At 64.8% G+C, this 363,723-nt stretch carries 296 protein-coding genes, 1 tRNA gene and 1 pseudogene (1 of these 298 only partly in view); 176 read left to right on the top strand and 122 right to left on the bottom strand.

From position 1 onward, the window contains the following. Positions 1-403: 403 nt before the first annotated feature. A complete protein-coding gene (rpsT, locus tag BRADO_RS33150) occupies positions 404-673 on the bottom strand; it encodes a 30S ribosomal protein S20 (RefSeq protein ID WP_009031705.1) in 270 nt (89 codons plus the stop codon). 360 nt (positions 674-1,033) lie between these two features. On the opposite strand from rpsT, the gene BRADO_RS33145 reads away from it, so the two are divergent. From BRADO_RS33145 to BRADO_RS33135, 3 genes are all read left to right on the top strand, one after another. Beyond that, positions 1,034-1,351, top strand: a complete 318-nt coding sequence (locus BRADO_RS33145) for a hypothetical protein (protein WP_012030583.1) — start codon at positions 1,034-1,036, stop codon at positions 1,349-1,351. 123 nt (positions 1,352-1,474) lie between these two features. After that, positions 1,475-2,131: a peptide-methionine (S)-S-oxide reductase MsrA gene (msrA, locus tag BRADO_RS33140; protein ID WP_012030582.1), complete on the top strand. Its 657-nt coding sequence runs from the start codon at positions 1,475-1,477 to the stop codon at positions 2,129-2,131. 183 nt (positions 2,132-2,314) lie between these two features. Continuing rightward, complete coding sequence (locus BRADO_RS33135; protein ID WP_012030581.1) at positions 2,315-3,025, top strand: polysaccharide biosynthesis/export family protein; 711 nt, start codon at positions 2,315-2,317, stop codon at positions 3,023-3,025. 154 nt (positions 3,026-3,179) lie between these two features. On the opposite strand, the gene BRADO_RS33130 is transcribed toward BRADO_RS33135, so the two are convergent. Both BRADO_RS33130 and BRADO_RS33125 read right to left on the bottom strand, forming a co-directional pair. Further along, complete coding sequence (locus BRADO_RS33130; RefSeq protein WP_012030580.1) at positions 3,180-3,851, bottom strand: dienelactone hydrolase family protein; 672 nt, start codon at positions 3,849-3,851, stop codon at positions 3,180-3,182. A gap of 34 nt (positions 3,852-3,885) precedes the next feature. Beyond that, the gene (locus BRADO_RS33125; RefSeq protein ID WP_012030579.1) at positions 3,886-4,209 is read right to left on the bottom strand and encodes a hypothetical protein; all 324 of its coding nucleotides are present in this window, start codon (positions 4,207-4,209) and stop codon (positions 3,886-3,888) included. Positions 4,210-4,515: 306 nt separating this feature from the next. Between BRADO_RS33125 and BRADO_RS33120 the strand changes: the two genes are divergently transcribed. From BRADO_RS33120 to BRADO_RS33105, 4 genes and pseudogenes are all read left to right on the top strand, one after another. Further along, positions 4,516-5,004 (top strand): (2Fe-2S)-binding protein, encoded by a 489-nt coding sequence (locus BRADO_RS33120; RefSeq protein WP_006610320.1) that lies wholly within the window; start codon positions 4,516-4,518, stop codon positions 5,002-5,004. Then, on the top strand, positions 5,001-7,283 hold the full coding sequence (locus BRADO_RS33115) for a molybdopterin cofactor-binding domain-containing protein (protein WP_012030578.1): 2,283 nt from the start codon (positions 5,001-5,003) through the stop codon (positions 7,281-7,283). The genes BRADO_RS33120 and BRADO_RS33115 overlap by 4 nt, the downstream gene beginning before the upstream one ends. A gap of 217 nt (positions 7,284-7,500) precedes the next feature. Beyond that, a complete protein-coding gene (locus tag BRADO_RS33110) occupies positions 7,501-8,610 on the top strand; it encodes an HD-GYP domain-containing protein (RefSeq protein WP_012030577.1) in 1,110 nt (369 codons plus the stop codon). Positions 8,611-8,711: 101 nt separating this feature from the next. Continuing rightward, a pseudogene (locus tag BRADO_RS33105) lies at positions 8,712-10,010 on the top strand (cytochrome P450). 12 nt (positions 10,011-10,022) lie between these two features. On the opposite strand, the gene BRADO_RS33100 reads toward BRADO_RS33105, so the two are convergent. Then, complete coding sequence (locus BRADO_RS33100; protein ID WP_012030574.1) at positions 10,023-11,597, bottom strand: AMP-binding protein; 1,575 nt, start codon at positions 11,595-11,597, stop codon at positions 10,023-10,025. 156 nt (positions 11,598-11,753) lie between these two features. Here BRADO_RS33100 and BRADO_RS33095 point away from each other — a divergent pair, with 156 nt between their 5' ends. After that, complete coding sequence (locus tag BRADO_RS33095; protein ID WP_012030573.1) at positions 11,754-12,578, top strand: RnfABCDGE type electron transport complex subunit D; 825 nt, start codon at positions 11,754-11,756, stop codon at positions 12,576-12,578. After that, positions 12,575-13,906, top strand: a complete 1,332-nt coding sequence (locus BRADO_RS33090) for a DUF2330 domain-containing protein (protein ID WP_012030572.1) — start codon at positions 12,575-12,577, stop codon at positions 13,904-13,906. Before BRADO_RS33095 ends, BRADO_RS33090 begins: the two co-directional genes overlap by 4 nt. A 14-nt stretch (positions 13,907-13,920) precedes the next feature. Here BRADO_RS33090 and BRADO_RS33085 read toward each other — a convergent pair whose 3' ends face one another. Beyond that, positions 13,921-14,331: a VOC family protein gene (locus tag BRADO_RS33085; protein WP_012030571.1), complete on the bottom strand. Its 411-nt coding sequence runs from the start codon at positions 14,329-14,331 to the stop codon at positions 13,921-13,923. Positions 14,332-14,443: 112 nt separating this feature from the next. On the opposite strand from BRADO_RS33085, the gene BRADO_RS33080 reads away from it, so the two are divergent. The 9 genes from BRADO_RS33080 to BRADO_RS33040 all read left to right on the top strand — a co-directional run bounded on the left by BRADO_RS33080 (position 14,444) and on the right by BRADO_RS33040 (position 24,896). Next, the gene (locus tag BRADO_RS33080; RefSeq protein WP_012030570.1) at positions 14,444-15,418 is read left to right on the top strand and encodes a tripartite tricarboxylate transporter substrate binding protein; all 975 of its coding nucleotides are present in this window, start codon (positions 14,444-14,446) and stop codon (positions 15,416-15,418) included. A gap of 144 nt (positions 15,419-15,562) precedes the next feature. Then, positions 15,563-15,862, top strand: a complete 300-nt coding sequence (locus BRADO_RS33075) for a DUF3551 domain-containing protein (RefSeq protein ID WP_012030569.1) — start codon at positions 15,563-15,565, stop codon at positions 15,860-15,862. Positions 15,863-15,989: 127 nt separating this feature from the next. Next, entirely contained in the window at positions 15,990-16,607 is a 618-nt protein-coding gene (locus tag BRADO_RS33070) for a hypothetical protein (RefSeq protein WP_012030568.1), read from the top strand. Further along, complete coding sequence (locus tag BRADO_RS33065) at positions 16,594-16,974, top strand: transcriptional regulator (protein WP_012030567.1); 381 nt, start codon at positions 16,594-16,596, stop codon at positions 16,972-16,974. Before BRADO_RS33070 ends, BRADO_RS33065 begins: the two co-directional genes overlap by 14 nt. 36 nt (positions 16,975-17,010) lie before the next feature. Further along, positions 17,011-17,751 (top strand): di-trans,poly-cis-decaprenylcistransferase, encoded by a 741-nt coding sequence (locus BRADO_RS33060; protein ID WP_012030566.1) that lies wholly within the window; start codon positions 17,011-17,013, stop codon positions 17,749-17,751. Positions 17,752-17,841: 90 nt separating this feature from the next. Then, positions 17,842-19,797 carry a tetratricopeptide repeat protein gene (locus BRADO_RS33055; protein ID WP_041757959.1) on the top strand — a complete coding sequence of 652 codons (1,956 nt, stop codon included), beginning with the start codon at positions 17,842-17,844 and terminating at the stop codon, positions 19,795-19,797. Positions 19,798-19,923: 126 nt separating this feature from the next. Then, positions 19,924-21,021 (top strand): HlyD family secretion protein, encoded by a 1,098-nt coding sequence (locus tag BRADO_RS33050; RefSeq protein ID WP_041757248.1) that lies wholly within the window; start codon positions 19,924-19,926, stop codon positions 21,019-21,021. Further along, complete coding sequence (gene rbbA / locus BRADO_RS33045) at positions 21,018-23,762, top strand: ribosome-associated ATPase/putative transporter RbbA (protein WP_012030563.1); 2,745 nt, start codon at positions 21,018-21,020, stop codon at positions 23,760-23,762. The genes BRADO_RS33050 and rbbA overlap by 4 nt, the downstream gene beginning before the upstream one ends. Positions 23,763-23,765: 3 nt before the next feature. Continuing rightward, the gene (locus tag BRADO_RS33040) at positions 23,766-24,896 is read left to right on the top strand and encodes an ABC transporter permease (RefSeq protein ID WP_012030562.1); all 1,131 of its coding nucleotides are present in this window, start codon (positions 23,766-23,768) and stop codon (positions 24,894-24,896) included. 68 nt (positions 24,897-24,964) lie between these two features. Here BRADO_RS33040 and BRADO_RS33035 read toward each other — a convergent pair whose 3' ends face one another. Beyond that, positions 24,965-25,786 (bottom strand): outer membrane protein, encoded by an 822-nt coding sequence (locus tag BRADO_RS33035; RefSeq protein ID WP_041757247.1) that lies wholly within the window; start codon positions 25,784-25,786, stop codon positions 24,965-24,967. A gap of 365 nt (positions 25,787-26,151) precedes the next feature. Between BRADO_RS33035 and BRADO_RS33030 the strand changes: the two genes are divergently transcribed. Further along, positions 26,152-26,409, top strand: coding sequence for a hypothetical protein (locus tag BRADO_RS33030; protein ID WP_041757246.1), 258 nt, complete (start codon positions 26,152-26,154; stop codon positions 26,407-26,409). A gap of 127 nt (positions 26,410-26,536) precedes the next feature. Here BRADO_RS33030 and BRADO_RS33025 read toward each other — a convergent pair whose 3' ends face one another. Further along, on the bottom strand, positions 26,537-27,097 hold the full coding sequence (locus BRADO_RS33025; protein WP_012030559.1) for a hypothetical protein: 561 nt from the start codon (positions 27,095-27,097) through the stop codon (positions 26,537-26,539). A 118-nt stretch (positions 27,098-27,215) separates the two neighbouring features. Continuing rightward, positions 27,216-28,805 carry an ATP-binding protein gene (locus BRADO_RS33020; protein ID WP_041757245.1) on the bottom strand — a complete coding sequence of 530 codons (1,590 nt, stop codon included), beginning with the start codon at positions 28,803-28,805 and terminating at the stop codon, positions 27,216-27,218. 273 nt (positions 28,806-29,078) lie between these two features. Between BRADO_RS33020 and BRADO_RS33015 the strand changes: the two genes are divergently transcribed. The 5 genes from BRADO_RS33015 to BRADO_RS32995 all read left to right on the top strand — a co-directional run bounded on the left by BRADO_RS33015 (position 29,079) and on the right by BRADO_RS32995 (position 34,318). Further along, positions 29,079-29,540, top strand: coding sequence for a nuclear transport factor 2 family protein (locus tag BRADO_RS33015; RefSeq protein WP_012030557.1), 462 nt, complete (start codon positions 29,079-29,081; stop codon positions 29,538-29,540). A 12-nt stretch (positions 29,541-29,552) separates the two neighbouring features. Then, a complete protein-coding gene (locus tag BRADO_RS33010; protein WP_012030556.1) occupies positions 29,553-30,116 on the top strand; it encodes a TetR/AcrR family transcriptional regulator in 564 nt (187 codons plus the stop codon). A gap of 113 nt (positions 30,117-30,229) precedes the next feature. Continuing rightward, entirely contained in the window at positions 30,230-31,243 is a 1,014-nt protein-coding gene (locus BRADO_RS33005) for a formamidase (RefSeq protein ID WP_012030555.1), read from the top strand. 251 nt (positions 31,244-31,494) lie between these two features. Further along, positions 31,495-32,691: an acyl-CoA dehydrogenase family protein gene (locus BRADO_RS33000; protein ID WP_012030554.1), complete on the top strand. Its 1,197-nt coding sequence runs from the start codon at positions 31,495-31,497 to the stop codon at positions 32,689-32,691. A gap of 505 nt (positions 32,692-33,196) precedes the next feature. Continuing rightward, positions 33,197-34,318, top strand: a complete 1,122-nt coding sequence (locus tag BRADO_RS32995; RefSeq protein ID WP_244422941.1) for a helix-turn-helix transcriptional regulator — start codon at positions 33,197-33,199, stop codon at positions 34,316-34,318. Between the two features lie 14 nt (positions 34,319-34,332). On the opposite strand, the gene BRADO_RS32990 is transcribed toward BRADO_RS32995, so the two are convergent. After that, positions 34,333-34,929 carry a LysE family translocator gene (locus BRADO_RS32990; RefSeq protein ID WP_041757243.1) on the bottom strand — a complete coding sequence of 199 codons (597 nt, stop codon included), beginning with the start codon at positions 34,927-34,929 and terminating at the stop codon, positions 34,333-34,335. A gap of 307 nt (positions 34,930-35,236) precedes the next feature. Here BRADO_RS32990 and BRADO_RS34640 point away from each other — a divergent pair, with 307 nt between their 5' ends. Genes BRADO_RS34640 through BRADO_RS32980 form a run of 3 tightly spaced genes read left to right on the top strand, consistent with a single transcriptional unit; the run spans position 35,237 to position 36,339 of the window. Continuing rightward, positions 35,237-35,446 (top strand): DUF2892 domain-containing protein, encoded by a 210-nt coding sequence (locus tag BRADO_RS34640; RefSeq protein ID WP_083795016.1) that lies wholly within the window; start codon positions 35,237-35,239, stop codon positions 35,444-35,446. Next, entirely contained in the window at positions 35,443-35,964 is a 522-nt protein-coding gene (locus BRADO_RS32985) for an RNA polymerase sigma factor (protein ID WP_012030551.1), read from the top strand. Before BRADO_RS34640 ends, BRADO_RS32985 begins: the two co-directional genes overlap by 4 nt. Positions 35,965-35,967: 3 nt before the next feature. After that, positions 35,968-36,339 carry a carboxymuconolactone decarboxylase family protein gene (locus BRADO_RS32980; RefSeq protein ID WP_012030550.1) on the top strand — a complete coding sequence of 124 codons (372 nt, stop codon included), beginning with the start codon at positions 35,968-35,970 and terminating at the stop codon, positions 36,337-36,339. A 43-nt stretch (positions 36,340-36,382) separates the two neighbouring features. Here the strand turns inward: BRADO_RS32980 and BRADO_RS32975 are convergent, their stop codons facing one another. Then, the gene (locus BRADO_RS32975) at positions 36,383-36,991 is read right to left on the bottom strand and encodes a hypothetical protein (protein WP_012030549.1); all 609 of its coding nucleotides are present in this window, start codon (positions 36,989-36,991) and stop codon (positions 36,383-36,385) included. Between the two features lie 203 nt (positions 36,992-37,194). Here BRADO_RS32975 and BRADO_RS32970 point away from each other — a divergent pair, with 203 nt between their 5' ends. Then, entirely contained in the window at positions 37,195-37,527 is a 333-nt protein-coding gene (locus tag BRADO_RS32970; protein WP_012030548.1) for an MmcQ/YjbR family DNA-binding protein, read from the top strand. A gap of 38 nt (positions 37,528-37,565) precedes the next feature. Here the strand turns inward: BRADO_RS32970 and BRADO_RS32965 are convergent, their stop codons facing one another. Together BRADO_RS32965 and BRADO_RS32960 are read right to left on the bottom strand one after the other, a co-directional pair. Next, on the bottom strand, positions 37,566-38,606 hold the full coding sequence (locus tag BRADO_RS32965) for a hypothetical protein (RefSeq protein WP_012030547.1): 1,041 nt from the start codon (positions 38,604-38,606) through the stop codon (positions 37,566-37,568). A 495-nt stretch (positions 38,607-39,101) separates the two neighbouring features. Next, positions 39,102-39,437: a hypothetical protein gene (locus BRADO_RS32960; RefSeq protein ID WP_041757242.1), complete on the bottom strand. Its 336-nt coding sequence runs from the start codon at positions 39,435-39,437 to the stop codon at positions 39,102-39,104. A 158-nt stretch (positions 39,438-39,595) separates the two neighbouring features. On the opposite strand from BRADO_RS32960, the gene BRADO_RS32955 reads away from it, so the two are divergent. The 3 genes from BRADO_RS32955 (at position 39,596) to BRADO_RS32945 (ending at position 43,991) form a co-directional block, all read left to right on the top strand. Continuing rightward, positions 39,596-40,093 carry a YchJ family protein gene (locus tag BRADO_RS32955; protein ID WP_012030545.1) on the top strand — a complete coding sequence of 166 codons (498 nt, stop codon included), beginning with the start codon at positions 39,596-39,598 and terminating at the stop codon, positions 40,091-40,093. A gap of 338 nt (positions 40,094-40,431) precedes the next feature. Further along, positions 40,432-41,940: a bifunctional class I SAM-dependent methyltransferase/glycosyltransferase family 2 protein gene (locus tag BRADO_RS32950; protein ID WP_012030544.1), complete on the top strand. Its 1,509-nt coding sequence runs from the start codon at positions 40,432-40,434 to the stop codon at positions 41,938-41,940. Positions 41,941-42,395: 455 nt separating this feature from the next. After that, positions 42,396-43,991: a hypothetical protein gene (locus tag BRADO_RS32945; protein WP_173363522.1), complete on the top strand. Its 1,596-nt coding sequence runs from the start codon at positions 42,396-42,398 to the stop codon at positions 43,989-43,991. Here BRADO_RS32945 and BRADO_RS32940 read toward each other — a convergent pair. The 4 genes from BRADO_RS32940 to BRADO_RS32925 are packed head-to-tail and all read right to left on the bottom strand — an operon-like array spanning position 43,931 to position 46,495. Beyond that, a complete protein-coding gene (locus BRADO_RS32940) occupies positions 43,931-44,461 on the bottom strand; it encodes a DoxX family protein (RefSeq protein WP_041757956.1) in 531 nt (176 codons plus the stop codon). The two genes, BRADO_RS32945 and BRADO_RS32940, sit on opposite strands and share 61 nt — an antisense overlap. Then, positions 44,461-45,243, bottom strand: a complete 783-nt coding sequence (locus BRADO_RS32935) for a DNA-binding domain-containing protein (RefSeq protein ID WP_012030541.1) — start codon at positions 45,241-45,243, stop codon at positions 44,461-44,463. Before BRADO_RS32935 ends, BRADO_RS32940 begins: the two co-directional genes overlap by 1 nt. Continuing rightward, on the bottom strand, positions 45,230-46,150 hold the full coding sequence (locus tag BRADO_RS32930) for a DUF692 domain-containing protein (RefSeq protein ID WP_012030540.1): 921 nt from the start codon (positions 46,148-46,150) through the stop codon (positions 45,230-45,232). Before BRADO_RS32930 ends, BRADO_RS32935 begins: the two co-directional genes overlap by 14 nt. 39 nt (positions 46,151-46,189) lie before the next feature. Beyond that, positions 46,190-46,495 (bottom strand): DUF2282 domain-containing protein, encoded by a 306-nt coding sequence (locus BRADO_RS32925; protein WP_012030539.1) that lies wholly within the window; start codon positions 46,493-46,495, stop codon positions 46,190-46,192. Positions 46,496-46,654: 159 nt separating this feature from the next. On the opposite strand from BRADO_RS32925, the gene BRADO_RS32920 reads away from it, so the two are divergent. After that, on the top strand, positions 46,655-48,904 hold the full coding sequence (locus BRADO_RS32920; protein WP_244422940.1) for an adenylate/guanylate cyclase domain-containing protein: 2,250 nt from the start codon (positions 46,655-46,657) through the stop codon (positions 48,902-48,904). 12 nt (positions 48,905-48,916) lie between these two features. Here the strand turns inward: BRADO_RS32920 and BRADO_RS32915 are convergent, their stop codons facing one another. Then, positions 48,917-49,654, bottom strand: coding sequence for a GntR family transcriptional regulator (locus BRADO_RS32915; RefSeq protein WP_012030537.1), 738 nt, complete (start codon positions 49,652-49,654; stop codon positions 48,917-48,919). Positions 49,655-49,851: 197 nt separating this feature from the next. Here BRADO_RS32915 and BRADO_RS32910 point away from each other — a divergent pair, with 197 nt between their 5' ends. The 5 genes from BRADO_RS32910 to BRADO_RS32890 are packed head-to-tail and all read left to right on the top strand — an operon-like array spanning position 49,852 to position 54,532. Further along, complete coding sequence (locus BRADO_RS32910; RefSeq protein WP_012030536.1) at positions 49,852-50,886, top strand: extracellular solute-binding protein; 1,035 nt, start codon at positions 49,852-49,854, stop codon at positions 50,884-50,886. After that, entirely contained in the window at positions 50,883-51,962 is a 1,080-nt protein-coding gene (locus BRADO_RS32905; RefSeq protein ID WP_012030535.1) for an ABC transporter ATP-binding protein, read from the top strand. Before BRADO_RS32910 ends, BRADO_RS32905 begins: the two co-directional genes overlap by 4 nt. Then, positions 51,959-52,825: an ABC transporter permease gene (locus tag BRADO_RS32900; RefSeq protein WP_012030534.1), complete on the top strand. Its 867-nt coding sequence runs from the start codon at positions 51,959-51,961 to the stop codon at positions 52,823-52,825. Before BRADO_RS32905 ends, BRADO_RS32900 begins: the two co-directional genes overlap by 4 nt. Next, positions 52,822-53,622: an ABC transporter permease gene (locus BRADO_RS32895; RefSeq protein ID WP_244422939.1), complete on the top strand. Its 801-nt coding sequence runs from the start codon at positions 52,822-52,824 to the stop codon at positions 53,620-53,622. Before BRADO_RS32900 ends, BRADO_RS32895 begins: the two co-directional genes overlap by 4 nt. Before the next feature lie 4 nt (positions 53,623-53,626). Continuing rightward, positions 53,627-54,532 (top strand): polysaccharide deacetylase family protein, encoded by a 906-nt coding sequence (locus BRADO_RS32890; protein WP_012030532.1) that lies wholly within the window; start codon positions 53,627-53,629, stop codon positions 54,530-54,532. A gap of 3 nt (positions 54,533-54,535) precedes the next feature. Here BRADO_RS32890 and BRADO_RS35555 read toward each other — a convergent pair whose 3' ends face one another. Beyond that, positions 54,536-54,688 carry a hypothetical protein gene (locus BRADO_RS35555; protein WP_012030531.1) on the bottom strand — a complete coding sequence of 51 codons (153 nt, stop codon included), beginning with the start codon at positions 54,686-54,688 and terminating at the stop codon, positions 54,536-54,538. A gap of 45 nt (positions 54,689-54,733) precedes the next feature. Between BRADO_RS35555 and BRADO_RS32885 the strand changes: the two genes are divergently transcribed. Next, positions 54,734-55,615, top strand: a complete 882-nt coding sequence (locus BRADO_RS32885) for an NAD-dependent protein deacetylase (RefSeq protein WP_012030530.1) — start codon at positions 54,734-54,736, stop codon at positions 55,613-55,615. Positions 55,616-55,768: 153 nt separating this feature from the next. Here the strand turns inward: BRADO_RS32885 and BRADO_RS35550 are convergent, their stop codons facing one another. The 4 genes from BRADO_RS35550 to BRADO_RS32870 all read right to left on the bottom strand — a co-directional run bounded on the left by BRADO_RS35550 (position 55,769) and on the right by BRADO_RS32870 (position 58,175). Further along, entirely contained in the window at positions 55,769-55,942 is a 174-nt protein-coding gene (locus BRADO_RS35550) for a hypothetical protein (RefSeq protein WP_008966095.1), read from the bottom strand. 73 nt (positions 55,943-56,015) lie between these two features. Continuing rightward, positions 56,016-57,320, bottom strand: coding sequence for a sorbosone dehydrogenase family protein (locus tag BRADO_RS32880; RefSeq protein WP_012030529.1), 1,305 nt, complete (start codon positions 57,318-57,320; stop codon positions 56,016-56,018). Positions 57,321-57,471: 151 nt separating this feature from the next. After that, the gene (locus BRADO_RS32875; protein ID WP_012030528.1) at positions 57,472-57,897 is read right to left on the bottom strand and encodes a type II toxin-antitoxin system VapC family toxin; all 426 of its coding nucleotides are present in this window, start codon (positions 57,895-57,897) and stop codon (positions 57,472-57,474) included. Further along, on the bottom strand, positions 57,894-58,175 hold the full coding sequence (locus tag BRADO_RS32870) for a type II toxin-antitoxin system Phd/YefM family antitoxin (RefSeq protein WP_012030527.1): 282 nt from the start codon (positions 58,173-58,175) through the stop codon (positions 57,894-57,896). The genes BRADO_RS32875 and BRADO_RS32870 overlap by 4 nt, the downstream gene beginning before the upstream one ends. Before the next feature lie 236 nt (positions 58,176-58,411). On the opposite strand from BRADO_RS32870, the gene BRADO_RS32865 reads away from it, so the two are divergent. The 10 genes from BRADO_RS32865 (at position 58,412) to BRADO_RS32820 (ending at position 72,162) form a co-directional block, all read left to right on the top strand. Next, on the top strand, positions 58,412-58,873 hold the full coding sequence (locus BRADO_RS32865; protein ID WP_012030526.1) for a DUF5655 domain-containing protein: 462 nt from the start codon (positions 58,412-58,414) through the stop codon (positions 58,871-58,873). A 1,069-nt stretch (positions 58,874-59,942) separates the two neighbouring features. Next, a complete protein-coding gene (locus BRADO_RS32860; RefSeq protein ID WP_012030525.1) occupies positions 59,943-61,268 on the top strand; it encodes a DUF3422 domain-containing protein in 1,326 nt (441 codons plus the stop codon). A 138-nt stretch (positions 61,269-61,406) separates the two neighbouring features. Further along, the gene (locus tag BRADO_RS32855; RefSeq protein ID WP_012030524.1) at positions 61,407-62,099 is read left to right on the top strand and encodes a DUF2848 domain-containing protein; all 693 of its coding nucleotides are present in this window, start codon (positions 61,407-61,409) and stop codon (positions 62,097-62,099) included. Between the two features lie 379 nt (positions 62,100-62,478). After that, a complete protein-coding gene (locus BRADO_RS32850) occupies positions 62,479-63,633 on the top strand; it encodes a glycosyltransferase (RefSeq protein ID WP_012030523.1) in 1,155 nt (384 codons plus the stop codon). A 27-nt stretch (positions 63,634-63,660) separates the two neighbouring features. Further along, entirely contained in the window at positions 63,661-65,925 is a 2,265-nt protein-coding gene (locus BRADO_RS32845) for an exopolysaccharide transport family protein (protein WP_173363521.1), read from the top strand. Continuing rightward, on the top strand, positions 65,922-67,079 hold the full coding sequence (locus tag BRADO_RS32840; RefSeq protein ID WP_012030521.1) for a glycosyltransferase family 4 protein: 1,158 nt from the start codon (positions 65,922-65,924) through the stop codon (positions 67,077-67,079). The genes BRADO_RS32845 and BRADO_RS32840 overlap by 4 nt, the downstream gene beginning before the upstream one ends. Then, on the top strand, positions 67,076-68,455 hold the full coding sequence (locus BRADO_RS32835; protein WP_012030520.1) for an O-antigen ligase family protein: 1,380 nt from the start codon (positions 67,076-67,078) through the stop codon (positions 68,453-68,455). Before BRADO_RS32840 ends, BRADO_RS32835 begins: the two co-directional genes overlap by 4 nt. Next, positions 68,452-69,972: a lipid II flippase MurJ gene (locus tag BRADO_RS32830; RefSeq protein WP_012030519.1), complete on the top strand. Its 1,521-nt coding sequence runs from the start codon at positions 68,452-68,454 to the stop codon at positions 69,970-69,972. Before BRADO_RS32835 ends, BRADO_RS32830 begins: the two co-directional genes overlap by 4 nt. After that, the gene (locus BRADO_RS32825; RefSeq protein WP_012030518.1) at positions 69,969-70,991 is read left to right on the top strand and encodes a polysaccharide deacetylase family protein; all 1,023 of its coding nucleotides are present in this window, start codon (positions 69,969-69,971) and stop codon (positions 70,989-70,991) included. Before BRADO_RS32830 ends, BRADO_RS32825 begins: the two co-directional genes overlap by 4 nt. Further along, positions 70,984-72,162: a glycosyltransferase family 4 protein gene (locus BRADO_RS32820; protein ID WP_012030517.1), complete on the top strand. Its 1,179-nt coding sequence runs from the start codon at positions 70,984-70,986 to the stop codon at positions 72,160-72,162. Before BRADO_RS32825 ends, BRADO_RS32820 begins: the two co-directional genes overlap by 8 nt. A 97-nt stretch (positions 72,163-72,259) precedes the next feature. Here BRADO_RS32820 and BRADO_RS32815 read toward each other — a convergent pair whose 3' ends face one another. Continuing rightward, positions 72,260-73,444 carry a glycosyltransferase family 4 protein gene (locus BRADO_RS32815; RefSeq protein WP_012030516.1) on the bottom strand — a complete coding sequence of 395 codons (1,185 nt, stop codon included), beginning with the start codon at positions 73,442-73,444 and terminating at the stop codon, positions 72,260-72,262. Between the two features lie 105 nt (positions 73,445-73,549). Here BRADO_RS32815 and BRADO_RS32810 point away from each other — a divergent pair, with 105 nt between their 5' ends. The 4 genes from BRADO_RS32810 (at position 73,550) to BRADO_RS32795 (ending at position 76,867) form a co-directional block, all read left to right on the top strand. Then, positions 73,550-74,797, top strand: coding sequence for a hypothetical protein (locus BRADO_RS32810; protein ID WP_012030515.1), 1,248 nt, complete (start codon positions 73,550-73,552; stop codon positions 74,795-74,797). A gap of 180 nt (positions 74,798-74,977) precedes the next feature. After that, the gene (locus tag BRADO_RS32805; RefSeq protein ID WP_012030514.1) at positions 74,978-75,892 is read left to right on the top strand and encodes a hypothetical protein; all 915 of its coding nucleotides are present in this window, start codon (positions 74,978-74,980) and stop codon (positions 75,890-75,892) included. Positions 75,893-75,917: 25 nt separating this feature from the next. Beyond that, on the top strand, positions 75,918-76,364 hold the full coding sequence (locus tag BRADO_RS32800; protein WP_012030513.1) for a hypothetical protein: 447 nt from the start codon (positions 75,918-75,920) through the stop codon (positions 76,362-76,364). A gap of 293 nt (positions 76,365-76,657) precedes the next feature. Further along, positions 76,658-76,867, top strand: coding sequence for a hypothetical protein (locus BRADO_RS32795; RefSeq protein ID WP_041757241.1), 210 nt, complete (start codon positions 76,658-76,660; stop codon positions 76,865-76,867). 227 nt (positions 76,868-77,094) lie between these two features. Here BRADO_RS32795 and BRADO_RS35275 read toward each other — a convergent pair whose 3' ends face one another. Beyond that, a complete protein-coding gene (locus BRADO_RS35275) occupies positions 77,095-77,289 on the bottom strand; it encodes a hypothetical protein (RefSeq protein ID WP_012030511.1) in 195 nt (64 codons plus the stop codon). Positions 77,290-77,764: 475 nt separating this feature from the next. Here BRADO_RS35275 and BRADO_RS32785 point away from each other — a divergent pair, with 475 nt between their 5' ends. Continuing rightward, complete coding sequence (locus tag BRADO_RS32785) at positions 77,765-78,124, top strand: helix-turn-helix domain-containing protein (protein WP_012030510.1); 360 nt, start codon at positions 77,765-77,767, stop codon at positions 78,122-78,124. Between the two features lie 292 nt (positions 78,125-78,416). Continuing rightward, positions 78,417-79,865, top strand: coding sequence for an undecaprenyl-phosphate glucose phosphotransferase (locus BRADO_RS32780; RefSeq protein ID WP_012030509.1), 1,449 nt, complete (start codon positions 78,417-78,419; stop codon positions 79,863-79,865). Here the strand turns inward: BRADO_RS32780 and BRADO_RS32775 are convergent. The 3 genes from BRADO_RS32775 to BRADO_RS32765 are packed head-to-tail and all read right to left on the bottom strand — an operon-like array spanning position 79,862 to position 82,474. Further along, positions 79,862-80,476: a hypothetical protein gene (locus BRADO_RS32775; protein WP_012030508.1), complete on the bottom strand. Its 615-nt coding sequence runs from the start codon at positions 80,474-80,476 to the stop codon at positions 79,862-79,864. The genes BRADO_RS32780 and BRADO_RS32775 overlap by 4 nt on opposite strands. Continuing rightward, positions 80,473-81,219 (bottom strand): metallophosphoesterase family protein, encoded by a 747-nt coding sequence (locus BRADO_RS32770; RefSeq protein WP_012030507.1) that lies wholly within the window; start codon positions 81,217-81,219, stop codon positions 80,473-80,475. The genes BRADO_RS32775 and BRADO_RS32770 overlap by 4 nt, the downstream gene beginning before the upstream one ends. Before the next feature lie 4 nt (positions 81,220-81,223). Continuing rightward, on the bottom strand, positions 81,224-82,474 hold the full coding sequence (locus BRADO_RS32765; protein ID WP_157872655.1) for a hypothetical protein: 1,251 nt from the start codon (positions 82,472-82,474) through the stop codon (positions 81,224-81,226). A gap of 929 nt (positions 82,475-83,403) precedes the next feature. On the opposite strand from BRADO_RS32765, the gene BRADO_RS32760 reads away from it, so the two are divergent. The 11 genes from BRADO_RS32760 to BRADO_RS32710 all read left to right on the top strand — a co-directional run bounded on the left by BRADO_RS32760 (position 83,404) and on the right by BRADO_RS32710 (position 96,039). After that, positions 83,404-84,588 (top strand): polysaccharide biosynthesis/export family protein, encoded by a 1,185-nt coding sequence (locus BRADO_RS32760; protein ID WP_050781074.1) that lies wholly within the window; start codon positions 83,404-83,406, stop codon positions 84,586-84,588. A gap of 27 nt (positions 84,589-84,615) precedes the next feature. After that, the gene (locus tag BRADO_RS32755) at positions 84,616-86,070 is read left to right on the top strand and encodes an O-antigen ligase (RefSeq protein ID WP_012030503.1); all 1,455 of its coding nucleotides are present in this window, start codon (positions 84,616-84,618) and stop codon (positions 86,068-86,070) included. Positions 86,071-86,166: 96 nt separating this feature from the next. Then, complete coding sequence (locus BRADO_RS32750; protein WP_244422938.1) at positions 86,167-86,829, top strand: hypothetical protein; 663 nt, start codon at positions 86,167-86,169, stop codon at positions 86,827-86,829. 136 nt (positions 86,830-86,965) lie between these two features. Further along, positions 86,966-89,242, top strand: coding sequence for a polysaccharide biosynthesis tyrosine autokinase (locus BRADO_RS32745; protein ID WP_012030501.1), 2,277 nt, complete (start codon positions 86,966-86,968; stop codon positions 89,240-89,242). 49 nt (positions 89,243-89,291) lie between these two features. Next, positions 89,292-90,011, top strand: a complete 720-nt coding sequence (locus BRADO_RS32740) for a hypothetical protein (protein WP_157872654.1) — start codon at positions 89,292-89,294, stop codon at positions 90,009-90,011. Between the two features lie 109 nt (positions 90,012-90,120). After that, positions 90,121-90,870: a bifunctional 2-polyprenyl-6-hydroxyphenol methylase/3-demethylubiquinol 3-O-methyltransferase UbiG gene (locus BRADO_RS32735; protein ID WP_012030499.1), complete on the top strand. Its 750-nt coding sequence runs from the start codon at positions 90,121-90,123 to the stop codon at positions 90,868-90,870. Positions 90,871-90,873: 3 nt separating this feature from the next. Beyond that, on the top strand, positions 90,874-91,986 hold the full coding sequence (locus BRADO_RS32730) for a glycosyltransferase family 4 protein (RefSeq protein WP_012030498.1): 1,113 nt from the start codon (positions 90,874-90,876) through the stop codon (positions 91,984-91,986). After that, positions 91,986-93,281 carry an O-antigen ligase gene (locus BRADO_RS32725; protein WP_012030497.1) on the top strand — a complete coding sequence of 432 codons (1,296 nt, stop codon included), beginning with the start codon at positions 91,986-91,988 and terminating at the stop codon, positions 93,279-93,281. The genes BRADO_RS32730 and BRADO_RS32725 overlap by 1 nt, the downstream gene beginning before the upstream one ends. Beyond that, entirely contained in the window at positions 93,278-94,624 is a 1,347-nt protein-coding gene (locus tag BRADO_RS32720) for a lipopolysaccharide biosynthesis protein (protein ID WP_012030496.1), read from the top strand. The genes BRADO_RS32725 and BRADO_RS32720 overlap by 4 nt, the downstream gene beginning before the upstream one ends. Next, positions 94,621-95,271 (top strand): methyltransferase domain-containing protein, encoded by a 651-nt coding sequence (locus BRADO_RS32715; RefSeq protein ID WP_244422937.1) that lies wholly within the window; start codon positions 94,621-94,623, stop codon positions 95,269-95,271. The genes BRADO_RS32720 and BRADO_RS32715 overlap by 4 nt, the downstream gene beginning before the upstream one ends. Before the next feature lie 96 nt (positions 95,272-95,367). After that, positions 95,368-96,039, top strand: coding sequence for a class I SAM-dependent methyltransferase (locus tag BRADO_RS32710; protein ID WP_063822886.1), 672 nt, complete (start codon positions 95,368-95,370; stop codon positions 96,037-96,039). 18 nt (positions 96,040-96,057) lie between these two features. Here the strand turns inward: BRADO_RS32710 and BRADO_RS33415 are convergent, their stop codons facing one another. The 3 genes from BRADO_RS33415 to BRADO_RS32695 all read right to left on the bottom strand — a co-directional run bounded on the left by BRADO_RS33415 (position 96,058) and on the right by BRADO_RS32695 (position 99,476). Continuing rightward, on the bottom strand, positions 96,058-96,780 hold the full coding sequence (locus tag BRADO_RS33415) for a bifunctional 2-polyprenyl-6-hydroxyphenol methylase/3-demethylubiquinol 3-O-methyltransferase UbiG (protein WP_157872653.1): 723 nt from the start codon (positions 96,778-96,780) through the stop codon (positions 96,058-96,060). A gap of 2 nt (positions 96,781-96,782) precedes the next feature. Beyond that, positions 96,783-98,093 carry a nucleotide sugar dehydrogenase gene (locus BRADO_RS32700; RefSeq protein WP_012030492.1) on the bottom strand — a complete coding sequence of 437 codons (1,311 nt, stop codon included), beginning with the start codon at positions 98,091-98,093 and terminating at the stop codon, positions 96,783-96,785. A gap of 144 nt (positions 98,094-98,237) precedes the next feature. After that, positions 98,238-99,476, bottom strand: a complete 1,239-nt coding sequence (locus tag BRADO_RS32695; protein WP_371259348.1) for a glycosyltransferase family 4 protein — start codon at positions 99,474-99,476, stop codon at positions 98,238-98,240. A 307-nt stretch (positions 99,477-99,783) separates the two neighbouring features. On the opposite strand from BRADO_RS32695, the gene BRADO_RS32690 reads away from it, so the two are divergent. The 14 genes from BRADO_RS32690 (at position 99,784) to BRADO_RS32630 (ending at position 122,533) form a co-directional block, all read left to right on the top strand. Next, on the top strand, positions 99,784-100,917 hold the full coding sequence (locus tag BRADO_RS32690) for a glycosyl hydrolase (RefSeq protein WP_012030490.1): 1,134 nt from the start codon (positions 99,784-99,786) through the stop codon (positions 100,915-100,917). Between the two features lie 77 nt (positions 100,918-100,994). Next, positions 100,995-103,187: a bi-domain-containing oxidoreductase gene (locus BRADO_RS32685; protein ID WP_012030489.1), complete on the top strand. Its 2,193-nt coding sequence runs from the start codon at positions 100,995-100,997 to the stop codon at positions 103,185-103,187. Next, on the top strand, positions 103,184-105,160 hold the full coding sequence (locus BRADO_RS32680) for an alginate lyase family protein (RefSeq protein ID WP_012030488.1): 1,977 nt from the start codon (positions 103,184-103,186) through the stop codon (positions 105,158-105,160). The genes BRADO_RS32685 and BRADO_RS32680 overlap by 4 nt, the downstream gene beginning before the upstream one ends. Then, positions 105,157-106,317: a glycosyltransferase family 4 protein gene (locus BRADO_RS32675; protein WP_012030487.1), complete on the top strand. Its 1,161-nt coding sequence runs from the start codon at positions 105,157-105,159 to the stop codon at positions 106,315-106,317. The genes BRADO_RS32680 and BRADO_RS32675 overlap by 4 nt, the downstream gene beginning before the upstream one ends. 552 nt (positions 106,318-106,869) lie before the next feature. After that, positions 106,870-108,489 (top strand): calcium-binding protein, encoded by a 1,620-nt coding sequence (locus tag BRADO_RS32670; RefSeq protein WP_157872652.1) that lies wholly within the window; start codon positions 106,870-106,872, stop codon positions 108,487-108,489. A gap of 325 nt (positions 108,490-108,814) precedes the next feature. After that, positions 108,815-110,314, top strand: coding sequence for a calcium-binding protein (locus tag BRADO_RS32665; protein ID WP_157872651.1), 1,500 nt, complete (start codon positions 108,815-108,817; stop codon positions 110,312-110,314). Positions 110,315-110,908: 594 nt separating this feature from the next. Next, positions 110,909-111,463, top strand: a complete 555-nt coding sequence (locus BRADO_RS32660; protein ID WP_012030483.1) for a methyltransferase domain-containing protein — start codon at positions 110,909-110,911, stop codon at positions 111,461-111,463. Between the two features lie 183 nt (positions 111,464-111,646). Further along, the gene (locus BRADO_RS32655) at positions 111,647-113,875 is read left to right on the top strand and encodes a peptidase domain-containing ABC transporter (protein ID WP_041757945.1); all 2,229 of its coding nucleotides are present in this window, start codon (positions 111,647-111,649) and stop codon (positions 113,873-113,875) included. Further along, positions 113,850-115,226 (top strand): HlyD family type I secretion periplasmic adaptor subunit, encoded by a 1,377-nt coding sequence (locus BRADO_RS32650; RefSeq protein ID WP_012030481.1) that lies wholly within the window; start codon positions 113,850-113,852, stop codon positions 115,224-115,226. The genes BRADO_RS32655 and BRADO_RS32650 overlap by 26 nt, the downstream gene beginning before the upstream one ends. A 17-nt stretch (positions 115,227-115,243) precedes the next feature. Next, positions 115,244-117,196, top strand: a complete 1,953-nt coding sequence (locus BRADO_RS32645; protein ID WP_012030480.1) for a tetratricopeptide repeat protein — start codon at positions 115,244-115,246, stop codon at positions 117,194-117,196. Between the two features lie 148 nt (positions 117,197-117,344). Next, complete coding sequence (locus tag BRADO_RS35270) at positions 117,345-117,758, top strand: hypothetical protein (RefSeq protein WP_157872650.1); 414 nt, start codon at positions 117,345-117,347, stop codon at positions 117,756-117,758. Between the two features lie 41 nt (positions 117,759-117,799). After that, on the top strand, positions 117,800-120,235 hold the full coding sequence (locus tag BRADO_RS34620; RefSeq protein ID WP_012030479.1) for a glycosyltransferase: 2,436 nt from the start codon (positions 117,800-117,802) through the stop codon (positions 120,233-120,235). Between the two features lie 2 nt (positions 120,236-120,237). After that, complete coding sequence (locus BRADO_RS35265) at positions 120,238-121,281, top strand: hypothetical protein (RefSeq protein ID WP_012030478.1); 1,044 nt, start codon at positions 120,238-120,240, stop codon at positions 121,279-121,281. Between the two features lie 55 nt (positions 121,282-121,336). Next, a complete protein-coding gene (locus BRADO_RS32630; protein ID WP_012030477.1) occupies positions 121,337-122,533 on the top strand; it encodes a hypothetical protein in 1,197 nt (398 codons plus the stop codon). A 532-nt stretch (positions 122,534-123,065) separates the two neighbouring features. Here BRADO_RS32630 and rfbB read toward each other — a convergent pair. Continuing rightward, positions 123,066-124,139, bottom strand: coding sequence for a dTDP-glucose 4,6-dehydratase (gene rfbB, locus BRADO_RS32625; RefSeq protein ID WP_012030476.1), 1,074 nt, complete (start codon positions 124,137-124,139; stop codon positions 123,066-123,068). A gap of 15 nt (positions 124,140-124,154) precedes the next feature. Then, positions 124,155-125,030: a glucose-1-phosphate thymidylyltransferase RfbA gene (gene rfbA / locus BRADO_RS32620; protein WP_012030475.1), complete on the bottom strand. Its 876-nt coding sequence runs from the start codon at positions 125,028-125,030 to the stop codon at positions 124,155-124,157. Positions 125,031-125,141: 111 nt separating this feature from the next. Here rfbA and rfbC point away from each other — a divergent pair, with 111 nt between their 5' ends. From rfbC to BRADO_RS32605, 3 genes are all read left to right on the top strand, one after another. Further along, complete coding sequence (rfbC, locus tag BRADO_RS32615; protein WP_012030474.1) at positions 125,142-125,696, top strand: dTDP-4-dehydrorhamnose 3,5-epimerase; 555 nt, start codon at positions 125,142-125,144, stop codon at positions 125,694-125,696. Then, positions 125,696-126,604: a dTDP-4-dehydrorhamnose reductase gene (rfbD, locus tag BRADO_RS32610; RefSeq protein WP_012030473.1), complete on the top strand. Its 909-nt coding sequence runs from the start codon at positions 125,696-125,698 to the stop codon at positions 126,602-126,604. Before rfbC ends, rfbD begins: the two co-directional genes overlap by 1 nt. 125 nt (positions 126,605-126,729) lie before the next feature. Continuing rightward, positions 126,730-129,078, top strand: a complete 2,349-nt coding sequence (locus tag BRADO_RS32605; protein ID WP_012030472.1) for a glycosyltransferase family 2 protein — start codon at positions 126,730-126,732, stop codon at positions 129,076-129,078. Here the strand turns inward: BRADO_RS32605 and BRADO_RS33410 are convergent. Together BRADO_RS33410 and BRADO_RS32590 are read right to left on the bottom strand one after the other, a co-directional pair. Next, entirely contained in the window at positions 129,035-131,599 is a 2,565-nt protein-coding gene (locus BRADO_RS33410) for a glycosyltransferase family 2 protein (RefSeq protein WP_157872649.1), read from the bottom strand. The genes BRADO_RS32605 and BRADO_RS33410 overlap by 44 nt on opposite strands. Before the next feature lie 15 nt (positions 131,600-131,614). After that, on the bottom strand, positions 131,615-132,499 hold the full coding sequence (locus tag BRADO_RS32590; RefSeq protein WP_012030470.1) for a hypothetical protein: 885 nt from the start codon (positions 132,497-132,499) through the stop codon (positions 131,615-131,617). A gap of 190 nt (positions 132,500-132,689) precedes the next feature. Here BRADO_RS32590 and BRADO_RS32585 point away from each other — a divergent pair, with 190 nt between their 5' ends. From BRADO_RS32585 to ipdC, 6 genes are all read left to right on the top strand, one after another. Then, positions 132,690-133,895: a glycosyltransferase family 4 protein gene (locus BRADO_RS32585; protein WP_041757234.1), complete on the top strand. Its 1,206-nt coding sequence runs from the start codon at positions 132,690-132,692 to the stop codon at positions 133,893-133,895. 11 nt (positions 133,896-133,906) lie between these two features. Beyond that, the gene (locus BRADO_RS32580) at positions 133,907-134,578 is read left to right on the top strand and encodes a ParA family protein (RefSeq protein WP_157872648.1); all 672 of its coding nucleotides are present in this window, start codon (positions 133,907-133,909) and stop codon (positions 134,576-134,578) included. A 318-nt stretch (positions 134,579-134,896) separates the two neighbouring features. Beyond that, positions 134,897-135,520, top strand: coding sequence for a transglutaminase-like cysteine peptidase (locus tag BRADO_RS32575; RefSeq protein ID WP_012030467.1), 624 nt, complete (start codon positions 134,897-134,899; stop codon positions 135,518-135,520). 613 nt (positions 135,521-136,133) lie between these two features. Next, complete coding sequence (locus BRADO_RS32570; RefSeq protein WP_157872647.1) at positions 136,134-137,252, top strand: hypothetical protein; 1,119 nt, start codon at positions 136,134-136,136, stop codon at positions 137,250-137,252. Between the two features lie 191 nt (positions 137,253-137,443). Then, positions 137,444-137,644 carry a hypothetical protein gene (locus BRADO_RS32565; protein ID WP_041757233.1) on the top strand — a complete coding sequence of 67 codons (201 nt, stop codon included), beginning with the start codon at positions 137,444-137,446 and terminating at the stop codon, positions 137,642-137,644. A gap of 126 nt (positions 137,645-137,770) precedes the next feature. After that, positions 137,771-139,408 (top strand): indolepyruvate/phenylpyruvate decarboxylase, encoded by a 1,638-nt coding sequence (gene ipdC / locus BRADO_RS32560; protein ID WP_012030463.1) that lies wholly within the window; start codon positions 137,771-137,773, stop codon positions 139,406-139,408. Between the two features lie 58 nt (positions 139,409-139,466). Here ipdC and BRADO_RS32555 read toward each other — a convergent pair whose 3' ends face one another. Continuing rightward, the gene (locus tag BRADO_RS32555) at positions 139,467-139,886 is read right to left on the bottom strand and encodes a hypothetical protein (RefSeq protein ID WP_041757937.1); all 420 of its coding nucleotides are present in this window, start codon (positions 139,884-139,886) and stop codon (positions 139,467-139,469) included. A 267-nt stretch (positions 139,887-140,153) separates the two neighbouring features. Beyond that, on the bottom strand, positions 140,154-141,302 hold the full coding sequence (locus BRADO_RS32550) for a hypothetical protein (protein WP_012030460.1): 1,149 nt from the start codon (positions 141,300-141,302) through the stop codon (positions 140,154-140,156). Positions 141,303-141,610: 308 nt separating this feature from the next. Between BRADO_RS32550 and BRADO_RS32545 the strand changes: the two genes are divergently transcribed. Then, on the top strand, positions 141,611-142,210 hold the full coding sequence (locus BRADO_RS32545) for a response regulator transcription factor (protein ID WP_012030459.1): 600 nt from the start codon (positions 141,611-141,613) through the stop codon (positions 142,208-142,210). A gap of 128 nt (positions 142,211-142,338) precedes the next feature. Here BRADO_RS32545 and BRADO_RS34610 read toward each other — a convergent pair whose 3' ends face one another. The 5 genes from BRADO_RS34610 to BRADO_RS32525 form a co-directional block, all read right to left on the bottom strand. Further along, complete coding sequence (locus tag BRADO_RS34610) at positions 142,339-142,584, bottom strand: hypothetical protein (RefSeq protein WP_012030458.1); 246 nt, start codon at positions 142,582-142,584, stop codon at positions 142,339-142,341. A gap of 238 nt (positions 142,585-142,822) precedes the next feature. Beyond that, complete coding sequence (locus BRADO_RS32540; RefSeq protein WP_012030457.1) at positions 142,823-145,375, bottom strand: hybrid sensor histidine kinase/response regulator; 2,553 nt, start codon at positions 145,373-145,375, stop codon at positions 142,823-142,825. Between the two features lie 6 nt (positions 145,376-145,381). Then, positions 145,382-145,795 carry a response regulator gene (locus BRADO_RS32535; RefSeq protein WP_012030456.1) on the bottom strand — a complete coding sequence of 138 codons (414 nt, stop codon included), beginning with the start codon at positions 145,793-145,795 and terminating at the stop codon, positions 145,382-145,384. Positions 145,796-146,016: 221 nt separating this feature from the next. Next, positions 146,017-146,406, bottom strand: coding sequence for a response regulator (locus BRADO_RS32530; RefSeq protein WP_006614400.1), 390 nt, complete (start codon positions 146,404-146,406; stop codon positions 146,017-146,019). Between the two features lie 236 nt (positions 146,407-146,642). Then, positions 146,643-147,365, bottom strand: a complete 723-nt coding sequence (locus BRADO_RS32525; RefSeq protein ID WP_012030455.1) for a Crp/Fnr family transcriptional regulator — start codon at positions 147,363-147,365, stop codon at positions 146,643-146,645. Positions 147,366-148,063: 698 nt separating this feature from the next. Between BRADO_RS32525 and BRADO_RS32520 the strand changes: the two genes are divergently transcribed. The 10 genes from BRADO_RS32520 to BRADO_RS32475 all read left to right on the top strand — a co-directional run bounded on the left by BRADO_RS32520 (position 148,064) and on the right by BRADO_RS32475 (position 158,238). Then, positions 148,064-148,798, top strand: a complete 735-nt coding sequence (locus BRADO_RS32520) for a histidine kinase dimerization/phospho-acceptor domain-containing protein (protein ID WP_041757232.1) — start codon at positions 148,064-148,066, stop codon at positions 148,796-148,798. Between the two features lie 281 nt (positions 148,799-149,079). Next, the gene (locus tag BRADO_RS32515) at positions 149,080-150,627 is read left to right on the top strand and encodes a flagellin (RefSeq protein WP_041757935.1); all 1,548 of its coding nucleotides are present in this window, start codon (positions 149,080-149,082) and stop codon (positions 150,625-150,627) included. A 210-nt stretch (positions 150,628-150,837) separates the two neighbouring features. After that, positions 150,838-151,233, top strand: a complete 396-nt coding sequence (gene flbT, locus BRADO_RS32510; RefSeq protein ID WP_041757231.1) for a flagellar biosynthesis repressor FlbT — start codon at positions 150,838-150,840, stop codon at positions 151,231-151,233. A 249-nt stretch (positions 151,234-151,482) separates the two neighbouring features. Then, positions 151,483-154,281: a hybrid sensor histidine kinase/response regulator gene (locus BRADO_RS32505; RefSeq protein ID WP_012030451.1), complete on the top strand. Its 2,799-nt coding sequence runs from the start codon at positions 151,483-151,485 to the stop codon at positions 154,279-154,281. Positions 154,282-154,296: 15 nt separating this feature from the next. Then, the gene (locus BRADO_RS32500) at positions 154,297-154,770 is read left to right on the top strand and encodes a chemotaxis protein CheW (protein WP_012030450.1); all 474 of its coding nucleotides are present in this window, start codon (positions 154,297-154,299) and stop codon (positions 154,768-154,770) included. A 30-nt stretch (positions 154,771-154,800) separates the two neighbouring features. Then, positions 154,801-155,190, top strand: coding sequence for a PleD family two-component system response regulator (locus tag BRADO_RS32495; protein WP_012030449.1), 390 nt, complete (start codon positions 154,801-154,803; stop codon positions 155,188-155,190). Between the two features lie 29 nt (positions 155,191-155,219). Continuing rightward, positions 155,220-156,089, top strand: a complete 870-nt coding sequence (locus tag BRADO_RS32490) for a protein-glutamate O-methyltransferase CheR (protein WP_012030448.1) — start codon at positions 155,220-155,222, stop codon at positions 156,087-156,089. 34 nt (positions 156,090-156,123) lie between these two features. Continuing rightward, the gene (locus tag BRADO_RS32485; RefSeq protein ID WP_012030447.1) at positions 156,124-156,447 is read left to right on the top strand and encodes a hypothetical protein; all 324 of its coding nucleotides are present in this window, start codon (positions 156,124-156,126) and stop codon (positions 156,445-156,447) included. Positions 156,448-156,643: 196 nt separating this feature from the next. Beyond that, positions 156,644-157,153 (top strand): response regulator, encoded by a 510-nt coding sequence (locus BRADO_RS32480; protein WP_012030446.1) that lies wholly within the window; start codon positions 156,644-156,646, stop codon positions 157,151-157,153. Between the two features lie 449 nt (positions 157,154-157,602). Next, positions 157,603-158,238 (top strand): response regulator transcription factor, encoded by a 636-nt coding sequence (locus tag BRADO_RS32475; protein ID WP_006612093.1) that lies wholly within the window; start codon positions 157,603-157,605, stop codon positions 158,236-158,238. A gap of 146 nt (positions 158,239-158,384) precedes the next feature. Here the strand turns inward: BRADO_RS32475 and BRADO_RS32470 are convergent, their stop codons facing one another. Further along, positions 158,385-161,993, bottom strand: a complete 3,609-nt coding sequence (locus tag BRADO_RS32470; RefSeq protein ID WP_012030445.1) for a PAS domain S-box protein — start codon at positions 161,991-161,993, stop codon at positions 158,385-158,387. Continuing rightward, positions 161,974-162,408, bottom strand: coding sequence for a response regulator (locus BRADO_RS32465; RefSeq protein WP_041757933.1), 435 nt, complete (start codon positions 162,406-162,408; stop codon positions 161,974-161,976). The genes BRADO_RS32470 and BRADO_RS32465 overlap by 20 nt, the downstream gene beginning before the upstream one ends. A gap of 513 nt (positions 162,409-162,921) precedes the next feature. On the opposite strand from BRADO_RS32465, the gene BRADO_RS32460 reads away from it, so the two are divergent. Both BRADO_RS32460 and BRADO_RS32455 read left to right on the top strand, forming a co-directional pair. Then, entirely contained in the window at positions 162,922-164,886 is a 1,965-nt protein-coding gene (locus tag BRADO_RS32460) for a methyl-accepting chemotaxis protein (RefSeq protein WP_157872646.1), read from the top strand. A gap of 73 nt (positions 164,887-164,959) precedes the next feature. Beyond that, positions 164,960-167,131: a methyl-accepting chemotaxis protein gene (locus BRADO_RS32455; protein ID WP_371259347.1), complete on the top strand. Its 2,172-nt coding sequence runs from the start codon at positions 164,960-164,962 to the stop codon at positions 167,129-167,131. A gap of 19 nt (positions 167,132-167,150) precedes the next feature. Here BRADO_RS32455 and BRADO_RS32450 read toward each other — a convergent pair whose 3' ends face one another. Then, positions 167,151-167,885 (bottom strand): GntR family transcriptional regulator, encoded by a 735-nt coding sequence (locus tag BRADO_RS32450; protein ID WP_012030441.1) that lies wholly within the window; start codon positions 167,883-167,885, stop codon positions 167,151-167,153. A 153-nt stretch (positions 167,886-168,038) separates the two neighbouring features. Between BRADO_RS32450 and BRADO_RS32445 the strand changes: the two genes are divergently transcribed. The 5 genes from BRADO_RS32445 to BRADO_RS32425 all read left to right on the top strand — a co-directional run bounded on the left by BRADO_RS32445 (position 168,039) and on the right by BRADO_RS32425 (position 173,257). After that, positions 168,039-169,043 carry an ABC transporter substrate-binding protein gene (locus BRADO_RS32445; protein ID WP_085972833.1) on the top strand — a complete coding sequence of 335 codons (1,005 nt, stop codon included), beginning with the start codon at positions 168,039-168,041 and terminating at the stop codon, positions 169,041-169,043. Then, positions 169,043-169,807, top strand: coding sequence for an ABC transporter ATP-binding protein (locus BRADO_RS32440; protein WP_012030439.1), 765 nt, complete (start codon positions 169,043-169,045; stop codon positions 169,805-169,807). The genes BRADO_RS32445 and BRADO_RS32440 overlap by 1 nt, the downstream gene beginning before the upstream one ends. Positions 169,808-169,819: 12 nt before the next feature. Further along, complete coding sequence (locus tag BRADO_RS32435) at positions 169,820-170,683, top strand: ABC transporter permease (RefSeq protein WP_012030438.1); 864 nt, start codon at positions 169,820-169,822, stop codon at positions 170,681-170,683. After that, positions 170,680-172,416, top strand: a complete 1,737-nt coding sequence (araD, locus tag BRADO_RS32430; protein ID WP_012030437.1) for an L-arabinonate dehydratase — start codon at positions 170,680-170,682, stop codon at positions 172,414-172,416. The genes BRADO_RS32435 and araD overlap by 4 nt, the downstream gene beginning before the upstream one ends. A 121-nt stretch (positions 172,417-172,537) precedes the next feature. Continuing rightward, positions 172,538-173,257, top strand: coding sequence for a ribonuclease activity regulator RraA (locus tag BRADO_RS32425; protein ID WP_012030436.1), 720 nt, complete (start codon positions 172,538-172,540; stop codon positions 173,255-173,257). A gap of 195 nt (positions 173,258-173,452) precedes the next feature. On the opposite strand, the gene BRADO_RS32420 is transcribed toward BRADO_RS32425, so the two are convergent. From BRADO_RS32420 to BRADO_RS32405, 4 genes are all read right to left on the bottom strand, one after another. Further along, a complete protein-coding gene (locus BRADO_RS32420; RefSeq protein ID WP_012030435.1) occupies positions 173,453-175,552 on the bottom strand; it encodes a S9 family peptidase in 2,100 nt (699 codons plus the stop codon). Between the two features lie 8 nt (positions 175,553-175,560). After that, entirely contained in the window at positions 175,561-176,748 is a 1,188-nt protein-coding gene (locus BRADO_RS32415) for an alanine--glyoxylate aminotransferase family protein (protein ID WP_012030434.1), read from the bottom strand. A 154-nt stretch (positions 176,749-176,902) separates the two neighbouring features. After that, positions 176,903-177,628, bottom strand: coding sequence for a thermonuclease family protein (locus BRADO_RS32410; protein WP_012030433.1), 726 nt, complete (start codon positions 177,626-177,628; stop codon positions 176,903-176,905). Positions 177,629-177,844: 216 nt separating this feature from the next. After that, positions 177,845-179,569: a hypothetical protein gene (locus BRADO_RS32405; RefSeq protein WP_012030432.1), complete on the bottom strand. Its 1,725-nt coding sequence runs from the start codon at positions 179,567-179,569 to the stop codon at positions 177,845-177,847. A gap of 428 nt (positions 179,570-179,997) precedes the next feature. Here BRADO_RS32405 and BRADO_RS32400 point away from each other — a divergent pair, with 428 nt between their 5' ends. Beyond that, on the top strand, positions 179,998-180,858 hold the full coding sequence (locus BRADO_RS32400; RefSeq protein ID WP_041757228.1) for a caspase family protein: 861 nt from the start codon (positions 179,998-180,000) through the stop codon (positions 180,856-180,858). Positions 180,859-181,119: 261 nt separating this feature from the next. Here BRADO_RS32400 and BRADO_RS32395 read toward each other — a convergent pair whose 3' ends face one another. After that, positions 181,120-182,013: an efflux RND transporter periplasmic adaptor subunit gene (locus BRADO_RS32395; RefSeq protein WP_050781072.1), complete on the bottom strand. Its 894-nt coding sequence runs from the start codon at positions 182,011-182,013 to the stop codon at positions 181,120-181,122. Positions 182,014-182,211: 198 nt separating this feature from the next. Between BRADO_RS32395 and BRADO_RS32390 the strand changes: the two genes are divergently transcribed. After that, positions 182,212-183,186 (top strand): L,D-transpeptidase, encoded by a 975-nt coding sequence (locus BRADO_RS32390; protein ID WP_012030429.1) that lies wholly within the window; start codon positions 182,212-182,214, stop codon positions 183,184-183,186. A 457-nt stretch (positions 183,187-183,643) separates the two neighbouring features. Here BRADO_RS32390 and BRADO_RS32385 read toward each other — a convergent pair whose 3' ends face one another. Then, on the bottom strand, positions 183,644-184,453 hold the full coding sequence (locus BRADO_RS32385) for an N-acyl homoserine lactonase family protein (RefSeq protein ID WP_041757929.1): 810 nt from the start codon (positions 184,451-184,453) through the stop codon (positions 183,644-183,646). Positions 184,454-184,802: 349 nt separating this feature from the next. Between BRADO_RS32385 and BRADO_RS32380 the strand changes: the two genes are divergently transcribed. From BRADO_RS32380 to BRADO_RS32365, 4 genes are all read left to right on the top strand, one after another. Further along, complete coding sequence (locus BRADO_RS32380; protein WP_041757927.1) at positions 184,803-186,332, top strand: caspase family protein; 1,530 nt, start codon at positions 184,803-184,805, stop codon at positions 186,330-186,332. A 142-nt stretch (positions 186,333-186,474) separates the two neighbouring features. Further along, complete coding sequence (locus BRADO_RS32375; protein WP_041757227.1) at positions 186,475-187,155, top strand: OmpA family protein; 681 nt, start codon at positions 186,475-186,477, stop codon at positions 187,153-187,155. 156 nt (positions 187,156-187,311) lie between these two features. Beyond that, the gene (locus BRADO_RS32370; RefSeq protein WP_012030425.1) at positions 187,312-188,238 is read left to right on the top strand and encodes an efflux RND transporter periplasmic adaptor subunit; all 927 of its coding nucleotides are present in this window, start codon (positions 187,312-187,314) and stop codon (positions 188,236-188,238) included. Further along, a complete protein-coding gene (locus BRADO_RS32365) occupies positions 188,238-191,384 on the top strand; it encodes an efflux RND transporter permease subunit (protein WP_012030424.1) in 3,147 nt (1,048 codons plus the stop codon). Before BRADO_RS32370 ends, BRADO_RS32365 begins: the two co-directional genes overlap by 1 nt. Before the next feature lie 122 nt (positions 191,385-191,506). Here BRADO_RS32365 and BRADO_RS32360 read toward each other — a convergent pair whose 3' ends face one another. Further along, the gene (locus BRADO_RS32360; RefSeq protein ID WP_012030423.1) at positions 191,507-193,129 is read right to left on the bottom strand and encodes a glycosyltransferase family 39 protein; all 1,623 of its coding nucleotides are present in this window, start codon (positions 193,127-193,129) and stop codon (positions 191,507-191,509) included. Between the two features lie 243 nt (positions 193,130-193,372). Then, positions 193,373-194,047: a Crp/Fnr family transcriptional regulator gene (locus tag BRADO_RS32355; protein ID WP_041757226.1), complete on the bottom strand. Its 675-nt coding sequence runs from the start codon at positions 194,045-194,047 to the stop codon at positions 193,373-193,375. Positions 194,048-194,259: 212 nt separating this feature from the next. Here BRADO_RS32355 and BRADO_RS32350 point away from each other — a divergent pair, with 212 nt between their 5' ends. Both BRADO_RS32350 and BRADO_RS32345 read left to right on the top strand, forming a co-directional pair. After that, complete coding sequence (locus BRADO_RS32350) at positions 194,260-196,359, top strand: AsmA family protein (protein WP_012030421.1); 2,100 nt, start codon at positions 194,260-194,262, stop codon at positions 196,357-196,359. Between the two features lie 256 nt (positions 196,360-196,615). Continuing rightward, positions 196,616-199,060, top strand: coding sequence for an adenylate/guanylate cyclase domain-containing protein (locus BRADO_RS32345; RefSeq protein WP_012030420.1), 2,445 nt, complete (start codon positions 196,616-196,618; stop codon positions 199,058-199,060). Between the two features lie 932 nt (positions 199,061-199,992). Here BRADO_RS32345 and BRADO_RS32340 read toward each other — a convergent pair. Continuing rightward, entirely contained in the window at positions 199,993-200,550 is a 558-nt protein-coding gene (locus BRADO_RS32340) for a MarR family winged helix-turn-helix transcriptional regulator (protein WP_012030419.1), read from the bottom strand. 163 nt (positions 200,551-200,713) lie between these two features. Here BRADO_RS32340 and BRADO_RS32335 point away from each other — a divergent pair, with 163 nt between their 5' ends. From BRADO_RS32335 to fahA, 5 genes are all read left to right on the top strand, one after another. Continuing rightward, a complete protein-coding gene (locus tag BRADO_RS32335; RefSeq protein WP_012030418.1) occupies positions 200,714-202,345 on the top strand; it encodes an FAD-dependent oxidoreductase in 1,632 nt (543 codons plus the stop codon). 11 nt (positions 202,346-202,356) lie between these two features. Then, positions 202,357-202,584: a DUF2783 domain-containing protein gene (locus tag BRADO_RS32330; RefSeq protein WP_041757225.1), complete on the top strand. Its 228-nt coding sequence runs from the start codon at positions 202,357-202,359 to the stop codon at positions 202,582-202,584. Positions 202,585-202,608: 24 nt separating this feature from the next. Beyond that, positions 202,609-203,565 (top strand): MBL fold metallo-hydrolase, encoded by a 957-nt coding sequence (locus BRADO_RS32325; RefSeq protein ID WP_012030416.1) that lies wholly within the window; start codon positions 202,609-202,611, stop codon positions 203,563-203,565. Beyond that, positions 203,565-204,911: a homogentisate 1,2-dioxygenase gene (hmgA, locus tag BRADO_RS32320; RefSeq protein WP_041757925.1), complete on the top strand. Its 1,347-nt coding sequence runs from the start codon at positions 203,565-203,567 to the stop codon at positions 204,909-204,911. The genes BRADO_RS32325 and hmgA overlap by 1 nt, the downstream gene beginning before the upstream one ends. Before the next feature lie 122 nt (positions 204,912-205,033). Continuing rightward, positions 205,034-206,302, top strand: a complete 1,269-nt coding sequence (gene fahA / locus BRADO_RS32315; RefSeq protein ID WP_012030414.1) for a fumarylacetoacetase — start codon at positions 205,034-205,036, stop codon at positions 206,300-206,302. An 87-nt stretch (positions 206,303-206,389) separates the two neighbouring features. On the opposite strand, the gene BRADO_RS32310 is transcribed toward fahA, so the two are convergent. Then, positions 206,390-206,701 (bottom strand): DUF1272 domain-containing protein, encoded by a 312-nt coding sequence (locus BRADO_RS32310; RefSeq protein WP_012030413.1) that lies wholly within the window; start codon positions 206,699-206,701, stop codon positions 206,390-206,392. 89 nt (positions 206,702-206,790) lie between these two features. After that, the gene (locus BRADO_RS32305) at positions 206,791-207,270 is read right to left on the bottom strand and encodes an Lrp/AsnC family transcriptional regulator (RefSeq protein ID WP_012030412.1); all 480 of its coding nucleotides are present in this window, start codon (positions 207,268-207,270) and stop codon (positions 206,791-206,793) included. Between the two features lie 118 nt (positions 207,271-207,388). Here BRADO_RS32305 and hppD point away from each other — a divergent pair, with 118 nt between their 5' ends. Continuing rightward, positions 207,389-208,507, top strand: coding sequence for a 4-hydroxyphenylpyruvate dioxygenase (gene hppD / locus BRADO_RS32300; protein ID WP_012030411.1), 1,119 nt, complete (start codon positions 207,389-207,391; stop codon positions 208,505-208,507). A 331-nt stretch (positions 208,508-208,838) separates the two neighbouring features. Here hppD and BRADO_RS32295 read toward each other — a convergent pair whose 3' ends face one another. The 4 genes from BRADO_RS32295 to BRADO_RS32280 form a co-directional block, all read right to left on the bottom strand. Continuing rightward, positions 208,839-209,951, bottom strand: coding sequence for a CaiB/BaiF CoA-transferase family protein (locus tag BRADO_RS32295; protein ID WP_012030410.1), 1,113 nt, complete (start codon positions 209,949-209,951; stop codon positions 208,839-208,841). Between the two features lie 208 nt (positions 209,952-210,159). Beyond that, positions 210,160-210,960, bottom strand: a complete 801-nt coding sequence (locus tag BRADO_RS32290) for a xanthine dehydrogenase family protein subunit M (RefSeq protein WP_012030409.1) — start codon at positions 210,958-210,960, stop codon at positions 210,160-210,162. Between the two features lie 19 nt (positions 210,961-210,979). Then, positions 210,980-213,325 carry a xanthine dehydrogenase family protein molybdopterin-binding subunit gene (locus tag BRADO_RS32285; RefSeq protein ID WP_012030408.1) on the bottom strand — a complete coding sequence of 782 codons (2,346 nt, stop codon included), beginning with the start codon at positions 213,323-213,325 and terminating at the stop codon, positions 210,980-210,982. Positions 213,326-213,443: 118 nt separating this feature from the next. Further along, positions 213,444-213,929, bottom strand: a complete 486-nt coding sequence (locus BRADO_RS32280) for a (2Fe-2S)-binding protein (protein WP_012030407.1) — start codon at positions 213,927-213,929, stop codon at positions 213,444-213,446. 368 nt (positions 213,930-214,297) lie between these two features. Between BRADO_RS32280 and BRADO_RS32275 the strand changes: the two genes are divergently transcribed. The 4 genes from BRADO_RS32275 to BRADO_RS32260 all read left to right on the top strand — a co-directional run bounded on the left by BRADO_RS32275 (position 214,298) and on the right by BRADO_RS32260 (position 220,747). Further along, positions 214,298-216,337 carry a methyl-accepting chemotaxis protein gene (locus tag BRADO_RS32275; RefSeq protein ID WP_050781071.1) on the top strand — a complete coding sequence of 680 codons (2,040 nt, stop codon included), beginning with the start codon at positions 214,298-214,300 and terminating at the stop codon, positions 216,335-216,337. 391 nt (positions 216,338-216,728) lie between these two features. Continuing rightward, the gene (locus tag BRADO_RS32270; protein ID WP_012030404.1) at positions 216,729-218,243 is read left to right on the top strand and encodes an MFS transporter; all 1,515 of its coding nucleotides are present in this window, start codon (positions 216,729-216,731) and stop codon (positions 218,241-218,243) included. A 6-nt stretch (positions 218,244-218,249) separates the two neighbouring features. Further along, a complete protein-coding gene (gene otsB, locus BRADO_RS32265; RefSeq protein WP_050781070.1) occupies positions 218,250-219,071 on the top strand; it encodes a trehalose-phosphatase in 822 nt (273 codons plus the stop codon). 212 nt (positions 219,072-219,283) lie between these two features. After that, the gene (locus BRADO_RS32260) at positions 219,284-220,747 is read left to right on the top strand and encodes a trehalose-6-phosphate synthase (protein WP_041757224.1); all 1,464 of its coding nucleotides are present in this window, start codon (positions 219,284-219,286) and stop codon (positions 220,745-220,747) included. Positions 220,748-220,793: 46 nt separating this feature from the next. On the opposite strand, the gene BRADO_RS32255 is transcribed toward BRADO_RS32260, so the two are convergent. Next, positions 220,794-221,138, bottom strand: coding sequence for a hypothetical protein (locus BRADO_RS32255; RefSeq protein ID WP_041757223.1), 345 nt, complete (start codon positions 221,136-221,138; stop codon positions 220,794-220,796). A 247-nt stretch (positions 221,139-221,385) separates the two neighbouring features. Between BRADO_RS32255 and BRADO_RS32250 the strand changes: the two genes are divergently transcribed. Next, positions 221,386-221,475 (top strand) — tRNA-Ser (locus tag BRADO_RS32250). 528 nt (positions 221,476-222,003) lie between these two features. Here the strand turns inward: BRADO_RS32250 and BRADO_RS34605 are convergent. The 7 genes from BRADO_RS34605 to BRADO_RS32240 form a co-directional block, all read right to left on the bottom strand. Next, entirely contained in the window at positions 222,004-222,399 is a 396-nt protein-coding gene (locus tag BRADO_RS34605; protein WP_083795010.1) for a hypothetical protein, read from the bottom strand. A gap of 62 nt (positions 222,400-222,461) precedes the next feature. After that, positions 222,462-222,692, bottom strand: a complete 231-nt coding sequence (locus BRADO_RS35945) for an HGGxSTG domain-containing protein (protein WP_305803833.1) — start codon at positions 222,690-222,692, stop codon at positions 222,462-222,464. Next, on the bottom strand, positions 222,616-223,236 hold the full coding sequence (locus BRADO_RS32245) for a hypothetical protein (RefSeq protein ID WP_050781069.1): 621 nt from the start codon (positions 223,234-223,236) through the stop codon (positions 222,616-222,618). Before BRADO_RS32245 ends, BRADO_RS35945 begins: the two co-directional genes overlap by 77 nt. Positions 223,237-223,389: 153 nt before the next feature. Next, a complete protein-coding gene (locus BRADO_RS35260) occupies positions 223,390-223,851 on the bottom strand; it encodes a hypothetical protein (protein ID WP_012030399.1) in 462 nt (153 codons plus the stop codon). Beyond that, positions 223,848-224,096 (bottom strand): hypothetical protein, encoded by a 249-nt coding sequence (locus BRADO_RS36060; RefSeq protein WP_371259376.1) that lies wholly within the window; start codon positions 224,094-224,096, stop codon positions 223,848-223,850. Before BRADO_RS36060 ends, BRADO_RS35260 begins: the two co-directional genes overlap by 4 nt. Positions 224,097-224,165: 69 nt before the next feature. Further along, entirely contained in the window at positions 224,166-224,390 is a 225-nt protein-coding gene (locus BRADO_RS34590; protein ID WP_157872645.1) for a DNA-binding protein, read from the bottom strand. A gap of 133 nt (positions 224,391-224,523) precedes the next feature. Further along, positions 224,524-225,846, bottom strand: a complete 1,323-nt coding sequence (locus tag BRADO_RS32240; RefSeq protein WP_041757222.1) for a hypothetical protein — start codon at positions 225,844-225,846, stop codon at positions 224,524-224,526. A 161-nt stretch (positions 225,847-226,007) separates the two neighbouring features. Here BRADO_RS32240 and BRADO_RS36055 point away from each other — a divergent pair, with 161 nt between their 5' ends. Beyond that, positions 226,008-226,358: a DUF4339 domain-containing protein gene (locus BRADO_RS36055; RefSeq protein ID WP_012030395.1), complete on the top strand. Its 351-nt coding sequence runs from the start codon at positions 226,008-226,010 to the stop codon at positions 226,356-226,358. Here the strand turns inward: BRADO_RS36055 and BRADO_RS32235 are convergent. After that, positions 226,355-227,545 carry a site-specific integrase gene (locus BRADO_RS32235; RefSeq protein WP_012030394.1) on the bottom strand — a complete coding sequence of 397 codons (1,191 nt, stop codon included), beginning with the start codon at positions 227,543-227,545 and terminating at the stop codon, positions 226,355-226,357. The genes BRADO_RS36055 and BRADO_RS32235 overlap by 4 nt on opposite strands. A gap of 246 nt (positions 227,546-227,791) precedes the next feature. Further along, entirely contained in the window at positions 227,792-228,064 is a 273-nt protein-coding gene (locus BRADO_RS32230; RefSeq protein WP_012030393.1) for a DUF2924 domain-containing protein, read from the bottom strand. Positions 228,065-228,344: 280 nt separating this feature from the next. Here BRADO_RS32230 and BRADO_RS32225 point away from each other — a divergent pair, with 280 nt between their 5' ends. Both BRADO_RS32225 and BRADO_RS32220 read left to right on the top strand, forming a co-directional pair. Then, entirely contained in the window at positions 228,345-228,806 is a 462-nt protein-coding gene (locus tag BRADO_RS32225) for a hypothetical protein (RefSeq protein ID WP_157872644.1), read from the top strand. A gap of 30 nt (positions 228,807-228,836) precedes the next feature. Further along, the gene (locus BRADO_RS32220; protein WP_041757221.1) at positions 228,837-230,285 is read left to right on the top strand and encodes a hypothetical protein; all 1,449 of its coding nucleotides are present in this window, start codon (positions 228,837-228,839) and stop codon (positions 230,283-230,285) included. Between the two features lie 32 nt (positions 230,286-230,317). On the opposite strand, the gene BRADO_RS35250 is transcribed toward BRADO_RS32220, so the two are convergent. Then, positions 230,318-230,527, bottom strand: a complete 210-nt coding sequence (locus tag BRADO_RS35250) for a hypothetical protein (RefSeq protein ID WP_157872643.1) — start codon at positions 230,525-230,527, stop codon at positions 230,318-230,320. Between the two features lie 47 nt (positions 230,528-230,574). Between BRADO_RS35250 and BRADO_RS33405 the strand changes: the two genes are divergently transcribed. Further along, positions 230,575-231,567 carry a hypothetical protein gene (locus BRADO_RS33405; protein WP_050781067.1) on the top strand — a complete coding sequence of 331 codons (993 nt, stop codon included), beginning with the start codon at positions 230,575-230,577 and terminating at the stop codon, positions 231,565-231,567. Positions 231,568-231,573: 6 nt separating this feature from the next. Then, a complete protein-coding gene (locus BRADO_RS32210; RefSeq protein ID WP_012030388.1) occupies positions 231,574-232,458 on the top strand; it encodes a hypothetical protein in 885 nt (294 codons plus the stop codon). Positions 232,459-232,583: 125 nt separating this feature from the next. Here BRADO_RS32210 and BRADO_RS35245 read toward each other — a convergent pair whose 3' ends face one another. Together BRADO_RS35245 and BRADO_RS32205 are read right to left on the bottom strand one after the other, a co-directional pair. Then, positions 232,584-232,988, bottom strand: coding sequence for a hypothetical protein (locus BRADO_RS35245; RefSeq protein WP_012030387.1), 405 nt, complete (start codon positions 232,986-232,988; stop codon positions 232,584-232,586). A gap of 221 nt (positions 232,989-233,209) precedes the next feature. After that, positions 233,210-234,817: an IS66 family transposase gene (locus tag BRADO_RS32205; RefSeq protein ID WP_041755978.1), complete on the bottom strand. Its 1,608-nt coding sequence runs from the start codon at positions 234,815-234,817 to the stop codon at positions 233,210-233,212. A gap of 91 nt (positions 234,818-234,908) precedes the next feature. Between BRADO_RS32205 and BRADO_RS32200 the strand changes: the two genes are divergently transcribed. The 8 genes from BRADO_RS32200 to BRADO_RS32165 all read left to right on the top strand — a co-directional run bounded on the left by BRADO_RS32200 (position 234,909) and on the right by BRADO_RS32165 (position 257,972). Then, a complete protein-coding gene (locus BRADO_RS32200; RefSeq protein ID WP_012030384.1) occupies positions 234,909-235,298 on the top strand; it encodes a hypothetical protein in 390 nt (129 codons plus the stop codon). A gap of 79 nt (positions 235,299-235,377) precedes the next feature. Beyond that, on the top strand, positions 235,378-235,659 hold the full coding sequence (locus BRADO_RS32195) for a hypothetical protein (RefSeq protein WP_012030383.1): 282 nt from the start codon (positions 235,378-235,380) through the stop codon (positions 235,657-235,659). Positions 235,660-235,818: 159 nt separating this feature from the next. Further along, positions 235,819-236,520 carry a hypothetical protein gene (locus BRADO_RS32190; RefSeq protein WP_157872642.1) on the top strand — a complete coding sequence of 234 codons (702 nt, stop codon included), beginning with the start codon at positions 235,819-235,821 and terminating at the stop codon, positions 236,518-236,520. A gap of 268 nt (positions 236,521-236,788) precedes the next feature. Then, positions 236,789-237,301, top strand: a complete 513-nt coding sequence (locus BRADO_RS32185; RefSeq protein ID WP_012030381.1) for a toxin-activating lysine-acyltransferase — start codon at positions 236,789-236,791, stop codon at positions 237,299-237,301. A 222-nt stretch (positions 237,302-237,523) separates the two neighbouring features. Then, positions 237,524-239,674, top strand: coding sequence for a type I secretion system permease/ATPase (locus tag BRADO_RS32180; protein WP_012030380.1), 2,151 nt, complete (start codon positions 237,524-237,526; stop codon positions 239,672-239,674). An 8-nt stretch (positions 239,675-239,682) separates the two neighbouring features. After that, a complete protein-coding gene (locus BRADO_RS32175; RefSeq protein WP_050781065.1) occupies positions 239,683-241,167 on the top strand; it encodes an HlyD family type I secretion periplasmic adaptor subunit in 1,485 nt (494 codons plus the stop codon). A 240-nt stretch (positions 241,168-241,407) separates the two neighbouring features. Beyond that, positions 241,408-242,118, top strand: coding sequence for a DUF1629 domain-containing protein (locus BRADO_RS32170; RefSeq protein WP_244422934.1), 711 nt, complete (start codon positions 241,408-241,410; stop codon positions 242,116-242,118). Positions 242,119-242,174: 56 nt separating this feature from the next. After that, on the top strand, positions 242,175-257,972 hold the full coding sequence (locus tag BRADO_RS32165; protein ID WP_012030377.1) for an S-layer family protein: 15,798 nt from the start codon (positions 242,175-242,177) through the stop codon (positions 257,970-257,972). Between the two features lie 317 nt (positions 257,973-258,289). On the opposite strand, the gene BRADO_RS32160 is transcribed toward BRADO_RS32165, so the two are convergent. Then, complete coding sequence (locus BRADO_RS32160) at positions 258,290-259,978, bottom strand: FAD-dependent monooxygenase (protein ID WP_012030376.1); 1,689 nt, start codon at positions 259,976-259,978, stop codon at positions 258,290-258,292. A 234-nt stretch (positions 259,979-260,212) separates the two neighbouring features. Here BRADO_RS32160 and BRADO_RS32155 point away from each other — a divergent pair, with 234 nt between their 5' ends. Continuing rightward, positions 260,213-261,151, top strand: coding sequence for a LysR family transcriptional regulator (locus tag BRADO_RS32155; RefSeq protein ID WP_012030375.1), 939 nt, complete (start codon positions 260,213-260,215; stop codon positions 261,149-261,151). 340 nt (positions 261,152-261,491) lie between these two features. Next, the gene (locus BRADO_RS32150; protein WP_041757911.1) at positions 261,492-262,265 is read left to right on the top strand and encodes an EAL domain-containing protein; all 774 of its coding nucleotides are present in this window, start codon (positions 261,492-261,494) and stop codon (positions 262,263-262,265) included. Positions 262,266-262,279: 14 nt separating this feature from the next. Here BRADO_RS32150 and BRADO_RS32145 read toward each other — a convergent pair whose 3' ends face one another. Beyond that, positions 262,280-263,338, bottom strand: a complete 1,059-nt coding sequence (locus BRADO_RS32145; protein WP_012030373.1) for an SDR family NAD(P)-dependent oxidoreductase — start codon at positions 263,336-263,338, stop codon at positions 262,280-262,282. Positions 263,339-263,547: 209 nt separating this feature from the next. Between BRADO_RS32145 and BRADO_RS32140 the strand changes: the two genes are divergently transcribed. After that, complete coding sequence (locus BRADO_RS32140; protein WP_012030372.1) at positions 263,548-264,759, top strand: MFS transporter; 1,212 nt, start codon at positions 263,548-263,550, stop codon at positions 264,757-264,759. Positions 264,760-265,548: 789 nt separating this feature from the next. Further along, positions 265,549-267,246, top strand: coding sequence for a methyl-accepting chemotaxis protein (locus BRADO_RS32135; protein WP_012030371.1), 1,698 nt, complete (start codon positions 265,549-265,551; stop codon positions 267,244-267,246). Between the two features lie 24 nt (positions 267,247-267,270). On the opposite strand, the gene BRADO_RS32130 is transcribed toward BRADO_RS32135, so the two are convergent. Beyond that, on the bottom strand, positions 267,271-267,732 hold the full coding sequence (locus BRADO_RS32130; RefSeq protein ID WP_012030370.1) for an NUDIX domain-containing protein: 462 nt from the start codon (positions 267,730-267,732) through the stop codon (positions 267,271-267,273). Positions 267,733-267,736: 4 nt separating this feature from the next. After that, entirely contained in the window at positions 267,737-268,978 is a 1,242-nt protein-coding gene (locus BRADO_RS32125) for a DUF763 domain-containing protein (RefSeq protein ID WP_012030369.1), read from the bottom strand. Positions 268,979-269,086: 108 nt separating this feature from the next. Here BRADO_RS32125 and putA point away from each other — a divergent pair, with 108 nt between their 5' ends. Continuing rightward, a complete protein-coding gene (putA, locus tag BRADO_RS32120) occupies positions 269,087-272,182 on the top strand; it encodes a bifunctional proline dehydrogenase/L-glutamate gamma-semialdehyde dehydrogenase PutA (RefSeq protein ID WP_012030368.1) in 3,096 nt (1,031 codons plus the stop codon). A 12-nt stretch (positions 272,183-272,194) separates the two neighbouring features. On the opposite strand, the gene BRADO_RS32115 is transcribed toward putA, so the two are convergent. From BRADO_RS32115 to BRADO_RS32105, 3 genes are all read right to left on the bottom strand, one after another. Then, positions 272,195-273,172: a homoserine O-succinyltransferase gene (locus BRADO_RS32115; RefSeq protein ID WP_012030367.1), complete on the bottom strand. Its 978-nt coding sequence runs from the start codon at positions 273,170-273,172 to the stop codon at positions 272,195-272,197. A 12-nt stretch (positions 273,173-273,184) separates the two neighbouring features. Next, positions 273,185-274,483 carry an O-acetylhomoserine aminocarboxypropyltransferase/cysteine synthase family protein gene (locus BRADO_RS32110; RefSeq protein ID WP_012030366.1) on the bottom strand — a complete coding sequence of 433 codons (1,299 nt, stop codon included), beginning with the start codon at positions 274,481-274,483 and terminating at the stop codon, positions 273,185-273,187. 149 nt (positions 274,484-274,632) lie between these two features. Continuing rightward, entirely contained in the window at positions 274,633-275,592 is a 960-nt protein-coding gene (locus BRADO_RS32105; RefSeq protein ID WP_012030365.1) for an alpha/beta hydrolase, read from the bottom strand. Between the two features lie 140 nt (positions 275,593-275,732). Here BRADO_RS32105 and BRADO_RS32100 point away from each other — a divergent pair, with 140 nt between their 5' ends. After that, positions 275,733-276,620, top strand: a complete 888-nt coding sequence (locus tag BRADO_RS32100; protein WP_041757216.1) for a branched-chain amino acid aminotransferase — start codon at positions 275,733-275,735, stop codon at positions 276,618-276,620. A gap of 1 nt (position 276,621) precedes the next feature. Here the strand turns inward: BRADO_RS32100 and BRADO_RS32095 are convergent, their stop codons facing one another. The 3 genes from BRADO_RS32095 to BRADO_RS32085 are packed head-to-tail and all read right to left on the bottom strand — an operon-like array spanning position 276,622 to position 279,757. After that, on the bottom strand, positions 276,622-277,503 hold the full coding sequence (locus BRADO_RS32095; RefSeq protein WP_012030363.1) for a hypothetical protein: 882 nt from the start codon (positions 277,501-277,503) through the stop codon (positions 276,622-276,624). Positions 277,504-277,530: 27 nt separating this feature from the next. After that, complete coding sequence (locus BRADO_RS32090) at positions 277,531-278,493, bottom strand: amino acid--[acyl-carrier-protein] ligase (protein ID WP_012030362.1); 963 nt, start codon at positions 278,491-278,493, stop codon at positions 277,531-277,533. Positions 278,494-278,533: 40 nt separating this feature from the next. Beyond that, positions 278,534-279,757: an acyl-CoA dehydrogenase family protein gene (locus BRADO_RS32085; RefSeq protein WP_041757215.1), complete on the bottom strand. Its 1,224-nt coding sequence runs from the start codon at positions 279,755-279,757 to the stop codon at positions 278,534-278,536. A 335-nt stretch (positions 279,758-280,092) separates the two neighbouring features. On the opposite strand from BRADO_RS32085, the gene BRADO_RS32080 reads away from it, so the two are divergent. The 3 genes from BRADO_RS32080 (at position 280,093) to mtnA (ending at position 282,452) form a co-directional block, all read left to right on the top strand. After that, positions 280,093-280,365, top strand: coding sequence for a phosphopantetheine-binding protein (locus BRADO_RS32080; RefSeq protein ID WP_012030360.1), 273 nt, complete (start codon positions 280,093-280,095; stop codon positions 280,363-280,365). 91 nt (positions 280,366-280,456) lie between these two features. Next, entirely contained in the window at positions 280,457-281,332 is an 876-nt protein-coding gene (locus BRADO_RS32075) for an S-methyl-5'-thioadenosine phosphorylase (RefSeq protein ID WP_012030359.1), read from the top strand. A gap of 13 nt (positions 281,333-281,345) precedes the next feature. Continuing rightward, a complete protein-coding gene (mtnA, locus tag BRADO_RS32070; protein ID WP_012030358.1) occupies positions 281,346-282,452 on the top strand; it encodes an S-methyl-5-thioribose-1-phosphate isomerase in 1,107 nt (368 codons plus the stop codon). A 49-nt stretch (positions 282,453-282,501) separates the two neighbouring features. On the opposite strand, the gene BRADO_RS32065 is transcribed toward mtnA, so the two are convergent. Next, positions 282,502-283,140, bottom strand: a complete 639-nt coding sequence (locus tag BRADO_RS32065) for an HAD-IA family hydrolase (RefSeq protein ID WP_012030357.1) — start codon at positions 283,138-283,140, stop codon at positions 282,502-282,504. Between the two features lie 88 nt (positions 283,141-283,228). Between BRADO_RS32065 and BRADO_RS32060 the strand changes: the two genes are divergently transcribed. Together BRADO_RS32060 and BRADO_RS32055 are read left to right on the top strand one after the other, a co-directional pair. Beyond that, a complete protein-coding gene (locus tag BRADO_RS32060) occupies positions 283,229-283,996 on the top strand; it encodes a trypsin-like serine protease (protein WP_041757214.1) in 768 nt (255 codons plus the stop codon). Positions 283,997-284,104: 108 nt separating this feature from the next. After that, positions 284,105-285,607: an NAD(P)/FAD-dependent oxidoreductase gene (locus BRADO_RS32055; RefSeq protein WP_012030355.1), complete on the top strand. Its 1,503-nt coding sequence runs from the start codon at positions 284,105-284,107 to the stop codon at positions 285,605-285,607. 198 nt (positions 285,608-285,805) lie between these two features. On the opposite strand, the gene BRADO_RS32050 is transcribed toward BRADO_RS32055, so the two are convergent. Together BRADO_RS32050 and BRADO_RS32045 are read right to left on the bottom strand one after the other, a co-directional pair. Continuing rightward, entirely contained in the window at positions 285,806-286,723 is a 918-nt protein-coding gene (locus BRADO_RS32050; protein WP_012030354.1) for a DNA-binding response regulator, read from the bottom strand. Further along, positions 286,713-290,087: an ATP-binding protein gene (locus BRADO_RS32045; protein WP_012030353.1), complete on the bottom strand. Its 3,375-nt coding sequence runs from the start codon at positions 290,085-290,087 to the stop codon at positions 286,713-286,715. The genes BRADO_RS32050 and BRADO_RS32045 overlap by 11 nt, the downstream gene beginning before the upstream one ends. Positions 290,088-290,272: 185 nt before the next feature. Here BRADO_RS32045 and urtA point away from each other — a divergent pair, with 185 nt between their 5' ends. The 7 genes from urtA (at position 290,273) to BRADO_RS32010 (ending at position 297,010) form a co-directional block, all read left to right on the top strand. Beyond that, positions 290,273-291,535, top strand: coding sequence for an urea ABC transporter substrate-binding protein (gene urtA / locus BRADO_RS32040; protein ID WP_041757909.1), 1,263 nt, complete (start codon positions 290,273-290,275; stop codon positions 291,533-291,535). A gap of 199 nt (positions 291,536-291,734) precedes the next feature. After that, entirely contained in the window at positions 291,735-292,661 is a 927-nt protein-coding gene (gene urtB, locus BRADO_RS32035; protein ID WP_012030351.1) for an urea ABC transporter permease subunit UrtB, read from the top strand. Between the two features lie 34 nt (positions 292,662-292,695). Continuing rightward, complete coding sequence (gene urtC / locus BRADO_RS32030) at positions 292,696-293,832, top strand: urea ABC transporter permease subunit UrtC (RefSeq protein ID WP_012030350.1); 1,137 nt, start codon at positions 292,696-292,698, stop codon at positions 293,830-293,832. A gap of 10 nt (positions 293,833-293,842) precedes the next feature. Further along, entirely contained in the window at positions 293,843-294,598 is a 756-nt protein-coding gene (urtD, locus tag BRADO_RS32025; RefSeq protein ID WP_012030349.1) for an urea ABC transporter ATP-binding protein UrtD, read from the top strand. A gap of 15 nt (positions 294,599-294,613) precedes the next feature. Further along, on the top strand, positions 294,614-295,303 hold the full coding sequence (urtE, locus tag BRADO_RS32020; RefSeq protein ID WP_012030348.1) for an urea ABC transporter ATP-binding subunit UrtE: 690 nt from the start codon (positions 294,614-294,616) through the stop codon (positions 295,301-295,303). A gap of 36 nt (positions 295,304-295,339) precedes the next feature. Then, entirely contained in the window at positions 295,340-296,569 is a 1,230-nt protein-coding gene (fmdA, locus tag BRADO_RS32015) for a formamidase (protein WP_009031409.1), read from the top strand. 99 nt (positions 296,570-296,668) lie between these two features. Next, a complete protein-coding gene (locus BRADO_RS32010) occupies positions 296,669-297,010 on the top strand; it encodes a zinc ribbon domain-containing protein (RefSeq protein WP_012030346.1) in 342 nt (113 codons plus the stop codon). 26 nt (positions 297,011-297,036) lie between these two features. Here the strand turns inward: BRADO_RS32010 and BRADO_RS32005 are convergent, their stop codons facing one another. The 4 genes from BRADO_RS32005 to BRADO_RS31990 form a co-directional block, all read right to left on the bottom strand. Beyond that, positions 297,037-297,861, bottom strand: a complete 825-nt coding sequence (locus BRADO_RS32005; protein ID WP_012030345.1) for an MlaD family protein — start codon at positions 297,859-297,861, stop codon at positions 297,037-297,039. 57 nt (positions 297,862-297,918) lie between these two features. After that, on the bottom strand, positions 297,919-298,635 hold the full coding sequence (locus BRADO_RS32000; protein WP_012030344.1) for a DUF1614 domain-containing protein: 717 nt from the start codon (positions 298,633-298,635) through the stop codon (positions 297,919-297,921). Between the two features lie 120 nt (positions 298,636-298,755). Next, the gene (locus tag BRADO_RS31995; RefSeq protein ID WP_012030343.1) at positions 298,756-299,319 is read right to left on the bottom strand and encodes a class GN sortase; all 564 of its coding nucleotides are present in this window, start codon (positions 299,317-299,319) and stop codon (positions 298,756-298,758) included. A 101-nt stretch (positions 299,320-299,420) separates the two neighbouring features. Then, positions 299,421-301,688, bottom strand: a complete 2,268-nt coding sequence (locus BRADO_RS31990; RefSeq protein WP_012030342.1) for a marine proteobacterial sortase target protein — start codon at positions 301,686-301,688, stop codon at positions 299,421-299,423. Positions 301,689-301,885: 197 nt separating this feature from the next. Here BRADO_RS31990 and BRADO_RS31985 point away from each other — a divergent pair, with 197 nt between their 5' ends. Next, positions 301,886-302,659, top strand: coding sequence for a helix-turn-helix transcriptional regulator (locus BRADO_RS31985; RefSeq protein ID WP_012030341.1), 774 nt, complete (start codon positions 301,886-301,888; stop codon positions 302,657-302,659). Positions 302,660-304,041: 1,382 nt separating this feature from the next. On the opposite strand, the gene BRADO_RS31980 is transcribed toward BRADO_RS31985, so the two are convergent. Further along, positions 304,042-305,274 (bottom strand): ABC transporter substrate-binding protein, encoded by a 1,233-nt coding sequence (locus tag BRADO_RS31980; RefSeq protein WP_012030340.1) that lies wholly within the window; start codon positions 305,272-305,274, stop codon positions 304,042-304,044. A 74-nt stretch (positions 305,275-305,348) separates the two neighbouring features. Then, positions 305,349-306,899: a long-chain fatty acid--CoA ligase gene (locus tag BRADO_RS31975; RefSeq protein ID WP_012030339.1), complete on the bottom strand. Its 1,551-nt coding sequence runs from the start codon at positions 306,897-306,899 to the stop codon at positions 305,349-305,351. Positions 306,900-307,184: 285 nt separating this feature from the next. Here BRADO_RS31975 and BRADO_RS31970 point away from each other — a divergent pair, with 285 nt between their 5' ends. From BRADO_RS31970 to BRADO_RS31940, 7 genes are all read left to right on the top strand, one after another. Further along, the gene (locus BRADO_RS31970) at positions 307,185-308,324 is read left to right on the top strand and encodes an acyl-CoA dehydrogenase family protein (protein WP_012030338.1); all 1,140 of its coding nucleotides are present in this window, start codon (positions 307,185-307,187) and stop codon (positions 308,322-308,324) included. Between the two features lie 220 nt (positions 308,325-308,544). Next, positions 308,545-309,714 carry an acyl-CoA dehydrogenase family protein gene (locus tag BRADO_RS31965; RefSeq protein WP_012030337.1) on the top strand — a complete coding sequence of 390 codons (1,170 nt, stop codon included), beginning with the start codon at positions 308,545-308,547 and terminating at the stop codon, positions 309,712-309,714. Beyond that, the gene (locus BRADO_RS31960) at positions 309,714-310,370 is read left to right on the top strand and encodes a glutathione S-transferase family protein (protein ID WP_012030336.1); all 657 of its coding nucleotides are present in this window, start codon (positions 309,714-309,716) and stop codon (positions 310,368-310,370) included. Before BRADO_RS31965 ends, BRADO_RS31960 begins: the two co-directional genes overlap by 1 nt. Positions 310,371-310,620: 250 nt before the next feature. Then, the gene (locus tag BRADO_RS31955) at positions 310,621-311,427 is read left to right on the top strand and encodes a helix-turn-helix domain-containing protein (RefSeq protein ID WP_041757907.1); all 807 of its coding nucleotides are present in this window, start codon (positions 310,621-310,623) and stop codon (positions 311,425-311,427) included. Positions 311,428-311,504: 77 nt separating this feature from the next. Beyond that, complete coding sequence (locus tag BRADO_RS31950; RefSeq protein ID WP_012030334.1) at positions 311,505-312,371, top strand: 3-keto-5-aminohexanoate cleavage protein; 867 nt, start codon at positions 311,505-311,507, stop codon at positions 312,369-312,371. 131 nt (positions 312,372-312,502) lie between these two features. Next, a complete protein-coding gene (locus BRADO_RS31945) occupies positions 312,503-314,119 on the top strand; it encodes an acyl-CoA carboxylase subunit beta (RefSeq protein ID WP_012030333.1) in 1,617 nt (538 codons plus the stop codon). A gap of 26 nt (positions 314,120-314,145) precedes the next feature. After that, the gene (locus BRADO_RS31940) at positions 314,146-316,101 is read left to right on the top strand and encodes an acetyl-CoA carboxylase biotin carboxylase subunit (RefSeq protein WP_012030332.1); all 1,956 of its coding nucleotides are present in this window, start codon (positions 314,146-314,148) and stop codon (positions 316,099-316,101) included. Positions 316,102-316,152: 51 nt separating this feature from the next. Here BRADO_RS31940 and BRADO_RS31935 read toward each other — a convergent pair whose 3' ends face one another. The 5 genes from BRADO_RS31935 to BRADO_RS31915 all read right to left on the bottom strand — a co-directional run bounded on the left by BRADO_RS31935 (position 316,153) and on the right by BRADO_RS31915 (position 320,914). Further along, entirely contained in the window at positions 316,153-316,515 is a 363-nt protein-coding gene (locus tag BRADO_RS31935; protein ID WP_083795004.1) for a response regulator, read from the bottom strand. Continuing rightward, a complete protein-coding gene (locus BRADO_RS31930) occupies positions 316,502-317,884 on the bottom strand; it encodes a sensor histidine kinase (protein ID WP_012030330.1) in 1,383 nt (460 codons plus the stop codon). The genes BRADO_RS31935 and BRADO_RS31930 overlap by 14 nt, the downstream gene beginning before the upstream one ends. A 315-nt stretch (positions 317,885-318,199) precedes the next feature. Continuing rightward, positions 318,200-318,505, bottom strand: a complete 306-nt coding sequence (locus tag BRADO_RS31925) for a cytochrome c (protein WP_012030329.1) — start codon at positions 318,503-318,505, stop codon at positions 318,200-318,202. Between the two features lie 12 nt (positions 318,506-318,517). Then, entirely contained in the window at positions 318,518-319,267 is a 750-nt protein-coding gene (locus tag BRADO_RS31920) for a CBS domain-containing protein (protein ID WP_012030328.1), read from the bottom strand. Positions 319,268-319,363: 96 nt separating this feature from the next. After that, the gene (locus BRADO_RS31915; RefSeq protein WP_012030327.1) at positions 319,364-320,914 is read right to left on the bottom strand and encodes an AMP-binding protein; all 1,551 of its coding nucleotides are present in this window, start codon (positions 320,912-320,914) and stop codon (positions 319,364-319,366) included. Positions 320,915-321,227: 313 nt separating this feature from the next. On the opposite strand from BRADO_RS31915, the gene BRADO_RS31910 reads away from it, so the two are divergent. Then, positions 321,228-322,415, top strand: coding sequence for an ABC transporter substrate-binding protein (locus BRADO_RS31910; protein ID WP_012030326.1), 1,188 nt, complete (start codon positions 321,228-321,230; stop codon positions 322,413-322,415). 168 nt (positions 322,416-322,583) lie between these two features. Here the strand turns inward: BRADO_RS31910 and BRADO_RS31905 are convergent, their stop codons facing one another. From BRADO_RS31905 to BRADO_RS31890, 4 genes are read right to left on the bottom strand one after another with little or no spacing between them, the layout of a single operon-like run. Continuing rightward, positions 322,584-322,976 carry an MAPEG family protein gene (locus BRADO_RS31905; RefSeq protein WP_012030325.1) on the bottom strand — a complete coding sequence of 131 codons (393 nt, stop codon included), beginning with the start codon at positions 322,974-322,976 and terminating at the stop codon, positions 322,584-322,586. A 26-nt stretch (positions 322,977-323,002) separates the two neighbouring features. Beyond that, on the bottom strand, positions 323,003-324,085 hold the full coding sequence (locus BRADO_RS31900; RefSeq protein ID WP_012030324.1) for a lipocalin-like domain-containing protein: 1,083 nt from the start codon (positions 324,083-324,085) through the stop codon (positions 323,003-323,005). After that, entirely contained in the window at positions 324,075-326,537 is a 2,463-nt protein-coding gene (locus BRADO_RS31895; RefSeq protein ID WP_012030323.1) for an ABC transporter permease, read from the bottom strand. Before BRADO_RS31895 ends, BRADO_RS31900 begins: the two co-directional genes overlap by 11 nt. Next, positions 326,534-327,193 (bottom strand): ABC transporter ATP-binding protein, encoded by a 660-nt coding sequence (locus tag BRADO_RS31890; RefSeq protein ID WP_041757213.1) that lies wholly within the window; start codon positions 327,191-327,193, stop codon positions 326,534-326,536. The genes BRADO_RS31895 and BRADO_RS31890 overlap by 4 nt, the downstream gene beginning before the upstream one ends. A 259-nt stretch (positions 327,194-327,452) precedes the next feature. Here BRADO_RS31890 and BRADO_RS31885 point away from each other — a divergent pair, with 259 nt between their 5' ends. Next, on the top strand, positions 327,453-328,763 hold the full coding sequence (locus BRADO_RS31885; RefSeq protein ID WP_041757905.1) for an MFS transporter: 1,311 nt from the start codon (positions 327,453-327,455) through the stop codon (positions 328,761-328,763). A gap of 202 nt (positions 328,764-328,965) precedes the next feature. On the opposite strand, the gene BRADO_RS31880 is transcribed toward BRADO_RS31885, so the two are convergent. Beyond that, positions 328,966-330,684 carry an amidohydrolase family protein gene (locus BRADO_RS31880; protein WP_012030320.1) on the bottom strand — a complete coding sequence of 573 codons (1,719 nt, stop codon included), beginning with the start codon at positions 330,682-330,684 and terminating at the stop codon, positions 328,966-328,968. A gap of 419 nt (positions 330,685-331,103) precedes the next feature. Continuing rightward, entirely contained in the window at positions 331,104-332,327 is a 1,224-nt protein-coding gene (locus BRADO_RS31875) for an MFS transporter (protein ID WP_012030319.1), read from the bottom strand. Between the two features lie 452 nt (positions 332,328-332,779). Between BRADO_RS31875 and BRADO_RS31870 the strand changes: the two genes are divergently transcribed. From BRADO_RS31870 to BRADO_RS31860, 3 genes are read left to right on the top strand one after another with little or no spacing between them, the layout of a single operon-like run. Then, entirely contained in the window at positions 332,780-333,523 is a 744-nt protein-coding gene (locus tag BRADO_RS31870; RefSeq protein WP_012030318.1) for an ABC transporter permease, read from the top strand. Then, a complete protein-coding gene (locus tag BRADO_RS31865; RefSeq protein ID WP_012030317.1) occupies positions 333,520-334,344 on the top strand; it encodes an ABC transporter ATP-binding protein in 825 nt (274 codons plus the stop codon). Before BRADO_RS31870 ends, BRADO_RS31865 begins: the two co-directional genes overlap by 4 nt. A gap of 24 nt (positions 334,345-334,368) precedes the next feature. Continuing rightward, entirely contained in the window at positions 334,369-335,364 is a 996-nt protein-coding gene (locus BRADO_RS31860) for an ABC transporter substrate-binding protein (protein WP_012030316.1), read from the top strand. A gap of 521 nt (positions 335,365-335,885) precedes the next feature. Here the strand turns inward: BRADO_RS31860 and BRADO_RS31855 are convergent. Beyond that, positions 335,886-337,094, bottom strand: a complete 1,209-nt coding sequence (locus BRADO_RS31855; RefSeq protein ID WP_012030315.1) for a TAXI family TRAP transporter solute-binding subunit — start codon at positions 337,092-337,094, stop codon at positions 335,886-335,888. Positions 337,095-337,488: 394 nt separating this feature from the next. Between BRADO_RS31855 and BRADO_RS31850 the strand changes: the two genes are divergently transcribed. Then, complete coding sequence (locus BRADO_RS31850) at positions 337,489-338,502, top strand: ABC transporter substrate-binding protein (protein WP_012030314.1); 1,014 nt, start codon at positions 337,489-337,491, stop codon at positions 338,500-338,502. 477 nt (positions 338,503-338,979) lie between these two features. Continuing rightward, complete coding sequence (locus BRADO_RS31845; RefSeq protein ID WP_050781064.1) at positions 338,980-340,161, top strand: hypothetical protein; 1,182 nt, start codon at positions 338,980-338,982, stop codon at positions 340,159-340,161. Positions 340,162-340,188: 27 nt separating this feature from the next. Here BRADO_RS31845 and BRADO_RS31840 read toward each other — a convergent pair whose 3' ends face one another. The 8 genes from BRADO_RS31840 to soxX form a co-directional block, all read right to left on the bottom strand. Next, positions 340,189-341,790: a GMC family oxidoreductase gene (locus BRADO_RS31840; protein WP_012030312.1), complete on the bottom strand. Its 1,602-nt coding sequence runs from the start codon at positions 341,788-341,790 to the stop codon at positions 340,189-340,191. 125 nt (positions 341,791-341,915) lie between these two features. Beyond that, a complete protein-coding gene (locus BRADO_RS31835) occupies positions 341,916-342,956 on the bottom strand; it encodes an MBL fold metallo-hydrolase (protein WP_012030311.1) in 1,041 nt (346 codons plus the stop codon). A 101-nt stretch (positions 342,957-343,057) separates the two neighbouring features. Beyond that, positions 343,058-344,806 (bottom strand): thiosulfohydrolase SoxB, encoded by a 1,749-nt coding sequence (gene soxB / locus BRADO_RS31830; protein ID WP_012030310.1) that lies wholly within the window; start codon positions 344,804-344,806, stop codon positions 343,058-343,060. Between the two features lie 10 nt (positions 344,807-344,816). Then, positions 344,817-345,119, bottom strand: a complete 303-nt coding sequence (locus BRADO_RS31825; RefSeq protein ID WP_041757211.1) for a hypothetical protein — start codon at positions 345,117-345,119, stop codon at positions 344,817-344,819. 47 nt (positions 345,120-345,166) lie between these two features. Continuing rightward, on the bottom strand, positions 345,167-346,012 hold the full coding sequence (gene soxA / locus BRADO_RS31820; RefSeq protein WP_012030308.1) for a sulfur oxidation c-type cytochrome SoxA: 846 nt from the start codon (positions 346,010-346,012) through the stop codon (positions 345,167-345,169). Further along, positions 346,009-346,320, bottom strand: coding sequence for a thiosulfate oxidation carrier complex protein SoxZ (gene soxZ / locus BRADO_RS31815; RefSeq protein ID WP_012030307.1), 312 nt, complete (start codon positions 346,318-346,320; stop codon positions 346,009-346,011). The genes soxA and soxZ overlap by 4 nt, the downstream gene beginning before the upstream one ends. A 13-nt stretch (positions 346,321-346,333) precedes the next feature. Further along, the gene (gene soxY, locus BRADO_RS31810) at positions 346,334-346,828 is read right to left on the bottom strand and encodes a thiosulfate oxidation carrier protein SoxY (RefSeq protein WP_041757897.1); all 495 of its coding nucleotides are present in this window, start codon (positions 346,826-346,828) and stop codon (positions 346,334-346,336) included. 19 nt (positions 346,829-346,847) lie between these two features. Beyond that, positions 346,848-347,141, bottom strand: coding sequence for a sulfur oxidation c-type cytochrome SoxX (gene soxX / locus BRADO_RS31805; RefSeq protein WP_012030305.1), 294 nt, complete (start codon positions 347,139-347,141; stop codon positions 346,848-346,850). Positions 347,142-347,341: 200 nt separating this feature from the next. On the opposite strand from soxX, the gene BRADO_RS31800 reads away from it, so the two are divergent. Then, complete coding sequence (locus tag BRADO_RS31800) at positions 347,342-348,019, top strand: DUF938 domain-containing protein (RefSeq protein ID WP_012030304.1); 678 nt, start codon at positions 347,342-347,344, stop codon at positions 348,017-348,019. 201 nt (positions 348,020-348,220) lie between these two features. Here the strand turns inward: BRADO_RS31800 and BRADO_RS31795 are convergent, their stop codons facing one another. Beyond that, positions 348,221-350,287: a prolyl oligopeptidase family protein gene (locus BRADO_RS31795; RefSeq protein WP_012030303.1), complete on the bottom strand. Its 2,067-nt coding sequence runs from the start codon at positions 350,285-350,287 to the stop codon at positions 348,221-348,223. 193 nt (positions 350,288-350,480) lie between these two features. On the opposite strand from BRADO_RS31795, the gene BRADO_RS31790 reads away from it, so the two are divergent. Further along, positions 350,481-351,695 (top strand): MFS transporter, encoded by a 1,215-nt coding sequence (locus BRADO_RS31790; RefSeq protein WP_012030302.1) that lies wholly within the window; start codon positions 350,481-350,483, stop codon positions 351,693-351,695. Positions 351,696-351,990: 295 nt separating this feature from the next. Here BRADO_RS31790 and BRADO_RS31785 read toward each other — a convergent pair whose 3' ends face one another. Next, positions 351,991-352,536: a carboxymuconolactone decarboxylase family protein gene (locus BRADO_RS31785; protein ID WP_012030301.1), complete on the bottom strand. Its 546-nt coding sequence runs from the start codon at positions 352,534-352,536 to the stop codon at positions 351,991-351,993. A gap of 160 nt (positions 352,537-352,696) precedes the next feature. Here BRADO_RS31785 and BRADO_RS31780 point away from each other — a divergent pair, with 160 nt between their 5' ends. Both BRADO_RS31780 and BRADO_RS31775 read left to right on the top strand, forming a co-directional pair. After that, complete coding sequence (locus tag BRADO_RS31780; protein WP_012030300.1) at positions 352,697-353,896, top strand: acyl-CoA dehydrogenase family protein; 1,200 nt, start codon at positions 352,697-352,699, stop codon at positions 353,894-353,896. Positions 353,897-354,042: 146 nt separating this feature from the next. Further along, a complete protein-coding gene (locus BRADO_RS31775) occupies positions 354,043-355,182 on the top strand; it encodes an acyl-CoA dehydrogenase family protein (RefSeq protein WP_012030299.1) in 1,140 nt (379 codons plus the stop codon). Between the two features lie 462 nt (positions 355,183-355,644). Here the strand turns inward: BRADO_RS31775 and BRADO_RS31770 are convergent, their stop codons facing one another. Then, on the bottom strand, positions 355,645-356,100 hold the full coding sequence (locus BRADO_RS31770; RefSeq protein ID WP_012030298.1) for a fasciclin domain-containing protein: 456 nt from the start codon (positions 356,098-356,100) through the stop codon (positions 355,645-355,647). 467 nt (positions 356,101-356,567) lie between these two features. Here BRADO_RS31770 and BRADO_RS35240 point away from each other — a divergent pair, with 467 nt between their 5' ends. Continuing rightward, complete coding sequence (locus BRADO_RS35240) at positions 356,568-356,705, top strand: hypothetical protein (protein WP_157872641.1); 138 nt, start codon at positions 356,568-356,570, stop codon at positions 356,703-356,705. Between the two features lie 301 nt (positions 356,706-357,006). Here BRADO_RS35240 and BRADO_RS31765 read toward each other — a convergent pair whose 3' ends face one another. The 8 genes from BRADO_RS31765 to BRADO_RS31735 form a co-directional block, all read right to left on the bottom strand. Continuing rightward, positions 357,007-358,044, bottom strand: coding sequence for an amino acid ABC transporter substrate-binding protein (locus tag BRADO_RS31765; RefSeq protein WP_012030297.1), 1,038 nt, complete (start codon positions 358,042-358,044; stop codon positions 357,007-357,009). A 66-nt stretch (positions 358,045-358,110) separates the two neighbouring features. Beyond that, complete coding sequence (locus BRADO_RS31760) at positions 358,111-358,704, bottom strand: L,D-transpeptidase (RefSeq protein WP_012030296.1); 594 nt, start codon at positions 358,702-358,704, stop codon at positions 358,111-358,113. Positions 358,705-358,813: 109 nt separating this feature from the next. Then, positions 358,814-358,939: a DUF2474 family protein gene (locus BRADO_RS34580; protein WP_008961535.1), complete on the bottom strand. Its 126-nt coding sequence runs from the start codon at positions 358,937-358,939 to the stop codon at positions 358,814-358,816. Beyond that, on the bottom strand, positions 358,939-359,949 hold the full coding sequence (gene cydB, locus BRADO_RS31755) for a cytochrome d ubiquinol oxidase subunit II (protein WP_012030295.1): 1,011 nt from the start codon (positions 359,947-359,949) through the stop codon (positions 358,939-358,941). The genes BRADO_RS34580 and cydB overlap by 1 nt, the downstream gene beginning before the upstream one ends. After that, entirely contained in the window at positions 359,946-361,349 is a 1,404-nt protein-coding gene (locus tag BRADO_RS31750) for a cytochrome ubiquinol oxidase subunit I (RefSeq protein ID WP_041757209.1), read from the bottom strand. Before BRADO_RS31750 ends, cydB begins: the two co-directional genes overlap by 4 nt. 365 nt (positions 361,350-361,714) lie before the next feature. Then, positions 361,715-362,326 (bottom strand): sigma-70 family RNA polymerase sigma factor, encoded by a 612-nt coding sequence (locus BRADO_RS31745; protein WP_012030293.1) that lies wholly within the window; start codon positions 362,324-362,326, stop codon positions 361,715-361,717. Positions 362,327-362,577: 251 nt separating this feature from the next. Continuing rightward, complete coding sequence (locus BRADO_RS31740) at positions 362,578-363,333, bottom strand: response regulator (RefSeq protein WP_012030292.1); 756 nt, start codon at positions 363,331-363,333, stop codon at positions 362,578-362,580. Beyond that, a protein-coding gene (locus BRADO_RS31735) for a DUF3369 domain-containing protein (protein WP_012030291.1) crosses the window boundary here: on the bottom strand, positions 363,330-363,723 show its end. 1,352 nt of this gene lie beyond the right edge of the window; only the last 394 of its 1,746 coding nucleotides appear in the window; its start codon lies off the right edge, out of view — the gene reads right to left on this strand; its stop codon occupies positions 363,330-363,332. Before BRADO_RS31735 ends, BRADO_RS31740 begins: the two co-directional genes overlap by 4 nt.

Raw genomic sequence — 363,723 nt, 5'->3', positions numbered from 1 at the left:
CGATTGCTCGACGCGGGTAACTCCCGTCGCATCGCGTGCGCGAAATGAACGAGGCATCGTGTGCTCTTGACAGCGATGCGCAAACGCGAGCGCGCAGATTCGCTGCTGTTTCCGGTGAGACAAAATTATCACCGCGTAAAATTACGGAACGCCACGTCGGAGTACGGAGCGTGTCAGGCCGGGACGACAGCGCAAGTGTTCCATTGCGCGCGAAGATCGCAACGATGTCGCGATGTCGCCAGCAAATAGAAGTTTTGATCACGGCAGCGAAGCGCAAGTGTGACGCGCCAACGTGACGACGCCACACAAGGAGACGCCACAGAAAGAGATGACGGCGGAAAAGAAAAGCCCGGCGCGAGCCGGGCTGTTTGCATCTTGATAGTTCGTCGGTCGATCGATCGCGTCACTTCGCGGCGAGCTTGGCGATCTGATGGACGAGGCGCGAGACTTTGCGGCTCGCGTTGTTCTTGTGAATGATGTTGCGCTGCGCGGCGCGCATCAGCTGCGGCTCGGCGTTGGCCATCGCCTTCAGCGCGGCCTCGCGGTCGCCCTTCTTGATCGCGTCCTCGACGGAGCGGACGGCACCGCGCATCTGGGTGCGGCGCGACTTGTTGATGATGGTGCGGCGGGCAATCTTGCGCGTCGCCTTTTTCGCGGAGGTCGTGTTGGCCATGCTCTCAAATATCCTTCGACGGCGAGCAGTCGCCGCAATCTGCGGGTACGCGCGCGGCCCGCTTGACGCGGCCCCATCGACGCGGTGGGTTGTTCGGACGCCTCTCTGAGAATGCCATGACCGGAGCGGGTGGGCTCGGCGGATCGGCGCTGCTCAAAGAACAGCGGCGGCGGGATCGCGCCCACCGCCTTCGGCGACCTTATAGGGGCAGGGGCCGCGAGCGTCAACGGTCTCGGAAGCTGCTGACGACCTGGAAGCCGGCCAGGGCCGGTTCTAAGCCCCTGACGAGGTTGAATTTCCAAGGAGCCCCCGCTATGGGCTTGCTGCCCGTCCGGGCAAGCGAAAGAGGGCAGGTGAGGCATGATCCGCGGTTTTTTCCGCCTGGTGGGACTGTTGCTGCTGGCCGGAAGCTTCATCTTCCTGGTGTATGACGGGGCGCGCTGGGTGGCCGACCAGACCCTGCAGTTCACCCGGTTCGGCCAGCTCTGGAACGACGTCCACCAATCCAGCCAGGCCGCTTTCAAGGCCTGGGTCGAGGCCAAGGCGCCGTTCCTGTGGGACTGGATCGCCCGGGCGTTCCTGGATCAGCCGGTTTTCGCCGTGCTGGGCGTGATCGGGATCCTGCTGATGCTGCTGTTCCGCCCGCGGCGGCCGCTGATCGGCTATGGTCGCGACTGACGTCCCAACCGCGCGACGTAACATCGCTGCGGTGGCGGGCGTAGAGACCTATATAATCCCACAGTGAAGGCCCTCGCGCCGCCGGACTGTTCCGGCGGGCGATGCCATGCCCGGAGACAGCCCATGTTCTTCATGCGCAAGCCCGCTGCCTTGCCGAGCGCCGCCGAGGCGCTGCCCGGCCGTGCCCAGCCGATCCCGACCGCCACCAAGCATTTCGTCAACGGCCGCGCTTTGCTGCCGCCCTATCCCGCCGGCCTCGAGCAGGCGGTGTTCGGGCTCGGCTGCTTCTGGGGCGCGGAGCGCAAGTTCTGGCAGCTTGGCAACGGCATTCACGTCACGGCGGTCGGTTACGCTGGCGGCCATACGCCGAACCCGACCTATGAGGAGGTGTGCTCGGGCCTGACCGCGCATACCGAGGTCGTCCTCGTCGTGTTCGATCCCAAGATCATTTCCTATGAGCGGCTCCTGAAGACGTTCTGGGAGAGCCACGACCCGACCCAAGGCATGCGCCAGGGCAACGACGTCGGCACGCAGTATCGCTCGGCGGTCTATACCTTCAGCGAGGCTCAGCGCGAGACGGCCGAGGCCTCCAAGCAGGCCTATGAAAAGGCGCTGCGTGCCAAGGGTCTCGGCGCGATCACCACGGAGATCGCGCCCGCCGGGCCGTTCTACTTCGCCGAGGACTATCACCAGCAGTATCTGGCCAAGAATCCGGCCGGCTATTGCGGTCTCGGCGGCACCGGCGTCGCCTGCCCGATCGGCGTCGGCGTGAGCGCGTAGTTCCGCCGCATCAGAGGGATCGGCTTGAACATCCGAACCCTCTCCCACGTTTGTGGGAGAGGGTTTTTCTTCGGCAGGCACGCAAGCGTCCGTGCTTGCGCGCGGTCCCGACTACACGCGCCAACGGTTTGTTAACCTTAACCGCGCATGACTAGGGGACATCCTCACTCAGGGATTGTTCGAGTGCGCGCGTATTTCGTTCCGGTCATTGCCATCCTCTTCACGGTCCTGCTGTCGGGCTGCGTCACGACGTCCCCCGTCGCCGTTGGCCAGCCGCAGAGCGACCTCGATGCCATGGCCTACGGGACTCCTTCGACCGCCCCGGTTGCCGCCACCGGGCAGGGCGGAGCGATTCCCGCACTGCGCAACTCGTTCGCCGCCGCCCCGCGTGGTGCCGCGGGCATGCCCGTCGGCTATGCGCCTGCGCGCTCCGAGCAGGCGTACCATCTCGATGCCGGCGACAAGCTTCGCGTCGTCGTCTACGGCCAGGAGGGCCTGACCAACACCTATGCGATCGATGCGTCCGGCTCGATCACCATGCCGCTGATCGGCAGCGTTCCGGCACGAGGCCGCACCACCGCGGGTCTCGCCGCAGAGATCATGGCGAAGCTGCGCAACGGCTACATCCGCGAGCCTTCGGTCGCGGTCGAGATCGAGGCCTATCGCCCGTTCTTCATTCTCGGCGAGGTGCAGGCGCCCGGCCAATATCCCTACGTGCCCAACATGACCGTCGAGAGCGCCATCGCCATCGCCGGCGGCTTCTCGCCGCGGGCGCGGCGCGACATCGTCACGTTGACGCATACCGATGCCGGCGGCGCAGCGCGCTACGAGGTTCCGCTCGGCACGTCGCTGAGGCCCGGCGATACGATCCAGGTCGGCGAGCGCTGGTTCTGATTTCGCAGACGTCGTTGACGCCCGACACTGTTGCAGATCTTAGAGAGTCGCGGCGCTCCACCGTCATTGCGAGCGAGCCGAAGCAATCCAGGGTCGCGCGTGACGCCCTGGATCGCTTCGTCGCTGCGCTCCTCGCAATGACGAAGGAGAATGATCAGCGCAGATGCTGCGCGAAGAACGCCAGGCTGCGCGTCCAGGCCAGATCCGAGCTCGGCTTGTCGTAGCTCGCGCGCTCGTCGCAGCCGAAGCCGTGCTGGGCGCCGGGATAGACGAAGATCTCGACGTCGGGGCGCTTGGCCTTGATGGTCTCGACATCGGTCAGCGGAATGCCGGCGTCCTTCTCGCCGAAATGCAGCTGCGTCGGGACGGCTGGCTTGTCATCCGCGAAGCGCACGACGGCGCCGCCATAATAGCCGACGGCCGCCTTCAATCCGGTGAGCTTGGTCGCGGCCGCATAGGCGATGCTGCCGCCGAGGCAGAAGCCGATGATTCCCACGGGGCCTGCATCCTTCACCGCAGCGATCGCGGCCTGGGTGTCGCGCAGGAACGCCTGCCAGTCCGGGTTGGCGACGAATTTCCGCGCCACGGCGATTTCATCCGGCGAATAGCCCGAGGTGAAGTTGGGCTCGACGCGATCGAAGATCGCGGGCGCGATCGCGACGTATCCTTCGGCCGCGAGGCGGTCGCAGACGTTGCGGATATGATGGTTGACGCCGAAAATCTCCTGGATCACGACCAGCGCGCCCTTGGAGGCCGAGGACGGGTCGGCGCGATAGGCGCCGAGCTGAAAGCCGTCCGATGCGGTGAGCTTGATATCCTGTCCCACGTTGACTCCTTTTAAGACGTCGCGATGGCGCGTTTCAGCGCCACATCCAATTGGTGCCGTAGTCCTCTTTCCAGCCGGTCAGCCGACCCCCACGGAACTTGAGGAACAGGCGGTGATGATGCGGGACCAGTCCGCTGCCGCCGAGATTGCGCAAGGCGAGAAAGGTCTCGTTGCCGGGCGTGCCGTTCAGGTAGATCAGCGGCTGCGCCAGCACGCGCGATGTCTCCCCGACATCCATGCCGAAGGCAAGTGGCGACAGGTTGGATAACGTCGCTGTGAAAGGGGCGCGCGCCGCGACGAGCGGCGCAGCCTCGCGCGCTCCGACGTCGCCTGCAATCAGCGGGCCAGGGAGCAGCATGGACGCAATCGCCGCGGCGAGAGCCCTTCGATATGCTGGTATCCTCATCAGCTGATGTCTCCCTGGCCGCGCCGTCGATGCTTGTCTTTCTTTTACCTCGTGAGGACCTGCCATCCCAGAAATTCTGCGTCGCACAACGCAAAATGCCGATTCATTTCGCAAGTGGGTGTTCCAAATTTCGTTGCGTCACGGCGCCAACGCGATCATTCTTTCGCGCAGGCTGGCATCGAACCGGTGGGTGCCGGCGTCCTCACAAACCGAACTTCGCCGTAAGCGAAGTCGTATGCCGGGCGGGGAAGAAACCACATGCCTAATCTCACCATCAATGGGCGGACCATGTCCGTCGATGCGGCGAACGACACGCCGCTGCTATGGGTCATCCGCGAGCAGTTGCAGATGACCGGCACCAAGTTCGGCTGCGGCGCGGGGCTGTGCGGCGCCTGCACCGTGCACGTCAACGGCGAGGCGGTGCGCTCGTGCCAGACCATGGTCGGCGACGTCAAGGACAAGAAGATCACCACCATCGAGGGCCTGTCGCAGAAGGGCGACCATCCCTTGCAGAAGGCGTGGATCGCCGAGCAGGTGCCGCAATGCGGCTACTGCCAGTCGGGGCAGATCATGCAGGCGGCCTCGCTGCTCGCCAAGACCACGAGCCCGACCAAGGAGGAGATCACAGCGCATATGGACGGCAATCTCTGCCGCTGCATGACCTATTCGCGGATCCAGAAGGCGATCCAGCGCGCCGCATCCGAGATGCGCACCGCGTCGAACACCAGCGACCGGAGGGCGACATGAACCAGCACGTGAAAGCAGCGCCCACCATGGCCACAGATCTCAGCCGCCGCTCCTTCCTGGTCGGCACCGCCGCCACCGGCCTCGTGCTCGGCTATGCCGGCCTCGCCGATTCCGCGCTCGCCGCGACCACGCCCTCGGCCTTCGAGCCGACCGTGTGGTACTCGATCGCACCCGATGGTCTGGTCACCGTGACCTGCGGCAAGGCCGACATGGGCCAGCACATTGCCTCCACCATGGCGCAGATCATCTGCGAGGAGCTCGGGGCGGCCTGGAAGGACATGCGCGTCCAGCTCGCCTCCAACGATCCGAAGTTCAACGATCCCGTGCTCGGCGCCCAGATCACCGGCGGCAGCTGGAGCACGATGATGAACTTCGACGCCATGAGCCGCGCCGGCGCTGCCGGACGCATCGCGCTCACCGAAGCCGCTGCGACCGCGATGGGCGTGCCGGCCAAGGAGCTCGTGGTGCGCGACGGCGTCGTGATGCATCCGAAGACCAAGAAGCAGATGAGCTATGCCGAGATCGTCAAGAGCGGCAAGATCACCAAGAGCTTCACGCCCGACGAGCTCAAGGCGATCACGCTGAAGACGCCCGATCAATACACCATGATCGGCGTCTCGGTGCCGCAGCTCGACATCCCGTCGAAGACCAACGGCACCGCGAAGTACGGCATCGATACGATGCTGCCGGGCATGGTCTACGGCAAGGTGGTCACGCCACCGGTCCGTTTCGGCGCGACAGTGAAGTCGGTGGATGACTCGGAGGCCAAGAAGGTCCCGGGCTTCATCAAGGCGGTCACGCTCGATGACAAGACCGGCTCCACGTCAGGGTGGGTGGTCGCAGTTGCCAACACCTATGCCAATGCCAGGAAGGCGGCGGATGCGCTGAAGATCACCTACGACAACGGCCCGTACGCCAATGTCAGCACCGCGAGCATCCTCGCCGAGGCCAAGAAGCTGCAGGCCCAGGATGACTCCGGACAGTTCTTCGTCAAGGACGGCGATGCCACGGCCGCGCTGTCCGGTGCGGCCAAGGTGCTGGAGGCGGAGTACACCACCAGCATCAACATCCACGCGCCGCTGGAGCCGATGAACGCGACCGCCGAGTTCAAGGGCGACATCCTGCACATCTACTCCGGCAACCAGTTCGCGACCCGCTCCGGTGCAATCGCGGCCGGAGCGGCCGGGATCGATCCGAAATATGTCGTGATGCACCAAGCCTGGCTCGGCGGCGGCTTCGGCCGCAGGCTCGATGCCGACATGATGGTGCCGGCGGTGCAGGCGGCCAAGGCCGTCGGCAAGCCGGTCAAGGTGATCTACTCCCGCGAGAACGATATGACGATGGACTACTCGCGGCCGCTCACCTACCAGAAGGTCAAGGCGGGGCTCGACAGCGACGGCAAGCTGATCGCGCTCAGCCACGACGTCGTCTCGGCCTGGCCGACGGCGCGCTGGGGCATCCCGGACTTCCTGACGCCCTCGGTCGACAAGAAGGGCCCGCTCGACTCGTTCACGGTCAACGGCGCCGACTTCTTCTACACCGTGCCCAACCATCATGTGCGCGCGATCAAGAACGAGCTCGCGCATAATGCGACGCCGTCGGGGCAGCTCCGCTCGGTAGCGCCGGGTTGGACGTTCTGGGCGGTCGAGAGCATGATCGACGAGATCGCGGCCGCGTCGGGTCAGGACCCGGCCCAGTTCCGCATCGCGCTGCTCGACGGCAAGGGCAAGAACGATGGCGGCGCGCAGCGGCTGCGCAACACGCTGCTCGCGGCGATGGGCCTGTCAGGCTATGGCGCCAAGAAGCTGCCGAAGGGCGAGGGCATGGGCGTCGCCTGCGTGTCGTCGCAGGAGCGCGCGACCGCGAGCTGGACGGCGTGCGTCGCCCATGTCGCGGTCGCCGACAACGGCGCGGTCACGGTGAAGAAGCTCACCGTGGCGACCGATGTCGGCACGCAGGTGCATCCCGACAACATCCGCGCCCAGGTCGAGGGTGCGGCGCTGTGGGGCCTGTCGCTGGCGATGTACGAGAAGGCGACGTTGAAGGACGGCGGCATCGAGCAGACCAACTTCGACAGCTACACGCCGCTGCGCATGAGCCAGGTGCCGGAGGTCGCGATCGCCGTGATCGCCAATGGCGAGAAGGCGACCGGCGTCGGCGAGCCCGCGGTGACCGTGGTCGCGCCTGCGCTCGGCAACGCCATCTACAACGCCTGCGGCGCCCGGCTGCGGTCGCTGCCGATCACCGCGGAAGCGGTGAAGGCGGCGATGAAGGCCTGACGCCACACGCCAGCAACAACAACCTCGGAACCGCCGGAGATGCCCTCTCCGGCGGTTTTCGTTTGGTCAGGGCACACCGCCGGCGGCGCGCAATTCGAGCGATCCTCTTAACTCTTCGCTCACCCAAACGCAGACAGCTTGAACGATCGGATTAAGCCGCGTCGAACCCGTATCCAAGTAGCTTGCAAAGGCAGCAAACCGAGAGGGGCGAGCACGTATGAGCGCGACAGCCAAGCAGACCGTGACCCAGACCGCGACCAGGCGTCATCTCCTGCTCGCGTCCGATCGCGGCGACCAGAGCAGCGAGCTGGCGCGCATCCTGCGCTCCGTCGGCGACGTCGACCTGATGCCGACCACCGACATTCCTGAAAATCCCGGCAACCGCTTCTCCGGCGTCATCGTCGACATCAACCTGCGCTCGCCCGAGAGCGTGCAGCGGGTGCGCAAGAAGCTGTCCTCGCGCGCCTATAGCGACGTGCCGCGCCTGTTCGTTCTGGCCGAGGCGCTGCATCATGCCACGATGCAGGCCTGGGCGCTGGGCGCGACCGACACCATCGCGCGTCCGTTCAGCGCCGCCGACGTACTGCAGCGGGTCCGCTCGGCGCTGCCGGCCGATGACGGCTATGACGAGAGCGATCGCGGCAAGCTGCTCAACCGCGGGATCGAGGCCGCTCAGGCCGTGATGGCCAAGATCTTCGAGAAGCTGCCGGAGGGGATCCCGCTGACGATGGAGGACATCGTCGCGGCCGAGAACAAGATCCTCAAGGCGATCAAGCATTCGTCCTTGCGCGAGTGGATGACCGTGGTCGGCTGCCACCACAACGACACCTATCGGCACTGCCTGTTCGTGACCGGGCTTGCGGTCGGCTTCTCGATCCATCTCGGCATGCGTGAGGACGATCAGCGCCGGCTGGTCCGCGCGGCGCTGTTGCACGACGTCGGCAAGGCCTTCATCCCCGTCGCGATCCTCGACAAGCAGGGCAAGCTGACCGCCGAGGAGATCGCGCTGCTGCGCCAGCATCCGCGCCGCGGCTACGAGGCGCTGTCCCGGCAGGGCGGCTTCCCGCCGGAAATGCTCGACGTGATCCTGCATCACCACGAATTCCTCGACGGCTCCGGCTATCCGGACGCGCTGCACAGTGAGCAGATCAGCGATATCGTGCGCCTGACCACGATCGTCGACATCTACGCCGCGCTGATCGAGCACCGCGCCTACCGTCCGGCGTTCACCCATGCGCGCGCCTTCCAGATCATGGAGAACATGGGCCCGAAGCTCGACCAGCAGCTGCTGCAGGCGTTCCGCCCGGTCGCGATGGGCGCGCATTGAGACTCTCGGGCTGAGACGGCGGCTAGCTGCTGGACGCAAGTGCCCGGGTGCAGCTGCGCACTATCCTACCTGCCGTCGAGGAAGCAAGCGGGGCGATCGGCATGAGCGCGGCATTGGCTGACGAGGTCATTCCGGCCGACATCGCGGTCACCCTGGTCGATCCCGCGTGCTACGCCGACCACCGCATCCATGACGCCTATCGCTGGCTGCGCGCCAACAATCCGCTCGGCCGCGCCGAGCTCGAGACGTTCGACCCGTTCTGGGTGGTGACGCGGCACGCCGACATTCTCGCCATCAGCCGGCAGAACGAGCTGTTCCACAACGCCGATCGCGCCACGACCTTGACCAACAAGGCGGTGCTGGAGCGCGTCCACAAGATCACCGGCCAGCCCAATCTCGTGCGCTCGCTGGTGCAGATGGACGCGCCGGACCATCCCAAATATCGCGCGCTGACGCAGGGCTGGTTCATGCCGGCCAACATCGCCAAGTTCGAGCCGCGCATCCGCGAGATCGCGCGCGCGACCGTCGATCGCATGGCCGCGAAGGCGGCGGCCCATGGCGGCGCCTGCGATTTCGTCGCCGACGTCGCGCTCGGCTATCCCCTGCATGTGATCATGGAGATCCTCGGCGTGCCCGAGGAGGACGAGCCGCGCATGCTCAAGCTGACGCAGGAGCTGTTCGGCCCGCAGGATCCGGACACGGCGCGGGTGCGCGAGGGGCTGTCGGCCGAGGTCTTCGCGGCGATGCTGCAGGCCGTGGTCGCCGACTTCGCCGCCTATTTCGAGCGCATCACCGCGGACCGCAGAGCCCGTCCGCGTGACGACCTCGCCACCGTCATCGCCAATGCCCGGATCAATGGCGAGGAGATGCCGCTACACGATCGCACCAGCTACTACATGATCGTCGCCACCGCCGGCCACGACACGACGTCGTCATCGACGGCCGGGCGCGATCTGGGCGCTGGCGCAGGATCCCGCGCAGTTCGCGCGCGTGAAGGCAGATGCCGAACTGATTCCGGGACTGGTCGACGAGGCGATCCGCTGGATGACGCCGGTCAAGCATTTCATGCGCAGCGCGACCGCCGACACCGAGCTCGGCGGCCGGCGGATCGCGAAGGGCGACTGGCTGATGCTGTGCTACGCCTCGGGAAATCGCGACGAGGCGGTGTTTGAGGATCCCGACGCGTTCCGCAGCGACCGCAAGCCGAACCGTCACGTCGCGTTCGGCTACGGCGCGCATCTGTGCCTCGGTCAGCATCTCGCAAAGCTGGAGATGCGCATCCTGTTCGAGGAGCTGCTGCCGCGCCTGACCTCGCTGTCGCTCGACGGCCGGTCAAGATGACGCAGGCCACCTTCGTGAACGGACCGAAGACGCTGCCGGTCCGCGTGACGATGCAGTGAGCCGCGCGATCGTCAGTCGAGCAGCTTGCGCAATTCGGCCTTGGCGACCTTCTCGAGCGTCGAGCGCGGCATCACGTCGACCAGCCTCACCTCGCGCGGCACCTTGAAGTCGGCGAGACCGTCGCGGCAGGCGGCCAGCACTTTCTCCGCCAGCTCCTCGCGCGCGACGCCGGCCTGCGGGATCACGAACGCCACCGGCACCTCGTCGAGCATCGGGTGCTTCTTGGCGACGACCGCGGTCTCGCGCACACCGGGCACGGTGATGATCACCTGCTCGATCTCGGACGCTGCGACGTTCTCGCCGCCGACCTTCAGCATGTCCTTGGTGCGATCGCCGAACTTGATGAAGCCGTTGTCAAGCCGCGTGACACGGTCGCCGGTGAGGAAGAAGCCGTCGGCATCGAAGCTCGTCCGGGTCGCTTCCTCGTTGTAGAGATACTCTGAAAACAGCGACAGGCCGGGCACGCCCTTGATGGCGAGATTGCCGGTGTCGCCGACCGCCGTCGGCCGTCCGTCATCATCGGTGATGCGGATGGTGTATTCCGGCGCGGCGCGGCCGATCGACATCGGCGTGTTCGGCTGGTCGACCTCGCCGACGATGCCGTGGGTGATGGTCTCGGTCATGCCCCACCAGCCGATGATCTTGATGCCGAACTTCGCGAACGCCGTCGGCTCCGACACCGCTGTGCCCCACAGCCGGAATCTGTGGTCCTTCGGCACCTCCTGGTCGAGCAGTGCCTTCATGCAGAACGGGATCGTCGACGTCCAGGTGCAGCCATGCTCCACCGCGACGCTCCAGAACCGGCTCGCCGAGAAGCGTGGCTGGATCACGCAGCTGGCGCCGACCCAGAGGGTCGCCAGCATCGAATAGGCCAGCGCATTGGTGTGGAACAGCGGCAGATAGGTCTGGTGCACGTCGCCCTGGTGCAGGTCCTCGTGCACGGCGTTGACCTTGGCGCCCCACAGCGCATTGGCGTGCGTCCACAGCACAGCCTTCGGCCGCGACGTCGTCCCCGACGTGTACTGCACGCTGCACGGCGCCAGCGGATCGGTGGCCCGCCGCGGCCGGTCGGCGCTGTCGGCAAACAGCGTCTCGAACCGGTCGCCCACGCCGACCGCCGTTGCGTCCGGCTGCCCCGGATCATGCGAGATCACGGCAAGCCAGCGGAGGCCGCGGCAATGCGCCGAGATCATCTCGGCATAGGCCGGCTGGGTGATCGCGGCGACCGCGCGGCAGTGATCGGCGAAGTAGCTCATCTCGGCGGCAGCCGAGCGGGTGTTGGTGGTGACCGCGAGTGCGCCGAGCTCGACGCAGGCGAACCACGCCAGCATCGCCTCGATGCAATTGTCGAGATGGATCAGCACCGCGTCGCCCGGCTTGATGCCGCGCTTGACGAGGCCCGCGGCCAGCGCGCCGACGCGGTCGTGAAACTCGCCATAGCTCCATCGCCGCGCCGGCGCGTCGAACGGCGCCCAGATCAGGAACGGATGGTCACGCCTGACCTCGCTGCGCAGCTTCAGCAGCCACGGCACGTCCATGCCGTCGAACGGCGTCACCGTACCGGGCGCGATCGTCAGTCCGTTCATGTTCGCTCCCATTGTTCTTGTCCGCAGCCCGTCCCGGCCGCTTCGTTTGTCGTTCATCCACCTTTTGCCACTCACCGTCGCCGCGAGCAAATCGGATTGAACCGGTTGCCGATTGGCGGCGACGAATGGCGCGGCAAGACACGCCCGGAGGTTCGCATGCAGGCCCTGGCCCGACCATGGCGGCTGCCCGATGCCCGCTATTTCCAGATCGCGGCATTGGCCACGCTGCTGGCGATCAATTTCGCCATGATCGATTTTGGCGCACGCCCGGCAGCGAGCGTGATCGCCGTCACGACGGCCCTGGTTACGCAGGTGATCGGCTGCCGTCTCAGCGGAACGCCGCTCGATCTCAGGTCGCCGCTCATCACCGGCCTGTCGCTCAGCCTGCTGCTGCGGGCGGACGCGCTCTGGCTGCATGCGGCGGCCGCCGCCATCGCGATCGCCTCGAAATTCGTGCTGCGCATCGACGGCAAGCACCTCTTCAATCCCGCCGGCTTTGCGATCGTGGTGCTGCTGTTCACATCGCATGGCGTATGGATCTCGCCCGGTCAATGGGGCACGGAGGTCTGGTTCGCGAGCCTGGCTGGCTTCTTCGCGATCCTGGTGCTGAGCGCATCGCGCCGGGTGGATATCGCGATCTATTTTTTCGCCAGCCATGCCGCGCTCTTGCTGTTGCGCGCGCTGTGGCTCGGCGATCCCCTGGCGATTCCGCTGCACCAATTGCAGAGCGGTTCGCTGCTGATCTTCACCTTCTTCATGATCTCCGATCCGCGCACCACGCCGGACTCGCACGCCGGCCGGTTGCTGTTCGCGATGACCATCGCGGTGACCGCGCACTATTTGACGTTCGTCATGCAGATGCGTCCGGCGCTCTACGTCGCGCTGATCGCGCTGTCGCCACTGACCCTGGTGCTCGACCGGCTGATCCCGGCCGCCCGCTTTTCCTGGCGTTCGCCCGTTTCCGAAGGAGTATCGCGATGACCCCACGCTTCAGCACGATGGCCCGCACCGGCGTTGCCGCCGCAGCGATCCTGTCCCAGGCGGCGATCGTGCCGGCCCAGGCGTTCTGCGGCTTCTATGTCGCACAGGCCGATTCCAAGCTGTTCAACCAGTCATCCAAGGTCGTGCTGTCGCGCGATGGCCAGCAGACCTCGATCACGATGGCCAGCGACTTCGAGGGCGACGTGAAGGAATTCGCTGTGGTCGTTCCCGTGCCGACCTTCATCGAGCGCAAGCAGATCGGCGTCGTCGAGCCGAAGACGATCGAGCATCTCGACAAATACACTGCGCCGCGGCTGGTCGAATACCACGACGACGATCCCTGCGCGCCGGTTATCGTTGCAGCGCGGGCAATGCCGGCGGCGCCGATGATGGCGGGGGCTCCGCGCCTGGGATTCAAGTCGGATTATGGCGTCACCATCGAGGCAAGCTACGATGTCGCCGAATACGACGTGTTGATCCTGTCGGCGCAGGAAAGCGACGGCCTGACGCGCTGGCTGACCGACAACAACTACCGTATTCCCGAGGGGGCCGAGGCCGTGCTCGGCAGCTACATCAAGCAGGGCATGCGGTTCTTCGTGGCCAAGGTCAATGTCGAGCGGATGAAGGGGCTCGACACCGGCCAGCTCCGGCCGCTGCAGGTCCGCTACCAGAGCGCCAAGTTCATGGTCCCGTTGCGGCTCGGCACCGTCAATGCCAGGGGTCCGCAGGATCTCATCATCTACGCGCTGACGCGGAGCGGCCGCATCGAGGCAGCCAACTATCGGACGGTGAAGATCCCGTCGAATATCGATGTGCCGCTGTACGTCAAGAACGAGTTCGGCCCGTTCTACAAGGCGCTGTTCGAACGCGCCGTCGCGCGCGAGAACATGCAGGCGGTGTTCGTCGAATATGCCTGGGACATGGCGTGGTGCGACCCCTGCGCCGCCGATCCGATGAGCAACAAGGAGCTGGTCGAGCTCGGCGCGCGCTGGATCGGCAGCGACGAGGCCACGGCCTTCAGCGCCGGCCGTCGCGCCGGCGGCGGCTCCGAGGCCTATGTGACCCGGCTGCACGTCCGCTACGATGCGAAATCGTTTCCCGAGGACATCGCCTTCACCGAGACCAAGGACCGCGGCAATTTCCAGGGCCGCTACGTGCAGCGCCATCCCTGGCGCGGCGAGGCGAAATGCGACGCGGCGAAGTCCTACCAGGAGAACCTGTCCGCACGCTTCGCCAAGGAGGCGACCGATCTGGCTGCCTTGACCGGCTGGTCGCGCAGCGAGATCGTCGCCCGGATGGAGCAAAGCGGCGAAGCCGTCACGAAGTAGCGCACAGCCCGCGCTCACTCCCGGTAGGACGAGATCTCGATCAGGCTGCCGTCGGGATCGCGGCAATACACCGAGCGCAGGGTGCCGCGGGCGCCCTGCTTGTCGACCGGGCCTTCCTCGATGGCGATGCCGAGCGCTTGCAGGTGGGCCACCACTTCATCCGGAGTGCTGCTGGTCAGGAAGCACAGATCGTCGCTGCCCGCGCCGACATGGTCCGCGGTGAACCAGTCGACCTTGTCCGCGTCCTTCGGTCGCACGTTGATCTTCTGGGTCCCGAACAAGAGCGACGTGCGCCTGGCGCGTCCTGGCCCGAGGTCGGTGACCTGCAAATCCATGCCCAAAACCTTCTGGTACCAGGCTGTCGTTCGGTCGACGTCGGCGACGTTGATGACCAGGTGATCGAGTGCATGGACCTTCACCGGCATGAGCTTCTCCTCCTGATCAAGACATCGACCTCGCGACGATCGCGCGGTTGGGCTACAATCGACACCAGCGCTTCGTTCACGGGCGCTCAACGATACATAACCGAGGAAACGCATGATTTCACGCCGTGCCGCGCTTGGCTTGATCGCCACCGCCGTTCCGTCCGTCGCCGCCCTTCGCAGGGCCTCCGCCGCCGACTATCCGAGCCGCCCGGTCCGCTTTGTCGTCGGCTATCCGCCGGGCGGCGCGACCGACATCCTGGCACGGCTGATCGGACAGCGGCTTTCGGAGACGTTCGGCCAGCAGTTCGTGGTCGAGAACAAGCCCGGCGCCGGCAATAATATCGGCACCGAGACGGTCGTGAACGCCCAGCCCGACGGCTACACGGTGTTGCTGGTCAATCCCGCCAACTACATCAACACGAGCCTCTACACGAACCTGAAGTTCAATTTCGTTCGCGACGTCGCGCCGGTGGCCTCGTTCAATCGCGTGCCCAACGTGATGACGGTCAACAGCGATATCAAGGCGAAGACCGTCGCCGAGTTCATCGCCTACCTCAAGGAGAATCCCGGCAAGGTCAACATGGCGTCGTCCGGCAATGGCACCTCAGTGCATCTCTCGGGTGAGATGTTCATGGCGATGACCGGCACCAAGATGCAGCATGTGCCGTATCGCGGCGCTGCGCCCGCGATCACCGACATGCTCGGCGGCCAGGTCCAGGTGATCTTCGACAACATGCCGTCGATCATTCAGCACATTCGCTCCGGCTCCCTGCGCGCCCTTGGCGTCACGACCCAGGAACGTTCCGCGCAATTGCCGGATGTCCAGGCGATCGCCGAGACCGTGCCCGGCTACGAGGCGAGCGCCTTGTTCGGCATGGGAGCGCCCAAGAACACGCCAAAGGAGATCGTCGAGAAACTCAACAAACAGGTCAACGCTGTTCTGGCCGAGCCCGAGATCACGAAGCGGCTGATCGATCTCGGCGGAGAGCCGTTGATCCAGTCGCCGGAGCAGTTCGGCGCGCAAATCGCGGCCGAGACGGACAAGTGGAAGAAGGTCGTCGAGTTCGCCGGCCTGAAGCTGGATTGAGGCGCAGCACCCGCACGTCCCCACCGCGATGACTTGCCGCATCCGCGACACCTCATCGCCTTGCTTGGTGATCCAGTCCGCGGGTTTGTCGTTTTTTGACCATGCCAGTGTGATGCATTCTTCCAGCCAGCAGAGGAACAGATCATGCGCAAGGTGATGATGATGGCGGCCGGCCTCGTCGGCGTTGCACTCGTCAGCGGTGGTGACGCCACGCCGGCCGCCGCCGGAGGCTACGATTATCCCTGGTGCGTGCAGGGCAGGGGTGTCGGTTATCCCGGCGACTGCTCCTACCAGACCTTGGAGCAATGCAAGGCGAGCGCCTCGGGGCGCGGCGTCGCATGCGGCATCAACCCGCGCGTGGCGTTCGATCCGGCCCGGCGGGGCCCGACCGTCTATGTCGACATGCCGCCGCCTCAGCGCGTGCACCGCTACAATTACTACTGAGCCGTCCTGACCGTCCGGATGCCCGACAAGGGTATCCGGGTCGCCCGCGAGGAGCCGTCTTGCAACGACTTTGTGATCGTGTATACTTTGTATCGCAAAGTTAATTCGGGCGGGACCTACGTCAGACATGCGCGACCTCGACAAGGCGCTGGCAGACATCATCGCCATCCGCAGCCAACTCGCCGCTGGAACCGCGTTTCGCGGCTACGGACCCGCAACGATGGCCGGAACGGCCGCCGTCGCCTTGATCACCGCGCTTGTCCAGCAGTTCGTCCTGCTGGATCCGACCGCCGAACCACTGGTGTTCCTGCTCGGCTGGGCGGCCGCGGCCTGTGTCTCGCTGATCATCATCTGGGTCGAAATGCGCGCCCGGTCGCAGCGGCATCATTCTGGCCTTGCCGATGCGATGATCCATCAGGCCGTGGAGCAGTTTCTGCCCGCGGGCATCGCCGGCGTGCTGCTCGCCGTGCTGTTGTGGAAGTTCGCGCCGGAGGCGCTGTGGACGCTGCCCGGGCTGTGGCAGATCCTGATGTCGCTCGGGGTCTTCGCCTCGGTGCGCTCGCTGCCGCGCTCGGTCGCGCTGGCCGGCGCGTTCTACTTCATCGCCGGCTTCGCCGTGCTGCTGCTCGGCAGTCTCACGCATCAGCTGTCGCCCTGGACGATGGGGCTGCCCTTTGCGGTCGGCCAGGCGCTGATGGCCGGCATTCTGTATTTCGCGACCGGAGATTCCGATGTCGAAGACTGACGGCAGTGCGCCGTTCTCCTATGACGGGCTCGACCGCGTCATTCACGAGAAGGCCCGGCTCGGCCTGCTCACCTCGTTGATGGCACATCCGAAGGGGTTGGCCTTCGCCGACCTCAAGCAGCTCTGTGGCCTGACCGACGGCAACCTGTCGCGCCATCTCCAGGTGCTGCAGGAAGCCGGCTTGGTGGAGGTCACCAAGGGCTACGAGGGCAACCGGCCGCATACGAGTTGTCGCCTGACCAAGGCCGGACGTCATCGCTTCCTCGATTATCTCGCCGTGCTCGAGCGGCTGGTCCGCGACGCGGCCGCGGCGGCCGGCAAGGACCCCACCCCATCCTCGGCCAGTCTCATCCACGGCCGCGCCTGACCGTTTCATCGCGTTTTTTTGACCTGGAGCTTTGCAATGCAAAGTAGTCTGCAACCGAAATCGCCTGCTGTGGTCGACGGCCTTCATGTCGGCATCATCATGGACGGCAACGGCCGCTGGGCGACGCGCAAGGGCATGTCGCGGCTGCGCGGCCACGAGGCGGGCGTCGAGGCGATCCGCCGCATCGTCGAGGCCGCGCCGGATCAGGGCATCGGCACGCTGACGCTCTACGCGTTCTCCAGCGACAATTGGCGTCGGCCGCGTGCCGAGGTCGCCGCCCTGATGGCGCTGCTCCGGGTCTATCTCGCCAGCGAGGTGGAATCGCTGGTGCGCAACGGCGTTCGCCTCAACGTGATCGGCCGCCGCGATCGGCTGCCGGGCGGCATCGCCGATGCGATCGCTCGCGCCGAGCAGGCGACGCGCGACGGCCGCACCTTGCATCTGCGCATCGCCGTCGACTACTCGGCGCGCGACGCGATCCTCAATGCCGCGGCGAAGGCAGGCAGCATCGAGGGCCTGACCCGTCAGACATTCTCCGATCTCGTGACCGGAGAGGCAGGCTTGCGCGACGTCGACCTGATCATCCGCACGTCCGGCGAGCAGCGGCTGTCCGACTTCCTGTTGTGGGAAGGCGCTTATGCCGAGCTGCACTTCACGGATCGGATGTGGCCCGATTTCGACGCGGCCGACCTTGCCGAAGCGCTGGCCTCGTTTCATGGCCGGGAGCGCCGCTTCGGTGGCCTTGAGGCCGTGCCGCTCGCGCCGGCAACGTCCTGACAGTCGATCTCCCACTGACCGTGACCGCGCAATCTTTCCGCGCATCCGGGAATCATCTACCGCTCGTGTCACGAGCGCAGAGATCTCATGATGAAGCACAAGCCGCACCGGTCCGCCGGCAAATCTCCGGTCAAGTCCGGGTCGGCGGGCCGCGCCGATACGGCGGAAGCGCTGTGTGACGCGGCGCTGCGGCTGTTGCGGGCCGGCCAGCTAACGAAGGCGGAGGAGACCTGCCGCCGCGCGCTGACGCTGGACGCCGCCTCGATCGATGCTCTGCAGGCGATGGGACGCGTCTGTGTCGCGCTCAAGCGGTTCGACGATGCCATCGAATGGTTTGCCCGTGCCATCCGGCAGGACGTTTCGGTCCCCGACTCCTTCATCGGCCTCGCCCAGGCGCTGCGGCTTGCCGGCCGGCTCGACGAAGCGATCAAGGCCTATGATCGCGCGCTGCAGCTGCGGCCGGACGCCGTCGAGAGCTGGGACGCGCTGAGCGAACTGCTGCAGCTGACCGGCCGTCATGCCGAGGCGGCGCTGGCGTGTGACCGGCTGCTGCAGCTGGCGCCCGACCGCGCCCCGACATGGTTTCGTCTCGGCGAGTCGCTGGAGGCCGAGGGACGTCGCGACGAGGCGGCGCTGGCGTTCGAACAGGTGCTCAAGCTGCAGCCGGATCATGTCGACGCCGCCAACAAGGCCGGCGCGGTCCATTTCGATGCCGGGCGGTATGTCGAGGCGATCGCGCAGTTCGATCAGTCGCTGCGGCAGCAGCCGGACCAGGCCGGCGTGCTGTGCCTGAAGGGCATCTCGCTGCGGCGGCTGCGCCGCTACGACGAGGCGCAGCCTTTCGGCCAGCGCGCGCATGCTTTGGCGCCGCACGACCCCGACATCGCCAACAGCTATGGCTGCATCCTGCAGAATCTCGGCCGCCATGACGAAGCGATCACGGTGTTCGAGAAGGCGATCGCCATCCGGCCGCAGACCGCGGATTTCCACAATCACCGCGGCACCTCGCTGGCCGAATTGCATCGATTCGACGAGGCATTCGCGAGCTTCGACCGCGCCATCGCGTTGCGGCCGGATTTCGCCGATGCGCATTGGAATGCCGCCTTGTTCCGCCTGCTGGCGGGTGATTTCGCGCGCGGCTGGGCGGCGCGTGAATGGGGGCGTCAATGCCGCGCCGTCGGTTTCGTGGAGCGCAGCTTCGACGTGCCGATGTGGCTCGGGGATGATCCGCTGGAGGGCCGGACCATCCTGCTCCACAGCGATGAGGGTCTTGGCGATACCATTCAGTTCGCGCGCTACGCGACGATGGTCGCCGCGCGGGGCGCGCGCGTTGTGCTCGAGGTCGATGCGGTGCTGCAGCCGTTGCTGTCGGGCGTGGACGGCGTGGCGCAATGCCTTGCGCGCGGCGTCGACGCGGTGCCTGCGATCGACATCCATTGTCCATTGTCCAGCCTGCCGCTCGCCTTCGCGACCCGCCTCGACACGATTCCAGCTGCGCCTGCCTATCTGCCGCGCCCGCCCGACGCGCGCCGCGCCCTGTGGCAGCAGCGACTCGGGCCGCGCGACCGTCTGCGCGTCGGCCTCGTGTGGTCCGGCAACCCCGCGCATCTGAACGACCACAACCGGTCGATGCCGCTGGCGATGCTCGCGCCGCTGCTCGATCTCGATGCGCAGTTCGTCAGCTTGCAGAAGGGCATACGGCCCGCCGACCAGACGGTGCTCGCCGCGCGTGGCGACATCCTCGACCTCACAGCCGATATCCGCGACTTCGTCGACACCGCCGCACTGATCGACGATCTCGATCTCGTCATCACCGTCGACACCAGCGTCGCGCATCTCGCCGGCGCCATGGGCAGGCCGACCTGGATCATGCTGCCATACACACCCGACTATCGCTGGCTGCTCGATCGTGACGATAGCCCCTGGTATCCGAGCCTGCGGCTGTTCCGCCAGGATGCGCGCCGTGATTATGGCGATGTCGTTGCGCGCGTGCGCGCGGCCCTGAAACCGCGCGTGGCGGTGTTCGCAACGACTGTCACACGCTAACCGGAATGTGATCGCGTTCGTGCGACGAGCGGCGTCGCTGCGCCGGACCGTTTGAGCTGAGTCAACGGAATTTTGCTGCGCTGTGGCAAACCGGACGCGTGTCGAGGATGGCCGAGGCGTTCGGAGATGAGTCAAAAGGATACGCAGCTCGTGGCGGATGCGCCGCCGCTGGCGAACACCAACGCTGTCGCCCCTGTTCCCACGGAAGCCGCGACACATGTGCCCGTGCCGCATGTGCCGGCGAAAAAACGGCTGCGCTGGCCTTTGTTGCTCTTGTTGCTCGCCGTCGGTGCCGCCGGAGGCGGCGGTTATGTCTGGTGGCAGCGCCTGCATCCGCCGCTGCCGCCCGGCATCAGCGTCAGCAACGGCCGCGTCGAGGCCGATGAAATCGACATTGCGACCAAATATGCCGGCCGCGTCGCCGAGCTCAGCGCCGACATCGGCGACCTCGTCGAATCCGGACAGATCGTCGCGCGGATGGACAGCAAGGAGCTGCAGCAGTCGCTCGCCAAGGCGCAGGCGCAGGCCGAGCAGGCGCAGCACGTGGTCGATCAGGCGCGGGCCAGTCTCGCGCAATTGCAGACGCAGAAAACTCTGGCCGAGCAGGAGATGGAGCGGACGCGCAGCCTGTTGCAGAACGGCTGGACCACCAAGGAGACCGCCGACCAGCGCCAGCAGGCGCTCGATGCCGCCATCGCCGGCCTCGCCGGATCGCAGGCGCGCATCTCCGAGGCCGAGCGCGCGCTCGAGGCCGTTCGTCACGACGTCGCGCTCTATACGGTGCAGATCGCCGACAATTCGCTGATCGCGCCGAAGGCGGGCCGCATCCAGTATCGCCTCGCCAATGTCGGCGAGGTGCTGGGCGCGGGCGGCAAGGTCTTCACCATGCTCGACACTGGTTACGTCTACATGGACGTGTTCCTGCCGACGGAGGAGGTCGGGAAGATCAAGATCGGGAGCGACGCCCGTATCTTGCTCGATGCCTATGCCGATCATCCCATTCCGGCAAAGGTGTCGTTCGTCGCGAGCCAGGCGCAGTTCACGCCGAAAACCGTCGAGACGCGCAGCGAGCGGGACAAGCTGATGTTCCGTGTCCGCGTGCGCGTCGATCCGGCCAGGCTTGCGGCCCATGCCGACGCGGTGAGGAGTGGGTTGCCGGGTGTCGCGTATGTCCGATGGGGTTCCGATGTCGCCTGGCCGGCCCGCCTGCAAGCCGCGCCATGAGCATCGCCGCGCCTCCGGTCGCGGTCGTGAGGCATCTGTCCCATCGCTACCGCGACGTCACCGCGCTCGACGACGTCTCGATCGAGATTCCGAGTGGCTGCGTCATCGGCCTGATCGGGCCCGACGGCGTCGGCAAGTCGTCGCTGTTGTCGATCCTGGCCGGCGCACGCGCGATCCAGGCCGGCGAGGCCGTCGTGCTCGGCGCCGACATGGCCGACCGGCGCGCGCGCCAGCAGGTCTGCCCGCGCATTGCCTATATGCCCCAGGGGCTCGGCCGCAACCTCTATCCCGATCTCAGCGTCTATGAGAACATCGCCTTCTTCGCGCGTCTGTTCGGGCAGGCGAGGGCGGAGCGGGACTGGCGCATCGCCGAACTGATGGGCGCCACGGCGCTCGCCGACTTCGCCGGCCGTCCCGCGAAAAAGCTCTCCGGCGGCATGAAGCAGAAGCTCGGCCTGTGCTGCTCGCTGATCCATGATCCGGACTTCCTGATCCTCGACGAGCCGACCACCGGCGTCGATCCGCTGTCGCGGCGCCAGTTCTGGGACCTCATCGACCGGCTGCGTGCGCGCAGTGTCAGCCGCATGAGCGTGATCGTCGCCACCGCTTATATGGAGGAGGCGAGCCGCTTCGACTGGCTGATCGCGATGAACGACGGCCGCATCCTTGCGACCGGCACGCCGGCCGAGCTCAAGGCGCAGACCGGCGCCGCGACGATCGAGGATGCGTTCGTCGCGCTGCTGCCGCTGGATGCATCGCGCGATCATGCCGACACCGACATGCCGGTGAAGACCGCGCTCGACGGCAGCCACGAGACCGTCATCGTCGCGCGCAACCTCACCTGCCGCTTCGGCGACTTCACCGCTGTCGACGACGTCAGCTTCCAGATCCGCAAGGGCGAGATCTTCGGCTTCGTCGGCTCCAACGGCTGCGGCAAAACCACCACGATGAAGATGCTGACCGGGCTGTTGCCGCCGACCAGCGGCGAGGCGCTGATCTTCGGCCGCTCGATGGAGGCCGGCAATCACGAATCCCGCAGCCGCGTCGGCTACATGTCGCAGGCGTTCTCGCTGTATGGCGAGCTCACGGTGCGGCAGAATCTCGTGCTGCATGCCCGGCTGTTTCATCTGCCGCTGGCCGCGGCCGAGCAACGGATCGCCGAGCTGATCGAGCGCTGCGACCTGGCCGATCATCTCGACGGGCTCGCGGCCGAGCTGCCGCTCGGCATCCGGCAGCGGCTGTCGCTCGCTGTGGCAATCGTGCACAAGCCCGATCTGCTGATCCTGGACGAGCCGACCTCGGGCGTCGACCCCGTGGCGCGCAATCAGTTCTGGCGCCTGTTGATCGAGCTGTCGCGCCGTGACGGCATGACGATCTTCGTCTCGACCCATTTCATGAACGAGGCGGCGCGCTGCGACCGGCTGTCGCTGATGCATGAGGGGCGTGTGCTGGCGACAGACACGCCGGACGGGCTGATCCGCGCCAAGCAGGCGCAGACGCTCGAGCAGGCCTTCATCGCGTTCCTGGAGCAGGATGCCGGTGTCGCCGATCCGCCGGCCACGCTGACGCAGGCGCAGCCCGCTCCTCATCGTCAGCAGCGGCCGATGGTCCAGCGCGCCTTCAGCCCGCGGCGGCTGCTCGCCTACACGATCCGCGAGGGGCTCGAGCTGCTCCGCGACCCGATCCGGCTGATGTTCGCGCTGTTCGGGACCGCGTTCCTGATGATCGTGATCGGTTTCGGCATTTCGACCGACGTCAACAACCTGACCTTCGCCGCGCTCGACCGCGATCAGTCGCCGGAGAGCCGGGCCTACCTCGCGGAGCTGCGCGGCTCGCGCTATTTCGTCGAGAAGCCGCCGCTTGCCGACTACGCCGAGCTGGAGCGGCGGATGAAGAGCGGGGACATCAAGGCCTCGATCGAGATCCCGCCGAATTTCGGCATCGACATCAAGCGCGGCCGGCCGGCCTTCGTGTCGGCCTGGATCGACGGTGCGATGCCGTTCCGCGCCGAAACGATTCGCGGCTATCTCGAAGGCACGCATCAGCTCTATCTGTCCGACCCGGCCGTCAAGACCGCGCGGCCGCAGGCCGCCTCGCCGGTCGGTGTCGAGATCCGCTTCAAGTACAATCAGGCGTTCGACAGCATCTATGCGATGGCGCCGAGCACTATCGCGCTACTGCTGGCGCTGTTTCCGGCGATCCTGATGGCGCTCGCGGTGGTGCGCGAGAAGGAGCTCGGCTCGATCACCAATCTCTACGTCACGCCGGTGACGCGGCTGGAGTTCCTGGTCGGCAAGCAGCTGCCCTATATCGCGGTGGCGTTGGTCAATTTCGCGCTGATGGTCGTCATGGCGCTGACGCTGTTCCGTGTGCCCATGAAGGGCGACGGCCTGCCGCTGGTCACCGGCACGATCGTCTATGTCGTCACCACGACCGGCTTCGGCATGCTGATCTCGACCTTCTGCCGCACCCAGATCGCGGCGCTGTTCGGCACCGCAATCCTCACTGTGCTGCCGGCCACGCAATTCTCGGGCATGCTGGTGCCGGTGTCGTCGCTGTCCGGCGTCGCCCGCATGATCGGGATGGGCTTTCCGATGACCTACTATCGCCCGATCACCGTCGGCACCTTCACCAAGGGGCTCGGCTTCGCCGATCTCGGCGCCGATATCCTGATGCTGCTCGTCTTCATCCCGGTGCTGACCGGGCTCAGCCTGCTGATGCTGCCGAAGCAGGAGCGCTGAGCCATGCTGCGCTCGCTCGCCAATATCTTCTGGCTCGGCACCAAGGAGCTGCGCAGCCTGTTCGGCGATGTCGTGCTGATCGGGCTCGTGATCTATTCGTTCACCGTGGCGGTGATCAGCCAGGCGCAGAGCAACTCGCAGGAGCTGCACCGCGCCTCGATCGCCGTGGTCGACGAGGACAATTCCGAGCTGTCGCGCCGCATCGCGGCGGCGTTCCTGCCGCCTTATTTCCAAAATCCCGTCTTCGTTACCCAGCGCGAGGTCGAGCCGCGGATGAACAGCGGCCGCTTCACCTTCGTGCTCGACATTCCGCCGAATTTCCAGCGCGACATGCTGGCCCGGCGCAAGCCGTCGGTGCAGGTCAATGTCGACGCCACGGCGATGATCCAGGCCGGCATCGGCTCGGGCTATGCGCTGCAGATCATCTCGACCGAGGTCGGCTGGTTCGTCGCCCGCTCGGATGCATCGGTGGAGTCGCCCGTCAATCTGGTGACGCGGATCGCCTTCAATCCCAACGTGACGACCGCATGGTTCGAGGGCGTGATGGGCATCATCAACAGCGTCACCATGCTGGCCATCATTCTGGCAGGTGCCGCGCTGGTGCGCGAGCGCGAGCATGGCACCATGGATCATCTGCTGGTCATGCCGCTGTCGCCGTTCGAGATCGCGATATCGAAAATCTGGGCCAATGCGCTGGTCATCGCGGTCGCCGTTGGAGTGGCGCTCTACGTCGTCGTGAGGTGGTACCTGCAGGTGCCGATCATGGGCTCGATCCCGCTGTTCCTGGCCGGCACCGCGCTCTATCTGTTCTTCGCGACCGCAGTCGGACTGTTCCTCGGCACCATCGCGCGCTCGATGCCGCAGCTCGGATTGCTCTACATTCTGGTCGCCGTGCCGATCAACATGCTCTCGGGCGGGATGACGCCGGTGGAGAGCCAGCCGGTGTGGCTGTCCACGATCATGAAGGCGTCGCCCTCGACGCATTTCGTGTCGTTCGCGCAGTCGATCCTGTATCGCGGCGCCGGCATCGATGTGGTGTGGCCGCAATTCGTCGCGGTCGGGGCGATCGGTGCGCTGGTGCTTGCGCTGACCTTGCGGCGATTCAGGGCGGCGATCGCGTCGGCGGGCGCATAGGCGATGCCCGCCAGTCCCGGATCGAAGAGCCTCGGCTGACCCGAGGCCCTTCGGAGAGAAGGCGGCGATCAGTAGCGGGCGGCGACCGGGCTGCCGAGCTTGTAGTTCACGCCGATCCGGACCGTGTGGAAGGTGAAGTCCTGGGACAGACGCTCGACATAGTTGAAGCCGGGAGGCGCGAAGGTGCTGCCCGGAACATAGCCGGAAGTGTAGTTGATGCTGCCGAGGTCGGTGTAGAGATACTCGGCCTTGACGGTCCAGTTCGGCGCGAAGGCATGCTCGACGCCGGCGCCGATGGTCCAGCCGGCACGGGTCTGATCGGCCGAGCCCGTCTTGTTGTAGCCGTTGCCGGAGGTCAGGTCCCAGCTGCCCTTCACATTGCCGACGGCCAGACCGCCGGTGACGTAGAGCAGGGTCGTGTCGATGGCGTAGCCGGCGCGGCCACGCAGCGTCATGAACCAATCGTTTCGGATGCTCTCGTTGAACGTCCGGGTCGTCGGCACGTTCACGCCGGTGTATACGACACGCTTGTTCACGCCCGATCCGTTGATGTCGGCCTCGATGCCGAACACGCTGGGACCGGCCTGCCAATTGTAGCCTGCCTGCAGGCCGCCGACGACGCCGGACGGATTGAGGCGGTTGTTGCTGATCGCCACGAACTGATTCTGGAAGGGGACGGGTTCGGTCGCCCAGCTGCTGGTCTGATCGAGCGTGGTGCCAAGGTTCGAGCGGCCCCAGCCATAACCGATGTTGCCGCCGAAATAGCCGCCGGTCCAGTTGTAGATCGCGGCCGGAGGCGGCGCCTTCGTGTAGCGGGCGGACAGATCGGCAGCGAAGGTGCTGAGCGAACTCGCGATGAGCAGCGAGACAGCCGAGGCAAGCGTTTTCATGACCACAATCCTCATACAAATTCAGCAACGTTCGGACATGTTCTTCTCACACTTCGGGCTGCCCGGCTGTAGTCGAACTACAACACTCGCATCCCTATGCGTCTGTGACGATGTCACTAAGTATCTGTGATAACGTCACTTTCAGAGCCCGTCCGCTTAACCTTAAGGACCTGTAAGCGTGCCGGGAGGGGTCAGGGCCGGTCCGCTGATATCCTCCCGCTGACAAGACCCGGACAATTCGATGCATTCGCTTAGGCAAGGATTTGCCAACCATGAGAACGCGCCATCCCGGCCGCTAACGATTTCGCAAAGCGGCGGCGTGCACCTTCGGCACGTCCCGAGGGGACGGAGAGGGGAGAGCAATCATGACGACGACTGGGGAAGCGGTTCTCGAAAATGTGCGGCGCTATCGCACCATCGCCTCCTTGTACCGCCAGACGGCCGCATTCCGTCCGCATCAGCGCGACTCGCTGCTCGCGCAGGCCGCGGAATGGGAAAGCCGGGCCGTCGCCGAGCTCGAGGACTACTTTGTTTCCCGCCAGGCGCCTTCGCAGCCGCCGGCCAATCTGAACTATCACACGCCCGCTTACACGCCCTCGCCCTGGCAGATGGCCGCGGCCTAGTTCGACAAGCGGCATCAGTCCCGTGGCGCGGTCCTCGCCCGAGCTGGTGCTGCACGGGACCCTCCGCGATGCGCCCGCAAACGCTGTCGCATTGTCAGGCTTGTCCGGGATGACTGCGAAAAGGGTGCTACTCCGTCGCCATCCGCGCGGCGGCGAGCAGGCCGATCAGGGCGGTCAGCGCGGCGACGCTCATCGCGTTGATGGAGACCAGCGAGGCGTAGCTGGCGTCGGCGACGCGCATCACCGGCGCGCCGAGCCGGAAATCGACCAACAGATACGATACGAAGGGGAGCGCGAGGAGCGGTAGGGAGGGGATGCGCTCGTCCGGGCGGAACAGCAGGGCACCAAGCAGCGCGCACGGGATGAGGAACAATTCGACGCCGCTCTGCGCGCCGAACAGCTTGACGCAGAACACCGTGTTCGCGGTGCCGGCCAGCACCATCAGAGCGCGGCCGGCGAACGGATTGCGACGGGCGAGCACCGGCACCGCGGCGAACAATGGCGTCGTGATCAGGGTCAGCCAGGCCGGCCATGCCGCCGTGCCGGCGATGGCGTGAAGATACAGCGGGTAGAACGGCTGGTTGGAGACGATGACCAGCGCGACCTTCGCGGCGATGTCGGACTGCGGATCGTCGGCGGATGCATAGGCCTGCACGGCGGCCAGCCAGCGTCCGAACACTTTACCCATTCACTCCAACCTCGAATCCGCAGTCGACAGGCGCGCAGCATTCAATGAATGCAGCGCTTGATGTGAGCGCACAACGCGCGCCGATGAGAGCCGGATCATGTGTCGCCCGCAAGGCCAATCACGTGTTCAGCGCGGTCCGGATCATGCGGGCGAGATCCGCACTCTGATACGGCTTGGTGAGCAGCAGCACGCCGGCGTCGAGGCGGCCGTGATGCACGATCGCGTTCTCGGTATAGCCGGACGTGTACAGCACTTTCAGGTTCGGCCGCCGCTTCAGCGCCTCGATCGCGAGCTGACGCCCGTTCATTCCGCCGGGCATGATGATGTCGGTGAACAAGAGATCGATGCGCGCCGGGCTGTCGATCAGCGACAGCGCCTCGTCGGCCTTGCTCGCGGCCAAGGTCGTGTAGCCAAGCCGCTTGATCTGCGCAATGACATATTCGCGCACCAGCGAATCGTCCTCGACGATCAGGATCGTTTCGTCACCGCGCTCCATGCTGGCCAGACTGGCCTCCAGCAGCAGCACGTCAGCATCTGCCGTAGCTTGCGGCAGATACAGCTTCACCGACGTGCCGTGACCGGGCTCGCTGTAGATCTTGATGTGGCCGTTGGACTGCTTGACGAAGCCGTACACCATGCTGAGTCCGAGGCCGACGCCCTTGCCGACGTCCTTGGTGGTGAAGAACGGCTCGAACACCTTGTCCAGCAGATTGGATGGAATGCCTTCGCCGGTGTCGCTGACCGCGATCATCACGTAGTTGCCGGGTATGACCTCCGGATTCATTCGCGCATAGGCGTCGTCGAGCAGGACGTTCTTGGTCTCGAGCGTGAGCTTGCCGCCGTTCGGCATCGCGTCGCGGGCGTTCAGCGCGAGGTTGAGGATCGCCGTCGACAGCTGGCTCGGGTCGATCATCGCCGGCGCGGAATCGTGCGCCAGCATCGATTCGATCTCGATCTGCTCGCCGAGGGTCCGGCGCAGCAGCCGCGCGGTGTCGACCACCATGCCGTTGATGTCGACGCTGCGCGGCTGCAGCGGCTGGCGCCGCGCGAAGGCCAGCAGGTGCTTGGTGAGGTCGGCGCCGCGCGCCGCCGCCGAGTTGATCAGGCTGGTGATCTGCACCAGTTGCGGACGGTCCTTCACTGCCTCGGCGAGGATCTCAATCGTGCCGGTGATCACGGTCAGGATGTTGTTGAAGTCGTGGGCGACGCCGCCGGTGAGCTGGCCGATCGCCTCCATCTTCTGCGCCTGACGCACCTGCGCCTCGGTGGCCTCGATCTCCTGGAAGCGCTTGACCATGGCCTCGGCGGTGCGCCGCTGCCGCGTCTCCTCCTCGAGCTGCGCATAGGCGAGCTTCAAATCGGCGCGCGAAGGCATCGTCAGAACCCTCGGCAACAAGAGCATCAGCGCCGCGGCGATGCCGACAGACATGAAAGCCAGGAAGCCCTTCGTCGCCGCCTCCAGCACATAGGCCGGCACCCAGAGCGTGAGCACCTCGATCAGGCGCGTCAGTCCGCAGACGGACACCCACAGCGCGAACGCCCAGAAGATGTAGCTGAACTGGAAGTCGCGGCGGCGAAACACGATGTAGCCGAGCACGAAAGCGATCGTGAAGAACGCGACGGAAATAAGGACGTCGGAGACTGCGTTCACCCAAATCAATTCAGGCGTCCACAGCAGGCACTCGCCGTGCGGCGTGAGCATCGACATCTCCAGCGTCCCCAAACGTGCAGCCGACGGACCGTGTCGTCCCCGCGGCCCGGGCCAGTTCCCTTAGCAGATCATTCAAATTTCCGTTGAGCACACAAGGGTGCTGACTGCCGCGTGGCGAAGATCGGTAGGGGCGCACCGGGCGTTCGGTCTGCGATCATGACTCGGTCGGGAGCCCAGCCGGTGGCGGTGCCGCCCCGCGCCAGCTGGCGCTCATTGACATCATGTACCGATTGGTACAATATATCGATATAGGTACACAGGAGAGGTCGAATGACTGCGCTTGCCCCGCCCTTCACACTGGAGACGGCGACACAAAAGGTGCGGATGGCCGAGGATGGCTGGAACAGTCGCGACCCCGAGCGGGTGTCGATGGTCTACACGCCCGACAGCCGCTGGCGGAACAGAGCCGAGTTCATCACCGGCCGGGCCGAGATTGTCGCGTTTCTGACCCGCAAGTGGCGCAAGGAGCTCGACTACCGGCTGATCAAGGACATCTGGGCCTTCACCGACAATCGCATCGCCGTGCGATTTGCCTATGAGTGGCACGACGACGGCGGCCACTGGTTCCGCTCCTACGGCAACGAGAATTGGGAATTCGACGCGCAGGGCCTGATGCAGCGCCGCTTCGCCAGCATCAACGATCTGCCGATCAAGGAGACCGAGCGCAAATTCCACTGGCCGCTCGGCCGCCGACCGGATGATCATCCGGGCCTGACCGAATTGGGACTGTAAGCCAGGAGCGTCATGCGCACGCTATATGAGCGGGCCGACGTCATTCCGCTGATCGCCGAGGTGTTCCGTGAGCACGGCTTCGAGGGCACCTCGCTCAGCCGCATCACGGAGACGACCGGACTCGGCAAAGGCAGCCTGTATCACTTCTTTCCCGGCGGGAAGGACGACATGGCGCGGGCGGTGCTCGATCACGTCGACGGCTGGTTCGAGCGCGAGATCTATGCGCCGTTGCGCGACGACGCGCCCGGCCTGGCGATCGCGCGGATGTGGCGAGGCGTCGACGGCTACTTCCGCTCCGGCCGCCGGGTGTGCCTGGTCGGCGCCTTCGCGCTCGACGAGACCCGCGACCGCTTCGCCGCCGTGATCGCCAGCTATTTCACCCGCTGGATCGAGGCGCTGCGCGATGCCCTGGTGAGGGGCGGCTGGCCGGTAGCCCAGGCGGCCGACAGCGCCGAGGAGGTGGTGCTCGGCATCCAGGGCGCGCTGGTGCTGGCGCGCGCGACCAACGACGCCGCGGTGTTCGGCCGCGCGCTGGCGCGGCTTCAGCGACGCCTGCAGCAGCCACCCTCACTCTGACGGAAACTGCCTGCGCAATCGGCAGCGCGCGCTGAAATATCGGCGCGCGGCGTCCGCCAAATCGTGGTTGTCTTGGTCAAAATTCAGGTGGCAGCCACACAGGGAGGTCCGGCATGAATGGGCTCGGCGGTCTCAACAAATCCGAACACGGCGTGGTCATCGGCCTCGTGCAACTCCAATTGCCGGTCGTCGTGACCAAGGAGGATCTCGCGAAGCAGACCGAGAAGATCGTCTGGATGGTCGGCAAGGCCCGGCGCAATCTCGGCACCATGGACCTCGTCGTCTTCCCGGAATATTCGCTGCACGGGCTGTCGATGGACACCAATCCGGAGATCATGTGCCGGCTGGATGGGCCGGAGGTCGCGGCGTTCAAGCAGGCCTGCATCGACAACAAGATCTGGGGTTGCTTCTCCATCATGGAGTACAACCCCGACGGCAATCCCTACAATTCCGGCCTGATCATCGACAGCAATGGCGAGATCAAGCTGTACTATCGCAAGCTTCATCCGTGGATCCCGGTCGAGCCGTGGGAGCCCGGCGATCTCGGCATTCCCGTCATCGAGGGGCCGCGCGGCGCCAAGATCGCGCTGATCATCTGCCATGACGGCATGTTCCCGGAAATGGCGCGGGAATGCGCCTACAAGGGCGCGGAGATCATGATCCGCACGGCGGGCTACACCGCCCCGATCCGCGACAGCTGGCGCTTCACCAACCAGGCGAATGCATTCCAGAATCTCATGGTGACCGCCAACGTCTGTATGTGCGGCTCCGACGGCTCGTTCGATTCGATGGGCGAGGGCATGATCGTCAATTTCGACGGCAGCATTCTCGCGCACGGCACGACCGGCCGGGCCGACGAGATTATCACCGCGGAGGTGCGTCCCGATCTCGTGCGCGAGGCGCGCATCGGCTGGGGCGTCGAGAACAACATCTATCAGCTCTGGCACCGCGGCTATGTCGCGGTGAAGGGCGGCGCGATGGATTGCCCGTACACCTTCATGCACGACATGGTCGCCGGCACCTACCGGCTGCCCTGGGAGGACCAGGTCAAGATCACCGACGGCACCTCCTGCGGCTTCCCCGCGCCGACGCGCGTGTTCGGAAAGATGGCCAAGGCGGCGGAGTGAAGGGACGGCGGGCCCTCCCTGAGCCTGTCGCATGCGGCGATCAGAGGTTTGCGCCCGTCACTCTCCACATCGTCATGACCGGAACAAGCCCGGGCATGACGGAGTAATTCATCGGCAGGATCGTTCGCCGGAACGTCTCCGCCCTCCGTATGCGACGGTCTTTGCACCTGCCCGGAGCCCGACGAAAGCTTGACAGGGCGATCTGCCGCCAATTATTTTATGTTTAAAATAATTTGCGGACGGGTCCTGTCATGAGTGCATCGGCGAAGGTGATTCCCCGCGACTGGCTGGACTGGCCGTTTTTCGAACCGCGGCACCGCGACCTGTGCAAGCGGCTTGATCGTTTCGTCGGCTCGGGCGTGCTCGACGACGTCGATCACGGCGATGTCGACGCGGCGTGTCGCGGACTCGTGCGCGCGCTCGGCGCCGCGGGATTGCTCGACAGCGCTGTCGTGGCGCCGGATGCGGATGCTGGCGCGATCGATTCCCGTGCGATCTGCCTGTCGCGCGAAACGCTGGCTTACGCGGACGGCCTCGCCGATTTCGCCTTCGCCATGCAGGGGCTCGGCTCCGGCGCGATCGCGCTCGGCGGCTCCGAGGAGCTGCGCGCAGGCGTGCTGCCGAAGGTGCGATCGGGCGAATGGCTGGCGGCCTTCGCGCTGTCGGAGAAGGAGGCCGGCTCCGACGTCGCCGCGATGGCCTGCAGCGCCCGGCGCGACGGCGACGACTACGTGCTCGACGGCGAGAAGACCTGGATCTCCAATGGCGGTATCGCCGACGTCTATACGCTGTTCGCCCGCACCGGCGAGGCACCGGGCGCGCGCGGCATCTCCGCCTTCGTCGTGTATCCCGATGATTCCGGCTTCTCGGTCGCCGAGCGCATCGAGGTGATCGCGCCGCATCCGCTGGCGACCTTGCGCCTCGAGAACTGCCGCATTCCGGTGAGCCGGCGGCTCGGCGCGCCCGGTGGCGGCTTCAAGCTCGCCATGCAGACGCTCGACATCTTCCGCGCCTCTGTCGCCGCCGCCGCGCTCGGCTTCGGCCGCCGCGCCCTCGACGAGGCGCAGGCGCATGCGCAGAGCCGCCAAATGTTCGGCGGCGCCTTGGCCGACCTGCAGATGACGCAGGCCGCCTTTGGCGAGATGGCCACCGACACCGACGCCGCGGCGCTCCTGACCTACCGGGCCGCCTGGCGCCGCGACGTCCAGAAGCTGCCGACCACGCGTGAGGCCGCCATGGCCAAGCTCACTGCCACCGAGACCGCGCAACGCGTCATCGACCGTGCGCTGCAGATGTTCGGCGGCCGCGGCGTCCGCAAGGGTGAGATCGTGGAAGGCCTTTACCGCGAGATCCGCGCGCTGCGCATCTACGAGGGCGCGACCGAAGTGCAGAAGCTGATCGTCGCGCGCGAATTCCTGAAGTCGCGTGCCGGCGTGGTACGCGACTGATCATTGCGCCACGCGGCACCCGTCGAGCTTCCGCGGCCGGCGGCATCCCCACCGGCGCGTTCATGCGCAGATCAGTCCAGCGGCGGTTCGCGAGCCGCAGTTTGCGCGCGCTTCTCGGATCAGCGCGCGCCACAGCACCAGCCCCACGGCCGACGCCGGCCGTGATGAACCCGCTCCCGACCAGCATCGCGAAGACGAATAGAAGGTGCTTCGGCGAAGCATCTTTGTTGTTCCCGGTCCATCAGAGACGCCCGACCGCGACGGACTTCGTCTTGTCGCGTTCGGGTGATCAGGTCGCGTGCTGTTGGCGTCGTGAGCTCTCCGATCGGATGGATGTCTGTAAGAAAAAGTGCAGATTTAGGTGATCGCACCCGTCCGGCGGTCGCTTTTCCGCGACCAATGAGGGTCATATCCGACCGTATCGGACGGGAGCCGCAGCGCGCAGCTGGCCGCTCGAGTGAATTGGAATTGGAATTGGAATAATATGCAGGTTGCGGAAAGCTCTGTGATCGCTTGCGTCGGCAACGTCTATCAGGCCGCGTACGATCCGATCCTCTGGCCAGAGGCTGTCGAATCGCTACGGATGTTGTTCGACGGATCGAGGGCCTGCCTGGTGCGCATCGGGCCCGAGCGGCGGCCGGACGATCTGATCGCCCCTAACAACGATCCCGCCTTCCAGGGCCGCTACATTGCCGAGTTCGCCGACGAGCCCAACATCATCGAGCAGGCGGTTGCGAGGGCGGAGGTCGGCTCGGCCTACAGCGATCTGCGCTTCATCGGCAGGGAGACGCTGCGATCGAGCCGCCTGTGGAACGAGTGGATGGCGCCGCAGGACATGTATGGCGGCTTGACCTGCAAGCTCGCCTCGGCCGGTCAATCGACGTGGTTCTTCGACGTGCAGCGTGGCCGCTGCCAAACATCGTTCGATGCGGCTGATCTCGACCTGATGCGAACGCTGGCGCCGCATCTCTCCCGCGCCATCGAGATTTCGCGACAGACGCGAATTGCGCAGCTGGTCTCCACGAGCCTGTCGCATCTGCCGTTCGCCGTGATGGCCGTCGATGCGGGGTTGCGTATTCTGGCCAGCAATGCGGCGGCGGAGCAAATCCTGTCGGATCGTGACAGCGGCCTGTCGCAGCGCCGGGGCGTGCTCGCGACATCGGACGTCCAGAGCACGATCAAGCTGCAGCGGCTCGTCGTCGCATCCTGTGCGGCAGAGTCCGGAAGCCTTCCAGGCCTCGGCGGCGATCTGCTCGTCGTACCGCCGGCGCAGACGAATGATTCTGCAGGACTCGCGATCTCAGTTGGTCCGTCGCTGGGAGCCGGTGTGCCGACCCACGCTCTCGAGCCCTGTGCGGTCGTGATCGCGCGCCGGTTGTCGCAGCAGCTGCCTGCCGGTTTCGACGACGCCATCGCGCAGGTCTTCGAGCTGACGCCGCAGGAGGCGCGCGTTGGCGCGGCGATCGCGGCCGGGCAATCGCTCAAACAGGCTGCCGACCTGATCGGGATTCGGGTGAGCACCGCGCGCACCCATCTCGGGCGGATCTTCAGCAAGACGGGCACCCGCCAGCAGAGCCAGCTCGTCGCCTTGCTGAGAAGCGTGCAAGTCGCGCTGCCTCGCAAATAGGCGACATCGCCGCGTCAGGTCATCAGGCGTCCGCATGCTCTGGCGAGAGCCAGCGCGCCGAGCGCCAGGAGCACCAGGCTGGCGAGCTTGCTGCTCAGGGCGAGCACATTCGAATCGAATCGGTGGCGGACGATCGCGATCGTCGCGCTGAGGAGGGTCCACCAGAGCGCGGAGCCGAGGAACACGCCGGCGGCCAGCAGCAGCCCTGCTGAATGAACCATGAGCGTATGCAGCGCCGCGCAGAACAGAATGATTGTGAGCGGGTTGGTGACGCCAAGCCCGATCGCGCTCGCATAGGCCCTGATCAATTGGACCCGGTCGGCATCGTCACCGGCCGGCAGCGGCGCCGATCGGCGCGTCCGGATCGCGAACCACAACAGGGTGAAACCGGATAGCAGGCCGAGGACGAGCGAATTCGTCTCAGCCCATGGCTGGACGATCGTGCCGATTCCAACGATGGCAAGCACGCTGTAGGTCAGATGAACCGTTGCCGCGCCCAGTCCCGTCGCCAACCCCGCTGCCGCGCCGGAGGTCAACGTGCGCTGGATGCAGAGAATTCCCATCGGTCCGATAGGCGCAGCCACCGTCAGCCCAACGCCGACGCCGGCCATGAGCGTTGCAGCAGATTGAGACAAGAACATTCGCAGAGTTACCCGTTTGTGCCAGCTCGCGCGCTTTCTGCTTAGCGACGCTGACGACTCGCGGCGTCATCCATTTGAGTGAGACGGCGCGCGTCGTGGCGTGGTCTTCCGGCAAGGTAACGGCTCGATCGAGAGGCCGGAGGTGAGGCACACGCGAGGCCGGGTTGATAGAACGATTCTAACCGCGAAAACTGTCCCTGGGCGAATCCTTTGCCGCCGTCGCCATCTCCTCAGCAGTCAGGACGACCCGTCCTGGATCGGCATTGGAGGAATAGCCATGGCATGGCTGCGCAAAAATATCGGAAGATCGCATCAGATAGTTCGGATCGTGCTCGGGCTCGGCACTGCGGTCGTTGCTCTCACGGTCTTGAACGGGCCTGGTGCGTGGCTGTTGGCGGCCGGCGGGCTTGGCTTCGCCGTGACAGGCGCGGTCGGCTATTGTCCGGCGTGTGCCGTCGCCGGGATCGGCACTGGAGGCCGGCCATGAGCGCCATGTCGATCATCGACGAAACATTCGAGGCGGCGCGGCTCGGCGACCGTGACGCTGTCGTGAGGCTGCTCGAGCGGGTGCAGCCGGATATCCGCCGCTATGCCCGCGCCTCGTGCCGGACGTCGGCGGATTCGGAGGATGCGGCCCAGCAGGCGCTATGGCTGCTGTCGCGCCATGTCGGCAGCATCCGCGCCGTCGCCGCGCTGTCCTCCTGGCTGTTTCGTGTGGTCCAACGCGAATGCCTCCGGCTGGCGCGGCGGATCGGGCTCATCAGCGGTTTCGACGAGGCGGAATTCGAGGCGCGGCTCGCTGAACGTCCGGAGGCCGAACTGCGGCTCGATCTCGCCGCTGCCTTCGAGGCGTTGCCGCCGCGCTATCGCGAGGTCGCGCTGATGCGCGATCTCAGGGAGATGACGATCGACGACATCGCCGCCGAACTCGGCCTGACGCGGCAGGCGGTCAAGGCGCGGCTGCATCGCGCCCGCCTGCTGCTGCGCGATTACCTGAAAGGTTGACCCATGTCCGGCTACCAGACCCCCGAAGACATTCAGACGGTGCCGCAACTGGTCGCGCTGGCGCCGACCGAGGCCAAGGCGTTCCTGGCGTTCAACCACGCCTGCGCGCGCGGCGACGGCGTCGTTCCGCCCAAGTATCGCGAGCTGATCTCGCTCGCGGTCGCGCTGACCACGCAGTGCGCCTATTGTCTCGACGTCCACACCGCCGCGGCCGCCAAGGCCGGCGCGACGCGCGAGGAGCTGGCGGAGGTGGCGATGATCGCCGCCGCCGTGCGCGCCGGCGGCACGCTCGCCCATGCGCTGCTGGCGCTGCGGCTGTTCGAGCGGCACGCCACATCCTGCCAAAGCGGCGACAACAAGGAGCCGAGCGCGTGAGGCGAGGCCCTTCAAGAAGTGACGCGCCGCAGCCAGCGAATGCTCAACTCTTGGCGCTGAAGCCTTTCAAGGCATTCCAGGCGGCCTGGTTGGCCTGGTCGAACGCCTTGCGGGAATCGCTCAGGGCGGCGCTGAACACGGACCAGGACTGGCTGCCGGTCTGCTTCAGCGTTTCGAGATGGGCTCCGGCCTGGGCGGCGTCGGATGAGAGCTGCCTGAGAACCGTGTCGAGATCGGCCGTGCCGGCGGCCGTCACCTGCGTGGCCGCCTCGCGAAAGCGGTCCGCGGCCTCGCTCCAGGCCTTCGCCTGCGCGGCGGCGATGTCCTTGAACGTCGCCTGCTGCTGCGCGGCCTGCTTGCCGGCGGTCTCGAAATAGGCCTTCGTCTGGGCTTCGAATCCGGCCCAATGCTGGTCGAGCTCGGCCTTCGCCCCGGCCAGTGCGGCTTCACCGGCGGCCGCCTGGGTCTTGAGCAGCGCTTCGAGATCGTCGCGGCGCTTCGTCAGGTCGGCGAGGATCTCCTGCGTCTTGGCCTTGGAGGCGGCCTCGGCTTCCGCTGCTTTCACGCCAAGCGAGTCCAGCACGGCATCCATCTCGTGCAGGCGTTCCCTGGCCCAGTTCAGGTAGACGCTGATGCTGCTCTGCTCTGACATCGTTGATCTCCTTGATGATCGTGCCGTGAGCTTAGGGAAATGAAACGACATCGTTTTGACTTGCCTCAAGCCTGGCGAGGCCGGGGGGATCACGTTCGCGTGCGCGCCCGCGCGCGACGCTGACGCAGGCGGAGCGCATGGAAATGCGCCTCAGGGGAATGCTAATCAGGGACGAATTGCTTCGCAGCGGAGACACCGCCGACATGACCGGTCACGAGTTTCGCACGCTGGCGCTGTCGTTCGCCGGGACGATAGCGGCGCCCCACTTCGATCGCACCGCGTTCAAGGTCAGGCGCACCTACGCGACATTGGCGGCGGATGAACGATCCGCCAACCTGCTGCTGACGCCGGAAGAGCAGGAGTTCTACAGCGGCCTCAACCCCGCGGGCATCCGCCGCGTCGCCAACAAATGGGGCGATCAGGGCTGGACCACCGTCACGCTCGCGGAGGTCGATGCCGCGCTGATGTGCGACGTGCTCGCCAAGGCGTGGCAGCTCGCAAGCCCGTCGAAGCCGCCGCGTGCGCGTCGAAAATGAGCCGAGTGTGGAGCCGGCTGAGCCGGGCCTCCAATGTGTCACACCCGGCGCCCGACCATCAGCAGGATGCCGCCGATCTGCGGCAGCAGCGCCAGCAGCACCAGGCGGAGCATGATGAAGTCGTCGGCGGACGGCTTCACGGTGCCGCGCGACACCCAGGCGACCAGCTTGATCGCAGCCTCGGTCTGCGGATCGGCGGTCTGGCTCACCGCAGCCATCGCCGCATCCAGCGCCTGCCGCCGCTCCGCCACCGCCGCCTCGCGCTCCCTGCAGAATTTTCCGACGCCGCCCTTGCACTCGCGGTCACGCGCGGTCATCGCATCGGACAGCGCGGTCTGCGCCGCCTGCACGGCGGGCGTGACGCGCGAGGCGCGGGCGAGCGTGACATCGCTGATGTTGGTCGAGGCGAAGCCGATGCCGGCAGTGACCGCGAACACGAAGGTCATCAGCCACACCGTCCAGCCGGTCAGCGCCGAGCCGCGATGCCGCGCCTGCCACAGCCGCGCCGCGCAGGTCGGCATCACCAGCGCGACGAGGTCGGCGGTGACGCCGACGGCGAGGAACATGTAACCAGCGGTGCTGTTCGAGCCGAGCGAATGTGCGAACCAGCCGTTCATCGCCATGCCGACCGCTGCGAGTGCGAGCGCCGCGAGCTGCAGCAGGATCGATGAGGCGGAAATGCGCGGCCGCGTGGATTTCACCTCTGCGGCCGGCGCTGCTGGCGTGGCCGGAGCAGGGAGTTCGATCTCGATCGGGGCGGGCGCCTCGCGCGGCAGCGTCACCGCCGAGCTCGCGGGCGCAGAGATCGCGGCGGCGGCCGCGCTGGCCGCGGCCTCGGTGCGCTGCTGCTCGGCGGCGGCCGCCTTCGCCGGCTCATTCACGAGCTCGAGGAAGTCCGGCATGATCAAGGTTTCGGACGCCAGCATCTCGTCATCGAGCGCGGCCGCCTTGATCCGCTCCGATTTGTCAGCCTTCGGCCGCGACCTTGGCTTGACGACCTTGGGACGCTTCGGGCGCGGCTTGGCTGTCTTCGGCTCTCGCCAGGGAATGATCGACGCAACGACAGACTCATCAGCCATCGGGCTGCTCCAGCGGTTGGCGACGGGCGCGACTCTGCGTTTGCACGCAGCGCTGATCGCGCCGGCATCGGGGTCACTCAAGGATCGGGAGCTGAGCTGCGGCCCGTATCGAAGGCGGGCCTTAGTGTTTTGCGGCCGTGGCTGGCGTCGCGCGAAGAAATCGTTGGCGTCTCACGCGCCCTCGCCGCCGATGATGCGGAGGGCTGCGGTCACAAGCGCCACGTAATGAGGCGGCGCCCGGAAGGTTCTGGTCCGCGCGGGGCCGGGCCGGTCAGCAATTGCCCAACACCCTTGTTCTTAACCAATGGTTAACACGGATTCGCCGGTTTCGAAACCGCGCGGCGCGTGTGGGTGGACGATGCGTAGTGAAGAGTGGTGACTGCGGCTTTGGAGTCACAACTGCCGCGTGAGCAGCAAGCGGCGCGATGAACCGGCGGGCACGTGGTTGTGCGATAGTCGAACGTGCCGGTCTGAGCGCCATCGTGCGCGCCGCGCCTAGCGCGGCACCATCATCGATGCGCCGCTGTTCGGCGACCGGCCCTGCGTGCCGGTGATCAGCAGCAGCACGATATCCGGCACGTCGAAGCTGACGGATATCACGGTCACCAACGTCTCGCTCCTGGTGGCGTCGCGGCGTCGGCCCGCCCGCGCTTCCGCGATCTGCGACAGCCGGCCACCGCCGGCGAGCAGCCAAAGCCGCCCATCGGCAACATGGCGCGTCGGATAGGCTCGGGATGAATCGGCGCAAAGCGCATTGGTTGCAGCGGTCGCGCAGGCGACCAGCAGCGCGAGAGCGATGACGACGATCCGTCCGGCGATAGTGATCGGCATGTCAGACCAATGCCTGTTCAAGCGGAGGCCCGCCTGGATAGGATCGATTTGCGGCCGCGGAACGCCGGCTGACAGCGCCCTGCGGATCGGCCGGTGCCATGCAGGTTCTTATTGCCGCATCGTTTTTCATCCTGCCTCTTCGGTGCTAGCGTCACGTCATGCCATGCCCTTGCGGATCACCGCGTCCCTTCGATCGCTGCTGCGGTCCCTACCTGATTGGCGATGCCTTGCCGCCGACGGCCGAGGCGCTGATGCGGTCGCGCTATACGGCCTATACGCGCGGCGACATCGGCTACATCGCCGCGACGCTCGCCGCCGATCAGCACGGCGCCTTCGACGCCCACGCGGCGAAGGACTGGGCGACACGCGTGACCTGGCTCGGTCTGCGCATCGTGTCGACGACGCGCGGGACGGAGAGCGATGTCGACGGCGTGGTCAGTTTCGTTGCGACCTATCGGGAGGCCGGCAAGACCATCGAGCATCACGAGGTCTCGCAGTTCCGCCGCGCCGACGACGGCGCCTGGCGCTTCGTCGCGGGCGACACGCGCGCGATCGCCACCGAGCCGAAGCGCGCCGCCGGTGCGGCCAAGGTCGGCCGCAACGATCCGTGTCCCTGCGGCAGCGGCAAGAAATACAAATTCTGCTGCGGACGGTGAGCGGATCTACGTACGCATCGTCACGATACTTAGAGGCGGGGAGCGGTGGCCGTGGGTCTGTCAGGGGCTGGTGCGCTGGACGATAGATGGCTCGCGGCCCTTCGAGCCGTGGCGCCTCGAAGCCCGGCGTTCCCTGCGCCTCGCATGTTGAAAGCGCGACCGAATTGCAAGTCGCGGGGCGGTCGGCGCCGCGTGAACGATGGCGGCTGCCTGTTGCGATGGGTTGCACAAGGCTGCTCGCGCCGCGTGCCTGACACGGAGAACGTCTCCGACCCGCCTTGACTCTGCCCCACCCGGCTGGCCTTAGAAGGCGGGTCTCCCAATGAGGATGGTATCAGGTGGCGGAATTGGACGGTCAGGTCCTGCAGGACGCGCATGAGCAGCCGCCGGCTGCGGAAATCGACACGCCGGCGCCGAAGGCTCTGTCGTCGCGCAAGGCCGCGATCCTCGCTCATGCCAACCGCTTTGCCGCCGACCGCGCCGGCTGGCGCGAGAAAGCTGCGTTCTTCCATGGCGAGGACGAGTGCTATCTGCGCTTTCTGATCCCGCCCGGAAGCCGTGTGCTGGAGATCGGCTGCGGGCTTGGCGACACGCTGGCGTCGCTGCAGCCCTCCTACGGTGTCGGCATCGATTTCAGCGAGGCGCAGATCTCGCAGGCGCGGACCCGCCATCCGAACCTCACCTTCGTCACCGGCGATGCCGAGGACCCCGCGACGCTTGCCGCGGTGTCCGGTCCGTTCGACGCGATCCTGGTGCTGGATACGATCGGCTCGCTCGACGACTGCCAGCAGTTCATCGCACAACTGCATCCCTTGTGCACGCGCGAGACGCGGCTCGTGATCGGCTACTTCTCGCACCTCTGGTATCCGCTGCTCAAGGCCGCCGAGGCGATGGGCTGGCGCATGCCGCAACCGGAGCAGAACGTGTTGTCGCCGGCCGACCTGCGCAACCTCGCCGTCCTCGCGGATTTCGATCCCGTGAAGTCCGAGCAGCGCGTGCTGTCGCCGCTGCGGCTCGCCGGCATCGGCCGCTTCGTCAATCGTTTCCTCAGCGTGCTTCCGAGCCTGCGCGCGCTGTCGCTGCGGCACTATCTGGTGGCGCGGTCGATGCGCTGCGTCAGCGATGACGTCCGCTCGGCCACCGTCGTCATCCCCGCCCGCAACGAGCGCGGCAACATCGAGCCGGCAGTGCAGCGCATCGCGGAGTTCTGCAAGGATATCGAGATCATCTTCATCGAGGGCCACAGCAGGGACGGCACCTATGAGGAGATGGAGCGTGTGCGCGCGGCCTATCCGAACCACGACATCAAGCTGATGCGTCAGCCGGGGAAGGGCAAGGCGGATGCGGTGTTCACGGCGTTCGATGCCGCGCGCGGCGACGTGCTGATGATCCTCGATGCGGACCTCACCATGCCGCCGGAGCAGTTGCCAAAATTCTTCGAGGCGCTGCGCTCCGGCAAGGGCGAGTTCATCAACGGCTCGCGTCTGGTCTATCCGATGGACGAGGGCGCGATGCGGTTCCTCAATCTGATCGCCAACAAGACGTTCTCCTATCTGTTCTCGTGGCTGCTCAACCAGCGCTACACGGACACGCTCTGCGGCACCAAGGTCCTGCGCCGCAGCGACTATCTCAGGCTGAAGGCCGGCAAGGCGTATTTCGGCGACTTCGATCCGTTCGGCGATTTCGACCTGATCTTCGGCGCCTCCAAGCTGAACCTGAAAACCATCGACCTGCCGATCCGCTACGCCGCGCGCAGCTACGGCGAAACCCAGATCTCCCGCTTCCGCCACGGCTGGATGCTGCTGAAGATGGTCGTGTTCGCGTTCTTCAAGATCAAGGCGATCTGAGCATGGCGGGCGACGCTGCCGCGATCGTTGCCTCTCACCGCGTGCGGGGAGAGGCCCGATGGCGTCGCAGATGCGATTTGGGTGAGGGGAACGCTCCACACGCTGTGCCCCTGAAGCCTATTCCTTTCCTCGGACGCAGCAGCGCGACCTCGCCGGACGGCACGCGGCTCTGGCGCCTCGCAACACTGTCAGTGAGTGACTCCGTCATGCCCGGGCTTGACCCGGGCATCCACGTCCTTCCCCGGAAGCCGAACGACGTGGATGGCCGGGACGAGCCCGGCCATGACGGCCTCGAGACAGATAAGTGCAATACGTTGGCCTTCTACCCAACGACTGCACAACGAGATCGTTCTGGATCTCGCGAAGATCGCCCCTACAGCGTTTTTGGCCCAGGGGTTTGACGCGCCGTGGTCCGCGTTGACGCGTCAGAACAAGTTGGCTCACCGAGTTTGACCGTGGCGTCGCGCGACCCGCTCGATCGTCTCACTCCGTTCGGCTGGCGCGGCGGCATCCTGGTCGCGCTGCTGCTGATGCTCGTCTCGTTCCTCGCCGCCGGCTATTTCACCGTGTATTGGCGCAACGCCGACATGGACTTCATGGTGATCTACAACGCGCTCGCCATGAACGACGGCGGCGCGCAGGTCTTCTTCGATCACCCTGCCTATCTCACCATTCTCTGCGTCAAGGCCTGGTTTGCGCAACTGCACCGCGCCGGCCTGCTCGACGCCTGGACCCTGTCGGCGATCCCGCAAGGCGCCGACCGCGCTGCGTTCGATGCGGCGATGACGTCGGCCGTGCACGCCGGACGTGTCGCCGCGCTGCTCACGGCGACCCTGATCATCTTGGCCTTTGCTTGGGCGGCCCGCCGCCTCGTCTCCGACTGGCGCATCGCCATGCTCGGCGTCGCCGCCTTCACCTTCTCCGGCGGCGTGCAGATGCATCTGCGGATCCTGCGCAGCGAGATGATCGCGGCCTCGTTCTGCATTCTGGCGCTGATGATCCTGATCGCGGCGGCGCGCCGCGCCAGCCTTGGGCGGCCGCTCATGGTCGCGGTCGCAGCCATGCTCTGCATGCTGGGACTGGAGAACAAGGTGCACGCGATCCTGCTGATCGCCGCGATTCCGGTGCTGGTCGTGCCATTCGGCACCGCGACCAGCGCGAGCGTGGCGTTCTGGCGGACGTCACGGGCCTGGATCGCGGTCCTGTTCGCGGCGGCAGTCGCGTTCATCATACTCATCGCAGCGCGGCCACTGCTCGCGGTCGGGTTCAATCCGGTCAACGCGGCCTCCGCCGGCCTGAAGCCATTGCTGCTCGGCCGGTTCGGCGTCTACCAGTTTGCGCTGCTGGCCGTGATCGCCACGAGCATGATCGTCTTTGCACAGCTGTGGCGGATCAGCGCGGCTGAAACGCTCGCGGCGCTGATCGCCTGGGTTGCCGGCGCGGGCCTCGGCCTGCTCGCGCTCGATCTGAGCTACGACCTCAACGACGTCATCGTCGTGCTCAACCCGCTGGAGAAGATGATCACCTATGTCGATGCGCCCGAGGCCGCTGGCAGTATCAGTGGCGCCATCGGCCTGTTTCTGTCAGGTCTGCTGGGCGTCATCCGGCGCTACACGTTCATGCTGCAGCCGTCGGCACGGCCCACCGTCTTCCTGACGTGGCTGATCATTCCCGGCATCGTCCTCGCATGGCGCCGCGGCGAACGGCAGGTCGCGCTAAAGGCGACATTGCTGATGCTTGCCGCCATCGGCATCGACACGCTTGGCGTCCGCCGCGGCCTCAAGGTGGAGTATTTCGTCTTCACCGACCCGCTGATCATCCTCGCCGGCATGGTCCTGCTGGATCGCCTGATCGATGTGAGCCTGTCGCGCGTCGCCTATCCGATCGGCGCCACCTTGCTGGTGCTGCACGTCGCTATCGGACAGGCCGAGCCGGTCAAGATGGCGTTCAAGCGCAAGGGGCCTGAGGACGTCTGCGAGTGGAACGGCTACTACCTGCCGCGGCTGGCGCTGCCCTGGTGCGCGCCGCCGAACAATGCGCCGAGGACGTGATCGAGCGACAGCTTGCCACCGCCATGCGCGATCAAGGTCAGCGCCATCGCCGCCCAGGTCAGATGGATCGGCCAGCCATCGGGTACGGTGAGCTCGACGATGCAGGTCATGAACAGCAGGCCAAGCGCCGCGAAGCGGGTGCCGAGGCCGAGAATGAGGAGGACAGGGAAGGCGACCTCGCCGCAGCCCGACATGAACGCCATCACCTTCGGCAGCGGGAATGGATACGGCCCGCCCGGCAGATGCAGCATGAATTCGTCGGTGAACAGCGTCACCGCCGTATCGCTCAGCTTGAGGAAGCTCTCCCATTTCAGGATGCCCGAGCGCCAGAACGGCACCGCGAGCGCCACGCGCGTGACGAGCTGGACGAAGGAGAGCGGCGTTGCGGCCCGCAGCAGCCGCACGGCCTTGTCGGCCAGGGCAGGCAGCGACAGCGCCGGGCCAGGAGCCATGGATTGATCGGTGGTCATCATGCGTCCTCGAAACGGATCTCGGTGAAGGCGCCGGCCTCCATCAGGCCGGCGATGTTGGCGGCGAGGTCGAACTCCGGCGCCGCCTCGAACGCGGCCTCGGCGGCGGCGCCGAGCGGCTCGCCGGCGATCAGCTGGCTCGCGAACACGGTGCCGCCCAGCGGCAGCCGGCGCACGGTGACGTCGAGTTCGGGACGCGTGATCAGCGCGTCTTCGGCGATCGATCCATCGATCCGCGGCACCGGCGCATCGCTGCGATTGGCGGAAAAGATCGTCACCGCGGCGAAAGCCGAGCGGATGATCTGGGTGGCGGGATGAGCGGTGAAGCGCAGCTCCGCCAGCTGCTCCGGCGGGACCGCAGCCAGCGCCGCCGGATCGAGTGGGCCTGCGTCGGCGGCATGATAGGCGTCGAGCCAGGCCCGTTCGATCCGCGCGACATCGGCCAGGAAGGGCATCGCCTGGGCGTGCTCATAGGCGGCAATGAAGGCCGGGAAGTCGCGGCCGTAGTTGAGCAGCAGCGGCGATGCCGGCGGGGTTTCGCGGACATGCGCCCGCGCCATCGCGCGAAAGAAATCCGCGCCGGTGATGCGCTGCACCGCCGGATAGATCGCGATTAGCGCCTCGATCAGGCTGACGGTGACGTTGTTGCGATAGACATTGAAGCGCCGTCCCGCGGCCGTGCCTCGCGGCCCCGTCACCGCCGCGGGCATCTCGCGATCGGGATTCAGCAGCGCCGCGGCGAACTGCGTAGCGTAGTCCGAGGCTGGTTCAGGCTGCAGCATGGCGGACCTCCCGCGTGCGATCGCCTGCGTGGCGATCGAGGATCGCCTGCGCCGCCGCGGCTTCCGCCTTCAGCACCGGCCACTCGGGAATGTTGCCGTCCCATTCGACCAGCGTCGGCACTGGACCAAGACCGGCGATCACATCCGAATAGAGCGACCAGACATCGTCTGCGACAGGACCGTCATGGCTGTCGATCAGCAGCGGCTCGCCGTCGTCGTCGGCCTGGACCGCGTGGCCGGCGAGGTGGATTTCACCGACCGCGGCCAGCGGCACATTGGCCAGATAGTGTTGTGGCGAGAAGCCATGATTGACGGCGGAAACGAACACGTTGTTGACGTCGAGCAGCAGCCCGCAGCCGGTGCGGCTGACGATGGCACGGAGGAAATCCGTCTCGCTCATCGTCGACTCCCGGAAGGCGACGTAGGTCGATGGATTCTCCAGCAGGATCGGCCGGCGGATCGCGTTCTGCACCTCGTCGACATGGTCGCACACCCGCTCCAGCGTCGCCGCGGTGTAGGGCAGCGGCAGCAGGTCGTTGAAATAGTTCGTGTCGTGCGTCGACCAGGCCAGATGCTCGGAGACGAGGCTCGGCTCATAGCGCGCAATGAGATTCCGGAAACGCGCGAGATGATCGCGATCGAGCGGTTGCGGGCCGCCGATCGACATGCAGACGCCGTGGATCGACAGCGGGTGATCCCGTCGGATCGCCGCCAGCTGATGATGCGGCGGTCCGCCGGCGCCCATGTAGTTCTCGGCATGTACCTCGAAGAAGCCGCGCTGCGGCGCCTCGCCGAGGATGGCCTGGAGGTGCGACGGCTTGAAGCTGGTGCCGGCAATACCGCCGAGGGGCGGCGGAAAGCGAAGCGGCAGGTCCGGGCACGGAGCAGGGGGAGTCTCGGTGCGCATGCTGCGTCTCCGCTTTCCGCCTGGGGTGATGGAGGTCGATCAGATCGGCTTCAGCGAGCCCTTCTTGCCGCCGGGCACGTCGATGCTGGTGCAGGTGCCGCCGGCGACGAACTTCCAGGCATTGCCCTGGAAATCGACGGTCGAGGTGCCCTGGCAGGTGGTGCCGGGGCCGGCGGCGCAGTCGTTCTGGCCCTTCAGTGAGATGCCGAAGCACTTCTCCTTCTTGGCGGCGACGGCGGCATCGACCTCGGCCTTGGTCAGCGGGCCGGCCACGGCGAGGCTGGCGAGCGCGGTGGTAACGGCGCCGGCCAGCGCCAGCGAGGTGACGGTTTTCTTCGCGGACATGACATTCCCTCTCGGTTTCTGCATCGCTTCGTCGGCGACGCGCATCTCTCCTTCGCCCGCGGATGCGATTCGTTACGGCCCGTGCCGTTTACGACCTCGCGAAGGTATCCGAGTGCTCGGGAGCTGGCTCATTAGGCCGCGGTGGTTCGGCGGATGCCAATGCTTAGCGGGCATCGCGGAGTTAGCGATCCGGCATTGGCCGGGGAGACGGCCGCGGGCAATGCTGATAGCTCGTTGTTGCCGCGAGCGAACCGCGCGACGGATCGGCCGATCATATGCCCGGCGCGGCCGTCCGGTGGGAGGGACAGACCTGCAGTGACGGCGACCCCAGGCTCATCGCCCACCCCCGCGCAGCGCTCCGAGCAGCTGACGGTCAGCATCCGCTTCGCGGTGTCCGCGCTCGTCCTGGCCGCGATCCTGCTCACGGCCTTTGGCTCCAGCCTGCTGTGGTGGCGGACGTCGGAGGCGATCAGCCGGCAGCTCGCCAGCACCATCAACAGCCAGATTGCCGGAGCGGTGCGCAAGGAGGTGACGGCGATCGTCGGCGAGGCGCAAGCCGCGCACACCGCGATCCGCACCCTGTTTCTGCAGAACGTGCTCGACACCCGCGAGGCCGACAAGCGCGAGTTCGTGTTCCTGTCGCAGCTGCAGTCGCAGGCGACGATCTCGTGGGCGGCGTTCGGCTGGCCGGACGGCTCGTTCTTCGCCGCGCACAAGCTCGGCGATCAGCGCCTCGAAATGATGGAGATCTCGCTGACCGATCATCCGGGCCAGCGCCGTGTCGACGCGTATGACGTCGTGCCCGGCGACATCGAATTTACCTCGCGCCGGTTCGAGCCGACCAGCTTCAAGGTCGCCGATCAGCCCTGGTTCAAGCAGGGTCTCGCCGCCGACGAGCCGCGCTGGTTCAGCGTCGATCAGCATCCGGTGGGACGACGTCCCGCGATCGCGCTGGCAGGGCCGATCGATGTCTACCAGGAGCGGCAGGGCGTGCTCGCCATCATCGTCGAGCATGCGCGGATCGCACGCTTTCTCGCCCAGCTGCAGGTCGGCCAGACCGGCAGCGCCTTCATCCTGGAACGTGATGGCGCGGTGGTGGCCGCGCCCGATGCCGATGCGGACGAGGAACATGCCGGACGAGACCGTCAGCCGCTGCTGCCGGTCGCACAGCAGGCGATGCGCTCCGCGGTCGAGGGTGACGAGGCCTGGCGAGGCCGGGTGCAATCGGGTGACGGCGCGTTCGAGGTCGCGCGTACGCCGCTGCCGTTCCCGGGCTGGTCGCTCGTCACGGTGATTCCGGAAGCCGAATTTCTCGGCCCGGTCGATGCCGCGCTGCGACGGGTGATCATCGGCCTCGGTATCGGCGCGGTGCTCGCCGCGCTCGCCTCCGCCGCGCTGGCGCGCGCGGTGATCGCGGCGCCGCTCGGCCGCGTCGTCGCCGAGCTGCGCCATGTCGAGGCGTTCGCGCTCGCGCAAGTCCGCCGCCATCCCTCGCGGCTGCGCGAGATCGCGAGCCTGTCCGGGGCCATCGCCGAGATGGCCGGCGGGCTGTCGTCGTTCGGCAAGTTCATTCCGGCTGATCTCGTCCGGCAATTGCTGCGCCAAGGCGTCGACGCCAGGCCCGGCGGTCACCTCCAGGAGCTCAGCGTGATGTTCATCGACATCGCCGGCTTTACCGGCCTGTCGGAGCGGATGGGCGATCGCGTCGTGCCGCTGCTGTCACGCTATCTCGATCTGATCTCGACCGTCATCGTCGATCATGGCGGCACGATCGACAAGTTCATCGGCGATGCGGTGATGGCGTTCTGGGGCGCGCCCGCGGCGCAGCCGGATCATGCCGTGCTGTGCTGCCGCGCCGCGCTGGCCTGCCGGGCGGCGGTCGAGGGCAGCGACCTCCGCGACGAGGATGGGCAGCCGCTGCGCATCCGCATCGGTATCAATTCCGGCCGCATGCTGGTCGGCAATATCGGCTCCGAGCTGCGGCTCAACTACACCGTGATCGGCGATGCCGTGAACGTGGCGAGCCGGCTGGAAGGCGCCAACAAGACCTATGGCACGACGATCCTGATCGGTGAGGCCACGGCGCGGCTTTCCGGCGATGCGTTCGTGGCTCGCGAGATCGACCGCATCGCCGTCTACGGCCGCGAGGAAGGCCTGGCGGTGCACGAGCTCGTCGGGCTGGCCGAGGACGTTGGCGCGCAGCAGCGGAGCTGGATCGCGCATTATGCCCGCGGGCTTCGCGACTATCGCGCGCGCGATTTCGAGGCTGCCATCGTCGCCTTCGAAGCCGTGGTGGCGCTCAAGCCCGGCGATCGCGCCGCCGAGGTCATGATCGCGCGCTGCCGGACATGGGCCGAGACGCAGCCGGATCAGCATTGGCGCGCCGTCACCGCGCTGACGAGCAAATAGAGCGTGCGGCGATCAGGCCGATTTGAGCTTGCCGCGCAGCGGCCGCCGTCCGGCGAATACGGCGGCGAGATCCTGGGTCGGCGCGGCCTCGTCCTCGTCGAGCCGCAGCCGGCCTTCGACATGTAGGAAGTGCTCGCGCGACACCGCGATGGCGCGCAGCAGGTCGCGGTCGCGCAGCGCCGCGACGATGGCGCCGTGCTCGTCGACCGCGCAGATCGACTGCGCCGCCGGCTCGTACACCGAGACCATCACCGAGGAACGGCTGAGCAGGTCGGCGAGCATGCGCGACAATTCGGGATTGCCGAGGGCATCGACGAGATGGACATGGAACGCGCCGGACAGCCGGACCGAAGCGGCGCGATCGCCGCGCTGCGCGGCGATGCGCTCCTCGGCGAGGTGCGCGTCGAGCCGGGCGAGCAGCACCTCGTCGATCCGCAAGCTTAGCTGGCTGAGCACGCCAGCCTCGAGCACGCGATGCGCCTCGTAGACACGGCGGACATCCTCCAGCGTCGGCCGCGGCACCCGCGCGCCGCGGTTCGGAATCATCTCCAGCCGCCGCTCGGCACCGAGCCGGTGCAGCACTTTCCGGATGCGCTCGCGCGACACGCCGAAGATCGACGCCAGCGGCGTCTCCGCGAGCTTGGTGCCGGCCTTCAGCTTGCCCTCCAGCAGGGCGCGCAGAATGGCCTGATACACCGCCTCGTCCTCGGCGGGATTGGCCTTCCCGATTCGCTGCGCTCGCATCGCCATGCCGGCCTCACTAGGCCCAAAGCCGCGGCAGGTCATCTCCAAAAAATGTGCACATTATGCACGCGAGGAGGCACAGCGCGCACCGGCCGATTGGCTAAATGATTGAGATCAATGAGCAATAAAAAATGTGCACATTTGGCACGAGGCTTGCTGATCCCTCCGCGCAAATCGCGCGACAGCTCACACGGGATCATCTCATGCAGCCCTTCTCCCGCCGCAGCCTCCTGAAGACCGGAGCGGCCTTCGCCGCCACTGTTGCCGCGCCCGCCCTGGTGCGCGCCGCCCCGAAAGAGATCGTGATCGGCGGCCCCGCCGGCGCCGCGAAGTACTTCAACGCCGATCTGTTCCCGGTGCTGGAGAAGAAGCTCGATTGCAAGGTGCTCTACGAGGGCACCAACTCGCTGACCAATCTGCAGAAGATGCAGGCCGACAAGGCGAGCCCGAAGATCTCGGTCGTGATCATGGACGATCCGGTGATGCTGCCCGCGGCCGCCGAAGGGCTGATCACCAAGATGTCGGCGTCCTCGATTCCCAATCTCGGCAAACTGGTCGACGGCAGCGTGCACCAGGACGGCATGTGGGCCAACTACCAGAAACCGTGGGTCGGCATCGCCTATTCGACCAAGCGCATGAAGACGGCGCCGACGAGCTGGGCCGAGCTGTGGGACGCGAAATACGAGTCAAAGATCGTCATCCCCTCGCTGTCCAACACCGAAGGCTTCTGGAACTTGCTGGCCGCCGCGCATCTCGAGACCGGCAAGCCGTTCAAGGAGGCGCAATACGAGATCGACGCCGCCTTCAAGAAGATGAAGAGCCTGAAGGCCAATCTGCTGAACGTCTATACCAACGCGCCGCAGGCCATCAATCTGCTGGAGCAGGGCGAGGCGTGGATGATCGGCGGCCAGTTCTCGGCCTACACGCTGATCCGGAAAGCCGACGGCTCGCCGGTGGATCTCGCGATTCCGAAGGATGGCGGCTTCTCGATGCCGTCGGGCATCGCCAAGGTGAACGGCGCGCCGGCCGGTGATCTCGCCGACGCCGTGATCGACTTCTATCTCAGCCCGGAGGCGCAGAGCATCCTGGCCAAGACCGCCTTCATCGCGCCGACCAACCAGGCGACGCCGCTGCCGGACGGCTATCCGGATCCTGCAACCCTGTTCGCGCCCGACTGGGCCTTCATCGCCAAGAACCGCGCCGGCTGGGTCGATCGCTGGAGCAAGGAAATGACATGAGCGAGGCCGCGCCGCATCTCGTCCTCAGCGGAGTCAGCAAGCGCTATGGTGCGGCGACCGTGATCGAGCATGTCGACCTCACCATCCGCCGCGGCGAGCTGGTCACGCTGCTCGGCCCGTCCGGCTGCGGCAAGACCACGCTCCTGCGCGCGATCGCGGGGCTGGCGCCGCCGGATGCCGGCACGATCCGGCTGGCCGGACGCGACCTCACCCGCGAGCCACCACACCGGCGCAATGTCGGCGTCGTGTTCCAGAGCTACGCGCTGTTTCCGCATCTCACCGTCGCCGGCAACGTCGCGTTCGGCCTGAAGGTGCGCGGCGCGCCCAAGGCCGAGATCGACCGCGCGGTCGAGCGGGCGCTTTCGCTGGTCAAGCTCGGCCATCTCGGCAGCCGCCGCATCTCGGCGCTGTCGGGCGGCCAGCAGCAGCGCGTCGCGCTGGCGCGCGCCATCGCGGTCGAACCCGACGTGCTGCTGTTCGACGAGGCGCTGTCGGCGCTCGACCGCAAGCTGCGCGAGGAGATGCAGGTCGAGCTACGCCGCCTGCTGCAGGACGTGAAGGCGACCGCGATCTTCGTCACCCACGACCAGGACGAGGCGCTGACCATGTCGGACCGCGTCGCCGTGATGAACAAGGGCCGCATCGAGCAGCTGGCGGAGCCGCGGGAGCTCTATGCGCGCCCCGCAAGCCTGTTCGCGCTGAATTTCGTCGGCCTGTCGACGCGCATTGCTGGCCAGGTGGTCGACGGGCGCGACGGCACGGTGGATGTCGTGACTCCCGTCGGACGGCTGTCGGCGCGCGGCGCGTTTCAGCCTGGCGCGTCGGTGATCGTGGCGACGCGGCCGGAGCAGTTGCGCCTCGGCGCTCGGGACGGCGCCAACACTGCGGCTGGCCGCGTCCGCTCGGTCGTGTTCCAGGGCTCCCGGACGCTCGTCGATGTCGATGCCGGCGCTGGCGCGAGCCTCCTCGCCGAGCTGTCGGGGCGCGAGGCCGAGCTGCCGCGCGTCCATGACGAGGTCCGCTTCGCGTGGCCCGTCGCCGAGACATTCGCGTTTGCCGCCGAGGCCGCGCCATGACCGACGCGGTGCTGTCAGCTCCGATCCTCAAGCCCGCACCGGACCGCGAGCGGCTCGCGGCCTTTGGCTTCGTCGCGCCATCGCTGCTGATCATTGCGCTGGTGTTCGTGCTGCCGCTGGCGCTGCTGCTCGGCGTGAGCGTGCTCGATCCCAAGGGCGGCCTCACGGCGGCGCATTACGTCAGGCTGCTCGGCACGCCCTATTATCTCGGCGTCATCTGGAACTCGCTGCGGCTCGGCCTGCTGGTCACCGCGATCGCTTTCCTGATCTCCTATCCCGCCGCCTTCGCGCTGGCCCGCGCCCGCGGCCCGCTGCGCTCGATCCTGCTCGCGACGCTATTCCTGCCGCTCGCGGCCTCCGTCATCGTCAAGGCGTTCGCCTGGACCATCCTGCTGCGCAGCGACGGCCTGATCAACACGGTGCTGATCGCACTGGGGATCATCGAGGATCCGATCCGCATGATCTTCACCCAGACGGCGCTGATCGTCGGCGCGGTCAACATCTTCCTGCCGTTCATGGTGCTGCCGATCTACGCCGTCGTGGCGCAGCTCGACAGCCGCTATGCGGAAGCCGCGGCGACGCTCGGCGCCTCGCCGATCGTCGTGTTCTTGCGCGTCATCCTGCCGCTGACACTGCCCGGCATCATCGCCGGCGTCGCGCTGGTGTTCTCGCTGTCGGTCTCCGCCTACGTCGTGCCGACGCTCTTGATCGGCGAGAAATACCCGACGCTCGCCACCACCATCGCAAAGGCCTATCTGCTGGCGCGCGAGCCCGGCTTCGGCGCCGCCGCCGGCGTCGTGCTGCTGGCGATTGCGGTGATCGTCGTGGCGCTCAGCACGATGCTGTCGCGGGAGCCGAAATGATGACGCGCACGGCCATTATCATCTGCTGGATGCTCGCGATCGGCCTCGCGCTGTTCCTGATCCTGCCGCTCGCCGTCATCGCCGCGGCGTCGTTCTCGCCGACGCCGGTGTTCGATCTGCCGCTGTCGGGCGCGTCGCTGCGCTGGTACGGCCGCGTCGGCCGGCTCGACGGCTTCTGGCCGTCGCTGTCGCTGTCGCTGCAAATCGCGGTGCTGTCGACCGCGTTGTCGCTGGTCGCCGGCACGCTGGCCGCCATCGCCATCGCCCGCGGCAGGCTGCCCGGCGCAACGGCGCTCGGCACGCTGCTGGTGTCGCCGCTGATGATGCCCGGCCTCGTGCTCGGCATCGCGCTGCTGCAATATTTCCGCATGATCGGCTTCACCGCGACCTGGAGCGCGCTGCTGGTGGCTCATCTCGTGGTGACGCTTCCGTATGTCGCGCGCACCATGATCGCCGGCCTGTCGCGCTTCGACTTCACCCTGATCGAGGCCGCGCGCACACTCGGCTGCACCTATGCCGGCAGCGTGCTCCGGGTGATGGTGCCGGCGCTGGCGCCGTCGTTCCTGATCTCGGGCTTGTTCAGCCTGCTCGCCTCGTTCGACAACTATCCGGTCTCGATCTTCCTGACCGATGTCCGCTCCAAGACGCTGCCGATCCGCATGCTGCAATATATCGAGGAGGCGCCCGATCCCACCCTCGCCGCGCTCTCCACCCTCATTCTCGGCGGCACGCTGGTGCTACTGTTGATCAGCGATCGCCTGGTCGGCCTGCATCGCATGGCCGGAACCGCGGATTGACACCATGAGCTCACAGCCCGTCATCCGTCGCGATCTCGTTGGCTACGCCAGCAAGCCGCCGCATCCGCATTGGCCCGGTGAGGCGCGTGTCGCGGTGTCGCTGGTGGTGAATTTCGAGGAGGGCTCGGAATTCTCGGTGTCGGACGGCGATGCGACCAACGAGGCGATCTACGAGGTCGTGCACCGGCTCGACGGCCCCGATCCCTGCATCGACAGCCATTTCGAATATGGCACGCGCGCCGCGTGGTGGCGCATCATGGACCTGTTCGACGCCCATGGTGTGAAGGTCACGGTCAGCGCCTGCGGCCGCGCCGTCGAGCGCTCGGCGGATCTGGCGCGCGATGCGATCGCGCGCGGCCACGAGGTGTCGGCGCATGGCTGGCGCTGGCAGAGCCATGCGGGGATGGACGAGAGCGAGGAGCGACGGGCCATCGCGCGCACGGTCGAGACGATCCAACGCATCACCGGGCAACGGCCGCTGGGGTGGCATACGCGGTCGGCGAGCTCGGCCAACACGCGCCGGCTGCTGGTCGAGGATGGCGGCTTCCTCTACGACAGCGACGCCTACAATGACGATCTGCCGTATTACGTCGCCGTCGGCTGCCGGCCGCATCTCGTGCTGCCCTATGCTTTCGACAGCAACGACATGCAGTTCTTCAACGGCTCGCGCTTTCGCGGCGCCGATTTCGCCGACTACGTCGTCGATGCCTTCGACTGGCTCATGCGCGAGGGCGCAACCGCACCGAAGATGCTCTCGATCGGACTTCATTTGCGCATGATCGGCCGCCCCGGCCGGATCGGTGCGCTCGACCGCATCCTCGCGCACATCACCGGCAGCGGGGCCGCCTGGATCGCGCCGCGCGCCGAGATCGCCAGGCACTGGCTGACGACGGTGCCGCCGGCGCGCTGAGGCTCAGTCGTCCTCGGCGAGATCGTCCGGCGTGAGCGGCAGCTCGATGTCGCCGCCCTCGCCGGTGGCGAGGTCGCGCTCGTCCTCGGCCGACAGCTCGTCGTCCGGCTCGTCCAGCGGCCAAAGGCCGCGGTCGTGTCCGTTGCGTGGCGTCATGGCAGGTCCTCCCGGCGGGACAAGCGCTGCGGCCCTCATTGGTTCATGCCGGCGCGTCGGTGCTGCGACGGTCTGGCGCAGCCCGGTTCCGGCGACTACATGTGCGAGGTCATGGTCGATCCCACAGCGCTGAAATCCTTCCTCGACAGCCACAGCCGCATCGTCGTCCTCACCGGCGCCGGCTGCAGCACCAATTCCGGCATTCCCGATTATCGCGACACCGACGGCCAGTGGAAGCGCACGCCGCCAGTGACCTATCAGGCCTTCATGGGCGGCGAAGATACGCGCCGGCGCTATTGGGCGCGCAGCATGGTCGGCTGGCGCCGCTTCGGCCGCGCCCAGCCGAACGGCGCGCATCACGCGCTGGCAAGGCTGGAGGCGCAGGGCAAAAGCTCTCTGCTGGTGACACAGAACGTCGACCGGCTGCATCAGGCCGCCGGCGCCAGCAATGTCATCGACCTGCACGGCCGGCTCGATCGCGTGCGCTGCATGGGCTGCGGCGCGACCTTGTCGCGCGCCGAATTCCAGGACGAACTGGCGCACGCCAATCCGCACTGGCTGGCGCATGATGCCGCTGACGCGCCTGATGGCGATGCCGATCTGGACGGCGTCGATTTCGCCGCCTTTGTTGTGCCCGCGTGCCGCGCCTGCGGCGGCATCCTCAAACCGGATGTCGTGTTCTTCGGCGAGACCGTGCCGCGCGACATCGTCGCCACCGCGCGCGATCACGTCGATCGCGCCGACGCCATGCTCGTCGTGGGCACCTCGCTGATGGTCTATTCCGGCTTCCGCTTCGTCCGCGCCGCCGCCGACCGCAACATCCCGATCGCCGCCGTCAATCTCGGCCGCACCCGCGCGGATGATCTGCTCTCGCTGAAGGTCGAAGCGCCGTGCGACGAGGCGCTGGCGTTCTTGTTGGAGGGGTAGACCTACACTCCCTCAGCTGTCATGGCCGGGCTTGACCCGGCCATCCATCCCTCTTCGCAAGGCGATGGATGCCCGGGCCTTCGCCGCGCCGAAGCGCTTCGGCCGCGCAGGCGGGTCAAGCCCGGGCATGACGAGTGGTGACGTTCAAGGACCTCACCGCGACTGCGGCTCCTCGCGCTGCTCGATGCGGTCCTTGTTGTTGACCTGCTCGCCTTCGGGCTTGCCCGCATCGATGGTCTTCCCGGACTGATTGCCGGGATTGTAATGATACTGCCCTTCCTGCTTCTCGCCGGGCTGCTTCTGGTTCGGATTGACGTTGTCGGCCATGTGACTCTCCTGGGACTGTTCCATTGTCCCCGCGACAACGGCCCGAGGCGAGCCCGGTTCCGTCACGCCCGGGTCAAGCGCCCGTCACCCGCCAGATGCAGTTGCCGACGTCGTCGGCGACCAGCAGCGAGCCGTCCGGCCCCAGCGTCACGCCGACCGGGCGGCCATAAGAAAAGCTCTCATCGGGCGCGAGGAAGCCGGACAGGATGTCGCGCGCCGGTCCCGACGGCTTGCCGTTCTCGAACGGGATGAACACGACCTTGTAGCCGGACAGCTTGCTGCGATTCCACGAGCCGTGCTGGCCGATCACCATGCCATCGGGGAAGCCGGGGAGGGTGCCCGCCGGCAGCCAGCACAGGCCGAGCGAGGCGGTGTGGCCGCCGAGCGCATAGTCCGGCGTCAGCGCGGTCGCGACCAGTTTGGAATCCTGCGGCACGCGGTCGTCGACCGTCTTGCCCCAGTAGCAATAGGGCCAGCCATAGAAGCCGCCATCGCGCACGGATGTGAGATAGTCCGGCGGCGTCTCGTCGCCGAGCCCGTCGCGCTCGTTGACCACGGTCCACAGCACCTTCGTGGTCGGCTCGAACGCCAGCCCCACCGCGTTGCGCAGTCCGGCCGCGAAGATGCGGCTCGCCCCGCTCGCGATGTCCAGCTCATAGATGCAGGCGCGGCCTTCCTCGACCGCAAAACCCTGCTCGGCGATGTTGCTCAGCGAGCCGACGCCCGCATAGAGCTTGGTGCCATCGGGGCTGACCAGCAGGCTGCGCGTCCAGTGCCCGCCCGGTTTGAACGTCGTCAGCCGCTTGCCGGCAGCGCTGATGCGCTCGGCGCCCGGGCTATAAGGGAAAGCAACAATGCCGTCGGTATTGCCGACATAGAAGGTATCGCCGACCAGCGCCATGCCGAACGGCTGGCTGAGATTCTCCATGAACGCGTTGCGCCGCTCGGCGGTGCCGTCGCCGTCGGCATCGACCAGCCGCGTGATGCGGTTGGCGCTGACACCGAGCGCGGCGGCGCGGCGCATCGTCGCCTGCATCGCGTAGCCGAACATGTTGCGCACCGGGCTCGGCACCTGCGTCGCCTCCGCGATCAGCACCGACCTGTCCGGCATGACATAGATCCAGCGCGGATGGTCGAGCCCGGTCGCGAACGCATTCACCTTCAGCCCCGGCGCCGCCACCGGCTTTTCGCCGTCGCGCCAGCCGCGCGCCGTCGGCATCTTCAAGGTCGGCAGCATCCCCTGCGGCTTCGCCACCGGGATCTGCGGCGCCGCGCCCCACGCCGGCTGCGGCGTGTCCCCCTGCAATTTGCGCCACTGCAGCGCCGCATTGCCAACCAGCGCGACACCGCGCGCGACGATCGAGGAAAGCGTGGTCATGGGAGTCCTGTTTCGGGCTGGATCGACGGATGTGGTGAGCGGCCATCGGGCGATGGCGGAACGGCAAGGTCGTTATGATCTACCACGCCCAACGTGACAACTGCGTGCGCGGCGGAGCGGGGCTGCGGAACGTGTCGAGGGATGAGCCTTGCTATCCATCCGTCCATGGATTGAACAGGCGCGTGCCGGTCGCAGCGAAGTCCTTCACATTGCGCGTGACGAGGGTCAACTCATTCACGAGCGCGGTCGCGGCAAAGAATCCGTCCATCACCGAGAGGGCGATGCCGGTTCGATGGCTCGCTGCCATGAGGTCTCCCCACCGCGTCGCGACGGCGAGATCGATCGGAAGAACACGGTCCGCGAACCGCGCGGGAAGGTCGTGATTGAGCCACGAAGCCAGAGCTGCGCGGCGGCGGCCTTGAGCCATCAGTTCGATGCCACGCGCAAGCTCTGCGATCGATGCCACGCTGATGAAGACCCGATCTTCATCGACCGTATCGAGCCAGCCGATCACGCGCGGGTTTGGCGCGGGGCGCCGCACCTCGGACAACACATTGGTGTCGAGCAGGAAGTTCACAGGTCGGTGTCGCGTGGCTTGTCGCTGCTGCGCGTCAGGTCGATGTCGGCGCCGCGCAGCGGCGAAGCCAGCAGGAATTCCGCAAGGGTTCCCTTGCGGGCAGTCTTTCGCGCCCACTCCTCGGCGGAGACGACCACGGCCGCCGGCTTGCCGTTCCGGGTGATCACTTGCGGGCCTGTCTGTGCCCGGTCCACAAGCTCGGACAGACGCGCCTTGGCGCCGGCCAGCGTCCAGGGGACGTCCGCGGGGGCGGCAGGTTGTTTCGGTTTGGGCGTCATCATGTCACGTCCTATGACCAATATGACTATCTTGACCATAATCTCGGCGTCGCGGCCGTGCAAGCGTCGAAACATGTTCGCCCAGGCGCCGTGCGCGACGATGTTGGCTACCGTGTCCGCCAAAACCCAATTCGTCCTCAGAGTCTCGCCACAACGGTTGCCATCGCCTCGCCAAATACAGGCGGGCCTCGAACGAGAACGTCATCAATCAGGGCCTGTTCTATCTCGACTAGCTGATGGATTACCGCAAGGATTTCCAATGGCTGGTCATGGAGAAGCTCGGCAAGGAGCAAGCCCGGACGGTCGACTGGTCGGCGCCGCGCCTGATCTGCATCGCCGGCGACTTCAACCGCTACGACGATCACGCCGTGAAGCAGTTTCAGCGCAACATCGAGCTGATCCGCTACCGCCGCTTCGGTCCCGACCTGCTGATGCTCAATCTGCTGGTTGCCACCTCCGTCAAGGCGACGGCAAGGTCCGTGTCCGGCTCCCAGGCCACGGAGCAAGGTCTGGCCGGCTCCGGTCGATACAAGACGATCAGCTCGGTCATGGAAGAGCTCGATGCTGCCATGATCGACCGTTTCGAGGCGCTGCGGGCCTATATGCTGGCGCTCGGCGACGACGTGCAGGAAACCAAGCTGCAGCTCTACATCGCGTTCAAGCGGATCAAGAACTTCGCTTGCGTGGAATTCTCCTGAAGCCCGGCTTTCGTGCGGCGGGGTGCGCGCTCGCCGTTTCCACCGCTGTCATGCCCCGCGAAGGCGGGGCATCCAGTACGCCGCGGCAGTCGAAATCGAACCGAGACGTCCCGGCGTACTGGATCGTCCGCCTTCGCGGACGATGACAGCGTGGGGCGGAATCGGCTCTCGGCCTTCTGGCCAAATTCTTCTTGCTAAAATTCCGAAATCATGCTCTACTCCCCGCATCCCGTCCTCATCCAGAGGGGCGTGCGCGTCGTCACGATACGTTGAGGCGGGGAGCGGTGGCCGCGGGCCTGTCAGGTGCTCAAGCGCTGGACGATTGGCGAGCCTGCGGACGTTCAAGCCGTGTGGTCCTGGCGCCCCGATGCTGGCGCCAAGCCGGCGTGACATGACGTGTCGCGCGGGTGACGGGGGCAAACAAGCCCGGTCCCCGGGGAGAGCGCGGAGCAGACGTTCAAACCATCGCGCAGGGAGGGCCGGGTCGTCCGGCTGGACCTGTGGTTCCTTCCCCGTGCATTTTTTCCCGCACGGGGGCCACGGGCCTCAGTCGAGGCCCGGCCTTCCCTGCGCCCTCGGCATCGCCGGAGGCTTTTGTTGAACATGATCTTGGGTGCGGACGCGCCGCGGGAGGTTTTGGTATGTCTGCGTGAGGATGAGGTGGATCCACCATCGTCGTCCCGGCGAACGCTCAGGCGAACGCTGGGACCCATACCGCGTGATCTGCCGAGGGATGTCACTGCCGGTTGCCTGCCGCATGCCGGCCGGTGGCTGTGGGTCCCGGCGTTCGCCGGGACGACGGTTGTTGTCGCGAGGTTGCGGTGACATCACCGGATGCACACACGGCCGCAGCCGTGGCGTCGTCATCGAATTGCGCTACACTGGCTTCAACACGTGCGGCGTGCGCGAGTCGCGCCGGCGGGACCAGTGGGGAGGCGGTTGGCGGCATCATGGGGGTGAACGTTTCAGGCGTGACGGCATTGCAGGCGCCGCGCGTCGCGGCTCGGAGTTCATCGACAACGGATGGCGTTCGATCGGCGCGGCACCACGGCAGCCGCGGAGTCCGCCGATGACCGCGCTGGACATGTCCGTCTTCACCCCGCATCCGCTGCGCGACAGCGTGCTCAACGAGGTGCATGCGCGGCCGTTCACGCCGCTGACGCAGCCGGTGTCCGTCATCCGCTTCGCGGTCATGGCCAAAGGCGACAGCGCCGCGGCGGACCGCGACAGCCTCGCGGCGTTCTGCGCCAGACATGGCGCGGCACCGCCGGAGCCGGGCATCAAGCATCACCAGGTCGTGGTGGGCTCCGCGCGGCTGCGCTGGGAGCAGCATTCAGAGTTCGCCACCTTCACCTGGATCTGGAGCCCGCCGGCCAGTGTGCCGAAGCTCGCCTTCGGTGCGATCGCGCCGGAGCTGCAGGCGTTGATCGCGTCGTTGAAGCTCTCCGGCGAGCTCCTGGTCGCGGTCAAGCTCGGGGTCGAGAGCGTGACCGATCCGGTCAAGCGTGCCGAAGCGCTGTTCGACAAGAGCAGCCTCGCGCTGGTCGCGGTCAAGGGCTCGATCGGCGCGCTCGCGTCCGACTTCCGCCTCGACGAGGACGGCTTCACCCGCATCCTGGTGTGCATCGAGGGACCGACGCCCGAACGTCTCGGCGCGCTTGTACAGCGCGTGCTGGAGCTCGAGACGTATCGCACGCTGGCGCTGCTCGGCCTGCCGGCCGCGCTGGAGCTGGCGCCGCAGGTCGATCGCATCGAGCGGCGGCTCGGCGAGGTGCTCGAGGAGATGCAGGGCGCCGAGACGCTGAAGATCAACAACCACCTGCTGGACGAGCTGACCGAGCTCGCGGCGTCGCTGGAACGCGATGCCACCGGCTCGCTGTTCCGCTTCGGCGCCAGCCGCGCCTATTGGGAGCTGGTGCAGGCGCGGCTCACGGTGATCGAGGGCGAGCCGATCACGCCCTATTCGAGCTGGTCCTCGTTCCTCTCTCGCCGCATCGCGCCGGCGATGCGCACGCTCACCACGCTGGAGCGGCGGCAGGACAACCTGTCGCGCAAGCTGGCCCGCGCCGCCGATCTCCTGCGCACCCGTGTCGACGTCGAGCTGGAGGAGCAGAACCGCGATCTCTTGCGCTCGATGAACGAGCGCACCAAGCTGCAGCTGCGGCTGCAGAGCACCGTCGAAGGGCTCTCGGTGGCCGCGATCGGCTACTACGTCGTCAGCCTGTTCGGCTATCTCGCCAAGGGCGCGCACGATGCCGGCCTGCCGGTCGAGCCGACCTTCGCCACCGCCGCCTTCGTGCCGGTGGCGATCGCGCTGATCTGGTTCACCACGCACCAGATCCGCAAGCGGCATCTGAGGGAGGATCATGAGGCGGAGAAGGCGGGCAAGGAGTGAGGGCCGTGGGCATCTCAACCCTCATGGTGAGGAGCGACGCGTGCGGCGCGTCTCGAAACATGAGGCCCCGATGAGCTGCTTGTCGGTCCGCCGGGATCAGGCTAAGCGGCGTGCTGATCTCACAGAGGCAATGACACGATGAGCGGCACGACGATCGACTTCCTGGTTCACACCGATGGCACTGCGGCGCGGCAGCCGGTCACGCTGAGCCGCCTCGTCATCGCCGGCTGGACCGGGCGCGATCCGGTCGCCCGCGACAAGCACATCGCCGAACTGGAAGAGCTCGGCATCCCGCGCCCGGCGACCACGCCGATCTATTACGAGGTCGCGGCGAGCCGGCTGACGGTATCGGACGTCATCGAGGTCTCCGGCCGCGACTCCTCCGGCGAGGTCGAGTTCGTGCTGGTGAAATCCGGCGGCAGGCTGCTCGTCGGCGTCGGCTCCGATCACACCGACCGCAAGGTCGAGACCTACAACATCACGGTCTCGAAGCAGATGTGCGACAAGCCGGTCGCGCCCGAGCTGTGGCGGGTCGACGACCTCGCCGCGCATTGGGACCGGCTGATGCTGCGCGCCTACGCGACGATCGATGGCGAGCGTGTGCTGTACCAGGAGGGCGCGCTGAGCGGCATGCTGGCGCCGGGCGATCTGGTTGCGCGCCGGTATGGCGAGGCCGGGCTGCCGGAGGGAACCGCGATGTTCGGCGGGACCTTCGCGGCCAAGGGCGGCATCCGACCCGCCGATCGATTCGAGTTCGAGCTGGTCGATCCCGTGCTGAACCGCACGATCCGCCACGGCTACGCGATCACGCGGCTCGTCGTCGCCGGCTGATCGCGCGCGCGATCACGTTCGCGTGCGGCCGCGCAGGGTTAACAAACAGGTGTGGCGCAGCGTCGCGGCCGTCGTCCCCTGCATGGCGCCATGCGCGCGGCCGTTGCGCCCGGCAAGAGCATGTTAAGCAAGACGGCCTATGGTGCCCGAGTGTGCCGAAGCGGACCATGGCCTCGTATCGCGTTCTGGTCCGGCACACGCATGTCACGACTTGAGACGTGATGCGGCTTATCGATCCTTAACTGATCCTTACCTGATAGCAGCGGATTCGACAGGTCGGAGGAGAAGGGCGATTAACTAGAAGTTTAGGATTGGTTTTGTGCGCATGAACGCCTCCCTTAAGGGTTTGTTCAAATACCCCGGGATTTGGGAGAGTGCGATGCGCGTCGCGATCGTCCACGATTGGCTCTACGTTATTGGCGGCGCCGAGAAGGTCCTGCAGGAGATCTTGCGCTGCTATCCCGGCGCCGATGTCTTCACGCTGTTCGACCTGCTGCGTCCCGAGGACCGCGCCAGGCTCGGGTTCGAGACATCGCACACCAGCTTCCTGCAGAAGATGCCGGGCTTGGGGAAGTATCACCGCTCCTATCTGCCGCTGATGCCGCTCGCGATCGAGCAGCTCGACCTGTCGCGCTACGACCTCGTGATCTCCTCGAGCTGCGCGGTGGCCAAGGGTGTGTTGACGGGACCGGAGCAGCTGCACATCGCCTATGTGCATTCGCCGATGCGCTATGCCTGGGATTTGCAGCACCAATATCTGCAGGAGAGCGGCTACGCCACCGGCGTCAAGGGCCTGATCGCCCGCGCGCTGCTGCATAAGATGCGGATCTGGGACGCGCGCACCGCGCATGGCCCCGATGCCATCTTCACCAACTCGCAATTCGTCGCCCGCCGCATCAAGAAGATCTATGGCCGCGACGCCAAGGTGATCTATCCGCCGGTGACCATTGCGCAGCGCGACGCGATCCTCCCCGTGGGCAGTCACTTCCTCGCCGCGAGCCGGCTGGTTCCCTACAAGCGCATCGAGCCGATCGTGCGGGCCTTCAATGCGATGCCGGACCTCGAGCTGGTCGTGGCCGGCGACGGCCCGGAAGCCGCGCGCCTGAAGTCGATTGCGGGACCGAACGTGACGTTCGCGGGCTTCGTGCCGGACAGACAGTTGCGCGATCTCATGACCACGGCGCGCGCATTCGTGTTCGCGGCGGAGGAGGATTTCGGCATCATCCCGGTCGAGGCGCAGTCCGAGGGCGCGCCGGTGCTGGCGCTTGGTCGCGGCGGCGTGCGGGAGTCGATCCTCACGACGGGGCCGCGGCCCACAGGCATGTTCTTCGAGTCCGCCGAGCCCGACGCGATCGCCGGCTGCGTGCGCGCCTTCGTGGCCAGGGAGAAGGCGTTCTCGCGTCTCGATTGCCGCCAGCGCGCCGGCTTCTTCTCGGCGGAGCGTTTCCGCAGCCAGTTCGTCGCGGCGGTCAACGAAGAGCTCGACAATTTCCGCGATGGCCATCACGGCCGCGCGACGCGGCTGATTGCGTAGTGTTGCGATGGGGTGCGAGTGCAGATCATGAGGCAGGCGGCGCTCAACGAGGCCCTCTCCGGCTTTGATGCCGTTGCACGGATCTGGCGTCGTCGCGGCGTGTTCGCGCTCGTCGCCGGTGCCGTGCTTGCGCTCGCCGCGGTCGCGCTCGTCGTGCTGCCGGTGCGTTATCTCGCGACGGCCTCCGTGATCATCGCCGAGCAGGAGCCGGGTGCCAATACGTCGGCGGCGTGGGCGCAGAAGATCGGCGATCCCGCCGACATGGAAAGCCAGCTGCTGGTGATCCGTTCGCCGCGCCTGCTGCGGCAGATCATGTCGACCCCCGGCGTCGTCGACGCCGTCGTCGGCGAATGCGAGCGTGGCCGCATGTGGGGCTCGGCGGATGCCTGCCAGCGCCTCAGCACCGATCCGAGCGCGTTCATCGATCACGTCGACAGCCGCTTCAGCGTTGCCTCTGCCGGCCGGTCGCGGGTGATCAACATCTCCTATCAGTCGGGCAGCCCCGAGGCGGCGAAATTGCTCGCCAATGCGCTGACGCAGACTTTCCTCGAGGATCAGCGCACCGAGGGCGCCAACAGCCGGGAGGTGGCGAGTTCCTGGCTGTGGCAGGAGCTCAAGCAGCTCGATCAGCAGCTGCGCGAGGCCGACGACAAGATCCAGAAATTTCGCCGCACCAAGGGCCTGATGCGCGGCGCCAACGCGCCGATCTCCTCGGAGCGGCTGACCAGCATCGGGCAGCAGCTGTCGCAGGCGGAGGCGGCGCGTGCGGACGCCGCGGCGCGCCTCCAGGAGATCAAGTCGGAGCAGCAGCGCGGGCCGACTGATGCGCCCTCCGTGCTGCAAAGCCGGACCATCGCCGACCTCAAGCAGCAGCTGACCACCGTCAGCGCGCAACTGGCCAGCGCTGCAGGCGTTCTCGGGCCCAAGCATCCCTCGATCCTGGCGCTGACGCGCGAGCAGGCAACGATCCAGCAGCGCCTCGTAGAGGAGATGCAGACCATCGCGGCGAGCGCGCAGAAGACCTTCGACGCCAACAACGCGCTGGTGAACTCGCTCAAGAAGCAGATGGACACGGCGAAGGCCGAGGCCGGCTCGGCCACTCTGGACGAAGCGTCCATCGAGAGCATGGTGCGCGACACCGAGATCAAGCGCCAGCAATATGCCGAGCTCTACAAGAAGGCGAGCGAGCTCGAGACAGAGCGACGCGTCCTGCGCGGCAGCACGCGGCTCGTCAGTCTGGCCGAATTGCCGAGCAAGCCGTTCTTCCCGAAGAAGGCACCGTTCCTCGCGGCCGGCCTGACGCTTGCGATCATCTTCGGTGTCGCGGCTGCGCTGCTCGCCGATCAGCTCGCGCGCCTGGGTCCGAAGCTCAAGCGCGCGCCGGCTGCTGCGGAGCCGGTCAACGACGTCGTGCTCGCCCCGGTGGCCGATGCGCCGGCGAGCGTCCCTGATCTTGCGGAGCCGGTGGTCGCGCCGACGGTATCGAGCGCGCCATCATCGTCTCCCGAGCGGAGGTCGCATCTTCCCAGCGTGGCCGATGTCTCAATCCTCACCTGCCTGCCGCGGCTGAAGACGCTGCGGCAGATGTCCGCGCTCGGAGCGATCCTGCAGGGCTATCAGCCGCTCGCGGTTCCGCAGGTCCTGCGCCTTGCTTCGGAGGATGGCGAATTCCAGCAGACGCTGCACGACCTCGTCCACGAACTCGGCCTTGATCAGGCCACAGCGCCGCAGCGCATCGCGGTTACCTCGCCGGAAGCCGGCGATGGCAAGACGGTGACGGTCTGCGCGCTTGCCGAGCATCTTGCCGCCGCGGGATCTCGCGTGCTGCTGGTGGAGTGCGATCTCGCCAATCCCGCTTTCGCGCCAGTGATGATGCTGCCGCCGGGGCGTGGCTGGCTGCGCGCGCTGGAGCTGGGCAGGCCGCTACGTGCGGAAGTCCTGACGACTGAGCATCCGCATCTGGATGTGCTGCCGCTCGGCGCCGCATCCGGAGCCGTCGGGGATATTCTCGAAGCCATCACGCTTGAGACGCTGCTATCCGGAGTCGAGGGCTACGACGTCATCCTGATCGACACCCCGCTGCCGGCCCGCGCCGATTTCCTGGCGGGCATCGACTGGGCGATCGTCTGCGTGCGCAGCGACCGGTCGCTGATCGAGCCCGCCGTGACCACGGTGAACCGGAGCAGGGCGCTGGGCGCCGGCGATGTCGGCATCGTCGTCACGATGACCGAGTCCGAGAAGCGCGTGGCGTCCCACCCGGTCGCGGCTGCAGCCTATGCCGAGGCCGGATGATGTCGCGCGAACGCGTCCTGTTTGTCGATCACACCGGACAGATCGGCGGCGCCGAGCTGATCCTGCTCGACGTCGTGCAGGGGCGCAACGAGTCTTCGGCGTTCCTGTTCGAGCGCGGACCGCTTGCCCAGGCGCTCGCCGAGCGCGGCCTGTCCGTGATCACGTCGCGCTGGGGTCTCGGCCTGTCGACGTTCCGGCGCGACAGCTCGTGGATGAAGGCCTTGCCGCTGGCCGGCGGCTTGGCCGCGATCACCGCCGAACTGGCGCGCGTCGCGCGCGGCCATGACGTCGTCTATGCCAATTCGCAGAAGGCCTTCGTGCTGTCTGCGATCGCCAATGTCGTCGCGCGCAAGCCGCTGATCTGGCATCTGCATGACATCATCAGCCCGGTGCATTTCGGCGCGATGCAGCGCCGGACGCAGGTGTTCCTGGCCAATCGCGTCGCCGCGAAGGTCATTGTCCCGTCGGAAGCGGCAGCTGCCGCGTTCATCGCGGCGGGTGGACGGCGCGCGCTCGTGGAGATCGTGCCCAACGGTCTGTCCGTCGAACCCGTGCCGGTGTCGCGGCAGGAACTGAGGCAGCGGCTCGGCCTGCCGTCGGGACCGTTGGTCGGCGTGTTCAGCCGGCTCGCCCAATGGAAGGGCCAGCATGTCCTGGTCGAAGCGCTGGCCCAACTGCCAGGCGTGCATGGCGTCATCGTCGGCGATGCGCTGTTCGGCGAACAGGACTATGCGGCGCAGCTGAAGCGGCAGGTCGCCGAGCTCGGTCTCGCCGACCGCATTCATTTCCTTGGTCACCGCCGCGACGTGCCGCTGCTGATGCAGGCTGTCGACGTGATGGTCCATCCATCGATCGATCCGGAGCCGTTCGGCCGCACGCTGGTCGAGGCGATGCTGGCGGGTGTGCCGGTCATCGCCACCGATGCGGGAGCTGCGCCGGACATTCTGGAACATGGACGGGCCGGACTGCTCGTGCCTCCGGGCGATGCGCGGGCGCTGGCGGAAGCCTTGGACGCGGTGCTGTCGGAGCCGGCGATCCTCGAGCCGCAGCTCGTCTACGCATCGCGCCGCGCGCGGACACATTACAGCCTGTCGCGCATGCTCGATTCGATCGGATTGTTGATCCGCAATGTTCGTGCGGGAGCGGCGGTGTGAGCACGATCCTCACATCCGCGCCGGCCGCGCGCGACTGGCGCGTTCCCGGCTGGGCTGCGGCGATCGCCGTCCTCATGGCCACGGCGCTCGCGGCCGGCGTCCTCGGCGGCGCATCGCGGGCGCTGTTCGTGTTCGGCTGCGGCGGTGCTGGCTGGTACGCGTGGCGGCAGGGACCTGCCGTGCATCTGCAGGCTGCGCTCATCCTGTTCAGCTTCGCGCCCTTCGTGCGGCGCATCGTCGACCTCTCGGCCGGCTATGATCAGCTCGGCCTGATGCTGATCGGTCCGCTGTTCGCGATCCTCGCGCCGGTGCTGTCGCTGCCGCGGCTGCTGGTAGAGCGAGAGGTGCCGGCGCGCTGGGTCTGGCCGCTCGGCATCGTTGCGGTCTGCGTCGTCTATGCAGGTCTGCTCTCACTGGCACAGGCGGACTGGAACAATGCGGCCTCCGGTCCGCTGAAATGGCTGGCGCCGCTGCTATATGCCGCGGTGCTGATGCTGAGCGCCGACCGGCGCGAGCTGATCGATGCGGCCACGTCGGCCTTTGTGATCATCCTTCCGATCACCGGCCTCTACGCGCTCTATCAATATATCGATCCGCCGGATTGGGATCGCTACTGGATGGAGTTCGCGCCGATCATCTCGATCGGCCAGCCCGTGCCCTACGGTGTGCGCTCCTTCAGCACGATGAATGCACCCGCGGCCTACGCGACCTTCACCGCGGCAGGCCTGCTGCTCATCGCCTTCGGCCGACGGGCCAAGCCGGCGTTGCTGCTGGTGCTGCCCGCCGGGCTCGGCTTCCTGCTCTCGATGTATCGTACCGCCTGGATCTCGCTCGCGGTAGGCCTGTTGTTCTGTCTGTTGTTCGCAAAGACGCGCCGCCGCGCCGGCCTGATCCTCGTCAGCATCGCCGCGGCCGTCGTCTTGGCGGCGACGCTCACGCCCTTCGGCGATGTCGTTGCGGATCGGCTGTCCTCGCTCGGCGAGGGCACACAGGATGGCAGCGCGCAGGAACGGCTGCAGGAATTCGTGACGTTGTGGAATCTTCCGGACAGCTCGCTGTTCGGCACCGGCTTTACCATCACCGACGTCGGCGCTGCCGGCGCCATGCCGATCGACGGCATGATCATCGCCTGCTGGCTGACGATGGGCATCGTCGTCGGCGGCTTCTGCCTGACGGCGCTGCTCTGGGCCATCGGCAACGCGCTCGCCTCCGCCTGGTCCGACCGGTCCCCGGACGCCGTCATCGTCGGCGCGCTTGCGCTCGGGGCGCTGATCCAGTTGCCGCTCGCCAACATCACGTCCGGCGAGAACGGCTTCCTGTTCTGGACGTTCGCGGTGCTGCTCGTGCCGCCCGGTGTCATGGAGGATCCGGCGTGAACGCCTCCGGCCCTTCGCTTCGGCGCTTCAGCGCGCTCCTGATCAGCGGTGCGCTCGCCAGCAAGCTGCTCGGCTTCGGCCGGGAGGTGCTGATGGCCCATGTGCTCGGTGCCTCGCTGATCGCCGACGGCTTTCGCGCCGCCATGGCGGCCGTGCTGATTCCGCTCGCCTTTCTGCAGAACGAGAGCGTGCCTGCGATCATGATCCCGATGCATCGCGAGGCGCTGCAGCGGCCCGATGCCGCGCGCAGCCTGGGTGCGCTTGCGATTGTGATCGGCGCGGTCTCGACGCTTGTGATGGCGGTGATCCTGCTGCTCGGCGAACTCTGGGTGAACGCGGTGGTCGGCGGCTTTTCGGACGAAGGCCGCGAGCTGACCTTGCACTTCGTTCGCATGATGTCGCTCGCCATGCCGGCGTCGGCTGTGCTGAACGTGCTTGCAGCGGGCGAGATCGCGCTCGGCCGCACGCGGTTGACGAATATTCGCGCCAGCCTGCTGAACGTGGCCGTCATCGCCGGCATCGGCCTGCTCGTGCTCAGCGGCGACCCCTACATGCTCGCCTGCGCGTTCACGGTGGCCTTCAACGGCTTGGCGGCATGGGGGCTGATCTCACTGTGGCGCGAGGGCGAGCTGAGCTTCTCCGGCCTGACCACCAGCATCATCGTCGACAAGGGCATCGAGTTCTTCCGCCGGCTGCGCGTGTTGCTCGCCCTGCCGCTCGCGGAGCAGGGCAATGTCTGGATCGAACGCCTGACCGCATCGCGGCTGACCACCGGTGCCGTCGCTTCGCTGGACTACGCCCGCTCATTGACGGAAAGCGCGCTGCTCCTGATCAGTCAGCCGCTCGGCATGGCCGTGCTGTCGCAGCACGCGCCGCGCGATCCGCGCGCCCAGACCGAGGCGCTGCTGCGGCCATTGCTGGCGCTGACCTTGCCCGCGTCGGCGTTCCTGCTGGTGTTCTCGACCGACATCGTGCGCCTGATCTATTTCCGAGGTGCGTTCGGCGACGAGGCGTTGCTGCTGACGTCGCATGCGCTAAAAGGCATCGCCTGCGGCATCTGGGCCGCGACGCTCGGCTGGATCCTGATCCGTCTGCTCAACGGCGCGGGCCGGAATGGTGTCGCCGCCCTGATCATCGTCGCGGCCTATCTCGCCAATATGAGCTTCAATCTGCTCATCCCGCTGTTCGAGCCTTCGCCTGCTGCGGGCATGCAGCTGCTCGGCATCGGCGAGGCGATCCGAAGCCTGGTGCTGCTGCTCGGCGTGGTGTTCGTGCTCGGCGACGCGCGCAGGCTGCTGCTGGTGATCGGTCTGGCGCTGCTGCCGACCGCGTTGATGGCGGTGCTCGGCCTGATGATCCAGAACGCCGTGCCGGGCCTGCTGCCGCGCCTGTTCGCCGGCGGCATCGCCTATCTTGTCTGCCTCGCCTTCGCGATCGGCATTCTGCTGCCGAACGCGGTGGGCGCGGCGTTCCGGCATGTACGTCGCACGTTCAAGATGAAGGGAGAGCTGAGTTGACCATTCTGGCCCTCGCCGCAGCCAAGGCCATGATGGCCTCCAGCTCTTTCGTCCTGCCGCTTGCTAAGGCCGTCGATCGTGTGCTCGGTCCGCGCGGCTGCTGCCTGACCTTTCATCGCACGGCGCCGTCCGCGCAGTGGGAGCGTCTGCCCAATCGCGACTTCTATGTCGATGCGGATTTTCTTGATCGATTCCTCGGCTACGTCGTGCAGCAGGGCTGGGATGTCGTCACGATGGAGGATGCGTTGCGCCGTTCCGCGGCCGAGGAGCCGGCGGGCCGCTATGTGAATTTCTCGATCGACGATTGCTATCGCGACACGTTCGAGCTGCTGGTGCCGGTGTTCCGCCGGCACAACGTGCCGGTGACGCTGTTCGTGACCACGGGCATTCCCGACGGCACCTTGCCGCTCTGGGCCGCCGGCCTTGAAGATGCGCTGGCGAACAAGGACAGTCTCTGGATCGACGGTGAGCGCATCATGCTCTCGAGCGACGAGCAGCGCCGCGCCGTCTTCGCCGACATCGCGGCGTGCTGGGACGGACCGCAGGCCGCGGGCTGCTACGCCGCCTTCTGCGCGGCCAATGCGATCGACATCGACGCCATGCATTGGAAGCACGCGATCTCCTGGGAGATGCTCGAGACGCTCGTGCCGGATCCGCTGGTGGAGATCGGTGCGCACACGGTGTCGCATGCCCGGATCTCCGCGCTCTCGCCCGAGGACGCGCTGAAGGAACTGGCCGATGCGCGGCTGCGCCTGAACGCGCGGCTCGGCATCGACGTCAAGCATTTCGCTTTTCCTTATGGCCGCGCCGCGGATTGCGGACCGCGCGATTTCGCGCTGGCGCGCGAGGCAGGATTTTCCAGCGCTGCGACGACCCGCAAGGGCCTGGTGCACGCCGGTCAGGATGCGTTCTCGATTCCGCGCAACACCATGAACGGCGCGCATCGCAGCCTCGGCGCGATGGAGCTGCACCTCACCGGCCTCAGCGGCACGGCAGCGCGGGTGATGGGCCGTGTGTAGCCGGCGCCTGAGAATCGTCTCGATCGCGCATCCCGCCACCAGCAGCGAGGCTGGCCGGCTGCGCTACCGCCATCTCGCATCTCGTCCCGACATCGATCTGCATCTGGTCATGCCCGAGGTCTGGAAGGAGTTCGGCCGCACGATCACGGCGCCACAGCTCGACGAGGGGTTTCCGGTGCATCGGCTGCCGATCAGGCTGCCCGAGGCCGGGCCGATGAAGTGGTATCTGCATTTCTATCCGGCGCTCCGCCGGCTGCTGCGCGAGCTCGATCCCGACGTGATCCATCTCTGGGAGGAGCCATGGAGCATCGTGGCGCTGCAGGCGCAGCTGTTGCGCGGCCGCGCGGCGCTGGTTCTGGAGGTTGATCAGAACATTCTGAAGCGGCTTCCGCCGCCGTTCGAGGCGATCCGTAAATATGTCCTCGGCCGCACGGATCACATCCTGTCGCGCAGCCCCGATGCGACCGACGTCGTCAGGGCAAGCGGCTACACCGGACCAGTGACGCCGATCGGCTACGGCGTCGATCTCGCCACCTTCAGGCCGGCGGACGCGCCGTCGCTGCAGCGGGCCGATGTTCCGTTGCGGCTCGGCTATGTCGGACGTCTGGTGGTCGAGAAGGGGCTCGACGATGCGCTGGAGGCGCTCGCGCGCAGCCATTCGGCGGCGACGCTGAGCATCATGGGCGAGGGACCGCATGAGGCGCATCTGCGCCAGCGCGTCGACGACCTCGGCCTGCGCGGTCGCGTCGAGTTCCAGGGCTGGGCTGCGCCTGCCGCAGTGGCGTCCTTCCTGCGCGGCCTCGATGCGTTGCTGCTGCTGACGCGCACGACCGGCGCGGTGCGGGAGCAATTCGGCCGCGTCATCATCGAAGCCCAGGCCTGTGGCATCCCGGTGATCGGGTCGACTTGCGGCGCCATTCCCAGCGTGATCGGCGACGGCGGCTGGGTGGTGCCGGAGCAGGATCCGGGACGCCTGTGCCGGATCATCGATGAACTCGCCGCAGATCGCGCTCAGCTGGCGGCGCGATCGCAGGCCGCGCGGACGAATGTCATCGAGCGCTTCACCTACGATGCGGTGGCAATCGCGATCGAAGACGCCTGCCGGGCGGCCGACACGGCGCGCTCGGCCTATGGATCCTTCGTGTCACGGCCGGTCAAAGCGCTTCAGTGACATCGGAGCCTGGATGAGCGCAGCGATATCCGGGGACTCGTGCATTTGAAGCCGGAAGTCCGTGCGCTCATCCGGGCTGCAGTTTGGCCGCTGTATACTATGCTTTCGCTGACAGCGCCATGGCGGACCGGCTCGGCGCGCGCTTGGCCGCATCGATCCGTCGCAGCAGCTCGATGTATTTCAGCCCGACCTGGTCCCAGCCATAGGCCTCAGCGGTTGCCCGCGCGCCCTCGCTAAGCCGCTGCATCAGCGCGGGATCGGCAAAGGCGGCGCCGACCTTCGTCGCGATGTCGTCGGCGTCCATCGCGATACGGAAGCCGTTGATGCCGTCGTAGAGATAATCCTCGATGCCCCCGACCGGCGTTGCGAACACCGGCAGCGCGCAGGCCATCGCTTCCATGCAGACCAGCGAGAATGTTTCGTAGCTCGTCGGCAGCACGAAGGCGTCGGCGGCAGAATAGAGCGCCGGCATGTCGGAGCGGGCACCTGCGAAAACCAGCCGGCCGCGCGACCTTTGGGCAAGCTTCCGGTAGGGGGCCGGATTGTCCGAGCCTGCCACCAGCAGCCAGACATCGTCGCCGAGCTTTTCCAACGCGCCGACCGCGTGCGCCAATCCCTTGCGGCTGAATTCGTGGCCGGCGAACAGCAGCACGCGTGCCTCCGCCGGAATGCCGAGTTCGCTTCGGATGGCTTGGCCGGCCCGTTCGTCGCGCTTGAACCGGTTGAGATCGATGCCGTTGGAGATGACGTGGATGCGCGCGGGCGGCACGTGGTAGAAGCGCTGCAGCTCCGCCGTCACGCGCTCGGAGACGGCGACGAAGGCGCGATAGCGTAGGCCGCCGATCATGACCCGGTCTCGCAAGGCGACCCAGAGATGCATCGGATTGAGCAGCCAGCGCCAGCTGCCGGCCGCGCGCTTCTCGGCCAGGCTCTGCGCGTTGACCGCATGCACGATCAGCACGTCACCCTTGAGGCTGTCACCATGGCTGATGACGACGGCGTCGGGATGGCGCGCCAACGCCCGCGTCGCCGCCAGGGTGAACAGCGGCACCACGATGGCGCGGCCGATGTGACGGAACAGTCCGCGGGTCGGAATCCGCGCCAGCCATGGCGCAACGCGCTCGACCTTGATGGACTGGTCGAGATTCTCGGCGACCGCGCTCGCCAGCACGACGTTCGATAAACCATTCCGGCCGAAAACGCGCGCCAGCTCGATGGCGACGGTTTCCACGCCGCCGGCGTTGCTTATCTCCTGAACGACCTGGACGATCTCAAAAGCCATTACGGAAATCTACGGGATCAGATCTTGCGACTTCGTTCCAACCTGCTGTTCATTAGCATCGCGTTCTTAACGTTTGGCTTGGCACGGCCGGGGCTCGCCGATGATATGATCGGTCCCGCGATCCGCGATCGCATCGGCGGCGGTAATCTCGTGACGCATCTCGCCGGCAGGAGCGCGCAGCTCTATCAGGCGCTGCACGGCGTCGGGGCCGGGATGGGCCGGATGGATTCCTACGGCTGGCGTACGCTCGCGCGGGTGCCGACGCCGCACGACTTCGATGCCGCCATGCTCGAGGCGCACCAGAACGGTATCACGCCGGTGATTCTGCTCGAATATGAGGGCAGCTATCAGACGCTCGATCCGCCGCAGCCGATCGGCTCCTATCAGGACTGGTTCGCAGCCGGGAAGGCGATGGCGCAGCGTTTTCGGCCCGGCGGCGATTGGGGCCAGGAGAACGGCATTCCAGACTGGGGCGCAACGATCTTCACCGCGATCAACGAGCCCGACGTGCAGGCGACGATCCCGCACCGGGACTATCACGACGCCTTGGCGGGACTGGCCGACGGCGTCCACAGCGTGGATTCCGAGCTGCGCGTGGTTCCCGGCGGCTTCGCAACCTGCAACTCGCATGGTGACGCCACGCTGCGCGGTTACGGCCCCGCGATTGCCGATCTGCTCGCGGACGGCCGGCTCGACGGCATCGACCTGCACACCTACTACAACGATCGCTGGTATCCGATGTCCAGGGGGCGCGCGTTTTCGGTGCAGACGTGCTTCGATCGCATCAAGCAGGCGATGGGTCTCACCCGTGAGGTGAAGTTCTACAGCACCGAGTTCAACGTCGCGCGGGCCGGCGCTTGGGAGAGCGAGGAGACCACCGCCAAATTGTTTCTGAGCGCGATCTGGGATCAGCTCGCCGTCGTCGGGACGGATGGCCGGACGCCAGTGTCCGTCATCGCGTTTCCCTGGAACCTCGGCGACACGCCCGATGTCGACGGGCTCGCTTATGCGATGGCCAGCGGCAAGGATCCATGGGTGCCGGAGGCGCGCAGCGCGGTTCTGAAGACCGTGCTGCAACTCGCCGGCCACATGAAGATCGTGTCGATCGATCGGCGGCTGGCACTGTATACGCTGAGCGGCGCGGATGCCGATCTGATCGTCTGGCAGAACATTGCCGGCTGGACCGACCGCCCGGGCCGTGCCGTCGAGATCGAGCTGCCGGCCTGGGCGCGCAGCGTCGAGGTGTGGGGCTGGAACGGTCTGCAGCGTCGCATCGACGCCGCGCCGGGACGTCTCTTCGTCGACGGGCTCAGCGGCAACGAGACTTACATGTTTCGCTTACCCAGACCGTGATCTGCCGTCACGAAGCCGACGCCGAAGGCCGACGGCGACGGCCTTTCAGCAATTCCATTAACTGAGTGGAAAGGTCCACACGACGCGGTTCACTGCTACTCGATCTTTTTACGCTAATTGCAGCCATGACGGGTCCATCCCGCGCAAGGCGCGCGGGACGTCGCTGGGGTTGAGGCTGGAATGCAGCCGATCAGGAAGGCTGAGAGTGGAGACGACGATAGGGCAGCGACGCAGCCCGCTGCGGGCGTGCGCGTTCGCGAGATCAAGACGGCGGACCTGCCGGCGGTCGCGGCGCTGCTGACGCGCGGCTTTGCCTTCCGCAGCGAAGCGTATTGGCTGCGCGGGCTGGAGCGTCACGCCGCGCGGCCGAGGCCGGCAGGCTACCCGGCTTACGGCTATTGCCTCGATCATCAGGGCATGCCGGTCGGCGTCGTCCTGCTGCTGTTCTCGAACGTCCAGGCCGATGACGGCGTATCCATCGTCAGGGCCAATGTCTCGAGCTGGTATGTCGAGCCGCCGTTCCGCGCCTTCGGCTCGATGCTGGTGCGCGCCGCGACGCGCGACAAGACCGTCACTTATTTCAACATCACCCCCGCGCCGCACACCTGGCCGCAGGTCGAGGCACAGGGCTTCTCGGTCTATTGCAAGGGCCAGATCTACGCGGCGCTCGCACTGGCGAAGCCGCGCGCCGGCGTGACCGTCGAGGCTTTTTCGGAGCGTGAGCGTGTCGGCCTGTCGCCCTACGAGTCCGATCTCCTACGGGCACATGCTGGCTGGGGCTGTCTCAGTCTGGTAGCGCGTGATGCCGACCGGGCGCATCCGTTCGTGTTCCAAAAGCACCACGTGAAGAATATTCTGCCAGTCCATCGGTTGCTCTACTGTCGCGATCTAGCCGATATCGAGCTCAATGCTGGGAATCTCGGACGTTTCCTGGCGCGAAAGGGTGGCGCGCTGGTCCGGCTCGACGCCAATGGGCCGATGAAGATAATCACTGGCTGGTACTCGGAAAGACGCGGACGCAAATATGCAAAAGGTCCCCATGCACCACGCCTCGGCGACCTCGCCTTCAGCGAGGCCGCACTGTTCGACGGGTAAAGGAACGCATCGTCATCTCGACGCGGTGACAGCGATCGTCACGGGAATGTCGGCGGCCCAGATGGCGCGGGACCGCGTCGCGCAGTCGATTGACGTCATTCGATCATGTTTGCTGATCCTGATCGGACTTGCGCTTCCGGCGCTCATGCCGGCTGCGTACGCGGAGACTCCCGATCAGACCGAAGCTGCGGAGACGGTTCCGCTCGACAGCGCAATCTCCCGTGAGGCCTGGAAGGAAAGAATACGACAGGCGCGTCAGCGCGCCGAGCGCGCCCGGCGCGACGCTGCAGCGCGGCCGCGTGAGACAGATCTGCCAGCGCCATCTCCCGACGATCTTGCGACGGAACGCATCCTGCGCGACGAGACACTTCAAGTTGGCGATGTGATCGTCACCAACAAGGGAGCTTTTGTGCTCCGCGGACGCGAGGCGGCCGGACAGTTGATCTTGGAGGCGCTGCCGTCGCCGCGGTAGCGAAACGGGGCGCAATGATGGAAGTCTCGTTGGCGGGTGAAGCGCGCGGCGCCGGTCGCCGCAACCGGGCAGGCCAGTTTCGCGATCCTGTTATAAGGTTTGGATATTGTCACTGGCTCCGGACGTGGCCGAGTTGCGTCCACGGGCGGGGAACGAGTGCGGGGATTTATGAGTTGGCCGCGGCGACGTTCGTCAGTCTCTGTCGAGCGATTCTAACCTTAAGACAGAAGTTTCGTTGAACTACGCGCCGGGGTGCGCATACCATACGATAAAGAAATGGAAACATTTCCCCGATGGTGAACTCGAACAAGCCGCGCCTAATTCCGCTGTTGCGCTCGGTCCGGCGGATCAACGAGTTGTCCGACGCGAACCGACTGCTGCGCGAGAAGGTGGTTTCGCTCCTTGTGGAGATCGAGGTGCTGCGAGAGCAGGCGGATGATCTCGATCCGAGCGCCGAGAATTACCACACTTGCCGAGGTCGGCGCTGGCGGCGGAGCCATTAAGGGGAGCCATCAGTGGGAGCCACCAGTGGGAGCCACCAGTGGGAGCCATTGGAGGCTGCCAAATTCTCAGAATTCTCGATGGCGGTGACAGGGCTATTAATCAGTGAACCGACCCGATGTCATCGCAGTTCGCGATGGATCGGTTCAAGCGCCGTTTCGATCGTAATCAGTCTCTTGAGCGCGACGCCGCATCTGGCGCGGCGCAGCCGGACCCCTGTCTGCCACCACTAATGAAGATCTTCTCTTCGCAGCGATTTGTGCGTTGCGTCGTGGGTCAGGGCTTCCTTCAGGATTGCAGTTTCCAGTGCCAAGTCGGCGACGGTCTGCCTCAGTTCCAGATTTTCGAGAACAAGCCTTTTGAGCTTCTCGCTCGGTACGCCTGTCGGGATCGCCTGTTTTAACGCCTTGGATTGTTTTGCCATTATTGAGCTCGTTGAGCTAGACCCCGAAATATCAAAACCTATGGAGTGTAGATCGGTACCTTTGGTAGTCCGTGCCTATATGATTTGCAACTTAGCACATATTCTGGCGCGTTGCTCAACCGAGCTTGCATGCCCGGTCACGCTACTACACGGAGCTGGGGAAAATTGTGAACCAGTTCACAATTGCGCGTCTCTCTTGATCGTCTCGATCGCCGCAGACTCGGCGAGTCCAGGGCGGAAACAAGGCTTCCATACCGTCGTTCGGAGCCGTTTCCGCCCTCCTTTCCCCCCTCAACAGCCCGCGTTCGGCCCCAATAGGGGCAAAAAGGGTGCGATAATTATGGTGGGGAATGGAAACGTCTCTTAACGGAGGGGGTTTTGATAATATATAATGTTACCAGATGTCCTCCCTGCCGAATTCCGGTCCCGGCGTCGCTGGGTGGAAGTTTCGAAGCCTTGGACTGAACGAACCCAGATGAAGCGGCATTCGGCAGAAGAAATCGCAGCTAAGCTGCGCCAGGCGGGAGACCTGATCGCGAGCGGTCAATCGCAGGCAAAAGCCTGCAAGGCGCTCGGGGTCAGCGTGATGACCTATCATCGGTGGCGCAAATCGCAATCTTCCGTCATCGGGACTGGGCTTCTTCGGGGATCTGATGAACCAGCCATCCGCGGGGTCTTCGAACAGAAGGCGGACGCTGATGAAAAGCGAATCGACGAGTTGCTGGTCGAGAACGAGCGCTTGAGACGCATCGTGACCGATCTGCTCCTCGAGAAGATGAAAATCGAGGAGCGGCTTGGCTTGAGCGGTCGGGACAAGACTGTCGGCCGGGGTTGAGCCTGGGCAAGCCCGTCAGTCGCTTGGTTCCCTCGTCAGCGGCCATCGGTCGGGTCCAGATGGCAGCAGCCTTCTGGACGATGTTCGGTCGAGATTTGTCAGCTATTGAGCGCTGCGGGACCCCCGTTAGCGACCTCATCCGACCGCGAAGTGGTGCCATATGACGCCGACTGATCGTCAAACGCGGTGTGTGCAGGTCGAGTTTGACCCATTGGCGCCGCTCGGAGCAGCTTGCCTCGTCGCTAACGGACTGATAACCATCCGCTGAAACGTTAATAGGTGTTAACTCTCCGTGACCGAGCTATCGGAATCAAGGGCGGAGCGGCGAACAGCGATATATTTCGGCGCAGCGTCGGCAAACGTAGGGCTGCTCGAGCTCCTTGCAATCGTTTACGAAATGCTGGTGGTGTTCGGCGCAAGCCTGATCGCCGGCTATGCCTATCATATTACCTATTACGGCGTATTCCAGAAGCTCGAGAGCTTCGTGGGGATCGGCATCTTCGCGGCCGTTCTTCACATGTTCATTGCTAAATCCCAGGGATTGTATGATGCGCCGGTGTTGGCGGGCCTGGACCGGCGTTGGAGCCGGCTGATCTGCGGCTGGCTTCTGGTCGTCCTGTTCCTGACGCTCATCCTGTTTCTGCTGAAGGCCGGCGCGGAGGTGTCGCGCGGCTCGATGATCGTGTTCGGTTTCGTCGGCTGCACCGCCTTGGTGGTGGGACGAGCCGTTTTCGAGCGACCTCTCCGCAAGGCGATTGATCGCGGTGTGCTCGCGACCCGAAGGGCGATCGTTGTCGGATCGCCGGACGAACTGTCTCGTCTGCGCCCGGTGGATCTGTTGAAGAACTATGGCCTCTCGGAGGTTCATCGAATCTTCTTGTCGGCGAAGCCTGACAGCGACGCTGCAAGTGAAGACGGTGCCGTATCTCAGGCCGTCATTCAGAGGGCTCGGGAACTGAGGGTCGACGAAATCGTGCTTGCGCTGCGATGGAGTGATGAGGCGCGCATCTATCGGATTTGCGAACTGTTCCGCGCCTCTCCGCTGCCGATTCATCTCCTTCCGGATCAGACCGCAGAGCAGTTCCTGTCGCTGCCGATCCTGGCGACGGGACCGCTTCCAACGGTCGAAATGCAGCGTGCGCCGTTATCCAGACTTGAACGGACCTGCAAGCGAGCATTCGACATCCTGGCCGCATCGGCTCTGTTGATTGTCTTCTTCCCGGTGATGGTGGCGGCCGCGTTGTCGGTCAAGCTCGACTCGGCCGGACCGATCATTTTTCGGCAGCGGAGAAACGGGTTCGACGGAAGAACATTCCGGATCTTCAAATTCCGTACGATGCTCGTCCAGGAGGATGGGCCGAAGGTCGAGCAGGCGCAGCCGAATGACCCGCGTGTCACACGGGTTGGGCGCATCCTGCGGCGGCGAAGCATCGACGAATTGCCGCAGCTGCTCAACGTTCTCCGCGGCGAGATGTCGCTTGTCGGGCCAAGGCCGCATGCCATTGCTCATGATAGCGAGTTTTCGAAGCTCATTGCGAGCTACGCCTACCGGCAACATGTCAAACCGGGCATCACCGGTTTGGCGCAGGTTCGCGGTCTGCGGGGGCCCACTCCGGCCGTAGAGGACATGCAGAAAAGGGTCGAGCACGATCTGGCCTACATTTCGAGCTGGAGCTTCACGCTCGATCTACACATCCTGCTGCGGACGGTCCGCGTTTTCTTTCTGAGCAATGCTGATTAGTTGCCGCGTATCAGAGTCTGAATGTCGGTTCCGGCTGCCTTTGTCGTCTGGGCAATGATCCGGCGATTGGCCTCCCCTGCCGCGAGATATGCGCGACCAATCGCCGGCCTGAGGTCCGGCAGTCGCGACAGGATCAGCGCGGTCTGGCTGGCGAGCATGTCGCGAAGTTCCGGATCGTTCGTCGAGTCGATCCGGGCCATCAGGAGGAGCCGATCTGCCATCAAGCTCCTGAGGTGCGCGCCGGTGTAATAGGACATTTTGAGCGCTCGGGACGACCTCTGATTGATCCAGGAAAATCGTTCAGTCGCTGTCGCGAGGCCGAGCCATGCCTCCGAGTCCATCGGTGATGTTTCGACAGCCCGTTCGTAAAGCGGGGCGGCGTCGTCCGTAGCGGTGTTTCCGGGCGAGAGGGCGGAGGCGCCGGCGAGCTTCCAAAGGTTCGTGCGCACCGCGCCGATCTCCGCGGCGAGCCGCGGACGGCCGCTCAGCGCATCGGCGCAACTCCACCAGAGTGACAGCAGAAGCGTCAGCCCACCGATGGCGAGAGGGATGCCGCGTCGGCTTCGGGGCGAGTCCGTCGGTGCGACGGAAACTGGAATCGTTTCGCTCATAGGAACCGGATTTGCCGTCCCTGAAGCCGCGCGCAGGTCAGCCGGCCAGTGGCATAGGCACCCGTGTCGAGGTTGATACGATTGTGGAGCACCTCAGGGGCCCGAGCCGGCGTGTGCCCATGCACGATCACCTGGCCGAAATCATCGTCGCAGAGCAGGAATTCCTCACGAATCCACAGGAGGTCTTGATCCTGCTGCTGCGCGAGCGGAACTCCCGGCCTTATACCGGCATGCGCAAAGAAATAATTACCGAATGAGAACGAGGTCGGAAGCGTCTGCAGAAACTGGAGATGCGACGACGGCATCGCGCGGAGTAATTGATCCGCAAGCTGGAAGCTTTCGTCGAGATCAGGATTGGCGGACGGTTTGAGGCCGTATGACTGCAGTGTCTGCAGCGCACCGAATTGGCGCCATGACTTGAGCAGACTCGGGTCCGCGAAGAAGTTCAGCAAGATCTGTTCATGGTTGCCGCGCAGACAGACGACATGCGGAGCCCGCGCTCTTTCGGCTAATGCGTCGATGACGCCGAACGAATCGGCCCCGCGATCGACATAGTCGCCCACAAAAACCTCGACCCACCTCCGAGGATGCGTGATTTCTACGTCGGCATCGATCTTAGACAACGTCTCTGAGAGAAGATCGAGACGCCCGTGCACATCGCCTACTGCATAGATGCACACGATGTTGTCGTCGGATTGTTCAGTCTCCGGCCTGCGCATCAATGACCTGAGAGTCTTCCACATGATCTTAGAAGTCCTGCGATCTCGTGCGGCTCACTCGCTGCGAGATCGCGCAGCCGAGCACCGTTCCCAACACGAATACATCGGATGTCGAAAACATAGTCGGCATTCGAAACGATCCGACCATGAGCGCGACAAGGCCGCCGCCCGCCGCCGCGCAATAGAACCAATCCCTGCCGCGATCGAGCGCTCCCAAAAAGAAGATGCCGACGAGCACCATGAGTCCCGCTGCGAAGACCAGTGCCGCGAACTTGCCAAATTCAACGACGAAGCCCGCGGCGGCTGTGCTGAGCGCAACTCTGGATTCCGTCGAGGATTCTGAATAGGTCGGCAGCAGTGCCGCAAGCGTGCCGGCACCAGTTCCCAGGGCGGGAGCATCCGCGAGCACGGCCAGGGACCTCTGCAGGTTGCCGTCCTGCTGGTCGGCAAAACCGATGACCAAAGGCAACTCCGGGTTCGGTCGCAGCGCGACCATTGTGAAGGCGGCCAGGCCGATCAGGCTGGCCGCCGTCGCTGCCGCAGCAAACGCCGGAGCTCTGAAGCGTTTGAAGGCCCATACGAGAGAGACAATGAAGAGTCCGGCCAGGGCCGCCACAAGGGCACGGTCTCGCGCAATGAATCCGAGAAGGAGCAGGCTGCTGGCGACCGCCGCTGCAGGCAATGCCAGCGCTCTTATGGTCGATTTGCGGGTGCCGAGCACCTCGAGTGCATCCGCAACCCCGACCTGAATGATCAGAAGTGGCACCAGCGGGCTCATCGCTGGCTCGTTCCCAGCCCTCGCCAAAGCAATCTCCAAGCTCGTGGTCACGCCATGGGCGATCCCCGACGCCAACGTCGCGCCGGCAAGCCAGGAGGCGCGTCGTGAATCGACTGCGATCGCTGCCGCAACGATGGCGACGCACAGGCCGGCCAAGCAGATCAGGATCGTTCTGACTGTCAAGCCGGCGTCGATCGTCACCGAACCGTTCAGCGGGTGCTGCAAGGCATCCGCCGCCTGAAGCCAGACAGGGTGTGCCAGGACTCCAAGGGGAAGGGTCTGAAACGCCATCCAGATCGGCAGCAGGCTCGCGGCGGCCAGGAACGCCATTCCGATCTGAGACACGAAGGCGAGTTCACGCGGCCGGATCGCAAGCGCAATCCAAATCAGCGCTGCTGCGCTCGTTACAGCGGATATTCCGACGGCCAACGCTTCGGAAACAAGGCCGAGGCCGGGAGAGACGCAGATCAGGCCGCAGAAGAAGAAGGTCGCTTTCCACACGATATGTCTCGGAACCTCATCCAAGGCCCAAGCGGACCGGCTTTCCTGTTGCATCCCACCTGCGTCGCCCCACGACCTGCCGGGCGATCATTCGACCCGTGCGGCAATGACGGTCGATCGGCGTCGCGATCGGCTTCCGGCCTCGCCGGAAAGTGCCCTCCATGGCCTCAAGAGAGCGTCCGGAAATTGCGCGCTTCGGCCGAAAGCGTCACGACCAAAACCGTTCGGTCGGCTGCACGTCGGCTGAGTCTTGGGGGCGATCCGGGAGGACGAGCGGAGTGCGCGTCCGTTCGTCTCTGCCGGCGCCGACTCTCCGCGGCAAGTGTTAACGTCCACCCAACTTCAGCGTCGGCGCAGCCCGACAGAGGTCGACGGAGTCGCGACCGATCGGATGGTTTGGTTCAGCGGTAGCTCAGCGGCGTGTAGCTGTAGGCGCTCCAATACCCCTGCCCGCCATACGGACCGTAGGCGCCATAGAGCGGATAGCAGGAGAATCGGTCCGGGCAGCTGCCCCCACAGGTCGTTCTCCATTGGCAGACTTCCCCCTGGCAGCGCCAGACGCGCCGGCAATGCGGGCCAAGCGGTTCGACCGTCTTTGTTAGTGGGGCTGTGACCGGATAGGCAGGCAGGTCGGCCGCCGACGACCCCTGCGGGAGCGCGACGACCGCAACTGCCATGCCTGCCGCAGCGCCGCAGAACCGGGAGATGATATGATTCTTCAAACTGTTAATGCTCGTCGATCTTAGCATATCGGATAGCCTCCAACCCAGGGGAGCTGTCATCAGCGCATGAAAACTGTGTCTTTACCCCGACCACTGTAGCCAAATTGCCTCACTTCGCTAACATTCATTCGCGCCTTTAACACGCGCCTAAGCGGGCGCTTGTGAGGGCAACAGCCGCCATGCTACCGAGAGTTCGGGGCTGGTGGTATGTCCATTATTAGATCGATACGCATTTTTCTTGTTTTTGCAGCGACCTCCGCTCTCGCGGGTTGCTTCTACACGCCCACGAACGGTCCGCAGAGCGCGGACGTCAGGGCGGGGCAAAAAGATCCCGAAAGTCTTCCTTACGCCGTCGTGAAGATCACGCCTGAGACCGAGGCTGTTCTGGCCTCTTTCGCTCCGCGGCTTGGCGGAGGAATCCAGGGACCCGCTCCGCGAGAAATTCGCTTTGGTGTCGGCGACGTCGTGAGCGTGACGATCTTCGAGGCGGCCGCTGGTGGTCTGTTCATTCCTGCGGAAGCGGGCGTGCGGCCGGGCAACTACATCACGCTGCCCAACCAGAACGTCGATACGGACGGCAATATTTCGGTCCCCTATGCCGGCGCGGTTCGCGCGAAGGGGCGGACGCCGGCCGAGGTGCAAAAGTCTATTGTCGACGCGTTGAAGAACCGTGCGATCGAGCCCCAGGCCGTGGTTGCCTTGATCGAGCAGCGGACGTCGCTGATCAGCGTGCTTGGCGAGGTCAATAGTCCCGCCCGTTTCCCTGCGAATGCCGCGGGTGAGCACATTCTTGATGCGATCACCCGAGCCGGCGGTCCCAAGGGGCAGGGATTCGATACCTGGGTGATGCTGGAGCGTGAAGGCAAGCGGACGACGGTGCCGTTCGGGCAGCTCGTCTACGAGCCGCAGAGCAACATCTTCGTGCACCCCGGCGACACGATCTATGTGTACCGCGAGCCGCAGACCTTCGTCGCATTCGGCGCCTCAGGCGCGCAGGGGCAGTTCAACTTCGAGGCTTGGCGCATCTCACTGGCCGAGGCCGTTGCCAAGGCCGGCGGCCTGAACGACTCGCTCGCCGATCCGGCGTCGGTCTTCGTCTATCGTGGCGAGCTTCCGGAGGTCGCTGCGAAGCTCGGTGTTGACGTGAGCAAGTTTACCGGCCCGATCATCCCGATTGTCTACAACATCAATTTCCGCGATCCTGCCGGCTACTTCCTGGCGACCCGCTTCCAGCTCAGGAACAAGGACGTGCTGTACGCGTCGAACGCAACGTCGGTCGAGGATGCGAAGGTCATGCAGCAGATCAGGCTCGTGACGGCGACGGTCAACGATCCGATCGTGGCGGCGTATAACGCGACCCTCTTGCGCAACACCATCAAGCTCGCGCCCTAGCCGCGTCGAGGCTGGCGTCGGTGGCAAATGGATACCGCGATCATTCATCATCGGCGCGCTGCGCCGATGGCGCAGCTGACCAATAGCGGCGCATTCTGGCTCTATTGCGCTGTTATTGTTCTGGCGCCTCTCCCTCTTGGATCAGTCAGTCCCATTGCTCTGACGGTGGCGACGATCGCGCTCGGCGTCGCGGTTGCTGGCTTGCTGCTCGCCGATCTGCGCAGCGCTCAGGTTGGCCTTCTCGCTGCGCTGGTGGCCTTTGCTGCTTTGACCTTGTGGACGCTCGGTGAACAACTCGCCTGGGTCCAATGGCCGCATTCCGCCCCGGACCCCCTGATGCAGGATGCTGCCAAGCTTCTTGGGCGCGACACTCCGCCGGGCGGATCGGTTGTCACCGGGCAGCCGTTCTATGCCATGGGACTGGGAGCCGTCGGGTTTCTTGCCTTGTCGGGCGGAATTCTGGTGGGTGGTGATCATCGATTGGCGCGACAGGTTGTCAGCGTGGCAGCAGCGTCTGGCCTGGTTTACGCGATCACGGCTCTGGCGAGCTTTGCAATCGAGCCCTCGCACGTCCTATTGGTCTACGAGAAGCAGGCGCATCTGACCTCGCTCACATCACCGTTCATCAATCGGAATACGGCCGGCATCTACTACGGTTGCTCCGCACTCATCTGGCAGGTGTTGTTCTGCGAAGTCATTGACCGGCACTGGCCTGAGGATCGTTTCCGCTTTGCCTCTCTTCTGCGGCGGTTGCACAAGAAGGCTGGCAGCCGACCGACGGTGCTTCTGGCGTGCTGGCTGACGACGCTGTCCGCTATGTTCCTGACGGGGTCGCGCGGCGCGGTGCTGGTGTCGCTGGTCGCTGCTGTCGCGGCCTTCGTCCTGTTCTTCCATCGGCGACTGCCGCGGTACTACGGTGTCGCAATTGCAGGATCGGCGGGACTAGCGATTGCGCTTGCGCTGCTCTCTTTGCTCGGCGGCGGCGTCAGCAGCCGGTTCAGCGCGCAGGGCCTGTCGGATGAAGGACGGCTGTCGACCTATCGCGCGACTTGGAAAATGGCGCTCGACCATGCCTGGCTGGGTTCGGGTTTTGGCACGTTCGAATGGCTTTATCCGGCCTATCGTACCGACGACATTTCGCTGATGGGGACTTGGAACCGGGCGCACAATTCGTTGCTCGAATTGGCTTCCAACGGCGGAATGTTAATGCTGGGGGCCGCTATCATTGTTCTGATCGGAGGTGGCACAATCCTGACACTTGGCGTGTTCCGCCGCCGTCGCGATGTGATTTTCCCGGTGGTCGGCCTGTGCACCCTGGGAGCCGCGGTCCTTCATTCCACGATCGATTTTTCATTGCAGATTCCAGGCTTTACCATTTTTGCTACGGCGCTGGTCGGTGTTGGCCTGGCGCAGTCCTTTCGGTCCGGCGCGGCGTCCGCGCCATCGCCTGACGGCCCAACGCGGCATCGCCACAGGGCTTAACCCTGATTGTCGGGACGGCGTCGAGGTTCGGTGAATTCGTTGGCGGACCAACAGCTTTGTGCTAAAAAACTGTTAGCGTGTGAGAAGGAGACGGCCGTGTTGAAATTCCATCGTTCTGTTGGGTTCGTTGGTGTGGGAATGCGGCTCGCTGTGGCCTCGCTGGTGCTGGCTGGGCCTGGTGCCGTCGCAATGGCCCAGCCTGTAGTCCAGTCGGCGGCCGATCAGGCCACGAACTTCAAAGCCAACCCCGAGCAGGTTCTGACCCAGAATCCAAATGGCGGGGCGGAGTTGATTGCGAAGACCAGGGATCTGGCGGTGAACGATCCCGCGACGCTTGATGTTCTGATCGGGCTGTTGGCGAAGGCCAACAAGGATCAGAAGGCAGCTATCGCGGCTGGCCTTGGGCAGGCGGCCCGGATCGTGGTTCGCAGCAACCGCGACTATTCCGAGCGAATCGCGAAAGCCATTGCCGAAACGAAGGATCTCGACGCGATCGTCGCCTACGCCGCCGCGACCGGGGACACCGGGACGGCCGCGACAGGCGCTGGCGGCGCAGGCAGCGCGGGCGCGTCGGGCGGACAGACCACAGGTCTCGGGACCGGCACCGGAGGCGGCGGCGGCCTCGAAGCGATCAACGGCAACAGCGTCAATACCGGTCAGTTCAGCTTCACCGCGGGCACAAGCGGGGGAGGCAGTTCGACCGGCTCCACGACGTCGACCACCTCGACGACCTCGATCATCACGACGGTTTCTCCGTAATCGATCTGGGGGGCCGCCGCTCACACGGTGGCCAACTCTGCGCGCGGCGATTTTCGGGCCCCCCAGGACCTGCGCGCTCATTTATTTTTGATGATTTGGCGCCATATCAAGGGCATCGGACCGGCTCTCGCAGGACATGCTTCAGCGCAATCAAGTTTCGCCGCCTGTCGATCTCAGAAGCACGGCGGTCGACACACCTTCGCTTGCCGAGACGTTCGACGGGCTCGTTGCCTATCTGCGCCGCCAGTACATCGTCATTGCTGGCGCAGCGGCCATCGGCCTGCTGGCCGGCTTGGCCTATGTTCTGACAGCCGCCCCGAGCTATACCGCGCTCGCCACCTTGATCATCGACACCAGGAAGTTTCAGGTCTTCCAGCAGCAATCGGTGATGAACGATATCCCGGTCGATTCGACTGCCGTCGAAAGCCAGGTGGAGATCCTCAAATCGGAAAACGTCGCGCTTTCGGTCATTCGTGATTTGAAGCTGACCGAAGATCCAGAATTTATCGGCTCCAATGCCGGAGCCGTCGGCGCGCTCGTCGACTTCGTGGGCGGCATGTTCGGGAGCAATTCGCCGCATTACGAGTTCGAGATGACCCGGCGCGCGGTCCGGGTCTTCCAGCGCCAGCTCGATGTCCGGCGGCGCGGCATGACCTATGTGATCGAGATCAGCTTCCGTTCGCTCGACCCGGAAAAGGCGGCCAAGATCGCCAATGCGGTGGCCGACGCTTATATCGTCGATCAGCTGGATTCGAAGTATCAGGCCACGCGCCGCGCCAGCGTCTGGCTGCAGGACCGCATCCAGGAGCTGAGATCGCAGGCGTCGGACGCCGAGCGGATCGTTCTTGAATACAAGAAGTCCAACAACATCGTGACGGCCGCGAACGGCAAGCTCATGAACGAGCAGCAGCTGGGCGAGCTCAACACCCAGCTCGTCACCGTGAAGGCCCAGGTGGCCGACGCAAAGGCCAAGCTCGATCGGATCGAGGCCGTCGTGAAGGGTGGAGCGCCGGACGCCACGGTTGCCGATACGCTGAACAACCAGGTCGTCACCAAACTGCGCTCGCAATATCTCGAGTTGGCCAATCGCGAGGCCGACTGGTCTGCTCGCTACGGCTACAATCACCTTGCCGCGGTCAATCTGCGCAATCAGATGCGAGAAATTCAGACCTCCATCATGGAGGAGCTGAAGCGACTCGCCGAGAGTTACAAGAGCGACTACGCCATCGCGCTCCAGCGACAGAACGAGATCGAACGGGCCGTCAGCGATTCCGTGTCACAGTCGCAATCGACCAATCAGGCGCAGGTGAAGCTGCGCGAATTGGAGAGCTCCGCGCAGACCTACCGTTCGCTCTACGACAATTTCCTGCAACGCTACATGGAAACCGTGCAGCAGCAGTCGTTCCCGATCACTGAGGCGCGGGTCATCACGCGCGCGTCGCGGCCGCTCGGCAAGAGCCATCCGCAGACGTTCGTTGTCCTGGCCTTTTCATTGATGGGTGGCCTGATGGTCGGCCTCGGCGCCGGCTTGTTCCGGGACCTCTACGACCGCGTGTTCCGCACCAGCGAGAGCGTCGAGGCCCTGCTCGATGTCGATTGCGTCGCCGTCGTGCCGCGGATCCCACCCGCTCAGCTCAGCGCGACAGCCGCGAGGCCAGATCCGGTGCCGCGGGGACCGCGCATGATCGCGCGCGGTGATGATCCTGTCATGTGGGCCGCGATCGACTCGCCCTTCTCCCGGTTCTCGGAGGCGATTCGCTCGATCAAGGTCAGCGCCGACCTCGGTGTCTCCAAGCCGTCCAAGATTCTTGGACTGACCTCGGCCTTGCCCAACGAGGGCAAATCCACTCTGGCTTTCGTATTTGCCCAGCTCGTCGCGCAGAGCGGGGTACGCGTGCTGCTGATCGATTGCGACCTGCGCAATCCGTCTCTCACCCGGAAGGTGTCCGCGAACGCCGAACGGGGAATCCTCGACGTCCTTTCGAAGCAAGCTTCGCTGCAGGAGACAGTCTGGCGGGATCCCGCCACCGGCCTCGTGTTTCTGCCCGGCGTGATCAAGTCGCGCATCGCCCATTCGCACGATGTCCTGGCATCCGATCAGATGAAGGAGCTGATCGATTCCGTCAGGGGCGACTACGACTACATCATCGTCGACTTTCCGCCTCTCACTCCGGTGGTCGATGTCAGGACGACGGCGCATTTCGTCGATTCCTTCATTTTCATCGTCGAGTGGGGCAAGACCCACGTCCAGATCGTCGAGCGGGCCTTGCGCAGCGCGCGCGCCGTGAGCGAAAACCTGCTCGGCGTCGTGCTCAACAAGGCCGATATCGCGGCGATGAGCCGCTACAGCGGGTACGGCGGTAAGGGATACTATTACAACTCCCACTACACGCGCTATGGCTATACGGAGTGAGCGCAAAGCCCCGGTTTTCCGGCCAGGCTCTTTCCTGGTGCGGACGCTCGTGGCCCTCATCGCGTTCGGCTCAGTCGTCTGGGGGGCCGTCTGCCTGCCAATTTTTCGGGATCAGGCGCGGCTCGAGGCCGCCAGAGATCTCATCCTGCGCAACGTCCGGGTCAGCGATGCCGATCTGGACGCCTTGAAGCCGCTGTTGCAGCGCGCAAGTGATCGCATGGACTGTATCCCGGCGATCGATCGTAGTGTTGCAATCGTTCGTCTTCGCCTCGCCGAGAATGCGTTGTCGGTGCCGAATGACGCGCTCGATCGCAGGCTTTTCGAGCTTGATCAATCGATCCGGAAATCTCTGTTCTGCGCTCCGACTGATCCTTACCTGTGGCTGGTGCTGTTCTGGCTACGGAACAACCGGGAGGGATTGCGCGACGACCACTACGATCTCCTGCGGATGTCCTATCGACTGGGACCGAATGAAGGCTGGATCGCCGTCAAGCGCAATGCGATGGCGCTGGCGATGTTCGAAGGCCTGCCGCCGGATCTTGCCGACGCTGCCATTGCCGAATTTGCGAGGCTCGTGAAGTCCGAGCTCTACTCGGAAGCAATCGAACTGCTGAAAGGACCTGGCTGGCGAGTGCGGGATCGCCTGGTCGCGGGCCTCGCAAGTGTTCCCGAGAGGAATGTCGGTATTCTTTTGAAGGCCATGTCGGATATCGGCTACGACCTCGACGGTCGGGCGCCGGTCGAGCGGCGTAACCGGGGCCGGATTTGAGAGAGACTGACGGCGCAGGATGGCGCCGCCGGCGGTCGACATTAAGGAACAATGAACAATGCGGCGCTCAAAGGCTTGGCCGAAGAGCTGCTGATGATATGGGTTTGCGATGACAACCGCTTTCAGTGTCGGCCATCACAACGCCTATTATGAAGGCGCCTATTCGGACGATGAACGTGAATGGCGCCGCGTCTGTGCCGTCGATAAGGCGAATCATATCGCCGATCTGATCGGGGCGTCGGCGTCTGCCGTCGGCACCGTGCTGGACGTGGGATGCGGAACGGGCGCAGTGCTTGCCCGGCTCTCGGCTCTGGGCCTCGGACGGCGATTTACCGGCATCGATGTGATCGATCCCCGCGTTCACCTCGAAACCGAGGGAGCCGCTTCGGCCGCATTCGCCTGGGGCACCTATGATGGCGTGGCGCTTCCCTTCGCGGATGGCTCGTTCGACCTGGTCTATGCCAGCCACGTGCTGGAGCATGTGCCCGAGCCGCGCTCGCTGCTTCGCGAGCTTGCCCGCGTCGCGCGCAAGTTTGTCGTCGTCGAAGTGCCCTGTGAGTTGCATGCGCGGACCAGCCATCGGGCGCTGCAGAGCACGCTCGATATCGGCCATATCAACTTCTATACGCCCGATACCTTTCGCCTGCTGATCGAGACCTGCGATTTGAAGGTCGCAAGGTTCGGCACCTACGACCATAGCATCGCGGTCCATGAGTTTCATTCGTCCAAGTTGAAGGGGATCGCCAAGAGTGCCCTGCGCAAGCTTCTGCTCGCGCTCGGCCCGGCTGTCGCAACCCGGCTCGCCACTTATCATTGTGCGGCGTTGTGTGAAATTGGTCGCGGGCCGCAGAGCGGATGATCGATGTCTCGGCGCCTCGTGGTCTTCAACAACATGATCACTCCGTACACGAACAGACTCTATAACGCGCTGGTCGCGAAAGGGCTGGATCTCGCGGTGCTGTCGTGCACGGAGCAGGAGGCGGACCGCTCCTGGGCCGGCTCGTTCGAGCCGCGCTATCCGCATCAAACCGTGACGGGGGTCTCGATACCCCTCAGCAGGTCGCGCTACACCCATGTCAACGTCGGCGTCTGTCGGGCTCTCAGCGGCCTCGCTCCCGCCGTGCTGATGGTCAACGGCTTCTATCCATCCATGCTCGCCGGTGCCGTCTGGGCGCAGCTGCGGGCACGGCCTCTCGCACTGACGATCGACGGGTGGCGCGAGACGATGCCGGACACGGCCTATCATCGTCTGGTGCGTCCCTGGCTGCTCCGACGCTGCCGTACTATCGTTTGCTGTGGAGAAAAGGGGCGGGACTATTTTTTGAGCCAGTCGATCGCTCCGGACCGGATCGCGACGGTTCCGCTCGTCCCGGCATGGGAGGCTCCGGCGGAGGTCTCGCCACTGTCAAGCAGGCCCTACGGTTTGCTGTGGTGCGCCAGGATCAACGATGACGCCAAGAACGCTGCTTTCTTCGAAAACGTCGCCATTGGCCTCTCCCGCTCAATCCGCCGCCTCAAGGTTCGCGTCGTCGGCTCCGGTCCGCTGGAGGGGCGCATGTTGTCGCGGCTTGCCGCTGCGGGAATCGAGGTCCGCCACGATCCGTATGTGCCCTGGCATGCAATGGCCGAGGTCTACCTGCAGGCGCGGCTGCTGCTGCTGCCCTCGGTGCTCGAACCGTGGGGGCTCGTCTGCAACGAAGCGATGCAGTGCGGCGTCCCCTGCATCGTCTCGCCCCATGTCGGCGCAGCCGGTGATCTTGTTCGCGACGGAGACAGCGGTGTCGTCCGCGATCTCGACGAGCAGCTTTGGATCGAGGCGGCCAGCCTTCTGCTCGAAACCCCCGCGCTCTGGGACAAGCTGTCGAGGCGGGCGCGCCAAGCCATGCAACAGCGGTCGCTCGAGACAGCCGCGACGGCGTTCATGAAGGTTGCTGAAGGGCTTGTCGGTTCGGCCGTCAATGAGAGGGGCAGCTGATGCTCGCCAGATGGCTCGCTCGTGTCGATCTGTTTCTCTACGCCTATCTGGTAATGGTGCTCGGCTGCATCTATTTCCTGTTCAACTACGTCGAGGGCATATCCTTCACCGAGCGCGCCGGTGAATCGGTGTTGTTTCGTGCCTGCTGGCTGGTTCTGTACTTGCTGCTGCTGCTCCAGATCCTGCGCAATGCGCACGGCTTTGCAGCGGTGCTCTCGCGCTCCCGCTTGTTTCTGATCTTCCTTCTCTTTGCGTTTGTGTCGCAGCTTCACAGCGAAAGCGCCGATGCGGGCTACGTGAAGTTCGGGATGTATCTCGCGACCATCCTGTTCGGCGCCTTCCTCGCCGTGTCCTGCTCAGCCGACGAGCTGGTCGAAGCGCTGTTTCGGATCGGCGCGGTCACGCTTCTCGTCCACGTATTGTTGCTTCCCGTGATCGGGTCCGACGTTTCCTATGACGCCCTTCACCGGGCGACGATCTTGGGCACCGAAGCCTATGCAGGCATCTTCGGTCACAAGAATCTTGCAGGAGCCTTTTTTGGCTTGATGGTGATCATATCGCTGGTCCGCAGTCTGGCCGGACGGCGGTCGCAACGCGGATCGTCGGGCGCGGTCGCCGCCTGCCACGTTATGGCCCTCGCCGCGACGGGCGCGGCCGGACCGCTGATCAGTCTTGTCGCAACGCTCTTGGTGACTCTCGGACTTGCGCTCATCGTCATCGGCCGACGCGAGCTGGCGGCGATCTATTGGCTTGTGCTCGGCTTTGTCGGATTGGCGGTCATCGCTGTTCCGACCGAATGGCTCTATGGCCTCGTTGGCCGTACGGCTAATCTGACGGGCCGCTCCTTTCTCTGGTCGGTGTGGCCGCACTTCTTCTGGCAGCATCCATGGCTCGGTTATGGTTTCTCCGGCTTCTTCAACGGCCTGGAGAATGCGCCGTCGGCCGAGCTGACACGCATGGCGCCATGGAACACGGAATTCGGCTCGTTCGAGAATTCCTATCTGGACGCCCTGCTGCAATTCGGGCTGCTCGGCGGAGGCCTCTATCTGATGCTGGTGGCGACCGCCGTCCGGAACGTGGTTATGTTTGCATTCAGGGCGTCCGGAATGTTCTGGCTCGCGCCGTTTGCCGTGCTGATCTTCGTCATCATCGCCTCGCTCAACGACAGCAGCCAGCTGTTGCACAACTACTTTGGCTGCGTGTTGGTGTTCTGGTGCTATTTTGGTCCGGAAGCACAACTCGGACGATCGACGGTCAGCGTGAGTCGGCTCAGTTTGCGAGATTTGAAGGCATGAGAGGCGATGTCGTACGCCGCGGGAAGGAAGGAGTCCCAGAGGTCCTTCAAGGGCCCGGTCTCCGCCTGGATGCCTCGCCGCCGTTTTGGTCTCGTCTGAGAGCGCGGCTGATCCGGGCGGGAGCGGGCAATTTGAGCCTCGGTCTGCTCGACCAGGCGCTGCTCAGCGGCTCCGCGTTCGCCCTTACCCTCGCGCTGGCCAATTTCCTCGAGGTGCACGCCTTCGGCCGGTTCAGTGTTGCCTGGTCGTTCTCGATCCTGATCGAGTCGGTGTTTCTCCGCGGCCTGTTCGACGACGGCCTGCCAGCCGCTGCCCAGCGCATTCCCAGGCGCCTGTGGCCGCAGCTGCGCTTCGGCCTCTATTCGTCGGCCCTTGTGGTGTCCGGCTCGATCGGATTGGCGATCATGCTGGCAGGTATGATCGGACCGGGAGTTCCGGCCGAATGGAGTCGCCTCGCGGTCGCGACCGGTCTCGCCGTGCCGGCCATCCGGATGCAAAGCGTCTACCGCCGCATCGCCTATCTCGATGGGCGGACCACGAGAGCAGCTTTGTCGTCGCTGGTCTATTGCCTTGCGCTGCTGATCTCGACGGCGGTCATGATCTGGACAGGCGAAGAAGGGCCGGCCGCGGCGATGTCGTGCATCGCCGTGTCGGCGACGACCGCCGGCGCACTCGCGCTGCTGCATCGATCCGATCTCGCGCGCTCCCGGCGGCAGGTGCTGGTCTCGTCATTGACCAGGCTGCTGCGAGGTGGTCGATGGTTCATCGCGACATCACTGACCTATTGGGTCGGAAGCATCGGACTGATCCCGTTCTGCAGTCTTCTGCTCGGGCTGGAGGCCGGTGCAACGCTTCGTATCCTGCTGCTGATCTTCGCCCCGCTCAGCCAATTCAATCAGACCATTGTTTCAGTCCGTCTCCCGGAAATAGCAGAGAAGCTCCGTGCGGGACCACGGCTGGCGATCCGGGCGGTCGCACGCGATTTCGTGGCTCTGCTCGGACTGACCTCGGTCGCTTACGGCGCAGTGGTGGCTATGGGCGGCGAATGGGTCATGTCGATCATGGTTGGGAGCAAGTCCTATCAGCTAGGATTTGCGAACCTGGCTTTGATGGCGCTGGCAATGACGCTTGACTCGGTTTGGCTTGGGTTGGCACTGCCGCTATTCGCCGTGGGGCAGCCGCAAAGGTTTCTTGCCAGTCGGTTGGCCGGACTGCTCTCGTTGTGCTGCGCGCTGCCTGTCGCGATCTGGCTTTGGGGATTGCCCGGAGCCATCGTCGGTATGGTCGTATCGAGCGCCGTCTCGGTCGTTGTGTCCATGCGCACGAACTGGATGCCGTCGTGAAGACGGATCTCCCTCTGACTACGAAGAGGTCGCCGGTAATGTCTCCAAAGCTAAAGCTGCATATCGGCGCCTTCAATTGCGGTGTCGAAGGCTGGATCAATACGGACATCACGCCGCATCTCTGGATCGCGCGCATCCCATTCGCCGCCGCTCTCCTGCACCAGGTGGGCCTGATCAGCCACAGCCGATACACTGAGCATCGCAGCGGAAAGTTCGCGATGCTGCGCTACGTTGATCTCACCAAGCCGCTGCCATTTGCCGATGCCAGCATGTCCGCCATCTTCAGTGCGCACGTCTTTGAACATCTCTTTCCTGATGAGATCGAGCGTCTGGTCCTGGAGGCGCACCGCGTGCTCGCTCCCGGAGGAGTATGCCGCGTCGTCGTCCCCGACGTCGAACGCATCGTGGCGCTCTATGATGCGACGCAGCCTCAGGCCTTTTTGCAGGGAATGTTCGAGGTCACGCGGCGCCGGGATGCGGCATTCGCCCATCATTGGGGTTTCACGCGCGCGTCGCTCGCGACTCTCTTCAGCAGCGCCGGCTTCTCGCATACCGAAGCGTGTGGCTATCGGCAGGGGCGATGTCCCGACCTCGAACTGCTGGACAACCGGCCGGATGAGTCGATCTTTTTCGAAGCGGTCAAATGACCGCTCCAACTCAAGTTTATAAAGTCAGTTTCGCACAGACAGACTTCCGCCGTCTCAAGCGAGGCGGCGAACTGGACGATAGCCGGAGGTCCGATCGTGCTAGATAGATTGCAAGCTCGGTTTTCGGCCGCGGCACGCCGTCGCCGCGGAGACTTTCTTGTTCGAACGGTCGCCGTGCCCACGAATGCGAGCATTCTCGACCTCGGCGGTGGAACGGGCCGCCACATTCGCGAAATCCTGCCCGGTCATACCAATATCACCGTCTGTGACATCTCCGTTGCAGATCTTCAGGTCGCTCGGGAGCGATACGGTTTCAAGACGGTTGTGTTACAGGAAACCGAGCGACTGCCGTTTTCGGACCAGCAATTCGATTTCTGCTTCTGCTCGTCCGTCATCGAGCACGTCACTGGCCCGAAGCAGCAGGTGGTGAAGATTTTCGACGATCGCCAGTTTCACGACATGGCACGCGCGCATCAATCGCGCTTCTCCGGCGAAATAGCCAGAGTTGCGAAATCGTTCTATGTCCAGACGCCCTATCGATACTTTCCGATCGAGAGCCACACTTGGCTGCCTGGGCTGATCGTGCTGCTGCCACGCCGAATACAGATCGCGGTGATCGACATCTTCAATCGATTCTGGTTCAAGAGGACGGCGCCCGACTGGTGCTTGTTCGATGCCGACGAGCTGCAGCAGATGTTTCCCGACGCCCGGATCTATCGTGAGCGATATCTGGGACTGACCAAGTCTCTCATGGCCATCAGAACGTAGTCGTGCTGATGATGTCAGTCACGCCATGCGGCGGGCGAGAATATTCATCAATGTGCCAAATCGCGGGGTGTGATCGAGGAAGGCCGGCAGCGGAGTGCCGCTGAAATTGAGGGCCAGTACCGAGAATCCAATGTCTTGCATCAGATGGGTTGCGGTTGTCGCGGAGGCGTCGAACTTTGAGACCGAAAGGTAGCGGAACATCGGGCGGGTCCAGGCTCGCGAAGAGACCGCGAAGGCGAGCTTGAACGCCTGGCGCAGCAGTGACGCGCGATTGGGGATCGACAACAGCACGAGACCATCGACCCGGAGCACGCGATGGATTTCGCGCAGGGCTGCGGGGACGTCCGGAACATATTCCAGGACGCTCGCGCATAGAACGCCATCGAATGCGCCATCGGAGAACGGCAATGCCTCGATCGTCGCAATCTGGTCGAAGCGCAGCGCGCCTGTCTGCTCAGACCCGGTCGGCAGATGTCGTGCTCTGCGTATCATCTCCGCAGATGCGTCGACGCCAGTGACCTCGCAGCCACGCCCCGCGAGCAGACGCGACAATGTTCCGGTGCCGCAGCCGGCGTCGAGCCAGCGCTGGCCGGATAGATCCTGCTGCTCCAGCAGACCAAACATAGCGGCAGTCCGGGCCCTGAACGTCCGGCTCCGGTGCAGCGTCTCCCAGTTGGCGGCAATATTGTCGTGGAAATCGATCGCCGGCCGACGACGCATCTCGTCGTTCGGGCCCCGCATGTTCACCAGTGGAAGCCTTTCACGGTCGCCTGGACATCCGCCGGCAGCCGGGCCTCCGTCAGTTCGAGGACGGTCTGGTCGGCGCGTGTGCTGCGCAGGGCATCGATGAAGCGCGGATCATTGGTGGTCAGCACGATGATGTCGGCCCAGTCGATCGTCTCAGCGACATCATCGACGAGAATATCGGCGATCTGCCGGTTGCGCATGAGGAAGTCCCTGTTGGCACCGATCAGTTGGGACAGGCGCACATTGGGATCGTAGACGCGGACCTCGCGGTCTCGGCTCAGCAGCCCGTTGACCAAAAGAACGAACGGGCTTTCGCGAACATCGTCGGTGCCGGCCTTGAAGCTGATGCCGAGAAACGCCACCTTTCGGCCCGGCTGAGCCAGAATCCAATCGACACCACGCGACATCACCATGTCGTTGCTCGGCAGGACGTTCTCGATGACCGGGACGCTCAGTCCATGACGACCAGCGAGGTGCTTGAGCGCCTTGATATCCTTGGGGAGACACGAGCCGCCGAAGGCGAAGCCTGGTCGAAGATAGGCGGCTGATATATTCAGGCGGGTATCCTGCAGGAAAATGTCGATGACCTCGCGGCTATCGATATCCAACGTCTTGGCGATCACGCCGACCTCGTTGGCAAATGCGACCTTGAGCGCATGCCAGGTATTATCGATGTACTTCGCGAGTTCGGCAGTTTCGATCGAGGCCGCGATCTTGGCGCCGGGGAGCTGCTCATAGAGCGAGAGAATGCGTGCGGCCGTCTCGCTGCGGTCAGCGCCGACAACCGTCTTGGACGGGGAGTTGAAGTCCGCGATTGCGCATCCCTCCCGGAGGAACTCCGGATTGAAGCTGATCTCAAAATCGGTCCCGGCCTTCTTTCCCGAGGCCTCCTCGATCAGAGGAACGACAATCCTTTGGGACGTCCCTGGCAGGACCGTCGATCGGATGACCACGAGATGGGACGTGGGCTTCTCTCTGAGGCCGTGGCCGATTTCGGCTGCGACTTGACGAATGGCGGTCAGGTCGAGGTCTCCCGAAGCCGCGGAAGGGGTTCCGACGCAGATCATCGAGATGTCGGTGGCAGCGATTGCCGCCGTTGCATCGGTCGAAGCGGTCAGGCGGCCGGCAGCCACGGCTGCCGCGACCTTTTCGGAGATTCCGGGTTCGATGACCGGGGACTGGCCTGCCTGGATCAGTTCAACCTTGGCACCTGCCTTGTCGACGCCGATGATGTGGTGTCCGAGCTCGGCCAGACAGGCCGCACAGACGGTTCCAACATAGCCCAGGCCGAAGATACTGATATTCATCGTTATGGTTTCGTAGCCTTCGGACGAACCGTCCGGCGGCAAGGGAAAAAGTCTTGGGATCGCTGATAGCACAGGCCCAACGAATCGGTGGAAATCATTCCGAGTCGGTAAACGGCCGAATGCGCTTCGGCTGGGCGACGTCGTTCAGATCGAACGTGGGCTCGAGGGGCGGACAGCGCGCGCCGGTTCGACAGACACCGGAGAGCGCCCGGCCGTCTTCGAAAACAGGGCGTCGTAAGCGGCAAGCAGCTTCGGCTCTTCGTGATCCCAGGACAGCGCCATCTCCAGCCGCTCTCGTCCATACTGGCCCATTGCTTCGCGACGCTCTGGGGCCTCGATCAGCTCGATGATCTTGTTCGAGAAGTCGATCGGGTCGTTCTTCGCGGCATAGAGCGAGGCGTCGAGCGCCGAACGGCGTCCTTCGCGGACATCGTATTGCACGATCGGTTTGCCGAGAGCCATGTACTCCATGATCTTGTTCATGGTCGAGATGTCGTTCATCGGCGTCACCCGATCCGGATTGACGCAGACGTCGGCCGTCGAAAGCATGGTAAACAACGCCTCGTCACCGATCGAGCCGGTGAAAGTGACGAAATCGGACAGCTTCATCGCCGCGCTCAGCTTGACGATGGCGTTCCATGCCGGGCCTGTACCCGCAATGTTGAACTGGATGTCCGTTCGTCCCAATCGATGAACGATGTGATCGATCGACTGCAGCAGCAGGTCCAAACCCTCGGATTCGCCGATCACGCCGATATAGCCGACGCTGAAGCGGCGCCCGTTCCGCCATGTCGGATCGACCGGACGTGGCCGGACGCGTTGCAGGTTCGGACCGGATCGCACGATGAAGACGCGGTCCGTCGACATGCCGCCGCGGCTGATCGCGATGTCACGATAGGATTCGTTGGTCGCGATGGAGATGTCAGCGGTTTTGAAAGTGAGGAATTCAACGAAACGCAGCAGCTTCCAAAAAATGTCCCTGCGACCGAACTTGGCTTCGTAGAGCTCCGGATTGACGTCGTGATGGTCAAAGATGAACAGCTTGCGGCCGAGCAGCTTGAACACGATTCCAAGCAGGAAAATGAGATCGGGTGGGTTGCAGGCGTGGATCGCATCGAAACCGTGCTTCCAGGCGACCTTGATGGCGAGCAGAAGTTCCCAGAATAGCGCCGTCGGATATTCGATGAAGTAGGCGGCGATCCCGCGCGCTTCCACGGGAAGCGGATGGCGGTAGATATGAATGTCTTCAAGGAGCTCGTAGGACGAGTCGTGTCCCCGGCCCTTCGGACAGATGACAGCGACCTCGTAACCGGCCTTCCTGAGAGACGTCGCCTCGCACCAGACGCGCCGATCGAACGGGACCGGAAGATTCTCGACGATCATCAGAACGCGCCGCGAGGGCTTTGGATGATGCATTTGGCGTCTGGGCAAGAGGAACCGGCTTGAGTGATATTAACGTCCGAGGGTTAACAAGAAGGCCGAACTTTGTCCAACGCTCAACGTGATCTATGTTAAGAGCGCGCCGGGGCCGGTGTTAAGGTATTAGAGGACGGGACTGTTGGTGTCCGCTGAGACGAATCCCGCGCGACGCCGCGGCGGCCACAGGCTGCGGACGGCGATTTTGCTTCTTTTGGTGGGGTGTGGCGCGATCGCTGCCTACAGGGTTTTCAACCCGTGGGGCGACGAGGCGATGGCGGCTTCCGCGGAGCGGGCGCGGACCCCCATTCCGTCAAGCTATTTCGGCATGACCGTCAACGCGATCGGGCTGCCGAGGCCGTGGCCCACGCTCGATTTCAACGCCGTTCGGCTGTGGGGCGCGATCTATTGGGCGCAGGTCAATCCAGCCCCTGGCTCCTATAACTGGACGCGCTTCGACCGCATTGTTCAAGAGGCCGAGCAGCGCCGCCTCGATGTCGTGTTCAATCTCGCTTATACGCCGCGCTGGGCAGCGGCCTCCCGTGACGCCTTGCCCGCCTTCAGCCCTGGAGCGAGTTCGCCGCCCGCCGATCTCGGCGTGTGGGAGGATTGGGTTCGCTCGGCGGTGACGAGAGCCGCTGGGCGGATCCGCTATTGGGAAATCTGGAACGAGCCGGAGGATCCGAAATACTATTCCGGCGACGTCGAGACGATGGTCAGGCTCCAGCAGCGGGCCTATGAGATCATCAAGTCGATCGATCCGACACTGATCGTCCTGACGCCGTCATCGAATGGAACCGCTGAGGGTTACCGCTGGCAAGCTGCTTTCCTGGAGAAGGGCGGCGGCCGCTATGCCGATGTCTTTGCGTTCCATGGCTATGTGAGCGATCCGGAAGCGGTGCTGCCCGTGATACAGCGGTTCAAGGGCATGCTGGCCGCACAAGGCTTGCAGGGGAAGCCGATATGGGACACGGAGGCTGGCTGGCCGCTGAAGGACGCCAATCAGGCAGCCTATCTGGCCCGCTCCTATCTGCTGAAATGGGCGATGGGCGTGGATCGGTCCTACTGGTACGAGGTCGACGGCGGCGGCTCCGATTTCGGACGGCTGTGGGAGCCATCCTCGGGGCTGCTGGCCTCGGGCGTGGCGTTCCAGACGGTCCGGCACTGGCTCGAGGGGGCGCGAGTGCAGGGTTTGTCGCGCCTTGGCCGCTCGCTGTGGCGGCTGGACCTCGTTCTCTCCGACGGCCACAAGGCCCAGGTCGTGTGGAGTGCAGCGGGCAACGCGGCCTATCAGGTCAGCGGGCGCTATTGGCTTCGCCATGACCTTGACGGCGGCACACATGCGATCGTCGACGGTCGGTTGGAGGTCGGACCCCGGCCGGTCATGCTCACCGAGGAGCAAAACTAACCATCGGGTTTGTCTCTGCTTTTATGAAGCGAGCGGCCGCGCTAGAACGCACCCGTTGATCGGACACAGAACAGACCGTGAAGCAGATCGCGCAAAACTATAAGACTGGTGAGCTCAAGGTGATCGAAGTGCCCGCGCCGCGCTGCCGCCCGGGCGGCGTTCTGGTGCAAACGGCATTCTCGGCCGTCTCCACCGGCACCGAGCTGATGAAGTTTTCCGAAGGCCGCCTGTCGCTGATCGGCAAGGCGCGCGCGCGACCGGATCAGGTCGCCAAGGTGGTCCGATCCGTGCAGCAGCAGGGCCTGCTCGCGACCTACAACAAGGTCATGAACAAGCTCGATTCGTTCACCCCGCTCGGCTACTCGAGCTCAGGCATCGTGGTCGAGATCGGCGAAGGCGTCAGCGGCTTCCATGTCGGCCAGCGCGTCTGTTGTGCCGGCAATCAATACGCCACTCACGCCGAATACAACTGGGTGCCGACCAACCTCTGCGTTCCGCTTCCCGACGGTGCCCCGCTCGACCAGGCCGCCTTTACCACCATAGCCGCGATCGCTCTGCAGGCGATGCGCCAATCGGAAACGCGCCTGGGCGAGACCGTGTGCGTCATCGGTCTCGGCCTGATCGGCCAGATCCTCGTGCGATTGCTGCGCAGCGCCGGGGTGCGTACGGTGGGCCTGGATCGCCTCGAAACGCGCTGCCGCAGCGCCGAGGCCGCCGGAGCGGTCCTTTGCGCGGTCGCCTCGGATGACAGCTCGGAGCAATTCGCGAGCAGGGTCACGCAACTGACTGCAGGGAATGGCGTCGATTGCGTGTTCATCACCGCGGGCAGCAACGATCCCGATCTTGCTAAGCGCGCGGCGGGCTTGTTGCGGGATCGCGGCCGGATCGTCGACATCGGCAAATGCACGCTGAACCTGCCGTGGAACGATTTCTACGACAAGGAACTGGATGTCCGCTTTTCCCGCTCGTACGGGCCCGGCCGCTACGATCCGCTCTATGAGGAAGGGGGCATTGATTATCCCATCGGCCAGGTGCGCTGGACCGAGCGACGCAACATGGAGGCGATTGTCGGTTTGCTCGCGGATGGACGTCTCGACTTTTCGTCCCTGGTAACCGATGTCGTGGCGTTCGATGCCGCTGTTTCTGCGTTCGAGCGTCTGAACAAGGGAAGTGCTGATAGCCTTGGCGTGCTGTTTTCCTACGCGCCGGATGCCGCGCGCTCGGACCGCATTGCGTATCGGCCGCGAGCCGTCGCGAGCAAGGATCGGGTCCGGCTGGGCGTGATCGGGGCAGGCGCCTATGCTTCCAGCATGCTGCTGCCCCAACTCGTGAGCAATGATCAGGTCGAGCTGGTCGAGGTTGTCACCAACACCGGCCTCAGCGGCGCGACCGCCGCCCGCAAGTTCGGCTTTGCGCGCGCATCGACGAACGCATCGACCGTGCTCGAGGCCGACGACATCGATGCCGTTCTGATCGCGACGCGTCATGCCTCGCATGCCGATCTCGCGGCTCGGGCGCTACGCGCCGGCAAGGCCGTGTTTGTCGAAAAGCCACTGGCGCTCGACCGGACGTCGCTTGCCCGGGTGATCGAAACCGTTCATCAGACCGGTAACGACCGTTTGATGGTCGGCTTCAATCGCCGCTTCTCGCCGCTGCTCTCCTCGGCGCGTGATTCGTTTTCTAGTTCGGGTCCGCAAATCCTGCACTACCGTGTGGTCGCCGGACCACTGGAGAAGACATCCTGGTATTCCCAGGCCGAAACCGAGGGAAGCCGCTTTGCCGGTGAAGGCGGTCACTTCATCGATGCGCTCAGCTGGTGGGTCGGATCCGAGCCCGTCCGGGTCACGGCTTCGGCGGCCGGCAGCGATATCGACAACCTGGTGGCGACCCTCACCTTCGACGATGGCTCGGTCGCGACATTGAGCTACCTGACCGGAGGTGACTCACGGGTGCCAAAGGAGCTGCTCGAAGCCTCTGGGTCCGCGGGCTTTGTGAAGTTTGACAACTTCTCCCGCGTCGAGAGCTGGAGCAAAGGGAGCCGCTCTTCGAAGAAGGCTCCGTTGGATAAGGGGCAGGGGCCCATGCTGTCGGCCTTCGTCGACTGTGTCCGCTCAGGAAAGCCGATGCCGATTCCGTTTCAATCCTTGCTCGCGACCACCCGCGCCACTCTGGCGGTCCAGGAGAGCGCCGCCACGGGGCTTCTCGTCGATCTCAGATCGGCGACCCCGCCGGAAATTGAGAACGAACTCTCGGCGTCGGCGATCCCATGAATCCGGGCTGGTACCTCCGCCGGCTCATCCGCATGGAGCTGTCCGAGCTCAGCGGCCGCGTTCAGGATCAGCTCTGGCGCCTTTTTTGGCGCCTGCAAGCCCCGGATATCGCTCGCCTGGCGCGTCGAGACGCCCGGCCGAACGGCGTTCGACTCAAGGCCTTGCCTTCTGCGTCCATGGTGCCCGCGGCGGCCGCCGCGCGCCTGCTGCAGCGTGCGGATCGTGTCCTTGATGGTGAATGGGAGATCTTCGGCACTCGTCATCCGGCGCTCGGTGACGATCCGGACTGGTTCATCGATGCCCGCAGCGGAAGACGGGCGCCGTCGTCCGACTACGCGTTCGCGATTGCGTATCGCGATGCGGGGAGACATGGCGATATCAAGTTCATCTGGGAGCCGGCGCGCCTCCACCATCTGACCGTGCTGTCGGCAGCCTTCGCCCTGTCGGGCGACGAGCGTTACGCCATGCGGGTTGCCGGACATTTGCGCAGTTGGTGGCACCAGAATCTATTCCTGCATGGGCCGCATTGGATCAGCGGCATCGAAATCGGGCTGCGCCTGATTGCTTTCGTGTGGATTCGGCAACTGCTCTCCGCCTGGCCAGGAGCCGGCGATCTGTTTGAAGGCAATGCCGAGTTCATTGACCAGCTCTATGCGCATCAACTCTGGCTGTCGCGTTTTCCCAGCCGGGGATCGTCGGCCAATAATCATCTGATCGCAGAGGCCGCCGGCCAATTTGTCGCGAGCTGTGCGTTTCCGCTCTTCCGGCAGAGCGGCCGCTGGCGTGTGGCGGCCGCCGAGACGCTGGCCCGGGAGGCGGTGATACAGACATTCCCCTGCGGCGCCAATCGAGAGCTGGCGTCCGATTATCATGGCTTCGTTCTCGAACTGCTTTTGATCGCCGCCATTCAGGGGGAAGCTGCGGGCCATCCGGTTGCACCGGAAGTTTGGCGTGCAATCGAGCTAATGACCGACGCCGTGGCGAGCATGATCGACCCGGCCGGGCACGCGCCACGCCAGGGGGACAGCGACGAAGGGATCGGACTTCTCGTCGATGATCCCGCCGGGAATCGCTGGCTTGGCCTGATCGAGACTGGTGCACGCCTGTTCGGGCGGCCTTCTTGGTGGCCTGCTGAAGCGGCAGATGATGTCCGGAGCGTCCTGCTGACTCATGATCTGTGGTGCCGTCCGCGTCAGGCCGATGATGCCGGTCGTGCTCGGCGGCTGTTTCCGGACGCTGGTCAGGCCTATCTGGTCAGCAGCCGCAGCGGATTCTGGGCTCGTTGCGACCACGGTCCGCTTGGGTTCGGCCGGATCGCAGCGCATGGCCATGCCGATGCGCTCTCGATTGAATGCCGGATCGGCGGTGTCGATGTCCTCGCCGATCCTGGCACCTATTGCTACCACTCCGAGCCGCGCTGGCGCGACTACTTCCGATCGACGCTGGGGCACAACACGTTGCAGGCCTTTGGACACGACCAATCGAGGTCCGGTGGTCCGTTCTTGTGGACGCAGCATGCGCGCAGTCGGCTGGTCGCGATGGAGGGGCTGGACGACGAGTCCTTCGATGCACTTTGGACGGCGGAACATTTCGGCTATCGGCCGCTGGTTCATCGACGCAGCGTACGTCTGATGCGCAAGGGGTCAAAGCTCGAGGTGACCGACACTCTCCTGGAGAGCGGCGAGTTGCCGATCCCCGTGGCGCTCTGCTGGCACCTGGGTCCCGCTGTCGGTTGCGAGCTCGGTGCGGATCGAGCGACGCTCACCTGGTCCGGAGGACGAGGCGAGCTTGCGTTGCCGTCGCAGCTTGCCTGGCGGAGCCATCACGGCGACGAAGCGTTGCCGGCCGGCTGGTACTCGCCGGCCTTCGGCCACAAGGTTCCTTCGACCACGCTGATAGGCTCTGGTGTGCTGCGAGCCGGCACGAGCCTCGTCACCGAATTGAGCTGGTCGGCAGATTTCCGCGTCGCATGAAGATCCTCGTCGCGCACAACCAGTATCAGGGCCGCGGCGGAGAGGATGTCGTCTTCGACGCGGAAACGGCGCTACTGCGTGAGGCCGGCCACCAGGTCGAGACGCTGACTGTCAGTAATCATGCGATCAACTCGCTGGCATCGCGCGTCGCGGCAACGCTTTCCGTGGTCGATAGCCGGTTCGGCCGGCAGGCGATCGGGGAGGCGATCGAACGCCATCGACCTGACGTGGTTCATGTCCACAATTTCTTCCCTCGACTGTCACCCGCGATTTTCGATGTTTGTCGTCAATTCGGTGTGCCCGCCGTCGCGACGCTGCATAACTACCGGACGATCTGCTCCGGCGGCATGCTGTTGCGGAACGGCCGCGTATGTCATGAATGTCTCGATGCGGGCGATCAGATCAGAGGCATCATTCACCGCTGCTATCGGGCATCATACGTAGGATCGGCCGCGTCGGCCTGGATGATCACGAGTCACAAGCGACGCGGCACCTGGACGCGGCCGGGCATCAGGTTCATTGCGTTGACTGAGTTCGCGCGTGATCTCTTTGCAAGGTCGGGCTTTGATGCCGATACCATCGACGTGAAGCCGAACTTTCTGCCCGATCCTGGGGAGCCAGACGGGGCGGCACGCCGCGAGGGTCTCTTGTTCGTCGGCCGGCTCAGCCCGGAGAAGGGCGTCGATGATCTGATCTGCGCGGCCGCAACCGCCGGCGTGCCCCTGCGGATCGCAGGAGGAGGACCGGAGCACGAACGGCTTCGCCGAGAGGCTGGTCCGAACGTCACATTCCTCGGCGAGATCTCTCGGACGGAGGTCTTGCGAGAAATGTCCACCACGCGAGCGCTGGTGGTGCCATCGCGCTGGTACGAGGGATTTCCGATGGTCGTCGTGGAAGCTTTTGCGCGCGGCACCCCGGTCCTCGCATCGCGCCTCGGGGCGCTGGCCGAAATCATCAGGGACAGAGAAACCGGTGCTCTCAACCCGCCGGGCAACATAGCGGCGCTTGCGTCGAACATCGCAGAGTTCGCGGGCGATCATGCGCTCGCCGACCGTTGCGGTCGCTCCGCGCGGCAAACCTATCTGAGCCGGTACACGCCGCACGCCAATCTGCGTCTGCTCGAGGCGATCTATCGGCGTGCCCAGCACTCATCGTAGGTACGGCTTAGCCTGCAGTTGGCGGAGACAATACTCCAGCTGTCGGCGACCTTCGTCGAATGTTAGATTTAACATTTCCAGAGCGCAGAGATTTCTCGTCTGTCGGCAGAAGTTGCCGTGAATGCGGCTGTTTTTCGGCGAATTACGTCTTTTGGTTGCAGGGAATGTGGCTATCGCCTGGCGATTGGAAGTGAGCGCCGCCTAATCGGCGGGCTTGCTCATTTCGGCGGCGCCAATGACCGAAAATCAATCTCACATTTCTCGCTAACCCCCAAAAGCGCCTGCATTTTTTGCATCGCGGCTAACATTGGCGACGTTGCCCGTGGGCGCGAGTTCCGTCGCCCGAAGCGAATTTGCTAAATCAAAACCCGCACATATCAATATTAACAGAACATTGCCCGTTGACTCGTGGGGGGCGGGGATTTAACAATGCGGCTAACAAGTTGTTAACGTGGCATGGTGTGTGTGCTATGCAGCAATCGCGTTGACGAATCAGTTGCTTAAGCGTGGGCGGTCTTTTGACACTAGTTTTTGGAGCAGGGGCGGATCTCGATGGCCACTTATAATCTCGACCAGACGGACCTTAAGGCGGCAATTTCTGCCAATTTCGACCCCACCGTTCAGCAACAGATCATTGACTATCTGATCGGAAAGACGGCCTACACCAATCCCGACAATGGCGATGCGATCCCCGTTCAGGTCGGGACTGGCGTAGGGACGCCAGACCCGAACGCGAACGTTCTTATTGAGGTCAATGCCAACAACACCGTCACGACGGATCCGGCACTCAAGGCAATCATCGTCGACACGCCGAGCGACGCGACGCTCGTGGTCAATGGCAGTGACCCGGTCCTGGTCGCAACGGGTGGTGGCGCCGATCAGATCTACATCAACGACACCGCGAACGTGACAGTTCTGACCGGCGCGGGCAATGACACGATCTATGCCGGTGCTGGTTCGGACTCGATCGAGAGTGGCTCCGGCAACGACGTGCTCGTCGATCAGGTGTCGGGTACGAGCACGCTGAGCGCCGGCGCGGGCAACGACTATCTCTTCGGCTTCGGCGCCGATACTCTGTTCGGCGGATCGGGCAATGACACCCTCTATGGCGGCACCAGCTCGGAGCTGCACGGCGGTGACGACAACGATGTGCTGATCTCCGGCAGCAACTCCCACACCGCGAACCTGCTCTATGGTGACGGCGGCAACGACCAGCTGTTCGGCGGAGCGGGCAGCGACAGCCTTTATGGCGGCGCTGGCGCAGACACGCTGACGGCCGGTATTGGTAATCAGCTGCTCGACGGTGGTGATGACAACGACATCATCCTCGGCAACGTGGCCGGCTACGACTCGCTCTATGGCGGCAACGGCAACGATATCATCTACTCGAACTCTGCAGCCACCCACGCCAGCCTGCTCTCGGGTGATGCCGGAAACGATTCGCTCTACGCCGGTGACGGCTCCGATCTGCTGTTCGGCGGCACGGGCAATGACCTTCTGGTCGGTGGCGCTCGGACGGCTGAGCTGCATGGCGGCGCTGACAACGACGCGCTGTACTCGTATAGCGACGCTTCACATGGCACGCAGCTGTTCGGTGATGCGGGCAACGATTCCCTGTACGCCGGCAGCGGCGCCGATACACTTTATGGCGGCGCTGGCAACGATCTGCTCGTGGGTGGCGCCAGCACGGTCGTGCTCAACGGCGGCGACGACAACGACACGGTCTACTCGTTCAGCGACTCGTCGCATGCGACAAGCCTCTATGGTGGCGCGGGCAACGACACGCTGTATGGCGGATCCGGAAGCGATACGCTCTACGGCGGATCGGGCAACGACGTTCTGGTGGCCGGCTCGGGTACGCAGACGCTCATCGGTGGCAGCGACGGAAGCTCGTTCATCGGCTCGAGCACTGGCACCGCGTCGATGGTTGGCGGCGCTGGTCAGGACTATTTCTATCTCAACAACGCTACCAGCAACGATACGATCGATGGCGGCGGCGGCAATCTCGACTCTGTCACGTTCCTCGATCATTCTCAGGCCGACCTGAGCGGCATCACGGCAAGCGCTACCACGCCTGGTGCCCTCGACGTGACCTTCAGCAACGGCCAGGTCGTTCAGGTCAGCAACATCGAGTACCTGATCTTCAACGATGGCAACTACACCAAGCTCTGATCGGCCGTCTTGATCTAGCAGTCGACATTGCCTTCATAACGCCGCCCGGCTCCGCCGAGGCGGCGTTATCGTTTGGTCATAAATAATCGTGCATCTCCTTCCGACGACAGAACGTATCGCGCCGCCTTGGCTCGCCCGCTTTAAAGGCATCGCTCACCCCCAGCGCTCGGCGTCAATCGACGGATTTCCAGTCATCCGGTCTCATGCAAGTACGAATAAACCTTAAATTGCATGATAATTTCCGGACGCGACTGAGTTGTTTTTTCCGGCAGTGGTAGATCATTGCTCCCATTGCCGACTAATCAATTTGAAAGCGAACGTTGTGATGACGCCAATCATTTTGACGCAGTCAAGTCTGTTGGCGGCGCTCGCTCCGATCGATCCCGCTCTGCGCCAGCAGGTGATCGCCTATCTGATCGGGCGAACATCTTACACATCTCCCGACAATGGCCTGCCCATTCCCGCACAGTTGGGCGTCGCCATCTCCGTGCCGGACCCGTCCGCGAATGTTCTGATCGAGACCAATGCTGTTAATACCGTCAACGTGGATCCAAGCCTGAAGGTGATCGTTGCCAACGTCGCGTCCAACGTCGTCCTATCTGTCAACGGATTGTCGCCGGTGCTCGTCGCCACCGGCAATGGCGACAATCAGGTGTTTGTCAACGACTCCGCGGCGGTGACCGTACTGACCGGGTCCGGCAATGACACGATCTACGCGGGTGCCGGCGCCGATACGCTGTCGAGCGGAGCCGGCAACGACGTTCTGGTCGATCAGGTCTCAGGGGCGAGCCTTCTCGACGGTGGCTCCGGTTACGACCTGCTCTTCGGGTCGGGCGCCGACAAGCTGGCGGGCGGCGATGGCGACGATACGCTCTACGGCGGAACGGCATCCGATCTGTTGGGTGGGAATGGCAACGACATCCTGATCTCAGGCAGCGACGCTGTCCATGCGAACGTGCTCGATGGTGGTGCTGACAGTGACCAGCTCTACGCCGGCGCTGGTCAGGATTCGCTTTATGGAGGGGCCGGCAGCGACATCTTGGTATTCGGCAGCGCCGCGCAATATGCCGACGGCGATGACGACAATGACCTCGTCGTCGGCGGAGCCGGCAACGATGCCCTGCACGGCGGCAACGGCAATGACGCGATCTACTCGAACTCCGTAGCCAGTCAAGGCGCGAAGCTCTACGGCGACTCGGGCAACGATTCTCTCTACGCAGGAGCAGGAGCCGATTCGCTCTGCGGCGGCGCCGATGCCGATCTCCTCATCGGCGGCGCGGCAACGGCTGTGCTCGACGGCGGTGGCGGTGACGACGTCGTTTACTCGAACAGCAATTCAAGCCAAGGCACCGTCGTCTATGGTGGCGGCGGCAATGACCAGCTCTATGCCGGATACGGCAACGACACGCTCTACGGCGGCAGCGGTCACGATCTTCTCAAGGCGGGCTATGGCAACGGCGTGACCGTGATGATCGGCGGAGACGATGGGAGTTCCTTCACCGACGATACCGGCGGCAATACCTCATCAATGGTCGGCGGCGCTGGCCAGGACTTTTTCTATCTGAAGAATCTTTTCACCCCGGACACGATCGATGGCGGCGGTGGTGACTTGGACTCCGTCACATTCTCTCTCTGCGACCTGTCGAGCGTCATGTCGATTACGCCCGGCGCCACGGCGGGGTCCTATGACGTCAACTTCGGCTATCACGTCTATCCGCGTTATCCAGAGGGGCCGCCGTCCTACGACGTTGTCACGCAGGTCGCACATGTGAGCAATATCGAGTACCTTATTTTCCGGGCTGGCAACTTTATCCATCTGACCTGACCTGGTCGGAAAGACCGTCTTTACCTCGCCTGACAAGGGCGACCTCATTGCAGTTCGGATGTCAGGAGGCGTTGCGACGCCCGACTCGACCGCCAACGTCGTGGTCGACTTGAGCGCGATCGGCACCGCTTTCGCCCATGACGCGTTGAAGGAGGTCGTCGCTGACGTCTCGTCCAAGGTCGTGTCAACGGTGAGTGACATGCCTTGCGCCGGTTGTCGTCGCAACCTGCAACGAGAACGACCGGCTCTTCATCTACGACAGCGCGCCGGTGACGGTGCTGACCGGCCGTCGAGTACCTCGTTTCAGCGATGGGGCCTGGATCCATTTCTGACCTCTCAGTGGATCCGGGGCGCCATCGTCTTTGCGATCGCCGTGTCGGGACAGGTATGCCGGGGCAGTTGTTCACCCTGTTCCTGGCCTCGGCCGTTCGCGGGGTGGCCTTCCGGACCGCGCCCTGCTAGGCTTGCACTCCGACATATTTTGACAAATGAATCAAAGCTTCAGCCCGGGTTTGGAGCGCTCCGAAATTGGCTAAACGACGCTTGTTGAATGCTGGAGCGGGGTCCACGACCGCAAGGCGTATTTTACCGCTCGTGGCAACGCCGGATTGGGAAGAGATTCGTCTGGACATCGATCCCAACGTGAATCCCGATCTCGTGGGCTCGGTGACCGATCTCGTCCGCCTGTTTCCGCCGGCATCCTTCGATGCGATCTGGTGCTCGCATGTCATGGAGCATCTTTATGCGCATGAGGTCCATCCGACGTTTCTGCAGTTTCGCGAGGTGCTGAAACCAGGCGGCTTTGCCCTCGTGATGTCCCCGGACCTCGAGGCCGTTGCGGAGCACGTTCTGGCCCACGGGTTGGCAAGCATCGCCTACATGTCGCCCTCGGGGCCGATCCGTCCGCTGGACATGATCTACGGCCACTCGAAGGCGATCGAGGAAGGGCGTCATTACATGGCGCACAAGACCGGGTTCACCTCGGATCGACTCGGCAACCTGCTGCTCGGAGCCGGCTTTCCGGCCGTGTCGGTGCGCAGTGAGAATTTCGAGATCTGTGCCCTCGCTCTGATGTCCGGCGCTGATAGCGCGGCCATCCAGCGGGAACTCGACGCCTGTGGCTTCGATTTCCGCGAGAAAGTCGGCTGAGCTCTGCAAATGTTAATTGACCAACATATCTCGTCTCGGATTTACGTTATATCACTCTTCCAGATTGGCTTTCGATGTGCGTTGCGGCATAATCCCGGCTGCGGCATCTGGTAGCGAATTATCATTGTGCCGGGTCGCGCGGCAGCGCCGTGGCGACGACAGATGATCAAGGCAGGTGTGACCATGGAGCTCGTTCCCAGCGCCCAGACGGCCGAGGCCGTCGAGCCCACGGGCCTCGCCTCACTCGTGATCGTGGCGCGCCAGCATGGCCTGCATTTCACGGTTTCGCAGCTGATCCACGACAATGTGCTCAGCGGCAGCGAGGTCTCGACCGCCGAGATCGTCAAATGCGCCAACAATTCAGGCATGCGCGCCAAGGCCGTCCGGCTCGACTGGGATGGGCTGAGCCATCTCAAGCGCGCGCTGCCGGCGATCGTCCGGCTCAAGGACGGCAGCAGCATGGTGCTGTTGCGCCTCGAGGGTGACGAGAACAATCCGCGCGCCGTGCTGCGCGATCCCAATGTCGGCGAGGATGCTCTGCTCGTCATCGACCGGCTGCGGATGGAGCAGGTCTGGACCGGCGAGGTCGTGCTGGCCAAGCGCGACTACGAGATTTCCGACGAGACCCAGCCGTTCAGCCTCGGGCTGATCACGGCTCTGATCTTCCGCGAGCGGCGCATCGTCCGCGACGTCGCGGTCGCGGCGCTGGTGCTCGGCATGATGGGTCTCGCGCCGATCATGTTCTACCGGCTGCTGTCGGAGAAGGTGCTCTACTACAAGGCGTTCAACACCTTCACGGTGCTGTGCGTGGCGATGCTGGTGCTGATCGCGTTCGAATCGGCCTTCGCGTTCCTGCGCCAGCTTCTGGTGCATCAGTTGACGGCGCGGCTCGACGTCAAGCTGTCGACCTACATGTTCGAGAAGGTGCTGAACCTCCCGATCGATTTCTTCGAGCGCAACCAGGTCGGCATGGTCGCGCGCGACATGCGCGAGATCTTCCGCATCCGCACCTTCCTGATGGGGCAGCTGTTCGGGACCATCCTGGACTCGACGACGCTGATCTTCTTCCTGCCGGTGATGTTCTTCTTCAGCCCGATCATGACGTTCGCGGTTCTGGCGTTCGTCGCGCTGATCGCGGTGTGGCTGGTGGCGATGCTGCCGGTCTATCGCAAGCGCTCGCACGCGGTGCTCGCCGCGGAGGGCGCCATGGGCGCGTTCATGGTGCAGACCCTGAACGGCATCCGCACCGTCAAGTCGCTGGCGCTCGACGCGCGGCAGAAGCACATGTGGGACGTGTTCGTCGCGCGTCTCGCCAAGGCGCGGATGGCGGAGGGCATGACCGGGACGATCATCCAAGCTGTCGTGCGGCCATTGGAGCGGCTCGCGGTCAGTTTACCCTATGCGCTGGGCGTATACCTCGCTCTCACTACCGACGATCCGGTCTATGTCGGCGCGCTGTTCGCCTTCCTGCTGCTGGCGCAGCGCGTCGCCGCGCCGCTAATGCAGATGGCGCAACTGGTCAACCAGTATGACGAGGCGCGCTCGGCGGTCGGCATCGTCGGCAAGCTGGTCAACCAGCCGGCCGAGGAGGGCCGCTCCGGCCACGGCGTCCGGGTGCCGCTGAAGGGCCTCGTCGAGTTCTCCGGCGTGACCTTCAAGTACAAGGGCGCGGTGTCGCCGGCGCTGAACAACCTGTCGTTCGAGATCCCGCTCGGAGCCAAGCTCGGCGTGATGGGCAAGAGCGGCTCGGGCAAGACCACGATCACCCGGCTGCTGCAGCGGCTGCATTCGGATTACGGCGGGCTGATCAAGATCGACGGCATCGACGTGCGCGAATACGACGTCGATCATCTCCGCCGCAATGTCGGCGTGGTGCTGCAGGAGAACTTCCTGTTCTCCGGCACGATCCGCGAGAACATCTCCGCTGCCAAGCCGGACGCGACCTTCGACGAGATCGTGCGCGCGGCGCGGCTCGCCGGCGCCGAGGAGTTCATCGACAAGCTGCCGCGCGGCTACGAGACCTACATCTATGAGGGCTCGCCGAACCTGTCGGGCGGCCAGCGCCAGCGCCTCGCGATCGCCCGCGCGCTCCTGGTCAACCCGCCGATCCTGATCCTCGACGAGGCGACCTCGGCGCTCGACGCCGACAGCGAGGCGATCGTCAACGCCAACATCGCCCGCATCGGCCATGGCCGCACCATGATCATCATCTCGCACCGGCTGTCCTCGCTGGTCGATTGCGACGCCATTCTGGTCCTGAACCGCGGCGTGATCGACGACATCGGCCGCCACGAGGAGCTCTTGGAGCGCAACGACATCTATTCCAGCCTGTGGCACCAGCAGAACAGCCACGCCATCGCGGCGCCGAAGCGCAGCCGCCCGGGCTATGGAGGGCCGACCCTTGTCTCTTAGTGCCGCCTCTCGCAGTCCCGCCGCCGTCGCCACGGTCCGCCAGTTCCAGTCCGAGACCGACGCGATCCGCGAGGCGCCCGAGCCGGTCGGCGCCCGCGCCACGCTCTATGTGCTGGTCGCGATGATCCTCAGCCTCATCGCGGTGATGTGCCTGATGCGGCTCGACCGCGTGGTGCAGAGCGTCGGCGGCAAGATCGTGCCGCTCGACGCCATCAACGTGCTGCAGGCGCTCGACGCCTCGATCATCAAGACCATCGACGTCCGCGAGGGCCAGCAGGTCGCCTCGGGCCAGTTGCTGGCCACCCTCGACCCGACCTTCACCCAGGCCGACGTCGCGCAGTACAAGGCGCAGGTCGCGAGCCTGTCGGCGCAGGTGGCGCGCGACAAGGCCGAGCTCGCCGGCACGCCGCTCGTGTTCCCGCCCAGCGACGACGCCGAATTCGCCAGCTACGCCAAGCTGCAGCTGGCGCTCTACCGGCAGCGCCGCGCGCAATATGACGCGCAGATCGCGAGCTTCGATTCCAAGATCAGCCAGACCGAGGCGACCATCGCCAAGCTGCAGAAGGATGACGAGCGCTATGGGCAGCGCGACGACGTGCTGCAGAAGATCGAGACCATGCGCTCGACCCTCGCCGAGAGCGGCAGCGGCTCCAAGCTGAACCTCTACATCTCGCAGGACACGCGGCTCGAGCTGCTGCGCCAGATCGACTCGACGCACAACAGCCTGATCGAGGCCAAACACCAGGTGGAATCGCTGCGCGCCGACCGCAAGGCGTTCATCGAGCAGTGGAACGCGCAGCTCAGCCAGGACCTGGTGACGACCCAGAACTCGCTCGACGCGGCCAATGCGGCCTATGACAAGGCGATCCGCCACCAGGACCTGGTGCGGCTCAGCGCGCCAGAGCCGTCGGTGGTGCTGACGCTCGCCAAATTGTCGGTCGGCTCGGTGCTCAAGCCCGGCGATCCCTTCATCACCCTGATGCCGCTGCGCGCCCGGCTTGAGGCAGAGATCCGCATCGCCTCGCGCGACATCGGCTTCGTCCGCCCCGGCGATCCCTGCACCCTCAAGGTCGACGCCTTCAACCACGTAGAGCACGGCACGGCACAGGGAACAATCCGCTGGGTCAGCGAGGGTGCGTTCACGCTCGACGACGACGGCAAACCGGTCGACGCCTATTACAAGGCACGTTGTTCCGTCGACGCCACAAATTTTCACGATGTCCCCGCTGGCTTCCGGTTGATCCCGGGGATGACTCTGACTGGGGACATCAACATCGGTACACGCTCGGCGGCCATGTATGTGCTCGGCAGCATGCTACACGGTTTAGGACAGGCGATGCGCGAGCCGTGAGCAGGCAGGCGGACTGAATGGGTGCAATCCAACGGGTGCTGTCGCGGGTAAGCGCGGCGCTGCCGCTCGGCGCCACGGTCGACGCCGGCGCCGAGCGTCACGAGGCCGGCGAATACCTCGATGCGATCCGGATCTGGCGGCGGGCCGCCACCTCCGGTTCCGCGGAATCGGCGTTCCGCATCGGCCAGATGTACGCGAAGGGCGAAGGCGTCGTCCGCTCCTTCCCCGACGCCGCCGCTTGGTATCGCCGCGCCGCGGAGGCCGGGCACACCGAGGCGAAATATCAGCTCGGCTGGATGCTGCTCGATGGCGTCGCCGCGCCGGTCGGTCCCAACACCCCCGAGGCGTGGCAGCGGGAGGCCGCAGACAATGGCGAGACGCCCGCGGTTGCGCGTCTGCTGTTCCCCGCCGGGCTTGCGGTCGAGAGAGACCCCGCGCAGGCGGTCCGCTGGATATCCGCAGCCGCAACCGCCGGCCATGCCGATGCACAGGCGCGCATGGGCGAGCTCTGCCGCCACGGCCGCGGCTGCCCCCGCGATCTCGACGCTGCCCGCGACTGGTATGGCAAGGCCGCGGCGCAGGGCCACGCCGGCGGCGCGTTCGGCCTCGGTGATATCTATTTCCAGGGCCTCGGCGTCTCAGCCGACCCTGCGGCCGCGATCGGCTGGTACCGCCAGGCCGCCGAAGCCGGCCACGCCCGCGCCCAGGTGGCGCTGGCCTCCTGCTATCAGAACGGCACCGGGGTCGCGCAGGACCGCGCTGAGGCCGTCAGGCTCTATGCCGAGGCGGCGCGCCACGACGACGTGCTGGCGCTGCATTGCCTCGGCCTCGCCTTTCTCTCCGGCGACGGCGTCGCCCAGTCGATCGACCGCGCCGAGACCGCGCTGCGCAAGGGGGCGCGCAAGGGCCATCTGCCGGCGATCCAGGCGCTGGCGGAGTTCTATGCCCGCGGCCTCGGCGGCGAGCCCGATCTGCGCGAGGCCGCGCAATGGTATCAGGCTGCGGCCGAGAAGGGCGACGTACAGGCGCAATTCTTCACCGGGCGCTTCTATGCCACCGGCAGCGGCGTCGCGCCGAGCGTGCGCGAGGCGGCCAAATGGTTCCTGCGCGCGGCCGAGGGCGGCCACGCCACCGCGGCCTTCAACATCGCCGTGTTCTATCGCGACGGCACCGGAATCGCCCGCGACGTGCCTGCCGCCATCTCCTGGTTCGAGAAGGCCTCCGCCGCCGGCATCAGCGCCGCCGACATCCAGCTCGGCCGCATCTACGCCGCCGGCGCCGGCATCGAGCGCGATCCCGCCCGCGCGGCGCACTGGCTGGCCAAGGCCGCCGAGGGCGGCGACGCCGAGGCGCGCACGGCGCTCGCGCTGGTCCTGCTGCAATCCGACCGCACCGACGAGGCCCGCGCCCGCGCCGCCGCGCTGCTGACGGATGCCGCCGGGTCCGGGCATGCGCCGGCCGGCCTGCAACTCGGCCATCTCAAGGCCGGCCGCTTCGGCGGCGCGCCGGATTGGCCGGCCGCGGCCGCGTGCTATGCGCCGGCCGCCGAAGCCGGCCTGGTCGAGGCGATGGTCGCGCTCGCCGGACTTCACCTTGACACGGCTTCGGCCCTCACCGATGCGAAGGCCGCCTTCGCCTGGTTCGAGAAGGCCGCTCGGGCCGGCCACGCGCCCTCGGCGTTCCAGCTCGGCGTGATGTACTGCACCGGGAACGGCGTCGACATGGATCTCGCCCAGGGCGTCGCCTGGTACGAGGCCGCCGCCCGCGAGGGCCATCCCTTCGCGCAATACAATCTCGCTGTCATGCTGTCCAAAGGCCAGGGCTGCGAGCGTGATCAGGTGAAGGCCGTCGAGTGGCTCCGTGCTGCTGCCGAGAAGGGCATGGCTGCTGCGCAGCGAGCGCTGGGTGCAAACGTCGATGTGCCTGCAACTGGACTTTCGTTTTCCGAAGGAGGAAGCGAGAAGACTTAAGTTCGAGCCGAGACGAACTGAGCGGTTAAAGCACGGAATATTGCCTGTTCTTACGAACGCATTGGTCCAGAGCTTTGAACGCAACTCGCCAGTGTACTGAAATAGCATTAAGATCTGCAATTTCGGATCGTTGATCTCAGAGAGTGAAATGGCGCCCAAAACCGAAGTAACGAAGGCCTATCTTCCACCCTACCAAAAAGTTCGGGAATCTGCCCTAGGCGGCCAAATGGGCTCTATTGCTCAGTTCGATGAAGGCAAGCTTCGAGATCTAATAAAATTGGTACTTCGGGGAACAGCGTTCGACGAAGACTGGTACGTCACTCAGTACCCAGACGTTCGTGATGCTGTCGCACGCGGTATATTCCGCTCAGGCAAGCATCACTTTATCGAAAGTGGTTATTTTGAAGGTAGGCGCCCCTGCCAAGTAGTTGTCGACGAGGAGTGGTATAGCAAGGCCTATCCTGATGTTGGGGAGGGGGTTGAGTACGGGGAAATTAGTTCCTGTCAGCACCACTTCGATCAATACGGAGAAAAAGAAGGCCGTTCTCCATTTGAAGACTAGTAACTTCGCATCCTTCCCTCTCCTAAGGTCAACCTGCCTCCATGACTGAAGAACGTTCATATCAAGACTACGCGCTCATATCAGAGAGCGGGCTTTTTGATCGTGGGTTCTACCTGAGGTCAAACCCTGATGTGGCCGAAGCGGCTGTTGACCCTTTGCAGCACTTTTGCGAGCATGGTTGGCGAGAGTTTCGTGACCCCGCGCCTTTTTTCTCGTTGCGATATTATAGCGCGTCTGCTTCCCGCCGCGAGACTATCGAAGGCAATCCATTCGTTCACTACATTAGGAAGGGCTTGCACGAAGGCGCGCGGACCCGGCCAGAACTCATGGGGCCTGTCGAGCCGATACCGACAATTCGGCGTGCAATGTGGGAGTCGGTAACAGGAAAGATCGACCCGGCTGAAGTGGACATCATTATCCCAGTTTATCGCGGGTTGCGTGATACTGCGGCTTGCATTTATTCCGTTTTGACGACTGAGGTCGCAACGAGATTTCGTTTGGTTGTCGTTAACGACAAAACGCCAGAGCCGCCCCTGCAGCGATTACTAAATAAACTAGCTGGGCGAAAGCTGTTCCATTACATCGAAAACGAGCAGAACCTAGGATTTACACAGTCCGTAAACAAGGGAATGCAAGCCGGCAAAAACTCGCATAAGCTGCTTCTAAACTCCGACACCATTGTATATGCGGGCTGGTTAGATCGGATTGTGGCCCATGCTTCGAGTGGCAAGATTGGGACCATCACTCCACTCTCGAACAACGCCACCATCTTCAGTTATCCAGAAACAAACGCAAATAACAACTACTCGATAGAAGTTCCTCTTGCGGCGTTGGACGCCATAATTTCAGTCGTGGGTCGCGGAGCGCCAGTCGATGTGCCGACTGGCGTCGGATATTGTATGTTCATTCATCGCGACTGCTATCATGAAGTGGGGGAATTGGATGTTGCCACGTTCAACCGCGGCTATGGTGAAGAGAATGATTACTGTGTGAGAGCTAAAGCGGCGGGATGGCGAAATGTCGCCGCGACCGATGTGTTCGTCCGCCACACAGGTGAGGTTTCGTTCGCATTAGATGCTTCGACACAGCAAAAGTCCGGCTATCTAGCGCTACTTAAGAAGCATCCGTGTTACGAGGGCGATGTTCGGAAATTTGTGTCTCGGGATCTCCTGTCGTCTGTTCGTCGGAAGATCGATGTCGCTCGTCTTCTCCTAACTGTAGTCAAAAGGAGGCTGGCGGTGTTTGTTTCGCACAACAACGGAGGTGGAATCGAGACCCACCTAAGGCAGCTCGCGGAGCAACTAGAGGGCGTGGGCTATGGCGTGTTTATTGTCTCGCCCAGCAAGACCGATCCATGTGCTGTATCGGTCAACTCATTCACCAGCCCTCTTCATGTCCCCAACTTAGGAAACTTATCCGTCCAAGAATTTATCGGTCTCGTACTTCCGAGGTTGTTGAGCGCGGGGCTTGAGCTCTTCCACGTACATAGCCTTGTTGGATTTGATCTGGAGCATGCGAAATCGCTCCTAGATGGAGTAAAGTCAGCCGGTGTTCGAATTGTTAGCACGGTCCATGATTACTCGGCGATATGTCCGCGGAATCAGTTGGTCGATGACGGGGAGGACTATTGTGGTCTCCCCGGCCCTCTAACCTGCCAAGAGTGTCTAAAATCCTATAGCTATCCGGGTCGCCGGACAGGCGCCGCCGTTGCGAAATATCGGTACGACTATCATCAAGTTCTATCGTTAGCGGATGTTACCTTCGTGCCATCCGAGGATACGAGGGCGCGGCTACAGCCGTTCTTGCCGGACGTTCGATTGCAAGTTCGAAGTCATCTCGAGCCATCACGGCTGCTGCCCCGTACTCCTCCGACGCGATCGGAGCTGAGTTGGGACGGAACGATCAACGTGGCAGTCATCGGAGCAATTGGGCCGCATAAAGGATCTTCGGTGATTTTCAGTTGTGCAGCTGATGCTGCGCAGCGGTCATTGCCGATCCGGTTTCACGTAATTGGCTATACAAATATCGACGAGCGTCTTCGGAGTGTGGGAGTTTCCATCACGGGTCCCTATTTCTCTGATGACGACTTGCGCCGTAGGCTGATTGAGGTGAGCCCCCGTTTTGGGTTCTTCCCGTCGATCTGGCCAGAGACGTACCTTTACACGCTGTCAGATGCTTTCGAAATTGGGCTGTTTCCAATCGCGTTTGATATCGGCGCGCAGGCGGAGCGGATAGCAGACGCGCAGTATGGTGCGTTGATCCCGGTAGAAGAGCGGTTTAACGCTCAGTTTATAAATGATACTTTCCTGCGCCTGAACGATGAGTTGGGGCCCGATGAATGGATACCGCAAACGGGTGCTTTTGCCTCGGCCGATGACGTGTGCCTCTACTACAGATATAAAGACGATGTTCCGGCGGAGCGTGAAAAGTCGCGCTCGGACGTGATGAGGCCTACGCCTCTGTCAATCGCTGGGTAGAGATGCGCAACTGTGTTGTGGTGGGGCTTTCAGTTATTGTTTTGGGACAGGCATACGCTTTCAGCCCTGACAATGAGAGTGTTGTTGCTGCTTTCGACAGCCCAAATGTCAAATTTAATGATGGAGCGGTAGCGAATCGCGGCCCGAGCTACTTTGCTCGTCTTCCGCTACCTGGAAGCCCTCCTTCTAAGTGGAGTCTTATGCAGTGGAATAAGTCTGAGCTTCTTGATCCTGGGGGGGCGTTAGTGAATTCGGAGGGGTACCGAGACGAGCTTTTAGGGCTGCCATTACTTACCTTTCTGGCAACAAATCGTGAGTCTCGCCTCAGCATATTCTCGGATCAGCAGAATGGCTTGGTCTTTGAGCTCGAAAGTGCCGGAGGTGGACTCACCAGTACGGGTGGTGCTAACTTATTCCTATCGAATTACAGTATCTCGCAACTTCCCCTCAGTCGTAGGCTCACCTACGAAGTCTCTCTTAAGCTTACGAAAGCGAAAGTTGATGCGGTTGCGTTTGCAGAAGCCGGAGCGGTCAAAGCTCAAGTATTGACCGGCTTTACGTTGTTTTATCTCGACCCAAGCAGTCGGCAAAAGACGTCCGTGTTTGTCCAGCTGCTTCATTCTAGCTCTGCGCAAGAGCGTGCCGAGTATCGCGGTTGCTTTCCCGAGCGCGGTGGTCGCAACATTGTGTTTAACCCGATCTTGAAATCTGATCAGGCCTTAAGATTCATTGTTGCGACGGGTGCGCCGCAGCATTGGAGTTACGATATTAATCAGCTTGTTTGTGACTTGGCTCAGCGGATGTTCTCATGTCGCGATGATGGTGGTCGTATGTCGGATTCAGTTGGTTTTCCGCAAGAGGCTCGCGATCTTTCGAATTGGCATTTGACGTCGATGTACGTTGGGCTTGAAACTCAGGAGCGGGATCTTCGGCCGGGGGCGGTTGTCCGGAGCCGTCAGGGTTCTGTGGATGTCGCGGTGCAGATTTCGAAGTTGGCGTTGAAGTACGGACGAGAGTCCGCGTCTTGCTTGGCGCCTAAAAACTGAATGTTAAGTTTGATTGGGCCTCCTCTTGCGGGGCTTTCATTCCGGGATTCTCTAAATGGCAGCTGAGCTACTAGGTTACGTTGATGTTGCTGGCTCGCTGGTCGTCGGCTGGGCTATGCGGGATACAGATCGGCATCAAATTGTTGAAGTGACAGTCGAGGTGAACGGAGAACTTGCCGTTACGGTGTCTGCAGACCAGCCTCGGGCGGATCTTCAGCGCGTCTTTGGGTCAGGGGGGCATGGTTTTGAAGTCGATATTTCTTCCAGCCTTCGACCGGGCGCAAACCGGATTCGCGTAAAATTTGCCGAGACAGGAGCTGTTATACAGCGTGGTGAATACGAGGTGGTGTTTGATGGTGAGTCGCCGCTTGTTTTGCGAGGGCTCGATGGATGGATGTTTCTAAGGAACGATTCCAATAACGTCTTGGCGAAGATGTCTGGCGAGAATAATTTTTCGTCGGAAGATCTGGTCTGCTTTTGGAACCAGCATCTGATGCGGACGGCGTACGTGGAGTCGTTGGGTGGCGAATATAACGTATTAGTCACCCCAGAAAAACATGTCGTTTATGAAGAGATGGGAGGAGGGAAATTTTCTGTGGCCGCTGATCGGGGGTTGGTCCGGCTGACCAATTTCTTGTCGACTTCCGGGGTTCGCAACTACAAATATCTAATTGAGGAGCTGTTGGCTGCCAAGCAAGAGCTTCTTGTCTACTACAAAACAGATACGCACCTCTCTTGGGAGGGGCGCCGAGTGCTGATCGAATTTCTTGCGAAGTTTGTTGGAGTGAGAATAGACTTGGATCGGTGGACGGTAATCAATGAGGAGATGAGTGGAAATCTCGGCTCCAAAATGCGGCCGCCTGTTATTGAGAAGATGACTACAAGAGCTCCGATTACCGAGGGCATCCGCAGCTTCCACGAGACGGTTGCGGGCGCGCTGAGTGGTGAGGGGCGGATCACGGGAAACGTGTCAATTTCCCGTAATACTATGGCGGCAAATAGGGGAAGTAAGCTATATCTGTTTGGCACTTCCGGTGCTTACACGTCGATTTCTGCGATGCACACGCTGTTCGAGTATATTGTGTTTGTATGGTCTAATGCTATTGATTTGGATCTACTTAGGTCGTTTAAACCGGATCATGTTATCTGGATCGCAACTGAGCGGATCATTGCTCCAAGTGCTGATGATTTCAATTTTCGCTCGTTACAAAGAGATCGGGTGACTGTTGTGTTGGAGGGATTAGTTTCCTAGGCTATTGACCCCCAGTCAAATTCACTGCCCGTCGCGTTACCATGTCGCACCCTCCAGCGCTTGCGCCGTCGGGCAAATCAGAAGCACCTTTGTCGGTGTCCCGGGCTCCTCGGAGGGGCGTGCGCGTCGTCACGGACGTTGGGCTTGGGATGCGGTGGACGTGCCATGGCCGGCTGACGAGCGGTCGCTGGTACGGATGGTCAAGTCGTGTGGTCCTGGCATCCCGACGCTGATGCCAAGCGCAGTGCGATGACGCACTGGCGTGACGGGGGCAAACAAGCCGGTCCCCGGGGAGAGCACGAAGTACGCCATAAACCATCGTGCAGGGAAGGCCGGTGTGAATCCGGCGTTGCCTGTGGTTCCTTCCCCGTGCATTTTTCTCGCACGGGGGCCATGGGTGCGTTGGGCACCCGGTCTTCCCTGCGCCCTCGTTTGCGAGGGTCCGGATTTCAGCACAGCTCGGGCGCTCATCGCGCCGCGAGGCCGCGGCGGCTCGTCCCGGAGGTCGAGGCCGGCGCTGACCATCGGAGGGTCAATGCGCTGCCTTGCGGCCGAGCCGCTCGGTCTGATAGCCGCGCTGCAGGATCGCCTGCCACCACGGTTTCTCCTGGACATACCAGCGGACGGTCTTGGCGATGCCGGTCTCGAAAGTCTCCTCGGCGCGCCAGCCGAGCTCGCGCTCCAGCTTGGAGGCGTCGATGGCGTAGCGGCGGTCGTGGCCGGGGCGGTCGGTGACGAAGCTGATCAGCTGGCGGCGGCCGCCTTGCGGCCCCGGCGCGACCGCGTCGAGCAGGTCGCAGATGGTCTCGACCACGTGCAGATTGGTGCGCTCGTTGCGGCCGCCGACATTGTAGGTCTCGCCGACCTGGCCGCGCTCCAGCACCAGGGTCAACGCCCTCGCGTGGTCCTCGACGAACAGCCAGTCGCGGATGTTCTGGCCGTCGCCATAGACCGGCAGCGTCTCGAAGCCGAGGCCCTTGATGATCATGTGCGGGATCAGCTTCTCGGGGAAGTGATACGGCCCGTAATTGTTCGAGCAGTTGGTGATCATGGTCGGCAGCTCGTAGGTCTCGCGCCAGGCCCGCACCAGATGGTCGGACGAGGCCTTGCTCGCCGAATAGGGCGAGTTGGGCGCGTAGGCCGTGGTCTCGGTGAACAGGCCGGTGTCGCCGAGCGTGCCGAACACCTCGTCGGTCGAGATGTGCAGGAAGCGGAAGCCGGCGCGCTTCTCCGGAGACAGGCTGCGGAAGTGGCGCAGCGCCTCCTGCAGCAGCGTGAAGGTGCCGACGATGTTGGTCTGGATGAACTCGCCGGGGCCGTCGATCGAGCGGTCGACATGGCTCTCGGCGGCGAGGTTCATCACCGCGTCGGGCTGGTACTTGTCGAACAGCTTGCGCAAGGCGGCCGCGTCGCAGATATCGGCCTGCTCGAAGGCGTAATGCGGATTGCCGGCCGCGCCGGGCAGCGAATCGAGATTGGCGGCGTAGGTCAGCTTGTCGATGTTGACCACGCGGGCATGGGTGTCGCGCAAGAGGTGCCGCACCACGGCCGAGCCGATGAAGCCGGCGCCGCCGGTGACGAAGATGGTCGAGCCCTTGAAACGCATCGATGCCTCCAGGCGTCAGCGGTGGAAGGAGCGGGAGACGGACTGCAGATATTCGCCGTAGCTGCTCTTGGCGGTTCGGGCTGCGACCTTGTCGAACTGCTCCAGCGAGATGTAGCCCTGGCGCAGCGCGATCTCCTCGGGGCAGGCGATGCGCAGGCCCTGGCGCTGCTCGAGGATCTGCACGAAATGGCTGGCCTCGACGAGGGAGGCATGCGTGCCGGTGTCGAGCCAGGCGAAGCCGCGGCCGAGCACCTCGACATAGAGGTCACCGCGCTTCAGATAGGCGTTGTTGACGTCGGTGATCTCGATCTCGCCACGCGCCGACGGCTTGACGTCCGCGGCGATGCTGACGACGTCGTTGTCGTAGAAATAGAGGCCGGTGACCGCGACGTTGGACTTCGGCTGCTTCGGCTTCTCCTCGATCGAGAGCGCACGTCCCGTGCCGTCGAGCTCGACCACGCCATAGGCCTGCGGCTCGTTGACGACATAGCCGAACACGGTCGCGCCTTTCTTGCGGAACGAGGCGCTCGACAGCATGCTCGGCAGGCCGTGGCCGTAGAAGATGTTGTCGCCGAGGATCAGCGCGACGGAATCATTGCCGATGAACTCGCGGCCGACGATGAACGCGTCCGCGAGTCCGCGCGGTGTCTCCTGGGTCGCATATTGAAATCGCAGCCCGATCTCACTGCCGTCGCCGAGCAGCCGCTGGAACAGCGGCTTGTCCTGCGGCGTCGAAATGATGAGAATGTCGCGAATACCGGCCAGCATCAGCGTCGACAGCGGATAATAGATCATCGGCTTGTCGAACACCGGCAGCAATTGCTTGGAAACAACCGTCGTCACCGGATACAGGCGCGAGCCCGTGCCTCCGGCGAGGATAATGCCCTTCATGGGACCTCACTCAGCGAATAATTGTTATGTTAACAGATAGCGTGCGTTGCACAAGTTGGATAAAGGGATACAGTAAATTGTAGAAGCGCAATCCATTTAGCAGACCATTCGATGAACGTCATCAAAACCGACTTGCCTGAAGTTATCATTCTCGAGCCGAAGCTGTTCGGTGACCACCGAGGTTTCTTCCTGGAGACGTTCCAGGCCGCCCGCTACCGCGAGCTCGGTATCAACGGGCCGTTCGTGCAGGACAACATGTCCCGCTCGTCCTATGGCGTGCTGCGCGGGCTGCATCTGCAGAACCCGAACACGCAAGGCAAGCTGGTCAGCGCGATGCGCGGCCGGGTGCTGGACGTGGCGGTCGATGTGCGCGTCGGCAGCCCGAATTTCGGCAAGCATGTCGCCGTGGAACTGTCGGAGGAGAACCGCCGCCAGCTCTGGGTTCCCCGCGGCTTCGCCCACGGCTTCGTCGTGCTCTCGGAGAGCGCGGATTTCTTCTACAAATGCGACGACTATTACAGTCCCAAGGACGAGATGTCGGTGCGCTGGAACGATCCGGCGATCGGCATCGACTGGGGCGTGCCAGAGCCGAAGCTGTCGCCCAAGGACGCCGAGGCGCCGCTGCTGGCGGAGGCCCGGAATCTTCCCGTGTACGGGCAGATCTGATGCGCATTCTGATCACGGGCACCAGCGGACAGGTCGGCGGCGCGCTGCGCAGGCTGCTGCCGGCCGGTGGAACCGATGAGCTGATCTGCCCGCCGCGCGCGGCGTTCGATCTGACGCAGCCCGCCAGCCTCGCGGGCGCGCTGGACCGGCTCGCGCCCGACCTCATTCTCAATCCGGCGGCCTATACCGCCGTCGATCGCGCCGAGGACGAGGCCGAGCTCGCGATGACCGTCAACGGCCAGGCGCCGGGCGTGATCGCGCAATGGGCGGCGCCGCGGCGCGTGCCGCTGCTGCATGTCTCGACCGACTACGTGTTCGACGGCGCGGGCGAGCACCCCTGGCGCGAGAGCGACGCCGTCGGTCCGCTCTCGGCCTATGGCCGCAGCAAGCTCGCCGGCGAGGACGCGGTGCGCAGCGCCGGCGGCCCGCATCTGATCGTGCGCACGGCCTGGGTGTTCGCGTCCGCAGGCGCGAATTTCATGCGCACGATCGTCCGCCTGGCGCGGGAGCGCGAGGCCCTGCGTGTCGTCGCCGACCAGAAGGGGACGCCGACCTCGGCGCGGACCATCGCGGAGGTGATCGCCGCGATCCTCGCGCAAGGTGCCGGCGACCTGCCGGGCGCATTCGCACGGGCCGAGGGCCTCGTGCATCTGACCAATTCCGGCGCCACCAGCTGGCACGGCTTCGCCAGCGCCATCGTCGACGGTCTGCGACAGCGTAACGTGCCGGTGAAGGCTCGGGCGGTCGAGGCGATCACCACGGCGGATTTTCCGACCAAGGCGCGGCGGCCGGCCAATTCTCAGCTCGATCTGTCGCGCCTCCGTGGCGCCTACGGCCTCGTGCCGCCGTCCTGGCAGCAGGCCCTGTCCCGCGAGCTCGACGAGCTCGTCGCGGCCGAGCAGCGCTAGGACCTGTTCGCCACAGTCGCCCGCGCGCTGACGGGCCGTTCGCCCAAGCCTGTTGTCTTTTCCCAGGGGATCGGCAAAGACCACGGCTGCCACCCGTCGACGCGAGCGGGTGGCATGGGGACGACATGTCGGGAATGGAAGCCGAGCCATTGCGCAGCGCCTACGAGGTTGGAGATCAGCTGCAGACGGCCTTGTTCCGCCGCGGACGCACGTTCTCCGGCTTCGCCTGCGACCCCTCCGATCCAACCCGCAAATTCGTCATCGAACTCGTCGTCGACGGTTACGTGGTCGCCGTTGGCGTTGCTGATGGCATGGTCGCCCGGCTGCGCGAGGACGGACTCGGAGACGGCCGCTTCGGCTTCACTTTCAGCGTCGCCGACGAGGCCTTGGCGAATGCGACCTGCGTCGAAGCGCGCCTCGCCAATCTGGGTGTTGCCGTTGGCGCGCCGATCTATTGCGACAGCCTGCTGACGGACGAAGCGGAATACGTTCTGGGCGAACTCGAATGGGTGGGTGGTCTTCGCTTTGTCGGCTGGCTTGATCCGGAGCTGGAAGACGACGTTGAGATCGTGGTTGCCGAGCAGCTGGTGATGCTCGTCAAGCCGTCCGGCTGGACGCATGTCGCCCAAGGGGACGGTTTCGAAGCCGCAAAAAGATTAGATTTTCATCTACCGGAGCACTACGCCGACGGACGCGTCCGACAGCTGTCAGCCCGCCTTTCCGATGGCCGCAGCCTCCTTGCACAGGCCTTGCCGTTTGTTGCTTTCGAGCGCGGCCTGGAGCAGACCCTGCAAGTCCTTGGGCGATGGGAGAGTGAGCGTCTTCGCGGCCGCCTGTTCGACCAGCTGGTGCCCGCATCGCTTCCGTTTCATCTCTATGAGAGTTGGAAAGAACGTTTCCCGCCGCCTGGTCCGGTCAGCGGGTCCTTCGAAGCTGCCGTCATCCTGATTGGCGAGTCGGGAGTCGACGAGACCGTCGAGAGCCTCGAAGCACAACGGAACTGTACCTGGAGTGCGATAAGCCTGCCGACAGCTCGCAGCTTCGCCCGGTTTGATGCCAAGCCGGCCTGGGAGTTCATCGGTGGGGATGCGGCCGGCTGCGAATTCGTCGTGTTCTGCCTCAGCGGCACTTTCGTCACGCCGGACGCCCTGCGGCGTCTTGGCGAGGTATTCGAGGTCGACCGACGCTGTGACGGTGTCTACAGCGATATCGAGATCCAGTCCGACGGCAAACTCTGGCCTTTGATGTTGCCGGCATTCGATCGGGAGCGCGCCCTCGAGCAGGCCTACGGCGCGTATTTCTTTGCCGTCCGACGAGCGTGTGCTCTGGAGACGCTTCGTTCGGCCATGTCGCTTTACGAGCTGTTTCACGCCTGCGTCGGCAATGAGCTTGCAACCCGCCGTGTCCGTCATCTGCCCGGCGCTCTTGCGATATTGCCGGTCATCGATACGGCGTCCGCAGTCAAGGAGTTGGCGGAGGCCAGCCGGAGCTTCCTGGCCAGGAGCGGAATCCGGGCTGCGGTGTCTCCGCGTGAAAACGGCTCGGTGCCGTCAGTCAGGATCCAGCGCGAGGTGGCCGCGAACGACAGCACCACGATTGTGATCCCGACCCGCAATCGCGGCAAGCTTCTGCAGCGTTGCCTTGACACGATCGAGCCCGCCGTCCGCAAACTGCAGGCGAAGGTTCTGGTCGTCGACAATGAGTCAACCGAGCCCGAAACCATGGAATATTTGGCTCGGATCGCGGCGCTCGGTGTTGGTGTTCTCCCGGTACCGGGGCATTTCAACTTCGCCCGTATCAACAATATTGCCATCCGCCAGGTGGATACGGAGAACGTCTGTCTTCTGAACAACGATATCGAGGCTTTGGACGACGATTGGCTCAGCGAAATGCTATCTCGGCTCAGCGAGCCCAATGTGGGTGCAGTCGGCGCGAAGCTGCTGTGGCCTAACGGGGTTGTTCAGCATGGCGGCGTCGTGCTCGGTACGAACTTCGCGGCGACCCACGCGTTCAATGATCGGATGGACGGCGATCTTGGCTACGGTGGTCTGCTACAAGTGGCCCACGAATGTTCGGCCGTTACGGCTGCCTGCCTCTTGATCCGCAAGCGCGACTACGACGCCGTGCAGGGCATGGACGAGGTTCGTTTCCCCGTGAATTTCAACGACGTCGATCTCTGCCTTAAGCTGCGGCAGCTCGGCAAACGTATCGTGATAACACCCGATGCACGATTGACCCATCTCGAGTCAGTCAGCCGCGGCCGCGACACGTCTCCGGATCGCAAGGCCCGCTTCGAGCGAGAGCTCCTGAACTTGCGTATCAAGTGGGGGGATGCCTTGATGGACGATCCCTATTATCATCCGCTTCTCGGGCTCGATCATCCACCGTTCTCGGCGCTCGCCTGGCCACCGCGTTCCTGGGCGTCGCGCGTCAACAGGCGGCCTCATCCTGAAGCGGCTCCGCCGGGATTTTGAGCTCGGCAGATGCCGGCTGCAGCCAGCGGATGATTTGTGCAACGGCCTTCGAAGCCGGCAGGCCGGGCGCGATGACAAGGTTGTGTTCGCTGGCGTCCGCCGCTAGCCAGTCGGTTGCCGCAATCGGCAGTCCGGTGGCTTCCAATGCAGCGATCAGTGGATGTCCGAACATCGGGTCTCCGGTGTCCAGCAAGACGCGAGTGATACCGTATGCGTCGATAAGACCGTCGAGCTCATCGGGCAATATCTCGCCGCCCGTCACGACGACGTTATCTTCATTCATGAGACTGAGATCATCCAGCGTTCTGCCGAGAACTATCAGCCTCGCGCCGGGGAGATTGAAGCGGAGCTGATCCGCCAGCGCGCGCATGAAACGGATCTCCTGGGCTGTCGTCCGCAAGGCAGGGACGCAGAGGGTCACACCTTGCGTCGACCGTGATCGGTCTCGTCGCGTGCCCTCGAGCGTCCGCATGTGGGGTTTTGTATCGATCCGCAGGGCCTCGCCCGCAAATCGCGCTCCACGCGAGTCGAGCGTCAGAACGTGTCGCGCGCCTGCCACCAAGCCGATCCAGCTTGACCGCAAGCCTGAGCGCTGGGACGTGCCGTCGCCGAGCGACGTATCCGCAACGACTATGCGGTAGGGGATCTGGTGTGTGATGAAGGAGAGCAGCCGAGGCGGAATGCGTCTCGTTCCGACGATTTCGATCTCTCCAGTCGAATGCTCATCGAGAAACTGCTCGAAGGCCGCAATGTCGACATCTGTCGCCAGCGCGAAGCGAAGCGATTGTGGGATGCCTCCTTGGATGTCTATTGGAGAAGCCCAGATTTGATGCCCATCGCCATCAATCCGAACGGTCAGACTTCCGACCGCTCGGTCGCCCGACAATCTCGATCTTTCAGTCGCGGTGGCGAACACAGGTCCGGAGCCAGAGAGCACGACATGCCAACGGCCGCCACTTTGACCGGCGATGACCTCCCGCTCCAATGCGGCGCGACACTTGCGCAGGGGATCCGCTTGCAAAAATGCGGCGCATTCGATCGAATAGCGTGGATAGCGTTGCTCGAGGATGCGCAGATTGCGCATGACGAGCGCGCGCTTCTCGTCGAGAAACGATCGCGATCCCTCGTGGCCGACGAAAACCGAGGGCACGCAAACGTTTCTGAAGCCCGCCTCTTTGGCGCGCAAGCAAAGATCGACATCCTCGAGATAGCCGCGTTGAAAATCGTCCGAGAGCCGCCCCACAACGTCCAGGCATGCGCGCGTGAGGTAGAGGCAGAAGCCAATGCCATTGGGGATGTCGACGAGGACCCCGGTATTTGCTGCAGCCGCACGCTGGTCGAGATCCTCGACTTCTTCGAGCGATGGAAGGGCATTGGGAGTGTTAGGGCGCGGGAAGCTGGTGAACTCGCCATTGTTCGAGAGCGGTGTTGCCGTTCCGATGCCAGGAGCGGAGCGGACGACGGCGCGCAGCCTGTTGAACGCCTGCTGGGGAACCAGCGTATCCGCATTGAGCAACACGATGTCTCCGCTTGGGCTTGCATCAAGAGCCCGGTTGACGGCGCCCACGAAACCAAGATTGCGCTCGTTTGTCAGCACGATCACGTTGGGCCCGGTCTGTAGTTGCTGCAGCAGATGTTTGATCGCTGGCTCGGGCGATGCATCGTCCACGATCAGCAGGCGACAATCGGGTGTCGCATTGATCGCGGCGATCACGCTGCCCAGACAGGCCGCCGTCGCATGCAGGTCGCGATAAACCGGAACAATGACGGTGAGCTGGTCAGGCTCGTCGGCGGCACGGTCTGGCTTTTGCCGGCCTTCGAGGCGCAGCGCTTTGGGAGGGCTCTCGCCAAGGTGAAGCTCTTGGATCAGCTGTCTGTCGACCGTGATCGCGACATGCCGCAGATCCTCTTCGCGGGATCGCTCAAATCGAAAATCCGCAACTTGGTGCTCTGCTGTTGCAAGCCGATGCTGGGGTGTGCCGGCCAGAGAGAACGTACGGGTTTGCTCGACCGATGTCAGCGTGACGTGCAGCGTGCTCGTCACCGGCCATGTGGCCCATCCCACAATCTCCCGATCGAGCAACTCCATGCGCGCGAATGCACGTTGTCCGGCGGCGCGAAGGTGGCGCAGGGCCAGCCGCACTGTGTCCGGATCATGATCCAGTCTCGCGACGATCCGGGCGGCCTCAAGCTGCTCGCGGCCAGCCGCCCAGGCCATCGTTCGTCGTGCGGCCGCAATGTTTTCTGGCTCGAGCTCCCAGGCCTTGATGGCCGCATCCGCGGCCGCGTCGTCGAGGCCCAGGTGATGGAGGGCTTCGGCTCGTAGCAGATGCGCGCGCGCCGTCGCGGGCGGAGAAATCCGGCAACGCCTGTCTGCGAATGCAAACGCGCGCCGGTACTCGCGGCGCTCCAATGCGGCGACCGTGGCGCGTTCGAGATCCAGATGATGATGGATCCTTGAGCTGAACCAGGGACCCGTATGCTCCGCCGCGGATCCGGTGGTCTCGGACTCGTTGCCCAAGAACCTGCCCAAGACTTAAGCGCCGGGTTTGGCCGCGCTCTGTCGGCTGCGGAACACCCTCACACGTCCGCCTGACCGTGGGGTTCCTGCATCCATGGCGCCTCGCGCCGGAGGGCTCGGGAGAATGTTGGACGGAGCTTCCTCGATGCTGATCTTCAGCCCGACGAGAGGTTCGCGGCCGGACGGTCCGGAAAGATTGATGCGTTTACCGGTCACGCGCATCGCTGGAGCGCCCAGAAAAATCGCCTCGACCGCGAAGTTGTAGCGGTTGGCACCTGGGCCCGAAGTCTCCAGCGAGATCCCCGTGAGCGGAAGCGCCCGGCCCCGCGTGCCGGCGAAGGTCCCTAGCGGGACCAACTGGTTGTCCCCCCGCTGCGGTCGAGCAAAGCGGACGGCATATTGAATATCGAGATCATGCGGCTTATTCGGCCACAACAGGCAGATGCCCTCGATCCTGGCGGGGGCTGTTGGCCCTGCGACCCAGGCATTGGAAACCTCGGTCACGTCTCCGACGCCGGCGACATGGGCCATGATTTGCAGTTCGGGAAGGGCGCTCGTTGAGCCGGCGGCGCGGGCAGCCGGGGATCTCTCCCACTTCTGCCCCTGCGTCAAAGGCTCGATTTTGACGTTGGCCGCGGTCGAACCTCCCGGCTGCTGCGCAATGACTTCGACCGTCAACCGGGAAGGCCGCAGCACCGAAACCACCAATGCACTGTCAGGGGCGTAGAGCGTTCCATCCACGGAATCCGGAGCCGTGATGACCGTGCAACTTTCGGTGGATGATCGATCCGGCGCCACGCGCACGAGGGGGGGAGAGGCCTTGTCCTCAGCTCCATTGTAGCGGACGAGGAAGAGTCCTCGGGCCAGGTCGATGGATTTCTGCTGAGTTGTGTCGCTCATTCGCCGCCCCGCAATCCTGCGCCGTTCGACTGGAAAGGTCTATCTGTACAATGTGTACCAAAAAAATGTGCTACAGAAGAGACTTAACGTTAATCCGTGAACATATATCAACGCCGCTTGGCGCGAAAGGCTCTCCGGGAAATTCTTGCGCTATCTGAACTTCAGCGGCGCCGGAGTTTCCCATTTCCCGATGAACATTCTTTTTGTCCATAACAATTTTCCGGCCCAATACCGGCATCTCGCTCGGGCGCTTTCGGAAAACCAGGACCACACCGTGGTGGCCGTCGGTTCGACCACCGCCAAGGCGACGCCTGGCGTGCGACTGCTGAAATATTCGAGCCCGATATCGGATCCGACGCTGGTGCATCCGTTCGCGCGGCGTTTCGATCTCGAATGTCGTCGCGCCGAGGAGGTCCTCTATATTCTTTCCTCTCTCGCCGGTCAGGGATTCGTGCCGGACCTGATCTTTGCCCATCCCGGATGGGGCGAGACACTGCCGCTGCGAACGATGTTCCCGAAGGCGCGCATCGTGCTGTATTGCGAATTCTTCTACGCGGCCGAAGGCCGCGACGTTGGTTTCGATCCGGAGTTTCCCTCGACAGGATTGGACGGTCATGTCGCCCTCCACCTGAAGAACGCCAGTTCGCTCCTGGCGTTGGCCGAATGCGATGCGGGCGTATCGCCAACGCCGTGGCAGAAATCGACCTTTCCGAGTGAGTTCCAGAGCAAGATCCAAGTGGTTCACGAAGGTGTCGACGTGGACGAGGCGAAGCCGGATCCTGACGCCACACTGCTGCTGCCGAACGGTCTCTGGCTATCGCCGAATGATGAGGTCATTACCTACGTGTCGCGCAATCTCGAGCCGCTGCGGGGATTCCACATCTTCATGCGCTCGCTCCCCCGAATCCTGCAGGCGCGACCGAATGCGCAGGTTCTGATCGTGGGCGGCAGCGGAACTTCATATGGTGCGCAGCCGCCAAAAGGCACGACATGGAAGTCGAAGTTCCTCGACGAGGTTCGCCCGGAGATCGATCTGCGCCGCGTCCATTTCCTCGGTCAGATCCCACGTGATCAGTACCTGCAGGTTCTGCAGGTTTCGTCGGTGCATGTTTACCTGACGTATCCCTTCGTGCTGTCCTGGTCATGCCTCGAGGCGATGAGCGCGGGCTGTGTCGTTGTCGCATCAGATACGCCGCCGCTTCGCGATGTGATCTCGCCTGAGACTGGCATCCTGGTCCCGTTCTTTGATATTGATGCGTTGTCCGAGAAGGTCATCTCGGTCCTGTCACGTCCCAGATCGTTCCAGAACATGCGCGCCAAGGCTCGGCTCTTCGTCGAAGAGAACTATGATGCTCTGCGGGTGTGCCTGCCTGAAATGCTGAAGCTCGTTCACTGAGAGCATCCCGCTTGAGCTCGACGCCTGTTGTGATCGCTGTCGCCCAGCGCAAGGGCGGGGTCGGCAAAACGACCTTGGCTGTCCTGCTGGCGGCCGAGATCGATCGACGAACGCGATCCGTCGGACTGATCGATGCGGACTCGCAAGCCTCGGCGTGTCACTGGGCAGAGCTCGGGCATTTGTCTTTTCCGGTGTATCAACTCGATCCGGAAACACGCCCCGTGGGGGAGTGGGTCAAGCTGGTCAGACAGATCGACCATCCGATCCTCGTGATCGACGCTGCTCCGAACGACCGCGTCCTCGGGGCGGTGCTCGCGCTGTCGCACATGGTACTGGTGCCGTGTACCCCGTCCGGCCTGGACATCGAGGCGACGGCAAGAACACTCGGAATCGTGCGGCGTGTACGTGTCAGCCGGCGCGCCACGCTGCGAGTTCTGCTCGTCCCAAATCGAGTCGACCGGAGAACCTTGGAAGGCCAGCAGCTCGTCGCCGAGCTGCAGGAGTTTGGTGAAGAGATTGCCCCCATGGTCGGCAGCCGTTCTGCCTTCATTCGTGCCTTCTCGCTTGGCCAGGCGATGCCCGACGTGGCTGCCGGATCGCCCGCGGACCATGAAATCAGGGTGCTTGCCGACATCGTCATGCGCAAATGCGGAATAGCCCTCAAGTCCAAGCGCGGCCGCTGACCGGGATCGCAGTCCGTCTGTCGGTTTACGCTTGATTGACCAAAGCCGAAAGAAATCGGCTGCGGTTTCACCGCGTCATGCCGGCTCCGCGCCTGAAAATTCGTCGTCCAATCAGCGCCAAGCGCACAATTCGGCCGTTCCTGCCTATTTTCGCTGCCGGCGAAGGCGAACGCGTCGCGCTGCCGTGTCTGCCGCGCCTAAATGGTTAACGAGCCGCTCGTCGCCGGCGGGCGAATTGAGACAAATACGCCTTCTGCTTTCCGTCAAAGCTCAAAACATTTCCCGTACGTCTGCCAGGGTACGACGGGGAGTTGATGGATGTACAAGTTCAGTAAAGCGCTGGCGGCCTTGGTTGCGATCGTTGCCTTTGGCCTCAATCAGAGCCCGGCTCACGCTGGCCTGATCGGATCACCGCTGGCGTTGCGTGGGATCGTGGAGAAGATTCGTTTCAGCGAGCCGACGCTCGCGCCGATGGCCTACACGATGTTCTGCATGCGCTATTCGGATGAGTGCGCCAACCGGCCGCGAATGATCTTCCGCGGGGGAGCCACGCGCCTGACCAAGGACCGTTTGGCGCAGCTGGTCGAGGTGAACGCGCAGGTCAATCGCCAGATCGTTCCGCAGCGGAATGAGCGCGGGCTTGCCGGCGAGGAATGGCTCATCGGTCCGGCGCGTGGCGATTGCAATGACTACGCCGTGACCAAGCGCCACGAACTGCTGGTGCGCGGCTGGCCGATGCGCAACCTGCTGCTGAGCGAAGTCGTGACCTCTTGGGGTGAACACCACCTGGTCCTGGTCGTCCGCGTGAAGGAGGGCGACCTGGTACTCGACAATCTGAACGCCCAAATCCGCAGCTGGTCGAAGTCAAATTACCGCTGGGTTCGATCGCAGACGCCGGCCAATCCGAACCACTGGGCGGCTGTTGCTCAGATCGGTGCCTGACGGCGCAATTTGCTTCGTCTTCTGCTGGACGACCTCGCATTTTCTCAATCAAACGTTGGAACCTCCGGGGCGAACTGGCATTTCTAGGCCTCGTCTGGTCACGGAGGTTCTCATGACGTCTGCAAGGCTGGCGGTCGTAGCGGCGATTGTGGCACTGACTTTTCAGCCAGCTCTGGCGCAAAACGGGCGGACCTCAAACGGACAGTCCGGAGCGCGCTATACGATCGATGGTCCCGGTGGTGGCGTCCCCACCGCAAAGCCCCCCGCAACCCAGCCGGTGCCAGCGGCTACGTCGCTTTATCCTTATGCGGGCCGCGGGCGAGGAGCGGCGCCTCTGACCGGCCAGACCACCAACGTTCCGAATACGACGTCACGTTGACGATCCGCCGCTCCATGCTCGAATGTTGAACGCGCCGGACGCGCTGACACAAGCTGCAGCGGGGACCCGCGCCCGCCTCGCATCGGCAGCAGCGCATCGTTGTGTTGATTGCCAAAATCTGCATAAAATCCGACCGTCGGATCACGCAAATCTCGTTTCAGCGAAGTCAATTGTTTGATGTCGTCAGGGCCCTTGGAGCGGTCGGTCAAGGATCTCACATCCGCGCATCCGGAGGTGGAATTCGCGCTGGTCCTGGCGCGAACCATCGATGCGGTCAGTGCCGATCCCGAACAGCTGCGCAGCGCAGTGTACGAGCTTGCGCGCCACAAGCTCCAGGAGCTTGCGACCGAGGATCCGTCGGAAAAGCAGCGGCTGATGAAGGCGCTCGAGGTCGCCATCGAAGGTGTCGAGGCCCATACCCAAAACAATGGCCCAGCAAAGCTTCCGCCGCCGTCGAACGTGCGGGCTGTTCAAATCGTACATGACGGAGTGCTGGGCGGACCGGAACGCTCGGGACCGCTTCGCGGCGATCCCATTGCGCACACGATATGGCCAGACCCGAACGGAGCGACCGCGCCGCCGCGTCGACGGCGTGCGTGGTCCTCATCGGTGCCGCTGCGCTTCCTGGTCATGCTGGGCATCCTTGGCGCGGCTGTCACGCTCATAGCGCTGCAGAGGCGAGACGCGTTCTCGTCGCTGCGGACGAACGTTGCCGGACTGCTGTCCGGGCGGCAGGCAGCTCCCGTCGAAGCGGTCAAGCCGCCGGCGGCCACCCTCGCCGTCCCAGCCACTCCCGAGCCCCAGATGGAGCCAAAACGACCGCTGCCGACCGCTTACGGCGTCTACGCCGAGGTCGCGGATAAGCTCTTCGAACTCGAAATTCTTCAAGGCCGCGCGCCGGATCCTCGTGTCGCGATCTCTGCCGCGATCACGAAGCCGAGCACCACGGTGCTTCCAGATGGGCATGTTAAGTTTATCGTTTTTCGGCGGGAGAGCGGTGCGGCGGCTTCTGACCCGATCGAGGTCCGGATCATTGCGCGCGTCAATCAGGTGACGACTTTCGACGCGTCCGGCAAGCCGCTTCTGGCTGCGGCTTCGTCGGAGGAGAAGACCTGGGTGATGCGCAATGTGTCGATTCCGTTTCGAGCGGCGCCCCTGAAGGAGGATCCGCAGATGATCGAGGTGCAGCCTCGAGAACCCGATGCTCCCTTGCCTCCTGGCCGCTACGCGCTTGTACTCAAGACCCAAGCCTTCGATTTCACGGTTGAGGGAACGGTCACGGACCGGCGGCAATGCATGCAGCGTCTGTCAGCTGCGAATGGCACTTTCTATTCGGAATGTGAAAAGCCCTAGCTCGACGCGTGCTGCTGGCCGATCTGCGCTGATGGCATCTGAGTGTGGTCTGGAGGCCAAAGGCCGATCGACAGAGGCAACCCTGACAATACGCGTTTTGCTCAAGGATCTCTCATTCGTCGTGAGTGACGGCGAGCACAGTCCCGCGGCCAGCGATCCATCATTCTCCCCCGCAACGGAGGAGGTGATCCATGTTGTTGTGTCTCGGTCTGGTGCTTGCCGCGGTGGTGCTGTTCTTTCTGTTTCTGCCGATCACGGATCGCAGGACGGTGTTCATGAAGCTCGGCATCATGATGGCGGCCGTCATTCTGTTCGCCGTGGCTGCTGTGATCCCGCGAGCGGCCGAGCCGGCGTCGGTGTCGGCGCAGGTCGTCCGGGTCTCTCACAACTAATCGTAACGGGACTTGGTCGTGTAGCGGCATGCCGGCAAGGCTTCGGATCACGCGGCTTCGTGATTGGCAGTGGCGGCGTCCTCGTGTAGCACCGGATGGAAAGCCACGCTGTATCGGAGGCTCCTGATGCCCGCTCTTGCTCATGCGCTGCTCGTCGCCCTGAAGGATCATGGCGCGCGCGAGATCTTCGGCATCCCCGGCGATTTCGTTCTGCCGCTGTTCAGGGTCATCGAGGAGAGCAACATCCTGCCGAGCGTCACGCTCAGCCATGAGCCGGCGGTCGGCTTCGCGGCGGATGCGGCCGCGCGCTATCATGGCGGGCTCGGTGTCGCCGTCGTGACCTATGGCGCGGGTGCCTTCAATGTCGTCAACGCGGTCGCCGGCGCCTATGCCGAGCGCTCGCCGGTTGTCGTGATCGCCGGTGCGCCCGGCGCGCGCGAGCGCCTTTCCGGCTTCCTGCTGCATCATCAGGCCCGCACCGTCGACACCCAGCTTGCGGTCTTCAAGGAGATCACCTGCGACCAGGCCGTGCTGTCGGATCCCGCGACGGCACCTGCCCAGATCGCCCGCGTGCTGCGCAGCGCCAGGGAGATGTCGCTGCCGGTCTATCTGGAATTCCCGCGCGACATGGTCGATGCCGAGGTCGAGGCGGTGGTGCCGCTGCCGCCGCGAACGGCGAACCGGGAGGCGCTCGACGAATGCGTCGACGAGATCCTCGCGCGCATTGCACAAGCGCAGCGTCCCGTGATCGTCGTGGATGTTGAGATCCGTCGCTACGGCGTCGAGGACCAGATCGCCGCACTTGCCCGCAAGCTTGGCCTGCCGCTGGTCACGACCTTCATGGGGCGTGGTCTGCTAGACAACGCGGACGATGTCGTCGCCGGAACCTACCTCGGCGCTGCCGGCAATCCCGCGATCACGCAACTGGTCGAGGAGGCGGACCTCGTGCTGATGCTGGGCGTCATCCTGTCCGACACCAATTTCGCGCTATCGAACCGCGCGCCGGATCCGCGCCGCATGATCCTGGCATCCAGCCGCGAGGTGCAGATCGGACACCATGCCTATCGCGACATGCCGCTCCGCGACCTGATCGATGCGCTTGCGCAGCGTGCCGCGCCGCGGGCCGCTCAGCCCGGAACGCCGCGGCAGCGCTCTTCCTATCCGCGCCGACTGAGCTCCGATGATCAGCCGATCGCGCCTTCGGATATCGCGACCGCGATCAACGACATGTTCGACCGCCACGGCCGGATGCCGATGACCTCCGATATCGGCGACTGCCTGTTCACGGCGATGGAGATCGACAACACCGCGCTGGCGGCGCCCGGCTATTACGCCGGGATGGGATTCGGTGTGCCGGCCGGGATCGGCGTGGCCGCGACTGGCCTGCGGCCGTTGATCCTGGTCGGCGACGGCGCCTTCCAGATGACCGGCTGGGAGCTCGGCAATTGCCGCCGCTACGGGCTCGATCCGATCGTCGTGCTGTTCAACAATTGCAGCTGGGAGATGCTGCGCGTGTTCCAGCCGGAATCGCGCTTCAACGATCTCGACGACTGGCATTATGCCGACGTCGCCAACGCGATCGGCGGCGCCGGCGAGCGCGTCGCCACTCGCGCCGCGCTCGTCGCGGCATTGGAGCGCGCGGTGCAGCGGCGTGGACAATTTTCGCTGGTCGAAGTGATGCTGCCGCGGGGCAAGACATCTGACACGCTGGCGCGCTTTGTCGCCGGATTCAAATCGGCGCGCGAACGGATGGCCAAGGCGTGAACCAAATGACTGATCGGGAGACTGTCAGACGCCGATCGGCGCCTGTCGGTCCATTGGTCTATGGGCCAGCCTTTTCGTGGTTGGCGAGGCCGATCGCCTTATAGTCATAGGTGGGATAGAACTCCGTGCGGTAGACACCCCAAGCCGTGGTCTCGAAAATGCGATTGATCTCGCGCAGGCGCGAGGCCGGCAGGCGCAGCGTCACGACCTGGCCGACACCCATCATCACGTACCAGCTCACCACCTCGATCCCCGGCGGCGGGAAAGCCTTGTAGAAGCCCTGGCGTTCGAGTTGCGCATTCAGCTCGCTGAGCGGCCGGGACTGATCGTGCTTGAGGAAGACGGTCAGCAGCACGGCGTTATCAGGCGTCGGGGCGGCCGTGGTCGCCTCAGGCGCGGTCTGCGCCTTGCTCCCCGAACTCGTCAGCGCGGCGCATCCCACGGCCAGCGCCACCAGAATCATCCTGCCCGCCTTCATGTCAGCCTCCGTCACCGCGCCGCTCGACAACCTCATTCGCATTATCGACGGTATCATATGCAGTCAATTCACTCTGCTGCGAAGGCGACCACACCCGGCCGGGTTGCTGCGAGAGTGCCCTGCCATTCGCTTTCGAGAGGCGGCTGCTCGGACGCGCGATGGTCGCCAGACGGTCGTCGTGGCATCAGCAATAGCGCCCATCATGGTTGCGATCGAGAGTCGGCTGACGCTCTTGCGAGCAACGAAACCGCGCCTGCCGCCGGCTGACTAGCCGGTCGCCGAGCGCAGCGCCGTCTTGATGGCGTCCCGACCCTTCCACGCGAAGTAGGTCAGGCGGTCGCCGAGCGAGCGGTGACTGCGCAGGCGGTTGGAGCCGAGCACGTGGCCGACCTCGTCAGGGAAGCGCTTGATCTCGGCCTGCACCATATTGTCGGTGTTGCTCATGATCGCGTTCAGGCGCTGGCCCCACTCCGACTCTTCGATCCGGTCGATGCGAACCTGGATCGCATATTCGATGTCGTAGATGCTGGTCAGGATTTCCTTGGCCGTCACCACACGGTTGTTCTTCAGGGCGACTCGCAGCGCGAGGCGCTTGTCCTCCAGCTGGTCGAGCACCATCGGAACAGTCATGGCGTAGGGCGCGGTGATGACGTCGGAGACATTCTTGGAGCGTGCCGCCTTGGTCGCCAGCCGCATCACCTGCCACGGCTCCTTCAGCCGCTTGGCGACCAGCGTCAGCGCGAAGGGCACGGCTTCCGGCTCCTTCTTGCGCAGGCCATCGAGCAGCAGCACCATCTTCTTGACCTGCGGATCGTCGAACTCCGCAATGCGGTCCGGCAGCGAGTCGGCGAACTTCGCGAGCTCCTCGCGGGCGCGCAGCGCCTTCATCAGCTTGACCACATCATCGAACACCGACGGAGACGCGGTGTAGGCCTTGAGCTTGCTTCGGACCTGCTCGATGCCGTCGGCGCGCGCCAACGTGCCTTCGAGCGACTTCGTCACCTTGGTCTGGAAGGCGCTCGCCACCTGGCGGATCTCGCGCTGCTTGTCGGCCGCAATCAGATCCTTCATCTGCGCGTTATAGTCGCGCGCCATCGTCGGCAGCAGATCGCGCGAGATCCATTCCCAGATCGGCGTCAGCGAGCCGCGCGCGATGCGCCCCTCATTGGCATGTTCCGGCGAGCCGTCGATGAGCAACTGCTCGACGGGCATGAAGAAGTAGCGTGACGGATTGATCGTACGATTGCCGCTGGCGCCGCTATTGCGAATCTCGGCGCGAAGCCGCGCCTGCAGGTCGGCCGAGCCGGGCATGTCGATTCCGCTGAGCTCAAGCCGCTCGAGTTCGCTGAGCAAACAGCTCCGCGTCAACGGCGACAACCGCTGCAGGAATTCCCAGATCCGGTCGACGGGTCCCATTGTCGTGTCTGGCTACCAGCTCAAGATTTCAGCTGCTCGTCTCTCGGACGAGAACGGGCCGCATCGAACCACGAAACAGTTGGTGCGGGATTAATTTCGGTAAACAATCGTCGCAATGCACGACGAAGTTCTTTGCTCGCGCTTGGATCGAGGGCGGGAATTGACTTGCCAAGCCACGCGTTAATCCTCTCAATTTGCAACCCTGGCGAGAAAATAGCGACAGCCGCGCGAGTTGGCAGCGATATCCCGTACTGTTACGGGGCCTGATATTAACCATGTTAAAGCCGCGGCTGCGCCATGATCGCGCAATGGCACAGCTCAGCAACAGCTATTCTGACGATTGCGCCGGCCCGCCGGCCGACCCGAAGGTTAACGACCGCAGCCTCACGCTTGGCCGCGAAGGCACGCTGGCGGCGGAGCGTTCTGACCATCAGGACGCGTTGAGCTTGGCGCACCAGCTCAACGGCTCGCTGACGGCGCTGATGCTCTACATGCGCGAGATCAAGCAGCGCAGCGACGAGATCGCGCGGAGCCCCGGCGAGCGTCGGCACGTCCAGATGGTGGTCGACAACGCGCTGCTGCAGACCGAACGCGTCTGTGCCCTCGTCGGCAGGATGGCCGGCGCACAGGCGCGACTGGGTCCTGTCTCTTCCGCGGTCACGGCCCGCGAGCAGGAGGCTGCTCCGGTTCACGCATTGGTACGCTCTGGCGGCTCCAGCAAATCGCTGACTCCTCGGGAACGCGAGGTTCTCAAGCTGATCAGTGAAGGCCATTCGAACAAGGAAGGCGCCCTGCGGATGGGTATCAGCCCGCGCACTTTCGAGAGCCATCGTGCCGAGGCGATGCGTAAGCTCGGAGCGCGCAACACGGCCGAACTGGTCCGCGCAGCGCTTTTGAGTCAGATGTGAGCGAACTCCGGCGCACCCATCGCTGTGGGCGCGCTCCGGCCTGAGCTGAGAGAAGAATCGCGTCGCTGTGCGAGGCGTCCGATCCGATTGATAGAAGCGGACGGGTTCAGACGCCTGCCGACGGAGTGTCAGAAATAGTCCTCTGCGAAAGGACGTACCCGAGAGGCCGGCCGCAGCGGCGCCTGGGCCTTGGGAGGGGTGGGGACGATGGTAATCGTCCAACGCGGTGGAACGCTTGCTTCCTTTTCCATGACCGAGCGGACATGGCCGGTGATGGTTGCTCCGCCGGATTTCACGGTCGCAGTCCGGCCGTTGAACTGCGCAATTCGGAAACGCCTGACTTCCTTCTGGTCGGCGGTTTCAAATGTAAACATGGGACACATCTCCTATGTGACCCCAAGTCTCGCAGCTCATGATTAGTTGATTGTGAAAATCGGGAGCCGTAGAAGTACGGCGTCAACCCATTGGTAGGGATTATGAAATTCGCCTCGCGCGAATCTCGTTCGTGAACGTCTCGTTGGTGTTTCGATGGGCTCGGCTGGCGGTGAAGTGCTGCGTCACTCGGCCTGCTCACGCAAGACGCCGACGTGGCGCAGCTTCACTGTCGCAACCTCAGTATTGCAGCTCTTGAGCCCGGGCGGCCGTATAGGCGGCGTCGATATTGTCGAGCAACTCGTTGTATTCCGCCGAGGACAGCCGCGGGGCGCTCCTCTCGAGCGCGAGCGCATAGGTCGCCAGCCGTCGATAGCCGAAGGTGCCGGCCGCGCTCTTGAGCGAATGGGCCTCGCGGCCGATCTTGACGCGCTCGCCGTCGAGCGACAGTTTGCGGAACAGCTTCAGCCGCGCGTCGGTTTCGCTGAAGAACACCTCGCGGATCTCCTGCGCAGCCGCGTCGCCGATCTCGCCAACCAGCTCCGCATAAGCCTCGCGGTCCAGGGCCGGCTCGGGGGCGACCTCCGATTCCGCGGAGATATCGACGGCTCTGACGTCCTGCTCGGTCGGCGCCAGCGGCGCGACATCCGATGCCACCATCTCCATGACCGGCGCGGGCGCGGGCAGCACACGCAGAATAGCTTCCACCAGCGCCTTCTTGCGCGCGGGCTTGACCACGAAATCGTTCATCCCCGCTTCACGGCAGGCGCGGATGTCCTCCATGAAGGCGTTCGCGGTGAAGGCGATGATCGGCACGTTGGAGCGGCGCTCGCCGCGCGCGCGAATGGTTCGCGTCGCCTGGAAGCCGTCCATCTCCGGCATGCGCACATCCATCAGGATGAGATCATAGTTGAACCGGCTGGCGGCGGTGACGGCCTCGGCGCCGTCGCAGGCGGTGTCGGTCTGGATGTCGAAATCCTTCAGCATCTTTGTCGCGACCAGCCGGTTGGTCGGATTGTCGTCGACGACAAGCACGCGCAGCGGACGGCCGAACGCGGCGATCCGGCTCTGCAACATCGCGTAGATGCTGTCGTCGTTCTGCTCGGGTACCGCGACGGCCTCGGCGATCGGCAAGGTCAGGCGGAACGAGAACGTGGACCCCTTGCCCAGCGTCGAGGTGACGTTGATCTCGCCTCCCATCTGCTCGGTCAGCCGCTTGCAGATCGCAAGTCCCAGCCCCGAGCCGCCGAAGCGCCGGCTGATCGAATTGTCGGCCTGCACGAAGTTCGCAAACAGCGAGCCGATCTTGTCTGCGGCGATGCCGATGCCGGTATCGGTCACCGTCCATTCGACGGTGGCCTTCGCCTGGTCCTTCTCGATGCAGCGCGTGGTGATCACCACTTCGCCGGCGGAGGTGAACTTGACCGCATTGGAGACGAGATTGAGCAGGATCTGGCGGATGCGGCCGGCGTCGCCGACGAGCGCCGGCGGCACGGCCGGGTCGCTGACGTTTCTCAGCTTCAGATCCTTGGCGGACGCGCGCGGCCCGATGATGCTCAGCGTATTGTGAACCAGCGCTTCGGCGGAGAACGCGATGTCCTCGAGTGAGAGCTGGCCGGATTCGAGCTTGGAGAAATCGAGAATATCGTTGAGAATCTCGAGCAGATTGTCGCCGGCATTATGGATCGCGACCACCGAGCGGCGCTGCTCGGGATCGAGATTGGTCTCGAGCAAGGTCGTGGCGAGGCCGAGCACCGCGTTCATCGGCGTCCGGATCTCGTGGCTCATCATCGCGACGAAGGTCGACTTCGCCGCGTTTGCAGCCTCGGCCGCCTCGATCAGGTGCTCATGGCGCTGCCACCAGCGCGAGATCAGCACCGCGGCGGCCACCACGGCCAGGGCGCTCACCATCGAGACGATCACCAGCAGCGTCGCCATCCCGCGCCATGCCGTCAGGACATGCTGCTCCGGCACCGACACCACGATCATGGCGGGGTAGTTGGGAAGCATCTTCGCGGCCCGCAGACGCATCTCGCCGCTGCGCGCCGACGGCTCGCGCAGCACCCCGCCGGCGGACAGAGCACGCTGTCCGAAGCCGGAGGTCGGCTTGCCGATCTCGCTGGTTGGCGGGAAATGCGCGAGCAGCGTGCCGTCCTCGCGGATCAGCGACACCGCGGCCTCGAGGCCGAGCGAGGTCGAGCCGAAGAAGTTCTCCAGATAGGGCACGGACATCGCGCCGAGCATCAGGCCCATGAACTCGCCCTTGGCATCGTTCAGCCTGCGGGCGAAGTAGATGTTCCAGGTGCCGTCGCCGCGATTCTGCACCGGCGTGCTGAGGACCGTCTGCATGGCGGGATCGGCCTTGAGCGCCTTGAAATAGTCGCGGTCCGAGACATTCACGTCCGGGATCGGCCAGAAACGGGAGAAGTTGAGGAGCTTGCCCCGGGCGTCGATCAGCGTCACCGCATCGATCTGCGGCAGCCCGGCGATCTTCTCCTTGAGCAGCAAATGTGTCTGATAGTCCGAGGCGATCTTGCGGTAACCATCGCCATCGATGGCACCGCCGCGCGCCAGATAGTCACGCACGGTCGTGAGAACGAGGTCGACGGATTTCACCGAGCGGTCGGCGTTCTCGGCCAGCGTGAGGCTGTGGCGGCTGAGATCTTCCTCGGCATGCTGAAGCGCGTTCTCGCGCAGGTTGGTGAGGAAGAACAGGTTGCTGCCGGCAATGACGCAGATCAGGATGAGCGCGATCGCAGCAGGCGCTTTCAGAAAACGCTTCTTGTTGTTCATCGTTTGCTACCAGCCCGTTGCTTTCACCAGCCTCTGGCTGTCGGCACCGTTTGCGATTTGCTTCAGAGTCTGGCGCAGCAGCGTCAGATTGATCGGCTTGGAGAAGGGCGGATACACGTGCAGCTCGAGGAAATTCCCGATGCGGACCGACGCGTCCAGCGCATCGTCCTCGGACGCACTGATGATCAGCACGGGCCCGCGGAACTTCAGCTTGGAGAGGCAGTCGAGGACCTCGGTGCCGGAGCGCTCCCCGAGCGACAGGTCCAGCGTAACGCAGTCGAAGTGCCTGTCTTGCAAAATGGCGCAAGCTGCATCGACCGAACTGACACCCGTCGTCATGAAGCCGGCCTGGGTGGCGATCTTACGCAGGATGGAGAGATGCACGTCGGCATCTTCGATTACGAGGAGCTCGTTGCGCATGAAGTCCCTGTCCCGTTACCGGCCCGGCGCGGTCGTCGGTGAGCAGCCTTCTGTCTAATGGCCGGCTCTGACCCCCTCGTAAATTTTGGTTTCCGTACAACTACGGATGGAGAGCCCCCGATACGCTGACCGGTCGTCCAGCAGAGGCCGGGCAGGCTCCTGCCGACAAGAAAACGGCCGGACGCGCGTCCGGCCGCCGCGCAAGGAATGTCTGGAGAAAGCTATTCGGCGGGGCCGAAGACCGCTTCCATCTTGGTCTTGAGGGTTGCCGCGTTGAACGGCTTCACGATGTAGTTGCTCACGCCGGCCTTCTTGGCGGCGATGACGTTCTCGGTCTTCGATTCCGCCGTGATCATGATGAACGGCGTCTTCGACAGCTCCGGACTTGCCCGGACCTCGCGCAGCAGGTCGTAGCCGGTCATCGGCTCCATGTTCCAGTCGGAGATCACCAGACCATATTTCTTCGCCTGCATCTTGGCGAGCGCGGCCGATCCATCGCTGGCGTCGTCGACGTTCTCGAATCCGAGCTGCTTCAGCAGGTTGCGGATGATCCGAATCATAGTGGCATAGTCATCGACCACCAGGATCGGCATCGACAGATCAAAGGCCATGTCATTACTCCGCGCGTTTCGTCAAAAGCCGAACACGGGCGAGATATATCAGCACGAAGATTATTCGACGCTTCTTGGAACTCGCGCTCGTCAGCACGTCGACAATTATCAGCGCCCGTTGAACAGCGCGTTAATTCCGCCCTGGGCAACGACACGGATCATGCCGTGGCCCGTAGTTATACGGGCCTCTCGCCGCAGGCAGCTGATGCAATCTCTCGTCGGGGTTGCAGCCCTGCTCAGGGCAGGCTGCGCGGGCGGACGAGCTTTTCGTAGTGTCCCCGGACGGCGCCGTAGCATTCGCAAGCCGTCTTCTTCAGGCCTTCCAGGTCCATGATCTCGATATGGCCCCGGCTGTAATGGATGAAGTCGGCCTGCTGCAGCGTGCTCGCGACCAGTGACACGCTGTTTCGCCGTGCGCCGATCATCTGCGCCAGGGATTCCTGCGTGATATAGAGCTTGTTGCCGCCAGAGAGGTCATGCGTCTGCAGAAGGCAGCGCGCGAGCCGGGATTCGACCGTGTGGGCGGCGTTGCAACCTGCCGTCTGCTGGCTTTGCACGTAAACGGCGAGTGCGTGCCGCAGCATTTGCGAACGGAAGGTGGAACTCTGCTCGGCGGCCGCCCGGACCCGATCGATATCGACGATGGAAGCCGAGCCCGGCACGAGAACGGCAGCGCTGTTCAATACGATCGGGTCGCCGCCGGCGAGCAGAGACATGCTGCCGAAGAAGCTGTCCCGTCCGATCATCGCGACCTGCACGCGTTCGCCGCGCGCGAGATTGACGACGAGCGAGATGACGCCGCGGTGAGGGAAGTAGATGCGAGGCAGCTTCTCCCCGGCCTCGGCAAGCACGGAGTCTTGCACGAGATCGACCGTCCGCAGGTAGGGGCGGACCAGCTCGAAGTCATCATCGGAAAGCGACGACAGGAAGCCGTTCGGAGAACGCAAGCTGGGGTCCAAAGCCATCTCCTGCATTGCAGTAACGCAGCCTCTCGGATCTCAATGCACTCACGGTTCCATAGAACTGCGTCACACCTGCTGACAAGAAAAATAACAGGGAAGATTCCCAGTCACATTCATTGGTTCCTGTTGTGCTCGTTGTTGTGCAGACACGCAGTTGTGCACCGGTCGTGCGGACGCCGAACCTCAGCACGACGTCCTCAGGTTCTTGCACGCAGACTGTATACAAGTGCGTTCTTAGAGAGGTGAAAAGCTCCAGGGTGCAACGACATCGAAGGCACGCTGCGATCTTCCCGCTGGTCCGCTGGCGTCAGAGCTCAATGTCGTCGTAATGGCGGCTATCATTGACAGCCGACATCTTGAAGCCAAAATCGCTAATAACCGCGCTGATTCGTTGACGGATACTTTGCCGCCGGGATGCAACTCTTGTTGCGAAGAGGTGGCATCAATCCGCCTCCGACAGCCATAACGGTGCGCTGTGATCGTCAAGCAAGGTGATCAGACTTCAAGCGTGGTAATCGGGCTAATGTCGCATCCAGCTGCAGCGTACGCGATGCTCAGCAAAGACGCTGAACACAATGAAGTCAGTGATCGATGACGCAAGCGATCACGACGGCGTTGCGCACCTCAAGAACATTCGTCGACAGGCGTGACCCGGCACCACCGGCGTGTCTCTTCCAACAGGTATCTCAGGACTCATGGCGCTTCCTCATCATCACGATGCCGACCCGTCGTCACTCAAAGCGGTTGCAGAGCCGTCGACGCAAGACGTGAATCCGGGCTTGGCGATCGTTGGACAAGTCGCCGGTGGCCTGCTGCACGACTTCAACAACATCCTCACCGTCATCACCGGCACCATCGACATTCTCGCCGAAGCCGTCGAAGACCGTCCCGAGCTCGCGGCTGTCGCTCGCCTGATCGACGAAGCGGCGACCCGCGGCGCACGACTGACGTCACAACTGTTGTCATTCGCGCGCGGGCGGCCGCCGCGTCCTTGCGCCGTAGGGCTGGCCGAACTGTTGACCGATGTCGGCCGGCTGCTCCGGCCGACTCTCGGAACGGACGTCGAGATCACGACGACGGTGGACTCGAACGTGCCCGCCGTGTTCGTCGATCCCGGTCAACTGATGGCTGCGCTGCTCTGCCTTGGAATCGCTGCGCGCAACGGCATGAAAAGCGGGGGCAGGATCGACATCGCGGCAATGAGACAGGGCTCGCCGGCCGAAGATGTTTCCGATCGCGATGTGATGATCGTGCTCCGGGCGTCGGCGCATGACGAAGAGGTGTTGCGGACGGGTTCTGTTTTTCAGGACATCCGAATGGTGGAGGATTTCGTCAGGCGTTCGAACGGACGCCTCGCGCTGCCGGAGTCGCGGGACCAGGCGGCGACCGTCGAGATCGTTCTTCCCTGCGCGGCGCACGATCCCGCCTGATCGGCTTGCCTTCCGCCTCATAGTTAGCGCGTTGCTAATGATGGAACCGGCGCCCTCTTGCGCGGCCGCGCTCGCCGTGCTGTTTCCGCGCGATTTTGGCGGATTCTCTTGCAATTAACGGAATTGATTAGCGGCCAATTAGGATTAACGGCGCTCGCCGAACCCGCCCGCCGGCATTCCCGGCCTAGTTTAACGAACGGGTAGGATACCGAGGACCAGTCTGCCCCATCGCCGACAGAACGGTTCGGCGAACACTCATGTTCATCCAGAAGGGAATGACAATGTCAGGTATCGTACTCTCTGCGTCGGTTCGCCAGAACCTGCTCTCGCTCCAGTCGACGGCTCAGCTCCTCGCCACCACGCAGAACAACCTCTCCACGGGCAAGAAGGTCAACTCGGCGCTCGACAATCCGACCAACTTCTTCACCGCCCAGGGCCTCGACAACCGCGCTTCCGACATCTCCAATCTGCTCGATGGCATCGGCAACGGCGTGCAGGTGCTGCAGGCCGCCAACACCGGTATCACCTCGCTGCAGAAGCTCGTCGACAGCGCCAAGTCGATCGCCAACCAGGTTCTGCAGAGCGCGGTGGGCTACTCCACCAAGTCGAGCGTGACCTCGGCGGCTCTGAGCGGCGCAACGGCCACCGATCTGCTGGGTTCCAGCTCGACGGCGGTGACCGGCTCTGTCGTGCAGAACGACGCGACGACCTCGTCGGCGATCACCGGTTCGACCAAGCTGTCGGGCACCTCGGGCTCGTCGTCGAACGACCTGGCCACCGGCATCACCTCCGGTGAGACGCTGGTCGTCAACGGCACGACCTTCACCTTCGTGACCGGCACGTCCTCCTCGGGCACCAACATCGGCATCGGCGACACCGTCAGCAACCTGCTGTCGACGATCCAGACGGCGACCGGCGTGACCGGCTCGGTCTCCGCGGGCGCGATCACCCTGACGCCTCCGGCGGCAGGATTGACGCTCTCGGGCAGCAGCGGCACCTTGGCCAAGCTCGGATTGAGCGCGGTGGGTGACGGCCTGTCGGGACAGACGCTGACAGTCGGCGCCACAGCAGGTGGCACGGCGACCAGCATCACGTTCGGACTAGGGACAGGGCAGGTCAAGTCGCTGAACGACCTCAACGCGAAGCTCGCAGCCAACAATCTGCAGGCGACGGTCGACTCGTCCACCGGCAAGATCACCATCACCACCACGAACGACGCGGCTTCGGCCACGATCGGCACGATCGGTGGTACGGCGGCGGCCTCCAGCCAGTCCTTCAACGGCCTGACTGCGGCGGCTCCGGTGGCGGACTCGACCGCGCAGACGCAGCGGGCGAACCTGGTCTCGCAGTACAACAACGTGCTCGCGCAGATCAACACGACCGCAGCCGACTCGTCGTTCAACGGCATCAACCTGCTGAACGGCGACACGCTGAAGCTGACCTTCAACGAGACCGGCAAGTCGACGCTGTCGATCACTGGTGTCACGTTCAACTCGGCGGGCCTCGGCCTCTCGACGCTGACCTCGGGCACCGACTTCCTCGACAACAACTCGGCGAACAAGGTCATCAAGGTACTCAACACCGCGAGCTCGACGCTGCGGGACGAGGCCTCGACGCTGGGTTCGAACCTCTCGGTCGTGCAGGTCCGTCAGGACTTCAACAAGAATCTGATCAACGTGCTGCAGACCGGCTCGTCGAACCTGACGCTCGCCGACACCAACGAGGAAGCGGCCAACAGCCAGGCGCTGTCGACCCGCCAGTCGATCGCTGTGTCCGCGCTGTCGCTCGCCAACCAGTCGCAGGCCAGCGTGCTGCAGCTGCTGCGCTAAGGCTCCGGCGACATCAACACCATCGAAGGCGGCGGGGCTGGTCCCCGCCGTTTTCGGCTAGAAGATCCGGGATCACGCCGGTCTCGTTCGAAGTCGAGGCCTCTCGCGAGCAGGCGTGGGATGCGAGCGCGAAGACGGCCTCATCTCGACTGACGCCGTCCACCGGCGGTGCGGCTCCCGAAAGGAGACTGCCGAGAGGAGACCAGGGCCATGCCCCTGCGGGTCGAGCTGAAGCCGTTCGAGCGGATCGTGATCGGCGACACCGTCATCGTCAATTCCAACACGCGTGCCCGCTTCATCGTCGAAGGCGATGTTCCGATCCTGCGCGAGCGCGATACGGTCACTGCCGAAACCGCGGATACGCCGGCGAAACGCCTCTATCTCTGCGTCCAGACCATGTATCTGAAGAACGACGCGATCCGCTATCGCGCGTCCTATCTGGCCTGCATGAATGAGCTACGCGAGGCGACGCCCGCCGTCGCAAGCCTGGCCGAGGCCGTGGACCGCCATGTCGCGGCCGGGGCGCTCTACAAGGCCTTGAAGGAGATCCGGGCGCTGATCCAGTGCGAAAGCCCGGCCATCGCCCCCGCCGAGGTGGGGCCCTGACCTGCGCGCGGCCTGCCGCCGATCTGCTTGGATCGCGGATCCAGACCGCGGTTCCGTATTAGCACGGACATTAAAATTAACGGGACGGATAAAAGCCAGGCCTAACGATCGCAGCAAGGAAAGTCCGTCGAGCCGAGCGACGGGCGGATTCGATCCGCGCGTCTTGGTGAAGCCACCGGACCGACCATCGCTCTGACAGGATCAGCGGTCGCCTGCGATCGCAACGCCACCTCTTGGAAGGCCAGTTTCATGGATGATCTGTTGCGTGAGTTCCTGACGGAGACCAGCGAGAGCCTGGATACCGTCGACAATCAGTTGGTGCGGTTCGAGCAGGAGCCGAACAACGCCAAGATCCTGGATAACATCTTCCGGCTGGTGCACACGATCAAGGGGACCTGCGGCTTCCTGGGCCTGCCGCGGCTCGAGGCGCTGGCGCACGCCGCCGAGACCCTGATGGGCAAATTCCGCGACGGCATGCCGGTGACCGGCGAGGCCGTCACGCTGATCCTCACCACCATCGACCGCATCAAGGACCTGCTGGCGCAGCTCGAAGCCAATGAGTCCGAGCCCGAGGGCGAGGACCGCGACCTGATCAGCGAGCTCGAGGCAATGGTCGAGCGCGGCATGGCGGCGATGTCCGCGTCGGCTGAGCCGATCGCGACAGCCGGCGAGGCCGCGCCGCCGCTGGTGCCCGCAGCGCCCGCCGCGCCGCCGCCGGCGCCTGCGGTGACCCAGGGCAAGCTGATCGATCAGACCCTGGAGCGTCCGCTGCGTCCGGGCGAGGTGTCGCTCGACGAGCTCGAGCGCGCCTTCCGCGAGACCGCGATCGAGACCCCGCCCGCGCATGAGAAGGCGCCGGAGCCGAAGCCCGAACCGAAGGCCGCCGAGCCGAAGGCGGCTGCGCCAAAGGCTGAGGCCAAGGCCGAGCCGAAGAAGGCGGCGCGGCCGAAGGCCAATGCCGATGGCGAGGTGCACGAGAACGACAAGGTCGCCAACCAGTCGATCCGCGTCAATGTCGATACGCTCGAGCATCTGATGACGATGGTCTCGGAGCTCGTGCTGACGCGCAACCAGCTCCTGGAGATCGCCCGCCGCAACGAGGACACCGAGTTCAAGGTGCCGCTGCAGCGCCTCTCCAACGTCACCGCCGAGCTGCAGGAGGGCGTCATGAAGACGCGCATGCAGCCGATCGGCAATGCCTGGCAGAAGCTGCCGCGCATCGTCCGCGACCTCGCGACCGAACTCGGCAAGCAGATCGAGCTCGAGATGCACGGCGCCGACACCGAGCTCGACCGCCAGGTGCTCGACCTGATCAAGGACCCGCTCACCCACATGGTGCGCAACTCCGCCGATCACGGCCTCGAGACGATGGCCGAGCGCGCCGCGAGCGGCAAGGCCGAGCAGGGCACCATCCGCCTCTCCGCCTATCATGAAGGCGGCCACATCATCATCTGCATCGCCGACAACGGCCGCGGTCTCAACACCGAGCGCATCAAGGCCAAGGCCCTGGCGAACGGTCTCGTCACCGAGGCCGAGCTCGAGAAGATGACGGAAGCGCAGATCCACAAGTTCATCTTCGAGCCGGGCTTCTCGACGGCGGCCGCCGTCACCTCGGTGTCCGGCCGCGGCGTCGGCATGGACGTGGTGCGCACCAATATCGACCAGATCGGCGGCACCATCGACATCAAGTCGGTCGCCGGCGAGGGCACCTCGGTCACCATCAAGATCCCGCTGACGCTCGCCATCGTCTCGGCGCTGATCGTCGAGGCCGGCGGCGACCGCTTCGCGATCCCGCAGCTGTCGGTCGTCGAGCTGGTGCGTGCGCGCGCCAACTCCGAGCACCGCATCGAGCGCATCAAGGACACGGCCGTCTTGCGCCTGCGCAACAAGCTCTTGCCGCTGATGCACCTGAAGAAGCTGCTCAAGATCGATGACGGCTCGTCGACCGATCCGGAGAACGGCTTCATCGTGGTGACGCAGGTCGGCAACCAGACCTTCGGCATCGTGGTCGACTGCGTGTTCCACACCGAGGAAATCGTGGTCAAGCCGATGTCGACCAAGCTGCGTCACATCGACATGTTCTCGGGCAACACCATCCTGGGCGACGGCGCTGTGATCATGATCATCGATCCGAACGGCATCGCCAAGGCGCTCGGCGCCGCCGGCACCGCCTCGCAGGCGGTGGCCGACGAGCATGCCTCGCATCACATCATCGGCGGCGAGCAGCTCACCTCGCTCCTGGTGTTCCGCGCCGGCACGGCGCAGCCCAAGGCGGTGCCGCTGGCGCTGGTCACGCGTCTCGAGGAGATCGCGGCCGACAAGATCGAGATCAGTAACGGCCGCTACATGGTGCAGTACCGCGATCAGCTGATGCCGCTGGTGCAGATGGAAGGCGTGTCGGTGCAGACCACGGGATCGCAGCCGATCCTGGTGTTCGCCGACGAGACCCGCGCGATGGGCCTCGTGGTCGACGAGATCATCGACATCGTCGAGGAGCGGCTCAACATCCAGGTGTCCGGCGCCAAGGACGGCATCCTCGGCTCGGCCGTGATCAAGGGCCAGGCCACCGAGGTGATCGACGTCGGCCACTTCCTGCCGATGGCCTTCGCCGACTGGTTCATCCGCAAGGAGATGGCCACCGAAGCGCAGACGCAGTCGGTGCTGCTGGTCGACGACTCGCCGTTCTTCCGCAACATGCTGGCGCCGGTGCTGAAGTCGGCCGGCTACAAGGTGCGCACCGCGGCCTCCGCGATCGAGGGCCTCGCGACGCTGCGCTCCGGGCACACCTTCGACATCGTCGTCACCGACATCGAGATGCCGGAGATGAACGGCTTCGAGTTCGCCGAGACCATCCGCGCCGACCAGAACCTGCATCACCTGCCGGTCATCGCAGTGTCGTCGCTGGTGTCGCCGGCGGCGATCGAGCGCGGCCGTCAGGCCGGTCTCTATGACTACATCGCCAAGTTCGACCGTCCCGGTCTGATCGCGGCGATGAAGGAGCAGATCGAGGAACGGGCGCGTGCCGAAGCCAATCGGCGGGCAGCGTAATACGGAGACGATACGATGAGCAGCAAGATCGAAACCACTGACGGCGCGGCCTCCGAATTCGTCACCGCGATGATCGGTGGCCAGCTGTTCGGCCTGCCGATCTCGCGGGTGCAGGACGTGTTCATGCCGGAGCGGGTGACGCGCGTGCCGCTGTCGTCGGCCGAGATCGCCGGCGTCCTGAATCTGCGCGGCCGCATCGTCACCGTCGTCGACATGCGCGCGCGGCTCGGCCTTGCCAAGGCCGAGGATGGCAAGCCGCCGATGGCGGTCGGCGTCGATCTGCGCGGCGAGTCCTACGGCCTGCTGATCGACCAGATCGGCGAGGTGTTGCGGCTGCCCGAAGCGGGCCGGGAGGACAACCCCGTCAACCTCGATCCGCGCATGGCGAAGTTTGCGGGCGGCGTGCACCGCCTCGATGGCCAGCTGATGGTCATCCTCGATGTCGATCGCGTGCTCGAACTTCTGCCGAAGGCGGCGATCGCCGCTTAGCCCGTCAACCGTCTCATAGGAGAGACAACGATGAAAACATGTCTGGTCGTGGATGACTCCAGCGTCGTACGCAAGATCGCGCGACGTATTCTGGAGGAACTCGGTTTCTCCGTCGTCGAGGCGGAAGACGGTGAGCAGGCCTTGGAACTTTGCACCAAGAGCCTTCCCGATGCCATCCTGCTCGACTGGAACATGCCGGTGATGGACGGCTACGACTTCCTCGGGCGGCTGCGACGGCTGCCGGGTGGCGACGGCCCGAAGGTGGTGTTCTGCACCACGGAGAATGACATCGACCACATCTCGCGTGCGCTGAACGCGGGCGCCAATGAGTACATCATGAAGCCGTTCGACAAGGAAATTGTCGCCGCGAAATTCCAGGAAGTCGGTCTCATCCAGGCACTGTCAGCCGAATCCGCCTGATCCCTTCCTCTGCCCAGAAGAGGCCGACCGTGAACCAGCCAGATTATGAATTCCTGCGCAAGCTGCTTCGAGACAAGTCAGGTCTCGATCTGTCTGCCGACAAGCAATATCTGATCGAGAGCCGCCTGCTTCCGCTCGCGCGCAAGGCGGGCCTCGCGAGCATCAGCGATCTCGTCCAGAAGCTGAAGGACGGCTCGAGCGCCCTGGTCAGCCAGGTCGTCGAGGCGATGACCACCAACGAGACGTTCTTCTTCCGCGACAAGGTCCCGTTCGATCACTTTCGCGACGTGATCATGCCGGAGCTCCTCAAGGCGCGCGCCAACCGCAAGTCGATCCGCATCTGGTGCGCAGCCTGCTCCACCGGACAGGAGCCGTATTCGCTGGCGATGTCGCTCAAGGAAATGGGCGCAGCGCTCGCCGGATGGCGTGTCGAGATCATTGCCACCGATTTGTCGCAGGAAGTGCTCGAGAAATCGAAGGCGGGCCTCTACAGCCAGTTCGAAGTCCAGCGCGGGCTGCCCATCCAGCTTCTGGTCAAACATTTCAAGCAGGCCGGCGAGCTCTGGCAGATCAACTCTGACGTTCGCGGCATGGTCCAGCATCGTCAGCTCAACCTGCTGCACGATTTCTCGCAACTCGGCACTTTCGACGTCGTCTTCTGCCGCAACGTGCTGATCTATTTCGACCAGGAAACCAAGATCAACATCTTCGGCCGGCTCGCCAAGCAGATGGAGCCGGACGGCTTCCTGGTCCTGGGCGCGGCGGAAACCGTCGTTGGCCTCACCGACGTGTTCAAGCCGCTCACGGACCGTCGCGGCCTGTATCGTCCAAGCGGCGTGGCGTCCACGCTCAAGGCGCCACTTCCCGGCGCGCCACGGGTTGCGGCAGCCGGCAATTAGGTGAGCCGCCTTAGCGCGGGAGCAGGACGCAAAGATGTCTGACGAGAACAAAGGTACGGAGCGCGTCACCTTCAGTCGGGGCTACGATGTCTGCATCATGGGCATCGACGGCACCTGGCGGCGGGATTGTCAGCTCAATGCCATCTCCGACAACGACGCGGTTCTGACCGTTGAGGGATCGATCCAGGGATTGAACCTCAAGGAGTTCTTCCTGCTTCTGTCCTCGACGGGACTGGCCTACAGGCGGTGCGAACTGGTTCGCGTCAACGGTGCTGAGATGGACATCCAGTTCATCAAGGGAAAGAACAAGAAGAAGCGCGGGAGTGCCTCCGCCGGTCAGGAATCCACGGTCGGCTAGGTCGCGGCTTGCAGCCGGGCGGCTTGGCGGCCGCCCGCGCGGAGCGGGTCGCCGCGGCGTGAGGTTGGCGCGGGAAACACCTAAAATCCTGCGCAAATCTTAAACGAGGCGGCCGTTTTTCGCAGAAGCGCTTTACGTCGCTTCAGGACGAGATGTGTATGACAATGAAGTCAATCAACATTTCCAGGGACGACCAATGTCGGTCATGAGTTCGGAACTTGCGGCCACCCGCCCAGAAGCAGTCGAGGAGGGCGAACGGCGTGCGCTGCAGCTTCTCGTCGTCGACGACGACGCCGCGCAGAGAACGCTGATCTCGCTGGCGGCCAAGCAGGCCGGCCACGCCGTGACCGTGGTGTCCAATTGCAACGACGCGATCCGCGAGGTGCGTAACAAGCGCTTCGATTGCGTGACGCTCGATCTCATGCTCGAGGACGGAGACGGCACGGAGGTTCTCCGCGCCATTGCCGACAGCCGTTTCGCCGGGTCCGTGATCGTGATCAGCGGCATGGATGCGGCGAGGCGAATCGCGGCGAGGCTGTATGCCCGCTCGCTGGGTATCGACCTTCAGAGCTTGCCCAAGCCTGTCGATCTGGCTGCACTCCGCATCTTCCTCGCCAATCTCGGCAAAACCGCGCTGGGGCTGCCCGTGGTTCACACCTGGGGCGGCGTCGCAGCCGATGGTGTTGCAGCCAAGCATCGGTCTTGAGATCTGCGGCTGAAACTCAGACCGATCAGTTCATGCGGTATGCAGGCTTTCGCTTCTCTCCGTGCTGACCAAAACACGGGCAACGCAGATCACCCTCGTGCCGCCTTGTGTCGACTGCCGTGCAGAGGTCGGCGGTAACGCCCGATTGTCCCTGCCGGTCCACACCGACATCTGGCCGACGGCCGGGGGGAGCTCGCGCCGCCATCGCTTGACGTCGATCATGACGGCATCTTCGGCGGTGTGTTTTGCAGGGCAGCATGCGACGGACAACGACTGCCTTGAGATCATGTTCAGATCGTGTTCTCGTGAGGAGGCGAACCGGTCCCGAGCGACTACTTGTGGGTTGAGGGCTTAAGCCGTACAAATACGGGTGCCCAAACTACCTGGCGAGTATGGTATCATAAGACGCGCTTTCATTGTTTCTTCTCTCTTTGCAAGAGCAATCGCCCATGGCCGAACAAACAACTTCCCGCGGTGAGATTTTTGTCGTCGATGACGACCCAGCCGTGCGCGACACCCTCTCGATGGTCTTGTCGGCGGGTGGGTATGAGGTGATCTGCTTTGCGGATGGCGCGGCGCTCCTTGCAGTGGCCCGAAGCCGAACACCTTCCTGCATCCTGCTCGACGTGCACATCCCGGGAAAGTCGGGGCTCGACATCCTCAGGGAACTTCATGGCGAGGACTATCCGGCGCCGATCTTCATGATCTCGGGCCAAGGCGACATCCCGATGGCCGTCAACGCCATCAAGAACGGCGCGCTCGACTTCATCGAGAAGCCGTTTCGCGGCAGTGAAATCGTGGCTCGCTTGAACGAAGCGATCGGCGCGTTCGCGCGCCGTCAGAAGGAGAACGCGTCGCCGAAGATCGGCTCGCTGCATTTTCCCGGTCGCGAGCCACTGACCAGGCGCGAGCGCGAGGTGCTGGAACAATTCACGGCGGGGGCCTCGAACAAGGAGGCCGGACGCACCCTCGGCATCAGTCCACGGACGATCGAGGACCATCGCGCCAACATCATGAAGAAGCTCGGCGCACGCAATGCAGCAGATCTGATTCGTATCGTGATGACGGCGTCGCGCGCCAATTGAAAGGCTGCCGGGTCGCGCACGCGCAGCCTGGCGCGTACTGACGTGCCGGCGTGACGCCGGGTCCAAGCGTCGGTGCTCGAGTGTCGGTGTTTAGGCGTCGGAGTTCACAGATCGTAGTTCATAGATCGGAGTTCATAGATCGGAGTTCATAGATCGTCGGTGGCGAGCGCCTTGCGGACCATTTTGGCGAGTTCGGATTTGCGATAGGGCTTTGGCAGCAGGAGCAGTCCTTCGTCGAGCCTCCCGTGATGGACGATCGCATTCTCGGTGTAGCCCGACGTGAACAGCACGCGTTGGCCTGGGCGGATCCGCTGGACCTCTGAGGCGAGCTGGCGTCCGTTCATCGTGCCAGGCATGATGATGTCGGTGAACAGCAGCTCGAACGGCTCGCCGGCGTTGGTGATCGCGAGCGCTTCTGCGGCATTGGCGGCTTCCAGCGTTGCATATCCCAAGGCATGGAGCTGGGCCAGCACGTAGCCGCGCACCAGCCGGTCGTCCTCCACCACCAGGATCGTTTCATGGCCGCCTTCGATGGTCGGAGCGGTTCCCGATGTCGTGGTCACAGCGCCCTCGCTGCCCGGCGGCAGGTACATGCGGATCGTCGTGCCGTGTCCTTCCTCGCTGTAGATCCTGATGTGGCCCGCCGACTGCTTGACGAAGCCGTACACCATCGACAGGCCGAGCCCGGTGCCCTTGCCCGGCCCCTTCGAGGTGAAGAACGGGTTGAAGACCTTGTCGATGATGCCCGCCGGAATGCCGCTGCCGCTGTCGCTGACGGCGATCATTGCATAACGGCCGGGTCGGACATCGTCGTAGAGGCTCGCGTAGTTCTCGTCGAGGTCGGCCCAGCCGGTCTCCAGGATCAGCTTGCCGCCATTCGGCATCGCATCACGGGCGTTGAGCGCGAGATTGATGACCGCGGTGGTGAGCTGATTGGGGTCGACATGCGCGACACAGGTTTCGTCCTGGAATACGGACTCGATCTCGACCTGCTCTCCGAGCGTGGGCCGCAGCAGCTTGGCGGTGTCGATGATCAGCGTGTTGACGTCGATCTCGCGCGGCTGCAGCGGTTGCCGGCGCGCAAAGGCGAGCAGATGCTGCGTCAGATCGGCGCCGCGCGCGGCCGCCTCGTCGATCATCCGCGTGATCGCGGCGAGCTGCGGCTCCTTGGCGACGGCAGCCGCGAGAATCTCGATCGTGCCGGTGATCACGGTCAGGATGTTGTTGAAGTCGTGCGCGATGCCGCCGGTGAGCTGGCCGATCGCTTCCATCTTCTCCGACTGCCGGATCCGCTCCTCCGTCGCGATCTTGTCCGTCAGGTCACGGAAGAAGCCGTTGAGCACGAAGCCGTTGCGCGTCTTCAACGCGGTGACGCTGAGCTCGGCCTTGAACTCGCGGCCGTCGCGCCGCCTCACCATGACCTCGCGCCGCCGTCCGACGCCGAGCGGGGAGGCGTGCCCGGTCATCACGATGCGGCCGAGCGCCGCGCGCAATTCCTCGCCTCCGCCCTCGACCGTGATCACGCTGAACACGTCCTTGCCGAGGATCTCGGCACGGGACCAGCCGAAGATCCGCTCGGCCTGCGAGTTCCAGTTGAGGATGGCGCCCTTGTCGTCGATCTGGACAAAGGCGTCGAGCGCGGTCTCGACGATGTTGCGCGCGAGCTGCTCGCTCTCGCGCAGCGTTTCCTGCGCCAGACGGCTCTCGGTCATGTCGCGGCCGATGAAGAAGTGCCGCTGCACCGGCTCCGACCAGTTCGACGTCCAGGATAAGGTCACGACGCGACCATCCTTGTGGATGTAGCGTCCATCGGAGGTGCGGGAGCGCAGTCCGTTGCGCGAAGCACGCAGCTCCTCGCGCGCCTTTGGCAGGTCGTCGGGATGGATGAAGTCGGCGCCGCTGCGCCCGATCATTTCGGCCGGGCTGTAGCCCAGGATCGTCTCCACGCTCGGCGAGACCTGCACCAGAATGCCATGGCGGTCGGTGATCAGGATCAGGTCCTGTGACGTCTCGAAGATGCGCCGTCGCTCTTCCGTCTGCTGCCGCAGCGCCTGCTCAGTCCTGCGGCTCTCGGTGATGTCGCGGGCGATCTTCGATGCGCCGATGATCTGTCCCGTGGGTGACTTGATCGGTGAGACGCTGAGCGAGGCGAGAATGTGCTGGCCGTCCTTGCGGACGCGGACCGTCTCGAAGGCCTGGATCCGTTCGCCGCGCGCGACGCGCTGCAGGATGTCCTGGGCTTCGGTCGTCCGGTCGGGCGGAACGAGAAAGTCCGCCTGACGTCCCACGACCTCCTCGGCGGAGTAGCCCAGCATGGTCTGCGCGGCCGGATTCCACCCGGTGATGGTTCCGTCGAGGGCGAGCGTGACGATCGCGTCGTTGGATGATTCGACCGCGGCGCTGTAGAGCCGTTCGCGTGCGGCGAAATGATCGCGCGCCGCTTCGGTCAGATAGTGCTCCTGGACCTCGCGCTCCAGCTCGGCGGTCTTGCTGCGGACCTCGTCCATCACGCGCGCGAAAGCGCGCGCCAGCACGCCGGTTTCGCCGACGGCCTCGAGCGGGATCTTGACCGGCTCGCCGCGGCCCATCCCCTCGACCGCCTGCGTGAGCTGGTTGATCGGGCGCGTCAGCGATCTCGCGACCACGAATGCCAGGGCGGCCGCGCACAGCATCGCAATGAGGCCGACCTCGATCGCCGTTTTGCGGATGGCGAGGGCCGGCGCCATGAAGGCCGTGTTGGGAATCGTCTCGATCACCGCCACCCATTCCTGGCCGGCGAGCAGCGCCGGCGCGAATGCGACGCCGCCCGGCCGGTCGGATTCGTCGTGGAGGATGCGCGCAAAACCCTCCGTGCTGCCGGTGGCGCTGGCGAGCGAGGGGAAATCATCCTGCCAGCGGGATGGTCGGCCACGTTTCGAGGCGAACTCGCGCTCGGTTTCGGGATGGAAGAGATAGTCGCCGCGCGCGTTGACGACGTAGAGCTGCGCACCGGGCCGGGCGGCGGTGCGCAGATTGGCGAACACCGGGCGCATGTCGAGATCGATGATCAGGATGGCAAACGGCTTGCCGTCCGGTGCGAACACCGGAGTTCCGATGCACAGCATCGGCACCCCCGTCTTCGGATCGGTGGTGTTGCCGTCGAGGATGATCGGCGAGATCCGGATCCCGCCAGGTGCAAGTCCCAGCGTCTCCTTGATGTAGTTGCGCTCGCCGCGCGCGATCAGCTCGCTCTCCGGGACGATGCGGACGCTGTTTCCCGGGCCAAGCCGGTCGACGCGGATCAGCTCGCGATGGTCGTTCTCGATCCCGACCAGCCGGATCATCGCGTAGGTCGGCTTCGCCTGCAGCTCTGCGAAATAGCGCATGGCGACCCGCTCACGCCAGGACTGCGCCGACAGGCCCTCGCGCGGATCCGGCACGCCGGACTTCAAGGTCCGCATCAGCGTCGCCAGGTTTGGCGAGGCGCGGTAGCCGTTGATGTCGTTGCGGGCGCCGGCCACATAGTTTTCGATCTCGGTCGCCATCAGGCGCGAATGCGATTCGATGCGGTCCAGCGCCCTGGGCAGCAGCGCCCGCTCGAGGCTGCGGTAACCGAGCCAGCCGACGGCGAACACCGCGATCGCGACCAGCAGGATCATCGCGATTGCCAGCCGTGTCGTCAGCGACATGCGATGGCCAAGGCTGCCATCGCTGGCGCCTTCGAGGCCGCTCAGCGACGCATGATTGGCTCGGCTGTCAGGAGTTCGGAACAGCATCGTGGCCTGGCCGTGGTCGCTCAGCCGGATTGCCTGCCGACGCCAGGCAATCGGAAACCATCGTCACGAGGTCAGCCGGTTTGAACGGCTTGGGCAAGGCGGAAACCGCTCCCAGCTTGGTCGCCATGGTAAGATAATCGGGCTCGGAAATCGAGCTTGCGGTCTGCGGTCGCCCCGATGTCATCAGGATCGGAACGCCCGGCGCGCGCTGCAGGATCATGCGCATGGCTTCCAGCCCGTCCATGCCCGGCATGAAGATGTCGAGGATGACGAGATCGAAGCTTTCGCGCTCGAAACGCGCAAGCGCCTTCTGCCCGTCGCCGGCCGTCGCCACGGCATGTCCAGCGCGTTCGAGCACGCGCTGAATGGTCAGCTGCATGACAGGGTCGTCGTCCACGACCAGTATGTTCGCCACGCTCCGCGCCTCCCGAATGGTTGGCAGCAAGACCAACAGTCAGTTGTAGAGGTTTTGCCCAATTCGCGGCGCGCTGCAAGCGCCAGACGACTCAAGTCACATGTGCGGTCATCGGCCGGCCCGCGAATGCCGCCTTACCGGCTCAAAAAGCGGAGTTCTCGCGCAGGCTCCTCGCGGCATCTGGGAACCTTTGCCTTGAGCGAGGTCTCTGCCTTTGTTTAAGGCACTCGCGCCGTAGTTGTACGGCCGGAACACTTCACATTCGTTTAATTCAGTCAATGGAAAAGTTACCAAGGTTCCCGCTCTGCTTGTGTCGGGGAGCTGCGCTCAAGCGCACAACCTTTGAGCATATTCTTGAAGATTTGCGATGTTGGGGTGGATGGATCTGTGGTCAGCAATTTCAAAATCGGTGTTCGCCTCTGGCTTGGCTTCGGCCTGCTCGTGGTCATCGGGCTCGCAACGGCAGCTTTCGGATATTTGCAGCTCGATACCATTTCCAAGAAGGTTGTTCGCATGGCGGATCAGTCGCAGAACGCCATCGGCGTGGTGAAGATCTCGGCGGATCTCCACGCCGCGTCGCGCGCGATGCTGCGCTACCAGAGTGATCGGGACGAGGCGTCCTATGCGGAGGTGGAGACCCGGCTGACGAACGCGGCCGCCACGCTCGACGTGACGATTCGCCGGACAGTGTCGCAGGAGCGGCTGGCGGCGTACCGCCTGCTACAGCCGGAGATCGCGTCCTTGAACGAGAAGCGTGCCGCATTCGGCGGCGTGCTGCAGGCCTATTTTGCCGGTCGAGATGCTTTGTTCGCGGATGGTGATCGCCTCGCGGCCGATCTGCGCAAGCTGGTCGAGGCCGCGCAGGGAACGGGTCATGCTCCGGCAATGGCGGCGCTGGAGCTGACCATCAACTCTGCCCGGATCTCGGTCTGGCGCCATCTTGCCACGCATGACGTCAAGCCACGCGAAGCCTTCACGGCTGAGCTCGGACGTATCAAGGGCGAGTTCGCCGAGCTTGAGCGGCGCGATCTCGGCGAACTCGCCGCGGCGCTTGCGACCGTCAAGGCCGATCTCGCCGCTTATGCCGGCAGCTTCGAGAAGGCATCCAGCAACCTGCTTCGCGGCAACGAGATCTACGCAACCGAGGTCGCACCGCTGACGCGATCGGCAATCGAGCGGATCGAAAAGGTGGAGAGCGGCATCCGCTCGAACTACGTCACGACCGTCGCCGAAACCGGAGGCCTGATCGATGAAGCCTCGCTGGTCCAGCGCACCACGGCGCTCGTCGCCGCGCTGTTGGGAATTGCGAGCGCCGTCCTGATGACGCGCAGCATCACCCGGCCGCTCCAGGTTCTGGTGGATGAATCGGCGCGGCTGTCGGCCGGCGATACGTCGGTCGAGTTTCTTGGCGCGCGCCGCCTTGACGAGGTCGGGAAGCTGGCCGCGGCGGTCGCGAAATTCCGTGACAACGTGCTCGCGCAGCAGGAGGCCGCGCGTCACGTGGCCGAAGCGGCCGAGCAGCGCGAAGCTGCCAACCGCAACATGGAGCAGGCCGTCGAGGAATTCCGGCGCGCCGCCGAGGGGCTGCTCGGCGATGTCGGCAACAACGCAGCCACGATGAAGCACACCGCGAGCGCGCTGACCAACATCTCGGCGCAGGCGACGCAGCAGGCGGAGGCCGCTGCCGATGCATCCGGGCGGACGGCCTCGAACGTCCAGACCGTCGCCGCCGCGGCCGAAGAACTCGCCGGCTCGATCCAGGAGATCGGACGCCAGATCGTGCGTTCGAACACCACCGTGCGAGCGGCCAACGCCACGACGACACGTTCCGAAAGCGAGATCGAAGGCCTTGCCCTGGCAGCTCAAAGCATCTCCTCGGTGGTCGATCTGATCCAGGCGATCGCGGCGCAGACGAACCTGCTGGCGCTCAATGCGACCATCGAGGCGGCGCGCGCCGGCGAAGCCGGCCGAGGCTTCGCCGTCGTCGCCCAGGAGGTCAAGTCGCTGGCCGAGCAGACCGCGCGGGCGACCCAGGAGATCGCCCAGCACGTCCAGGGCATCCAGACCTCCACCGGGAATGCGGTGGCCTCCGTCAAGCAGGTGGGCGTGGCGATGCGCGAGATCGACGAGGTCACGGGCGCGATCGCCAGCGCGGTCGAGCAGCAGGGCGCCGCGACCCGCGAGATTTCCGAGAACGTGCAGATGGCCGCGTCCGGCTCGAACACCCTGGCCTCGAGCATCGCCACCGTGAGCGAAGCGATCCGCCAGACCAACCGCTCTGCCGATCAGGTGGCGGATTCGTCGGCCCAGGTCTCGCAGGCGGCCGAGCGTCTGGCGGAGGAAGTCAGGAGCTTCTTCGTCAAGCTGCGGACGGGGCCGCTGGACCGCCGCAAGGGCGAGAACGCGAACTACAAGGGCCCGGAGCGTCGGCAGAACTACATCGCCGGCGTCACTGGCCGGCGCATGAGGGTTGCGTGAGTTGGCCGTCCGGCGGCGTTCGCCGGGCGGTCTGACAGTGGTGGGGGAATGGATGTTCGGCTTTGTTTCCAATATGAAGATTCAGACCCGGCTGCTGGCCGGGTTCGGTCTGATTTGTTTGTTACTGGCCTGTGCCGTGGGCTATTCGGCCTATGCCGTGTCCGACGTGTCGGAGAGATTTCGCAAGATCGTCGAGTTGAGATCTCCGGTGGCCATCGGCAGCACGCAGCTCGTCGGCGACCTGCAGGCGACGCTCGCGGCGTTGCGCGGCTATCTGCTCACCGGAGATCCCGAGATGAAGCAGCAGCGCGCCGCTTTGTGGGTCGAGTTCGACAAATCCATTCAGGACTTCGATCGCCTCGCGCAGCAGCTCAGGGTTCCTGCCAACCGTGCCCTCTGGGCTGAGGCGAAGCCGCTGCTCGCGGAGTTCAGGGCGGCGCAGGACAAGGCCGAGGCTGTCGCCTTCACGGCCGACGCCTATCCCGCGACCAGGCTGCTCGGCGGCGAAGCCTCGCCGTTGATCGCGACCATGTTCGCGGAAATCACCAAGATGATCGACGAGGAGAACGGCCTCGAAGCGTCTCCGGAGCGGAAGCGGCTGTTGAAGACGATGGCCGACGTCCGCGGCAATCTCGCCGCCGCCGGCTCCCAGCTCAGGCTCTACGTCGCATCTGGCGAAGCGTCGGACCGCGACAAGTTCGCGATGCCCTATACCAACTACAAGAATGCCGTTGCGATCATCGCCTCCCAGGCCAGCCTGCTGACGCCCTCGCAGAAGGCCGCGTTCGATAAGGTCGCCAAGGCGAGCGAAGCGTTCGCGCCCTTGCCGGACAAGATTTTCGCGTTGCGGCAGTCGCCGCAATGGAATGCGGCCGTTTTCCAGCTGGCGACCGAGGCCGCGCCGCGCGCCGACAAGCTTCTGGACATTCTGGCCGGCAAGAAGCGCGCCGACGGAACGCGCAGGGATGGGCTGAAGACCAACCAGCAGGATGTGCTGGTGAAGGACTCGGCCGACGTCGCGGCGCTGATCGACCGCCTTCTCCTCGCCGAATGGCTCCTGCTCGGCATTGGGCTCGCGCTCGGTCTCGCAACCGCCATCCTGGTGGCGCGCTCGATCACGCGGCCGATCCGGGCGCTGGTCGCCGACTCGGCCCTGTTGTCGGATGGCGATACGACGGTGGAGTTCAAGACCGCCGAGCGTGCCGACGAGATCGGTGACGTCTCGAAGGCGGTGGCGATGTTCCGTGACAACGTCATCGCGCAGCAGCAGGCATCGTCCAACTATGTGCGCGAGGCCGAGGCACGCGAGGCAATGAACCGCAACATGGAGCAGGCGGTCGAGACTTTCCGCAGCAAGTCGACGGAGCTGCTGACGGAGGTCGACGACAATGTCAGCGTCATGCGGCACACCGCGGAGTCGCTGACCGGTATCGCCGGCCGCGCCACCGAGCAGGCGGCCTCCGCGGCGGGCGCGTCCGAGAAGACCGCGATGAACGTGCAAACCGTCGCCTCGGCTGCCGAGCAGCTCGCGAGCTCGATCGTGGAGATCGGCCGTCAGATCGAGCTGTCGAACTCGACGGTGCGCAACGCCAACACCACGACCGCGCGGTCGGAAGCCGAGATCGAGGGGCTCGCGCAGGCGGCGCAGAGCATCTCGACCGTCGTCGACTTGATCCAGGCGATCGCCGCGCAGACCAATCTCCTGGCCCTGAATGCGACGATCGAGGCCGCGCGCGCGGGCGAGGCCGGCCGCGGCTTCGCGGTGGTCGCGCAGGAGGTGAAATCGCTCGCCGAGCAGACCGCCAAGGCGACCCAGGAGATCAGCCAGCACGTGCAGGGCATCCAGAGCTCGACGAGCAACGCGGTCGCCTCGGTCAAGGAGGTCTCGACCGCAATGCGGCAGATGGCCGACGTGACGACCGCGATCGCCAGCGCCGTGGAAGAGCAGGGGGCGGCCACGCGGGAGATCTCGCACAACGTCCAGATGGCCGCCTCGGGCAGCAAGATGCTGGCCTCGAACATCTCCACCGTCAGCGGGGCGATCGAGGAAACCAGCCAGTCCGCCGACAGCGTGCGCAACGCCTCGAGCAATGTTTCGCGCGCGGCCGAGAATCTGGCGGCCGAGGTTGAGGAGTTCTTCATCCGGCTGCGCAACGGTCCGCTCGACCGCCGGGTCGAGGATGATCCGAACTATCGGGGACCGGAGCGCCGCGCTGCCCGCCAGAGGCGCAACCAGGCGGCGTGATGATCTTGCCTGCTCCGCTCTATCCGCTGAGATAGTCGGGCCAGCGGCTGCGGATGGTGGCGAGGTCGCTGAGCGTGCCGGTCAGATGCTCGCGCAAATGCGCCTGCGCCTCGTCGGGCCGTCCGGCGGCGATCGCGTCGACGATCTGCTTGTGGTGGCGCAGGATGGTCTGTGCCTTGCCCGGCGACGGCAGATGCAGCCGGCGCAGCCGGTCGATGTGGCCGCTGCGGCTGCGCACCAGGGTCCAAAGCTCGTGCTTGTTTGCGGCTGTGTAGAGACGCTCGTGGAAGGCGTTGTCGGCCAGCATGAAGGCGGCGAAATCGCCATCCCTGGCGAAGCGTCGCTGCTGAGCCACCAGCCCGTAGAGCTCGTCCGCGAGAGTCTGCACGGGCTCGCGTGCCAGCAGCCGCACGATCTCCAGCTCCAGCGCTTGCCGCAGGAATTGCGCCTGCTGCGCCCGGCCGATATCGATGCGGCTCACCAGCGTCGCATGCTGCGGGAAGATGTCGACCAGGCCCTCCTCGGCAAGCCGCATCAGCGCGTCCCGGATCGGCGTCGAGCTCAGCCCGAACTCGGCTTGCAGGGACGTCCGCGACAAGGGCGAGCCCGGGGGGAGCGCCAGTGAGATGATCTGATCGCGCAGCCTTTCGAACACCTGCGGCGCCGCGCGCCGGCTCGGGTCGAGCCGTTCAGGCGGAGGGGCCCTCGGCGGCATGTCGGGCGGGATGTCGGGTGGCGTCGCGGGCGGGGCCATGAGGAGCGGACGTCCTGCTGAAATGTCGCACGCAGCGATCGCGGCACTTGTCAGAGATAAACTAATGCATTAGTGCATCGGGTGACCGGCCGTCAAGAACCGCCGGCGCGTGAGGAGGGATGTGCCATGTTCGCTAGGTTCGGTCGCTCTCCCATGGGCGCCGTCGGACTGCTGGGGGCGCTGCTCGTCACGGCGATCTGGAACGACGCCGCGCAGGCCCAGCAGAAGACCGAGATATCGCTGTCGCGCCAGCCCGGCATCTTCTACATGCCGAGCCACATCATCGAAAAAAACAAGCTGATCGAGAAGCACGCCGCTGCGCTCGGATTGCCCAACGTAACCACGAAGTGGCTGACCTTCTCCGGCGGCGGCGCGCAGACCGATGCGCTGCTGTCCGGCAGCGTCGACATCCTCAACACCGGCACCGGCAATCTGCTGCTGCTGTGGGATCGCACACGCGGCGGGGTGAAGGGCATCGTCGCCACCTCGGCCCAGCCGATGACGCTGATCAGCCGGGATCCCAGCATCAAGTCGATCAAGGATTTCGGTCCGACCGACAAGATCGCCGTACCGACGGTGAAGGTCTCCACGCAAGCGATCGTGCTGCAGATCGCGGCCGCCGAGGCGTTCGGCGCCGACCAGTGGAACAGGCTCGATGCCAACACCGTGCAGCTCGGGCATCCCGACGCTTACACGGCGCTGACCAATCCGCAGCACGAGGTCCACAATCACTTCTCCATCCCGCCCTATACGTTCCTCGAAATGAAGAACGTGCCGGGCGCGCATGTCGTGCTGAACTCGCCCGACGTGATGGGCGGGCCGCTCAGCCAGGCGCAGTTCTTCACCACCACGAAATTCGCCGACGCCAATCCGAAGATCATCCAGGCCGTGCGCGACGCCACCAAGGAGGCGCAGGATCTGATCCGCAGCGACACCAGAACGGCGGTCGAGATCTACAAGGAGATCACCGGCGACAAGACCTCCGTCGAGGACCTGCTGGCGTGGCTCAAGGAGCCCGGCATGATGGAATGGAATCTGGAGCCGCAGGGCACCATGAAATTCGCCGCGCACCTCGCCAGGATCGGCACCATCAAGACCCAGCCCAAGGCCTGGACAGACTATTATCTGCCGGTCGCGCATGACCTGAAGGGCAACTGATGTCCACGCTGCTCGATGTCGACGGCGTCACCCTGCGTTACAAGACCTCCAGTGCCGTCATCACGGCGACCGAGCGCGTCGGCTTCGCCGTCGACCGCTCCGACCGCTTCGTGCTGCTGGGGCCGTCCGGCTGCGGCAAGTCGACTCTGCTGAAGGCCGTCGGCGGCTACATCAAGCCGAGCGAGGGCCGCATGCGCATCAACGGCCGCGAGATCACCGGTCCCGGCGCCGACCGCATGATGATCTTCCAGGAGTTCGATCAGCTGCTTCCGTGGAAGACGGTGCTCGCCAATGTGATGTTCCCGCTGCTGACCGCGCGGCGCATGCCGCGCAAGGAAGCCGAGAGCAGGGCACGCGCCTATATCGAGAAGGTCGGGCTGACGCGCGTCGTCGACGCCTATCCGCACACGCTGTCGGGCGGCATGAAGCAGCGCGTCGCGATCGCTCGGGGCATGGCGATGGAGCCGGACATCCTGCTGATGGACGAGCCGTTCGCCGCGCTCGACGCGCTGACGCGGCGCACTTGCCAGGACGAGCTGCTGCAGCTGTGGAACGAGACCAAGTTCACGGTGCTGTTCGTGACGCATTCGATCGCGGAGGCCATCAAGATCGGCAACCGCATTTTGCTGCTGTCGCCGCATCCCGGCCGCGTGAAAGCCGAGGTGATCGACGTCGACAAGGTCTCGGCCGAGGACGGCAGCGCGGCGCGGCTGGAGAAGCAAATCCATGATCTCTTGTTCTCCGAACCCGCAACGGCGCATTGAGGAGGGCTGGATATGGCTGACGCCAAGATCATCCTGCGCGACACGTCGGCGCCATCAGCCGCGCCCGCGGCCGATGTCGCGCGCAAACTGAGCGTGCCCGAGCTGTTGTGGAACGACGGCTTCGTCCGCAAGAGCCTGATCATCGTCGTGCTCGCGGCGATCTGGCAGGCCTATGGCAGCTATCTCGACAACCCGCTGCTGTTCCCGACCTTCTCCGACACCATCGCAGCACTGTGGGAGAAGGTGCGCGACGGCACCATTCCGATGCGCGCCTGGACCTCGCTGAAGGTGCTGTTCATGGGCTATGCCGCGGGCATCACGCTCGCCGCGATCCTGACCGTGCTTGCGATCTCGACCCGCATCGGCACTGATTTCCTCGAGACCGTCACCGCGATGTTCAACCCGCTGCCGGCGATCGCGCTGCTGCCGCTGGCCTTGATCTGGTTCGGGCTCGGCAGCGGCAGCCTCGTGTTCGTGCTGATCCATTCGGTGCTGTGGCCGGTCGCTCTCAATACCCACTCGGGCTTCAAGAGCGTCTCCAACACGCTGCGCATGGTCGGCCGCAACTACGGCCTCACGGGCTTTTCCTACGTCATCCGCATTCTCATTCCCGCGGCGTTCGGCGCCATTCTCACCGGGCTCAAGATCGGCTGGGCCTTTGCCTGGCGCACCCTGATCGCGGCCGAGCTGGTGTTCGGCGTCTCCTCCGGGCAGGGCGGCCTCGGCTGGTTCATCTTCGAGAACCGCAATCTGCTCGAAATCCCGGCGGTGTTCGCCGGCCTTCTCACCGTGATCCTGATCGGCCTGGTGGTCGAGAACCTGATCTTCCGCACCATCGAGCGCCGGACCGTGCTGACCTGGGGAACGCAATCATGAGCAACAAGAAGACCCCCGACCAGCTGCGCAGCGCGCGCTGGTTCGCGCCCGACGATCTCCGCTCGTTCGGCCACCGTTCGCGGGTGATGCAGATGGGCTATGCCCAGGAGGAGTGGAAGGGCCGCCCGGTGATCGCCATCGTCAACACCTGGTCGGACGCACAGCCCTGCCACATGCACTTCAAGCAGCGCGTCGATGACGTGAAGCGCGGCGTGCTGATGGCGGGCGGGTTCCCGATCGAGCTGCCGGCGCTGTCGCTGTCGGAGTCGCTGCTCAAGCCGACCACGATGCTCTATCGCAACATGTTGGCGATGGACGTCGAGGAGCTCCTGCGCAGCCATCCCGTGGATGGCGTCGTGCTGATGGGCGGCTGCGACAAGACCACGCCGGCGCTGCTGCTCGGCGCCACCAGCATGAACCTGCCGGCGATCTATCTCCCGGCCGGGCCGATGCTGCGCGGCAATTGGAAGGGCAAGACGCTCGGCTCCGGCTCGGACGCCTGGAAGTACTGGGACGAGCGCCGCGCCGGCAAGCTGTCGGATGCCGACTGGAATGCGATGGAGGCGGGCATCGCCCGCAGCCACGGCACCTGCATGACCATGGGCACGGCGTCGACCATGACGGCGATTGCCGAGGCGATCGGCATGACCCTGCCGGGTGCGTCGTCGATTCCCGCCGCTGACGCCGAGCATATCCGCATGAGCTCGGAATGCGGCCGTCGCATCGTCGAGATGGTGTGGGAGGATCTGACGCCGTCGAAGATCCAGACGCGCGAAGCGTTCGAGAACGCGATCGCAGTCGCCATGGCGATGGGCTGCTCGACCAACGCCATCATCCACGTGATCGCGCAGGCGCGCCGCGCCGGGGCCGATATCGGCCTCGACGGTTTCGAGGCGGCGAGCCGCAAGGTGCCGGTGCTCGCCAATGTCCGGCCGAGCGGCGACACCTATCTGATGGAAGACTTCTACTACGCCGGCGGGCTTCCCGGTCTGATGAGCCGGATGACGGAGCATCTCCATCTCGACTGCCTCACCGTCAACGGCCGCACCCTCGGCGATAACATCAAGGGCGCCGGCGTCTATAACGACGACGTCATCCGGCCGCAGTCGAACCCGATCTATCGCGAGGGCGCGCTCGCCGTGCTCAAGGGCAACCTCGCCCCCGACGGCTGCGTCATCAAACCCTCTGCTTGTGATCCGCGCTTCCTCAAGCATACCGGCCCGGCGCTGGTGTTCGACGATTATCCGTCGATGAAGAAGGCGATCGACGATCCCGACCTCGACGTCACCGCCGACCACGTCATGATCCTGCGCAATGCCGGCCCGCAGGGCGGCCCCGGCATGCCGGAATGGGGTATGCTCCCGATCCCGACCAAGCTCGTGAAGCAGGGTGTCCGCGACATGGTGCGGCTGTCGGACGCGCGCATGAGCGGCACCTCTTATGGCGCTTGCATCCTGCACGTCTCGCCTGAATCTTATATCGGCGGCCCCCTCGCGCTTGTGCGCAACGGCGATCTCATCACGCTCGACGTTGCCGCTCGTACGATCAATCTCGATGTGCCCGAAGATGAACTGGCTCGCCGCCGTGCCGCCTGGACGCCGCCGGTACCGCGCTTCGAGCGCGGCTATGGCTGGATGTTCGCCCGCCACATCAGGCAGGCCAATGACGGCTGCGACTTCGACTTCCTCGAGACCGGCTTCGGCGCGCCCGTGGGCGAGCCGGCGATTTATTAGTTCAGCTCTCATTCCGGGACGCCGCGGAGCGGAAAGCCCGGAATCCATAACCACGATCGGGAGTATGGATTCCGGGCTCGCGCTCCGCGCGTCCCGGAATGACGAACGGAGAGAGCATCACATGACCAAACTCAGCACCGCCACCCGCAACAAGCTCAAGACCGTCTCGACGGCGACCGTTGCCACCGCGCTGTTCAAGCGTGGCCTGCGCATTCAGTGCATCCAGAACGTCCATCCGCTCAGCCCGCAGCAGCCGACCATGGTCGGCGAAGCCTTCACCTTGCGCTACATCCCGGCGCGCGAGGATCTCAACACGATCGACGTGTTCCGTGATCGCGGCCATCCGCAGCGCAAGGCTGTCGAGGACTGCCCGCCCGGCGCCGTGTTGGTGATGGACAGCCGCAAGGACGCGCGCGCCGCCTCGGCAGGGGCGATTCTCGTCAGCCGGTTGCAGCAGCGCGGCGTCGCCGGCGTCGTCACCGATGGCGGCTTCCGCGACTCCGCCGAGATCGCGAAGCTCGGCATTCCCGCGTTTCATCAGCGTCCGAGCGCGCCCACCAATCTCACCTTGCATCATGCCATCGAGATCAACGGCCCGATCGCCTGCGGCGACGCGCCGGTGTTTCCCGGCGACGTCATCCTCGGCGATTCCGACGGCGTCATCGTCATCCCCGCCGGCATCGCCGACGAGATCGCCGATGAGACCTTCGAGATGACCGCGTTCGAGGATTTCGTCGCCGAACAGGTGGTGCAAGGACGCTCTATCCTCGGTCTCTATCCGCCGACCGATCCGCAGACCCCAGCGGACTTTGCGGCGTGGCGCGCGAAGAACGGCAGGTAGTCGCCACGCACTCAGCTGTCGTCCCGGCCTTGAGCCGGGACCCATAGCCACAGGGTGGCGTGGTGGGGAAGGACGTAGCTCCAGCGAGCTCACAAACCACCGACGGTGGTTATGGGTCCCGGCTCAAGGCCGGGACGACGACACCGTTGATGCGGTGAGCTGCCGGGCAATCAGTTCACGCTTGCCGGTCGCCGCTCATGCCGTCCTGTCCGCCATCCCCACTGCCCACAGCGCAAACGCATAGACGATCGCGACTTCGTCCAGCCGGTTGAAGCGGCCGGAGGCGCCGCCGTGGCCGGCGCCCATGTTGGTGCGCAACACCACCGGGCCGCCTGATGTCATCGTCGCGCGCAGCCGCGCGATCCATTTCGCGGGCTCCCAATAGGTGACGCGCGGGTCGGTGAGGCCGGCCATCGCGAGGATCGCGGGATAGTGCTTGGCGGCGACGTTGTCATAAGGCGAGTAGGACAGGATCGTACGGAAATCCTTTTCGCTCTCGATCGGGTTGCCCCATTCGGGCCATTCGGGCGGCGTCAGCGGCAGGGTGTCGTCGAGCATCGTGTTGAGCACGTCGACGAACGGCACCTCGGCGACGATGCCGGCGAACAATTCGCCCGAGCGATTGGCGACCGCGCCCATCAGCATGCCGCCGGCGCTGCCGCCATGGCCGACGATGCGCTTCGCGCTGGTGTAGTTTGCCGCGATCAGCGCGCGGGCGCAGGCCGCGAAATCGTCAAAGCTGTTGGTCTTCTTCTCGCGCTTGCCTTCGAGATACCAGCCCCAGCCCTTGTCGGTGCCGCCGCGGATATGCGCGATGGCATAGACGAAGCCGCGATCGACAAGCGACAGCCGGTTGGCGGAGAACGACGCCGGCATCGCGTGGCCGTAGGAGCCGTAACCGTAGAGCAGCAGCGGCGCCGAGCCGTCGGCCTTGAAGTCGCGCCGGTGCAGCAGCGACACCGGCACCTCGGCACCGTCCTCCGCCCTGGCCATGATGCGCGTCGTGACGTAGTCCGCCGGATTGTGCCCCGATGGAATCTCCTGGCGCTTGCGCAAGGTCTTTGCGCGCGTGACCATGTCGTAGTCCCACACCTCCGACGGCGTGGTCATCGACGAATAGGCAAAGCGCAGGTTGGTGGTGTCGAACTCGTAGGATCCCATCGCATCCAGCGAATAGGCGCCCTCGGCGAAGGCGATCGCGTGCTCTTCGCCTGATGTGAGGTCGCGGATCACGATCGACGGCAGCGCATTGGCGCGCTCCAGCCGCACCAGATGGCCTGAATACAGATCGTGATCGAGCACGTAGATGCCGGCGCGATGCGGGATGAAGTCGCGCCAATTGGCGCGCTCGGGCGCCGCCAGCGGCGCCGTCACGATCTTGAAGTCGATCGCGCCGTCGGCATTGGTCAGGATGAACAGCTCGTTGCCGCGATCCGCGATCGAGTATTGCACGCCATTCTCGCGCGCGGCGACGAGCCGCGGCGGCGCTTCGGGCGCATCGAGATCGATCAGCCGCTGCTCCGACGTCTCATGATCGCCGCCCGCGATGACGCAGAACCGGCCGGAGGTCGACTCGTGCACATGCGTGAACCAGCCAGTGTCCTTCTCCTCGTAGACCAGCACGTCGTCGGCCTGCTTGGTGCCGAGCTTGTGGCGCCAGACCTGCATCGGCCGGTGGTTGTCGTCGAGCTTGACGTAGAAGAAGCTCTTGCAGTCGCGCGACCACACCACGCCGCCGTCGGTCTCCTCGACGACATCGGCGAGCTCGTCGCCGCTGTCCCAGTCGCGGACGCGGATGGTGAAATATTCCGAGCCCTTGGTGTCGGCGCTCCACGCCACGAGCTTGTGGTCATGCGAATGCCGGCTGCCGCCGAACTTGAAGTAGTCGTGGCCGCGCGCCAGCGCATCGCCGTCGAGCCCGATGGTTTCCGCGCCGCCATGGCGCAGCGTGCGGCAGAACAATTCGTGCTGGCCGCCCTCGCGATACTTGCGGAAATAGGCATAGGGACCGTCCGGCGACGGCACCGAGGAGTCGTCTTCCTTGATGCGGCCGCGCATCTCCGCCACGATTGTCTTTTGCAGGGGCGCGGTGTGGCCGAGCACGGACTCGGCATATCCGTTCTCGGCCTCGAGATAGGCGCGAATATCCGCGTCGAGCAGCCTGGGATCGTGCAGCACCTCCTGCCAGCGCTCATCCTTCAGCCAGGCGTAATCGTCCTGCACGGTGATGCCGTGGCGGGTGAAAGAATACGGACGGCGTGGCGCCACCGGCGCCTTGGTGCTGCTGTCGGTCATGTCGGTCCTTATGCGGTCACACTCTCGCCGAGCCATTGGATCGCTGCATCCAGGCCGCCGCGGCCATGCGGGATCTTCAACGCCACGAGGGCCATTTCGATCACGCCGAGCGTGCCCAGCACCATCGGCGCGTTGACATGCCCCATATGGGCGATGCGGAAGGCCTTGCCGCTGAGATCGCCGATCCCGGTGCCGAGCACCACGCCGCACTGCTCCTTGCAGTAGGCCTGCAGCACGGCCGGATCATAGCCTTCGCCGACCAGCACGGTGGTCACCGTGTTGGAGCGCTCGGTGGCGTCCTCGATGTTGAAGCCGATCACCTGGCCCTCGCTCCACTTGGCGACCGCGCGGCGCACGGCCTCGCCGAGCAATTGATGCCGGCGGAACGCATGCGGCAGGCCTTCGGCGAACAGCATGTCCATGGCCTGGCGCAGCGCGAACAACAGATGCACCGGCGCGGTGCCGCCATATTTACGATAATGCTCGGTGCCCTCGCGCTCGCTCCAATCCCAATACGGCGTGCGCATGTTGGCGCGCTTGTGCACCTCGAGCGCGCGCGCGTTCGCCGCGACGAAGCCGAGGCCGGGCGGCGTCATCAGGCCCTTCTGCGAGCCGGACATCGCGACGTCGATGTGCCAGGCGTCCATTTCGAACGGCATGCAGCCGAGCGAGGCCACGGTGTCGACCATGTAGAGCGCCGGGTGACCGCTCGCCCGGATTGCGCGGCCGATCGCCTCGACGTCGTTGACGACACCCGAGGCGGTGTCGATCTGCGCCACCACGATGGCCTTGATCGTATGTTCCTTGTCGGCGCGAAGCCGCGCCTCGACCTCGGCCGGGCGCACCGCGCGCCGCCAGTCGCCGCGCAGCACTTCGACCTCGGCACCCATCGCTTTCGCCGCATGGCCCCAGCCCACCGCGAAGCGCCCGCTCTCCAGCACCAGAACCTTGTCGCCGCGCGACAGCACGTTCGAGAGCACGGCCTCCCAGGCGCCATGGCCGTTGGCGATGTAGATGTAGGTCTTGCCCTTGGTCGCGAACAGCCGCCCGAGGTCGGACAGGATGCCGTCGGTCAGCTCCACCATCTGCCTGGAGTAGATGTCCAGCGCCGGGCGGTGCATCGCCTGAAGCACCTCGTCGGGCATCGTGGTGGGTCCCGGGATGGCCAGAAACTCCCGGCCCGCGCGAACGGTCATTGTCAGTGTCCTTGGCGAATGATTTGGGCGATGTGGTCTTGCGATTGGGGTGGCGGGCTCCCGCGCAGGGCGAGCCCGCTGATGGTTTTACGTGGCACGGCGGCAGAAGGAAAGCCGGGCAAGCCGGGGAGCTGGCATGCCCCGGCGGGCCAGCCTAGCGGCGGGTCTCGCGGCAGCCGGCCGCCTCGGCCTCTTCGACCGAGCAGAACCAGCGCGTGCCCTTGGCGACGTGCATCTTGATCTGCGCGTACCAGCGGCTCTTCGGCGTGTGATAGATGCACTCGCCGGCGCCGTTGACATTGCCCTTGATGGTGCAGTCCGGCGAGGGCGCGACCGGCCCGGAGGCCGAGGCGAGCAGGATGTTGCGGGCGCCCTCCGGCGGCTTGGTGGCGCCGAGGATGGTGGTCTTCTTGTTACGCACCCGCCAGTCCCATGGCGCGATGAACGCGCCCTGCCACATCCCGGCCTTGGCGGCGCGCGCCTCCGCTTCATCCGGCTCGTAGTCGTGCGAGACCGTGCGATAGGCCAGCGCCCAGCCGCTCCGCACCAGCCATTTCTGGATATCCTCGCCGTCCACGTCGCAGCGCGCCACCTGCCGGCCGCGCCGGTCGATCGAGCGCGGATGACACACCCAGCTCTTGCCGTCGGCATGCTTGATCAGTTCGTCCCGCGCCGCCGCGCCGCAGGTCCAGCGCTCGCCCTGCTGGTTGAGGCACAGCTGATCGACCGACGGCGCATCGATGCCGCCAAGCCGGACGCGCGTCGTGCCGATCACCACGCTGTCGGCTTCGCGGACCTTGGCGATACCGGTGATGTCGGCGGCGGACGCAACGCTGGGCAGCAGCAACAGCAGCGCGAGGATGGCGGGTTTCATCGTCATGAACGGGCGCGGGTCATCCTTGGGATGGGCAATGTCCGCGATTGTGCGGCGGATCGGTCAGTTGTTCCAGCGCGCTGATAACCTGGTTTGCTCAACTTCACGCGATGGTGAGGCTGATAAGTCGGGAAAGCGGACCTGTTGCCCGCAACGGCGGTGCGCTCCCCTCACCGCAAGGGGGAGGGGAGTCGACCGCGATCGCCGCGAAACCTCGTTCCATCACCCCATGCCAACTCGCCGCGCCAGCGCCAGCCCCATCAGCACGAAGGCCGACGTCACCTCGGGGCCGCCGACAAGGATGCGGGTGGGCGTCTTCATCTTGTTCCATTCATAGGCGCGATACGGGTGCCGCCGGCCGCCTTCGCCGAAGCTCGTGACGATGCAATGCACGGCTGGCGCGAAGCTCGCGGTATTGCCGCCGAGATGGCCGAGCGCGATCAGCGCCAGCGCGGCGTCGAACGGGTTCATCTCCCGGCCGACCAGCTCCTCCTCGACATAGGCGAGCACGCGCAGGCGGATCAGCTCGAACGCGCCGTCGGGATCGATCGCCTGGCGCTCCGCCGGTGGCAGCGCCATGAAGGCGTGATAGCAGCGGCCGAAATAGGCGCAGTACAGCTCCGGCAGATAATAGATGTGCGAGCGCGGATCGGCGAAGGCGCCGCTCGTCACCAGCCGCAGCTGGAAGCCGACGATGCGCCTGACAAACGCGAGTCGCGCCTGCGTCTCCAGGATCTGCCAGCGCGCGAGATTGCGGAACGACACTTCGAGCACGTCCAGGTTCAGCGTCGGGTCGAGATCGTTGCCATAGGGCCGCTCGCCGGCCAGGCTGTCGATCCAGGTCGCCACGCCGCCTTCATAATCGATGTTGTCGTTGATCGGTACGGTCACGCGCGGCTCGTTGCCGCCGGCGCGCACCTGGTAGCCGGCGTAGAAATCGACCAGCGGCTGGCTGAGAATCGGATCGTCCGAGCCGGCCTGGGTCGCTGCCGAGAAAGAGCACGCCGTCGTGTCGCAATCGGGCACGTAGACGCCGAAGCCGAGGTCCTGCTTGATCTGGGTGAAGAAGCGCGAGAACCGCGGGTGCGGGTGCGGCGCCAGCGCGGTGACGACATTGTAGCTGTTGCCGTCGGCGCCGCGCACCTCCTCGCGGCTGGTCTTGAGGCAGAACTCGACCATCGCCGACACCGCTGCGCGCGCCGCTGTCGCCTGGTCGGATGAAGCGAGACCGGTCTCGAGATAGCTCAGCAGCGCCTCGATGAAGAACGCGTCGTAATAGGCCGAGCGGTGGCGGATCTGCACCGGCTCCCACATCGGCTCGGCGATGCCACGCCACGGCGGATTGATCACCGCCGCCGCCGGCGAGCGCGCGATGAAGACGCGGGCGAGGTTGAACAGCAAGGTCGAGTTCTTGTAGCCGCGCGCATCGAGCCCCCGCAGCGCCATCAGCACCTCGCGGCCGCTCATGTCGGGATCGCCGATCAGATTGAAGGCTGCGTAGGTCGGCAGAAAACCGTTGCGGGCGTAGGAGCCGAGCAGGTCGGCGCCGCAGGCCCGGATCACCCGGTCGATCTCGCCGACCTGCGGCATCGCGACCGGTGCAGTTCGGCGCGGCGGCATCGGGTGATGCAGCGCGACGCTGTCGACCAGTTCGGCGATCGGGCGGCCGACCTCGTCCCAGTCCGGCGTCGGATTGTCGCGGGCGAGAACCAGCGACTGGCGCAGCGCATTGAGGCGGCCGGGATCGTTGAGTTCCGGCAGGCCGGCGCGGCGCAGCAGGGCGCGCAACGCGGGGTTGCCGAGCGCGGTCCGGTAGAATTTGGCGAGATGCGGGTCGCCTCGGCCTGGCTGACGCAGAATCGGATCGCAGACGTCGTACAGCGAAGGACCGTCCTTGCGGGCCGTGAATGCGCGGCAGGCGGCGCCGGCGAAATACTGGAAACTCAACGTGAGGACTCGCAGTTGTCGAGGCGGGACAGACGGCGTGCGCGGCTTGAAAAACCCGGCAAATGGCTCGTGACGCGCATGCCGAGGAGCAAACTGGCATGCGCGGCGGCCAAAGACAACGTGACCGGGATCACTGCGGCGGCTGGGGATGGGGCTGCAATATGGCGGCCGGGCGGTCTCGTCGCGGCCGTTTGGAGATCCGGGCCATGGTTAAATTTGCGTTTCCTTTCAAGTGCTTGAAAAGTCAACGGTGTTGCGATGTTGCCTCGCTTCCGGGTTCGGGTTAAGCCTTTCTTCGTTGCGGTGCCGCAATTTGCGCGCAAAGTGACGACACATCGTCTCGCAACCCCTCACACCTCAGAGGCGTCATCGCGACCAAAGGGTGCGCCCTTTGGTCGAGAGGATCGGCTCGGACCAGGATCGACGTGATGACCGCAGGGCAGCCTTCTCTCTCCCGCCGTTCGGCCGTGATCGCCGCCGCGCTTCTGTGCACGGTGTCGCTCGCGCTCGGCGCGAACGCTGCCTTGAACAAGCGGCCGTCCGAGTCCGGCAAGGCCGCCGCGACCGAGCAGAGCGCGGCCGCCACCAATGGCGCGCGCCTCGCCCTCGTCATCGGCAACGCGCACTATCCCGACGCCAACGCGCCGCTGGCTCAGCCGATCAACGACGCCCGCGCGCTGACCGCGGCGCTGCGGCGCGGCGGCTTCGATGTCGACGTCGTCGAGGACGCGACCAAGGAGGACATGGGCCGGGCCCTCGACCGGTTGAAGTCCCGGATCAAGCCGGACTCCGTGGTCATGCTGTTCTTCGGTGGCTACGCCATCCAGGCCGGCCGGGAGAGCTACATGATCCCGGTCGACGCCAAGATCTGGCGCGAATCCGACGTCCGGCGCGAGGGCACCAGCGTCGAGCAGTTCGTCGAGACCATCCGCGCGCAGGGTGCGCGCGCCAAGCTCGTCGTGCTCGACGCCTCGCGGCGCAATCCGTATGAGCGCCGCTTCCGTTCCTATTCGCACGGGCTCGCGCCGATCAATGCGCCGGCCAACGCGCTGATCCTGTCATCGGCGACCGCAGGCAGGGTGCTCGACGACCCGCAGGATCGCAGCAACAGCATGCTTGTCTCCGAATTGCTCAACCAGCTCGGTCGCAGCCCGAGCGCCGAAGCCGTCTTCACCAAGACCCGCAACGCGATCGCGCGCAGCACCGACGGCGAGCAGGTGCCGATGGTGTCGTCCTCGCTGGTCGAGGACATCCGCCTGAGCGCGGACATGGCGAACGCGGGCAGCTGAGGCGGAAGGTTTCTCCGCTTCAACGCGGCATTTGTTCAAAACGATGCCGGGTTAGGCGGTCGCCCTCGCCCCTCCAGTACGATCTCATTTGAGATGCTGAGCTGTCCGGCGACTAATCTGCCAATGAGTTACTCCGTCATTCCGGGACAGGCCCTGCCATGACGACGAGGCAAGATCGCGTGCAAAACTGCGATCGTCAAATGCGATGGCTCGGGCCTCCGGGGCGGGGTGGACGGCGTCTGCCGCCGGCCGTGCCGCCCCTCAATTGCTCGCCATCACCGGGCGAACCGGGTCGCCTTCGCGCAGCAGGGCGCCGGCGCGGGTGACGATGATCTCGCCCTCGGCGAGCCCGTCCTTGATCTCGACCTGGCCGCCGGCCATCAGGCCGATCTCGACGCGCTTGGTCTCGATCCGCTGGGCGCGCACCACCTGCACGACGGTGCCGTCGGCATCATAGAGAATGGCCGTCAGCGGCACCGCGACCCCGCAGCTCTGCCCGATCTTGATCACCGCGCGGCCGAACGAATTCACCAGCAGCCGGGTCGTGCCGGTGATGGCGATGAAGGCCTGGCCGAGCTGGCTGTTCGGCTCGACCGTCGGCGCGACGCGGCGGATCTTGCCGTCGACCTCGCCGGCACCGACGATGCGGATCCGCGCCGGCTGATTGACCGCGAGCTTGCCGATCTGGGCTGACGGCACCAGCCCGACGAGATCATATTCGTTGCGGGCGATGATCGAGAACAGCGCCTCACCGCGTCCCGAGGCCAGCGCGCCGATGGTGGCGGTGGACGCCAGAATGGTGCCGGCGACCGGCGCCTGCACCATGATCGTGCCGCCCTCGGGCGGCGTCAGCCGCGCCAGGTTCTGCCCGGCCGTGACGGTGTCGCCGGCATCGACCATCACCTCGGCGACCTTCAGTCCGGGCCGGTCCGGCCGGATCGCGGTCTCATCGCGGGCGAGCACCATGCCCGACACTTCGACGGTGTTGTCGAAACAGGCCTTGGTTGCCTTGAGCACGCTGACCGCGGCGCCCTTCGGCGCCTCGGCAGTGTCGGCGGCGGGGGCTGCCTGGGTCAGCGCCATCAGGCTTGCGGCGGCCAGCGCCAGCGGACGTGACAACGCGCCAAGCAAGACGGCAATTCCGGACTGTCCCATGCGACACCGATCCTTCGCGAACGCAATTCGTGACGCGGTCATCGCCGGGATAGCAGACGCGCGACCGCCGGGCCAGCAGACCCGTCTTCGTGAATAGTCGTCACACCTGCCCGCGACGTTCATCGCCCGGCATCCGTCGTCCGAACTTATCCGCGGTCGCCACGTTGATGCCGTCCTTAGTCGTTTGAGATCATGATCATGCGTCGCCTCTGGATACCGCTCCTGCTCCTTGCCGCGCTCGCAGTTCCGGCGCGCGCCGCGGAGTTGACGGCGGATGCGGTCAACGGCGCCGAGCTGCGCAACCGGCCGCCGGCCGAGGACAAGATGGATCCCGTGGCGATCCGCGCCCAGGTGCTGCTCGACCGCGCCCATGTCTCGCCCGGCGAGATCGACGGCCATTTCGGCGACAACGCCCGCAAGGCGCTGGCGGCCTTCGCCAGCGCGCGGGGGCTCGACAGCGGTTCGAAGCTGACCCAGCAACTCTGGGACGCGCTGCGCCAGGACCAGGCGCCTGCGATCGTCACCTACAAGATCACCCGCGACGACGTGAAGGGTCCGTTCCTCAAGACGCTGCCGCGGCACATGGAGGACATGAAGGACCTGCCGCGACTCGGCTATACCTCGCCGCGCGAGGCGCTGGCGGAAAAGTTCCACATGAGCGAATCGCTGCTCGCGGCCTTGAATCCAAAGAGCAAGTTCGATCGCGCCGGCGAGGAGATCGCCGTCGCCAACGTCATGAAGCCGAACGAGACGGTGCCGGAGATCACCCGTCTCGACATCGACAAACAGGCCGAGTCCGTGCAGGCCTTCGATAAGGACGGCAACCGCGTCGCGATGCTTCCGGCCACCGTCGGCAGCGACGACAAGCCGACACCGGTCGGCAGCTTCAAGGTGGACTCGATCGATGCCAACCCGAATTACCGCTACAATCCCGACTACAAGTTCAAGGGCGTGAAGGCCCGCAAGCCGTTCGACATCAAGCCCGGCCCGAACAATCCCGTCGGTTCGTATTGGATCGGCCTCTCCATCGGCAACGGCTACGGCATCCACGGCACCGCCGAGCCCGCCAAGGTCGGCAAGACGGAATCCCACGGCTGCGTGCGCCTGACGAATTGGGACGTGACGTTCCTTGGCCAGCATTTGTCGAAGAAGGCGGTGGTGGAGCTGCGGTGAGCGCGGTGCCCATGACTGCGCCCTCTCCCCTTGCGGGAGAGGGCATGCGCACTGGATCGACAAGCTCGCTCGGGTGAGGGGTCTCTCTCCACGAATTTTGCTAGCGGAAAGAGACCCCTCACCCAACCGCATGCGCGGATGGGCCGAACATGCCCTCTCCCACAAGGGGAGAGGGCGCTGCATCTGGCAGTGCTCTGGCTGATACGACGTCGGTGTGTAGTGTGTAGGGTGTAGGGTGTAGGGTGTAGGGTGGGCAAAGGCGCGCCCGACCTGTTAGTTGAGCGGATGATCTATCGCGCGCCGTGCCCACCATTCGCAGCGGTGGTGCCGATGGTGGGCACGGCGCGCCGACGACCTTGGGCGCAGAGTGAACTGCGCAACGCGCCCTTGCCCACCCTACGGGATCGTTGATGTGACGGGCGGCCGCGCCTTCATCGAGGCGTCGGCCTGGCAAAAATTACGACGTCGCAAACGACCGCTTGGGCACCACGTGCAGCGCATACGCATCGGCCGCGTCATTCACCCGCGGGTACAGCTCGGTCACCAGCGGATCGTGGCCGGGGATGAACCGGTCCGGATGGCCTGCGAGGCGCTCGATGGTCTCCCAGCCCTGGGCCATGTCGCCGACATTGTAGACGATCGGAAACGGGCTGCGGCGCTGCAGGTTGGCGTAGTAGTGCGCGGCGTCGGAGGCCAGCACGACCGGCCCGCGCGCGGTCTCGACCCGCACCACCTGCAGCCCGTCGGAATGGCCGCCGACCCGGTGCACGGTGATTCCCGGCGCGATCTCGCCGTCGCCGGCGTGAAACGCGACGCGCTCGCCATAGACGTGCCGCACCATGGTGGTGACGTGTTCGACCGAGAACGGGTGGCGCAACAGGCCGTTGCACATGCAGCGGCCCGTCGCATAGGCCATCTCGCGCTCCTGCAGGTGGAAGCGCGCGTTCGGGAAGCGGTCGAGATTGCCGGCATGGTCGTAGTGCAGATGCGTGACGATGATGTCGCGGATGTCGGCGGCGCGCACGCCGAACGCCTCGAGCGCATCGACTGGATTTCGGGTCAGCTTGCGGTTGCGGGCCTGCGCCTCCGTGGCATTGAAGCCGGTATCGACCAGGATGTCGCGGCCGTCGATGCGAATCAGCCAGACGAAGTAATCGAGGTCCTGCGCCGTCGTGTCGTGCGGATCGGGCTGCAGGAAGTTCATGTGCAGGCTGCGCGACCCCATCGTCGCATAGCGCAGCGCGTAGATCTCGGCGGCGTTCCCCATGATGTCGTCCCGTTCGCTGAGGTGCCGTTGATCGGCCCCGGCGGCATCGAGCCACCGGCGCGGAGCAAGGTCAACCACGCTGCGATCGAACCGGAGCGACACCGGCGGCGACACAGCGTGAGGCTCCTCACATTACGAGACGCCGGTATCGCTGCATGGTCGGTCATGTCGTCGAAGCGGGGATCGCGAGATGCTTTCGCCGGCGATGGCCGCTCGCGACGATTCTTCAACTGCGGCAAGCGGTTGACGTGTCGTCACGGCGATTTGATAATGCCTGACGCGTGGGATAATGTCGCCGCGGCGCAAGCTGGACGGCGCCTGTTTGCTGGACCGCTGGACCGCCATCGTGATGACTTTCCGCCTGCTGTTTCTGCTCGCCTTGACGGTCTCTGTCGCCACGTCGGTCGGAGTCTCCCGGCCCGCGCACGCGGCCGGCGACCGCTTCGCTCTCGTCGTCGGCAATGCCAAATATCCCGATGCCGATGCGCCGTTGAAGGAACCGATCAACGACGCGCGCGATCTCACCGACGAATTGAAGCGTGACGGATTCACCGTCGAGACGCTGGAGAACGCCTCGGGCGATACGATGCGCCGCGCGCTCGAGCGGCTCTATGGCAAGATCAAGCCGGGCTCGGTGGCGCTGCTGTTCTTCTCCGGCTACGGCATCCAGTCGAGCCGCACCAGCTACATGATTCCCGTCGACGCGCAGATCTGGCAGGAGGCCGACGTGCGCCGCGACGGCATCAGCCTCGAGCAGGTGCTGCAGGAGATCAACAGCCGCGGCGCCGGTGTGAAGATCGCGCTGCTCGATGCCTCCCGCCGCAATCCCTATGAGCGCCGTTTCCGGACCGCCTCCTCGGGACTCGCGCCGGTGATCGCACCGAGCGGTACCCTGGTCATGTATTCCGCCGCGTTGTCCTCGGTCGTGTCCGATACCGGCCGCGACCGCAGCCTGTTCGTGCAGGAGCTTCTGAAGGAGATTCGCGTCCCCGACCTCACGGCCGAGGAGACGCTGAACCGGACCCGGGTCGGCGTGACCCGCGCCTCGCGCAGCGAGCAGGTGCCGTGGATCTCTTCGTCGCTGGCGGAGGATTTTTCGTTCGTACCGGGCACAGGGGGCGGGCGCCCCACCGTGACGGCCGACAACACGCCGCAGCCGACACCCACGCCAACCCTGACGCCGTCTCCGTCGCCGACACTCCAGCCGCCAGCGCCGCCGCTGCCTCCGCCGCCTCCACCTTCGCCGCCGCCACCTGCGCCGCCGCCGTCCCCGCCGTCGCCTCCCAAGGCGGAGCTGGTGCCGCCGCTGCCGCCCGTCCCGCCGGTACCCTCGCCCGCGCCGACCAATACCCCGACCGCCAATGTGCCGGCTGATCCGCTGGCCGAGGATCCGACCATCAAGAGCCTGACCGCCAAGATCGCGGCCAATCCGGATGACGCGGCCGCGCTGTACCGGCGTGGCCAGGTCTATGCCAGCAAGGGCGCCTATCCGCAGGCGATCCGAGATTTCGACGAGAGCATCCGGGTCAACCCGAAGGACGTCGAGGCGCTGAACAACCGCTGCTGGGCCCGCACCGTGGTTGGCGAGCTGCAGGCGGCGCTGCGCGACTGCAACGAGGCGCTGCGGCTGCGGCCGAATTTCGTCGACGCGCTCGACAGCCGTGGCCTGGTCAACCTCAAGAGCGGCGCGAACAAGAACGCCATCGCCGATTTCGACGCGGCCCTGAAGATCAATCCGCGGCTGACGTCATCCCTTTATGGACGCGGCCTCGCCAAGCAGCGCAACGGCGCCGCGCAGGAGGGCGCGCTCGACATCGCCAATGCCAAGGCGATGGATCCAAACATCGTCCGTGAGTTCGAAAACTACGGCGTGCGCTGAATTTTTGCGTCCGCGCGCGTGCCGGCTCGAACCGTCAGGCGCGCCGGATCGACATAACCGCGAACAGCTGAAGTCGCGAGCGGGCGTTCGCGGCGAGGTGGGACATCAGTTCGCGCCAGTTGCGCGTGAGGAGGGATTGGCAATGACCGCACCGAAGACGAATTCGAGCAAAGCCGCCGGTTTGACCGGCCTGCTGGTCGCCACGATGCTGAGCGCTTCTGCCGCGCTGATCGCCACGCAGGCTGTTGCTGCGGAGGACGTCACGGAAGATCAGATCGTCCGTGCGCTGGCCGGACCGAAGAAGCCGCTGACCCGCGGCCTGTCGATGGCCCCGCAGGCGGAGGCCGCGCCTGCTGCGGCCAACCCGGAGCAGGACAAGTTCCTGCAGAGCATCCGTGGCCGCGCGACGCGCTCGCTGTCGTCTGCGGAACGCGAGGAGATCGCCGCGGTCGCCAAGACCAAGCCGAACATCGATCTCGAGATCACCTTCGACTACAACTCGGCCAACATCAGCCAGAAATCGATGGCGTCCGTGCAGGCGCTCGGCCGCGCGCTGACCAGCCCGGACCTCAAGGGATCGACCTTCGTGCTCGCCGGCCATACCGACGCGGCCGGCGCCGACGCCTACAATCAGGATCTCTCGGAACGTCGTGCCGATTCGATCAAGCGCTATCTGGTCGAGAAGTTCGGCATCGCCGGCAGCGATCTGGTGACGGTCGGCTACGGCAAGAGCAAGCTGAAGGATCCGTCCCAGCCGCTGGCCGAGGTCAACCGCCGCGTCCAGGTCGTCAACATGCAGAGCAAGACGGCGGCCGCCAAGTAGCCTGCGCGCCGGGGACCGCGTGGCGAGATACCGGCGTCGTCACATGCGTCTCGCAGGCTTGCGGGACGCATCGTTGTGTCGGACGCTGCCTCGCCCCATCAGGAGCCCAGGCTCCCTCTTGAAACCGCATCTCGCGCCGACCGGATCCGCCCGCCGATGAAGCTGCCGAAATCCCTGAAAACCGCAGCCACCGCGATCGTCTTCGTCGCCCTGTTCGCGGGCTATTACTGGTACGAGCATCGTCCGCATGAGGCGGCCGAGGAGCCGCGCATGCAGGCCCAGGTGCTGGTCACCAAGGCGGGCAAGGCCTGTTTCTCCGATCTGGTGCGCGTCACCGGCTTCGTCGTGCCGCGCCGCGAGGCCGTCGTCGGCGCCGACCAGGAGGGCTCGCGGGTCATCGACGTGCTCGTCAAGGAAGGCGACACCGTCACCGAGAACCAGGAGCTCGCGCGCCTGACGCCGCCTCCGCCGCAGCCGGGAGCGCCGGCCGCCGCTGCCGGCCGGCCGGTGTCGCTGCGAGCGCCTTCTTCCGGCGTCGTCACCGAGGTCCGCACCATCGCCGGCGCGCCGGCGTCGCCGCAGGCGGGACCGATGTTCCGCATCGCCGTCAACAACGAGCTGGAGCTCGACGCCGAGGTGCCGAGCATTCATCTGCTGAAGCTCAGCCCCGGCGCCCCCGCGCGCATCACCCGCGACGATCTTCCCGACATCATCGGCCGCCTGCGCGTGGTCGCGCCACAGGTCGACCGGACCACCCAGCTCGGCCATGCCCGGATCGCGCTGACCGGCAATCCCTCGCTCAAGCCCGGCATGTTCGCGCGCGCCAATATCGACGCGCGGCGCAGCTGCGGCGTCGCCATTCCCAACACTGCGATCGATCATCTCACCATCCAGGTCGTGAAGGGGGATACGATCGAAACGCGCCGGGTCCGGGTCGGCCTGGTATCCGATACCTCGACCGAGATTCTCGAAGGTCTGACCGAGGGCGAGATCGTGGTCGCCGACGCCGGCAGCTCGCTGCATGACGGCGACCAGATCAAGACCATGTTCGCCGAAGACATCGATCGCACGCGGGTACGCTGATGGCACTGAATATCTCGGCATGGTCGATCCGGAACCCGCTGCCATCGATTCTCTTCTCGATCATCCTGCTGATCCTCGGCTGGATGAGCTTCACCAAGCTCGCGGTGACGCGGCTGCCGAATGCTGACATCCCGGTGATCTCGGTGGCGGTGGCGCAGTTCGGCGCCGCGCCGTCCGAGCTTGAATCCCAGGTCACCAAGATCATCGAGGACGGCGTCTCCGGCGTGGAAGGCGCCCGCCACATCCAGTCGCTGATCACCGATGGTCTCTCCGTCACGACCATCACCTTCGCCCTGGAGACCAACACCGACCGCGCCATCAACGACGTCAAGGACGCCGTGACGCGGGTACGCTCCGACCTGCCGCAGAACGTCACCGAGCCCCTGATCTCGCGCGTCGACAAGATCGGCCTGCCGATCGTGACTTATGCGGCGATCTCGCCGGGCAAAACGCCGGAGCAGCTGTCGTTCTTCGTCGACGACGTCGTCAAGCGCGAGCTGCAGGGCGTGCGCGGCGTCAGCCAGGTCGAGCGCATCGGCGGCGTCGAGCGCGAGATCCTGGTGTCGCTCGATCCCGACCGGCTGCAGGCGATGGGCCTCACCGCGGTCAATGTCAGCCAGAGCCTGCGCGGCACCAATGTCGACGTCGCCGGCGGCCGCGCCGAGATCGGCAAGAACGACCAGGCGATCCGTACGCTCGCCGGCGCCAAGACGCTGAACGAGCTGTCGAACACGATGATCCCGCTGTTCGGCGGCGGCGAGGTGCGGCTCGCCGATCTCGGCACCGTCACCGACACCATCGCCGACCGCCGCACCTTCGCGCGCTTCAACGGCGAGCCGGTGGTGGCGCTCGGCATCAAGCGCGCCAAGGGCGCGAGCGACGTGGTCGTCGCAGCCGCCGTGCAGAAGCGCATCGACCAGGTCAAGGCCGCCCATCCCGACGTCGATCTCCGGCTGATCGACACCTCGGTCGAGTTCACCAAGGGCAACTACGAGGCCGCGATCTCGACATTGTTCGAAGGCGCCATCCTCGCCGTGATCATCGTGCTGCTGTTCCTGCGCGACTTCCGCGCCACGGTCATCGCCGCGATCTCGCTGCCGCTGTCGATCTTCCCGGCATTCTGGGCGATGGACATCCTCGGCTTCTCGCTCAACATGGTGTCGTTCCTGGCGATCACGCTGTCGACCGGCATTCTGGTCGACGACGCCATCGTCGAGATCGAGAACATCGTGCGCCACATGCGCATGGGGAAGTCGCCCTACCGCGCCGCGCTGGATGCCGCCGACGAGATCGGCCTTGCCGTCATCGCGATCAGCCTCACCATCATCGCGATCTTCGCGCCGGCCAGCTTCATGTCCGGCATCGCCGGACAGTTCTTCAAGCAATTCGGCATCACCGTCTCGGTGCAGGTGTTCTTCTCGCTGCTGGCGGCACGCTTCGTCACGCCGATGCTCGCGGCCTATTTCCTCAAGCATCACGATCATGACGACCCGCCGCCCGGCTTCATCCTGCGCGCGTATCAGCGCATCGTGACCTGGTCGGTGCGGCACTACTACATCACGATCCTGCTTGGCGTCGGCATCTTCGCGGCCTCGATCTGGAGCACGACGCTGCTGTCGAAGGGCTTCCTGCCGGCGCAGGACGCCGCGCGCTCGCTGCTGGCGATCGAGCTGCCGCCGGGCGCGCAGCTCGCCTACACCGAGAAGGTCACCGAGGACATCGTGGCGCGGCTGCGCAAGCGGCCGGAGGTGCGCAGCGTGTTCGTCGATGGCGGCCGTCTGCAGGGCGCGATGGAGGTCCGCCGCGCCGGCATGATCGTCAACTACACGCCGAAGACCGAGCGCAAGATCACCCAGAAGGAGCTCGAGCTCGAGATCACCAAGGATCTCGAGACGATCCCCGACATTCGCTTCTGGTTCACCGACGAGAACGGCCTGCGTCCGATCAAGCTGGTGCTGACGGGCTCCGACCCCAAGCTGGTCGACAATGTCGCGAGCGAGCTCGCCTCGCAGATGAAGCGGATTTCGATCATCTCCAACGTGGTGTCCGACACCTCGCTCGACCGGCCGGAATTGCGCGTGCAGCCGCGCGCCGATCTCGCCGCGCGGCTCGGCGTCTCCACCGAAAGCCTGTCGCAGACGATCCGTGTCGCCACCATCGGCGACGTCGGGCCGGCACTGGCGAAGTACGACGTCGGCGGCCGTTTGGTGCCGATCCGGGTGCAGCTCGAGGACGCGGCGCGCAGCGACGTGAAGACGCTCGAGCAGCTGCGCGTGCCGCTCGGCCAGTTCGGCGAGAAGGGCGGCGTGCCGCTGGCTGTCGTCGCCGACATCAAGCTCGACCAGGGTCCGACCAGCATCAGCCGCTACGACCGCGGCCGCCAGGCCACCGTCTCGGCCGATCTCGTCGGGCTGGCGGCGCTCGGCGATGCGACCAAGCTGATCGACGAGCTGCCGGTGCGCAAGACCATGCCGGCGAGCGTCAAGCTGATTCCGTCGGACGACGCCGAGAGCCTGAACGAGCTGGCGTCCGGCTTCATCACCGCGATCACCGCCGGCCTGATGATCGTCTACGCGGTGCTGGTGCTGCTGTTCGGCACCTTCCTGCAGCCGATCACGATCCTGTTCTCGCTGCCGCTGTCGATCGGCGGCGCGATCGGCGCGCTGATGCTGACCGGCAAGCAGCTCACCATTCCGGTTTATATCGGCATGATGATGCTGATGGGCATCGTGACCAAGAACGCGATCATGCTCGTGGAATTCGCGATCGAGGCGATCCATGCGGGCACGCGACGCGACGAGGCCATCATCGATGCCGGCATGAAGCGGGCGCGTCCGATCGTCATGACGACGATCGCTATGGTCGCCGGCATGATGCCCAGCGCGCTGGCGGTCGGCGCCGGCGGCGAATTCCGCTCGCCGATGGCGCTGGCGGTCATCGGCGGATTGGTGTTCTCCACCGTGCTGTCGCTGTTGTTCGTGCCAGCGATGTTCTTGGTGATGGACGATCTGGGCGGGCTGTTCGCGAAGCTCGGCCGCAGGCTGATCGTGTCCGACAGCAGCAACGACGGGCATGCTGCTCCTCAAGCCGGCGCGCCACACGCCCAGACTCCCCCGCCTTCAGTGATCTCCCCGGCCGCAGAGTGAGCCGGAGACTCGAAGCACGGCCTAGAGCGCGATGAGATCAGGATGAATTGTCATCGCGCTTTAGGTTGTCGTTTGCGCATGATCTTTTCGGAAAACCGCTGCGCACTTTTCCGGATCATGCTCTAAAACGTTCGCCGCCGCTCGCTGAGATCTTCCGCGACACCCGGCGGTGACTCGACGGGGCGATCGGCCTGCGGCGGCACGATCAGGGCGACGAAGCCTTGGCTCGCGCCGTGCCAGCCGAACAGATTGGTCCTGAGCGTGAAGGCGACGCGCACCGACGTGCGCGCCCGCGCCGCGGCGGCCTGCATCCCGTTGATGCACGAGGTGTCAGCCTCGTAGCACAGCGCCGCCCAGCCCCGCGCCGTCACCCCCTCGCCGGGATCCCGCAGCTCGTTCGGATGCACCAGGCTCATTTCGTAGCGCGGATGGTCGGTGCTGTAGAACGCCGCGGCGAAGGCCAGGCCGTCATCGCCGCCAACCGCCTGAAGCGGGCTGTCAGACGCCGTCCGCCACAGGCGGTCGAGCTCGGCCACCGCCGGCTGATAGAAATTGCGGCCTTCGCTGAGCGGCACGTAGTTGCGGTACAGCGCGTGCAGTGGCGCCACCACGACGGCCGCGAACGCCGCGATGGCGATCGCGACCGCGGCGAGATTGATCGTCAGCTCGCGCGGAGCGTGATAGCTCGCGCCGCAGACGATCACGATGACGAACAGGAAGACATCCTGCAGGCCCCAGAGCGGCGGCATATCGGTGCCGAAGATCGCCGAGACCCAGGCGGGGAACGTCACGGTGCCGATGCTGATCATCGCGAGCAGGCACAGGCCCGGGTCCAGGCTGAGCGCGTCGTTCAGCACGCGGGCAGGACGCGGCCGCGTCATCGCCAGCCAGATCAGGCCGGGAATGCCGATGATGCCGGCCATGGCGAGAGCGAAGCCACCGCCTTCGAGCAGCGCGGCCGTGCCGCTCTTGCCGACGTGATGATTGATCGCGTGCGAGAATGGCTGCGCGCCTGTCGCCGCGAGCCAGTACAAATGGGGCCCGAGCGCAAACAGGCCTGTGAGCGCCGATAGCCAGGGTGCGGCCGACTCGAAATAGGCGCGCCGGTCACCGTGGCACAAGGCGGCGATCGCAAAGCTTGCGATCAGGAAGATCGAATAGTACTTGCCGAGCATTGCGAGCGCGGCGGTCAGGCCGGCGGCGACGGCCCAGCTGGCTTTGCGGGTCTCGAACGAGCGCAGGAAGCACCAGGTCGCGAGCGGCCAGGTCGACAGCAGCACGGCATTGGCGTTGAAGCGCTGCGCGTGGAACTGATAGATCGGCAGGACCATCAGCAGCAAGAGCACGACGATGCGCTTGTCGCCGCGGGCGAAGCGCCGGGTGATCAGGTCGACCGCAAACAATCCGACCGCCGCATTGGTCAGCGCCAGCAGGTTGAACGACCAGTTCGTCAGCGGGAACACGATCGTCCAGCCCCGCGCCGCCCAGCTCATCAAGGGCGGATGCTTGGTGGAGCCCCAGTCGAAGCTGCGCCCGAGCGACCAGGTCTCGATCACGTCTTGATGCAGATCGCCGGCCAGATAGGCGAGGGAGAAATACGCCATCCAGACGGCCACGAAACCGATGATGAGGACCGGAACCGACCAGCCGTCCTCGACGGCATCGATCCAGGCTGAAAGGGCTCTTCGCCAGCGACCAACCGTATTGTTGGTCTCGAGCACGATCGCCGGCAACGCAAGACTCATGAGTTCTAACCACCTTCATCTGGCGCGAACGAGTTCCGCCCGCACGCCGCCGCGTGTGTACGGAACTCATCGCCGCCGGATTGACCCCGGTTAGAATTGTTAAAAACAGTTCATGTCGCAAATTGTGAGTCGTCGTGGCCCAATTGCGATCATGTTTGGCCGAGTCTGACACCTAACGATACATTGCGAATCGTTCTCGCCAGCAGCCCGACGAGAAGTGGACAACATCGTCCGGGTCGGCCGCTATTCGTTGCGCGCGATCGTGTTCAGCTTCGTCAGGTCGTGCAGCAGGATGCGGCCGCGCTGCAGGTCTAGGATCTTGTCCTTGCGCCAGGCCTGGAGCTGGCGGTTGACGCTCTCGCGCGCGGCGCCGACGAACACGCCGAGCTGCTCCTGCGAGATGTGCACCTCGGAGCCGAAATCCTCCGCGAGCGCGCAGAGCCGGCGGGCCAGCCGGATCGGCAGCGGCTGCAATACCGATTCCTCCATCCGCTCGCTCTGCCAGCGGATGCGCTGGCACAACAGCTGGATGATCTTGATCGCGACCTTGGGCTCGCGCTCCAGGAAGTTCAGGAAATCCTCGCGCCGGAGCACGAACAGCTCGGTGGCCTCACCCGCCGTGGCGTCAGCGGTGCGCTCCTGGCCGTCGAGCACCGCGACCTCGCCGAACAGATCGCCGGGGCCCATGAAATTGAGCGTCAGCCGCGAGCCGTCGGTGGCGCCGGTCTCGATCCGGATCTGGCCGCGGCGGACGCCGAACAGTGCGTTGCCGGGATCGCCCTTCTGGAACAACACCTCGCCCGCCGAGAGATGCTGGGTGTGGCACAGGTTCGAAATGCGCTGCAGCTCGTCCGAGCCGAGATCAGCGAACATCGGGTTCATCTTCAGAATGACCGCAAATTCGGCCTGCTTGCTCATCACTATACCTTCGGCAGTGGTTCAAAGCCCCAGTTACAGGATCCGCTCTGGCGGAAGTGTGTCGTAAGTCACATAACGCCGCATGGGCTCACGACTAGTTTGGTCGCTCGCGGGGCGATCTTCGTTCCGGGAAAAATTGAGATTGAACCGGGTCGGCGTTGCCGCATGCTAACCCGTGGAGACCGCTCGCCCGCAGCGCTTGGGACATCGATATGAAAGCATTGAAGATTGCAGGCGGTTTGCTCGGCGCCGTCATCGTCGTGCTCGCGCTGGCGCTGGCCTTCGGGCTGCCCGCGAGCTTCCTGACCGTGGCGATCCAGGACCGCGTGGAGCGCGACACCGGCTATCGCCTGAGCATCGCGGGGGGCGCCACGGTCAGCCTGTGGCCCTCCCTGCAGGTCACGCTGACCGACATCACGCTGCAGGACCCGAAAGACCGCGACGGCAACAACCGGCTGACGGTGTCCAGGCTGCAGGCCGACATGGCGCTGTCGAGCCTGTGGTCCGGCCGGCCCGACATCAGCGAGATCAGCATCGAGAAGCCGACCCTCTACCTTCCCCTGCTGCGCGAGCGGCTGCGGGACAATGCGCCGCGCAGCCGCTCGTCTGCGAAGCCGGAGAGCGTCCCAGCGGTCCGGATCGCCAGCGTCACCGTCACGGACGGCGCCGTGATCCTCTCCAACCCGCGCGACCGCGTCGAAAACCGGCTCGAGGGCCTCAGTGCGACGGGCTCGCTGAGCGGCGACAAGATCAAGATCAAAGGCAGCGCCCGCGCCGGCGATCGTCCGGTGACGTTCGAGATCAATGCGGCCGCGCCGGCGATGCCGATCGATCGCCAGACGCTGCCGGTGGATTTCAGGATCGGCATGGAGAGCGCGTTCCGCGGCGTCCTCGCCGGGCGTGCCGATGTCAGGCTCAATGGCGCGCTGATCATGATCAACGGTCTCAGCGGCACGCTGGGCGATGGCGATTTCAACGGCTGGGCCTCGGTCGACCTCGCCAGCAAGCCGCTGGTGAAGATCGACTTGGACGTGCGCCGCCTGGATCTTCCGGACTCTGCCGCGCCAGCCTCGTCGCGCGCCGCGGGGTGGAGCACGGCGGCCATCGACCTGCGCGGCCTGAACTATCTCGACGCGCGCGTGAAGCTGTCGGCGACGGATATCGGCGTCTCCGGCGCGCGCCTCGGCCCGCTGGATATGGAGGCCTCGCTGGCCGGCGGCCTGCTGAAGGCCACCGTCATCAATCTCGGCGTCTACGACGGCCAGGCCGCCGGCGAGGCCGTGATCGATGCCTCGACCGGCAATCCAGCCTACGCGATGCACGGCGATATCGTCGGCGTGCGGGCGCTGCCGCTGCTGCAAAACCTCGCCGGCTTCGACAAACTCGATGCGCGCATGCAGGGCAAGCTGGCGCTGCGCTCGAGCGGCGCCAGCCAGCAGGCGATCATGAACAATCTGAGCGGCTCGACCTTCCTGCTGTTTCAGGACGGCGTGATCCGCGGCATCAACGTCGCGCAGATGATCCGCTCGCTGACGACCAATCCGCTTTCGGGCTGGCAGGATTCGAAGGAGTTGACCACCGACCTCACGCAGCTCTCGGCCTCATTCCAGATCGAGCGCGGCCAGGCGGCGACGACGGACCTCAATCTGGTCGGACCGCTGGTCAAGGTCACCGGCGCCGGCACGGTCGATCTCGGCAATCGCGCGCTGGCGATGCGGGTCGAGCCGAAGCTCGTGATGACGACCGAAGGGCAGGGCCGGACCTCCAACCCGGTCGGCCTCGGCATACCCGTGGTGATCGACGGCCCCTGGAGCCAGCCGCGCTTCTATCCCGACATGGCCGGTATCCTCGACGATCCCGAGGGCACCTATGCCAAGCTCAAGCAGATGGGGCAGGGGCTGTTCGGCAAGGATGGCGCAGGCCTCAACAACCTGCTCAACGGCATCGGCGGCCTGATCGGAAACGCGGCGCCAAGCACCGGTCCAGTCCCGAACGCACCGACAGCGGCGCCGAATGCGCAGGCGCCGGCCGCCGGCCAGTCCGACCTGCTCGGCGGCCAGCTTGGGGCCACCATCGGCAATCTGATCCAGCAGGGCCTGCAACAGGCCGCCCCGCCGCAGCCGAGGAGCCGCGGCCGCACCGTGGTCCCGCCGGCCGGCATCGCGGCTGCGCCGCAGGCCGACCAACCTCCGCCGGCCGCCCCGGCCGACGCCGGCCAGGGGGGCGCAACCGGCGAAGCGCCGGCCGGCGCGGACAGCGTCCCCGATAGCCAGCCCATGAACGACGTGCTGAAGCGGATCTTCAATCGGTAACATGAGGCAGGTGACGGTATTTCTGCGCCGTCCTCCTTCAAATGAGGGAGGAGATTGGTCACTGTTTGCGTCATCTTTGCGCTTCGGGGGTCAGCGCATCGGGGCCGTCCTGCACCGCATTCTGTGCTAGATGAATGGGAAGACGGTGCATCTCGGCTACGAGAGGACCGTCTCCAATGTGTCGCTGCCGATCAGGATGGCAGCGGACGCGCTCATCCGGGGTTCTGCCCCCGGCGATGCCGCGCGAGGGGTCCGAATGAACGGGGTCGAGAACAGAGGCTGGTCGCTGCGGCAGGGCCTGTTCGCCAAATATGTCGTGTCGTTGGTCGGGCTCGTGGTGTTCGTCCTGGCGGTCAACGGCGCGACCGAGACCTGGATCAGCTATCAGTCCACCAAGGCGAGCCTGACCGCGGCGATGGCCGAGAAGGCGGATGCCAGCGCCCGCCGGATCGAGCAGGCGGTTTCCGACTTGCAGCGCCAGATCAGCTGGGTGACGCGGGCCAGCGCCAGGACGTTGGAGGATCGACGCGCCGATTATGTCCAGCTGTTGAGCCAGGCGCCGGCGGTGCGGCAGCTCTATCAGCTCGACGGCCAGGGCCGCGAGCAGCTCCGGGTCTCGCGCACCTCGATCGCGTTCTCCTCGGGCAACGATCTCTCCCGCGACCTGCGCTTCACCGACACGGTCACCCATGGCAGCAACTTCTCGGCCGTGACCTTCAAGGGCGCGCTGCCGATGATGTCGATCTCTGTCGCGCATTCCGGCTTCAATGCCGGCGTGACCGTCGCTGACATCGATCTCGATTTTCTCGAAGACTTCATGAGCGAGGCGCAGGTCGGCAAGGTCGGCATTGCCTATGTCGTCGATCCCAAGGGCCAGGTGCTGGCGAGCTCGGCCAAAGGGCCGGCGGTCGGCCAGGATCTCGCCAAGCTGCCGCAGGTGGCCGCGATCGCGCTCGACGGCCAGCCGCTGGCGTCCGGCACGGACAGCGATGGACACGCCGTGCTGACGGCGGCCGCAACCTTGCCGAAGCTCGGCTGGGCCGTGTTCTTCGAGCAGTCCACCGCGCATGCGCTGGCGCCGATCCGCGATCAGCTGCTGCGCGGCGCCCTGCTGATCGCGCTCGGGCTTGCGGTCGCGATCTTCGCCGGTTCGCTGCTGGCCCGCCGCATGCTCGTGCCGATCACCGCGCTGCGCGCGGGCGCGCGCCGCCTCGGCGCCGGCGATTTCGGCCAGCGCATCGAGGTGAAGACGCATGACGAGCTGGAGGAACTCGCCGATCAGTTCAACAGCATGGCCGGCCAGCTCGCGCAGTCCTATGCCGTGCTGGAGGCCAAGGTCGAGGAACGCACGCGCGATCTCGCGCAGTCGATCAACGAGCTGAAGGTGCTGGAGGAAGTCGGCCGCGCGGTCGCGTCGTCGCTCGATCTCAATGCCGTGCTGCCGACGGTGGCGTCGCGCGCGCTCGAGATCACCGGCGCCGATGCGGTCCTGATCTATTCCTATGATGCCGGCGAGCGGCGCTTCAGGCTGGTGGAGGCCAAGGGTGTCGACCGGGACGGCGCCCATGAGGTGCTCGACGAGCAGACCAGCCTGCTGTCGGAGTCGGTGCGCAGCGGCGAGCCGATCGCGATCGCCGAACTCGAGAGCGCGCCGGAGCATCCGCTGCGCGACGTTGCTGTCGCCGCCGGCTTCCACGCCGTGCTGTTCACGCCGCTGGTCGACCAGCAGGGTGTGCTCGGCGCCCTGGTGGTTCTCCGGCGTGCGGCCGGCGCGTTTCCGCCGAACCTGATCGGCCTGATGCGCACCTTCGCCAACCAGGCGGTGCTGGCGATGCGCAACGCGCGGCTGTTCACCGAGGTCGACCAGAAGGGCCGCGAGCTGGCGCTGACCCATGCCACCGTGCAGCAGCAGGCGGAAAAGCTCACCGAGCAGACGGAGCAGCTGCGCGAATGGAACAAGTCGCTGGAGGAGCGGGTCGAGAAGCAGCTCGCCGAGATCGAGCGCATCCGGAGGCTCGAGCGCTTCCTGGCGCCGCAGGTGGCGCAGATCATCGCCTCGTCCGACGGTCACGACGCGCTGCTGGAGAGCCATCGCCGCGAGGTCACCGTCGTGTTCTGCGACCTCCGCGGCTTCACCGCCTTTACCGAGACGACCGAGCCCGAAGAGGCGATGAACGTGCTGCGCGAGTATCACGCCGCGCTCGGCAAGCTGATCTTCAAGTATGAGGGCACGCTCGACCGCTACGCCGGCGACGGCGTGATGATCCTGTTCAATGCGCCGATCCCGTTCGCGGACCACACCACGCGCGCGGTGAAGATGGCGCTGGAGATGCGCGAGGAGATCGGCCAGCTCACCGAACGCTGGAAGAACCGCGGCCACAGCCTGGGCTTCGGCGTCGGCATCGCCGTGGGCTACGCCACGCTCGGCCAGGTCGGCTTCGAGAACCGGCTGGAATATGCCGCCATCGGCAGCGTCACCAACCTTGCCTCGCGCCTGTGCGACGCCGCCAAGGCCGGCCAGGTGATCGCCTCCCGCCGCGTCTACGGCGTGGTCGAGGCCTCGGTCGACGCGCGCCCGATCGACGACCTGCATCTCAAGGGCTTCAACCATCCGGTCCTGGCCATGGAGATCCTGCACTGGCGCGGCGAGGACGCGGCTCTCGAACTCCCGGAGGAGCGGCGGCGCTCGGCGGCGACGTGAGCTGAGACGCCCGCTTGCGGCGTGCTCCTCAGGGTGAGGAGAAACATCGGGTCGGTCGATTCCGTAGATAAGAATTCTCTTGCTATTTTTCGGAAATCGTGATTATCTCCACCCATCCCGCCTCACCGCAGAAGGGGCGTTGCGCGCGATCGTCACGACACGCGAGGCGGGGATGCGATGGCCGCGAGCGCTCGCAGCACGTCGTCGTGGCGTGCGGACGAACGAGTGCCTGCGGACGGTCAAGTCGCGTGGTCCTGGCCTCCCGAAGCTGAGGTCCGCGCAATGCGCGCGAGCGCATTGTCGCGATACGGTGGCCAACAAGCCGGCGCACCGGGGAGATCGCGAAGCAGCCGGAAGCCCGTCGCGCAGGGAATGCCGGAATGTCGGCTGAACCTGTGGTACCTGCCGCCTGCATTATCTTTCGCAGGCGGGCCATGGGTTGCGGCCAGCACCCGGCATTCCCTGCGCCCTCTGCATGATTGCGAGGGACGGACTGATCGCATGACTCGGGCAGCGTCTGCCGCGAGAATGCGCGCACATGTCACGTCTCTACGACTGAACTTTGTTGTTTGAGCCGTGAATTCGCTCCACCCTCCATCGTCGTCCCGGACTAGCCGCGACGCGCGCAGCGCATCGCGGCGCCGATCCGGGACCCATACCCCGCGGCCCTTGTGAGATGCGGGATGCTAACCAAGCGCCTGCCTCAAACCACTCTCCGTGGTTATGGATCCCGGCGTTCGCCGGGATGACGGCTGAGTTTGGTGTTGCGCTGTATCTCACAGCGAGCTGAACAGCCGTAGGGTGGGCAAAGGCGCCTGGCCGGTGCTTGTTGGGGATGACGCTCTCCCGCGCCGTGCCCACCGCCCTTGTTGCGAAGGAGGGTGGGCACGCATCGCCTTCGGCGCCGCTTTGCCCACCCTCCGCAGCTCGAACTAATAAGCCTGCTTCGCGTCGGCCTCTTCGCTGGTCTGGATCAGATCCAGGCTCGCCTCGATCTTGCCGATCAGGCGGTCGAACAGCTTGCGCTCCTCCGCCGACAGGCACGCCATGATCTCGCGCTCGCGCTGCTGCAGCCGCGGGATCAGCTCCTCATACAGCGTCTTGCCCTTGCGCGTCAGCCGCAGCCGGAATTCGCGGCGGTCGTCGGCGTTCTCCACCCGCTCGATCAGCCGCCGCTCCAGCAGCGACGTCACCGCGCGGCTGATGGTCGATTTGTGCGTGCGGGTGCAGGCTGCGACATATTGCGCGCTGCAGGCGTCGCGGCGGAAGCCGAGCGTCGCCAGCACGCGCCATTCCGGAATGTCGAGCCCGTAGCGCTCGCGATAGTCGCTGGCGAGCGCGGCGCTGACCTCGGCAGCCAGGCGGTTCAGCCGGAACGGCGCGAATTTGAACAGATCGAGCCGCTCGTCACCCTGTGGCAGTGCGGCATGCCGCTCGCCGTCGGCGGGTTGCGCCCGCCGCCTCGATGCCGCGGTGGATGGGGTCGCCACGTTCGCGCTCCGATTTTTTGAGTTGACGCGGCCGAGGCCGTCAGCTTTAGAATAGTTGCAGGTGAGACTATTTGGCAAGTCGGTCGTCTGGCAAGCCAGACCAGGCCTCACCCGAGGAAATGTCGGTCGCTTCCATCGTCAAGAACCATAAGGCGAGCAAGCCATGGTGCAGACCAGTCCGGGGCAGGGCGCAAGCTCGGCAAAGGTTCAGTTCGGCTATATCAGGCACGGTGATCAGGATCAGGCCGCGCCGGTCGCGCATCCCGTCGTGGTGGTGGGCGCCGGTCCCGTTGGCCTGTCGTTTGCGATCGATCTCGCGCAGCGCGGCCATGCCGTCGTCGTGCTCGACGATGCCGATCGCATCGGCGAGGGCTCGCGCGCGATCTGCTTCTCCAAGCGCTCGCTGGATTACTGGGATCGGCTCGGCGTCGGCGACCGCATGGTCGACAAGGGCGTGGTGTGGAACGTCGGCCGCATCTTCCACGGCCCGTCGGAGCTCTATCAGTTCAACCTGTTGCCCGAACCCGGCCACAAGCGTCCGGCCTTCATCAACCTGCAGCAGTTCTACGCCGAGGCCTATCTTGTCGATCGCGTCAGCGCGCTGCCGTCGATCTCGCTGCGCTGGCGCAACAAGGTGACCGCGCTGGAACAGCGCAATGACGGTGCGGTGCTGACGATCGAGACGCCGGATGGCCCCTACCGACTGTCGGCGCAATATGTGATCGCCTGCGACGGTGCGCGCTCGTCGCTGCGAAGCATGGTCGGCGCCGGCTTCTCCGGAAAGGTGTTCGAGGATCAGTTCTTGATCGCCGACGTCAAGATGACCGCCGCGTTTCCGACTGAGCGCTGGTTCTGGTTCGACCCGCCATTCCATGCCGGACGCTCGGCCCTGCTGCATCGCCAGCCCGACGATGTCTGGCGCATCGACCTGCAGCTCACGCCGGAGTGCGATCCCCAGGTCGAGAAGAAGCCGGAGAACGTGCGGCCGCGCATCGCGCGCATGCTCGGCCACGACAAATTCGAGTTCGAATGGATCTCGCTGTACAAGTTCCAGTGCCGCCGCATGGAGCGGTTCATCCATGGCCGCGTGATCTTCGCCGGCGATTCCGCCCACCAGGTGTCGCCCTTCGGCGCGCGCGGCGCCAATTCCGGGCTGGAGGATGCGGAGAACCTGTCCTGGAAGCTCGATCGCGTGCTGCGCGGGACGTCGCCGTCCGATTTGCTCGAGACCTATCACATCGAGCGCAGCGCCGCGGCCGACGAGAACATTCGCGAGTCCACCCGCGCCACCGACTTCATGGCGCCGGTGAGCGCACAGGAGGCTCGGCTGCGCAAGGCGGTGCTGTCGCTCGCCAAGGAGACCGAGTTCGGCAAGCGCATGGTCAATGGCGGCCGGCTCTCGGTACCTTCGGTGTACGAGACGCCGCTGTCGACCGCCGATGCCGAAGCGTGGGCGAGCGGGCCTTGCCCGGGCACCTCGTTGCTCGATGCTCCGCTGAAGGCCGCCGACGGACGGCACTTTCATCTCACTGACGCGTTCAATGCCGAGGGCCGGCGCTTCACCGTGGTGTCATTCGCCAATGGCGCGGCGATCGACGTAGCCAGCGAGGTCGGTGTCATCAGGATCGGCGGCGACGGTTATGTCGATGCGGAGGGATTTGCGACCAAGCGCTACGGCGCCGAGCCCGGCACGGCCTATCTGCTCCGCCCCGACGGCTATATCGCGGCACGCTTCCGGCATCCGACGCGGGAGACCATCGCCGCGGCCGTGGCGCGCGCCGCCGGACTGAACTGAAGGAGCCGGTGATGGCCCTCTCGACCGCGTCGAACTTCACCAAGCCGGATGACGCCTTCCGCGCCATCGTTGAGGCGCATCGCGGCCTCTCGGAGAAGGACAGCGCCGATCTCGATGCGGCGCTGGTCCTGATCCTTGCCAATCACATCGGCGACATCACCGTGTTGCGCGAGGCGATCACGCTCGCCAAGCGGCGCATGATCGATGCCAGCCAGCAACAGCAACAACAGCAGCAATAGCTGCCCGACACGAGGAATGAACTGATGGCGAAGGGTTTCGCATCCACCACCGACATGGCCGAGAAGAAGGTCACCTTCTCCGAGATCGGCCCCGATCTCTATGCGTTCACCGCGGAGGGCGATCCGAACTCTGCTGTCATCGTCGGCGACGACGGCTGCATCGTGTTCGACGCGCAGGCGACGCCGGCGATGGCCGGCAAGGTGATCGAGCGGGTCAGGACCGTCACCGACAAGCCGATCAAATATGTCGTGCTGTCGCATTATCATGCCGTGCGCGTGCTCGGCGCCTCGGCCTATCAGGCGCAAGGCATCGTCGCTTCGCAGGAGACGCACCGGCTGATCGTCGAGCGCGGCCAGCAGGATTGGGACTCCGAGTATGGCCGCTTCCCGCGGCTGTTTCAGGACGCGCAGAGCATTCCCGGCCTGACCTGGCCGACGCTGACCTTCGAAGGCGAGATGACGATCCATCTCGGCAAGCGCGAGGTGCAATTGATCCAGCTCGGCGCTGGCCACACCTCCGGCGACATCGTCGCCTGGGTGCCGGACGCCGAGGTGATGTTCTCCGGCGACCTCATCGAGTACCACTCGGCCTGCTATTGCGGCGACGCCTATTTGCGCGAATGGCCGTCGACCCTCAACGAGATTCGCGACTTCAATCCCAAGGCGATCGCGCCCGGCCGCGGCGACGCGCTGAAGGGCGAGGCCACCGTGCGCGAGGCGATCGCCATGACGCGCGACTTCGTCTCGTCGCTGTATGGCGCCGCCGAGCTGTCGGTGGCCAGGGGACGTAGCCTCAAGGAGTCGATGGCGGCGACCCGCGAGGTCATGGACCCGAAGTTCTCGAGCTTCGCGATCTACGAGCACTGTCTGCCGTTCAACGTGTCCCGCGCCTATGACGAAGCCAGCGGCATCGACGATCCCGTGATCTGGACCGCCGAGCGCGACCGCGAGATGTGGGCCCGCCTGCAGGGAGAAGGATGATGAACATCAACACATCGCCTGACCGGCTAAGCCGTGCGACTGGGCAGGTCACGCCCGGCTACATGTCCGGCTTCGGCAATTCGTTCGAGACCGAGGCGCTGCCCGGCGCCTTGCCGATCGGCCGCAACTCGCCGCAGCGCTGCGCCTATGGGCTCTATGCCGAGCAGCTCTCCGGCTCGCCGTTCACCGCCCCGCGCGGCTCCAACGAGCGCTCCTGGCTGTACCGCATCCGGCCCTCGGTGAAGCACTCTGGCCGCTTCGCCAAGGTCGACGCCGGGCTGTGGCGCACCGCGCCGTGCCACGAGCAGGAGATCACGGTGCAGCAGCTGCGCTGGGATCCGACGCCGATGCCGGCGGGCGAGGTCACGTTCCTGCAGGGCGTGCAAACGATGACGACGGCGGGCGATGCGGCGACGCAGGCCGGCATGGCCGCGCATGTCTACGTCATCACCAAGTCGATGGTCGACCAGCACTTCTACAATGCCGATGGCGAGCTGATGTTCGTGCTGCAGCAGGGGCGCCTGCTGTTCGTCACCGAGTTCGGCCGCATCGATGCCGAGCCCGGCGAGATCGTCGTGATTCCGCGCGGCGTGAAGTTCCGGGTTGAGATCCCCGCCGGCCCGGCGCGCGGTTATCTCTGCGAGAACTATGGCGGCGCCTTCACCCTGCCGGAGCGCGGCCCGATCGGCGCCAACTGCCTCGCCAATGCCCGCGACTTCCTGACGCCGGTCGCGTCCTACGAGGACAAGGACACGCCGACCGAGCTCTACGTGAAGTGGGGCGGCGCGCTGTTCAAGACCGAGCTGAAGCATTCGCCGATCGACGTCGTCGCCTGGCACGGCAACTACGCGCCCTACAAATACGACCTCCGCACCTTTTCGCCGGTCGGCGCCATCGGCTTCGATCATCCCGATCCGTCCATCTTCACGGTGCTGACCTCGCCGTCGGAAACCGCCGGCACGGCCAACATCGATTTCGTGATCTTCCCCGAGCGCTGGATGGTGGCCGACAACACCTTCCGTCCGCCTTGGTATCACATGAACATCATGTCGGAGTTCATGGGCCTGATCTACGGCGTCTACGACGCCAAGCCGCAAGGCTTCGTGCCCGGCGGCATGAGCCTGCACAATTGCATGCTGCCGCACGGCCCGGACCGCGAGGCGTTCGACCACGCCAGCAACAGCGAGCTGAAGCCGGTGAAGCTGACGGGCACCATGGCCTTCATGTTCGAGACCCGCTTCCCGCAGCGGATCACCAGGCATGCCGCCGAGTCCGGCACCCTGCAGCCGGACTACGCCGATTGCTGGAACGGATTGGAAAAGCGCTTCGATCCGAACAGGCCGTAGGCTGAGCCATGTCACCGCCGTCATGGCCGGGCTTGACCCGGCCATCCACGTCTATCAGCCCGCCGGGTGGATATGGATGCCCGGGTCAAGCCCGGGCATGACGATCCGTTTGGAGAAGCAGTTTGCCCCACTCTAACGATCCCTCGCTCCGCTCCTTCATCCCGGTCGATCCGACCTCCGATTTTCCGATCCAGAACCTGCCCTATGGCGTGTTCTCGGCGGCGGACTCGCCGAAGTCCCGCGTCGGCGTCGCCATCGGCGACTACGTGCTCGACCTCGCGGTGCTCGAGGACGAAGGCCTGCTCGACCTGTCGCCGGCCTACGAGGTGTTCGCGCAACCCTCGCTCAATGCCTTCATGGCGCTCGGCCCCGCCGTGTGGTCGAGGACGCGCGCGGCGATCAGCGCGTTGTTGCGCGAGGATACTCCGCGGCTGCGCGACGACAGGCCGCTGCGCAGCCGCGCGCTGCTGCCGCGCCAGGACGTGACGTTGCATCTGCCGTTCCGCGTCGCCGGCTACACCGACTTCTACTCATCGAGGGAGCACGCCACCAATGTCGGAGTGATGTTCCGCGGCAAGGACAACGCGCTGCAGCCGAACTGGCTGCACATGCCGATCGGCTACAACGGCCGCGCCTCCACGGTTGTCGTGTCCGGCACGAAGGTGCGCCGGCCGCGCGGCCAGCTCAAGCCGCCGAGCGCCGACGTGCCGAGCTTCGGTCCCTGTAAGCGGCTCGATTTCGAGCTGGAGATGGGCGTCGTCATCGGCCAGTCCTCGCGCCTCGGCGAGATGCTGACCGAGGCGCAGGCGGAAGCGATGATCTTCGGCTTCGTGCTGCTCAACGACTGGAGCGCGCGCGACATCCAGCAATGGGAATACGTCCCGCTCGGCCCGTTCCAGGCCAAGGCGTTCGCGACCTCGATCAGCCCGTGGGTCGTGACGCGGGAGGCGCTGGAACCGTTCCGTATCGCGGGGCCGGCGCAGCAGCCGGTGCCGTTGCCCTATCTGCAGCAGAAGAACGCGCAGAACTACGATCTCGCGCTCGAGGTTTCGCTGAGCGCGGGCGCCGCCGCGCGGACCATTGCGCAAACCAACTTCAAATACATGTACTGGTCGAGCGTCCAGCAACTGATACACCACGCCTCGTCGGGCTGCGCGATGAGCGTTGGCGACCTCCTTGGCAGCGGCACCATCTCCGGCCCGGACAAGCACCAGCGCGGCAGCCTGTTGGAGATCAGTTGGAACGGCACCGAGCCGGTCGAACTCGCAGGCGGCGTGAAGCGCACCTTCCTGGAAGACGGCGACTCGCTCGTCATGCGCGGCTGGTGCCAGGGCCAAGGCTATCGCGTCGGCTTCGGCGATGTGGAGGGCACGATCGTTGCTGCCGAGTAGGCGTCATTGCGAGCGCAGCGAAGCAATCCAGAGTCGCGCGTGCAGTCCTGGATTGCTTCGCTGCGCTCGCAATGACGGCAAATGCAGTCAGCGGTTCACCGGCAGAACGTTCTTTACGTCGGCCACAAACGCCGCGACGTCTTCGGCCGCATACTTCAGATGCACGCGCTTGTCCGACGGCAACTGCTTCGCCGTGCAGACGCCCGCGCGCCATTCCCGCGCCGGCCGGATCGGCCGCGGTGCAAAACCGCCGCCGCAGTTGGGGCAGACGTTGAACAGTTTCGTCTCCACGCACTCGGCGCAGAAGGTGCATTCATACGAACAGATCCGCGCATCCGTCGCGGACGGCGGCAGGTCCTTGTCGCAATACTCGCAGTTGGGGCGAAGCTGCAGCGCCATGGTCGTCTCGCAAAATTTGGAGCGCGGCGACTGTCGCAAAAGCCCGCGTGGGGGTGAATGCCGAAGTTCCCTCGATTCGCGCCCTCCCGTCAGCTCGTCGGCAGCGACGCCAGCGGCAGCTTCGCGCTCTCCTTCAGCCGGTCGAGCACGATCGAGGAGCGCACATGGGCGACGCTCTGATGCGGCATCAGCACATTGTTGACGATGTCCGACAGGCTCTTGAGGTCGCGCAGCACGACCTTGAGGAGATAGTCGGAGTCGCCGGTCAGAGCGTAGGCCTCCTGGATGTCATCGACACGGTTGACCAGTGCGCGAAACTTCTGGGCATTGTCGGGCGAGTGGGTGGCCAGGGTGATCTGGATGAAGGCGATCAGTTCGAAGCCGAGCGCCTGGCTCGCAAGCTGGGCGCGGTAGCCGGCGATGACGCCGTCCTCCTCCAGCCGCATCCGACGACGCGAGCATTGCGAGGCAGAGAGGCCGGCGAGATCTGCCAGTTCCTGGTTGGTCAGCCGGCCATCGTCCTGCAGCGCGGCCAGGATGCGGAGATCGAAGCTGTCGACCGAAATCATGCGGCAATCTCCGAGGTCATGCACGGATCGTGCATATCTTGGCGAAAATGACAATGGTTTGCATGCTCCATGCGCCGAATTGGAGAGATCATGGCTCGATCAGCCAAGGAGCTTTGCCATGGGTCCGTTTCCGCACGATGCGCCGCCTGCCACCATCTCCGCCGACAATCCGATGGGCACCGACGGCTTCGAGTTCGTCGAATACGCCCATCCCGATGCCGGGCAGTTGCACGCCCTGTTCAAGCTGATGGGCTTTACTGCCGTCGCGCGCCACAAGACCAAGGCGATCACGCTGTACCGCCAGGGCGACATCAACTACCTCGTCAACGAGGAGCCGGGCAGCCACGGCCAGGACTTCGTCGCCGCGCACGGCCCGTGCGCGCCATCGATGGCGTTCCGGGTGGTCGACGCCAGGATGGCTTATGCAAGGGCGATCGCGCTCGGTGCCGAACCCGCCGATCTGCCTGCACAGCAGAAGACGCTTGACGTACCCGCGCTCAAGGGGATCGGCGGCAGCCTGCTGTATCTGGTCGATCGCTACGGCGCCAAGGGCGCGGCCTATGACCTCGAATTCGTCTGGATCGGCGCGCGCGACCCGCGCCCGGCGGGCTCCGGGCTGTACTATATCGATCACCTCACTCACAACGTCCATCGCGGCCGCATGGACGTCTGGGCCGGCTTCTACGAGAAGCTGTTCAACTTCCGCCAGATCCGCTTCTTCGACATCGAGGGTCGCGCCTCCGGCCTGTTCTCGCGCGCGCTGACCAGCCCGGACGGCAAGATCCGGATTCCGATCAACGAGGACGCCGGTGATTCCGGGCAGATCGAGGAATATCTGAAGTCCTATCGCGGGGAGGGCATCCAGCACGTCGCCTGCGGCGCGCGCGACATCTACACGACCGTCGAGGGCCTGCGCGCCTCAGGCCTGCCGTTCATGCCGTCGCCGCCCGAGACCTATTTCGAGCGCATCGATAGCAGGCTGCCGAAACACGGCGAGGACGTCGCGCGTCTCAAGCGCAATGGCATCCTCATCGACGGCGAGGGCGTCGTCGACGGCGGCCAGACCAAGGTGCTGTTGCAGATCTTCTCAGCCAATGCCATCGGCCCGATCTTCTTCGAGTTCATCCAGCGCAAGGGCGACGACGGTTTTGGCGAAGGCAACTTCAAGGCGCTGTTCGAATCGATCGAGGAAGACCAGATCCGCCGCGGCGTGCTGAAGGTCGAGGCGGCGGAGTAGGACGAGCAGGTTTGCCCGTCATTGCGAGGAGCGGAGCGACGAAGCAATCCAGAGTCCCGCCCTGGCCCTGGATTGCGTCGCTTCGCTCGCAATGACGGTGGGCCTGGAGGCACACTGCCGCTCCACAAACAACGTCGTCCCGGCCTTGAGCCGGGACCCATACCACGTGATGTCTCAGCAGGGCATGGTGGCAAACGATCTTCGTCTCAGCACGGACGGTGGTTATGGATCCCGGCGTTCGCCGGGATGACACCGTGGTTGGGGCGCGAGCGCGATCAACTCATTCCGATGGGATGGTTAGGGCGTGGTCGGCATGTCTGCGACGATGAGCTCACCGCCCCGCCTTCCACGCATGCACCAATGCCCCGATCTCGGCGACCTCCGGCTCGCGGATGGTCGAAGGCGTCCGCGAGAAGCGCGGCGCCGGCGCGGGTTGCGTCACACCGTGGCGCTCGACGAACACGCCCCGCGCCGCCATGTGGGCGTGCTTGGGAGCTTCCGACATCGTCAGCACCGGCGCGAAGCAGACGTCGGTGCCTTCCATGATCGCGCACCACTCCTCGCGCGTCTTGGTCTTGAACACCGCGACCAGCTTCTCCTTCAGCGCCGGCCAGGCGCGCGGGTCCATCTGCGCCTCGAAGGCGGGATCGCTGAGGCCGGCGTGCTGGCGCAGCAGCATGTAGAATTGCGGCTCGATCGAGCCGATCGAGATGAAGTTGCCGCAGGCGCATTCGTAGACGCCGTAGAAATGCGCGCCGCCGTCGAGGAAGTTGCGCTCGCGTCCCTCGGTCCAGCGGCCCATCGCGGTGAGGTCGAAGAACATCGCGAGCAGGGAGGCGGCGCCGTCGCACATCGCGGTGTCCACCACCTGGCCCTTGCCGGACTTCGATGCTTCCAGCAGCGCGGCGAGCACGCCGACGACGAGATACAGCGCGCCGCCGCCGAAATCGCCGACCAGGTTGAGCGGCGGCACGGGCCGCTCCCTCGGGCCGATCGCGGCGAGCGCGCCGGTGATCGAGATGTAGTTGATGTCGTGGCCGGCAGCATGTGCGAGCGGGCCCTCCTGACCCCAACCGGTCATGCGGCCGTAGACCAGCTTCGGATTGCGCGCGAGCACGACATCCGGGCCGAGCCCGAGCCGTTCCATCACGCCCGGACGAAAGCCCTCGATGAGCGCATCGGCGCCGGCGAGCAGGTCGAGCACCTCGGCGATGACCGCCTTGTCCTTCAGATCGAGCTCGATCACCTTGCGACCGCGGCCGGCGACCGACTTCATGGTCTTGCGCGCGCCGACACGATCCAGCGTCACCACCTCCGCGCCCATGTCGGCCAGCAGCATGCAGGCAAACGGCCCAGGTCCGATGCCGGCGAACTCGACGATGCGGAAGCCTGCGAGCGGGCCGGTGGCGCGGGTCTGGTTGTGAGGGGCGGTCTTGTCGAGCACGTCGTTGTGTCCTTGGTTCGTTCATCGCGCTCATGACGAGATCAACTCGACCTCGCGCGCTTCGAATGGCGTGTCCTGATCCCTCGATTGTCCCGCGCGGATGAGGTCAACGCAAGCGCGCCGTATGCCGCAAAGCAAAACGGCGCGCATCGCTGCGCGCCGTTTGGAATTTGTCGTGCCGTGATGCGGAATGATCCGCGCCAGACACTCAGCCCGCGGCTTGCACCGCGCGCTGCGCCATCACCTTCACGAGATTGGCGCGGTAATCGGCCGAGCCGTGGATGTCGCTGAGCAGGCCCGACGCCGACACCGTCACGCCGTCGATCGCCGAGGCCGACCAGTTCGCCTGCAGCGCCGCCTCGATCGCCGACACCCGCATCACGCCGCTCTGCGAGGCGCCGGTCGCCGCGACGCGGACATCGCCACCCTTGGTCTTGGTGACGAACACGCCGGTCAGCGCGAAGCGCGACGCCGGATGCCGCATCTTGGCGTAGCCGGCCTTCTCCGGAACCGGGAACGACACCTCGGTGATGATCTCGCCGTCTTCCAGCGCGGTGGTGAACAGGCCCTTGAAGAAATCATCCGCCGAGATCGACCGCTTGTTGGTCTTCACGGTGGCGCCGAGCGAGACCAATGCTGCGGGAAAATCCGCGGCCGGATCGTTGTTGGCGATCGAGCCGCCGATCGTGCCGCGGGCGCGCACCGCGGGATCGCCGAGCACCGATGTGAGATGGGCGATCGCCGGGATCGCCTTCTTCACATCGGCATTGGTCATGATGTCGTAATAGGTCGTCGCCGCCTTGATCACCAGCGTGTCGCCCGCGAGTTGCACGCCGATCAGGTCCTTGATCTTGCCGATGTCGATGACATCGGACGGCGAGGCGAGGCGCTGCTTCATGACCGGGATCAGGGTGTGACCGCCGGCAAGGAACTTGGCCTCGCTACCCTTGGAGAACAGCGCTGCGGCCTCGTCGACCGAGGAGGCGCGATGATAGGTCGTCTCGTACATGGTTGCTCCTCCCGTTCGATCAGGCGTTGCCGTGGATCGCGTGCCAGACGCGGTCCGGGGTCGCCGGCATTTCGAGCTTGTTGTTGCCGATCGCATCCGTGATCGCGTTGATCACGGCCGCCGAGGCGCCGATCGCGCCGGCCTCGCCGCAGCCCTTCACGCCGAGCGGGTTGCCCGGGCAGAGCGTGGTGGTGTGGCTCAGCTTGAACGACGGCACGTCGTCGGCGCGCGGCATCGCGTAGTCCATGAAGGACGCCGTGACCGGCTGGCCGTTGCCGTCATAGACGGCATGCTCCAGCAGCGCCTGGCCGATGCCCTGGACGAGACCACCGTGCACTTGGCCCTCCACGATCATCGGGTTGATCAGCCGGCCGAAGTCGTCCGCCGCGACAAAGTTGACGAACGACGTCTTGCCGGTGGCCTGGTCGACCTCAAGCTCGCAGATGTAGGTGCCGGCCGGGAAGGTGAAGTTGGTCGGATCGTAGAAGGCGCTCTCCTTCAATCCGGGCTCCATCCCGTCAGGCAGATTATGCGCGGTGTAGGCGGCGAGCGCGACCATCGGCAGCGCGATCGACTTGTCGGTGCCGGTCACCTTGAACTCGCCGTTCTCGATGACGATGTCGCCTTCCGACGCCTCGAGCGCATGTGCCGCGATCTTCTTGGCCTTGGCCTCGACCTTCTCCATCGCCTTCAGGATCGCGGTGAGACCGACGGCCGCCGAGCGCGAGCCGTAGGTGCCCATGCCGAACTGCACCTTGTCCGTGTCGCCATGGACGATCGAGACCTGGCTGATCGGCACGCCCAGGCGGTCCGCGATCAGCTGGCAGAAGGTGGTCTCGTGGCCCTGGCCGTGGCTGTGCGATCCCGTGAGCACCTCGATGGTGCCGACCGGGTTGACGCGGATCTCGGCCGATTCCCACAGGCCGACGCCGGCGCCCAGGCTGCCGACCGCCTTCGACGGCGCGATGCCGCAGGCCTCGATGTAGCAGGAGAAGCCGATGCCGCGCAGCTTGCCCTGCGCCTTGGCGGCGGCCTTGCGGCCTGCGAAGCCGGCATAGTCGATCGCCTTCAGCGCCGCGTCGAGCGAGGCGTTGAAGTCACCGGTGTCGTAGGCCATGATCACCGGGGTCTGGTGCGGGAACTGCGTGATGAAGTTCTTCCGCCGCAGCTCCGCCGGGTCGACCTTGAACTGGCGCGCCGCGGTCTCGACCAGCCGCTCCAGGAGATAGCTCGCTTCGGGACGGCCCGCGCCGCGATAGGCGTCGACCGGCGTGGTGTTGGTATAGACGCCCATCACCTCGGCATAGATCGCCGGGATGTTGTACTGGCCCGACAGCAGGGTCGCGTACAGATAGGTCGGCACCGACGACGAGAACAGCGACATGTAGGCGCCGAAATTGGCGTGGGTCTTGACCCGCAGGCCCAGCATCTTGTGGTCGGCATCGAACGCCATCTCGGCCTTGGAGATGTGGTCGCGGCCATGCGCGTCGGTCAGGAACGCCTCGGTGCGATCGCCGGTCCACTTCACCGGGCGGCCGACCTTCTTCGAGGCCCACAGCGCCACCATCTCTTCGGGATAGATGAAGATCTTGGAGCCGAAGCCGCCGCCGACGTCGGGCGCGATCACGCGCAGCTTGTGCTCGGGCGCGATGTTGTAGAACGCCGACAGTACGAGGCGAGCGACGTGCGGGTTCTGTGACGTCGTGTAGAGCGTGAAGTGCTCCTCGGCGGCGTCGTAGTCGGCGATCGCCGCGCGCGGCTCCATCGCGTTGGGCGCCAGCCGGTTGTTGGTCAGCTCCAGGCTGACGACGTGAGCGGCCTTGGAGAACGCGGCGCTGACCGCGGCCTCGTCGCCGATGTGCCAGTCATAGACGACGTTGCCGGGGGCCTCAGGATGCAGCTGCGGCGCGCCGGGCTTCAGCGCGGAGGGCATGTCGGCCACGGCCGGCAGCTCCTCGTACTCCACGACGACGGCTTCGGCCGCGTCACGCGCCAGGTTCTTGCTGTCGGCGATCACGACGGCGACGGCCTGGCCGACGAAGCGCACGGTCTCCGGCGCCATCGCCGGCCATGCGCCCATCTTCATCGGCGAGCCGTCCTTGGAGGTGATGGCCCAGCCGCAGATTAGGTTGCCGACCTTGTCGTCGACGATCTGCTTGCCGGTCAGCACCGCGACCACGCCCGGCATCGCCTCGGCGGCCGAGGGATCGATGCTCTTGACCTTGGCGTGAGCGTGCGGGCTGCGGATGAAATGGGCATAAGTCATGCCCACCAGCTTGATGTCGTCGACATACCGGCCCTTGCCGGTGATGAAACGCTTGTCCTCCTTGCGGACGACGCTTGCGCCAATGCCTTCCATACCCATGCGAATCTCTCCCCTACCGGAGTTTGTTGTCCCGCCGCGGCCATCGCGCGCAGCGGTCGTGGTCTCGGTATTGATTGAAGGACGTCGAAAGCCGACGGCCGGCCGTGATTCGGCGGCTTTATTCCGCGGCCTGGGCGACCTTCATCCTGCCGGCGGCGTCGAGCACGGCCTTGACGATGTTGTGATAGCCGGTGCAGCGGCAGATGTTGCCTTCCAGCTCTTCACGCACCGTGGCCTCGTCGAGGTGACCTCCGTGGCGGTGCACAATATCGATCGCCGACATGATCATGCCCGGCGTGCAATAGCCGCATTGCAGGCCATGATTGTCGCGGAAGGCGGCCTGCATCGGGTGCAGCTCGTCGCCCTTGGCGATGCCTTCGATGGTGGTGACGTTGGCGCCGGCGGCCTGGCCGGCCAGCACGGTGCAGGATTTCACGGCCCGGCCGTCAATGTGCACGACGCAGGCGCCGCATTGGCTGGTGTCGCAGCCGACATGGGTGCCGGTGAGATTGAGATGATCCCGCAACAGGTGCACCAGCAGGGTGCGATCCTCGACCTCCGCCGAGACCGCCTTGCCGTTCACTGTCAGTTTGACTGTCGACACGAGTAACCTCCCGATGAATTATTCTTATTCTGATTAGAAACAGCGCCCTCAGGACTTTGCAACTCGAATTTTCGTCTGAGGTGTCATTGCGACGTCTTGCGCGCGGCATCGGCGATTCGGTCGCATCTGCCGGAGCCATGTGGCCCCACCGTGACCGCCTCGATGGCCGAGGCACCGCTCGCTTTGGCAGCGCCTGCTGCGGCAGCGATTGCTTCGCCACCGACTGCAGGCTGTATGCCAATGCCGTCCATTTACCGCGCCTTAGCCATTGTGACGTAGTTTTGATCACAGTCCGGTGCGGTGCGCCGGTGGCTCGGCTCGGTCCAATATCTCGGGTCAATATAAAGTAGGTTGCCTCGGGGGTGGGAATGTCTGCGCAATTTGCGCCGCAGTCGCGGCGTGGCAATTTTCTGACCCTGCGCTTCCGCGCCAAGATCTTCCTCGGTTTTACGATTGTGCTGGCGATCTCGGCCGCGAGCATCGGCTTTGCCTATGTCGGGTTCGAGAAGGTGGCCGCCGCGGTCGCGTCCTATCGCATGAGCGTCGCCGAGGCCGATGCGGCCAGGACCATCGATCGCGAGCTCATCTCGTACCAGGCGCTGGTGCGCTATTTTGCGCTGACCGGCAAACAGGAGGACGAGGCGGCTGCCACGGCGGCCCAGCAGGCGGTGCAAACGGCGATCGACAAGTCGATGGCGGCGACCCGCGCGGCCGAACGCCGGGCCCAGCTCGGCAAGCTGCAGGCGCAGTTTCAGACCTTCGCCAAGATCTTCTCCGATATCGTTTCCCTAACCCGCGACAATGCCAAGCTCGCGACCGACCAGATCGGGATCATTGGCAACAAGATCCGCTTCAAGTTCGACGATCTGGCGGATACCGCGGCGCTGGCCGGACTGCCGACGGTCCAGGCCACTGCCAAGGACCTGACCGGTCAGTATCTCACCGCGTCCGCCCTGGTCGGTACTTTCGTGGCCAAGCCGGACCCGAAAACGGCTGACGGTGCCATCGCTCGGACACGCTTCCTGGAGACGTCGCTGGTCACGATCTATGCCAATGACGAGAAGGTGACGCAGCGGGTCACGGAGCTCGGCGATCTCATCAAGCAGTACCGCGCAGCCTTCATCAAGTTCTCGGAGAACTCCAAGACCCTGGCCAAGCTGGTGCAGGACATCGGCAGCGCTGCCACCGAGATCCTTGCGCTCTCGAACGGGCTCCGCTCGGATCTCGCTGCCGACCAGCAGCGCATCGAGGCGTCAACCAACGGAACCATCGCCGACATCGAGCGGTTGATCGCGATCCTGGCCGTCGGCGGCCTGGCGTTGGGCGCGGCGCTGGCCCTGATGCTCGGCAACGGCATCTCCCGGCCGATGATCACGATGTGCAAGGCGATGCGCGAGCTTGCGTCGGGCAATTTCGACGTTCGCCTGCCCGGTCTCGGCCATGCCGACGAGATCGGCGAGATGGCGGCGGCTGTCGAGGAGTTCAAGGTCCAGGCGGTCGCCAAGGCGGAGCGCGACGCGGCGACGCAGGACGCCCAGAACAAGGCGGCCGGCGCGGCGCGCCGCGCCGAGCTGATCCGCTTCGCCGACGAATTCGAAACGGCCGTCGGCTCGATCGTGTCCAACGTCTCGAGCTCGGCGCAGCAGCTGGAGCATGCCGCATCGACGTTGACGCGGACCGCCGAGACGACGCAGTCGCTGGCGAGCCGCGTCAGCGGTACGTCTGACCAGGCGACGAACCGGATCCACTCGGTGGCGAGCGCGACCGACGAGCTATCGGCCTCGGTCAACGAGATCGGCCGGCAGGTGCGCGAGTCCAACCGCATCGCCGAATCCGCTGTCATGCAGGCCGAGGAGACCGACGGCCGCATCGGCAAGCTGTCGCGCGCGGCACAGGAGATCGGCGATGTGGTCAAGCTGATCACCGCGATCGCCGAGCAGACCAACCTGCTGGCGCTGAACGCCACCATCGAGGCGGCGCGCGCCGGCGACGCCGGCCGCGGCTTCGCGGTCGTGGCCTCGGAGGTCAAGTCGCTGGCCGAGCAGACTGCGAAGGCGACCGACGACATTTCCAACCATATCTCCGGGATGCAGGCTGCGACGCAGGAGTCGGTGGCGGCGATCAAGCAGATCGGCGGCACCATCCGCCAGATCTCCACCATCGCCTCGTCGATCGCGACCGCGGTCGAGCAGCAGGGCGGCGCCACGCAGGAGATCGCCAGGAACGTGCAGAGCGTCGCCGCCGGCACGCAGGCGGCGGCCAGCGACATCACCCAGGTCAACCGCGGCGCGACGCAGACCGGCGAGGCCTCCGAGGAGGTGCTGCGCTCGGCCCAGTCGCTGTCGTCGGAGAGCGCCAGGTTGCGCGAGGAGCTCAACCGCTTCATGGCGAACATCCGCGCGGCGTGAGTCTTCACTGAGCTCGGCTGTTCTTCGCGGAGCTAATGGCTGCCGATCCCGCCGCCAAACCTTTGCTGTCATCCCGGCGAACGCCGGGATCCATGCGCCGTGTCGGTCGTGGAGCGGGTGGTATCAATCGCGTGCTCCAATCAGGCATCACGCGGTATGGGTCCCAAGGCCGGGACGACGGCGGGTCGTGGAGCGGCACCGAGGCTCCGACACGCGGACGCGGCTCGTTTCCGCAGCCCAGTTTCAGCGCTCCGCCGAGTTCCACACTCAAACCCGGAACTCCCCGCCCCACGAGACGTTGGGTCGCAGCGGCAGGACATCGCTGCCGCATTTGCTTCATCCTTTCCGGTCAAGCTCTCGGTGCCGTCTCGCGCCGTCGCAGTGGGATTCCATGGCACCCCGGCAGGCATCCTTTCCCCATCTCCGCGTCATCACCTCGACGCCGCAATCCAGCGAAACCGCGCGCGAGCCGTCGCGCGACGACAACATCATCGAGACCAACATTCCCGCGCGGCTCGATGACCTGCGCTGGAGCGCGTTCCACACCCGCGTCGTGCTGGCGCTGGGCATCACCTGGGTGCTCGACGGGCTCGAGGTGACGCTTGCCGGCGCGCTGTCGGGCGCGCTGAAGCAGAGCCCGAGCCTTCACTTCTCCAATCTCGACATCGGGCTCGCCAACAGCGCCTATCTCGCCGGCGCCGTGCTCGGCGCGCTCGGCTTCGGCTGGCTCACCGACCGCATCGGCCGCCGCAAGCTGTTCTTCATCACGCTGGCACTCTATCTCTCCGCCACCGCCGCCACCGCGCTGTCCTGGAACGTCGCGACCTACGCGCTGTTTCGCTTTCTCACCGGCGCCGGAATCGGCGGGGAGTACACCGCGATCAATTCGACGATCCAGGAGCTGGTGCCGGCGCGCTATCGCGGCTGGACCGATCTCATGATCAACGGCAGCTTCTGGCTTGGCGCCGCGCTCGGCGCCGTCGGCGCTATCGTCCTGCTGGATCCCGCTTTCGCCGGCCCCGACGTCGGCTGGCGGCTGGCCTATGGCATCGGCGCCTGTCTCGGTCTCGTCGTGCTGATCATGCGGATGTGGATTCCGGAAAGCCCGCGCTGGCTGATGATCCATGGCCATCCCGAACAGGCGCATGACATCGTCGTGGCGATCGAGCGCGACGTCACGGGGCACGATCGCGAAGCGCGCGCGAAAGCTCTGCCCAAGATGAAGCTGCGCATGCGCGACCATACGCCGCTCGGCGAGGTGGCGCGCACGCTGTTCTCGGTCTATCGCCAGCGCTCCCTCGTCGGCCTCACCTTAATGATCGCGCAAGCGTTCTTCTACAACGCGATCTTTTTCACCTTCGCGCTGGTGTTGACCGATTTCTACGGCATCAAGTCTGACCATGTCGGCTGGTACATACTGCCTTTCGCAGCGGGCAATGTGCTCGGGCCGCTGCTGCTCGGCCGTCTGTTCGACACGCTCGGCCGTCGCGCGATGATCACGTTCACCTATGCCGTGTCCGGTATCTTGCTGGCGTTGACCGGCTACCTGTTCTCGGTCGGCGTGCTCAGTGCGCAAACGCAGACCGCCGCCTGGATGGTGATCTTCTTCTTCGCCTCGCCGGCGGCGAGCGCCGCCTATCTCACGGTGTCGGAGAACTTTCCGCTGGAGGTCCGCGCGCTCGCGATCGCTCTGTTCTATGCCATCGGCACCGGCATCGGCGGGGTGGCTGGACCTGCATTGTTCGGCGCGCTGCTCGATTCAGGCGCACGCGGCGCGGTGTTCGCGGGCTATCTGTTCGGTGCCGGCCTGATGCTGGTCGCTGCGCTCGTCGCCTGGCGCTATGCGGTGGCGGCGGAGCGCAAATCGCTCGAGCAGGTCGCGCGTCCGCTCGCCGTGATGGAGTAGTTGAGAATGCCTGAGAATTCCGACCTGATCGTCCCCGGCGCCGCGGAGCCGGCCGAGATCGTGCCGACGCCCCTGAGCCTCGTGCCGCATCTGCGCGAGGTCGCGATCCTGCTCGACATCGACGGCACCTTGCTCGATCTCGCGCCGACGCCGCGCGAGGTCTGGGTGCCGCCGGGATTGATGGAGACGCTCAATACTTTGCTGGCACGGACGTCCGGTGCGCTGGCGCTGGTCTCCGGTCGCTCGCTCAACGACATCGATCTCATCTTCGCGCCCGAGATCTATCCGGCCGTCGGCGGTCACGGCGCGGAGATGCGGCTGGCCGGCGGCAGCGAGGCCGACGCCATCAAGGCGCCGCCCTTGGACAAGGAGCTGAAGCGCAGGCTGGCGGCGATCGCCAAGCTCAGCCCGGGCATTCTGCTCGAGGATAAGGGCTATTCGCTGGCGCTGCATTATCGTCTCGCGCCGCAGGCAGAGAAGGCGATCTACGAAGAGGTGTCGCGCATTCGCGCCGAGCTGCCTGGCGCGCCCATCGAGGTGCTGCCCGGCAAGAGCGTCTGCGAAATCAAGCATGCCGGCTTCACCAAGGCGAGCGGCGTGCGCGAGCTGATGCGGCGCGCGCCGTTCGAAGGACGTAAGCCGTTCTTTATCGGCGACGACGTCACCGATGAAACCGTTTTCGCGATCATGCCCGATTTCTCCGGTCTTTCATTCTCGGTCGGCCGCCGCGCGCTCGGAGTCGACGGGCATTTCGACGCACCCGATGACGTGCGCGAATTTCTTGCACGGCTTGCGACAGGCGAAGCTAACAGCGTCACGTCACGATGAGTTCAGCCGGAGCAATATTCGAGTTGTTAGTTCCATTTGCGCGTCGTTCGCAGTTCCGGGTGTCGCGTTTCTTGATTAGAAATGCTCTGAGTTCACGGACGCTGTGATTACACCGCGGCGCTGCCCGAATTTGGTTTCAATTGGTTGAAAGGTTGGCCCGGAACCATATTGATGAACAGCTGTTAACCGACATGACCAACAGGAGGGGATCTGTGAACCTCGTCGTGGTTTCGAATCGGGTGGCGCGTGGCAAGGCCAACGAGCCAATGACCGGCGGACTCGCGGCAGCCCTGCTGCCCGTTGTTGAGAATTCCGGAGCAGTTTGGGTGGGTTCCTCGGGCCGTGTGCGTGATGGTGCGCAGGCGGAGCCGATCGCGCAGATCGAACAGCTCGGCCAAGGCGCACTGGCGCTGCTGGACCTGCCCGCCGCGCATTACGCCGGCTACTACGAAGGCTTCGCCAATTCGGCGCTGTGGCCGGCGCTGCATTCGCGCAGCGATCTCATCAGAGTCTCGCAAGACGACTACAATTCCTATCGCGAGGTCAATTCGTTCGTCGCCCGCGCTCTGCTCAAGTTCCAGAAGCAGGACACGCTGTTCTGGATTCAGGACTATCATTTCCTGTCGTTGGGCGCGGAGCTGCGGACGCTCGGCGTCAAGAGCCCGATCGGCTTCTTCCTGCACACGCCGTGGCCGGCGCGCAGCGTGATCGACAGCGTGCCGAATCACCGCGACCTCGTCACCGCGATGCTCGCTTACGATCTGATCGGTTTCCAGACCGAAGACGATCGGGAGAATTTCGCCGCCTGCGTGCGGGCCGATCTCGGTCTGCAGGTGCGCAACGGCGTCGTCACCTCGCGGCACGGCCGCACGCGACTTGCGGTGTTTCCGATCGGCATCGACGCCGACAAGTTCGCGCAGCAGGCGGCCAAGGCGGCGTCGCATCCGGACGTGTCGCGGCTGCGCCGGAGCCTGCATGGGGAGAAGCTCGCGATCGGCGTCGACCGGCTCGACTACTCCAAGGGCCTCGTCAACCGCATCAACGCGTTCGACCGGATGTGGAGTGTCCATCCGACCCTGCTGCGCGCGGCGTCGCTGCTGCAGATCGCGACGCCGTCGCGCGAATCCATCGAGGCTTATGGCAATCTGCAGAGCGAGGTTGCGCGTCTCGTCAGCGAGGTCAACGGCCGCCACGGCGAGGTCGATTGGACGCCGATCCGCTATCTCAACAAAGGCTACGGCCAAGGCGTGCTCGCCGGTCTCTATCGCAGCGCGCAGGTCGGTGTCGTCACGCCGCTGCATGACGGCATGAACCTCGTTGCCAAGGAATATGTCGCGGCGCAAAGCCCGGTCGATCCCGGCGTGCTGGTGCTGTCGAAATTCGCCGGCGCCGCCAATGAACTCGACGCGGCACTGCTGGTCAACCCGCACGATATCGACGGCATGGCGCGTACGATCGCGATGGCACTGTCGATGCCGCTGAATGAGCGGCGCATGCGTCACCAGATCCTGATGACGAAGCTGCGCCGCCATTCGATCCAGCAATGGTTCGCGGACTTCCTCGATGCGCTGCAGGACGACGGCGCCCACGAGCCGGTCGAGGTCGAACCCCTGCCTGCGGCGTCGGCGGGATTGCTCGGCAGCCGCTTCATGTCGTCGACCGCCCGTTATCACTGAGGCCAGGACGGGCCGCGGAATGGCAGGTCGGCCCGGCGCGATCGGCTCAATGGCAATACGACACGCCGTCCAGCACCGCGCAGCGCAGCTTGTTCGGCGAACTCGGATTGTCCATCGGCACCATGCCGCTGCCCTGGCCGACGAATACGCCGGGCCCGACCACCACCGAGGCCTTGTTGCCGACGATGACCGACGGGTGCGGCCTCAGGCTCGATCTGGTCCCGTCCGGCCACAGGATCGCGTCGCCCTGCCAGATCCCCTTGCGGCCGTCGTCACAGGTCACGTCGACGCCCTGCCGCGTGCACTGGTCGGCGCGCGCTGCGCCGATACCGGTGAAGCTGAGCGCTGCGGTCAAAAGCAGGGCGAGGCGGGCAGGAGCAGGCGACGGCATGGTAGGTCCTCGAACAGATCCTTCACGAGATCTTTGGGGGAGGGCGTTGGGGCAGTTCAGCGCAAATCAGTGGTCGCAGCATGACAGGCCCCGGTTCACGGGCCTCTCCTGGCTTTCGCCAGAGGCCCAGACCGGCCCCCTGGGTCGGCCAGATTGGTGATTTTTATCAGCCATTTGGGGGAAATTTGGCCCGGATGCCTCCGCCCCGCTTGCAAAACGCCCCCGACCCCGCCAAGAGAGGGCCGCCGGAGAGATGGCCGAGTGGCTTAAGGCGCACGCTTGGAAAGCGTGTGTGCGGGAAACCGTACCGTGGGTTCGAATCCCACTCTCTCCGCCAGCGATGCCAACTAACTAATTGTTTTGCTTTGTTTTTTTCTCCGCGATGGCGGGTCGGTCCCCAGATTGGCCCCCAGGCTCGGATGGTTGTGCCGCCGAAAGAACGACGGATAGTCTCTACCGCAGGGTTGTTCACACTCGTAAAGGGCAGGGGGCCCGCCATGCATATTCATCAAGCTGGTGGGCTAGCTCTTGCTGCCATAGTCGTTTCAGGATGCGGGCCAACGCTCTCTGAACGCAATGGGCCGATGCCCAAAGGCAACGCCAAATGCGAACCTCGAAAGAGCAGCAGCAGGAGCCGTTTGACGATTGCGTGAAGAACAACTATCGCGCCTATGACACTCTTAGCCGGTACACACCGCCAACAGTCCAAGGTGTTCCATCATCTGCCCCTGCTACTACCGTTGTAGTTCCTGGCTCTCTCGACAATCAAGCGCCGGCGCCTAATATCATTCCGCCGATGGTTAGATGCCAGTCGGTCGGAGCGGGGCTGGGCACCGTCCAAACGGTGTGCCGCTGATTCGGGTGCCTATTTGAGCGCAACGCCGCTCTCAGCCATACATTTCTTAAACGTGAACAGGGCCTTGCGCTCCCCCTGAACAGTTACGTTGTTTTCGACTTGCCCAGACGCAGGATTGTAATACGCGTCGAAGCCTCGAAAAAACTCAGCATCGCGCGGGCAGGACTGCTCATTCGTGCATTTTCCGACATTCCGGACTTGAGCAACACATCCTTTGACAGCCTTCGAGATGATCTGCCCATCGCTATTCGGCGACGGTGATTCGGGCGTTGTGCGTGCTTTGCTGTTAGTCGCTTGCTCAATCTCATCAACGATTACGCGAAAAGGTTCAGGCTTCTGGTCATTGGCCGCCGAAGCAGAAATTGCACCAAGCCAAATAGCGAGCGACATTGACGCAATCTTCATTTTAGATCCCCTCGGTTGTCAGGTAGTAGATATCGGAGAACAAATCTCCGATGTTTCGATAGCTATTTGACCGCCTTGCAGGCAGCGCGCGCCGATTTGACCAGAGCGGAAATCTCCCTACGAAGTTGGATCGTTCTAGCCGCGAACCGACCATGCTTCAACGCGTACTGATTCCCTTTAGGTGCTCCCGGCGACGGTCCGCCGTGCATCCTACACCTACCGTTTGCCATTGCGGGCGAAAGGCAAGGCTTGCCGCCCCTCGTCTTCGCGCCGCAACGTTTGGCCCGTTGCATGTCTAAGAGCATGAGGTTGTTCCTCCGCATTTAAGCACGTCCCGCCCCCCTCCACGCTGCCCACGATGGCTTGGCCGCCATCGTGAATGTGGACATGTTCAACCGTCACCTTCTGCTGGCCCTTTCCTCGGTGACGGTTAAGGGCCTCTAACAATGTCGCGTAGGTCCGGGAGAGCTTGTTAGCTTGGCTCAGAGTCTCACGCCGTCCTTCAAAGGATTGCTCTGGGAGCATCGCCCTGCGATAGCACTCCATCGCCGCGTTGTGAGACGCCAGCAATTGAGCCGCCAGCATGCCTTCGAACTGGTCTTTCGGTTCGATGCCGCTGAGAAAACAGAGTAGCCCGTGCTTCGTCTGCCGTCGTTGCTCCGCATCCATCCTGCTCGGATACCAGGCCGAATTTAGTGCCTGATTTGCGACCAAGGTGTTCCAGTCGTCGTAAATCGAGCCGGCCAAATGCTGGAGCTTTGGAGCTGGCTGATGTACCGCTTGGGGTGGCGGGCAGCGCGCGACCGTTTCGCCGCTGCTGTTGGTCTTGGCTGTCATCTCGCTCTATCCATCCGGCGGTTCGCTCGCTACGGCGCTATGTGGTAGCGCGCGTCGCTCACCGCCTACCAGCATTGTACCATCCCTTACCCGAGATATAGAAAGTAGGGGCGCTTTTGACACCAGGACAGTAGGGCCGCTGGTGCCCCCGGATTATGTGGGTTTCAGGGGCGTCGACGCCCTCGGAGCCGGGGGCTTTTTCGCTCCCGGATTTCTGTTTTTGATTGCAGCGACTGTCTGCGTGGAAACGCGTTTCCACTCGTCAGTCGGCCCACTGTGCTTTGTAAACAAATAGGTCAAACGGTAGCGCGATGGCATGTAGAAGTCCCCAGCTGCCCTACGCCCCCGTTGGGTGACTTGCACAAAGCCAAGCCCTTCCAATTCTCGAATGGCTGCTGCGACCGAGCGACGACGAATTCCAAAACGGGCGAAGTCGTCGAACGTGCACGCGAGATTTCCGTTCTCGACTCCGCCGTGGTTCGCGTGCTCGATTTCAAGGCGGTCTAGCACCCGTCTTGCCGCGTGGCTTAGGGCGCTATGCGCGACGCTTTCGAGCATCTCAATGCGGTGAGCGATGAACTGACTCTCGATCCGCTTTGTTTTGCGGCGGCTCATCTCGCCTCCGGACTTCCGGAGGCGTCCTCTATCCTGATCTGTGTACGAAGAACATAGCGAGCGTGGTCACCAGCAAAAGGCCCACCGTGGCGTTCTGCCACCGTCTCGATGATGAGACCGAGCTTCCTCAAATTGTGGACAAAAGCGCTCCATCTGGGGCCAGGATTTTCAATCGCTGTGCAGCCCTTTTGGTTTGCGTTCACCAGTTCTCGCAAAGCCCGCGCATTTCGGCCGACAACGGTCATTGCGGGGCTGCCATCGCCTGACCGAAACTTGATCCGGAGCCGCTTCATGGCTGTTCTCCAACGGCTTGGTCAGATCGTTGTTCGTGCAGCAGGCAGCGAGCTGAGCCACTGCTCGGCATCTACGCGGAGCACTACAGTTTTCGATCCAATCTTGCGCAGCAGAAGCCGGCCGGCCTTCGCCTCGGCATATGTCTTTGTCTTGCCGATGCAGGCCCACCGGCAAAACTCGTCAACGCTCATCGCGCCGCTTTGAGCCGTGCGAAGTTCGAGCGAAGGTAATGATTGCTGATTCATGCAACACGCCTTTCGTGCGTGCACGCCCAATCGCGTGCGACGTGTTGCGAACATGAGCCATTCGGATCGGGAGCGCGATTGACAACTGCGGACTGTCCGACATTGGCCGGTGGCCAGCGTTGTCCGCTTGAAATCAATTCAAAGCGCGACGGATTGTTCTAGGGCTAGGTGGAGTCTGAGCTTTTGCCTTGAACCATTGGGCAAGGGCCTTGTCTCGATCTAGCACACGAGGTAGGTCCCCTTTTGGCCAAAGCTCATTGACCGCTTTCCGTATCTGTTGCTGCAGGGTGGGCGGCTTAGATTTGCTGGGTCTCGTCGCCTTGTCGGCGGAGTCAGTGAGCACGGTGTTTAAGAAGTGTAGATGTCGGAGAATGTCGGACTTCTTCACTTGAAGATGGGTCCAGGCAGGCGGACTAGCCTTCTTCAAATACATCAAGTCATTGAAATCGCGCCCCCAGTGCTCGTCGTCAACGTACGGTGTGCAGCTTATCCAAGGCCCGTCGCGAGACAGAAGGCTGAAGCATTCCCGAAGGGGGTGCCCAACAGGTACGTCGGCAAATAAATGTGGATCTATGGGCTGGGGTTGTCCGGTGCTGTCTCTGCCTATTACTTCAACTTCCCCCGTCGCCATGAGCGGGGTCAATGTCCTGACGGCTGCATTCCAGGCCTGAGTGTCTTCGAGGTGGCGCTTCAGTCTGCCGGATTCTGTCATGACCCAGTGGATGGCGGAACACAGTGGTACATATCCGGCTTGGCTTGCCCGAGTCATTGGCTCGATCATCGGGGCCTCAACCGTGAATTCAGGCCAAATCGTCTTTAGAATTTCCGCCGGAAGTTTGATATCGGTAAACGCAGGGACGAATTCCAAGGCACCACGCTTCAGCACGTCAGATTGCCGTTCCACAAAAAACTCAAGATAGGGCCATTCTCTGCCGGGTACATCAACCGGAAGTCCGCTTGCATCCTTCGCGATAGCTACGATGCTGCCTGCCGCTAGATGCGCGATAAGCTGCTTTTCAGCTCTTGCGATTGTCATTCTCGTAGTGAGGGGCAGGTTCTTTGTAGACTGCAAGTAGGTTTCGTCGAGCGAGAGGCGGGCTATCGTTGATGGACCTAGAGGTTTCAGTTCGTGCCCGTCTACCCGTTGAAACTCTGTGCCGCCGTTGATCGGAATGTTCATGGCAACGGAGACGAAGATAAGACGCGCCTCCCTGTATTCTGCACAGTGCTCGCGGACGCTAGCAGTGTTTCGCCATGCGATCCAAGCTAGCGCCATTGGCACCGACCACCAGTGCATCGAGTCCGGATCGAATTCGCATGGATCGGGCTTTGTCTCAAACGGCTCAAGCCCCAGACTCTGAGCCTCCTGCTCCGCTATCTCCGGGGTGATTTCGCCGCGCCTCAATCGGTCTAGAATCAAGTCGCGGGTATTCGGCTTCCAATCCTCCCATTTCATCGCGTCCACCTCCCGCGGCACTATGGCGCGCGGAAACCGGTAGTGCTGCCGGCTTGTCGGATGGCCGTCCTATCCGCGCTAGCATCGAATATATCGGCTTGTACTCGATTCGCCGATTGCCTCGTAGCTCTGCTAGCTTATGCCAAACGGGGGGGCGGGAGATGTCTGAAGACTGGTATATGGTGGACTACAGCGGGCGCATTGGGCCAATATCGGTCGACGAGATGCGCGAGCGGCTCCGGCGCATGAAAGACCCAGCTAACGTGCTTGTTAGGTGTCCTGATTTCGATAATTGGCTCAGGGCGGCTGAAGTCCCTGAGCTTCGACAACAAACCTCCCTGCCTCCTCCAATCCCGACGGATCAGCCTCCTGCGTGGACCGTCCGCTGGTGGTGGTACCCGATACCGTTCATTGCAATTGGAATAGGCAGTCAGGTCGGGCGCAAGGTGATGATCTGGAATTCGCTTCAGCGGCGGAAAGCTAAGGCAAGGAAGCGCGGAGGCGAGGCTTAGGGTGCTGAGCGTGCAAGAGCCACGACGTTGCCCCTAGCTCTTGGCTCACAATAGCCTGCCCATGCATCCATGAGCTTGCGGCGCTTTTCGAGTGCATCGCTACGGCGGTAGGCTTGCTCTGCTTTGTCACCAATGACATGTGCCAGCGCGGTCTCGACAATTTCGCGCGGAAAGCTGGAGACATTGCCAGCCCAATCTCTAAAGCTGGAGCGAAAGCCGTGCACCGTCGCTTCCGCAACTTTCATTCGGCGCAGTACCATCTCCATAGCCATGTTGGAGAGCGGCTTGCCGCGAGCCTTCCCTTGAAAGACGAACTCGCCGTTCTTTACTGCTTCAAGGCCACTTAGGATTGCGACTGCTCGGGAGCACAGAGGAACGCGGTGTTCCCGTCCGGCCTTCATGCGCTCAGGCGGAACGATCCAGACCTTTTTTTCCAAGTCGATTTCTGACCATCTCATCCCCAGTATCTCACCAGAACGGGCAGTAGTCAGTATGCAAAGCTCCAACGCAAGCGCGGCGGTTGCCTCGCGCTGCCGTAGCTCGCCTATGAAAGAAGGCACACTCTCATATGGCATTGCCGGATGGTGCCCCCGCGCGAGCTTGGACGGCTTCGGCAGCAGATGGTCCAAATGGCCCCGCCACCGTGCGGGATTTTCACCATCGCGGAAACCTTTTGCCTTGGCAGCGTCTAAAACCTTCTCGATCCGCCCCCGGAGCCGGGAGGCAGTTTCTGCCTTTGTGGTCCAAATGGGTTTAAGGGCTGCGAGCAAATCTTCCGTGGTGATTGTGTCGACGGGCTTTGCCCGCAATGACGAAGCATAGGTCTCCAGCGTCGACTTCCATTGGGCCTTATGTTTTTGGTTGCGAAACCCGGTGGAGAGCGACTCGCGCACTTCATCGGCCAGTTCTCCGAAAGTCGGGGTGATACCGCCCCGCCTGCGCTCCTCGATTGGATTTAGCCCTCTGCCAATCGTCCGCCGTGCATCCGCAGCCTTCTCGCGGGCGTCAGAGAGTGGGACGCTAGCCGCGCTACCCAAGCCCATCTCTTTCGCTTGACCGCGCCAGGTGAAGCGCAGAACCCATTTGCGAGCACCAGTTTCGGAAACGATCAGATAGAGGTTGCCGCCGTCGCTATATTTGCCCGGCTTTGCCGTCTCAACCTTACGGGCAGTAAGCTTGCCAGCCATGTTCGTCTCCTTCGGTCCCCAGATCGGTCCCCAAAATTAGCACGGTTTTGGGCGAATGGATACAAACCGCGGTGAACCTCGACGACAGGAAACGCCCTATATCATGGGTATCTTGCGCATGGTCACGAGCAGTGAGGATCGGAGAAAATCAGTAGTTCGGCGGACACTCTCTCCGCCAGTTGCGCCCTGGGCAAGGCTCTCTCGCAGGTTTTGACAGCATCGAAGCCCCAATAATGGCGGGCATTTCTATCCAAACATCCGGACTGCCCCTATGCCGCGCGAGCCCGGGATTCTCTCGCCGCCATCAAGCTCTTCGCCCATGGCACGCAGCAACTTGATGGTCTCCGGCTTCAGACCTCCATAGGCCAACTCCTGGATGCGGTAGGCGAGCCGGTGTTCGAGGAAGCGCCGGTTATATGGTGGCGGTTCGGTTTCGAAGAGATCGCGCCATTTATGCTTCAGCGCGCCGATCGGCGCGGTCTTGAGAGCGGCCAATTGGGCCAAAACGGTATCGCTCAATGCGAGCCTCCATGCGACGTGAGACGGTCCGCATGACTGCTCTGGTGCTCGGGATAGTCGAATGAACTCTCTCCAGAGTTGTGAGATAAAGAACTGGACTTCCGGGCCTGGAGCCGTGTCAGGCCGGCGGCCAGAATGTCGGCGACCTCGGTGAGCCGCTCAGCGGGGCTCAGTTCGTAAACATATAGCGGGTTGCCCATGACGCCTTAGTAGCGCCGGATCTCCACAATTCTCCCGGGAGGTCGAAGTTCAGCGAAACGGAGCGAAAACGAAATGCGCGATGGCGCAATTTTTCGCTCGACTCCGAAAATCCGATATGGAACAAAACAGGAACACAAGAACGGGAGCGTCCATGCCGGCTATTCAAGTCGCCTACCGCCATTCAGGGATCAGCGCTGTGCCAGCCAACCTCTCAGCCGTCGAGATCTGGTCGGTGGCGCGCGTCGTTCGCCGCCAACTCCTCGCTGACCGCGCCGCGCGGAAGCTGGAGATCGAGGGCGTGGCCGAACGCGCCGGCCTCTTCGAGATCAACGACGTCACGTTTGACGTGGCCTGGGATCTGGAGCACGCGGTGCTCAATCGGGCCGGCCAGCCGGTGATGGGCGTCACCGAATACGACAAGGCGTCTCCCGATTGCATCATGGTTTCGGTGAACGGTCCGGTGCTCGGCGGCATGGAGCCGCTGCTGCGCTCGACCGTCGCCCATGAACTCGGGCACGTCGTGTTCGATGCGCCCGGTTGAATCAAGGTGCCCCCGGCAACACCGACGTACTTGAACGCAGCCGCCGGTGACTGGGCCTATAACCGCGCCACCACGCTCGTGCAGTCGGTGCTGACCTATTTGCCGGCCGCCGCCAAGCGCATCATCTCGCTCACCGCCTATGGTGTCGAGAACGAGACCGATGTCGAGGAGCGCGACTTCCTGGTCGATGTCGCGACCGGGCGGACCGAGCCGGACGCGGTGTCCACGACGAGGTCGCGCGACGCGATCCTGACCATCGTCTCGGGCGCCGAAAGTGCCGACCCGCAGCCGCCGGCGATCCCCGTCTCCAGCGTCGAGATCGCCCGCATTCTGCTCGACCCGACCCAGGTGGTGGCGGTGACCATGATGACCGAGAACCAGGTCACCTCGACCGAGGACCTCGATCTTCGCACCATCGTTCTGGAGGCCTTCAGGCGGCTGATTGAGCCCCGTGTCGCTTCTCTTGCTTCCGACCTCGCCGCACTCGCCAACAAGATCAACGATCACGGCGACAAGATCGACATCATCCACATCATGCAGGACCTGGCGGAGGTCAAGGAAAAGGTCCACCTGCCCGCGACGTACTCGGACTACGGCGCCTCCTACTTTATCTGGGCCGACCCCGCCGTCAGCGATCTCACCGACAGCCTGCACCTCGGGTTCGACGCCAAGGTGGAGGAGGGGGTTCGATTCCCCGACGCAGCCGCCAACGAGTTCGAGGTGACGCTGTTTTCCCAGCTCGATCCCAACGCCGCGCTGCAGGGCGGCTTCCTGCTGCCCAAATATGACCACCGGCTCAAGATCAGCACCGGAGCTTATTCCACCGATCTCGGCATGGCCCAGTATGGCTACCAGACCTATCAGCTTATCGAGAAGAAGCTGCACAAGGAGCGCATCCGCTACGGCGGCACCTATATGCGCTGCGTCAACGGTGCGGTCCTGTGGTCAGGCGGTGATGCCACCACGAATGCCTGGTGGCTCGATGATTTCACGAGCGAGCAGTACAATGCGACAACGACCTTTGACGGCCACTGGTACCGCACCGATTATTATTGGAAGGACTCCTGGACCGTTCCCTATTGGGAGCTCGAGACCGTCGAGCACAACATCAACGGCGCCCAGATCGCCCAGTCCTTTCTGGTCGCCAACGACATGTGGGCAACCCGGCTTGGCTTCTACGTCACCAGCAAGGCGGCGGACGAGAACATCTATGTCTCGCTGGTGGAGGTGACGACCGGTGTCCCCGATGTCGGCAAAGCGATCCTGCACCAGGTCTATCCCGCCGCCAACATCGTCACCGGCTGGAACCGGATCGACATCCCGCCAACCTTCCTGTCAAAGGGCGGGCGCTATGCGGTGGTGCTCACCTCGGCCGCCAATCACCGGGTCGGTATGGCTTCGGGTGGCTCCTACCTCGACGGCACCTTCTTCTACTCGATGGATGGGCCTATTACCTCGGAGACTTCACCAAGGAATTGATGGTCGAGGTCTGGTGCGCCCAGTTCAGGGCATCACAGGTCACGATCGAATTCGCCCCGATCACGCTGGATGGCGGCTTCCGCAATCGGCGCATTCGCCTGCGCTGGTAAACGAGCGTGATCGTCGCGCACAACCCAGTCAGTCTTGCGCTGCTCGGAAGCGCAGACCTCACGACGTCCGCCGGCGACATTTGGCTCGTCGAAAGCGATGCTGCTGGCAACTGGCGGATGGTCGGCTGCCACCTTGCAGCGCTCGCCCCCGGTGGCGCCGACGGAGGAATTTTTTAGCCATGCCCATCGTCAAGATCATGCGCTCGACCGTCGCCGGTCACACACCGGCCTCGCTCGCGTCAGGCCAGATCGCCATCAACGAGGCCGATGGCAACCTGTTCTGGTGCGACGCCTCAGGAGCGGTCCGGTCGCTCAATCTGATCGCCCTGGTCTCGACCACGCCGGCTGCCGGTGACGCCTCAACTCGAGTTGCTACGACAGCCTTCGTCAAGGCGGCGATCGACACGCTCGTGGCGGCCGCGCCAGGAACTCTGGACACGCTGAAGGAGCTCGCTGACGCCATCGGCGATGACGCGAACTTCGCCGGCAGCGTCACGGCTGCCCTTGCCAATCGGCTCCGCGTCGATGCTGCCCAGTCGCTCAGCGCGGCACAGAAAGCCCAAGCCCAAGCCAATCTTGGCCTGAACACGCTCGCGATCGGCTTTGCCAATATCGATCCGGCGGCGGTCGCCTCCCAGACGGACGCAGCGGCGGGAACGGCCGACAACAAGCTGATGACGCCGCTCAAGGTTGGTCAGGCGGTCGCTGGCGGCGCATTCACGTTCAAGTCGAGCGCTCCCGGCGGCAATTCGCGCGTGACCGGGTTCAAGACTGCTGATGGCGCCGACATCGGCACTCTCAGTCGCTCCAACCGCTACACCGACGATCACGCGAACAACTGCGCTGGCTATCTCCCGACCGGCAATTGTCTTGGAAATGCTCAATGGACACCGCCCAACGGCAACTGGTGGACCTGGGGGCTAGGCCTATCACCGGCCAATCCTAATCGGTTCGATTTTGCCGGCGGGGCGACCGTGGCTTACCAGGCAGTTTCGGTAGGGTTCGTATATTCCGGCTATACTCTAACAGCCGACGCGATCGGCGGCGGCGAGTATCATCGCAGCTACGCCAACTGCAATTGCGGCGCACTCAATTGCTACAGCAATTGTAATTGCAATTGTGACTGTAATTGCGCCTACGCGTGCGACTGCAACTGCTTTTCCGGCTCCTGAAATCTGATGATCTTACCTTCTAACCGCAACTCCTGTTTCCTGAAAGCGCCGGTGCTGGTTCTCGTGCGGCGCGACCCTCGTAAGCTCACTCTGCTCACGCTTCGTGAAGTAAAAACTATTAGAGCCGATCCGGACGTGCTATCCCCAACTGAGGTCGAGCGCCTTCTCACAGAGCATGCTGACACCCGTCCCTCGCTCCTGTTCGGCTCACGGATGATCCAGGGCTCGCAATTGGCGGACCGATTAGCAGGTCGCCTGTTCGCGGAGATCGGCGGCGTCTGCCTCGATCTCGACAGCGACCTCGGCAAAAGAGAATGGGATGATCATGCCAACTGGATCTTCCCGATTGACTTAGTCGGGTGGCCGCAGGCGCCGTTCAACCGCTGCGCGGTAACGAAGGACACCAAGGCGCGCACGCCCCGGCACCTCGCCACGATCGGAAGAAACTGTCCGCTGCAGATCCATGTGCCCTTCGCCAGCTGCGACTTCCTGACGAGCAGCTTCAGTTTCGCTTTACATCCGGACTTTGGCCTCGTCGGCAATCTCGATCCTGGCGCCGAGGTTACCCAGCAGGACAATATGAGCGATGCACGCCAGGCATTCTCCAGTATTTCCCTCACGACCGACAGTCTTGATCTCAAGCCCGACGCTTATGCGACTGTCACGGCTCAATTGGTAGACAGCTCAGGCAGTCCGATCAATGATGCTGATGCCGAACTTCATCTTGAAACGACCGGGGGCTATCTGCCCAAACAGCGCGTCACGACGCAGCAGGGCCGGGCGCAATTCCGTGTCGGCGCACTGGGGCTCGTTGCCGGCGACAGCTTTCGCCTGAAGGCGGGATTCCGGCACTTCACCGGGGTGAATGAGCTGGAGTTTCGGGTGACTTAAGTGTCGCTCCCGTTCCATCGCGGCTTACCAAGCAGTTGGAGCATCCAGCAGAACTGAACTGGTCGACTTAACTACATTGGGGTCGTGACGCAGAGGCATTTTGCCAATTAGAGTGAAAGCGTTAATCAGCTCGATCTCTGCTTTGCAAAACGACGTTTTGCTCGACGGAAAAGTCTTCGAACAACTTGCGTGTAGTTTCCGCGCATCGCCGCTGCGAAGTCATATCCATCATCGATGGCCCTTTGTAGGGCATCTTTATGCGCGTTTTCTTCTTCTTCAAGAACCTTGAAGAAGCGGGCGACACCCTCTTGCGAGGAAGTGTCGAAGGCGCCGGATCTATATCTTTTCAAGTAATCAATCATTAGTCCAGATCGATAGGCGTTGGGCAAATATCTGATGTCAAAGCACTCTACGCTATCTTCGTATTGGCCCGGTTTGAGTGAATACCAGTATCTCAGCTTTTGTCGATCTTTGAAAGTTTCGTAGATCGAGACTCCGCGATAGCTGAAGAAAGGTTTCTGCTTGATCATGCTGCTTCAACGATTCCGAATTATTTCAAACATCATAAGCGAGTTGGGATGAGCCATCCAGCCTTCGGTCGCCGCGTGGCCCGCCATGTCGCAACGGCTGGATGGACTGGTCACCACGGCACGATAACAGAGCGGAAAGCGCTTTCGCACCCTGCTTACTTGTACGCATCCGGTGAAGACCACAGGCTGAGCAACCGGTCAGGACGGTCTGAACGGTTCGATCAGGCGGCGGCCGATGCCTGGGCGGCCAGCCAACTCCAGGGCAGCAGATCGGCGACCTTGCTGGCCGGATGATCGGGCAGCCGGGCGAGGACGTCAGCGAGCCAGGCCTGCGGATCGACGTCATTGAGCTTGGCGGTCTGGATCAGCGTGTAGATGGCGGCAGCGCGGCGACCGCCTTCGTCGGAGCCGGCGAAGGTCCAGTTCTTTCGGCCGAGGGCCACGGCGCGCAGCTCGCGCTCGGCCGCATTGTTGGTCATGCACAGACGACCGTCGTCGATGAAGCGGGTGAACACCTGCCAGCGCTTGAGGCTGTAGTCGATTGCCTTGGCGGTCTCGCTCTTGCCGGACAGCTTGATACGGCGCTCGCGCAGGAAGTCATGGAGTTCGTCGACCAGAGGACGGCTGCGCTCGTTGCGCACGGCTTTGCGTTCGTGGGCTGGTAGACCGTTGATCTCGCGTTCGATCGCAAACAGCGCGTCGATCTTCGCGATCGTTTCGATCGCGATCGGTGCCTTCTTCAGCCGCGCGATTTCGAAGAACTTGCGCCGCGCATGCGCCCAGCAGCCGACCTCGATGACCGGGCCCGGCTTGCGCGCGGCCTCGTAGAGGCGGTTGAAGCCAGCATAGGCGTCCGCCTGCATCGGCCCGGCGTAGCCGGCAAGATGCGTCTCGGGATGCACGCCGGCGCGGTCGGGCGAGTAGTAGAACATGGCAGCCGGCGGCGCGTGCCCGGCAAAGGGACGGTCGTCGCGCACATAGGTCCAGACGCGCCCCGTGCGCGTCTTGCCCTTGGCCAAAACCGGCACCGTGGTGTCGTCGGCGTGGATGCGCTCGCCGGCAAGCACGTGCGCCTTGATCGCCTCGACCAGCGGCATCAACGTCGCAGCCGCCGCGCCGACCCAGTCGGCCAGCGTCGAGACGTCCAGCGCCACGCCCTCATGCGCGTAGGTCGTGCTCTGCCGGTTGAGCGGCAGATGCAGCCCGTATTTGGCGAACAGGATGTGTGCGAGCAGGCGCGGCCCCGCACGTCCGCGCGAGATCGGATGGAACGGCGCCGGCGGCTGGCTGATCGCCTCGCAGCCGCGACAGGAGAACTTCTCGCGCACATGCTGGATCACCTTCCACTGCCGTGGCACGAGCTCCAGCGTCTCGGTGACGTCCTCGCCGATCTTGCGCAACCTGTCACCGCCGCAGCACGGACAATTGGCCGGTGCGGGATGTACGACGCGCTCGCGCGGCAAGTGCTCGGGCAGCGGCCGCCGTGCTGGGCGCCTGCGTTCGAACGGATGGACATTGATCGTCTCGGCCTTGGCCCGCTCGGCGGCCATCTGCGCCGCAGCTTCAGCCTCGGCCGCATCCTCTTCGAGATCGGCGAGTTCGAGCTCGAGTTGCTCCAGCACCGACGCCCGCTCCGACGACGGCCCATACTGCTCGTGCTTGAGCTTGGCGATCGTGAACTTCATCTGCTCGATCAGGAGCGTGCGGGCGCGGACCTCGGCTTCAAGATTGCGTGCCTTGGCTTCCGCCGCGAGCTGCGCCGCCTGACCGGCGAGCACCAGCGCCTTCAGCGTCGCGACATCATCGGGGAGCGAATCGGCTGTGATCATCGCGGGAGATGGAATCACAGCGCCGGTCGCCGATCAGCGGCACGACGCCGAGCTGGTCGCGGCGGAGAATTCAGGGTCGGCGAGGTAGCTCATGTGGACCTGGCTGGCCAGCCTGATCGGCGGTCCCATCGTCAGCGGCCTTATCAATGCCTACAAGGCCAAGCTGGACGCCGCCAACACGCGGGATCGCATCGCCGCCGATCTCGCGGCCAAGGAGATCGAGGCCGAGATTGCCACACGAGCTCAGGCGTCCGGCATCATCATCGCGGAGCAGGGCCGGTGGTACACCGCCATCATCCGGCCACTGCTCGCCTTTCCCCTCATCATCTATTTCTGGAAGGTGATCGTCTGGGACAAGGTGCTGGGATGGGGCAGCACCGATCCCTTGAGCGGCATGATCGCCGATTGGGCTGGGATGATCCTTACGGCCTATGTCGGCGGACGGTCGATTGAGAAGGTCGCCCGGATCTTCAAGCGATAAATCGGGCTAGCCGGACCGCAGGCCGCACCAGGCCCGGAAAGCCGTCCTACCTCTTCTTTTCATTTCGCGAGGCCAATCGATGATCAATGATGACGTTCCGACGAGCAAACACAGAGCGCGTTTCGATCCCACCATCAATTATGGCCACGTCCTGACCGTCGTGAGCTTCGTCATCGCAGGAGCGGGGGCGTATTTCGGGATGCGTGTTGAACTCGAAGGCGTCGACCAGCGCGTCGCCAAGATCGAGAGCACGCTCCAGCAGCTCGCGAGTGTACTCGTGGTTACCGCGCGTCAAGACGAGAGGCTGATCGCGATCGAGCGTCGGGTCGACTGGTTGGAGGAAGCGCCGGCTAGGAAATAATGTGTCGGCGTTGGGCACCAAGAGGATTTCGCTGGTGGAGCTTCCTCTCAGACTACGCGATGCGAGACTGATACTAATGTTAAAGCTCTTCTCGTTATGAGTACGCAGGGCGCACTCAAGCTGAAGACGGGGCGGGCATGTTAAAAAAAGGCGTCTGTGTTGCGCCTCTTCGTTGCGGCAGCAATCGCACTCTCTACCGCGAGTTGCTGGGGTTATGAAAGCTATCGCTACAAGCTGACACTTGCCGTCAACACGCCGGAAGGGATCAAGCGAGCTTCGAGCGTCGTCGAGGTGATGTACGCGGATGTCTGGCTCCCGGAGCGCGGTACCATGCATAAGCTCCGCGGCGAGGCCCTTTATGTTGATCTTGGTGCGGGCCGCAGGCCGCTGATTGCGCTTCTGACATGCGACCTTCACCCGCTCGACAAATCGCAGCGGCGCTGGACTCGCGATGCCGGGCCGGGCGACAATTTGCTTTCCGAACTGTATGGACCAGCGTTGCCGAACCTCCTCGATGATGCAAAGCGTCTTTCGCGGGTGCATGGTGCGCGTCGGATTACCCCGTCCGACCTGCCGGATCTCGTGACGTTCGCCGATATCAACGATCCGAAGTCGGTGATCGAAGTCGATCCGACCGATCTGACGACTGTGCTCGGCCCAGACATCAGCTGGAACGAGCTAACGCTTGCGATGACCGATGAGCCGATTACGACTGGAATCGAAAGCAAATTGCCGTGGATCCCTGCTTACGAAGTCGGGATGCTCGATGGCGATCCAATCCGCTTCTACAGCAAGACCTCGCTAGCCAATAAGCTGAGCGTGGCGAACTTCTATGATTCGGTCGAAATCAAACGCAAGTGACAAGGGCGGGCAGGTTGGTCGGCTAGACGACATTCGGCGCCGACAGAAGCGGCTTTGTGGCTAAAGCCGGTGCTACGGCGTCAGGCAACGTCGATGATCGGCTCTGCCATTGGCCCACTTCTTCCATAACACCTCATACGCGAATCTGCGTCGTCGGGGGAGCAAAGCTCCGACCCTAGGCGCGCCAAGGTTGGGCAGGCGTTGTCGGTCGCCGCTTTACCTTGGCGAGTGCGCTCATTATAGGTCGCCGAAAAGGGAGATGTGACAGATGACCGAAACGGCCAAGACTGAAGCTGCAGGTGGCAACTCACGGGCTCATGGAGGCGCTGGCGAAGACACGGCTCAACCAACGTCGCCGAACATCCCGCGCAATCCTCCGCCGGATGCGGTGCTCGGCCAGGTTGTGTGGCTGATGATGAACATGCCGCGCTATCGGCACGTCTTCCTCGCGGACCTCGAGTGGATGGTGCTGCCGCCGATCCTTCTCAATCAGTATCGGCTGTTCCGCGCCGGCGATCACATCGTCGCCTTCGCAGCGTGGGCCTACCTTTCCGAAGAAGCAGAAGCGCGATTGCAGGAACCCAACCCGCGGCTTGCGCCGACCGACTGGAAAAGCGGTGATCGGCTCTGGCTGATCGACTTGCACGCGCCGTTCGGACAGCAGGAACTCGCGCTCAAGGAGCTCGGCGAAACTGCGCTGAAAGGCAAGACCTACAAGATGCATCGATGGACTGCACAGGGCAGGCAGACCGTCGAGATCGTGCCGCAGGCGAATTCCTGATTCTCAACCTTTGAGAGTTCTGCTGCGGGCTCACCTTCGTCCGCTTGCAGGACGTGCAGTCTGCGGTCGCGTATCGATCGCAAACTGTCAGCTTTCCTGTTTCGATATATGTCTGCATTGACAGGCGAGAAACAATCAGTCTACGGAAAGTTGTGGGACTGAGTAGAGGTTGAGAGTGTTTCGGTAAATACTCGCGTTTAGATTGCGAGTGGATGGGAGCAGATGGCGGACGTTGGGGGCAACGCCGGCCAGCAAGTGAACGGTTCCGGTGTTGCGGACACGGGGCTCGGCTGTCTGGGATTGGTTTTGGCGATTGCGGGCGAAGCGTTCGACATCGAGCGCGCGCGCCGCGAATATCTGAAGCCCGGCTGCGTTGCAGAAAGTCATGATCTGCTGCGCATTGCGAAGGGAGAGGGTCTGAAGGCGCGACTCAGTCGTTCGTCAGTCGGCCGCATTCAAGCGTTGTCGTTGCCGGTGATTGCCAGGCGCGCTGACGGCGGCTTCTTCGTCATTGGCCGTCGCACGGAGACGGGCGTGCTGGTGGGGCTGGCGGGTGGTCCGCCGCTGTCCTGGACCTTGGAAGAGCTGGCGCAACAGTGGACCGGCGAAATCCTGCTGGTTGTGAAGCGTGATCGCCTCGCCGGTGATGTCATAGGCTTCGGCCTGAAATGGTTCCTCCCCGTCGTCAAGCGCTTCGCACGCATCCTGGCCGAGGTGCTGGTGATTTCGGTGTTCATCCAGCTGGTCGCGCTGGTGTCGCCGCTGTTCTTTCAGGTGGTGATCGACAAGGTGCTGGTGCATCGGGCGCTGACCACGCTCGAGGTGCTGGTGATCGGGCTGCTGCTGATCAATCTCGCCGACGTCGCGCTGAACTGGCTGCGCACCTATGCCTTCGCCCACACGACGAGCCGGATGGACGCGATGCTGGGCTCGCTGTTGTTCCGGCATCTTGTCGCGCTGCCGATCGGCTATTTCGAGAGCCGGGCGACCGGGCAGACCGTGGCGCGAGTCCGCGAGCTGGAGAACGTCCGCCAGTTCATCACCTCATCGGCCCTGACGCTCGTGCTCGACGTGGTGTTCGGACTGCTCTTTCTCGTGGTCATGTTCTGGTACAGCCCGCAGCTCACGCTCGTCGTGGTGCTGTCGATTCCCTGCTACGCGGCGATCTCGGTCGGAATTACGCCAGCCCTGAAGGCGCGCGTGCAGGAGAAGTTCCAGCGCGGCGCGGTCAACCAGTCGCTGCTGGTCGAGAGCCTGGCCGGCATCCAGACGTTGAAGGCGATGGCCGTCGAGCCGCAGGTGCGCCAGCGCTGGGAGGAGCAGCTCGCCGGCTATATCGGTGCCTCGCTGCGCGTGGTGACACTCGGCGCCACCGGCTCGCAGCTCGTCTCGCTGGTGAACAAGGTGACCTCGGCGGCGCTGCTGTGGTTCGGCGCGCAGGCCGTGATCTCGGGCACGATGACAATCGGTGAATTCGTGGCCTTCAACATGCTGGCCGGACAGATCTCCGGGCCGGTCTTGCGTCTTGCCCAGCTCTGGCAGGATTTTCAGCAGTTCCGGCTGTCCATCGAACGGCTCGGCGACATCATCAACACGCCGACCGAGCGTGCTGTCGCCAGCGCGCGGCAGAACCTGCCGCCGGTGCAGGGCCACATCCGCTTCGAGAGCATCGTCTTCCGTTATCGCCCGGGCATGCCGGAGATCCTGCGCGATCTCTCGCTCGACATCCGCGCGGGAGAGGTGGTGGGCCTGGTCGGTCGCTCCGGCTCCGGCAAGTCGACCCTGACCAAGCTCTTGCAGCGGCTCTACATACCCGAGCGCGGCCGCGTGCTGGTCGATGGCATCGACATCGCGCTGCTCGATCCGGCCTGGCTGCGCCGCCAGATCGGCGTCGTCCTGCAGGAGAATGTGCTGTTCAACCGCTCGGTCCGCGAGAACATCGCGCTGATCGATCCGTCGATGCCCTTGGAGCAGGTCATGCGCGCGGCGCAGCTCGCCGGCGCGCATGAATTCATCCTGGAGCTGCCGCATGGCTACGACACCGTGCTGGAGGAGCGCGGCGCCAATCTCTCCGGCGGCCAGCGCCAGCGCATTGCCATCGCCCGCGCCCTGGTGACCAATCCGCGCATCTTGATCTTCGACGAGGCGACGTCAGCGCTCGACTATGAGAGCGAGCGCATCATCCAGAGCAACATGCGGGCGATCTGCCAGGGCCGCACGGTGCTGGTGGTCGCGCACCGGCTCTCCACCGTGCGCAATGCCGACCGCATCATCGTCATGGAGCGCGGTCGGCTCGCCGAGGCCGGCACACATGATGCGCTGATGACGCATAACGGCCTGTACGCCAATCTCGTGCGCCAAGCGGTGGGGTGAGGCGGGCCATGGTTGAACCGACGCCGTTGCGCAACACCGACACTGCGACATCCGCCGAGCCGCAGGCCGCAGCCAAGCCTGCGGCCAAGGTGATGGCGTTCCCCGGCAAGCCGGTCCGGCTGAATGCCGAGGAGCGCGAGTTCCTTCCCGCGGCGCTCGAAGTGATCGAGACACCGCTGTCGCCGACCTTGCGCCTCACCGCGGCCACGCTGTGCGCGATCATCGTCGGTGCGATCGCCTGGGCCTCGCTGTCGCATCTCGACATGGTCGCGGTGGCCGATGGCAAGGTGGTGCCGCTCGGGCAGGTCAAGGTGGTGCAGCCGCTGGAGACGGCCATGATCCGCGCCATCCATGTCGACGAGGGCGATCACGTCCGGGCCGGTCAGCTGCTGGTCGATCTCGACCCCACTGAGGCCCGCGCGGATCTCGATTCGCTGCGCTCGGTCCGCGCGCAGGCCGCGCTCGACGCCGAGGTCGCCCGGGTGCTGCTGACGCGCAATGCGGAGGAGGAGTTTCGGCCGCCGGCCGATGCCGATCCGGTGCTGGTCACGCAAAGCCGCGATCAGGCCAGGCGCGAGATCGAGAAGCATCTGGCGACCACGGCGGCCTATCTCGCCGACATCGCGCAAAAGAGTGCCGCGCTGGAGGCCAACGACGCGCAGATCGAGCGCGTGCAACTGACGATCCCGCTGCTGCAGGAAAAGAACGACGTCGCAAAGGGGTTGTTCGAGAAGGGCTACGGCGCGCGTCCCCCGGTGCTGGAAAGCGAGCAGCAGCTGGTCGAGAAGCGTGCCGAACTGCGCGCTGCGCAAGTCAATGTCGATCAGATCCAGGCCGAGATCCGCGCGCTCAAGGCGCGGCTCGCGGAGGCCGCCGCGGGGTATCTCGCCGATGCGACCGACCGGCGCACCAAGGCGCTGACCAAGGTCGCGCAGCTCGACCAGGACCTGACCAAGGCGCGGCAGAAGGAGAGCTATCGCCGTCTCGTGGCGCCCGTCGACGGCAGCGTGCAGGGCCTGAAGATTCATACGCCGGGCGCGGTAGTCACCACCGCCGATACGCTGATGACTATCGTGCCCGACGGCACCGGCATCGAGGTCGACTGCCTGATCGCGAACAAGGACATCGGCTTCGTCAGCGAAGGCCAGGACGTCGAGGTGAAGCTGGAGGCGTTTCCGTTCACCCGCTTCGGCCTCGTCCATGGCCGCGTCCGCAAGCTGGGCCGTGACGCCGCGACTTCGCCGAACGCTCCGCCCGGAAGCACGGCTGCGCTGATGACGCAGTCGGCCAATTTGCCCGGCGCGCCGCCGGAGCTGTCTTATCCCGCCAAGGTCACGCTGGCGCAGGACTGGATCGAGGTCAACGGCCGTCACGAGCCGATCCGTCCCGGCATGCGCGTCTCCGCCGAGATCAAGACCGGCGAGCGCCGGGTGATCGAATATCTGCTGTCGCCGGTGGTGCAGGCGGTGAAGGAAGCGGGGAGGGAGCGGTGATGGGACATCTCCGGCGTAGCGACGATGTTCTTGCGAGACCTTTTAAAAAGCAAGAACCCACGTTTGCACGGCGCATCAGCGCACCAACAGCAAGAATAGATAGAGGTTCGCCATGTCCAACCTGTTTTCTGAACGCGGAAGATCTCTAACATCTGACCACGCCGACTGGTCTGACAAACCGCCGGGTCGGCGAGGTTGCAATTTGTGAAGTGCGAAAAAACTCTCTGGAGCACTGTGGCCATGAAAGCAATGGTTGGTCTAAATGCTGCAACGGGCGAGCTCTCCGGATTGGCCGGGCCAGCTCGCCAGCATTCGCCATCGCAGGAGAGGTTCATGGGCGACCAAGCCAAGCATCTGCCTTACTGGCCGCGAAAGTACTTTGCGCTCAAGCCGGATTTCAACGCCACGGCCAAGGCGCCCGGACATCAATGGCTGAATCGAACCGAACAGATGGTCGGATTCTATCCTCATCCCGATCAACCCTTTCGCGGAATACGGTTTTCGAAACCGCCGCGGATCAGGTTCGACCGCAAGCGGGGACGAACGACGCTACGTGACGCCGCACCATTCGCGCTGAGCAGCTGGCTGATTACGGATCGCCTAAAGTTACTTTTCGAACGGTTGGATCCAGAGGCGTTCGTCTTTCAGAAGGTCGAGGTCGACTACAGCAATTTTCCCGAAGCTGGGCCCGACTATTGGCTCGTCTACTTCATGCGGATGCTCGACTGCGTTGACGAGGAACATTCAATCATCGCCTATCAAGACGATCTGCCTGGCGTAAAAAACTACCTTGGATTGATCGATGTGAGCATGCGGCCGGATATCGTGGGGGAGGCGCACGCGTTCCGGCTTATCTACGCGGATAGTACACTGATTGTCGACGACATCGTCGTCGCAGCGTTGAAGGCCGAGCAGATCCAGGGCTTCGAATTCGAGCCAATTCAGAAATGATGCTGGATCGATTGCACGATCAAGAATGACTGATTGAATGATGGGGAGAACGGGTCGTGGCCGAGCGCGCAGTAATCCAATTGCACCACTGGTTTCAACAGGACGTTGGACTCGACAACGAAGTCGCGCAATTTTTGATCGGCGCAGGGCGTTTCGACATCGAGTCGCCTTTCAATACGAGCTTCTTGGCCAACCCCAATGTACTGGCAAACGCGACGGGCACGCCCCGGCATGCCAGTAATCATGCGCCAATTGATAAAGTTCAAAACCAAATCTTGGATGAGTTTGGAAGTTCGCTGAACAAATACGGTATCTCGAACCTCGATCTGATGAATTCTGATCCGGCTAGTTTCACGCGTCTGGACGGCACGGGCAAAATCGTGCCCGATACTGAGATGATCAGCTTTCGCGAAGGGGTGATTGAAAGGGCCGCAAACCTGGCGACTGATCTGCGCGACGTCACGAGGATGGCGGTCGACTCGGGACGTTTGCCGCTCTACCAGATTTCCCCAGCCCACATCGCCGACGTCTACGGTACTCCGGCGGATAGGTCCCCATTTGGAGCGCTGAGACAGAGCGACGAGATTGGTGCCTTTCGCTCACATCTGCAAGACCTGGAGAACGCAGGTGCCGATATACGTTGGGCCTCCTTCAATACCCCAGAAAAAATGTCGACCCTGCTCGATGTTGCTTCCCGGCACAATTTAACCCTCTTTGGCAGTAAGGCGAGCCCCTCGGACCTCAAGGGGCTTTTGGACGTGTTGGCGCCCAGCCAAGGAGCTACACGGATACCGGCTGACTGGCAGCTAAATTTCGAAGCTCCCGCCGACACCGCAACACGCTCTCACAACCAGCCGCCGGAACTGATCCCCGCCGAATCTCCGCTTGTTCCTAACGACAGCCGCGGCGCTTTCGGCGAGCCTCCATTTGCGCCTCTCGATCGTCCTCCCACACTTGGCGAGCCAGCGATGACGGCTAGTCCGCCGCCTTCCAGCGGTCGCGGCGAGCCTGCTCTCGTCGATCCTTCCGGCGATCTGTCGATGCCAAGGATTCAAGGCGGAGATCTGGGAGGCGCTCCCGGTGCGTCGCCGGATGGTCTGCGCCTGGAGCCCGCCGGTGGCGCAGATGCAGCTGCAGCAGCACTGGAGGCCGGAGCCGGCCGGCTGCAAACGTCGTTGGGAGTGGGAGGGTTGGCTGCTTTCACTCTCTACGACGGATACAATCTCATATCGACGGGCAATCAGTACGGCTACACCAGTCCGCAGTTTGGCTCCGCGGCGTCATACTCTATCCCGATGGAAGTGGGACAGTGGGGAGCCTTCACATATGGCGCTGCATCCGCAGGAGCAGAAGTTGGAATCTGGGGGCGTGCAGCGCTAGGGGCAGCGATTGCAGGAGATGCCTTCGGCCCGGTAGGCCTTCTTGCGAGTGGTAGCCAAATTGCCTACGGAGCAGGCCAAGATTGGTCTCAAGGGCAGAGCATTTTCTCACCGAATTCGAATGCTGCTCAAGCATTCGATGCCAACCGGAATGTCATTGGCTACGGGCTCATCGGTGCCGGCGTCGGAACGATATTCGGTTCGCCAGGGCTTGGCACCACCGTGGGTTATGGGCTGGGCTCCGCCATAGATCTGGGTGTATACGCTAACCGGTGGTACAACAATCTGCAGCAGAACGATCCGGCGTCGGCTCGTGCCCTGCGGTTGAATGCCGAGATGGCGAGCTCCGGTACACCCGTCGGCTATTCGGTCGTTTCGAACACATGGGGGGACAGGTCGGTCGTCTCTAGTTTTGATGGTAGTGTCGATCAGACTTTTCGTGCTCCTAATACCTTCGCGCCGTCTGCGGATACGAGCCTCCCTCAGAGCGCGCTGGGCTGGCTCGGTAGCCCGAGCACGACCTATGGGACGGGTACCGAGTACGGCAACCCCTTCGCAAATCCGATCGCCACGAGCGTGGTGACAGGAGGGGTTTCGCCTTGGCTGGCCCTCGGCGTCTGGCCGACGGCGGGGACGTCCTCGTCGGCGATCAACCTCAAGGCAATCGATCTTCGAACTTATGAGTTGACGCTGCCCAACAATGACGCCGGGGTGGTCAACGACAGCACCGATCTGATCTCGAGTGATACCTCCGTCGCGCCCGTCGTGCTCGATCTCACGGGCAAGGGCGTCAACATCACCCAGCTGGGCTCCTCCAACACGTTCGAGGACATGACGGGGAGCGGGCTCAAGAACCGCACCGCGTGGGCCGGCGCCGGCAATGGCGTGCTGGTCTATGACGCAGCCGGCTCCGGCACCATCAGCTCGCCGATGGCGTTCGATTTCACCATGTGGGACGCGACTGCGACCTCGGACATGCAAGCGCTGGAGGACGTGTTCGACACCAATCACGACGGCAAGCTCGATGCCAGCGATGCCACGTGGGGCAAGTTCGGCGTGATGGTGACCAATGCCGACGGCACCACGACCTTCGAGACCTTGAGCCAGCTCGGCATTACTTCGATCAATCTGATCGATAACAATCAGTCGACTGTGCTGCCGGACGGCTCGTCGATCCACGGCGAGACCACCTTCACCAGAGCGGACGGCACCACCGGCACCGCCGCCGACGTCAGCTTCGCCTACGATTCGAACGGCTATCTGGTTCAGAGCACGACGGCGCACAATGCCGACGGTTCGACCACGATCGACAGCAAAGCTCTCAACGCTGACGGCAGCCTTGCCAGCGAAATCATCACCACCACCAGCGCCGACGGACGATCCGTCCGCGTCGCCAAGGACTCCGCCGGCAACGGCGTGATCGACAGTATTCAGACCGATGTCACTGTCGCCAACGCCGACGGCAGCACCACCAAGACGGTCACGGATTTCGACGGTAGCGGCAGCCATATCCTCGACCGCACGGTGACCATCACGAGTGCCGACCTGAAGACAGTCACCATCGAGCGGGATAGGACCGGCAGTGGCATATTCGACCAGGTCGAGGTCGATGCCCGGGATGCGGCCGGTAATCTGACCGTCACGATCTCCGACTTCAATGCGAACGGCTCGCTCAAGGATCGCAACGTCGCGACAACCAGCGTTGACGGCCTGTCGAAGACCTCGCGGATCGATTCCAGCGGCAGCGGCGTGTTCGATCGGATCAAGACCGACGTTACCACAGTCAATTCGGACGGCAGCAGAACCGAGACCGTATCAGATCTGAGTGCCGATGGCTCGCTGGCGAAGAAGGTCGTGACGCAAACCAGCGCCGATCACCTGACCAGGACGATCCAGACCGACAATTCCGGCAGTGGCAGTTTCGATACGATCGAGACCGAAGCGATCGTAATCAATAGCGACGGAAGTACGCTCACCACCCAGAAGATCCTGAATGCCGACGGATCACTGCGCCAGATGCTGGTTACGGCGCTGAGCGCCGACGGACTGTCGAAGACGACCCAGACGGATTCGACCGGCAACGGCACCTTCGATCTTGCGACGTCGGATGTAACGGTCGTCAATGCGGACGGCAGCCGGACCGAGACGGTGACCGACCGCAACGCCGACGGGTCGCTGCGTGATCAATCGATCACGACGCGCAGCCAGGACGGCAAGACGCGGACGGTGCAGATCGACAGCAACGGCGATGGCCACTTCGACTCGGTCGAAACCGTAGCTCCGACCGCAAATGGGTCGAGCGTCGATATGCTGACGCGGTTCAATGCGGACGGGTCGTTGCGGTCGCGCACGGTTACGACCACGAGTGCCGACGGACTTTCGACCAAGACGCAGCAGGACTCGACCGGTACCGTGGATGCCAATGGCAGTCCGATCTTCGACCAGACGAAGGTTGACGTCACGGTGCTGAACGCCGACGGCAGTTCGACCGAGACGGTGAGCGATTTCACTGTCAACGGCACGTTGCTGGACCGGACGGTGACGACCACCAGCGGCAATGGTCTGTCGAAAACGACGCAGCTGGATACGACCGGCGCGGTTGCCGTGAACGGCAATCCTATCTTCGACCTGACCGAGACCGATGTCACGGTGCTGAACGCCGACGGGTCCGCCGTCGAGACGGTCACGGACGTCAACGCCAACGGCTCGCTGGCGTCGAAGACGGTGACGACCACGAGTTCGGACCGGCGCACTACAACGACGCAGATCGATTCGCGGGGCGACGGCACCTTCAACGAGGTCCGGAGCCGGGTCGTGAACGCCAATGGTGACGTGACAGTGGCGGTCGCGGATTATGCCGCTAATGGGGCGCTGCTGGGTGCGACGGTGACCACAACCAGCGCCAATGGACTGTCGAAGACGACGCAGCGGGATACGAGCGGTGCGGCGGATGCGACTGGTAATGCGATTTTCGATCAGACCCGCACCGATGTCACGGTGCTGAACGCGGACGGCAGCAGAACCGAGACATTAAGCGATTTCGGCGCCAATGGTACTCTGCTGGATCGGATGGTAACGACGACCAGCGCCAATGGCCTGTCCAAGACGACACAGCAGGATACGATCGGGGCGGGCAGCTTCAATCTGACCAAAACCGACATCACGGTGCTGAACGCCGATGGCAGTTCGACCGAGACGGCAAGCGATTTCACCGCCAATGGGACGCTGCTCGATCGGACGGTGGTGACCATCAGCGGCAATGGCCTGACGAAGAGGACGCAGAAGGATACGACCGGCACGGTGGACGCGAACGGCAATCCCGTTTTCGACTTGACCGAAACCGATGTCACGATGCTGAACGCCGATGGCAGTTCGACCGAGACGGTTATGGACACCAACGCCAATGGTTCGCTGGCGTCGAAGACGGTGACCACCACGAGTTCGGATCGCCGCACCACGACGACGCGGATCGACGCGCGCGGGAACGGCACCTTCACCGAAGTGCAGACCCGGGTGGTGAATGCCGACGGCAGCGTGGCGTCAACGGTTGCGGATTATGCAGCCAATGGCATGCTGCTGGGCGAGACGGTCGTCACGACCAGCGCCAATGGACTGGCCAAGACGACGCAGCAGGATTCCACCGGTGCCGTGGATGCTAACGGTACTCCCGTTTTTGATCGAACCAAGACCGACGTGGCGGTGCTGAACGCCGACGGCAGTTCGACCGAGACGGTGAGCAATTTCAGTGCCAACGGGGCGTTGCTGGACCGGACGGTGATGACCACCAGCGGCAATGGTCTGTCGAAAACGACCCAGCTGGATACGACCGGTGCGGTGGACGTGAACGGCAATCCCATCTTCGATCTGACCGAGACCGATGTCATCGTGCTGAACGCCGACGGGTCCGCCGTCGAAACTGTCACGGACATCAACGCCGACGGCTCGCTGGCGTCGAAAACGGTGACGACCACCAGTTCGGACCGGCGCACCAGTACGACGCAGATCGACTCGCGAGGCGACGGCACCTTCAACGAGGTGCAGAGCCGGATCGTGAACGCCAACGGCGACGTGACGGAGACGGTCGCGGACTATGCGGCCAACGGCGCGTTGCTGAGCGCGACGGCGACCACGACCAGCGCCAATGGACTTTCGAAGACCACGCAACGGGATTCGACCGGCGCGGCCGATGCGACTGGCCATGCGATTTTCGATCAGACCCGCACCGACGTCACGGTGCTGAATGCGGACGGCAGCAGAACCGAGACGTTAAGCGATTTCAGCGCCAACGGGACGCTGCTGGATCGGACGGTATTGACGACCAGCACCAATGGCCTGTCCAAGACGACGCAGCAGGATGCGATCGGAGCGGGCAGCTTCAATCTGACCAAAACCGATGTCACGGTGCTGAACGCCGACGGCAGTTCGACCGAGACGGTAAGCGATTTCACCGCCAATGGGACGCTGCTCGACCGGACGGTGACGACGATCAGCGGCAATGGCCTGATGAAGACGACGGAGAACGATACGACCGGTGCGGTGGACGCGAACGGGAATCCTATTTTCGACCTGACCAAGACCGATGTTGTCGTGCTGTCCGCCGACGGCAGTACCATTGAGACGGTTACCGAAACCAACGCCAATGGTTCGCTGGCGTCGAAGACGGTCACGACCACGAGTTCGGATCGCCGCACGACGACGACACAGATCGACGCGCGGGGGAACGGCACCTTCACCGAAGTGCAGACCCGGGTGGTGAATGCCGACGGCAGCGTGACGTCGACCGTTGCGGATTATGCGACCGATGGCGTGCTGCTGGGCGAGACGGTCGTCACGGCCAGCGCCAATGGACTTTCCAAGACCACGCAACAGGACTCGACGGGCGCCATCGACGCCAATGGTCAGCCCGTCTTTGACCTCGTGCGGAGCGACGTCACGGCCGGCAATGCCGACGGCAGCCGCACGGAGACGGTGACCGAGACCCATGCCGATGGCTCGCTGAAGGACAGGACCGTTACGACCGTCAGCGCGGACGGCTTGAGCCGCACGACCCGGCAGGATTCTTTTGGTGTCGGAAGTTTCAATTTTAACGAGTATGATGTCGCGGTACTCAGCCAGGACGGTAGCCGAGTCGAGACGGTGACCGACACCCATGCGGACGGCTCGCTGATGGGCCGCCGCGTGATCACCACCAGTGCCGATCGTCTCTCTGTGCTCGCCGTGATCGACGCGACCGGTGATGGTGTGGCATCGCAGACCCAGTCCACGATCGTCAAGGCCGACGGCAGCACCGTGAAGACCGTCACGGATCTCAATGCCGATGGCTCGGTCAGGGACCGCAGCGTCACGACGACCAGCGCCAATGGGCTGGCGTTGACGACGCAAACCGATTCCAACGGCGACGGACAGTTCGACCAGACGCGCAGCGACGTCGTCGTGCTCAACGCCGATGGCAGCCGCACCGAGACGATCACTGATCTCAACGCCGACGGCTCGGTCCAGGATCGCACCGTCACGACCGTCACGGCCAGCGGGCTCGCCGTGACGACGCAAAGCGATCCGACCGGCCATGGCCGGTTCGATCGCACGCGCACCGACGTCACCGTGCTGAATGCCGACGGCAGCCGCACCGAGACCGTTACCGATCTCGCGGCCAATGGCGCGATCCTCGACCGCACCGTCAAGACCGTCAGCGCCAACGGGCTGTCGGTGACGACGTCGTCCGATCCGTCGGGCAGCGGACTTCCGACCACGACGACCGACGTCACCGTGCTCAGTGCCGACGGCAGCCGGACGGAGACGGTCAGCGACCTCGCAGCCAGCGGCGCGCTGCTCGATCGCGTCGTGACGACCGTCTCGGCTTCCGGCGAAACCAGGACCGTGAGCCGCGATGTCGATGGCAATGGTCAGGTCGACCAGACCGAGACGATTCTGATCGGCGCCGATGGCTCAAGGATCGAAACGATCTCGGACTTCAACAGTGACGGCTCGCTGAAGGACCGCGTCATCACCACAACGGCGGCGAACGGGCTGACGACGACGGTTCAGCGCAATCCGACCGGGGCGGGCAGCTTCACCCAGACCGAGACCGATGTCGTCCTGCGCAAGGTGGATGGCAGCCAGGTCGAGACGGTGACCTGCCGGAACGCGGACAGTTCCATCCGCTATCGCACGGTGACCACGACCAGCGCCGACGGCCTGTCGAAGACGACGCAATGGGACGACACCGGCTTTGGCAGCTTCAGCCGGACCCGGACGGACGTCACCATCATCAACGGCGACGGCAGCAAGACGGAGACAGTCACCGATCTGAACGCGGATGGCTCCGTCCACGATCGGGCCGTGACCACCACGAGCGCCGACAGCCGCACGATCTCGGTGCAGCGCGTGGTGAACGGCGCGACATCGACCGAGATCCAGAAGGTCATGGCCGACGGTTCGACCGTGACGACCGTGTCCGATCTCAAAGCCGACGGCACGCCCAGGGACAGGACGGTGACCACGGTGAGCGCCGACGGGCTCACCACCACGGTCCAGCGCGATCCGGCCGGCAGCGGCGGCTTTGCCCAGACCGACACCGACAGCATCGTGCTGAACGCCGATGGGACACGCGTCGAGACCAAGGCGTCGCGCAACGCCGACGGCCTGCTGCGCTACCGCACGGTGACGACGACCAGCGCCGACGGCCTGTCGAAGACGACGCAGTTCGATCTCACCGGCGCCGGCAGCTTTGCTCAGACTCAGACCGACGTCACGGTCCTCAACGCGGACGGTAGCCGCACCGAGACCGTCAGCACATTCAAGGACGGCACGACGCTGCTCAATCGGCGGGTGCAGACCGTCAGCGCCAACGGCCTCAGCACCACCACGCAGTGGGATACGACCGGCTCCGGCACGTTCAACCAGACGGCAACTGACGTCACCGTTCTCAATCGCGACGGCAGCCGCACTGAGACGATCACTGACCTCAACGCCGACGGCACCCCGCAGGCGCAGACGATCATCTCGACGTCGGCCGATGGCCGCACGGTTACGACGCAGACGCGCAAGACCTCCGATTCGCGGTTCGACCAGAATCAGACGGTAGTGACGACCAAGAATGCGGACGGCAGCGCGACGCAGACGGTGACAGACACCACCGACGACGGCAAGCTCAGGGATCGCGCGGTCACCACCACCAGCGCCGACGGGCTCACCGTCACGATTGCGCGCGACTCCAATGGCGACGGCAAGGTCGACCAGACCGAGACCGATGTCACCCAGGCCGACGGCAGCAAGGTCCAGACGATCGAGGACTATGCCGGAAGCAACCTGCTCAACCGCACCGTGATCACCACGAGCTTCGACGGCCTGACCCAGAGCACGCAGCAGGACGAGAACGGCAACAATACGATCAGCCGGACCCGCAGCGATGTCACCGTCATCAATCTCGACGGCAGCAAGACCGAAACCATCATCGATCGCAACAGCGACAACAGCATCCGCCAGCAGGCGGTCGTGACGACGAGCGCCGACGGCCTCAGCACGGTCTCCAAGCTCGATTCGCAGGGCAAAGGCTTCTACGGCCACACCGAGACGATGACGGTGAACGCCGACGGCAGCACGCTCACGGTGGCTCAGGACCGCGACTCCAGCGGCAAGCTGCTGGACGAGACCGACACGATCATCAGCGCGGACCGCCACAGCAAGACGGTCAAGACCGACACCAAGGGAACGGGGTTCTTCAACTCGGTTGCCGTCTCGCAAGCCAACATTGACGGCAGCATCTCGACAACGATCACCGGCTATAAAGACGACAAGAGCGTCAAGGATCGCGCAGTCACGACCTTGAGCGCCGATGGCCGCACCAAGGTCGTTCAAGTCGATTCGAAGAATGCCGGCAGCTACGACCTGACCACGGTCAGTGTGATCGGGATCGACGGCAGCAAGACGGTCACCTCGACCAATGTCAATGGCACAGTCGACCGGCGTTTCTATGATTCCATCGGCAATCTCGACAACGAGACGATCACGGCTGGCAATGGCTCGACGCTGAAGACGGTCTATAAATACGGCATCCCGGTCAGCACCAGCTACACCAATGCCAATGGAAGGGGTGGGCAAGGAACGCCTGGCCTTGGTTCGGCGTACGGGTCGTTCCTCGGCGGCAACTCTCTGGTCGGCGGTATCGCTCGCTCGACATTGGTTGGCGCGCTGAGCCACGCGATCGAGAGTCCCGGCACCGTTATCGATCTCGCAAAGTCGTTTGCTGATGCACTCGACGGTGTATCATCCATAGATCAGGCGATCAGTTCTGCTTCCAACGCGCTCGGCATTAACGCCGGTAGCATCAAAGATGGCGTCAACGGTCTGCTGGCTTCGTTGCTAGTGGCAGAAGCGGCGCAGGCGCTTGGCATCAAGGGATTTGCAGGAACGGTTTTCACGATCACCGGCACGGCGATCACTAAGACTGTCTTAGGCAATCTCGAAAACATTGCGAAGGAAGCGCTCAGCGGATCCGCCACACTTGACGCGTCGACGATAGGCGAACTGTTCAAGAATTTGAATACCCTCGACTTTTTACAAAACCTCGGCAATGCGATTGGCGGGGCTGCCGGTAGTTATATCGGCTCGCAGGTAGTGGCGCCCGAGAATATCGAAGGAGCTATCGGAGCTCAGATCGGGAGTACAATTGGCGGCGACATTGGTCTTTCCATTGGCACGGCCATTGGCGGCCCGATCGGCGGAATTATCGGAGATTTCATCGGCTCCTTCATCGGCGACGTGTTGGGGACGTTCTTCGGCGACCTCTTTGGTCCCGACGGACCGCCGTCCGCGTCCGTCACGCTGGGAGTGCAGAACGGTGTTCTTGGTGTTGTCTCAACCACTCATGACAATGGTGGAGACGCAGCGCCGCTCATGGGAATTGCCGGAGCGGTTGACAACATGGTCGATACGCTCATCGGCCTGACCGGTGCTCAGCTCAGCCTTGTGGCGCCGTCGACGGCGACAGGTTCGACCGCAACACCGCAGGGCGGAGGATTCCTCGGCAGTATGATTGGTGGCGCCGTCGGCGTGTTCGGAAACTCGCCCAACGTGACCTTCTCATTCTCTGGGAACCAGGCCAGCGTTTACATTCCTGGCGTCGGCACGGAGTCTCTGCCGACCTCGGGAGACACGTCGGCGGCTTGGACGAAGGCGGCGCAGGATAGTGTCTGGGCCATCCTCCAGGAGGCGCAGCTGTCGGGTGGCGACCCGATCGTCACGACAGCCTTCGCCGCAGCCCGCGTGCAGGACAGCAACTTCGAGGCGGTCGCCTCGGATCTGCAGGTCGCAAAGGACTACGAGACCTACCTGGACAACACGGCCGCCATCAACCAGCTCATTGCGCAAAATCCGGATTCGGCATTCGCGGCCGGTTGGCTGCTGACCTTGCTCCGTGCAGAGGAACTGGGGCTGACCCAGGTGCCGCGCGAGCAGGGATGGACGTCCAATCTCGTGAGCGGCACCGGAACGGTCGCCGCGGTCGAGAAGGTCTATGAGAACAACGGCATCCTGGTCGAGGAGATCGACTTCAACAAGGATGGTACGCAGACCGACCAGCAGTACTTCAAGAACCTGTCGGTGTCCCTGAGCAACGCCACCCTCCACGATCCGGAGGGAGCGACCTGGTCGATCACGGGCAACAATGACACCGTGACTGCCAAACGTCTGTCCATCGTGAACCTGACGGGCAACAACGATACGGTGACGGTCACGGGATCGAAGGCGACCGTCAATGTTGCCGGCAGCGGGGATGCCGTGACCATCACCGCGGGCACCGTTGCTGCGGCCGATGGCAGCAGCGTCAGCGTCCACGGCAATAATGACGTCATCAGCGGTGGCAAAGGCGCGAGCATTGCCGTGACCGGAACGGCCGAGGCGATCACGCTCGGCGGCAGCACGCTCGTTCTGACCGACGACGGCGTCAACGCGTCCATCGCCGGCACGGGCGGTCAGATCACGGTCGGCAACAACGTGACCATTGATCTCAAGGCCGCCAATAGCGCGCTCACGGCCGGATACGGCTTTTCGACGACGATCGAAGGCGCCGGCGATAGCGTTACGGCTTCGATCCAGGCGCATGTCGTCGCGACCGCCAACAGCGAAGTTGTCTCGGTCGGCGCCTCGTCAAACGTCTTCGTCACTGGAGACGCGGGCAGCATCACGGCCGGGTCGTCGTCCCAGATCTCGCTCAACGGCTCCAACGCGACCATCCTGGCGAAGGATAGCGAGCAGGTCACGATCACCGGCAATAACGACCAAGCCAAAATTGGCGATCAGTCCACGATCACAATCAACGGCTCAAGCGATACGACCACTGCAGGCGCGTTGGCGGTCGTCAACGTCACCGGGAGCGGGGACATCACCAACGCCGGCAGTGGACTGACCCTCGTCGTCAATGGCGACGGCAATACGCAGACCGCAGGCGACGGCGCCACGATGACGATCACCGGTGCCAACGAGACCACGTCGGCCGGCGACAAGTCGACCATCACGCAGAAGGGCGCCAACAGCACCACAATCGCCGGTAAGAGCGCCAAAGTTACAGTGACAGGCGATCAGGGCAAGACCAGCGTCGGCAACGGCTCCAGTGCGACTGTCGCAGGCCTTTCGGAGGTCGTCACAGGCGGAATGCAGTCCGTGCTCGCGGTTTCGGGAGATTCGGCGACCGTCACGGCGGGTGATTTCGCGAGCGTCAGTGTCAGCGGCAATAATGGATCCGTAACCGTTGGAGTTGGCGCATCTGCCATCGTGACGGGCAATCACCAGTCGATCACCGCTGGCGCCAATTCGACCGTTGTGGCTGTCGGCAGTCTCGATACGGTCACCGCGACTGACTTGGGTGTCTCAGTTTCGTTGAGCGGTACGGGCAGCGGTCAGTCGACCGCGAACCTGAACGGTGGTTCGGTTGCCTTGAGTAACGGTACGGCCGTGATCAATGGCAATGGCGACACCATCACGCAGAACGCAAACAGCAACGCGCTCATCGTCGGCACCTCGAATGCCGTCGATGTCCTCGGCGCCGGTAACACGACTGCGATCGGCGGTGGTTCAATCACCGTGGAAGCGGCGGCCAGCACCGTTGCAACCGGCAACAATGATGCTGCGATCGTCAAGTCCAACGGCACGCTGACTCTGACCGGAACCGGAAACTCCATTGATATCGCCGGTTCGGCCGCCAGCGTGACCGCAAGCAACGCAAGCGTTCGCGTCGAAAACGGCGCTGGTGGAACATTGAACGGTGCGTCGGATACCATCGCAGTTGGTAGCAATGCGTCGCTCAATCTCGTCGGGAGCAATTCCAGCGTGACGGTGAGTGGTTCGGGCACCAGCATTGGCGTGACCGGTACCACCGACTCGATTGCGATCAGCAACGGCACCGTTGCACTCGGGGCGGCGTCGAGCATCACCCTGTCGGGGGACGGGAACAAGATCTCGACGAGCGGTCGGGATACGCTGATCGCGAGCGGCAAGAACGACAGTGTTGCAGTGTCCGGCACTGGAAACGTGATCGCAATTTCGAATGCGACCATTGTTCTTGCCGACGGGGCAGATGCCGTGATCGTGGGCTCGAACGACACGATCATCGCCGGCAATAATGCGAGCCTTACGCTCATTGGCAATAATGACGGCCTGACCGTCAATGGTTCGAACGCGACGATCGACCTTGCCGGAAACGGCGACAGCATCACCATGAGCAGTGGCTCCTTGACGCTGGAACCAGGCACGATCGCGGCCGTCACCGGATCCAACAACAACATCCAGCAGGGCAAGGGGTTGACGCAGGGCGACAACGCCATCATCCAGGCAACCGGCAGCAACGGCATCTTCGTCGCCGGCAACAATGCCCATGCGGACGTCACCGGCACCAAGAACGTCGTGGTGGTCGGGGATAACTCGAGCGCAAATGTGTCCGGTGCTTCGAACACGATCGCCGCGGGCAATCAGGCCGTTGTGACGCTCTCCGGCAACGGCAACTCCGTGACGGTCGGCGATTCCGCGAACGTGAACATCACAGGCGCCTCCAACATGCTCGCGGCGGGCGCGAGCCTGACCGTGGACGAGGGCGGCACGCAGAACACCGTGACCGCAACCACCGCCGCGCACGGCGTCCTGAGCGGAACCAACGATCAGCTGACGCTCGGGGCCAATGCCTCCTTGCAGGTCACCGGCAGCAATGACCGCTTCGCGACGGGCGCGTCCTCGTCGGTCGTCGTGACAGGCAGCAACAACCAGGGAACCGTGGGCGATGCTTCGACCGTCGCCGTCAATGGAACTTTGGACGGCATCACGGCAGGCAATAGCGCGACCGTGACAGTCGGTGGTTCTCAGGACACGATCAATACCGGGGCCGGTGCGTGGTTGACGGTCAACGGCAACACCGACACGGTCTATACGGGCGATCATTCGAGCGTCTGGCTCAACGGTGCGCACGACACGCTGGGCTCCTCGAGTGCGGCAGCGGCCTGGATTTCGGTCAACATTGCCGGGTCCTACGATTCGGCCACCGTCGGCGCCAACGCGACCGCGACCGTCTCCGGCACGAATGCTCTCGTGACTGCCGGCGCGACCTCCACTCTCACGCTGGGCGGCAGCGCCAACGACGCGTCTGTCGGAGATTCGGCAAAGATCACCCTCGCCGGCAGCGGCAATATCGTGTCCGGAGGCAAGACGTCATCTGCGTCGGTGACCGGATCCTCGGACAAGCTCACGCTCGGCAGCGCGGCGAACGTCACCGTGCAGGGCAATGGCAACACGTCCACGGTGGGAGATGGCTCCACCGTCGTGGTCTCGGGCTCGCAAGACACCACCACGACGGGTGCGAGCGCAGCGCTTACTGTGAGCGGCTCGGCCGATACGAGCTACGTCGGCAATGGCACATCGACACTGGCGTCGTCGGTCACCATTTCCGGAAGCGGCAATACAACGACAGCAGGAACCTACGCGGCCGTCCAGGTGATCGGCGACTCCAATACGACCACGGCTGGTGCATCGTCGACCCTGGTTGTGAACGGAGCCAAGGACAACGTCACGGCCGGTCAGACCTCGACCATGACGATCAACGGCAACAACGCGACCGTCACGGCCGGATACGGTTCGTCTGCGACCCTGAACGGATCGAATGATCAGATCAGCATGGACTACTCCGCCTGGCTGCAGGTCAATGGCAACTACGATACCAGTACGGTCGGGACCAACTCGACGGTCATCGTCGCCGGCGCTCACGACGGCACGACCACCGGCAGCGGCTCAAATGTGACGTTCGCGACGACAGCAACGGCAGGGCAGGCGTCTGTCAGCGACAACTCGACGGTCACCGCCAATGGCTCCGGCAATACGATCAACGGTGGTAGCGGTGATGTGCTCAAGCTGGTTGGCAACAGCAACGGTGCCACCGTGGGGGCGAGCGCCAGCGTCACCGTCAACGGCAACAGCAATTCGGTTACAGCGGCTGCCAAGGCCTGGATGCTCGTGACCGGTAACTCCAATGCTGAAAGTGTCGGTACGAGTTCCAGCGTCACTGTGAATGGCACCGGAAATCAGACGTGGCTGGGCGACAGCTCGGCAGCGGCCATCAACGGCTCGAGCAACACCACCAGCTACAATGCCGCTGGCAGCAATGAGAACATTAGCGTCGTCGGCAACTCGAATGCGACGTACGCCGGTAATGGTGGAAACATCTACGTTGGCGGCACCGGGAACTCAACGTCGCTGGGTCAAACGCAGTTACTTCAGGTCGTGGGCAGCTCAAATACGACGACGGCCGGACCATCAGCTCAGGCGATCATCAGTGGCAACGGAAACACGACGACAATTGGTGGCGGGTCGAACGTCCAGATTACTGGTCAAGTGAACTCCACCACGATCGGAGACGGCTCGATCATCACCATCACTGGCAACTCGAATAATACTACGACTGGAGCTTACGATCAGATCGCCATCAACTCAGGGAACAATACAACCCACACCGGCTACGGAACAAACGCGACCATCAATGGAAATGGCAATGTGACGACAGTCGGCAACAATTCCGGATTGACGGTGAATGGCGCATCCAACAATTCAGCTGCTGGGACTTCCTCAACTGAAGTTATCAACGGTATCGGAAACTACACCACTTCAGGCGACTTTTCGAGCATGACGTTGAATGGTTCGAGCAACACCGGTGTGACCGGGAACTCTTCCAACGTTTACGTATACGGTTCTGGGGACGCCGGCCATGCCGGAAGCAGTTCGAACCTTTGGCTTTATGGATCAAACAATGCTGGCTACATCGGCAATTCCTCCGTCATGTACCTTGGCTCTGCAACAGCTAGCTATATGGCTCTCGGGAATTCTGATCGTCTCTATCTTTTGGCGGGGGGGTATCTGGCCGCTCATGGCTCGTTCGGTAATGGCGGAGTCGAGATTTTTCCCAATGGCGTAGCTATGAACATAAATTATGCAGCTTGGTGATATTTGATCGACAAGCTGAAGCTTCCGGTATCGCGATCCGTGCGCGCCACCGCGACTGGCCGCGCACCGAGGGCGGGAACTGTCGGCCGTCGTAAAGCTGAACGGCCTGTCTGTCGCACTGCAGGACGAGATCCGTGCGACAGTCGAAATCGCGAAGGCGACGGGGTCCTTGCGTTCGGCTGTGGTTAGGCTACCTGAAGAATTTTCGACCCCAGCTCCTCTCCCACCGCCACGGCCGGCGGCGACTGGGTTTTGATGGCGGAAAGAGGGCCGACTTCAGCGACAGCATCACCGCGCATGGATCGCGGTTGGAGACCTCAGTTCGAGCCTGCCTCGGCAAAGATGGTCTCGAGGTGCGCCAGCAGGCCGGCGCGCGCGCTCAATGGGCCGCGTGCGCCGATATAGGTATCGGGTCGCAGGAGGTAGAACACCGGCGTCGTGACGCCGTAGCGCTCATGCGCAAGATGCAGCGTGTCGAGCAAGATATGGTCGGATCCGCCTGCGCTCTCGGGCGCGATCTTGTCGGCGACGATCACATAGGGCGTCATCAGCTTGCCGAAGCGGCCGGTCACATCGGCAGACAATGCGAACGCCTCGTCGAGGGCCATGTCGTCGCGGCCGCCGAAGATCAACAGCGTCCAGCCTGGCGAGCGGGTCAGACGGTTGATCGTGACCGTGCTCTTGTCCGAGGCCCGGACCATCGTGGTATCGAGAACGCGCTCGCCGGGTCTGGGTCCCGTCGCGCCACCGAGATCGAGATTGAGCGGCGATGAGGGATAGAAGATCTTCAGCTCCTCGAGCGTATTGCGCATGAAGTCCTGGACCCGCTCGTTGCGGATCAGGAAAGGGCCGAACAGGCGGGCGGCGTGCTGGCGCGCCTCACTCGGGTGCAGGATCCCCGTGTAGGCGAGATTCGTGCCCTTGATCAGGCTTTCCGCCACGGGGTGGCGCTCGGCGTGATAACTCTCAAGCACGGACGGCTTCAGTTCGCCCTTTGCGACACCGGCCAGTTTCCAACCGAGATTGAACGCATCCTGGATGCCCGTGTTCATGCCCTGGCCGCCGATCGGCACATGCACATGTCCCGCGTCGCCGGCGATGAAGGCCCGGCCCTGGCTGAAATGATTGGCATAGCGGTGCGACGTCCGATAGCGGGCGAGCCAGATCGGATCAGACAGCTCGCACGCGAAGCCCGAGAGCTCGGTCAAATGGTGGCGGATGTCCTCGAGCGTCGGCTCCTCGGTCGTGGACTCGACCGCACCGAGCTGGGCTGCGGCTTCCTTCGCTCCAGCCGCGTTGGGAGTGTCGGGCAGCGAAATGAATATCCGGACGACGTCGTTCGGAAACTCGATCACCATCATGTAACCGACAGCGGTCAGGAACAGATAGGATCTGCCTTTCGGCAACGCCCACCTGATGCGGCAGTCGGCCTGGATGAACTGCTCGCCGGTGTAACGGTCGCCCTCGAACGTGAAGTTGAGCGACCGACGCACGAGGCTGTTGGACCCTTCGCAACCGCAGATGTAACGGGAGCGAACGATGTCTTCACGTGTGCTGTGCGTGACAGGATCCGTCACCTTCAATGTCGTGGTCACGCCATCGGGCGTCATCTCGAACGACATCGCCTCGGTGTTCCACTGCACGTCGACGCCGCCTGCGTTCAAGAGGTCGAGAAGCGCGTGTTGGGTCTTGTTTTGCCCGATGATGAGCGGATGCTTGTAGTCGCTGTCGATGTCGTCGAGATCCCAGGAGCCGATGTGCTTGCCATAGGCGTGCACGACCACTTCGGTCAATGGTTGCGCCTCGCTGACGAGCCGGGACGCGACGCCGACCTTGTCCAGCACCTCCTGCGTGCGCACATGCAGGATCATCGCTTTCGAAACTTCTCGGATGGACGGTGCCCTGTCGACGATGCGGGGCTTGATCCCGTGGCGGACCAGTTCGTTGCCGAGCGTCGTCCCGACGGGTCCCGCGCCCAGCACCAGAACGTCAGTGTCGAAGTCCATGCTCTCGGCTCCTCTCGGCAGCGATCGCCGTCGCGGTCCTGTCGTCACGTCCCCGGTGGCCCGGCTGAGCGACGTCTGGCCGAGCGCGGCCGTCCGCTCGCCATCGACGAGCCCCACAAGCCATTATGAACACGAAAGAATTCGGTTTCTCTCCGCGACGGGACGAATGGTAGGCTGGCGCCCGTTCTGATACAATACGGCAAAACTGAACTTATTGACCCGAATACGCAAACAATGATTCAGCTCACCGACGTGCGCGTTTTTCTGGAAGTCGTGAGCGCCGGAAGCTTCACGACGGCGGCTCGGACTCTGAAAATTCCGAAGTCGAGCGTGGCGCGCCAGATCGCGCGCCTGGAGGACGACATTGGCGTCATGCTGCTGGCGAGAACCACACGAACGCTCGAATTGACCGACCATGGCCGAACCTTCCTGCCATATGCGAGGCGGTTGCTCGACGATGGCATCGAGGCGAGCAACGTCATTCGCAGTCATCGGGACGGGGCAAGCGGGCTGCTCACCGTGACAGCGTCGAGCACGTTCGGCCGCATGTTCCTCGCGCCGCACCTGTCCACGTTTCGCAAGCAGCATCCGAACATTCGCGTTGATCTGAAGCTGACGGCAACGAAACTGGTGATTGGTGTGGGCCAGGCGGATATCGCGATCCGGCTGGGCCCGATCGTCGATCCCAATCTCGGCGTGCAGAGCTTCGGCAGAATGGAATTCTGCCTCGTTGCGGCGCCGGCCTACATGAAAGGCCGCCCCTCCGTGACGAAGCCGATGGACCTCGCCAGACACGAGCTGATCGAGCTGCGGCCGCCGGCCAGCGACAATCAGCTCGAGCTCCACAAGGACGGCAAACTGCAATGCGTCCGCTGCGTGCCGGCCATGGTCATCGACGATCCCGACACGGCAAAGGTCGTTTGCCTGACGGCCGGCGGGATCGCGACCGTGCCGACATTTCTGGTGGCCAATGAAATCCGAGATGCAACCCTGGTGAGGATACTGCCGGACTGGACGCTGGCTCCCGCTCCGATCAGCGTGGTCTATGCAAAGCAGATCGCTCCAAGCCTCCGCGTCCGCGCCTATCTCGAGTTTCTCGCGTCGACGATCGGACAAACACGACCATGGGAAGTCGAGTTGACGCCGCCGAAAGTCAAGCGAAGCTCGAGCTGAACCCCGGCGAAACGGCGTCCAGTTGCCAATGTAAGCGCGTGATGGGCCACGTTTGGCGAGGATGTTCGCCTGGCCTTGCAGGTTCGCCGGCAGCTTGGCCCCCGTCGTTCGCCTCTGGCGCTTCCGTCGCCGACTCGATGGGGCGACGAAAGAAAGACATGGGGCTTGATCAGAGGGCTTGATCAGAATCGAAGGAGGCGAGGCTCCAGGGAACCTTTCCTCCTGCGCGCGCATCCTCTCCGCCAGCCGTCGAGACCCCTTATCATGCCGCCTGCCGCCGCCTTCCGTATTTGTTAAGATCGCATCCGTAGTGTCCCGGAGGTAACCTGGGAGATCGATGATGGCTGGGGCCTGCGCGGGCTGCGCTGACGGAACCGAATTGCCGTTTGCGTTCAAGATGGCGTTTCAGCCGATCGTCGATGTCGGCGCGCATCGGATCTGGGGTTATGAGGCGCTGGTGCGCGGTCCCAACGGCGAGGGCGCGCACAGCGTGCTGTCGCAGCTGACCGAGGCGCAGCTCTACCGCTTCGACCAGTCGGCGCGCGTGCTGGCGATCGAGACCGCCGGTCGCCTGTTCACCGACGCCAGCGCGCGGCTGTCGATCAATTTCATGCCCAACGCGGTCTACGAGCCGCGCGCCTGCATCCAGAAGTCGCTCGCGGCGGCGAAGCGCGCCAGCTTCCCGCCGCAAAACCTGATGTTCGAGTTCACCGAGAACGAGCGCATGGCGAGCCCCGACCATGTCGAGCGCATCGTCAAGAGCTACAAGGAGCTCGGCTTCTGGACCGCGCTCGACGATTTCGGCGCCGGCTATGCCGGCCTCAATCTCCTGGCCCGACTGCAGCCGAATTTGATCAAGATCGACATGGAGCTGCTGCGCGACATTCACCGCGACTACGCCAAGCAGGTCATCGTGGCGGGGGTCGCGGCGATGGCGCGGCAACTCGACATCGCGGTGCTGGCCGAGGGTGTCGAGAGCGAGGCCGAGTTCGCTGTGCTCCGCTCGGCCGGCATCAACCTGTTCCAGGGCTACTTCTTCGCCAAGCCGGCCCTGATGGCGCTGCCCGAGGTGGCCTGGCTCGCCGAACCCGCGCGCGATCGGGCGGTCGGCTGATCGGTCCGCCGTCCTCAGACATCCTTCGCGCTGTCGCCGGCCGTCACCTCATACTCCGCGCCCGTCACCATCGCCGCCGCAACGGACGCGAGGAACACCGCGGCCGGCGAGATGTCGTCCGGCTGCAGCCAGCCGACCTTGAGCGCAACCGTCGGCGCACGGGCGTCCCAGGCCTGCTGCGGCGTCGGCTGCGCCGGCGCCTCGCGGCCGGTCTCGCGGATCGCCTCGCTGAGCCTGGTGTCGTAGCGCGTCAGCGCGGTGTCGACGAGGCCGGGGATCAGCGCGTTCACGGTGATGTTGTGCTGACCGAGCTCGAGCGCGGCTGATTTCATCAGCCCGAGGATGCCCCATTTCGACGCCGAATAGCTCGCCGCGTCCCTGGTACCGTGCTTGCCCTGCATCGACGACAGCACGATGATACGGCCGCTCTTGCGCGCCACCATCTTCGGTGCGAAGGCGCGGATGGTGTTCGCGGTGCCGTTGAGATTGTTGTCGATCACGTCGCGCCAGTCGGCATCCTCCATCTCCAGGAGCGGCTTCCAGCGCTGGATCGCGGCATCGGCGACGACGATGTCGATCTTGCCGTAGGTCTGCTCGACGTGATCGGCGGCCGCACGCAAGGCGGCGATGTCGCGGATGTCGGCGCGGATGCTTTCGCCGCGCCGGCCATAGGCCATGATCTGGCGCACCGTCTCGGCGAGGTCCTCCGGCGTGGCCGGCACCGCGTTGGACGCGGTCGAGACCGGCCCGGCGATATCAAGCGCCACGACATCGGCTCCGTTGGCCGCCATCTCCACCGCGATCGACCGCCCGATGCCGCGCGCCGCGCCGGTCACCACGGCGACCTTGCCGGTCAGGGCCGAGCCGCGCCCGGGACGGATCGGCCCGGCACTCTTCTCCGGCGGCGGCTCCGGCACCGACTGGCCGTGCAGTTCGCGCGCACCGGTGTCGGAGCGGCCGTCCTGGCTGATGTTCGCGCCGGTCTGCGCGGATGCCTGGTTGAGCACGGCGAAGGCGGTCGCGGCGGCCGTACCCTTGAGGAGGCCGCGGCGGAAGATGTTGTAGGCGGGCATGGCGCGGCTCTCCTTGAGACGGTCGCTGACAACCGTCGCCCCGCACCGCCGTTCCAGAAATCGGGTCGGCTTGCCCGTTGCGGCGCTTGATCCTCCATCACCGGTAGGGGGCAATTCCGAAACAGCGGGGCTGCCGCGGCGCGAATGCATTAAAAGAAGCCATCGCGTCGCGTTCCTCGCGCCCTCTCTGCAATGCCCACGTCCGCCGCATGCCGCCCGTCATCGCCGATCCCTCCATCCTGCGCGTCCTGGTCGTGCTGGCCGTCACCCAGCTGATCGCCTGGGGCACGCTCAGCCTGCCGGCGGTGATCGGCCGGGCCATGGCGGCGGATCTGGAGATGGACCTCACGGCGATCTTCGCCAGCACGACGGTGCTGTATATGTCGATGGGGCTGTGCTCGCCGCTGCTGGCGCGGCCGTTCGTCAAGCAGGGCGGCCGCCGCGTCATGATCGCCGGCACGGTGCTGGCGGCGCCGGGCTACGCGCTGCTGTCGGTCGCGCAGGGGCCGCTCACTTATTACGCGGCTTGGCTGCTGCTCGGCATCGCCGGCAGCGCGACGCTCTCGACCGCGTCCTACATCGTGCTCAATGAGATCGCAGGCCGGCGCGCGGGCCGGGCGATCGGCGCGCTGATGCTTGTCACCGGACTGTCGAGCAGCATCTTCTGGCCGGTCACCTCGGCGCTGTCGGCGCATATCGGCTGGCGCAGCACCTGCCTCGTCTACGCCGGCCTCCTGCTCCTGGTGTCGCTGCCGCTGTTCGTGTTCCTGCTGCCGCGCCGCGTCCACGATCATCTGCCGCCCGACTCCGGCGCAGCCGCACCTGTCGCTGCCACGCCGCCCGCGCGCAGCACGTTCTATCTGCTGGTCGGTGCCTCCGGCCTCAACGCCTTCGTCGCGTTCGGCATGGGCGCCGTGCTGATCGAGCTGCTGAAGGCCGAGGGCCTGTCGCCGGCCGAGGCGATCGGCTTCGGCTCGATGCTCGGCATCATCCAGATCAGCGCCCGAATCGTCGACTTCCTCGGTGGCGGCCGCTGGGACGGCATCACCACCGCGATCGTCGCCGGGCTGGCGCTGCCGGCGGCAATGCCGCTCTTGATGCTGAGCCATGGCTCGCATGTCGCGATCGCGCTGTTCATGCTGATCTACGGTCTCGGGACCGGCGCGCTCGCCGTGGCGCGCGCGACCATGCCGCTGGTGTTCTACGACAAGGCGGCGTTCGCCAGGGCCTCGGCGCAGATCGGCCTGCCGATGAACGCGCTGTCGGCGGTGTCGGCCCCGATCCTGGTCGAGCTCCTGACCCGCTACGGCAGCAACGCGCCGCTGGCGCTGAGCCTGGTATGCTCGTGCGCCGCCGTGGCCATGCTGCTGCTGTTGCGGCAGCGCCGGCCGGCGCCTGCGGCGCTGTCTTCTGCGGGCTGAGTCGCCCGTCGGGCAGGCCACGCACACGACCGGCGCGTGCGAAAGGGGGCAATCCCCCGGCGCCGGACGACGAAGTTTGCCCGATCTATCAACGGCCTTGGCACGCCCGCCTGGGGGTGCGCAAACTTTGCTCTTTCTCTTTTCCAGAATCTATTGTTCTTTGTTCCAGTCTCGCTTCATCGACGAGGGACGCTGCGCATCGTCAGGAGCGTTGAGGCGGGATGCGATGGACGTGCTGACGCCGACTGACGAGTGGCGGCGGCACGGACGGCGAAGTCGCGCGGTCCTGATACCCCGAAGCTGGTATCCCCGCGGCAGCGCGCGGAGCGTGCTGTTGCGCACGGTGGCCAACAAGCCGGTGCACCGAGGAGAACGCGTATAAGCCGTAAACCATTGCGCAGGGAAGGCCGGGTCAATCCGGCTGAACCTGTGGTTCCTGCCCCGTGCATTTCTTGTCGCACGGGGGCCGCAGGAATCAGCCGAGGCCTGGTCTTCCCTGCGCCCTCGATCCGGAGGGCTTGATTGCACAAAGCTCGGGCGCTCCATGCGTCGCGGCGACGCGGAACCGTGGGCTATGAAAGTCCTGTGCTGAGTTCCGGCGACTGACACGCCGGTGTGTCAAGTCCACCACACGATGTGAACTTTGTGCGGGTTGTGCTTGTGCTTGGTTTCGCGCGATCGGATCGGCGCCCGCGCGGGACTAATTAGTTCGTCTATGCGGTGCACGGATAGCAAACCATTAATGTGAGCTTGGTATCGTGCACATAGTCCGTGCAATGAGAATCAGAAATGCGACACCTGACCGTCTATCAGCGCCTCGCGGCGATCATCGCCGTGATGTCGATCGCACTGTTCGCCGTCTCCGCCATGCAGATCGTGATGCTGCGTGGAACGGTCATCGAGGAGCGGCAGACCATGGTCCGCAACCTCGTCGACTCCGCCGTCAAGGTGCTGAACTACTATGACGCCGCGGCGACGGCCGGAAAGGTTCCGGCGGAGCAGGCCCGGCAGCAGGCCTTCGCCGCGATCGGCGCGATGCGCTGGGGGCCGTATTCGGACTATCTCGGCATCTACGGAACCAGCGCGTCGGATGCCGGCGTGACCTACGTCCACGCCAACCCGAAATACATCAACGTCAATCGCTGGGACTACAGGGATTCGACCGGCAAGCTCCTGATCCAGGACATCGTACGCGCGGCGCGCGCCGGCGGCGGCTTCGTCGAATACAAGGTGCCGCGCGCGGGCGGAACCGACGAGCTGCCGAAGATGTCCTATGTCGGCGCCTATGGCAGTGGCGACAAGATGCTGGCGATCCAGGCCGGCGTCTATGTCGACGACATCGATGCGGTGGTCTATCAGCGCGCGCTGTGGGCCGGCATGGGCGGCCTCGCGGGCCTGATCGTGGCCGGCATCATTGCGTTCTGGCTCGGCCGCGGCATCGTTGCGCCCTTGGATCGGACCTGCACCGTCATGGACGAGCTGACCCGCGGCAATCTCAATTTCGAGGTACCGTTCACCGACCGCCGCAACGAGATCGGCCGGATGGCGCGCAGCCTGCAGATCTTCAAGGATCATCTGGCCGAGAGCGAGCGTATGAGGGCCGAGCAGGAGCAATCCAAGCAGCAGGCCGCGGAGGAGCGCCGCACCGTGCTGGCGCGGATCGCCGACGAGTTCGAGCGCTCGATCGGCGGCGTCATCCAGACCACCGCGAGCGCGGCCGGCGAGTTGCAGACCTCGGCACAGTCGATGTCGAGCATCGTCTCCGGCACCACCGATCAGAGCGCGAAGGTGGCCGCGGCCGCCGAGCAGACCGCCAAGAACGTGCAGACCGTGTCGGCCTCGGCCGAGCAGTTGTCGTCGTCGATCCAGGAGATCGCCAAGCAGGTGACGCAGTCGTCGTCGATCGCGCAGAACGCCGTGGATCAGGCGAGCAAGACGGAGTCGATGGTCGAGAAGCTGGTGCACGCCACGCAGAAGATCGGTGAGGTCATGGCGCTGATTCAGACGATCGCCGGTCAGACCAACCTGCTGGCGCTCAACGCCACGATCGAATCGGCGCGCGCCGGCGAAGCCGGCAAGGGTTTTGCGGTCGTCGCCAACGAGGTCAAGGCGCTGTCGGCGCAGACCGCCAAGGCGACCGAGGAGATCACCAGCCAGATCGAGGCGATCCGCGATGCCACCGGCGCGACGGTGACCGCGATCCGCGACATCGGCGCGACCATCGGTCAGATGAACGAGATCACCGATGCGATCGCGGCGGCTGTCGAGGAGCAGGGCGCCGCGACCAAGGAGATCGCGCGCAGCGTGCAGCAGGCGGCGCAGGGCACACAGGGCGTCATGCAGCACATCGTCGGCGTGCGCGAGGCCTCCGGCCAGGTCGGCGCCGCGGCGGCGCAGGTGCTGAGCGCGGCCTCTCAACTCGGCAGCCAGTCGGATCAGCTGAAGAGCCAGACCGGACGCTTCCTCGGCAACGTCCGCGCGGCCTGAGGCGGCGCGGCGGATGGTGATCGCTCACCCTCCGCCGATGTCGACGAGACGATCGAGCAGAGCGGCCTGCGCCGGATTGATGCGGGCCCTCGCCTCGGCGAGGTCGAGCCACGCGGCGCGGTCGACTTCCGGAAAGCGCTGCATTCGACCGCTGCGCGGCGGCCATTCGAGCTCGAACGTGTTGCTGGTGATCGCGCTGGCATCGAGATCAATCTCGGCGGCAAACGCCTTGACCACCTTGCCGCCGCGCTGCCTGATCTCGCCGAGCGGGACGAGCGGCGCGGTCAGCTCAGTGCCGAGCTCCTCGGCGAATTCGCGCCGCGCCACCGCCTCGGCGGCTTCGCCGGCGCCGAACTCGCCTTTCGGAATCGACCAGGCGCCGAGATCCTTGTTGCGCCAGAACGGCCCGCCCGGATGCACCAGCAGCACCTCGAGCACGCCGCCCCGACGGCGGAAGGCGAGCACGCCCGCGCTGCGCGCCGGCATGCGCTCACGCCTCGCCGGTGCGTTGGATCAGGTCGCGCTCCCAGCCGAACACCGAACGGCCGTCGAGCTCGGGCGAGGCGGCCCGCTCGGTGGCGATGAAGGCGTCGAGCGAGGGGCCGGTCGCCGTGCGCTCCAGCCGCCGCGCCTGGTCGTCGAGCCGCTTCAGCGCCGCCATGGCCTCGTCGCGGCCAAGCTTGGCGTTGCCGACCGCGGATTTGAGCACGCGGATGGTCTCGTCATAGACCTTGATGGGCACGGGGTAGGGATGCCGATCCTTGCCGCCATGCGCCAGCGAGAAACGCGCCGGATCGGTGAAGCGATACGGCGCGCCATGCACGACCTCGGCGACCATCGCGAGCGAGCGCACGGTGCGGGCGCCGACGCCCGGTGTCAGCAGCAGCTCGGGGAAATCGACCGGCCCGCGCTCGGCCGCGGCGGCGAGCGTGCCGTGGAGGCGACGGGCGAACACGTCCTTTGGTCTGACGTCGTGATGATCCGGCATGATCAGATGCGGCAGCAGCGCCTGCGCCGGTTCCGGCGCGCTCAGCCGCTCGAACTCGGTGACGAGGCGGTCGGGGCCGAGCTCGGTCAGCAGCTCGAGCTGCGCGCTCCGCGACGGTGCGGCCCGCTTGTCGGTGAGATTGACGATCTCGCCCTGGGCCGGCCCATCGATCGCGCTGTGCGGCGCGTCGACGAAGTCGGCGATGTCGGGCGAATGCCAGTGATAGCGCCGGGCCTGGCGCGCCTCGCCATTCATGCCCTGCTGCACGACGGTCCATTTGCCGTCGGCGGTGACGAAGAAGCCATGCAGATAGAGGTCGAAGCCGTCCTGCACCGCGGCGCTGTCGACCTTGGCGACCAGCTTGCTGGTGCGCACCAGACCCTCGCCGTCGAGGCCGAGCCGGTCGCTGAGCAGGCGCAGTTCGTCGGGAGTCTTGCGCGAATGCTCGCCGCGGCCGCCGCAGACATAGATACCGAGCTCGCCGGACAGCGGCTTCAGCCCGCGCTTCAGCGCGCCGATCACGCTGGTGGTGATGCCCGAGGAATGCCAGTCCATGCCCATCACGGCGCCGAACGACTGGAACCAGAACGGATGCGACAGCCGCGCCAAAAATTCGTCGCGGCCGTAATGGTGCACGATGGCCTGCGTGATGATGGCGCCGAGCGCGGACATGCGCGTGCCGAGCCAGGCCGGGACGCGCCCGGAATGGAGCGGGAGATCGGCGCTGCCGGTGCGACGGGCCATGGAATCCTTGCGTTCGGGAACCGCCGCGCCAATGTATCAGACTACGTGCTGCGATGGGTTACAAAGTTGGGACCTACCTACGGGCACGCTCTCGGAGCACGACGCCGGATGACCCACGCGCAGCCTGCGGAAACAGCCTTCTCACCTGTCTATGCCGAGGACGACGTCGCCATCGCCGACCGTCTGCTGCGCGCCCAGGACGGCGCCGATCTTCCGGCCGTGAAGGCTTTGGCGCGGCGGCTCATCGAGGGCCTCCGCGCCAAGGCTTCGCGCTTCGGCGGGATCGACGATTTTCTGCAGGAATATTCGCTGTCGACCAACGAGGGTCTCGCTCTGATGGTGCTCGCCGAAGCGCTGCTGCGGGTGCCTGGCGACGACACGGCGGACCGGCTGATCGAGGACAAGCTCGGGCGCAGCGACTTCCTGCACCACGAGGTGAAATCGCATACGCCGCTGGTCACCGCCTCCGCATGGGCGCTCGGCCTCGCCGCCCGCGTGATCGCGCCGGGCGAGACGCCGGAGAGCGTGGTCGCCGGCCTCGCGCGCCGCCTGGGATTGCCGACGGTGCGCACCGCGGCGCGGCAGGCGATGAAGCTGCTCGGCAGCCACTTCGTGCTCGGTGAGACGATCGCCCAGGCGCTCGACCGTGCCAATTCCGGCACCGGCCGGCTGTTCCGCTATTCCTTCGACATGCTCGGCGAAGGCGCCCGCACCTCAGCCGACGCCGAGCGCTATAAGCAGTCCTATGCGGCGGCCATTGATGCGATCGGACGGGCCGCGGGCAATGCAGCTTTGCCGGAGCGTCCCGGAATCTCCGTCAAGCTGTCGGCGCTGCATCCGCGCTATGAGGAGATCAGCCGCGAGCGTGTGCTGCGCGAGCTGGTGCCAGTGGTGATCGATCTCGCCAAGCAGGCCAAGTCATACGACCTGAACTTCACCGTCGATGCCGAAGAGGCCGACCGGCTCGATCTGTCGATGGCGGTGATCGCGAAGGTCGTCGCCGATCCCGCGCTGGCCGGCTGGGACGGCTTTGGTCTGGCCATCCAGGCCTATCAGAAGCGCGCCGAGAAGGTCATCGCCTTCATTGTGGATCTTGCCGCAACGCATGATCGCCGCTTCATGGTCCGTCTGGTTAAGGGCGCCTATTGGGACACCGAGATCAAACGCGCGCAGGAGCGCGGGCTCGACGACTATCCCGTCTTCACACGCAAGGCGATGACCGATCTGAACTACCTCGCCTGCGCACGGCAGCTGCTGGCGAAGCGCGCTCGCATCTTTCCGCAATTCGCGACCCACAACGCACTGACCGTCGCGCACATCGTGCACCAGGGCGGCGGCAGCGGCGGCTACGAGTTCCAGCGCCTGCACGGCATGGGCGACCCGCTCTACGCGACCTTGCGGGAGCTGCATCCCGACATCGCCTGCCGGACCTACGCGCCGGTCGGCCAGCACCGCGATCTCCTCGCCTACCTCGTCCGCCGCCTGCTCGAGAACGGCGCCAATTCCTCGTTCGTGTCGGTCGCGGCCGATCCCAATGTTCCGATCGAGCAGCTCGTGACGAGCGAGGCCGAGATCATCGGCAGGCCCGAAGCCGCGCGTCATCCGCATATTGTGCGGCCGCGCGATTTGTACGGTCCAACGCGCCGTAACTCGCAGGGCATCGAGCTCGGGCATCACGCCTCGCTGAATGCCTTGCAAGCCGAGATCGCGCGAGCTGGCATCTCACCGGCGACGGCTGCGCCGATCATTGACGGGGTCACCCTGGGCGGCATGCCGCGCCGGCTCACCAGTCCGTTCGATCCTGGCGTGGTCGCCGGCAGCGTGATCGAAGCCGATGCTGCGGTCGCCGAACGCGCGATTGCCGCCGCCGTCGTCGGCCTGACGTCCTGGCGCATGACCAGTGCAGCCCAGCGCGCCAAGGTGCTGCGGCGCGCGGCTGACATGATCGAGCAGCGCCGCGCGCGCCTCATCCATCTGCTGGCGGTCGAGGCTGGCAAGACGATCGACGATGCCATCGCCGAAATCCGTGAGGCGGTCGACTTCTGCCGCTACTACGCCGCCGAGGGTGAAAGATTGTTCGGCGCCGAGCTGGGACTGCCCGGACCGACCGGCGAGTCGAATGCATTGCGGCTGCGCCCGCGCGGCGTCTTCGTTGCAATCTCGCCGTGGAATTTCCCGCTCGCCATCTTCATTGGCCAGATCGTGGCCGCGCTGATGGCCGGCAATGCCGTGATCGCCAAGCCTGCCGAGCAGACGCCGCTGATCGCGGCCGAGACGGTGCGGCTGCTGCATGAGGCCGGCACTTCGGTCTCGGCTCTGCAACTAGTTCCTGGGGATGGCGCCATTGGCGCCCACCTGGTCAATCATCCGGCGATCGCGGGTGTCGTCTTCACCGGCTCCTATGATACCGCGCGCGCGATCAACATCGCGCTGGCCAACCGCCACGGCTCGATCCTGCCGCTGATCGCGGAAACCGGCGGTATCAATGCGATGCTGGTCGACTCGACCGCGCTGGCCGAGCAGGTCACCGACGACGTCGTCACCTCGGCATTCCGTTCGGCGGGCCAGCGCTGCTCGGCGCTGCGGTTGTTGTGCGTGCAGGATGACGTCGCCGACGACATCATTGCGATGATCGTGGGCGCGGCGCGTGAGCTGCGGATCGGCGATCCCCGCAATGTATCGACCCACATTGGTCCGGTGATCGACGCGGAGGCCAAGGCGCAACTCGATCAGCACATCGCGCGCATGAAGGTCAGCGCTCGCGTCCACTACGCAGGATCTTCGCCGGACACCGGCTGTTTCGTGGCGCCGCATGTCTTCGAGCTGCAGCGGCCTGAGGATCTGGAGCAGGAGGTGTTCGGCCCAGTGCTGCACGTGGTGCGCTACCGCGGCGACGATCTCGAGCGCATGCTGCAGGCGATCGCGGCGAGCGGCTACGGCCTGACTTTTGGCCTGCATTCGCGCATCAGCCAGCTCGCCGACCGCGTCGGTCAGCTCCCGATCGGCAACATCTACATCAACCGCAACATGATCGGCGCCGTGGTCGGCGTGCAGCCATTTGGCGGTTGCGGGCGGTCGGGCACGGGGCCGAAGGCGGGTGGTCCTCACTACCTCGCACGCTTCGCCACCGAGCAGACGATGACGGTCAACACCGCAGCGGCCGGCGGCAATGCTGCGCTGGCCTCGCTGGGCGAGAAAGGATGATTCGCGATGGCGTTAGCCATCGGCGAGATAGCCGATCCAGTTCCTGAACAGGAGTTTTGCGGCATGACCGGCCGCAAGATCCGGGCGCAGCGTGAGCCCTGGCAGTTCGGCCGCCAGCGTCGGATCCCGCCGTGCCCTGGCCCTGATCTCGAACGTGTTCAGCACCGCCTCGCTCTCGGCGCTGAAATAGGATCTCGGCGGCCGCGGATAGTCCTCGCGCTGGCCGGCGAGATACCGTGCGATGTCGCGCATGTATTCACGCTGCAGCGACAGCGCGTCATACTCGGGGTGACCCTGGAAGAACACGAAGCGGCTCGGCATCGTGCGTGCGAAGATGTCGACGCCGACCTCGGCGGACCGGGTCAGGATGTCGTAGCCGCGCTCCGCCAGCAGCGGCTCGTTGACGGCGTTCAGCCGCGAGTGCGGCACCTGCAGCGGCGCGTCGATGCCGTGGGTCAGCCAGTCGTCCCGAACCTTCACGCAGTCGAAGACGCCGGAGCATTTCGAGGCCAGCCGCTGCCGCTCGATGTCGTCGAGATGCAGCACCGCGGCATGCGCGGCGAGGCAGGACCAGATCGTCGTCTTCGTGTTGGTCCTGGCCCAGTCGACGATCGCGGCGAGGTCCGGCCAATAGGACTCGTCGCGGAGTCTTGCCGCGACCGGCTCGGCGCCGGTGACGATCAGGCCGTCGATGTCGAGGCCATCGAGCCGGTCGATGTCGGTGTAGGTCTGGGCAACGTGGCTGCTGGCCATAGGCGAACGTGCAATCGACGGCAGCGAGAAGCAGTGCAGGCGGATGCGAACGTGCCACGGCGCGGCTTGTTGCAGCAGCCGTGCGATTTGGACATCGGTTGCCTTCAGCGCGCTGTCCGGCATGTTGTTGACGAGCCCGATCGTCAGCTCGATCGGGTCGCGCGCGCGACGGTCGCCGCCGGCGGGCGCGAGAGCAGGGCTCTTGATCCTGCGATCTCCGTCGAACAGCAGGGTCATCGGCTGATCGCTCTACTCCGCCGCGTCCAGCTGACGCGGGCAGGCCAGGGCCAGCGCCTGGTCGAGATCTTCGATGATGTCGTCGATATGCTCGATGCCGATCGACAGCCGGATGGCTTCCGGCGGCACGCCGGCCTTGCGCTGGTCCTCCGGCGGCATCTGCCGGTGCGTCGTCGACGCCGGATGGCAGGCGAGCGACTTGGCATCGCCGATATTGACCAGCCGCGTGATCAGCTTGAGTGCGTCGTAGAACGCCTTGCCGGCTTCCAGGCCGCCCTTGATCCCGAACGTGAACAGCGAGGAGGCGCGGCCGTCGAGATATTTCTGCACCAGCGGATAATACGGACTGTCGGGAAAGCCCGCGTAGTTGACCCACGCGACGCGCGAATCCCTGTGGAGAAATTCGGCGACCTTGCGCGCGTTCTCGACGTGACGCTCCATGCGCAGCGCCACCGTCTCGATGCCCTGCAGCAGCAGGAAGGCGTTGAACGGCGACAGCACCGCGCCCATCGTGCGCTGATAAACGCTGCGGGCCCGCTGGATATAGGCGCTGCGGCCGAAATGGTCGGTGTAGACCATGCCGTGATAGGAGGTGTCGGGCTGGCTGAAGGCCGGGAAGCGATCGGCGTGATCCTTCCAAGGGAAGTTGCCGCTGTCGACCAGCATGCCGCCGAGCGTGGTGCCGTGGCCGCCGAGAAATTTGGTCAGCGAGTGCACGGCGATGTCGGCGCCGTAGTCGAACGGCCGCAGCAGGATCGGCGTTGCGACGGTGTTGTCCACGATCAGCGGCACGCCATTGCGATGCGCGACCTTTGCCAGCGCCTCGATGTCGCACACATTGCCGGCCGGATTGCCGATCGTCTCGGCGAACACGGCCTTGGTGTTCGCGTCGATCAGGCGTTCGATCGCGTCGGGCTGGTCGCTCTCGGCAAAGCGGCCGGTGATGCCCTGGCGCGGCAGAATGTGGCCGAGCAACGTGTGGGTCGTGCCATAAAGCTGCGGCACCGAGACGATGTTGCCGCCGCCATCGGCGAGATTGACGAACGCGAAATGCAGCGCGGCCTGGCCGGTGCCGACGGCGAGCGCGCCGACACCGCCTTCAAGCTCGGCGACACGCTTCTCGAGCACGGCCGTCGTGGGATTGGAGATGCGGCTGTAACGGTAGCCTTCGACTTCGAGATTGAACAGGGCGGCGCCGTGGTCGGCACTGTCGAACGCATAGGCGGCGGTCTGATAGATCGGGACCGCAACGGCCTTGGTCGTGCCCTCGGGCTCGTAGCCGGCGTGGATTGCAATCGTCTCGTTGCGCATCGGCAATCTCCGTGCCGCTTCGATCGACGAAGCGGTCTGCACGTCATCCGCGAGTACCGATGTTGTAGGAGTGTAGGCGTAAAGCGGTCCATAATTCGCGACAACAACGACGAAATAACCCTAACGAGATGTCGCCGACAAACGTCGAATTAACTCAAATCCCTGGCGTGCAGCAGCGATTGGATCTGACGCCCGATCAGCTCGAGTGCCGGCTTGGCCTGCGGCAGCAGCGCGCCGAGCGCATGGAAATTGTGAACCATGCCGTCGTGACAGACATGCGCCACCGGGACGCCGGCCTGCTTCAGCCTGGCGGCATAGGCGTTGCCTTCGTCGCGCATCGGATCGAACTCCGCGGTGTGGATGACGGCGGGTGGCAGGTTGGAAAAGTCAGCGCCGCACAAGGGTGAGATCCGCGGATCGCGGAGGTCTGTTCCTTCTGGAAGGCAGTCGGCGAGGTCGGCCTGCCAGATGGCTGCATCGACCAGATAACCGTTTCCGAACAGCTCCCGCGATGGCCAGGCTCGCGAGAAGTCCAGCACGGGACAGATCAGGCACTGCGTCGCGATCCTGAAGCTTGCAGTGCTGCCGAAATATCGGCAGACGGCCGCAGCGAGTGTCGCGCCCGCGGAATCGCCTCCCACCACGATCCGGTCGCGGTCGAGGCCGAGCGCGTTCGCGTGATCGACGGCGAACTGGACCGCGGCAACCGCGTCGTCGAACGCTGCTGGAAACGTGTGTTCCGGCGCAAGCCGGTATTCGATCGAGAGCAGACGGCATTTGCTCGCAGCGGCGAGCGCCGCAGCGAGGCGGTCATGGGTCTCGATGCTTCCCGCGACGAGCCCGCCACCATGAAAGTAGACGAAGCCGGAACGGCGCGCGTCGGTCTCGACCGCCTCGTCGGTCGGCGTGTACAGGCGGTAGCGCAGCGGACCCGCGGGCCCGAACAAGTGAGCGTCCTGCGTCGTCACCACGCCGACATCGTTGCGTGCGAACTGCATCAGCTTCGCGAGCGACTGCCGGCGGTGCTCTACGCTCGGGCGCTCCCGCTCTTCCGAGCCGGTCGCGGCCACCATCGACAGCAATCGCCGGGCACGAGGGTCGAGCGGCATGGGGGTTCCAGGTTAACCAAGGCGATCGGCATTGTGCTAGCCAAGCGTGTATCGATCATGAGCAGCGCATCGGCAAGCAGATCCTTAAAATCTCCACGCCACAACGGCAGGATCAATTTCTGTCGAACGGGAGCTCCCCCATGACCCATACCGTGAAGCCTGTCAGCTATTCGCAGACCTGGACGTTCTTCGACGGGGAATGGCGCGAGGGCAATGCGCCGATCATGGGTGTTCGCACCCATGCGACCTGGCTGGCATCGACCGTGTTCGACGGCGCGCGCGCCTTCGAAGGGGTGGCACCCGACCTCGACCGTCACTGCGCCCGGGTCAATCAATCGGCGCTCAATTTCCGGCTCAAGCCGGTGGTCGACGTGGCGACCTGGATCGGGCTGGCCCACGAGGGCATCGCGCGGTTCGGCGCCAATGCGGAGCTCTACATCCGCCCGATGTACTGGGCGCAGCACGGCGCAGGCGGCGGCGTGCTGTTCGATCCCGAGACGACCAATTGGTGCCTGTGCATCTACGAGGCGCCGATGCCGCAGCCGACCGGCAATGCGATCACGCTGTCGCCGTTCCGGCGGCCGACTGCCGAATGCGCGCCGGTCGATGCCAAGGCGGCGTGTCTCTATCCGAACAATTCGCGCGCGTTGATCGAAGCGGCCTCGCGCGGCTTCAACAATTGCCTGATGCTGGATCTGCTCGGCAATGTCGCCGAGTTCGGCAACGCCAACGTATTCATGGTCAAGGACGGCGTCGTGTTCACGCCGGTGCCGAATGGCACCTTCCTCAACGGCATCACCCGCCAGCGCGTGATCGAGCTGCTGCGCGGCGACGGCGTCAGCTTGGTCGAGACAACGCTGCGCTACGAGGATTTTCTGAGTGCCGACGAGATATTCTCATCGGGGAACTTCGCCAAGGTCGCGCCGGTCATTCGCATTGACGACAGGATCCTGCCGATCGGCCCGGTGTTCAGCCGTGCGCGGCGATTGTACTGGAACTATGCGCATGCGGTCAGGGCCGCCGCTTAGGTCAGGGGCCATAGAGCGGAAGCTCGGTATCGCTGAGATCGCCGAGCCGTGGCGGTTGCGGTCCCTTGATGTACTTCCGGCCGCGGCGCTCAGTGTAGACGCCGATGAGCCCGGCCACGGGGCCGTTGGCATCGATGAGGACGGACATGTACCCGCGAGGCAGCAGATAGCGGCCGATCGCCGCAGCGCAGGCGATGTAGTCGGATATGTTGCGGCAATAGACCAGCTGCATCGCAGGAAGTGCAAAACGTCCCTGCCGGATGCGAACCTGCTGCAGCACGAGAGGAACCGCTTCGTGCTTCGATCTCACCACGACGCTGAGGCAGCCGTAGCGCGCATGGCGGATGAGGAGGTCGGCCTGGTCGGACGGAATTCCATCCGGAGGTGCCGCATCCGCTGTGATCGGATCGATGCGAGCTCTCATACCGGCGAACGACAACGTCGGCACGGAGAAGAACAGGCCCTTGCAATAGGCGCGAAAGCCCTGTGCCTCGATGATCGGCCAGGTCTGGCGCGCGGCGCTGATGTTGACGTAGGTCACCTCGGGCAGGCGCTGCGCGATGCGCGTGAGCATGGTCGCGTAGTTGCGAAACGTCGGCTCGACATACCAGCTCGACAGGTTGCACCAGATCTGTGGCTCGGACGCGCTACCGCGATCGCTGTAGATCAGCAGCAGCACGCCGACGGGTCGGCCGTCATTCTCGAGCAGATAGCCGTAGCGAGGATAGCCGTCGGGCGCCGCTCGCGTTGTCTGGCGGTGCAGGCCGTCGGACCAGTAGCGCCGCGGTCGCCGGGGAAAGCCGCGCGCAAGCAGATCGGCGACCGCATCCAGATCGGAGTCTCCAATCTCGCGGCACCGGATCAGCGGCTTGAGCGCGGTCATGAGGTGTCCTGAAAAACTCCGGAAGCGTCAGCCGACGGTGTCGGGCTGGCGCTCCAGCCGCAGCGCCTCGCGGACATGCGATGGCCAGCGCGCGAGGTCGATGCCATGGGTGTGGAACAGCGCGACGGCAAGGCGGTCCATCCCAAAGGCGACGCAGCCGGTATGCGCCGGCGCGGCATCGGCGTCGGCGATGCCCCAGGTGGTGCCGAAATGCTCGCGGTGATAGTTGAAGCTCATGCAGGCCGTTGGCTGCTCCTCGGAGCGCAGCGGTACCAGCAGCTCAAACTTCAGCGACTGCTGCTTCTGGCTGACGGCCTTCATCTGGCCGACCCGGCCGAAGAACGGATCGCTGGCGTGATCGACCCGGAACGACAGGCCGAGATCTCTTGCGATCGCCTGCGCCTTGGTCATCCAGCGGTCGCGGAAGGCCGAGACGTCGTCGGGCGTGCCGATGCAGACATATTCGCGCATCCGGAAAGACTGCAGCCGATCGAGATGCCGCGACGGCTCGCGCCGGAAGCAGTCGGCGGCAACGTCGAAGCGCAGGCCGCCGACCGGCAGCGCGCCGCGGCTGGCGGCGATCGGATAGACCGGATAGCAGGCGGCCGGCGACAGCACGAGATCGGCCGGCGACAATGATGTCGTCCAGTCGCCGCCTTTGTCGAAACGCGCGACGGCGTCGTGAATGTCGCGCTCGGTGCCGTGCAGTCCGCAGACGCAGCCGAGCAGATTGGGAAAACTCTTCAGATAGCCGGACTTTTCCAGCTGCGCCCGGCTCATGACCGGCGGGAAACGCATCACTTCGGTGCCGGGCTCGCGATGGTGCGTGATCAGCGCGGCAAGCTGCTCGATGACGCTTTCATACAGCCCGGTGCGGGCATAGACGCCGTCCGCGCCCATTCGGTGGAACAGCGCATCGGTGAGATGATCGAGGGGGTCGACCGGCTGAGGGGCAATCTCGGGCGACATCGGCAGAACGGGAATGGTCATTCATCAAATCCTGGTCGGAGCAAAGCCTGCTACGGGTAGATCATTCATAGAGCGAGGCGGGCACCGCACTCATCAGATTGGCGGTCGCGATGTTGGTCAGGATGCGGTCGTTGTTGATCATGATCGGCGCCGACAGCACGTCGCGCAGATGACGGCCGATCGAGAACTCGCCATCATTGCGATAGCCGGACAGGCCGCAGGCGCGCATCGCATGCATCACGGTCTCGACCGCGAGCTCGGAAGCCTGAACCTTGAGGAGGGTGATCGTCGACTGGAAGTCCAGGGAGGAGAGCGCCCGCTCGTCATATTCGTGTGCCGCGAACGCATCCATGGTGGTGACGATCATTGCGCGCAGCCGCGCCAGCGCCATCTTCGCCGCTGCGTAATGCGCCGCGGCTGGCGGCATCTGTCCGCCCGCGCCGCGGGCGGCCTTGCGGAGAAACCGTTGCGATCGCTGTACCGCTGCGGCGGCGATGCCGGCCCAGGCGGATGACCAGCAGAGGTGCGCGAACGGGGTCATGGTCTGGGCATGGATGCGGTCATAGGCCTCAGGGAACATCCGATCGGACGGGCAGTCCACCTTGAGCTCGAAGCCGGTCGAGCAGGTGCCGCGCATGCCCAGCGTCTCCCATCCGAGCGTGCGGGTGAGAGTGTAGTCGTCCTTGGTCAGGGCCAGCAGGACCTGGTCGGAGGCGGCGGCGCCGTCGGCGCGGCGGGCGATGGTGACGAGGCCGTCTGCCTCGGCGCCGTAGGAAATCACGGTTGCGTCGCGCAGCAGGCTGATGCGATCGCCGTCGTGGCCGACGGCCGCGGCGCTGGCGCGAATGTTGCCGCCATTCTGTCCTTCGGTCGTCGAGGAGGCCATCAGCAACTGCTCGGCGGCGATGCGGCGCATCAGCGATTCCATATAGGCATTGCCGCGGCCATGGCGCACGAGGCAAGCTACCTTGGTCTGGTGCATGGCGAAGATCATGGCGCTGGAGGCGCAGGCGCGACCGAGCGCGTAGCAGACGTCGGCAACGTCCTGGATCGAGGCGCTGAAGCCGCCGAATTCGACGGGGATCTGCATGCCGAGCAGCTTGTGCTCGCGGGCCGCGTCGATCGCGGCCTTCGGGAAGCGGCCGATGCGGTCGACCTCGTCTGCCTCGGCTGCAGCCTGGGCGACGACCGCGTTGGTACGCTGGACAAACAACGAGTTGCGATCGAGCAACAGGCTCTCCCGATCGGCGGAATGGGTGCGAAGCGCGGTTCCCTGGAGTGTCATGACCGATCTGTGCTCCGGATGTTGTCTTGTCGAGAGATCGCCACGCGCATGTCGCCGCGCGCATCGATGCCTGCACCACAACGCAGGGTATGGATTTGATTCAAATGCGTCGACGGAATTCAGGGTAAACGCCGTGGAATCCCGGGGCAGGGGTTAATTCCGAGTTGTTCCGATCAGCAGGATTGTCGTCATCGCGTTATCGTTAAAGCGAATTCACCAAGCTCAGGCATGCGCCGCGTAACCTTTTCGGCGGCGGAATGCGTTACGTCTCCCCAATCCGAGCGGCCGATGCACGTCGGTGGATCATCGCGCCGATGCGAGCAAGAGAGTTGGACATGTCGAGTTTCGAAGCCGATATTAGCAAGCGGGTCACGTCGCTGGTGCGTGACATCCTCGTGCAGAATTCGATCTCCGCCGAGGTCACGAGCGAGGCGAAGCTCGTCGATGTCGGCCTGACGTCGATGGACATGGTCAATCTGATGCTGGCGGTCGAGGCGGAGTTCGATTTCACGATTCCGCAGGAGCTGATCACGCCGGAAAACTTCCAGTCGGTGGCGACCCTCGAGCGTCTCGTGGCCGGACAACTGGCGGCTGCAAAGGCGGCCTGAACCCCGACAGGCATCCCGCGCGCCGCCCGCATCCCGGTTTTCAACGCAGTTCAAAACTGGCATTCTCGACTCCGATGGAGACGGGGACGTCATGACGAAGGCTGTGCTTGGCATTATCGGCGGATCAGGCATCTATGATCTGCCGGGGTTGGAAGACGCACACGAGGAGGCGATCGCGAGCCCGTGGGGCGAGCCGTCGGCGCCGCTGCGGCGCGGAACCATCGCGGGCCTGCCGATCGTGTTTCTGCCGCGTCACGACAAGGGACACCGGCTGTCGCCGTCGGACATCAACTATCGCGCCAATATCGATGTGCTGAAGCGGGCGGGGGTCACCGACCTCGTGTCACTGTCCGCCTGCGGCTCGTTCAAGGAGGAGCTGCCGCCTGGCACCTTCGTGCTGGTCGACCAGTTCGTCGATCGCACCTACAAGCGCGAGAGCTCGTTCTTCGGCAAAGGCTGCGTCGCGCATGTGTCGATGGCGCATCCGGTGTCGCCGCGGCTGCGTATCCATCTCGCCGCGGCGGCGGAGGCGGAAGGCATCGCGGTCGCGCGCGGCGGGACCTATGTCTGCATGGAGGGTCCGCAGTTCTCGACCTATGCCGAGAGTATGACCTACAAGGCGGCCGGCTATTCGGTCATCGGCATGACCAACATGCCCGAGGCCAAGCTCGCCCGCGAGGCTGAGATCTGCTATGCGACCGTCGCGATGGTGACCGACTTCGACTGCTGGCATCCGGACCATGACGCCGTGACGGTGCAGGACATCATCCGCGTGCTCACCACCAATGCCGACAAAGCCAAATCGCTGGTCGCGCGGCTCGCCCGTGAGTTTCCGCGTGAACACGAGCCGTGTCCGATCGGCTCCGACCGCGCGCTCGACACCGCGTTGATCACGGCGCCTGAGGCGCGCGATCCCGAACTCCTCAAGAAGCTCGATGCGGTCGCTGGCCGCCTTCTGCGCGGCTGACGGGAGATCGACGATGAAGGTGGACGGCAAGCATTATCGCAGCATATGGCTCGATGCCGACGGCTGGACGGTCTGTGCGATCGATCAGCGGCGGCTGCCGCACGAGTTCGTGGTCGCGCAGATCACCACCTGCGAGGAGGCGGCGGATGCCATCCGCCACATGCTGGTGCGCGGCGCGCCGCTGATCGGCGCTACTGCGGCGTTCGGCATGGCGCTGGCGATGCGCGACGACCGCTCCGATCCCGGCATCGAGCGCGCCTATGAGATGCTGATCGCGACACGGCCGACCGCGATCAATCTGAAATGGGCGCTCGATACGATGGCCACGATGCTGCGCCGCCTCGCGCCGTCGGAGCGGCGGGATGCGGCGTATTCGCGCGCGGTGGACATCGCCGGCGAGGACGTCACGATCAACCAGGGCATCGCCGCACATGGTCTCGCGCTGATCGAAGCGGCGGCCGCGCGCAAGACGCCGGGCGAGGTCGTGAACGTGCTGACGCATTGCAATGCCGGCTGGCTCGCGACCGTCGATTGGGGCACGGCCACCGCGCCGATCTATCTCGCTCACGATCGCGGCATTCCGGTCCATGTCTGGGTCGACGAGACGCGGCCGCGCAACCAGGGCGCCTCGCTGACCGCCTGGGAGCTCGGCCATCACGGCGTGGCGCACACCGTGATCCCGGACAATACCGGCGGCCATCTGATGCAGCATGGCATGGTCGATCTCGCCATCGTCGGCACCGACCGCGTCGCCGCCAATGGCGACGTCTGCAACAAGATCGGCACCTATCTCAAGGCGTTGGCGGCCCACGATAATGGCGTGCCGTTCTACGTCGCGCTGCCGTCGCCGACGATCGACTTCGCCGTCGCCGAGGGCCGGCAGATCCCGATCGAGCAGCGCAGCGCGCAGGAGGTCACGGAGATGACTGGCCGCACCGCCGATGGCCGCATCGAGACCGTGCGCATCGTGCCGCCGGGCTCGCAGGTCGCGAACTACGGCTTCGACGTCACGCCGGCGCGGCTGGTGACGGGACTGATCACGGAGCGCGGCGTGTTGCAGGCGGACGGCGCCGCGCTTGCGGCGGCGTTTCCGGAACGGGCGAAGCCCACGAACGATTAGATCATCGTCATTAGGATCGACGCGCCGGCCGCTCGCGTTCGCGAGGCGACTATGTCAGCTTCAGCCCCGTCGCGGCCTCGAGTTCGGTGATCACCTGTGACGCGCTGACGACCTTGATCGTGGTCATGCCCATCTCGCGCGCCGGCTTCAAATTGACGCCGAGATCGTCGAGATAGACGCAGTCCGCCGGGCTGACGCCGAGCGCTTCGGTCATCATCTGGTAGATTCGCGGGTCCGGTTTACGCAGACCGATCTTGGCCGATTCGATCACGTGGTCGAACAGCGCCATCACCTCGGCGACGTAGAATGAGCGGCCGCCCTGGCTGCCGATCGCGTTTGCCGGCAGATTGTTGGTGATGCAGCCGGTCTTGCATTCGGACTTGATGCGGCGGAGCGCCTCGACCATGTCGGGGCGCAGGTCACCCGCGAGCAGCGGCAGCACCTCGCGCCCGCTGACGGCAGCGCCGCCGAGCGCCAGCGACTCCTCAGCGAACAGACGGTCGAACGTGTCGAGATCGATCTCCGCGCGCTCGAACTTGGCCCATGCGTTCTCGAGATGGTTGGTGGCGTTGGTGTTGCGGATGATGTCGACCGGATAGCCGCGCTCTCTTTCGAAGCGCGCGAAGGCCTCGAACGGCGATGTCGTCATCACGCCGCCGAAATCAAAGATCACCGCCTCGACCATCACCGTCATGTCCCCCGTCCGATCCGATCGCCATCGCTAACACGGGACGCCACGCTTGGCGATATCGGCGCGAGCGGCTATTGCTGACGCGATGAAGCTGCTCCCGTCGATCATGGCCGCCGCGCTGCTGGCTGCTTCACCGGCCCTTGCCATCGTCGGCAAAGCGCCGGCGTCTACCGATGGTATCGGACGCTCCGTCGTCACGATCGTCGGTTCGCGCGGCAATTTCTGCAGCGGTGCCTTGATCGCCCCCAGGCTGGTGCTGACCGCCGGCCATTGCGTGCAACCGGGCGTCGATTACCGCATCGTGGAATACGATCGCGACCGCAAGCCGGTGTTGAAGACGGTGCGGCGCGCGGCGGTCCATCCGAGCTTCAGCATGCAATCCATCCTCGTCCATCGGGCTACGGCTGACGTCGCGCTGCTCGAGTTGGAAGCGCCGCTGCAAGGGTATGCGCCGGTCGCGCTCAGTGTCCCGCAGACGCCGCTGACAGCCGGCAATGCGTTCACCGTGGCGGGGATCGGCGTCGCGATTCCCGGCGACGGCAAGAGCGGCGGCGTCGTGCGCGCGGCGGCCCTGGTCGCGACCGGCAAGCCCGGCACGTTGCAGATCCGGCTCGTGGATCCGGCGACGCAGGGCGTGAAGCCAGGGCTCGGCGGCTGCACCGGCGATTCCGGCGGACCTGCGTTCGAGACGCAGGCGCAAGGCGAAGTACTGATCGGCGTCATCTCGTGGTCCACCGGGCCCAATCTCGGCGACGGCTGCGGCGGCATGACGGGCGTCACGCCGCTCACGCTGTATCGGGACTGGGTCCTGCAGACCGCGCGGCAATGGGGCATGCCGCTCGGCGGAAATTGAAATTCGTCCGCGCGCGTCCGCGGCTTGCTCTCGCGGGTTGACCGTCGTCGTGATCGGGTTCAGCCTGTCACGCGAGGAAACAACACCTAGAGCAAGAGCCCAGGGCCCATGAACGTCATCGCCCCCATCCGGGAGGCCGCGTCCTCTCAGACCATCGAACATTTTGACGTGCTGATCGTCGGCGCCGGCATCTCCGGCATCGGCAGTGCCTATCAGCTGACGAAGCAGATGCCTGATACGAGGTTCGTGATCCTCGAGAGCCAGGATAGTTTTGGCGGCACCTGGCGGACGCATCGCTACCCCGGCATCCGCTCCGACAGCGATCTGCACACCTTCGGCTACAGCTTCAAGCCATGGGTCGGGCCGCCGATCGCGACGGCGGAAGAGATCCTGAAATACATGGGGGACGTGATCGAGGAGAACGATCTCGGCCGCCATATCCGCTACGGCCATCGCATCCTCTCGGCGAGTTGGTCGAGCGCGACCAATCTCTGGACCGTTCACGCGGTAAAGGGTCCTGGCGAAGAACCCGTCACGATCTCAGCGAATTTCCTGTGGATGTGCCAGGGCTATTATCGCCATTCGAAAGGCTACACGCCGGAGTGGCCCGACATGGCCAAGTTCAAGGGCCGGATGGTGCACCCGCAGCTATGGCCCGAGGATCTCGATCTCACAGGCAAGCAGATCCTCGTCATCGGCTCCGGCGCGACCGCAGCGACGATCCTGCCGTCGATCGCAGGCAAATGCGCGCATGTCACCATGCTGCAGCGCTCGCCGACCTACTTCCGCATCGGCCGCAATGCGATCGAGATCGCCGAGGAGCTGCGCCGCCTGCAAGTCAAGGAGGAATGGATCCACGAGATCGTCCGGCGCAAGATCCTGTTCGAGCAGGACTGGTTCACCAAGCGATGCCTGACCGAGCCGGAGCAGGTGAAGAAGGAGCTGATCGGCCAGATCAGCGCCATCGTCGGACCCGACTACGCAGCCAAGCATTTCACGCCGAGCTATCGTCCCTGGCGTCAACGCATCGCCTTCGTGCCGGATGCCGATCTGTTCGAGGGCATCAAGAGCGGCAAGGCCTCCGTCGTCACCGACAAGATCGAGCGCTTCACCGAAGGCGGGATCAAGCTGAAGTCCGGCGACGAGCTCAAGGCCGACATCATCGTCACCGCGACCGGATTCGATCTCTGCGTGCTCGGCGACATTGCCTTCACCATCGACGGCAAGCCGCTGGATTTCGCCGATACCGTGACCTATCGCGGCATGATGTTCAGCGGCGTGCCGAACCTCGCCTGGGTGTTCGGCTATTTCCGTGCCAGCTGGACCTTGCGCACGGATCTGGTCGCGGAGTTCGTGTGCCGGCTGCTCGCCCATATGAGGGCGAAGGGCGTCGAGAAGGTCACGCCTCAGCTGCGTCCCGAGGATCATAACATGCCGCTGCTGCCGTGGATCGATCCGGAGAACTTCAATCCGGGCTACATGATGCGCAACATGCATCTCTTGCCCAAGCGCGGCGACAAGCCGGAATGGCAGCACAGCCAGGACTATTGGCGCGAGAAGGACGAGATCCCGGCAATCGACCTGGATGATCCGGCGTTCGTGTATGGATAGGTTTTGATCGTCATAGGCGGGCCTGTCGCTCCAACTCCGGTGTCATCCCGCGAAAGCGGGGATCCATAACCACAGGCGGACGTGGCGGGCACAACGCTCAACGTGCAGCCTGCCTCGAGAGATCACGCGGTATGGGTCCCGGGTCGGCGCCCACCGGCGCTGCGCGTCGGCAGGCTTGCCCGGGACGACAGCTGGAGTTCAACTCTCCCGTCGCGTCAATCCCGTCGCGATGGCTGCCGCCGCCGTGCGGTTCTCCACACCCAGCTTGGCATAGATCTGCTCCAGGTGCTTGTCGACCGTGCGCGGGCTCAGGCCCAGGATCTGGGCGATGTCGCGGTTGGTCTTGCCCTTGGAGAGCCAGGACAGCACCTCGCCCTCGCGTGTGGTGAGTCCGAACTCGCTGGAGAATTCCTTGGGCAGGTCGCCGGATGACTCCTTCGCGAGCCTGAGCAGGAATTCATTCGGGCCGGCGCCGCCCATGTAGTAAAGGCGCAGCTCGGGATGGTCGGGGATCGACGCCGCCGCCTTGGCGGCGCCCTTGCCCTTCTGCGCCTGGTCCAGCCATTGCCGCAGCCCGTCAGGCAGGACGAGATCCTCGGCGGATCCAAAACTGTCCGACAGCAGCTTCTGTGCCTGCGGCGTCGCCCACATCAGCCGGCCCTCGCGGTTGACCGCGAGCAGGAAGCGTCCGGACACGTCGAGCGCGGCGCGCGCGCTCTGGGTCATGCGCGCATTGGCGAGGTGTACGCGGATTCGCGCCAGCATCTCCTCGACCGCGATCGGCTTGGTGACGTAGTCGACGCCACCGGCGTCGAGTCCCTGCACGATATGCTCGGTATCGGCGAGGCCGGTCATGAAGATCACGGGCACGTTGGAGAGGCCGGCCTCGCGCTTGAGCTTGCGGCAGGTCTCGAAGCCGTCGATGCCGGGCATCACGGCGTCGAGCAGGATGATGTCGGGCGTAATCTGGTCGACGATGCGCATCGCGGCCGCGCCGTCGAGCGCGACCATCACGGTCATGCCGGCGCCATCCAGCGCATCCGTGAGCAACCGCAGCGTCTCCGGGGAGTCGTCCACGACCAGCGCGACGTCGCGCTTCTTGTTGTCAGTGCTCATAGGCGTGCAGGGTCTTCAGAGTGGCCATGTACTGATCGAGATCGAAACGGTCGATCAGCATCCGCATCTGGGCGACGAAATCGGCATGCTCCGGATAGGCGCCGTCGATCTCGTCGAGCTTGAGCTGAATTGCCCGGATGTAGCCGATCTGGCCAAGGCTCATCAGCTCCTCGACATATCTCAAAGGCGGGCGCGATCCGCTATCCGGCCGCCAGCGCGGCTGCGTCACGGGATGTTCGCTCTGGTAGCTCCATTCAAGCTTCAGCAATTGACGGATGGCCTCGAGCAGCCGGGGAATGTCGATCGGCTTCATCAGATAGCTGTCGTGGAACGGCTGCGCCAGCGGGCGACCATGCGCTTCAAGCGCGCTCGCAGAAGTCATCAGGATTCGTGCCTGATGATGTCCGCTGCTGCGCAGGGTCTCGGCGACGGTCCAGCCGTCCATGCCGGGCATCGAGATGTCGAGGATGAACAGGTCGGGCTGGCAATGCTGTGCCAGCGCGAGGCACGCGGGACCATCCGGCGCGCTGAGCAGGATGAAGCCGAGCGGGGTCAGGACTTCGCGCAGGAGATCGCGATGCACCGGATCGTCGTCTGTGACCAGAATGGTCTTGCGCGGGCCGAGATAGCCTGCGATCGGCGCCTTCACCGGCGGGTGCCGCGTCGGATTGGTGACCTCCGACAACAGGATCTTCACCTTGAAGGTGCTGCCGGTGCCGACCTTGCTCTCGACCTTGATATCGCCGCCCATCACGCCCGCGAGCAGACGGCTGATCGTCAGCCCGAGGCCCGTGCCTGTCTGCGGTTGCGCGGCACCGAGTGCCCCGCGCTCGAACGGCGCGAAGATGCGTTCGAGATCGTCGGGCTGGATGCCCGGGCCGGTGTCGATCACCTCGAATTCGGCGACGGGGCTGCGATAATGCACGACGAACTGGACGCTGCCTTCCTGGGTGAACTTGATCGCGTTCGACAGCAGGTTGATCAGGATCTGCCGCAGCCGCTTCTCGTCGGCATAGACGACCAACGGCAGCACGGCGGGCCGCTTGAACACGAAGTCTACGCCCTTCGCCGCGGCCTGCAGCCGGAACATGCCCACGAGCTGGTCGAGAAATTCGCTCAAGCGAACCTCGTCGCGCGACAGATATAGCCGGCCGGCCTCGATCTTGGAGATGTCTAGGATGCCGTCGATGAGACCGGACAAATGGTCGGCGCTACGGCGGACGACGCGCACCTGGTCGCGTGGCTTCGGCGCGAGGCTGGTGTCCTGCTCGAGAAGCTGCGCATAGCCGGAGATCGCATTCAGGGGCGAGCGCAGCTCATGGCTCAGCCCGACCACATAGCGGCTCTTGGCGAGATTGGCGGATTCCGCGACCTCCTTGGCGCGCTGCAGTTCGGCATCGGTGCGCTTGTGGGCGTCGATTTCCTGGATCAAGAGCTGCGTCTGACGCCGCGTCTCGGCCTCGGCGGCACGCCGGCTCTGCTGCGCCAGTACGAACAGCCAGGTCACCACGCCGATGATGATGGAGAGCGCGAAGAACACCTTCCACAGCACATCGGAGATGATGCCGCGATAGCCCGGCAGCGCGGCGGATGTTTCGAGATAGATCATGCCGAGCGTCAGCGCGACGAGGCCCGCCGAGGTGAGAAATACGCCGACATAGTGTCCGAGCTGCGAGTTGATCCTGGCCAGCAGCGCATCGGGCAACATGCCGCTGAGCGCAGCGGAGACCTGGGCCTGAGCGCGCGCGTGCGGCTTGCAGAGATCATGGCAGCGGGCATCCAGCGAGCAGCAGAGCGAGCAGATCGGGCCGGCATAGGCGGGGCAGGAGGCGGTGTCCTCCGGCTCGAAATGATGCTCACAGATGCAGCATTGGATCTGCTCGATGTTCTGCCAGCTCCGCTTCGGCTTGCGGGCGAGATAGTATTTTCCGTCGGTGAGATAGGCGATCGCCGGTGCGGTGACCAGCGCGACGCCGAGCGCGACGAAGGTCGACAGCGCCTTCCCGGTCGGCCCGAACAGTCCATAAAAGGCGCTGATCGAGACGATCGTGGCGATCGTCATGGCGCCGACCCCGACCGGATTGATGTCGTAGAGATGGGCGCGCTTGAACTCCATCTGCGGGGGCCGCAAGCCCAGCGGCTTGTTGATCACGAGATCCGCGACCAGCGCGCCGACCCAGGAGATGGCGATGTTGGAGTACAGCGCCAGCGTCTGCTCCAGCGCCTTGTAGACGCCGATCTCCATCAAGAGTAGCGCAACGACCACGTTGAACACCAGCCACACCACGCGGCCCGGATGGCTGTGCGTCAGGCGCGAGAAGAAGTTCGACCAGGCGATCGAGCCGGCATAGGCGTTGGTCACGTTGATCTTGATCTGCGACAGAATCACGAAGGTGCCGGTCAGAGCCAGGGCCAGGTCCGGCCGGGCGAGCACATAGCGGAACGCTTCCAGATACATGTGGGCCGGCTCGGCGGCGTGATCGGCGGACACGCCGTGGCTCAGCGCGAAGAACGCGAGGAATGATCCCGCCATGAGCTTGAGCGCGCCGAGCACGATCCACCCAGGACCGGCGGACAACAAGGCGACCCACCAGGAGCGCTTCGACGTCCGGCGGTCGCGTGGCAGGAAGCGCAGGAAGTCGACCTGCTCGCCGATCTGGGCGACCAGCGAAAACACCACCGCCGCGGCCGTGCCGAACAGCGCGAGGTCGAGATGACCCATGGGATCGCCATGCTCGCCGGGAAACTGCTGCCAATCGGCGAAGGAGTGCGGGCTCGCATAGGCAATGGCCGCAAAGGGGAGGATGTGCAACACGACCCAGAGCGGCTGCGTCCACAGCTGGAAGCGGCTGATCAGGGTGATGCCGTAGGTGACCAGCGGAATGATGACGACCGCGCTGATCAGGTAGCCGATCGGACGCGGGATACCGAAGCACATCTCGAGCGCGGAGGCCAAAATGACCGCCTCGATCGCGAAGAAGATGAAAGTGAAGGAGGCATAGATCAGCGACGTGACCGTCGATCCGATGTAGCCGAAGCCGGCGCCACGCGTGAGCAGGTCGATGTCGATGCCGCATTTGGCCGCATGATAGGCGATCGGCAGTCCGCAGCAGAAGATGATGATGCTGGCGACCAGGATCGCCGCCGTGGCGTTGGTCACGCCGTAGTTCAGCGTGATGGTGCCGCCGATGGCCTCCAATGCGAGGAATGAGATCGCACCGAGCGCCGTGTTGGCTACGCGGGCGGCGGACCAGCGCCGCGCGCTCTTGGCCGTGAAGCGGAGTGCGTAGTCCTCCAACGTCTGGTTGGCGACCCACTGGTTGTATTGGCGCCTGACGCGGTCGATCCGCTGCCGCCCTGCCACTCTTCAACTCCTTACGCGCAGCGGTTCGTCCGCACGCGTCGCCTGCCCCTCGGAAGATCTGCGTAGAGCCTACGTCGCGCTTTTGCGGTGCAGTATACGCAATCTTGCGTATCCGTGCAGTGCACAAAGCGCGCCATCCTTCGTCCGAGCCAAAGCGTGTCCTCGAACCAATGAATGGGGTGCTCATGTCAGACGAAACTGAAAAAGGCCTGAAGTCGCCACTTCGGCGCCAACTGCTGATGGGAATGGCCGCAATTCCGGCACTCGCCATGATGCCGCGGCCGTCCTTCGGCGCCGGTCCCGCAACCTCTGCTGTCAACACGACCGGCCTTGCAGTCACTGATAGTGAAGTGACCGTCGGCATTCTGCATTCGGTCACCGGTACGATGGCAATTTCTGAGACCGGCTCGGTGCAGGCCGAGAAGCTCGCGATCGAGCAGATCAACGCCGCTGGCGGCGTGCTGGGCCGCAAGATCAAGTACATCCAGGAGGACGGTGCCTCGGATTGGCCGACCTTCGCCGAGAAGGCCAAGAAGCTCCTCGTCAACGACAAGTGCGCAGCCGTCATGGGCTGCTGGACCTCGGCCTCGCGCAAGGCGGTGCTGCCGGTGTTCGAGCAGTACAACGGCATGCTGTATTATCCGACCTTCTACGAAGGCCTCGAGCAGTCCAAGAACGTCATCTACACCGGCCAGGAGGCCACGCAGCAGATCATCGCCGGCCTCGACTGGGTCAACAAGACCAAGGGCGCGAAGACCTTCTATCTGCTCGGCTCCGACTACATCTGGCCGCGCACCTCGAACAAGATCGCCCGCAAGCACATCGAGGGCCATCTGCAGGGCTGCAAGGTCGTCGGCGAGGAATACTTCCCGCTCGGCCACACCCAGTTCAACTCGGTCATCAACAAGATCAAGCTGACCAAGCCGGACGTGATCTACGCGATCATCGTCGGCGGCTCCAACGTCGCCTTCTACAAGCAGCTCAAGGCGGCCGGCATCGACATGTCGAAGCAGACCCTGCTCACCATCTCCGTGACCGAAGACGAGATCGACGGCATCGGCGGTGAGAACATCGCGGGCGCCTATGCCTGCATGAAGTACTTCCAGTCGCTCGACAACGCCAACAACAAGGCCTTCGTCTCCGCGTTCAAGAAGATGTGGGGCGAGAAGACCGTGATCGGCGACGTGACGCAAGCTGCCTATCTCGGCCCGTGGCTGTGGAAGTTGACCGTGGAGAAGGCCGGCAGCTTTGACATCGACAAGATCGCGGCGGCTTCGCCCGGCATCGAGTTCAAGGGCGCGCCCGAAGGCTATGTCCGGATCCACGAGAACCACCATCTCTGGTCGAAGACCCGCGTCGGCCGCGCCAAGGCGGACGGTCAGTACGAGCTGATCTACGAGACTGCCGACCTGGTCGAGCCCGATCCGTTCCCGAAAGGCTATCAGTAAGCAACTCGCTATTGTACCGAGATCCGGTGCACTCCCCTCCCCTTGCGGGGAGGGGTCGGGGTGGGGGGGCCGCATACTCAAATCGTGCTGAAGCTCTCATCCTTAGCTCCTCCCGACGGGAGGGGACGATCTTGGCCGCGAGCTCACCAGCTCGCGAGCCGATCCAATTTTCCAGCAGGGCATCACGAGAGGACGGATCATGTTCGGCGACTATTCCATCGGCGACCTCGGGGCCATCTTCGCGATGCAGGGCTTCGCGGGCCTCATCCTGTTTTCGGTCTACGTGCTGATGGCGCTCGGGCTTGCCATCATCTTCGGCCAGATGGGCGTCATCAACATGGCGCATGGCGAATTCATGATCCTCGGTGCCTACGTCACCTGGATGACGTCGAACGCCTTCCAGAATTTCCTGCCATCGCTGTTTCCCGGCTACTTCTTCGTCGCTATGGCGCTCGCCTTCGTCGCGTCCGGGTCGCTCGGCATGCTGGTCGAGTGGGCGATGATCCGGCGGCTTTACAAGCGTCCGCTGGATACGCTGCTTGCCACCTGGGGCCTCAGCTTGATCCTGCAGCAGGCCTATCGCTCGGTATTCGGCGCACGCGAGGTCGGCGTTGAATTGCCGGAGTGGATGATGGGCTCGTGGCAGGCCACCGACTCGATCCAAATTCCGATCAACGGCATGTTCGTGATGTGCCTGACGATCCTGATCACCATTGTGGTCGCCTATGTCCTGTTCCTGTCTCGCTGGGGGCGCCAGGTCCGCGCCGTGGTGCAGAACCGCGTGATGGCCGGCGCCGTCGGCATCAACACCGAGAAGGTCGACCGCTACACCTTCGGCCTCGGTTGCGGCATCGCCGGTGTCGCGGGCTCCGCCTTCACCATGATCGGTTCGACCGGTCCGACCGCCGGCCAGCTCTACATTGTCGACACCTTCCTGGTCGTCGTGTTCGGCGGGGCCGCCAGCCTGCTCGGCACCATCGCCTCGGCCTTCACCATCTCCCAGGCGCAGTCGACGATGGAGTTCTTCATGTCCGGCTCGATGGCCAAGGTGCTGACGCTGCTGGCGATCGTCGCCATCCTGATGCTGCGGCCGCAGGGGCTGTTCGCCCTCAAGGTCCGCAAATGAGCCTGCTCCGTCAGTCCAACAAGAAGGCACGGCCATGATCAACTCTCGCTTCTTCAACCGCTCGGAGCTCATCGGCTTCGTCTCGCTGCTGCTCCTGCTCGTCGTCATCCTGCCTCTGGCGCTGGATATCTTCCGTCTCAACCTGGTCGCGAAATATCTGACGTACTCCTTCGTCGCCATCGGCCTGGTGCTGTGCTGGGGCTTTGGCGGCATTCTGAGCCTGGGCCAGGGCGTGTTCTTCGGTCTCGGTGGCTACTGCATGGCGATGTTCCTGAAGCTGGAGGCCTCCAGCGTCGAGAACACCAAGATCCAGTCGACGCCGGGCATTCCGGACTTCATGGACTGGAATCAGCTGACCGCGCTGCCGTTCTTCTGGAAGCCGTTCGCGAGCTTTCCCTTCGCTCTCGCCGCGATCATCCTGGTGCCGGCGATCTTCTCCTTCATCATCGGCGCCGCGATGTTCAAGCGCCGGGTCGGCGGCGTCTACTTCGCGATCATCACCCAGGCGATCGCGGCGATCATGACCATCCTGATCGTCGGCCAGCAGGGCTACACCGGCGGCATCAACGGCATCACCGACCTGCGCACCCTGCACGGCTGGGACATCCGCACCGACCACGCCAAGTACATCCTCTACTTCGTCGAGGTGTTCTTCCTGTTCGCCGCGATCCTCGTCGCGCAGTTCATCCGCCTCACCAAGCTCGGCCGCATCCTGGTGGCGATGCGTGAGCAGGAGGATCGGGTTCGCTTCTCGGGCTATAGCGTCGCTAACTTCAAGATCTTCGCCTTCTGCGCGGCAGCGGTGTTCGCGGCGGTCGGCGGCGCGCTGTTCACCCTCGAAGTCGGCTTCATGTCGCCGTCCTTCGTCGGCATCGTGCCGTCGATCGAGATGGTGATCTACACCGCGGTCGGTGGCCGGCTGTCGATCTTCGGCGCGGTCTACGGCTCGCTCCTCGTCAATTTCGCCAAGACCAGCCTGTCGGAGACTTTTCCGCAGCTCTGGCTGTTCGGTCTGGGTGCGCTGTTCATTGCCGTCGTCCTCGCCTTCCCGAACGGTCTGGCTGGCATCTGGGGCGACTACGTGCAGCCGCGGATCGACAAGCTGCTGGCCTCCCGCACCAAGAAATCCGGCAATGGCGGCCTGGTCGCCGACGGCGCCCCCGCAGAGTGAGGAGAGAGCGATGCTCATCGGTCATCGGCCCAAGGAATTCCTGCTCGCGGTCGAAGCGCTCACCGTCTCGTTCGACGGCTTCAAAGCGGTCAACGATCTTTCCTTCTATGTCGAGGAGAACGAGATCCGCGTCATCATCGGCCCGAACGGTGCGGGCAAGACGACGGTGCTTGACCTGATCTGCGGCAAGACCAAAGCGACCTCCGGCTCGATCCAGTTCCGCGGCAAGGAGCTGACCAAGCTGCGCGAGAACGAGATCGTCAAGGCCGGCGTCGGGCGCAAATTCCAGACGCCGTCGGTGTTCGAGGATCTCAGCGTGTTCGAGAATCTCGAGATCTCGTTCCCGCGTGGCCGCACCGTGTTCGGCTCGCTCGCCTTCAAGCGCGACACCGTCGTGAAGGATCGTGTCGAGGAGGTCGCCGAGATGATCTTCCTGAAGGATCGCCTCAAGACCTCGGCGGCCGAGCTCAGCCACGGCCAGAAGCAGTGGCTCGAGATCGGCATGCTGCTGATCCAGAACCCTGACCTCTTGATGCTCGACGAGCCCGTCGCCGGCATGAGCGTCAGCGAGCGCGCCAAGACCGCCGAGCTGCTCAACCGCATCATCAAGGACCGCTCGGTGCTGGTGATCGAGCACGACATGAAGTTCGTCGAGGACATCGCCCACAAGGTCACCGTGCTGCACCAGGGGCAGATCCTGTCCGAGGGCACGATGGACAAGGTCAAGAACGACCCCAAGGTCGTCGAAGTCTATCTCGGGCATTGAGCAGGAGCAGAACTGATGTTGGCAATCTCCGATCTCCATGTCGCCTATGGCCAGAGCGAGGTGCTGCATGGCCTGAACGTCAAGGTCGCGCCGAACGAGATCGTTGCGATCATGGGGCGCAACGGCATGGGCAAGACCACCTTGATGAAGTCGCTGATGGGCATACTGCCCGCCAAGAGCGGCTCGATCGCGATGGACGGCTCTGAGCTCTCCGGCATGAAGAGCTATGAGCGTGTCGCCAAGGGGCTCGCCTACGTGCCGCAGGGCCGCATGATCTTCTCGACCATGACGGTCAAGGAGAACATCGAGACCGGCCTCGTCGTCTCCGGCGAGTCCGAGGTGCCCGGCGACATCTATGAGCTGTTCCCGGTGCTCTTGGAGATGAAGGGCCGCCGCGGCGGCAATCTTTCCGGCGGCCAGCAGCAGCAGCTCGCGATCGCCCGCGCGCTCGCCACCAAGCCGAAGGTGCTGCTGCTCGACGAGCCAACCGAGGGTATCCAGCCGTCGATCATCAAGGAGATGGCGCGCACCCTGAAACGCATCCGCGACGAGAAGGGGCTGTCGATCGTCGTCTCCGAGCAGGTGCTGAGCTTCGCGCTCGATATCGCCGACCGCGTGCTGGTGATCGAGAACGGCGAGATCGTCCGCGACGATCCGCGCGACCAGGTCGATGCCGCGCAGGTCTCGAAATATCTGTCCGTCTAACCACTCCGTCCAAGCAAAGGTAAAGGGGAGCTCTTGATGCCTGACACACTGATCAAGGTCGATCTGACCAAGTCGGCCTACGAGAACGATAAGGTGCACAATCGCTGGCACCCGGACATCCCGATGGTGGAGTGGGTCAACCCCGGTGACGACTTCATCATCGAGACCTATGACTGGACCGGCGGCTTCATCAAGAACAACGACTCGGCCGACGACGTTCGCGACATCGACCTGTCGATCGTGCACTTCCTCTCGGGCCCGATCGGCGTCAAGGGCGCCGAGCCCGGCGACCTCCTCGTCGTCGACCTGCTCGACGTCGGCCCGCTGAAGGAGAGCCTGTGGGGCTTCAACGGCTTCTTCTCCAAGCAGAATGGCGGCGGCTTCCTGACCGACCACTTCCCGCTGGCGCAGAAGTCGATCTGGGACATCAAGGGCCTCTACACCTCGTCGCGCCATGTGCCGGGCGTGAACTTCGCCGGACTGATCCATCCCGGCCTGATCGGCTGTCTGCCCGATCCGAAGCTGCTCGCGACCTGGAACGAGCGCGAGACCGCGCTGATCGCGACCAACCCGACCCGCGTGCCGGGCCTCGCCAACCCGCCGTTCGCGCCGACCGCCCATGCCGGCCAGGCCAAGGGCGACGTCAAGGCGAAGATCGGCGCCGAGGGCGCCCGCACCGTGCCGCCGCGCGAGCATGGCGGCAATTGCGACATCAAGGACCTGTCGCGCGGCTCGAAGATCTACTTCCCGGTCTACGTGCCCGGCGGCGGCCTCTCGATGGGCGACCTGCACTTCAGCCAGGGTGACGGCGAGATCACCTTCTGCGGCGCCATCGAGATGGCCGGCTGGCTGCACATCAAGGTCGACGTCATCAAGGACGGCGTCGCCAAGTACGGCATCAAGAACCCGATCTTCAAGCCGTCGCCGATCACGCCGAACTATCGCGACTACCTGATCTTCGAGGGCATCTCGGTCGACGAGGCCGGCAAGCAGCACTACCTCGACGTCCACATCGCCTATCGCCAGGCCTGTCTCAACGCCATCGAGTACCTGAAGAAGTTCGGCTACTCCGGCGCCCAGGCCTATTCGATCCTCGGCACCGCGCCGGTGCAGGGCCACATCTCCGGCGTGGTCGACGTGCCCAACGCCTGCGCCACGCTATGGCTGCCGACCGAGATCTTCGACTTCGACGTGATGCCGTCGGCGGCGGGGCCGATCAAGCACATCAAGGGCGATATCCAGATGCCGATCTCGCCTGACAAATAACGCTCTCCCTGTGCGACGGGGTGCGGGACGGCTGCGTATCTGGCCGCCCCGCATCTGCCGCGCCGAGGAGAGAGACGATGTTGCGCAGGAGATGAGACAATGCCGGTTTATGAATATCTCTGTGATGAATGCGGTCCCTTCACCGACATGCGCCCGATGGCGGAATGTGATGATCCGCAGGTCTGCCCGCAATGCCAGGACATGGCCCCGCGCGTGATCCTCACCGCGCCCGCCTTCGCCTGCATGCCGGCGGAGCGGCGTACGGCGCATGCCACCAATGAGCGCAGCCGCCACGCGCCGCAGACGGTTGCGGAATACAAGGCCAAGCACGGCGCGGGTTGCGGCTGCTGCTCGCCGAAGAAATCGCCACGGCTGATGACCAAGACCAAGAGCGGCGCCAAGGGCTTTCCCACGGCGCGGCCCTGGATGATCAGCCACTGACGTGCGAGGGGCGGCGTCTCCGCCCCTCAGCGCGAGGCCGGCACCCGGCGCGGTCCGGGTCCGGCCGGCTGGCCGCCGAACTTGGCGCTCATCGTATTGGCGCCGTCGCTGATATCGACCAGCGTCTTGCGGCTCTCGTCGATCACCTTGGCGGATTTGCGCTTGAAGCTGTCCACGAGCTCGCGCATCGACTTGATCTGATCGAACAGCTGGTCGGGATTGCCGTCGGCGAAACCGGGAATGGCGCCGTCGATCTTGGTGACCAGCGTGTCGAAGCCCTTGAAGATGTCCTCGGCCTTGTCGATGGCGGAGTCGAATGCCGCGGTCTTGGCCTGCAGCGACGCCGTTTCCGACTCGAAGGTCTGCAGTGCGTCCTTGATCGCGGGCGCATTGGTGACGACGTATTTGTCGATGTTGTGCACCGTCTCGACCATCGTCTCCTGGTCCTTGAGATCGGCTGAGAGCACCGGCACGCCGTCGTGATCCAGCGGTACCGGCGGCGCCGTCGGCGCGCCGCCGACCAGCGAGATCGCGGCGATGCCGGTCAGGCCCTGGAACTCGATGCCCGCCGTGGTGTCCTTGCGGATCGGCGCCGACTTGTCGAGCGTGATCATGGCGACGATCTTGCGCGGGCTCTCCAGGTTGATCGACAGGATCTGCCCGGCCTGCACGCCGTCGAAATTCACCGGGCCGCCCTTGCGCAGGCCCGCTGCCGAGCCGCCGTCGAACACCACGCGCATGGTGCCGCGCTGCTCGGCAACCCGGCGCTTCTGCTTGATCAGGACACCGCTGATCCCGGCCGCCACGGCCGCGATCGTCAAGGTTCCGACAATGAGATTGATCGCGCGCATTCCAGGTCCGCTGCTGCCTCTGCTCGATTTTAGCCGCTAAGCCTTCCGGATGAAAGCTCAGCGCGCGAGGCCAGGTCGTGAGGGGGCAGCGAGGCCGGCCAGCAGCACCGCGAGGATACCGGTGAGAAAGACGCCGTCGAAGGTGCCGGCGCCGCCGATCGAGGCCACGGGGGCGCCGAGGCTGCCGATCTTGTCGAGGTTCATCAGATCGGCGCCGACCAGCGTGCCCATCGAGCCGCCGATATAGGCCAATGGCGCAGCGTATTCGCGCGACAGCAGGAAGGCGAGGATCGCGGTCACGACGACCGGCGCGAACACCGGCACGGCGATGCCCACGCCCCGCACCGGCGTCGCCATGGCGTGGATGATGACCGCGATCACCAGCACGGCGATCGTCGCGCGCAGCCAGAGCTGGTAGCGGAGCACGAGGTAGGTCGACATCAAGGTCGGGATCACCGCGCCGCCGACGTTCACCGCCAGCAGCGTGCCCGGCCATTGATGCACCAGCGGCACGACATATTGCATGCCGAAGAAATCGATGATCTCGCCGGAGCGCGCCACCTGTCCCGGCAGCATCGTGATCGGGATGTTGAAATAGCTGCCGACCAGCGAGCCGAACAGCAGCAGCATCGCCGTGCCCGAGCTGACGCCGAGCTTCATGTAGGCATAGCGCAGGATGCCGAGCTGGATCAGGACGAGCAGGACGCCGAACGCCAGTACCAGGATGGCGAAGAAAGCGGGCGTGATCGGCAGATACTGAACTTGGGAATGCATGTCGGAAGCGCTTGGGATACGAGCCTTGCTGACGTGGCGGGATCATCCCACGACGGCGGCAGGGTGACAAATGGTCATCCGGCGCTTGGTTCCCAAGGGCGGCCATGCTTGCCTCCCGCATCAATCGCCGATCAGCGTGGCATGCAGCACGTAGCGTTCGGGTCCCTGTGTCAGCGCGTCGAATGGCCAGCAGGTCGACAGCACCAGCTCGGCACGGTCGGTCATCGTATCGATGCCGGGCGCATCGAAGTGCACGACGCGGGAGGCATCGGCGCGATAGCGGAAGCTCTTGCCGTCGCGCCTGACGACGTCGATCTCGTCGCCGATCGCCACATCTTTCAGGAAGCGGAAATGCGTGTCGCGATGCGCGGAATAGACGGCGATGCCGGGCTCGCCCGGCTCGGCCGTGCCCTCGACATGCCCGGCGCCGAAGGCCAGCGCCTGGCCGCTGGAGCCGGCCAGCGCGATGGTGGAGACGCCGAGGCGCTTCACTTTGATACCGGCCACCGGGACGGTGTCGGCCCATGACCACGGCTTGATCGGCTGCCCTGTCGCAATGGTCTGGGTGAAGGCGCGGTCGAGCAGCACCTGCGCGACGACAGCCTTGGCGTGGATAAGCGCGCCATGACCGAACAGGATGACTCCGACAAGGGCGACCGCGAGCGGGATGACAAATTGTGGCATTCTCTCTCCTCCTGTCATTGCGAGCGAAGCGAAGCAATCCAGGGGCGCGCGTGCAGCCCTGGATTGCTTCGTCGCTTCGCTCCTCGCAATGACGATCCTCGTTAGTTGGCAGCCCGCCGCCGGAGGGCGGCGAGCCAGATCAGTTCGAGTAGCAAGATGCCGAGGCCGAGCAGCATGCTCAGCTCGGCATCGGTGGCCGTCTTCGGCAGCGTGATCGTCGCGGGCGTGGTCGGCACCACGGGCCGCTTCAGCGCGGTGAGCTGGATGTCGCCCGCTCCTTCGGCGCGGCGGTCCCTCTGCATCGCCGGCATCCGGCCGCGCTCGCCGAACACTTTCTCAAAGTCCCAGCCGGCCGGCAGGTTGATCGGCAGCTCGGCGAGCTTCAGCGGTTCGCCGTCGGAGCGGCGCGGGGTCTTGTCGACGGCGACGAGGCTGGTCAGGCGGGTCACCAGCTGATGCTGCAGCGCCAGCTTCAAGATCGCGCCATCGGCTTCGTCCGGCGTCATCTGCCGCATCGTCTTCGCCACCTCGGCGTCACCGATCTTGCGCCGTGCCCACAATTTCGAAAGGCCCTTGCCTTCCGCGGCGCCCGACAGCGGCAGCGTGATCGTCCAAGGCTGGTCGCCGATGCGGCCCTTCAGCTGCAGCGAGCCCGCGAGGCGGTCGATTTTGGCGGCGAGCACCAGCGGCTCGTTGCGATAGACGTCCGGCAGCACGGCCGGCGTGAGGTCGGCGGAGGCTTCCGAGAACGTCGCTGTCAGCCCCGTCACGACGGGATTCTCCAGCTTGGCGAACAGATCGCGCATGCGCTCCTCGACCTGCTCGACCGAGCCGATGTGGGTGAAGGCGCCGCGGCCGAGCTCGGCGGCACGGCTCATCAGATAGGTGTTCGGCGCCGAGCCGATACCCACCATGAAGATGCGCGAGCGGCCGCGCATCGCGGTGATGGTCTCGAACAGCTGCTGATCGTTGCCGATGGCGCCGTCGGTCAGGAACACCACTTGGCGCATGCGATCGCTGTCGCTGCCGTCGTCGGTCAGCGCCGCGCGCATCGCCGGCACCATCTCGGTGCCGCCGCGCGCATCGAGTGAACTGACGAAGCGGGTGGCGTTGCCGACATGCTCGGCGTCGGCCGGCACCGAGGACGGAAACAGCACCGTCATCGTGTCGTCGAAGCGGATCACGTTGAAGCGATCATTCGGCTGCAGCCGTCCGAGTGCATAGAGCAGGCTGGCCTTGGCCTGGCGGATCGAGGTGCCGCCCATCGAGCCGGAATTGTCGATCACGAAAATGACGTCGCGCGGCTGCGGGCGTTGAGTGGCCGTGGCCACCGCCGGCGGCGTGACGAAGGCGAGCAGGTAGTCGGCATCGCCGACCTGCTCGTGGAACAGGCCGACCGACGGCATGTTTTCCGAGGCCGGCTTCCAGGTCAGCTCGAAGTCGCGATCGGCGGGCACCACGCCGTCGGCCAGGGTGATGACGCGTGTCTCGGCATCGGTGCTCTCGACCGTCACCTGGTGATGGTGGCTCTTGACCTCGCCGAGCGCGAAGCCGGCCTGCAGCCGCACGGTGATCTTCGTTGGATTCACCGGATCGTTCTTGGCGGGGTCGAGCACCTCGGGCGAGATGCGGTCGCGGTCCGGCACCGGATCGTTGCTCGCGGCGCCCCAGCCGTTGCTGGCCGGGCGCAGCTCGACACTCTGCACGATCGGCTTGGGATTGTAGCGCGGCGCCACCACCAGCGGCACCCGCAGCGAGAACTCGCCGGCGACCTGCGCCACCGGCTGCTGATACTCGATCTGCACCAGTATGGTCTCGCCCGGGCCGATATTGGCGAGCGAGTTGGTGAAGATGTTCGGCCGCTCCTGCTCGGTCAGCGCTGCGGTCTTGCCGTCGCGCCTGGCCTGCTCGTAGATCACCCTCGCCTCCTGGCGCGGCTTGATGTCGCCGACCACGACGCGGTCGCCGACAATCATCTTCAGCGTGTCAACCGCGCTGTCCGGCGGCAGCGGGTAGACGTAGACGGCCTCCATCCATTGCGAGCTGGTATTCTTGAACAGCTGCGTCACGCGCGCCCGCGCGGTCGGGCCGGACACGACGATATCGACGTCGATGCCGAGCCGTGGCGCTTCCGCGTAGCCGGCGTCAGACTTGAACAGCAGCGCGCCGGAGCGCGCTTCGCCCGGCTTGGTCAGCGGCGCCAGCGGGCCTTCGGCTGACCAGCCCGGCGTGATGCTGAGAAACAGCGCGGTGAAGGCCACCAGCGCCACGGCGGCGGCTTGCAGCAGCAGGAACAGCAGCATGGTGACGATCCAGGACCGCACCGGGTGGGCGCTGCTGCGGATGTCATAGTCGATCGTGTTACTCATCGGGGGCTCCGCAACGAGAATGGGGCAGGCTGAGAGTGAGCGCGGCGCGCTGTCGTCGCGAGCGGAATGGTCGGTCTTGTTCGGTCACCGGCCGCCGGGCGCCGTCCGGTGTGGACCCGGGGCCGGCTGAATTGTCCGGGTTTGTGCTGATTTGTCCGTCTGCTAGAAGAAGGCCGCGCCATACGGCAGGGACCAGGATGTCGAACCCGGACACCAACGAGCTTTCCGACGAGCAGAGCCGGCAGGTCGCGGAGACCATCCGCGAGGAGATCGCGCGCCGGCGGATGTCGCGCCAGACGCTGGCGGAGCAGGCCAAGCTCAGCCTCTCGACGCTCGAGAAGGCGCTGGGCGGCCGCCGTCCGTTCACGCTCGCCACCATCGTCCGGCTCGAGCAGGCGCTCGGCATGTCCCTGCGCAGGGCGCCGAGCGCGCCGGCCGCCGCGCCGGCTCCGAGCGGCGGCATCGCGCCGGACAGCCTCGGCTCCTACTCGCGCCGCGCGGTCGAATGGATCGAGGGCACCTACGTGACCTTGCGGCCTTCGTTCGGCGACAAGCAGGCGATCTATTCCTATCGCACCGACATCCTCTGGGACGATGCGGCCGCGTCGCTGGTGTTTCGCGAGGGCGCGCGGCTCGATGCGGCCTTCTCTCAGTTCGGCGAGGTCGCCGTGCCCAACCAGTCCGGCTTCGTCTACCTGGTCACCAACCGCCACGGCCAGCACCGCCTGATCACGGTGTCGCGTCCGACCATCACAGGCGAGATGTACGGCATCATCACGACCCTGCTCGCCGGCCGCGGCTCGCTGCTGACCCCGATCGCCGCCCCGATCGCGCTGCTGCCGCTGCGCAACGTGGCGGAGCCGAGCTTTGGGCGGCTCGGGGCTGATGATGTGAACTATCAGCTGTATCGCGAGCACCTGCGCAAGACGACCGATGAGCCGTTCGCGCTGTTCGTGCAGGGCGTGCCGTGAGGTGTTAGTCGTAGGGTGGGCAAAGGCGCGCCCGCACTGCTTGCGTGACGACCTCCGCTGCATCGCGCGCCGTGCCCACCATTGGCTCCGAATGTGCCGCCAGATGGTGGGCACGCAACCGCCCTGCGGGCGTCTGCTTTGCCCACCCTACGGCCGTTTGAATTGTTGGGCCCGGTGCTAACCACCGTCATTGCGAGGAGCAAAGCGACGAAGCAATCCAGAGTCGCGCACTCCGCCCCTGGATTGCTTCGCTGCGCTCGCAATGACGGAGCTTGTGGCTGGCGCCGTGCTTCTCCACATGCAGCGTCGTCCCGGCGAACGCCGGGACCCATACCCCCAGGGAGGAGTTTGAGGTCGGCTGGTCATTGGCCTTTTGCCCGGCACGACCGCCGCGGCGTATGGGTCTCGGATCGGCGCCGTGCCGCGCGTTGCGCGTCGCGGCTTGTCCGGGACGGCGGCGGATGCGGCGGATTCACGGGCTCAAACAGCAGAACGCTCACGCAACACAGCGTTTGATCAGCAGAACGGCACAAGCAGCAGAACGTCAGACGCAACAGAGAAAATCGAGCAGCGGACGATGGACGGACATGTCGTCGCATTCCCGCGGCACATCATGCCCGAGGTCTGCGATCGGTTCGTCCCTCGCGAACGTGCAGAGGGCGCAGGGAATGCCGGGTGAGGGCCTCACCCATGGCCCGCCTGCGAAAAAAATGCAGGCGGCAGGTACCACAGGTGCAGCCGACATTCCGGCATTCCCTGCGCGATGGGTGGAACGCTTATACGCAGTCTCCCTGGTGCGCCGGGCTTGTTGGCCACCATCACCACGCGGCATATCAGCGCCATCGCGGCTTGACACCAGCATCGGGGTGTCAGGACGCTGCGACTTCACGTCCGCAGGGTTCCGTTCGTCCGCGCATCCGGAGACACGCTGCGGCACCCTCACGGCCATCGCATCCCCACCTCGCGTGTCGTGACGATCGCGCGCAACGCCCCTCTGCGGTGAGGCGGGATGCGCAGGAGATAATCATGAATGCCGAAAAATAGCAAGAAGATTTTCATAATCGGAAGTTTCGCCGCCGGGGCGGTGAGCCCCCCTCCCCCTTGCGGGGAGGGGTCGGGGGTGGGGGTCCACGAATTCCGCTCGCAATGTTGCGGACGAATAGTCTGGACGCATGAGGCCGAAATGGGTCGTGCCCCTCATGCCGTTCGGAGTGCGCGGACCCCCACCCCCAACCCCTCCCCGCAAGGGGGAGGGGAGCCGACTGCCGTCGACGCGAGGGCGCGGCTCAAGTGAACAGCGCTGCGTAGGGACAGCCGTGGGCGCGCCGATCGGGCGAATGCGGCGCGCCAGCGCTACAACGGCTTAGCGCGCCGCGCCTCGCTTATCCCCCGACATCCGCGCTGATGATGTCCCCGAACAGGTCCCATTTGCCGCCCTTGAACTGCATCATCTTGAGCTGCTCGATCGGGGCGAAATCGTTCGGGCCGGTGTTGACCTTGATGCCGGGGATCAGGGTGTCGGGCGCGAAGTCCTTCAGGCTGGCGGCCTGCTTCATGACGTTCTCGCGGGTGAGATTGTCGCCGCACTGCTTCAGGGTCTGCACCATGGTCTGCGCGGCGGCGTAGCCATAGGCGAGGTTGGCGTCGGAGATATTGGCGCCGGGCATGTACTTGTCGATGAAGGCCATGAACTTCTTCATGCCCTCGTCGTCCTTCCACTGCGGATCCGACGGGTCCTTGAGATAGCCGGCGGACAGCACGCCCTCGGAGGCCTCGAGGCCGGCCGGCTTCATCACGGCGCCGATCGAGATCGACACGTCGGTCATGACATGCATCGGCTTCCATTCCAGCTCGGCGATCTTCTTGATCGCTTGCGCTGCGAATTTAGGCGTGGCGATGTTGACGAACACGTCGGCGCCCGTGCCTTTCAGCTTGACGATGTGAGCATCGATCGACGGCTCCGAGGTCTCGTAGCTCTCCTCGGCGACGAGCATCGTCTTGGCCTTGTCGCCGAGCACCTCCTTGATGCCGAGGACGTAGTCCTTGCCGAAATCGTCATTGGCATAGAAGATCGCAATCTTCGCGTTCGGCTTTTCCTTCAGGATGTACTTGGCGAAGATCCGCGCCTCGACGCGGTAGCTGGGCTGGAAGCCCATCGTCCACGGAAAGTCCTTGGGGTCGTTCCACTTGCTGGCGCCGGTGGCGAGGAACAGCTGCGGCACCTTCTTGGAATTGTGGTACTTCTGCACGGCGGTCTGGGTCGGCGTGCCCAGCGCGTTGAACACCAGGAACACCTCGTCGCTCTCGATCAGCTTGCGCACCTGCTCGACCGTCTTGGGCGGGCTGTAGCCGTCGTCATAGGAGATGAAGTTGATCTTGCGGCCGTTCACCCCGCCCTGATCGTTGATCATCTTGAAATAGGCTTCCTCGGTCTTGCCGATGATGCCGTAGGCCGAGGCGGGGCCGCTATAGGCCTCGACATTGCCGATCTTGATCTCGGTGTCGGTGGCGCCGGTGTCGTATTTCTTCTGGGCGAGCGCGCTGTGGCTCGCCAGAACGGAGAACGCGGCGGCGGCCGCGAAAGACAGCAGAGTCCTGGTCGTCATCGGCAACATTCCCTGGGCTTCCTCTGGTTGGTCTTATGAGTCTTGGTGGTCGGAGATGCGCGGTGTCGGCCGCGCATCTGACATCACGACGCCTGCTGGACCAGATCGACGGCCGATGCGATCGCAAAGCTCTTGCGCAGGGTCGGCTTGTGGATCTTGCCGGTGGCGTTGCGCGGCAGCGCGTCGACGAAGCGGACGGTGCGCGGGCATTTGAAGCGCGCCAGGTTGGCCTGGCAGTGCGCGAAGATGTCGGCTTCGCTCAAGGTCTGTCCCGGCTTGACCGCGACGATCGCCATACCGGTCTCGCCCCATTGCGGATCGGCGATGCCGATCACCGCGGCCTCGGCCACGGCGCTCAGCCGATGCAGCACGCTCTCGACCTCGGCCGGATAGACGTTCTCGCCGCCGGAAATGTACATGTCCTTCCAGCGGTCGACGATATAGTAGAAGCCTTCGTCGTCGACGCGGGTCGCGTCGCCGGTATGCAGCCAGCCGTCGGTGAAGGAGGCGCGGTTGGCGTCGGGCCGGTTCCAGTAGCCGGGCGTCACGTTGGGGCCGCGCACCCAGAGTTCGCCGAGCTCGCCGACTTCAGCATCGCTGCCGTCGGGGCGCACGATGCGCACCTCGGTATGCAGCACCGGCTTGCCGGCCGAGCCTGCCTTGCGCGCGGCATCCTCGCGGTCGAGCGCCAGCACGGCCGGCGAGGTCTCGGTCATGCCATAGCCCTGCTGGAGCGCGACGCCGCGTTTCTCCCAGGTCTCGAGCAGCGGCACCGGCATCGGCGCGCCGCCGACGCCGCCGATTACCAGCCGGCTGAAATCGGCGGTCGCGAACGCCGGATGCTGCGCCATGAACTGATAGATCGCGGGCACGCCGAAGAACACGTTGATGCCCTGGGCCCGATCGCTGATGAGTTGCAGCGCCTGGCCGGGATCGAAGGCGCGCATGATCAGCACGGTGGCGCCGACATGCAGCACCGGATTGGTGTAGCAGTTGAGACCGCCGGTGTGGAACAGCGGCAGCACCGTCAGCAGCACCGAGGACGGCGTGATGTAGGCGGGGCCGCCGAGATTGACGCAATTGTAGAACGTCATGCCGTGGGTGATCATCGCCCCCTTCGGCTGGCCCGTCGTGCCCGACGTGTACATGATGGTCGAGACGTCATCGAGCGTCACCGGCTCGACCGCGGCGAGCGGTTTTGCAGTCGCGATCGCCTGCTCGTAGCTGCCGCCCGGGCCATAGCGGAGCGCAGAGCCGACGCCGCACAGCCGGCTCACCGCGAGCGCGGTGTCGGCGAGGTCGTCGTCATGGATCATCAGTTTCGGCGCGCAGTCGCCGACGATGAACTGCAGCTCGGGGACGGTGAGGCGGGTGTTCAGCGGCACGAAGATGGCACCGACGCGGAAGCAGGCGAACTGCACTTCCAAAGTATCGGTGGCGTTCAGCGCCAGCACGGTGACGCGGTCGCCCTTGGCCAGATCACAGGTGTCGCGGAGATGGCCGGCCAGGCGCGCAACGCGGGCGTCGAACTCCGCATAGCTGAAGCGGCGGCCGCTGCCGAGATCCACCATGGCGATCTTCGTCGGCGTCCTGCGCGCATGATGCGCAATCCAGTCGTAATACCGTACTGGCACGCGTTTCCTCCTGGTCTCAGGCGATCTGATGCCGCCTTGATCGCGATCGTGTCTTGCCGTCTCTTGCCGGCGCGTCCCGGCCTTCCGGCGGGGCGGCGGAACGCGCGGCATTTTTGGCCGCGAGTGGGCCGGTGAGTGCATTGCACTGTCTTGCGTTCAGACGCTGGTTGGACGTCACGAATGCGCGCTTGGCCGGGCGCGATTTCGGCAGTCAGCGCCTCGACGCAAGGCGATACCGCGGCTTCCGGTCATCCTTGCCGACGCAGCAACCAGAGCCCGGCATCGATGACGAAAAGCCCGTTCTATACGGCCGAGCACGAGGCCTTCCGCGACGTCATCAGGCGCTTTGTCGACAAGGAGATCGCGCCATTCGCGAACGCCTGGGACGAGGCCGGCGAATTCCCGCGCACGCTGTATACGAAGGCGGCCGAGATCGGTCTGCTGGGCCTGGGCTTTCCGGAAGAGTTCGGCGGTGTGGCCGCCGATCAGTTCATGAGGATCGTGTCGTCGCAGGAGCTGGCCAGGGCCGGCATCGGCGGCGTCAGCGCCAGCCTGATGAGCCACAGCATCGGCGCGCCGCCGATCGCGCGCGCGGCACGGCCGGAGGTGCGCGCGAAGGTGCTGCCGGAGATCCTGTCGGGACGCAAGATCTCGGCACTCGCGATCACCGAGCCGAGCGGCGGCTCGGACGTCGCCAATCTCCGCACCAAGGCGGTGCGCGACGGCAATCATTACGTGGTGAGTGGCGAGAAGACGTTCATCACCTCGGGCGTGCGCGCCGACTACATCACCGTCGCCGTGCGCACGGGTGGACCTGGGCCGGCGGGTGTCAGTCTGCTGCTCATTCCCGGCGACACGCCCGGGCTGACCCGCACCAGGCTGAACAAGATGGGCTGGTGGGCGTCGGATACCGCGACCCTGCATTTCGACAATTGCCGCGTGCCGGCCGAGAACCTGATCGGCGAGGAGGGGCAGGGCTTCAAGCTGATCATGCACAATTTCAACAGCGAGCGGATGGGCATGGCGGCGAGCTGCACGGCGTTCGCCCGCGTCTGCCTCGACGATGCGATTGCGTATGCGAAAGAGCGCCAGACCTTCGGCAAGCCGTTGGCGCAGCACCAGGTGATCCGGCACAAGCTGGTCGACATGGCGCAGCGCGTCGCGGCCTCGCAGGCAATGCTGGAGATGCTGGCGTGGCGGCTCGAACAGGGTGATAATCCCGTTGCCGAGATCTGCATGATGAAGAACCAGGCGACGCAGACGATGGCCTATTGCGCCTCCGAGGCGGTGCAGATTTTCGGCGGCGCGGGCTTCATGCGCGGCGTCCGTGTCGAGCGGATCTATCGCGAGGTCAAGGTCAATGCGATCGGCGGCGGCACCGAGGAGATCATGAAGGACCTGGCAAGCCGGCAGATGGGATTGTGACGAGTCGCGCGCCACGATCCATGGAGTTGCTCGGGCAGACGATCCCGATGCGGCCGTCCTTCGAGACGCCCGCCAAGAGGCGGGCTCCTCAGGACGAGGGCTTTTACTTGGCGGGCAGCAGACCCTCATGGTGAGGAGCGCCCCTTGGCGCGTCTCGAACCATGAGGCCGGATGGCTTCGGGGTGTACTGGGCTCGCCCGAATTGACGAGAGGAAATGGAATGCTCTTCACCGCCGATCACGACGAACCGCGCCGCATCCTGCAGAAGTTCATCGCCGCCGAGATCAACCCCCATGTCGACGAATGGGAGGAGGCCGGCATCTTCCCCGCGCATGAGCTGTTCAAGAAGCTCGGTGACCTCGGCTTCCTCGGCCTCAACAAGCCGGTCGAGTTCGGCGGCCAGGGACTGGACTATTCCTACGCGCTGATGATGGCGGAGGAGCTCGGCGCCATCAATTGCGGCGCCATCCCGATGGCGATCGGGGTGCAGACCGACATGGCGACGCCGGCGCTGGCGCGGTTCGGCTCCGACACCGTGCGCAAGGAGTTCCTGGCGCCTGCGATCTCCGGCGACTACGTCGCCTGCATCGGCGTCTCCGAGCCCGGTGCCGGCTCCGACGTCGCCTCGATCAAGACCCAGGCGCGCGCCGATGGCGACGACTACGTCATCAATGGCGGCAAGATGTGGATCACCAACGGCACGCAGGCGGATTTCATCTGCCTGCTCGCCAACACCAGCGACGGCCCGGTTCACCGCAACAAGTCGCTGATCTGCGTGCCGATGAAGAGCAGGGGCGTGCAGGTCGCGCGCAAGCTCGACAAGATGGGCATGCGCTCGTCCGACACCGCGCAGATCTTCTTCGATAATGTGAGAGTGCCGAAGCGCAACCGCGTCGGCGAGGAGGGTATGGGCTTCACCTACCAGATGATGCAGTTCCAGGAGGAGCGGCTGTGGGCCGGCGCGGCCTGCCTCAAGGCGCATGAGGCGATCATCAACGCGACCATCGAGTACACGCGAAATCGCAAGGCGTTCGGCCGCTCGATCCTCGACAACCAGGTCGTCCATTTCCGCCTCGCCGAGCTGCAGACCGAGGTCGAGCTGCTGCGCGCGCTGACCTATCAGGCCGCCGAGGCGCTGGTGGCCGGCGAAGATGTGACGCGGCTCGCGACGATGGTGAAGCTGAAGACGGGCCGGCTGGGCCGCGAGCTCACCGATGCCTGCCTGCAATATTGGGGCGGCATGGGCTTTATGAACGAGACGCCGGTCAGCCGCGCTTATCGTGATTCGCGCCTGAGCTCGATCGGCGGCGGCGCCGACGAGGTGATGCTGACGATCCTGTGCAAGATGATGGGCACGTTGCCGGGCATGGCCAAGGCGGGGAACGCCTGATGATCACGCTGTATCATTGCGACGGCGCCCGCTCGTTCCGCCCGCTGTGGATGCTGGAGGAGCTCGGGGCCAACTACGAATTGAAGATGCTGCCGTTCCCGCCGCGGGTGCTGGCCAAGGAGTATCTGGCGATCAATCCGCTCGGAACGATTCCTTATCTGATCGACGGCGAGACGAAGATGACGGAGTCCTCCGGCATCTGCCACTATCTCGGCGTCAAGCACGGCCCGACGCCGCTGATGGTCGAGCCTGAGGAGAAGGATTACGGCGCATTCCTGAACTGGATGTATTTCTCGGACGCGACGCTCACGTTCCCGCAGACGCTGGTATTGCGATACACGCAGCTCGAGCCGGAGGAGCGGCGCTCGCCGCAGGTCGCGACGGATTATGCCAAATGGTTCCTGGGCCGGCTGCGCGCGGTGGAGGCAGCCACGGCCAATGCCGAATTCCTGAGCGGCGGCCGCTTCACCGCGGCGGATATCGTCATCGGCTACGCGCTTCGGCTTGCCGACACACTCGGGCTGTCCAAGGAATTCGGGCCGAATGTCGCCGCCTATTGGGCGCGCCTGCAGCAGCGCGACGGCTATCAGCGGGCCCGCGCCGCCGAGCAGCGCGCCGGCGTCGAGCAGGGCATCAAGCCGCGCGTCAGGCCCTAGCCGTCGGCGCCGTCATTCCGGGATGGTCCGAAGGACCAGACCCGGATTCTCGAGATTCCGGGTTCGATGCTGCGCATCGCCCCGGAATGACGGACATCTCGAATCGGTGAGTTAACCGCGACAAAAATCGGCAGTCGTCGCCGATGACAGCGGCGCGAATTGCGCTATGGTTCTTTCCCAAAGAAGCGGCCGACAGAGCCGCGCCTCAGGAGGAAGACCCATGGATGCGAATCCCATGGATGTGAAGACCATGGACGTGACCCGCCGGGAGTCCGGCCATCTCATGCTGATCACGCCCGAGCGCGTCTTCTACGCCGGGCTGCTCGGCCGACCGCGCCAGCGTTGCTCGGGCGCGTTCCATATCTATGTCGCGCTGACCGGCAGCCTGCGGCTGTTGCCCGAGGGCGGCGAGGCGCGTTCCGGCGAATTGCTGGTAGTGCCGCCGAACAAGCAGCACACGATCGAGAGCGATTACCGTACCGTCATCGTCGTCACCATGGAGCCTGAGAGCGTGCCGATCGGAACGCTCGACCGCTTCGCAGCCAAGGTCGCGCGCGAGGCCGAGGCCTATGCCTGCCGCATCCGCGCCGCCTATGAGGAGCTGGTGCAGCGGCCGCTCTCCGGCGACGTCTCCAGCGCGGTGTTCGACCGGCTCTGCTTCGGCGAGGTGCTGCCGCAGCGGACGCTCGATCCGCGCGTGGTCAAGGCGATCGGGCTGATCAACCGCTTCTCCGGCGAGCCGGCGACGGCGGAGAGCTGCGCCGCAGCCGTGGGGCTGTCGACCTCGCGCTTCCTGCATCTGTTCAAGGAGGAGACCGACATCTCCTTCCGTTCGTTCCGCGCCTGGAAGCGCGCGCGGCACCTGCTCAACTACGCCAACCAGGATCTCAACCTCGCGCATCTCGCGCAGGACATCGGCTATCCCGATTCCACGCATTTCAGCCACTCGATCCGCCGCTTCTACGGCTTGAAGCCGCGCGCGATCTTCTCCGGCTCGCGCGATCTCGCGATCTATCGCAGCGGCGAGATCAGCCAGGACATCGCGGTAGCGCGTTGACGCAAGCAGATCTGTCGGGGCCTTGCGCATGATGATGGCGGTCGCGTCGCGGCCGTCGTCATCAGTCAAGGTCCTGCATGAGCAACAAAGCCGTCATCACCTGCGCGCTGAACGGCGTGCTCACCGATCCCAGGCAGCACAACGTGCCGGTCACGCCGGAGGAGATGGCGCGCGAGGCGCGCCGCGCCTATGACGCCGGTGCTGCGATCATGCATATCCATCTGCGCCAGCAGGCGCCGGGCAAGGGCCATCTTCCCTCGTGGGAGGTGAAGGTTTCGCGCGAGATCCAACAGGCGATCCGCGAGGCCTGTCCCGGTGTGATCATCAACCACACCTCGGGCGTGTCGGGTCCGAGCTATCAAGGCGCGCTCGACTGCATCCGTGAGACCCGGCCGGAGATCGCGGCCTGCAATGCCGGCTCGCTGAACTATCTGAAGGTCAAGGCCGACAACAGCTGGGCTTGGCCGCCGATGATGTTCGACAATTCGGTCGAGAAGATCGGCGACTATCTCGCGGTCATGAAGGCCGTGAACACGATTCCGGAGTTCGAGTGCTTCGACGTCGGCATTGTGCGCTGCGTCGGCATGTATCGCCAGACCGGGATGTATGCGGGTCCGCTCGAATACAACTTCGTGATGGGCGTGGCATCGGGCATGCCCGCGGATCCGGAGCTGCTGCCGATCCTGCTCAAGCTGAAGCTGCCGGAGGCGCATTGGCAGGTCACGGCGATCGGCCGCGCCGAGATCTGGCCGCTGCACCAGCGCTGCGCCGAGCTCGGCGGCCATCTGCGCACCGGACTCGAGGATACGTTCTATCTCGGCGACGGCACCAAGGTGACCTCGAACGGCCAGCTGATCGAGGCGATCGCCGCCTGCGCCCGGCGCGCGGGGCGTGAGATCGCGAGCCCTGCCGAGGCGCGGCAGATGTTCGGGACTATCAACTGACAAATCGAGTGCCGTCATTGCGAGCGCAGCGAAGCAATCCAGGGGCCAAACAGGAAGTCTGGATTGCTTCGTCGCTGCGCTCCTCGCAATGACGAACTCGTTAATCCCAAGGTACTCGTAAGCCAAACTCCATGGCCATCATCGACAACACCATCTCTCCCACGGGCGCCGCCTTTCAAACCAATCGCGACGGCATGCTCGGGCTGATCGCGCGGATGCGCGAACTGGAGGCGCGGACGCGCAAGGCCTCTGCGGCGGCCAAGGACCGCTTCCATCAGCGCGGCCAGCTGCTGCCGCGCGAGCGCGTCGCGCTTGTGCTCGATCCCGGTGCGCCGTTTCTGGAGCTGTCGACGCTCGCCGGCTACATGTTCGATACGCCGGATCCGGCGAAGAGCGTGCCGGGCGGCGGCGTGATCGCCGGCATCGGCTTCGTCTCGGGCGTGCGCTGCATGGTGTCGGCCAACGACGCGGCCATCGATGCCGGCGCGCTGCAGCCCTACGGCCTCGATAAGACGCTGCGCGTGCAGGAGCTGGCGCTGGAGAACAGGCTGCCTTACGTGCAACTGGTGGAGAGCGCCGGCGCCAACCTCTTGCGCTACCGCGTCGAGGACTTCGTGCGCGGCGGCAACATCTTTCGCAATTTGGCGCGGCTGTCGGCAGCGGGGCTCCCCGTGGTGACCGTGACGCACGGCTCGTCGACCGCGGGCGGCGCCTACCAGACCGGTCTGTCCGACTACATCGTCATGGTCCGCGGCCGCACTCGCGCCTTCCTCGCGGGGCCGCCGCTGCTGAAGGCCGCGACCGGCGAGATCGCCACCGAGGAGGAGCTCGGCGGCGCCGAGATGCACACCGCGATCTCCGGCCTCGGCGACTATCTCGCCGAGGACGATCGCGACGGCTTGCGCATCGCGCGCGAGATCATGGGCAGGCTGAACTGGGACCGGCCGTCGCACGAAGCGTGCGCGGCAAAGCCGCCGCGCTACGATCAGGAGGAGCTGCTCGGCATCATGCCGCTCGATCACAAGCGCCCCGTCGACATGCGCCAGGTGATCGCGCGGATCGTCGACGACAGCGATTTCGTCGAGATGTCGCCGAACTACGGCCCTGCGACCGTGTGCGGCCATGCCCGGATCGAGGGCGAGGCGATCGGCATCGTCACCAACAATGGCCCGCTTGACCCGGCCGGCGCCAACAAGGCGACGCATTTCATCCAGGCCTGCTGCCAGAGCCGCACGCCGATCCTCTACCTCAACAACACCACCGGCTACATGGTCGGCCGCGCCTATGAGGAGGCCGGCATGATCAAGCACGGCTCCAAGATGATCCAGGCGGTGACTTCGGCGACGGTGCCGCAGATCACGATCTATTGCGGCGCCTCGTTCGGCGCCGGCAATTACGGCATGTGCGGCCGCGGCTTCCATCCGCGCTTCTGCTTCTCATGGCCGAACGCCAAGACGGCTGTCATGGGCGGCGAGCAGGCGGCCGAGACGATGGCGATCGTCACGGAGGCGGCCGCGGCCCGCCGCGGCAAACCGGTCGAGCGCGACAAGCTCGATGCCATGAAGGCGCAGATCATCGGCGTGTTCGACAGCCAGATGGACGTGTTCGCGACGTCGGCGCGCGTGCTCGACGACGGCGTGATCGATCCGCGCGACACCCGCGCGGTGCTGTCGGAGGTGCTGGCGATCTGCCGCGAGGCCGAAGCGCGCGCGCCGCAGCGGATGCAGTTCTCGGTGGCCCGGCCATGACAAGGGACATCAGCGGAGAGAAGACGATGTCGCGCAGGCCCTTCCACAAGGTGCTGATCGCCAACCGCGGCGAGATTGCGCTGCGTGTGATGCGGACCGCGCGCCGACTCGGCTACCGCGTCGTCGCCGTCTACTCGGATGTCGACGCTGATGCCCCGCATGTCCGGCTTGCCGACCAGGCCGTTCGCATCGGCGCGCCGCCGCCGGCGCAGTCCTATCTGAATATTGCCGCGATCATCGCCGCGGCCAAGGCGACCGGCGCGGACGCCGTGCATCCCGGCTACGGCTTTCTCGCCGAGAATGAGGATTTTGCTCAGGCCTGCAAGGACGCGGGTCTGGTCTTCGTCGGCCCGTCACCGGATGCGATTGCGGCGATGGGCAACAAGGCCGGCGCGAAGACGATCATGCAGCGCGCCGGCGTACCCTGCGTGCCCGGCTATCAGGGCGAGGATGGGGGTGACGAGGCGATGCTCCGCGAAGCGAAGCGCATCGGCTTCCCGGTGATGATCAAGGCCGTCGCCGGCGGCGGCGGTCGCGGTATGCGGCTCGTGAACGAGGCGTATGCATTCCCGGATCTGCTGCGCAGCGCGCGCTCGGAGGCTGCTGCGGCGTTCGGCGACGGCACCGTCATCCTGGAGAAGGCGATCGCCAACCCGCGTCACATCGAGATCCAGGTGTTCGGAGACAGCCATGGCAACGCCGTGCATCTCGGCGAGCGCGACTGCTCGGTGCAACGGCGGCACCAGAAGCTGATCGAAGAGGCGCCGTCGCCGGCCGTCGGCCCGGAGCTACGCGCACGCATGGGTGCGGTCGCGGTGCAGGCGGTCAAGGCGCTTGGCTATGAGGGAGCTGGGACGCTCGAATTCCTGCTCGATGGCGACGGCCGGTTCTACTTCATGGAAATGAATACGCGGCTGCAGGTCGAGCATCCCGTGACCGAGGCGTTGACGGGGCTCGATCTCGTCGAGTGGCAACTTCGCGTCGCCGCCGGCGAGCCGCTACCGCTGCGTCAGGAGCAGATCAGCTTCGTTGGCCACGCCATTGAGGTCCGGCTGTGCTCGGAGGATGCGGCGCAGGATTTCATGCCACGATCCGGGCGCATGGCGCTGTGGCAGATGCCGGAGACGGTCCGCGTCGAGCATGCGCTGGAATCGGGAACGGAGATTCCGCCGGACTACGATTCGATGATCGCCAAGCTGATCAGCCACGGCGCAACCCGTGAGGAGGCGCGGGCCCGTCTGATCGTGGGTCTGGAGCAGGCGGTCGCGCTGGGCGTCGTGACCAACCAGTGGTTTCTGCTGTCCTGTCTGCGGCACCCGGCGTTCGCGGCGGGCAAGGCGACCACAGCCTTCATCGCAACACATCGCGACGAGCTGAGGGCGCCCTTGATCGCTGCGGAGGATATGGCGCTGCTCGCCGTGCTGCTCTCCGTCAGTCACCCGCTGGCGCATCCCGTCCGCCGGGGGCGTTCGCTCGCCGCCACCTTTGCGACGCCGCTCCGTTTCGAGCTTGGCGGCGAGTTGAGGGAGTGCGAGCTGTCGCGCGATCGTGACGGCAGCTATTGTGTGACGCACAATGGCGCGGAGCAGCGCAGCGAGATCGTCACGCTCGATGCCGATACGATTCGAATCCGCCGGGGCGACGTCGTCGACGTCGTCCGCTTCGCGCGCGACGGTGATCGGCTGTTCGTACAGTCGCGTGGTCGGACGCTGGTGCTGCGCGACCTCACGCTGGGGGCGCCGCAGTCCACCGCGGCGGCCGGCGGTGATGGCAAGGTGCGCGCCGCGTTGAACGGCCGCGTCGTCGCCATGCTCGTCAAGGCCGGCGATCAGGTGGCCGCGGGACAGCCGGTGCTGACTCTGGAAGCGATGAAGATGGAGCACGTCCACACGGCCGGCTTGGCCGGGACTGTGAGTGCGATCGCGGTCGCTGAGGGCGATCAGGTGACGACGGGACAGATCGTGATCGAGATCAAGCGGTGATTGCCGGGCCGTGGTTTCGCTGTCTGATCGGGTGAGGAGTTAAGCTGCGTCTCATCGCGGCAGTTGGCGCCGCAACGTTGCGACCAGGCGCGACGTCTGGAACGGCTTCGACAGCAGCGGCGCGGTGGCGAATTCTTCAGGGCACTGGTCGACGGCGTAACCGGTGACGGCGACGAAAGGCACGCCTTCGGCCATCAGCGCGCGGGCGATCGGGGCCGAGGTCTCATGGCCGAGGTTGACGTCGAGAACCGCGAGATCGCAGCGGTGCCGCTCGAGCAGATGCAGCGCCTTGCTCACGGTGGGCGCGACGCCGACGATGGCGAAGCCCGCTTCCTCCAGCTCGACGGAGAGGTCGAAGCCGATCATGGGATCGTCCTCGACGATCAGGACGTTGATCTTGTCAGCGAGGGGCATGGCTGTTGCCGCGGCTGATGCGTTGCAGGGGGCACCTCAGGTGCCAGCTCAGCCCCGGCGGGGCGAACTCGACCTGCACGGTACCGTCGAGTCCGGCCCGGACCATGTCCGAGATCACGCGGCTGCCGAAACCGTGATGCTCCGGGGCAGACACCGGCGGTCCGCCGCTCTCGCGCCAGTTGATGACGAATGTGTCGCCATCGCGCGACCAAGTCAGCGCGACGCGCCCGTCATGATCCGACAGCGCGCCATACTTGGCCGCATTGGTCGCAAGCTCGTGGATCGCCATGCCGATCGCCTGCGCCGCCTCCGGCGTCAGCTCGATCTGCGGACCGTCGATGGCGATGCGGTTGCCGATCAGGTCGCGGAAGGCGCCGAGCTGCGAGCGGACGAGGTCGACGAGCGGAATGAAACGCCAGTCGTTCTGGATCAGGAGATCCTGGTTGCCAGCGATTGCCTGCAGGCGCGCGAGGAAACGGTTGAGGTCGAGCTGCCGCCCGTGCCGCGTCATCTGACGCGCGATCGCCTGCACCAGCGACAGCATGTTCTTGCTGCGATGGTTCACCTCGGCGAGCAAAGTGCGCAGCTGCTCGCGCGTCTGACGCTTGTCGGTGATGTCGCGCACGATCTTCGAGGCGCCGATGATGCGGCCGCTCGCGTCGCGTACCGGCGAGACCGTCACGGAGACGTCGATCTGCGCGCCATCCTTGCGCAGGCGGATCGTTTCGAAATTGTCGATCATCCCGCCCGAGACGACGGTAGCGAGGATGCGGTCCTCCTCGGCCTGACGCTCGAGCGGAATGATGGTGCGAATCGAGCGGTTGATCATCTCGGCTTCCGAGAAGCCGAAGATGCGCTCCGCGCTCTTGTTCCAGCTGGTGACGGTGCCGTCCAGCGTCTTGCTGACCACGCCGTCCGACGACGAGGCGACGATCGCGGCGAGCATCGCCGCGCCGCGTTCCGCCTGCTTCGACTGGGTTACGTCGCGCAGGATTCCGGAGATCCCGATGATCCGATCGTGACGGTCGCGGATCGGCGAGAAGGTCGCGGCAACCTCGATCGGCCGCCCATCCTTCGTGAGGCGGACTGTTTCGAAGCCTTCAACGGCTTCCCCGCTGCCGACACGTTGCCGAATCGCCTGGGCCTCCTCTCTCAGCTCCGGCGGAATGATGTCCATCACCGGCTGGCCGATCATCTCGGCCGCGCTGTAGCCCAACATCCGTTCGCAAGACCCGTTCCAGCTGCGAATGATTCCTTCAATGGTCGTGCCGAAGATCGCATCGGCGGATGCGCTCACGATCGCGGCGAGATAGGCCGTATCGTCATCGGTCATTTGGGGGGCGGTGGAGGCGCCGGGCATTCCGTGCACGTCGCACGCTCCTTGCTAGCAGTTCGGCAGAGACGATGCCGCGCACCCGATTACCAACTCGTTTGTGTACGAATGCAAGCTCTATCTCGTTCGCTGCATATTGTTAGTTTTTTCCGGCAACGAGCGAAACGGAGCCGCGCCGTCGGCAGACCAAGGGGGGTCATGCGACGTGCTCCAGCTCGGGATGGCGCGTACACCAAACGCAGACTGGACAGTTTTGTTCCGGTGGATCTGCCGCGAAAAGCGGCGGGTGCGGCCGCAGCCCGCCTTCAGAGTACGGCGCGGTGCCAGCCTGCCGGCAGATACCGCTTGGGCCTATTGTCCGAGGCTGAGGATGTAGTCCGCAAGATCGGCCGCATCGGCCGCGCTCAGCGGATTGTTGGCCATGGTCGCGTGCGGGAGCAGCAGAAACTTCACCAGCATCTCCCGGGTCACGCCCGGCTTTGTGGCGATGGCGGCGAACGGCTGGGCGCGGCGGAATCGGGACGGCTCCCCACCGATGGCATGGCAGGCGGCGCACCAGCGCGAGGCCAGCTGATGCCCGTGCTCGAGGTCGTCAGCCGAAGCGCCGGCCGACGCCAGAACAAGCAGCGCGATCGATAACGCAGTGGCGTGGCGCACCGGCGGCCCTCCTCACAGTGGCTGGTCGTCGTCGGTCGACGGCTGCTCCTGCAGCGAGACGATATCGCCGCCGCCGAGCTCGTCCTCCGGCGGCGGATAGATCCACATGTGGTCGCGCACCTCACGAACGCCCTGCACGCTCGTCGCCGCCACGATCGCGGTGGCCCGTTCGGCCTCGTGGCGCACCGCACCGCTGAGATGCGCGATACCGTTGCGGACGACGACGTTGAAGCGGCAATGCTTGCAGGCCGCCTGATCGAGCGCATCGAGGATGGCGCTGCGAATCACGTCGTCATCGCGGGTCGGGGCCGGCACGGTCGTGGCGAGGTCCGCGAGCGTCTGCACGAAATCGGTCTGCGTCACCATGCCGGCCAGTTGGTCGCCATTCATGACCGGAAGCCGCTTGATGCTGCGCTTCTCCATGACTTCGGCGATCTCCGCAAGGCTCGCATCGGTGCCGACGGTGACGGCCGGCCGGCTCATGATGTCGCCGACGGTGCGGCCATGGGAATGGACGAAATCCGCGCCGATCCGGCCGCGTCCGACCAGGAGGTCGAGCCAGCGGCCCTGCTTGCGCTCGGTGCCGAGCTCTGCGCGGCGCAGGAAGTCGCCGTCGGTGACCATTCCGACCAGCCGGCCAGAGGCATCGATGACCGGCAACCCGCCGATATGGTTGCGCAGCATGATCCGGGCCGCCTCGGCCACCGGGGTTCCCGGCGTCACCGTGATCACCGATCGGGTCATGATTTGATGAGCGCGCATGTCGTCGTCTCGCGAAATCGCTGCGGTCGCAATCGGCGAAGCATAGCGACGTCGCGCCGCGCCCGCTTGACCAGGATCAACCTCCGGTCAGGCGTCCTACACGATCCGCGAGGTCTTGTTGCCCCAATAGCGGTCGCGCAGCAGACGCTTGTAGAGCTTGCCGGTCGGCAGCCGCGGCAGCTCCGTCTCGAAGTCGATCGAGCGCGGCACCTTCTGGCGCGACAGCGACTGCCGGCAGAACGCGATCAGCTCCTCCTCGAGCGCAGGACTGGGCACGATGCCGGACATCGGCTGGATCACCGCCTTCACCTCCTCGCCGAGATCGGTATTGGGCACGCCGAACACCGCGGCGTCGGCGACCTTCGGATGCGTGATCAGCAGGTTCTCGCATTCCTGCGGATAGATGTTCACGCCGCCCGAGATGATCATGAAGGTGGCGCGGTCGGTGAGATACAGATAGCCGTCGGCATCGACATAGCCGACATCGCCGACCGTGCTCATCGTGCCGTCGGCCGAGCGCGCCTCCCGGGTGCGCTCGGGGTCGTTGAAATACTCGAACGGCGAACCGGTCTTGAACCACACCGTGCCGGCGGTGCCGGCCGGGCAAGGCTGCATGTGTTCGTCGAGGATGTGCAGGTCGCCGAACAGCACCTTGCCGACGGTGCCGCGATGCGCGAGCCATTGCTCGCTGTCGCAGGCGGTGAAGCCGAGGCCTTCGGTGGCGCCGTAATATTCGTGGATGATCGGCCCCCACCAGCGGATCATGTCCTCCTTGACCTGCGCGGGGCAGGGCGCCGCGGCATGGATCGCGATCTCCAGCGAGGACAGATCGTAGCGGGTGCGGATCTCCTCCGGCAGCTTCAGCATGCGCGAGAACATCGTCGGCACCAGCTGGGTATGGGTGATGCCCCATTGCTCGACGAGCTGCAGGTAGCGCTCCGGATCGAAATTCTCCATGATGATGGCGGTGCCGCCAGCGCGGATCGTGAGATTGACGGCGGCTTGTGGCGCGGAGTGATACAGCGGCGCCGGCGACAGATAGATCATGCCCTCGCGGTAGCGCCACAGCTTCTCGAGGAAGTCGAAGATCGGCAACTGCTGCACCGGCGGCTGCTCCGGCAGCGGCCGCAGGATGCCCTTGGGCCGGCCGGTTGTGCCGGAGGAGTACAGCATCGCCGTGCCGATGCATTCGTCGGCGATCGGCGTCGCCGGGAGGCCGGCGATCGCCTCCTGCAGGCCGACGATGCGATCGCCCTCTCCCGGACCGTCGGCGACCATGCACAGCTCGATGCCGGGCGCCTCCTTGAGCGCCTCGCGCGCGACGTCGAGCTTCGCGACCGAGGTGATCAGGAGCCGGGACTGGCTGTTATTGAGGATGTAGGCGAGCTCGCCCGGCGTGAGGTACGAGTTCACGCAGGTGAAATACAGGCCGGAGCGCTCGCCGGCGCCGCAGGCTTCGAGATAGCGGCTGTTGTTCTCCATGAAGATCGAATAATGGTCCAGCCGCTTCAGGCCACGCTTGCGAAAGAGATGCGCTAGGCGGTTCGAGCGCGCCTCCAGCTCGCGATAGTTCACCGCTTCGCCGGTGGAGGCCATGATGAAGGCGGGCTGCAGCGGGCGCAGCCTTGCGTGCTTGCCGGTGTACATGTGTCCTCCCTCGGGCAGCGATTGCCGCATATTCCGCAGGGCGGCGCGAGCGCAGGAGGGAGCACGATGACGGGGCGCGGGCGATGGCTCGCGTCACGACTGCAGGCTGTTTCCGTCCGCGCGCGCCATCCCGTCGGGACGGGCTCGTTGTTGCTTGAGCAGGACTGTAGCGGAGGAACCCACCACCCTCAACACGCCCCTCCGTCCTTTGGCTAGGGCGGGAAGGGATGGGCGCGGTCGGGATTCTGGCATAACATGAACAGGGCATTCCACAACGAATGACGCCACAACGAAGAAACTCGGGAGAGACCATATGAAATTGGGCTTGCTGGCTTTTGCTGCGGTTGGTGCGCTGATGGTGGCCGCGCCGGCATCGGCACAGGTCAAGATCGGCATCCTCAACGACCAGTCGGGCGTCTATGCCGACTACGGCGGTAAATATTCCGTCGAGGCCGCCAAGATGGCGATCGAGGATTTCGGCGGCGAGGTGCTGGGGCAGAAGGTCGAGCTCGTCACCGCCGACCACCAGAACAAGCCGGATCTGGCCTCCACCATCGCCCGGCGCTGGTACGACACCGAGGGTGTCGACATGATCACCGAATTGACGACGTCCTCGGTGGCGCTGGCGATCCAGGAGCTGTCGAAGGAGAAGAAGAAGATCGACATCGTGGTGGGAGCTGCGACCTCGCGGATCACGGGCGATGCCTGCACGCCCTACGGCTTCCATTGGGCCTATGACACCCGCGCGCTCGCGGTCGGCACCGGCGGCGCGCTGGTCGAATCCGGCGGCGACAGCTGGTTCTTCATGACCGCGGACTACGCCTTTGGCTACGCGCTGGAGAAGGACACCAGCGACATCGTGACGTCGAAGGGCGGCAAGGTGCTCGGCTCGGTGCGCATCCCGCTGAACTCGTCGGACTTCTCCTCCTTCCTGCTGCAGGCGCAGAGCTCCAAGGCCAAGATCATCGGCCTCGCCAATGCCGGGCTCGACACCACCAACTCGATCAAGCAGGCGGCCGAGTTCGGCATCGTCAAGGGCGGCCAGAAGCTCGCCGGCCTGCTGATGACGCTGTCGGAGGTGCACGGCCTCGGGCTGGAGGCCGCGCAGGGCCTGGTGCTCACGGAGGGCTTCTACTGGGATCACGACGACAAGGCCCGTGCCTTCAGCGAGCGCTTCATGAAGCGCACCGGCCGCATGCCGAGCATGATCCATGCGGGCACCTATTCGGCGACGCTGTCCTACCTCAAGGCCGTCAAGGCGGCCGGCACCAAGGACTCCGACGCTGTCGCGGCCAAGCTGAAGGAGCTGCCGGTCGACGACGCCTTCGCGCAGGGCAAGGTGCTCGCCAACGGCCGCATGGTCCACGACATGTATCTGTTCGAGGTCAAGAAGCCGTCGGAATCGAAGAAACCGTGGGACTATTACAAGCAGCTCGCCACGGTGTCCGGCGACAAGGCGTTCTTCACACCCAAGGACAGCGGCTGCCCGCTGACGAAGTGATCGCGCGCTCTCGCGCCACACAAGAGGTGTCGTCCCGGCCTTGAGCCGGGACCCATACCGCGTGATCTATCTTGGGGCAGGTTCAAGGTTGGGCCGTCGTGCTAACAACATCCGCCGGTGGTTATGGGTCCCGGGTCAAGCCCGGGACGACGGTGGAGGATGTGGTGGTCAGCCGTGCAAGAGCCGCCAGAGGATCGCGATCAGTGCGCCCACCAGCAGCGCCATGGCGGCGAGTGCCTGAACGCCGAAGCCGGCGCTGCGTTTCTCTGCGGCCTTGGCGTAGGCGACCATGTACATCGCGCGGCCGGCGATCCATACCAGCCCGAGCAACGCCGCGATCGCGTCGCTGACATAGATCGCGAACAGCCACAGCGCCGGCAAGAAGATCGGCAGCCATTCCAGCGTATTCATATGCACGCGGAAGACGCGCTCGAAATCCGGATTGCCGGTGGTCGCCGGCGCCTTCACGCCGTATTGCACGCGCGCCTTCCCCACCAGGATCGACATGTAGAAGTAGAGCAGCAGCGCGAGAACGGTCACGATGGCCGTGAAGTGATACATTGCGGTCCCCCCTTGATCGATACGTTTTAATACCCCGTCAGCTCGAGATAGCCCACCCCGGTGTGGCTGCCCTTGAAGCTGATCGGCCCCTCCCAATACGGCACGCGGGTGCCCATCCAGGCCTTCGGATTGAGCGGCGCGGTATCGATGGCGATGCCGAGGGAAGCGATCGCGACGTGCCAGCCGATCGGCAGCTTGCGCTCGCCGATCGCAACCGTCTCGGTCGGCCGCATCGCGATGCCGTCGGGGCCGAGCGGGCGTGACGCGCCGTCGGCCGTGATCCAGGTACCGGACGTGTAGTCCCCATTGCCCTGCCGCATCCGGTAGAGCATCAGCTTCTCGCCGCCCGAGAAATGCAGCGCGAACCAGTCCCAGCCGCTCTGGTCGGAGGCCAGCGGCTGGCTGCTCCATTCGCGGTCGAGCCACGCCTGGCCGGTGACCTCGACCGGCGTGCCGTCGAAGCTGATGCGGCCGCGGGCGCGGTAGAACGGCTGGCTGTAGTAGTACGACGCCTGGCCGCGCTCGGATTTGCGGCTGTAGCCGCCGATGCCCTGCAGCACCACCGGATGATCCGCCTCCAGGTGCAGCGCGTAGGAGAAGTCCGATGCGCTCGCGCTCATGTCGAGCGGCGCCAGCGATTGATCGTCGGTCGCGTCGGTGCCGCGCAGCTGCCAATCGTCGATCCAGGCCTGGAACGGCTTGGCCTCGACGCCAGCCTGGCCGATGCCGCCGCGCGCGTATTTCTCGGTGGAGCGATGACTGTCGGCGCGCGTCACCGCCGCATGGGCCATCCACAGCTGCTGATTGTCGAAGCCCTCGGCCTGTGGCCCGGGCCGGGCTGCCGAGCGGAACAGCGTCCATTGCAGGCCGTAGGCCTTGCCACTGGCGTCGCTTAGATTGGCGGTGATGTACCACCACTCGATGCGGAAATCGTCATGCGGGCCGTGGTCGGCCGGGAAGCTGAAGGTCTTGCCAGGCGTCACCGGCGTGAAGCCGTCGCCGCTGTCGGCAAGACCCGCAAAGCCCTGCGCCCGGGCGAGCCGCGGCAGCGCCAGCAGGCCCAGCAAGCCGATCAGCCCGCGTCGGGTGAATGTGGCTCTAGCGCTCAATGGTGAAGGTCCTCACGAGCTGCGCCGGCTGCATCCGCGCCAGCCTGAGCACGGGCAGCAGCGAGGCGACCAGCGCGGCGGCGAGCGTGACGATCAACAGCCGGATCAGCTGCAGCGGAAACACGTCGAACGGCAGCCGCCAGCCGAACGCCTTGACGTTGACGATCGCGATCAGGCACCAAGCCACGACCAGCCCGAGCGGCAGCGCCAGCAGCGCGGTGAGGCCGGCCAGCGACAGCGTCTTCAGCAGTTCGACCTCGGCAAGGCGGCGGCGCGTGAGGCCGATCGCCCATAAAGGTGCGAGTTGCGGCAGGCGGGAGTTCGCCAAGGTCAGCAGACTCGTCAGCAGGGCGATCGCGGCGACACCGAGCGTAAAGGTGTTGAGCGCGCCGGTCACCGCAAAGGTGCGGTTGAAGATCTGCTTGGACTCCTGCTTGATGTTGGCCTGGTCGACGACGTTGCGGCCGTCGAGGCCGAACTTCTCGCCGAGATCAGCGATCAGTCTGGGCACGTCGGCGGGCGCTGCGCGCACCGCCATCCGCGTGATCGGCGTCGCCGGAAAACGCCGCGTCAGCGCGGCGACGTTCACGGTGACCTGGCCCTTCGGATTGCCGTAGTCGGCGTAGATGCCGGCCACCGTGATGTGCCAGTCGCCGGCCGGTGCGGGGATGTCGATGGCGTCGCCGAGCGAGAGATTGAGCCGCCGGGCCAGCTGCTCGCTGACGAAGCCGGCATCGCCTCGCACCAGCTGCTTCCACGCATCGGGGCCGGCCTGTAGCAGCGGCCAGTGCTCGCGATACGTGTCGTGATCGGGCAGGCCGAGCACATCGATCGGCGCGCCCGACAGTTGCGTTTCGGCGCGGCCGCCCGGCAACACCGCTTGCACCTCGGGCCGCGTGCGCAGCCACCCCTGAATGTCGCGCGCCTGCGCTTCATCGGCCGCACTGATATAGATGTCGGCGGCGAGCCGGCCATCGAGCCAGACCAGGAAGGTGCGGCTGAACGTCTCTACCATCGTCGCCACGCCGACATTGACGGCGAGCGCCAGCAGCAGCGCCATCAGCGCCAGCGACAGGCCCGAGATCTGCTGCCGGCTGTCGGCCCAGAACCATTGCGCCAGCGCCGCCCGCGCGCCGTGCTCGCCGAGCCGCAGCACGAATTCGAGAATCGCGGGCAGCAGCAGCGCGGCGCCGAGCATCATCGCCGCGAGCACGCCGAAGCCGGCGAGCAGCGACTGCCCGAGCCACAGCAGCAGCCCGGCGGCGACGAAGAAGGCGAGCGCGACCGCGCTCTGCAGCCGCAGCCAGCGCCGCTGCGCCTCCTGCCACGCGTAAGGCTGCGCAGTCGAGAGGATCGGCAGCCGCATCGATTTGACCAGGCTGGTGGTGGCGGCCGCGAGCGCGCCGGCCACGCTGATGACAAGGCCCGCGAGCCACCATTCCGGCCGCAGGCTCAGCTCGCCCGGCACCTGCGCGCCGTAGAGCCCACGCAAGGACGCGGCGACGTTCGGCAGCAGCGTCGCTGCGATGACATAGCCGCAGACCAGGCCGACGATGCCCGCGACCAGGGCGAACGCGATGAGCTCGCCGATCAGCACGGCGTTGAGCTGACGCGCCGACACGCCGCAGGCGCGCAAGGTGCGCAGCACCGGCAGCCGCTGCTCGAAGGCGAGGCCGATCGCGGAGTTGACGATGAACAGGCCGACGACGAAGGACAGCAGGCCGAACGCGGTGAGGTTGAGATGGAAGCTGTCGGTCAGCCGCTCCAGATCGGTCTCGGCCTCCGGCTGCACCAGCTGCAGGCGGCCGTCCGCAAAACTCTGCAACGGCGCGCGCTGCGCGGTCGTCTTGCCGAGCAAGAGCCGCGAGATCTGGCCGGGCTTGTCGAGCAGCCGTTGCGCGTCGCTGATGTCGACAACGAGCACGCCGGGCGCGAGCTGCTGTTGCGCCATCAGCGGCGGCAGCACCGCGTCGTTGCTGAGTCGCGGCGTCGCGCCGTCCTTGAGTCCGATTTCGGCCAGCGTCTCCGGCGAGATCAGCGTCCGGTGCGGCGGCGTCAGGAACGCCTCGAGCTCGCTGCGGCCGACCGTCGGCGCATCGCCGACCTCCTTGGGAATGCTGAACGGCTCGATGCCGAGCAGCCGGATCGAGCGGCCATCGATCTGCACGCGACCCTCGACGACCGGCGACACCGGCCAGCCGGCGCGGCGCAAGGCGGCGAACACGCTTTGCGGCAGCATCTTGCCGTCCTTGGCGACCAGCATCGGCGTGCGCGCGCCGCCGAAGATCGCCGCGGCGCGATCATAGGAGCTGCGCGCCTGCTGGTTCAGCGCCTGCACGCCGCTCCACAGCGCGGTGGCCGAGATCAGGCCGATCAGCAAGGTCGCGAGCTGCATCGGATGCCGCCGCCAGTGGCTGAGCAGCACGGCGAGGATCCACACCGCGCGTCTCATGCGACGCGGCCCGCATGCAGATGGACGTGGCGGTCGAGCATCGCCGCGAGCCGTGCGCTATGCGTCACCATCAGGAAGCCGCAGCCGGTGCGCGCGACGAGATCGCGCGTCAGCGCCATCACCTCGTCGGCGGTGTCCTCGTCGAGATTGCCGGTCGGCTCGTCCGCGAGGAGCAGCGCAGGCTTGATCGCCAGCGCGCGGCCGATGGCGACGCGTTGCTGCTGGCCTCCGGACAGCTGCTCGGGATAGCGCTTGAGCAGCGGTTTCAGGCCGAGCCGCTCCACCAGTTCGGTGTGCCAGACCGGATCGTGCCGCCCGGCCAGCCGCGCCTGGAAGCTGAGATTGTCCTGCACCGACAGGCTCGGCACCAGATTGAACTGCTGGAACACCAGCCCGAGCCGCTCGCGCCGGATTGCGGCGCGGCCGGCGTCGTCCAGCGCGCCGACCGACGCTCCGTCGAGCGTGATGTCGCCGTCATCGGCCGCATCGAGCCCGGCAATGAGATGCAGCAGCGTGCTCTTGCCCGAGCCGGATTCGCCGGTCAGCGCCACGCGCTCGCCGGAGGCCACGTCGAGGTCGACGCCGCGGAGGACTTTGATCGGCTCGCCGCCGGATCGGTAGGATTTGGTGAGATGACGAACGCTGAGCACGAGCATGATCGGGGTTGTTGCATCACAGCATAACAAGGGCAAACGCGAACATCACGCGCTCGTTCTTCGCAGAGCGCATGATGTGATCGCACGTCCTCTCGCGGCGAGATTGCGTGGTGGTCCTCGCGCAGCTCGAGAGTGAAATTCTCGCGTTGCAACAGAGGCTTAGTGCGCGATCGGGTTGCGCGCAGCGGCGCTTCGTGGGTAGCATCGACAAAACGCCCGAAGCACAGAGGCGGATCAAAACAAACAACGGGGGTGGATGATGGCCGCGCCAACGACGCTCAAGAGCAATGCCCGCGCCAGCACGGCGTCCACGCCGAAGGGCGCGTGGAGGATCACCTTCCTTTTGTTTCTGTTCATGCTGGTGAACTTTGCCGACAAGATCGTTGTCGGCCTCGCCGGCGTTCCGATCATGACCGAGCTCAATCTGAGCGCCGAGCAGTTCGGGCTGCTCGGCTCGTCGTTCTTCCTGCTGTTCTCCCTCGCGGCGATCGTGGTCGGCTTCATCGTCAACAAGGTGCCGACGCGCTGGGTCCTCCTGGTGCTGGCGCTGGTGTGGGCGGTGGCGCAATTCCCGATGGTCGGCACCGTCGGCTTCACGACGCTGCTGATCTGCCGAATCATTCTCGGCGCCGGCGAAGGTCCGGCAGCCTCGGTCGCGGTTCACGCGATCTACAAATGGTTTCCCGACGAGAAGCGCGCGATGCCGACCGCGATCCTGTCGCAGGGCTCCGCGTTCGGCGTCATCCTCGCGGTGCCCGCCTTGAACTGGGTGATCGTGAATCATGGCTGGCACTATGCGTTCGGCGCGCTGGGCGTGGTCGGCCTGATGTGGAGCGCGGCGTGGCTGTGGCTCGGCCGGGAAGGACCGCTGGCGGAGCTGGACCCGGTCGCCGTCCGCGAACAGCGCGTGCCGTATCTGCAGATCCTGACCAGCAGGACCTTCTTGGGTTGCGTGGCGGCGACCTTCGGCGCCTACTGGGCGCTGTCGCTCGGATTGACCTGGTTCACGCCGTTCCTGATCAAGGGCCTCGGTTTCTCGCAGGCGCAGGCCGGCTTCATCTCGATCCTGCCGTGGATCTTCGGCGCATGCGTGGTGCTGACGACGGGCTTCGCATCGCAGATGCTGATGGCGCGCGGCGTGTCCACGCGCCTGGCGCGCGGTGTGCTCGGTGCGACGCCGCTGGTGATCGGCGGGGCGCTGATGGCCGCGATGCCGCATGTGGACGGGGCGTCGGCCAAGATCGCGCTGGTCGTGGTCGGATCAGGCCTGTGCGGCTCGATCTACGTCGTCTGCCCGCCGATGATCGGCGAGTTCACGCCGGTCGCGCAGCGTGGCGCCGTCATCTCGATCTACGGTGCCCTGTACACGCTGGCCGGCATCATCGCGCCGGTCGTGATGGGCAAGATGATCCAGGCTTCCGGCAGCATGCTCGAAGGCTACATGTCCGGCTTCACCATCAACGCGGTCATCATGGTGATTTCCGGCCTGCTCGGACTGGCGCTGCTCTGGCCGAACACAGAACGCGCGCGCCTGCAGGTGGATGAGGCGGTCGCGCCGGAATTTGCGTGAGGAGTGCGCGCCATCTATTCGGCGTCGTGCCGGCCTTGCGCAGGGACCCATAGCCACCGTCGATCGTGGCTGGGCGGCCTCGATCGACCAAGGTGCCCCAAACAGCTCCCTGTGGTTATCGGTCCCGGATCGGCGAGCGCGTTGCGCGCGCGTCCGGGACGACCGAGGATGAGTGGACGACGCGGGAACGCTCGCGCTGAGGTTATTGCATCCCAGCGCGCGCGCCCCTGACCAGCCGCCCCGGCCGTGCGCCGGTGGCCTCGCCGTGCCTGCGCGTGACGATGCCCGACACGATCGTCGCCTCGTAGCCGTCGACGTCCTGCATTAGCCGGCGACCGCCGACCGGCAGGTCGTAATGCACCTTGGGCGGATGCAGATGCAGCCGGTCGTAATCGATGACGTTGACGTCGGCCTTGAAGCCGGGCGCGATCAGACCGCGATCGCCGAGGCCGACGGAGAGCGCGGTCTTGCGCGACTGCGCCGCGACGACGAACGGGATCGACAGCCTGTCGCCGCGCGTGCGGTCGCGGGTCCAGTGCGTCAGCAGATAGGTCGGGAAGCTGGCGTCGCAGATGATGCCGCAATGCGCGCCGCCGTCGCTGAGGCCTGGCACGCTGCTGGGGTCGCGCAGCATCTCATAGGTGGCGTCGAGGTTGCCGTCGGAATAGTTGAGGAACGGCACGTAGAGCATGCCGCGCCCGCCGTCCGTCAGCATCGCATCATAGGCCAGCTCCTCCGGCCGGCAGCCGCGCGCACGCGCCTGGGCGCCGAGCGACCGCTCCGGCGGCTGCTCATAGTCCGGCGGATCGCCGAGCAGGTACATCTTGTCGTAGTTCGGCTTGAAGAACAGCGGGTCGTCGGTCGCACTGGCTTGCTCGCTCAGGATCGCCGCGCGGAGCTGCGGATCGCGCATCCGCGCGGCGCGTTCGGACAGCGGCAGATGCGCGATCGCCTGGTAGCTCGGATGGGTCTGCAGCGGGTTGCGTGACAATTCCAGCCCGAGCAGCAGTCCGACCGGGCGCGCCGCGATCTGTGCCGTCACCGACAGGCCGCGCGCGGCCGCCGCGTTGATCTCCGCCAACGTCTGCCGCCAGCGCTGCGGCGCGCGATCGTTCTGCGTCACCGAGAACGAGATCGGGCATTTCGTTGCGTCGGCGATGCGCAGCATCATCGGCAGGTCTTCGTGGATGGTGGAGATGTCGAGCACGAATTGCAGCACGCTGCGGCCGGCGCTGTGCATCGCGCTCGCGATGGTCGTCAGCTCATCCTCGCCGGCCTTGAGCGTCGGCGTGTAGTCGCCGGTCGAGGTGCGGTGGTTGAGCGTGCGCGAGGTGGAGAAGCCGAGCGCCCCGGCTTTGACCGCATCGCGCGCCAGCGCCGCCATGGCGCGGCTGTCGTCGGCCGTGGCCGGATCACGCCGCGCGCCGCGTTCGCCCATCACGTAGACGCGCAGCGCCGCATGCGGCAGCTGCGCGCCGATGTCGAGATCGAAGGAGCGCTTGCCCAGCCATTCCATATAATCGGGAAAGCTTTCCCACTCCCAGGGAATGCCGGCTTCGAGCACCGGCTCGGGAATGTCCTCGACGCCTTCCATCAGCTGAATCAGCCGCTGGTGGTCGGCCGGCCGGCACGGTGCGAAGCCGACGCCGCAATTGCCCATGATCGCGGTGGTGACGCCGTTCTGCGACGACGGCGAGATGTCGTGGCTCCAGGTGACCTGGCCGTCATAATGGGTGTGGACGTCGACGAAGCCGGGGGTCACGAGCTTGCCGCGCGCGTCGATCTCCTCGCGCCCGGACGCGGCGATCCTGCCGACGTCGACGATGCGGCCGCCTGTGATAGCGACATCCGCTTCGTACAGCTCGCCGCCAGAGCCATCGGCAATCGTTCCGCCGCGGATCACGAGATCAGGCTGCGTCATGGCGTGTCGTCCCCGGATGTTGTTGTTGACCGCATCATCGGCCGGCCGACGATGATGTCAACACGCGGGAGGTGAGGGCTGGGTTGCGTCGGGACCCAAGCCCAGCCGTTGCAGTGCTCATTGCTGCGCCCTCTCCCCTTGCGGGAGAGGGCATCGCCGGCCTATCCATTCGCTCGGTCGGGTGAGGGGTATCTCTCCACAGGCGCACTCGCGGAGAGATACCCCTCACCCGACCGAGCTTGCTGAAACGTCCTACATGCCCTCTCCCGCAAGGGGAGAGGGCGCTGCATTTGACAGCGTTGCCGGACTAACAAAAACCGGAGCCCTTGCGTCGGGTGGGCGGAGCGAAGCGTGCCCACCGTTCACCGCGATGGTCTTGGCGGTGGGCACGCTGAGCTCTGCCTACCCCACGACGACAGCTACGTCATCTTCTTCTTCGGCTCGGTGAAGAACGCCAGCACGATGGTCAGCAGCATGAACACCACTGACGTGCCGAACACCCAGCGCGGGGCGTTCATGTCCATGATCCAGCCGAACAGCAGCGGGCTGACGACGCCGGCGAAGTTGAAGCCGGTGGAGACGATGCCGAAGGCGCGGCCGGCGGCGCCGGGAGGGGCGGCGTTGCGCACCAGCATGTCGCGCGACGGCGCGATCACGCCGCTCATGAAGCCCGCGGTCAGCATGATCGCAACCAGCAGCACGGGGTGCAGGCTGACGAAGGTGATGATCAGCACCAGCACGGCGTTGATCGCATAGGCGACCGCAGCGACCAGATTGTGATGACGGATGCGGTCGGCGAGCTGGCCGCCGGCGAGCACGCCGACCGCGCTGGCGCCCAGGAAGGCGGTGAGCGCGATGTTGGCGGTCGAGAACGAGATGCCGTAGCCGTTCATGAAGGCGACCACGCCAAAGCTGGAGATGCCGGCGTTGGACAGGCTGAGCAGCATGAAGAACACGGTCAGCAGCATCAGCATCGGCGTCAGCAGGCCCGGCTGCTTGACCTTGGTGCCATCAGCCTTGGTGGCGTGCGGATGCGGCGGCACCTCCGGCACGTTGCCGACCAGGAGCAGCAACGCGGCGAGAGGCCCGACCAGGCCAGCTGCGATCAGCGCACCGGAGCCGCCGACGGTGGTGACCAGCGCGGCCATGACGGCCGGCGCGACTGCGCCGCCGAGATAGCCGGCAAAAGTGTGCACGCCGAAGGCGCGGCCCATCCGGCTCTCTTCCATATGCGCCGACAGCAGCGCGTAGTCGGAGGGGTGATAGACCGCATTGGCGAGGCCGAGCAGCACGGCCGAGACGACCAGGCTGGCGTAGCTCAGGTAGACACCGAGCATCGCGAGCGAAAGCCCGCCGAGCGTCAGGCCCAGCAGCAGGATGCGGCGAGCGCCGGCGCGGTCGACGAGATAGCCGACCGGGGCCTGGGTCAGCGCCGAGACCACCGCGAAGACGGTGAGCGGAAAGCCGAGCTCGACATAGCCGACCCCGAGCTTCTGCTTGAGATAGGGAAACAGCATCGGCAGCACCAGCATGTGCAGGTGGCTGACCCAATGGGCGAGCGAGATCAGCGCCAGTGTCCGCAGCGAGGAGGCGGCCCGGACCGGAGCACCGCTATGTTGCGATGCGGCAAGAACGTCAGCCATGCGTGATCCGTTCGGCTCCCGGGTCCATATGCGTTTGGATTGTCGCGACGGCTCACCCCCGGTCGCGCGCTCTCGCGCCGTGGCGCGACGAAGCGTCACACTATCGACGATTGTGGTTCACTGTCCATGAACGCTACTGCATGGCACGTGCGCGGAACATGCGTCTGCCGCGACCCCGGCGGCGCTGCCCGCCGTGCTCGACATTGCCACCTCGTCCTCATCAGCGCGCAGACAACGCGTCAAAAGGGCCGTCGGGACTAAGAACTGCATACCAGATCAACTTCCGCGTGAACTACGCTGCCTCTGCCATCTGCGTGCCACGTATGGCCCTCACCGTGCAACCTGGTTCCCATGCAACTTGTATGGTGATTCTGCATGGCCTATGGTCGGACGCGATCGAGCGAGCAAGTGCGAGTAGATGTGACATGCACGTGCGTGGTCTGAGAACCTTCGTGCTGCGCCTCGCGCCTTGGATCTGCGTCCTCATGTTGTGGTACGCGGTGCGCTTGAGCGGCTTCGTCAACGACGCCCTGGTTCCATCGCCCCAGCAGGTCGGTGCGCGCTTCGTCGACCTGCTGCTGCATCATGGCCTGCTCTACGACATCTTCGCCTCGGCGCGCCGCGTGTTCGCCGGCGTGACGCTCGGGATTGCGGCAGCGGTGCCGGCTGGCTTTCTCATCGGATGGTACCGGCCGGCGCGCAGCTTCGCCGACCCACTGATCAACTTCTTCCGCGCCCTGCCGCCGATCGCGCTCATTCCGCTGGTCATCGTCTATTTCGGCGTCGACGAACTCGCCAAGCTGGTGATCCTGTTCTACGCCGCGTTCTTCTCCGGCGTGATCGTGATGTATGAAGGCGTCTCGCAGATCACGCCGCTCTACATCCGTGTCGCGCAGACGCTTGGCGCGACCGAGCTCGAGACCTTTCTGAAGGTGATCATCCCGCTGACGGTGCCGCACATCCTGACGGCGCTGCGCGTCGCGCTCGGCGTGACCTGGGCGACGCTGGTGGCCTCGGAGCTGATCGCCGCGCAGCGCGGGCTCGGCGCAACGATCCAGAACGCCTCGACCTACTTCCTGCTCGACGTCATCTATGTCGGCATCATCTGCATCGGCGCCGTTGCGCTGATCATGGACACCTTGCTGCGCCGGCTCAGCGCCTGGCTGCTGGTGTGGCAGGACCGGGCGGTCGCATGACGAGCCGTGCCGGAGCGCGACGGGCGCGGTTCGACCATGTGTCGCTCGGCTTCGATACGAAAGGCGGTCGCCTGACGGTGATCGACGACATCAGCTACGACATCGACGAAGGCGAGTTCGTCGCGGTGATCGGTCCGTCCGGCTGCGGCAAGACCACGATGATGAACATGCTTGCGGGGTTCCAGGCCCCGACCTCCGGACGCATCTTGTTCGACGATCGGCCCGTGACGGGGCCTAGCCCGGAGCGCGGCGTGATCTTCCAGGACTACGGCGTGTTCCCCTGGCTCACCGTGCGCGACAACATCGCCTTCGGGCTGCGCCTGAAAGCGAATCGCGTGCCGGCCGCCGAGCGCGACGAGATCTGCGCGCATTATCTCGCGCTGATGGGTCTCAGTGAATTCGCCAATGCCTATCCGAAGCATCTGTCCGGCGGCATGCGCCAACGCCTGGCGATCGCGCGCGCCTACGCGGTCAAGCCGCGCTTCCTGCTGATGGACGAGCCGTTCGGCGCGCTCGACGCGCAGACCCGCATCCACATGCAGAGCCTGCTGCTTCGCGTCCTGGCCGCCGAACGCAAATCGGTGATGCTGATCACGCATTCGGTGGAGGAGGCGGTGTTCCTCGCCTCGCGGATCGTGGTCGTCACGGCGCGTCCGGCCCGGGTCAAGGACATCGTCGAGGTGCCGTTCGCCTATCCGCGCACGGAGCAGCTGCGCGAGCGGCGCGAGTTTGCCGAGTTGCGGGCCCGCGTCGGCCGCCTCGTGATGGACGAGTACACCGCGACGACGGCGCCGGCACATTCATTCGTTGCTGCAGACTGAAAAACGATCACAGGGAGGCGTATCATGGATCGGCGACAATTCCTGAGCACGGCGGCCGGAGCCGTCATCGGCGGCGCCACGCTGGCGGCGCCCGCGATGGCCCAGTCGAAAGCCCGCATCCGCGTCGGCTATCTGCATACGCTGGCCGTGGACGGCCAGATCTGGACGGGCATCGACCGCGGCTCGTTCGACAAGCACGGCCTCGATCTGGAGCTACGCCAGTTCAACACCGGCCTCGAACTGTTCCAGGCCCTGATCGGCGGCAGCCTCGATGTGCTGGCCACCGGTGCGGTGGTGTCGAACTTCCCGGCGCGCGGCCAGGGCAAGGTGTTCCTGATCAACGACATCGAGGTGGCGACGGCGCAGCTCTGGGTGCGTTCCGATCAGGGGATTTCATCCTTCGCCGATCTCAAGGGCAGGCGGATCGCGACCACGACTGGCACTACGGCGCATGTCTTCCTCGACAAGGCGCTGCGCGCCAACAAGGTCGATCCCAAGGAGGTCGAGCTGGTCAACCAGACCATGCCGGCCGCAGTCACCGCATTCATCTCCGGCGCCGTTCCGGCGGTCGCGCTCTGGGTGCCGTTCAACATCACGGTGCGCGAGAAGGTTCCGGGCGCGGTGAAGCTCACCGATGCCTCGGCCTACTATCCCCAGGCGGCGATCATGGGCGGCTGGGCCGCCCGCAACGATTATTACGAGGCCAACAAGCCCGCGCTCGCCAATCTGATCAGAGGCTGGGCCGAAGCCAATGACTACATGATCGCGCACAGCGAAGACGCGCTGGATGCGCTGCAGAAGGCGCATTACCCGCAGACGCCGCTGACCGATCTGAAGGAGCAGTTCGCGGCGCAGAAGATGTTCACCGCCCAGGAATGGAAGTCGAAATACGCGGACGGCACGGTCACGGCCTGGCTGCAGCAGTCGACCGATTTCTTCATGGCGAACGCCGGCATCAAGGAGTTCACGCCGGCCAGCAGCTATTTCGATTCGAGTCTCTATCTCACCACGCTGGCGTAAGGCTCGCGATGGGTCCGTGCGAGAGGCGCCGCGCGCTGATGCGTCTCGTGCCGATCCGTCGTCCCGGCAAACGCCGGGACCTACTCCGCGACGCCTGTGGTCAAGCACGCTGGAGCTCCAGCTTGCTCCACCTTTGGCTTCGGTGGCTATGGGTCCCGGCTCGAGGCCGGGACGACGGCGGAGTGTGTTGCGGCACGTTCGCAATCACCTCGGCGTCGTCCCGGCGAACGCCGGGACCCATACTCCGTGACACCCGTTGTCAAGCACGCTGGAGCTCCAGCTTGCTCCACCTTTGGCTTCGGTGGCTATGGGTCCCGGCTCGAGGCCGGGACGACGGCGGAGTGTGTTGCGGCACGTTCGCAATCACCTCGGCGTCGTCCCGGCGAACGCCGGGACCCATACTCCGTGACACCCATTGTCAAGCACGCTGGAGCTCCAGCTCGCTCCACCTTTGGCTGAGGTGGCTATGGGTCCCGGCTCGAGGCCGGGACGACGGCGGAGCGTGTTGCGGCGCTTTCGTCCTATCGCTTGCGTTCGCTCTCTGACCATTCGCGAAACTCGCGGAACAGGCGCTGCTTGTCGGCGACCGTCTCCGGCATCGGCCGTCCCTGGGCGCGAGCCGCCCGGAACTGCTCGAACTGCGCCTGCTGCAACAGATCCTGCGCCAGCGGGAAGCGCTGCCATCCCGGCAGGTCGCGGCTGAGATCGACCTCCTGCCATTTCGGATGCCGCGGCGGCTTCTTCAACTCCGGCAGCCTTGCGTAAAACTCCTCGACGAATCGCGCGACGCGGCGATATCGCTCGCTGGCCGGCGGCCAGTTGTTGGTGATGAGAACCGAATCGACGGTGACGGTCGGCACGGCCTGAGCCGAATCAACGAGGCCGGGATAGAGCGCCGGCTCGAGCTGGCCCGGCTGATACACGTTCTGCAGACTGCGGCTATAGGGCACCTCGAGCAGATGCAGATTGTCCCGCGCGGAGAGCCGCGCCAGGAAGCCAGCCGGCTTGCCGGAGAACGCCACCGTCGCCGCGATCTCCCCGCGCTTGATGGCCTCGATCGCATCGGCCTGGCTGAGATTGACCTCCTGAACCGAGATGCCGAGCAGGCCGAACACGTCGCGTGCCGTGATCTGCGTCGTCGAGCCGGCATCCGAGAAGTTCACCTTCTTGTTTGTCAGCTCCTCGATCGTCCGGATGTTACGGCTGGCGACGACATGCATCTCCTCGGGGAACAGGCGGGCAATGTAGACCAGCCGGTTCTCCAGGCCGGTGCCCAGCTCGCCCGTGGAAGCGAAGTAGCGCAGCATCTGCGTCGAGGTGAGGCCGATGTCGACGCCGCGCAGATAGAGCACGTCGCGGATGTTCTGTGCGCCGCCAAGGCCGACGATCGGGAGCAGCCTCAAATTCTCGTCGTTGAGCACCACCGCGAGATCATGCGTGATGTCCAGATAGGTCTCTTCGGGGCTGCCCGCCACGATCGCGACCGTATTGGCGTTGAGCTTGGCCTTCCATTGGTCCTCGATCCGCAGCGGCCGGGCGGGCTGCGCCGTGGGCGCCTGCTCGATCGCAAACGCGTCGTTGGCGCGCAGGCCGGAGAGCACGAGCGCTGTCAGCACCATCGAGATCGCCATCAGCAACGGTCGGATGCGCCGCTTGCCGCGATCGCCGGATGTCAGCTGAGCGAGACCTGGATCAATCTGAGGACATTTGCAGCTCTGGCGGTCCATCATCGGACTCTCCCGATCGTTTGTCAGCAGGCATGACGGCATGTTTCGGATTCGCTGCGCGCGAATCCGGCATCAGTGCAACCAAAGAGCGATTAGTTCGACTTTCGCCGGCGAAGATTTAGCCACATCTTGGCGGTTGTTTGATCGCCGCTACAATTTTAAGGGCATAAAACGCAAAAAATAAAGTTGTGATTGAGGCGGTTGTCATGATGAAGCCATACATACCTGAGTTGTTTGGAGAGATCCGCGGTCGCTCGCGATGCGTTGTCCGTCGCGCGCGTGCCCGGCTGCTGGACGTCGTGGGCGCGGCGGCAGCAGGTTGGCGTCCTGCAGGACAATGAGTGGCCGAAGCAATCGGCCCGCTTTCCAGATCATGACGCGATAGCGATGGGAGGGGATGTTGGATCGGCGCAGATTCATTGCCGCCAGTTGCGGCTCACTTGGGTTGGCCGCGGCTGGACTATCGCCGCTTGGCGGCCCTGCGCTCGCGCAGGCGCGGACGAAGATCAGGATCGGCCATCTGCACACGCTGGCCGTCGACGGCCAGATCTGGCTTGCCGACCATCTGGGATCGTGGGCCAAGAATGGCCTCGATCCGCAGTTCAAGGAGTTCAAGACCGGCATCGAACTGTTCACGGCGCTGTCGGGCGGCGAGATCGACATGCTGGCCACCGGCGCGGTGATCTCGAACTTTCCCGCACGCGGGCAGGGCAAGATGTTCCTGGCCAACTCGATCGAGTTCGCGACCGCCCAGCTGTGGGTGCGCGAGGACCAGGGCATCCGCCAATTCTCGGATCTGCGCGGCAAGCGCGTCGCGACGACGGCCGGCACCACCGCACACGTCTTCCTCGACAATGCCTTGCGCGAAAACCAGTTTCAGCCGACCGACATCGAGCTCGTGAGCAAGCCGATGCCGGAGGCGGTGAATGCGTTCATCACCGGCGAGGTCCCCGCGGTCGCGCTGTGGGTGCCGTTCAACATCGCGGTGCGCGAGAAAGTGACATGGGCGAAGAAGCTGCTCGATGCGGGGGCCTATTATCCCAGCGCGGCCGTGGTCGGCGGCTGGGCTGCCTCGGCCGCCTATATGACCAGCAACCGGCCTGTTCTGGCGCGCGTGATCAAGGCGTGGACCGAGGGGAACGACATGCTGATCGCTCGCTCCAACGAGGCGCTGAACGTGCTGCACGAGAAGTACTACGCGCAGGTGCCGGATCGAGACATGCGCGAGCAGTTCGGCGCGATGCGGGTGTTCCCGACCGCGGTCTGGCGACGGCTCTATAGCAATGGCGCGATCACCGACTGGCTCCAGCAGGTCTCGAACTTCTACGCCCGGATCGGCAAGATCGAAAAGCCCGTGCCTGCCGTCGATTATTTCGATCCCAGCCTGTTCCTTTCGGTCATCAAGGCATGAGGACGGACGCGCTGAGCCGTGCATCTGACCTGGGCGCCGCCTCGGCTGGCGCTAACCCATGCAATCTTGGCGCGATCGACGAGAGCGGCATATTTCGGGCGTTTTCCTCATCTTGACGACTCGAAGCTCATTTTCCGCCACATTTTTGATTAGTCTGTGCTATCTTAGCGTGTCCCGGTGCTGTGAGCCGGACTGGACGAATCGGGTGGGGACTCGTGATGTCTGCGCAGGGTCATGGAACGACCTCCGAAGAGGTGGTCGTCATCACTGGATTCACCCGGCTGCATCGGCTGGGGTCAAACAGATCACGTTGGCTGGCGCAAATGCCGCACGTGGCAATCAAACTGATAGGGGTCGATCAAACAAAGATCGATCGAGATGTTGGCACCGCGGCGTGCGGGTTGCCGCGAGTCCGAGTCGCTCAGATGGGTCCCGCGTAGGCAGGCGGACCCGACGGAGCGGGAAGGGGGGAATGGCGTGATTGAGCAGGACGACGAGAAGTCCCCCAACAGCTTGCGTTACTACGCCCCGCGACGTCCGCGCGAGGCGGACGGCTCGGATGAGGCTCGGTTGGATGAGCCGGCGCGCGCGGTGAGCGACCCCGCCACCCGCCTCGCATCACCCATCGATCATGGCGCGGGCACTCCCATGCGTCGCGACGTGTTCAACGAGGCGGTGGCGCGGGCAGAGCGGCAACGGCTCGATCCGGAATTCGTCGCCGCACCGTCCTTCGTCGAGCCTCGGCGCAAACCTCGCATGGGAATCAAAGTCGCACTGTTCGTGCTTGCGGTCGGCTCCGCCGGCTTCGCCTATGTCATCACCTCTCCGATGTCGGCCTCGAAGCTGAAGGGCGCCGCCGCGTGGTCCGCATTCCGGGCCGCTTATTTGACCGGCACGCCGATATCCTCCGCCCCGACGCTGATCGTGAGTGGCAATAGCGGTCCCCCCAATGCGCAGCTTCAGCTCGGCGTCGCGATCGAGAATCCGGCCGCCGGCATGGTGGTGATCATCGGCAGGCTGCCGCTCGGTACGCGCGTCACGGCCGGCCGGCGCCTCGGTTCCGAGGAGTGGCGCGTGCCGGCCATGGACGTTGCAGATGCGATCATCGTGCCGCCGTCGGATTTCGTCGGCGAGATGAATCTTCCGCTCGAGCTGCATGATGCGGATGGAACGACGCTGGTGAAATCGTTCGTCCACCTGACCTGGACGGCTCCGCCCAGCACCGTCGTCGTCACCGGTTCGACGGCGCCGGACGTCAAGGCTCCCGCGCCGCAGCCGCCGGATCCTCCGCCCGCGGTGGCCGCGCCGGCACCTGCGCCGGTGGTGGCCAGTCCGCCGCCAGCGGCTGCGCCCGATCCCGTTCTGGCGTGGACTCCGAATGAGGTCGCGGCCTTCGTGCGGCGGGCGCAGGAACTGCTGGCGAGCGGCGAGGTTCAGGGCGCGCGGCTGCAGCTGCTGCGTGCCGCGGAGGCGCGCGACTCGCGGGCTGCGCTTCTCCTCGCCAAGACCTACGATCCGGCCTCGCTCAAGCAGTTCGGCGTATCTGATGCAGGAACAGATCTCGCCCAGGCGAGGATGTGGTACCAGCGCGCCCGCGAATGGGGATCGCCCGAGGCGCAGCGGCAGCTCGACGCGCTGGCGAGCTATCCGAGGCGCTGATGATGCGGGCGCTCAGCGCGCCTCCGCTCACGGTTCTCCGCCGACCAGCGCCGCGCCGCGCTCACCGATCATCAGGCTCGTCGCGTTGGTGTTGGCCGAGGTGATCTGCGGCATCACCGAGGCGTCGATGACGCGCAGCCGGTCCACGCCGCGGACGCGCAACGCCGGATCGAGCACCGCGTGATCATCGCCGCCCATGCGGCAGGTGCCGACCGGATGAAACACCGTCCCGCCGGTGCTGCGCGCGAAATCCCACAGGCCGGGCGCGCTCGCCACCGCCGCGCCCGGCGCGACCTCGATGTCCCACAGCTTCTGGAACGACGGCTGTCTGAAGATGTCGCGCAGCATCTCGAGGCCCGCGACGATGGTCTTCCGGTCGGCCTCTTCGGCGAAATAGTTCGGCGCGATCGTGGGCTGCTCGAACGGGTCGGTCGAGCGGATCGCGATCCGGCCGCGCGCCTGCGGATGACATTGCCAGACCGACGCCGTGAAGCCGGAATAGCTGTGCAGCGGCGTTCCCGGCCTGTCGACCGACAGCGGCATGACGTTGAACTGCACATCCGGGCGGCCGCCGCTGGCCAGATGGGTGCAGGCGGCGCCGCCGACCTGGCCGGCCCCGGCGGTCAGCGGACCGCTGCCGGCGAACAGCCATTGCAGCCCCATCTTGGCGAGCTCATAGGGACTGCGAACCTGGTCGTTCACCGAGATCGGCTGCTTCAGGCGCACGATCATGCGTGCTTGATAATGATCCTGCAGGTTCTCGCCGACTTCCGGCGCGTCGACGACGACGGGAATGCCGAGCCGGCGCAACAGATCGGCTGGGCCGATCCCCGACAGTTGCAAGAGCTGCGGCGACTGCAGCGCGCCGGCCGCGAGCAGCACCTCGCGATCGGCCATGGCGGATGTGATGGTGCCGTCCTTGATCCATTCCACGCCGCTCGCCGACGATCCGCGCAATATCACGCGGCTGACCTGGACGCCGGTCACGACCGTCAGGTTGGCGCGGTTCATGATGGGGTGGAGGAACGCGGTCGCTGCGCTGGAGCGCCAGTGGCGTCCGATACCGAGCTGATAGCTGCCGGCGCCCAGCGTCGTCGGGCCGTTGAAATCGGGATTGCGCGGCAGCCCGAATTCGGCCGCGGCATCGACCCAGGCCTGCGAAGCGGGATTGCCTGTGCGCAGCTCAGACACCGAAAACTCGCCAAGGCCGCCGTGATATTGGCTGTCTCCGCCCTCATAGCGTTCGTAGCGCCGGAAAAACGGCAGCAGATGATTGTAGCTCCAGCCACGCGCGCCGGCGCGTTCCCAGTCGTCGAAGCCGGCGGGCTCGCCGCGAATGAAGATCAGGCCGTTGATCGAGGACGAGCCGCCGAGCACGCGGCCGCGCGGCCAGACGATCGCCCGGCCGGCCGTGAGCTCGCTCGGCTCGGTGTCGAACAGGCGCGAGAAGCGCTTGTCGTAGATCGCCCTGTAATAGCCGATCGGAATCCGCAGCCAGAAGTTCCGGTCGGAGCCGCCGGCTTCCAGCAGCAGCACCCGGCACGCCGGGTCCGCCGACAATCTGTTGGCGAGCACGCATCCCGCCGAGCCTGCGCCAACGATGATGTAGTCATACCCGCGCGCAGCCATGGACCGGCCCCCTGGAACGCAATGCAGCCGATTGGCACGACAATCGTGGCCACTCGAACCGCATCTTGACGCCGGCGACAGTTGGCGTCCATCGCGGCGGGTTCATGGCGCAGCTTGTTTCGCGTCTACCCTGCAACCACCGGTCCACCGGCCTTCTTCCATGCATCGAGTCCGCCCTCGATGTGCGCGGTGTTGGCCAAGCCCGCGTCTTGCGCCGTCTGAACGGCCATGGCCGAGCGTTCGCCATAGGCGCAGAAGAACACGATGCGGCGCCCGGTGGCGGCGGCAACCTCGCGCAGCATGCCGCCGGGTTTGAGATTGTCGGCGATCCCAGGGTAGGGCGCATGCAGCGCGCCTGACAGCGTGCCGTGCTTGGCGCGCTCCGAAGCCTCGCGCAGATCGACCAGCAGCACGTCGGGCCGTCCGAGGCATTCGATCGCTTCTCGGGCCGACAGGGCCAGGCCCTGTCTGGTCAGCTCCTCCTGATGCAGCCCGACGCGCATGTTGGCTGGCACGGCGACGTCCATCATCTTCGGGTTCGGCAGCTTCAGCTTGGCCATCAGCGCCACGTAATCGTCGACGGATTGCACCTGAAGCCGCGGATTGTAGCGGCGCTCCTCGCCGATCGTGGAAACGGTGTCGCCCTTGTAGTCGTGCGCGGGGTAGACCAGCGTGTCATCGGGCAGCCGCAGCAGCTTGTTGAAAATCGAATCATATTGCTGCCGGGCGTCGCCGTTCTGGAAGTCGGTGCGGCCGGTGCCGCGGATCAGCAGCGTGTCGCCGGTGAAGACCCGGTCGGCCATCAGGAAGCTGTAGGAATCGTCAGTGTGCCCCGGCGTGTAAATCACATCGAGGCTGAGACCCTCGATGGCGATCCTGTCGCCTTCGCCGACGCGCATCGCCACCACGTCCGCCTTGGTCTGCTCGCCCATGATGGTGACGCAATGAGTGCGGTCACGCAGCGCGCCGAGGCCGGTGACGTGATCGGCATGCAAATGGGTGTCGATCGCCTTGACCAGGCGCAAGTCGAGCTCGCGCAGCAGCTGGCAATAGCGGTCGACCTTCTCCAGCACGGGATCGATGATGACAGCCTCGCCGCCGGAGCGGCTCGCAAGAATGTAGCTGTAAGTGCCGGAGACGCTGTCGAACAATTGGCGGAAGATCATCGCGCTTCCTCCCGATTCGGATCGAGGCCGGTTTAGACCACGGTCGGGCCGCGGTCATCCATGCGGCGCCGAAGCAGCGTCGTTGCGGTGCGCCATTCGGTTCAGGATTGCGAGGCGTATCCGGGATTGCCGTCGATTCCCGACAGCGTGACCTTGTTGGTTCCCACCAGCACCAGCTGGCCGTCGCGCAGATGGGTGGCGACCACGTCCCACACCGGCTTGCCATCCTGTGCGTTCATCGACGCCCAGCCGGCGACCTTGTAGCCCTTGCTCGCCTCCAAGGGACGGCCATCATCGCGCGTGAGATCCGAGATGCGGTGGCCGATCGGTTCCGACGGCGTGCAGCGGTAAGAGAAGCCGCCAGTACGCACCATGTCGCCGCCCTGCTGCAGATAGGGATCCGCGTTGAAGAGGTTGTCGCAGACGTCCTCGAGCACGGCCTTGATCTCCGCGCCGGTCAGCCGCTGCACGTAGGTTTCCGGGTAGGTGATCGCGGTCTGCGCCAGCACGTCTTCCAGCATGATCGACTGGTTGGCGAGCACGCTCGGGCCCCAGCGGAACCCGGGCGTCAGCGCGAGCTCGGCGTCGAGCTCGCGGCGCAGCGCCGCGCAGATCAGGTCGTCGGTCGTGCCCTCGAAATTGCCGCGGCGATACAAGAGCCGGTCGGAGGTCGCGAGCTTCTCGCTCCAGGCCGCCACCTGGGGCTGCTGCGTCTGATCGATCAGCGCCTGCATCGCCGGATCCGGCTTCAGCAGCTCCGAATACACCGGCAGCAGCCGGTAGCGCGCGTCGGCGACGCGGCCCTTGCCGACGTCGAGATCGAGCACGCCGAGGAATTTGCCGTTCGACCCGGCATTGGTGACCAGCGTGGCGCCCTTGGCGTTGCTGACCGCGACAGGCTGCGGGATCGCGTCATGGGTATGGCCGCCGAGGATGACGTCGATGCCGGTGACGCGGCTCGCGAGCTTCAGGTCGACATCCATGCCGTTGTGCGACAGCAGGATCACCGCATCGACCTTGTCGGCGCCGCGCAAGGCGTCGACCAGCTTCTGCAGCTCCTCCTCGCGGATGCCGAAGGTCCAGTCGGGCGTGAAGCGGCGCGGATGGGCGATCGGCACGTACGGGAAGGCCTGGCCGATCACCGCGATGCGCGCGCCGCCGATCTCCTTGATCGTGGCCGGCTTGAACACGCGGCCCGAGCCGCGGTCGAACGCCTTGGCATCGTTGAACGCCGCCTCCTCGGTGAGGAATACGTTCTGCGCCAGGAACTCGCCCTTGAAGCGCGCGAGATTGGCGCGCAGCGCCTCCTCGCCATAGGTGAATTCCCAATGCCCGGTCATCGCGTCGATGCCGAGCAGATTGGCCGCGCTCACCATGTCGGCGCCACGCATCGCATTGGCGAGTCCCGTGCCCTGCCAGAGGTCGCCGCCGTCGAGCAGCAGCGAGCGATGATCGCCGGCATCGGCGCGCAGCTTGTCGATCAGCGTCTTCAGATGCGCGAAGCCGCCCATCTTGCCGAAGCGGCCGGCATATTTCTCGAAGTCGAACGAGGTGAAGGCATAGGCCTCGGCGCTGTCGGGGCGGATGCCATAGCGATCGAGGAACGCGCGCTCGACCAGATGCGGCGGCCTGCCCCACATCTCGCCGACGCCGAGATTGACGCTGGGCTCGCGGAAATACACCGGCCGTAGCTGCGCATGCGTATCTGTGATGTGCAGGATGCGGGCGTTGCCGAACTTCTCGACATCGTAGAGGCTGACGGTGTCGGCGGCGCGGGCGTTGCGCAGCAGCGCCGGCGCGGCGAGCATCGCGGCTCCTGAAGCTCTCAGAAAATCCCGGCGCCGGATCATCGTTCGCGTCCTAGCGGATCTCCAGGTCCTTCCAGCGCTGCTTCTCGCTGGTGGCCTGGACGATCGAGGCCTTGGCGAGCGCTTCGGCCTCCTGCGCCGATTTGAGCGCGGCGTCGAAATTGCCCGACTCCGCCGCCTTCTTCGCAGCAGTCAGTGCAGCCTGTGTGACGGTCCATTGGTTGCGCAGACGTCCGGCTTCCTTGTTGGCGCTCTCGGCCGCCGCCACAGCCGCGAGATAGTCCGACTCCGACGCGGCCCGCGCGGAGCCGGCGCAGACCGCCGACACCATCATGGCGAAGGCGATCTTTTTCATGACGTTTGTTGCTGAGCTGTTTCGGAAGATGTTTCGTGAGATGTTTTTCATGGCCGCGCTCCCGGTCCTGAAACCGGCAGGCCGTTCGACACGTAGGAGAGATAATATTCGAGGTTGCGGTATTCGTCCGACTGCGGCTCCAGCGGCACGGCGCGCGTCTGGCTGTTGCAGGTGACGATGCGGCGGCTGATCGTGCCCATGCCGCTCCATTCGGAGCGGTAGATCGGCATCGCGTTGAGGATGCCGAGTGCCGGCGCCAGGATCTCGGCGCGGATGCGTTCGCCCGGGCTCTGCACGTGACAGCTCGCGCAGGAGAAGTTCAGCTGGCCGCGGCGGGTGTAGAAGTATTCCTTGCCCTTCTCAAAGGCGTCCAGCGCGCGCGGATCGTCGGGAATCTTGATGTCGAAGCGCTTGCCGCGCGAGGTGTAGGCCATGTAGGCGGTCAGCGACGCCATCTCATCCTTGACGTAGGAATAGGGCTGCTCGCCATTCGCCTCACGGCAGCGGTTCAGCGCCAGCTCGAGCGTGACGACCTTGCCTTCCTTGTCGTCGAAATACGGATAGGTCTGTCGGATGCCGATGCCGCCATTCGGGAAACAGTCCGCATAGGTCTTGCCGTTCTCGAACGGCTTGGCGAACATCTCCTTGCCGGCCTCGAGCGCGAACTCGTAAGGCGGAAACTGCTCCTTCTCCTCCCATTGCCGGCGCATGTCGGCGTTCATCGAATACGGGCCGTTGACGAAATCGTCGAACGCCACCTTCGGGAACTTCTTGACGAAGTAGTCCTGGAACGCCTTGGCGTCGCCGGCCGGATCGGACTTGTCGGCGGCGGCGGCCGATGCGCCGAACCCGAGCGCCGCAGCGACGACGAGAAGCAGGCGCATCGCGCTCATTGGATCGTCGCCGTCAGGCTGTCGGTGGCGCCCTTGTTGTCCACCCAGCTCACCTTGAGCTCGTCGCCCTTGGCGGCGCCCTTGAAGGCGAACTTCACATAGGGGTCCTTGGACACGGCAGTGCCCCAGTCGGCCAGGAACACGGCCTTGTCCTTGTGCGTAAAGGTGAGCTGCTGGATGTAGTGCGCCGGAACCACCTCGCCCTTGGCGTCCTTCACCAGGCCCGTATCCATCGGGTGCTGGATCAGCGTCTGCACCTCGGTGATCTCGCCGTTCAGGATTGCGCGGACGCGAATGCTCGAAGCCATGATCGTTCTCCCCCTAGCCGCCGCAGCCGCCGACGGTGACCTTCACTTCCTTGGTCGCGCTGTACAGCTTGCCGCCGGATTCGACGAGCGCGATGACACTGGAGGTCTTGGCCATCTTCAGCCGGTTCGCCACCGCCGGCACCGTGCCCTCGGGGATCTTGTAGGATGCGGCCAGGGCGTTCGGGTTCTCGGCGACGATGAAGGAAATCGAGGTGACGTTCGGCAAGGTCGTCGACACCGCGATCGGTACCACGCCGCCGTTCTCAGCGATTTCAGGCGCGTCCAGCTTGATCTTGTCGGAGGCCTCGTGGTCGCGGCCGTACAGCGCCTTGATCGCGTCGGGCGCGTTCTTCTGCCTGAAGGCATCCTCGGGATATTTGTTGTCGTTGGTTGCGGCGAACACGGGCGCGGCGTGCAGCACGGCGTTGCCGAGGCCGATCAGCGCGACGAGGCCGGCGCCCTTCAGGAATAGGCGGCGATGGGCCTGCGGGCAGGACGAGGCAGTCATGAATGTCTCCAAACGAAAATCAGAGGGTCTGCAGGAAATCGACGATGGCGCTGATTTCCTGCTCGGTCAGGATGCGGTTGCGGCCGAACGGCGGCATCACCGTCAGCGGATTGCGGACCGTCTCGTCGTTGAGGATCGCGGTCAGCTCGGCACGGTCGTACCGCGCCTTGAGGTTCTCGAGCTTCGGCCCGATCGAGCCCGGCAGGTCGCCGCCCTTGATCTCGTGGCAGGTCAGGCAATTGCCCTTGCCGCGGTCGAAGGCGAGCTTCTGGCCCTCGGCGGCGCCGGATTGGGCGAGGGCAATTGCGGACATCGCGAGGGACATGGCGAGCGAAAACCCCAGCGCCAGGGCGGTACGCATGACGGATGTGAACAAGGTGAGGTTCCGACGTCTCGGTGATGTCAGCAATATAGGGGGTGCAAAGCATAAAGACCATCGGCTGACAATGCGCGTATGGTGGCCGGCGCAACGCGGTTAACGAGGCCGTCCAGCGGGCGGCCGGGAGAATTGGAATGGCGGAGTATGTCGTGGAGTTCGGCCGGGACGGCCGGCCGGTGGAACCGGACGGACGGTTGGACGCCGCCGCGTTCCACCGCAACCATCAACCGATCTGGGCCGTGCTGGCGCGATGGCTGGAGGGCCGCGCGGGCGGCGTGCTGGAAGCCGGCAGCGGCACCGGCCAGCACATCGTTCATTTCGCCGCGCAGCGTCCCGATCTCATGTGGTGGCCGAGCGACTTCAATGCCAACCATCTCGCCAGCATCGCGGCATGGCGTAAGCACTCGCGACTGTCCAACATCCGCGATGCCCAACGTATCGACCTCTCAGATGCCGGCTGGGTCGCCGGGTTCAAGGCGGCCGGCGGGCCGGCGCAACTGACCGCGATCTTCTGCGCCAACGTCATCCACATCGCCCCGTGGTCGGTGGCGGGGGGCCTGTTCGCCGGCGCAGGCGAGGTGCTCTCGCCGGACGGGCTGCTCGTGCTCTACGGCCCGTTCAAGCGCGACGGCAAGCACACCGCGGTCAGCAACGCCGTGTTCGACGCGTCCCTGCGCGAGGGCAATCCCGAGTGGGGCGTCCGCGACATCACGGACCTCGAAGCCCTCGCCGTGCGCAATGGCCTGACCTTGCGCGAAACCGTGGAAATGCCTGCCAACAACATGATCCTGGTGTTCGCAAGGGCAGCCTGAGTTGCCGACGGCGCAGCGCCGCCCATGGTCGTCGTCCCGGCGAACGCCGCAACCCATAACCATAGGGAGCAGTCGTGACGCGAGATCGGCGTGACGTCTGTCGTCGCAACACACTCCTGCTGCGGAGTATGGATCCCGGTGTTCGCCGGGATGACGGTGGTAAGTGAGGCCGGCAGCGCGCCTTACAAAGAAGCGCAGTCGCTATCCCATCTCCAGCCCCACATGCCGCGCCAGAAACCGCGTGCCGAGGGTGATGAAGCTGGCGCGCTCGCGGTTGTCGGTGCCGTAGCCGTGGCCGCCGGCGGCGGGCTCGTAGAAATAGCTGTCATAGCCCATCGCCTGCAGCTTCGCCGTCATCTTGCGCGCATGTCCCGGATGCACGCGGTCGTCGCGCCGCGTCGTGGCGATCAGGATGGGCGGATAAGGCTGGCCGGGCTTTGCGGTGTGATAGGCGGAGTAGGTCTGCAGCCAGCCCCAGTCCTCGGCCTTGTCCGGATCGCCATACTCGGCGATCCAGCTCGCGCCCGCCAGAAGCTTCGTATAACGGCGCATGTCGATCAGCGGGATGGTGCAGAACAGCGCGCCGAAGCGCTCGGGATAGCGCACCAGCATGTTGGTGATCAGGATGCCGCCATTGGAGCCGCCTTGCGCGGCGATGCGCTTCGGCACCGTGATGCCGCGGCGGACGAGATCGGCGGCCACGGCGGCGAAATCATCATGCGCGAGCCGCTTGCCGGCGTAGCGTCCGGCGTCGTGCCAGGCGGTGCCGAACTCGCCGCCGCCGCGGATGTTCGCTTCGACCAGGCTGCCGCCGCGCTCCAGCCACAGCTTGCCGAGCGCGGCATTGTAGGCCGGACGGATGCTGTGGCCGAAGCCGCCATAGGCACTCATATACACCGGCGCATCGCCGGTGAGCTTCGCGGGGCCGGTCAGCGTGTAGGGAATGCCGACGCCATCCACCGAGGCCGCCTCGTATCGCGTGACCACGTATCCGTCGGCGGTGAAGGTGCGCGGCGCCTGCTTCAGCACGGCGGGCGCGCCGAAACTCTCAATTAACTGCAGCGACGGCGGCGTCAGCGGGTCCTGGACGCTGGCGAGCAGATCGCCATTGCCGGTCAGCTCGTCGCTGTCGAGCGGCCAGACGTTGACGGTGGCCAGCTCGGGCAATCCCGGCAGCTGCCGACGGCTCCAGCCCTGCGCCGCCGGCGTCCACACCTCGTATTGCGGCTTGAGCTCATCGAGGATCGACAGCACCAGCCGGCCGCCGGCCCAGTACAGCCCCTGCAGCGCGCGGCGCGGGCCCGGCTCGAAGAGTTTAGCGAACGCGGGCGAGCCGGCGAGACATGCCGACAAGGAGATCCCCAGCACGACATCCGCCGCATGCGTGATCCCGCCCACGGTCCAGGGCTGGCGCAGCTTGATCGCCAGCCAGTCCGCGTCCGGTATGGCCCAGCTGTCGGTCGGCAGGTCGAGCCGCGTCCGCGCGCCGCCGGCATCGCCGAGCCACAGATGATGGTTGAAGAAGTCGAGCCCTTCCGAAAACCACACCCTGAACGGCGTGACGCTGCGATCGACACCAGCGCGCACCCACACCGACTGCTCATTCGCAGCGGCAAAGATGACCGGCGCCGCGTCGACCGGCGCGCCGCGTCGCCACAGCCGCACCGTGCGCGCATAGCCTGAGGGCGTCGCCATGCCCTCGCCGTAAGCGCTCGACAGCAGCAGCGTATCGGCGTCAACCCAGTCGACGCCGCCCTTGGCCTCGCTCAACGTGAAGCCGCCCTCGACGAAGCGCTTCGTGGTGAGATCGAACTCGCGCAGCACCACCGCGTCGCTGCCGCCGCGCGACAGCGCCAGGATCGCGCGCTCATGCGCCGGCGGCAGGGTCGAGACCCAGTTCAGCGCCCAGTCCTCGCCTTCCTCGGCGGCGAGGCGATCGATGTCGAGCAGCAGCTCCCATTTGGGTTGCGCTTTGCGGAACTCGTCCATTGTCGTGCGCCGCCACAAGCCGCGCGGATGAGTCGCGTCTTTCCATTGATTGTACAGCAGCCCACCGCGGCGGCTGACGAAGGGGATGTTGTCGGGGCGATCGAAGATCGCGGCCAGCGCGTCGCGATCCCGCGCGAAGGCGGCGCCGCCGAACGCGGCAAGCGTGCGCTCATTCTGCGCCGCGACGAAGGCGAGCGGGCGCTCGCCTTCGATATCCTCGAGCCACAGATACGGATCGTCGTCGGGCGCGGCGAGGGTCGGACGATCGTCGATTGACATGGCTCAAGCTCCGCAGCGGCCGTTGACGCGACAATACCGCTGGCTGGATTAGCCGGGCCGGCCGGAGCTGTCGAATCAACCGTCGTGCATGGCTTGCCTCTGATCACGCCCGTTGCCTCCGGCGCAGCCTTCCCGCAATAGTGCGGCCACACCCGAGCAAGGGGCGCGTGGCCCGCGCCTCCGGACATCCGAGATGATCGACCTGACCGTGAGCGACGACACGACCGACGACGCCCGCGCCCGCCGCAACGTGGCGCGCCTGGCTACCGCGCAGGCCCTGACCGGCGCCAACTCGGCGGTGATCTTCGCCACCGGCGCGATCGTCGGCGTCACCATCGCGCCGAACATCGGGCTCGCGACCGTGCCGATCTCGATGTACGTCGTCGGGCTCGCCGCCGGCACGTTGCCGACCGGCGCGATCTCGCGCCGCTACGGCCGCCGCGCCGCCTTCCTGATCGGCACCTTCTGTGGCGCGGTCACCGGCGTGCTCGGTTGCTTCGCGATCCTGCGCGGCTCGTTCGCGCTGTTCTGTCTGGCCACGTTTCTCGGCGGCCTCTATGGCGCCGTCGCACAATCATACCGCTTTGCCGCGGCGGATGGCGCGAGCGCGGAGTTCAGGCCCAAGGCGGTGTCGTGGGTGATGGCCGGCGGCATCTTCGCCGGCCTGCTCGGTCCGCAGCTCGTGCAATGGACCATGGACGTCTGGCAGCCTTATCTGTTCGCGTTCAGCTATCTTGTGCAGGCGGCGGTCGCGCTGATCGCGATGGGCATCGTCGCTGGGGTCGATCTGCCGAAGCCAGTCGCCGCCGATCTGCATGGCGGCCGGCCTTTGTTCGAGATCGTGCGCCAGCCACGCTTCATCGCTGCCGCGCTGTGCGGCACCATCGCCTATCCCGTCATGAACCTGGTGATGACCTCGGCGCCGCTCGCCATGCAGATGTGCGGGCTCACCGTCTCGGATTCCAATTTCGGCCTGCAATGGCACATCGTCGCGATGTACGGCCCGAGCTTCTTCACCGGCGCGCTGATCGCACGCTTCGGCGCTCCCGTCATCGTCGCGCTCGGCCTGGCGCTGGAAGCCGTTGCTGCCATCATCGGCCTGTCGGGCCTCACCGCCATGCACTTCTGGGCCACCTTGTTCGCGCTTGGCGTCGGCTGGAATTTCGGCTTCGTCGGCGCCTCCGCTCTGGTGCTGGAGACGCATACGTCGGCCGAGCGCAACAAGGTACAGGCGTTCAACGATTTCCTGATCTTCGGCCTGATGGCGCTTGGCTCGTTCTCGTCGGGACAGCTGCTCGCGCATTTCGGCTGGTCCGCGGTGAACATGGTGGTGTTCCCCCCGGTGCTGCTGGGCCTGTGCGTGCTTGCGCTGGTGTGGTCGTCGAAACGGCGCGTGGCGGCGGGCTGAGTTTCGTGGAGCTAGATCAGCAGGCTCGTCTAAGAGAGTGCTGACTATCAAGCGACTCGGGCGGTGCACCCTCTCCCCTTGTGGGAGAGGGTGGCTTTCATGCGCAGCATGAAAGCCGGGTGAGGGGTTGCCCCGGGCTCAAGACTAAGTTTGTGGCACGAACCCCTCACCCGAGTGAGACTGTGGCTGCCGGCTGTGTAGCCCTCTCCCACCCTGGCGAAGCTTTGCTTCGCCTTGGGGGAGAGGGCACAGTCATGGGCACCGCAGCGGTGAGAACGTCGTCTGTTTCTCCGATTCACTTCAACTCCGACACCTCGCCCTCCGGCAGATCGAACTCGAAGGCATTCAGCGTCATCGACACCATCGTGTAGTAGCCGCACAGGCCGATGATCTCGACCAGGCCGCGCTCGCCGAGCAGCGCGATGGCCTCGGCATAGAGGGCGTCCGTCAGGCCATGGCCCTCGTGCAATGACTTCGCGACGTCGTAGATCATCTTCGCCTTGGGATCGGAGAATTCCGGCGTTCTGCGGTCGCGGATATCCTCGATGATCTTGATGTCCAAGCCGCCGGCCAGTGCCAGGCGCTTATGCGCGTACCATTCGTAGTGCGCGGTCCAGTGCCGCGCCGTCACCAGGATTGCGATCTCCGACAGCGCGGCCGGAAAGACCGTGTCGTAACGCAGGAAGGCGCCGAGCCTTGTCGCGTGCCGCGCCATCTCCGGGCTGTTCAGCCAGGCCATCATCGGCGGCGGCGGCGAGCCGCGCTTGCTGGCGATCGACTCGTCATAGGTCTGGCGCTGGTCGGCGCTCATTTCGCCAGGCGAAAGAAGTTTCAGGCGCATGGTCGTTTCCTCGTATTTTCACGCGGCGGCATCATGACCATAGATCGCGGTGCATGGCGAGAGCGCAGCCCGATGCGGCGACATCGATATTGAATTTCAGTAAGGGCTGAGGTTAGGTCGTTCCAACGACAGCAGACATGGAAACGCGCGAGGATCAGACATGGTCGATTCAAAACTGGCCGATCTCGACACATTCCGCCGCGAAACGCGTGCCTGGCTCGAGGCGAATTGCCCGCCCGAAATGCGCCGGCCGATGACCTCCGACGAGGACACTTTCTGGGGCGGCCGCAACGCCAAGTTCTCCTCGGAGCCGCAGCGCATCTGGTTCGAGCGCATGCGCGACAAGGGCTGGACGGTGCCGCACTGGCCGAAAGAATACGGGGGCGGCGGTCTCGACGGCGAGGAGGCCAAGATCGTGCGTCAGGAGATGGCCGCGATCGGCGCGCGCGCCCCGATCACCTCGTTCGGCATCTCGATGCTCGGGCCGGCGCTCTTGAAATACGGCACCGACGCGCAGAAGCGCGAACACCTGCCGAAGATCACCGCCGGTCTCATCCGCTGGTGCCAGGGCTATTCCGAGCCGAACGCCGGCTCCGATCTCGCCTCGCTGCAGACCCGCGCCGAGAGCGATGGCGACGACTACATCATCAACGGCCAGAAGATCTGGACGTCCTACGCCAACTACGCCGACTGGATCTTCTGCCTGGTGCGCACCGATCCCGCGGCGAAGAAGCATGACGGCATCAGTTTCATCCTGTTCGACATGACGTCGAAGGGGGTCTCGACCAAGCCGATCCTGCTGATCTCCGGCCGCTCGCCGTTCTGCGAGACCTTCTTCGACAATGTCCGGGTGCCCAAGGCCAATGTGCTCGGCACCGTCAATCGCGGCTGGGACGTCGCGAAATATCTGCTGCAGCACGAGCGCGCAATGATCTCCGGCATGGGCGAGCGCGGCGGAAGCCGTCCGCTCGGCCAGGTGGCGGCCGACTCCGTCGGCAGCGATGCGCAAGGCAAGCTCGACGATGCGCTGCTGCGCGCACAGATCGCGACCTTCGACGTCGACGAGGCGGCGCTCGCGGCCGCCGCCGAGCGCATGGTCGATCTCGCCAAGGCGGGGCAGGGCCATCCGGCGTTCTCCTCAGCGATGAAATATTACGGCACCGAGCTCAACAAGCGCCGCCATGAGATCCTGATGTCGGCGGGCGGCATCGACGCGCTGGAATGGGAAAGCGAGCGCTCTGGCGAGGGCGCCCGCCCGCGCGCCTGGCTGCGCACGAAAGCGAACTCCATCGAAGGCGGCACCTCCGAGGTCATGCTCGGCATCGTCGCCAAGCGCATCCTCGATCTGCCGGGGGCGTAGTTCACCCCACACTCCGTCATGCCCGGGCTCGACCCGGGCATCCACGTCCATCCGCACGAGGAGAGACGTGGATGGCCGGGTCAAGCCCGGCCATGACGAGCTGAACGAGCTTCGCTCCCAAACAACATCGACACTGGACAGCCGCCATGCCTCTCCTCCTCACCGAAGAACAATCCATGCTGCGCGATAGCGCGCGCGGTCTGATCTCCGATCACGCGCCGGTGGCGCATTTGCGCAAGCTACGCGACAGCCGCGACGAGACCGGCTTCTCGCGCGAGCTCTGGGCCACCTTTGCCGAGATGGGCTTCGCCGGCCTGCTGGTGCCGGAAGAGCACGGCGGCTCCGGTCTCGGCGCGGTCGAAGCCGGCGTGGTGATGGAGGAGATTGGCCGCACCTTGATGCCGTCGCCGTTCCTCGCGACCTCGGTGCTGTCAGCGTCCGCGCTGACGCGTGCGGGTTCGGCTGCGCAGAAGTCGGAGTATCTTCCGAGGATCGCCAGCGGCAAGCTGCTTGCGGCTCTCGCCCTCGATGAAGGCGCCAAGCATCGCCCGCTGCATACTTCGCTCCACGCCAAGCGCGCCGGCAACGGCTTCAAGCTCGACGGCGTTAAATCGATGGTGGTCGACGGTCACGTCGCCGATCTCCTGCTCGTCGTCGCGCGCAGCGCCGGCGAGCCGGGCGAGCGCGAGGGCCTGACGCTGTTCCTGGTCGATCCCAAAGCCAAGGGGATCAATATCGAGCGCACCATCATGGTCGATGCGCATAATGCCGCGCGGATCACCTTCGACAATGTCGAGGTCACGGCCGATCATGTGCTCGGCGAGGTCGATGGCGGCGCGGCGGTGCTCGGCGGCGTGCTTGATCTGGGCCGCGGCGCCGTTGCCTCCGAGATGGTGGGCCTGAGCGAGGAGGTGTTCGGCCGCACGGTGGCGTATCTCAAGGAGCGCAAGCAGTTCGGCAAGGCGATCGGCGAATTCCAGGCGCTGCAGCACCGCGCCGCGCAGCTCTACATCGAAATCGAGATCACCCGCGCCGCGGTGCTGAAATCGCTGCAGGCGCTCGATGCCGATCCCGCAGGTGCGACGGCTTCCGTCGCCGTTGCCAAGGCCCGCGCCGGCGCCACCGCGACGCGCGCCGTGCAGGAGGGCGTGCAGATGCATGGCGGCATGGGCATGACCGATCAGTTCGACATCGGCTTCTTCATGAAGCGGGCCCGGGTGTGCGAGGAGCTGCTGGGCGATGCGAACTATCACGCGGCGCAGCTGGCGCAGCTGAGGGGATACTGAGCCAATCCCGTTATTGCACTCGCTCCGGCTCCACTCTCCACTGTCATCGTCCGCGAAGGCGGACGATCCAGTACGCCGAGAAAGTCGTGATAGGCCGAGGCGCCGCGGCGCACTGGGTACCCCGCCTTCGCGGGGTACGACAGTCTTCGGAAACTGGCCCAGCTGCAGTCCTTGTAACTGGCCGAGGTCGCGCCACACCCGCAGCTGTGGTCCCGGCGAACGCCGGGACCCATGACCACAGGACGATGGGGTGAAGCGCGCTGGCAGCTCCAGCCTTCGCCAAATTCCGGACGGTGGTTATGGGTCCCGGCTCAAGGCAGGGACGACACCGGTGTTGCGGCGACGACATTGGTCCTCATAGGACCGTTGCGCCTCCACGATCTTGAACGTCGCGACATCAGAGCTCGCCAACAAAGAGCGCGCCGTCATCAACGGCGCGCTCTCGTTTCAGTCAATGCTTTATCAGTGATGCATCGCGGTCTTGGCCGGCGGCAGCAGCACCTTGTCGATGACGTGGATGACGCCGTTCGAGGCGACCACGTCGGCCTGCACGACACGGGCGTCGTTGACCTGCACGCCGAACATGGTTCCGTCGACGTTGACCTTCTGGCCTTCCGCGGTCTTCACGCTGAGCTTCTTGCCGGCAACGTCGCCCGCCTTCACCGCACCCGGAATGACATGATACTTCAGGATCGCCGCGAGCTTGCCCTTGTTCTTCGGCTTCAGCAGGTCCTCGACCGTGCCCGGCGGCAGCGCCGCGAATGCCGCGTCGGTCGGCGCGAACACGGTGAACGGGCCCTTGCTCTTCAGCACCGGCACGACGCCCGCAGCCTTAGCGGCCGCGACGAGCGTGTTGAACTGGCCGGCGCCGACGGCGGTGTCGACGATATCTGCCGCGCGAGCGGCGGTGGCTGACATGGAGAGCGCGCCCAGCATCAACGCGCCGGCGACGAACGAACGGATTCCCAGCGTCATTCGAGTGTTTCCTTGTGAACTGAACTGATGAGTTGGCTGATGCGCAAAAAGGGATTTGCGGCCCCTGTTCATCCTGTCCTCCAGGTCGCACCACCCTGACCGGATTGGTCGGGTTCGTTACGACCGCTGAGTTCGGATGGATCTGAATGCGCGTTCACGAACTCGTGAGCCTCGCAAAGACGTCGCGCGGTGACGCGCGGCATGCACATGAAACCGCAAGGTGAATTGTTCGATGCCGTCGGACAAAACTGCCCGTCGTGCCACTTTGTCGCAATCTGACAGCTGTTGTGTCGTCGGGCAAATCAGCTGCACATTGCCCGCGTCACGGCCCACAAGAGGGACGCTTCGCGATCGTCACGAGTGTCGGGCCGGTGATGCGATGGCCGCATTGGATCGCAGCATGAGAGATCGTGCCGACGAACGAAGCCAATGCGGACGCGAAAGCGCGTGGTCCCGGCATCGCGGTGCTGATGCCAAGCCGGCAGGCAAGGATGATCCTGCCGGCGACGGTGGCTAACAAGCCGGACACCGAGGAGAGCGCGCCATAAGCGTAAAGCCATTGCGCAGGGAAGGCCGGGTTGCTCCGGCTGATCCTGTGGTTCTGCCGCCTGCATTTTTTTCGCAGGCGGACCGCAGGTGCCAGTCGGTGCCTGGCCTTCCCTGCGCCCTCGATGTGGAGAGGGTGAAGTTTTGCAGAGCTCGGGCGCGGAGCGCGTCGCGAGAAGGTTGCTCGATGCTCCGTCATTGCGAGCGAAGCGGCGAAGCGAAGCAATCCAGAGTCGCTGTGACAACCCTGGACCGCTTCGTCGCGAAGCTCCTCGCGATGATGGCGAGGGTATGACGAAAACCCTACCTGATCGGCGGCGCGTACTGAATGCCGCCCGCGTTCCACAACTGGTTCATGCCGCGCGGGATCTTCAGCTTGGACTCGCTGCCGACGTTGCGCTCGTAGACCTCGCCGTAATTGCCGACGTGGCGGATGATGCGCGCGGCCCAGTCCTTCGACAGGCCGAGGTCCTGGCCGTAGGTGCCCTCGTTGCCGACCAGCCGCATCACGTCCGGCTTCTTCGACTTCAGCGCCTCGTCGATGTTCTTGGAGGTGACACCGAGCTCCTCGGCATTGATCATCGCATACAGCGTCCACTTCACGATCATCATCCAGTCGTCGTCGCGCTGGCGCACGACGGGAGCGAGCGGCTCCTTGGAGATCAGATCGGGCAGGATGTCGTGATCGCCCGGCTTGGTCAGCACCAGGCGCAGCGCGTAAAGCTGCGAGACGTCGGCGGTGAAGGTATCGCACTTGCCGCTGTCATAGGCCTTGAGAACGTCGTCCAGCTTCGGGAGCTTGACTTCCTCGTACTTCATGTTGTTGGCACGGAAGTAGTCGCCGAGGTTGAGCGCGTTGGTCGTCGAATCCTGCACGCAGACCTTGCTGCCGTTGAGGTCGAGCGCGGTCTCCAGCTTGCGCGCCCGCGGCACCATGAAGCCCTGGCCGTCGTAATAGGCGACCGCCGGGAAATACAGGTCGTAGTTCTGCTCGCGCGCCATCGACCAGGTGGTGTTGCGCGAGAGGATGTCGACCTTGCGGCTCTGCAGCTCCTTGAAGCGCTCGCTGGCGTCGAGCGGCACGAACCGCGCCTTCTTCGGGTCGTCGAAGATCGCGGCCGCCACGGCGCGGCAGAAATCGACGTCGAAGCCGGTCCAGTTGCCCTTGTCGTCGGGGATCGAGAAGCCGGGCAGGCCGGCATTGACGCCGCACAGCACCTCGCCGCGGCGGACAGTGCGCTTCAGGGTGCGGGTGTCGTACATTTCATAGGTGACGGCGAGCGCCGCGACGAGCACGGCAACGGCAAGCCCGATCAGCAGGCCGCCTCGGAAAGTGCGCATGATGAATCTCTTTCGGAAAATGTCAGGACAAAGCGATGGCTGAATGTCCGGCGGCTGAGGCCGCCGTCACAGTTCCGGCTTCTGCCGCACCACGACCTTGGTGCCGACGGGCACGCGGTCGAACAGGTCGGCGACATCAGCATTCACCAGGCGGAAGCAGCCGGAGGAAATCTTGGTGCCGATGGTCCAGGGCTGGTTGGTGCCGTGGATGCGGTACACGGTGGTGCCCAGATACATCGCGCGCGCGCCCAGGGGATTGCCGGGACCGCCGGCCATGAAGCGCGGCAGATAAGGCTGGCGCTGGATCATCTCCGGCGGCGGCGTCCAGTCCGGCCACTCGGCCTTCTTGGTGATCTGCAGCAGCCCCTGCCACTGGAAGCCGTCGCGGCCCACGCCGATGCCGTAGCGGATGGCGCGGCCGCCCGGCTGCACCAGATAGAGATAGCGCTCGGCGGTGGAGACGATGATCGTGCCCGGCGGCTCGGTGGTGCGGAAATAGACCACCTGCTTGCGCCATTCCGGATCGAGCTCGTAGCCGTCATCGGCGACGAGACCGGGTTGGTCACCAGGATCCTCGGACTGGGCGAAGCCGTGCGATGTGGACAGCGCCAGCGCGATGATGGCGCTGGCTGCACACAGCAGGCGATGGAAACTCGGCATTCAAAGCTCTCCTCAACGGACCCCTGCGAAGCTTGCCCGATCAAAACCACCCGCCAAATTTCAGGGGCATCTTGGCCGCAAAGTCAAGCTGAGCGCGGGTCGTCCGCCGTCATCCGAGCTTCATCCAGAGCCGCAGCAGGAAGGCGACCGCACCGACGGTGGCCAGGCCGGCCAGCCACAGGGCAACGAACCAGGCGAGGCGCTTGGCGAGCGGGGCGGGCTCGGGAGTGGGCATCAATGATAGCCGGCGTCGTGGCTGACCTTGCCGCGAAACACCCAATAGGCCCAGGCGGTGTAGCCGAGAATCAGCGGCACCAGCACCAGCACGCCGGGCAGCATGATCAGTTGGCTGCGCTCCGGCGCCGCCGCCTGCCAGATCGTGATGCTCTGCGGCACGATGTAGGGATAGATGCTGATGCCGAGACCGGCATAGGAGAGCAAGAAGAGAGCCAGGGCCAGAAAGAATGGCCAGCCGTCGTGCTTCTGGGCGAGGTTCTTCATCATCAGCACGGTGACCCCGATGACGGCGAGCGGCACCGGTGCTGCGAAGATCACGGTCGGCAGCTGAAACCAGCGATGTGCGTATTGATTGGTGAGCAGCGGCGTCGCCAGGCTGACCGCCGCGATCGCGAGCAGCATCGCGAACAGGAAGAACCAGCTGATCCGGTAGGCTTTGTCGCGCAGGTCGCCCTCGGTCTTCAGGATCAGCCAGGTCGCGCCAAGAAGGGCGTAGCCGGCAACCAAAGAGACGCCGGTGAGAATGCTGAACGGCGTCAGCCAGTCCCACCAGCCGCCGGCATAATGCCGGCCCTCGACATGGACGCCCTGCAGGATGGCGCCGAGCGCGATGCCCTGTGCCAGCGCCGCGATCCAGGAGCCGCCAGCAAAGGCAATGTCCCAGAGATTGCGTGTGGCGCGCGTGCGCCAGCGGAATTCGAACGCGACGCCGCGGAAGATCAGCCCGACCAGCATCGCGATCAGCGGCGCATACAGCGCCGGCAGCAGGATGGAATAAGCGAGCGGAAACGCCGCCATCAGCCCGCCGCCGCCGAGCACCAGCCAGGTCTCGTTGCCGTCCCACACCGGCGCGACCGTGTTGGTGATGGTGTCGCGGTCGTGCTTGGCCGGAAACAGCGGGAAGAGAATGCCGAGGCCGAGATCGAAGCCGTCCATCACGACATAGATGAACACAGCGAGCGCGATGATGAAGGCCCAAAGCGTGGCGAGATCGACGGCGACGCTCATGATCCCGCTCCCTGCACGACGCCGGCTGCCGGCGTGATGCCGGCGGTCCGGACCGGCTGCGCGCTGCTCAGGCCGGGCTCACCAGGGTGCGGCGGCTCGGCCATCAGGCGCAGGATGTACAGCGCGCCTGCGGCGAAAATGATGAAGTACACGATGATGAACGCCAGCAGCGAGGTCCCGACCGCCGGCGCCGCCAGCGGCGAGACCGAATCGGCGGTGCGCAGCAGGCCGTACACGGTGTACGGCTGTCGGCCGGTCTCGGTCGTGACCCAGCCGGCGATCACGGCGACGAAGCCTGCGGGGCCCATTGCGATCGCGAAGCGATGCAGGTTTCGATTGATGTACAGCCGGCCGCGCCAGCGCTCCCACAGGCTGAACAGGCCGAGCGCCAGCATCAGCAGGCCCAGCCCGACCATGATGCGGAACGACCAGAAGGTGATCGGCACCGGCGGCCAATCCTGCCGCGGTACGGTGTCGAGCCCGGCCATCGGCGCGTCGATCTGGTGCTTGAGGATCAGCGAGCCGAATTTGGGAATGCCGAGCGCCCATTTCAGTTCGCCCTTGGCCTGGTCGGGCCAGCCGAACAGATACAGCGGCGCGCCATCCTTGTGGCTCTCGAAATGGCCCTCCATGGCCATGATCTTCACCGGCTGGTGCTCGAGCGTGTTGAGACCATGCTGATCGCCGACCAAAATCTGCAGCGGCGCGACCAGCGCGGCCATCCACATCGCCATCGAGAACATCACGCGTGGCCCCGGCAGATGCGGATTGCGCAGGAGATGCCAGGCGCCGACTGCGCCGACCACCAGCGAGGTCGTGAGATAGGCCGCCAGAACCATGTGGACGAGGCGGTAGGGGAACGACGGATTGAAGATCACCTTCAGCCAATCGATCGAGACGAACTGGCCCTCGGCATTGACGGCGTAGCCGGCCGGCGTCTGCATCCAGGAATTGGCCGAGAGGATCCAGAATGCCGAGATCAAGGTGCCGACCGCGACCATCAGGGTGGCGAGGAAATGCAGCTTCGGGCCGACGCGCTTCAGCCCGAACAGCATGACGCCGAGGAAGCCGGCTTCGAGAAAGAACGCGGTCAGCACCTCATAGGCCATCAGCGGGCCGATGACGGGGCCAACCTTGTCGGAATAGACCGACCAGTTGGTGCCGAACTGATAGGACATCACGATGCCCGACACGACGCCCATCGCGAATGCGATGGCGAAGATCTTGAGCCAGTAGTTGAAAACGTTGAGGTAGACGTCCCGTCCGGTCCACAGCCACAGCGCCTCGAGCACCGCGAGGTAGGAGGCAAGCCCGATCGAGAAGGCAGGGAAGATGATGTGGAAGATCACTGTGAAGGCGAATTGCGCACGCGCCAGCTCCACCGCATCCAAACCGAACATCCTCGACCGTCCGTCATTGCGAGGCGCGCGGGCCCCTGTCGCGCGGACAATTGCACCGGCGCGGGTCGATATCAAATGGTCAAATCGCCCTACGGCGTGGCCGCGGGTCCCAAAACGACGAAGACCCGGCGGGGGAATCCGCCGGGTCTTCGGAGCAACAGGGAAGGTGGAGGTATCCTTGAATTTGCTCGCTCGAAACCGGGATCAGCTGGGGGACTGGGACCCGGTTGATGACTAACGTTCTAACCGTCGAAATTTTCCAGGTGATTTCGCCGATTGTTTCAATTGTTTCATTCGGCGATTTTCGCGCGTCGTCTTTTTTTGGAACCCGCCGGAACGTCGGCCCCGACGGGGATGAATGGAGATTACGCGGCGAGGCTGTGGACGCCGGCGCAGCGCAGGAGCTCGGCCAGGTGCTTGCGAGCGTAGAACATACGGGTCTTCACCGTGCTCTGCGGGATGCCGATGATCTGGCCGACCTCCTCCACTGACTTCTCATGGTAGTAGATCAGGGTGATGATTTCGCGATGGGCCGGCGACAGCTTGGCGACACAGGCGCGCAGGATGGCGCTGGTGGTGGCGCGCTCGAGCGAGGTCTCCGGCGTGTCGCTGTCGTCGGCGATCTCGCGCACCTCGTCCTGGTCGATATCCTCGAAGCGGCGCTGGCGCAGCGCGGTCAGCGCCTTGAAGCGGGCGATCGAGAGCAGCCAGGTCGAGACCTGCGAGCGGCCTTCGAACTGCTTGGCGGTGCGCCACACGTCCAGGAACACCTGGCTGACCAGGTCCTCGGCGACGGTGGTGTCGCGGACGATGCGCAGGATGAAGCGATAGACCCGCACATTGTGACGCGCATAAAGCGTGTGCATCGCGGTCCGATCGCCATCGGCAATGCTCTCGAGGAGCATGTCGTCCGTGGTCGCCTGGGCCGCGATGATGCCCTGGCTGGCGGCGGAATTGATGGCAACGACGTTCTGCATGGCACTCTCCCGTTCCGCCGCCCCCTTGCGGCGTTTCGACGGGTGGGATTGTTACGGAGTGCCCGTTTCGGGACGTCTGCACCAAACCAGGAAAATGGTTTCGTGGCTGGCCAGAAATGTTTCGTCGCACCGCACATCGCGAAACAGTCGTGGCGGAAATGTGCCTTATTCCACAATGAGGAAGTCTGGGTTCCAGAAAATGGAATAAACGCGCGCGCCGACTGCAGGCGCTACTCGCGCGCCGGCCGCCGTCAGGCCTTGTCGCCGGACGGCGAGAACAGGTAGCCGCCGCCGCGAATGGTCCGGATCACGGCTGGTTTGGTCGGATCCGGCTCGATCTTGCGCCGAATTCGCATGATTCGCAGGTCCACTGCCCGGTCGAATGCCTCGGCATCCCGGGCGTTCGCGAGCTCCAGCAGTCGCTCGCGCGACAGCACCCGCTTCGGGTTGGCGGCGAACACCTTGAGCAGGCCGAATTCGGAAGCGGTCAAGGGATGCTCGTTACCCTCGTCGTCGCGCAACGCCTGAGCGTCCAGATCGAGCCATTTGGTGCCGAACCGCACCAGCTGCGGATCCGGAGCCTTGGCCGGAGCCGGCTCCGGAGCAGCCGCCACGGCCGCGGCGGCAACCTTGGCCGGGGCGCTGCGGCGCAGCACCGATCGGATGCGGGCCATCAGCTCGCGCAGCTCGCAGGGCTTGGCGACGTAATCGTCCGCGCCGAGCTCGAGCCCGACGACGCGATCGATCGGGCTCGCGGTCGCCGTCAACATGATGACCGGGATGTTGGTGCGGCCCTTGAGGTCGCGGATGATCGACAGCCCGTCCTCTTCGGGCATGTTGAGGTCAAGCACCACGAGATCGGCCGGGCCAGTCTCGATGGCACTGCGCAGGCTCTTGCCGCCGTCGCACAAGGTCACCGTGAAACCGTGCATCTTGAGGTAATCGCCCACCATCTCGCGGGCGGGTGCCTCATCGTCGACGATGATGATGTGCTGGCTCTGACTCATGACAACTCGGCCGCAGGCAGTGTGATGGTGAAGGTTGACCCCGATCCCGGCCCATCGCTCTTGGCCGTCACCTCGCCACCATGCATGTCGACGATGCGTTTGACAATCGACAGGCCGAGCCCCGTCGAGCTCTCGCCCGCGGTCGGTTTGGCCGAGAGGCGCTGGAACCGCCCGAACAGCCGGCCGAGATCCTCCGGCGACAGTCCGGCGCCCTGGTCGGTGATGCCGATGATGGTGTTGTCGCCATCGTCGGTGACGTCAACGCTGATCCGCCCGCCGATCGGGCTGTATTTGATGGCGTTGCTCAGCAGATTGTCGATCGCCTCGCGGATGCGGTCGATGTCGCACATCGTCGAGAGCTGCGGCGGCGCCGACACCGCGATGACCTGC

Origin of the sequence: Bradyrhizobium sp. ORS 278 (genome assembly GCF_000026145.1) — a bacterium.
Classification (GTDB): domain Bacteria; phylum Pseudomonadota; class Alphaproteobacteria; order Rhizobiales; family Xanthobacteraceae; genus Bradyrhizobium.
The sequence above is the reverse complement of the archived record's forward strand: the minus strand, read 5'-3'. Positions and strand labels throughout refer to the sequence as shown.

Excerpts from the sequence above, each read along its gene's own strand:
- BRADO_RS33000 (WP_012030554.1), top strand. The coding sequence starts at position 31,495 with ATGAGTGCATCGGCGAAGGTGATTCCCCGCGACTGGCTGGACTGGCCG.
- BRADO_RS32690 (WP_012030490.1), top strand. The coding sequence starts at position 99,784 with ATGGCGGCTTCCGCGGAGCGGGCGCGGACCCCCATTCCGTCAAGCTAT.
- BRADO_RS32650 (WP_012030481.1), top strand. The coding sequence starts at position 113,850 with ATGGAGGGCCGACCCTTGTCTCTTAGTGCCGCCTCTCGCAGTCCCGCC.
- putA (WP_012030368.1), top strand. The coding sequence starts at position 269,087 with ATGACCCACGCGCAGCCTGCGGAAACAGCCTTCTCACCTGTCTATGCC.
- BRADO_RS31785 (WP_012030301.1), bottom strand. The coding sequence starts at position 352,536 with ATGCGCCTGAAACTTCTTTCGCCTGGCGAAATGAGCGCCGACCAGCGC.
- BRADO_RS32755 (WP_012030503.1), top strand. The coding sequence starts at position 84,616 with ATGGATACCGCGATCATTCATCATCGGCGCGCTGCGCCGATGGCGCAG.
- BRADO_RS31840 (WP_012030312.1), bottom strand. The coding sequence starts at position 341,790 with ATGGCTGCGCGCGGGTATGACTACATCATCGTTGGCGCAGGCTCGGCG.
- BRADO_RS31855 (WP_012030315.1), bottom strand. The coding sequence starts at position 337,094 with ATGATGGACCGCCAGAGCTGCAAATGTCCTCAGATTGATCCAGGTCTC.
- BRADO_RS33405 (WP_050781067.1), top strand. The coding sequence starts at position 230,575 with ATGCCCATCGTCAAGATCATGCGCTCGACCGTCGCCGGTCACACACCG.
- BRADO_RS32200 (WP_012030384.1), top strand. The coding sequence starts at position 234,909 with ATGTGGACCTGGCTGGCCAGCCTGATCGGCGGTCCCATCGTCAGCGGC.
- BRADO_RS32240 (WP_041757222.1), bottom strand. The coding sequence starts at position 225,846 with ATGAAATGGGAGGATTGGAAGCCGAATACCCGCGACTTGATTCTAGAC.
- BRADO_RS32980 (WP_012030550.1), top strand. The coding sequence starts at position 35,968 with ATGTCCGGCTACCAGACCCCCGAAGACATTCAGACGGTGCCGCAACTG.
- BRADO_RS32785 (WP_012030510.1), top strand. The coding sequence starts at position 77,765 with ATGAAGCGGCATTCGGCAGAAGAAATCGCAGCTAAGCTGCGCCAGGCG.
- otsB (WP_050781070.1), top strand. The coding sequence starts at position 218,250 with ATGCCTGAGAATTCCGACCTGATCGTCCCCGGCGCCGCGGAGCCGGCC.
- BRADO_RS32205 (WP_041755978.1), bottom strand. The coding sequence starts at position 234,817 with ATGATCACAGCCGATTCGCTCCCCGATGATGTCGCGACGCTGAAGGCG.
- BRADO_RS33020 (WP_041757245.1), bottom strand. The coding sequence starts at position 28,805 with ATGTCGATGCTCACGCCGCACGGCGAGTGCCTGCTGTGGACGCCTGAA.
- BRADO_RS32345 (WP_012030420.1), top strand. The coding sequence starts at position 196,616 with ATGAACGGGGTCGAGAACAGAGGCTGGTCGCTGCGGCAGGGCCTGTTC.
- BRADO_RS31915 (WP_012030327.1), bottom strand. The coding sequence starts at position 320,914 with ATGTACACCGGCAAGCACGCAAGGCTGCGCCCGCTGCAGCCCGCCTTC.
- BRADO_RS33030 (WP_041757246.1), top strand. The coding sequence starts at position 26,152 with ATGACGACGACTGGGGAAGCGGTTCTCGAAAATGTGCGGCGCTATCGC.
- BRADO_RS32865 (WP_012030526.1), top strand. The coding sequence starts at position 58,412 with ATGGATTACCGCAAGGATTTCCAATGGCTGGTCATGGAGAAGCTCGGC.
- BRADO_RS32545 (WP_012030459.1), top strand. The coding sequence starts at position 141,611 with ATGGCACAGCTCAGCAACAGCTATTCTGACGATTGCGCCGGCCCGCCG.
- BRADO_RS33040 (WP_012030562.1), top strand. The coding sequence starts at position 23,766 with ATGCTGCGCTCGCTCGCCAATATCTTCTGGCTCGGCACCAAGGAGCTG.
- BRADO_RS32910 (WP_012030536.1), top strand. The coding sequence starts at position 49,852 with ATGCAGCCCTTCTCCCGCCGCAGCCTCCTGAAGACCGGAGCGGCCTTC.
- BRADO_RS32590 (WP_012030470.1), bottom strand. The coding sequence starts at position 132,499 with ATGAGCGACACAACTCAGCAGAAATCCATCGACCTGGCCCGAGGACTC.
- BRADO_RS32860 (WP_012030525.1), top strand. The coding sequence starts at position 59,943 with ATGACCGCGCTGGACATGTCCGTCTTCACCCCGCATCCGCTGCGCGAC.
- BRADO_RS32000 (WP_012030344.1), bottom strand. The coding sequence starts at position 298,635 with ATGCATTCCCAAGTTCAGTATCTGCCGATCACGCCCGCTTTCTTCGCC.
- BRADO_RS32890 (WP_012030532.1), top strand. The coding sequence starts at position 53,627 with ATGAGCTCACAGCCCGTCATCCGTCGCGATCTCGTTGGCTACGCCAGC.
- msrA (WP_012030582.1), top strand. The coding sequence starts at position 1,475 with ATGTTCTTCATGCGCAAGCCCGCTGCCTTGCCGAGCGCCGCCGAGGCG.
- BRADO_RS31765 (WP_012030297.1), bottom strand. The coding sequence starts at position 358,044 with ATGCGCACTTTCCGAGGCGGCCTGCTGATCGGGCTTGCCGTTGCCGTG.
- BRADO_RS32195 (WP_012030383.1), top strand. The coding sequence starts at position 235,378 with ATGATCAATGATGACGTTCCGACGAGCAAACACAGAGCGCGTTTCGAT.
- BRADO_RS32175 (WP_050781065.1), top strand. The coding sequence starts at position 239,683 with ATGGTTGAACCGACGCCGTTGCGCAACACCGACACTGCGACATCCGCC.
- BRADO_RS32870 (WP_012030527.1), bottom strand. The coding sequence starts at position 58,175 with ATGACGCCCAAACCGAAACAACCTGCCGCCCCCGCGGACGTCCCCTGG.
- BRADO_RS32435 (WP_012030438.1), top strand. The coding sequence starts at position 169,820 with ATGGCTGACGCCAAGATCATCCTGCGCGACACGTCGGCGCCATCAGCC.
- BRADO_RS32630 (WP_012030477.1), top strand. The coding sequence starts at position 121,337 with ATGGCAGCTGAGCTACTAGGTTACGTTGATGTTGCTGGCTCGCTGGTC.
- BRADO_RS32455 (WP_371259347.1), top strand. The coding sequence starts at position 164,960 with ATGAAGATTCAGACCCGGCTGCTGGCCGGGTTCGGTCTGATTTGTTTG.
- BRADO_RS31955 (WP_041757907.1), top strand. The coding sequence starts at position 310,621 with ATGGACGTGACCCGCCGGGAGTCCGGCCATCTCATGCTGATCACGCCC.
- BRADO_RS32130 (WP_012030370.1), bottom strand. The coding sequence starts at position 267,732 with ATGCCGGCGCGCAGCGCGGGCGTGCTCGCCTTCCGCCGTCGGGGCGGC.
- BRADO_RS32060 (WP_041757214.1), top strand. The coding sequence starts at position 283,229 with ATGAAGCTGCTCCCGTCGATCATGGCCGCCGCGCTGCTGGCTGCTTCA.
- BRADO_RS32115 (WP_012030367.1), bottom strand. The coding sequence starts at position 273,172 with ATGACCCTGCTGTTCGACGGAGATCGCAGGATCAAGAGCCCTGCTCTC.
- BRADO_RS32145 (WP_012030373.1), bottom strand. The coding sequence starts at position 263,338 with ATGCCCGCCTACAACATCTTCCGCCGCGGCCTCCTCAAGGGTACGGCC.
- BRADO_RS31935 (WP_083795004.1), bottom strand. The coding sequence starts at position 316,515 with ATGCCCCTCGCTGACAAGATCAACGTCCTGATCGTCGAGGACGATCCC.
- BRADO_RS32720 (WP_012030496.1), top strand. The coding sequence starts at position 93,278 with ATGAGAGGCGATGTCGTACGCCGCGGGAAGGAAGGAGTCCCAGAGGTC.
- BRADO_RS32730 (WP_012030498.1), top strand. The coding sequence starts at position 90,874 with ATGTCTCGGCGCCTCGTGGTCTTCAACAACATGATCACTCCGTACACG.
- rfbB (WP_012030476.1), bottom strand. The coding sequence starts at position 124,139 with ATGCGTTTCAAGGGCTCGACCATCTTCGTCACCGGCGGCGCCGGCTTC.
- BRADO_RS31740 (WP_012030292.1), bottom strand. The coding sequence starts at position 363,333 with ATGAGTCAGAGCCAGCACATCATCATCGTCGACGATGAGGCACCCGCC.
- BRADO_RS33080 (WP_012030570.1), top strand. The coding sequence starts at position 14,444 with ATGATTTCACGCCGTGCCGCGCTTGGCTTGATCGCCACCGCCGTTCCG.
- BRADO_RS31895 (WP_012030323.1), bottom strand. The coding sequence starts at position 326,537 with ATGAGACGCGCGGTGTGGATCCTCGCCGTGCTGCTCAGCCACTGGCGG.
- BRADO_RS32675 (WP_012030487.1), top strand. The coding sequence starts at position 105,157 with ATGAAGATCCTCGTCGCGCACAACCAGTATCAGGGCCGCGGCGGAGAG.
- BRADO_RS32970 (WP_012030548.1), top strand. The coding sequence starts at position 37,195 with ATGACCGGTCACGAGTTTCGCACGCTGGCGCTGTCGTTCGCCGGGACG.
- BRADO_RS32850 (WP_012030523.1), top strand. The coding sequence starts at position 62,479 with ATGCGCGTCGCGATCGTCCACGATTGGCTCTACGTTATTGGCGGCGCC.
- BRADO_RS32470 (WP_012030445.1), bottom strand. The coding sequence starts at position 161,993 with ATGCTGTTCCGAACTCCTGACAGCCGAGCCAATCATGCGTCGCTGAGC.
- BRADO_RS32935 (WP_012030541.1), bottom strand. The coding sequence starts at position 45,243 with ATGCTGCAGCCTGAACCAGCCTCGGACTACGCTACGCAGTTCGCCGCG.
- BRADO_RS32990 (WP_041757243.1), bottom strand. The coding sequence starts at position 34,929 with ATGGCCGGCGTCGGCGTTGGGCTGACGGTGGCTGCGCCTATCGGACCG.
- BRADO_RS32955 (WP_012030545.1), top strand. The coding sequence starts at position 39,596 with ATGCCATGCCCTTGCGGATCACCGCGTCCCTTCGATCGCTGCTGCGGT.
- BRADO_RS32840 (WP_012030521.1), top strand. The coding sequence starts at position 65,922 with ATGATGTCGCGCGAACGCGTCCTGTTTGTCGATCACACCGGACAGATC.
- BRADO_RS32930 (WP_012030540.1), bottom strand. The coding sequence starts at position 46,150 with ATGCGCACCGAGACTCCCCCTGCTCCGTGCCCGGACCTGCCGCTTCGC.
- BRADO_RS32810 (WP_012030515.1), top strand. The coding sequence starts at position 73,550 with ATGATCGGTCCCGCGATCCGCGATCGCATCGGCGGCGGTAATCTCGTG.
- BRADO_RS35275 (WP_012030511.1), bottom strand. The coding sequence starts at position 77,289 with ATGGCAAAACAATCCAAGGCGTTAAAACAGGCGATCCCGACAGGCGTA.
- BRADO_RS33145 (WP_012030583.1), top strand. The coding sequence starts at position 1,034 with ATGATCCGCGGTTTTTTCCGCCTGGTGGGACTGTTGCTGCTGGCCGGA.
- BRADO_RS32385 (WP_041757929.1), bottom strand. The coding sequence starts at position 184,453 with ATGGGGAACGCCGCCGAGATCTACGCGCTGCGCTATGCGACGATGGGG.
- BRADO_RS31885 (WP_041757905.1), top strand. The coding sequence starts at position 327,453 with ATGGCCGCGCCAACGACGCTCAAGAGCAATGCCCGCGCCAGCACGGCG.
- BRADO_RS34620 (WP_012030479.1), top strand. The coding sequence starts at position 117,800 with ATGACTGAAGAACGTTCATATCAAGACTACGCGCTCATATCAGAGAGC.
- ipdC (WP_012030463.1), top strand. The coding sequence starts at position 137,771 with ATGCCCGCTCTTGCTCATGCGCTGCTCGTCGCCCTGAAGGATCATGGC.
- BRADO_RS32305 (WP_012030412.1), bottom strand. The coding sequence starts at position 207,270 with ATGATTTCGGTCGACAGCTTCGATCTCCGCATCCTGGCCGCGCTGCAG.
- BRADO_RS32330 (WP_041757225.1), top strand. The coding sequence starts at position 202,357 with ATGGCCCTCTCGACCGCGTCGAACTTCACCAAGCCGGATGACGCCTTC.
- BRADO_RS31825 (WP_041757211.1), bottom strand. The coding sequence starts at position 345,119 with ATGAAAAAGATCGCCTTCGCCATGATGGTGTCGGCGGTCTGCGCCGGC.
- BRADO_RS32645 (WP_012030480.1), top strand. The coding sequence starts at position 115,244 with ATGGGTGCAATCCAACGGGTGCTGTCGCGGGTAAGCGCGGCGCTGCCG.
- BRADO_RS33110 (WP_012030577.1), top strand. The coding sequence starts at position 7,501 with ATGAGCGCGACAGCCAAGCAGACCGTGACCCAGACCGCGACCAGGCGT.
- rbbA (WP_012030563.1), top strand. The coding sequence starts at position 21,018 with ATGAGCATCGCCGCGCCTCCGGTCGCGGTCGTGAGGCATCTGTCCCAT.
- hmgA (WP_041757925.1), top strand. The coding sequence starts at position 203,565 with ATGAACATCAACACATCGCCTGACCGGCTAAGCCGTGCGACTGGGCAG.
- BRADO_RS32355 (WP_041757226.1), bottom strand. The coding sequence starts at position 194,047 with ATGAGCAAGCAGGCCGAATTTGCGGTCATTCTGAAGATGAACCCGATG.
- BRADO_RS32090 (WP_012030362.1), bottom strand. The coding sequence starts at position 278,493 with ATGACCATTCCCGTTCTGCCGATGTCGCCCGAGATTGCCCCTCAGCCG.
- soxX (WP_012030305.1), bottom strand. The coding sequence starts at position 347,141 with ATGTCCGCAATTGCCCTCGCCCAATCCGGCGCCGCCGAGGGCCAGAAG.
- BRADO_RS32475 (WP_006612093.1), top strand. The coding sequence starts at position 157,603 with ATGGCCGAACAAACAACTTCCCGCGGTGAGATTTTTGTCGTCGATGAC.
- soxY (WP_041757897.1), bottom strand. The coding sequence starts at position 346,828 with ATGACTGCCTCGTCCTGCCCGCAGGCCCATCGCCGCCTATTCCTGAAG.
- BRADO_RS32680 (WP_012030488.1), top strand. The coding sequence starts at position 103,184 with ATGAATCCGGGCTGGTACCTCCGCCGGCTCATCCGCATGGAGCTGTCC.
- BRADO_RS31745 (WP_012030293.1), bottom strand. The coding sequence starts at position 362,326 with ATGCAGAACGTCGTTGCCATCAATTCCGCCGCCAGCCAGGGCATCATC.
- urtC (WP_012030350.1), top strand. The coding sequence starts at position 292,696 with ATGATCAACTCTCGCTTCTTCAACCGCTCGGAGCTCATCGGCTTCGTC.
- BRADO_RS31780 (WP_012030300.1), top strand. The coding sequence starts at position 352,697 with ATGGTCGATTCAAAACTGGCCGATCTCGACACATTCCGCCGCGAAACG.
- BRADO_RS33125 (WP_012030579.1), bottom strand. The coding sequence starts at position 4,209 with ATGCTGCTCCCTGGCCCGCTGATTGCAGGCGACGTCGGAGCGCGCGAG.
- BRADO_RS32125 (WP_012030369.1), bottom strand. The coding sequence starts at position 268,978 with ATGGCCCGTCGCACCGGCAGCGCCGATCTCCCGCTCCATTCCGGGCGC.
- BRADO_RS32550 (WP_012030460.1), bottom strand. The coding sequence starts at position 141,302 with ATGGGACCCGTCGACCGGATCTGGGAATTCCTGCAGCGGTTGTCGCCG.
- urtA (WP_041757909.1), top strand. The coding sequence starts at position 290,273 with ATGTCAGACGAAACTGAAAAAGGCCTGAAGTCGCCACTTCGGCGCCAA.
- BRADO_RS31940 (WP_012030332.1), top strand. The coding sequence starts at position 314,146 with ATGTCGCGCAGGCCCTTCCACAAGGTGCTGATCGCCAACCGCGGCGAG.
- BRADO_RS31770 (WP_012030298.1), bottom strand. The coding sequence starts at position 356,100 with ATGTCAGCCACCGCCGCTCGCGCGGCAGATATCGTCGACACCGCCGTC.
- BRADO_RS31835 (WP_012030311.1), bottom strand. The coding sequence starts at position 342,956 with ATGATCTTCCGCCAATTGTTCGACAGCGTCTCCGGCACTTACAGCTAC.
- BRADO_RS31965 (WP_012030337.1), top strand. The coding sequence starts at position 308,545 with ATGCTCTTCACCGCCGATCACGACGAACCGCGCCGCATCCTGCAGAAG.
- BRADO_RS32845 (WP_173363521.1), top strand. The coding sequence starts at position 63,661 with ATGAGGCAGGCGGCGCTCAACGAGGCCCTCTCCGGCTTTGATGCCGTT.
- BRADO_RS32395 (WP_050781072.1), bottom strand. The coding sequence starts at position 182,013 with ATGGGACAGTCCGGAATTGCCGTCTTGCTTGGCGCGTTGTCACGTCCG.
- BRADO_RS31800 (WP_012030304.1), top strand. The coding sequence starts at position 347,342 with ATGGCGGAGTATGTCGTGGAGTTCGGCCGGGACGGCCGGCCGGTGGAA.
- BRADO_RS32975 (WP_012030549.1), bottom strand. The coding sequence starts at position 36,991 with ATGTCAGAGCAGAGCAGCATCAGCGTCTACCTGAACTGGGCCAGGGAA.
- BRADO_RS31920 (WP_012030328.1), bottom strand. The coding sequence starts at position 319,267 with ATGCGCGCTCATCAAATCATGACCCGATCGGTGATCACGGTGACGCCG.
- BRADO_RS34610 (WP_012030458.1), bottom strand. The coding sequence starts at position 142,584 with ATGTTTACATTTGAAACCGCCGACCAGAAGGAAGTCAGGCGTTTCCGA.
- BRADO_RS32855 (WP_012030524.1), top strand. The coding sequence starts at position 61,407 with ATGAGCGGCACGACGATCGACTTCCTGGTTCACACCGATGGCACTGCG.
- BRADO_RS33070 (WP_012030568.1), top strand. The coding sequence starts at position 15,990 with ATGCGCGACCTCGACAAGGCGCTGGCAGACATCATCGCCATCCGCAGC.
- BRADO_RS31790 (WP_012030302.1), top strand. The coding sequence starts at position 350,481 with ATGATCGACCTGACCGTGAGCGACGACACGACCGACGACGCCCGCGCC.
- BRADO_RS32270 (WP_012030404.1), top strand. The coding sequence starts at position 216,729 with ATGGCACCCCGGCAGGCATCCTTTCCCCATCTCCGCGTCATCACCTCG.
- BRADO_RS32605 (WP_012030472.1), top strand. The coding sequence starts at position 126,730 with ATGTCGGGAATGGAAGCCGAGCCATTGCGCAGCGCCTACGAGGTTGGA.
- urtD (WP_012030349.1), top strand. The coding sequence starts at position 293,843 with ATGCTCATCGGTCATCGGCCCAAGGAATTCCTGCTCGCGGTCGAAGCG.
- BRADO_RS31880 (WP_012030320.1), bottom strand. The coding sequence starts at position 330,684 with ATGACGCAGCCTGATCTCGTGATCCGCGGCGGAACGATTGCCGATGGC.
- BRADO_RS32335 (WP_012030418.1), top strand. The coding sequence starts at position 200,714 with ATGGTGCAGACCAGTCCGGGGCAGGGCGCAAGCTCGGCAAAGGTTCAG.
- BRADO_RS32080 (WP_012030360.1), top strand. The coding sequence starts at position 280,093 with ATGTCGAGTTTCGAAGCCGATATTAGCAAGCGGGTCACGTCGCTGGTG.
- soxB (WP_012030310.1), bottom strand. The coding sequence starts at position 344,806 with ATGATCCGGCGCCGGGATTTTCTGAGAGCTTCAGGAGCCGCGATGCTC.
- soxZ (WP_012030307.1), bottom strand. The coding sequence starts at position 346,320 with ATGGCTTCGAGCATTCGCGTCCGCGCAATCCTGAACGGCGAGATCACC.
- BRADO_RS33055 (WP_041757959.1), top strand. The coding sequence starts at position 17,842 with ATGAAGCACAAGCCGCACCGGTCCGCCGGCAAATCTCCGGTCAAGTCC.
- BRADO_RS31990 (WP_012030342.1), bottom strand. The coding sequence starts at position 301,688 with ATGAGTAACACGATCGACTATGACATCCGCAGCAGCGCCCACCCGGTG.
- BRADO_RS32900 (WP_012030534.1), top strand. The coding sequence starts at position 51,959 with ATGACCGACGCGGTGCTGTCAGCTCCGATCCTCAAGCCCGCACCGGAC.
- BRADO_RS32370 (WP_012030425.1), top strand. The coding sequence starts at position 187,312 with ATGAAGCTGCCGAAATCCCTGAAAACCGCAGCCACCGCGATCGTCTTC.
- urtB (WP_012030351.1), top strand. The coding sequence starts at position 291,735 with ATGTTCGGCGACTATTCCATCGGCGACCTCGGGGCCATCTTCGCGATG.
- BRADO_RS35245 (WP_012030387.1), bottom strand. The coding sequence starts at position 232,988 with ATGATCAAGCAGAAACCTTTCTTCAGCTATCGCGGAGTCTCGATCTAC.
- BRADO_RS35260 (WP_012030399.1), bottom strand. The coding sequence starts at position 223,851 with ATGAGCCGCCGCAAAACAAAGCGGATCGAGAGTCAGTTCATCGCTCAC.
- BRADO_RS32170 (WP_244422934.1), top strand. The coding sequence starts at position 241,408 with ATGAAAGCAATGGTTGGTCTAAATGCTGCAACGGGCGAGCTCTCCGGA.
- BRADO_RS32700 (WP_012030492.1), bottom strand. The coding sequence starts at position 98,093 with ATGAATATCAGTATCTTCGGCCTGGGCTATGTTGGAACCGTCTGTGCG.
- BRADO_RS32275 (WP_050781071.1), top strand. The coding sequence starts at position 214,298 with ATGTCTGCGCAATTTGCGCCGCAGTCGCGGCGTGGCAATTTTCTGACC.
- BRADO_RS32495 (WP_012030449.1), top strand. The coding sequence starts at position 154,801 with ATGAAAACATGTCTGGTCGTGGATGACTCCAGCGTCGTACGCAAGATC.
- araD (WP_012030437.1), top strand. The coding sequence starts at position 170,680 with ATGAGCAACAAGAAGACCCCCGACCAGCTGCGCAGCGCGCGCTGGTTC.
- BRADO_RS32050 (WP_012030354.1), bottom strand. The coding sequence starts at position 286,723 with ATGAGCACTGACAACAAGAAGCGCGACGTCGCGCTGGTCGTGGACGAC.
- BRADO_RS32575 (WP_012030467.1), top strand. The coding sequence starts at position 134,897 with ATGTACAAGTTCAGTAAAGCGCTGGCGGCCTTGGTTGCGATCGTTGCC.
- BRADO_RS32255 (WP_041757223.1), bottom strand. The coding sequence starts at position 221,138 with ATGCCGTCGCCTGCTCCTGCCCGCCTCGCCCTGCTTTTGACCGCAGCG.
- BRADO_RS32695 (WP_371259348.1), bottom strand. The coding sequence starts at position 99,476 with ATGATCGTCGAGAATCTTCCGGTCCCGTTCGATCGGCGCGTCTGGTGC.
- hppD (WP_012030411.1), top strand. The coding sequence starts at position 207,389 with ATGGGTCCGTTTCCGCACGATGCGCCGCCTGCCACCATCTCCGCCGAC.
- BRADO_RS32815 (WP_012030516.1), bottom strand. The coding sequence starts at position 73,444 with ATGGCTTTTGAGATCGTCCAGGTCGTTCAGGAGATAAGCAACGCCGGC.
- BRADO_RS33050 (WP_041757248.1), top strand. The coding sequence starts at position 19,924 with ATGAGTCAAAAGGATACGCAGCTCGTGGCGGATGCGCCGCCGCTGGCG.
- BRADO_RS35555 (WP_012030531.1), bottom strand. The coding sequence starts at position 54,688 with ATGACGCCACGCAACGGACACGACCGCGGCCTTTGGCCGCTGGACGAG.
- BRADO_RS31910 (WP_012030326.1), top strand. The coding sequence starts at position 321,228 with ATGAAATTGGGCTTGCTGGCTTTTGCTGCGGTTGGTGCGCTGATGGTG.
- BRADO_RS31850 (WP_012030314.1), top strand. The coding sequence starts at position 337,489 with ATGTTGGATCGGCGCAGATTCATTGCCGCCAGTTGCGGCTCACTTGGG.
- BRADO_RS31980 (WP_012030340.1), bottom strand. The coding sequence starts at position 305,274 with ATGTTGCCGATGACGACCAGGACTCTGCTGTCTTTCGCGGCCGCCGCC.
- BRADO_RS32005 (WP_012030345.1), bottom strand. The coding sequence starts at position 297,861 with ATGCGCGCGATCAATCTCATTGTCGGAACCTTGACGATCGCGGCCGTG.
- BRADO_RS33015 (WP_012030557.1), top strand. The coding sequence starts at position 29,079 with ATGACTGCGCTTGCCCCGCCCTTCACACTGGAGACGGCGACACAAAAG.
- BRADO_RS33120 (WP_006610320.1), top strand. The coding sequence starts at position 4,516 with ATGCCTAATCTCACCATCAATGGGCGGACCATGTCCGTCGATGCGGCG.
- BRADO_RS32775 (WP_012030508.1), bottom strand. The coding sequence starts at position 80,476 with ATGAGCGAAACGATTCCAGTTTCCGTCGCACCGACGGACTCGCCCCGA.
- BRADO_RS32380 (WP_041757927.1), top strand. The coding sequence starts at position 184,803 with ATGACTTTCCGCCTGCTGTTTCTGCTCGCCTTGACGGTCTCTGTCGCC.
- BRADO_RS33065 (WP_012030567.1), top strand. The coding sequence starts at position 16,594 with ATGTCGAAGACTGACGGCAGTGCGCCGTTCTCCTATGACGGGCTCGAC.
- BRADO_RS31950 (WP_012030334.1), top strand. The coding sequence starts at position 311,505 with ATGAGCAACAAAGCCGTCATCACCTGCGCGCTGAACGGCGTGCTCACC.
- BRADO_RS31960 (WP_012030336.1), top strand. The coding sequence starts at position 309,714 with ATGATCACGCTGTATCATTGCGACGGCGCCCGCTCGTTCCGCCCGCTG.
- BRADO_RS32515 (WP_041757935.1), top strand. The coding sequence starts at position 149,080 with ATGTCAGGTATCGTACTCTCTGCGTCGGTTCGCCAGAACCTGCTCTCG.
- BRADO_RS35270 (WP_157872650.1), top strand. The coding sequence starts at position 117,345 with ATGGCGCCCAAAACCGAAGTAACGAAGGCCTATCTTCCACCCTACCAA.
- BRADO_RS32540 (WP_012030457.1), bottom strand. The coding sequence starts at position 145,375 with ATGAACAACAAGAAGCGTTTTCTGAAAGCGCCTGCTGCGATCGCGCTC.
- BRADO_RS32665 (WP_157872651.1), top strand. The coding sequence starts at position 108,815 with ATGACGCCAATCATTTTGACGCAGTCAAGTCTGTTGGCGGCGCTCGCT.
- rfbC (WP_012030474.1), top strand. The coding sequence starts at position 125,142 with ATGAACGTCATCAAAACCGACTTGCCTGAAGTTATCATTCTCGAGCCG.
- BRADO_RS32285 (WP_012030408.1), bottom strand. The coding sequence starts at position 213,325 with ATGGGTATGGAAGGCATTGGCGCAAGCGTCGTCCGCAAGGAGGACAAG.
- BRADO_RS32555 (WP_041757937.1), bottom strand. The coding sequence starts at position 139,886 with ATGAAGGCGGGCAGGATGATTCTGGTGGCGCTGGCCGTGGGATGCGCC.
- BRADO_RS32105 (WP_012030365.1), bottom strand. The coding sequence starts at position 275,592 with ATGCCGCTCGACCCTCGTGCCCGGCGATTGCTGTCGATGGTGGCCGCG.
- BRADO_RS32795 (WP_041757241.1), top strand. The coding sequence starts at position 76,658 with ATGGTGAACTCGAACAAGCCGCGCCTAATTCCGCTGTTGCGCTCGGTC.
- BRADO_RS32375 (WP_041757227.1), top strand. The coding sequence starts at position 186,475 with ATGACCGCACCGAAGACGAATTCGAGCAAAGCCGCCGGTTTGACCGGC.
- BRADO_RS31760 (WP_012030296.1), bottom strand. The coding sequence starts at position 358,704 with ATGCCGAGTTTCCATCGCCTGCTGTGTGCAGCCAGCGCCATCATCGCG.
- BRADO_RS33005 (WP_012030555.1), top strand. The coding sequence starts at position 30,230 with ATGAATGGGCTCGGCGGTCTCAACAAATCCGAACACGGCGTGGTCATC.
- BRADO_RS32095 (WP_012030363.1), bottom strand. The coding sequence starts at position 277,503 with ATGACCGCGCTCAAGCCGCTGATCCGGTGCCGCGAGATTGGAGACTCC.
- rfbA (WP_012030475.1), bottom strand. The coding sequence starts at position 125,030 with ATGAAGGGCATTATCCTCGCCGGAGGCACGGGCTCGCGCCTGTATCCG.
- BRADO_RS32135 (WP_012030371.1), top strand. The coding sequence starts at position 265,549 with ATGCGACACCTGACCGTCTATCAGCGCCTCGCGGCGATCATCGCCGTG.
- BRADO_RS32390 (WP_012030429.1), top strand. The coding sequence starts at position 182,212 with ATGCGTCGCCTCTGGATACCGCTCCTGCTCCTTGCCGCGCTCGCAGTT.
- BRADO_RS34605 (WP_083795010.1), bottom strand. The coding sequence starts at position 222,399 with ATGAAGATTGCGTCAATGTCGCTCGCTATTTGGCTTGGTGCAATTTCT.
- BRADO_RS31970 (WP_012030338.1), top strand. The coding sequence starts at position 307,185 with ATGACGAAAAGCCCGTTCTATACGGCCGAGCACGAGGCCTTCCGCGAC.
- BRADO_RS32155 (WP_012030375.1), top strand. The coding sequence starts at position 260,213 with ATGATTCAGCTCACCGACGTGCGCGTTTTTCTGGAAGTCGTGAGCGCC.
- BRADO_RS32485 (WP_012030447.1), top strand. The coding sequence starts at position 156,124 with ATGTCTGACGAGAACAAAGGTACGGAGCGCGTCACCTTCAGTCGGGGC.
- BRADO_RS33085 (WP_012030571.1), bottom strand. The coding sequence starts at position 14,331 with ATGCCGGTGAAGGTCCATGCACTCGATCACCTGGTCATCAACGTCGCC.
- urtE (WP_012030348.1), top strand. The coding sequence starts at position 294,614 with ATGTTGGCAATCTCCGATCTCCATGTCGCCTATGGCCAGAGCGAGGTG.
- soxA (WP_012030308.1), bottom strand. The coding sequence starts at position 346,012 with ATGAGCGCGATGCGCCTGCTTCTCGTCGTCGCTGCGGCGCTCGGGTTC.
- BRADO_RS31905 (WP_012030325.1), bottom strand. The coding sequence starts at position 322,976 with ATGTATCACTTCACGGCCATCGTGACCGTTCTCGCGCTGCTGCTCTAC.
- BRADO_RS32895 (WP_244422939.1), top strand. The coding sequence starts at position 52,822 with ATGATGACGCGCACGGCCATTATCATCTGCTGGATGCTCGCGATCGGC.
- BRADO_RS32735 (WP_012030499.1), top strand. The coding sequence starts at position 90,121 with ATGACAACCGCTTTCAGTGTCGGCCATCACAACGCCTATTATGAAGGC.
- BRADO_RS31995 (WP_012030343.1), bottom strand. The coding sequence starts at position 299,319 with ATGCCACAATTTGTCATCCCGCTCGCGGTCGCCCTTGTCGGAGTCATC.
- BRADO_RS32920 (WP_244422940.1), top strand. The coding sequence starts at position 46,655 with ATGCTTAGCGGGCATCGCGGAGTTAGCGATCCGGCATTGGCCGGGGAG.
- mtnA (WP_012030358.1), top strand. The coding sequence starts at position 281,346 with ATGAAGGTGGACGGCAAGCATTATCGCAGCATATGGCTCGATGCCGAC.
- BRADO_RS32450 (WP_012030441.1), bottom strand. The coding sequence starts at position 167,885 with ATGGCCCCGCCCGCGACGCCACCCGACATCCCGCCCGACATGCCGCCG.
- BRADO_RS34640 (WP_083795016.1), top strand. The coding sequence starts at position 35,237 with ATGGCATGGCTGCGCAAAAATATCGGAAGATCGCATCAGATAGTTCGG.
- BRADO_RS32400 (WP_041757228.1), top strand. The coding sequence starts at position 179,998 with ATGACCGCAGGGCAGCCTTCTCTCTCCCGCCGTTCGGCCGTGATCGCC.
- BRADO_RS32180 (WP_012030380.1), top strand. The coding sequence starts at position 237,524 with ATGGCGGACGTTGGGGGCAACGCCGGCCAGCAAGTGAACGGTTCCGGT.
- BRADO_RS32905 (WP_012030535.1), top strand. The coding sequence starts at position 50,883 with ATGAGCGAGGCCGCGCCGCATCTCGTCCTCAGCGGAGTCAGCAAGCGC.
- rfbD (WP_012030473.1), top strand. The coding sequence starts at position 125,696 with ATGCGCATTCTGATCACGGGCACCAGCGGACAGGTCGGCGGCGCGCTG.
- BRADO_RS31860 (WP_012030316.1), top strand. The coding sequence starts at position 334,369 with ATGGATCGGCGACAATTCCTGAGCACGGCGGCCGGAGCCGTCATCGGC.
- BRADO_RS32445 (WP_085972833.1), top strand. The coding sequence starts at position 168,039 with ATGGGCGCCGTCGGACTGCTGGGGGCGCTGCTCGTCACGGCGATCTGG.
- BRADO_RS32925 (WP_012030539.1), bottom strand. The coding sequence starts at position 46,495 with ATGTCCGCGAAGAAAACCGTCACCTCGCTGGCGCTGGCCGGCGCCGTT.
- BRADO_RS32505 (WP_012030451.1), top strand. The coding sequence starts at position 151,483 with ATGGATGATCTGTTGCGTGAGTTCCTGACGGAGACCAGCGAGAGCCTG.
- BRADO_RS36060 (WP_371259376.1), bottom strand. The coding sequence starts at position 224,096 with ATGACCGTTGTCGGCCGAAATGCGCGGGCTTTGCGAGAACTGGTGAAC.
- flbT (WP_041757231.1), top strand. The coding sequence starts at position 150,838 with ATGCCCCTGCGGGTCGAGCTGAAGCCGTTCGAGCGGATCGTGATCGGC.
- BRADO_RS32010 (WP_012030346.1), top strand. The coding sequence starts at position 296,669 with ATGCCGGTTTATGAATATCTCTGTGATGAATGCGGTCCCTTCACCGAC.
- BRADO_RS32365 (WP_012030424.1), top strand. The coding sequence starts at position 188,238 with ATGGCACTGAATATCTCGGCATGGTCGATCCGGAACCCGCTGCCATCG.
- BRADO_RS31890 (WP_041757213.1), bottom strand. The coding sequence starts at position 327,193 with ATGCTCGTGCTCAGCGTTCGTCATCTCACCAAATCCTACCGATCCGGC.
- cydB (WP_012030295.1), bottom strand. The coding sequence starts at position 359,949 with ATGAGCGTCGCCGTCGATCTCGCCACGCTTTGGGCCTTCATCATCGCG.
- BRADO_RS32415 (WP_012030434.1), bottom strand. The coding sequence starts at position 176,748 with ATGACCGTTCGCGCGGGCCGGGAGTTTCTGGCCATCCCGGGACCCACC.
- BRADO_RS32425 (WP_012030436.1), top strand. The coding sequence starts at position 172,538 with ATGACCAAACTCAGCACCGCCACCCGCAACAAGCTCAAGACCGTCTCG.
- BRADO_RS32500 (WP_012030450.1), top strand. The coding sequence starts at position 154,297 with ATGAGCAGCAAGATCGAAACCACTGACGGCGCGGCCTCCGAATTCGTC.
- BRADO_RS33060 (WP_012030566.1), top strand. The coding sequence starts at position 17,011 with ATGCAAAGTAGTCTGCAACCGAAATCGCCTGCTGTGGTCGACGGCCTT.
- BRADO_RS32410 (WP_012030433.1), bottom strand. The coding sequence starts at position 177,628 with ATGACGATGAAACCCGCCATCCTCGCGCTGCTGTTGCTGCTGCCCAGC.
- BRADO_RS32210 (WP_012030388.1), top strand. The coding sequence starts at position 231,574 with ATGATCTTACCTTCTAACCGCAACTCCTGTTTCCTGAAAGCGCCGGTG.
- BRADO_RS32085 (WP_041757215.1), bottom strand. The coding sequence starts at position 279,757 with ATGACACTCCAGGGAACCGCGCTTCGCACCCATTCCGCCGATCGGGAG.
- BRADO_RS33035 (WP_041757247.1), bottom strand. The coding sequence starts at position 25,786 with ATGAAAACGCTTGCCTCGGCTGTCTCGCTGCTCATCGCGAGTTCGCTC.
- BRADO_RS32965 (WP_012030547.1), bottom strand. The coding sequence starts at position 38,606 with ATGGCTGATGAGTCTGTCGTTGCGTCGATCATTCCCTGGCGAGAGCCG.
- BRADO_RS32185 (WP_012030381.1), top strand. The coding sequence starts at position 236,789 with ATGACCGAAACGGCCAAGACTGAAGCTGCAGGTGGCAACTCACGGGCT.
- BRADO_RS33090 (WP_012030572.1), top strand. The coding sequence starts at position 12,575 with ATGACCCCACGCTTCAGCACGATGGCCCGCACCGGCGTTGCCGCCGCA.
- BRADO_RS35945 (WP_305803833.1), bottom strand. The coding sequence starts at position 222,692 with ATGCAACGGGCCAAACGTTGCGGCGCGAAGACGAGGGGCGGCAAGCCT.
- BRADO_RS32880 (WP_012030529.1), bottom strand. The coding sequence starts at position 57,320 with ATGACCACGCTTTCCTCGATCGTCGCGCGCGGTGTCGCGCTGGTTGGC.
- BRADO_RS31865 (WP_012030317.1), top strand. The coding sequence starts at position 333,520 with ATGACGAGCCGTGCCGGAGCGCGACGGGCGCGGTTCGACCATGTGTCG.
- BRADO_RS33025 (WP_012030559.1), bottom strand. The coding sequence starts at position 27,097 with ATGGGTAAAGTGTTCGGACGCTGGCTGGCCGCCGTGCAGGCCTATGCA.
- BRADO_RS32885 (WP_012030530.1), top strand. The coding sequence starts at position 54,734 with ATGCCGGCGCGTCGGTGCTGCGACGGTCTGGCGCAGCCCGGTTCCGGC.
- BRADO_RS36055 (WP_012030395.1), top strand. The coding sequence starts at position 226,008 with ATGTCTGAAGACTGGTATATGGTGGACTACAGCGGGCGCATTGGGCCA.
- BRADO_RS32110 (WP_012030366.1), bottom strand. The coding sequence starts at position 274,483 with ATGCGCAACGAGACGATTGCAATCCACGCCGGCTACGAGCCCGAGGGC.
- BRADO_RS32075 (WP_012030359.1), top strand. The coding sequence starts at position 280,457 with ATGACGAAGGCTGTGCTTGGCATTATCGGCGGATCAGGCATCTATGAT.
- BRADO_RS32725 (WP_012030497.1), top strand. The coding sequence starts at position 91,986 with ATGCTCGCCAGATGGCTCGCTCGTGTCGATCTGTTTCTCTACGCCTAT.
- BRADO_RS32055 (WP_012030355.1), top strand. The coding sequence starts at position 284,105 with ATGAACGTCATCGCCCCCATCCGGGAGGCCGCGTCCTCTCAGACCATC.
- BRADO_RS32960 (WP_041757242.1), bottom strand. The coding sequence starts at position 39,437 with ATGCCGATCACTATCGCCGGACGGATCGTCGTCATCGCTCTCGCGCTG.
- BRADO_RS32100 (WP_041757216.1), top strand. The coding sequence starts at position 275,733 with ATGACCCATACCGTGAAGCCTGTCAGCTATTCGCAGACCTGGACGTTC.
- BRADO_RS33095 (WP_012030573.1), top strand. The coding sequence starts at position 11,754 with ATGCAGGCCCTGGCCCGACCATGGCGGCTGCCCGATGCCCGCTATTTC.
- BRADO_RS32360 (WP_012030423.1), bottom strand. The coding sequence starts at position 193,129 with ATGAGTCTTGCGTTGCCGGCGATCGTGCTCGAGACCAACAATACGGTT.
- BRADO_RS34590 (WP_157872645.1), bottom strand. The coding sequence starts at position 224,390 with ATGAATCAGCAATCATTACCTTCGCTCGAACTTCGCACGGCTCAAAGC.
- BRADO_RS32535 (WP_012030456.1), bottom strand. The coding sequence starts at position 145,795 with ATGCGCAACGAGCTCCTCGTAATCGAAGATGCCGACGTGCATCTCTCC.
- BRADO_RS35550 (WP_008966095.1), bottom strand. The coding sequence starts at position 55,942 with ATGGCCGACAACGTCAATCCGAACCAGAAGCAGCCCGGCGAGAAGCAG.
- BRADO_RS32290 (WP_012030409.1), bottom strand. The coding sequence starts at position 210,960 with ATGTACGAGACGACCTATCATCGCGCCTCCTCGGTCGACGAGGCCGCA.
- BRADO_RS34580 (WP_008961535.1), bottom strand. The coding sequence starts at position 358,939 with ATGCCCACTCCCGAGCCCGCCCCGCTCGCCAAGCGCCTCGCCTGGTTC.
- BRADO_RS32160 (WP_012030376.1), bottom strand. The coding sequence starts at position 259,978 with ATGGACTTCGACACTGACGTTCTGGTGCTGGGCGCGGGACCCGTCGGG.
- BRADO_RS33010 (WP_012030556.1), top strand. The coding sequence starts at position 29,553 with ATGCGCACGCTATATGAGCGGGCCGACGTCATTCCGCTGATCGCCGAG.
- BRADO_RS32805 (WP_012030514.1), top strand. The coding sequence starts at position 74,978 with ATGCAGCCGATCAGGAAGGCTGAGAGTGGAGACGACGATAGGGCAGCG.
- BRADO_RS32325 (WP_012030416.1), top strand. The coding sequence starts at position 202,609 with ATGGCGAAGGGTTTCGCATCCACCACCGACATGGCCGAGAAGAAGGTC.
- BRADO_RS35265 (WP_012030478.1), top strand. The coding sequence starts at position 120,238 with ATGCGCAACTGTGTTGTGGTGGGGCTTTCAGTTATTGTTTTGGGACAG.
- BRADO_RS32225 (WP_157872644.1), top strand. The coding sequence starts at position 228,345 with ATGGCGCAATTTTTCGCTCGACTCCGAAAATCCGATATGGAACAAAAC.
- BRADO_RS32140 (WP_012030372.1), top strand. The coding sequence starts at position 263,548 with ATGCCGCCCGTCATCGCCGATCCCTCCATCCTGCGCGTCCTGGTCGTG.
- BRADO_RS32350 (WP_012030421.1), top strand. The coding sequence starts at position 194,260 with ATGAAAGCATTGAAGATTGCAGGCGGTTTGCTCGGCGCCGTCATCGTC.
- BRADO_RS32235 (WP_012030394.1), bottom strand. The coding sequence starts at position 227,545 with ATGGCTGGCAAGCTTACTGCCCGTAAGGTTGAGACGGCAAAGCCGGGC.
- BRADO_RS32565 (WP_041757233.1), top strand. The coding sequence starts at position 137,444 with ATGTTGTTGTGTCTCGGTCTGGTGCTTGCCGCGGTGGTGCTGTTCTTT.
- BRADO_RS32440 (WP_012030439.1), top strand. The coding sequence starts at position 169,043 with ATGTCCACGCTGCTCGATGTCGACGGCGTCACCCTGCGTTACAAGACC.
- BRADO_RS31750 (WP_041757209.1), bottom strand. The coding sequence starts at position 361,349 with ATGTTCGGTTTGGATGCGGTGGAGCTGGCGCGTGCGCAATTCGCCTTC.
- BRADO_RS32460 (WP_157872646.1), top strand. The coding sequence starts at position 162,922 with ATGGCGGATCAGTCGCAGAACGCCATCGGCGTGGTGAAGATCTCGGCG.
- BRADO_RS32670 (WP_157872652.1), top strand. The coding sequence starts at position 106,870 with ATGGCCACTTATAATCTCGACCAGACGGACCTTAAGGCGGCAATTTCT.
- BRADO_RS33415 (WP_157872653.1), bottom strand. The coding sequence starts at position 96,780 with ATGCGGGGCCCGAACGACGAGATGCGTCGTCGGCCGGCGATCGATTTC.
- BRADO_RS32480 (WP_012030446.1), top strand. The coding sequence starts at position 156,644 with ATGTCGGTCATGAGTTCGGAACTTGCGGCCACCCGCCCAGAAGCAGTC.
- BRADO_RS32940 (WP_041757956.1), bottom strand. The coding sequence starts at position 44,461 with ATGACCACCGATCAATCCATGGCTCCTGGCCCGGCGCTGTCGCTGCCT.
- BRADO_RS33100 (WP_012030574.1), bottom strand. The coding sequence starts at position 11,597 with ATGAACGGACTGACGATCGCGCCCGGTACGGTGACGCCGTTCGACGGC.
- BRADO_RS31795 (WP_012030303.1), bottom strand. The coding sequence starts at position 350,287 with ATGTCAATCGACGATCGTCCGACCCTCGCCGCGCCCGACGACGATCCG.
- BRADO_RS31775 (WP_012030299.1), top strand. The coding sequence starts at position 354,043 with ATGCCTCTCCTCCTCACCGAAGAACAATCCATGCTGCGCGATAGCGCG.
- BRADO_RS32585 (WP_041757234.1), top strand. The coding sequence starts at position 132,690 with ATGAACATTCTTTTTGTCCATAACAATTTTCCGGCCCAATACCGGCAT.
- BRADO_RS31945 (WP_012030333.1), top strand. The coding sequence starts at position 312,503 with ATGGCCATCATCGACAACACCATCTCTCCCACGGGCGCCGCCTTTCAA.
- BRADO_RS32655 (WP_041757945.1), top strand. The coding sequence starts at position 111,647 with ATGGAGCTCGTTCCCAGCGCCCAGACGGCCGAGGCCGTCGAGCCCACG.
- BRADO_RS32150 (WP_041757911.1), top strand. The coding sequence starts at position 261,492 with ATGGCTGGGGCCTGCGCGGGCTGCGCTGACGGAACCGAATTGCCGTTT.
- BRADO_RS31875 (WP_012030319.1), bottom strand. The coding sequence starts at position 332,327 with ATGGCTGACGTTCTTGCCGCATCGCAACATAGCGGTGCTCCGGTCCGG.
- BRADO_RS32530 (WP_006614400.1), bottom strand. The coding sequence starts at position 146,406 with ATGGCCTTTGATCTGTCGATGCCGATCCTGGTGGTCGATGACTATGCC.
- BRADO_RS33075 (WP_012030569.1), top strand. The coding sequence starts at position 15,563 with ATGCGCAAGGTGATGATGATGGCGGCCGGCCTCGTCGGCGTTGCACTC.
- BRADO_RS32420 (WP_012030435.1), bottom strand. The coding sequence starts at position 175,552 with ATGACCGACAGCAGCACCAAGGCGCCGGTGGCGCCACGCCGTCCGTAT.
- BRADO_RS32520 (WP_041757232.1), top strand. The coding sequence starts at position 148,064 with ATGGCGCTTCCTCATCATCACGATGCCGACCCGTCGTCACTCAAAGCG.
- BRADO_RS33115 (WP_012030578.1), top strand. The coding sequence starts at position 5,001 with ATGAACCAGCACGTGAAAGCAGCGCCCACCATGGCCACAGATCTCAGC.
- rpsT (WP_009031705.1), bottom strand. The coding sequence starts at position 673 with ATGGCCAACACGACCTCCGCGAAAAAGGCGACGCGCAAGATTGCCCGC.
- fmdA (WP_009031409.1), top strand. The coding sequence starts at position 295,340 with ATGCCTGACACACTGATCAAGGTCGATCTGACCAAGTCGGCCTACGAG.
- BRADO_RS32915 (WP_012030537.1), bottom strand. The coding sequence starts at position 49,654 with ATGGCGATGCGAGCGCAGCGAATCGGGAAGGCCAATCCCGCCGAGGAC.
- BRADO_RS31985 (WP_012030341.1), top strand. The coding sequence starts at position 301,886 with ATGTCGAACCCGGACACCAACGAGCTTTCCGACGAGCAGAGCCGGCAG.
- BRADO_RS32245 (WP_050781069.1), bottom strand. The coding sequence starts at position 223,236 with ATGACAGCCAAGACCAACAGCAGCGGCGAAACGGTCGCGCGCTGCCCG.
- BRADO_RS32310 (WP_012030413.1), bottom strand. The coding sequence starts at position 206,701 with ATGGCGCTGCAGCTTCGCCCCAACTGCGAGTATTGCGACAAGGACCTG.
- BRADO_RS32760 (WP_050781074.1), top strand. The coding sequence starts at position 83,404 with ATGTCCATTATTAGATCGATACGCATTTTTCTTGTTTTTGCAGCGACC.
- BRADO_RS32985 (WP_012030551.1), top strand. The coding sequence starts at position 35,443 with ATGAGCGCCATGTCGATCATCGACGAAACATTCGAGGCGGCGCGGCTC.
- BRADO_RS32770 (WP_012030507.1), bottom strand. The coding sequence starts at position 81,219 with ATGTGGAAGACTCTCAGGTCATTGATGCGCAGGCCGGAGACTGAACAA.
- BRADO_RS32745 (WP_012030501.1), top strand. The coding sequence starts at position 86,966 with ATGCTTCAGCGCAATCAAGTTTCGCCGCCTGTCGATCTCAGAAGCACG.